The following is a 461,373-nucleotide window of genomic DNA, read 5'->3' on the forward strand; positions in this document are numbered from 1 at the left end:
GCATTGGAAGGTGCGCTGGAAGTATTAGCTCCCGGTGGTCGTCTCTCCGTCATCAGTTTCCATTCCCTTGAAGATCGTATTGTTAAAAACTTTATCCGTAACCAAAGCCGTGGGCCGAAAGTGCCTGCCGGTCTGCCGTTAACGGAGGAGCAGTTACAGAGTCTGGGCGGACGTAATTTGAAATCCGTAGGGAAAATGATGCCTTCCGACGCGGAAGTTGCGGAAAACCCACGGGCGCGTAGCTCCGTACTGCGTTTTGCAGAGAGGATTAACGCGTGATAGGCAACGAACGCCACGGCTTGGTAGGGGTCATTGGCGGAGATTTACTCCGTAATGCCAAGATTCCATTGATTCTGCTGGTTGCGGTGTTGATCTCTGCGGTGTTAGTGGTGACAACCGCTCACCGCACCCGGTTGCTGACCGCCGAACGTGAGCAGCTGGTGCTGGAGCGTGATGCTCTGGACATCGAGTGGCGTAACCTGATTCTGGAAGAGAACGCCTTGGGCGATCACAGCCGGGTCGAGAGTATCGCTACTGATAAGTTAAAAATGCAGCACGTTGATCCAGCACAAGAAAACATTGTGGTTAAACAATGATTAAATTTGCACTCACCATGACTCGGAGTAGCCAAGGTAACGCATGAAAGCAGCGCGCCCCGGTAAGTTGAAACGGCAGGAAGAACAAGCCAGCTTTATAAGCTGGCGTTTTGCATTGCTGTGCGGCTGTATTTTACTGGCTTTGGTTGGGCTGATGCTACGCACTGCCTACCTGCAAGTGATCAATCCAGACAAATTGGTACGGGAAGGCGACATGCGTTCGCTGCGGGTTCAATCCGTACCTACCGCTCGCGGCATGATAAGCGATCGAGCCGGGCGACCTCTGGCGGTGAGTGTTCCGGTGAATGCCATTTGGGCCGATCCGAAAGAACTGCAGGAACGTGGCGGAATTACGCTGGATACGCGCTGGAAAGCCCTGTCCGACGCGCTGGAAATCCCTCTCGATCAGTTGGCTTCCCGCATTAACGCGAATCCGAAAGGTCGCTTTGTTTATCTGGCGCGTCAGGTCAATCCGGCTATTGGTGACTATATCCATAAGTTGAAATTGCCGGGTATCTATCTGCGTCAGGAATCCCGCCGCTACTACCCTGCGGGGCAGGTTATGGCGCATATCATCGGCGTGACCAATATCGATGGTCAGGGAATTGAAGGGGTTGAGAAAAGCTTCGATCGCTGGCTAACCGGTCAACCGGGCGAACGTACGGTGCGTAAAGACCGCTATGGTCGGGTGATCGAAGATATCTCCTCTGTGGATAGTCAGGCGGCACATAATCTGGCGCTGAGCGTCGATGAACGCCTACAAGCGCTGGTTTATCGCGAATTGAACAATGCGGTGGCGTTCAACAAAGCTGAATCAGGAACCGCAGTGCTGGTGGATGTGAACACCGGCGAAGTGCTGGCAATGGCCAACAGCCCTTCTTACAACCCGAACAACCTAACCGGTACGCCGAAAGAAGCCATGCGTAACCGGGCAATTACCGATATTTTCGAGCCGGGCTCTACGGTTAAGCCTATGGTGGTGATGACCGCATTGCAGCACGGCGTTATCAAAGAAAACAGCGTATTGAATACTCTGCCGTACTTTGTTAACGGCCATCAGATCAAAGACGTGGCGCGTTATGCAGAGCTGTCGGTGACAGGGATTCTACAGAAGTCGAGTAACGTCGGTGTTTCTAAGCTGGCGTTAGCGATGCCATCCTCAGCGTTAGTAGATACTTACTCACGTTTTGGGTTTGGGAAAGCGACCAATTTGGGGTTGGTCGGAGAAAGCAGTGGCTTATATCCTAAAAAACAACGGTGGTCTGACATAGAGAGGGCCACCTTCTCTTACGGCTACGGGCTAATGGTAACGCCGTTACAGTTAGCGCGAGTCTATGCAACGATCGGCAGTATGGGTATTTATCGCCCGTTGTCGATTACCAAAGTTGACCCACCGGTTGCCGGTGAGCGCGTCTTCCCTGAGCCCATTGTTCGCACCGTGGTTCATATGATGGAAAGCGTAGCGTTACCGGGCGGCGGGGGCACCAAAGCTGCGATTAAAGGCTATCGTATTGCGATTAAAACCGGTACTGCGAAGAAAGTCGGACCGGACGGCAAATACGTGAACCGATATCTTGCGTATACCGCCGGCGTCGCGCCGGCAAGCAACCCTCGATTTGCTCTGGTTGTGGTCATTGATGACCCGCAGGGCGGGAAATATTACGGCGGTGCGGTTTCTGCTCCGGTATTTGGCGCAATTATGGGCGGCGTTTTGCGTACCATGAACGTTGAACCGGACGCGTTACCGACCAGTGATAAAAGCGAATTAGTAATTAATAAAAAAGAGGGTTCAGGTGGCAGATCGTAATTTGCGCGACTTACTCGCTCCTTGGGGGCTTGACGTCCCGGGGCGTGCGCTACGGGAAATGACATTAGACAGCCGCGTGGCGGCTGCCGGGGATCTGTTTGTCGCCGTTGTCGGCTACCAGACGGACGGGCGGCGCTATATTCCGCAGGCTATTGCTCAGGGCGTTGCCGCCGTGATTGCTGAAGCCGAAGGCGTAGCACCAGATGCCAGCATTACGGAAATGCACGGCGTTCCCGTGATTTATCTGAGCAATCTGAATCAACATTTATCCAAACTGGCAGGCCAGTTTTACCAACAGCCGGGCGCGGCGTTGCGCTTAATTGGCGTCACTGGCACCAACGGTAAAACCACCACTACGCAGCTGTTGGCGCAATGGACTCAGGCGTTGGGGGAGAGCAGTGCAGTGATGGGTACCGTGGGTAACGGGCTGCTGGGACAGGTTGTGCCGACAGAAAATACCACCGGCTCAGCGGTTGATGTGCAACAGATTTTGCATTCTCTGGTTGAACAGGGCGCTAAAGTGGCCGCGATGGAGGTTTCTTCTCACGGACTGGTGCAAAACCGCGTGGCAGCGCTGCCGTTTGCCGCCGCCGTGTTTACCAACCTGAGCCGCGACCATCTGGATTACCACGGCGACATGGCGAGCTATGAAGCGGCTAAATGGCTGCTGTTCTCCACTCATCAGGCCGAACACAAAATTATCAATGCTGACGATGACGTCGGGCAACGCTGGCTGAGCCAGTTGCCTCAGGCGGTTGCCGTCAGCATGGAAGATAAAGTGCCGCAGGGCTGGAACGGTCCTTGGCTGTCTGCCACTCACGTGGATTATCACGATAACGGCGCTACGATTTCTTTTGACTCCAGTTGGGGTAAAGGTCAGTTGGAAAGCCGCCTAATGGGCGCATTTAACGTCAGTAACCTGCTGGTGGCGCTGTCGACCTTGTTAGCGCTGGGTTATCCATTGGCGGAGTTGTTAACTGCTGCACCTAGGCTCCAGCCGGTTTGTGGTCGTATGGAAGTGTTTAACGCTCCAGGTAAACCTACGGTAGTCGTTGATTACGCTCATACACCGGATGCGTTGGAAAAAGCTTTGGCGGCGGCCCGCCTGCACTGCAAAGGTCAACTGTGGTGCGTATTCGGCTGCGGCGGCGATCGTGACAAAGGTAAGCGCCCACTTATGGGAGCCATTGCAGAACAGCTGGCCGATCGCGTTGTCGTGACCGACGATAACCCGCGTAGCGAGGAGCCGCAGGCTATCGTGGCTGATATTCTTCGCGGTTTGATGGATGCGGGCCGTGCGCTGGCAATTCATGGCCGCGCCGAAGCGGTAACCAGCGCGATTATGCAGGCCAAAGAAGAAGATGTGGTTTTGGTGGCCGGTAAAGGTCACGAAGATTACCAACTGGTAGGCAACCGTCGTCTGGATTATTCCGACCGTATTACCGTTGCCCGTTTGCTGGGGGGGGTCGCATGATTCCCGTTTCCCTGCAATACCTCGCGGAGCAGCTTAATGCTGAGCTGGTCGGTAACGACGATATGATTACCGAAGTGACCACCGATACGCGTCAGGTGACGGCAGGTTGCCTGTTTGTGGCACTGAAAGGCGAGCGTTTTGACGCTCATGATTTTGCTGAAGCAGCCGTTGCCGCAGGTGCTGGGGCGTTGTTGGTAAGTCAGCGCTTATTGGTGGATGTTCCGCAGATCGTGGTGAAAGACACCCGTCTGGCTCTGGGGCAGTTTGCCGCTTGGGTTCGTCAGCAAGTGCCTGCCAGAGTCGTCGCGTTGACCGGTTCTTCCGGTAAAACCTCGGTTAAAGAGATGACCGCAGCGATTCTGCGTCAGTGTGGCAACGTGTTGTATACCTCCGGTAACTTTAACAACGATATCGGTGTGCCGCTGACATTACTGCGTTTAACACCAGAACATGATTTTGCGGTGATTGAACTGGGTGCGAACCATATTGGCGAAATCGCCTACACCACGGATTTAAGCCGCCCGGAAGCCGCATTGGTGAACAATCTGGCTGCCGCTCATCTGGAAGGCTTTGGTTCACTGGCGGGCGTTGCGCAGGCGAAAGGTGAAATCTTTGCCGGTTTGCCAGCCAAAGGTATTGCCATTCTTAACGCTGACAGTCATGACTGGCCGCATTGGCAGTCCACGCTGGCTCACAAGCAGGTTTGGCGTTTTTCACCGCAGGCCGGTGAAGACACTGATTTTTATGCCAGCGATGTGCGCATTCATCAGCAAGGTATGGATTTCACTCTGCATTCGCCTTTCGGCAATGTAGCCGTGTCGTTGCCGTTACCGGGTCGCCATAACATCGCCAATGCTTTGGCTGCCGCGGCCCTCGCGATGTCGGTCGGTGCAGATGTCGATGCGGTGCGTCAGGGTTTATCTCAGTTGCAAGCGGTAAAAGGGCGTTTATTCCCGATTTCGCTGGCCGAAGGAAAGCTGCTGCTAGATGACACTTATAACGCCAACGTGGGTTCCATGATCGCCGCGGCGCAGGTTCTGGCCGATATGCCCGGTTACTGCGTAATGGTGGTGGGTGATATGGCCGAATTGGGTGAAACCGCAGAAGATTGTCACCGTCAGGTGGGTGAAGCTGCCCGTCTGGCTGGAGTGGATAAAGTGTTGAGCGTGGGGAAATTAAGTCAGCTCATCAGTCACGCCAGCGGTAACGGCGAGCATTTTCAAGATAAGAGCGCGTTGACGGCTCGTTTGGCGGCCCTGTTGTCCGAACATCAAGTTATCACCGTATTAATTAAAGGTTCACGTAGTGCTGCCATGGAAAGTGTTGTGCAGGCGTTACAGGAGAAAGCATCATGTTAGTGTGGCTGGCTGAATATCTGGTCAAATTCTATTCCGGTTTTAACGTTTTTTCCTATTTGACGTTTCGCGCCATCGTCAGTCTGTTGACCGCTCTGTTTATCTCCTTGTGGATGGGGCCACGCCTGATTGCTTATTTGCAGAAGCTGCAAATCGGTCAGGTTGTACGTAACGATGGCCCGGAGTCACATTTCAGCAAACGCGGCACGCCAACCATGGGCGGGCTGATGATTCTGTTCTCCATTACCATTTCGGTATTAATGTGGGCTTATCCGTCTAACCCTTACGTCTGGTGCGTACTGTTTATTCTGGTGGGCTACGGAATCGTCGGTTTTGTCGATGATTACCGCAAAGTGGTTCGCAAGGATACCAAGGGACTGATCGCCCGCTGGAAGTACTTCTGGCAGTCGGTGATCGCGCTGGCCGCCGCCTTTACCATGTACACCATCGGTAAAGACACCCCGGCAACGCTCTTGGTGGTGCCGTTCTTTAAAGATGTGATGCCCCAGTTGGGGCTGATGTACGTTCTACTGGCGTACTTCGTGATCGTCGGGACCAGTAACGCCGTTAACCTGACCGACGGTTTGGACGGTTTGGCCATTATGCCAACGGTATTTGTTGCTGCGGGCTTCGCGTTGGTGGCCTGGGCGACGGGTAACGTCAACTTTGCCAACTATTTGCACATTCCTTATCTGCGTCATTCCGGTGAATTGGTGATCGTCTGTACCGCCATCGTCGGCGCCGGATTAGGTTTCTTATGGTTCAACACCTATCCGGCACAGGTCTTTATGGGCGATGTCGGCTCACTGGCGCTGGGCGGCGCATTAGGCACCATCGCCGTATTGCTGCGTCAGGAATTCTTGTTGCTGATTATGGGCGGGGTATTCGTGGTGGAAACCCTGTCAGTGATTCTACAGGTTGGCTCCTTTAAGCTTCGTGGTCAGCGGATTTTCCGTATGGCACCGATTCATCATCATTATGAGCTGAAGGGTTGGCCTGAGCCGCGCGTGATTGTGCGCTTCTGGATTATTTCGCTGATGCTGGTCCTGATTGGCCTAGCGACGCTGAAGGTGCGGTAATTATGGTGGATTATCAGGGTAAAAAAGTTGTCATTATTGGGCTGGGGCTAACCGGCCTCTCCTGCGTTGATTTCTTTATGACGCGGGGCGTTTCGCCGCGCGTTATGGATACCCGCATCAATCCACCGGGTCTGGATAAGCTTCCTGCCGGTTTGGAGCGACATTTGGGCGATCTGAATCAGCAATGGCTGTTAGACGCCGATTTAATCGTTGCCAGCCCAGGTATGGCGCTGGCTAATCCGGCGTTGAGTGAGGCGGCGGAAGCTGGCGTTGAAATCGTCGGTGATATTGAACTGTTTTGCCGTGAAAATCAGGCGCAGATCGTTGCGATTACCGGCTCTAACGGTAAAAGCACGGTCACTACGCTGGTGGGTGAGATGGCGAAAGCCGCAGGCTGGCAGGTTGGCGTCGGTGGCAATATCGGCGTTCCGGCTCTGACCTTGCTGAAGCAGGAAAATCAGTTGGTGGTGCTGGAATTATCCAGCTTCCAACTGGAAACCACCTCAAGTCTGCACGCCACCGCCGCGACCGTCTTGAACGTGACGGAAGATCATACCGATCGCTATCCGTTTGGTTTGCAACAATATCGCGCCGCCAAACTGCGTATTTATGAAAATGCCAAAACCTGTGTGGTAAACGCCGATGATGCGCTAACCATGCCGGTACGCGGAGCCGATAGCCGCTGCATTAGCTTTGGCGTTGATGTGGGCGATTACCATCTGAATAAACAGCAGGGCGAAGTCTGGCTGCGGGTTCGCGGCGAGAAAGTGCTGAACACCCGCGAAATGAAGCTGACAGGCCGACATAACTATACCAATGCGTTGGCGGCGCTGGCTTTGGCTGATGTGGCGGGGATCCCTCGTTCATCGAGCTTAAAAGCACTGACCACCTACGCAGGGCTGGCACATCGCTTCCAATTGGTGTTTGAAAACAACGGGGTGCGTTGGATTAACGATTCCAAAGCCACCAACGTTGGCAGCACCGAAGCGGCGCTGGACGGGCTATACGTCGATGGCACTCTGCATTTACTGCTGGGTGGCGACGGTAAATCCGCTGATTTTTCCGGTCTGACCCGTTTTCTACAGGGTGACAAAGTCCGAGTCTATTGTTTCGGCCGTGACGGCGAGCAGTTAGCGCAGTTGAGACCGGAAGTCTCTCAGTTGACTGAAACCATGGAACAGGCAATGAAATTGCTGGCACAGACGCTAAAAAGCGGCGATATGGTGCTGTTATCACCTGCCTGCGCCAGTCTGGATCAGTTCCGCAGTTTTGAACAACGGGGCACCGAATTTGCCCGTCTGGCGGAGGAACTGGGCTGATGCGTATGCTGGGGCTAGGGCTGTTTAATAAGTTAAAGCACTGGGTCATGGGATCGCGGGAGAGCGACGCCACCAGTATGGTGCTTTATGACAGAACCTTGCTGTGGCTGACCTTTGGTTTAGCCATCATCGGTTTTGTGATGGTGACTTCGGCATCAATGCCTATCGGTCAGCGTTTGGCGGGCGATCCTTTCCTGTTCGCCAAGCGTGACGCGCTCTACCTCGGTTTGGCCTTTGGTTTGTCGCTGGTCACGCTACGTATTCCGATGGAAATCTGGCAGCGCTACAGCAACATTATGCTGCTGCTGTCCATCGTGATGCTGCTAATTGTATTGGTAGTCGGTAGCTCGGTTAACGGTGCATCCCGCTGGATTTCCATCGGCCCGTTGCGTATTCAGCCGGCGGAATTATCTAAACTCTCGCTGTTTTGCTATCTGGCCAGTTATCTGGTGCGCAAGGTTGAAGAAGTACGGAGTAACTTCTGGGGCTTCTGCAAACCGATGGGCGTGATGGTAATACTGGCAGTGCTACTGCTGGCTCAGCCGGATTTGGGCACCGTGGTGGTACTGTTTATTACTACGCTGGCGATGCTGTTTTTAGCCGGAGCCAAAATGTGGCAGTTCCTGGCGATTATCGGCTCCGGGATTTTTGCAGTTTGTCTGCTAATCATTGCCGAGCCTTACCGTATGCGCCGGGTTACTTCGTTTTGGAACCCGTGGGAAGATCCTTTTGGCAGCGGTTATCAGCTCACTCAGTCTCTGATGGCGTTTGGCCGCGGGGAGTTCTGGGGGCAAGGTTTAGGTAACTCGGTGCAAAAACTCGAGTATTTGCCGGAAGCACATACCGACTTTATTTTCGCGATTTTAGGGGAGGAACTCGGCTATTTCGGTGTGGTTTTAGCCCTGTTAATGGTATTCTTCGTCGCTTTTCGCGCGATGTCCATTGGGCGTCGTGCGTTAGAGATTAATCAGCGGTTTTCCGGCTTTTTGGCCTGTTCAATCGGCGTTTGGTTTAGTTTCCAGGCGTTGGTTAACGTTGGGGCTGCGGCTGGGATGTTACCGACCAAAGGTCTGACACTCCCCCTGATAAGTTACGGTGGTTCCAGTCTGTTGATTATGTCAACAGCCATAGTTTTACTGCTGCGTATTGATTTTGAAACGCGTTTGGCGAAAGCCCAGGCGTTCGTAAGGAGTGCCCGATGAGTGGGAAAACCAAGCGTTTAATGGTGATGGCAGGCGGAACCGGTGGACATGTGTTCCCCGGTTTGGCCGTTGCGCATCATCTGATGGCGCAGGGCTGGCAGGTGCGTTGGTTAGGCACCGCCGATCGCATGGAAGCCGATTTGGTCCCCAAACACGGCATTGAGATCGATTTTATTCAGATTTCCGGTTTGCGTGGCAAAGGGCTGAAAGCTCAACTGACTGCTCCGTTGCGCATCTATCGTGCCATTCGTCAGGCGCGGAAAATCATGCGTGATTACCAGCCAGATGTGGTGCTGGGAATGGGCGGCTATGTTTCTGGCCCCGGCGGTCTGGCGGCGTGGATGAACGGTGTTCCGGTAGTTTTGCATGAGCAAAATGGTATCGCAGGTTTAACCAACCGTTGGCTGTCGCGTATTGCCAAAACAGTATTGCAGGCTTTCCCTGGCGCATTTCCTCACGCAGCAGTGGTTGGCAATCCGGTTCGTACAGACGTATTGGCATTGCCGCTGCCGGCTGAACGTTTAGCCGGTCGTGAAGGGGCGACGCGTGTGCTGGTGATCGGGGGGAGTCAGGGTGCGCGCGTGCTGAATCAAACCATGCCGCAGGTGGCGGCGGATCTGGGCGATAAAATCACCTTATGGCATCAGGTGGGTAAAGGTGCGTTGGCTGAAGTCGAGCAGGCTTACCAACAGGCCGGACAGACGCAGCACAAAATCGTCGAGTTTATCGATGATATGGCTGCGGCCTATAGCTGGGCTGACGTGGTGGTGTGCCGTTCAGGCGCGTTGACGGTCAGCGAAGTGGCTGCCGCCGGTTTACCCGCGATTTTTGTGCCTTTCCAACATAAAGATCGTCAGCAGTACTGGAATGCGTTGCCGCTGGAAAAAGCCGGTGCCGCCAAAATTATCGAGCAGCCGCAGTTTACTGCTTCCGCGGTGAGCAGCCTGCTACAGCAGTGGGATCGACCGACGCTGTTAGCAATGGCGGAACAGGCACGAGCCGTTGCCATTCCGGATGCGACCGAGCGCGTGGCCGCGGAAGTGATCGCTGCTGCGAAGCCTTGATTCAAGGCGGAAATAATGAACAGTTGGCGTTTAACGCGGGCTGTAGAGATGTAACAAACTACATAGTGAAGAAAAACGTGAATACACAACAACTGGCGAAACTACGTACTATCGTGCCCGAGATGCGACGCGTCCGGCACATTCACTTTGTCGGCATCGGTGGTGCTGGCATGGGTGGTATCGCTGAAGTGTTGGCAAACGAAGGCTATCAGATTAGCGGTTCTGACCTGGCGCCAAACCCGGTCACTCAGCAGTTAAGCGCATTGGGCGCGCAGATTTATTTCCATCACCGTCCGGAAAATGTCCGTGATGCGAGCGTGGTGGTGGTTTCAACGGCGATTTCTGCGGATAACCCAGAAATCGTGGCCGCGCGGGAAGCGCGTATTCCAGTCATTCGTCGCGCTGAAATGCTGGCGGAACTGATGCGTTATCGCCACGGCATTGCGGTAGCCGGTACTCACGGTAAAACCACCACGACGGCGATGGTTTCCAGCATTTACGCTGAGGCGGGGTTGGATCCAACCTTCGTCAACGGCGGTTTGGTAAAAGCGGCAGGCGTTCACGCGCGTTTGGGCTCCAGCCGTTACCTGATTGCAGAAGCGGATGAAAGCGATGCTTCCTTCCTGCATTTGCAGCCGATGGTGGCGATTGTGACCAATATCGAAGCCGACCATATGGATACCTATCAGGGTGACTTTGAGAATTTAAAACAGACATTTATTAACTTCCTGCACAACCTGCCGTTCTATGGTCGCGCAGTGATGTGTGTGGACGATCCTGTGGTGCGTGAGTTGCTGCCGCGCGTTGGTCGTCACATTACCACTTACGGTTTCAGCGATGATGCTGACGTACAGATTGCCAGCTATCAGCAAATTGGCCCGCAGGGTCACTTTACCCTGCGTCGTCAGGATAAACCTTTGCTGACGGTGACCCTGAATGCGCCGGGTCGTCATAACGCACTGAACGCCGCCGCCGCGGTTGCGGTAGCAACGGAAGAAGGCATTGACGACGAAGCAATTTTACGTGCGCTGAGCGGTTTCCAGGGCACCGGGCGTCGTTTCGATTTCCTCGGTCATTTCCCGCTGGAAAATGTGAACGGTAAAAGCGGTAGCGTGATGCTGGTGGACGATTACGGCCATCACCCAACGGAAGTGGATGCCACTATTAAAGCGGCTCGTGCGGGTTGGCCGGACAAACGTATCGTGATGGTTTTCCAGCCGCATCGTTATACCCGTACTCGTGATTTGTACGACGACTTTGCCAACGTGTTGGAAGGTGTGGACGTGTTGCTGATGCTGGATGTGTATTCCGCTGGCGAAACGCCAATTCCTGGTGCCGACAGCCGTTCTCTGTGCCGCACCATTCGTAATCGCGGCCAGTTGGATCCAATTTTAGTAACGGATAGCGACGCAGTTCCGTCAGTATTAGCTAAAGTATTGAATGACAACGATCTGATCCTGGTTCAAGGAGCAGGCAATATCGGTAAAATCGCGCGCAATCTGGCAGAGACCAAATTGCAGCCTCAGGTGAAAGAGGAGGAACATCATGGTTGATAAAGTCGCCGTACTGCTGGGTGGAACCTCCGCTGAACGCGAAGTGTCATTGATGTCCGGCGCGGCGGTATTAGCCGGTCTGCTGGAAGGCGGTGTTGATGCCCATCCCATTGATACTATTGATTTTCCTGTGGCTCAGCTCAAAGAGCATGGCTTCGATAAAGTCTTTATCGCTCTGCATGGCCGCGGCGGTGAAGACGGTACGCTGCAAGGGCTATTGGAGTTTCTGCAACTGCCTTATACCGGCAGCGGCGTCATGGCCTCTGCGCTGACGATGGACAAATTACGCAGCAAATTAGTGTGGCAGGCTTTGGGTTTACGGGTTTCACCTTTTGTGGCGCTCTCTCGTCAACAATTTGAAACACTTTCATCTGATGACTTCGCTGAGCGGATCGCTAAGCTTGGCCTGCCTTTAATCGTCAAGCCAAGCCGCGAAGGCTCTAGCGTTGGCATGAGTAAGGTGGATCGCATTGAGAATCTGCCGGTAGCGTTGGAAGAAGCGTTCCGTCACGACAATGATGTACTGATTGAAAAATGGCTCAGTGGCCCGGAATTCACCGTGGCAATGTTGGGTGACGAAGTGTTGCCTTCGATCCGCATCCAGCCCGCCGGTGTGTTTTATGACTATGAAGCCAAGTATTTATCCGATGATACAGAATACTTTTGCCCAAGCGGTTTAAACGCGGAACAAGAGCAACAGCTGGCCGAACTGGCTCGTCAGGCCTATCAGGCTCTGGGTTGCAGCGGCTGGGGTCGGGTGGATGTTATGCAGGATGGCGATGGCAAATTCTATCTGTTAGAGGTGAATACCTCTCCGGGTATGACCAGCCATAGCCTGGTACCGATGGCCGCACGTCAGGCCGGGATGAGTTTCTCCCAGCTGGTTACGCGCATTCTGGCGCTGGCTGACTGATATGTCGCAAGCTGCTCTGAATGCACGGGAACGTGCCGCCGAAACCCGCGCTGCTCGCCGGAGCAACGGAGGCCAGTTAGCGGGGTTGGTTTTCCTGCTGATGGTGCTGGGAACCGTGCTATGGAGCGGCTGGGCCGTTGTAGGTTGGATGAAGGATGCCAGCCGTTTGCCACTGTCAAAACTGGTGGTGACCGGCGAACGCCATTACACCACCAATGACGATATTCGCCAGGCGATTCTGGCTTTGGGCGCACCGGGAACCTTTATGACGCAGGATGTTAACATCATCCAGCAGCAGATTGAACGGTTACCCTGGATTCAGCAGGCTAGCGTGCGTAAGCAGTGGCCGGATGAGCTGAAAATCCATTTGGTGGAGTATGTGCCGGTTGCCCGCTGGAACGATTTACACATGATTGATGCCGCGGGTAAGTCGTTTAGCGTGCCTTCGGAACGCATCGGCGGCCAGAAATTGCCGCTGCTGTATGGGCCTGAAGGCAGTGAACAGGATGTTCTGGAGGGCTACCGGGCGATGAGTAAGGTGTTAGCGGCCAATAAATACACGCTAAAAATGGCGGCAATGAGTGCTCGTCATTCTTGGCAACTGGCCTTAGATAACGATGTTCGGCTGGAGCTGGGGCGGGATGATCGCATGGGACGTTTGCAGCGCTTTATGGAGCTGTACCCCATGCTAGAGCAGCAGCCAGATAAACGGGTTAGCTATATCGACCTCCGTTATGACACCGGCGCTGCGGTGGGTTGGTCCCCGGTATTTATCGACCAGCAGGCTAGCAGCCAGCAGAACAGTAATCCGCAACAGAATCAGGCACAGGCAAAACAACAATGATCAAGTCGACGGACAGAAAACTGGTAGTGGGTCTCGAGATCGGTACGGCAAAGGTCTCCGCATTGGTAGGGGAAGTTCTGCCCGATGGCATGGTCAACATTATTGGGGTTGGCAGTTGCCCATCCCGTGGTATGGATAAGGGTGGCGTTAACGATCTTGAATCGGTAGTGAAATGCGTCCAACGTGCGATCGATCAAGCAGAGTTAATGGCAGATTGCCAGATTTCCTCCGTTTATCTGGCATTATCGGGTAAACATATAAGCTGTCAGAATGAAATCGGGATGGTTCCTATTTCAGAAGAGGAAGTAACTCAGGAAGATGTAGAGAACGTAGTGCATACCGCGAAGTCGGTACGTGTGCGTGATGAACATCGAATCCTGCACGTTATCCCTCAGGAATATGCCATTGATTATCAGGAAGGTATTAAAAATCCGGTTGGCCTTTCCGGTGTGCGGATGCAGGCCAAAGTACACCTGATTACCTGCCATAACGATATGGCGAAGAATATTGTCAAAGCGGTTGAACGCTGCGGTCTAAAAGTTGACCAGCTTATTTTTGCCGGTCTGGCCGCCAGTTATGCGGTATTGACCGAAGACGAACGCGAACTGGGCGTTTGTGTGGTAGATATCGGCGGCGGTACCATGGATATGGCGGTGTACACCGGTGGTGCACTGCGTCACACCAAGGTGATTCCTTACGCTGGTAACGTAGTCACTAGCGATATTGCCTACGCCTTTGGCACTCCGCCGACCGATGCGGAAGCGATTAAAGTTCGACACGGCTGTGCGCTCGGGTCGATTGTCAGCAAGGACGAAAGTGTAGAAGTGCCAAGTGTTGGCGGACGTCCTCCCCGTAGTCTGCAAAGACAGACACTGGCCGAGGTCATTGAACCACGCTATACGGAATTGCTGAACCTGGTTAATGACGAGATTTTACAGTTGCAGGAACAATTACGTCAGCAAGGCGTAAAACACCACTTGGCAGCAGGTATTGTGCTTACAGGTGGTGCGGCACAAATTGATGGCCTGGCCGCATGTGCGCAACGGGTGTTTCATGCCCAGGTACGTATTGGCCAACCGCTCAATATTACCGGGCTGACGGATTATGCGCAGGAACCTTACTACTCCACTGCTGTTGGGTTATTGCACTACGGTAAAGAATCTCATCTCAGTGGTGAGTCAGAAGTAGAAAAACGTGCCTCGGTGGGCAATTGGTTCAAACGTATCAATAGCTGGCTGAGAAAAGAGTTTTAATGTTTCAACAAAGAGATCATGCTGAACATATTTTTTGATCTCGAAGCGACAGGCACAAAACGGAGAGAAACTATGTTTGAACCTATGGAACTGACCAATGACGCGGTGATTAAAGTCATCGGCGTCGGCGGTGGCGGTGGCAACGCCGTTGAACACATGGTGCGTGAGCGCATCGAAGGTGTTGAATTCTTCGCCGTTAATACAGACGCTCAGGCGCTACGTAAAACGGCAGTTGGCCAGACTATCCAGATCGGTAGCGGTATTACCAAAGGTCTGGGTGCTGGTGCGAACCCGGAAGTGGGTCGTAATTCTGCGGAAGAAGATCGCGAAGCGCTGCGTGCAGCACTGGATGGCGCGGATATGGTCTTCATCGCGGCAGGTATGGGTGGCGGTACCGGTACTGGTGCTGCGCCTGTAGTTGCGGAAGTAGCAAAAGAACTGGGTATTCTGACAGTGGCCGTGGTTACCAAGCCTTTCAACTTTGAAGGCAAGAAACGCATGGCGTTCGCTGAGCAGGGTATCGCTGAGTTGTCTAAACACGTTGATTCATTGATCACTATTCCGAACGACAAGTTGTTAAAAGTTCTGGGTCGCGGCATCTCTTTACTGGATGCATTCGGCGCAGCTAACGACGTGTTGAAAGGTGCCGTTCAGGGTATCGCCGAACTGATCACCCGTCCTGGCCTGATGAACGTCGACTTTGCTGACGTGCGCACCGTGATGTCCGAAATGGGTTATGCCATGATGGGTTCCGGCGTCGCTTGTGGTGAAGATCGTGCGGAGGAAGCGGCAGAAATGGCGATTTCCAGCCCGTTGCTGGAAGATATCGACTTATCTGGTGCCCGTGGCGTTCTGGTCAACATCACCGCTGGTTTCGACCTGCGTTTGGATGAGTTTGAAACCGTAGGTAACACCATTCGTGCCTTCGCGTCTGATAATGCTACCGTGGTTATCGGTACCTCATTAGACCCGGAAATGAACGACGAGCTGCGTGTTACTGTGGTTGCGACTGGTATCGGCATGGACAAACGTCCGGAAATCACGCTGGTTACCAACAAGCAAACTCAGCCAGTGATGGATCACCGTTATCAGCAGCACGGTATGTCACCGTTACCGCAGGAAGTGAAGCCTGCGGCGAAAGTGGTGAACGACCAAACTGCTCAAACGAACAAAGAGCCGGATTATTTGGATATTCCAGCGTTCTTGCGCAAGCAAGCTGATTAATTTCCAAAAATTTGGTATCTCCGCTCTTTGTGCTAAACTGTCCCACCGATCTTCCTATATGCTAGATCGGTAGGATGGATAACATTGCGAGATAAAACGATGATCAAACAAAGGACATTAAAACGTATTGTTCAAGCGACTGGTGTTGGTTTACATACCGGCAAGAAAGTCACGTTGACAATGCGCCCCGCGCCGGCCAATACCGGGGTCATCTATCGTCGCACTGACTTGAATCCACCGGTTGATTTCCCGGCAGATGCAAAATCCGTGCGTGATACCATGCTCTGTACTTGTCTGGTCAACGAGCATGACGTGCGTATTTCTACCGTTGAACATCTCAACGCTGCTTTGGCGGGGTTAGGGATTGATAACATTATTATAGAAGTAAATGCACCTGAAGTGCCGATCATGGACGGCAGTGCCAGTCCATTCGTGTACCTGCTGCTGGACGCCGGAATTGAAGAGCTGAATTCAGCGAAGAAATTCCTGCGCCTGAAAGATACCGTTCGGGTTGAAGACGGTGATAAATGGGCTGAACTGTCTCCATTCAATGGATTCCGTTTAGATTTCACCATTGATTTCAATCACCCGGCGATAGATACCAGTACGCAGCGTTACCGCCTGGATTTCTCTGCTGATTCATTTGTGCAGCAAATCAGTCGTGCGCGTACTTTTGGCTTTATGCGTGATATCGAATATCTGCAGTCCCGCGGTTTGTGCCTGGGCGGTAGTTTCGATTGTGCCATCGTGGTAGATGATTACCGCGTTCTGAATGAAGATGGCCTGCGCTTCGAAGATGAGTTTGTTCGTCACAAAATGCTGGACGCTATCGGCGACCTGTTCATGTGCGGCCACAATATTATTGGCGCGTTCACCGCGTATAAATCTGGTCACGCACTGAATAACAAGTTACTGCAAGCCGTATTGGCAAAACAGGAAGCTTGGGAATATGTGACGTTCCAGGACGAAGCCGAAATGCCATTGGCATTCAAAGCTCCGTCTACGGTATTGGCTTACTAAAGCTACTTATCACGTTTGGTTGCGTTGGCACTCTCTCCGGCCAACGCAGCCAGTCGTTCCAAAATAGTCCTCAATTTCTCTGGGCTACGGCTCGCCAATCCTCGTAATTCCTTTGCACTTTCCAAACTCAAGTGACGTAATGGCGCTGACTCTTCGCTTTTTTGCGCGGCCTGAGCGGTTTCTTGTATTTTGTTCTGCCCTTTCGCCATTAACGCAGGATTAATCCTGATGTCGATTGAAGACAATGATGGTAGAATTTGCGCTCGTAGTGCAGAAAGCAGGTTAGATTGTTCGTAACGTAACCGCATTAGCCAACTGGCGTTGGCGGTTTCTAGCACCAAAATACTCTGTCGATAATTGGCCACACGGCACCAAGGCTGCAACTGTGACGGAAGCAATGCTTTTACCGCACGATTGAGCTTTAACAGTGCGACTGCGCGCTGCTGTACATTGTGCAGTGGGCCTTTCTCCGTTGCGGTCGCATCGTCGAACAGAACATCTAATAATTGTGGGCGGCTTTCACGCATTGACAGGGCTCCGGCGGATTTTAAACTTGTGATCGGTATTCTAAATCGTTGGCGACAATTTGGCAGACGTTATTTCTGGCCGCATCTCCTATTGGGGATGGTCGCGGCGAGTCTTGGCGTGCCGTCAAACTTGTCCAGCGGGCCAGATCAAACCGCACTGCCGAGTACATCTTCCAGCCAAAGCCGCCAAAATCACGGTGCGACCAACTTTAATAGTCTAGCTCTGCTGCAAGAGACGCATCGCCGTCCTTCCTTCAGCGTAGACTATTGGCAGCAGCATGCGCTTCGCACCGTCATTCGTCACCTTTCTTTTGCTCTTGCACCGCAGGTCGCCTATAGCCGCGTGCAGGAAGCCGAGACGCTAGAACAGGTAGAGCCGACGCAAATTCAACAGCTTGCGCTACTGGATACGCTTAATGCGTTGCTAACCCACGAGTCGCGGCCTCCGACCATCATTCGCTATACCAAACGAGCGCCTCAGCCCGTTTTATCCCTTCATCAACCCGGCTTATGGCTTGCGCAGGTACAAGGCATTCGTGCCGGACCGGTTCGTTACAGCTAGTTATTCCTCTGAAGTCTTTTAACTTAATGTAACCTTTGACCGCCGGTTTGGTGGTCTTGTAAGAGATATAAAGAATTATGCTAATCAAATTACTCACTAAAGTTTTTGGCAGCCGTAACGATCGAACCCTGCGTCGTATGCGCAAAGTGGTTGATGTGATCAACCGTATGGAACCGGACATGGAAAAACTGTCCGATGAAGAATTAAGAGCCAAAACGGATGAGTTCCGCGCACGATTGGCGAAAGGCGAAGTGTTGGAAAACCTGATTCCAGAAGCTTTTGCTGTGGTTCGCGAAGCCAGTAAACGCGTATTCGGCATGCGTCACTTCGATGTGCAGCTGTTGGGCGGTATGGTTCTGAACGAGCGTTGTATTGCAGAAATGCGTACCGGCGAAGGTAAAACTTTAACCGCAACGCTGCCAGCTTACCTGAATGCTCTGACTGGCCGCGGCGTACACGTGGTTACCGTCAACGATTATCTGGCTCAGCGCGATGCGGAAAATAACCGTCCACTGTTCGAATTCCTCGGCTTAACTATCGGTATTAACCTGCCGGGTATGACAGCTCCAGCGAAGCGTGAAGCCTATGCCGCTGATATTACTTACGGTACTAACAACGAATACGGTTTTGACTACCTGCGCGACAACATGGCGTTCAGCCCGGAAGAGCGTGTGCAGCGCAAACTGCACTATGCGTTGGTGGATGAGGTTGACTCCATCCTGATCGATGAAGCGCGTACTCCGTTGATTATTTCTGGCCCTGCGGAAGACAGTTCCGAAATGTATATTCGGGTTAACAAACTGATTCCTAAACTGATCCGTCAGGAAAAAGAAGATTCCGATACCTTCCAGGGTGAAGGCCACTTCTCGGTAGATGAAAAGTCCCGTCAGGTGCATTTAACTGAACGTGGCTTGATCATGATCGAGCAGATGTTAGTGGAAGCCGGCATTATGGACGAAGGTGAATCTCTGTACTCACCGGCCAATATTATGCTGATGCACCACGTAACCGCCGCGCTGCGTGCCCACGTACTCTTTACCCGCGACGTTGACTACATCGTTAAAGATGGCGAAGTCATCATCGTTGATGAACACACTGGTCGAACCATGCAAGGCCGCCGCTGGTCTGACGGCCTGCATCAGGCCGTTGAAGCCAAAGAAGGGGTGGAAATCCAGAACGAAAACCAAACGCTGGCTTCCATTACTTTCCAGAACTATTTCCGTATCTACGAAAAACTGGCCGGTATGACCGGTACTGCGGATACCGAAGCCTTTGAATTCAGCTCTATCTATAAGCTGGATACCATTGTGGTTCCAACCAACCGCCCAATGATACGTAAAGATCTGCCGGATCTGGTCTATATGACTGAAATGGAAAAGATTGGCGCCATCATTGAGGATATCCGCGAGCGTACTGCTAACGGCCAGCCAGTGCTGGTTGGTACGATTTCCATCGAGAAATCCGAAGTGGTCTCTGCTGAACTGACCAAAGCCGGCATCGAACATAAAGTTCTGAACGCTAAATTCCACGCCATGGAAGCCGAAATTGTGTCTCAGGCGGGTCAGCCGGGTGCGGTTACCATCGCGACCAACATGGCCGGCCGTGGTACCGATATTGTGTTAGGCGGAAGCTGGCAGAGTGAAATCGCACAGTTGGAAAATCCGACTGAGGAGCAAATTGCCGAAATTAAAGCCGCATGGAAAATTCGTCACGATGCGGTTCTGGCATCCGGCGGTTTACACATCATCGGTACTGAACGTCACGAATCCCGTCGTATTGATAACCAGCTGCGCGGTCGTGCGGGTCGTCAGGGTGATGCCGGTTCTTCACGCTTCTACCTGTCAATGGAAGATGCGTTGATGCGTATTTTTGCCTCTGACCGTGTGTCAGGCATGATGCGTAAACTGGGTATGAAACCGGGCGAAGCCATTGAGCATCCTTGGGTAACCAAAGCGATTGCTAACGCACAGCGTAAAGTCGAAAGTCGTAACTTCGATATTCGTAAACAGCTGCTGGAATACGATGATGTAGCCAACGATCAGCGCCGTGCAATCTACAGCCAGCGTAACGAGTTGCTGGACGTGTCTGACGTTAGCGAAACTATCAACAGTATTCGTGAAGATGTGTTCAAAGTTACGCTGGATAGCTACATTCCGCCGCAATCTTTGGAAGAAATGTGGGATGTTGAGGGGCTGGAACAGCGTCTGAAAAACGACTTCGATCTGGATATGCCGATTGCGCAATGGCTGGAAGATGAACCACAGCTGCATGAAGAAACCCTACGTGAGCGTATTCTTCAGCAGGCAATTGACGTTTACAAACGCAAAGAGGAAGTTGTCGGCGTTGAAATGATGCGCAGCTTCGAAAAAGGCGTGATGCTGCAAACGCTGGATTCCCTGTGGAAAGAGCATCTGGCAGCGATGGATTATCTGCGTCAGGGTATCCATTTACGTGGCTATGCGCAGAAAGATCCTAAGCAGGAATATAAGCGCGAATCTTTCGCTATGTTTGCTGCGATGCTGGAATCTCTGAAATATGAAGTGATCAGCGTGCTGAGTAAAGTTCAGGTACGTATGCCGGAAGAGGTCGAAGCGCTGGAAGTTCAACGCCGTGAAGAAGCTGAGCGTTTGGCCAGACAGCAACAGCTGAGCCATGAAAATGACAATAGCGCCCTGATGTCTGAGGAAGAGGTGAAAGTTGCAGCCAGCCTTGAACGTAAAGTGGGCCGTAACGATCCTTGCCCTTGTGGTTCAGGTAAGAAATATAAGCAATGTCATGGCCGTTTGCAGAAATAAAGCTGCGATTAGCCAGCAATAGTTAAAACAGTAAATAGCGGGGCGGCCAAATAGACCGCCCTTCTTTTTGCTTAATATCGCGGAATCAGGATGTGAACGTGAGATAAACGAGGAATATCAGAATGAAACATTTGCAGATCGCCGTGGGTATCATCCGTAATGCGCAACGCGAGATTTTTATTACCCAGCGCGCGGCAGATTCCCATATGGCGGGTTTCTGGGAGTTTCCCGGAGGGAAAATAGAACAGGGTGAAACCTCGGAAATAGCTTTGTATCGTGAGCTATTGGAAGAGGTCGGTATTGTTGCGCAAAATGCGGTGCAGATAACCACTCTGGAACATCGTTTTCCTGACCGAATTGTCACTCTCAGTTTCTATCTGGTAGAACAATGGCAGGGCGAACCTTTTGGTCGGGAGGGCCAGCCGGTGCGCTGGGTTAAGCAAGAGGAGTTACGGGCTGAGGAATTCCCAAAGGCTAATCTATCGATAGTTGAGTTACTGGTTTCTCAGGCATAATCACACTCAGATTGGAGCACACAATGCGTGGCTCCAATCTGTGAGCGCATTAGCGCGGATCTTCCTCACTCCATTCATCGCTATCTGAGAGTTCTCCCTGACTTGGAATACGCTTCTCTTCATCGGCCCACTCGCCAAGGTCGATCAACTGACAGCGTTTGCAGCAAAAAGGACGATACGGGCTTTGCTCGCCCCAAATAACGATTTTCCCGCAGGTTGGGCAATTAACCTGTATTTCAGTTGAATCCATATTCTCTCCTAAAACTTGCTTACTGTATGACAACACAGCCATAAGCATCAATAAGTGCAAAAGTTAACAACAGGCCAACTCAAAGTTTAAGCGTGCGGGTACAGTGCCATTCTCGCTATCCAGCGGTAGGAAACGTATCGCGTAGCGGGTTTTGTGGCCGGAAACCTGCGGATAAAGCTGATGTTCCATGGAAATTCGCAGTCGCAATAAATCAGCGCCGTCGGCATTATCCTGGAAGAATCCATTTAGGCTGATTTGGTTGCGCAACGGGCCAGACTGGCGAATTAAATCCAGAATCATGGTTAATGATTGATTCAGCGGAATTAACGTACCAAGTAATTCATTGGTATGCTGATTGCGTTGTTCCTGCGGCAGATGCAGCCAAATATGTAGCGTAGGCAGATCGAAACTACAACAACCGCCTGGAATACTGAGCCGTTGGCGAACCAGACTAATCATGCGATCTTCTTTCAGCGACTGTCCGATACGCGGTGCGGACATCAGCACTGATGCCCGGCTTTTCAGCTGAGCGCGTAATTCATCAATCAACGCCATATCGACACCGGGAACATCAGCCCAGGCCTGAAGTTTTTGCTGCTGACGCTCAAGTTCTTTGAGTAAATCAGTGCGAACTTCCCCCCTTTCAAGCACATCGATCAGATCGGATGCGGTGCGAAAAAACGTTAAGGCGCTGGCGATATTATCCAGATTTCGCTGACTTTCTAACTGTTGCAGCAAAAACTCAATACGAAGCCAGGTGCGCATTTTTTCATTCAGCGGGTGTTCAAAAAGTACAGTTGAGGTGAGATCACTCATCGGTGTAAATCCTGTTGGGTCACCGTCGCCAACCTTAAATACCGGTGATGAAGCGAGGCAACGAGCGGTGGGATCGTGGAAGGATCGCCGCTATTGTCGATAATGTCATCCGCACAGGCCAGACGCTGTTGCCGCGTGGCCTGCGAAGCTAAAATATGTTCTGCCTGCTGACGGCTGATACCGTCTCTTGCCATGGTGCGTCTAAGCTGAATCTCAGGGGTGACATCCACGACCAATACTCGGTTAGCTCTATGGCTCAGGTTATTCTCAACCAGTAAGGGGACAACCCAAAGTACATAAGCCGCTTTTGCAGCTGCGAGCTGACGCTGAGTTTCTTGCTGAATCAGTGGATGCAACAGCGCATTGAGCCAGTTTTTTTCCATCGGGTCGCTAAAAATCTTTTCCCGCAGCTTGGCTCTATTCAGGCTGCCGTCTGCCAGCAGGATAGAATATCCATAACGGGCTTTAATCTCATTTAACGCCGGCATTCCAGGCTCAACAATCTGTCGGGCAATGATATCCGCATCAACCAGCGGTACGCCGAGATCGGCAAAAGCATTAGCAACGGTACTTTTCCCACTACCAATTCCGCCTGTAAGAGCAACAATATAGGTCATTACATTGCCTTGCATACTGCCGTTGAATACCCGAATTGTAACTGAAAGCTGTGTGTAAGACATAGCGCGGATGCATTCGGATTTTGAATCTGTCTTTAATGCCTATTCTCTGGCCGAGGGAGTATTTTTTATATCAATATTGCTGATAGTTACGCTGCTCGGAATAGTGTAACCAGACGAACCAGTCAGGAAGGGAAAATGCATGGTTTTCAGGTAATTTGTGGGAGTGTAGCCTAAATAAAGTTAAATTCGCAGTCTTGCCGAAGAATTATTCCTGCGTATGATAGCTTCACTGGAAATGGCGTCTATTACGCCCGATCTCATCATGCGATCCATCGCCAATAACCAGGAAACCAAAGCCATGCGTATTGAAGAAGGTTTGAAATTAGGTTTTAAAGATGTCTTGATTCGACCTAAACGCTCCACGCTGAAAAGTCGCTCCGCAGTTGAGTTAGAGCGTCAGTTTACCTTCAAACATTCAGGCTATAAGTGGGCTGGTGTACCCATTATTGCAGCGAATATGGATACCGTCGGCACCTTCCGCATGGCTGAGGTTCTCTCCTCATTTGATGTTCTTACCGCAGTACATAAACACTATTCCGTTGAACAATGGGCCGATTTTGTTCGACGTGTGCCTGAATCGGTACTGCGCCACGTCATGGTTTCTACCGGTACATCTCAGGCAGATTTTGCCAAAATGAAGCAAATTCTGGCGCTTTCTCCTGCGCTGAAATTTATCTGTATTGATGTAGCCAATGGTTACTCTGAGCACTTTGTTGCTTTCCTGCAACAGGCTCGCGAAGCTTGCCCTGACAAAGTGATTTGCGCAGGTAATGTAGTCACAGGCGAAATGGTTGAAGAACTGATTCTGTCTGGCGCCGATATTGTAAAAGTAGGGATTGGCCCAGGTTCGGTTTGTACAACCCGAGTGAAAACTGGCGTGGGTTATCCGCAGCTTTCTGCCGTGATCGAATGTGCTGATGCTGCTCACGGTTTAGGTGGGCAAATCGTGAGTGACGGTGGTTGTTCCGTTCCTGGCGACGTTGCCAAAGCGTTCGGTGGCGGCGCAGACTTTGTTATGTTGGGCGGTATGTTAGCCGGTCACGACGAATGCGAAGGTAAAGTGGTTGAAGAAAACGGTGAGAAATTCATGCTGTTCTACGGTATGAGCTCTGAGTCAGCGATGAAACGTCACGTTGGCGGCGTAGCAGAATATCGTGCCGCCGAAGGTAAAACCGTGAAGCTGCCATTGCGTGGCTCAGTGGATAATACCGTTCGCGATATCATGGGCGGGCTGCGCTCTGCTTGTACTTATGTCGGTGCTTCTCATTTGAAAGAGCTGACCAAACGCACCACCTTTATCCGCGTTGCTGAGCAAGAAAACCGCGTATTTGGCAGTAACTGAGCTAAATAAACTTAATCGGTTTACGCTGAACGAGTGTTTTATATCGCTGATAGTGTGTGATTAATTGATTATTAAAGAAGGGACGCAAAATGATGCGTCCTTTTTTAATCTACTGCCAAACCCAAACCCAAACCCAAACCCAAACCCAAACCCAAACCCAAACCCAAACCCAAACCCAAACCCAAACCCAAACCCAAACCCAAACCCAAACCCAAACCCAAACCCAAACCCAAACCCAAACCTGGAACTTTTGTTAACTAATAATTCCCCCAAGTTGGAAAATGGGGAGGTACATAGCAATAACCAGTGTGCCAATCACTGCGCCGACGAACAGCATCAACATTGGCTCAAGCATTTGTGTCAACTTATCAGCCAGTTCCTCAGTTTGCTGCTGTTGCCAACCAGCAAGCTTTGTCAGCACGTTATCCAGTGAGCCAGATTCTTCCCCAATGCGTACTAACTGTTGGCAAAGTGGAGGGAAAAGAGGTTGGTGTGAAAGGGCATCACTCAGAGGTATTCCTTGATTAATTAGCTGATAAAAATGATTGATAATGGATTTGTAATGCAGATTATCAATGGAAGTAGCGGCTGCTTCCAGCCCATTAGCTAAGGTTAAACCTGCTTTCTGTGTGACAGATAAAGTGCGAAAAATTTGGCTGAGACAGTACCCTTTAACCAGTGGTGCTATCAGCGGGAGATGTAACAGCAAGAATTGCTCTCGTTGTTTCCACCGTGCGCTTACCCTTATTTTAGAGATGTAAACCAATACAATACCAATGATTGCCACGATAGAGTAAATACCGTAATTACCCAGTATTCCGGATAGATATAGCAGCCCTTGAGTCAGAGCGGGCAGTGGGGCGTCAAAAGTCTGATAGAGCCGCCCGAATTCTGGTAAAACAACAAGTAACATCAGGGCACTGACGGCGAAAGCAACCAGACAAACAAAGGCGGGGTATCTGAGTGTCTTAGCCACTTTTTTTTGCAGGTACTGGCGTTTTTCCTGTTGCTCGGCTAGCTGGAGACAGCATTTATCTATCTCACCTGTTAGTTCGCCTATGGCAATTAATTGCGCGTATATGGCTGGGAAAACGGATGGATAGGCGTTTATAGCCTCAGATAGCGCCTGCCCTTGAGACAGGCTTTCACTTACATCTCTTAGTAAACAGCGCCATATTGGCGTCTCGGCCTCTGCTGCCAACAATTGCAGACTATTTATTAACGGCAGTCCGGCTTGCAGAAGCGTAGCTAATTGGCGTGTGAAATTAAGCAGATGCTTCCCTTGATGTAGCCGAGAGCTTAGGCGTTTTATCATTCTGATACGGATAGGCTGCAGCCCCTGCTGTATTACTCTTTGGTAAATCACCGATTTTTCGCTAGCTAGAGACTCGCCGACGATCACCTTTCCTTCGCTATCTATGCCTTGCCAGATAAATAAACCGAGTGTCATTGCATTCCCCTTAATGGCGTCAGATTTCCGACAACTCGTGAGATTTCGGCGATACTGGTTATTCCCTGTTTAACCAACGCTAAGCCTGCGATGAGTAGTGAATGGGGCTCAGGGGGCGGCTGAGAATTTTTCAGGCCAGGAACAGGGGCTGCACTCATTAAATCCTGCTGATTTGACGGTGTCATTGCCCATGTGTCATAGATACCTATTCGGCCATAGTAACCGCTACTACAATGTTCGCAACCAGTGGCATACCAGTGATGTAAAGGCTTTGGGCACAAAATTGTGGGCAGAATGACTGGCTCGGGTGCTGCGCGTTTACAACGTTGACATAGACGGCGTACCAGGCGTTGGGCTATCACCAGTTTTAGGCAAGATGCGAGCAGATAATGACTGATTCCCATTTGAGTTAATCGGGCTAGCGTTTCATGCGTTGAATTGGTGTGCAAGGTCGAAAGCACTAAATGGCCTGTTAGTGCAGCCCTTACCGCAATATCGGCGGTTTCATTATCTCTGATCTCGCCGATCATAATGACATCCGGGTCCTGCCTGAGTAATGCACGTAACGCCTGAGAAAAGTCTAAATCTATTTTACTGTTGGTCTGGGTTTGATTAATGCCTTCAACGGGAATTTCGATCGGATCTTCGACACTGCATAAATTACGGTACTGCTGATTTAGGTGTTGTAGACAGCTATACAAGGTCACTGTTTTTCCGCTTCCGGTTGGCCCGGTAACCAAAATCAATCCTTGCGGTAAACTTAAGGCCTCAAGGATTGATTCCCGACTTTTTGGGGGAAGATCCAGCTCGTCCAATCGTTGCGGTATATTGGTATTCAGAATGCGTAGTACCACTTTTTCGCCGTATTGAGTTGGTAATGTGGCAATGCGCAGTGAGTAGTAATGATTATCAAGGCTAAGGCTAAACTGTCCATCTTGAGGTAAGCGCCGTTCCGCACTATTCAGCTTAGCCATTACTTTGAGACAGGCATTGATTCTATTAACCAAATTAGCCGGTGGGGATAGCGTTTGGTGCAAAATGCCATCAATACGTAACCGAATACGGTAATAGCGGCGATAAGGCTCGAAGTGAACATCAGACGCACGTTTTTGAATCGCCATGCGTAGCGTTTGATGAATGATGTTGATAATGGGCGCATCACTTTCATCATTAAGTGAAGTCACTTCCTTATTATCAAAAGCTTGAGTACGTGATTTGTCCGTATCAGGGAGGTATTTTATGGCCGCTTCTTCCGCGTGTTTTTTACTCTCGATATCTGGCTTAATCGAGCCGTTTAACTGCTGGATTAAATCAGGACTCAAATGATGAAGGTGGTGCTCAATTTTTGCCGCAGGCCATAGAGTCACTTCCACATTTAAACCGCAGGCAAAGCGTAATGCATTTATCTCCTCACTGGTTGGGTACTGCAACATGGCAAGAGTTAATGTATTTGGGCTGATTTCCAACGGTATCGCTCGATACTGCTGGCAAAGCCGGGATAACGCATCCCCGGCTCCTTTGTTATTGATTGAGCGGTTGCTATTCATCGTCGCTAGACGTCTCTTTAAGAGCAAATACCGACTTGCAGAGTTTACTTAGTTCGTCATGATTTCCTGTACATGCGCGTGTCCAGGCAAGGTTACCGGCGGCGCTTTTAGTTGGGGTTAATACAACGCTTAATCCATCCAGAGTCTCCTGCCCGGTCATAGAGATGACCCCTTTTGCAATGTTAATGGCTTTGACATAACGAGTAGGTTGGCCAGAGGGAATACCCTGACTACCAGCATTGCAGCCTAATAATGCCGAGTGTTCCATCGAGCAAACCTCTACGGCCATGCGGTAAGGAGCACTGGTTTGCAACATATCGGTTAGGGCCGCTTTCTGTATATAGCTTTGATAAGCAGGAATACCGATGCCGCCGAGAATGGCAATGATGACGATAGAAACCATGAGTTCAATGAGGGTAAAACCCTGTGAGTAATACATTTTCACACTCCTTGTGATGAAAGACGAGGTAAGGGTGCGGTTTTTTTTATCGCAGGGAAAGTGGGTTTGAATAGGACTGCGAAACGGATTGTGAGAATTTTTTAGTGTTGCAGTAATCAGCGGTTTTTTTTCGGCAGAGGCCGCAAAAAAGAGCTCATTGTTACCTGAGCTCTTTTCCTGGCTGAAACAAATCTGTTAGCGTTATTGAAAACGCATCGAGAGGTCTAAGGCGGTAACGTGTTTAGTCAGTGCGCCGACAGAAATAAAATCGATTCCTGTTTCGGCATAGCTACGAAGTGTCTCGAGTGTGACATTACCTGAGACCTCCAACTGAGCGCGACCTGCGTTGAGGGATACGGCATCACGCATCATAGGAATGGTGAAGTTATCAAGCATCACGATATCGGCTCCGGCATCCAGAGCCTGCTTTAATTCATCTAAAGATTCCACTTCGACTTCAATTGGGACATCGGGGTGGATCCAAAATGCTTTACTCACGGCTTCTTTAATCGAACCGGCGGCAATAATGTGGTTTTCTTTAATTAAAAAGGCATCAGTCAACCCAAGACGATGATTGCTGCCACCTCCGCATAACACTGCGTATTTTAATGCGGTTCGTAAGCCAGGTAGTGTTTTACGAGTATCCAGGAGTTGGGTATGCAACCCTTGGAGTAAAGCAACATAGCGGCTGACTTCGGTGGCTACGCCGGATAGCGTCTGTACAAAATTTAATGCGGTACGTTCGCCAGTGAGCAAGATGCGAGCAGGGCCGGAAAGGTGGCACAACGTTTGGTTGGCGGTGAGCGCGTCACCGTCTGCCACCAGCCACTCGACTTCAACTTTACCGCCGAGCTGGATAAAGACTTCGTTCAGCCAGCGTTGCCCGCAGAAAACGCCGGCTTCGCGAGTGATAATAGTCGCGGAGGCTTGTTTATCTGCGGGGAGCAGTTGGGCCGTCAGGTCGCGATCGGCATTGACCTCACCGCCTAGATCTTCACTCAGTGCCAAGGCAACTGAAAAGGGAATATCGCTTTGAATTCGCTCTAATAACGCGGTGCGGCGACTGTCGGCACTGTAGCTACGTGTCGGCATAGAAAACTCCGAAATGGCGGATAGATAATAGTTCAAACATGCTACTCTGTTGCTGGCGTCAGTGCTACTACAGAGCCGTTTTAGAATGAGGGTTGAGGTGACAAATGCAGTTAGAGAATGGCTGGATTGTTGGGGTTAAGCGGGTGGTTTCTCCTCATTTTGATCTCAGACCTGAAGATGAGGCTCCCTCTCTTTTGGTCATTCATAATATCAGTTTGCCGCCGGGTGAATTTGGTGGACCTTATATCGACCATCTGTTTACCGGAACTTTGAATGCGGATGAACATCCTTATTTTGCTGATATTGTGCACTTGCGAGTATCGGCGCATTGCCTGATTCGTCGCGATGGTGAAATTATCCAATACGTGCCTTTTGATAAGCGAGCCTGGCATGCCGGTGTATCTCAATTTGACGGGCGTGAGCGGTGTAACGATTTTTCCATTGGTATCGAGTTGGAGGGAACGGATGTGCTACCGTTTACCGATGCGCAATATCAAAGTCTGAAAAAAATCAGTGCGTTGTTGCTATCCCATTATCCCATTACCCTAGAGCGGATAACCGGGCATAGTGATATAGCTCCCGGCCGAAAAACCGATCCGGGGCCAGCATTTGACTGGGCGCTTTATCGACAAAGTTTGACTCCATTATTGGAGTGATTTTGCAGCAATAGAGGTCATGATAGCGGAGGCGAGGATTCCGTCATTTTTACCTTTTTTGTGATAACCGCTGCCGGGAGGCATGGTGCCTGAAGGTTCGGGCTGGTGGAATGTAGAGGGAGACAGGGAATCAATGACGCTTTTTACGCTATTGCTGGTACTGGCCTGGGAACGTTTGTTCAAATTAGGCGAACATTGGCAGCTGGACCACCGGTTGGACACTATTTTTAGTCGGTTGCATCGATACTCGTTGCTGCAAACGCTCGGTCTGGCCATTTTGTGTATGGCCATTGTCGGTTTGATGTTGCAGTTGGTTCAGGACTATCTGTTCGGCTTGCCGCGGCTGTTACTGTGGATTGTTATCTGCCTGTTGTGCATCGGCGCTGGTGGTATAAGAAAACACTATCGTGCTTATCTGAAGGCCGCTCGACAAGGGGATGCCAATGCCAGTCTGCAAATGGCGGAAGAGCTGGCATTAATCCATGGATTGCCTGCGGACTGTGGCGAAAAGGACCGACTACAAGAGTTACAGAATGCGTTGTTATGGATTAATTTCCGCTACTATCTGGCTCCCTTGTTCTGGCTGGTGGTTTGTGGTTTTTATGGCCCGGTAGCTATTACGGGCTACGCGATGTTACGCGGATACCAAACCTGGCTGGCGCGTCACCGAAACCCTTTGCAGCGCTCTCAGTCAGGCATTGACCGTGTTTTACACTGGATTGACTGGGTTCCCGTCCGGTTGGTTGGCGTGGCATACGCACTGCTTGGTCACGGCGAGCGTGCTTTGCCAGCGTGGTTTGCCTCTTTGGGGGACTTGCATTCCCCGCAGTATCAGGTGCTCACCCGTTTAGCTCAGTATTCTCTGGCTAGAGAACCGCATCTTGACCCAGTACAAACGCCACGCGCGGCGGTATCTTTGGCGCGGAAAGTCACGTTGACGATTATAATTGTCGTAGCTTTGCTCACGATCTATGGTGCACTGGTATAGCGGGCATTAGAGGCATTCTCGATAAAAATGACTGCTATCTGACAAGGTAGCTTTGTAAATAAAACATCGGATTGGCAGCAAGAGCCCATCAAAATAAGTGTATGTCGGCTTCGTTGGTTTTGTAACAGGAAACAATGAAATACTGAGAATTCAACGAGTTTATTACGGAGTTTAGAGTGTATTAGCGCTAGCTTTCAGTTATTAATGGGGAGTATTAAGTGAACAAGGCAAGCGAAATACAGGCAGGGAATTGTCGGATTGAGGCGGTTGAGCCTGATGGTTTTTTGCTCCTGATTTCCCCTACACATTAGTTCGCTTTCGGCTTGGGTAATACCAGACACTCATGGCCGTGGAATGGGTAAAGATGTCACCGCAGCGGGAGTTTTAAGCTCCTTTATAATACGGTGATTTCCGCGGTAATTGGCTGATTTTCTCTGGTGTTGCGAGAGAGGTTAGGCGTAATTTCTCATGTGAAAACAATCGTTAATCGTTAATCGTTAATCGTTAATCGTTAATCGTTAATCGCTAATCGCTAATCGCTAATCGCTAATCGCTAATCACTAATCACTAATCACTAATCACTAAGCAAATGACTTTCGATGAAGCTCAGTAAGCGGCTTTATTGCTCTATGAGCAATTAAAAAACAGGCCCACAGTATGAATGCGGGCCTGAAGGTTGGTGCTTATCGCTATAAATCAGATGCCGCAAAGCGACGAGCGATTAAGATTTATTCTGCTTAACTCGGTTTTTCAGCATATAACCAACCGCTAGCACGACGACCCAGACGGGGATAAGCAAGACGGAAATCTGAATGCCCGGTGTCAGGTACATGATAACCAAAATGCCCGCCAGGAAAGTGAGGCATAGGTAGTTGCTGAAGGGATACCAGAAGGCTTTAAACTTAGGCTCAATTCCTTGGCGGTTTTTCGCTGCACGGAATTTTAAGTGAGCAAGGCTAATCATTGCCCAGTTGATCACCAGCGCTGAAACCACTAACGCCATCAGTAATTCAAATGCCCGTCCGGGAATCAGATAGTTAATCAATACGCAGAATGCAGTCGCAAAGGCTGAAACAGCAATAGCAATGACCGGTACGCCGCGACCATCTACTTTTAATAAAGCTTTTGGACCGTTCCCTTGCTTGGCTAGACCAAACAGCATGCGGCTGTTGCAGTAAACGCAGCTGTTGTACACCGACAACGCGGCGGTAAGCACTACGATATTCAGCACAGTAGCGACAATATTACTGTCCAAAGCATGGAAAATTAGTACGAAGGGACTGCCGCCCTCAACCACTTTTCCCCAAGGATAAAGTGAGAGCAATACTGCAAGTGAACCGATATAAAACAGTAAGATACGATAGATAACCTGATTGGTTGCCTTAGGGATGCTGCGCGCGGGATCTTCTGCTTCTGCCGCAGTGATGCCGACCAGTTCAAGGCCGCCGAAGGAGAACATAATCACCGCCATCGCCATGACTAACCCAATGAAACCATTAGGGAAGAAGCCACCCTGAGCCCACAGGTTGGTGACCGTCGCTTCTGGGCCACCCTGTCCGCTCAACAACAAATAGCCACCGAATACAATCATCCCGATGATAGCTACCACTTTAATGATGGCAAACCAGAATTCCATTTCGCCATACACTTTAACGTTAGCCAAATTGATAGCGTTGATAGCGAGGAAGAATACTGCGGCGGAAACCCAGGTCGGGATTTCCGGCCACCAGTATTGGACGTAAATCCCCACGGCGGTCAGTTCGGCCATCGCGACCAAAACGTAAAGTACCCAATAATTCCAGCCAGAGGCGAAACCGGCGAAGTTGCCCCAATATTTATAGGCAAAATGGCTAAATGAACCTGCGACCGGTTCTTCAACGACCATTTCACCCAGTTGGCGCATGATCAGAAAAGCGATAAAGCCGCCGATGGCGTATCCCAGCAGCACTGAAGGGCCTGCCATTTTTATGGTTTGTGCAATACCGAGAAAAAGCCCTGTGCCAATTGCGCCGCCCAAGGCGATTAGCTGGATATGGCGGTTTTTTAGACCCCGCTTTAGCTCCGCGCCTTCTTGTTGAACACTCATCGTTGCATCCTCTGTCTTTGTGGCTAATGCCTAAATCGCTATTTGTGGTGTTGTGTAATCTTGAAATGCCGTTGTCTGTATTGTTTTATTTACGGGTGTTCATTTTGATAATGGTGCCAATGACTACCCATTACGTGAGAATAGTGGTATGCGAGAATTATTGCATCTGCTTTTTCAATGGATCACTCGTATTTTATGCATTTAAGAAATGCTAAGGCCGGTGACTATTCAGGGGGCTTCAGAAATGGCGAGGGAGAAACGGCGGTTTTATAGACATTCTTCGGTGAAATGAGAATTTATAAAATGGTCAAACCAGTTTTCAGGGGCTCATATTCTCGGTAATAAAATAAAGAGTGTTATCGGCGAATTTAAATTCATTTTTATTGATTTAATAATCACAAATGCCTCAACTATAACGCTTCAGCTTGCCTAATTATCCTTTTCATAATCGTTACAATTTTTCGGGGGTGAGTAATGGTATTACCACCTATAGGTTACCACTTTGCGGCATAACATTAGTGAAGTTGTTAAAATGTGCTGGCTTTCATGATTTCGGTCAATGTCCGTATGGACAGCTAGTGAATACTTTGTTACTTTATCGTCACGTTTTTGAAATTGGTATTACCAATTGACTCAGCGCCATTCGCAGAGACGAATTCACTCAATACGGCTTACAGCGCGACTCACATAAATTATGGCCTACAACAAAATACGCCAACCCAAATTATCAGATGTTATCGAGCAGCAGCTTGAGTACCTGATCTTGGAAGGGACACTACGTCCGGGCGAGAAATTACCGCCTGAGCGCGAGCTGGCGAAGCAATTTGATGTTTCCCGACCTTCCTTGAGAGAAGCCATTCAGCGACTCGAGGCCAAAGGCCTTCTGCTGCGTCGCCAGGGAGGCGGTACTTTCGTCCAGACGAACCTGTGGCAAAGCTTTAGTGACCCGCTGGCAGAATTGCTGGCCGACCATCCTGAATCACAATTCGATTTGCTGGAAACACGTCATGCCCTCGAAGGTATTGCCGCGTATTACGCGGCTTTACGCGGTACAGATGAAGATCTGCAATGTATTCGTGAATGTCATACTGCGATTCAACAGGCGCAAGACAGCGGTGATTTAGACGCTGAAGCTGATGCGGTTATGCAGTATCAGGTGGCTGTTACAGAAGCGGCTCATAATGTGGTGTTGTTACATTTACTGCGTTGCATGGGCCCGATGTTAGAACAGAATGTTAAACAGAACTTCGAATTGCTTTACTCGCGCCGCGAAATGTTGGCAACGGTAAGCAGTCACCGCGCCGGGATATTCGAGGCGATTGTGGCCCGCGAGCCGGAAAAAGCGCGCGAAGCCTCACACCGCCACTTGGCGTTTATTGAGGAAATCTTGCTGGATCTTAGTCGTGAGAACAGTCGCCGTGAGCGATCGCTCCGACGCCTCCAGCAACGCAAGGATTAAGGGCTTCTCCCAGTCGGGATGGGTTCTAAGTGCTTATTTTGAGCACTAAAAGCGGCAACTAAACTGATGAGCCTATCTTCCGGTGCTTTCACCAGGGCGCGTGTTTTAACCTGGTTTAATCACTCTGGTTAAAACACAGGAAGATAGGCTCCAAATAAACCATTAGAGACAGATAAGGAATACCACCATGTCAGAACGTTTAATTAATGACGTGGATCCGATCGAAACCCGTGACTGGCTACAGGCGATTGAATCGGTTATCCGTGAAGAAGGTGTTGAGCGCGCTCAGTATCTGATTGATCAGGTTTTGGGCGAAGCCCGTAAAGGCGGCGTAAGCGTGGCTGCTGGTTCTGAGAACCGCAACTATGTTAACTCCATCGCAGTAGAAGACGAACCAGCCTACCCTGGCAACCTGGATCTGGAGCGTCGTATTCGCTCTGCAATCCGTTGGAACGCCGTGATGACCGTGCTGCGCGCGTCTAAAAAAGATCTGGATCTGGGCGGCCACATGGCTTCCTTCCAGTCTTCTGCAACCTTCTACGAAGTTTGCTTCAACCACTTCTTCCGTGCGCGTAACCAAAAAGACGGCGGCGATCTGGTTTACTTCCAGGGGCATATCTCCCCAGGCGTTTACGCTCGTGCCTTCCTGGAAGGTCGACTGACCCAAGAACAGATGGACAACTTCCGTCAAGAAGTTCACGGCAAAGGTCTGTCTTCTTACCCGCATCCTAAACTGATGCCTGAATTCTGGCAGTTCCCGACCGTTTCTATGGGTCTGGGTCCAATTAGCGCCATTTATCAAGCTAAGTTCCTGAAATACCTGTCTCACCGTGGTTTGAAAGATACCTCAGCACAAACCGTTTACGCCTTCCTGGGTGATGGCGAGATGGATGAGCCGGAATCCAAAGGTGCGATCACCATCGCTACCCGTGAGAAACTGGACAACCTGGTCTTCGTTATCAACTGTAACTTGCAGCGCCTTGATGGCCCAGTTACCGGTAACGGCAAAATCATCAACGAACTGGAAGGCATCTTTAGCGGTGCTGGCTGGCAGGTACTGAAAGTTATCTGGGGCGGTCGTTGGGATGAGCTGCTGCGTAAAGATACCAGCGGTAAACTGATTCAGCTGATGAACGAAACGCTGGATGGCGACTACCAGACCTTCAAATCCAAAGACGGCGCTTATGTCCGTGAACACTTCTTCGGTCGTTTCCCAGAAACTGCTGCATTAGTGAAAGACATGACCGATGACGAAATCTGGGCGCTGAACCGTGGCGGCCACGATCCGAAGAAAGTCTTTGCAGCACTGAAAAAAGCGCAAGATACCAAAGGCAAACCAACTGTAATCCTGGCTCATACCATTAAAGGTTACGGCATGGGTGAAACGGCTGAAGGCAAGAACATCGCTCACCAGGTGAAGAAAATGAACATGGACGGTGTTCGTCACTTCCGTGATCGTTTCAATGTGCCAGTTGCTGATTCAGAAATCGAAAAACTGCCATACATCACCTTCGAGAAAGATTCCGAAGAGTACAAGTATCTGCACGAACGTCGTCAGGCGCTGGAAGGCTACGTGCCAAGCCGTCTGCCTAACTTCACCCAGAAACTGGAAATGCCAGCTCTGGAAGATTTCAGCTCCTTGCTGGAAGAGCAGAACAAAGAAATCTCTACCACTATCGCTTTCGTTCGTGCCTTGAACGTGATGCTGAAGAACAAATCGATCAAAGATCGTATCGTTCCTATCATCGCTGATGAAGCGCGTACATTCGGTATGGAAGGTCTGTTCCGTCAGATCGGTATTTACAGCCCTAACGGTCAGCAGTACACCCCGCAAGACCGCGAGCAGGTTGCATACTACAAAGAAGACGAGAAAGGTCAGATCCTGCAAGAAGGTATCAACGAACTGGGCGCCGCTTCTTCATGGTTGGCCGCAGCGACTTCTTACAGCACCAACGATCTGCCAATGATTCCGTTCTACATCTACTACTCCATGTTCGGTTTCCAACGTATTGGCGATCTGTGCTGGGCAGCGGGTGACCAACAGGCGCGTGGCTTCCTGATCGGCGGTACTTCAGGTCGTACGACTCTGAACGGTGAAGGTTTACAGCACGAAGATGGCCACAGCCATATTCAGTCACTGACTATCCCTAACTGTATTTCTTACGATCCGGCTTATGCTTATGAAGTAGCCGTTATCATGCATGACGGCCTGGTACGTATGTACGGCGACGCTCAGGAAAATGTTTACTACTACCTGACTACGCTGAACGAAAACTACCATATGCCAGCTATGCCACAGGGCGCAGAAGAAGGTATCCGTAAAGGTATCTACAAACTGGAAACTCTGGCCGGCGAGAAAGGCAAGGTTCAGTTGATGGGTTCAGGCGCTATCCTGCGTCACGTTCGCGAAGCTGCACAGATTCTGTCTGAACAGTATGGCGTTGGTTCTGATGTGTACAGCGTTACTTCCTTCACCGAACTGGCTCGTGATGGTCAGGACTGTGAGCGTTGGAACATGCTGCACCCAACCGAAACTCCACGCGTACCTTACGTAGCTCAGGTAATGAACGAAGCGCCAGCGGTTGCTTCTACTGACTACATGAAGCTGTTCGCTGAACAGATTCGTAACTTTATTCCTGCCAGCGAGTTCCGCGTACTGGGTACAGATGGTTTCGGCCGTTCTGACAGCCGCGAGAACCTGCGTCACCACTTCGAAGTTGATTCTTCTTATGTTGTGGTTGCAGCACTGGGTGAATTGGCTAAACGCGGTGACATCGACACCAGCGTAGTTGCAGAAGCAATTACTAAGTTTGGTATCGACGCCGATAAAGTTAACCCGCGTCTGGCATAAGAGGTAAAGAACAAATGTCTATCGAAATCAATGTACCAGACATCGGTGCAGATGAAGTTGAAGTCACCGAAATTATGGTGAAAGTCGGCGATACCGTTGAAGTTGAACAGTCGCTGATTGCTGTAGAAGGTGATAAAGCCTCTATGGAAGTTCCCTCACCTCAAGCGGGTGTGGTGAAAGAAATCAAAGTTGCGGTTGGCGATAAAGTCGAAACTGGCAAACTGATCATGGTCTTCGAATCCGCTACAGGTGCCTCAGCGGCACCTGCCAAGGCAGAAGAGCAAGCGGCTGCTCCAGCCCCAGCTGCTGCACCTGCGGCTAGCGCAGCGAAAGACGTTGCGGTACCGGATATCGGTTCTGACGAAGTTGAAGTCACCGAGATCATGGTTAAGGTTGGCGACAGCGTTGAAGCTGAACAGTCTCTGATTACCGTAGAAGGCGACAAAGCCTCTATGGAAGTTCCGGCTCCGTTCGCTGGCATCGTGAAAGAAATCAAAATCAACACCGGCGATAAAGTGAGCACCGGTTCTATGATTATGGTCTTCGAAGTTGCAGGTGCTGCGGCACCGGCAGCAGCGGCGCCTGCTCCTGCAGCCGCTCCTGCAGCCGCTCCGGCTGCGCCATCGGCTTCAGCGGCGAAAAACGTTGAAGTGCCTGACATCGGCGGTGACGAAGTTGAAGTGACCGAAGTGATGGTGAAAGTGGGCGATAAAGTTGCCGCTGAACAATCCTTGATCACCGTTGAAGGCGACAAAGCTTCCATGGAAGTTCCAGCTCCATTTGCTGGCACCGTGAAAGAAATCAAAATCAGCACCGGCGATAAAGTGAGCACCGGTTCTATGATTATGGTCTTCGAAGTTGAAGGCGCAGCTCCTGCGGCAGCTCCGGCTCCACAAGCAGCGGCACCTGCGGCAGCGGCTCCGGCCAAAGCGGCAGCGCCAGCAGCCAAAGCGGAAAGCAAAGGTGAATTCGCGGAGAATGCAGCTTACGTTCACGCTACTCCGGTCGTGCGTCGTTTGGCTCGTGAATTCGGCGTTAACCTGGCGAAAGTGAAAGGAACTGGCCGTAAAGGTCGTATCCTGCGCGAAGACGTTCAGGCATACGTGAAAGATGCAGTGAAACGTGCTGAAGCTGCTCCGGCAGCAGCGGCTGGCGGCGGTCTACCAGGCATGCTGCCTTGGCCGAAAGTTGACTTCAGCAAGTTCGGTGAAATCGAAGAAGTGGAATTAGGTCGTATCCAGAAAATCTCTGGTGCTAACCTGAGCCGCAACTGGGTCATGATTCCTCATGTTACTCAGTTCGACGAAGCGGATATCACTGACGTTGAAGCATTCCGTAAGCAACAAAACGTTGAAGCTGAGAAGAAGAAACAGGATCTGAAGATCACCCCGCTGGTGTTCCTGATGAAAGCCGCTGCTAAAGCATTGGAAGAGTTCCCACGCTTTAACAGCTCTATTTCTGAAGACGGTCAGAAACTGACGCTGAAGAAATACATCAACATTGGTGTGGCTGTTGATACGCCAAACGGTCTGGTTGTTCCGGTCTTCCGTGATGTTAACAAGAAGGGCATCGTTGAGTTGTCTCGCGAGCTGTCTGTTATCTCTAAGAAAGCACGTGACGGCAAACTGACCGCATCCGATATGCAGGGCGGCTGCTTCACCATCTCCAGCCTGGGCGGCATCGGCGGTACGGCGTTTACGCCTATCGTCAACGCACCAGAAGTGGCTATCCTGGGTGTGTCTAAATCATCCATGAAACCTGTTTGGAATGGTAAAGAGTTCGCACCGCGTCTGATGTTGCCTCTGTCTCTCTCCTTCGATCACCGCGTGATTGATGGGGCGGCAGGTGCTCGCTTCGCAGCTTACATTGCCACCATTATGGCTGATATTCGCCGTCTGGTTATGTAATAGCTTAGGCCGGCCTAGCGCCGGCCTTATTATTACTTAGCTTATGGTTATATCACTGATAGTTATGAACCGACCTTGTTTCGCTCGTTACATTAGTAGACAAGGTTGTTGAGACACTCGTCACGCGATGCGGCTTTTCAGTCTATTAACAATTCTGTAAACTGCTCGCAGTGTAAGCGTCCCGGTGGATGAAGGGCGTTATGAACTTTATTAGCCTAATAAATGACGTCTGACCCGCCGGACAAACAATTAAGAGGTCATGATGAGTACTGAAATTAAAACTCAGGTCGTGGTACTTGGGGCGGGCCCAGCAGGATATTCTGCTGCTTTTCGTTGTGCGGACTTAGGTCTGGAAACTATTCTGGTTGAGCGTTACTCCACTCTGGGTGGTGTTTGCTTGAACGTGGGTTGTATCCCGTCAAAAGCATTGCTGCATGTTGCAAAAGTGATCGAAGAAGCCAAGGCGCTGGCTGAGCACGGCATTGTTTTTGGCGAGCCTAAGACTGACATTGATAAAGTTCGTGTCTGGAAAGATAAAGTTATCAATCAGTTGACCGGTGGTTTGGCAGGTATGGCTAAAGGCCGTAAAGTCAAAGTAGTTAACGGTTTCGGTAAATTTACCGGTGCGAATACTTTGGTCGTTGAAGGTGAAAATGGTCCAACCACCATCACCTTTGATAATGCCATTATCGCTGCGGGTTCTCGTCCGATCCAACTGCCATTCATTCCTCATGAAGATCCACGCGTGTGGGATTCAACGGATGCACTGGCACTGAAATCTGTCCCAGAACGTCTGTTGGTCATGGGCGGTGGCATCATCGGTCTGGAAATGGGTACCGTTTACCATGCTCTGGGTTCGAAAATTGATGTGGTAGAAATGTTCGATCAGGTGATTCCAGCGGCTGATAAAGACGTAGTGAAAGTATTCACAAAGCGTATCAGCAAGCAGTTCAACCTGATGCTGGAAACTAAAGTTACAGCAGTAGAAGCCAAAGAAGACGGTATCTATGTAACGATGGAAGGCAAAAAAGCGCCAGCAGAACCACAGCGTTACGATGCAGTTCTGGTTGCGATTGGCCGTGTACCTAACGGTAAACTGCTGGATGCGGGTCAGGCTGGTGTAGAAGTTGACGAGCGTGGTTTCATCAACGTCGACAAACAGCTACGTACGAATGTACCGCACATCTTTGCAATCGGTGACATCGTGGGTCAGCCAATGCTGGCACATAAAGGTGTTCATGAAGGCCACGTTGCCGCTGAAGTTATCGCCGGTATGAAGCACTACTTCGATCCGAAAGTGATTCCATCCATTGCGTACACTGAACCAGAAGTCGCATGGGTTGGTTTGACCGAGAAAGAAGCGAAAGAGAAAGGCATCAGCTACGAAACCTCCACCTTCCCGTGGGCGGCATCTGGCCGTGCTATCGCTTCAGATTGCGCAGACGGTATGACCAAACTGATCTTCGACAAAGAAACTCACCGTATCATCGGTGGTGCTATTGTCGGTACCAACGGTGGGGAACTGTTGGGGGAAATCGGTCTGGCAATTGAGATGGGTTGTGATGCAGAAGATCTGGCATTGACTATCCATGCTCACCCGACGTTGCACGAATCCGTTGGTTTGGCTGCTGAGATTTACGAAGGTAGCATTACCGACCTGCCTAACCCTAAAGCGAAAAAGAAATAATTTCTGATTGCTGATGTGTTAGTTAAAGCGGCTCCTGATTCAGGGGCCGTTTTTTATTGGGAAAAATGTGTCAATGAACGGAATCAGTTAACCTGCGGTACTGGCGGCAATGGTTCATCGGTAAGAGCCAGCATGTCGACCTTGAAGCTTGAGCCATCTGCTGATTCTTCTATATTTGTGACAAGGAAACGGCTTTTAGGCAAGAAGATACGCTCCTCTCCAGGCTCGTCGAGTAATTCGCTGATATCAGTGCTGTTGGTGCGTTCAAGAAAATATTTTATGGTATATCTGACGTTGATTTTTCCCTCTTCCAGCTCTTGACTATTGAATTGGTCGATAAGTTCTTCATCCGCGGTAGTGCTTAAGAATGTATCTATTTGAATGGTTTCTTCAGGTATAACTTTAGATAAGAACTCTGCGCGATCTCTGACTTCCCCTCGGTAAACTTCGCTAACGCTGCTCTCTTCTTCGGAAATAATATAGCCGCTCTCACGTAATGAGACATTAATATCAGAATGGTTATCTAATGCTGTGTAGACTTCCGTTATTTCTGTTTCTAAACCATCATTAGTGGTTCCATTTCTCAGAGCATTATTTATGGCCACAAATCTATCTTCCTGAAAGTTTCTAATGGCAAAGTATTCTCGGAAGTTTATTTTTTCATGTGAAAAGTTTGAATTATAGCGTTGTATTTCATCGTCAATATTTAGGTTGCATTCATCTAATTTCGTTTTTCCATATATAACTTCAAGTTCCTCTTTTATTGTTGAAGTATCATTAGGTGTTATCGGTGCCATTTGGTCAATTCTATTCTTGTCCATCATAAGATTCCCTTCAACATCATAGGCATCTACCGAAGTAGAAGAGTCGTAAGAGGATGAAGAAGCCGAGTCGGTTGATGAAGAGTTGCTGTTATCCGGCGGTTTTATTCTGGGGATTTTAGGGGGAGGTTCATCACTTAAAGTGGGGGGATGGGTATCACCGAACAGGAAACCGACCTTGCCATTTACTCTCTGTAGTCGATCCGAAATTTTGGGTTTAGGCTTCGATGCGGCGGGTAATAGCGGGGTTCGCTCTGGATTGACTCCGATTTGTGAGCCTGGCCTAGCGATACTGACTCTGGGTTTTGCTGCCGTAGTCGCTCCGGGCTTGGCACCAAAGGTGACTTTAAACCCTCTGGGCTGCGGGGTTGGGCCCATACTTAATACGCCGAGACTGATTTCAAACGCGATTTCTTCGTCGGTTTTGGGCGGTGCTTTCCCCTGATCTTTCGGGACGGTTTTACAAGGAACTCCGCGTTCCCATTTACAATGGCGTGACTGAAAATTGGACCAGCTTTCTTTATTTGATTGCCATCTAGGTTGAGCTTCTCGTCCATGGGAAATATTCAATGCTAATGTTGTAAATAATAAAGTTGAAAATGTTATAGTTAATTTCATATTCACTCCTTATTTGATGAGAACGCTTTTATAATATAAATAATGTTATAAGCACGGCCTAGGGTTTCAAAATTAGCATTGAATTGTAAATTTGAATTTATAAGGTAAGTGGATTTGATTTTATATAATGACTATTACGTATGACGATTAATTAACTGTATTATATTAATTAAGGATAAAAACCTTCACGAATTTGCCTCGGAGTGATATTAAACGTGCGACGCAGTGCGGTCGCAAAATTTGCGGAGCTGGTATATCCGGCAATGGCAGCGGCTTGATCGATACTGACTCCTTCTTTTTTTAAGGCCAGCATGGCGCGCTTCAATCGGCAATGGCGCAAATACTCAAATACCGTCACGTTATAATTCTCTCGGAAACGGCGTTGCAGCGTGCTGGGACTCATATTAATTGACTGAGCCAGTTCTTGCAGTGAAAGTTGGTCGGCTTCGCCGCTTTCCAGCCAGTCACGTAACTGTTGAATCCGATTCAAGCCACGCAGAGATATTTTGTTTTGCTGTTGGCTTGATTGTTCCAGTGAGCTGAATGCCTCGATAATCAGACCGATACACTGGCTTTCACATCGTAACCGCTCCAGTGGCGTGCGGTAGGGGGGCGCACTTGCTATTTGCTGGGCGATGGAAATCGCCTGGACAGATGGTTGCCATAAATGAATTGCCAGATGTTGCTGAGTGAAGTCGTACAGTTTCTCCCATCCTCCTTCCTGCGGCAGCAAATCCCCATATAGCCATTCGCGGTCAAAGGTCAGCGTTAAAGTGCGTTCATGACCATTTTTCTTTCCATGCCGGGTAAATAAGGTGTTCTCAACGAGAGAAATCAGAGAGGAAGGCCCTTTCTCATGTAGCTCTAATGGTTTGCCACCAAAGGATATATTCGCGCTGCCGCTCACCACGATAGCCAGTTTGAGTGAGGGCGCCAGACAGTTCTGCGTTTTGATGTCGTAAAGATTAGTGACATTCGCCGTATGCAGAATTAAATGGGGGTTGAGGCGCAGTACCTGGAAATCACCAAATAGCACCGGGTCAGTGACAGAGGATTTCCCTCCGCTTAGACGATAGTCGCTGGCGACCAAATTGGATTGTTGCACAATTTGCTCGGGATAGATGGGTTTAGAAGAAGCCGAAACCTTGCGCATACTATTTTTTTTCATCGCAGACAAGATGAGCCCCCCTTGAGCATTGTCTCCATACTTTTTACCCGATGACATTGACGCTGCGGCAAAGAGCTTTGCCGTTTTCACAAACCTTTTTCCTGTAGCGCAATGTAACAATTAGCGCGCCGAATGGGTAATGAAAATAATTATCAATCTTGTTTGTTTTTGTTGGCTCGTTAATCAGTCGTCGGGGACTCTCTCCGCCGCGATGTGTTGCGGGCGCCAGCACTAGGGAAATTTTTATAATGATGAATGTCAAATGGCAGCGGCGCTACCTGGCGGCCATGATCGGCCTGTGTCTCTCCACACCGTTGTGGGCGCAAGCTCAAAATAATATCAAAACCGGTACGGATACCACGTCAACCGAACAACCGGAAGCCACTGCTACATCTACATCGAAAAAAACCAATGCGCTAGCCAGTGGCGACACTTTGGTGGTAACTGCAGAGCAGCAGGTACGACAGGCGCTAGGCGCTTCGGTTATCACCGCGGAAGATATACGCAAACGGCCGCCGGCCAATGATTTATCCGAAATCATCCGAACTATGCCGGGAGTGAATCTTTCTGGCAATTCCGCCAGTGGTCAGCGCGGCAATAACCGTCAGATCGATATTCGCGGTATGGGGCCGGAAAACACCCTGATTATGATCGACGGCATCCCTGTTTCCAGTCGCAATGCGGTACGTTACGGCTGGCGCGGCGAGCGTGATACTCGCGGTGATACCAATTGGGTTCCCGCCAATATGGTAGAAAAAATCGAGGTGTTGCGTGGTCCTGCGGCGGCTCGCTATGGCAATGGTGCCGCCGGTGGCGTGGTGAATATCATCACTAAGCAGCCGAACAAGCAGCTACAAGGTAGCTGGAATGCTTATATGAATGTGCCGCAGCACAGTAAGGAAGGGGCGACCCGTCGCACTGACTTTAGCCTGATGGGGCCACTAAGCGATACGCTCAGCTTCCGTTTATACGGCAGATACAATAAAACCGATGCCGATGAGTGGGATATCAACGCCGGTCATGAGTCATTGCGCACGGGTAATCAGGTCGGGACTTTACCTGCCGGACGTGAAGGCGTACGTAATAAAGATATCAATGGCTTATTGCGCTGGGATTTCAGTCCCGGTCAGTCTCTGGAATTCCAGGCAGGCTATAGCCGTCAGGGAAATATTTACGCTGGTGATACGCAAAATACCAACAGTAACGCCATTGTGCGCAGCCTGTACGGTGCTGAAACTAACCGCATGTATCGTGAGAATGTCTCGGCAACCCACCGCGGATTCTGGGATAGCGGCGTTAGCACTACGTCTTATCTTCAATATGAAGAAACCCGAAATTCGCGGATCAGTGAAGGTTTGGCCGGCGGTACCGAAGGTATTTTCTCAAACCGCGGTTTTAATACCATCACCCTGGATAATTACGTTGCGCACAGCGAAGTTAATCTGCCGTTCGAGTGGGGCGTAAATCAGGTCGTGACCATTGGGGCGGAGTGGAACGATCAGAAAATGCATGATCCAGCCTCCAATACTCAAACCACGACCGAAGGCGGTAGCGTAGGCGGTTTGAAGGATTCCGGGCGCAATACGCGCACATCGGCGCACATTGCTTCTCTGTTTGTGGAAGATAATATCGAACTGACGGAAACGACCATGTTGACGCCGGCTGTGCGCTACGATCATCACAGCAAAGCAGGGAGCAACTGGAGCCCGGGGGTGAACCTTTCTCAGGCGTTGGGCGATAATTTTACGCTGAAAATGGGTATTGCCCGCGCTTACAAAGCGCCAAATCTGTATCAGACCAACCCGGACTATCTGCTATATAGCCGTGGGCAAGGCTGTTACGGTGGCGGCGGGAGTTGCTATTTAATGGGGAACGAGTCTCTGTCGGCGGAAACCAGCGTAAATAAAGAGATCGGTCTGGAATTCCATCAGGATGGGCTGATTGCTGGTGTCACTTACTTCCGTAACGATTACCGTAATAAGATTGAGCCGGGTTTGATATCAATAGGTAATGCCAGCGGTGGGACAGGCGCCTACGTGGATTCAGATATTTTCCAATGGGAAAACGTGCCTAAAGCCCTGGTGGAAGGTCTGGAAGGCAGCCTGACGGTTCCGGTTACTGATGATGTGCAGTGGAGCAGTAACCTGACCTACATGCTGAAATCGGAGAACAAAACCACCGGGGATTATCTTTCCATCACGCCAGAGTTCACCTTGAATAGCTCTCTGAGCTGGCAGGCGACAGACGATTTATCGTTAATGACCAATGTGGTGTGGTACGGTCGCCAAAAACCGAAGAAATTCGACTATCAGGGAAATCTGGTCACAGGTACTGCGACCAGAGAAGTCAGTCCTTACGCGGTATTTGGTCTGAGCGGCAGCTATACGCTGACTAAGAATGTCAGTGTCACTACTGGGATTGAAAATCTGTTTGATAAACGCCAGTTCCGTGCGGGTAACGCGCAGAGCGTGGCGGGTATTGAAGGTGCCGGAGCCGCGACCTATAACGAACCGGGACGCACTTTCTTCCTTAGCCTGAATACGCAGTTCTAATCGTTAATTTTATTGAATAAAATCGATAGCCCGTAGCGATACGGGCAGTTTTTGATAACAAATATCCGCGCAATCAATCATCTGTTAACCCCCAGTGACAGGCTAGAAATAAAGCTACTTCACGAGTGAAACAGCAAATGGTTTTGGGCTATCAAACTCCCACCGCCTGATTTCTTAACCATAAAAATTGACCGTTATCGGATTGACCTTATTTTCTGCTCCCTATGCTAACCCTTACTCCTATCAGCCTGATCCGCAATACATAACCTGCACGGAGAGATAGTATCCATTGCAAAAATATGGTTATTATGTTGCGGAGTATTTATCACCGAAACCACTTGGTTAGCCACGAATTGATATTCCAAACAAATTTTTCAGGTGATTACACTGTGCTCAACGATTCAGCAAAAATTTAATGTTGCTTTTATGTGAACGAATTAACAACCAGTTCAGATCCTGATATGCTGGCTGCGCAGAACCGGGCACTTACCCTACAACTTTAGGCATCGATTTCGGTGACCGGAGAGAACGGTTAGCCAGGCAAAATAAATGATAATGAAAGCGAGGAGAATGTCGTGCTAGAAGAATACCGTAAGCACGTAGCCGAGCGTGCCGCTGAGGGGATCGTCCCGAAGCCATTGGATGCATCTCAAATGGCCGCGCTGGTTGAAGCATTAAAGAATCCGCCTGTGGGCGAGCAAGAATTCCTGTTAGACCTGCTGATTAACCGCGTTCCACCCGGCGTTGATGAAGCAGCCTACGTAAAGGCCGGTTTCCTGGCCGCCATCGCCAAAGGCGACGCAACCTCTCCACTGATTACTCCTGAAAAAGCCGTCGAGTTGCTCGGTACTATGCAGGGCGGATATAATATCCATCCTCTGATTGATGCACTGGATAACGAAAAGCTGGCACCTATCGCCGCTAAAGCCTTATCTCACACGTTGCTGATGTTCGATAACTTCTATGACGTGGAAGAAAAAGCCAAATCCGGCAACCCGCATGCCAAACAAATCATGCAGTCCTGGGCCGATGCGGAATGGTATCTGTCTCGCCCGGCGCTGGCGGATAAAATCACCGTGACGGTGTTTAAAGTGACCGGTGAAACCAACACCGATGATTTGTCTCCGGCACCTGATGCCTGGTCGCGCCCGGATATTCCGTTGCACGCACTGGCTATGCTGAAAAATGCTCGCGAAGGCATTTATCCCGATCAGCCGGGCAGCGTTGGCCCGATTAAACAAATCGAAGAACTGAATAAGAAAGGTTTTCCGCTGGCTTACGTCGGTGACGTTGTGGGTACCGGTTCTTCCCGTAAATCTGCCACGAACTCAGTGCTGTGGTTTATGGGGGACGACATTCCTTATGTGCCGAATAAGCGCGGTGGCGGTGTGGTTTTGGGCAGCAAAATTGCGCCTATCTTCTTTAACACGATGGAAGATGCCGGGGCATTACCGATTGAAGTTGACGTTGCCAAGCTGAATATGGGCGATGTGATTGATATCTTCCCGTATTTGGGTGAGGTACGTCGGCACGATACCGGTGAAGTGCTGGCGACATTTGAACTGAAAACCGATGTTTTGCTGGATGAAGTTCGCGCCGGTGGTCGTATTCCGCTGATCGTCGGCCGAGGTTTGACCACTAAGGCTCGCGAAGCCTTAGGTTTGCCACCGAGCGAAATTTTCCGTCAGGCCAAGCCGGTTGCCAAAAGCAATAAAGGCTTTTCTCTGGCTCAGAAAATGGTCGGTCGCGCCTGTGGCGTTGATGGTGTGCGCCCGGGTGAATACTGCGAACCTAAAATGACCTCCGTGGGATCTCAGGATACCACTGGGCCTATGACGCGTGATGAGCTGAAAGATCTGGCGTGTCTGGGTTTCTCCGCTGATTTGGTGATGCAGTCATTCTGTCATACCGCCGCTTATCCTAAGCCGGTTGATGTGACCACTCACCATACGTTGCCTGATTTCATCATGAACCGCGGTGGGGTTTCCCTGCGTCCCGGTGACGGTATCATTCACTCATGGCTGAACCGTATGCTGTTGCCGGATACCGTCGGCACCGGCGGTGACTCCCATACTCGTTTCCCTATCGGGATTTCCTTCCCGGCAGGTTCGGGTCTGGTGGCGTTTGCTGCTGCGACTGGCGTTATGCCGCTGGATATGCCGGAATCGGTTCTGGTGCGCTTTAAAGGCAAAATGCAGCCGGGTATCACTCTGCGTGATTTGGTACATGCCATTCCTTATTACGCCATTCAGGAAGGCTTGCTGACCGTTGAGAAGAAAGGAAAGAAAAACATCTTCTCTGGCCGCATTCTGGAAATCGAAGGCTTGCCTGAGCTGAAAGTGGAGCAGGCATTTGAACTGGCCGATGCTTCAGCCGAACGTTCTGCCGCCGGTTGTACCATTAAGCTGGATAAAGCGCCGATCGAAGAATATTTGAAATCTAACGTGGTATTGCTGAAGTGGATGATTGCCGAAGGCTATGGCGATCGCCGTACTTTGGAGCGCCGCATTACTGGCATGGAAAACTGGCTGGCTAACCCGAGCCTGTTAGAAGGGGATGCCGACGCAGAATATGCCGCAGTGATCGAAATCGATCTGGCCGAGATCACTCAACCTATTCTGTGTGCACCAAACGATCCGGACGATGCTCGCCTGTTGTCTGACGTAGCAAACAGCAAAATCGACGAAGTCTTTATCGGTTCATGCATGACCAACATCGGGCACTTCCGCGCCGCCGGTAAGCTGTTGGATCAACATAAAGGTCAGCTGCCTACTCGCCTGTGGGTCGCGCCACCAACCAAAATGGACGCCGCTCAGCTAACGGAAGAAGGCTATTACAGCATCTTTGGTAAGAGTGGGGCGCGCGTTGAAATTCCGGGCTGTTCACTGTGCATGGGTAACCAAGCGCGCGTGGCCGATGGGGCAACGGTAGTTTCTACCTCGACCCGTAACTTCCCGAACCGTTTGGGTACCGGTGCCGATGTGTATCTGGCTTCAGCTGAACTGGCGGCTATTGCTGCTTTGTTAGGCCGTCTACCTACGCCGGATGAATACCAGACTTATATGGCTCAGGTTGATAAGACTGCGGTTGATACTTATCGTTATCTTAATTTCGATAAATTAAATGAATATACAGAGAAAGCTGACGGCGTCATTTTCCAGACTGCGCTGTAAGCTATTTTTTGTATTAATCATTAATTTTACTAATAAATTGAAGGGGGCCGATGGCCTCCTTTTTATTGCCTTGTATTCCGTGCTACGGGCGATTTCCTCCGTGATTTCTGAGTATTACTCGCGATAGATCACTCTAGGTTTCGTTTCTGACAGAGTGAGTGAGCGGCATTTGATTCTCTATTTATCACCTGTTCTCCCCGTTGAATGCCTTGTCGAAACATTAGATTATCTTTGTTATCCACTGCAATAGACTACGCTTTCAAAGCAGCCAGCGGCTGTAAGCGTGCGTTAATCCTTTCTTTTTCACAGCGGAAATTACCTAATGACGACACAGACCTCCGATTCATATTCGATAAAAAATCATAATAGGATGGCAGGTAAGCGTGTACTTATTACTGGTGGTACATCGGGTATCGGTTTGGCAGCGGCAAAGCTAATGTTGCAGCAGGGCGCTCAGGTTGCGATTACGGGGATCACACCGGAAAGCCTGGAGAATGCCTGTAAAACTCTGCCCGCAGCCAGAATTTATGCCAGTGATTCCGGCAGTATTCAGCAACAGAGGAGATTGGCTGAAAAAGTTAAACAGGATTTTGGTCAGTTAGATGCCTTGGTACTGAATGCGGGAATGGGGATTTGGCATTCACTGGAAGATTGGACCGAAGCTGATTTTGATCGGCAGATGTCAGTGAATTTCAAAGGGCCGTTCTTCTTACTACAAGCCTTAAGACCCTTGCTGAGCAACCCGGCCTCCGTAGTGATAACCACTTCCATTGCCGCTCATCGTGGCTTGCTTGGTGCGCCGATTTACGGTGCTTCCAAGGCGGCGCTGCTGGCGGTAATGCGTGGTTTAACCACGGAGTTGGCCGGCGATGGCATCAGAATCAACGCGATTTCACCCGGCCCGGTGAATACGCCAATATTGTATAAACAGGGAATGGATGGGGATAAATTCCACGAGCAGTTTACGCCGCTGCTTCCAGTGCAACGTTTCGCTGAAGCCACAGAAATTGCTCAGGCTATCCTGTTCCTGGCGTCTGATGAATCCAGCTACTTGTACGGAAGTGACATCGTGGTCGACGGCGGCCTGATGGCAACATTCCCCGGCTAATGCAGATAAGTAGGATGCAAACCTTTCAAACTGCGGTTTAAGCCGCTATATTTCGCATCTAAATACGCGGGGGGCCAAGGGTCTCCCGTTTTTATTGGGTGTAATCGCAAGATGTTGCATAACTTTGCGAGCTTGGACTTAGTTAGCCCGCCAATAATGTTTAAACTAATAGTAAGAGCAATAGGAGGGCGTGCTATGGACTATGAATTTTTGCGTGATCTAACGGGGCAGGTAATCGTCAGATTCTCCATGGGGCATGAAGTGATCGGCCACTGGCTCAATGAAGAAATTAAAGGTGACCTGACTAAACTCGATGAGATCGAGACCGCCGCGGCTCAGGTCGCCGGTAGTGAACGCCAATGGCAGCAGGTGGGTCATGAATACACTTTGTGGCTGGACGGTGAAGAGGTGATGGTTCGGGCTAACCAACTTGATTTTGAAGGCGATGAAATCGAAGAAGGTATGAACTATTACGATGAAGAGAGCCTCTGCATGTGCGGATTAGAGGATTTCCTCGCCGTGTTAAAAGGCTACCGAGCCTTTATTCTGAAATATTGATTTTTATTTTTCTCTTGGTGAGGCTGGCGATCGGCTGGCAGACCAACACAGCAGCGAACCGGCTACCACCATTCCGACGCCCGGGAGAAATGCGGCTGACGGCGGCGTACTGAGCCATAAACTGGCGATCAGTACTGACAGCAAAGGCGTAAAATATGAAAGGGCAGCGACCAACGTGGCGTTGCCCTTTTTCATGGCGCTATCCCAGCATTGGTAGGCCAGCGCAGTACTACAGCCCATCATCAACAGCTCCATGACTGCCCGCGGTGTAAAATGAAGTGGCCCCGGTGTCAGGGTAAAAAACAGTAGCCACAGGCACAGCGCACAGGCCAGAAGAAACAGCGGCAGTACACCTCGGCCACGACTATAAACACGCACCAGATTGGAGTAAATAGCCCAGGCAAAGGCAGCGAGCAGCGCTAAGCTATAAGCTAGCGGGTTATGGTTGATATTCGTGGCCAAGATACTGATATCCAGACCATTTCCACCGCTGACAACCCAAATAACGCCGAATAAGGCAATGGCTGCCCCTAACCATAGCCACCAGCGGGTGCGTAACCGCAGTAGTACGACGGCGAAAAGCAGAGTGAGGCTGGGCCACAGATAGTTGATTAGGCCAATTTCCAGCGTCTGTTGGCGATCGCTCGCCATTCCGATGGCAATAGCAAAGGCAACCATATAAATAACGAATAACGCACCGCATCCCCATAAATATGCTGGATGCTGCCCGCGAATCTGCGGTTTACCGCCCACCAGCCAGACCAGTATTCCGCTGACGCTATAGATCGCCGCTCCTGCACCAAAGGGGCCTAAGGTTTCGGCTAACCCACGCGTGAGTGCGACACTCATGCTCCAAAGTAAAATAGCAACTATGCCCAATAATGTAGCGGTACGTTCCATGTCGGCAGGCTCAGCGTCGGCGATGAAATATCAGCCAGCCAGAGTACGACATTCGAGCAGGAAAAAATGGGATGATGGGTTGATTTATCGTTGTTTTATCGGAAAGAAAGCGTGGCGAGGATAAAAAACACAGGCAGGAAAACCTGCCTGTGAGCCATTTCGCGTCGATCATACTTCCGGAACGTTGCGCCCGTAGTAGATTTCCTGCATTTCTTTGTACAGCAAACGAGTGATGGTTTCTCTTTCTTCATCGCTCAGTTGTTCTGGCTTGGCGTTAAACAGATAGTGCTTCAGATCGAAGTCTTTCAGCATCATCTTGGTATGGAACATGTTTTCCTGGTAAACGTTCACATCCATCATGTGGTACAGCGACTTCATATCATCTGACATAAAGTTCTGGATCGAATTGATCTCATGATCGATGAAGTGCTTCACACCTTTAACGTCACGGGTAAAGCCGCGTACTCGATAATCCATAGTCACGATATCGGATTCTAGCTGGTGGATCAGATAGTTCAGCGCTTTCAGCGGTGAAATAACGCCACAGGTAGAAACTTCGATGTCGGCACGGAAAGTACATAGCCCGCCTTCAGGATGGCTTTCAGGATAGGTATGCACACAAATGTGGCTCTTATCCAAATGAGCAACCACGGAGTTAGGCAGCGGGCCGGGATGTTCTGATGTATCGACATCACGAGGATCGATGGGCTCTTCGCTGACTAAGATAGTGACACTGGCACCCTGAGGATCGTAATCCTGACGAGCGATATTCAAAATATTCGCGCCGATGATCGAGCAGGTTTCGCTCAAGATCTCGGTCAAGCGGTTGGCATTGTATTGTTCGTCAATGTAGGCGATATAGCCATCGCGGTCATCTGCGGTCTTGGCATAACAAATATCGTAAATACAAAAACTCAGGCTCTTGGTCAGATTGTTGAAGCCGTGCAGTTTAAGCTTGTGCAATTTAGTTCACCTCCTTACGGATTAATACTCAACGTTTTGTGGAAAGTGCATTCAGCAGATACTGTGGCAGGGCAAAGCTACCGACATGAATTGCTGGATTATAGTAACGACAGGTCAGGCCTGCGTGTTCAAACCGGGCTTGCAGTGTAGCGAGATCTAACTGACGCAGCGCCGGGTTTTGCGTAGCCCAGGCAAAGGTCATGATACCGCCGTAATATGTCGGAATGGCTGCCTGATAGAAACTGACATCGCCGAAATAGTTGCTGAGTTTTTTGTGGCTATCGACGGCTTCATCCTGCTGGAGGAAACACACGCCATTTTGCGCGACGAAAATACCGCCTTCGTTCAGACTACGGGCGCAACCTTCGTAGAATGCCGAGGTGAACAGGCTTTCGCCCGGGCCGATTGGATCGGTGCAGTCAGAGATAATGACATCAAACTTTTCGTTGGTCTGATTAACGAAGTTAACGCCGTCGTCGATTACCAGTTTGAAGCGCGGATCGTCATAGGCTCCGGCATTGTGGTTCGGCAGATACTGGCGGCAGAATTCTACGACGCCGGCGTCGATTTCCACCATGGTGATTTGTTCAACGGTGCTGTGGCGGCTGACTTCACGCAGCATGGCACCGTCGCCGCCGCCGATGATCAACACTTTCTTCGCCTGACCGTGAGCCAGCAGCGGAACGTGGGTCATCATTTCGTGATAGATAAACTCATCGCGCTCGGTAGTTTGCACTACGCCGTCCAGCGCCATGACGCGGCCTAAAACCGGGTTCTCGAAGATCACCAGATCCTGGTGCTCGGTTTTCTCGCGGTACAGAATATTCTCTACAGAGAAATACTGGCCGAAATTGGCATGGAGCGTTTCATACCAAAGCTCTTTCTGGGACATGTTAGGGCTCTCCTCCGCGGTAACAGCCATGAAAAATGGGCGCAACATCATAGCCAACTCTGCCCGAGGTTGCACGGTTGAATTTCAGACAGAGGCTATTAGGGCGAATTATTAGTTGGCGTAGGCCAATAAACTCAGTGAATCGCGTGCCAGGAATTTGCATTTGGTGGGAACCGGAATGGCGATGCCGCGCAAATCGCGATAGCTCTCTTCACCCAGGTCTTTCATATTGAAGCTATTATAGTTACGTAAATCCCAACGGTTCTGCTGGGCAAAATACACAATCGCCCGCTTAATTTCCGTATTAGGTAGTTCGTTGTAGCCGCAATCATTCTTCAGATAAACGAAAACCGCAGTGAGATCGGCAAGATCTTCTGCTTCGGATTCGGTTAAAGCTTGGCTGGCAGATGAAAATCCACACAGAGCGAGCAGCAGCACGACTAACTTTGTTCTTTTCATGGCGGAAATTTGCTTATTTAATTGTCAATAAACGTTAACACATTTGGACAGTCCCACACTAAATTTTCTTATAGAACCTTGGTGTGAACGCACAGACTGGGTTATTGCCTCTTGACCTTACCGCAAGGGGAGGGTTTAGGCTCTTCACTAATTATGTACTGTGCTGCATTTTCTGCACTGATTAAACATTTTGAGGAGACGACCATGCTTCGCCGTGATTTCATCAAATTGACGGCGGCTCTTGGAGCCGCCACTTCTCTGCCTCTCTGGAGCCGAGCGGCTTTTGCCGCTGAGCACCCTAGTCTGCCGATTCCTCCGTTGCTACAACCTGATGCCAGCGGCAAAATCCAATTACAACTGCAAACCGGTAGCATGGTGTGGGTTCCCGGTAAAACGACTCAAACCTGGGGAGTTAACGGCGGATTTCTCGGCCCGGCGATTCGCTTACAGCGTGGTAAACCTGTCACTGTAACGGTGAAAAATACCTTGCCGGAAGCGACCACGGTACACTGGCACGGATTGGAAATACCCGGTGAAGTAGACGGCGGGCCGCAGGCTCTGATTGAGACGGGCGCGACGCGAGAAGTGACCTTTACCGTCGATCAACCGGCGGCGACCTGTTGGTTCCATCCTCATACCCACAATAAAACCGGCTATCAGGTGGCGATGGGATTGGGCGGTCTGGTACTGATCGACGATGACGAAAGCAGCAAATTACCATTGCCCAAGCAGTGGGGCGTCGATGATATTCCGGTTATTTTACAGGACAAATTGCTGGATAAAGACGGACAGATTGATTACCAGCTAGACGTGATGACCGCAGCCGTAGGCTGGTTTGGCGATCAAATGCTAACTAACGGCGCGCGTTTCCCGCAGCAGATTACGCCGCGCGGTTGGGTGCGCTTGAGGGTACTGAACGGCTGTAACGCGCGATCTCTCAATCTGGCGTTGAGCGATGGGCGGCCAATGTATGTGATTGCCAGCGACGGTGGCTTCCTGTCGGAACCGGTAGCGGTTAAAGAACTGCCGATTTTGATGGGAGAACGCTTCGAAATTCTGGTTGATACCGCCGATGGCAAGAGTGTGGATTTAGTCACTCTACCGGTTAAGCAAATGGGTATGACATTGGCGCCGTTTGATCAACCGCTGCCGGTATTACGTTTACAACCGTCACTGGCCGCCGGTAGCAAAGTACTGCCGGATCAACTGGTAGTGTTGCCTGCGCTGGCTTCGCTTGATGGATTGAAGGAACGCTGGCTACAGCTGATGATGAATCCTCAGCTAGATATGCTCGGAATGCAGGCATTGATGACGCGCTACGGGCATCAGGCAATGGCTGGTATGCGCATGGATCAGCACGGCGGCATGGCGATGATGGCCGAAAGTGGTAAGAACAGCGGCGGCTCAATGGGCGGCATGGATCACGGTGCTATGGGGCATGGCAACATGGCCGGAATGGGGCACGGGGCGCAAAAGGCCGAGAGCTTCGATTTCAGCCACGCCAACATGATTAATGGTAAGGCGTTCTCCATGACCGAAGCGGCGTTTGATGCCAAACAGGGGCAATACGAGAAATGGACCATCTCAGGTGAAGGGGACATGATGCTGCATCCGTTCCATATTCACGGCACCCAATTCCGTATCTTAACGGAAAATGGTCAGCCACCGGCGGCACATCGTCGCGGTTGGAAAGATACGGTTCGGGTTGAAGGTGCTCGCAGCGAAGTTTTGGTGCGCTTTAACCATTTAGCGACCGCCAGCCAGCCTTATATGGCCCACTGCCATCTGTTGGAACACGAAGATACCGGGATGATGCTGGGCTTTACCGTCAGCGCTTAACCCGATTCCCCGGACCACACGCGTCCGGGGCTATTTACCTTCATAATCAACTATCTGCCATTTCCTTCACCTGCCCTTATTGCGCACGCGTCGCAACTACTTTCCCGCTATGCTAAACTCAGCGGCTTTCTTCAGGTAACCGACGTTAAAAACTTATGAAACACACCGTAGAAGTAATGATTTCCGAGCAGGAAGTAAAAGCCCGTATCGCCGAATTAGGCAGTCAAATCACCGAGCATTACCGCGACAGCGGCAGCGAAATGGTTCTGGTCGGCTTGCTGCGTGGTTCTTTCATGTTTATGGCGGATTTGTGCCGCACTATCAATGTTTCTCATGAAGTCGATTTCATGACGGCCTCCAGCTACGGCAGCGGTATGACCTCAACCCGCGATGTAAAAATCCTCAAAGATCTGGATGAAGATATTCGCGGCAAAGACGTGCTGATCGTCGAAGACATCATCGATTCCGGTAATACTCTGAGTAAAGTGCGTGAAATTCTGCAACTGCGCGGCCCAAAATCTCTGGCAATCTGCACCTTGCTAGATAAACCAGAGCGCCGCGAAGTTGAAGTTCCGGTTGAGTGGGTTGGTTTCAAGATTCCAGACGAGTTTGTTGTTGGCTACGGTATTGATTACGCGCAGCGTTATCGTCATTTGCCGTATGTAGGCAAGGTGGTCATGCTCGACGAGTAATGGTGGTCGGTACTGCGCGTTCGCACTTTAAGGTTGGGAAGTGCTCGCTATCCTCATAGACAGAAAGTCCACTCCGGTAGCTGCGCGCCAGGCTAGAGTCTGTAGAAATAACCAAGGGCACAATGTGCCCTTGACGTGTTACATCGCTTTGCCTTGTAATAATGTCGCCATCGCTTTTCGGTAGACCATTTCCAGACTGCTTAGGCTGGTGGCCGAAACCTCTAAATCGCGCAGCAAACCATCTTCAATGCCGTAAACCCAACCGTGAATCATCGCTTTCTGCCCGCGTTTCCAAGCGGAGCGCACGATAGTGGAGTGACCAAGGTTGTAAACTTGCTCTACGACGTTGATTTGGCATAACACGTTGCTACGTTCTTCCTGCGGTAGCTCGCCCAGCAAAGAGCTATGTTTGTACCACAGGTCGCGGATGTGCAGCAGCCAGTTGTCGATCAGCCCCATTTCCTCGCCTTTGATTGCCGCTTCAACGCCGCCGCAGCCGAGGTGACCACAGATAATGATATGTTCGACCTGCAATACATCAATGGCGTATTGCACCACGGACAGACAGTTTAAATCGGTATGGATAACCAGATTGGCCACATTGCGGTGAACAAATAATTCCCCGGACTTCAGTCCGGTTAACTGCTCCGCAGGAACCCGGCTATCCGAACAACCGATCCACAGGAAGCGCGGTTTTTGCGCTTGGGCCAGATGCTCAAAAAAATCAGGATCTTGTTTGCTGATGGAGTTTGACCAGCTGCGATTGTTCGCGATGAGCTTTTGGATTTCTTCCATCGATGTTAATAACCTGTAATAAACGAATTGCGATAGGATAATATACGGCAAGCATTATGATTTAGAAATCGGAACAGTTGTTTCGGGTGAGATACAATGTTGTCCGCGTCACGTCTTCCTGGCATTTATCGGGTTTCCCTCTGCTCCCTGTGACTTGTCTCTCGTCAAATCAGCAGGCTAACCCATTGATATTTAGTCCCGAAAGACATTCATTGAATAAGGTTCATGTTTACTTATGACATATGCACTGGAATTAACGCAGTTGACCAAAACCTACGCTGGTGGCGTTCAGGCACTGCGCGGTATTGATCTATGTGTTGAGGCAGGGGATTTCTATGCCTTGCTCGGGCCCAACGGTGCCGGTAAATCGACCACTATCGGTATTATTAGCTCGCTGGTGAATAAAACCTCGGGGCAGGTACAGGTATTTGGTTACGATATTGATAAGGATATCGTCAATGCCAAGCGTCAGCTCGGTCTGGTGCCGCAGGAATTCAACTTTAATCCGTTTGAAACCGTGCTGCAGATCGTTATTACTCAGGCAGGTTATTACGGCGTTACCCGCCGTGAAGCGCTGGATCGCGCAGAAAAATACCTCAGTCAGCTTGATTTGTGGGGCAAACGCAACGAGCGTGCCATTCGCTTGTCCGGCGGGATGAAACGTCGCTTGATGATCGCCCGTGCGCTGATGCATCAGCCAAAACTATTGATTCTGGATGAACCTACCGCTGGTGTAGATATAGAGCTACGTCGTTCGATGTGGGGCTTCCTGAAAGAGCTGAATGCGCAGGGCACCACCATTATTTTGACTACGCATTATCTGGAAGAAGCGGAAATGCTGTGTCGTAACATCGGTATTATTCAAAACGGTGAACTGGTGGAAAACACCACCATGAAACAGCTATTGAGCAAGCTAGAATCAGAGACTTTTATCTTCGACCTGGGGGCGAAAAGCGCCTTGCCGCAGTTGGAAGGCTACCAATATCGGCTGATAGATACTTCCACGCTGGAAGTGGATGTGAAGCGCGATCAGGGTTTGAACGGTTTATTCAGCCAAATGAGTGCGCAGGGTATTCAGGTATTGAGTATGCGAAACAAAGCCAACCGTCTGGAAGAGCTGTTTGTTAATTTGGTCAATGGCAACGGGGGAGAAAAAGCATGACCCGCCTGTATTGGATCGCTCTGCAAAGTATCTGGATCAAAGAAGTGACTCGATTTGGTCGTATTTGGATTCAGACATTGGTACCGCCAGTCATCACTATGTCTCTGTATTTTGTAATATTCGGTAATCTAATCGGCTCCCGTATCGGTGATATGGGCGGGGTGGATTACATGCAGTTTATCGTTCCCGGCCTGATTATGATGGCGGTTATTACCAACTCTTACGCCAACGTGGCGGCCTCGTTCTTTGGCGCCAAGTTCCAGCGCAGTATCGAAGAATTACTGGTAGCGCCGGTTCCAACTCACATAGTGATCGTCGGTTATGTGGGCGGCGGCGTGGCGCGTGGGATTTGCGTCGGTATTTTGGTGACAATTATTTCTCTATTCTTTGTACCTTTGCAGGTACATTCCTGGTCAATGATCGCTTTAACCGTGCTGTTAACCGCGATTCTATTTTCTCTGGGGGGCTTACTTAACGCGGTATTTGCCAAAACCTTCGATGATATCAGCCTGATTCCGACCTTTGTACTTACGCCCTTGACCTATCTGGGTGGCGTCTTCTACTCCTTGACGCTGTTGCCTCCTTTCTGGCAGGCGGTGTCTAAGCTGAATCCAATTGTCTATATGATTAGCGGATTCCGCTATGGCTTCCTCGGTATTACCGACGTGCCATTGGTATTTACCATTGGGGTTTTGGTGCTGTTTATCGTCGTGTTTTATGGCTCAGCCTGGTACCTGATTGAGCGTGGCCGTGGGTTACGCACTTAATTTCAACCTTCAGGTATTATCGTTAAAAGGACAGCACTGAGCTGTCCTTTTTGCTATTTGCATCGTTAAACATAAAATTCTGAAACTAAATTAATCGTAATAATTAATGATCTTAGTGAATATGGTCTTTCTCACGCTTTAGCATCTCATGCTATGCTGGCTTACCAGAACTCTCTCTTTCATTCAGCGCAGTTACGCGCATAAGTAGAACGATAATGTGGCATAAAAACAGAATAGCGATTGGGATGCTACTCGTTATTGTCATGTCGGTAATCATTCCGGCAGCCCATGCAGACCTCCTGCAAGAAGAAACGGCAGTGCCTTCTAGGTACATGGTCGCCGATCGTAACAGTGAAATTTATGCGCTGATTGGTGAGCATGTGATTCCCGTTGGCGAGGTTAAAAAAGGGCAGCTATTACAGGTTTTCCCGGCCGCGGCGGAATATTATGAATTCAAGTTTGGCCACGGCATCGGTTTTATTGATAAAGACGATCTGCGTGAGATTAATAAAGCCCAAAAAATGAATGACAGATTAGGCGATCTGAATAAACCAACGCCTAATCAAAATATTCTGACCAAGCGTGCGACCAAAATTTATCTTGAGCCGGATACCGCTAGCGAAGAACTTGGCGTATTGGAAGAGAATCTGCGTTACCCGATTATTGGCAAATTGAAAGATCGCCTGAATAACAGTTGGTATCAGATCAACATTGGCGATCGCTTAGGCTATGTTAGCGGCAATGAAACTGAAATTGATAATGGCATTCCGGTGCTGACTTATCATCATATGCTGAAAAATGAAGAGAATAAGCGCTTTAGGAATACCTCGACCACCACGTCTGACGTGGCGTTCAGTAATCAGATGGCGTATCTGAAACAAGCTGGTTATGACACTATTTCGATGTATCAGCTTGAGGCTTACTTGAATAATCAAATCAATCTGCCGGCGAAAGTGGTCGTGCTAACATTTGACGATGGTTTAAAATCGGTCAGCCGTTACGCTTATCCAATTTTGAAAGAACAGGGTTTCCGCGCTACTGCATTTATTATTTCTTCGCGCATCAAACGCCATCCGCAGAAATGGAACCCTGATTCGCTACAGTTTATGAGTATTTCGGAACTGAAACAGATTCAGGATGTATTTGACGTTCAGTCTCACACTCATTTCCTGCATCGGACCGATAACGCACGTCATCCAATCTTATTGAGCCGCTCTTACCATAATGTCATTTTTGATTTTGAGCGATCCCGACGGGCATTATCGCAATTTAATCCCCACGTGATTTATTTGTCTTATCCGTTTGGCGGGTTTAATCAGAATGCGATTGAGGCGGCAAAGAATTCAGGTTTCCATCTGGCGGTGACGACCATACAAGGGAAAGTCAAACCGGGGGATAATCCGTTTACCTTAAAACGGCTATACATCTTACGCACCGATTCTATCCCTACCATGGCTGAGCGCATCGCCAACCAGCCGGGAGCCGTTGTAGCCAAGACTATACCAGCGGTGATTGAGGCTGAGTAGGTTTGCGAAACCAGTCTCGTCGATCAAAGAGAAAGGAGCCTAAAATGGCTCCTTTTTTACGTATTGAGTAAGACGATTATATCGGCTAACGAAAGGGCGTATTGCCGTGCCTAAATCGCTAGGCAACCTGCACCGGAACCGCTTTGGCTTTGCGCTGTAGTTGGTTGTCGCCTTCGAAATAGGCCACTTTAGGATGGTGCAAACGGGCGTCCACGTCTGACATCTGAACGTAAGAACAGATAATCAGTTTGTCGCCAACGCAAGCGCAGCGCGCTGCCGCCCCGTTGACAGAAATAATGCGTGAGCCACGCTCAGCCGCGATGGCGTAAGTAGAAAAACGCTGACCGTTATCAACGTTATAAATATCAATTGCTTCGTATTCGAGAATCCCAGCGGCTTCCAGAAAATCCTGATCGATGGCGCAGGAACCTTCATAGTGCAAATCAGCCTGAGTCACTTTAACCCGATGAAGTTTGCCTTGCAGCATAGTACGTATCATAGCCTTACCCTTAACCCTAATGTAAACCAGCGAATCTCTGCCAGGCGGAGTTCTCTGGATGAATAACGCTGATGGCGTCAATACTGAGGCAGCCTGCGTTCAGTATATCGACTCAGTTTTGCCGATTTTATAGGTGCTGTCTATATATTGGCGAAGCCTACCGTAAGATAAATTATGACGAAGAATATTTCTGTTGGAAGACTAATGGCATGGGGAATAATCAAGTCGGATACGAACTGAGCACAGAGTATTTTGCTTCAGGCCGTATCCGGTTTATCGGATAAATGCGAGGTTAGTTGATTAAATCAACCTGCTGATTATCGATCAAACGGGCTTTTCCTAACCAGGCGGCCATAAGAATCACCGCGCGCTGGCTTTCAACGGTCAGCGGTTGTAGTGTTTCAGCATCACGGATAAACAGCTCATCCGGAGTGAAGCCCGCTGCGCGAAGCTGTTCCGCCGTGGTTGCCAGCAATTCATCAATCTGACGCTCGCCCAAGGTGAGTTTTTCAGCCAGATCGTTCATGATTTTCGCCAACTGAGGCGCAATCTTGCGTTCTTCTGCAGTCAAATAGCCGTTACGAGAGCTGAGTGCCAAACCGTCTTTGGCGCGCTTGATCGGCACACCGATAATCTCGATGTCATAGCCCATATCGGCTACCATTTTGCGAATCAACGCCAATTGCTGGTAATCCTTCTCGCCGAAACAGGCGATATCCGGTTGGACCAGATTGAACAGTTTGCTGACGATGGTGGAAACGCCACGGAAATGACCGGGGCGGCTGGCTCCTTCTAAAATGGTCGATAAAGCGGGGACATCCACGTAAGTCTGCTCTTCTAAACCTGCTGGATAGACTTCGCTGGCTGCGGGAGCGAACACCAGATCTACGCCTTGGCGAGTCAGCTTCTCACAGTCTTCCTGCAGGGTTCGCGGGTAGTTGGCTAAGTCATCCGGGCGTTCAAACTGCATGGGATTGACAAAGATACTTACCACCACTACATCGGCACGGGCTTTGGCTTCTTCCACCAGAGCAAGGTGTCCATCATGCAGATTGCCCATGGTTGGAACCAACGCAATTCGTTTGCCATCCTGACGCCAACGGCGGATTTCCTGACGTAAAAACGGCAGGGTTTCGATAATCAGCATTCCCTTTCTCCTGAGTTATTGGAAGCAGTGCTCTTCAGCCGGGTAGATTCCCTGCTCAACTTCCTGAATATATTGTTGGATCGCCAAACGGATATCGCCAGCCTGAGCCAAAAAGTTTTTGCTGAACTTTGGTGTATGGCCACTAGTGATACCGAGAGCATCATGCATAACCAAAATTTGTCCGTCAGTAACATTTCCGGCGCCAATACCGATAACCGGAATGGCCAGCTCTTCAGTGACTCGGCTCGCCAGTTCTACCGGCACGCATTCCAACACCAAGAGCTGAGCGCCCGCCTGCTCGAGCGCAATGGCGTCTTTGAGTAATTGGTTGGCTGCAACTTCTTCCCGACCTTGTACTTTATAACCGCCAAATATATTAACCGACTGCGGCGTAAGCCCCAGATGGCCGCAAACCGGCACTGCGCGCTCCGCCAGCATGCGAACGGTATCGCACAGCCAGCTTCCACCTTCCAGCTTCACCATATTGGCTCCGGCGCGCATTAGCTCGGCCGCGTGGGTAAAAGTTTGTTCCGGCGTGGCATAACTCATAAAGGGCATATCGGAGAGCAGGAGGCAGTTAGGCGCGCCGCGACGGACTGCGCGGGTGTGGTAAGCCACATCGGCGACGGTGACTGGGAGAGTGGAGTCAAAGCCCTGTAGCGTCATCCCAAGAGAGTCACCCACCAGCATGACCTGAATACCTTGCTCATAGAATAGTTGAGCAAAGCTGGCGTCATAGGCGGTGAGAGTCGCAAACTTACGCTTTTCCTGTTTCCATTGGCGCAAGTGGGTCAGAGTAGTCGCTTTCATTATTCGTTCTCCAGAAAATAACCCGACAGACCCGAATAACGGAGCGTTATCACACTTGCGGCCTGCAATCAGTTAACGCCAGTCTACCGCTGATTAGTGCATGTAGATAAGGCAGTTACATTATAAATATAGTGGTCTGAATGCTAGCAAACTCTCGGCAGGAATGCACAGAAGGGATAAAAGGTAGGAAGGGGAACGCGAGATAGCTCGCAACTTAATTTGCAATTACCAAGGGATAAGGCCGTTCTTTGGCACCAATTTAAGGCGATCTACCAGGGATTCTCCGTCGGGGAAAATCAAGTCTGGCGCGATGTCTGCTAGCGGATACAGCATAAACTCGCGCTGTTTCAGACCGTAATGCGGCACCGTCAGACGTTCGGTATTAATCACTCGATCGCCGTACAGCATAATATCCAGATCCAGCGTGCGGGGTCCCCAGCGCTCATCTTTACGCACACGTCCCTGATTACGTTCGATTTCCTGGGTATGATCGAGCAATTGTTCTGGAGGTAACGCCGTGTCGAGAGCGACCACGGCGTTAAGAAAATCAGGCTGATCCTGTGGTCCAAGGGGTTTAGTGCGATAAAGCTGCGAACAGGCGACCAAACGGGTGCGCGGAAGGTGTTCCAGCGCCTCCAAAGCGGTTTTAACCTGTTGCAGCGGTTGTGCAAGGTTGCTGCCCAACGCGATATAAACCCGGATCATAGACCTGTTATGCCCCTTCTTTACGTTGGGTTGGCTTGCGCGGACGGCGCGAGCGAGAACGGCGCGGCGCAGGGTCGGCACCCAAAGTATTCAACATCGCTTTTTGATGCGGCGGCGTAGCTTCCTGGAATTCACCCCACCACTGAGTTAAACGCTGTAGTTCATGGTTGTTTTCCACTTCTGCACGCAGAGCCAGCAAATCGTAGGCCGCGCGGAATTTCGGATGCTCCATCAGTTTGTGCGCCCGTTTGCCCTGACGGCGAGATAGACGTAACTGCAACAGCCAAATATCCCGTACCAGCGCAGTAATGCGTTTTGGAATGGCCAGTGAACGGCATTCTTCATCCAAAATATCATTCATCGCCAGCGCGAAGGCATCGTAATAAGCCAGACCGCTTTCCTGCGCCAGTTTTTGCGCATGTTCGATCAATGGATACCAAAGCATAGCTGCAAACAGAAACGCCGGGTTGACCCGCTTATCATTTTGCAGACGGTCATCGGTATTTTTTAATACCTGAACCAGAATTCGCTCCATTGGCGAATCATTATGCTCAGTAAAATTACGGGCAATCAGCGGGAATAACGGCTGGAAAAGCTGATATTCACACAGTTTAAGATAAGTTTTGTAACCGTAGCCGGATTGCAGCAGTTTGAGCGATTCTTCGAACAGACGCGCTGGCGGAATCTCACGCAGCAGCGAAGCTAAGCGCGGGATCGGCTCGGCGGTTTCCGGGCTGATGGTCATATCCAGCTTGGCGGCAAAACGCACGGCGCGCAGCATTCGTACCGGATCTTCACGATAGCGAACTTCCGGATCGCCGATCAGGCGAATAATCCCTTGCTTCAGATCGCGCAGGCCGCCGGTGTAATCCCGCAGGGCAAAATCGGAAATTCCGTAATACAGGCTGTTGATGGTGAAGTCACGGCGCTGTGCATCTTCCTCGATGGATCCAAAGATGTTGTCGCGCAGCAACATACCGTTCTGAGCTTGCTGAGAAGAATTTTTATCATTGCCCTCAGGTTGTTGCTGTTCGTGATGACCGCGGAAGGTGGCCACTTCGATAATTTCCGGCCCGAACATCACGTGAGCCAAACGGAAACGGCGGCCAACCAAACGGCAGTTACGGAACAGTTTACGAACCTGCTCGGGCGTCGCGCTGGTGGTGATATCAAAATCTTTTGGTTTTTTGCCAAGCAGTAAGTCGCGGACACCGCCGCCGACCAGATAGGCTTCATAGCCTGATTTATTCAGACGATAGAGTACCTTCAGCGCATTATCGCTGATTTCTCTGCGGGAAATATTGTGTTGATCCCGTGGGATTACCGTCATTTGACGTTTTTCCTCAGGCTGCACCGCTTGTTTGACGCGGCCGGTATCAGTTCTAGCGGGCCTTTTTTCTTTGCGGGCCACTTTATCTTCACCGGTAACTTTATCTTCACGGACAGTTTTGTCTTCGCGGATCAGTACCTTACGGCAGAAATTGGCTACTCGGGTAAAAATGGTACACCTCGATAGTGACTAATAATAAACAGAACTACGGAAAAACAGCGGCTAATCATAGCTCACCGAGGTTCCTTTGAGAATGCCGTTATGTTTTCTGGCTGAGTTATTGCACCCTGATGGGGAAGTAAATCCAGGCTCCAGTGTTCAACTGCCCAGCGTAATAATAACGATAGATCAAGATCTTGCCAGCTTTCTGCCACCGGTTGACGCAGAAATTTCAGTGCGGCGACTAAAATTGGGCGCGGATCGCCATCAGGTAGCGGAGGCGCGTGATTCTGCTTAGATAGCTTATTACCGTCATGATTCAACGCCAATGGCAGATGAATATAACTCGGCACCGGCGCCTGCAACTGGTGATACAGCGCAATCTGACGCACCGTAGGCTCGATCAAATCGGCTCCGCGCACGATTTCTGTCACGCCCTGAAACGCATCGTCTACCACTACCGCCAGATTGTAGGCGAACAGCCCATCACGACGGCGAATGATAAAATCCTCTTCAGCCAACGCGGGATCGGCATGGAGCGATCCCAGCAGTCGATCTTGAAAAACGTAAACCGGATGGGTTTGGCGCAGACGGATAGCGGCGTTATCGGGCGGTAAATGCAGGTTGCGGCAATGACCGTCGTAGAAACCGCCAATTTGCTGAATGCGGCGACGGGTACAGGTGCAGTAATAGCTTAATCCTTGTTGGCGCAGCCAATCAAGGGCGGCGCGGTATGCATCGAGGCGTTGGGATTGATAGATAACCTGACCGTCCCAGTGGAGGCCATAATGGTCTAAAGTGGTGAGGATGCGACCAGCAGCGCCCGGAATTTCCCGAGGCGGATCAATATCTTCAATACGAACTAACCAACTTCCGCCTTGAGCACGGGCTTGCAGGTAACTTCCGAGGGCCGCAATCAGCGAGCCAAAGTGTAAATCTCCGGAAGGAGAGGGAGCAAAGCGCCCCACATAGCGATGATTTTCTGACATAAATAGAGGGAGGTTGCTCCCGTTGTGTTATGCGGTGCCAGGGAAAGCCCGGCACCGTGTTACACGTTCTTGCTGAATTAGCCAGCCATCTGCTTTTCGCGGATTTCAGCCAAAGTTTTACAGTCAATGCATAAATCCGCAGTTGGCCGTGCTTCCAAACGGCGAATACCGATTTCTACACCACAAGATTCGCAGAAACCGAAATCGTCATCTTCTACTTTTTTCAGCGTTTTCTCGATCTTCTTAATAAGCTTGCGCTCACGATCGCGGTTACGGAGTTCAAGACTGAATTCCTCTTCTTGAGCAGCGCGGTCAACCGGGTCAGGGAAGTTAGCAGCTTCGTCTTGCATATGAGATACAGTACGATCTACTTCATCCCTGAGCTGATTGCGCCATGCTTCAAGAATCAGCTTGAAATGCGAAAGCTGGGCGGCATTCATATACTCTTCGCCTGGCTTCTCTTGGTACGGCTCCACCCCAGCGATGGCGAGAATGCTCAAGGACGAGGTTTTACGTTTTTGCCCTTCTTGCATGATGCTTCTCCTACATTCATACGCACTATCGAACGATTCCCCAAAGTACGGGGGAAAAATCAGGCCGCTATAAATAACAGATGGAAGGTAGGTTGGCAATTATTCCTGTCGCCTGCTTGACAATGCTGTGAAGGAAGGCGTATTTGGCGAGACCCTATGCGGCAATCGGCTTTTTATTCAGCAGTTGGCCACTAGTGACTAAACCGTTAATAACGGTATACGAGCAGCAAGCTCAATACCGCCAGGCGATAGTTGAAAACCGTAACAGATAACTTCCACCCCAGACGCTTGAGCCTGCGCCAGCAAATCGGCATAACGCGGGTCAATATGTCGGGACGCTGCAACCTGGGTAATACCCGAATGCAATACGGCAAAGAACAATACTGCCCGGTGCCCATCGGCAACCTCGTTTTTTAGCTCCCGCAGATGCTTCTGACCCCGTAGCGTCACCGCGTCGGGGAAATATCCGCACTGTTGTTGCAATAAGGTTACAGACTTCACTTCAATATAGCAGTTGGATCTATTTTCTGCCTGTAATAACAAGTCGATACGGCTATTTTCCGCGCCGTACTTTACCTCAGGGTAGACAGCACTGTAACCGGATAATTCTGGTATTGCATCCAGTGTTATTGCTTCGTAGACTAACTCATTGGCACGCATAGTATTAACGCAGATCCAATCCCCGGTTTGGGTATGGGTGAGCTCCCAGGTATGGGGATATTTACGCTTAAGATTGTCCGAAGTGGAATACCAAACTGTGTCACCCGGTGTTGCACATCCGGTCATGGCTCCGGTATTGGCGCAGTGAATAGTGAGGGTTTCACCTTCGGGCGTCATCACATCCGCTAGAAAACGCTTATAACGCTGAATCAGAGTGGCGTGTTGCAGCGGGGTCTTAAATCGCATCTTGTTTCCTTTTTTTCTCACCCAATGGCCAGCTTTGTATCACTTTATAGCGAGTACGCCCACGGCTATAGACGGATTCATAAAGCGAGAACTGGCTCGGCGTAAATTGGCCGGCGTCTACTTTGGGCGGCAGGTTGACCGGGCGTGTGGCATGGCGAAACAGCGTGACATGGGGGTGAAACGGCATCGGGTTTTGGTAGCAACCGCTGCGTGCCGCCTGAGATCGCAGCAATTCTGCTAGCTGTAGCAATCCTCTGGGGGCTTGTTTACAGCCGAGCCATACCACGCCGGAACCGGGCCAGTGGCCGAGATCGTCCAGAGTCACGGTAAAGGCCGGCTGCTCGATACGGCCAGCCAGTTGCCGAAGCGCCTGCGATTTCTGCTCGCTCACTTCTCCCAGAAAGGCCAGCGTCAAATGCAGATTGGCGGCGGCGATCGGGCGGCCGGTTTCTTCGGGGAAATGATCGGCTCGCCACTGAATAATGTGCTGTTGGCGCGATCGCGGCAGTGCCAAAGCGAAAAACAGGCGGCGGCTCGGATTATTTGCTAAATCTGTCATTAATAAGGTTTCGCATCGTTAAAGCCTGGCTAAATACGGCGTAAGGGCTAGATGCTACAATGCCTGACTGTGAAAGTTAACCTTCGTGGAGTGTGCTGTGTCTTCTTTGCCCGTCAGTGCTGTTGTTGACGATCTATTATCTGCGTTGCAATCTTCGCCGCAAGTCTTGCTTCATGCCCCAACTGGCGCAGGGAAGTCCACTTGGCTGCCGCTGCAAATTCTGCAACGGGGCGGGTTGGCAGGACGCATTATCATGCTGGAACCTCGTCGGCTGGCGGCAAAAAACGTAGCTTATCGTTTGGCGCAGCAACTGGGGGAGGAACCGGGGCAAACCGTGGGTTATCGCATGCGTGCCGAAAGTAAAACCGGCCCGAATACCCGGCTGGAAGTGGTTACCGAAGGTATTTTGACCCGGATGTTACAACAGGACGCTGAGTTGCAAGGCGTGTCGCTGGTGATTCTGGATGAATTCCATGAGCGTAGCCTACAGGCGGATCTGGCACTGGCGCTGCTGTTGGACGTACAGCAAGCACTGCGGGAAGATTTGAAGCTGTTAATTATGTCAGCAACGCTGGATAACCAACGGCTTTCTGCGTTATTGCCTGATGCTCCAGCGATCGTTTCTGCCGGGCGCAGTTTCCTGGTAGAACGCAGCTATCAGCCACTATCCAGCCATGAGCGATTAGAGGATGGCGTTGCCAACCGGGTGAAACGCTTACTGAACCAAGAATCTGGTTCTCTGCTGCTGTTTTTACCCGGAGTGACGGAAATTCATCGGGTTATGGAACGTTTGAGCGGTGAAGTGGCCGCAGATACCGATCTTTGTCCGTTGTACGGCGCACTGCCGCTGGGCGAGCAGCAAAAGGCCATTCAGCCAGCGGCTACGGGTCGCCGCAAAGTGGTGTTAGCCACCAATATTGCTGAGACCAGTTTAACCATCGAAGGCATTCGGCTGGTGGTGGATAGCGGGTTGGAGCGGGTTGCGCGTTTTGATCCTAAAAATGGTCTAACGAGATTATTAACTCATCGTATTAGTCAGGCGTCAATGATTCAGCGGGCTGGGCGAGCCGGTCGATTAGAATCCGGGATTTGCTGGCATCTGTTTGCCAAAGAGCAGGCGGAGCGAGCGCCGGAATACGCCGAGCCGGAAGTGCTCAGCAGCGACTTATGCAGTTTCTGGCTGGAACTGCTGCATTGGGGGTGTCAGGACGTTTCCCAGCTAAACTGGCTGGATTGTCCGCCCGCGTCTGCTTTATCGGCGGCACAGGATCTACTGCGGCGTTTGGGAGCCATTGATGACAACGGCCAGTTGACGATGATGGGGCGATCTATGGCGGCGTTGGGCTGTGAGCCGCGTTTAGCGGCGATGCTGTGTGCGGCGGCGAAGCATGGCGAGGACGCACTGGCGACAGCCGCGCTGCTGGCAGCAATTATTGAAGAACCCCCACGCGGCGGCCAGATCGATTTACATGATTGGCTCAGTCGCCCTCAGGCTCATTGGCAGCGACGCGCCAGACAATTACAGCAACGTTTGCCGCAGCGGGCAGGCAGCGTCAATAGCGATTTGGCCGGTTGGCTATTGGCACTGGCCTATCCGGACCGTATTGCGCAGCAGCGTGGCCAGGATGGGCGTTATCTGCTGGCTAACGGTATGGGCGCGGCAATGGCGCAGGATGAAGCTTTGTCGCGTGCTCCGTGGCTGGTGGCGATGAGTTTGTTACAAAATGCCAGCGGGCCGGACGCACGCATCTTGCTGGCGCTGCCGGTTGATATCGATCAATTGGTTAAACAGTCTCCCCACTGCGTGACGGAACAAACGGCGGTGGAATGGGATGAAGAAAAAGGGACTTTGCGCGCCTGGCGCCGCTGGCAGATTGGCCGCTTAACTCTAAAAGCCCAGCCGTTGAGCAAACCCAGCGATGAGGCGCTACAGCAGGCATTGCTGAACTGGGTGCGTGAGCAAGGGCTAAATGTATTGAATTGGGATGAGAATGCCCGCCAGCTTCGCACTCGCCTACATTGTGCCGCGCGCTGGCTGCCGGAGGCCGAATGGCCTGCGGTGGACGATCAGAGTTTGCTGGACAATCTGGCGCTGTGGCTACAACCCTCTCTACAGGGTGTTCGCGATTTGCGCGGTCTGCGGCAGGTTAATATTGCTGAAGCTTTAACCCGTTTATTAAGCTGGCAACAACGTCAGCGGCTGGATAGTGCGCTGCCAAGTCATTACACTGTGCCCACGGGTAGCCGCCTATCTATTCGTTATTATGATGATAAACCGCCGATATTAGCGGTGCGGCTACAGGAAGTTTTTGGTGAACAAAGCAGCCCGCGCCTTGCAGAAGGGCGGGTTGCCGTGGTGCTGGAGCTGTTATCTCCCGCTCACCGCCCTTTACAGATTACCGGTGATTTGGCCGCGTTCTGGCAGGGAGCCTATCGGGAAGTACAAAAAGAGATGAAAGGGCGTTATCCCAAGCATGTCTGGCCGGACGATCCGGCGAATACCTTACCGACCCGGCGCACCAAGAAGTATCAGCGCTGATTATTTCAGATGTTTCCTCTTCCCCCGCTCTGAGGTGGAGGGGACATTAAGCGGCTATGCCGGCCAATACGCGTGGAAGTAGTGGAGAAAATGCATGTCAGATGACCGCGAGCCTACGGGGCGCAAAGGTAAAAAACCTGCGGCCAAATCCGCGTTGAAACGGCCCTTGGGTCGCCGACGTAATGAAGATGATTATGAAGAAGACTATCTGGATGATGATGATCGCGACGATGATGACTATGACGACGAGGATAAACCCGTGCCAAGAAAGGTAAAATCCCGTCCTGCGCGCAAAAAGCGCCGTTGGCTCGGCCTATTGATCAAACTGTTTATCGTGGCGGTGGTATTGCTGGCGGTTTACGGCGTATATCTTAACTCGCAAATCCGCAGCCGTATTGATGGCAAAGTTTGGCAACTGCCAGCAGCGGTTTATGGCCGCATGGTTAACCTTGAGCCGGGCATGGCTTACAGCAAAAAAGAAATGGTTAATTTGCTGGAAGGAATGCAATACCGTCAGGTGAGCCGCATGACCCGACCGGGCGAGTTTACGGTGCAAAACGACAGTATTGAAATGCTGCGTCGACCGTTTGATTTCCCGGATGGTAAAGAAGGGCAGATCCGCGCTCGTCTAGTATTCAAAAACGATCGTCTGGCGCAGATTGTCAATCTGGATAATCAGCGAGATTTCGGTTTCTTCCGTCTCGATCCTAAATTGATCACTATGCTGCAATCGCCAAACGGCGAGCAGCGCCTGTTTGTACCACGCGCTGGTTTCCCGGATCTGCTGGTAGATACCTTGCTGGCAACGGAAGATCGTCATTTCTACGAGCACGACGGTATCAGCCCTTATTCCATCGGGCGTGCGGTAGTGGCTAACCTGACCGCGGGGAAAGCGGTACAGGGCGGTAGTACCTTGACTCAGCAGTTGGTAAAAAACCTGTTCCTGACCAACGAGCGATCTTTGCTGCGTAAAGCCAACGAAGCCTACATGGCGCTGTTGGTGGACTATCGCTATAGCAAAGATCGTATTCTGGAGCTGTATCTGAACGAAGTGTATCTCGGTCAGAGCGGCAGCGATCAGATTCGCGGTTTCCCGCTGGCTAGCCTGTATTACTTTGGTCGTCCGGTGGACGAACTGAGTCTGGATCAACAGGCCATGCTGGTAGGGATGGTGAAAGGGGCGTCGCTGTACAACCCGTGGCGTAACCCGAAACTGGCGCTGGAACGACGCAATCTGGTGCTGAAACTGCTGCAAAATCAGGGGATCATCGATGTTGAGCTGTATAACATGCTCAGCGCCCGTCCTCTGGGCGTACAGCCGAAAGGCGGCGTCATTACGCCACAGCCTGCCTTTATGCAGATGGTTCGTCAGGAGCTACAGGAAAAACTCGGCGACAAGGTAAACGATCTGTCCGGCGTGAAGATCTTTACTACTCTCGATCCGGTATCACAGGACGCCGCTGAGAAATCCGTGGAAGACGGCGTTCCGGCGCTGAAAGCGGCACGCAATATCAAAGATCTGGAAGCGGCGGTAGTGGTGGTCGATCGCTTTACCGGCGAAATCCGGGCAATGGTCGGCGGCGCGCAGCCACAGTTTGCCGGTTTCAACCGGGCTATGCAGGCGCGGCGTTTGATTGGTTCTCTGGCGAAACCGGCGACTTACCTCACCGCCCTGAGTCAGCCGGACAAATATCGCTTGAATACTTGGCTGGCGGATCAACCGGTGTCTATCAAATTGCCGAACGGCACCAGCTGGCAGCCGAAGAACTATGATCGCCAGTTCCGTGGGCAAGTGATGCTAATGGATGCTTTGGTAAACTCGCTGAACGTACCGACGGTGAATCTGGGGATGGCGGTTGGTTTGGATCAAATCAGCGCCACGCTACAACGCTTGGGCATTCCTAAATCGGTCATTAACCCAGTTCCGGCTATGCTGCTCGGGGCTATCGATCTGACGCCAATAGAAGTGGCGCAGGAGTATCAGACTATTGCCAGCGGCGGTAACCGAGCCATGTTGTCGGCGGTGCGCTCGGTGATTGCGGAAGACGGTACCGTGCTGTATCAGAGCTTCCCGCAGGCGGAGCGTATGGTTCCGGCACAGGCGGCTTACCTGACGTTGTACACCATGCAGCAAGGGGTACAGCGCGGGACTTCTCGATCTCTGTCAGCCAAGTTTGGGAAATACAATCTGGCGGCGAAAACCGGTACTACCAACGATTTGCGCGATAGCTGGTTTGCCGGTATCGATGGCAAAGAGGTAGCCATTGTTTGGGTTGGGCGCGATAACAATGGTCCCGCCAAGCTGACCGGGGCGAACGGGGCGTTAACGCTGTATCGTCGCTATCTGGAAAACCAAACTCCGCTGCCGTTGATGCTACAACCGCCGGAAGGGATTAGTCAGATGAGTATTGATTCTGCCGGCAACTTTATTTGTGACGGTGGCAGCTGGCGCACCATACCAGTGTGGACCGAAAACCCGCAGGGCTTGTGTCAGGCAGCGGCTGAACCGCAGCCACAGACCGAAGGTGACGGCGTAGCCGGTTGGATCAAAGATATGTTCGGGCAGTAACTTCCCGCTAAACTGGCGCGGCTTCGGTCGCGCCAATCCTTTCCTGATTTTCCCTCGTATTATCCCTGACGTCCGCTCTTTTGATCTGGCTCAGAGTTATCCCGCCGCTATCCGTGGATGATGCTGGCCCCTCTGAGAGTGCTCAGCGGTGGCAGGCAATGCTGTTTTTCCGTTAATATCATCGCTGATTATCGTCCGCCCGCAGATCTTGCAGTGGGTTGGTTATTACGCATAAACTGATTGCTTTGATAATTATTATCGTTTTTATTCATTTTCTCATCGTGCCGTTATAACAGGGCGCTATGCTAGGTAATATGCAGGATAGACAGGCTAGGCAATCCAGTAACTTCACTCTTCGGGAACTGAGTTTTTCCGTTCCCGGCCGAACGCTATTACAGCCGTTGTCGCTGAGTTTTCCGCAGGGAAAAGTATGCGGATTGATTGGCCATAACGGTTCGGGCAAATCCACCTTGCTAAAAATGCTGGGTCGCCACCAGTTGCCATCCGCCGGTGAAGTGCTGCTAAACGATATTCCGTTGAGTCAGTGGGATAACAAAGATTTCGCTCGCGAAGTGGCCTATCTGCCGCAGCAATTGCCCGCTGCAGAAGGGATGACGGTGCGTGAGCTGGTCGCTATTGGCCGCTATCCGTGGCATGGAGCATTGGGGCGTTTTCGGCCAGAAGATCGCCAACAGGTGGAGGACGCTATCGCGCTGGTGGATCTCAAGCCTTTGGCTAATCGATTGGTGGACAGCTTATCCGGCGGCGAACGTCAGCGCGCCTGGTTGGCGATGATGGTCGCGCAAAACAGTCGCTGTCTTTTGCTGGATGAACCCACTTCCGCGCTGGATATTGCTCATCAGGTTGAAGTACTGAGTTTGATCCAAGGTTTGAGCCACGAGCGCGGTCTGACGGTGATTGCAGTACTGCATGATATTAATATGGCCGCTCGTTACTGTGATTATCTGGTGGCGCTACGCGGCGGTGAAATGATCGCGCAAGGAGAATCTGAATCCCTGATGCAGGGCTCAGTCTTGGAGCAAATTTACGGCATCCCGATGGGAATTCTGCCACATCCAGCCGGCGGTGCGCCGGTAAGTTTTGTCTATTAATGAATCGATTTTCCTCTGCTGTACCCGATAGAGAACGTCGCCGTTTGCTGATAGCCCTGGCGGTTTCGCCATTGCTTTTTGCCCTGCCGGGCCGAGCTGCATCTTATCCTGATAGCGACAAGATCGTAGCGTTGGAGTGGCTGCCCACCGAGCTGCTAATGGCTCTTGGCGCTACGCCGCTGGGCGTGGCTGATATTCATAATTATCGCCAATGGGTGGAAGAACCTAAGCTACCCGCCAGCGTGATTGACGTGGGTCAGCGTACCGAACCGAATCTGGAGTTGTTGCAGCAACTGGCTCCCTCACTGATTTTACTCTCTGAAGGCTATGGCCCTACGCCGCAGAAACTGGCACCTATCGCACCGAGTATGAGTTTTGCTTTTAACACGCCGGGTGGCTCGCCGTTTGCATCGGGCAGAAAATCCGTGCGTGCCTTGGGGCAACGTTTAGGAATGGAGAAAGCGGCAGAGCGTCATCTGGCCGAACTTGACGCTTTTATCCTCGCCGCCCGTGGGCGATTGCAGGGCTATAACTCAGGTTCGTTACTGATGTTTTCTTTGCTGGATAGCCGCCATGCGCTGGTGATAGGGCAAAATAGCCTGTTTCAAGGGGTTCTTGACGAGCTCAACATCAAAAATGCCTGGCAGGGGGAAACCAATCTGTGGGGCAGCACCATCGTTGGTATCGAGCGTTTGGCACAGATTAATCCGGGGAAAGCTATCTGTTTTAACCACAGTAACGACCAGTTGCTAAAACAGGTTTCCAGTACGCCGCTATGGCAATCAATGTCCTTTGTGCGCCAGCAACGGTTGCGGGTACTGCCGCCGGTATGGTTCTACGGCGCAACCTTATCGGCGATGCGTTTTGTTCGTTTACTGGAACAAGCGTTGGAGCAACCTTCATGAGTGCCGCTTTCCTGCGTTCTCAACGGTTAATACCTATAGGGCTGATTTCTCTGCTGTTGGCTTTCGGTGCGGCGTTAACGTTGTATAACCTCAATCAATTGCTCCCGTTTACCGACTGGTCTCAGGCGCTATGGTCGCCCAATATCGACGATGTGCGACAAATGCTGTTTTATTACAGCCAGTTGCCTCGGGTGGCTGTAGCGTTACTGGCCGGTGCCGGTTTAGGTCTGGTGGGGGTATTGTTCCAACAAGTATTACGCAACCCGTTAGCTGAACCTGCCACTTTGGGGGTGTCTGCCGGTGCTCAGTTAGGGTTGACGGTGGCAACGCTATGGATGCTGCCCGGCGGTGATTTCACGCGTCAACTGGCGGCGATGGCCGGTGGTGTGATCGTCGGCTTACTGGTATTTGGCGTGGCTTGGGGCAAACGAATGTCCCCGATAACGCTGATTCTAGCCGGTTTGGTTCTGGGGCTGTATTGCAGCGCGTTGAGTAACTTACTGGCGTTGTTTAATTACGATCAACTACAGGGACTTTTCCTGTGGAGCAGTGGGACGCTGAATCAGCAGGATTGGAGCGCGGTGCAGTTTATTCTGCCTCGCCTGTTACTTGCCGGGCTGTTGGCGGCTCTGCTGATACGTCCGCTGACTTTACTGGGGCTGGATGATGGCGTGGCTCGTAATCTGGGGCTAGGCCTGTCGCTGGCTCGCCTTGGTGCGTTGGGGCTGGCGATCATTTTCAGCGCGATGCTGGTCAATGCCGTGGGGGTTATCGGTTTTATTGGCCTGTTTGCTCCGTTGCTGGCGAAAATGCTCGGCGCGCGGCGCTTGTCGCAGCGGCTGCTGTTGGCTCCTTTCATCGGTGCGTTATTACTGTGGGTGACCGACCAGATTATGGTTTGGCTCACACCGGTGTGGCGTGAAATTCCCACCGGTGCCGCGACGGCGTTAATCGGCGCGCCGCTGTTGCTATGGCTGTTGCCACGTTTACACAGTGTCACGCCGCCGGCGATGAATATTGGCGATAAAGTGCCGGAAGAGCGCCAAGGTTTACTGAGATGGGCTAGCGCCGGCTTATTACTGTTACTGGCGGGATTGGCGGTGGCTCTGCTGTTTGGCCGCGACGGTCATGGTTGGCAGTGGATTGGCGGCGATCATCTTTCGGCGCTGTTGCAATGGCGCTGGCCGCGGGTTCTGGCTGCTCTGGCTGCCGGAATGATGCTGGCGGTAGCCGGTGCGTTGATACAAAAACTGACCGGCAACCCAATGGCTAGCCCGGAAGTGTTAGGTATTAGCTCTGGCGCGGCTTTTGGCGTGGTAATTATGCTCTTTATTGTGCCGGGCAATGCCTTGGTATGGTTGTTACCCGCAGGTAGTTTGGGTGCGGCGGTGACCTTATTCCTGATTTCGTTTGTCGCCGGGCGCGGCGGTTTTTCTCCCGGCAGAATGCTGCTGGCGGGGATCGCGGTCAGTACTGCGTTTACCACGGTAATCACCATGCTGCTGGCCAGTGGCGATCCGCGAATGCGTGGTGTGCTGGCGTGGATTTCCGGCTCTACTTATAACGTCACCGGTTCACAGGCATTATCTACCGCCATTATCGCGCTGGTGCTGATGGCTTTGGCTCCGCTATGCCGTCGCTGGCTGATGATTTTGCCACTGGGCGGTGTAACGGCGCGAGCGGTAGGAATGGCACTGGCTCCTAGCCGCCTGGCGATATTGCTGCTGGCCGCCAGCCTGACCGCCGCCGCCACCTTAACCGTGGGTCCGTTGAGCTTCGTCGGCCTGATGGCGCCGCATATGGCGCGGATGCTGGGCTTCCGTCGTGCTATTCCACAGTTAATCATTGCGGCCATCATCGGCGGCCTGCTGATGGTGTTTGCCGATTGGTTCGGGCGTATGCTGCTGTTTCCTTACCAGATTCCGGCGGGTCTGCTGGCAACCTTTATTGGCGCGCCTTACTTCGTCTATTTGTTACGTAAACAGAGCAATTAAGCCTTTTATCAGGCGCAGAGAAGACTCGTGCTCTGCGCCAAGTCCTGCCATTTTATAGGGGTATTATACCCTCAGGAAATTATTCTAACCTGACGTAAATTCACCGTTGAAAACTCGGCTAACTCACCGTATTTATTCGTGATTTTCTGTCGCGATCGCATTTTGAAAAGCCTGTTAATAATTTATTTGTGAATGGAAATTATTTGTATTAGTGTTTACGCGTTTTTACACTCCGTCATAACTTCCTTCGCGGTACGCTAATGAAAAATAATCGTCAGAAGTTGTTCACAGAAACTGTTGTTATCGCCACGGCACTGCTGAGTGGCAGTGCTTATGCCGCCGCTGAGACTAACGCCGATACTATGGTGATCTCCGCCAGTCGCACTAATAAAACCGTGGCGAATATTGCCCAGACCACCTGGATTATCGATAACCAGCAGATCTCCGAGCAGGCCGGCGGCGGAAAAGATATCAAAGAAATTCTGGCGCAATTGGTACCGGGTATGGACGTCAGCAGTCAAGGGCGTACTAACTTCGGCATGAATATGCGTGGCCGCGAAATGATGGTGCTCATCGACGGAGTGAGGATGAATACCTCCCGTGCCGGTAGTCGTCAGTTGGATTCTATCGATCCCTTCAATATAGAACGCGTAGAAGTGCTTTCCGGCGCCAGCGCGCTGTACGGCGGCGGCAGTATTGGCGGTTTGGTCAATATCATTACCAAAAAAGGTAAGCCGGGTTCCGAGTTTGAATTCGCAACCGGCGCTAAAAGCGGTTTCAATAATAGCGATGATATGGATAACAACTTTGGCGCGGCGTGGAGCGGCGGCAATGAACATATTGACGGACGCCTTTCTGCTTCTTATCGTCGGTTTGGCGGCGGGTACGATGGCAAAGGCGATCCTATCACCATGGACATCACCCAGACCGGTTTACAGTATTCCGACCGTCTGGATCTGATGGCCAATGGCGGTATTAATCTGGATACTAATCGCCGTATCGAAGTGCTGGCGCAGTATTACAAAAGCGCCGGTGATGGCGATCACGCGCTGTATTTAGGGAAGGATTTCTCCGTTGTGACCGGCAAAGGCGGAAACGCAGAAAACCGCAGCGGTATGTATTCGGACCGCATTCCCGGCACGCAGCGTAACTTGCTGAATTTCACTTATACCGATAAAGATTTCTTCGGTCAGGAATTGTTGGCTCAAACTTATTATCGTAACGAAAAGCTGGATTTCCATCCCTTCCCGCGGCTGAGCGCCAATAAAACCCAAGTCGATAGTTATTCCACTTCGCAGCAAAATACCCGTCAATACGGTGCAACGGTAGCCATGACCAGTCAATTGACCGACAGGTGGAATCTGACTTACGGCGCGGATATTGATCGGGAGGAGTTTGATGCTAATCAGATGAGCTTCGATATGGCGAAAGCCAATGCCAGTGGCGGCATGAATATGAGCAGCATTTATCAGATTGGCCGCTATCCGGGCTACAGCGTGACTAATAGCGCACTGTTTATGCAAACGGACTATGCGTTAACGGAAATGTTCACGCTGAACGGCGGTGTGCGCTATCAATATGCGAAAAACACCATCAACGACTTTGTGGGAACCACTCAGCAGGAAGCCGTTGCCTCTGGTCAGGCTAAAAGCGCCGATGCTATTCCCGGCGGCACAACCAGCTACGATAATCTGTTATTCAACGCTGGCGTATTGGCACATTTGACTGAAAATCAGCAAATGTGGCTGAACTTCTCTCAGGCGTTCCAATTGCCAGACATCGGTAAATATTACGGTCAGGGCAACTACGTCAAAGTGGGCGACCACTATCAGCTAAAAGACAGCATTAACGTAGCGGATTCTCGCCTGCAAGGGATTAAAACCAACTCCTATGAGTTAGGCTGGCGCTACCTGGGCGATAACGTCACGACCCAATTGGCGGCCTATTACACGCAGTCGGATAAATCGATTAACTACAATAAATCCACGTTAAATATTGATGTGGTGGATAGCAAACGTCGTATTTACGGGATTGAAGGGCAAGTTGATTACAGTCTGCCAATGCCAGAATGGACTACCGGTGCCTCTTTCAACCTGATTCGCTCTGAAAACCAGACAAAAACGGGCTGGAGCAAAGTGACTATCACTGAAGCCAGCCCGTCAAAACTGACCGCTTATGTAGGCTGGACGCCGGGAGACTGGAATTTGCGAGTACAAACTCAGCAGGCGTTCGACGTGACCGACGGCGCGGGAATGAAACTGGATGGCTACAATACTGTGGATATGTTGGGTTCTTACAGTCTGCCGGTGGGCAAGGTTTCTTTCTCTATCGAAAATCTGCTGGATACGGAATACACCACGATTTGGGGCCAACGGGCGCAGGTCTTCTACAGCCCGCTTTATGGGCCGGCCTCGCTGTATGATTTCAAAGGGCGCGGACGAACCTTTAATCTCGGTTATTCTGTGACTTTCTGATAGCCCGCAGGGAATAAAAAAACCCGCTTAAAAGGCGGGTTTTTTTACGTTTAACGTCAGGTGAACATTACAGCTTGGCGAAACAGCGGCGAGCGGCATCCACGGTTTTCTGAATGTCTTCTGCGCTGTGCGCTACGGACATAAAGCCAGCCTCAAAGGCGGACGGCGCCAGATAAACCCCTTCTTCCAGCATCAGATGGAAGAAGCGTTTGAAACGTTCCACGTCGCAAGCCATGACGTCCTGATAGCAAGTCACTGATTTAGCGTCGGTAAAGAAAAAGCCGAACATGCCGCCAACGTGGTTAACCACCAGCGGGATATTCTCCTCTTTTGCCGCATGCAGCAGGCCCGCGGCCAGAGTGTCGGTCAGCTCGGTCAGAGTTTCATGTACGCCAACCTGCGATACTTCCGTCAGACAGGCATAACCGGCGGCCATGGCAATCGGGTTACCGGACAAAGTCCCCGCCTGATAAACCGGGCCGGTCGGCGCCAGCGCTTCCATGATTTCCTGACGGCCACCAAAGGCACCCACCGGCATACCGCCACCAATGATTTTACCCAGACAGGTCAGATCCGGCTCTACATTGTAATAGCTTTGCGCACCTGCCAATGCCACGCGGAAACCGGTCATGACTTCATCGATAATCAGCAGTGCGCCGAACTCGTCACACAGCGCGCGCAGGCCTGGCATGAATTCTGGCAGCGGCGGTACGCAGTTCATATTGCCGGCAACCGGCTCGACGATGATGCAGGCAATGTCCTGCGGATATTGTTCGAAAGCGGCGCGAACGGAGGCCAAATCGTTGTAAGTACAGGTCAGGGTGTGCTTGGCGAAATCAGCCGGAACGCCCGGAGAGTTAGGCTGCCCAAGGGTCAGAGCGCCGGAACCGGCTTTAACCAGAAGGCAATCGGCGTGACCGTGATAACACCCTTCAAACTTGATGATTTTGTCGCGATGAGTATAGCCGCGCGCCAGACGGATGGCACTCATGGTAGCCTCAGTACCGGAGTTAACCATCCGCACCATATCCATGGTTGGCACCAGATTGGTGACCAACTCAGCCATTTTCACTTCCATCTCTGTTGGAGCGCCGAAGCTCAGGCCGCGCTCAACTGCTTCAATCACCGCATTGCGCACCGCCGGATGATTATGGCCGAGCACCATTGGCCCCCAAGAACCAACATAATCGATATAGGCTTTGCCATCGACGTCGAAAAGGTAAGCGCCATCAGCCCGATGGATAAAGAGTGGTACGCCACCGACACCGGTAAATGCACGCACCGGAGAGTTAACCCCACCGGGGATCAACTGTTGCGCTTGGGCATACAAACTTTCGGACTTATTCATTAACTGGCTCCTGAATTGGGCTTGGCAAGGAATTAATCCGTTCATTCTAAAGTACTGACGGCGGTTATCAAATAATTGGGCATCTTTCGTGTAGGAATGCGGGCTATAAACTGCTTTCTCATTAAGGAAGAGAGATCGCCAATTAGCGGCATCCTGCGCCAGATCATGCGTCTTCGGATTTTATGCAGGCGAATAGATCGGTTGTGCGCTAAAATCTGCACACCGTCTATTTGTATTACTTATTGGTTCAACTGATAAATAACTTCACTATGACTGATTCAATGCAACAAACACCTAACGTTGGCGCCTTACGGATTAGACGTGGCCATTTCATTCGAACCCTGATTAATCGCGATAAAACGCCGATTGTTATTTTGGTCATGGCGGGCGTGGTTGGTGTCATTACCGGTTTGCTCGGCGTCGCTTTCGATCGTGGCGTCGATTGGGTCCAACAGCAACGCTTTGCGGCGATAGGGCAGGTTGCAGATTACGCCATTTTGGTGTGGCCGCTGGCTTTCATCCTATCTGCAGTGTTGGCAATGGTCGGTTACTTTTTGGTTCGCCGCTTTGCCCCAGAAGCCGGTGGCTCTGGCATTCCTGAAATCGAAGGCGCGCTGGAGGAAATGCGCCCGGTTCGCTGGTGGCGGGTGATTCCGGTAAAATTTATCGGTGGTCTGGGTACTTTGGGCGCTGGCATGGTGCTGGGGCGTGAAGGGCCAATGGTGCAGATGGGGGGCAACACCGGGCGAATGGTGGTGGATATTTTCCGACTCCGTAGCCCGGAAGCGAGACATTCTTTATTGGCAACCGGCGCCGCAGCCGGGTTATCCGCCGCGTTTAATGCACCGCTGGCGGGGATTCTGTTTGTTATCGAAGAGATGCGCTCTCAGTTCCGCTACAGCCTGGTTTCGATTAAGGCGGTATTTGTCGGCGTGATTATGTCGACCATTGTTTACCGCTATTTTAACGGTGAAAAGGCGCTGATAGACGTTGGCCGTCTCGGCGATGCGCCGTTGAATACCCTTTGGCTGTATCTGACACTGGGGGTTTTGTTTGGTGCGGTGGGTGTAGCGTTCAATGCTTTGGTATTCCGTACTCAGGATATGTTTATGCGTTTCCACGGCGGAGACTGGCGTAAACTGCTGATGATTGGCGGGCTACTGGGCGGTATGTGCGGGCTGCTGGGGGTCATTCAAGCTGAAACCGTCGGCGGCGGCTTCTCGCTAATTCCTATCGCGGCAGCGGGAAATTACACCATCGGTATGCTGCTGTTTATCTTTATCGCTCGAACGATCACCACTTTGTTGTGTTTCGGCTCTGGTGCGCCGGGCGGCATTTTCGCACCGATGCTAGCATTGGGCACCATGTTAGGTACCGCCTTTGGTCTATCTTGCGGCCACTTTTTCCCAGAATATAATATTGAAGCAGGGACTTTTGCTATCGCTGGAATGGGGGCATTATTTGCCGCATCCGTCCGTGCGCCCCTGACCGGCATCGTTTTGGTGTTGGAAATGACCGATAACTACCAACTTATTTTACCGATGATAGTGACCTGTCTGGGGGCGACGCTAATTGCCCAATTTATGGGCGGTAAGCCATTGTATTCTGCCATTTTAGCCCGTACCTTACAGCGTCAGGAACAGGCGGCAGAAGCGGCAAAAGCCAGTGAAACGGCGGTTGAAACAGGTAAATAAAATATATCATTTACCGTGAATACTTGAACCCATTACTCAGGTATTAGATAATTGCCACATAGATCAGGCTGCCATTGTAGTGACCTGCAACTCGAACACCGGTTGGGAGTACAGAGTATGAGCGACGAAACAGTATTGCCCCTGCAGTTTACCGAGGCAGCGGCAAAAAAAGTAAAACTGCTGATTTCAGATGAAGAAAATCCGAATATGAAACTGCGGGTCTACATTACCGGCGGTGGTTGTAGCGGATTCCAGTACGGTTTTACGTTCGACGACCAGATCAATGACGGCGATATGACCATTGAAAAAGAAGGGGTTGAGCTGGTGGTTGACCCAATGAGCCTGCAATATCTGGTGGGGGGCGCGGTGGATTACACCGAAGGTCTGGAAGGCTCACGTTTTATCGTGACTAACCCGAATGCCAAATCAACCTGCGGCTGCGGTTCTTCCTTTAGTATCTGATAGTTATCGCATCGATTTATTAATAGCGAAAAAAACCGCCTGCCTTTCGGTAAGCGGTTTTTTTATGTCCGACGTTCATCACTTTCGATTAGCGCTCTCTCGATCACCACTCTAACGTAATCAATTGAACAGGAATCTGCACATCGTTTGTGACCTCAGCATTCCGCAGTGTTACAGCGTCAGAACGCGTAATTTTGGGGGCATAACTGGCGTCTTTTGGGCAATTGACCTGCGGGTTTGGCCCGTCAGGGGTATGATTGGTCTCTGGTGAAATCTGGCATGCTGCGTACAGCTTCAGGCTGACAAAGATACTGCCATTCTGACTTTTTGCCAGTCCGGGCATAGCGAATAGCGCTAGCCAGGAAGTAAAAAAAAGTCGTTTCATAAAAAATTTATAGTTCGTTGGCCATCTTTTCGTTCAGACGGAAAGCACATTGAGTATCAGGTATCGGTCTGCTGCGAAGAAACTTGGTGGCTGAAATCTGAATATAACTTAATCAGTGCTATGGGTCGTGATAATAAAAGCAGGTTAGGCAAAATCGTCGTAATGAAAAAGTAATATGTCATCACAGTATATGTTTAATTATCATGGTGTAAAAACCTGAAAAAACAAAGTGATAAATTAACCTAAAACGCTACGCGGAATACTATTTTTTATGACATGCCTGCATTTATCAGCCAAAGATTATAGCGCAATCGTAATATTAAAGCCCTATATAAATAAGCGTTGTAATGTAACTTTATCTCAAGTGATAGGAGGATATTATGAACATAGCTTTAACTATTGGTACACGTTCGGTTTTAGTTAGTGAAAGTCGCCTTGAACGAATGATTTCACAAGATAAAGACCATGCAACGCAGCTGGGATTATGGGATAAAATCATGGATTATTTCCGCCCAGAAAAAAAACAGGATGCAATGAATGAACTTTACAGGTTAACCCATGCTCATGGCACATCTGCCAGCATAACTCTACGAGATAGGGTAGAGATTTTTAATAAAATAAAATTGATGTCTGAGCCAGTATATAGAGATTTATTTAGAGTAGAGGACCACCCGAATAAAGATAATATTACTTTTTTTATTGGCGAGCAGGATATATATAGTCAAGACCGTCACTCTCTACTACTAGAAGAGCAACAGTTTCTTTCATATTTTAATATGAATAAAATCAATACCGACCAGGATTTGAAAATAGATTTCATTGCAGCAATAAAAAGATATATTTCTGGTGATTTAAGAGTGCAGTGGAATAATGGTGGAGCTAAACAGATTTTTAAAGATATATGCAGAGGAACATATAATGTAGACGGGTTTAGAATGTCCGTTACTGATACCATTAGCTCAGAAGTAAAAGAAGCTCATCTGAAAAAATTTATTAATAAATTAACGGAAAAACAGGAAGAGGTTTTCAATATCGTGGGATCGCAAATTGGGCAAATTGCGCTGATTGATACCTTATTATCCTCTAAAAAACAGTTTTTTTTTCTTGGGAATCCGGACAAGCAAGCTGAGTTTCGCTTTGATGCAGAGAGTGGTGAGATTGAAGTCAGCCATCTTATTCAGCAGAATGTAAGTCATGAACATTTTATGGTGTTACGTGAACATTACTTTCAAGAAAACGCGCATTGGTATGATGGACTTAGTCTTAAAGCCACTTTTACTATTGCGGGGGATGGATCTGTCGATTGCACTAACTTCCATTTTTACAGTAAAGAATATGATGGAAACACTGATAGTCATCGTTCTGAGTAATCGGTCGAATATGCGTTTAAAAGCCACTGTATTTATGTGAGTTGATATGGTCAAAGTGGGAAGAGTATTTTCTGCCCTTTATGAGCCGGGGCAGGGGTAGATATTCGGAACTTTAAGACCGTTACTGCAAATGGAAGTCGTCCAGCATCAACGGGAGTTTTCGCGTGTTCTCGTTAATGCTGGGCTGAATGGATATTAATCTATTCAATCTCAAAGGTGGGCAACTTCAAGCGCCAGCGAATGGCAGCCAGCCGGATAGCCAGCGTGATCGCCATACCCAGCATCATAGCCTGTTGCAGCGGCATACCAAAAGTATGGTAGGCCGTGGCATGCGCAATGCCGCCAATAATACAGGCGGTGGCGTAGATTTCGGTGCGTAGAATCATCGGTATTTCCCGCGCCAATACATCGCGAATGATTCCTCCGCCCACGCCGGTAATCACGCCCATACAAATCGCCACCAGCGGACTGGCTCCGGCGGCAAAGGCTTTATTCACGCCGATGCCCACAAACACCGCCAATCCAATGGCATCCAGCACTGGTAGAATCCACTTTGGCGTCCGGCGCGGTTGGCGAACCAGCAAAATAGTCGCCAGACAGGTGATCATCGCTACCACCAGGTCGGTGGGATCTTTTACCCAAAAAACCGGGCCATTAGCCAGCGCCATATCGCGAATGGTTCCGCCTCCGACAGCGGTCACCACGCCCAAGACCAATACGCCAAAAGGGTCCATCCGTAGCTTGCCCGCCAAGAGTACGCCGGATATGGCAAATACCGCCGTACCTAAAATATCCAGCCAGTAGACCAGCATTTGAGATTACTCCGCGACAGGGGATGAAATGCTGGCCAGTTGCTGGCACAGCTGTTGAGCGGCGAGCAGGATACGCGGGCTGGCGCGATTAAACCAGTCTTCATTGACGGCAATAACCGGGATATCGAGCTGCGGCTGCCAGAAGGCGCGAACCGACTTGATTTGCTCATCGCCACCGGCGATAACGATAGCCTTTGGCTGGCGGTTAAGTACCTGTTCACGGCTGATTTGCGGCCAGGGTACGCGGCTATCGGCAAAAATATTTTCGCCGCCGCACAACGCGACGACTTCACTTTGTAAGGTATGGCCGGACGTGGTGAACAGCGGCTGGGTGCCAAATTGCAGCAATACCTTCAGAGGCTGATTTTTTCCATAATGTTTTGCCAGCTCTGCTCTGCGTAGCCGAATTTGCTGCGCTGCCTGATGGGCTTTTTGCGGTTCAGGGCTGTATCCCGCCAGTTTATCCAGATCGTCGGCGATCTGCTCAATAGTGGTGGGATCGGAATAAAAAATGGGAATCCCGAATGATGCCAACTGGTCGAGCGGACGTTGGGCATTACCGCCGCGCCAGGCCAGAATCAGATCTGGCTTAAGCGCCAGTATTTTTTCAACATTAATCCCTTGCCAGGAAGCCACGTGCTCCAACTTTTTGGCCGCTTCAGGATAGTCGGAGTAATCGCTGACGGCGACCAGCTTATCTCCCAAACCGGCGGCGTAGGCCAGTTCGGTTGTGCTAGGAGCCAGACTGATGATCCGTTCGGCTCCCAAGGCGGGTATCGTCATTCCCAGGATCAAAAAGCCGCAGAATATGGCTCTGCGGCAGAATGTCGGTATTGAGCCTGATTTCATACTTACGCGCGCTGGGACAGCATTTTGAGCATAGCTTCAATCATCAGCGTCGATTGCTGAGCGGCTACCACCAAGAACTCATCGAAGCTCAGATGAGATTCTTTATCGGCAACGTCAGAAATCGCGCGCACCACTACAAATGGGATATTGAAGGCGTGACAAACGTGGCCGATAGCGGCGGCTTCCATTTCTACGGCAGCTACGCTCGGGAAGGTTTTACGGATACGAGCCAAAGGCTCTGCGCCATTGATAAAGGCATCGCCGCTGCAAATCAGACCGCGTACAGCATTAAGATTCAATTGCCTGATGCAGGTTTCAGCCAGTTCGATTAGGGCGTTATCTGCGGTAAAGGCCGCGGGGCAACCGGCCATTTGGCCAGCTTCATAGCCAAAGGCGGTGACGTCCGCGTCGTGGTAACGCACTTCTTCGGAAACCACAATGTCACCCACGTTCAGCGAGGCCGCCAGACCGCCAGCAGAGCCGGTATTAATGATGACGTCAGGCTGGCAATGTTCCAGCAATAATGTGGTGCCCATTGCCGCAGAGACTTTACCGATGCCGGATTTCAGCAGGGCAACCTCTACTCCATACAACTGGCCGGTGTAGATCTCACAGCCTGCGCGTGACAATGTCTGGCGGTTTTCGATCTTGTCGCGTAGCAGAGTAACCTCTTGTTCCATCGCGCCAATAATTCCTACTTTCATTTTGAATACTCGCTAATTTTTAAAAGGGGATAACCATGTTTTTCTCTGTCAGTAGGTTATCATTGTAGTGAGCTACAGGTAATGTGCAATGGCGTTGCGTCGCAGGTGAATGAAGGGTGCTACCGAAGGTGCAACCGTCAGGGGGAATGATGTCCGGGATCGACTTTAAGCAGAAAATCAGTTTTCAGCGTCCGTTTAGTCAAACGATTACCGCTGAAGATGAATATGACATTGTGCGCCAGTTTGAGAGCGATCGCGGGCGCATCGTCAATTCGGCAGCTATTCGGCGTTTACAGCAAAAGACCCAGGTTTTTCCGTTAGAACGTAATGCGGCGGTTCGCAGTCGCTTAACCCACTCGCTAGAGGTTCAGCAGGTTGGGCGGCACATTGCTAAAGAAATACTGAATCGCTTTAAACAAGATAAACGGATCGACGAATTAGGTCTGGATAAGCTACTCGATCCTTTTGAAAGTATTGTAGAAATGGCCTGCCTGATGCATGACATCGGCAACCCACCCTTTGGACATTTTGGCGAATCTGCAATCAATAATTGGTTTTCCCGCCGTATGGATCCCGCTAGCTGCGGATCAGAGCCGCAAACGCAGGATCGCTGCGAGGTTAGTTTTCTGCGATTGTCAGAAGGACAGCAGGAATTGAACCGGCTGCGCAGCCGTATTCGACAGGATCTCAGCCATTTTGAAGGTAATGCCCAAGCTATACGTTTGGTTTATACCTTGCTGAAGCTCAATCTGACTTACGCGCAGGTTGGCTGTATTTTGAAATATACCCGCCCGGCCTATTGGTCTGCGCCCTTGCCTCCCAGCCACAGCTATTTGATGAAAAAGCCCGGTTTCTATCTGGCGGAAGAAGACTATGTTGAGCGGCTGAGGCGAGAATTGAATATGGGAGAATTCGATCGCTTCCCGCTGACTTATATTATGGAAGCTGCCGATGATATTTCTTACTGTATTGCCGATCTGGAAGATGCGGTAGAAAAGAGCATCTTTACCGTGGAGCAGCTATTTGAACATTTGAAGAACGAATGGGGTGAGGTCGTACCCGGTGATTTGTTTGATAAAATAATTGGGAATGCGGCTCGTAAGATTGAACGAGTTCAAGGGCGAAGAAGTTCAGAAGATCAATTCTTTATGTATTTACGGGTATATACCGTCGGTAAATTGGTTCCTCACGCCGCTCAACGATTTATTGATAACTTATCTAGCGTATTTAATGGAACCTTTAATCAGGCGTTATTAGAGGATTCAAGTCCAGCCTGCAAATTATTACAGATTTTCAAATCTGTAGCGGCAAAACATGTATTTAATCATCCGGAAGTTGAGCAACTGGAGCTACAAGGCTACCGGGTTATCAGTGGTTTACTGGATATCTACAGCCCGTTACTCTCTATGCCGCAGGCGGCTTTCGCGCAGTTGGTCGCGGAGGACAGTCATCGCGACTATCCAATTGAAACCCGCCTGTACCATAAACTTTCGATCAAGCACCGTTTAGCCTATGTTGAGGCGATAGAAGGTGTGAGTCATTTATCCGCCGAGCTGCGAGAGATTAGGGAATATTATTATCGGGCTAGATTGCTTCAGGATTACATCAGCGGTATGACCGATCTTTATGCCTATGATGAATATCGTCGTTTGATGGCGGCAGAATAAGTTTCTGCTGCCGTTCTATTATTTAATCTTTATTAGGTCGAGTTTTGTAAAGACGGTAAACAATTTTTACTATTACAGATTCAGTATTAATGAACTTAGGCTCTGACGACTACTCTTACTTTGCATGACTCGATTAGTTAGTCAAAACTATTAATTAACTTGTTATTTGTATATAGAGAGAAAGAGAACCGACCCATGAAAAAAACTACGTTAGTGTTAAGCGCATTGGCATTAAGCATTGGTTTCGCCATGGGGCCGGTCTCTGCCATTGCTGCAGAAACCGCCTCATCCAGCACCCAGCAGCTCCCTAGTCTGGCACCGATGCTAGAAAAGGTCATGCCATCGGTGGTCAGCATCAACGTGGAAGGCAGTGCTACGGTAAAAAGTGCCGGGATGCCAGACCAGTTCCAACAGTTCTTCGGCGGAAACTCGCCGTTATGTCAGGATGGTTCGCCTTTCCAGGGTTCACCGCTGTGTCAGGGCGGGCTGGGCGGTGGCGATGGTCAGCCAACTCAGAAAGAATTCCGAGGATTAGGCGCTGGCGTAGTGATTGATGCTGCGAAAGGCTATGTGGTGACCAATAACCACGTAGTAGAAAACGCGAATAAAATTCAGGTGCAGTTGAGCGATGGGCGTAAATTCGACGCCAAAGTGATCGGTAAAGATCCACGCACCGATATTGCCTTGATCCAGTTGAAAGACTTTAAAAATCTAACGGCGATCAAAATGGCCGATTCCGATCAACTGCGGGTGGGCGACTATACCGTGGCGATCGGTAACCCTTATGGATTAGGGGAAACGGCGACGTCCGGTATCGTTTCGGCGTTAGGGCGCAGTGGCCTGAACGTTGAAAACTACGAAAACTTTATCCAGACCGATGCTGCAATTAATCGTGGTAACTCCGGCGGCGCTCTGGTGAACCTGAATGGTGAACTGATCGGGATTAACACTGCTATTCTGGCTCCGGACGGTGGCAATATCGGTATTGGTTTTGCTATCCCAAGTAATATGGTGAAAAACCTGACGTCGCAAATGGTGGAGTTTGGCCAGGTGAAACGCGGCGAACTGGGGATTATGGGAACCGAACTGAACTCCGAATTGGCTAAAGCCATGAACGTGGACGCGCAGAAAGGTGCCTTTATCAGTCAGGTATTGCCGAAGTCTTCAGCGGCAAAAGCCGGTATTAAAGCCGGTGATGTGATTGTGACCATGAACGGAAAAGCCATCTCCAGCTTCGCCGCCTTCCGCGCTGAGATTGGCACACTGCCGGTGGGGAGCAAAATAGTGCTGGGCCTGCTGCGGGAAGGTAAACCGATTACTGTCGATGTCACGTTGGAGCAGGGTTCTCAGGCGCAGATCGCGTCTGGCAACATTTACACAGGGATTGAAGGCGCTGAACTGAGCAACTTTGATGCCGCAGGTAAGAAAGGCGTGAAGGTAGATAGCGTGAAAGAAGGTTCTGCCGCCGCGCGTATCGGCCTGAAAAAAGGCGATATTATTACCGGTGTAAACCAGAAACCGACGCTAAATCTCGGTGAGTTACGTAAAATTCTCGAGGCTAAGCCTTCAGTGCTGGCTTTGAGTATTCATCGTGGTGATACCGATATTTATCTGTTAGCACAGTAATTATCCGCGATTCGGGGCCAGAATATTTCGGCCCCGAATTTTACCTATCCCCGCTTAATTTTCCTTTGATTCAGGCGACGGCGGTTGGCCTATATGGCTTTTCGCAGCCTGAATGACATTCTCTATTTCATCGAGTAATTCCAGCCATTCTGGCAATAAATCCTGATTGTCAGCCTTCTGCCGTAGCTGTTGCTCAATATAGGAACACAGCCGTTTTAGTCTCGGGACGCCGCTGCACGCGCAGCTACCGTGCAATTTATGAATCAGATTCACGATATCCTCGTCGTCTGCGCCTTCCACAATGGCGTTGACCCGCTGTGTGACCTGTGGGAGAAACGCTAATAGCATGACCAACAGCTCCTGCGCCAAATCTTCTTTATTGGCGGCCTGACGAATAGCTAGCGGCCAGTTAATCGAATCTTCCCAGCCTGCAGGCCGCGGGGTCATTACCGTAGCAGACTTCTGAACGGTCGTTTGTTCATGCTGGTAAAAACGCGCCAGCGCCTGCGTCAGCCGGGTTTCATCAATAGGTTTAGCCAGATAATCAGCCATACCAAGCTTGAGAAACTGCTCCTGTTGGCCACTAATGGCGTGGGCGGTAACGGCAATTATTGGCGTATTAACATGATTAGGTAATTGATGAATTAACTCACTGGCGCGAATACCGTCCACTTCCGGCATCTGAATATCCATCAAAATCACGTCCAGAGCATGTTCGCGGGCGACGGCAATGGCTTTTTCAGCGCTTTCACACAGAATGGTTTCTTCAACCTGTTCTTCCAGCAGTGTGCCTATCAGTTTTAGATTCGCAGGATTGTCATCCACCGCCATTACACGCAGCGGCAGGCGCGGCTTTTTCGGTTCGTTTTCGTTTGGCGCGGGCAATGCTCGCGGATCTTCTTTCAACAACAGTGGCATCAGGCGATTGCTGGAAATCGGTTTCACCAGACAGGCTTTGGCACCTAACTGTTTTAACTGCTCTGCATCAACCTGAGACTGGCTTGGCAACGCCAGAATCACATGATCGGCAATTTTTAGCGCCGCTAACAGCTTATCCTGATGACCTGCCATATTCGTGCGGAAAGGAATCGGAACGCCGACTAGCAGGAAATCGTAGTATTTATCCGGGAGTTGGGCCAGCGTCGGGCTGTGAGTCACCCGCAGAGGCGTAATGCTCAACATATCCAACGTGGCCTGAGCTGCCGCCGGATTCCGTTCGATATAGGCTAAATGCTTGCCGGCGAGCTGTTCCATGGTTGGCTGGCGATAGACCATGCCTTCGTTGAGATCTAAAGTGATATGGAAACGGAAAGTTGAGCCACGATTTAACTCGCTACGGAAGCTAATATCGCCGTCCATTTCTTTGACCAGACGCTCGGTTATTACCAAGCCAAGCCCGGTACCACCGTGGCGGCGGGAAATGCTGGCATCGGCCTGGCGGAAAGCTTGAAACAGCTGAGACTGCTGCTGTTCGGAAATACCGATGCCGGTGTCCTGAATCTCCACCGCCAGCTTAATTTGTCGGGCGGTTTGCGATAGCAGACTTACGTGGATATCTACGTTACCATTTTCGGTAAACTTGATGGCATTGCCCAGCAGGTTGGTCATGACCTGCTGCAAGCGCATAGAGTCGCCTACCACCTGTTCTGGCACATCATTATTGACGTGCAGCGTCAGTTCCAGCCCTTTCTCATGTGCGGTGTGAGCCAGCAAAATAACGACTTCATCCAAGGTTTCACGCAGCGGGAATGGAATATGCTCCAACACCAGCTTTTCGGCCTCTAGCTTGGAGAAATCCAGTACGTCATTGATGATACACAGCAGATTATTGGCCGAGCGCTGGATGGTTTGCAGGTAATCTGTTTGAGTTGGCGTCAGGGAGGTTTTCAGCGTCTGGCGGGTGAATCCGATTACGCCATTAAGCGGCGTGCGTAATTCGTGGGACATATTGGCCAGAAACTCGGATTTAATTCGCGCCGCTTCCTGCGCCCGTTTCTTCGCCAGACCCAGTTCCACGTTCTGGATTTCCATCTGTTCCAGCGTTTCCCGCAGATCTGAAGTGGCCTGATCGATATTCTGCTGCATTTCCTCGTGGTAGGCCGCCAGCGACATCGCCATCGAGTTAATGCCGTTTTTCAGGATATTCAATTCTCCCAGCATGTGTCCTTCTACCCGACTATCCAACTGGCCGCGCCGAATCCGGTCTACGGTATTCACCATATTACGGATAGGGCCGGTCACATCGCGCATCAGACGATAGGCAAACAAAATGGCAATACACAGGCAGAACAACAGCAATAAAGTAGAGATAAACACTTCTTTATATTGCTGAAGTCGTACGGATTGTAAATCTAGATCGATGGCAATATAACCCAACGGACGGTTGCTAATATTGGCTTCTGGTGGCCGGTCACTGGAGATATTATATTCCGAGACAATGGGCATTCTTAAGATTAACGAATCCCCTCGGTAGGTCAGCATCAAAGAACTGGGGATCGGAATATTATTCGTCAACCTTAATTGTGACGAGTTGTAATTATAGTTAGAAGTGACAAAAAGATTATTATCTGCGTCAAAAACGGTAATTGAACGCACAATATTTGAATGGCGGCGATGTAACAGATTAATTAACTGTCTGACGGTATCTCGATTACGGAACGTCATTCCATATTCACTGGCAACCGCCAGCGGTTCGATAATACTGGTTCCTGCGTTAACTACTTGGTTTTGCAGTTCATTATATCGATGCACCATAAAAGATGTACTGAGTAATAGCCCAAGCAGAAGCGTGGGAGCTAAGATTAGTATCATCATGCGCGCGCGAAGACTGTATTTGGTCATGGTATTCCAATGTGGGAGAATTAGCAGCTTACGAAAACCAACGCATACTCATCAATAATTATGGCGCAATTCTACTCTCCAAACCGCCGTGTTACGACCCGGCAAATGATAACCGTGACTGCTGACGACCTGGATCCTTTAGGGCAGGGCGTTGCACATTATCAAGGTAAGGCCATTTTTGTCCCCGGTATGCTACCCGGAGAGCAGGCCGAGATACAGTTAACTGAAGAAAAACGTCAGTTTTCCCGCGGAAAGCTTCAGCGTTTACTGAAGCCCTGCGCCGAGAGAGTCGCCCCCCTTTGCCCACATTTTGGGACCTGCGGCGGCTGCCAGCAGCAACATGCCGATACCCACTTACAGCAGAACAGCAAGGCGGCTCACCTGCAACGCCTAATTGCGCGAGAAACAGGCGTAACCGTAGAGCCAGAGTCTGTCATCTGCGGGACTGAATACGGTTATCGACGGCGAGCGCGTTTAGGGTTGTACTACCAACCTAAACAGCAGCGTTTGGTCATGGGTTTTCGCAAGGTCGCTTCCCACGATTTGGTGGCGATAAAAACCTGCCCGGTACTGCGACCAGAGCTCGAGCGCCTGTTAGCGCCGCTTTATCGCTGTTTGTCAGAATTGCGTGCCGTTAAACGCCTGGGACACGTAGAATTGGTGCTGGCCGATAATGGGCCGTTGCTGACGCTACGTCATCTTGATAGCTTGAGTACCGCCGATCGCGCCGCGTTACTGGCTTTTTCTCAGCGTGAGCAGGTCGCGATTTATCTGGCTCCCGACAGCGATCATATTGAGCGTTTAAGCGGCGAGGAGCCTTACTATCAGATAGAAGGTCTACGCTTAGCGTTTAATCCGCGCGATTTTATTCAGGTCAATGCCACGGTAAATGAGAAAATGGTGGCGCAGGCGCTGGAATGGTTGGATGTGCAACCGAATGAGCGCGTTTTGGATTTATTCTGCGGTATGGGTAATTTTACTTTGCCGTTAGCGCGTCATGCCCTACAAGTTGTGGGTATAGAAGGAGTTGCGACACTGGTGGCTAATGGGCAATATAATGCGCAGATTAATGGTTTAGCTAATGTTTCGTTCTTTCATGAGAATTTAGAGGACGAGATCGATAAACAGCCTTGGGCGAGCCAAGGTTTTGATAAAATATTGCTGGACCCGGCGCGGGCAGGTGCGGCCGGGGTCATGTTACATATAGTGAAGCTGGCGCCGAAACGGGTGGTATACGTGTCTTGTAATCCCACCACCTTGGCACGAGATAGCCACGTGCTGATCGACGCCGGTTACCGTCTTGCACGTGTGCGAATGTTAGATATGTTTCCGCACACGGGGCATCTTGAGTCAATGGCGCTGTTTATACAGCAGGAGCCACTGGCCGCTGAGTAGGGAGAAGTTATGGTTGCGGTAAGAAGTGCACATTTGAATCCAGCGGGCGAGTTTGCTCTCGACGATTGGATCGCCAGCTTGGGTCTTCCCAACCCGCAGTCATGTGAGCGATTAGCCGAAACCTGGCGTTATTGTGAACAACATACACAAGGTCATCCCGATGCCTCGCTACTGCTGTGGCGCGGCCTTGAAATGGTTGAAATCCTTTCCACCCTGAGTATGGATAACGACAGTATGCGCGCGGCGCTGCTGTTCCCATTGGTTGATGCCAATGTGGTTAACGAAGAAACCCTGACCGAACAGTTTGGCAAAGGCATTACCTATCTGGTGCACGGCGTGCGGGATATGGATGCCATTCGCCAGCTAAAGGCCACCACTAATGATTCGATGAGTTCAGAGCAGGTGGATAATGTCCGCCGTATGTTACTGGCAATGGTGGAAGATTTCCGCTGTGTGGTCATTAAACTGGCGGAACGTATCGCTCATCTACGGGAAGTTAAAGACGCACCGGAAGATGAACGCGTGCTGGCGGCCAAGGAATGTTCCAATATCTATGCGCCTTTGGCTAACCGCTTGGGTATTGGCCAGATTAAATGGGAGCTGGAAGATTTCTGTTTCCGTTATCTGCATCCTGATGAATACAAACAGATCGCCAAGTTGCTTCACGAGCGCCGCATCGATCGCGAACAGTTTATCGACGATTTTGTCGCTTCTTTACGTCAGGCCATGGCCGATGAAGGAATCAAAGCGGATATTTATGGCCGCCCTAAACATATCTACAGTATCTGGCGCAAAATGCAGAAGAAGTCGCTGGCGTTCGATGAGCTGTTTGACGTTCGCGCGGTGCGGGTGGTGGTTGAGCGTTTGCAGGATTGCTATGCCGCATTAGGTATTGTGCATACTCATTTCCGTCATTTGCCAGATGAATTCGACGACTACGTAGCCAACCCTAAGCCTAATGGTTATCAGTCGATCCACACCGTGGTGCTTGGCCCGCGTGGAAAAACGCTGGAGATTCAGATTCGAACCCGCCAGATGCATGAAGATGCGGAACTGGGTGTCGCCGCTCACTGGAAATACAAAGAAGGGGCGGTTGCGGCAGGGCGCTCAGGCTACGAAGGGCGTATTGCCTGGCTGCGCAAACTGATCGCGTGGCAGGAAGAAATGGCCGATTCTGGCGAGATGTTGGATGAAGTTCGTAGCCAAGTGTTCGACGATCGGGTGTATGTGTTTACGCCAAAAGGCGATGTAATTGATTTGCCAGCCGGCTCTACGCCGCTGGATTTTGCCTATCATATCCACAGCGACGTGGGTCACCGTTGTATCGGAGCCAAGATCGGCGGGCGCATTGTGCCCTTTACCTATCAGCTGCAAATGGGCGATCAGATCGAAATTATCACCCAGAAGCAGCCGAATCCAAGCCGTGACTGGTTGAACCCGAACCTCGGTTATGTCACCACCAGCCGCGGTCGTTCCAAAATTCATAACTGGTTCCGGAAACAGGATCGCGATAAAAATATCCTGGCTGGCCGTCAGATGCTGGACGACGAACTGGAACATATGGATATCAGCCTGAAAGAGGCCGAAAAGCTGCTGGTTCCACGCTATAACATGAATTCGCTGGATGAAGTGTTAGCGGCCATTGGTGGCGGTGATATTCGTCTCAATCAGATGGTGAACTTCCTGCAAGGGAAGCTTAACAAACCTACGGCGGAAGAAGCCGATCTGGAGGCGTTACGCCATCTGACCAACAAAACCCAGCAGCCGTCCCGCAATAGCAGTAAAGACAGCGGTCGCATCGTGGTGGAAGGCGTCGGTAATCTGATGCATCACATCGCACGTTGCTGTCAGCCGATTCCGGGTGATGAAATCGTTGGTTTTATTACTCAAGGACGGGGGATTTCCATTCACCGCGCCGATTGTGAACAACTGCTGGATCTGCAATCTCACGCGCCGGAACGCATTGTTGATGCGGTGTGGGGAGAAAGCTATTCCAGCGGGTATTCGCTGGTGGTTCGGGTCACAGCCAACGATCGCAGCGGCTTATTACGGGACATCACCACGATTTTGGCTAACGAAAAAGTCAACGTATTGGGCGTCGCCAGCCGTAGTGATACCAAAAAGATGCTGGCTACCATCGATATGGATATTGAAATCTATAACTTACAGGTATTAGGTCGGGTGTTAGCTAAGCTCAATCAGTTGCCGGATGTGATCGATGCCCGCCGCTTGCACGGCAATTAAATTAACGAGGATATCCGCGAGTGGGCGATCTGGGCTAGGCTTTGCCCTTTTAGCTCTGACCAGTGTTCGACTTTTGAGCCGAGCGCTGGTTAACATCAATTCTACTGCGCACATTACATCTTGATTATCATAAATAAAAGTGAAAAAACCGCTATGACGCCTACTGAAACCGCCGCTGATTCCACCGCTTCGGCCTTACAACGTCTGTTGGATATCATGCGCGCGTTGCGTGACCCGGAAAACGGCTGCCCGTGGGACCGTAAGCAGACTTTCGATACCATCGCGCCTTACACGCTGGAAGAAACCTACGAGGTGCTTGACGCGATTCAGCGGCAGGATTATCCCGACCTGCGTGATGAACTGGGCGATTTGCTGTTCCAGGTGGTTTTTTATGCCCAAATGGGGCAAGAACAGGGGTTATTTGCCTTCGATGATATTTGCAACGCCATCAGCGACAAACTGGTGCGCCGCCATCCTCACGTTTTCCCTGTTTCGGGTCAATCGGCCGAGGTGATGGATAGCGCAGAAATTATTGCCGGTTGGGAGCAACGCAAAGCCGGGGAACGGGCTGATAAGGCGCTGTACTCGGCGTTGGATGATATTCCAGACGCTTTACCGGCGTTGATGAAGGCGCATAAAATCCAGAAACGCTGTGCCGCCGTTGGTTTTGATTGGGATACGCTTGGCCCGGTGCTGGACAAAGTATACGAAGAAATCGACGAAGTGATGTTTGAAGCGAAACAGGCGGTGGTGGACGAGGAGAAACTGGGAGAGGAAATCGGCGATTTGCTATTTGCGACGGTGAATCTGTCCCGCCATTTGGGCCATAAAGCCGAAAATGCTTTGCAGGCGGCAAACCGTAAATTCGAGCGACGCTTTCGTCAGGTAGAACAGATAGTTACCGCCTCTGGCCGCAAGATGGAAGATGCCTCTTTAGCCGAAATGGAAGCCGCATGGCAGCAGGTTAAAAAGCAAGAAACTGAAATCTAACGTGTTTTAATTCATTTGATGGATGGTTGTTGAATTTCAATTACGTTAATATATTGAATTATAACGGATAGGAAGACGGTGTTCAGCGCGCTTTTCATGAGTAAAACTCTGCGAGGCGTTGAGATCATTTGTAGCGAAACCAAGGTTCGAGTATACTACTTTCCCGTCTTGGTTCTTCCATCGTCTTTAAACCTAAACTCTCAGGTTCAGCATGACAACTAATTATATTTTTGTGACCGGCGGGGTCGTATCCTCTCTGGGTAAAGGCATTGCCGCAGCCTCCTTGGCGGCTATTCTTGAAGCCCGTGGCCTCAACGTTACCATCATGAAACTGGACCCGTATATCAACGTGGATCCGGGCACCATGAGCCCGACACAACACGGGGAAGTTTTCGTCACCGAAGATGGTGCTGAAACCGATCTGGATTTAGGGCACTACGAGCGCTTCATTCGCACCAAAATGACCCGCCGCAATAACTTCACCACTGGCCGCATTTACTCAGAAGTGCTGCGTAAAGAGCGTCGTGGCGATTATCTGGGTGCAACTATCCAGGTTATTCCTCATATTACCAACGCTATCAAAGAACGTATCATCGAAGGCGGCGAAGGCCACGACGTGGTATTGGTCGAAATTGGTGGCACCGTAGGTGATATTGAATCTCTGCCGTTCTTGGAAGCGATTCGTCAGATGGCGGTAGATGTTGGCCGCGAGCATACTTTGTATATGCACCTGACGCTGGTTCCTTACCTGGCTGCGGCTGGCGAAGTGAAAACTAAGCCAACACAACATTCGGTTAAAGAGCTGCTTTCCATCGGTATTCAGCCTGATGTGCTGATTTGTCGTTCCGATCGCGCAGTTCCTGCTAACGAACGGGCGAAAATCGCTCTGTTCTGTAACGTGCCAGAAAAAGCTGTTATCTCTCTTAAAGACGTTGATTCCATTTATAAAATCCCAGGCCTCTTGAAATCACAGGGCCTTGACGATTATATTTGTAAACGATTCAGCTTAACTTGTCCTGAAGCAAATCTTGCCGAGTGGGAACAGGTAATATATGAAGAGTCCAATCCGGGTGGCGAAGTGACCATCGGGATGATCGGCAAATACGTTGAGCTGCCGGATGCCTACAAATCCGTGATCGAAGCCTTGAAACACGGCGGGTTGAAAAACCGTCTGACCGTTAACATCAAGCTGATCGATTCACAGGACGTAGAAACCCGCGGCGAAGAAATGCTGAAAGGGCTGGATGCTATTCTAATCCCAGGTGGCTTCGGCTATCGCGGTGTAGAAGGCAAGGTGACTGCGGCGCGTTATGCCCGTGAACACAATATTCCTTACCTGGGCATTTGCCTGGGTATGCAAGTTGCACTGATGGAGTTTGCCCGTAATGTCGCGGGTATGCAGAACGCCAACTCCACGGAATTTGTGCCAGACTGTAAGTACCCGGTGGTTGCATTGATCACCGAATGGCGTGATGAAGACGGCAACGTTGAAGTACGTACGGAAGAAAGCGATTTGGGCGGTACCATGCGTGTGGGTGGGCAGCAATGCAACCTTACCGATGGTAGCCTGGTACGTCAGATGTATGGCGAACCCACCATCGTTGAACGCCATCGTCATCGCTATGAAGTAAACAACATGTTGTTGAAGCAGATTGAAGCTGCCGGTCTACGCGTAGCCGGGCGCTCTGCTGATAACAAGCTGGTGGAAATCATCGAGTTGCCTAACCATCCTTGGTTTGTCGCTTGTCAGTTCCATCCAGAATTTACTTCGACGCCACGTGATGGTCACCCGTTGTTCGCCGGCTTTGTGAAAGCGGCTGGTGAGTATCAGAAGCGCCAGGTGAAATAAAATATTTGGTAGGTGGGGCGGCTTGAATGTCGCCCCATCTGTCTGGAGTTTTAGTTTAACTTGTACTGAGGAAAATCTAATGTCCAAAATCGTTAAAGTCATCGGTCGCGAAATCATCGACTCCCGTGGTAACCCAACTGTAGAAGCTGAAGTCCATCTGGAAGGCGGTTTCGTTGGTTTGGCTGCTGCACCATCAGGTGCTTCTACCGGTTCCCGTGAAGCACTGGAACTGCGTGACGGTGACAAGTCCCGTTTCCTGGGCAAAGGCGTTCTGAAAGCTGTTGCCGCTGTTAATGGCCCGATTGCTCAGGCTGTTATCGGTAAAGATGCCAAAGACCAGGCTAACATCGATAAAATCATGATCGATCTGGACGGTACCGAAAACAAATCGAAATTCGGTGCAAACGCAATTCTGGCTGTTTCTCTGGCTGCTGCCAAAGCGGCTGCTGCGTCTAAAGGCATGCCTTTGTACGAGCACATCGCTGAACTGAACGGCACCCCAGGCCAATTCTCTATGCCACTGCCTATGATGAATATCATCAACGGCGGCGAGCACGCAGACAACAACGTTGATATTCAAGAGTTTATGATTCAGCCTGTTGGCGCTAAAACTCTGAAAGAAGCGGTTCGTATCGGTTCTGAAGTGTTCCACAACCTGGCTAAAGTTCTGAAAGCTAAAGGTCTGAACACTGCTGTTGGTGACGAAGGTGGCTACGCGCCAAACCTGGAATCCAACGCTGCTGCACTGGCTGCAATCAAAGAAGCCGTAGAACAAGCGGGTTACGTGCTGGGTAAAGACATTACTCTGGCTATGGACTGTGCAGCTTCTGAGTTCTACAACAAAGAAACCGGTATGTATGAGCTGAAAGGCGAAGGCAAAACCTTCACTTCTCAAGAGTTCACTCATTACCTGGAAGGTCTGGCTAAACAATATCCAATCGTTTCTATCGAAGACGGTCTGGACGAGTCTGACTGGGATGGTTTCAAATACCAGACCGAAGTGCTGGGCGACAAACTGCAACTGGTTGGTGATGACCTGTTCGTAACCAACACCAAGATCCTGAAAGAAGGTATCGAAAAAGGTGTTGCTAACTCTATCCTGATCAAATTCAACCAGATCGGTTCTCTGACCGAAACTCTGGCTGCAATCAAGATGGCGAAAGACGCAGGCTACACCGCGGTGATCTCTCACCGTTCTGGTGAAACCGAAGATGCAACCATCGCAGATCTGGCTGTTGGTACCGCTGCCGGTCAAATCAAAACGGGTTCTATGAGCCGTTCTGACCGCGTTGCTAAATACAACCAACTGATCCGTATCGAAGAAGCGCTGGGCGACCGCGCAGTATTCAACGGTCTGAAAGAAGTTAAAGGTCAGTAATTTCTGCCCTGATACTTACCAGAAAAAACCCGCTTCGGCGGGTTTTTTTATATCTAAAGTTAATGAAATAGAAACTATTATTTTTTATTTATATGGTTATACAGGGAATAAATGAGATCTATCGGTGATTAATTGAATTGAAACCTGTTATTCAATTCAAAATTAACATTTCAACAAGTCATATCAATTTATATCTTAATTAAGGTTGTTTTTTTATATAAAAACAAAATAAGCTGGTTCATAATCTGCTTTGAATACTACACTGAAGTATAAATATAGTAATAATATTATTACTATTTGGTTTGACTAGCCGGATCGCTAAATATTTAACTGCTGATTACGCTTTTTCTAAAAGCCATTATTACCTGTTTGAGGTTCTGTATCCATGAAATATAGAGTTGTTATCGTCGGTGGTGGTACCGGGGAGACAATCCTTGCGATTTTGTTGGCAGGTAAACTGCAAAGGGATATTGTTTCAAAGAAAGTCGAACTTATCTTACTGTCTGATTCTCTCATGCATTATTATAAACCTGCGTTTATGTATGTAGCATTTAATTTATTTCTTAAACAGGAATTAGAGAGACCACAAAAAATCCTATTGAGACCAGAAATAGTATTTATTATAGATAGGTCCGAAGGGTTTGATTTAAATAAATTATCTTTACCCGCAAAGGTGAAAAATACGGTTATGATTTTTTAGTTTTTGCGTCCGGCTGCGTACCTCGACTTGAATGAATAGAGGGGTTGGTAGAAAGTGGCGATCATTTTTATCCGTATGAAGCGTCCGGCCTGTTAGCTAAAAAGCTAGCCAAAATAGAAAAGGGCGAATTTTTATCATCGTCTCTTTCCCAGAGACATCTAACGTTCACCACCCGTGCGGAGTTGCTCCACTAGAAATGACGTTAATGCCAGATGACTATTTACGACAGCGGGGAGCGGGTAGTGCGATAGAAATTATTTATACCTATCCGAGGGTAGCGCAGCTATTGCGTAACTGTCTCTTTTTACAGCGTCCTAGCGGAGATATTTTACCTAACGTCTTTGCTGCCAGAGATATTAAATATCAGAGAGGCTTCACACTGAGCAAAGTCGATCCGAATAAAAAATTGCCTATTCCGCAGAAGGCGAGGCTCAACCCTTCGATATTTTGATGGCGACTCCACCTATTAGCGCTGTTGATGCGGTGCGAAATTCGGGGCTGAGTGAATGGGATAACAAAGGAGGCGGGTTGCCAACCGACCCACAAACGCTCCAGGTTTATGGGCAGCAGGGCGTTTATGTTATCGGTGATACCGTTTCTCCCTATCCGTAAAGCGGGTGGTGCCTGCCATAACCAGGCTCCTATAGTTGCAGATAATAGTTGCAGATAATATTTTTTCCGAAATGATATTGGGTTATCCCGCGCGTGACTACGATAGGAAAGTACAGGCTATCGCCCAAATGGGGCTGAATGCCGGAATGCCGCTTTGTTATGGCTATCGGAATGATCTCTTGCCCAGGCTACCGACAAAGGTAGGCGTTTGCTACGCAGCGGCTTTAACCGCGGTCTTTATTGGGCAATGGTGCGTGGCTTAATATAAATATTAGGAGAAATACTCGCGCCAAAGCGCGAAACCTTGAGATATATGCTCTGTGAAGGCAAAGTTATCAATGATAAATTCGGGCTCTCATGAGGGTGGGTTTTTATAATGATGAGCTGATATAGCGATGAATTCTATAATAAAGGATTTTACAACAAAGAGTTTTTATAACAAAAAGTCGTTGGGTTCTAGCATATTGATTCCGTTTATCTCTCATGGTGATATTTTCTATGAACTCTTGCCTGCCAGTAAATGGCGTTGCTTAAGAGTTTGGCTAATCAGAATCAATAAGTATTTAATCACTATCAATCAATATTAAGGAAAAGAAAGATATGAAGCTAAGCACCTTCTTGTTACCCCTTATATTTTGCTCTGGCGCAGCTTTGGCAGCGGATTTGACCGTGACTATGAATGAATCATTACCGCAGGGAAATGGCCGGGCGCTTGGCAAGATAGTCGTAACGGAAACGCCCTATGGACTGCTATTTAGCCCTCAGTTAGCTGGATTGACACCGGGCATTCATGGTTTCCACCTGCATGAAAATGCCAGTTGCGCGTCCGCAGAAAAGGACGGAAAAATGGTACCCGCGTTAGCGGCGGGCGGGCATTTCGATCCGAAAAAAACTTCAGCGCATCTGGGGCCTTATAGTGATAAAGGACATTTGGGGGATTTGCCTGGATTGGTCGTTAACGCCGATGGTTCAGCCAACTATCAAGTCTTGGCTCCACGCCTAAAATCCTTATCGGAACTTAAACATCACGCCCTAATGATTCATGCCGGCGGCGATAACTATGCCGATCATCCTATGCCGTTGGGCGGTGGCGGAGCGAGAATGGCCTGCGGTGTGATTGAGTAACCCCCTGATACAAAGAAAGCTGGCCGCCAGCAGGCGGTCGGTTTGGTGACAGCGTCAGAATCTGCGATAATCCCCCATTACCCGCTTTCATATAGAGATACTGATGCTGTACCCGATTAATGAGATGTTCCAGACTTTGCAAGGTGAGGGCTTTTTCACCGGCGTACCGGCGATATTTGTCCGTTTACAAGGCTGCCCGGTAGGGTGCAGCTGGTGTGACACCAAACATACCTGGGAGAAAAACGTCGATCGGGAAGTCGATGTGCAGCGTATTTTGGTGAAAACCGAGGAAAGCGACGCTTGGGGCAACGCCAGCGAACAACAGTTATTAACCCTTCTTCGCCAACAAGGCTATACGGCGCGCCACGTGGTAATTACCGGCGGTGAACCTTGTATTTACGATTTATTGCCGCTAACCACTCTGCTAGAGCAGGAAGGCTTTAGCTGTCAGATCGAAACCAGTGGCACTTATGAAGTCCAATGCTCGGAAAAAACCTGGGTTACCGTTTCACCTAAAGTGAATATGCGCGGCGGGTTAAAAGTATTAGAACAGGCTTTAACTCGGGCAGATGAAGTGAAGCACCCGGTTGGGCGAATGAGAGATATTGAAGCGTTGGAGGCATTATTGGCCACGTTGCACGATAATAAACAACGAATTATCGCGCTACAGCCGATCAGTCAGAAAGAAGAGGCCACGCGACTTTGTATTGAAACCTGTATCGCCCGCAATTGGCGATTATCTATGCAGACCCACAAATATTTAAATATTGCCTGATAGTGAGAGGCGCAGGGCTGAGGGATGCTCTCCAGCCCTGACCTAGCCAGATTAACCGCGGTAGACGCAGCCTGCGGAGCAGGTTTCTTTTACCATGACTGCGCTCAGCTCCGGTAATTGCGGTTTCAACTGCTGCCAAATCCAAGCCGCTAAAACTTCACTGGTTGGGTTCTCCAAACCGGGGATATCGTTTAGATAATGATGATCCAAACGCTCCCAAATAGGCTGAAAAGCTGCTTTCAGCTCGGCGAAATCCATAACCCAACCGCTATGAGCATCAACTTCCCCGGTCACTTCCAGGCGAACCATAAATGAATGGCCGTGCAAACGACCACATTTGTGGCCTTCTGCCACGTTAGGTAACCGGTGTGCGGCTTCAAACTGAAAATCTTTAAATAATGTGGTGCTCATCATCCTGGCCTTATTGACTCAAAAACCGCCGCATAGTACCGGAAACTGGGCGCGCAAGCTACGTTTGCCGGTCTTGGTGCGCCATCCGATTTACTATAATAACTATAATTTAGCAGCCTATGCTTTTGATTTAAAACCTTCCGCTTGGTCGATTATTGGATTTTCGGATCACAGAAATTTTTCCTAATAAGTTGAACACTTTGACTCGTATGTCATAGCGAAAAAACCGCTTAGTTGTTTTAGTTATTAATTATTTCTATCACTTCTTTAATTGTTATTATCCGGATGGTTAACCTTACAAACCTAAAGATTTATTTGCCGACAAGATATCGGACTGACACTGGCTAAAGCACAAGGGAATTCGTACCGCGATGACGACTCAGGCTCCTCCAACTTCATTACTCCCGCTTTCGCCGGAGCAACTGGCCCGCTTACAGGCGGCGGTCGGCGAGTTTTCGCCAACGCAAATGGCGTGGCTGTCCGGGTATTTTTGGGGCATGGTCAATCAACAGCCGAACGTGCCTGCTCATGGGGTTGCAGAGCCGGAAACGCCGTGTATTACTCTGATTTCTGCGTCTCAAACCGGTAATGCGCGTCGTTTGGCCGAACAGTTGCGTGACGATCTGTTGGCAGCAAAACTAAAGGTTAATCTGGTTAATGCGGGCGACTACAAGTTTAAACAGATTGCTCAGGAGCGCCTGTTAGTCATTGTCGCCTCGACTCAAGGAGAAGGTGAGCCCGCGGAAGAAGCGGTAGCGCTGCACAAATTTCTGCTATCCAAAAAGGCGCCTAAACTGACGGAAACCGCGTTTGCGGTCTTTGGATTGGGCGATACCTCTTACGAGTATTTCTGCAAGGCGGGTAAGGATTTTGATACGCGTCTGGCCGAATTAGGCGCAGAACGTTTGTTGGAACGTGTGGATGCCGATGTGGAATATCAGGCGCAGGCTGAACAGTGGCGGCAGCAGGTGGTGACTGTTTTACAAGCTCGCGCTCCGGCACAATCTGCCAGCGCAGCGGCGCAGACGCTAAGCGGTGCTGTGGATGAAATGACCAGCAGCCCGTATAGCAAAACTACGCCACTTACCGCACAGTTGGCGATGAACCAGAAAATCACCGGGCGAGATTCGGAAAAAGACGTACGCCATATAGAAATAGATTTAGGTGAATCCGGTTTGCGCTACCAGCCGGGGGACGCACTGGGCGTGTGGTATGAAAACGATCCGGCGTTGGTGGACGAGCTAGTCGAGTTACTGTGGCTAAAAGGCGATGAGCCGGTCACGGTGGAGGGGCAAACTTTGCCACTGCCACTGGCGCAGGCGCTGCGCTTGCACTTTGAACTGACGCAAAATACCACGGTGATTGTTGATAAATATGCCGCGCTTTCTCGCGATGAGAAACTGATTGCTCTGTTGGCGGATAAAAGCAAGTTACAGCATTACGCTCATAGCACGCCGATCGTCGATATGGTGCGTCAGGCACCGGCGGATCTGAACGCCGATCAGCTGATTGCTTTGTTACGTCCACTCACCCCACGTTTGTATTCCATAGCTTCATCTCAGGCGGAAAATGAAACCGAAGTGCATATCACCGTTGGAGTCGTGCGCTATGACATCGATGGTCGTCCACGCAGCGGCGGTGCGTCTGGCTTCCTGGCCGATCGCTTGGAAATCGATGGCGATATTCGGGTCTTTATCGAACATAACGATAATTTCCGTTTGCCCGCTAACCCAGAAACGCCAGTCATTATGATTGGGCCGGGCACCGGTATCGCGCCTTTCCGCGCATTTATGCAACAGCGCGATGCCGAAGGTGCCAGTGGGAAAAACTGGTTGTTCTTTGGCAATCCACACTTTACCGATGATTTTCTCTATCAGGTCGAGTGGCAGCGTTATGTCAAAGAAGGTTTGCTTACCCATATCGATCTGGCCTGGTCGCGGGATCAATCGGAAAAAATATACGTACAAGACAAACTGCGCGAAAAAGGTGCAGAACTGTGGCGCTGGATACAACAAGGTGCTCATATTTACGTCTGCGGCGATGCCAATCGCATGGCTAAAGACGTCGAGAAAACTTTACTGGACGTGGTGGCTGAGCACGGTGCGATGGATGCCGAGCAAGCTGACGAATTTTTAAGTGAGCTGCGCTTTGCGCGCCGTTATCAGCGAGATGTGTACTGATGAATGATAAACACCCTGGACCATTGGTTGTGACTGGTCAATTGTCTGACGGCGAGCGGATGAAATCCCAGAGCAATTACCTGCGTGGCACTATTGCCGAGGATTTACATAACGGTCTGACCGGTGGTTTTTCCGGCGATAACTTCCTGTTAATTCGTTTTCATGGAATGTATCAGCAGGATGATCGTGATATTCGCGCTGAGCGAGCGGAGCAAAAATTGGAACCTCGCCATGCCATGATGCTACGTTGCCGCCTGCCGGGGGGGATTATCACGCCACAGCAATGGCTGGGCATTGATAAATTCGCGACGGACAACACGCTGTACGGCAGCATTCGTATTACCAACCGTCAGACTTTTCAGTTTCACGGTATTCTGAAAGGAAACGTTAAACCGGCTCATCAGCTATTGAATCAGTTAGGTTTAGATGCATTGGCGACGGCCAACGATGTAAACCGCAACGTACTCTGTACCTCTAATCCGGTAGAGTCTGAACTGCATCAGGAGGCCTACGAGTGGGCGAAAAGGATTTCCGAGCATTTATTGCCACGTACTCGAGCCTACGCCGAGATTTGGCTGGATGCGGAGAAAGTGGCAACCACCGATGAAGAGCCGATTCTGGGTGCAACTTATTTGCCGAGAAAATTTAAAACCACGGTAGTTATTCCTCCGCAAAATGATGTTGATTTGCATGCTAACGATTTGAACTTCGTTGCGGTGGCGGATAAAGGTAAATTAATCGGTTTTAACGTGTTGGTTGGTGGCGGACTGTCCATTGCGCACGGTGATAAAAATACTTACCCACGTAAAGCCAGCGATTTTGGTTTTATCCCGTTGGCGCACACGCTGGCGGTAGCTGAAGCCGTGGTAACCACCCAGCGGGATTGGGGGAATCGTACCGATCGTAAAAATGCGAAAACCAAATATACGCTAGAGCGCGTCGGCGTGGATGTGTTTAAGGCAGAAGTGGAAAAACGCGCTGGAATTAGCTTTGCACCGACCAAACCCTATGAATTTACGGGTCGGGGCGATCGCATCGGCTGGGTGAAAGGCATTGATAAAAAGTGGCATTTGACGCTGTTTATTGAGAATGGTCGCCTGCTGGATTATCCAGATCGTAGCCTGAAAACCGGCGTGGCTGAGATCGCTAAAATTCATCAGGGAGATTTTCGCTTAACCGCTAATCAAAACCTGATTGTAGCGGGCGTACCGGAGAAAGAAAAAGATCGCATTGAGGCGCTGGCACGTCAGCATGGGCTGATGGATAGCAACGTTAGCCGCCAACGAGAAAACTCGATGGCCTGCGTTTCATTCCCTACCTGTCCGTTGGCGATGGCGGAAGCAGAACGTTTCATGCCGGAGTTTGTCACGAAAATTGAAGGCATTCTGCACAAACATCATTTATCTGATGAATATATCGTGATGCGCGTCACCGGCTGCCCAAATGGTTGCGGTCGCGCTCTACTGGCAGAAATCGGATTAGTGGGTAAAGCGGTAGGCCGCTATAACCTGCATTTGGGCGGCAATCGTGAAGGTACGCGTATTCCGCGCATGTATCGTGAAAACATTACCGCCGATGAGATTCTGGCAATTACCGATGAATTAGTTGGCCGTTGGGCCAAAGAGCGTGATACCAACGAAGGCTTCGGGGATTTTATTATTCGCGCTGGTGTAATAAAGCCGGTTATTGATTCAGCCCGTGACTTTTACGAATGGCAGGGGGCGGTGTGAGCCAGTTTAATCTCAATGAATTAAATGCCTTACCCAAGGCCGAGCAGGCAGCGGCACTCGCGCTGGTTAACGGTCAGTTGGAAGTGCTTTCCGCACAGGACCGCGTGAGTTGGGCATTGGAGAATTTACCGGGTGAATACGTTTTGTCATCCAGTTTTGGTATTCAAGCGGCGGTATGCCTGCATTTGGTGACGCGCCAGCGGCCAGATATTCCGGTTATTCTGACGGACACAGGCTACCTGTTTCCCGAAACCTATCGGTTTATTGACGAATTAGCCGAGAAACTGCAGCTCAATCTGCAGGTATTTCGTGCTGAACACAGCCCAGCGTGGCAGGAAGCGCGCTATGGCAAACTGTGGGAGCAGGGCGTAGAAGGTATTGAGCGTTACAATGAGTTGAATAAAGTGGAGCCGATGAATCGCGCGTTGGAAACGCTGGGAGCGCAAACCTGGTTTGCAGGCCTACGGCGCGAGCAGTCAGGCAGTCGGGCCAAATTACCGGTATTGGCCTTACAGCGTGGAGTATTCAAGCTACTGCCGATTATCGACTGGGATAATCGCCGTATTTATCAATATCTGACCGAGCATGGCCTGAATTACCACCCGTTATGGGAACAGGGCTATTTATCCGTTGGAGATACTCATACAACCCGTAAATGGGAACCCGGCATGAGTGAAGAAGAAACGCGCTTTTTCGGTTTGAAACGGGAATGCGGGCTTCACGAAAGCTAGAACCAGCTTTTTCCTCTGCAATCGCATTGGGAGCCTTGGTGCTCCCAATGTCTTGGTGGCTAACCAGTTAAATGCAATGGTTAGCAGCGTAGCCTATTAAAATATAACGTCATTTTTTCATTAACATTTTCGTCGACGTTCGTTACAGACGATTATTCACTCTGCTTATCTAATTAACCGCTGATTTTCTCTCTGGCTAACGCTGCCAGAAAGTGGCTGCGATTTTTATAGTTATGGCTGATTTAATAAATCTATCGATTGTCGTCAGCAAATTTTGCGGCATGGTCAAATTGAACTATACCGCTTTGCTTTCGTATTGTGTCGGCTCGATTTCGATGAAACCTAATACGTCGCCGCTCTAGGTTAAACGCGAATCTTTAATATAGCGCTGCGGATTTTTGGGGGGTGTAGGTAAGGGAAAGCCATCATCCATCAAGGCTTCAACTTGAATTGCAAAGGTTTTTTCCGCGTTGGCGGTTGTCATACCCCTAAACAGCCTTTCCTTAGATGGTATACCCAGAACGAATTTATACGCGGGGAATACAAAAAGGGCGCTCATAATGAGCACCCCGTTGGTACTTATCGGACTTTTTAATCAGATTGCGAATGACTTCCCACTAAAATGATTATTTATTTGCTCCGGCTAGCTCTTTTACCAGCGGCAGCAGGATTTTGACGCTATCCCGCGAACGTTTGGCAATCCTGCCGGGCAAGTGATGATCGAGATAATTCAGATTATCCCACTGACTCTGGTGGCGGGTTTCCCCCAATGGAAAATGGGGGCTGATAGCACGTTGTTGGCAACCGTCTTTTTTGCCTAACTGATAGTTGGTGGCTTCGACGGAAAGCACTGAAATGCCCGATTTATCAAAGGCATTCTGATCGGCGCGACAGTGAGGCTCTGGCGTGTTTTCCGGGCGACTCGCCGCTGGGATTCCGGCATTGCGCGCTAACGTCAGGGCGCGATCGCGGCTTTTCGCTGCGAAGCTTTTAGCATCATGCTGGCCGGGGTTGAAATACAAACGATCGCCGGTAATCAAACTGTCTAAGGTGATGACCAGCAAGGTGTTTTCTTTTTCCTCTGCGCTCATGCGTTTCAGATAGTTTGCTGCACCCTGAGCGCCGACTTCTTCAGCGCTTAAAGCGACAAAACGCAAGCTATAACGGGTCGGAATGTCTTTCAACCGCTCCGCCAGTTCAAGCATCACACCGACGCCAGAGGCATTGTCATCCACGCCTTGCAGCGTCAGGCCGCCTAGGTTTTTATCCAAATCCTGATCGCTATGAGGCGTGTAAGTATCAAAGTGGGCCATGATCACCACTTGCTGCGGCTCGCGACCACCGTGGGCGGCAATGACCGAAGTGGCACTGAGGTTGCGCCAACTCTGCTTGCCGTTTTTACTGGTGTAAAGATAGCGGGTATTGAAAACCCGCAAATTGGTCTGGTAACCCATGGTTTCAAATTGCTGGTTAAGATAATCGGCGGCGAGCAATTCGGCAGGGCTACCGGCCATACGTCCAGGGAAGTAGGTGGCAATATGGCGAGTTTGTTGCTCGGCTATTTTCCCTAACGGCTCACTTTTAGCCGCTGCGGCCGCCGCATTCAGTGGGAATACAGTGCTAAAACAAAGCGTAACAATCGCCAGTTTCAGGTGAAGGCGGGAAAACATACCTAAATATCCTTTTATAGAGTCGTAATCGCGCAGTTTGGCATGGATAACGCTGCGCTATGCGGGGCTTAGTATGAGACTGTCCGCGCGATTAGACAATTTGTATGGTTCCTAATTATCAGAATTTTTTATGTCTAAATCAGGAATGTCATTCGACGCTATAAGTGAGCTTGCCTCTGCAAGGCCGATTGCATCGGCTTTATATCATTACGGAACTTGTAATTACTTTTCGTCATTTCATAAGGTCATACCCCGCCCCTATAGTCACCTTACGCTTTATCATGTAATCGAAGGCCGCTGTGGATTATCTACCAATATTTGCCGACTTGAAACAACGCCCGGTTCTGGTCGTTGGCGGCGGCGAAATCGCTGCGCGAAAAATAGATTTGCTTCATCGCGCGGGCGCTCAGATCCGGGTAGTGGCGCAGGCGCTTTCTTCCGAACTTCAGCAACAGCATGACGCGGGAAAAATTTGCTGGGTGGCAGATATTTTTGCGCCAGAACAGCTGGACGAGGTTTTTCTGGTGATTGCCGCCACTAATGACAACGCTTTGAATGCGGCGGTATTCGCTGCTGCGGATCAGCGGCGGATTCTGGCTAATGTGGTGGACGATCAGCCGCGTTGTTCGTTTATTTTTCCTTCTATTGTCGATCGTTCTCCGTTGGTGGTGGCTATTTCATCCAGCGGTCAGGCGCCGGTTCTGGCACGAATACTACGCGAACAGCTGGAAGCCCTGCTGCCCGCGAGTCTGGGTGACATGGCTGCCGTGGCGGGTCGCTGGCGTGCGAGAGTTAAACAGCGGCTCACGTCGATGAGCGCTCGTCGTCGTTTTTGGGAAAAGGCTTTTACCGGTCGGTTTGCCAGCCTGATGGCCAGTGGACAATCGACGCTGGCAGAAAGTGAGCTGGAGCTCTCCCTGATAGAGCCGCAAAGGGAAAGCGGCGAAGTGGCGTTGGTTGGCGCAGGCCCAGGTGATGCGGGTTTACTCACCTTACGTGGTCTGCAGGTTATTCAGCAGGCGGATGTCGTGCTATATGACCATTTAGTCAGCCCCGAAGTGCTGGACTTAGTTCGGCGCGATGCGGATCGCATTTGCGTGGGTAAACGGGCGGGCGCTCACTCCGTAGCGCAGGAGGAAACCAATCGCTTGCTGGTGGAACTCGCTCAGCAGGGCAAACGGGTTGTGCGTTTGAAAGGCGGCGATCCCTTTATTTTTGGCCGCGGGGGCGAAGAACTTCAGGTAGTCGCCGCCGCCGGTATTCCGTTTCAGGTTGTACCGGGAGTAACGGCCGCCGCCGGAGCAACGGCTTATGCGGGGATTCCGTTAACCCATAGGGATCACGCCCAAAGTGTCACTTTTATTACCGGTCATTGTCGGGTAGACGGTGACGGGCTGGATTGGTCAACGCTGGCGCGTGGGCGTCAGACTTTGGCTATTTATATGGGAACGGTCAAAGCAGCTGAAATCAGTCAGCAATTGATCGCACACGGTCGGTCGGCGCAGACGCCGGTAGCGGTTATTGGCCGTGGAACCCGCGCTGACCAACAGGTATTGATTGGCACGTTGGATCAACTGGACACATTAGCGCATCAGGCTCCGGCGCCAGCATTGTTGGTGATTGGAGAAGTGGTGGATTTACACCACCAGATAGCCTGGTTTGGGCAACAACCGCAGACTGAACGGCCGCTTAGGTCGTCAATCGTGAATTTGGCATAAAGGATCTGTTATGGACGAAAAACGACTCACTCACTTGCGGCAATTGGAGGCGGAGAGCATCCATATCATCCGTGAAGTGGCCGCCGAATTCGGGAATCCGGTGATGCTTTATTCCATCGGTAAAGATTCCTCGGTGATGTTGCATCTGGCGCGCAAAGCCTTCTTCCCCGGTAATTTGCCTTTCCCACTGCTACATGTCGATACCGGCTGGAAATTCCGCGAGATGTATGAATTTCGCGATCGCACCGCCAAAGATTTTGGCTGCGAGTTGTTGGTGCATAAAAACCCGGAAGGGGTGGCGATGGGGATAAATCCCTTTGTTCACGGCAGTGCCAAGCACACCGACATGATGAAAACCGAAGGGTTAAAGCAGGCTCTTAACCAATATGGCTTTGATGCCGCTTTCGGCGGGGCGCGCCGTGACGAGGAGAAATCCCGAGCTAAAGAGCGTATTTATTCGTTCCGCGACCGTTTCCATCGCTGGGACCCTAAAAACCAGCGCCCTGAGCTGTGGCATAACTATAACGGCCAGATTAATAAGGGTGAAAGCATTCGCGTTTTCCCACTATCCAACTGGACTGAACTGGATATCTGGCAGTATATCTTTTTGGAAAACATCGACATTGTGCCACTGTATCTGGCGAAGCCTCGCCCGGTTATCGAGCGGGATGGCATGTTGCTGATGGTGGATGACGATCGTATCGATCTGCAACCGGGTGAAATGATCGCGCAGAAAATGGTGCGCTTCCGCACGTTGGGCTGCTGGCCGTTGACCGGTGCGGTGGAATCGCAGGCGGAAACATTGCCGGCGATTATTGAAGAAATGTTGATATCAACTACCAGCGAACGTCAGGGTCGAATGATCGACCGCGATCAATCCGGCTCCATGGAGCTTAAAAAGCGTCAGGGATATTTCTAAGGAGCGGCCCGATGAGCAACATGATTCTACAAAATACGGCGATGGCACAACAAATTGCCGATGAAGGCGGCGTAGAGGCCTATTTGCACGCGCAGCAGCATAAAACTCTACTGCGTTTCCTGACCTGCGGCAGCGTGGACGACGGGAAAAGTACCCTGATAGGTCGTTTGCTACACGATACTCGTCAGATTTATGAAGACCAATTAACGACGCTGCATACCGATAGCAAGCGCATTGGTACGCAGGGTGAAAAACTGGATCTGGCGCTGCTGGTTGATGGTTTACAGGCCGAACGGGAGCAGGGCATTACTATTGATGTGGCTTACCGCTATTTCTCGACGGAAAAACGGAAGTTTATTATCGCGGATACGCCGGGGCATGAGCAGTACACCCGTAATATGGCGACCGGCGCATCAACCTGCAATCTGGCGATTTTGCTGATCGATGCGCGTAAAGGCGTATTGGATCAAACTCGTCGTCACAGTTTTATCGCCACTCTGTTGGGGATCCGTCATTTGGTGGTGGCGGTGAATAAAATGGATTTGGTGGATTATCAGCAGTCGGTTTTCGAGCAATTCAAAAACGATTACCTGAGTTTTGCCGAACAATTGCCGACGGATCTGAATATCAAATTTGTTCCGCTGTCAGCATTGGACGGCGATAACGTAGCGACGCCAAGTGAGAAAATGGCCTGGTACACCGGCCCCACGCTGCTGGACGTATTAGAAACCGTGGATGTGGTGAACGCCAGTCGCCAGCAGCCTCTGCGTTTTCCGGTGCAGTATGTGAATCGCCCTAATCTGGATTTTCGCGGTTATTCCGGCACCTTGTCCGCCGGTGTGGTGCGCGTGGGTCAGAAAATCAAAGTGTTGCCTTCTGGAGTTGAATCCACAGTAGCCAGAATTGTGACTTTCGATGGCGATTTGCAGCAGGGCATTCCCGGCGAAGCTATCACACTGGTTTTGGCTGACGAAGTGGATATTAGCCGTGGCGATTTACTGGTGGATGCCGATGAAACGCTAAAACCGGCGCAGAATGCGCTGGTAGACGTGGTCTGGATGGCGGAGCAGCCTCTGGTGGTCGGGCAAAGTTACGACATCAAAGTGGCGGGCAAAAAAACGCGTGCTCGGGTGGAGAATATTCAGTATCAGGTGGAAATTAACAGCCTGACTCAGCGAGTGGTAGAAAGTCTGCCTCTAAACGGGATAGGGCTGGTTGAACTGGCCTTTGACGAACCGTTGGTGTTGGATAGCTATCAGCGCAACCGCGATACCGGGGGAATGATATTTATCGATCGGTTGAGTAACGTCACGGTTGGCGCAGGGCTGATTCGGGAAACGCTGGAGTCGGTTTATCAGGAAACCAGTCAGTTTAGCGCTTTTGAGCTGGAATTAAATGCTCTGGTACGTCGCCACTACCCTCACTGGGGTGCGCGCGATCTATTGGGAGGAAAGTAGTTTGCCTGCTCATTCTTTGCATTCTGATAACCAGCACACTTTGCCTGCGGATGTGCCAGCGGATGAGAATGTCGTCTGGCATTCCCATGCGGTAACCCGGCAGGATCGCGAAAGGAAAAATGGTCACCGAGGCGCGGTGCTGTGGTTTACCGGTTTATCCGGTTCGGGTAAATCGACGTTGGCTGGTGCGCTGGAACAGGAGTTGTTCCGGCGTGGGATCCGCACCTATTTATTGGACGGCGATAATGTTCGTCATGGGTTATGTCGGGATTTAGGTTTTTCCGATACCGATCGACGGGAAAACATTCGGCGTGTTGGTGAAGTGGCAAAGCTGATGGTTGACGCTGGGCTGGTGGTCTTGTCCGCCTTTATTTCGCCTCATCGCGCAGAACGGCAAATGGTGCAGGAAATGTTAGACAACGGCCAGTTCATCGAGGTTTTTGTCGATACGCCTCTTGCCATTTGTGAGGCTCGCGATCCAAAAGGGTTATACAAAAAGGCTCGCGCCGGTGAGCTGAAAAACTTTACCGGAATAGATTCAGTTTATGAATCTCCAATGGCACCTGATATTCATCTGAAAGGAGATCGGCCTTTGGCGCAGTTAGTTGAGCAATTACTGGAACAACTTTCGGTAAAAGCCATTATCAGCTAAGCAACGAAGGTTTATTGGCAGGAAAGGGGCGACTTTGCAGGCCCCTTTTATCAATCTTTTTATCGCCTGTTACCCCCGGATTAGGCAGAAACGCTAAGCAGCTCGCTTTTCATCATGGCATTCAGGTGACGCAGGATTTCATCCTCGGAGAAATGAAGCTCCGGAAATTGTGTCATTCCATCCAGACCGCACACCAGACCTATTAATCGCCAGGCAATATTGCCGCTGTCATCACCCGAACGAAACTCACCGCTCTCTCGGCCGCTATTAATGACGGCTACCGTGGCTTGATGCCAATTGGACATCGATTGGGTATAGGCGAGCCGGATGGCATCGTCGCGCTCGGCCAGCAGACTCACCTCATTCCACAGCCGGGTTTCTCTTTTTCCCGCGTCATCTTGCGGATAACCCAGCACCAGCAGCAAGCGCTCAACCGCCGGATGATTTTGGCAGGCTATAGCAAAGGTGGCGAGTGATTGCTGAACCAGCAGCAGGAAAGCATCGGCTCGCAGTTGAGAGACAGACGCAAAATGGTGGTGAACCTGACCTACCGCCACCTCGGCTTCATTTGCTACGCGGCGCACCGTGGTAGCGGCCATTCCTTCTGCCATGGCCACCCGCACGGCAGCATTCAAAATACTGCTATGCCGCTCTTCGCGATTCAAATATGCCAAGGATGCTCCTTTGCTCTCATTCTGAGATGAATTAACAGTTTGGTATGTAGGGGAATTATGCAGAGAATTGGACTGATGTTCAACATTTCGCTACAATCGCATATTGAACGCGTGTTCAACATTAAATTCTGCCTTATTTGAGTCTCTCATTATGTCTAAGAAATGGACTATTTTTTGCGTTATCATTTTGATGTACCTCCCGATTTCTATTGATGCCACCGTCTTGCATGTGGCTGCGCCTCGCCTTGGATTGGCTTTGTCGGCAACGGGGAGTGAATTGCTGTGGATTATCGATATCTATTCTTTGGTGATGGCTTGTTTGCTGTTACCTATGGGGGCTTTGGGCGACCGCATCGGTTTTAAACGGCTGGCTCTGATTGGCTCCGTGCTATTTGGACTATCGTCGCTGGCCGCTGCCTTGGCCGATTCGGTGGGAACGCTGATCGCTGCTCGCGCCTCTTTGGCTATTGGGGCCGCCATGATTCTGCCCGCCACTTTATCTGCGGTTCGGCATATTTTCACCGATGAGCGCGAGCGAGCGCTGGCATTGGGAATCTGGGTGGCGGTAGGTACCGCTGGTGCCGCTATGGGACCATTAGTGGGCGGAGTGCTGCTGGAATACTTCTATTGGGGCTCGGTCTTTATGATTAACGTGCCGATAGTCGCGGTGGTGGTATTGGCGACCTGTTTCCTGATCCCAGACCAGCCTGGTCGCAGAACGCAAAGCTGGACGTTGGCACCGGCCTTGGTATTGACCACGGCAATATTATTACTGGTTTATGCGGCTAAAAGCGGGCTGCGCGGCAATGGCGATTTACTCGGCACCTCGCTAACCGCAGCGATTGGTGGCGTTATCCTGTACGGTTTTATCCGGCATCAGCTTTCATCACCTTCGCCGATGATTGATTTTCGACTGATTGGTCAGAGGGTGATTGCCGTCGGTATGATTATGGCGCTGACCGCGATGATCACCTTGGTTGGTTTCGAATTGTTACTGACGCAGGAACTGCAATTTGTATTAGGGAAAACGCCGCTCGAAGCCGGTCTTTTCCTGTTGCCGCTGATGATTGCAAGTGGCCTAAGCGGCCCTCTGGCCGGTTGGCTGGTGGCAACGTTAGGTTTGCGTTTAGTCGCCACTCTGGGCATAGCCTTAAGTGCCGTTAGCTTCTTTGGATTGGCAATGACGGATTTCTCCTACCAAATCTATCAGGCGTGGGGCTGGATGGCGTTGCTCGGTTGCAGTATTGAAATCTCGTTGCTGGCTTCTACTGCCGCTATCATGAGCGCTGCGCCGCCGGAAAAAGCCGGTGCCGCCGGAGCGGTTGAAGGCATGGCATATGAGCTGGGCGCGGGTTTAGGCGTCGCGCTATTTGGTCTTTTGTTATCGCGGTTGTATATGGCTTCGGTGGTATTGCCGGAAGATTTGCCTGCGAATCTGGCAGAGCAGGCCAGCGCTTCTATTAGCGAAGCGATGCAGGTTATCAGCGAACTGGGTGGGGAGCAGGGCGAGCGAATGTTTGCCAGCGCCAGTCAGGCATTTTCGACCTCGCATAGTCTGGTATTAAGCATCGCTAGCGGCATCTTGATTTTACTCACCGCAGTGGTCTGGTACAGCATGCCGAGAAAAGAATCCGAGGCTAAATTGATAAATATATCAAAACACTAATGATAGAAAGAGGCGAAGATATCGCCTCTTTTTTTGCCCGTAGGCTACTGATGTCTTCGTTGTTCCCCGCGCTCCAACACTGCTATTGACTATTCGCTTGAATGACGAACAATTAGTAACATATTTGATTGAACAATTGTTAGACGTACTGCGTGAGAGAGCTATTATCAAATCCTGAATGTACCCTCGGCCAAGCGCCTACAGAGCGCGCCGTTAAAGAATACCCTTAGGGATTTTTATGCAGAATGTCACCCAAATTATTGTGAGCAAACAGCGAGAAAGGGAGGAACCGTCGCACTCCTTTCTCGGCGGAACCGCCGGTTTTACCTTTTACTGGCTAGCTTTCGCCATTCCATTTCTAGTCTACGGGCCAAACACCGTTTTCTTCCTGCTTTATACTTGGCCGTTTTTTCTGGCGTTAATGCCGGTTTCGGTATTAATCGGCGTCGCCTTAAGTATGTTGCTGCGCGGTAATGTGCTATTTACCCTCGGTGGGACGGGCATTGCGGTGATATGCCTGTTTTGGATGCTGTTCTCTTTCCTCACCGGATGGTAAAACGACTGGCGGGTGCTCGCGGCGAAAATTATCGCCAGAATGCCCCTATGACCTTTTTAATCCTAAGCTTCCATTGTGTTTTTCCTCTTGCTTTCCTCGCTTATTACCCGTTATTTTTACGCACTTTTTCCCTTTTCCCTCGCGGAAAAGTAGGTGTAAAGGTAAGGCAAAATGAAAAGTAAAAGCCGATTTAGCAGTTTTTCCGGCTAAGAAACTCACGGAGGAAAGGGAATCTATGACGACTGTCGCTAGTATAGCGTCCCAATAATTGCCGTTGTTTTGCAGATTTGCGTGGTATTTTTGCCAGAAATCGTCCTTAATCTTAAACTCTGGGGCATTTTCCCACTCAGAGTGGAGTCCGACGAAAAGTTGTGGGATGATTAGTCAGTTTTTCAGGGGGCGGAGATGGGAAAACTTACGCTACTATTGTTGGTTTTGCTTGGCTGGTTACAGTATTCGCTGTGGCTGGGTAAGAATGGTGTTCATGATTTTGTCCGCGTGCAAAATGACGTTGCGGCCCAAGAGGGTAACAACGGCAAACTAAAGGCGCGGAACGATCAGCTATTTGCTGAAATTGATGATTTAAACGGTGGTCAAGAGGCGATCGAAGAACGCGCACGTAACGAGTTGGGCATGATTAAGCCCGGTGAAAGTTTCTATCGTTTGGTTCCTGACCAATCCAGACGTAATGCGGGTATCCCTTCGACACAAAATAACGCGCAACAATAAATAATGAGTAACTTCGCAGGTTCCCTTCCTGAAGTCATTGCTGTATTGCCGGCTGCTGGAATAGGCAGTCGTATGCAAGCCGATTGCCCTAAGCAATATTTAACCGTGGGCGGCAAAACAATACTAGAACACGCTATTGATGCCTTGCTGCGCCATCCGCTAATTCAGCGGATTATTGTAGTAATAAGCCCAAATGATGAACAGTTCGATCGGTTGCCGATTGCCAATGACTCTCGCGTTAGCCGGGTTTATGGCGGCGCGCAGCGTGCCGATTCGGTTCTGGCTGGCCTGATGAGCGCCGGAACGCCTGACTGGGTGCTGGTTCACGATGCTGCCCGCCCTTGCCTGCATCAGGACGATTTAAGCAATCTTTTGGCAATTATTGGTCACACTAAAATCGGTGGATTGCTGGCGACCCCGGTGCGAGACACCATGAAGCGCGGTGAATGCGGGATTGAAGCAGTGGCACATACGGTCGATCGTCAGGATCTCTGGCACGCGCTAACGCCGCAGCTGTTTCCATTCGAATTGCTGAAAACCTGCCTGAGCCATGCGTTACGTGAAGGTGCAACGGTAACTGATGAAGCCTCCGCTCTGGAGCACTGTGGCTATCACCCGTTACTGGTGAGTGGCCGTTCAGATAATATTAAAGTCACGCGCCCGGAAGATCTGGCGCTGGCCGAGTTTTACATTACCCGGCTCTATAATAAGGAATGCACATAATGCGAATTGGTCATGGTTTTGATGTACATAAATTCGGCGGTGAAGGCCCGATAATCATCGGTGGCGTGCGCATTCCTTATTCGCAGGGCCTGCTGGCTCATTCCGATGGTGATGTCGCTCTCCATGCTGCAACTGATGCACTGTTAGGCGCTGCCGCATTGGGTGATATCGGCAAACTCTTTCCTGATACCGATCCCGCCTTTAAAGGTGCTGACAGCCGAGCTCTGTTGCGTGAAGCTTACCGCCGCATCCTTGAAAAAGGCTATCAGCTTGGCAATCTGGATATCACCATTATTGCCCAGTCCCCGAAAATGGCTCCCCATATTCCGCAAATGCGCGTGAATTTGGCGGAAGATCTGCAATGCCATATGGATGACGTTAATGTGAAAGCCACCACCACGGAAAAACTGGGTTTCACCGGTCGCGGTGAGGGAATTGCCTGTGAAGCCGTGGCGCTGTTGGTAAAGAGAGAAAAGCAGTAATGGACATGGAAAATCTAACATGGCTGCACGGCCAACCTAAAGCCTGCGGCGTGTTGAAAGCAAATCCTGAAGATTTCGTGGTGGTAGAGGATTTAGGGTTCGAACCCGACGGTGAAGGTGAGCATCTGTTGGTGCGTATTCGTAAAAACGGCTGTAATACCCAATTTGTTGCCGATTATTTATCCCGTTTCGCCGGTATTCATCCGCGTTTAGTGAGCTATGCTGGCTTAAAAGACCGTCATGCGGTGACCGAGCAATGGTTCTGCCTGCACTTGCCAGGTAAAGAAACGCCGAATATGCAGGATTTTCAGCTGGAAGGCTGCGAAGTGTTGGAAGCGGTGCGTCAAAAGCGAAAATTGCGCATCGGTTCTCTCAAAGGTAACGCTTTCACTCTGGTGTTACGCGATATCAGCGACCAGCAGGACGTTGAGGCTCGCTTAAATCTGATTGCTGCTCAGGGCGTTCCCAATTACTTTGGTAGTCAACGCTTTGGCCGCGGTGGCAATAATCTGGTGCAGGCTCGCCGTTGGTCGAATAATGAAATTCGGGTAAAAGAACGCAGTAAGCGTAGCTTTTATCTGTCTGCTAGTCGCAGTGCCATGTTTAATCTGATTGCCAGCACGCGTTTGGCTCAAAACAGCGCCATGCAGGTGCTGGAGGGGGATGCATTGCAGCTGAGCGGCCGTGGTAGCTGGTTTGTCGCACAGGCGGAGGAGCTGGAGTCTTTGCAGCAGCGTTTGGATGCCGGAGAGCTAAATGTCACTGCGCCGCTGCCGGGAGACGGCGATTTAGGCACTCAAGGCGCAGCTTTGGCCTTTGAGCAAAACTGTTTGGCGGATCAAACCGAACTGCTTTCGCTGTTGAAACGTGAACGTGTGGAAGGTGCGCGCCGCGCCATCTTGCTGCGTCCACAGGAAATGAGTTGGGACTGGTGGGATGAGGTTACCCTTGAGCTGCGCTTCTGGCTGCCTGCCGGTAGTTTTGCTACCAGCGTAGTCAGAGAAATCATGAATCTGGATAACGGCGATGCTGCGGATCTTACTGAGTAACGACGATGGCATTGCTGCTCCGGGGATTCAAACGCTGGCTGCGGCATTGCGTGAGTTTGCTCAAGTGCAGATTGTTGCACCGGATCGCAATCGCAGCGGTGCCTCTAACTCGCTGACGCTGGATTCCGCGTTGCGAACGACCACATTGTCAAACGGCGATATTGCTGTACAACACGGTACGCCGACGGATTGTGTTTATCTTGGCGTGAATGCACTGATGCGACCGCGTCCGGATATCGTAGTTTCAGGTATCAATGCTGGCCCGAATTTAGGGGATGACGTGATTTATTCCGGAACCGTTGCGGCGGCGATGGAAGGACGGCATTTGGGTTTTCCTGCGTTGGCAGTTTCGCTAAACGGCCATCAGCATTATGATACAGCGGCGGCGGTAACCTGCCGCTTGCTGCGCGCTTTACAGAGCGCTCCACTGCGTACCGGCAAAATTCTTAATGTGAATGTGCCTGATTTACCGTTAAATGAAATTAAAGGTATCAAGGTCACTCGCTGCGGCAGTCGGCACCCAGCCGAAACAGTCATTTGCCAGCAAGACCCAAGAGGGCAAGATATTTATTGGATTGGGCCGCCGGGTGACAAATGTGATGCAGGGCCGGATACTGATTTTAGCGCTGTGGAACAGGGATATGTTTCAGTGACGCCGCTTCAGGTTGATTTAACCGCCTATGCGGCTCAAGACGTAGTCAAAACCTGGTTAGCCAGGACTGAGGTTGACGGGGAATGGTAAATAAATCCATGCAAACCTTACTGCTACAGTTACAACAGCAAGGTATTCGTGATGAGCGCCTGTTACAGGCGATTGAAGCTGTACCACGGGAGCGCTTTGTGGACGAAGCGCTCGCGCATAAGGCCTATGAGAATACCGCTCTGCCAATTGGTTCAGGGCAAACCATTTCTCAACCTTATATGGTGGCGCGGATGACAGAATTGCTGCAACTGACGCCAACATCGAAAGTATTAGAGATTGGTACCGGTTCGGGTTATCAAACTGCAATTCTAGCGCATTTGGTTGAACACGTGTGCTCAGTTGAACGAATCAAAGGGCTACAATGGCAGGCTAAGCGCCGCCTAAAGTTGTTGGATCTGCACAATGTTTCTACCCGCCACGGCGACGGTTGGCAGGGATGGGCATCGCGCGGGCCATTTGATGCGATCATTGTGACGGCGGCACCGCCAGAGATTCCAGAAGCATTATTGCAGCAGCTTGAAAACGGTGGGAGATTAGTTCTGCCCGTCGGTGAACAGGCGCAAACGTTAAAATATGTGCAGCGTAGGGATCACGAGTTCTTTATTGAAACGGTGGAGGCAGTTCGTTTTGTTCCGTTGGTGAAAGGGGAACTGGCCTGACAATTTTTTAAATCGCGTATTTAATCCCAGCCTATTTATTCCGGCCGGGAACCCATTGGGTTAGCGCGATATGTAAATTATACGAGATTACGGTAGGGCAGAGGTGGTGCAATTTGTACCCAAGGTGCTGCATCTTATTTCTTCTGCGTTTGACCTTATTATTCAAGGCGCGCAGAGGAACCTTTCATCATTAGAAAAATGAGTGAAACATTGACACTCAGCTAGGATGTAAAGGGTATTTGGAAATATCGCTTAATATTGCTGTCATGGGGGAAGCATGAGCACGGGAAGCCCAATGATTACTTTACGCCGGATTGCGGCGTGTACGGTTGTGAGTTTGTGGTTGGCTGGTTGTACTAATGATGCATCAACGTCTGCGCCAATATCGACCGTGGGTGGTAAAACATCCGGTTCGATGATGAGTGGAAGTAATGCATCAGGCGATCGTATTGTTTATAACCGTAGTTACAATTCTATCCCTAAAGGGAGTTACAACGGCAGCACCTATACGGTTAAACGGGGGGATACCCTGTTTTATATTGCCTGGATTACTGGCAATGATTTCCGTGATTTAGCGAATAAAAACGCCATTCCCGAGCCTTATAGCCTGAACGTGGGCCAGACAATCCAGCTGGGTAACGGTTCCGGCGGCGGTATGATGGCGGCAACTGACGCTACCTCTAATGGGGTATCAAAACCGCCTTCAAACATCCAAAACACAGCTTCAGCGGTTGATTCTCAATCAACTAACGCGTATTCTGGTAACTCGGGTAAACAGAATGTTGGTAAAATGTTGCCAGCATCAGGAGCCGTTGCATCAACAACAGCACCTGTTACCGCACCGGGCACTCCCGTTGGCATCCCTACCAGTAATGGTGGTCCAGTTAGTAGCTGGAAATGGCCAACCGACGGGAAAACCATTGATAGCTTCTCTGCTTCCGAAGGGGGCAATAAAGGGATTGATATCGCTGGTTCGCGTGGGCAGCCTATCTTCGCCACTGCTAATGGGCGGGTAGTGTATGCCGGTAACGCGCTGCGTGGTTACGGTAATCTGATAATCATCAAACATAATGATGACTACCTGAGCGCCTATGCTCATAACGATACAATGCTGGTCCGGGAACAACAAGAAGTGAAGGCGGGACAAAAAATAGCGACTATGGGTAGCACCGGAACCAGTTCAGTTAGATTGCATTTTGAAATTCGTTACAAGGGGAAATCCGTAAACCCGCTGCGTTATCTTCCGCAGCGATAGATTGGGCAGAATACGCTGTATTCTGCTCGCGGTATCACGGGTAGGAGCAGCTTATGAGCCAAAATACGCTGAAAGTTAACGAGTTAAACGAAGATGCAGATTTCGACGAAAACAGTACGGAAACTGAAATTTTTGATGAAAAAGCATTAGTAGAAGATGAACCTTCTGAAAGTGAATTAGCAGAGGATGAGCTGCTGGCCCAGGGCGTTACCCAACGCGTGCTGGATGCTACGCAGCTCTATCTTGGTGAGATTGGCTATTCACCGCTGCTGACCGCAGAGGAAGAGGTTTATTTTGCCCGACGTGCACTGCGCGGGGATGTGCCGTCACGTCGACGTATGATTGAAAGCAACTTACGGCTGGTGGTGAAGATCGCTCGTCGTTACAGTAACCGCGGTTTGGCGCTGTTAGATTTGATCGAGGAAGGCAATCTTGGTCTGATTCGCGCAGTGGAAAAATTTGATCCAGAACGCGGTTTTCGTTTCTCTACTTACGCAACATGGTGGATTCGTCAGACGATTGAACGGGCGATTATGAACCAAACCCGTACCATCCGTTTGCCAATCCATATTGTCAAAGAGCTGAATGTCTATTTGCGCACCGCGCGCGAGCTTTCTCATAAATTAGATCACGAACCGAGTGCGGAAGAGATTGCCGAGCAACTCGACAAGCCGGTCGATGACGTGAGCCGTATGTTACGCCTGAATGAACGTATCACTTCTGTTGATACACCGTTAGGCGGCGACTCAGAGAAGGCATTGCTGGATATTCTTTCCGACGAAAATGAAAACGGGCCGGAAGACACCACGCAAGATGATGATATGAAACAAAGTATCGTCAAATGGCTGTTCGAATTGAACGCTAAACAGCGTGAGGTATTGGCTCGTCGTTTTGGTCTGTTAGGCTACGAAGCTGCAACCCTTGAGGATGTAGGTCGGGAAATCGGCTTAACCCGTGAACGTGTTCGTCAAATTCAGGTTGAGGGCTTACGCCGTCTGCGTGAAATTTTGCAAACACAAGGTTTGAGTATTGAAGCTCTGTTTCGCGAGTAAAAAGCTTATCGGCAGCCTGAATTAAGGCAATAGATAAGAGAGCGAAAACAGATTCAGTATTCGCTAAATCGAAGCAGTGTTACTTCACGATTTATTGATGATAGAAGTAAATTCTGTTGCTGGGTTAAATAAAAACGGTGGACATCTCGTCCACCGTTTTTTTTCGACTGAAACCGGCCCTTTAAGAAGATGGTTTCTTATTATCGAGCAATTTGGCCTAAGGCACTGACTGATTCAGCGCCAAAAGAGCCGGCTAGAAAAATAGCTTTAATCGCAAAAATCCTAACCGATAACGCCATATTACCTTACACCATACTTTTCAGGCGATAGAGCCATTCCAAGGCCTGACGAGGGCTAAGCGTATCGGGATCTAAGGTTTCCAGTGCTTCCACTGCAGGAGAAACTTCTTCATTCAGCAGAGTAAGCTGGGAGCCATCAATATTGCTACCCGCTGCATTGTTGGAGAGTGACTCAAGCTCCCGTAGCTTTTGTCTCGCTCGTTTGATGACGTCACGGGGTACACCGGCTAACGCGGCCACGGCCAAACCATAACTTTTACTGGCCGCCCCGTCCTGTACGGTATGCATAAAGGCGATAGTATCCCCATGCTCCATGGCATCCAGATGCACGTTAACCACGCCTTCCATTTTTTCCGGCAAGGTGGTTAATTCGAAATAATGGGTAGCAAATAGCGTCATTGCTTTGATGCGGCTGGCCAGATTTTCAGCGCAGGCCCAGGCCAGAGATAAACCATCGTAGGTTGATGTACCACGACCAATTTCATCCATTAAGACCAGGCTTTGTTCTGTTGCATTGTGCAGAATATTGGCCGTCTCGGTCATTTCCACCATAAAGGTAGAGCGGCCAGAGGCAAGATCGTCCGCGGCTCCTACACGGGTGAAAATACGGTCGACTGGCCCGATAGTCGCCTGTTCGGCAGGAACAAAACTTCCCATATGAGCCAGCAACACGATTAAGGCCGTCTGACGCATATAGGTACTTTTACCGCCCATATTCGGGCCAGTGATGATAAGCATCCGACGCTGTGGTGAAAGTGATAACGGGTTCGCAATAAAAGGATCTCGTAGCACCTGTTCCACCACGGGATGACGACCTGCAACAATCTTAATGCCCGGTTTGTCGCTGAGCGTGGGGCGCGTGTAGTTTAACGTTTCTGCCCGTTCGGCCAGATTGGTTAATACATCAAGCTCAGCTAGCGCGTTCGCACTCAGCTGTAGGTCGGATAGATGGGGTAATAATAGATCGAAAATTTCTTCATAAAGGCCTTTTTCAATCGCTAGCGCCTTACCTTTGGAGGTCAGAACTTTATCTTCATATTCTTTAAGTTCTGGAATGATATAGCGTTCCGCATTTTTCAGCGTTTGGCGACGTACATAGTGAATTGGCACCAAATGGCTTTGGCCACGGCTCACCTGAATGAAATAGCCGTGGACACCGTTAAATCCAACTTTGAGCGTATCCAGCCCCAGTTTTTCCCGCTCGCGAATTTCCAGTCGGTCGAGGTAATCGGTAGCTCCATCGGCAAGGCTACGCCATTCATCTAACTCAGCATTGTAGCCTGAGGCAATAACGCCGCCATCTCGTACTAATACAGGAGGAGATTCAACGATAGCGCGTTCTAGCAGATCCAAGAGTTCTTGAAATTTACCTACCTGCGATAGCAGGTTCTGAACGTGGGGAGCCTCAACGGAACTAAGCAATTGGTGAATTTCAGGCAATTGCTGAAATGCATGGCGCATCCGGGCCAAATCGCGCGGTCGAGCGGTGCGCAAAGCCAATCGTGCCAAAATACGTTCTAAATCACCAACCTGCCGCAGTGGCTGCTGCAGTTCCGCAGTGATATTTTGCAAACCACTGATTGCCTGCTGACGATGATTGAGCACATTAATGTCGCGAATAGGCATATGTAACCAGCGTTTTAACATCCGACTGCCCATCGGTGTTACACACTGATCTAAAATTGCCGCGAGAGTATTATCACTTCCTCCGGATAAACTTTGAGTCAATTCAAGATTTCGACGCGTAGCAGCATCCATAATAATGCCGTCTTGTTGCCGTTCCATCGTTAACCCGCGAATATGTGGCAATGAGGTACGTTGAGTATCTTTAACATATTGCAGTAAACAGCCGGCGGCACGCAGGGCTTGATGGGCTTGTTCTACGCCAAAACCGATAAGATCGCGGGTGCCAAACTGTAAGTTTAATTGCTGGCGGGCGGTATCCAGCTCAAACTCCCACAAAGGTCGACGGCGCAGCCCGTGTCGCTGTTCAATCAACGACATCTGTTCGAAGGTTTCTGGATACAATAATTCAGCTGGATTGGTCCGCTGTAATTCGGCCGCCATAGTTTCTGTATCAGCGGGTTCGGAAACGCGAAAGCGGCCAGAGCTGATATCTAGAGTGGCATAACCAAACCCACGGGCGTCCTGCCAGATTGCGGCTAGTAGGTTATCCTGGCGCTCATTTAACAAGGCTTCATCACTCACTGTGCCAGGTGTCACAATGCGAACCACTTTCCGTTCTACCGGCCCTTTACTGGTTGCCGGGTCGCCTATTTGCTCACAAATTGCGGCAGACTCCCCCATTTGGACGAGCTTAGCCAGATAGTTTTCAATCGCATGATGAGGAACACCGGCCATTGGAATTGGCTCACCGGCAGAAGCACCACGTTTGGTTAGCGAGATATCAAGCAATTGCGATGCACGTTTGGCATCATCATAGAACAGCTCGTAAAAATCGCCCATACGATAAAACAGCAGAATTTCCGGATGCTGGGCTTTTAATCGTAGATACTGCTGCATCATCGGGGTGTGAGCGTCGATTTTGTCGGTATTATTCATGCGTATATATTTCTAATCCATTGAAATTAAAGTTAATTGTGATTTTAATTGTTATCGTTAATTATCACGGTAATTCAGCATAGGTAAATACTACGTGAATGTGGCCTAAGAGCACAGCAGCTCTGATCACGCAGGGGGCGGTAACCTCGCATCGGCTCTTGGGACATATTATCCCAGCAACTAGCAAACTGACACGGGTAAAAGCTGGAGGCATCTCGCAAAGTTATCCTGCAGTGATAGGACAACAAGCGTAGTCGTGCAGTACGCACTAGGTTGCCGCTATCTCTGATCTGTCTGTGGTAAAGAAATTTTACAGATAATTATTTTCTGCAACTCATTCGCAGTGCAGATCAATTTTAATCATAAAATACCGATCTGTGCTCAACAATAATCTTATAACTTTTTTGCCGCAGCTATATATGTTGTGCAGCGGGCCATGGAATCTTTGTAATATTCATTAGATAGATGAAAAAATAATAACTTATAAATAACATTAGAATGTTCTGGCGAAAAAATTTTCACGGCATGAAATAATGTAGTCGTCAAATATCTTTAATTATTCGTTCAACTAAAGTTAAGATTGTGTCACGGTTAGTAATAGTCCAGTTATTTTCCTTCCTTCCAACATGTGTTTATCGATCTGTATAGCTACGATTTTATCACTCATCATAATTGACTCATCATCATATTCTACTCTGACACTAAACTGGATGTGTTTTTCATTTGTTAGAAGGTTTTCAGCTATTTTCATACGAAAGGGATGATTTCTTTTCATTTTTTTTGTTAGGAACGTAAATTCCTGAATTACTCTGTCTTTAGTTGTTTCTGGATTCATGTTGCTTACAGTGATTATTATCCGTGAGTTTTCCGGTATTTCCTGTATTGATGAAGAAACGTTCCCTTCAATAGAAAACGAGGAGTGAAAATAATGGGTGCTCATACTACAACCAGTTAGACTAATACATATGGCTACAAATAGTGGAATAAATAAACGATAATTTTTAAAAATAAAAAACATATATAGCTCATTAAATGCTAATAAAAGCGTAGGAGAATAAAATTGCGGCAATAATAAAAAAAGAAGATGCTATTTTTAATTTAATATCTTTAATTATGTTAAGAATCTTTGTTTTTGATGGTGTTGTAGGAATGAATTCTTCTTGTGTGCCGACGAATCTAACGCCAATGCGTGGAAGAGTCATTATTGGATCTTCATTTTCACCTATCATTACAAATGATTGGCGAAGTTGCTTGATAAGTTTGTAGTAGCTACTGTCCGTAACAATGACACCACGCGATTCCCAAATGGTATATAGTATTTCTCTTTTCTCACAGGTTTTTTCTAAGAGCATTTGCAAAAGACGTGACTCATTCTCAGATAATCTTATTTTTTTTTCATCATTAACCAAGCTTCGTTGTAATGTATCAAACACGATGCTGCCATTCAGTCGTATGGTTTTCCCTTTGTGCATATAATCGTTTCCTTATATCAATTCATTTACACAGACTATTCTGATGTTCGTGAATCATTAAACGATATAAATTAGGATAAGTCTAATATTCTTGGTTCACTAAATGGTTGTTATAACTTATTACAAGATGGTTATTGATAATAAATATGAATAAACAAAACTCGAAACATATGAATTAAGTTGTAAAGGTAATTAAATTACAGATGGATATAAGATATTTAAACTATTTTTAATGATAAGATGGTTTGTGAGTTGTAACACATATTAATTTACTATAACTATATTTAAGGTGTGTTAGCTAACACTTGAGATTTTGTCTCTGACAAATCGGCATCTGAATATACTTTTTCCATTATGAGTTTGGCATATTTATCCCTAAATCTGGGGGTTTCAGAGTGATAGGCTCCTACAGCTTTCCAGCTATAACCATATTTTTTAAACTTGAGACTAAGCAAATAAGCCCCAGCCTGAATGTTAATACATGGAGATTTCAACATATTTGCGTTATCAATAATACCAGCCGATTGCAGTAATGAGATATTAATTGAATTTATCTGCATCAAGCCAATGTCATGACTGCCATTCTCGTTTTTATTCTTCGCATTGATTTTCCAGGATGACTCCTGAGAAATAATAGATTCAAGAATAACAGAGGGTACATTCCATTTTTCGGCGGCAGAGTTTAGACATGTCGAATGGGCTGATCCAACAGAGAAAAGAAAATAATATATAATCGGTGTTAAATTAGAAAATGTCTTCCTCATCATCACTCTCAATGTAACTAAGTTGATTGTTTAATATACTGCTAGTGAACTCTTTAAGGGTTTTATTAATGATGGATTCGTTTATTAAAAATGGAATGATAATGTTGGACGAAAGCTCTTTATCTTCTTTACTTCCGCTTGACTGTAGTAAAGTATTAGCATGAACAATAATACTAGATTTTGTATTATTATCATTGCCATTAAGCTTTTCTGAAATCACTTTATAGGCCTCTTTCAGGTTTTTTAATTGGTTGATTTTTATATTATTAACAAGTTCATAAGCCAATTTATCAGAAGCATCATTTTTTAATGATTGAATGTTAATTTTGTTCATTTCTATTCTCTTGGCATTTCCGGTATTAGCTATAACTTTATTCAGGTTGCTCGTTATTTTCATTTTCTTCTCGCTGGTTGCATGTGGTCAATCTTATTATTTCTCTGGTTTTTTTTAAGTTAACAATTCCGTTAATATTCAATATGTGTTTTTTTATTGGTGGAAATATTTCTTGCAAGAATTCAGGACGGTCTTTATTTGGATCAAATACTATGATTTCATCACCTACCTTGAGAATTATATTTTCCTGATTACTTTCTATGACATAAGATTCATTCTTCAGGTTTCCTATTATTTTAGCGTAATGAATTTTGGGAATGTGTAGTTCAATATTTGGTGATGATATTGAAAAGCCATGAAAATGCTCAGAAACCAATTCGATAAATCTCGTATCTCCAAATATTTCCTGTAATTTATTTTTAAGTCTCACCTCAATATTGGCAATATTTTTGTTGCATATTTCTTGATAGAGGCTTATTGCTGAAATGACAGTGTCAATAAATAAAAAAATCCCGCTCTTGAAGCCAAAATTATGTGCTTGATCAGTTATATGTTTGATTTCAACTTCAGCTTTAGACAACCTTTTTTTTGCTTCTTTCTTTGCGTATTCGATTATGCGTACTTGATAAGCATTAGAACTAATACAGCACCTCTTGATAAGTACTTTTTCATTTGATATTTCATGCAAGGGTGTTTTTTTTACTTTTAACATGATAACAAACCATTTCTATCAAATTGAAGGGTAGTCTCGCACATTGCAATGTGCGCATGATGTTCATCACACGTTGGCTAAATACGCGTTCAGCTCTGCTTTTCAATGTTGTATCGAAAAAAATAATCGTTTCAACAAGTTGTAGTGCGCCAAAAGCCATTATATAATTTGGGGTAACATATTTTTCTTTATACTTTTGTAATATGTATTTGAACTTAGGTAGCATATTGTTTCTTAACTCTATATCATCATCGGTTAATAAATATGGATGATGTTTTGTATCAACTCCAAGTATTCCTAATCTCCAGGCTATATCTGGTAAGTTACCCCACGATTCCTTAATCACCTTAGGAATGCAGAGTGACAGCTTGCGTGGAATAGGTAGTTGATATTTAGCAATTAAATAATTATTTTGGAAAGCCTGAAGATAAATTGGTGAGTTATTATGCTCCATTATTCTGTGATCAGAATGAAAGTAGCTTCCAGGTGATAGCAATATTTTTAAATGATCCATTAAATTCTCCTATTGGGTATTGATCTTTTTGGATGAACCACTTCTTTTTTCCATAAAACGTGCGGAATTACGAAAATAGAAGAGCATGAAAATAATTAAGTTAGTGATTAGGATGATTATCAAAATATAATATGGATTAAAAGTATTAGATTTACTATCTAGTGATACACTACGTTGAATAATCGGACGTTCAACAATAACTACAGAGACATTGTCATATGAACTGTCTGAAAAACTATTTTTTAAAAAAAGTTTTATTTTAGTCATCAATTGGTTTGGATCTTCACTACCAGCATAAGTCACTAAACAGGATATATTTTGCTGCTGAGTAGTCCTGCTATTATTTAATAGAGGATAACTCACATGCACTCTGGCATTGACAACTCCTGGTATGGTCAAAACAGATTGTTCAAGCCGCTGTTCAATCAGTGAAAGTAATCTGGCTCGTTCTGCATGAGGTGAGGCAACTAAAGAATCACTGGGAAATGCCTGAATAATTTCTACGGATTCTTTAGAAGGCAAGTTATATTGCTTGAGTAAATCTACCGCCGCAATAAAATCATTTTTAGAAACATGAATGGAGTAACCCAACTTGCCATTTGCCTTTTTTTTACCCTGAATACCGTATTGTTGTAAGGTCGCCAAGACTTCATTGCTTTGACGCTGATCTAGCTCGGTTAGTAAATCTTGGCTATCGCAGCCAGTCAAAAATAGGGCAATGGCTGCACATAATATAAACCGGCTTATTCGCATCATTATTGAGATTTTATCGTAGTTTCTACAGCTGAAATAGCTTTACGAACCAATGTATTCGCCAGTGATACAACTTCAGCATGTTTTCCCAATCGTATCTGACCGACTCTGATTAATTCTGCGGAATCAGTTATATTTCCATGCTCGATTAAATTAACTATTGCAGCTTTCTCCTGACTGGTTGCTGCAGCTTGCTGGCTGAACAATTTTTTTATTATCCCTTCGATCTGGCCTGCTCCGTCGAAAACGGATTCACCAATATCAGGGAGCTGATTTTTAAATGAAATTAAACTGGTTAAATGACTCATGTGCAATGCTCTAATTTATATTATATAGTTCTAAATATTACGAATAATCCCGGATGTAAGGTCGAGGAGTTTCTTTGCAACGTTAGATTGTGCTTGCCTAAGTGCAGAATATTGACCTAGATACAATGTATAATCTATTAACTTAATTGGGTTAGAGATATCTTCTATAGCACTTTTTTGCGCCGCCTCGATTTTATTCATTAGGTCTTTTGTGGGCTCAGTGAATTTCCCAGCAATATCATAAGCAAAGTTTGCTGTTTGCCCGGATAGTGGTGTCGTGTTTTCAAAGTTCTTAACGGTATAGTTTGGCGTGGATAATGTTGTCGTTGGCATGATAAATTTCTCTTTATTTTCTTAGTAAGAATGTTGTTTAAAATCCCAATGATTGTTATTGATTTTTATATTTTCATTTATATCATTAATAAACACTCCTTCATATAATTCATTATCACTAAGTGAAATAGAGAATTGAATGTAATTACTCCCCCATTCACTAATGAATTTTTTGACAAAATTCATGGTTGATATCAGTTGATTGTCACTAAGATTTGAGCTTACAACCACAATAGGTTTTTTTTCATCTTCTATAATTCTGAATGGCACATTACTTGCTTTTATTCCTCTTATTGCATCATCAAAAATTGCTTTTTTATGATAAAACTTAACTTCTATCTCGTTAGCACAGCTAACTCTAGATTTTATCGTTTCATTTATTTTTTCTACTTCTGATAAGTAATCCGAGCTTTTCAATAACTTAACAATAGGTGAGCAAGGATAACTCATATCAATATTTAAAACTGACGATGAAAAGGGGGTGATTAAGGACATTAGCTCTTTCTCTAACTCGCTAACTAAAATAATGTCAACTAAGCCAGCATAGTTTGACGTGAGCAATTGCTGAGATACCCAGTCTGCATCGCGGCGGCTATTTACAATGACTTGATCTTTCCCTCTTCCTTCTGCTTGCAGAATAATGGTGAAATGAATTGATGATTCACCTAAAAGTTTAGATATGTTGCTTGTAATGATTTTATCTACTTGCACATTAGAATTATGATTGTTAGTCATGACTGTTAATAAAATCAAGCCAACAGTTAACATTGAAATAAATATAATAATTAAATGCTTAGATGTTCCTCTCTTTATCAAGCTTCCATTTTTCTGTGGTAGAGAAGAGTCCATTGTATCTTTTTGTCCTAGCTCATCGAAGGATTCATAATTCCATGAATCATCGATCGACTTAACCAGTATAGGAAACGTATCGGGGAATAAGACCGTTTGTAATATGACATCGGTAGTCAGTTTAGGTGTGTCTTTTTCATTATCTAAATCTTCAAAAATGACTGATAGTTTAGCATCTGATTTGTTTGCTTCATTGGTATAGGATGAAAAAAAAGTTAACTTATAATTGCCAGTATCAATAGGAAAAAAGTAACTGATTAAGTCATTCTCTTCATCAGTCACAACGTTATAGTCTGTCTCTGTGTTCGCAAATATCAGGCAACCTTTAGATTTAAACAATAATTCGGTGCCAGTCATTCGACCAGAGGCTATTTTTATTATATAAAAATCGGCGTTATTATTCATAGCAACGAAGGTTCTATTGGTGTAAAAATCAGTCATTAATGATGAGCTGTATTTCTTAAAGAGAATACAACTAAAATAGTTCGCATACATCTTTTAAAGTTTGGTTATTATTGCCGATTTGAATCTATTACTCATCGGAATAAATCGCACTAATTCTTATCGTTTCTGGTACCGGCATCCTTTTATAAAGGATGTTTTTTTCCTAATAATTCCAAAGAATGTGATTGTTGCTAATTGTAGAGTATAACCAGATTTTGTTTAAATAATCAGATGCTACTTCCTGTTAAGGTTTTTTATTCATGAGTATAAGTAAGAGCAACAATAATGTGGACGGAGAACTACCTGCTCTTGATTGCATGATTTTCTATGTCAGGCCAATGGTGAAAGGTTCTATATTAGAATACCCATCATTTATACGGAAAGAAAAAGGTCTGGTACTGGATTCCTCACTTTTAATTGCGCCGAGTTTGGATGACTTAAATCAGATTTCCGGAGTTTGGAGTATCAGTGGGATACCTATATTTAGTGCTATTGAAATTTTAGCAACGCTTGATGAGGCTAAATCACAATCAAATAAAGGTAAAAGGCCTCCATCCGATAGTGAAATCAAATTTGAAGATTCTGTCCCTGTCTGGTATGACAGGAATTATTCAACCTGGCGTAATTCTGAAGTGAGTGGTTTACTTATTTCTGAAGTCATGAACGGGGGGGGGGTATTATTTATCATTATTAAATATTCTTCGCCGGTATGAGGCATATGGAATATTCCGTTATCTTATTTCACAGTCAGCTAATGGAGAAAATATAAAAATATCTCAGTTGAGCAAAAATTATGGATTATCGTCCCCCTACTTTAGATTTCTGTGTCGTAAAAGTTTTAATTCATCGGCGAAAAAAAAGATGATGAGTTGGCGTATGGCAACCGCGGTCTTACTGCTAATTGAAAGTGATATGTCAATATTGGATGTGGGGTTAGCTTGTGGTTACTGCTCTGCATCTCATTTTACATTAGACATAAAAAGAAATTTCGGGCTCACTCCATCTGAGATAAGGCACCTGGAGAGTGGTTTATATGATAGTTAATCCATACCTTTTCTCTAAAATATTAATTTTATCTTTATTAACTTTTAGCTATGCCTCTCCAGGATTTGGAGAGGTTATTACCGCTACGCCGGTAGACCGGGAAAAAAGTCAGAGTTCATTTATTGCCAATAATATAACGATTAATAAGGTATTTGACGTCGTTTCATCCAGGATAGAAAAGCCGATTATTCTTAGCAAAATTGCAATGCAAAAAAAAGTGACTGGCAATTTTGACATGTCACAACCGGAAGAAATGTTTAAGTCATTAGCTAGACGGACGGCTTTAATATGGTATGACGATGGAACCAGTATATATGTATATGATAATAGTGAAATTCGCAATGAACTAATAAACTTGCGTTCAACAAGTTGGAGTGAGTTGCTTAACTATATTAAGACCACTGGAATTTATGACTCGCGTTATCCACTACGTTCAGAGGGTAAAGCATCCGTAGTCTATGTTGCAGGCCCTCCACTTTATGTCGAATTAGTATTAGCTACCGCTCGCTACTTGGATGAGCGGATTCAAGTCGAAGAGAAAGCAGGGACTGATGTGACTATTATCCCGTTAAAGCACTCGTCGGTTAACGATCGTGTTTTTAGCCAACGGGGCAAAGCCGTGACGATTCCAGGCATGGTCACCGTTATTAATTCATTGTTCAGTAAAAATGCTTTGGGTAACAACGTTCATGTTATTCCGCGTGAAGATATTTCAAATCAGATAGAAACAGGTTTTCCGTTACCACCGGCGGCGCTGGATTTGGCGCAACAAAATTACGGAGCTATTACTGACACGGGAAGTAGTCACTTTTCCGTAGTTGCTTATCCTGATAGTAATAGTCTGTTAGTTACTGGTTCCGCGCAACAAACTCGCTATATATATCAATTAGTTAACGCCCTAGACGTTTCTCGTCGGCAAATTGAACTTTCTCTCTGGATTATTGATATATCGAAAAAAAAATTAGATGAAGTGGGCGTCCGTTGGCAGGTTGGTAGCGTAACCGCAGGCGGGGGTGACATTGTTTTTAATCAAAGCAATCTGTCAAATAGCGCCAGGTTTTTGGCACGTATTGATGCAATAAGCCGTACTGGTGATGCTCAAATAGTTTCTCGTCCTATCGTATTGACGCAGGAAAACGTCCCGGCACTTTTTGATAACAGTTCGAGTTTCTATGCTCGGCTGGAAGGTGAAAGGGTCGCGACTCTCGAGCAGGTGACCTACGGCACTATGGTGAGTGTATTACCACGGATTTCGCACGGAGGGCAGGTTGAAATGGACGTAAATATTGAGGACGGTTCTCCCGGTCGTAGCGGTAGCGGGGATGTAGAAAAGATTGGCGGTTTACCTGTAGTCAATAGAACTCATATCAGTACTGTTGCTCGAATAGCCAAAGAAGGCAGTTTACTTATCGGTGGATATACCCGCGAACAATTAGAAGAAACCGAGGAGAAAATCCCGCTACTCGGTAGTATCCCTTATTTAGGGCGACTATTCAGCTATAGAAGTACTAATCAACAAAAAATGATTAGGGTTTTTCTGATCCAGCCTCGTTTATTAAGTGAGTCAGAGGCCTGGGATGGTAGGCAATTTTCAGAAAAAGAGCGTTTGAGCGATAGAATAAAAAACAAAAATGAACAGCTACAAGGAACGATAAAATTATTGCAGAACTATATGGATAGTCCATGGCCATAGCCCCACTTGGTGGAAACTCACGTTATATCTCGGCGCAACGTGATAAGAATGAGGAAGCTCAAAACACTGCTGGTGACAGTGAGAATACGCTACGTGGGCAAGGCATCATCGATAACACTAGCGAATATGCATCAATGGCGATGTTAGCCTCGCAGTTTAATCGGCGCAAAGAATTACGTTCATCGAGTGATGATAATACGATATTTACCGAGAGAATTTTGGATGATAACGCTGACGAGAAAGTAAGTCATATTGAAAAAATCATTAATCGCGAGGAAATGACTCCTCCCAAATTACGTTCTTTTCTGGCTCAGTTGTTTCCTGATACCAGCGACATGTTGATGGTTATTTTTGAGCTCCTACGACGAAAAAAACTAACCAGTAAGATCGTTAGTAATTTAAATACGTTGAAAAGTGTCTTAACCGAAGAAGATACAGAGCGTAGGACTGAAGCGGGCGTTAACGTAGCATTATCGGCAAGGTTGTTCTCGCATTCCTTGGATAAGACATCGATTCAACTGCGGGATATATATCGTGACTTTATTTGCTACGATGGCCCAATCATTTATATTTACGAACAATGGGTAAGTGAAATAACGAGTCAGCAACGAGAAATTATGCTGCGTTACCTAACACGTTCACTAGCTTGCGATTTGCAATCTATCCCTACAGGAAATATTAACGTTGTAGAATTTGGTGATCTATTCCGTAGAGTTGGTGGTTTAAGGGAGATTCAATCAGTTGAGATTCATTTTCTGCAGAAAATAATGAGTACAGAGCTTATAAGCATAAGTAATGATCAAGAATTGTCTAATCTTTTCGTTTCTGGGATCAGGAATATAGATAATTATAAAATAAGTTTGGCCAAGTTTTATTCTGAAAAGTTATCATTAGTGACATATGAAACCAAGGCTATTTTTTTACAGTTGTTATTGAGTGGTTTCTCCAGTGTGTCTGTAGATATTTTTTTCTCGTTAGAGAAAAGGGACAAACTCATCCATTTAATGAAAGAAAAAATTAGCCAGATAAAATTGAAAGAAGATGCAGTGAAAAGAATAAATAAAGTTAAGAGTAGGGATGAAAATGCGTAGACTGTCATGGTTCCTGCTTCAACTTAGGAGTAAGCCTGAGTTAATGGTTCTTTTGGTAATGGTGACAGTGATAGCTATGCTAGTCGTCCCTTTACCAACTTTCTTAATCGATTTTTTGATCGGTTTGAATATCATGATTTCTGTACTTATTTTTATGGGTTCGTTTTATATCACCAATATTCTTAACTTCAAGACATTTCCCTCTATTTTACTTATTAGTACTTTATTTAGACTAGCGCTCTCTATCAGTACCAGCAGACTGATTCTATTAGAAGCTGATGCTGGAGATATTATAGCTACTTTTGGCGAGTTTGTTATTCAGGACAATTTAGTCGTAGGGATAGTCGTCTTCGCCATAGTCACTGTTGTGCAATTTATTGTAATCACCAAAGGTTCAGAGCGTATTGCTGAGGTGGCAGCGAGATTCTCTCTGGATGCCATGCCTGGCAAACAAATGAGTATTGACGCTGATGCGCGTTCGGGAATTATTGATAACGATCAGGTGAAAATAAGGCGAGGCGTTCTAGAACAGGAAAGTCAGTTATTTGGTTCTTTTGATGGCGCAATGAAGTTTATTAAAGGTGATGCTATCGCCGGTATCATTATTATTTTTGTCAATCTTGTTGGGGGGATTTCTGTAGGTGTTGCTCAGATGGGAATGGATATGTCCGCTGCACTCAGTAGTTATACACTTCTGACGATCGGTGATGGTTTGGTTGCGCAGATCCCTGCACTGCTGATTTCCATCAGCGCTGGTTTTATTGTTACCAGGGTGAGTGGGAATGATAAAAACCTTGGGGAAAATATTGTATCAGAGCTATTTTATAATGACTTTTCTCTTCTGGTTACTGCAATTATAACTTGTACTATAGGTTTCTTACCTGGATTTCCAACGTTCATATTTATTATACTTTCCTGCCTACTTTTTGGTCTGTATTTTTATCGGTTCTATAAAAAAAGTAAAGAAGATAAATCGGTTAATAAAGTACCTACGGGAGTTATAGATACTCCTAATAATGTTACTACCGGCGAGACCATCAGGACTATAGAGAACATTGATGATTATGTTCCAGAAACTCTGCCTATAATTGTTTCAGTGTCTGTTGTTCATCAGAAAATATTAGAAGATAGAGACTTTTCGCTAAAAATAAAAAAGGATATTTTCATAAAATTTGGATATAGAGTTCCAGATATAGCGATAAATTACTCCCCTACCATCGAGCAAGGAAAGATAATTATCTTGATCAATGAAATATTTGCTGGCGAATTTAGTATAAGATTCGGTCATTTAAAAATCATTGGTTCAACTGATGAACTGGACATTTTAGGCATAGAGTTATTTGTTATACAAGAAGATAATGGTTCTTCGAGTAAATGGATTGATAGTAAAAACCAGGAAAATGCGACGGCGCTAGGTCTGAATTTTTGCGATGATATAACGGAAATGGTCGGTTGCATTAGCGGGTTATTATTACGTCATATCCACGAGTTTTTTGGTATTCAGGAAGCCAAAAATTTATTAGATGATCTGGAAGCTAAATGTCCAGAATTACTGAAAGAATGTTATAGACATGCCACAGTACAGAAAATCACCGAAGTATTTCAAAGGCTTTTAGCCGAAAAAATATCAATACGAAATATGAAGCTGATTTTAGAATCTTTAGTGCAATGGGCTCCTAAAGAGAAAGATACACTGATGTTAGTTGAACATATTCGATGTACGTTAAACCGATATATATCAGATAAGTTCTCAGTTTTAGGCGTAATGAATGTATTAATGCTTGGCGGAGGTGTTGAAGATACTATCAGGCAAGGAATTCGACAATCATCAGGAGGGACATTTTTAAACTTAGAGCCAGATAATGCGGAAAAAATAGTTCAATCACTATCGCTGGCAATAAGTAATGTAAATATCTCTTTGAGAGATTTGATAGTTCTAGTTCCTGTTGATATTCGCCGTTTCGTTAAAAAAATCGTAGAAGATCGTTTCCCTGATTTAGAGGTGATCTCCTTTAATGAAATTTCAGAATCTACAAAAATAAATGTAATAAAAACCATATGAATGGAGTTTATATGAAATATAAATTTATTGAAATGCTTAATGTTTTCCTTAGCTCGGTAGGGCGTGATGATTTAGTTAATAAAAATCTTGATTGCCACTCTACCGTTCAACTTGAGCTTGACGGAAGGCAGGCTATTAATGTTGACATGCACAGTGATGATATTATTCTCTGGATGTCACTATCTGAATACATTCCTTCCAGGATCGAGCAGGTCAGCGTTAGGTTACTTAACTCTATATTAGAGTATCAGTCTTCTTGCTTTCAACCAGGGCAGCCAGCGTTACTTGTTCATGATAATTTATTAATTATGAGCGCCGTTTTAAATAGCGCAGCTTTGGATGATTTGAGTTTGTTTGCTAATAGTCTGGAAGAATTCTTCGATCGCAGCACGCATCTTGAAGAAATTTTAATTTATTAAATTATGAGATTATTTGACTATGGCGCTCATCCAACCCGAATAAGCGGTGTATTAATCGAGGCTCCATTACCTAGGTGTTTCATCGGCGAGATATGTGTGATTAAACGTTCTTTGACTAACGGAGAGTTAATCGCTAAAGCTCAGGTTATTGGTTTCTGTGCCGGGCAAACTCTATTAAGTCTGATAGGTCGAGTTCAGGGACTTTCTCTGGATGCGGTAATTTTACCGTTGGGTAAACCCTTTCAGTTTCCTATGAGCGAGTCTTTGTTAGGAAAAGTATTTAAGGCCTCGGGTGAGGAGATTCAGTCTTTCTACAGCTCTTCTGAACCTCCAGATAACCAACCGTTGGAGTGGAGGAACATAGATTCATCGCCACCAGAAATCACACAAAGGAGGGCAATTGGTAACAGATTTGATACTGGAATCAAAGCGATAGATGGTTTACTTACCTGCGGCAGAGGGCAGCGTTTGGGTATTTTCGCGGCTGCAGGTGCAGGCAAAACATCGTTGATGAATATGATAATAGCGCATTCTGATGCTGATGTTTGTGTCGTCGCGTTGGTTGGGGAGCGGGGACGAGAAGTCACAGAATTCATTAATGAAATAGCTGATTCCCCGCGCCGAGACTCGACCATCCTGGTTTATGCTACCTCCGATAGCCCTTCGGTGGAGCGTTGTAATGCAGCGTTGCTGGCCACATCAATAGCGGAATATTTTCGTGATTTGGGAAAGAATGTGGTGTTATTTGTTGATTCTATGACGCGTTACGCCAGAGCACTTAGGGATATTGCGCTGTCAGCCGGGGAGTTGCCAGCTCGGCGCGGTTACCCAGCTTCTGTATTTGAGCAACTTCCTTCTTTATTAGAGCGACCAGGCAACATGCAACAAGGCTCCATTACGGCTTTCTATACGATATTGCTAGAAAGCGAGGAGGAGATAGATCCCATTGGTGATGAGATTCGCTCAATTCTAGATGGTCATATTTATCTTAATTATAGATTAGCCGGACGCGGGCATTATCCTGCCATTGATATATTAAAGAGCGTAAGCCGTATTTTCTCGAAGATCACGACTCCTGAGCATTATCAGGCTGCCACAGATTTACGGGACATACTAGCCCGGTTAGATGACATTCAATTTTATCTGGATTTAGGAGAGTATCAGCGTGGTGAAAATCAGGAAAATGATCGAGCATTAGATAGAAAAGAGAAAATAGAACTGTTTTTAAAACAGAAGACCGGTGCGAAGAGTCTATTTTTAGAAACACAAAGAGCGTTGTATGAACTTACTTCTTAAAAACAAAAATTACTTACGTTTGCTTGAAAAAAAACTGAAGCGTTCCCAGATTGAATTGAACTCAATAAATAAGAAAATAACATCAGTGAGTGAGAAAGTTGAAAGCATCGCTACGCGGATCGAAATCTTAGATATGCAAGCTGGATTATTCGATCAGAAAATGAAGTTTACCAGAGAGGATTTTTTTGATAATCGCCGCCAGAAATCAATAGTTTTGAACGAAATATTCTTATTAAAATATAAGATAGAAACGTTGGATGGAGATTTACAGCAGCTAAAGCAGAACAGAAATATAATCACCAAGCGAGTCATGAATTTTAATATAAAGTGTGAAAAGTTCCAAAAATATCTTACTGGGTTACGCTGCAACCATAGTTTAAAATCTGAGACTTCGAGGGAAATTGAAATCGAGGAGCTGTCGGCTCATGGTGGTATTCGAATATAAAATAAATCCGGTATTAAATATTGGACATCATGAGACAGTATCAATTAATGATGCTGTATCCAGGTCTTTTATCACCGATTCGGTGCTAGTTTCTGTGGCAATGTTACCTGAGGATGAAACGCTCCTCAATAAAAAGTTAAATCAGGTTAAAGCGCCGTTTCTAAAAGCTAGTTTATCTCTTGATGGTGAACAGCAGGAGGGTGGGTTGCTGTTAGCACCTTTAGTTATCATAGAAGCGTTATTACACATTAAACAGGGAGTCTCTTTTAGTGCTCAGCCTGAAGTGAAAGAAATACATGATTCGGCATTAACATATTTATTTGGCCGTGAGTTTATTCATATGAGCTCATTCGCGGGGAATAAGGGTGTGGGCAACCAAAGAAGAATATCGAGCTCTAAAGTTCTTATCGCTTTATCTGATATATTGAAGCTCGAAAGTACTCATATTGATTCATCTATGCCCACGGTTCAGCGTGAATTACAACAATATCGCGGTGAATATCATTCGGGAGATATAAGCACGCCAAATCAGAATTCAAGTGAGAAGAATAGAGAGATATTGACCCCATCGCCACAGAATAAAGGACCTATAGGCGGAATGATAACGGGTGATGCCGAGCAATTATTGTTGGAGTCAGAATGTCTTTCTGGGTCTATTGGTTTGAGTTGGTCACGAGAAGTTGATGCAACGGATGGTTTTTTAGATAAGGTAGGTATGCCAGGGTTACAGAAAATAGATCTAACGCCTACTTTTTACAGTGATAAGACAGGCACTTTTGATGACTTTTTTGATAATGAGGTGAGCAAGTATATGCCGTTACCACCTGAGAACCCAGAGAATGCATCGCGTGGGTTACATTATCGATTTTCGTCTTGGAGTGATACTCCTTCGGTCAGAATTCAACTGGCAAAGATGCAGAGAATATTTGCAACGGCCTCTGATGATAACGTGCAGTATATTTTAGATGAAAATTATCATTTGCTGGAAACAGAACGGACTATGATCTTTGAACCACGTAAAACATATAGAGAAAGAAAATTTGATTATGGATATTCGGATCAGGATGAAAAACCATAATGTTTAATTTTCGGCGGGTTACTCGGCAGCATGCGCTAATAATAAAACAGCAGTTTGACTATGAGCCACAAGTACTGCCGGAGACGATAGCAGCCAATAGGACATATGCAATTTTCCAGCTTCATTGCTCTAAAGAAAGATTAATTGGAGCGATCGATCTTGTTGATTGGTGTCGATACATTTGGCCAGAACTGGCTGGGTTGGCCTGGGAATACATCGGTGAACAGCAACTATTAGAATTATTTAAAAATGAAGTAAGGGAAAGAAAATTATTTTCTGGGGTTTACTCATTACAAGACATTAGTATTTTATCTGGAGAAACAGGACGGAAATATTGGTTGAAAGTTCGTGAATATCATGTTGGCTGGATTTTATTATCGCGTGCACCAATTTATTTAATACCAATAAAAGGCGAAACTGAGTCATTAAGACATTTACCGATAATGAGTAAATGGATTCTAGGAACCAGTAACATCAGTTATAGACTATTAAATTTATTGGAATTGAGAGATGTTCTTCTAGTGCAACATATTTTGATGGAACTTAAGATATCAGATAAGGCTATAGCAACATTTTTATATCAGGATCAGGGAGCGATTATTGTGGACACATTAGTTGATAACGAAGGAAATACTGAAAATGATTTTTTGGATGTTTTGAACGAGAATCCAGACGAGGAATTAATCGCTTTTCCTATAAAAATGTCCGAAATATCAGTTGTTTTAACTTTCGTTCTTGGTAAAAAGTCAATAAGTCTTGATGAACTGTCAAAGATTCAGGCAGGATTTCAGTTTGAACTAGAACAAGAAATGGAAAAGAAAATAAAAATCTACGCAAATAATCATCTGTTTGCTGAAGGTGAATTAATCTATATTGATGATGATTTAGGAATTGAAGTAACAAAAATGGCCACTTTAGGCAAGATAGAGTAGATAAAAATGCCTGATGACATATCGCTTATTGCAATAATAGCAATTGCTTCACTCTTGCCATTTATTATAGCTTCCGGAACCTGTTTTTTAAAGATATCAATTGTTCTTATTATGGTCCGTAATGCTATGGGAGTACAACAAATCCCGTCTAATATTGCATTGAACGGAATCGCACTACTTCTTTCTCTCTTTGTGATGATGCCCGTAATCAGTGACATCAATGAGTACTCAAAGACGCGGAAAGTAATAGTAACAGATTCAATATCGATTGAAGAATTTATTGATGGAGGGCTAGGGAAATATAAATATTATTTGAAGAAATACGCTGATCCTGAATTGATTTCATTTTTTGAGTCTGTTCAACTGGGGCGTAGCGAGGAAGAGATTGATATTGAAAACGAAGGTGCATCGCTATTTTCACTTTTACCGGCTTATGCACTCAGTGAGATAAAGTCTGCTTTTGAAATTGGTTTTTATATTTACCTGCCTTTTGTTGTGATTGATTTAATTATCTCAAGCATACTGTTGGCACTAGGTATGATGATGATGAGTCCGGTTACAATTTCTGTTCCTATAAAGCTTATTCTATTCGTGGCTATAGATGGATGGTCCCTGATATCTAAAGGATTAATTATGCAATACATGGAACTTTCTCAGCAATAGCTTATGGAACAGATAATTTATGCAAGCAATAAGGCATTGTTACTCATCGTTATTCTATCCGCTATTCCTGTATTGGTTGCGACTATAGTTGGGCTATTTGTCGGATTAATACAGACGGTAACTCAGCTACAGGAGCAAACTTTGCCTTTTGGTTTGAAATTACTAGCAGTATTCGGCTCGTTATTTATGATGTCAGGATGGTTAGCAGATAAAATAACGAGTTATACCCTAGAGGTTTTATCTATTGCGCTTCAACCGCTAACCTAAATGTTGTATGAATAATAATACTATTAACTTATATATTTCTTTATACGATACCTTTAGCTCTGGCATGATAACGCTCAGTATTGCCTATTTACGCATTGCTCCAGTTTTCTTTCTCTTGCCTTTTTTAAACACTAAACTTCTAAATGGAATAGTGATTAAGAATAGCCTAATTATTTATATAATTTTAGGTCTGTGGCCATATTTATCCGTAGGTGATGATGTCAGAGAGCAGCGAGAAATTATTGATATTGTATTATATGAACTATTAATCGGCATTATCTTTGCTTTTCTAATTTGCTTACCCTTCTTTGTAGCTAATATTATCGGTGAGATAATTGATAATCAGCGAGGTGCGACAATTAGTGATACGATTGATCCTGCTAATGGCATTGAGTCATCTGAGTTTTCTGCATTTCTTAATTACTTGATATGCATGATTTTCTTAGCTGATGGCGGGGTGTATAAATTAGTCGCGGCTTTTGCTGATAGTTATCGCATGATGCCATTCTGTCAGGGTTTTTCTCATTTTGAACCACTGATAATTGGGGCTTGGTTAAATTCATTGGTGAGCCAAGGGTTGATACTGGCATCACCGGTTTTGGTGACATTATTTCTTAGTGAGGTTGCACTGGGGCTATATTCACGTTTTTGCCCGCAACTTAATGCCTTTTCCCTCTCTCTAGCGATAAAGTCTATTATTGCATTTAGCGTTTTTTTGCTTTATTTCCATAATGAAATACCGTCAATATTAGTATCTATGGTAGACATGTCTCTTTTATTGGATATTTTTACGCTTAAATAAATTAAGTTATTTTTATTTGAATTTCGATGAAGTATATTTTTTATTTGGGAATAGAATGGCAGAGAAGACAGAGAAGCCTACTGACAAAAAGATCCGCGATTCGGCGAAAAAAGGGCAGAGCTTTAAAGGAAAGGATCTGGTTGCTGCAGCGGTTTTAGTTTGTGGTTCCCTGGCAATTAGTGGGTTCTCGAGTCTTGAGAATATAGGTGAATTGCTACAAAAGGTACTACTATCGCCAAAAGAGATTAACATACCTGCCTATCTAGATGAGTTGTATCGAATTTTTCTCTATGCCGTAGTGCCTGTTTTGTTATTCTGTTTATTGCCTGGGGTTTTACTTTCTTTATTACAAAGTCGTTTCAGGCTGGCAACAGAGGCGTTAAAAATAAACTTCTCGCACCTTAATCCAATCTCTGGGATGAAAAAGATATTTGGCATAAGGCCATTAAAAGAATTAGTTAAGGCAATTTTATATTTGTTGTCTTTCTCTACATCAATTTATATATTCATCATGGTATGGAAACGAGATGTATTTATGCTTTATCAGTCTCAGCTAAGTGAAATGATAGAGCAATGGTCATGGCTGTGCGTTGTTTTTATTTTTTTATTTCTCTCGTCATCATTAATATTGTTGCTTCTGGATACTTTGGCTGAGATTTATCTGTTTATTAAGGATTTAAGAATGGAGAAGCAAGAAGTTAAAAAGGAATATAAAGAAAGTGAAGGAGATCCAATTATAAAACATGCGCGAAAAACAATACATATGGATATTCTGTCAGAGGAAACAAAGCATAGTATAAAAAGCTCTCAACTCGTGATGGCTAATCCAACACATATTGCATTAGGTATTTATTTCGATCCAGAAGTCGCAGATTTCCCTGTTGTAATAGTTAAAGCAAAGAATGCAGAAGCGCTCGCGGTTATCGCTTTTGCCGAATCGGAAGGTATTCCTGTTGTAAGAGATATTATTTTAGCACGCAGAATCTACCGTAATAGTAATATTTTTAGTTTTGTCCGAGACAATGACATGCTGGATGTAATTAATATTATTATTTGGCTAAAAAGAATAGAATTAGAGAAGATGGGTATATATCTTCCTCCTGCAGAAGAGCTTGTTGAAGAAGTGAAATCTGATACCAGTAGTGGAATCGATAGTGATGATTCTAATAACGTTAATAATCAGTAGAGCAAATGTATTATGATGACTATAAATGATTATAGGTTTTTTATGGTTTTTATAATTATTTCTATATTTCCCAATCGTTTTTTAAAAGATAGTTAGCGTAAGTGTCGTCTAGACTGACCTTGGTATATCAGGGCTGTTTGGCTATATAACATAAGGAGAGCGCGATGAGTGAATCAAAGAATGTAGAACAGGCTCTGATAAATACTGCCATTACTGAAGATGAGAAATATATTGATGATGTCTGTCAGGCATTGTTGGATGGTATAACATTTAAAGATATACATGATATTCCTGAGTCTACAATGCAAGGAATCTATGCATACGCTTATGAGTTTTATCATCAAGGTAAGTTAGACGAAGCAGAAACTTTTTTCAGATTCCTCAGTATTTATGATTTTTACAATTCTGATTATGTCATGGGATTAGCAGCAGTTTATCAATTAAAAAAACGCTTTGACAAAGCAACAGAATTATATGCATTGGCATTTATGCTAGCGAAAGACGATTACCGACCACTATTTCATGCAGGGCAATGCAACTTGATGCTAAAAAAAACTTCGGCGGCTTTGCATTGTTTTGAGACTACGGTGATTAATACGACTAATGCTGAGTTAAAACAGAAGGCTCAGGCTTATTTGTCTGCTCTCAAACAAAACTTGGAAGAAAATCGATCCTGATGTACGGGGCAGGGACGATAAATTTATTTAAAGGAATATATTATGACTATTGACCCCAGTAAGCTTACCAGAGAAAGAATTAATCATGCTTTATCTTTTGTTGCTGCGGGAGTGGGGCCGGGTGGGTTATTGATCGCGAAAGATAATGCCGGCAAAGAAGTTTTGGCTCTTGAGGATGCCTGTCGAGAATTAGCTGCAGAGGAACAATTGAGCCGGCAACGCAAAGGTATTAACGGAGCCCCGTTGCTAACGAAACCGCAGCTTATGACAAAGGCTCCCTTGGCGAGCCGGTTGCAGAATATTGCCCATTCTGATAATCGTCCTGCTGAGGGTAATTTAACGAAAGAGGCTACGCCATTAACCACGGGTAATTACCTAAATGGCAATACGGCATTACTGCAAGCCATGCTCAACTTACAGGATATTTTCCATAAAGATACCATCGGTAATATGCAGAATCGGCTGAAACAGCTCAACGTCGAATCTGAAACAATTCACCTTCAAGGTCATGCTTTAGTGGCCTCTTTTGAGGAAGTGAATATTGAGCTGCGCGCGGCAAACCAACGAACGAAAATGTATATAGAAGACGTTGAAAAAGAACGTCATTTATTAAATATTTTAAAAGCGAAGGGCAGTTCGGTTGCTCAAAACGCACGTTCTTTAGGCTCACAACCTGCATTTAGTGTAGAAACTGGCCCAGTGCAAAAGTATATAGCGGCCTTCCCCGAAACTGTGGGTTCTAATGCCCAAACTCCCCCTTATCCACAATCTGAACTGACTCGTGTAGATAAGGAAATTGCTACGCTTCAAGTACGTTTGGATGCAAAAGAGAAACAGGCCGCTTGTGCAGTTACTGATGCTTTGGCTATAGCAAAAAAAGCTTCCACCTCGCATGAGGAAATAGAAAAGTTTCTTACAGAAATTGGTAATCGCGCACCCGGTAGTATAGATAAGGAAAAGCATATTAGTGCGTTAGGACAACTCGCGATTCTCTCTGCTCTGCTGAAAGAGCTGATTGGCAAATTGAATCTTGATAATGCGTTACGACAAAAGGCTATTCTGGAAAAGATAGACGAAACCGCTTGTCGTGATGCAGAAAACAAAGCTAAAGAGTGTGAGGCATCGCAAAAAAAAGCCGAAGAGACCAGTAAGGCGGCATCCTGCGCTAGTAAAATTCTTAGTTACGTGATGATCGCTGTTTCAGTTGTTGCCACGGTCGCTACTCTCGGTGCTGCGTCTGCATTAATGGTTTGTGTTGCAGCGGTCGGTATTGCTATGGCGGTGGCAGACGTAGTGCTTGAAGCAACAGGAAATAGTAGCTTAATGCAAATGCTAGCCAAAGAAATCGCCACTGGTATAACCAATGCCCTGATTGCCTGTGGCGTACCCAAGGAAAAAGCGGAGGACATTGGTAAAATTGTTGGCGTTGTATTGGCGGCTGTTGCTTTCCTTCTTATTTCTCTGGTTTCATTGTCATCATTCGTAAAAAATATGGCATCGTCTCTTGCTAAATTAATCGGTAATGGTGTGCTGAAAGCAGGTGCAAAATTACTGCCCAAAGCCGCAGCGCATGCTGTAGGGAATACGGCTGGGAAGGTAGGGGATAGTCTGAATCAAGGCATTAGCCGTATAGGAAAGGCAATTAATAACTCAGTAAATATTGGTGAGACGACTTTGCGCAAGGTAGAAATTGGCTCCAAAGTAACAGGAGCTGCTGTGAATGTGAATAACGTAGCGATATCTGGAACGCTAAATATTATTTCTGCTGATTATAACTTAGACGCAAAAAATATATTTGCAGATTTAACATTAAATACAGAGTTTATTCGTTCAATAAACGAATTGATTCGGCGCATAATGGAGACACTTTCAACATTTACGAAAGTAGGCGCTGAACATTTGGACAATATGATTGAAGGGATATATCAATCTCAACAAAATCAGTTGGCCGTGGTTAGACGTATTGCGAGCTAATTGTTTCGTGATATTACCTGATTATTAAAACAGTTTAATCTCGATAAATGGAGTTATTATGAGTTCAAACTTTAATGTCAAATCCCAAGCGCCTGTTTATCATCCTGCGATAAACTCCGATCAAAAAAATAGTCCAATAAATTCTAGTGAATCAGCTGAGGGAACAATAAATAGTTTAAATTTAAACTCGTTATCTGGATTACAAGATGGATCATTAAAACTTCCAAACTCGGGAGTGACTCTTGTATCCCCTCAGAAAGAAATCGATGAAAGTGTTTTAGCTGGTTTATCCAAAAATTTGAATGAATTCATGCAATTGTATTCTAAGAATGCTCCTCATAAAAGATATTCGCCAAACTCAGAGTTACAACAGACCCAGTCAGATTATTTTACAAACGTACTCGCACCTGAGTTTCTACATAAAATTTCTGGAGCCTTGATTGCACGCGAGATTGGTGTAGATAGAGTCTCCCACTTTGATGGGTTTACTTCAGATAATTTAATGATATTCATCAGATCTATGATACAGCGACAACGGATGACTGCGGATGAAAGTAACGCCAAGATAAACATCTTCCTAGCTTCGCTAAGCGCTACAATGGCTGAAAATGCAGCAGATTCAACAATAAAAGAGGGCAAGCAGCAACTGATCGGGGCCATATTCAGCTTTGTTATCGGTTCTGTCATGGTGGGCGCCGGTAGCGGTATACAGCTACGTGGCTTAAATAAGCAAAATAGGATGCTGAATGCAGAAGTTGAACAGCAGCAGCCGAATATTGCTACTAATAAAGTTGGTGACGTCAGGCAGAGCCTTAATGTTATGGATTCAAGAGGTGCCAGCATGAATGCGGTTGGCACAATGAAAAATAATAAAATAGGAACGCTAAATGAACCAAGAGAAAGGATGTCTTCCAAAGAAATACATAATCATCCCAAAGATAAGATACAAATAAAAGCAGAGCGAGAACGACCCCAAGATCTTAATTCATCGTTGAGTACGGCCAAGCCAAACCGCCATACTGGGCGTAAATTGGAGATAGTTGGCATGGCTATTTCTAATATGGCGACTACTGGTGGTCAGATGGTTTCGGGTATCAACATGGCGGAAGTTAAAACTATTGAAGCCAACAAGATGATACAAAACACTGCCGCAGATATAACTCAAACTATTTTAAGAGAAAAAGAAAGAGCCGCTAGCTCTCTTAATGATATGTTTAAAAGCATGCAGGACACTATTAACGGGATAATCGCTGGTCAAAATATGACATCTGCAAAAATTATTCGTGGCTAAGATATTTAAATTAAGGAATCATAGTTATGATAATATCTACAGTGAACGCATTGCCGATCAAGCAGAATTCTAGTCAGATTGAATCGTTACATTCTACGTTGAATGGTGGGGGAGGCGATGTTATCAATAGCGACTTTTTTGATTCTATTATATCACGTTACCAAGATGGTAATAATCATCCGAATTTAATAAGTGATTGGTTAAGTTTATTGGCGAGTGACAATGATGGGGTAAGAAGATTGATCGCGGTGGAAAAAACGGGTGTAACGAAAGGAGATACTCAACGTGTCATTAACCGTGTGTCAGATGATATTCATGATAAATATGAAATATTATCTTCAAAATATAATCATGATGAAATAAATATACCTCCACATATAAAAAGTTTGATTGAAGTTGTAGATATTGGTTATGAAGATTTTCAGAGTAAGCATAAAGAAATAGTTGAGAGATATAGTAAGTATTACGAAGCTTTTAGTGAGGGACTCAGTGCGCAGTCAAAATATGTTGGGGCTGGGAGTGATGCAAATAAAATTGATTTTAAAAAACGGAGTTTTGCCGCTAGTCTAAACGATAAACTTATTATCTATAGTCATGAACCGAGTTTTTATGATGCAGAAACTGGCAAAATAAATGAAAATGCTTTTTCAAATGTAAAAACACTTTATACGTTAACGGGTGATGAAAAAAGATTTAATTACTGGAAGAAGGAACTGTCACCTGAATTAAATGTAACTTGGGATAAAGAGAAAGGATATATTTATGTTTTACCTAATCTGGATAATTTAAAGAGTATATTTAAAAGTCTTGAGAATTCTGATGGGGTAATAATAAATAACCTTAGTGGAAATGATGACATCGCTACCGCAACTTATCAAGCATGGCAGGCAGGGAACGACAGTATAAAGAACCGGCAGCAAAATGCTCTTAACCAGCTTACGGAGAAATATGGTCATCATCTCAATAAGTTGGAAAACTTAATTCAGTTCTTGATTAGAGCTATAGAAGATCACGCCAAATCCAATGAACCAACGTTAAGAATTCTAGCGTAGCAAAGGGATATTATGTCTGACACAAATAGGTTCGCCAACACTCACGATGTTTTATACGTTGGTATATTACAATGGTTGCAGAAAAGTCTTGTTACGATAACTAATTGTCCTCTGTCGAAAATAAATCCGGATGCCAGACTAATACTGGATTTGCATATAGACTCTCTAGAAATATTAGAGTTGGTTATTGAGGTAGAGAAAGAAACGGCTAAGCCGTTAGCTGATGATGTTTGGCATAAATGGAATACGATAAATGATATCGTAGAATATATAAAACTGACGAAGATAAGGTGAGTGTATATTCTGCATTCGATGTAATTTAAAATATCGTCATTATAAAACCCGAATCAGTATATTAAACTTTAATAAGCAGGTTGTGGTTTTACGCGGCTGGTTTCTATTCTAATATGATGAATCCATCTTTTTACGATGAGTTAATCAATGCTATCAGTTAAATATCCGTTGCTCCTGCTATTACCACTATTGCTCGTTAATGGGTGTCAGCGGCCAACAAATAGGGCTCCAGTAGTGGAGACACCACAGCAGATTGAACAGCTATCTGCACTGATTTCTGGTGCCATGTATTTGCGACAGGAATGCCAAAGGAAAGATATTCCTGATGAATCAATACTTATGCAAACGGCGGTAAAACTGGCAATGGAGCGAAATTGGGATACCAAAGCACCAGCTTATCAAGCGCTGAAAGGGAAAAGTCAGGCACGTTATCAGGCTCTTGTGGAAGAAATTGGCACCGATAATAATCAATGTCCTTCTCTTAACCTGCTACTGGCTGATTTTGCCTATGAAGCTCGGCGTAACATGAAATGACAGTATGTTATCTTCATTAATTGCATGGTAATGATGCAGAAACAATAGCCAACCTGCGAGAGCTAGGAAAGGGCCGAAAGGTAAAGGTGCACTTAACGGCCTATTTCTAAGCAAATGCGCGATGAAAGTAAAACTGCTCCCAGCGAGGGAAGCAATCAAAAGCAGGGCCGGTAGCTCCATCCAGCCGAGCCAGGCTCCTAAGGCCGCTAGTAATTTAAAGTCGCCATAGCCTAGGGCTTCACGGTGCGTTGTCAGCCAAAATGCCCAGTAAAGGCACCATAAGACTAAATATCCACCCACTGCACCGATAACGGCATCACTTAGTGCCAACGTTTGATCGAATAAATGGAAAATCAAGCCACCCCATAGCAAAGAAAGCGTGAGGTTATCCGGCAATAGCAAATGCTCAATATCAATTGCGGTTAACGCTATTAATACCCATGTAAAGACTAATGCAGCAAGAAGCGTATATCCGGCAGGAATAATCATGCTGATAAATAATGTTAAAGCCACAGTCGCTAGCTCGATCATGGGATAACGGAGAGAGATCTTATTTTGGCAGTGTCGGCATTGTGCCTTAAGTAGAAACCAGCTGAATATAGGGATGTTATCATGCCATTTCAGTGAGTGATGACAATGTGGGCAATACGAGCGAGGTATACACAAGTTGAATTCATGGTGCTTATTATTCTTGAGCATAATTGGTAGTCGATGAATGACGACATTAAGAAAACTACCGATACATAGGCCAAGTATTACTAGACTACCCCACCATAGTGGAGTAAAGGTTTGTAAGCTATAAAGCATATCTAACATAAGTGAAATACTCTAATGTCGTGGATTAATAAATTTGGTGTATATCTGTATGGGCTGATAAATAAAATACAGAAATAACAAAGGCACCATTAGCGATTTAATGCATATAAATTATTCTAATTGCTGATGCCTTTCTCTTATTTTTGACTCAAATGTCATTAATTAGTTATTGGGTGGCGACAGGCTTATTTGTATAGAAGTTAAGATAAATGTGAGTATTCATACTATGTATGATAGCTAGAGGAATTTAGTTCTATGGTGCCAAATTGAAAATATTATGATATGTGATGAGGTAATTAATATTATTGCGGGTATAGTTATTAATATACTGTGTTTTTTTAGAAAAAGTTGATTTTTACTATGGTAAAGTTAATTGAAAACATGTCAATTAGTATGCTAATAGTTAATATTTAGAGTAAATATTTGTTGGTTTTTATCAATAAAATATTTTTATGAATAAGGCTGATGATAGCTAAAAATTTTTTTGTTTCGTTACCGTAAAATAAAGCCCGACAGATTTCTGCCGGGCGATAATAGTCAATCTACCTGTGGCTAATCATTAGCCGCAGCGATTACATTTAGATGTTTGAATAATCTGGAAGAAATCATTGCCTTTATCATCGACCAGAATAAAAGCAGGGAAATCTTCAACTTCAATTTTCCAGATGGCTTCCATGCCTAACTCTGGATACTCCACACATTCCAGACTTTTAATACTGTTTTGCGCCAATACCGCCGCTGGACCACCAATACTGCCGAGGTAGAAGCCGCCGTGCTTATGGCAGGCTTCCGTTACCTGTTTACTGCGGTTGCCTTTGGCGAGCATGATCATACTGCCGCCGTGGGATTGCAGTAGATCCACATAGGAATCCATTCGGCCTGCGGTGGTTGGTCCTAGGGAACCAGAGGCATAACCTTCCGGTGTTTTTGCAGGGCCTGCGTAATAGATCGGGTGATCTTTGACATATTGCGGCAATCCCTCTCCATTTTTCAGACGTTCTTCTAATTTTGCGTGGGCAATATCACGGCCAACAATAATTGTGCCGCTCAGAGATAGGCGCGTAGATACCGGATACTGTGACAGCTCTTTTAGGATCTCTTTCATCGGCCGGTTCAGATCGATTTTTACGACTTTACCTTCCGTGGCCTGACGTAAATGCTCGGGGATATATTGCCCTGGGTTATGTTCCAGTTTTTCCAGCCAGATGCCCTTACGGTTAATTTTGCCTTTAATATTGCGATCGGCGGAACAAGAAACCCCCATTCCTACCGGGCAAGATGCGCCGTGGCGTGGCAAGCGGATTACACGTACATCATGGGCAAAATATTTGCCACCGAACTGCGCGCCTAACCCTAATTCCTGAGCTTCTTTCAGTAATTCTTCTTCCAGTTGAATATCGCGGAAAGCTTGCCCATGCTCGTTACCTTCGGTTGGCAAACCATCGTAATATTTGGTGGAAGCCAGTTTTACCGTCTTCAGCGTGCTTTCCGCAGAGGTGCCGCCGATGACAAACGCGATATGGTATGGCGGGCAGGCGGCGGTACCCAAAGTGCGCATTTTCTCAACTAGGAAGGCTTTGAGTTTGCCGGGAGATAATAGCGCTTTAGTTTCCTGATACAGATAGGTTTTGTTCGCTGAACCCCCACCCTTGGTGACGAACAGGAATTTATAATCTTCCCCTTCTGTGCTGTACAGGTCGATTTGCGCAGGCAGATTGCTGCCGGTATTGACCTCTTTATACATGTCCAGCGCGGCGTTTTGCGAGTAACGTAAGTTATCTTCAATAAAGGTGTTGTATACCCCACGGGACAAGGCTTCTGCATCATTACCGCCGGTCCAGACGCGTTGGCCTTTTTTCCCTACGATAATCGCTGTGCCGGTATCTTGACAGGTTGGCAAAATACCTTTGGCTGCGATTTCCGAGTTACGCAGGAATTGCAGAGCAACATACTTATCGTTTTCACTGGCTTCAGGATCGTCAAGAATTGCGGCGACTTGCTTTTGATGGGCAGGGCGGAGTAAAAACGATGCATCGTGGAAAGCTTGTTGGGCGAGTAAGGTGAGGGCTTCTGGTTCGACTTTGAGAATATCATGATCTTCAAACTGCGAGACGGAGACATGATTATTGCTGACCAGATAATACTCGGTATCATCTTCCTTTAAAGGGAAGGGGTCTTGATAGTGGAACGGTTTATTAGACATTTTCTCTCACTTGCAACATCAGTTATCGAAACTAAGGTAGATCAAGCCGGTATATTTTTTTTAAGTAGCCTTTGGCTCCGATCCTACTATATGTGGCGTCAGCTAAGCGATGACGCCATCTCTTTTATAGGGGATAGATCGCATTTTCCGTATGTATCTATGACGTAACCAGAAATAATCTGTCGTTGCTTTAAATCACAGTGGATTATTTCTTATTTTTGAAAAAAGTCATTACACCGCCGACAACCAACCCCAGCACAATACCGGTCAAAATCCACTCGGTTAATGTCATTTACATTTCCTTTTTTATTAATTTGCAGGTGTTATTTTTAAATTTTTATTGGTTTTGTTTGCCTCTCATCAGCAATAAACCAATAAAAATAGCCTGCCGTAACAGGCTTTTTAAACGATGTTAAGGATGCTGTGTCTGGACGGTTTCTACGCCATCCGGTTCTACCGCCTCTAACGGAGGCATAATATCTTGAATCATCTGCTCGTCAAAACTAGGGTTAAGAGCCGGTGAAAGGGGAGAACTGACCAGACTATCGGGTATTGCAATATGAGGCACAGGTGCGTCATTCACAAAGTCTGATTCATCCTGTTTCACCGTGCGACTGAGAGAAACCAGCGCCACGCCGCATAAAGCAAAGAAAGCATATAGAATATTGCCCCCTAAAGGCGCAATCAGCGCACCGACCGCCAGTGGGCCGATGCTGGCTCCTACGCCAAATGACATCAGTAAACAGGCTGCCAGAGAGACGCGTCTTTCAGGTTCAATCAGATCGTTAGCCAGCGCGACGACTAATGGGTAAAGGGTAAATTGCAACATGCTAACGATGAATCCTAGCCCTAGTAACAGACGAAAAGGAATATGCGGCCAGATAGCCAGCGGCAGCGCGGTAACGGCAAGTAATATGGCATTGATACGAATCAATAAGGTTCGGTTATAACGATCGGATAACCAGCTCAAGGGAAGCTGAGCCACCAGTCCAGCAAAAATTGACAGTGCCATGAACAGACCCGTTTGCTCGGTTGTCAGCGATTGCAGGCTGGAATAAACCGGAGCAAGCCCGTAAAAAGAACCGACAATCATGCCAATAACCAAGGTTGAGGCTAGAATTTTCGGGATAGAATGGATAAAGAATTTCAATTCCATTGGTGCTGGTGACATTTGCTGGGCATTACTACGGGTTGTCAATGCGATAGGAACCAGGCAAAGAGCGAAGAATAAAGCGATCACCATCAATGTGCTGAGGCCCAAATTGGGCTGTAGCATCAGAACTACCTGGCCTAGCGCCATACCGGCGTAGGTAGCTGCCATATAAAAACCGAATACCGTACCACGTTGATTCGAGGATGACTGATCGTTCAGCCAGCTTTCTAGTACCATAAACTGGCACATCATACACAGGCCGATAATTAGCCTTAGTATGACCCATACGGGTATATATTCTGTTAATCCGTGGCTCAATACTGCCGCGGTAATGATACCGGCGCAGGCGACATAGGCGCGAATATGCCCGACTCTGGCGATAAGAAAATGACCGACCTTACCGCCGATAACTAATCCGATGTAGTTAGCGGCAATAATGGCCCCAATCAGGGCTCCGGACACGTTAATAGATGTTAAACGCAGTGAGATATAGGTCGTCAGCAGGCCAGAACCCAACAACATGAGCACCGTCGCGGTGTAAAGTGGGAAGAATGCGTTCAGAATTTTTTTCACTATAGCGTCCTGGTTTTTTATCCTGAAATGATCGTCGGCGTACAGGCCTAAAAGTCGGACGTAAAAACAGTCAGATAAAGAAATTACGTCACGCCAGCCTGCTCGGGTATTACCTCTCTGCAATCAATTAGATGATTTATAAGCTTCTTTGATATTACCAGCTAAGCATGATAGGTAAAGCGTTGTCCGGACAAGGGCTTTGAATTCGACATGCGAAACGCTTCGCATCTATTGGCAGAAGTGCAGCACAAACGAAGAGAAGTGCTACTATCGCCACTGAAATATTTTCATAGAATAAGGGGGCATGATGAACGAACAACAACTGCGTCAGCTCAGCATTGACGCCGGTGAGTTGCTCAAGGCTCGCGGGGCCAGCGTGACCTGCGCTGAATCTTGCACCGGCGGATGGATAGCGAAAGCCTTGACGGATATCGCCGGTAGCTCGGCTTATTTCGATCGCGGATTTGTGACTTACAGTAATGAAGCAAAACACGATTTGCTCGGCGTAGCGGAAACCACCCTGAATGCGCATGGTGCAGTCAGCGAAGAGGTCGTGCGTGAGATGGCCGTGGGGGCATTACACGCGGCGCAGGCTGATTTTGCACTCTCCGTTAGTGGGATTGCAGGGCCTGACGGCGGTACTGAATTTAAGCCCGTAGGTACCGTCTGGTTCGGTTTTGCAACAAAGGCTGGACAGATCTCGGCTGAGAAGCATGTTTTTAATGGTAATCGCGATGAGATACGCTTGCAGGCCACTATTTTCGCGCTTCAGACGCTGGTTGATAAATTTCTAAAAAAATAGGCTTGATACTGTATGATTGTACAGTATAATTAGCGCTAATTTCCTGCACAAAACAACATTCAGTGGCGACGATAAGGGCGACCTTACCTTGCCAGAGAGGGAGTAAAAATGGCTATTGATGAGAACAAACAAAAGGCATTAGCAGCAGCACTGGGCCAGATTGAAAAACAATTCGGCAAAGGCGCTATTATGCGTCTTGGCGAAGACCGCTCAATGGATGTTGAAACGATTTCTACCGGCTCATTATCATTAGATATCGCTCTGGGAGCCGGCGGTTTGCCTATGGGGCGTATTGTTGAGATCTATGGCCCTGAATCGTCAGGTAAAACTACGCTGACGCTGCAGGTCATCGCCGCAGCGCAGCGCGAAGGTAAAACCTGTGCCTTTATTGATGCCGAGCACGCCCTTGACCCAATTTACGCGAAAAAACTAGGCGTAGATATCGATAATCTTCTGTGTTCTCAGCCAGATACCGGTGAGCAAGCGTTGGAAATCTGCGATGCGTTGACTCGTTCAGGTGCGGTTGATGTGATCATCGTTGACTCCGTAGCCGCTCTGACGCCAAAAGCTGAAATTGAAGGTGAAATTGGCGATTCTCACATGGGTCTTGCTGCTCGTATGATGAGCCAGGCTATGCGTAAGCTGGCGGGTAACCTGAAAAATGCCAACACTTTGCTGATCTTTATCAACCAGATTCGTATGAAAATTGGTGTGATGTTCGGTAACCCGGAAACCACTACCGGTGGTAACGCCCTGAAGTTCTATGCTTCCGTTCGTTTGGATATTCGCCGCATCGGTGCGGTGAAAGAAGGCGATGTGGTAGTGGGCAGCGAAACTCGTGTCAAAGTGGTTAAAAACAAAATTGCTGCGCCGTTCAAACAGGCTGAATTCCAGATTCTTTACGGTGAAGGCATTAACATCAACGGTGAGTTGGTGGATCTGGGTGTTAAACATAAGCTGATTGAGAAAGCCGGTGCATGGTATAGCTACAACGGTGACAAAATCGGTCAAGGTAAAGCTAACGCCAGTAATTATTTGAAAGAAAACCCAGCTATTGCAACAGAGATCGATAAGAAGCTGCGTGAAATGTTGCTGAGCGGTGCTGGTGAACAATCGACTGCGGCAGCCGGTGGTTTTGCCGATGAAGCCAACGATGAGACTAGCGAAGAATTTTAATAGGCTGAAGTGATAGCCGTATAGTCATATTAATCCTATGACCTGGCAAAATATCAACCCGATAAGTTTTGTATTGCGGTAACGCAGCAATTAGACCAATTCTGGACTGAGTTAACTCAGTTTCTGGAAGCGGTGAGAATGTTAGCGCTGTCACTGCCGCAACTCGAAATGTAAGGGGATGGGATTCTCTACTTGTGATTAAAAGTAATGAATGACCTGTTAAGCCGCGCGATGAGATTGCTCTCTCAACGAGATCATAGTGAGACCGAACTGCGCCGCAAACTTGCGGCGCAGTCATTTTCGGTAAAAGGCAATTGGGGACGCGGAAAGAAAAAATCCCCATCTACCACTAAACGGGGTCAAAGCCTGAATAACGGCGGTGGCGATAATCACGACGATCGAAGCGCTAAAAATAGCTTTTATCATCACAGCTATAGTTCTGGTGGTAGCCGCAACGAAGAAAAAGAGGCTGACAACGATCTCCATGATCTCACTGACGGTCATGACGCGGCTGAGGCTATTGACCCAAAAGCTATTGATGAAGTCATTGCTTATTGCTATCAACACAACTGGCTGGATGATGCTCGTTTTGCTACCAGTTATATCAACAGCCGTAGCCGCAAAGGGTATGGTGTTCAGCGCATTCGCTCTGAACTGTTGCAGAAAGGCATAGAAAAAGAACAAGCACAAACTGCTTTTGAAATAAGTGAGATCGACTGGTGTCAGCTGGCAAAAGAAGTCGCTCAGCGCAAATTCGGTGAAACCTTACCTGTTGAATGGAAGGAAAAGGCAAAAGTTCAGCGTTATCTCCTCTATCGTGGCTTCTTTCAAGAAGAAATTCAGTCGATTTACAATGATTTTATCGAATGAATGCACACGGGATTTTACTTCCCTCTGAAGAAAATTTATCTTATTCCCACTTTTTGTTTGTGAGCTGACTGGTAGTCCCCTTTATTAAGGGGGGCGCTGTTGGCTCGCGAGCCATTCTTTTAGCTTGATTCCGGGACAATTATGAGCAAGAGCACCGCTGAGATCCGTCAAGCGTTTCTCGATTTCTTCCATAGCAAGGGACACCAGGTTGTATCAAGCAGCTCATTGGTCCCTAATAATGACCCGACATTGTTGTTTACCAATGCCGGGATGAACCAGTTCAAAGATGTTTTCTTGGGCTTGGACAAGCGGGCCTATACTCGCGCCACGACTTCCCAACGCTGTGTTCGCGCCGGTGGTAAGCATAACGATCTGGAAAACGTCGGTTATACCGCACGTCATCACACGTTCTTTGAAATGTTGGGTAACTTCAGCTTTGGCGATTACTTCAAACATGATGCGATTAACTTCGCATGGGAACTGCTGACCAGCGAAAAATGGTTCAACCTGCCGAAAGAAAAACTGTGGGTTACCGTTTACGAAACCGATGACGAAGCCTATAACATTTGGGCAAATGACGTTGGCGTACCGCGTGAACGTATCATCCGTATCGGCGACAAAGGCGCGCCTTTTGCCTCGGATAACTTCTGGCAAATGGGTGACACCGGCCCGTGCGGCCCGTGCAGCGAGATCTTCTACGATCACGGCGACCATATCTGGGGTGGCCCTCCAGGCTCACCAGAAGAAGATGGCGATCGCTACATCGAGATCTGGAACATCGTTTTCATGCAATTCAACCGTCAGTCAGATGGCACAATGTTGCCGCTGCCTAAACCATCCGTAGATACCGGTATGGGGTTGGAGCGTATTGCCGCTGTATTGCAGCACGTGAATACTAACTATGAAATCGATTTGTTCCGCGATTTGATTGCGGCCGTTGCCGAAGTAACTGGCGCTACCGATCTTAATAGCAAATCACTGCGCGTGATTGCCGATCATATCCGCTCATGTGCGTTCCTGATTTCAGACGGTGTTATTCCTTCGAATGAAAACCGTGGTTATGTGCTGCGTCGCATCATTCGTCGTGCTATTCGCCATGGAAATATTCTGGGTGCCAAAGATACCTTCTTCTACAAACTGGTAGCGCCATTGATTGCCGTTATGGGTTCAGCCGCTGATGAATTGAAACAGCAGCAGGCGATGGTTGAGCAGGTTCTGAAAACTGAAGAAGAGCAGTTTGCACGGACTCTGGAACGTGGTCTGGCATTGCTGGATGAAGAGTTGAACAAGCTGACCGGCGACACGCTGGACGGTGAAACTGCATTCCGTCTGTATGATACTTATGGTTTCCCGGTTGATTTGACCGCGGACGTGTGCCGTGAGCGCAATCTGAAGGTTGATGAGGCTGGTTTTGAGCAGGCAATGGAAGCTCAACGCCGTCGTGCTCGTGAATCCAGCGGTTTTGGTGCTGACTATAACAGCCTGATCCGCGTCGATACCGCGAGTGAATTCTCTGGCTATGACCATGTAGAGCAGAAATCTACCGTTACTGCATTGTTCCGCAATGGTGAAGCCGTTGACGAGATTCATGCCGGTGAAGATGCCGTGGTGATCTTGAATCAGACTCCGTTCTACGGTGAGTCAGGCGGTCAGGTTGGCGACCAAGGCCAACTGAAAAGCGCTATGGCTGATTTTATGGTCTCCGACACGCAGAAATACGGCCAGGCGATTGGCCACTTAGGCCAGTTATCTCAAGGTACTTTGCGTATTAACGATAGCGTTGATGCTATTGTAGATAGCGCTCGCCGTAATCGTATTCGTCTGAACCATTCCGCGACCCACTTGTTGCACGCTGCATTGCGTAAAATACTGGGTGAGCATGTGGCTCAGAAAGGCTCATTGGTTAACGATAAATACCTGCGTTTTGACTTCTCTCATTTTGAAGCCATGAAGCCGGAACAAATTCGTCAGGTTGAAGACCTGGTGAATGCGCAGATTCGCCGCAACCTGCCAATTCAAACGGAAGTTATGGAGTTGGACGCAGCGAAAGAAAAAGGCGCAATGGCTCTGTTCGGCGAGAAATATGACGATCAGGTGCGCGTATTGACCATGGGCGACTTCTCAACCGAACTTTGCGGCGGTATTCACGCCAATCGTACCGGTGATATTGGTCTGTTCCGTATTCTGGCTGAATCAGGCACGGCAGCAGGTATTCGTCGTATCGAAGCCGTAACGGGGGAAGGTGCTATTGCCTTGCTGCATCAGCAAAGTGATCTGTTACAGGATGTTGCTCACCTGGTGAAGGGGGATAGCAATAATCTGACAGATAAGATTCGGGCCGTATTGGATCGCAGCAAAGCGTTGGAAAGAGAATTACAGCAGTTGAAAGACCAGCAGGCAGCGCAGGAGAGTGCTTCATTGTCCTCCTCTGCGAAAGAAGTGAAGGGCGTAAAACTGTTGGTTAGCAAACTGGATAACGTTGAAGCGAAAATGCTGCGTACCATGGTTGACGATCTGAAGAATCAGTTGGGCTCTGCCATTATTGTTCTGGCAACGACCGCGGACGATAAAGTGAGCCTGATTGTAGGCGTGACCAAAGATTTGACCAACCGAGTCAAAGCAGGTGAGTTGATTGCCGATATTGCCCAGCAGGTGGGGGGTAAAGGCGGTGGACGCCCTGATATGGCTCAGGCTGGAGGTTCGGATGTTCAGGCTCTGCCCGCCGCGCTGGCTAGCGTAGAAGCGTGGGTCGCGTCTCGGCTGTAAGCATGCAATGATCGTGTAAAATAAATGCGCCATACCTCAAAGAAGAGTATGGCGCTTTTCAATTTTCTTGTCATAGGTCGGTTACAAAGTTAAACGCAAATTTGTTCGTGTCGTCTAAACTTGTATTAGTTAGAGGCGCGACCAAGCTACTTACATTTTATGTGGGGGCGATGGCTTACGTTTTCACGGTGTATGATGGATAATGGCGGGGAAACTGAGAGACCCGACTCTTTTAATTTTTCAAGGAGCAAAGAATGCTTATTCTGACTCGTCGAGTTGGTGAAACACTCATGATTGGCGATGAGGTTACGGTTACTGTATTAGGAGTTAAAGGCAACCAGGTTCGAATTGGTGTGAATGCTCCGAAAGAAGTTTCTGTTCACCGTGAAGAAATCTACCAACGTATTCAAGCAGAGAAGTCTCAACCGACGACTTACTGATATTGAAGCAGCGTCTCGTGGAATGCGAGACGCTGCTGCTCTCCCCCAAATTCTATTCCCTGCATCATTTCTCACTCGCTCATGGCTATTTTCTCGCTTTTCTCCCAAGATTTAACTCGCCTCAGTAATATTCCTTCAATTCTTTTACAACGCTATTTCGCAGACATCCTTATCTCGCCTGTTGATAAAATACTCTTTTCGATGCCAAATTGCGCATCTTGGCTGTGAATTGTGCAAGTAAACGTTTGTTGGGAAAAATTGTTTGACTTATAAGTGCAGGAAAGTAATATGTGCGCCACGCAGTGCCGATGAGCTTCTTTAAAAGCAAGTTAGGCACAATTCGAAAGAAGCGTATGGTGAGGTGGCCGAGAGGCTGAAGGCGCTCCCCTGCTAAGGGAGTATACGGTCAAAAGCTGTATCGAGGGTTCGAATCCCTCCCTCACCGCCATTTACTATGCACCCATAGCTCAGCTGGATAGAGTACTCGGCTACGAACCGAGCGGTCGGAAGTTCGAATCTTCCTGGGTGCACCATATTTTGCAGTATGGTGAAGTAGTTAAATGACTGTCAGATAGTTTCAGAGATTTATTTGCACCCATAGCTCAGCTGGATAGAGTACTCGGCTACGAACCGAGCGGTCGGAAGTTCGAATCTTCCTGGGTGCACCATCTTTGTTGTTATAGTTTCACTCGGTGAAACGCTTCGCAGTAAAAAATCAAACGCACCCATAGCTCAGCTGGATAGAGTACTCGGCTACGAACCGAGCGGTCGGAAGTTCGAATCTTCCTGGGTGCACCATTTTAAGAAACCTCGCTGCGGCGGGGTTTTCTGCTTTCTGGCTATTTGAAATAGCATCCTGCCTGATTTGGTCAGTGAGACCCCGCGAGTGCCAGTAGAACGCCACTGACTTCTTTTTTTCCGCTATCTGAATTTCGCCTGCCTATGAAAAATATCAAGATGGGTCGATGAGGTTATAAATATTCATCAAATCTATATCTCATCACAGTGCTTGTACTGGCTAATGAATTCCCATCCAGTTGATTTTATTACGCTCATCTAATGACCATCTTTAGCCAAAAAACACTTTTTCTGATTAAATACAGATGGTTATACAGTAAGCGACAATTTAATGAGTTTGCGATAAAGTAGCTTTTCCTTTCCTCAATGATCCTGGGATAAAGATGTACGATCGCTATGAAGGCCTAATCTTTGATATGGATGGTACGATTTTGGATACCGAATCCACCCATCGACAGGCTTGGCGGAAGGTGTTGATGCCTCACGGTATTCAATTTGATGAGCAAGCTATGGTGGCGCTCAACGGCTCTCCAACCTGGCGAATTGCCGAGATGATTATTCATAATCATCGGTTGAAGTTAGATCCTCATCTGTTAGCCGCTGAGAAAACGGCAGCGGTGAAGGCGATGCTGTTGGATAACGTAAAGCCGCTCCCGCTCATTGACGTGGTTAAGGCTTATCATGGCCGCAGACCTATGGCTGTGGGAACCGGAAGCGAGCACAGCATGGCTGAGGCGCTTTTACGACATCTTGGCCTTCGGGATTACTTCGATGTCATCGTCGGTGCCGATGACGTTACCCGGCATAAGCCGGAGCCAGACACCTTTTTGCGCTGTGCCGAATTGCTCGGCGTGGCGCCGGAGCGCTGTGTCGTGTTCGAAGATGCTGATTTCGGCGTAGAAGCGGCAAAGCGGGCGAAGATGGACGTGGTGGATGTGCGTCTGCTGTGAGTAGCACGCTGGCTGTAGCATCGTTATTCGGTAGCAGTTTTCTTAGCGCGACGCTCTTACCTGGAAGTTCCGAAATTCTATTAGTGACCTTGCTAACTGCGGGCAGTGCGCCTGCGGTGATATTAGTGTTATCTGCAACCGTAGGTAATACGCTGGGTGGCTTAACAAATGTAGTTATAGGCCGCCTGTTACCGGCGTTAAAACCGCAGCGCGGGCTGGATATGACGTTGGGCTGGCTCCAACGCTTTGGTCCAGCCGCTCTCTTGCTGAGTTGGTTACCGGTGGTAGGCGATTTGATGTGTGTGTTGGCAGGCTGGCTGCGTATGCCCTGGGCTCTGGTGGTTTTTTTTCTGTGTGTGGGAAAAGCTGTGCGTTACATCGTTATTACCGTGTTAACGCTGGAAGGAATCGCCTGGTGGCAATAAAGATGTGATGACTTCACATAGTCACATTGACGTAGTTTCAGTATGCTTACGGGCTATGGTTTTTAAGAGCGGGAGGTCGATTTGATCCCGGACGTATCACAGGCGCTTTCTTGGTTGGAAGCGCATCCTAATGCATTAAAAGGAATCCGCCGCGGCATTGAGCGGGAAACATTGCGTGTGACCGCTGATGGCCAACTGGCTGCGACGGGTCACCCTGAGTCACTCGGGGCGGCGTTGACACATCAATGGATCACGACTGATTTTGCCGAAGCTTTGCTGGAGTTTATCACTCCGGTAGACGGCGATATCGATCATTTGCTGGCTTTTTTGCGTGATATTCATCGTTACACTGCGCGTAAACTTGGCGATGAGCGCATGTGGCCCCTTAGCATGCCGTGCTTTATCGGCGCCGAGCAGGATATCGAACTGGCTAAATACGGTTCCTCCAACGTTGGACGCTTCAAGACGCTGTACCGTGAAGGGTTGAAAAACCGCTATGGCGCGCTGATGCAAACCATTTCCGGCGTACATTACAACTTCTCACTGCCTATTGAGTTTTGGCAGGCGTGGGCGGGTGTGGAAGACGAGCAAAGTGGTAAAGAAGAGATCTCTGCCGGTTATTTCCGACTGATCCGTAACTACTATCGCTTTGGCTGGGTGATTCCGTATCTGTTTGGTGCTTCGCCAGCGATTTGCTCTTCATTCCTGCAAGGACGTGAGACCGCATTGCCTTTTGAGCGCAATGATAACGGTATGTGCTATTTACCTTATGCCACTTCTTTACGCCTGAGCGATTTGGGTTACACCAATAAATCACAGAGTAATTTAGGCATTACTTTTAATGACCTGAATACCTATATTGATGGATTGAAGCGTGCTATCCATACGCCATCGGAAGAGTATGCGGCGCTGGGGCTGAAAGAGGGCGATCGCTACCTACAGCTCAATAGCAATGTACTGCAAATCGAAAATGAGCTGTATGCTCCGATTCGACCCAAACGCGTCACTCAATCAGGTGAGTCACCTTCTGACGCGTTGCTGCGCGGCGGGATCGAATATATCGAAGTGCGCTCGCTGGATATCAATCCGTTCTCCCCAATTGGTGTTGATGCGGTACAGGCTCGTTTCCTCGATCTATTTCTGATCTGGTGCGTGCTGGCTGATGCGCCTGAAATGAGCAGCGATGAGCTACTTTGTACGCGTAAAAACTGGAATCGTGTGATTCTGGAAGGGCGTAAACCGGGTCAGACTATTGGTATTGGCTGCGATAGCACTCGTGAGCCTTTAGATAAAGTCGGTAAAGCGCTGTTTGACGACTTGCGCCGGGTGGCAGAAGTGCTGGACGGCAAAGACAGTCGGGCTTATCAGGATGTATGTGATGAGCTAGTTGCTTCCTTCGATAATCCGGAACTGACGTTCTCTGCTCGTATTTTACAGGCAATGAAAGCGGAAGGAATCGGTGGTGTCGGGCTGGATCTGGCTGAACGTTATCGCGAAATGTTACGCAGTGAGCCGTTGGAAATATTGACTGAAGAACAGCTTTCAGCTGAACGTGACCGTTCTTGGATTCGTCAAGGTGAGCTGGAACGTAGTGATGAACTAAGCTTTGAAGAGTATCTGGCGATACACGCAGGTCGCTAGAAAAAGAAAAGGCCACAATCAATGTGGCCAAATTAACATCTCTGTATACAGGGATGATGATAACAAATGCGCGTCTTTCACATATTAAGACGGCGGTGATTTAAAAAAGTTTCATTGGGTTCGAAAAAAAATTCTTCTGCGAGAAATAATTTTTTTTGAGGAGGTAACAAGATGCCATTATTGGACAGTTTTACAGTTGACCACACCATTATGAAAGCACCGGCCGTTCGCGTTGCTAAGACGATGAAAACCCCTCACGGCGATGCAATCACCGTGTTTGATTTACGTTTCTGCGTGCCGAATAAAGAAGTTTTGCCGGAGAAAGGTATTCATACGCTGGAGCATTTATTCGCAGGTTTTATGCGTGATCATCTGAATGGTCAGGGTGTGGAAATTATTGATATCTCACCAATGGGCTGCCGTACCGGTTTCTATATGAGCCTGATTGGCACACCTGACGAGCAGCGTGTGGCGGAAGCGTGGAAAGCGGCGATGGCTGATGTACTGAAAGTCACTGACCAGCGTAAAATTCCTGAGCTGAATGAATATCAGTGTGGGACTTACCAAATGCATTCGCTGGAAGAAGCGCAGGACATTGCCAAAAGCATCATCGAGCGTGGTGTGCGGGTAAATCATAACGATGAGTTGGCATTACCGAAAGAGAAACTGACTGAACTGCACATCTAGCATCGTTGATATGTTGGAAAATAAATATCCTCCGGCATAGCCGGAGGTTTTTCATATGCGCCTATAAGGCTCTGTTGCCAGCCGCGCCCTAACAGGCGCATCGCGATCTGACATTTGCATTTATGGATTACTTACGGCCCGTAAACGGGCTGCCCGGATAGGGGATCGAGAGTTGCTCACCCATTTTATCCTCTTCCAACTGGTGCTTTATGTATTCTTGTATCCTGGCTGTATTTTTCCCAACCGTATCAACGTAATACCCTCGACACCAGAACTCCCTGTTACGGTATTTGAACTTCAAATCGCCAAACTGCTCATAAAGCATCAGGCTGCTCTTTCCTTTCAGGTATCCCATAAAACCCGACACACTCATTTTGGGCGGGATTTCCAGAAGCATATGGATGTGATCCACACAGCATTCTGCTTCCAGAATATTCACGTTTTTCCATTCGCACAGCTTTCTTAAGATACTGCCTATCGCTTTGCGCTTTTCCCCGTAGAACACCTTTCTTCGGTACTTCGGCGCAAAAACCATGTGATATCTACAGTTCCATCGCGTGTGCGCTAAGCTCTTTTCGTCCCTCATAGGGACCCCCTTTTGATTTCTTGTTGAACATTTGCAGTTGCCAGACCGCAAACTGTTTTAACAAATCAAAGGGGTTTTTATAACTGGCTCAAAGCTGAAAGCTTTACCGAACCTCCAGCCTGGCTGGAGGTTTTCTGTGCACAACAAAAAAAGACGCGAGAGCGTCTTTTTTATTGGGCGCGTATTTATCGCGCGCGAGTTGCTCGATCTGCGGCTATTACTGCGGATTAAGCGGTGAATGCGGATGATCGATCGGGGTAACTCTGACCTGTTTAATCATATTGTCCTGTACGTCCAATACTTCGATTTCGTAATGGCCGATGCGCACTTGAGCGTTAATCTCAGGAATATCTTCTAGGGTTTCAAGCAGCATGCCATTAATGGTGCGGGCGTCGACCGGCAGCGACCAGTTAAAGGCCTTATTCAGTTCCCGGACATTGGCGGTGCCGTCGATAATTACCGAGCCATCGCTTTGTGGATTCACTTCTTCCGCCAACGTAGGGGACATTGACGTAGTGAAATCTCCGACAATCTCTTCCAGAATATCTTCTACCGTAACCAGTCCTTGAATATCGCCGTATTCATCGACAATCATGCCGACTTTTTCTTTATTGCGCTGGAATTTGACCAGTTGAACGTTCAGCGGTGTGCCTTCTGGAATAAAGTAGATTTCATCCGCCGCGCGCAGCAGGTTTTCTTTGTTGAACTCTTTTTTCTCGGTCATCAGCCGGTAGGCTTCACGCACTCGTAGCATCCCAATCGCGTCATCCAGCGATTGGCGATACAGCACAATTCGACCGTGAGGGGAATGAGTTAACTGGCGCATAATGGACTTCCAATCATCATTGATATCAATACCAACCACTTCATTGCGCGGCACCATAATGTCGCTGACTGTGACTTTTTCCAGATCCAGCACCGAGATCAACATGTCCTGATTACGACGGGAAATTTGTGAGTGTGATTCATTCACGATACTGCGTAATTCGTCTTTACTCACTGCATCACTGACGTGCACATTGCCTTTGATACCGCACAGGCGCATCAACAGGCGGGTAATGCTGTTCAGTAACCAGACCAGCGGCAGCATGATCTTCTGCAAAGGAGCCAATAGCATGCTGCTAGGGAAGGCGACGCGCTCTGGATAGAGCGCAGCGATGGTTTTCGGCATCACTTCAGCAAAAATCAGCACCACAAAGGTCAATACGCCAGTGGCAACTGCCACGCCTGCGTTACCGTACAGTCGAATTCCAACTATGGTGGCCAGCGCCGATGCGAGAATGTTAACCAGATTATTGCCGATAAGAACCAGGCTAATCAGACGATCCGGGCGGCGTAATAGTTTTTCCACGCGGCGGGCAGAACGGTTTCCTTGCTTGGCCAAATGGCGCAGGCGGTAGCGGTTTAGCGTCATCATGCCGGTTTCTGAGGCGGAGAAGTAAGCCGATACCACGACCATAATGATCAGAATGATGATAAGTGTACTGGTAGAGACCTGGTCCAACGCAATATTCCTTATAGCGATAGATGAAGGCTCCAGTCAGGGTAACAGGAGCCATAGGTTGGGCGGGGGAGTGTCGTTAGCCGATCATGATCTCTTGCAGCAGGCGGCTGCCGAAATAGGCTAGAGTCAGTAAGAATGCTCCGGCAAAGCTGAACCAGACCACGCGGCGGCCGCGCCACCCTTCGTGATAATGACCCCACAATAGAATAATGTAGACAAACCACGCCATAATCGACAGCACGGCTTTATGGACATTCTCTTTGCTGAACAAATTATCCATATATAACAAACCGGTGCAGAGCGTTAGCGTCAGCAGCACTACGCCAATTTGCGTAATGTGAAACATTTTTCGCTCAATGCTCATCAGTGGCGGCATATCGGCGGTGAATGTCAGTTTTTTATTCTTCAGTAGATAATCCAGCCAAGCTAGCTGCATGGCGTACAATGCGGCAATAATCAGCGTGGCATAACCCAATAGCGCCAGCCCAATATGGATAAATAACGCCGGGCTGCCTTCCAGATGGGTAATGAATTCGCCTGGCATCAGACTGGCGAGAGCCAAATTGATCATGGCAAAGCTGTAAACGATTGGCAGCAGGAACCAGCCGCGCCCACGAGAGGCCACGAATGTCATGATTGAGCAGATCATCAAACCGACAATAGAGCCGATATTCAGCAAAGTCAGGTTTTGACCCTCGCCAACATCAAATATTTGATGTTTCAATGCGATACCATGGCAAACCAGCGCTACTACGGCAGAAACCAGGGCTAGCCGTCGGTAAGCGCTGCTCTTCCTCACCAAACTGGGAATAATCAGTCCCAGACTAAGTAAATAGGCAACTAGAGCCAAAATAGAGAACACGGGCATAGCGGTTAATAGGCATCGGCTGAGTGAATTGGATAACCAGTATAACGTTAGCAGCGTCATGCTCCAACCGTTCTCCTACGTGAAGGCAGAGATCGCGCGCGCTTCGTGTTATAATCCCGCCATTGTGTCGCCCGGGCGGCCTGTTTCCACGTTGAGCATGAGACGATGTTTGAGAACTTAACCGATCGATTATCGCGCACACTGCGCAATATCAGCGGCCGTGGCCGGCTGACAGAAGAAAATATTAAAGAAACCCTGCGTGAAGTCCGCATGGCATTGCTTGAGGCCGACGTTGCCTTGCCGGTGGTTCGTGACTTTATCAACCGGGTTAAAGAGCGTGCGGTTGGCCATGAGGTCAATAAAAGCCTTACGCCGGGCCAAGAATTTGTAAAAATTGTTAAGAATGAGCTGATCGGCGCCATGGGCGAGATCAATAACGAACTCAATCTGGCAGCCCAACCGCCGGCGGTCGTTTTGATGGCCGGTCTGCAAGGGGCAGGTAAAACAACCAGCGTAGCTAAGCTGGGTAAGTTCCTGAGAGAAAAGCAGAAGAAAAAAGTGCTGGTGGTTTCTGCCGACGTTTATCGCCCTGCGGCGATCAAACAGTTGGAAACGCTGGCGCAGCAGGTTGGCGTTGAATTCTTCCCGTCGGACGTGCAGGAAAAACCGATTGATATCGTTAATCGGGCTTTACAGCAGGCGAAACTGAAATTCTTTGATGTGCTGATCGTCGATACTGCCGGTCGTTTGCACGTTGATGAAGCCATGATGGACGAAATCAAACAGATTCATGCCGCGATTAATCCGGTAGAAACGCTGTTTGTTGTCGATGCCATGACCGGTCAGGATGCTGCCAACACGGCGAAAGCGTTTAACGAAGCGCTGCCGTTGACCGGCGTGGTGTTGACCAAGGTAGACGGCGATGCTCGTGGCGGTGCCGCGCTGTCGATTCGTCATATCACCGGTAAGCCGATTAAATTCCTCGGTGTGGGTGAGAAAACCGAAGCGTTGGAGCCATTCCATCCGGACCGCGTTGCTTCACGTATTCTGGGGATGGGCGACGTTCTCTCCCTGATCGAAGACATTGAAAGCAAAGTTGACCGTGCACAGGCGGAAAAATTAGCGACCAAGCTGAAGAAAGGCGACGGGTTTGACCTGAACGACTTTCTGGATCAGTTAAAACAAATGCGCAATATGGGTGGCATGGCCAGCATGTTGAGCAAGATGCCCGGTGCAGGCCAGTTGCCTGACAACGTGAAATCGCAAATGGATGACAAAGTGACGGTGCGGATGGAAGCCATCATCAACTCGATGACGCTGAAAGAACGTGCCAAGCCGGAAATCATCAAAGGTTCTCGCAAGCGCCGTATCGCAGCGGGTTCCGGTATGCAGGTTCAGGATGTGAACCGCCTGCTGAAACAGTTCGATGAAATGCAGCGCATGATGAAGAAAATGAAAAACGGCGGTCTGGCCAAAATGATGCGTGGCATGAAAGGTATGATGCCACCGGGTTTCCCTGGCCGTTAATGCCCTCATTTGCCCTGATAAGCATTCAGGCGAAAAGGGTTATCAATTTCCCGCCAGAAACGGCGGTAAACGATGAAAATTGGCCTCATTATAAAAGTAGCGGACAGGAATCTACGCTTTAGATTGCTTTTTGCGCCAAAATGAGTAAAATTTTCGGGCTTTTTATATTGCAACTGAACCCCGTTCCCCGATGGGGTTCAGTTGTTTTATTAACTAAAGAGGATGTTATGGTAACAATTCGTTTGGCTCGTGGCGGCGCTAAAAAGCGTCCGTTCTATCAAGTAGTAGTGACCGACAGCCGTAATGCTCGTGACGGTCGTTTCATCGAACGTGTAGGCTTCTTTAACCCGATCGCATCTGGTCAGGCTGAAGCACTGCGTTTGGACCTGGATCGTATCGAACATTGGATCGGCCTGGGCGCAACTGTTTCTGATCGCGTTTCTGCGCTGATCAAAGACGCTAAGAAAGCAGCTTAATCTGTCGCGGTGGTGGTTATTATGAGCAAACAACTCAATCCAGTGGTTCCCGAGCAGCCGATTGTTCTTGGCAAAATGGGTTCAACTTACGGCATTCGCGGTTGGCTCAGAGTATTTTCATCCACCGAGAACGCCGAAAGCATTTTTGACTATCAGCCGTGGTTTATCCAGCAGGCCGGTAAGTGGCAGCACGTCGAGTTGGAAGACTGGAAGCGCCACAGTCAAGATTTGATCATCAAAGTCAAAGGTGTTGACGATCGGGATGCTGCGAATCTGCTAACTAATTGCGAAATTATGGTGGATTCGAAACAATTGCCAGAACTAGAAGGTGATGATTACTACTGGAAAGACCTTATGGGCTGTCAGGTAGTAACCACAACCGGTTACGAACTGGGTAAAATCATCGATATGATGGAAACCGGTTCTAACGATGTCATGGTAGTCAAAGCAAACCTGAAAGATGCATTCGGTATGAAGGAGCGGTTGGTCCCGTTTCTTCATGGGCAGGTTATCAAGAATGTCGATCTCACTGCTCAACGTGTTGAAGTAGATTGGGATCCTGGTTTTTGACCTCTGAATTAAACGGCAACGGCGAGTGGAACAAAACGATGTGGATTGGTGTTATCAGCCTGTTTCCTGAGATGTTCCGCGCAATAACCGATTTTGGGGTAACTGGCCGGGCAGTAAAAAATGGCCTGCTGAGCGTGCAGTGTTGGAGTCCTCGTGACTTTACCTACGATCGGCATCGTACCGTGGATGACCGCCCATACGGCGGTGGCCCGGGAATGCTGATGATGGTGCAACCGTTAAGGGAAGCCATTCATGCAGCAAAAGCGGCGGCAGGCGAGGGAGCAAAGGTGATTTATCTGTCACCTCAAGGACGCAAACTGGACCAACAGGGTGTCTGCGAACTGGCAACCAACCAGAAGATGATTTTGGTGTGTGGTCGGTACGAAGGTATTGATGAGCGCGTAATCAAAACCGAAATTGATGAAGAATGGTCAATTGGGGATTACGTTCTCAGCGGCGGTGAGCTGCCGGCAATGACGCTGATTGATTCTGTATCCCGCTTTATACCGGGCGTACTGGGTCATCAGGCCTCGGCTGAGGAAGATTCCTTCGCTGATGGATTGCTGGATTGCCCGCACTATACCCGTCCGGAGGTGTTGGAAGGCATGGAAGTTCCGCCAGTATTACTGTCGGGCAACCACGCTGAGATTCGTCGCTGGCGCTTAAAGCAGTCGCTGGGCCGTACCTGGCTTAGAAGACCTGAACTTCTAGAAAGCCTAGCTCTGACTGACGAGCAAATGGTGTTGCTGGCTGAGTTCCGAAAGGAGCAAGAGGCCTGAGCGACAGAACTATGAAAGGAACGTTTCGCCGCGTGCAAACGATCCTGATATATCAGTTTACCTAGGGTAAGAGACTTATTATGAGCAATATTATCAAGCAAATCGAACAAGAGCAGATGAAGCAAGACGTACCTGCATTCCGTCCGGGTGATTCCGTGGAAGTTAAGGTATGGGTCGTTGAAGGTGCTAAAAAACGTCTGCAGGCATTCGAGGGCGTGGTTATCGCAATCCGTAACCGCGGTCTGCACTCTGCATTCACTGTTCGTAAAATTTCCAACGGCGAAGGTGTTGAGCGTGTATTCCAAACTCACTCCCCAGTAATCGACAGCATTACTGTTAAGCGCCGTGGTGCCGTTCGTCAAGCGAAACTGTACTACCTGCGTGAGCGTACTGGTAAGTCTGCTCGTATCAAAGAGCGTCTTAACCGTATTAACTAAGATACAGCTCAGGCTTCATCCAATAGTTAATAGTTATCAAGGGGTTGGCCATTGGCTGACCCCTTTTTTTATCTGTAAAGTCTCTCAAAGCTCCCGTTTACTTTTCTTATTGATATAAACTGCCATTCCGTCTACCTCAGTTATTTTATTGATATTTTTTGCGCACCGCCTCGAATAAACCAAGTAAAAACTTTGATAATAAAGCTAGCTCTGGCTAGGCTGCATCTCATTCAATTGAATGCTAAAGCCAATAAGAGGAAGAAAATGCTGCAAGGAAAAAGAGCTGTGGTGACCGGTGGTGGGCGCGATTTTGGTCAGGCTGTTTCAGTATGGTTAGCGCGGGAAGGTGCTGAAGTCGTTTTATGCAGTCGGGTTATCGCGCAGGCGCAGGCAACCGTGGATATTATTCGCGCCGAAGGTGGTATTGCCGAGGCCTATGAGTGCGATATTTCCGATATGAATTCAGTCCGGCAGTTTTCTCACGGGTTACTAAAACATGAAAAGCCGATAGATATCCTCTTGCTAAGCGCGGCTCAATGGCTGGAAGGGGATTTACAAACAGGCGGTGGCGATGAGGATATTATTAGCACCATTAATGCCGGTTTAACGGGCTCTATTTTACTGACCAAAGCGCTACTACCGAGGATGAATAGAGAGCAGGGCAGCGATATTATCGCGATGGTTTCTGTCTGCGGCGTGCCGAATTTCACTCAATCTAACGCCCATCCCGCATTTTTCGCCGCTAAGCAGGGTTTTAGCGGCTTTTGCCATACTATTTCCCAGAGCTTAGCTGCTGAAAATATCCGTTTGACCGCGCTGTATCCCCCAGATTTTGAAACCCTTGGTTTTGACGAAGATATTTCTCATCATAATCAGACAAACCAACGCTTGTTAACCGGCCAATCTATTTGGCAAACCGTTAAATTTGTCGTGACTCAGCCGCGCAGTTGCCACATCAACGCTATTCATTTTCAGGGACCGAGCCGCGAACCGTTGGGATAAATGGATGAGTTAGTTATAGGAAGGAGAGCGTCAGTGAGGAAAATCTTAGCGTGACTGCGCCACGCTAAGAATATTCAGATGATTACAGACCGTAAACCAGCGTGACTGAGGTTGTCGTGTCGGTATTTTTGGGGGCGCTGGCCGGAGGCTTGGTGTTGTAGGTAACAACGTAAGCCAGACGCAGAGCAAAACTCTTATTGATTGCTACGTTTAACGCAGTTTCAGAGTTCAGCGTAGTCTCTTCGTTGGCTAAAGCTGAAACGCCTTCGCTAAACACGGTGTTATCGGTCAACTGATAGGTATAGTTGGTGCCAGCATAGGCCAAGGCTTTAGTTGCGCGGCCACCGCGATAGAATTCGTCATGGCGAACACCTGGACCGAATTCCACGCGCAGATTATGTAAAGCGCCGGTAAGAATCTGCCGACCATAACCGGTTGTGAGTACGGAGCGAGAATCGTAGCCGTTATAACGATCGTTCAACCAGCTGGCTTGACCGAACAGATAGTTGCGGTCGGTTAGATTATAGCGAGTACGTCCACCTAACTGATAGCGCTCTGAAGATCTTACCTCATTGGAGCTGGTGTTTCTTGCGGAGCCCCAAAGGCTATAAGCCGTATTGGGTTGGAACCAGGTCAACGTGGAGTTGGCTGTCAGGGTTGAGTTATTAGTATTCCCCGATTGAGCGTTATAACCCGCTTCGACATTACCGACAAAACTGTGTTTAGCAGTAGCAGGATCATCAAGTGCGGTAAAAACGGTGGCATCGGCAAAAGCTGATGCGCTGAACATAGACACTGCTAACGTACTGAAATAAAAAGGTAACGCCCTGGTATGACGCAAAGAGAACATAATGCTTCCATGGTAAAAAAGAATAAGATTGATAATGCGGCCGGCATTGTATCAACTTGCGATCAAAGTTATTCATAAGATATTGCCAATCTTCAAATAAATTATAATAAACGCATTTCACATATGAGATTATTATTAGCAATTATTTTTTATGACAGGACGCAGGGCAGAAAAGTCGGCAATAAACCATATTTTGTCTGTGAGAATTGGATAAAATATCAGGGGATAGGGTAATAAATTTAATTTTTTGGCTTTATCCCTCAGTGTTAATTGAGTTTCCTGACTTAAGTTAATTTTTATGGGTGGAGGGGCAATTTCTTACCCCTTGATGATTTTTAAACGGATTTTATTACATAAAGGTATTTACCAGCAGATAACCAGTCATACAGGAGCACACCACGCCGATTAAACCGGGGATGATAAAACTATGGTTAATGATAAAGCGGCCAATTTTTGTCGTACCGGAGCGGTCAAAACCGATGCAAGCCAGATCGCTGGGATAAGTCGGTAATACAAAGTAACCGTAGGCCGCAGGGAAGAAGGCGATCAGCATTTTAGGATCGACACCTAATTGCAACCCCATAGGAGCAATAGCTGCCAATGCCGCCGCCTGACTGTTTACCAGCTTAGAAACCAAAAACAGTACAATGGCATAGGTCCACGGCTGGCTTTTTACCACGTCTTCCAGTACCAGTTTTAATTCCCCCATATGTGCCTGGAAAAAAGTATCACTCATCCAGGCGACGCCGAATACCGAGAAAATCGCTACCATGCCCGCTTTGAATACCGCACCGTTTGAAATATCGCTCGGTTTAACTTTACAGCCCATCAGAATCACTGCACCGGCAATTAACATCATCATCTGAATAACCAGATTCATAGAGAGCGGTTTAAGTACGCCTTTAACTTCATAAGCCGGACGTAAATCGCCAAATGCGCCGAGTAATACGACGATGGCGATGGCACTAAAGAATATCCAGGTTGACCAGTAAGCCTGTTTCGGGAAAACCTGATTCAGCAGCGTATCAGTGCTGCCATATATGAAGGCACGTTGCTCCGGATCTTTTATTCGAGCCTGAAAATCAGGGTCTTTATCCAAATCTTTACCGCGGCGTAGGCTCCACAGCGCTGCGGCTAACACGCCCACTAACGAAGCGGGAACAGAAATCGCCAAAATTTCCAGTATGCTATAAGCATGCCCGATGCCGTGAGCCGCGCCAATAATAGAAACCAGAGAAACTACGGCCACTGATACCGGCGATGCGGTAATGGCCATTTGCGAAGCAACGGAAGCGACGGCCATTGGGCGCTCGGGACGGATTCCTTTCTTGAGGGCGATATCTGAAATAATCGGGAACATGGTATAAACCACATGTCCGGTGCCGCATAAAAAGGTTAATGACCAGGTTGTGAACGGAGCTAATAGCGTTATATGTTGCGGATGCCGACGTAATAAGCGTTCGGCAAACTGCATCATGATATTTAATCCGCCAGCGGTTTGTAATACTGAAGCACAGCCAATAACCGCTAATATCGTCAGCATGACATCAACCGGTGGTTTACCCGGTTCAAGGCCAAATATAAAGGTTAAAATAAATAAGCCGATGCCACTAATAAGGCCTAGCCCCATGCCCCCAAAGCGAGTGCCGATTAATAGGCACAGAATAATAATTGCAAATTGCAGTGTTATCATAACGATCCCTTGTATTTTTCTGTATGAAAAAAGCTTGTTAGCCAATCCTGTTTTTAAAATGTCATATTTTTCTTTGCTATAACCATCAAAGCACAGATCGCTAAAGCAAAAACTTGGCTAATATCAAGAGAGCGCGTCTTATTTATTGAATGAATTAAAACCGAGAGGAAGATCTGTTTTTTATAATTTTTAGTCGAGAAAAAAGAAAGGAATAATATTGGTTATCCCTGATGGTTATTCATGTAAAACGATTGTTTTAATATTGTTCGATATATTGTTGGGCTGGGTTTTAATTAGCTATTTAATTAATCCAGATTTGCTGAAGTATTTCGGCATCTTTAACTGAATCACAGCTGGCAGGGAAATTATCGCCCCGTTCAAAGTGAATTTTCAAGCGGGCAGGCTGGCAAAGATCCTGTTGCCCAGCATGATAACCTGATAGGTAATAGTCGCGATTAATGTGTGGATTGCCATACCATTCGGCTAGAGTCTCATTATCTCTGACAATCAACCCGCCCTGAGCATCACTGAATCCGATCTCATACCAGCTCGTCGGGTCTTTGACTTCATCATTAGGGTCAAGAGAATGGCTACAGCCGCTAAGTAACAGCGCACCGATCATCATCTGCTTATATTTCATGGTGAAGTTCTTCTGCAACCGATTTGCGATAGCTGTTTTAGATAATGATATCAGGCTATGCCTAACTTCTCTTTAAGTGGTTTTAGATAACGTCGGCTAACCGGGATGTGCTTTCCGGTGCGAGTGACAACTTCTGCTGAACCGTTATCCATAAGCTGTATTTCGCCTAGCTGTTCCGTGTTCACCATATATTGACGGTGACAGCGAATAAAAGGCGTTTTTTCTTCCAGCGTTTTCAACGAGAGCTGGGTATAACCTGATTGCACCATGCCCACAACGTGCACACCGCTAAGCTCTGAACTGAGATATTCGACCTCTTCTATTTTCAAAAGAAAGATACGATTATGCCCGGAGCAGGGAATGTGACGCAGCATCGGTTCGGTGATTTTGTGTAAATTATTATTTACAGTTAGGCCTCGACGCAGGCGAATAAGTGTCTTGGCCAATCGTTGCTGGTCGAGGGGTTTTAGCAGATAGTCGAAAGCATGTTCTTCGAAGGCGCGGACAGCATACTCGTCAAAGGCAGTGACAAACACAATGTGGGGCATGCTCTCTGGGTTCAGCATGCTCGCTAGCTCCAGTCCGTTGATGCGAGGCATTTGAATATCGAGAAATACGACATCCGGCTGGAGCCGCTGAATCGCGGGGATAGCTTCTATAGCGTTACTGCATTCAGCGATAACCTCAATGTCTTGCTCTTCACTTAATCGTTCGCGTAAATCTTCGCGCGCAGGTTGTTCATCATCAACGATGATCGCTCTCAGCATACTTCCTCCACAAATTTTTCTCATTTTATCATGGTGATTTGCTGCTTGGAGAACCATCTGTACAAACTGCGACATCCCGCAAAAGTTAGCCAGATTGTGGGTGTAAAGTTTGCGGTAATTATTTATTTACAGATATGGATTGAAAAGTTTACACGGCGTGATATTGTGGAACTCAGAAACGACACCGCACATGAAACGATACTCGCTTAACAGAGGTAGGTAGGAAATATGATCATGCAAAAAGATGCGCTCAATAACGTTCATATCAGTGCTGAACAAATACTGATTACGCCGGAAGAACTGAAGAATCGGTTCCCGTTGAGTGAAAATGATCAATATGCAATTGCTTCGTCGCGCAAAACCATTGCTGATATCGTTCAGGGGCGCGACCCGCGTTTGTTAGTGGTTTGCGGTCCTTGTTCCATTCACGATGTGGATGCTGCGTTGGATTATGCTCGTCGTCTGAAACTCCTCTCTGCTGAATTGAGCGATAGCCTGTACATCGTTATGCGCGTTTATTTTGAAAAACCAAGAACTACCGTAGGTTGGAAAGGTTTGATCAACGATCCGTACATGGATGGTTCTTTTGATATGGAAGCAGGCCTGCATATTGCTCGACGCCTGTTGCTGGATTTAGTGGGTATGGGATTGCCATTGGCGACCGAAGCACTTGACCCAAATAGCCCGCAATACCTCGGCGATCTGTTCAGTTGGTCGGCCATTGGTGCCCGTACCACGGAATCCCAGACTCACCGTGAAATGGCATCTGGCCTATCTATGCCTGTAGGTTTTAAAAACGGAACTGACGGCAGCTTAGGTACGGCGATTAATGCGATGCGCGCCGCATCTATGCCACATCGTTTTGTTGGCATTAATCAGTCTGGGCAGGTGTGCTTGTTGCAAACTCAGGGCAACCCGGACGGTCATGTGATTCTGCGCGGCGGTAAAACGCCTAACTACAGTGCGCAAGATGTGGCGCAGTGTGAAAAACAGATGCAGGACGCGGGACTCACTCCATCCTTGATGATAGATTGCAGCCATGGTAATTCGAATAAAGATTTCCGTCGCCAGACCGCAGTAGCTGAATCGGTTGTTGAGCAGATCAAAGCAGGTAATCGTTCGATTATCGGTGTGATGCTGGAAAGTCATCTGCATGAGGGGAACCAGTCATCTGAGCAACCGCGGGAAACGATGCATTACGGTGTTTCCGTGACCGATGCCTGCATTAACTGGGAAACAACGGAAACTCTGTTACGTTCGATGCATAAAGAATTAAGCCCGGCGCTGGCGGCGCGGACTGTAGAGGAATAGTCGTTATGGTGGCTGAATTGACCGCATTGCGCGATCAAATTGATGAAGTGGATAAAGCGTTGCTGGACTTGCTGGCGAAACGCCTGAGTCTGGTGGCTGAGGTGGGCGAAGTCAAAAGCCGCTTTGGTTTGCCGATTTATGTGCCGGATCGTGAGTCTGCCATGCTGGCGTCACGCCGCAAAGAGGCCGAGGCGCTGGGCGTTCCCCCCGATTTGATTGAAGATGTTTTACGCCGGGTGATGCGTGAGTCATATGCCAGCGAGAATGACAAAGGCTTTAAAACCCTGAACCCACAGCTGCGCCCCGTCGTGATTATCGGTGGTAAAGGGCAGATGGGGCAGTTATTCGGTCGGATGTTATTGCTTTCGGGCTATCAGGTAAAAACGCTGGAGCAGGAAGACTGGCCGCAGGCGGAATCGATTCTGGCCGATGCAGGAATGGTGATCGTCAGCGTACCTATCCATGCAACAGAAGAAGTGATTGCTAGCTTACCTAAGCTACCGACAGACTGCATTTTGCTGGATTTGGCATCGGTGAAGAATCGTCCACTGCAATCGATGCTGGCAGCGCATGAAGGGCCGGTTGTTGGTCTGCATCCGATGTTTGGTCCGGATGTGGGGAGTCTGGCGAAGCAGGTCGTGGTGTATTGTGATGGTCGTCAGCCTGAAGCTTACCAATGGTTATTGGAACAGTTGCAGGTATGGGGCGCGCGGCTGCATCGTATCAGCGCGGTTGAACATGACCAGAATATGGCCTTTATCCAGGCGCTACGCCACTTTGCCACTTTTGCCTATGGTCTGCATTTGGCGGAAGAAAATGTTCAGCTTGAACAGCTTTTGGCTCTGTCCTCGCCGATTTACCGGTTGGAGCTGGCGATGGTCGGGCGACTGTTTGCTCAGGATCCGCAGTTGTACGCAGATATTATTATGTCGTCGGAAGATAACCTGGCGCTGATTAAACGTTACTACCAGCGGTTTGGTGATGCGATTAAGCTATTAGAACAGAGTGACAAGCAGGGGTTTGTTTCCAGCTTCCAGAAGGTGGAACATTGGTTCGGTGATTATGCTGAACGCTTCCTGCTGGAAAGTCGCTCTTTGCTGCGCCAAGCAAATGACAATCGGCAGTAATCATTAATATTTATGCTGTTAGCCAGTAAAAAAGTCATCCCAGACGATCGGGATGACTTTTTTTATGAGCAAAAATAGGTAGCGATCGGCGATTAACTTGGGTTAACCGGCACCACGTTTTCACTCGGATAGCAGCCCAACACTTTTAGTGAACGGGTTAGCAGCGTCAAATCGCTGAGCGCCTTTTGCATCGCTTCGGAACGCAGGTTAGCCTGCACATCAATATAAAACATTTCTTCCCACGGATTCCCGTTGATTGGCCGAGATTCTAGCTTGGTCATAATGATGCCGTGTTCTTTCAAGACCAGAAGAGCTTCTACTAACGCCCCTGATTGTTGGCCAGTAGCCATAATCAGCGTAGTTTTAGCTGGAATCTGCTCAGAAACATCAATAGCTTTACGCGCCAGCACGATGAAACGAGTGATGTTTTGCTGCTGATTTGCCAAATAGTATTCCAGTACCTGCAAACCATAGAGCGCGCCACCGGCTTCGCTGCCCAATGCGGCGGCTTTTGGGGAATTTAGCTGTGCGACTTTTTCCATTGCGGCGGCGGTGCTTTCGCAATATTCGATTTTCCAGTGCGGGAAACGGTTAATGAACTGACTACATTGTTGGAAAGGCTGCGGGTGGCTGTAAACCGTTTCAATCTGACTTAAATCGGTCTCCGCAGCCGTCAGAATGCAGTGCTCGATCGGGTTGGTTAATTCTCCGACTATCGACAGGCTAGTATGTTGCAGCAGATCGTAAACATCATTGATAGAGCCTGAACTGGTGTTTTCGATCGGTAAAATCGCGTAATCCGCCTGACCGGTTTCTACTTGAGTAAAGATATCCTGGAATTTCAGGCAGCCGCATTCGATCAGGTTATCAAAATGACGGGCGGCGTATTGACGTGCGGCCAAATGAGAGTAAGAACCTTTTGGGCCAAGAAATGCGATGCGCGCTGAATGAGCGGTAGTTTGGTTCAACTGGTGTTGCAGCAATGTCTGTTGGGTCAATACTGAGTCTTCAATAATCAGCTGGAACAGACGGGTGATATAAAATCCGTCGAGATCGTAAGGTTTAGCAGCAGTAATCAAAGCCTGCAGTAAATCCTTCTCACGTTCTTTATCACGGATCGGACGATGGCTGTGTTGCTTGGCTCGAGCCACTTCGATTGCCAACTCGCGGCGTTCTGCCAGTAACGCCAACAGCTTTAAGTCTAAAGCGCTGATACGTTCTCGTAGCACCAGTAACGGATTGTCTGTCATAGGGTCAGCCTTATTATTTTTGCCAAATGATTTATGCATAAAAAAAGCCTCCCGGTTGGGAGGCTTGTTTGTTCGTCTTCGCATTCTTTATCACACGACGAAACGCCTCCCAATCAGGGGAAGGTAAAAAAGAATGCGAAGAAAAACGGTTTGTAGCTCATGTGATGGTTGATGGCCTAATAGTCGCGAATGGAGTTAACTTAACTGCCGCCAGTTATGGCGTCAATAAAAAACGCGCCCGAAGGCGCGTTAGATCCTCAATAAGATGGTTAACCCGTTACTCTTCTTGCTCAGGCTCCTCTATCAGATTGACATTTTTGATACTAGCGGCGGTACGTTTTGCCTCACCTTTGTGCTGAACTTTGTTTAGTTGTCGTTCTAATTTCGCGATCAGCTCGTTGATTGCGGCATACATATCATCGTGCTTGGCACTGGCTACCAGAGGGCCGTTTGGCGTACCTATGGTCGCATCAACAACAAATCCTTCAGGGTCTTTAGACAGCACGATATGCGGATTTATTAGCTGAGCTTGCCACTTATCCAGTTTGGTTAGACGGTCTTCAACATGCTTACGAATTGCAGGGGTGATATCCATTTGTTTGCTAGTAATATTGACTGCGGTCATATGGCTTACCTCGTTGTCTTCTCCGTCTTGGATAACTTCAGCATACCTCTCTTTTCGGTAAATAGAATGATCTAAATCACATTTTCTTGTCACTTTTTGCAAAGGCGACCTGAACTGTGAGCCAGTATTAGGAAAGTGATTTAAGAGCTTGAATCATCGGAAAAAATGTCGCAATATCGATAAGATCGGCCAGCGATATTGGAGCCGAAATTCTGCTTTTACCCCTCTCCCTCAATGGCTTAGTCCCCCCTTAACCTTTCAGATCCAGAGCGGGTCGGGTTTTGTATGCTACCCGTGACTCAAATTACCGCGCAGGTTTCCCTATATTGGGAACCGGGAGAAAGTACGTTTTACAGATTAAGGAAAGGAGGGCGTTCAATTTTGCGACTAACAGAAACAAAAACGGCAGCCGAAGCTACCGTTGTTTTGTCTCATTGGCTCACGCCAGTGTAGCCATCCCACTATGCAGGGTTGGCTGCAATCACTTTACTGACTTTATCTGCCTGCGCATTCAACTGAATTTGCTTGTAGGCATTTTCCATTAACGGCAGTGCATCGCGAGTCGCTTTGGTGTCTGGGTAATTGCGCATCATTTGCTCAACACGGTTAATTACCGCAACGTAAGCACCGCGCTTAGTGTAGTATTTAGCAACGGCCAGTTCATGCTTGGCCAGTCGATCTTTCAAGAACACCAGGCGTTTTTGGGCATCCGTAGCATACTGACTGTTCGGATAGCTTTGAATTAACTGGTTAAAATCGCGGAAAGCAGCTCTTGCATGCTGAGGGTCGCGGTCTGAACGGTCAATCCCGAAGAAGCCTTGTAATGCACTGTCATCCAGAGCCATGTCAGTCAGACCACGCATATATAATACGTAATCAATGTTAGGATGTGTGGGATTGAGGCGCATAAAGCGATCGATCGAGGCCTGAGCCAGCGGCAAATCGGCAGATTTATAATAAGCATAAATCAAATCCAACTGCACTTGCTGGGAGTAAGGCCCGAAAGGATAGCGATTATCTAACGCTTCTAGTTGCGTAATAGCTCCCTTAAAGTTACCGTCCTGCAGTTTTTGCTGCGCGGTAGCATAGAGCTCAGAAGGCGGGTTGTCGGGAACCACGTCCTTGTTACTGGAGCAACCGGTCAGCACCAGGCTCAACGTGGCGGCAGCCACCAGATATTTCATACGCGTCATGACGTTTTGATTATCCTCGAAGTGTTATTCCGGGAGACTGTCCGTTAAGCTCCCGACAAAGATCTAGATACAATAGCACATTATATTAAACGGCATCGCCGTCAAAACCCAACGTTAACGAAGAAGCTGCATATGGCACAACAAGTACAACTCAGCGCAACGGTGGCCGAATCTCAACTCGGTCAACGTTTAGATCAGGCTTTGGCCGAATTGTTCCCTGATTATTCACGATCTCGCATAAAAGAGTGGATTTTGGATAATAGGGTCTCGGTCGATGGTAAGACAATTAATAAGCCAAAAGAAAAAGTGTTGGGTGGCGAGATCGTCGCGATTGACGCTCAAATAGAAGAAGAAGCCCGCTGGGAGCCGCAGGAAATCCCATTGGATATCGTGTACGAAGATAGCGATATTCTGGTTATCAACAAACCGCGCGGCTTGGTGGTACACCCCGGTGCAGGTAATCCTGATGGCACGGTATTAAATGCGTTATTGCATTATTACCCTGAAATCGTGGATGTTCCCCGCGCTGGCATCGTTCATCGTCTGGATAAAGACACCACAGGTTTGATGGTCGTGGCGAAAACCGTCCCGGCTCAGACTCGTTTGGTTGAAGCGCTTCAGGCGCGCGAAATCACTCGTGAATACGAAGCCGTTGCCATTGGTAAAATGACGGCGGGCGGTCTGGTTGATGAGCCGATTTCTCGTCACTCGACCAAACGCACTCACATGGCGGTTCACCCTATGGGTAAACCTGCGGTGACTCATTACCGCATTATGGAACATTTCCGCGCGCATACTCGCTTGCGTCTGCGTCTGGAAACGGGCCGTACTCACCAGATCCGCGTGCATATGTCGCATATTAACCATCCGCTGGTGGGCGATCAGCTTTACGGTGGCCGTCCGCGTCCGCCAAGAGGCGCATCGGATAATTTCATTGCCGTGCTGCGTGGTTTCGATCGTCAGGCACTGCATGCCACCATGCTGCGTTTGTATCATCCAATCAGTGGCGTTCAGATGGAATGGCATGCCGCTCTGCCGGAAGACATGATTGAGCTGATCACCGCTTTGAAAGCCGATACTTTAGAATTTAAAGATCAGATGGATTGGTAATGAAGCCGCTGATTCTGCCGCAATGGCCACAGCCAGCCAGCGTTAAGTCGTGCAGCACCACCCGCAGCGGTGGTGTTAGCGTGCCGCCTTATGATTCTCTGAATTTAGGGGCGCACGTAGGCGATAACCCGGCGGATGTGGAGCAGAATCGCCAGCAATTAATTACGCTGGCGGCGCTGCCACAGGCTCCGCAATGGCTGGAACAGGTGCATGGCACGCGAGTTTTACGCCTGAACGGCGAGCCCATCGCGGATATCCAGGCCGATGCGGTATACAGCAACGTGCCTGGGCAGGTTTGCGCGGTGATGACTGCCGACTGTCTGCCGGTCTTGTTCTGTTCGCTGACGGGAGACGAAGTTGCGGCGGCTCATGCCGGCTGGCGTGGCTTATGTGCCGGCGTTCTTGAACAGACTTTGGCAGAATTCAGCGCAAAACCTTCTTCTATTATTGCCTGGTTAGGCCCGGCGATTGGGCCTCGGCAATTTGAAGTGGGAGCAGAAGTAAAACAGGCATTCGTTAGCGCAGACCCCCAAGCTGCGCTGGCGTTTACTCCGTTTGGTGACAAATATCTGGCAGATATTTACCTGCTAGCCCGCCAGCGGCTGGCGTCAGCGGGTATCCACGAAGTGTACGGTGGCGACCTTTGTACAGTGAGTGATGAGCAACAATTTTTCTCTTATCGACGCGAAGGAATCACCGGCCGCTTGGCAAGTTTAATCTGGTTGATCTAACCTATTGAATTAGGACGATCCAATGACGCATACCACAAAACTCAAATATATTGGCTAAAATAACCTTGAAAAGCTGAGGGATGACCTCATCTAATCTCCAGTAGCAATTTTGACCAGTATTGGAGGTGTTATGCGTCTGGATCGTCTTACCAGTAAATTCCAGCTTGCCCTCGCCGATGCCCAGTCTTTAGCCCTTGGGCGCGACAACCAGTTTATTGAACCGTTACATTTGATGAGCGCTTTGCTCACTCAGGATGGGGGCACGGTTCGCCCATTGTTAACCTCTGCCGGTATCGATGTTGCGCGTTTGCGCACGGAAATCGATCAGGCTTTGGGACGCTTGCCGCAGGTTGAAGGTACCGGCGGCGATGTTCAGCCATCCCACGAATTAGTGCGGGTACTCAATCTTTGCGACAAACTGGCGCAAAAGCGCGCAGATAAATTTATTTCTTCAGAATTATTTGTTCTGGCGGTGCTCGAAGATCGCGGTTCGTTGACCGATCTATTGAAAGCCGCAGGTGCAACAACCGATAAAATCAGCAAGGCAATCGAACAAATGCGTGGTGGAGAAACCGTTGATGACGCCGGTGCGGAAGATCAGCGCCAGGCATTGAAAAAATACACCATTGACCTGACCGAGCGCGCGGAGTCCGGCAAACTCGATCCGGTTATTGGCCGTGATGAAGAAATTCGTCGCACCATTCAGGTATTACAGCGTCGTACCAAGAACAACCCGGTACTGATTGGTGAGCCAGGGGTGGGTAAAACCGCCATTGTGGAAGGTTTGGCTCAGCGAATTGTCAACGGTGAAGTGCCGGAAGGTTTGAAACACAAACGCGTGCTTTCATTAGATATGGGCGCGTTGATTGCCGGTGCTAAGTATCGCGGTGAGTTTGAAGAACGGCTAAAAGGCGTATTGAACGACCTGGCCAAGCAGGAAGGTAGCGTCATTCTGTTTATTGACGAGTTGCACACCATGGTCGGCGCAGGTAAAGGCGACGGTGCAATGGATGCAGGCAACATGCTGAAACCTGCGTTGGCTCGTGGTGAATTGCACTGCGTAGGTGCTACTACGCTGGATGAATATCGTCAGTATATAGAAAAGGATGCGGCGTTAGAGCGTCGATTCCAGAAAGTATTTGTAGCAGAACCGACGGTAGAAGACACCATTGCCATCTTGCGTGGGCTGAAAGAGCGTTATGAATTGCACCATCATGTGCAAATTACTGACCCGGCGATTGTGGCGGCTGCGACCTTATCGCACCGTTATATTGCCGACCGTCAGTTGCCAGATAAAGCCATCGACCTTATCGATGAGGCCGGTTCTAGCCTGCGTATGCAGATGGACTCCAAACCGGAATCTCTGGATCGTCTGGAACGTCGGATTATCCAGTTGAAACTGGAACAGCAGGCGCTGAATAAAGAGTCTGACGACGCCAGTAAGAAACGTTTGGAAATGCTCAATGCTGAATTAGAGCAAAAAGAACGCGAATATTCAGAGTTGGAAGAAGAGTGGAAAGCCGAAAAAGCCTCTTTAACCGGTACTCAGAATATTAAAACCGAACTGGAGCAGGCCAAAATTAGTCTGGAGCAGGCTCGTCGCGTTGGCGATCTTGGTAAGATGTCCGAATTGCAATACGGTAAAATTCCAGAACTGGAGAAACAGCTGGCTGCCGCTACTCAGGCCGAAGGCAAGACCATGAAGTTGCTGCGTAACCGCGTAACTGAAACGGAAATTGCCGACGTGCTGGCGCGCTGGACCGGGATTCCGGTGGCGCGGATGCTGGAAAGCGAGCGCGACAAGCTGCTGCGTATGGAACAAGACCTGCATCAGCGGGTTATTGGCCAGAACGAAGCGGTTGAAGCCGTTTCTAACGCAATTCGTCGTAGCCGTGCCGGTTTGTCAGATCCTAACCGTCCGATCGGTTCATTCCTATTCCTCGGCCCAACCGGGGTAGGTAAAACCGAATTGTGTAAAGCTCTGGCGACTTTCCTGTTCGACAGCGACGACGCTATGGTTCGTATCGATATGTCCGAGTTTATGGAGAAACATTCCGTATCTCGTTTGGTTGGTGCGCCTCCGGGCTACGTCGGTTATGAAGAGGGGGGGTATCTCACCGAAGCGGTACGTCGTCGTCCTTATTCAGTGATTCTGCTGGATGAAGTCGAGAAAGCGCATCCAGATGTGTTCAACATCCTATTGCAGGTATTGGATGATGGCCGCCTGACCGATGGCCAAGGTAGAACGGTAGACTTCCGTAATACCGTCGTCATCATGACGTCTAACCTGGGGTCTGATTTAATTCAGGAACGCTTCGGTGAAAGAAGCTATACGGAAATGAAAAACATGGTTATGGAAGTGGTCAGCCATCACTTCCGTCCTGAATTCATTAACCGTATAGATGAAGTCGTCGTCTTCCATCCGTTGGGGCGGGGGCAATTGGCTTCGATTGCCAAGATTCAATTGGAGCGTTTGTACAAACGTCTGGAAGAACGTGGCTACGAAGTTACTATTACCGAACCTGCCTTGGAGTTCTTGGGTGAAGCTGGGTTCGATCCTGTATACGGGGCGCGGCCGTTGAAACGTGCCATCCAGCAGGAAATTGAAAACCCGCTGGCGCAGCAGATACTTTCCGGCAAGTTATTACCGGGTATCCCTGTGATATTAGATGTTGAAGACGGGCATATCGTGGCCAAACAGTCATAGTGAAATGGAAAGGGGCGATTTATCGCCCCTTTTTGCTTTCTTTTTACCCAGAAATGCCATTTTTGATGTATTTATAGCCGGTTGGAAAATTATTTGAAATTAGGGGTTGCAGCCTGTCAGGAACTCCCTATAATGCGCCTCCACTGACCGGGAACAACGAAACAAACTTCGCCGGGTCAGGAAGTGTTAAGCAGGCGGAAACGCCGGTTCTTAAAACGAAAGTTGAAAAGAAAAGCTTGACACTTCAGCGGGAAAGCGTATTATCTGCCTCCCGCGTTACCGTAAGATTCGCCGCAAGCGAACGGGTAACGAACGCTCTTTAACAATTTATCAGACAATCTGTGTGGGCACTCGCAAGACGATATCAAAGCCTGTTTCGGCAGGCAGAAGAAATATCAAGTCTTGAAGAGTGACCAAAGCAGTAAACATTTGAACTTCGGTTCGAATGCATATTTGCAGAAAGTAATCTTTGAGCATCGCTACTTCGGTAGCAAATCAAACAAATCTTAAATTGAAGAGTTTGATCATGGCTCAGATTGAACGCTGGCGGCAGGCCTAACACATGCAAGTCGAGCGGCAGCGGGAAGTAGCTTGCTACTTTGCCGGCGAGCGGCGGACGGGTGAGTAATGTCTGGGAAACTGCCTGATGGAGGGGGATAACTACTGGAAACGGTAGCTAATACCGCATAACCTCGCAAGAGCAAAGTGGGGGACCTTAGGGCCTCACGCCATCGGATGTGCCCAGATGGGATTAGCTAGTAGGTGGGGTAATGGCTCACCTAGGCGACGATCCCTAGCTGGTCTGAGAGGATGACCAGCCACACTGGAACTGAGACACGGTCCAGACTCCTACGGGAGGCAGCAGTGGGGAATATTGCACAATGGGCGCAAGCCTGATGCAGCCATGCCGCGTGTGTGAAGAAGGCCTTCGGGTTGTAAAGCACTTTCAGCGAGGAGGAAGGCATTTCACCTAATACGTGAAGTGATTGACGTTACTCGCAGAAGAAGCACCGGCTAACTCCGTGCCAGCAGCCGCGGTAATACGGAGGGTGCAAGCGTTAATCGGAATTACTGGGCGTAAAGCGCACGCAGGCGGTTTGTTAAGTCAGATGTGAAATCCCCGAGCTTAACTTGGGAACTGCATTTGAAACTGGCAAGCTAGAGTCTTGTAGAGGGGGGTAGAATTCCAGGTGTAGCGGTGAAATGCGTAGAGATCTGGAGGAATACCGGTGGCGAAGGCGGCCCCCTGGACAAAGACYGACGCTCAGGTGCGAAAGCGTGGGGAGCAAACAGGATTAGATACCCTGGTAGTCCACGCTGTAAACGATGTCGACTTGGAGGTTGTGCCCTTGAGGCGTGGCTTCCGGAGCTAACGCGTTAAGTCGACCGCCTGGGGAGTACGGCCGCAAGGTTAAAACTCAAATGAATTGACGGGGGCCCGCACAAGCGGTGGAGCATGTGGTTTAATTCGATGCAACGCGAAGAACCTTACCTACTCTTGACATCCACAGAACGTAGCAGAGATGCTTCGGTGCCTTCGGGAACTGTGAGACAGGTGCTGCATGGCTGTCGTCAGCTCGTGTTGTGAAATGTTGGGTTAAGTCCCGCAACGAGCGCAACCCTTATCCTTTGTTGCCAGCACGTCATGGTGGGAACTCAAGGGAGACTGCCGGTGATAAACCGGAGGAAGGTGGGGATGACGTCAAGTCATCATGGCCCTTACGAGTAGGGCTACACACGTGCTACAATGGCAGATACAAAGTGAAGCGAACTCGCGAGAGCAAGCGGACCACATAAAGTCTGTCGTAGTCCGGATTGGAGTCTGCAACTCGACTCCATGAAGTCGGAATCGCTAGTAATCGTAGATCAGAATGCTACGGTGAATACGTTCCCGGGCCTTGTACACACCGCCCGTCACACCATGGGAGTGGGTTGCAAAAGAAGTAGGTAGCTTAACCTTCGGGAGGGCGCTTACCACTTTGTGATTCATGACTGGGGTGAAGTCGTAACAAGGTAACCGTAGGGGAACCTGCGGTTGGATCACCTCCTTACCTAATGATACGCATTGCGCAGTGTCCACACAGATTGTCTGATAGAAAGTAACGAGCAAATAAGGCCGGGCTGAGAGATTAGTCGGGCTTTAGTACCTTGTTGGGTCKGTAGCTCAGGTGGTTAGAGCGCACCCCTGATAAGGGTGAGGTCGGTGGTTCAAGTCCACTCAGACCCACCAACTCATCCCTGTAGTGCGTTACCGTCACATTCGTTTATAACAATAAACGTGCGTGTCTGCGCCTTGTCTGGACATGAGTTGCAGCAATAAGGTATTTGCTTTTTATATGGGGCTATAGCTCAGCTGGGAGAGCGCCTGCCTTGCACGCAGGAGGTCAGCGGTTCGATCCCGCTTAGCTCCACCATATAAAACTATTTCAAAATATATTGCTGCCGCAAGGTGGACAGTATGTTGTGAAATATTGCTCTTTAACAATCTGGAACAAGCTGAAAATTGAAACACTGCAGCTAAAACTTGTCTCTCCGTAGATTTACCGAGACAAGGAGTCACCTGCAGGTAGAGTCTCTCAATAATCGCAGCACGATGATGTCGAAAGACACCTTCGGGTTGTGAGGTTAAGCGACTAAGCGTACACGGTGGATGCCTAGGCAGTCAGAGGCGATGAAGGGCGTGCTAATCTGCGAAAAGCGTCGGTAAGCTGATATGAAGCGTTACAACCGACGATACCCGAATGGGGAAACCCAGTGCAATTCGTTGCACTATCGTTAGATGAATACATAGTCTAACGAGGCGAACCGGGGGAACTGAAACATCTAAGTACCCCGAGGAAAAGAAATCAACCGAGATTCCCCTAGTAGCGGCGAGCGAACGGGGAGGAGCCCAGAGTCTGAATCAGTTTGTGTGTTAGTGGAAGCGTCTGGAAAGTCGCACGGTACAGGGTGATAGTCCCGTACACAAAAATGCACATGCTGTGAACTCGATGAGTAGGGCGGGACACGTGACATCCTGTCTGAATATGGGGGGACCATCCTCCAAGGCTAAATACTCCTGACTGACCGATAGTGAACCAGTACCGTGAGGGAAAGGCGAAAAGAACCCCGGCGAGGGGAGTGAAATAGAACCTGAAACCGTGTACGTACAAGCAGTGGGAGCACCTTCGTGGTGTGACTGCGTACCTTTTGTATAATGGGTCAGCGACTTATATTTTGTAGCAAGGTTAACCGTATAGGGGAGCCGTAGGGAAACCGAGTCTTAACTGGGCGTCTAGTTGCAAGGTATAGACCCGAAACCCGGTGATCTAGCCATGGGCAGGTTGAAGGTTGGGTAACACTAACTGGAGGACCGAACCGACTAATGTTGAAAAATTAGCGGATGACTTGTGGCTGGGGGTGAAAGGCCAATCAAACCGGGAGATAGCTGGTTCTCCCCGAAAGCTATTTAGGTAGCGCCTCGTGAACTCATCTTCGGGGGTAGAGCACTGTTTCGGCTAGGGGTCCATCCCGGATTACCAAACCGATGCAAACTCCGAATACCGAAGAATGTTATCACGGGAGACACACGGCGGGTGCTAACGTCCGTCGTGAAGAGGGAAACAACCCAGACCGCCAGCTAAGGTCCCAAAGTCATGGTTAAGTGGGAAACGATGTGGGAAGGCATAGACAGCCAGGATGTTGGCTTAGAAGCAGCCATCATTTAAAGAAAGCGTAATAGCTCACTGGTCGAGTCGGCCTGCGCGGAAGATGTAACGGGGCTAAACCATGCACCGAAGCTGCGGCAGCGACACTTAGGTGTTGTTGGGTAGGGGAGCGTTCTGTAAGCCGTTGAAGGTAGTCTGTGAGGACTGCTGGAGGTATCAGAAGTGCGAATGCTGACATAAGTAACGATAATGCGGGTGAAAAACCCGCACGCCGGAAGACCAAGGGTTCCTGTCCAACGTTAATCGGGGCAGGGTGAGTCGACCCCTAAGGCGAGGCTGAAAAGCGTAGTCGATGGGAAACAGGTTAATATTCCTGTACTTGGTGTTACTGCGAAGGGGGGACGGAGAAGGCTAGGCTAGCCGGGCGACGGTTGTCCCGGTTTAAGCGTGTAGGGGGGTATTCCTGGTAAATCCGGAAAACCATCAACCCTGAGGCGTGATGACGATGCACYACGGTGCAGAAGTAGTTGATGCCAAGCTTCCAGGAAAAGCCTCTAAGCATCAGGTAACATTAAATCGTACCCCAAACCGACACAGGTGGTCAGGTAGAGAATACTCAGGCGCTTGAGAGAACTCGGGTGAAGGAACTAGGCAAAATGGTGCCGTAACTTCGGGAGAAGGCACGCTGGCGCTAGGTGAAGAGACTTGCTCTCGGAGCTGAAGCCAGTCGCAGATACCAGCTGGCTGCAACTGTTTAATAAAAACACAGCACTGTGCAAACACGAAAGTGGACGTATACGGTGTGACGCCTGCCCGGTGCTGGAAGGTTAATTGATGGGGTCAGCCGCAAGGCGAAGCTCTTGATCGAAGCCCCAGTAAACGGCGGCCGTAACTATAACGGTCCTAAGGTAGCGAAATTCCTTGTCGGGTAAGTTCCGACCTGCACGAATGGCGTAATGATGGCCAGGCTGTCTCCACCCGAGACTCAGTGAAATTGAACTCGCTGTGAAGATGCAGTGTACCCGCGGCAAGACGGAAAGACCCCGTGAACCTTTACTATAGCTTGACACTGAACATTGAGCCTTGATGTGTAGGATAGGTGGGAGGCATCGAAGCGTGGACGCCAGTCTGCGTGGAGCCAACCTTGAAATACCACCCTTTAATGTTTGATGTTCTAACTCGGCCCCATAATCTGGGGTGAGGACAGTGTCTGGTGGGTAGTTTGACTGGGGCGGTCTCCTCCCAAAGAGTAACGGAGGAGCACGAAGGTTAGCTAATCACGGTCGGACATCGTGAGGTTAGTGCAAAGGCATAAGCTAGCTTGACTGCGAGAGTGACGGCTCGAGCAGGTACGAAAGTAGGTCTTAGTGATCCGGTGGTTCTGAATGGAAGGGCCATCGCTCAACGGATAAAAGGTACTCCGGGGATAACAGGCTGATACCGCCCAAGAGTTCATATCGACGGCGGTGTTTGGCACCTCGATGTCGGCTCATCACATCCTGGGGCTGAAGTAGGTCCCAAGGGTATGGCTGTTCGCCATTTAAAGTGGTACGCGAGCTGGGTTTAGAACGTCGTGAGACAGTTCGGTCCCTATCTGCCGTGGGCGTTGGAAGATTGAGAGGGGCTGCTCCTAGTACGAGAGGACCGGAGTGGACGCATCACTGGTGTTCGGGTTGTCATGCCAATGGCATTGCCCGGTAGCTAAATGCGGAAAAGATAAGCGCTGAAAGCATCTAAGCGCGAAACTTGCCTCAAGATGAGTCTTCCCTGGGGCTTCAAGCCCCCTGAAGGAACGTTAAAGACTATGACGTTGATAGGCTGGGTGTGTAAGTGCAGCGATGCATTGAGCTAACCAGTACTAATGATCCGTGAGGCTTAACCTTACAACACCGAAGGTGTTTTAGAGAGCGTTTTGATTTTCAGCATTGTTAACAGATTGGATTGACTGGCTGTGTGGTGTAAATCACGTGGCGGGTTGATTGAAACAGAATTTGCCTGGCGGCAATAGCGCGGTGGTCCCACCTGATCCCATGCCGAACTCAGAAGTGAAACGCCGTAGCGCCGATGGTAGTGTGGGGTCTCCCCATGCGAGAGTAGGACACTGCCAGGCATCAAATAAACAAAAGAGGCTACCCTAACGGGTGGCCTTTTTTGTTTGTCTCGTTTGGGTGGTGTGCGACTCGAGCATGCATGCGACAAACTGCGCCTGCGCTGGCCCCAGCGGGGTGAGTCTCATCCAGAAGATGAGACGAATACAGTGGACACTGCCAGGCATCAAATCAAGCCCAGACCCCATGCCAAAAGCGTGGGGTTTTTGCTATGGAAAAAAGACAGACGCGAGGCGGATAAAAGTCATTGCCGCCCTCGAACCGAGCCTCCTGCGATTGCGGGGGGCTTTTTGCGTTTAAGGGCATGGGAACCCCCGGGAATGCCGGGCGTTGAAGGCGTATATGGCGATTTTCATTCCATAAGGGGCGGCTTATCCGGTAAATTGCGCCGCCGTTGACGTTTTCAGGCAGTAAATTCGCAGCATTTTCAGGCAGATACAGTCACTCACCGGGCTTATATTAGGTGGGGAATCAACTACCGTCCCAGTAACATTGATTTTTCCATCAACGCTGGCACCGAAGGATATTATTTAGAGAGATAGCACTGACCAGTAACGTTTTATTGAATATAGAAATATCCTTTAATAGTTTAAGGATGAGCATTCCGTAACGTTGAGTTTAATTCGCTGCCTGATAAACACCGTATCCGGCCATGGCACCAGCTACATCCCAGACGAAGTCTTTCCAGCTCCACCCTGTACCGCCCTGACGGCTATCGTAGAACTCTTTCCCCGCACCTATACCTATAGAGAACAATAAACCAAAGCTGCGACTGCGGGCGTCTGACCAATTCTGGTGCTCGCCATATGCCGTGCCTGCCGCGGCAAAAGCAGCGGAGGCGAAGAAGTGCTGAGCTTTGTCTTTCCCCGTCCAGCTATCGTTGGCCATGTGGGTGCAGGCAGTGCTCAGAAAGAATAGGGGGGCGATGACGGCCGAACGGAGATATGAACATCGCTCCATGGAGTATTCCTTTTGTAGATGAAATAAAAACCTGTCTTTAGATAAAGTAGCATGTCAATTCCATTACCGAAACCGATCAGAAACTGAATGAAGGGCAATAAGTTAGCTACTTTAGCCGCCAGATATAATCAGCCGCCTTTTGGAGACCATATTTACGGGTAAACTCCGAGCCTTAAAAATCAGCGTCTCTTTAGTATGTAAGATTTAAATCCGATGAAGCCAAAATATGTTGATGGCAAAGTCGTTAGCCATAACTTTAATTTGGCCAATAAAAAACCCGGCTATTAACCGGGTTGCGATCTGACCATCGAAATCTACAGGATGCGGCTGATTAGACGGTCGATACGAATTCGCCGTAAGCGACGAATCAGTTTCCTGACCTTCACCGGATATTGCTGAATATTTTCCAGCTCAAGGTAGTGGGAAACAACTTTGGTATGCGTACGGATGCATTCTAGCTCTTTCGCCCGCTGTTCGTGCATTTCATGCTTGGGATCGTGGATCAAAATGGCGTTTTCCAGATCCAGGCGCCAGGCGCGCGGGTTTAGGTTATTACCCGTAATCAGCTGCCAGGTATCGTCTACCCACATGCCTTTCAGATGATAAGTGTTATCGCCGTCTTTCCATAGTCGAACCACAAGCTGGCCGTTATCCACAAAGCGCTGTAAGCGACTGAGGAAGCGGCGCAGATTTATTTCATACAGATAAGGTAAAGCTCCGATGATCTTGAAAGGCTGATCTTCCGGAATATAGAAATCGTTTGCCGTTTTGTCCCCGACAATAATCTCAACCTGTTTTCCTTCGCGCAGCAAATAAATGATATTGCGTACCAGCAGTGCAGGCAGGTTGAAATAAGGAGTGCAGATAGTGAGCTTTTCGTCGGCAGAACACATCAGATGATGTATTGCTTTATTTAAAGGACTTTTCTTTCCCAGGCCAACCAACGGGGTCACGGCTAGTTCATCATTACTGCTTCGATCCGTAAATTCATAACCGACATCACGCAGGGATAAGCGGAATTGGCGGGTCTCGTTTTTTATTTCAGGGTTTTTTGGACGATCGCTACGATCTAAGCGCTGAACCGCACCGGCTCCCAGGATCTGTTGCTTGATGTATTCCGCCATTGCATTCGCCATAGCCGGATTTTTAATTAACTGGTAGCGATCGTAACGGTATTTATCGTGCTGATGCAGATAAACATCATTAATACTGGCACCGCTGTAAATGACTCTGTCATCAATAATAAAACCTTTCAGATGCAGAACACCCAAGGCTTCGCGAGTATTTACCGGTACGCCATACACTGGAACGGCAACGCCCGGATGCTTTGCCGCCATATCACAATACCAATCGGCGTTGGTATTAACTGCAGCAGCACCAATACGCCCGCGTTGGGCACGATGCCAGTCAACTAATACGCAAATTTCCAGCTCAGGCCGCTGTTGTTTCGCCTGATAAAGTGCCTGCATGACGTCCCGACCAGCATCATCTTGTTCCAGATACAGTGCGACCAAATAAATACGTTGGGTTGCCTGAGCAATTAATTCCAGCAGAGTTGCGCGGAAAACCTTCGGGCAGTAAAGCGTTTGGACATCATCAACTGACTGGGGGAGTTTGGGCAGTTGTGCAAGGTGTTGTTGATGTTTGCTACGTTTGAATTTTGACAACATCACAGTGCGCTTCTTCTCTCGTTATTTGATGGCAAAACCGCCATAGCTTAAGAATACTAATCCATAGAATCTGGCGATAATACCACTAGTTACCCGTGTTGTGCGTAAGTTTTGCCTGCGGGTTAGCTAATCGACCAGCTCTGTGGCCTCGGTCACCCTTATGTTCGTCATCTTTCACGCTGGCTGCTTGCTTCCAATCCAATGACTTCGCGGGTTAAGCTTCGGCAAATTTGTGCCGTTGCCGTTTGGCCACGGCGTGAAATTTATCGGGCATAAATGAGTCAATAAATCACAGTGTTAATTCGAGATTAACGATTCCGTCTTCCAACTGTACGTCAACGTTGAACCCCAACTTTTGTGCCAGTCCGATCATCCCGCGATTGTGCGGCATGGTAATGGCGGTTAAACGGGTTAAACCGTGGCCTCGGGTATAGTGAATCATTTTCTCCAATAGCCGACTGCCTAGCCCCAAACCTTTCAGGTCGGATCGAACCAGTACTGCGAACTCGGCGTCAATATTGTCTGGATCGCTTAAGGCGCGAGTGACACCAATGATTTCGCTGTTTCCATGTTGCTGACGCACAGCGACAAAAGCCATTTCTCGATCGTAGTCGATTTGCGTCATATTCGCCAAATCATCGTGATTGAACTCGTTTATCTCACTAAAATAGCGGTAATAAAGATCTTCTTTTGTCACCTTATCAATGAAGTCTTTCAGCAAAGGCTCGTCTTCTGGCAGGATTGGGCGGAACAGGCAGGAGGAACCGTCTTTTAGGTGCACCAGTTCTTCCAGTTCTTGCGGATAGGGACGAATGGCCAGGCGAGTTTGCGGATCGCCGCTAATTGGCGCCAACTGCATAGAAACATCCAATAGCGTGAATTCACTGCCGGAGGCCAGCACCGGGTGAATATCCAGACGGGTTATCTCTGGGCAATCGAGTATCAGATTGGAAACCTGCACCAGCAGGTGGCTAAGGCCAGGAATATCCAAAGGTTGTAGCGCGCCCCGCCGGCGAATTTTTCCACCTTTTACCGCCTGTAAAATCAGATAGCGGGCCAGCGCCATATTCAGCGGCGGCAGAGCAACCGCCGCCTGTGTTTCCTGATGCCACTCCACGCCACCTTCTCCCAGCATAATCAGCGGGCCGAAAATGGCATCTTGCTCCACCACAATCCGCAGTTCCTGTGCACCAGCGCGGTGAGCCATGCTTTGTACCAGCAGGCCATGAATACGTGCCTGGGGATAAGTGCGCTTAACCCGATCGAGAATATCATCAGCGGCGCGCTGCACTTCTAGCGCGGTGCGCAGATAGAGCATTACCCCCTGAACCTCCGATTTGTGGGGAATATCCGGTGAGCGCAGTTTGATTGCTACCGGATAGCCAATTTGTTCAGCGATATGTACCGCTTCCACGCTGTCACTGGCAATCCAGGTTGGCAGGATGCTAAGACCGTAGGCTTGCAGAATTGGCTGCACTTCATGGGTATCCAATTGCGTAGTGCCTTCCGCCAGCGCCTGACGAATTAACTGATGCACGTGAGTGGTATTGGCTGTTAGTCCTACCGGTAGAGCGGGTGTTTCCTTTAATTGTTTCTGGTTACGGCGGTATTCCACCATATGCATAAAAGCGGTAATAGCGCCCTCTGGAGTGCGATAAGTCGGTATTCCCGCTTCGGTAAACATTCGGCGGGCGTCCTGAGATGAATATTCGCCACACCAATTAGTTAGTAAGGTAATTCGTTTTCCGCGCGGGTGTTGCTGGATGGCCGAAATCAGCAGTTCGGCCGTTTTATTACCGGGAGCCGCCGCGCTAGGGGAGTGAATTAATAGCAGCGCATCATAATCTGTACTGTCTAATAACGGCCTGACCGCCGCCAGGTAGCGTTCAGCGCTGGCATCGTCCCGTAGGTCTATTGGGTTGCGGATGGTGACAAAAGGCGGTAGTGCCTCGCTTAGCGCGCGATGAGTTTGTTCCGATAAGGTCGCCAGCTTGCCGTTACGGCTAATCAATTCGTCCAGTGCCATCGCCGCTGGCGCAGAGCCGTTGCTGACAATCAGTAGCTTTTCACCGCGTAGCGGGCGCATATGACTGAGCGTTTCGACCGCAGAGAATAATTCGTGCGTGTCTTGCACTCGCAATAAACCCGCTCGTTGGATTGCTGCGTCGTAGGCGGCGTCCAGCCCTTGCTGGCCATCGAGTAACTGCTGAGCGCGCTGAGTTCGACCACTTTTTACTACTAAAATGGGTTTATTACGCGAGGCGCTGCGAGAGGCGGATAAAAAGCGGCGGGCGTCGCTGATATGCTCGATATACAGCATGATGGCGCTGGTTTTGGCATCGCGAGACAGGAAATCGAGCAGATCATCCAAATCGATATCCAAACTGTCGCCCAGCGCAATAAAGTAGGAAAAACCGACTTCTCGCTGCTGCGCCCAGTCCAGCACCGTGTTGGCCACCGCCGCCGACTGGGAGATGAATGCCAGCTTGCCTTTTTGAATCGGAACTGGAGAAAAACTGGCGTTCAGTCCTTGCCACGGAGCCAGTAGCCCAAGGCTATTTGGCCCAAGTAATCGCATGTTATAGCGATGGGCACAGGCTTTTAACTCGGCGAATTGATCTGGCGGCGCGGACAGAATAATAACGGTTTTACAGCCGCGGGTGCCTAAGGCATCCAAAAGTGACAGATTACGGCTGGCATTGGTGCAGAGAATGGCTAAATCCGGCGTTAGCGGCAGGGACGCGATATCCGGATAGGCCAATACGCCGCTGACCGCTTTATAGCTTGGCGTGACCGGTAAAATTGGCCCATTAAACCCGCCGTCCAGCAGATTACGCATCATCAGGAAGCCCGCCCGCTCCGGTTTTTCAGAGGCACCGATAACCGCAATCGACTTGGGGCGTAACAGTGCTTCTAATCCTCGTTGGCTCATGGCGTCTCCTGTTAGTTAACCTGCTAAAGGTTGCCAGAGAGACTTTAGTCGTTTTTTGGCAGAATTGCTGTGACCCGTGGCACTGGATGGTGAGGTTTGCCTGCTAAGTATTGCTGCCTGAAATAGTTAAAGTGTGCGCTCAGTCCTTCCGCCGCTTGCAAATCGCCAGCCTGCTCCAGCAAAGCGGCAGCAACTTCAACGGTGCAATGCTGTTCCGGTCGCTGGGCTTCGCGTAGCTGATAGTTTGAAGTCATGTTGACGTTAAGAGAAAGCATCGGTAATCCCGCAAGATATGGGCTTTTGCGAAACATTTTCTTTGCTTCTGTCCAAGTGCCGTCGAGCAGAATAAACAGCGGTGGCTTGCCGCCTGCAGGGATCTTATTAAGAACCTGTCGATCCGGTTCGGCGTAGGCTTCGGGAAACACGACATAAGGCTGGCGGGAAGGATCGGCAATGGCTGCTAGTAGCGCCGGGTCTACTTCAGTTCTGGCCCACAGGAAGGCCTGTGTGTTCGGCAGAATATCGGCGATTAAACGGCCGGTATTGCTGGGTTTAAGCGGCTCGGTGTCGAACATCACCAAACAAAAACGGCTGGTGGCCTGTAATGGTCTAATGGTGTCGCACAGACACAGACGCTCGGCCAGCAGGCAATTTTGACAGCGAATGGCGCGACAACCGCGGGCGCGGTAAGGGCGAGTCGAAGCGTCGAGGCGTTGTTTACGCAGGCGCAGAACGGCATTTTCAGTCATAACGGCGGCGGCAGATGGTGTATCAGTCACGACTGACTCCTGAGAAAAAGCGCTATTCTAATCAACCCTTGGGGACAGGGATAGAACAAACGCTCCGGCGGAGAAATTCTCGGCCGGAGCGGGGGAGTTAACCGCGATGATTCACTCGAAATGGGTTAAACTAACGCTAGGGTAAACTGATTACTGCGCCAATTGCTCATCCAGCCAGCCTTCAAAAGGGGCTTTAGGCAGCGCGCCGCTGAGCATATCGACCATTTTGCCGTTTTTATACAGCATAATGGTGGGAATGCTGCGAATGCGAAAACGCGTACTGAGAGCAGGTTCCGCTTCGGTATTGACTTTGACGAAGCGAATCTTGCCTGCGCGCTCATTCGCCACATCTTCAAAGATTGGCGCAAAGCTGCGACACGGCCCACACCAAGGCGCCCAGAAGTCGATAACAACCGGCAGGTCGTCCTGTAGCAGTTTATCCAGCGTTTCTGCGGTGGCGTTGCTCACTTCGCCGTCAAACAGCGAATGACCACAGCGGCCGCATTTAGCGCCATCATCAATACGTTCTTCCGGCAGGCGGTTGGTCGCCATACATGCTGTGCATACCGTATTCATAAATTAGCCTTAATTCTTGGGTAAAGAGAGCTGGAAACAACAGTATTAAGTGGTTTTAGCGTGGGAGAGCGCGACTCTGACCACGGTGTTGTTTCGTTTATGTTATCTATTATGATGACAAATGCTGTCATCGCCAAAAAGGTTTATTCGATGAATACGATAGTTGCCGGCTTTTAGCGCTCGCTTATGGCTTACCGGGCGGACATCAGGTAATCTTCGCGCCCTGCGCGTTGGTGGAGAAGACAATGAACGATTCATTTAGTGGCAAAAACGGCAAAGTTAAAGTGATGTACGTCCGTAGTGACGAGAGCAGCAGCGACGACCGTAACAAAAACAAGCGTCCGGCAGGCAAAGGCCGTCCGGATAACGCACGTCAGGGCGGTTCGCATCAGGGCAATCCACGTCAGGATGGCTCACGTCAGGACAATTCACGTCGTGGTGACTCTCGTCGTAGTGATTCAGGCCGTAATGAAAGCGATCGTCCTCGCCGTCCGGCCCGTTCCGAAGATCGCGGCCCGTACGACTCACCGTGGAAGACCGTTTCCCGTGCGCCGTCCGAAGAGCCAGAGTTTGACCACGGCGGCATCGGCGGTAAGAGCCATATCGATCCGGCACAGCTGCGTCGTCAGCGTGCGGAAGAAACCCGTGTGTATGGCGAAAATGCCTGTCAGGCGCTGTTTAACAGCCGTCCTGATGCCATTGTTCGCGCCTGGTTTGTGCAGTCCGTCACGCCGCGATTCCGCGAAGCGTTGAAATGGATGGCGGCAAACCGTAAGGCTTATCACGTGGTTGATGAAGAAGAACTGGCGAAGGCCTCCGGCACCGAGCATCACGGTGGCGTATGCTTCCTGATTAAGAAACGTCAGGGTCTGGACGCGGAAACTTATCTGCAACAGGCTCCGCAACAAGATTGCGTATTGGCGCTGGAAGAAGTGGGTAACCCGCACAATCTGGGCGCAATTATGCGTACTTGTGCGCATTTCGGTATTAACGGCGTATTGCTGCAAGATCCGGCAATGTTGGAATCCGGTGCGGCAGTACGTACCGCAGAAGGCGGCGCGGAACACATCAAAGCGATTAACGCCGATGATTTCCTCTCCGTATTGGATACCTTCCGTAACGCGGGCTACACCATTGTGACCACTTCCAGCCATAAAGGGACGACTCTGGCGAAAGCCGAGCTGCCTGCCAAAATGGTATTGGTGTTAGGTCAGGAAAGTGATGGTCTGACGGACAGCGCGTGGCAGCAGGGCGATCTCAGCGTTTCTATCGGCGGGACTGGCCGGGTAGAAAGCCTGAATGTTTCCGTTGCGACCGGTATTTTACTGGCGGAATGGTGGCGTCAGAACAGCGGCGAATAAGCCATTGAGCTTTGCGTAGCACGCACAGCCAGTGATTTTGTCGCGTTGATTCAGCGGGTTTAACCCGGTAATCCAGTCAGGCTCAAACTATGTTTGGGCCTGATTTGTTTGTAACGTAATATGTTAAATATTTGATTTTTTCAGTATCAGTATCATCCTGTTTTCATTTATTTCCCCGTAAAATCCAACGGACTCTGTTTTTATTCACATGACTATTAATTGATAAATAAGCGAGATGGTTAATTTGTTTTGTTGTTAATCCTATTACCTATATTAAAAGCACGATAAATATTTTGTGTGATAATTTAATGATTAATTTGCTAATAATTAATTAATCCGCATTTAATTAAAATCAATAAAATAAATTAATTCGATAAAAACAGCTAAATTAGAAATAATAGCTATAATTATTTTTTATGATATAAATCGCTGCTTATGTAATTAGATTGATTAATATATGTAATTTCATGCGAGAATTTAAATTAAATACTTTTAAAAACAAGGCGCTATTGTTTCTATAGTGTTGGCGCAATGATGTCGAAACTCGCTATCAGCGCACTCTATATCACCAAAATAATGTATTTCCCGATTTGAATCATCCCAATTTAATTTATTTGAATGTGAGGAAGAGCTTCATGGAAAGGCGTGCATTTCTGAAAGGAGCGGCAGCTCTGGGTTTAACGGCCGGAGCTGCGTCGGTCAATGCGGTAGAAAATGCGTCATTACCGCTGACGGATGATGTTGAAGGGGCATTAGCCCGTTTCCGTAAAACGGTTCCAGCCAATTTTAATTCCGATTATGTTGAGAATGCGGTTATACCTTTCTTTCTGAGTCGTTTCTATGACGGTGAAAAACCGATGTTGCCGATGATTGGCCTGAGTCTCAGCAAGAAAAATGCGCTGCCCTATGATCTGTGGGGATTGCTGTATAAGGATTGGAAACCGACGCCATCCGAAGGAGAAACCGTATTTTTGCAAGGGCTGGATGAGCGCGGAGAACATAATATGCGTAAGCGCATATATTATTCCGCGGTGACGCCCGATTTATATCAGCCAATGTATCAGGAAAAAATCGCGGCATTTTTCGATCTGTTAATGGAACCGCAATTTGCGGATAAACCTTTTATGCGTCACTACGCGGATCATTATGTCGACGTATATTGGGATCTGCATTTAGGCGTTAAAGGGCAGGCGGTACCGCAAAAGGTTCGTGAAGTCGGTGAGTCTTTTAATGCTGTGCTGGCCTATCGCGATCCTCTTCAACCCATTGTCTACGAACATTATATGAGGGTTCGCAGCAATATTGATTATCTTAAACAATGGATTGATGAGCGCGTGGATGATATTCGAACCGGACGCGTTGCCGAACCGCAAAAAACGCTGGCCTGGTATTGGCTAAAAAACTCCGAAAATAACGATAATTTCAGCAAGAAAGATATCGTTTTTGAGTGTTTCCATAACTTTGTTGCTTTCAATCAATGGGGCAAAACGCTGTATGGCATCATGATGAATCTCAGCGAAAATAATGGCGATCCGGCGGTAAAAGCCGCCTTCAAGAAAACCATGAGCGGAGATTATCAGAATGCCAAAGACGCGGCCTACACGCCGTTGGATCTATTGGTTATGGAGTTATTCCGCACTATTTCGCCAAACGCCCGCAGTGTTTCCGTTGCAGAGGATGTGCAGCATAAAGTGTATGGCGAGCGTTTTGGCCTGCCGTTGAAGCGCCATAGCTATATCAACACGCCTCATACCAGCAGTAACTTCAATCCGGTTCACTGGGCGCAGCCGGAGAAATTTGATCCTGAACGTTATCTCAAGGTGCCGACCAGCGCGGAAATCACCGAAGAAGAATGCAAGCGTATCGGTTTGGCTCGCTGCCCGTTCGATATTACCTCAATGCCGGTAAACGATGGCCGCAATATGGCAGTGACCAACAGCGGATTTGGGACGGTATTTAGCGTCATTGATGATAAAAAACAACCGGTATGTGATTACGCCGGTTTTGCTCCCTTTGGTTTCAGCTATCGCCGTTGTCCGGGAGAGCAGTTTACTATTCAGGTTATGGGCGAATTTTTGACCAAAGTCTGGCGGGATAAAATTACCTTCCATAAACTGGCGTTGGTTAAGCCCGAGAGAGTGCCGATCAGTCCGCGAACGGTGATCGATGACAATATCAGTTTCAGAAGATAGCTATAGATACTCGTGATGTTACTGGCAAAAAAATGCCGCTCGTTGATAAGCGAGCGGCATGAGAATCCTGAATCAGCCTGATTTAGTGGGCACCACCGCCACCGCCACCGGAGGTAAACGGAGGACGGGCAAACCACACTAACACCAGTAATAGCAGGAACACCCCAGCCGACAGCCAGAAAATCTCATTAGCCGAAATTATCAGCCCCTGATTGGTAATTTCCCGTGCCAGATAGGCCGAGGCCTGCTGGTGGTTCATGCCTAACTTCTCCAATTCCTGATAGGTCTGCACCGAATTCGGGTTATACGGATTCACAAACTCCGTTAACTGGGAATGGTGCAGAGACTCGCGCTGACTCCAGAGCGTGGTGGTGATTGAGGTACCAATCGATCCCGCCAGCGTTCGTAAAAAGTTAGACAAACTGGACGCGGCCGCCATTCTTTCCGGCGCTAAACCGGACAGGGTAATCGTGGTCAGTGGCATAAAGAAGCAGGCAATAGCGAAACCTTGCACAAACTGCGGCCACGCTGACGCGCCAAAATCCATTCCCGGCTCGAATGTATATGCCCGCCAGTAGAAACAAACTGCATACATAATGAAGCTGAATGTCACTAGCTGGCGCATATCGATACGATGAGAAAAACGCCCGATAATCGGCGACAGTATCACTGGCAAAATCCCGACCGGAGCCGATGCTAATCCAGCCCAGGTAGCGGTATAGCCATAGACTTCTTGCAGTAACTGTGGCAGCAGTACAATAGCGCCGAAGTACAACATATAGGCCAGGCTGATACACAGACAGCCAATAGTAAAGTTACGCGATTTAAACAGCGAGAGGTCGATAACCGGATGATCGTCGGTCAACTCCCAGACAATTAAGAAGGAAATCGCCACCACCGCGACGGCTGCCAAGACAATAATTTCGGTGGAGTTAAACCAATCCAGCTCTTTGCCCTGATCCAGCATGATCTGCAAGGCTCCGATCCCGACCACCAATAGCACCAATCCGATAGTATCGATCGGTTTGATTTCGGTTTTGGTTTCCCGCCCTTTCAGGGTTTGCATCGCGACCAGAATCACCACGATCCCAATTGGGATGTTGATGAAGAAGATCCAGCCCCAGTGATAGTTATCGCTGATATAACCGCCCAGAATCGGGCCAAATATCGGGGCGACCACGATGGTCATCGACCATAGTGCCAGAGCCATTCCTCGCTTGGCGGGGGGATAGTTATTCAGTAGCAAACTCTGCGACAGCGGGATCAACGGGCCGGCAACCAGCCCCTGAATCACGCGGAAGAAGATCAGCATACCTAAACTATTGGAAACGCCGCATAGCCAGGAGGCTAGCGCGAATAGCGCGGTTGACCACAGAAATAAGCGAACCTCACCAATTCGTTTCGCCAGCCAGCCGGTGATGGGGATCGAGATCGCGTTCGCCACACCAAACGAGGTGATAACCCAGGTGCCCTGTGAGTTCGAGGATCCCAGATCGCCTGCTATGGTCGGTATTGCCACGTTAGCAATGGTGGAATCCAGCACCTGCATGAAGGTCGCCAGCGAGAGCGCGACCGTCATCCAGGCGAGTCTGGAGCCCTCTAGGGGTTTTTGAGCCACATTAGCCTCCGGCGGGCTTAACTGGCATTCGCCTGGATCACATCGGCAATCATTTGATTAACCGGTGCCAGATCCAGAGAAAGCGCATTACTTTCGAAGGCGGGTTTTTTACGTACGCTTTCGGCCAGAACCAATCCATCCTGATTCGCCGTATCGACCCGAACGACGGAAGACAAACCGATACGCAACGGGTGCTCTGCTAGCTGTTTGGCATCCAGCTCGATACGCACCGGCAGGCGCTGTACCACTTTGATCCAGTTACCGGTGGCGTTTTGCGCTGGCAGTAAAGAGAAGGCGCTGCCTGTCCCCATATCCAGACCGACCACTTTGCCCTGATAAACCACATCGTCGCCGTAGAAATCAGTGACTACGGTAGCCGGTTGGCCGATACGCATATTAGCCAATTGGGTTTCTTTGAAGTTGGCGTCGATCCACAGCTCATTGGCGGGAACCACGGCCATCAGCGGCGTACCGCTGGCGATCTCAGCGCCAACTTGCACGCTGCGACGGGAAACGTAACCGGTGATCGGGCTGACAATTTTGGTGCGCTGCAACGCTAACCAAGCGTCACGCATTTGCGCGGCGGCCTGCTCGATAGCCGGTTGTTTCTCCAGCGGCGTATTTAAAACCATGGCCTGATTGGCGTTAAATTGCTGTACCGCTACGTCGAGCGTCGCTTTGGCCGCTTCTACCGCATCGCGGGCGTGTTGCAATTCTTCTCGACCAATCGCATCTGCCGCGCCCAGCACTTCACGACGTTTAAGATCGCTTTGAGCTTTTTTCAGTTCGGTTTTTCTTAACTCGATATTGGCCTGATACTGCTTGCCGTTAATCACGAGCTGGTGGGTTTGACGCACGCTGTTCGCCAGCGCGGTTTGTGCTCTGGCAAAAGCCTGCTCAGCATCGGTGGTATCAAGAGTGACCAGTACATCGCCGCTTTTTACCAAATCGGTATTTTCGAAGTTAACGCTAACAACGCTGCCGGGCACCTGGGACATAATCTGTACCTGATTACCGGAAATATAGGCATTATCCGTTTCCTGATGGTGACGCAGCACCAGGAACCAGTAAACCAGATAAGCTACCCCAATAATGATAAAAATAACCGTCAAGAGAATCAGTATATTCTTGCGCTGCTTCTTTTTATTTTGCGGTTGTGGCGGGGTTTGAATTTCCTCGCTTGCGCTCATGGTGTTCTCCACGCTTTATATTATTTTGTTGTATGAGCCATCGCTGTCGGAGCTTGATAGCCGCCGCCCAGTGAACGGATCAGTCCGATCTTCGCCTGCAATAAGTTATTGCTGGCGCTAAGTTCTGCCTGTTGTTGTTGCAAGAATTGTGACTGGCTGGTCAATAGTTCGCCGCGTCCGATAATCCCGGCTTGATAGCGAGCATTGGCAACGCGATACACCTGTTCCATCGCGGCGGAGGCTGAAGCGGCTTGTTGTAACTGCTGCTGGCTGCTCTGCTGGATGGTAATGGCGTCCGCCGTTTCCTGTACCGCATTTAAAATAGTTTGGTTATAGGCTTCGACAGCTTCGTCGTATAAAGCCGATTCTTCACCGAGTTTGCTGCGTAGCGCGCCTGCGTGGAATATCGGTAGGGAAATTGCCGGAGCAAAGTTCCATGCCTGACTGGCGGCTTCGAGCAGATTCGGGTTAGTCCCCTGGAAATTGGTGGTGGAGAAACCGGCAAAGCCGGTGATTGATAAGCTTGGATAAAACTCTTTTTTCGCCGCCTGTACTCGCTGATCGTAAGATTCGACCAACAAACGTTGAGCGGTGATATCCGGCCGTTGACCCAGTAAATCGGTAGTCAGCTCTGCGGGAGGAGATAAGCGATTAATATCCGGAAGGTTCACCTGACGTAGGTTTTGCGTTGCGCTCGGTCCTTGCCCGGTCAGGGCGGCCAATTGATGTTTTAATTGCTCGCTCTGCGCGGTTAGCTGGATTATTTGCTGTTTTACGCCGTCAGACTGCGCCTGAGTCTGCTGCGGAACTTCAACGCCGTAGATACCCGCCTGATATTGTTTCTGATGTAACGCCACCCGACGCTGATTGTTTTCCACTTCCTGCTGCAATAGCTTTTGCAGCGCCAGATGGCTTTGGAGCTGGTAATAAACCGAAGCTACTGAGCTGGTTAGCGTTAGCGTGGCCTGTTGCTGCTCTGCCCGGGCAGCATCGACCTGTGCTTTAGCCGCGTTGACCCGATTGCGGAATTTCCCCCACCAGTCAAACTCGTAGCTCATGTTTAGCCCCAGCGTATTCGCTGTTTCATACAGAGGCTTGTTTGGATAAGCCTGCAAAAATGGCTGAAGCGTATTTTGCGATATTTTTTGTCGGTTGCTGCTGCCGTACAGGTCCAGATTTGGCCCGTTGGCAGCATCTGCCTGCCCCATCACGCTTTGTGCCTCACGTACCCGCGCCGCCGCCTGTTTCAGCGACGGTGAGGTTTGCAGGCTTTGTGTCATTAATGCATCAAGCTGGGGATCGTCCAGAACCCGCCACCACTGAGAGCTTATCGCCAGCGAACTGGTTTTCGGTTGCGCCAATTGCAGTTGCTGGTTATCCATCATACGAGACTGAGGCGCAATATTATCGCTTGAGGCACAGCCCGCCAGTAGTAAAACGGCGAACAAAGGCGTGACCCTCCAGCTATGTGGGGATGGCATAGTTATGTTACCTGGACAGAGATGTAAGGATTACAATTCTGGCACTTCCATTTGATCCAGACGGGTTAATAGCTTACGAGTCAGCTTTTCAAGCTGTTGCTGCTCGTCAGCATCCAGTGTTGACCAGAGGAAATGCAGACATTTATGTTGCGGCGGCAGGAGTTGGTTTAGAAACTCTTCACCGGCCTTGGTTAAATGCAGATGAAGGCAACGGCGATCGTTATGGCTTTCGCGCCGTTCGATCCAACCTTTTTTCTCCAGCTCATCAGCAATGCGGGTCGCGTTGGTACGAGACGATCCTAATGCTGCGCTCAGTTCTGAAGGCTGAATGCTGTGGCTTTCCTGAGCATCCAAAGTAATTAATGCCATGAACAGGGTTTCGTTAATCCCTTGAGCTTTCAACATCTTATTGCGATTTTCGAGCAACTTGCTATGCATATGCATGCACAGGCGGGTCAGCAGAATTTCCTGGTAAGGGAAGTCCTTCTGACGTTTAGCACGAAAATTAAGCATTTGTTCAATGGGAGTAAACGAGCTTTCCATGATAAAGAGCCTCATTAATTTCAGATGATACAGTAACGATAGTTACTAATAATGTAAACGCTATAATACGGTAAAACTTTAGCAATTAGTGTTATTTCACCGAGGTATAGCGTTGATTAATGCCAAGGATAGTAGGGATATCGCGGAATTGCCCACGTTTTGAATGCGTTATCCCATCATTAGCAATTTGAAGGTTATTCCGTAGCTCAGAGCGCCAAATAAAGTAGCGAAAATGATGCTCTTGGTTTTATAGAAATAGGCGCAGATCACGATAAATCCGACCAAAGTAGGGATGAGTTTGTGCGCGTCACGCACAATTTCCGGCACGCTGGAAACCACCAGTAGGGCGCAAATCGAAGCAATTCCGATACTATCCAGCAGGAGCGAAATTTTCCCGCGTTGCAGACCGGCCTGCTTGCGCGCTGGGCCCAGCCGTAGCGGGAGATAACGGAATAAATAGTTCACCAGCCCGACCACCACGCCGATTACGATGACATCCGTATTCATAGCTGTTGCTCCTTAGCCTGTTTTTCTGCCGCATTTGAATCTGTTAAAGACGCAGCGGGAGGCTGAATTAACGCCGCCAGGCAGCCACCGCAGATACCAGCCAGAATCGCCACCGGAATAGAGAATACGAGTGCTCCCAGCAATGCGCCACCTAGCGAAGCCACCACCGTCAGGCTGTATTGGCGTTTAAAGGAGGCGAGCAGAAAACTCAAAAATAGCGCTGGCAGCATAAAGGACAGTGAGGCTTCAACTGCCGGATAGTTATCTAACGGTCCGTTGCCAAATACGGCACCTACCGCTGTGCCCACCACCCAGGACAGCCAGGAGGTGAATGAGATGCCCAGCATCCAGTTTTCACTCCAGCGGCGCTGATCTTTCATCAGTTTAGCGGTAGCGGCAGCGAAGACTTCATCGGTTAATCCGAAGGCCCACAGGGCGGTTTTCTTACCGGATAGACGCGCCACAATGCGGTGTTTTAACGCGGGGCCATACAGAATATGGCGGACATCCATTGCCATTACCGTTAGGGCGGAAACCCATAGGGACATTCCCGCGCTCAATAATGCGGTAATCACGAATTGGCTGGCACCGGCATAAATAATGCAGGAAAAGAAAATGCTTTCCAGAGGAGTAAACCCCAGCTTAACTGCGCTTAATCCAAAGGCAAAAGCTACGGGGAGATAACCGATCACGATAGGAAGGCTATCGGTCACACCTTCACGAAAACGGGCGATGGGTTGATCGGGGGAAAGGGAGTGAGTTATTGGCTTTGGCATGATGGTAGCTACGGGTCGGCTCGGTTAAAGGGTAGAAAGCAAATTTAAACATTTGGTAACATTACCAGAGTGTTAATACTCTTTGTACCCCATATCCAAAATTTATATCTCAATTTACTATTTGCAAGCTAATCATTTAATTTTTTTAAATTAGCTCACTGGATGATCGGCCGCAGGGTCAAATTTCTTACCCATTAACCACACCACAATATTGAGCAGACACAATCCGCAGCCGGCAATGGCAACGCCGTACCAGCCCGCATGTTGATAGGCAGCGGCAGAAACCAGCGAGCCCAATGCGCCGCCGATAAAGTAAATGGTCATATAACCTGCGGTTAAGCGGTTCCGCGCTTCAGGCATCATACGGTAAATCACGCTTTGGTTAGTGACATGCACCGCCTGCACCGCCAGATCCAAAATGACGACGCCAATGATTAGCGCGATTAACGAATATTGCCCCAAAGCGATGGGGATCCATGACAGCAGCAGCAGGCCCAGACCGGCGCTGGTGGTTAGTCGCGCTTTACCTTTATCCGCCAAACGACCCGCTTTGTTTGCCATCAGAGCGCCAGCGGCGCCCACCAGACCGAATAGACCGATGGTACCTTCGGAATAACCGAAAGGAGGTGAGGCCAACAAAAAGGCCATTGAAGTCCATAACACGCTGAAATTAGCGAAAGACAAGGCTCCCAGCATAGCGCGAGTGCGTAATACCGGCGTACCGAAATACAGCGCAAAAATAGAACTTAGCAATTGCCCGTAGTTCAGACCGGCCTTTTGTTTATAACGCGGTAGGTAGCGCCACAGCACCAGCGCCATCACCGCCATTAGCACGCTGGCAACCCAGAAAATAGTTCGCCAGCCACCGAGGGAAGCCAGTGCGCCAGCCACGGTTCGCGCCAGTAGAATACCCAGCAATAGGCCACTCATGATGGTGCCGACGACCTGACCGCGCTTCTCCGGTTTGGCCAGGGTTGCAGCCAGGGGAACCAGTAACTGCGCGACCACCGAGAACAAACCGGTCAGCGCGGTGCCCACGATCATCATGGTCAGGTTTTGCGACATCGCCGTAATCAGCATGCCGCCAGCGGCTAACAGCGTCATGCCGACGATCAGACCGCGGCGCTCAAACATATCTCCCAACGGCACTAAAAACATCAGCCCAACGGCATAGCCCAATTGAGCTGCGGTAACGATAAATCCAGCCTGATTGACCGAAAGATTAAATGCCTGAGCAATGGTTTCCAGCAACGGTTGAGCGTAATAGTTACTGGCGACCGCCAGACCGGTAGCGATAGACATCAGTACGATCAACGCAGGGCTTAGCCCGGCATGTTCAGTTGTTTGGTTCATGAATAATTCTGCTTAAGATGATGAGGGCGACAGTATTGGATAAATTTAAACGATAAACCAATGTATAATTTTCATCTGATTAATCTCATTTCGAGATAGATAAATGAACCTGAAGCAGATTCGTTATGCACTGGCGGTGGCAGAAACCCAAAGTTTTACTCAGGCGGCGCAACGTTGTCATACGGTGCAATCGGCGCTGAGCCACCAGATTGCTCGTCTGGAGCAAGAGTTGGGTTGCCAGCTGTTTGAACGTACTTCGCGGCGGGTCAGCTTAACCGACGCCGGACAGGCTTTTATTCTGCCCGCTCAACGCTTGTTGGCGGAGCAGCAAAGCCTGATCAATGAAGTTAATGCCGCCAGCGGTAACGTGACCGGTACTTTGACTCTCGGCACTATTTCAACGCTAAATGCCTTTGATCTGACGGAAAAGATTGGAGAATTTAATCGCTGTTATCCGGCGGTGAATATTCGGCTGTATGTTGGAATGAGTGAAACTTTGCTTGAAGACACCCGACAGCAGAAAACCGATGTGTCTTTTGTCGGCATCTGGCCGGGGGATAAAAATACGTTGCCGCTTTCTCATTGTAAGCTAACGGATGAGCCTCTGGTGGCGCTGGTGGCACCGGATCATGTTTTAGCCGGTAAGGCCAGCGTAGACCTGCAAACATTGGCTGCTGTCCCGCTGGTGGATTTCTACAGCGGTACGGGGGCGAGACGTCAAACCGATCGCGCTTTTCAGACCGCGGGTATCAAGCGCCACGTCAATTTCGAGATTGATCATATTGAATGGCTGGAAAATCTGGTGCGACGTGGGCTGGCGGCGGGGATCGTTCCTGTCTCGACCGCTCAGCGGCTAATTTCTCTGGTGTCTATCCCGATCGACGATGGGCCGCGGCGTCAGGTTTATTGCATCTGGCATACGCCGCTTAGCGCTGCCGCCGAACGTTTCCTGCATTTTAGCGGGTTTACCGGACAGGGTATCGCCAGCGCTGAGTAAATCTGGAAAGTCCGTAAGATGAGCGGTTAGATTGCCAGATAAAAAAACAGGCACCGAAAGGCGCCTGTCTGGTTTACGTCAGCGGAGGAGGTTTATTGCGCGGTTTTGTTATTGGCAGCTTCAGCGGCGGTTTTTACCCAGCCGTCAAAGGTTGCCTGATGCGCGGCTATCCAGCCATTCACATGGCGCTCAATATTCGCATCCGATGATTCACCGGCGTGCATTCTCATATTCTGCGCATTCACGTCACTAATCGGTAGTTTCATGATAGAGAACAGTTTGGCGGCAGCCGGATTCGCTTCCGCCCATTTCTTATTGGCGACGATGTGCATCACGCTTGGCGGAAAACCGTAGTTGGCACCGTTAGCCAGTTGGGTATCGATGCTTTTATCCGGCAGGGAGGAGAACGGTACTTGCAGCCAGATTACGTCACGACCCGGAACCAGCACATCGCTAACCCAGTAAGGCGTCCAGGTGTAATACAAAATTGGCTTGCCTTCTTTGTAACGGGTAATGGTATCGGCAATCATTGCCGCATAGTTGCCCTGATTATGGGTGACGGTATTACTCAACCCATAAGCATCAATCTGATGATTAATTGGTGCTTCACAACCCCAACCCGGATTACAGCCAGTCAGATCGGCTTTGCCATCGTTGTTGGCGTCAAACAGCTTGGCAATCTTCGGATCTTTAAGCTGTTCAATATTGGTAATGTGGTATTTATCCGCAGTTTTCTTATCGATCAAATAGCCCTGCGCCAAGCCTTCAATATAATTGCCCTGACGATAGAATTTGGCATCGCCACCCGCCGCTTTATATTGGTCGTCATGCAGCGGCTCCCAGTTTACCGCCAGAAAAGTCGCATCACCGGCAGCGATAGTGGCATAAGCCACGTTGTAATCAACTTCCTTGGTCGGTTGAACGTCGTAGCCGAGTTTTTCCAGCGCTTTATTCACCAGCGCGGTCTGGAAGGTTTCTTCGGAAATGGTGCTTTGAATGGGTAAAACGGTCACGCCTTTGCCCGGTAATTCAGCGGCGGATAATTGAGAGCTAACCAGCGTAGTGAGAGCCAGTGCCCAGATGCCTGTGGTGCGCATGAGTTGTTCCTTCTTAGTCTTGCCCTTCATCTTTCACGCCGCAGCGGTACTGGCTGCAACCTGAAATCTATCGGGCATGAGTAAAATTGATGACTTATTAAGCCCATTTTAGGGAGAGCGCAGCGATGGGATCGAATTGGCGTCAGCCACCTGAACGCCTTTGGCGTGGTAGAACCAAGAATCTCGCTTGAATCCCGTTCCCTGTACTGCGCCGCGATTTTGGCTATCCATAGGGTATTTATATGATTTGTTTTTAACGCTGCCGCTGGGACGATTGCCATTGCGGCAGCGTTAAGAACGCAGGCTATCAGCCCTTGTAACAAGCTGTTATCACGCTTTTTTGATAAAAGGTTTGGCGATCAGACCCAGCGGGCCAGTGGTGTACCAGCGGCCAACGCCTTTGCTACGGCGATCTCGGCCCAGAGATTGAGTTAGGCGGTCGAGGATAATCGCCAGAATAACAATCCCCACGCCACCGACGGCAGCTAATCCCATATCCAGACGGCCAATACCACGCAGTACCATTTGACCTAAACCACCGACCGCAATCATCGAGGCAATCACCACCATAGACAGCGCCAGCATCAGAGTCTGGTTAACGCCGGCCATAATGGTCGGCATCGCCAGCGGCAATTGCACCTTAAACAGCAACTGGCGTGGATTGGCACCAAAGGATTCTGCGGCCTCGATTAGATCTTCCGGCACCTGTTTGATACCTAAAATAGTCAATCGCACTATGGGTGGCAGAGCAAAGATAATGGTGACGACCACGCCCGGCACGTTACCGATACCGAACAGCATCACGATTGGAACCAGATAGACAAACGCTGGTGTAGTCTGCATCGCATCCAATAATGGCCTGATAATTCTGGCGGCGTTATTACTGCGTGCCAGCCAGATCCCGAGGGGCAGCCCGATCAAAATACAGAAGAACAGCGAAGTCAGAACCAGCGCCAACGTAACCATCGCCTGTGACCATGCGCCGATGGCACCGATAGCAATCAGAGACACCAGCGTTGCGACGCCCATCCCCAAGGTAGAAAACTGCCATGCAATCAGAGCGAAAACCAGAATCGCAACCGGCGCTGGCATTCCCAGCAACATGTGCTGAAAACCGCTCAGGATAAAATCAACCGGAACCCGAATGCCCTGAAATACCGGGCGGAAGTGAGTCACAACCCAGTCAATACCCTGTGTAACCCACGAGTCCAGCGGCACCCACGTGTTGTGGAATGGGTCCATCAGGCTAAAATGCTCGGGAGCGACAGCAGGCGCGCTGTTTAACCAGTCTGCGCCTGTTTGTGCGGTTTGGTTGGTTGCTTCCTGAGCCGCCGCGCTGCCCTGAGCCATGCTGGCGCCCCAAGGATCTGCCGCAGCAGAAAGTACCTGCGGCGCAGCATCGGTAGCGGTGGTCGACGCCTGTTGAGCAACATCAGCCGCCGTCTCCCACGGATTATTGATAACCTGCTCGTTAACCTGTGTTGTATTACTCATTTGGCGTCTCCTTATCTAAGGCTTGCAGCAGCATGGCCTTGGAAATAATACCGATATAGTTGTTGTCCTCGCCCACCACCGGAACGGCGCAAGGGGCTTGAGCAACAAGTGAAATCAACTCATTGAGCGGCATATCAGCCGGAACCGGCGCTGGCTCAGCCAATAAGGCATGATCGAGCGGCTGGTTTTCTGAAAGAGCCTGTTTCAATGAATCTATCGATACCACGCCGATAAATTTTTGCCCGCGTTCCAACACATAGCCGTAATCGCGGTCTTCATCCTGAAGTAGTTTTAACGCTGAACGGGGGCCAAATCCTGGAGTCTTGCGGATTAAGGCCACCGGACGACGACGAGCAATATCTTTTGCGCTAAATACGTGACTAATATCAACGCCACGGAAGAAGGTTCTTACATATTCATTTGCCGGATTATTCAATATTTCATCCGGTGTACCGACCTGAACGACTTCCCCGCCTTGCATAATGGCAATACGGTCGCCAATACGCATGGCTTCGTCTAAATCATGGGAAATAAAAACGATGGTACGCTGATGCTTGGCCTGCAATTTCACCAACTCATCCTGCATCTCAGTACGAATTAATGGATCTAGCGCTGAGAAGGCCTCATCCATCAATAATATGTCCGGATTGTTTGCCATTGCTCGCGCTAAACCAACGCGTTGACGCATACCGCCAGAAAGTTCATCGGGATATGAATAAGCATAATTATCCAGACTGACCTGACGTAACGCCTCTAATGCTTTTTCATGGCGTTCTTTTAGCGGGACTCCGGCTAATTCCATACCAAAGGCTGTATTATCTAACACATTCAGATGAGGCATTAAGGCAAATGACTGGAATACCATACTGATTTTATTTCGCCGAACGGTCCGTAATGCACTGTCAGATATTTTGGCAATATCTTCACCATCAATAAGGACTTCGCCGCGAGTAGGTTCTATCAGACGATTGAGAAGGCGTACCAGGGTGGATTTACCGGAACCCGATAACCCCATGATGACGAATATCTCGCCTTCTTCAATGGCCAGACTGGCATCTTTGACGCCAACGGACAAACCGGTTTTACTAAATATCTGGTCTTTATTCATGCCAGATTCAATCAATTTAAAGGCCCGATCCGGGTGCTCACCAAATATCTTATATAAATTTTTTACTTCGAGTTTAATTGCCATGCAGTGGGTATATTCCTCTGTCAATTCTTAGATTATATTTTTTCCTGATGCAAAAATAGAGCGCCATATACCCTAACATACTGAGAGTCTGAGGCAACCCTCAATATTCCGATAATTTATTTGATGTTGTTAATCATGACTTTATATATGAAGTGGCTCATTTGATTTAGATGCGTTAATACTGGGGTTGTTTGAGATGATATCGCAGGTAAATATAAGATATTTTTTATGCCAATAATGAGTGTGAAATGTTTTCTATAGAGATGATAATATGGCAATGTTTTTATCGCTGATATAGACAGATATTTGACAGATATATCAGAGGATATTGTCTTTGATGATAAACATATATTAGTGCGATTAATCTATGGATAATTGGCGTGGCGGAAATTGCTCTCATCCCTTTTGTGCTCTGGGTATAAGCCCAACGAGAATTTTCTTGGCAAGGCTGATTTTGACGTGATTTTTAGCTAAACAGACGGATCTGATAGGCAATTTTTATACTCATAGCGAAAGGAAATTTATCGGGGCAGGGTAGCGATCTGTTATTACCCCTCGCTACCCTCCAGACAGGGATCTCCCTGTTAGTCAGAAAGACCTTCAGCCGCGTTAATTTTCCGGGATCAAAAATCCCAATCTTCATCCTCTGTCGTTACCGCTTTTCCGATGACATAAGAGGAACCGGAGCCAGAGAAGAAATCGTGATTTTCATCAGCATTTGGCGATAATGCAGACAAAATGGCCGGGCTAACTTTGGCCTCGCTGGCTGGAAATAGCGCTTCGTAGCCCAGATTCATTAGCGCTTTATTAGCGTTATAGTGCAGGAATTTCTTCACATCCTCGCTCCAGCCCACGCAATCGTACAAATCTTCGGTGTAGCGCACTTCGTTATCGTATAAATCCTGTAGCAGATCGAAAGCGAAGTTTTTAATTTCCTGACGGCGAGCGGCATCGACCTTTTCCAACCCTTTCTGGAATTTGTAGCCAATATAGTAGCCGTGTACCGCCTCATCCCGAATAATCAGGCGGATCAGATCGGCGGTATTGGTCAGTTTGGCTCGGCTGGAAAAATACATCGGCAAATAAAAACCAGAATAGAATAGGAACGATTCCAGAAATACGCTTGCAACCTTCTTCTTCAGCGGATCCTCGTGGCGGTAATGGCTTAGGATAATCTGCGCTTTTTTCTGCAACGGACCATTCTCTTCACTCCAGCGATAAGCATCATCCACATCAGACGTCATGCACAGAGTTGAAAATATCGAACTGTAAGAACGAGCATGTACCGCTTCCATAAAGCTGATATTGGAAAATACCGCTTCTTCATGTGGGGTGATTGCATCCTGTAGTAGTGCGGGCGCCCCAACGGTATTCTGAATAGTATCCAGCAGCGTCAGGCCGGTGAATACGCGAATGGCCAACTGTTGCTCTTGGAGCGTTAGAGTTGCCCAAGAGGGAATATCATTCGACAGCGGAATTTTTTCCGGCAGCCAGAAATTGGAGGTCAGACGATTCCAGACCTCCAGATCTTTATCATCTTCTATTTTGTTCCAGTTGATGGCTTTCACGCGGGATAAAGGTTGCGTAGCGATCATATTCTTGATTCCTTTTATAACGGCGGCCTACAGTGAGCAGGAGACGCAGCCTTCAACTTCTGTACCTTCCAACGCCATTTGGCGCAGGCGAATGTAATAGATGGTTTTAATACCTTTCTTCCAAGCATAGATCTGGGCTTTATTAATATCCCGCGTGGTGGCGGTATCACGGAAAAATAGCGTTAGCGATAACCCCTGATCCACATGCTGTGTTGCTTGCGCATAGGTATCAATAATTTTTTCCGGCCCGATTTGATAGGCATCCTGATAATAATCGAGGTTGTCATTGGTCATATAAGGCGCAGGGTAATACACCCGGCCAATCTTGCCTTCTTTGCGTATTTCAATCCGCGATACAATTGGGTGAATGCTAGACGTAGCGTGATTGATATAAGAAATAGAACCAGTCGGTGGTACAGCCTGTAAATTCTGGTTATACAGCCCGTGCTCCATAACTGAATGGCGCAAAGCTGCCCAATCATGCTGGGTTGGAATAGGAATCCCTGCACTTGCAAACAATGCCTGCACGCGTGAAGTTTTTGGCTGCCAGCTTTGCTCAATGTATTTGGTGAAATAGCGGCCGGAAGCATACTGTGAATCATCAAAACCTTTAAAACAGCTGCCGCGTTCAATGGCTAATTGATTCGAGGCGCGAATCGCGTGATAGGCAACGGTATAGAAATAGATATTGGTGAAATCCAGTGCTTCTTCAGAACCGTAATAAATCTGTTCGCGAGCTAGATAACCGTGCAGATTCATTTGCCCTAAACCAATAGCGTGAGATTCCTGATTCCCTTTATCAATAGAAGAAACCGAACGAATATGACTCATATCGGAAACCGCAGTTAGCCCGCGGATGGCCGTTTCGATGGTTTGCGCGAAATTCTGCGAATCCATGGTATGAGCAATATTCAGCGAACCGAGATTACAAGAAATATCTTTGCCAACATGTTTGTAACTCAGATCTTCGTTATATTCCGTTGGCTGATTAACCTGCAAGATTTCAGAGCATAGGTTGCTCATGTTGATCCGGCCTTTGATCGGATTCGCTTTATTTACCGTGTCTTCAAACATGATGTAGGGATAACCGGATTCAAACTGAATTTCAGCCAGAATCTGGAAAAATTCACGGGCGCGGATTTTGCTTTTGCGAATACGTTTGTTATCCACCATCTCACGGTATTTCTCACTGACGCTGATTTCTGACATAGGAACGCCATAAACCTGTTCAACGTCATAAGGCGAGAACAAATACATTTCCTCGTTCTGCTTCGCCAATTCAAAAGTAATATCGGGAATCACTACGCCGAGAGACAGCGTTTTAATCCGCACTTTCTCATCGGCGTTCTCACGTTTGGTATCCAGAAAACGCAAAATATCCGGGTGATGGGCATGTAGATAAACAGCGCCAGCGCCCTGACGCGCACCTAATTGATTGGCATAAGAGAAAGCATCTTCCAGCATTTTCATAATAGGAATAACGCCAGAAGACTGATTTTCAATTCGTTTAATTGGCGCGCCCACTTCACGAATGTTGCTCATCAGGAAAGCAACGCCGCCGCCTCGTTTGGATAACTGTAAAGCCGAGTTTACCGCCCGCCCAATGGACTCCATATTATCCTCGATGCGCAGCAGGAAGCAGGAAACCAGTTCGCCCCGTTGTTTCTTGCCACAGTTGAGGAAGGTTGGTGTAGCAGGTTGAAAACGACCAGAAATCATTTCCTCTACCAGATTTCTCGCCAGTTTTTGATCGCCGGCGGCTAGTGTGAGCGCCACTATACAAATACGATCTTCATAACGTTCCAGATAGCGCTGGCCATCGAAGGTTTTTAGCGTATAGCTGGTGTAATACTTAAAAGCACCGAGGAAAGTCGGGAAGCGGAATTTTTTAGCATAGGCTTGCTGGAATAAGCTTTTAATAAAGCTGAAGTCATACTGTTCCAGCACTTCTTTTTCGTAATAGCCTTCTTCTATCAGATAATCGATTTTTTCCTGCAGACTATGGAAAAACACCGTGTTCTGATTAACGTGTTGCAGAAAATATTGGCGCGCAGCCAGACGATCTTTATCGAATTGAATTTGCCCATCCGCATCGTAAAGATTGAGCATGGCGTTCAGCGAGTGATAATCCAGTTCGCTGGTTAATGGGGCTGTCATTGTGAGTTCTGTCGTTGCCAAAATTCGGTTACTCCCTTACGAACATTTGCCACATCTTCATCAGTACCCAACAACTCAAAGCGGTACAGATAAGGGACCTGGCATTTGTGGGAGATAATCTCGCCGGCCAGGCAATAGGCATCGCCAAAATTAGTGTTTCCCGCGGCGATAACGCCGCGGATCAACGCGCGGTTATGCGGATCATTGAGGAAACGGATAACTTGAATCGGTACTGCACCGATCGAACTGCCGCCGCCATAGCTGGGCACCAGCAAAATGTAAGGTTGCTCAACCTTTAATTTTTCCCGTGCTCCGGCAATCGGAATGCGTATGGCCGGAAGCCCCAGTTTCTCCACAAATCGGTGGGAGTTCTCCGATGAGCTGGAGAAATAAACCAGCGGATTCATCATCGTCACCTCTGTCAGACCGCAACGTTTTGACTCAGGGCACTGATTTTATCCGGTCGAAAACCCGACCAATGATTGTCACCCGCCACAATGACCGGCACTTGCTGATAACCGAGGGATTTAATATGGTTGAGCGCCTGGGAATCATTCGTAAGATCAATGACCTGATAGTTAATTCCATGACGATCTAAGGCGCGATAGGTTGCATTGCACTGGACACAATCGGGCTTACTGTAAATAATAATGCTCATGATTCGCATTTACCTTTTGTTTTGAGGTAAGGCGGATAAGTCAGAAATGCGAAGAACGCTCGCGGCCTGACTCCCTCTTTATCCCCCCTGACAGTATTGCCCTGAGCGACAAACAAATACTATATGTAGAGTTTTATTATTTCAACCGCACTATATGTAGTTGTTTTGATGTTTTTGGAATGATTAGACAGCGAAGCGCCGCCAGCCTTGGGCTAGCGGCAAACTGGCGGGAATAAAAAATATTTTTCCAGTAAATGGTTGGAAAAAGGCTGAAAAAAGACTACTGGCGCAAGCTAACGGCCAGGCGGTTAAAGGCATTCATGATGCTAATAGTAAAGGTCAGATCTGAAATTTCTGTATCGCTAAAATATTTTTTCAATAAATCAAAAGCGTTGTCCGGCGCACCGGTTGTCGCGATATGGGTAACGGATTCAGCCCAGGCCAGTGCAGCGCGCTCGGCATCGTTATATGCTCCGCTGACCTGCCATCCGGCTAACATATCGATTTTACTTTGGCTGACACCGCTGTCGCGTAGGGCTTTCCCGTGCATATTCAGGCAGTAGGCACAGCCGTTGATTTGTGAAACTCGCATGAAAATCAGTTCAATCAGGGATTTGTCGAGAGAACTATTTTCCAGCGTCATCAAGGCATTCATGAGTGCTTGATAGGTGGAAGAGGACAGCTGAGAGTAATTAAGACGTTGTTCGATCATGGAAAGTACCTTCTACAAGTGCAGTGACGTTGAGAGCGACTCTACCAACCCCATGACCTATACTATAGTGGCATAACTTGATTTTTTTTATGGGTCATGATGATGAGTATTCCCGTTCAATTGCAGGTTGATCGTCAGCAAAATGAACCTGTTTTTCGCCAGATTTATCTGCGATTTAAAGAAGCCATAACGCAACGAATACTCTTGCCAGACACCCGAGTTCCGTCGGTTCGCGCTCTGGCCAGCGATCTGGGCGTAGCCAGAGGAACGGTAGAAAATGCCTATGCTCAATTGATTGCAGAGGGCTATTTACAAAGCCGAGGGCAATCAGGGACTTATGTATCAGACCAACTGCCAAGGGTGACCGCTCCAATCCCCGCCGAGCCGTCAAAACCGCGGCCAGCCGCTAACATCAACCACGCTTTTGCTCTGGAAACAGAAAGTCCGCTACCTTTTCAACTGGGGCTACCAGCCCTTGATGCCTTTCCCTATGGGCTGTGGGCGCGAATTGTTAATCGACAGGCTCATGCCGCGACTCGCGCTTCATTGGGGCATCCGCCAGCTACCGGACTCTCAGTTTTACGCGAGGCAATTGCCAGTTATCTCCAGCTTTCCCGCGGATTCCATTGCTTACCGGAACAGGTTTTTATCTGCTCCGGTTATCAGTCTCTGCTGGATTTGGCGATATCGACGCTGTTGCTTCCCGGGGATGCGGTTTGGCTGGAAGATCCGGGCTATCCGGTTACTCAGCAGTTATGCAGAGAGGCAAAGCTGCGCCACGAGCCGATTCCGATTGATGCGGAAGGGATGAATCTGGGTGCAGCTATAGCCAAAGTGCCTGATGCCAGAGCTGCTATTGTCACCCCGGCACATCAAAGTCCAACGGGCGTTGCCCTGAGTCTACTGCGCCGCTTGGCGCTATTGGAGTGGGCTGCTGAGCAGCAGAGCTGGATTGTAGAGGATGATTATGACAGTGAATTTCGCTATCAAGGTCGGCCACTACCGTCGCTAAAAAGTCTGGATCGTCAGGGGCGGGTGCTATACGCCGGGACATTTAGCAAAGTAATGTTTCCGGCATTACGTATAGCCTATTTGGTGGTGCCTAAGGAATTAGTTGATAAGTTTACTCAGCGTTGTCGATTGCGCGCCTGTACCGTGCCGGTGCTGATTCAATCCAGCGTGGCTGAATTTATTCGTCAAGGGCATTTTTACCGACATTTGAAACGAATGCGGCATTTGTATCCTGAACGGCGGGCATGGTTAGTGGCGGCTTTGGAGAGCCAGCTAGGTGATATTTTGCAGGTCGAAGAGCAGGCTGGCGGGATTCAGCTATTGGCACGTTTGGATAAGAATTACAGCGATCGGCTGGTGGCTACGCTGGCGCATCAGCAGGGATTGGCGATACAGGCACTTTCTGATTGGCAAATAGCTATTTCTGGTAGCAATGGATTACTGTTGGGCTTTACCAATTTGCAGTCAGCAGATGACGCGAAAAGGCAAGTATCTCGTTTGGCATCGATTATTCGGCTTATGGAGAGAGAATGATGCCTAAGATCGGATAAAACAATTCGACCCACGTCCAAAAGGCAGTGGGCCGAAAAAAGAGCTATCTGCTAGCCTGCGACTAACGACGCGACAATAATACGCCGAGCACGACACCGACTGCGGCACCAATACCAACGCCCTGCCAGGGTTTGTCACGAACGTAGCTGTCGGCGTTGCCCACGACGTCTCGTGCATGTTGGGTCAGTGAGGTGGAACCGCTAAAGCGCGCTCTGGCATCTCTCAGCACGCCTTCTGCATTTTGACGAACTTTTTCCAGCTCTTCTTTGGTTTTATCACCGGAAGAGCGCAGGACATCATCGAGAGTATCTGCCAGCAGATTTACATCTTGATCGATATTTCGTTCAACTTTCTCTGATTTCTTGAACATTATGCTCTCCGTTTTACTTAGTAGACATTAAGCATAGTATAACTTTGGCTAATAAAAGCCGCTTACAGAAGAATCCTAAGAGCTATATCAACAGCCGGCGGCAATAAAATCCCCGCTGGCACTAATAGGAATGACTGAGCTGAACAGTACCAAACCAAACAGTATTAATATAAATCCGCCTATTACCGTGGCAATTCGTGACGCATGAATCAGTTTCCCCGCCAGTAACTGACCGTGGCTAGAGATAAATTTTTCGCGGGCATGATAAACCAGCGTTGCGACGATCATTATTGATAGTGATGTGCCCAGCGCCATGCTCATTGCGGCAATAACACCCCAGGTAAACATGCCTACTGCATTCGCAAAAACTAAAATCAGGATGGCACCGCTACAGGGGCGAATGCCAATTGAGGCGATGACCCAAAGGTAATTTTTCCAATCTCCATTCAGTTCTTCTGCTAGTGGCATATGCTTATGGCCGCAGCCGCAGTCGACTTGCTGATGGGAAGAGGAGGACGCTATAGGCAATTTACTGATGCCTATAGCGGGAAGAGGAATTATTTGGTGAATGGCGAGGCGCTTTTCTTTCTTATAAAGGCGGAATAGGCTAATGCCTGAAGCGCGTAGCATTAAGACTACGCCGAACAACATAATAAAGACCGCACTGCCTTTCTCGACAAAATAGCGGCTGAGGCTCAAATCTCCCATTGAGAGATTAAAAAAGACTGCCAGAATCAGCACGAACAAAATAGCAACAACGCCTTGCATCATACTACCGAGGAAAGTGATTAAGCGGCTGGTGTTGGCTTTTTCGCGATTGGTAGACAAATAGGTCGTAATAACAAACTTGCCATGCCCAGGCCCGACGGCGTGTAAAAAACCGTAGGTAAAGCTAAACAGAACCAGCATCAGCCCGGCTCCGTTCTGATTATTTTGTTGCTGAAGCAGATACATCACTAGATAACGATGCATATATATCTGTAGGTTAATGCAATATTGAACAAAATCAGACCAATGCCAGATAAGGGTGGCTAATAGAGCTGTCATTAGCAGAGCGGTCAGCATAGCGCCGGCGACTGAGGTTCGCGTAAGTTTAATGTTCGCAATCATGATGGGGTGATCCCTGCTATTGATATCAACAGGTGGTAAATCCTGTTTTTCCCTTGCTCCGCCGCATTTTACCCAGAGGATACAGTGAGACGAGCTGCACTGAATTATTATTACTACATATAAGTTATGGCGGATAAATATTGTCGACGAATTTTGCTTTTGTAAAAGAATATATCGTCTGTTAGATGCTCGATGAAGCGTGAAAATCAGCATTAGTGCCAGGTTGTACATTTGGTTACTTAACGAAACCAATGACTCACGGAAAGGAAAAATAGCTTCCTCTATGATTCTTTCAACGGCCCGACAGGGCTTAGCGAAACAAACTCTGAGGAATTACAAATGAAAAAAGTATTAGCGCTGATCGTTGCTGCAACTATGGGTATGTCTTCTGTTGCTTTCGCTGCTGAAACAGCTGCTGCACCAGCGCCTGTTGCTACTGGTACCACCGCTGCGGCTCCTGCGGCAGAGAAAGCGGCTCCGGCCAAGGCAACCAGCCACAAAAAACATCAAGCGACCAAGAAAACCACTGAACAAAAAGCACAGGCCGCTAAAAAACATGAGAAAAAAGCACCGGCTCAGAAAGCACAGGCCGCTAAAAAACACGAGAAAAAAGCACCGGCTCAGAAAGCGCAGGCTGCTAAAAAACACGTAAAAAAAGCTCCGGCTCAGAAAGCACAAGCCGCGAAAAAACACCACAAATCAGCTAAGAAAGCCGCCGTTGCTCCAGCAGCAACTCCAGCAGCATAAGCACTTCTGATTACAGTTGTCTCCAGGTTTGCCAAACCTCAACACCCGGTTCTTCCGGGTGTTTTTCGTTTCTATCCGCTGGGAATGATTCAAATACCGAATAGGTTACCTGCTTTCCTTTGAGATCGTTACCGTCCGAATTTTCATCTCCCGCGGATATTATCCCGCCAAAGTCTCGTGTAAATGCCGCCACAGCAGTTTGCCGTCCGTTGTTTTATCGAAAATCGCCGTTGATAAACGACGATGTATCGGTTGATGAGGCATTTTTTGCTGTTCCAGATAACTGACCACTGCGCCTTGCGAGTTTTCCTGAATCAGTGTCATTTCGGAAAGACGAATAGTTAACCCCGGCTTAGCCGCAGACTGTGCCCGAAAAAAGTGGCATAGAGCGGAATAATCCAACGAGTGACCGGTCAGGGTGATCATGGTGTACTGGGGTGAAAAGTCCCCGAGTAAATGCTCACAAACCTCCGGGCAAGTATCGCTACCGCTAAACCACTGTTCGATAAGCTGGTGGGTGCTGCTGATGAGACCAAAATAGGGGTTGGCGTTATTCATATTGATTCCTGTTTGATGAAGGCTTAACGATTGCGTAAATCACGTAAAATAGACGTATTAGTCATACGGCTGGATAGCCATAGGGGTAATAAAGCCGATGTTGCCGCGAGTAAAAAACACCAGTGAAAAGCCTGCGTTGCTGGCTGGCGTAGCGCGGGGTTATCCAGTGCGCCAACGCCTTTTAGCGCCAACATTAAATTGAGTAGCAGGCTAAGTAAGGCAACGCCAAAGCCGAAGCCCATTTGTCGATTGATGTTCCAAAGTGCGCTGGCATCGGCCAAATGACGTGTTTCTGTATGCAAAAAAGCGGTGCTTTGTGCGGTACAGCTGCACAAGCTGCCGCCAAACCCCATACAGGCAAAGGCGATGAACATCGATGGCAGTTGTTCCGCCTGAACGATGTTGGTTAGTAGTAACATACCAATCCCTTGTGTCAGACAACCGCAGATAAACAGTGGTCTTGGCCCGATTCGGTTAAAGATTTTTCCCGTTAAAGTAATGGCAATAAAAGCCGCAATGGACCAGGGAATCATCAGTAATCCAACCTGTGAGGCACTCATCCCCAATATATTTTGTAGGTACAGCATGGTAATCATGCTAACGCCGATGAAAATACCGGGAATAAACAGATAAACCAGCATTGAGATACGCATCAGCGGCTCTTTAATCAAACTCAAATTAAGAATTGGCTGAGAATGAGCCACACTGTGACGAATAAACCCCCTCAACATGATAAGGCCTAAAACCACTAACAGAGCGCCAGAAATTCCGTGTTCTGGTTCACTCAAACGGCTTAATCCCAGTAGTAATAGAATTAATACCGCCGAACCTGAACATAAACCTGCGATATCCAACGGCGATTGTTCGGTTTTCCTTTCCTCTGGTTTTAACCAGATAATGGAGAGAGTGAGTGCTAACAGCGCAAGGGGCAGATTAAGATAAAATATCCAACGCCAGCCTAAGGCATCGACAATCAAGCCGCCAACCGCCGGTGATAGCGCCGGAGCTAACAGGCCAACCAACATAATGACGGAAGAGAGACCGGCTCGTTCATCGGGACGATAATATTGATAAGTTAACGTCTGACCTATCGGAATTAATAAGCCTCCGCCAAATCCTTGTAATACTCGCCATACGATCAATAACTCGATAGAACCTGCGGTTCCGGCTGCGGCGGTAGCAAGTAAAAATAACAGTAAAGAAAGTAGGAAGGTACGCCGTGCACCTACCGTTTTGGTCAGCCAGGCGCTCAAGGGAATAACCAGAGTCAGCCCCAGAATATAGCCCGTGCTTACCCAGGCTAATTGACTGATACTGGCGTGCAAACTGCGGGCGATATCCGGATAAGCCACATTGGCGATAAACATGTTAATCAGATCAACAAAAAATCCGAGTAAATAGACGATTGCAACTTTAGTACGGTATGCCATTGGAGCCTCCGATTGAAGGCGGGGAGTGTATCTCCGAGGCTATGGCTGATAAATCCGCACAATGCGATTACACTGGTAAAAATTTTTTGACAATCTGGGCGGCAATGCATGGTCAGTTTGCATCGATTGGGTACTTTTGTTGCGGTAGTGAATGCGGGGTCATTCACTGCGGCGGCAGATATTTTAGGGCAGACGCGTGCGGTGGTGAGCTTCAATATCAAGCAATTAGAAGCTGAGCTTGGCGTTGCTTTACTGATTCGGACGACGCGTCGCCTGGCGGTGACGGAGGTAGGCGAACGTTTTTATCAGCATTGCCAGCGTTTGTTACAAGATGCTGAATTTGCAGTAGAAGATGCCCGACGCGGCCACGGTACTCTCAGCGGAACTTTACGTATTACTACTACGCCGGAATACGGTATTCGTACTTTGGTTCCTATTATGGCGGCCTTTATGCGCCAGCATCCGCATTTGACCATCCAGCATGCTTGTTCTTCGCAGCATGCCAATCTGATCTCTGAACGTTTTGATGTGGCTATTCGCCTTGGACAACTGGTTGATTCCAGCTATCGAGCCGCATTGATCGAAACATTCCCTATATTACCTGTGGCTTCACCGATGTATTTACGTAGTCACAAAATAAGTTGTTTAGAGGATTTGCGGCAGGCGCAGTGGGTTGCCCATAGCCGTCTTGCCACGCCGTTGACGTGGCAGGTACAAGGGCCGGATAACGGCTGGCAACTGTTGGATGTTACCGAGCAGCCTAAAGTTTTGGCCGATACCTCGGCTTCACTACAGGTATTTGCCCGAAAAGGTGCGGGCATCGCGTTGTTACCGGAATGGCTGGTGGCGGAGGATTTAGTCAGCGGGCTGTTGCAGCAGGTATTGCCTCAGTATCGTTTTCCGGAGCAGGGGGTTTATGCCCTGTATCCTAATACTCAGCATGTATCGGAAAAAGTCAGGGCATTTATCGATTTTCTTCGCCTTAGCGTAAAAATGAAGTCAGCTTAAAAGCCAAAAGTTTTACCAAGCATGAAACGTAGATCGCCACACAGTCATTGCCTTTGGCGCAGCAAAACCACTCTCCATGTAGACTATTCTGAAATAACCTGTTTGAGGCAATAAATAGGTTATTTCCCTTATTTATTGCGGTAAGGTCGCTCCAATTGCTGTCGGAAGGAGGGATAATAAATGTATTTAAGACCAGATGAAGTGGCGAAAGTCCTGGAAAACTCTGGGTTTGAGCGAGATTATGTGGTCGAACAGGCCTATGGCTATCGAAAGGGCATTCACTATGTGTATGTTAATCGGGAAGCACGCATGGGGAGAACTGCACTGGTTATCCATCCTGCGCTGAAAGATAGAAGTCTGCTGTTTGCCACGCCTACCGCTCCCATTCGTATCAGTGATAAGTACCATGAGTTTCCGCTCTATCTGGCGGGAGAGGCCGAAGAGCGTTATGGTATTTCTCACGGTTTCAGTTCGCGGGAATTACTGCAACGCTACCTGCATAGCATGTTCCAATAGCTTTATACTTCAATGACTTTTTTGCCCTAATCGGCAGAAATAGCCTCAAGCAAAAATCTGGCGCGCCGTATCCATCCAATCAATGCAATACGGCGTCTGATTCCTGGTTGAAATTCATATTGTAGGTGCGCCTGAATTGAGCCAGTTCGAAGGCGTCTATATCCAATTCAGCAAAATAGAACAAAGCGGCTTCTGTATGCTCTGAAGTTAGCGTTGGCGGAATATGCGCCCGCAGCAACGTATTGCGCCATTGCGCCACGTTTTCATCGGAAGCGTCTTTGATAAAAGTTTGATAAATAAAAATAAGATAGGCAGCTTTTCGCACATCCTCAGCATAACCATTGCTGATGGATCGGATAAACATTTGCGTTTGACGGTTTCCCATTTCTTGCAGCATCGATTCGATATAAATCGGTTTTATCTTCAACAAAGTAGCTAAAGTATCTACGGTTTTTCGTGTATCAGACGTTAAGACTCGGTAACCCACAATAAAAACTACAATGAGTACAGCAATGATTATCCATGTCATTATTATATCTTTCATCAACTTAGAATAATTAATCGAGTAGCATTCTCGTCGCAAATCTGACCTTTTGGCAAAGCTTAGCGATGTTCGCCGCCAAAATTTCCTTGAGATTGCTGCACAGAGTTCAAATGACGGTTAAAAGAAGCGGCGTCTTTGGCTAATGCATCGAGATGTGCGCCTAACATTTTGATTTGCTTTACTAGCTGATGTTGTTCCGGCAACGAATTAGCCTGGCTCAACTTTTTCAGCAGTAAATCATTTTGTGTTTTTAGGATTGCTTCACGGGCTTTTGACTGTTCCAAGGCGTGTTGCAACGCTTCATAGCTTTCCTGCCATACCTGATGCTGTTTCTCGAACGTTGACTGCAACTCATTCATTGCACTAAGAAACTTCACTTCCAGCTCGCGCATTGTCATTGTTTCTCCCTTGGCATATCCCGATTATCATTGGCAGTATAACTAAATCTCCCCTTAACCTCATCCGCTAGAATTTATCTCACCTTGCACTTAGCTGAATGGGTTACTCGAAACCAGCGAGTATAGATATTTATCATAAATCGGTGCTTTGGATGTGGTTTACTTTTTACCCATGGGTTATGCCTTTGGGAAATAAGTCTTGCTATAAAAAGGCTGCCGTGCGTTAATAAGCGCATCGGTTTGTAACACAGACCTATTTATGTAAGCCATTTAAGTAAAGCAGTTCCTAGTTAAAGCGATATTTTTAGACATCACTTCTCCGACGAATTTCCTTCTTTAGTGCCCCCATAAGTAATTACTGATAAGCAGACCTCTTTGCCATATGTTGGCTCAAAAAATAATGAAGGAAATACCCCTATGTCTACTAAAATGACTGGTTTAGTTAAATGGTTTGATGCTGGTAAAGGTTTTGGTTTTATTTCTCCTGCTGACGGCAGCAAAGATGTATTCGTACATTTTTCTGCAATCCAGAGCAGCGATTATAAAACTTTGGACGAAGGCCAGAACGTTGAGTTCAGCATCGAACAAGGCCAAAAAGGCCCTTCAGCGGTTAACGTTGTTGCGCTGTAAGTAAACCCAGCTTAGGCTGCGTTTATAGTTGGGAAATTGCGATAGCGATGATGGCCATGCCGGAGCAGACAATTTAGTTCTCGATGAGAATACCAACACCTTGAGACCTCGCTACGGCGGGGTTTTTTGTTTTATGGATATTAGTGATTACGTGTTACCCCGCCATATTTATCCTTTTCTGAATTCTTAGTGAAAAAACTCGATCTATATTGTGATTAGGATAAATGCATACTCAGTTATCTTTTTTATATTCAGACATTAGCCACGTTCGAAAAAGTAGAATATATTCGAAAGCGATTGTTTAATCGCCAGCGGGCTGCTTGGTATAAGTACAGTCTACGCACCTGCGGGTGCACGATTTTTACGTTATGGATATATCAACATTTTCACTGTGTAAGGGAGTAGGGCGTGAACTGGAATGAAATAGCAATATCAGCGGTAATAGGCGCTGTATTGGCAGGCGTGGCTTCGCTGTTAAAGAAAAATGGAAAGATAGGTAAGTTTTCTGGAGTTATGTTGGTTATCATCCCTATTATAATTGGTAATTTTTTTTATTATAAGTATATTAACCAGAATATCGATCGTGCTGAAGTGGAATATTCTCTAGGGAAATTTGCTGTTTACCAAACAATAAAGCAGCAAGACCCTACGCTATATACTAATCTGGTTAACCGTCTGGTTGCCTTAAAATCTGGCGGTAGCTCAGAACAAGACATTATTGATGAAATTAAGCAATCGGTCGCCTTGCTGACGGTAAGTAAAATTCAAAGCGCTCCGGATAAGAATGTTGTTGAATATATGAACATTATTCTGGATGAGCTTCATTTTTATCAGGAAAATGACAAAACTCATCAGCTTTGCTACAAAGCGCTTTATCCACAGGTTGAAGGCGGCGTTAATACGGTAAAAGAATTACCCGCCACTTTAGTACAACGCGATCTGGAAGCGTTGAACAACCTGTTTACAGCATCAACCGGAAAGCCAATAAAACCAGAGAATGAGCAATATAAAAGCCAACTGGAAGCCATTGTGCAGAAATTGCATCAGAAATATGGTGATGATTTACTGATGCTGAGTAATCCGACCGCTGCCAATGTGGACCGTAAAAAGGTCTGCGATATGGCTGTTGAGCTATACGGCAATGTATTGCGATTGCCACAAAAAGAAGCTGGAACTATCATCAGAACGATGCTGGCAGGCGAATAGAACCGAGACAGTGAAACAGCCAATTGCTTTACAGACAGGTAACAAGCCATTGGCTGGGAATATCATTTTACGGGGTAGTTGACGAAAATTAATCGTGATATTTTTTAATTAAATAATTACGGTTAATCATAAAGTTAGAATGTTAATTATCACGTTATCTGATAAAGACTCCCCATACTGATTGAGATACAGATAATCTTAATCAGTATGGGGCTATATACCTCAATTTTTGATGTGAAACATACCTAATATCCATTTGATAATTTCTAATATTGATTTGTGAATTGTGAGATTATTCTGAATGCAAATCAATCATTTCAAGACAGATGTCTAATGTATTGCTTCTTGCCTAATGGCTAATAAAAGACATAAAACTATACCTTAATCCAAATTTATCGGTTTTACTGCTGATTAATTATTGAACTTATATCCGCTGAGTTAGTGTCACTATTTTTTAATAATTAAAATAATCACAATAAGACGTAACATTAATGTTATATTAATCTGGAAAAGTTGAAGTTTGACTGATTCCCTACTAATGCTGTGTATATTTTTTGTTATCTAAAATCATAGTGAGCAAAAATAGTTATTCATTTTGTCATTAGTGGAATTTAGCTTCACCACCAGGTCACAGACTTAAATTTTCACCTGCATAGATTAAAAAACAAACAAATAGAGATGTAATTCAATGAGAAAACTACTCGTCATAATTTTCTGTTTGAACTTGTTTGCCGTAACCAAACAAGCCGCAGCAGAAGATGGAAAAACCGTAGATGTTGTATTAATCGGCGGCGGTATCATGAGTGCAACGCTAGGCACCTATATTCAAGAGCTTGAGCCAACATGGTCAATCGATATGTTCGAGCGTTTGGATAGCGTAGCCAGCGAAAGCTCAAATGGCTGGAATAACGCCGGTACTGGCCACTCTGCATTAGCTGAAATGAACTACACGCCAGAAAAAGACGATGGTTCTATTGAAACAGCGAAAGCTATTGAGATTAATGAAGCTTTCCAGATTTCTCGTCAGTTCTGGGCCTATCAGGTAAAAAATAACGTCCTGCACGATCCCCGTTCATTTATTAATAGCGTTCCGCATATGAGTTTTGTATGGGGTGACGATAACGTTAATTTCCTACGCAAACGCCACGCAGCCTTACAGCAAAGTACGTTATTCCACGGTATGGAATATTCTGAAGATGCTGAGCAAATTAAAAAATGGATACCTTTGGTAATGGAAGGGCGCGATCCTAAACAAAAGATCGCCGCTACCCGGATGCCAATTGGTACCGATGTAAACTTTGGTGAGATTACTCATCAGTTAGTTGATGCATTGTCGAAAAGCGATAATTTCTCCCTAAGTCTGGGTCATGAAGTTCGTGATATTAAACGTAATGCGGATAAGACCTGGAGTGTTACCGTTGCCGATCTAAAAAATGATGGCAAAGAACGTACGGTGAAGGCCAAATTCGTCTTTATTGGTGCCGGTGGCGCATCATTGCCATTACTGCAAAAGTCAGAAATTCCGGAAGCAGATAATTACGGCGGTTTCCCGGTGGGCGGCGAATTCCTGGTTACCGATAATCCGGAAATTGTGCAGCGTCATTTAGCCAAGGTATACGGCAAAGCGGCTGTTGGTTCGCCTCCAATGTCTGTCCCGCATTTAGATACCCGTATGCTGGATGGTAAACGCGTGCTGCTGTTTGGACCCTTTGCTACTTTCTCCAGTAAATTCCTGAAAAATGGTTCTCTGTGGGATTTATTCGGTACTATGACCTTCTCTAATATCATGCCGATGACCCATGTAGGCATAGATAATTTCGACCTGGTTAAATACTTAATCAGCCAGGTAATGCTAAGTGATGAAGATCGTTTTGAAGCGCTGAAAGAATATTTCCCGGAAGCGAAGCAAGAAGATTGGAAACTGTGGATTGCCGGTCAACGCGTACAAATCATCAAAAAAGATGAAGAGAAAGGCGGCGTTCTGCGTCTGGGTACTGAAGTGGTCACCTCTCAGGATGGGACTATTGCCGCATTGCTGGGCGCATCACCGGGGGCTTCAACCGCTGCGCCAATTATGTTGCACCTGCTTGAAACCACCTTCAAAGATAAAGTGGCTTCTGAAGCGTGGCAGGCTAAATTAAAGCAAATTATTCCATCTTATGGCCAGAAATTGAATGGCAACGTGGAAATGACCAATGAAATTCTGGGCTATACCAGCACCGTATTGCAGTTGGATAATTTAGCGCCGCAGCCAGTGGTTGAAGCTGAAGTTAAAACCGAAATGAAACTGGAACCCGTGGCCGAAGCTGTCCACTGATTGGTTTTAAACGTACCAATGATGCTAGCCGGAGAGCGATCGTTTCTCCGGCTTTTTTATATCAAAAATAGGCTGATTCTTTTCCTTTTCATGCTGATTGAGGCGAGTTTCCCTCAGATATTCTGCGGATTAAATTTACCCAAGGCTACACAAAGCATAAACTGCGGTAAGAAAAAAATTGCATTGTTACGCGGTAAAATAAAATAATACTCACCGGTCATCTATCAATAGAAAGGAATCTTATGTCTGGTATTTTATTTAAAACTCTCTCGGTATTGTCCTTGAGTTTTCTCCCGCTGCAATCATTTGCGGATATTGCGGTAATCAAAAAAAACAATATCAAACCGGGCAATATAGAATATGCCAAGGTGCTGTACTCCGGCGATGTGACGGAAAATAAGACCGTAGAATTCATCTCTGTTCTCGATGAAATCAATGCTAATTACCCAAAACTGAAAAAAATCTATGTCTACATCAATAGTTATGGTGGTGATATGGACAGTGGCTATATGGCTTATGAGGCGATTAAAAGCTCACCGGTCCCGGTTACTACGGTGAATTTATCTATGGTCGGTTCCTCTGCAACCTTATTTTACTGCGCTGGTGCGGAACGTCTATCAATGAAAGGAGCTTCTTTCCTGCTGCACCCTGCCGCCGTGGCTAATGAAAACAGCAACTTCCTCAAGCCTGACGCACTAAAAAATATGCAAGAGGCGGTGAGTATATATAACAATATGTTCGATACGGTTTATAAAGAATGTACCACTTACACCGATGCTGAGCGGAAAAATATTCTTTATAGTGAAAATGGTCGCGCTTTGATCAATTCGGGCACCGCGATAGATAAAAAGATAGCTAACGGGCTTGCCAACGGATTTTCTGATGTTCAGATATCTTATTACATTACTGAAAAACCCAATCAGTAATAGTGCTTAAGGCTTCAATGATAAAAGAGAGCGCTATAGCTCTCTTTTATTTCCCTGCCGGGGTAGATTTGTCGCGAGAGTATTAGGGAAACGACCTCGATTTCAGCGTTGTATTATTTGGCTAATTCTCGTTGATAGCGTGGTACAGCATTCCCGACGCAATTTATAAACATAAAACCCGCCGATATCTGCACCAATGATATCCTCTAAGTATTGACTACTATATTCCAGCGCAGCCCCTGAACTCAGGCATAAATATCTTTCTCACTGCCAGTACTGGGGCGTTCCCCTGCCGAAGACCGTTTCTTAAATGCACTCTTAATGCATCCTCTTCGTTATAAAAAGAAGTGGCTACAGCCTGATAAGATAATAAGAGAACCAATCCCAATAATATATTTATTTTCTGAGATTTTCCCTCTGGAATATTATCCAAATATATAGGGTTTCTGCGTTCGGAATTTCTGGCCACTCCTTATTATCAGAGTGGCCTTTTGGCTTTAAAGGGCGTTTTTAACTAAAGAACCTGCGCCGATTTCTGCAATATTTCTCGCTCCGGTGAGCGTCATCGCTACGCGCATTTCTTTATCGAATAGCTCCAGCAAATTAGCGACACCGGCTTCACCGGCGGCAGCCAAAGCATAAACAAAAGCGCGGCCCAGCATCACGCTGTCAGCTCCCAGCGCAATCATTCGAACCACGTCCAGACCGCTGCGAATTCCCGAATCTGCGAATATTTTCAGATCGCCTTTTACCGCGTCAGCAATGGCTGGCAGAGCATGGGCGGTAGAAAGTACGCCGTCCAACTGGCGGCCACCATGGTTGGAAACCACGATACCATCGGCACCAAATCGAACCGCGTCTTTGGCATCCTCCGCATCGAGAATACCTTTAATAATCATAGGGCCTTGCCAGAATTCTCGAATCCACTCCAGATCTTTCCATGAAATTGAAGGATCGAAATTAGTCCCAATCCAGCCGATATAATCTTCCAGATTGGTCGGCGTACCGCGATAGGCCGATACGTTGCCCAAATCGTGCGGTTTGCCGCATATTCCGACGTCCCATGCCCATTGCGGATGAGTCATGGCCTGCAAAATACGGCGGGCTGCCGCATTTGGGCCGCTCATGCCGGAATGAGCATCGCGGTACCGCGAGCCAGGAACCGGCATATCTACGGTAAATACTAGCGTTTTCACTCCGGCAGCTTTGGCTCGTTCAAGCGCATTCCGCATAAAACCACGGTCTTTTAAGACGTAAAGCTGGAACCACATAGGCCGATCTATAGCCGGTGCCACTTCTTCTATCGGGCAAACCGAAACGGTGGATAGGGTAAATGGGATCCCTTTTTTAGCCGCCGCTCGTGCCGCCTGCACTTCGCCACGGCGTGCATACATGCCGGTTAAACCAACCGGTGCCAAAACAACCGGCATTGACAAAGTTTCATCGAATAATCTGGTTTCCAGACTCAGCTCGGACATGTTTTTTAACACGCGCTGCCGCAGTGCAATACCGGCTAAATCTTCGGTATTACGCCTTAACGTATGCTCCGCGTTGGCTCCACCGTCAATATAGTGGAACAGAAAAGGCGGAAGTTTAGCCTGTGCTGCGGCCCGGTAATCGGTTGAAGCGGAGATAATCATGATCTGTACCTTAGTTTGAAACGTTAACTTAATTTTTACTCTCAGGGAGCCAGAATCACTGCCATTCCTGCGGCTATCGCACCGTAAACCAGCATGGGCAGAAGCGTTTTTTTGATGATTTTCCCCTCGGCGTTACTGAGGCCTAAAATCGAACAAACGGCGATAATATTGTTCAGGCACACCATATTACCCATGGCTCCACCTACGGATTGTAGTGCCAGGGTTAGATTGACATTCAGCCCGCTGCTCAGCGCTATGGATTGCTGAATCCCGCCGAAAGTCAGGTTAGACACGGTGTTCGAACCGGAGAAAAACGAACCTAACGCCCCAAGGAATGAAGAGAACATGAGCCAACTCTCGCCGGTAATAGCTGCTAACTCTTTACCAATTAAAATGACGGGAGCGTTGTCACCGCCCAGCATCATCATATTGACCATTACCAGCGCACCGAAGAGGGCAATAAACGGTTTGGATATCCGTGATGCGGTTTCGCTAAACATATGTTTAACCTGTGTGCCGCTCAGCCTAAATAGCGGAATACACAGCAGAACCACTAACAGGAAAGGTATCAGCGCCGGGACATACAGGGTTTTGTAACCCGCAGCTGCAGAGGTTCCCAGCACTTGTTGTAAGTTGATAATCAATGCCTTACTGATGCTTAGCTCACCTAGCCAGCCTAAGCTGCCTTGCCATAGCGTAGCCGTATTATTGAGTAACGCTTTTAGCCCTAGCTGATGAATGCGGGTGACAATCAAAATGGCAATGAGTAGCAAGGTCGGTGTCATGGCTTTGATCACCTGCAAGAAAGGAACTGCCGTTGCCGTATCTTTTCTATCCGTTCGGGTTAGCCCGATTCCCATACGTGCCAACAATACTGAAAGCGCTAGACCAATAGCTCCGCCTATCAATGCGGGGAATTCATAGTTAACTTGCGCTAGCAGTAGGTAGGGAAGAGTGCAGCTCAATACGCTGAGATAGATGAAAATCAGGTTGCCGCGAATTTGCTGCCAAGAAACGATAAAACGTAATGCCAGCAATGGGATGACAAAAGCGGCGACAAAATGAATCAGTGCGGTTTGACGGCCGATTTCCAGCAGGCTTTCATCGGAAAGACCGAGGTTAGCGAAGCCGAACCAGGTAGGCGTGCCGACGGCACCGAATGATACCGGCACCGAGTTCATAATCAGCGTCAATAAGGCTACGCGTAGAGGGTTGAATCCCAGCCCAACCAGTATTGGTGCCGCGATGGCAGCCGGTGTGCCAAATCCGCTGGCACCTTCAATCATGAATGCAAATGCCCAGCCGATAATCATCAGCTGAGCAACTGGGTTAGGGCTGATATTTTCCAGCCAGTTACGTACCACGTTTTCTGCGCCGCTAACCTGCATCAGCTTATTCAACAAAATTGCGCCAGCAATAATGGTGATAGGGGTAAATACGGAAACTAGCGCGGTAATAATATTGGCGTGCAGCAACAGCGGCGCGCTGTTGAACCAGAATAATTGCACGCAATAAACCACGACGGCGGTCAGTGGCAGAGCGATATAGGATGGGATTCCGTTACGCCTGGTCATCATCCAAATCAACAGAACGATTGGAGAAATACTAAAAAAAAGGGACATATCATCCTCAGGGTTATTATTTTTTTAGATGGATAGAGATGTAGCCAAAAGGTTAATTAGCTAAACATTATTATTCTAATCGCAACCTTTGCAGATGTACTACGCTGCATTTTCGCAACAATTAATTAGTGTGAAATTTAGGCATAATTCAACAATCCATTCAGGAAATTTATTTTCAAATAACTTTTAATAATCAGATTGTTAGATTGTTTGTTTTGTGTGAGGAATGTGTTGGTTCACATTAATTAGGCAGGATTAGGCCATAGACTATATCCAAAAATGGCCTAATCATCGGGGGGAATCTAGCGGGAAAATGGGGTAATCAGATGATATTTTCAAAAATAGTGGCTGATATTCTTATAGGAAGTAATGATATGCTCGATGAGCAGGCGGGTTTTCAACGGTAAATTACGGGTATAAGGATAAACTGCATAAACGCCCAAAACTTTACCGCAGTGGCCAGCCAGAATTTCGATCAATTTTCCGTCCTGAATATCTTCATACACCATACAACGCGGCACCATAGCAATGCCGTGACCGCTGATAACGGCTTTTCGAATGGCTCTGGCATTATTTACTGACAGATTTCCATTCACCTGCATTTCATAGATTTCGCTGCTACCGGGTTGTTTCATTAACCAGTTGGCTGTACCACTTTCCTGATAGGTGTAAGTCAGACAATTATGATTAAGCAATTCCTTCGCCGAACGAGGTTCTGGATGCAGCTCCAAATAACCGGGTGAACAGACAATGACCCAGCGAGAATCGAGAATAGGACGCGCAATCAGGCTGGAGTCAGGCATGGTGCCGGTGCGAATAGCCAGATCGATACCTTCGTTGACCAGATCGACAAAGCGGTTTTCCAGCCGCATTTCAATCTTCAAATTAGGATGTTGGCTACAAAACTCGGCCACGCATTCGCTCAGCAGTAATTCTCCAGAAATAGTGGGTACTGACATACGAATAACGCCAGCTAACTCATCACTTTTTTCACTGACCGCATACAAAGCATCCTGAATTTTGGTGCTGATTTCGCGTGCATGGCGATACAACACCTGACCATTTTCGGTAAGTCGCAGGCTGCGCGTGGTGCGATAAAGCAGGCGGGCACCTAAAGATTTCTCCAGACGGCCGATACGTTTACTGACCACGGAACTGGTGATACCGGCGGCTTCGGCTGCTTTACTAAACGAACCGCAATCGACAATTAATACAAAAAGAATCAGATCGTTGGCATATTCGTGAGTGGGTAACATAGCGTCCTATTCTTCTGTGGCTCCACTGATTGACACAGTGTAAGACCTCTTGGTCAGGAAGCAATATGCATTGGTTATTTGGTTGAGGTGATAGGTAAAGCCTGTGGTGTTCAATATCTGTATGATTTTATTAAACCAGGTGTGTAAGAAAAATAATGGTAATAATCTTTTAAATTACATTCAACAAACTTAGGCTGGTCATAGTAATTACATCGCTATTTTTTATTTCTTAACCGAAAGCATATAAGCCATAATTTAACTTTACTCGCTTTAAATATCATATTAACTTACTCCACCTATGATGTTAATCATTAGGATAATTTCCATGTGAGAATTAAAAAATCATATCTGTAATGAGCATTTCCATCTTCAAGCAGTTTTCTCGTGAGAAAACAAGCATATCTCTGGTTGAGTTCTTGGTTATATCCTTTGTAATAACAGGAGTGAGGCTGTATTTTTTTCGTGTTATCGGAAAATAATAAAGCATCGAGAAAATTTTTCTGTTGGATTTCTTTCACAATCAGATCTTTATTGATGTCATCATGTTTTAATCCAGTCGTCTTTTTCATATCATGAATAAAGGTTCTAGCACTGTCATCAGCAACATTAATTGTCTGGCGGCCTGAAGCCGTAATTCCAGATAGCTGTAACCCCCCCAAGGGCCAAATTTAGCGATATAGGTAATCTTCTTGTTCAATCTGGCCAGTCTGGCGGTGGGATCATCGGCTGGTCGATATTTTTATACCTTATTGATTTATGGCTTATATAGAATAGAACCGCATGACCTCCGATAAATCGGGATAATTGAGACCTATCACTAATATTATCTGATGGCGAACACCGCGTAGCGAACAGAGAGGAGGGGACTAAATTCTGTTTTTGGCGAAAATAAGCGTCAAATGATACTTTTTTCGCCGGGTTTTGGGTTGTCTGAATTGTATTAAAACTGCCGTCACAGCCGTGACTATCGCCGGACAGTGGAATAAAAACGTTCCCGCTGCCTAAACATCGAGTGATCTACTGTCTGTATTATTCAATTCTGACTCGGAAATAATATATTGGATTAGCTGATGTAAATTAGTTATTTTCTGAGATGTCAATAACTCGGGTTTTAACTCAATATTATAATCTTTTTGTATATTGAATTGAAACTCTACAAAATCGAGGCTATCAAAGCCAAGTTGCCTGAAATCAGCATTCGGAGTAATTTGATCTTCCTCCAGATCTTTCATGGTAAGAATCCAATCTTTCATCGTTTCAAAAACCTGATTTTCATTAAACATAGCTTGTCCTTTTAATGGTTTATAATTTAAGTGTTATTATTTAGACTGAATTTGAATTCCTATATCTGACTGCATAACAAATTGTCCATTGATAATGACTTTAAGTTGAAATAAAGAAGAAATAATATTTTGAGAAGAGCTAATCATAATCGGTTGACATAATCTAAATCGAATGTTGAGAGAGGAATCCAGGCCTGATATTTTCACTTTAAAGAAGTCGGGTGCAACCAAAACCCTATGGGTGGTTTGTAATACTCTCAGTTCAGCGAATAGATCGCTTTGCTGCTTTATTTGTGGGTTATTAAGTAAATGGCAAATGTTAACAAACAGAAATTCACTCTGCGAAAAACGAGTGAAAACAAGAGAGTCCATAAAAAGCCACGCAGAGTCGAAATAGGGGTATGTGGTTTCGAATAATGCTTTTTTCTCCTCATATAGCGAGTGTTCAATGAGAACATCTTCTGGGGAATATTCTGTGATTTTCTCCATGGGATGCGTTTTATACCGGCTGCCCGTAATAGCTTCACAAGATCTATCTTCAGAGAATAAGAGAAAGTAATCACGCTGATTTTTCTTTTTTATTGCCAATTCATAATGAAGTTTTTGTAATACCGGTGAACGGAATAAAGTTTTTATCGCAACCCAATCTTGGTTCGGTTGTATATCATCTAGACTTAAACGATGTTGGATATGCATTAAAGCTAACATTCCATGGGCGACAATATTCGCAGAACCCATTGCCTGAGCGTGAGATAAGCTAAAGTGAATAGGATTATAGTCACCTGAATAATCGGCCCAGTCTGCAATAGCTTGTTCATCGAAGTAGAGCTTCATATCAACGGAACCTCTCAATGACTAGCACGGCATTGGCCCCGCCAAAACCGAAACTTAGGTTTAGTGTTGTATCCACGGGACTGTTCTTTTTATGCGTCAGCGGTAAGTAATTCAGATCGCATAAGGGATCGGGCTCGATTAAATTGACTGTGGCTGGCAATATCTCGGTTTCAATCGCTTTCAGGCAGATAATTGACTCAAAGCTACCTGCGGCTGAAATCAAATGGCCTGAGTAACCTTTCGTACTGGAAATAGGGATATCGTAAGCGGCCTGTTTAAATACGGCTTTAATCGTATTGGATTCATTGAGGTCATTTAGCTGTGTTGAGGTTCCGTGGGCATTAATATAGTTAATCTCGGTTGGCGATCGACCAGCTTGCTGTAATGCAAATAACATTGAATCAATTCGTGCTTGCATGTCTGTAGCCGGGGAGGTGTAATCCGTGGCATCGGAAAAATTGCCGTAACCCGTAATTTCGCCGAGAATTTTAGCCCCACGGTTTTGAGCATGTTCCAATTCTTCCAGGCAAAGCACTGCTGCCCCTTCGGCCAGTACAAAACCCGAACGACGACGATCAAATGGGCAGCAGGCACGACGAATATCGCTCTGCTCTCTGCTAAGCGCATTCAGTGCATCAATATTCCAAATATTTGTTTCATGACGTAATGTTTCTGAACCGCCAGCGAGCATCATTTGAGCGCGTCCCTGGCGGATTGCTTCATAGGCTTCGCCTATTGCAATAGAACCAGTGGCGCAGGCTGCACTTATCGTATTTTGATAACCCCGCATATTCCACATTAACGTACAGGCCGCGGTGGCAATACTGGGCATTGAGATCAGCGTGCCTAATGGATTACCAAAGCCCGTATCACGATAACTATCGCGTAGAATATATGCTTCATCTAACCCGCCCCAACCGGTGCCAATGATGGCTCCGCATTCGCGAGCCGCGTAGTATTCGGCTATGGCTTCAGGTTGTTTAAACGCCATAAGAATTGCTTCATAGGCTGCAACCAATGCATTTTTGGCAAAAACAGGCAGTGCGCGGGAAATACGTTTAGGAATAAAACCATAGCGTTCATTATATTCAGGTAAAAATGCAAAGAATTTAGCTTTAATTAACGGATTCTTAAATGCGTAGGGTTTATAGCCTAAATTCCCGTTCATAATAGATGACCATACGGTTGCGCTATTTTCCCCCAAAGAAGTTAAAGCCCCATAACCGGTTACCACTACTCTCCTTTTGTTCATGCCAATACCTCTAATTAATATATTAGGCGGAAATGGATATATGCCTTGAAATAATCAAGGCATAAAATAACCACTATCGGTTGCTAATAACCACATCTTGATTATTTATTGTACGAAGGGAGAATTGATGCAGATTACCAAAGTTATCAATAATATCAACAGATACCTGGCCATTAATAATAATGTTCTGGTTGTTCCTATTATTGTAATAGTTAATTGCACGAATATCGCCATGTCCATGACGTAAATTAACTAATGCAGAAGAGTTATCGGATCTTATCTCATTAACACGAAGGCTTGTTCTATTTCTAGCCATCCAGCCGCTGGTATAACGGCCCGAATCGAAGAATATCCTCAAGTTATTACGTAAAGTAGTATTACCAGAATTAAACGCTGTATCCGAATGGACCCTGACTCCTGAAGGTAATGTCCAATAATACACATCGACCTGCGCCCAATGCCCTTTAGAATCACTACGTGAATGGCCAATATCAACATCTCTATTTAGCGCAGAGGCGAGAATTCTTAATGGTGGCACGGGAAGGAGAGAAATAGAGCTCGAAAAAACCATACCATCAGCATTAAAACTAGTCGTAATAACCCGGCGTTGAAGTTGATTATTGGCGTCACGGAACTGGATAGTCACTGCAGCCATAAATATTCTTGTTTCTACCCGTTGATTTGATCGCAAATACCGGAATATACGCGTGGCACCTGCGAAAGGTTCGGGGCCAGATCGTTCGGTATTATTATCGATTTCTCTATCCATCTCTTCGTACGAAAGTCCTCTTATACCTTGCGAATAGCCGTTGGGAGCCTGATCAACATCCCAACCGACTGGCAGGTTGTCCCGATTAATTTCGCGAACGGTGACGCTCCTTTTTTCTTCATCATTGAGATCGACATTATTCCAACCGCTCCCGCTGAATTCCTGTTTTTGAATCGTGATCAAAACTGGCATTTGTTGACGACCGTTAGCATAAAACTGATTACTGCCGGGTAAAGTGATCGTAAACTGACTAATATTCACATTATTCATTTTAAACCCCGATATTAATCTTTGAAAACTGAGAAGCCATAAAATGGCGGTGAGATTTCCTTTATCATGTCGACTTTAACTCTGTCCGTTAATTTTTGGTCGGCATTGAATACTTGATGCTCAATAAAATTACTGAACTGACTATCTGACTCAAAAAAATACTGATTAGCGCTAGGGTAATTTTCAAAATAAACTTTAACTGCTAACTGCAGCATTTTTGCAAACTCTATATTTTCATAATTGAATCTGCTTTTATCTAATACGCAGATCTCAGCGAAGCCTTCTTCCGGGGTGGTTCCTCCAAACCAAATAGAAATAAATCTATGATCTATTTTAGGTATGAAATAATATCCATCCCCATCAGTTGAAAAATTATCATTAAAAAATACTTCTTCTCTGAAGTGTGAAGGATAAACAAATTCAATAATAATTTTATCGCCATTGACCATTATAGGGACGCATTCTCTACCACTAGATAAAGCATGCACCTGTCCATGCCAATTAGAGTTATCGGCTGCTCTGAAAATGGAATTAATAATGTTCTTATCAATAAATCTCATAGATACTCCTGATAATAAATTAAATATAAGCCTGTATTATAAAAATACAGGCTGACTGGATAAGCTAATCATGCATAAATAAAAGTGATGCCAATAATCAATATGGAGATATAAAAATAGAATATCTAGGTGCTGCATTGTTTTAGCTTGGGAGATAACAAATTAAACTTATATAGAATAAACCTCTTCAATAGCCGAAGCTCGGATTCGGCCTACGTGGTTATCAAATTCAGTATAATATTCATGTGCGCTGGCCAGCGATCCTTGCATAGTATCAATTGCGGGTAAAAACGGATTACTTCGTACTTCGGCATTTAAATTACTCGATGAAGAAGGTGAGGTTGTTGCCAGGTCGTGTGAAGTATTGGCAATATCGAAAATTGTAAGAGGGATAGAAGCGACGCCTGCTACGGTTCCTACGACTCTAGCGAATAATCCTAATGAACTATCGTAATTAGCTAATGCTTTTAAACCTTCGAAAAGTCCCATGCGGGCGGCAACTGAAGTAGATGAAATTCCTGAAAATGTGATGCGTTCGGCGCCGCTACCTGTGGAGAAAAGAATGGTAGGCGAACGAGCGGTCTGGTAGGTGCTTCGCACCGTTGCTCCCGCTGAACCTAAGCCAGAAACAAAAGATAGCACGCCAAATGTTAGCGATGCGATGCTTAGGCGTTGTATTGTGTCACTTCGATCCCATCCGGCACGAGCATCGACTTCTTCCATTGCCGCCGCTGCAATTGCCAGGGTGCTGCTGACTATTCCTAATGCGCCGCCAGTCACGCCAAGAACCGTGGCTACGGTTGCCCCTGCTGCCGCAAAGCCGACCAAAGCATAACCAAAAGTCAGAACGGTAAGTGCAGTACCGATGCCAATTAATAGCCAGGTTAGCCATCTCGGCATTTGAATCAGTCCACTGGGATCTCTGAAATTGATGGGATCGCCGTTGCAATAACCGTAACTATTAATACCTGCTGCACTGAATGGACTTAATGGGTCAGGTGAAAGGAAAATCATTAGCTCCGGACTATAAACTCTTCGTCCATTGCCCAAATGATAGAGTTGAGTCATTGGATCCAGCTTTTCGCCATTGAACGCCGGGCGACTCTGCTCTAGCAATGAAATATCCAGATTATCTGAATCAATTATCGCCATGCCGTAAGGGGAATAATGGGTCTGTTTAATATCATTACTCTGCCCGAGAGCCCCTCGAATACTGGCGGCGCTGTCGCTAATATATAATTCAGTGCCTTGAGTACTGGTCGTGCGCGCCAGCACATTTTCTTCCTGCCTGACAAAACGAGACGTGTTATTTCCCTGGCTGGCGCCAATAATTCTATTCTCGCTATAATGGAATGCTACTGTCGTATTAGCGTTGGCGCTTTGTTTTATTTGACGCCCCTCAGCGTCATAGTGATAGCGAGAAATATGACTTTCATTTTCAGTAACATTAATTAAACGCTCTAGTTCATCATAATGATAATTTCTTTTACCATCGCTGAGTAAATTACCGGAAGCATCATAGTTTAGGTGTAGTACTTTTGATGGATTGGTATGGCGTATTTCAGTTAGCTGAGTGGGGTCGCGTCCCTGAAAACTACGGGTAGAAATATCCTCAGTACCATCTGTAAATTGGCTGATAACCTGCGTTATATTATTTAACGCGTCATAGGTAAAGGCCTGATATTGAAGACTACGCCCATTTTGATCTTTAGAATATTCAGGGCCGCTGCATGAATAGGTGATTAATCTGCGGTAGGCATCATAAAGGTAAGTCTCACCAATAATAGCGATACCTTGGGCGTTTGTGAGCATCTTGGAAGCAATCAGGCCATTTTGGTGATAGGTGGTAGTTATGGTTTGTAGCAATGCGCCATTGTGTTCGATACGTCGGATAGATTCTCGCCCAGCCTCGTCATAAGTCACCCCCGTTATAACATTGCCCTGCTGAGCAGAGGTATCCACGCGGCTAATTCGACTAAAACGGTCATAATGTGTTGTAAGATGTACCGAACCTACGCTGGCTTTTTCAATTCGACCTGCGGTGTCATAACTGCGCATTTCTTTATCTCGCAGAGCCGAATCAGCGGTAATTAAGCGACCGGCAGGAGAATATTGATAGTTATTGGCGTGGCTTTGATTATCGAATAACTGTGTATCTTTATTGAGATGGCCGTACGTATCGAAATGTAATTCGCGCTTAAATTCGTTATTACTGGTGTGAATCAAATTGCCAGTCACTCGATCAAAATCAAATTCACTCGTCGTTACGCTGCCGAGTTTAACTTGTTCTAAAGAAAGGAGCTGCGCATTATATTGGAAATTCTGAATGATACCGCGTGGTGAACGAGCCGAATTCGGTTGAGTCGAACCATTAAGATATGACCAGGTTGATTCTCCTGCGTTGCCTCTGGATTGTTTCGTTAATCTGCCAACGCCATCATAGGCGCGGCTACCAACTAAGATCCCATCTACTTTTATCGCGGTTTTAAGTGCTTCAATTGAATGAGAAACAAATTCGGTTTCGATTACTTTCGCTGAGGTTGCATCGGCAGGTATGTAACTTTCTCGTACCAAACGGTCAAAAGCGTCATAACTGAAATGAGTTCGGTGGCCATCGATATCGACTTCAGAAATACAGCGACCAAATCCATCAAAAGTGCGGTTGAAGTGATCAACAATGCCGCCAACGCTATCAATTTGTTGGATTCGAGTGGCTTTATCGAAGGCATTAAAATAAGTTCGCGTATAGTGAGTGCCTTCTATACCTTCAGTGCGCACTCGTTGAATCGGATCGTAAGCATTCACGATTACGCTGCCGTCTGGGCGTATAGTTCTTTCTAGCTCCCCCCAACCGTCGTAAGAATAAACTGAATTTAATGCTAACTCCTGTCCGCTAATATGATCATAGGCTGTTTCTGAAATTAGCTGACCCAATCTATTGTAGGAGCGGCGGCGCAGTAATAGTTCTCCGTTACTTTTTATGACGCTGCTAGACAGATTACGGCCAAAACCGTCATAACGCGTAATATATCGCTCACCTTTTGCATCATTTATCACCATATTTGCCAGCGCGCCGGAAATGGAAAAATGATATTCATAATGCCGACGAGCTTGATTTTGTGTATTAGGCGAGGCTATTTCAGTGACGAGTTTTTCATTAATATCGTATTCAAAAACCAGCTTAACTGCGTCTTCTTTTTGAACCTCGGTCACTAGGCGGTTGATAAGAGATATCGTCCGGTTAGATGTCAAAAATGTAGCATCATACCCAACAATTTTTCGGCTTTCAGTTAAACGATCAAGGTTGGTTGTATAGCTAAATTGTGTGCGAGTCGTATGGCTATTTAAAGTTGCCGCAGATTCCTGGATTCTTCCATGCAAAGCAATATTGGAGAAGTTCTGGAGGTAGGTTAAACGGGACGTAAGATTCCCATTGGTCGCACTTGAAGCGTGCAATACATAATTGGCATTTCTACGGAAGTTGGCTATTTGTATATAAGTATGCTGGGTGACTCTTGTAGATTCATTGCCTGAAGAGGGAAATATTCTTTCTTCTCTTTTAAATCGGGTAAATAAACCGTGTGGCTCCGGTGGACATAGCCCTGCAATGCCGCCAACCGGGAAGTAATCAGATTCATAGCGAATACCAGAGGCTTCTGTCCGAGATAACTCATTACCAAAATCATCAGAGATCATTCTGATAGATTCTTCACGATTACTTGAGCTATTTCGTATTTCAAATCGCGTGAGAATTTCTTTTGGTAATTGCAGATTGGCCGGTTGATCCGTAAACATCACCCCAGTTATATCATTGTAAGTATATCGACGAATCAGCCTCCTACCCTGTTTTTCGGTCGTTTCGAGCGTTTTAAGATGGAATCGATTAAAGGTAATTTCTCTAGATTGCAGCACGCTATTGTTACTGTCGAGTATCTGCTCAGTAGTTGAGTAATTGTATTCGCTTCTGACTAAATACAGATTGTCTTGCCCTTGCGCAAACCCGCCGCTGAAGGGAAAACCGGTGAAATTATGAGTGCTAAAAGTGAACTGCCGTGTCATATCAGCAGTACCGCCATTCGCGCGATGAGTTATCTGAATGACATTAGGAATAAATGTGTTATTAGCATACGCATGCCCGTTCTCCCGATAGGTGATAACGTCTTCTCCGCCCATAGGATTGCTTAAATTGTTAATAGCAATGAGGCCATTTCTAAACGTTTGATAGCGATATGTGTAGGCCGGAAGAGTATTTGGATTAGGCGGTAAAACATTTCTGTCGATTGGGATCGTTGCTCGAGTTAAGTGGCCATTCGTATGCGAAAAATAAGTACGAGCGACCCGATTGTTATCTTTCAAACTGTCGGAAATACTGATTCTTCCAGTGTTGTATTCTATTGATAATATTTCTCTACCGCTTTCTTCATTTACTATTTTTGACAGGAAACCCATGTTGTTATATTGGAATGAAATGTGCTCGCCATTTTCAAATATTATTTGCGCTATTTTAAATGAGTCTGATGGTCGCGGTCGGCGTAAAACATCAATCATGCCGTCTTTATAAATAACATGGAGAGTATTAGCATCATGTCTTCTTACGGCTATGTCTTTCAGTTTACGATCTCTGATTCTCATATATGAATTGATGGGAGGCAGTGCATCGGTAAGGAAACTTTCGCCGCTTAATAGCCTTAAGCGAGATGTAGTGCTATCAAATTCAGTATTACTGATTGACCAACCGAGCCCATAGCCGGAGTCGGTTGTGTCCAACATAGAAAAGAAAATTTTTATATCACGACTGTTTTCTACAGGGCCTTCAGGGTAAATCGTTGCTAAACGGATAATACTACCATATTGACCAGTACGCTCATCGACATCCGCACTGAGGTAAGAGCTGAAGTTGAAGGCATTAGAATATACTTGCATATTGATTTCCTTTAAATAATTTTTGCGATGTGATTTATTTAAATACAATTAACAAAGTATTTTTGTGACATGCTTGAGTGTATTTAAACAAGCGTGATGACATTATAATTGAATGGCCGATGGGGCTATAGGATATAAAATGAAAAATTAAATTTTAATTACAGTTTAGGGTTAATTAATTTCTTCAATAAAGGAATAAAAAAGAGAATTGCGAACTTCGCCATTTTCTTCCTCTATCAAAGTCTTGAATTTTTTCTGTTGCTGAGAATTTAAAGAAGATAATTTATTATTTGACTGATGGTTATTTTTATTGAGATGCGACACTGCCTGAGAACACATTGGCAAACACATTACGCTATCAATAACCGCTTCACTGATATTGGGGAATCCGCCGGCAAAACGAACCAGATGACTAATGCCAGGATTACGCTCAACTTTTGAAGGAGTATGTATCTCTGGGTTGAAATAGATAAACATGTAGCCGGGGAATAGCGGTTCTATAACTTGCCTGGTCTGCCCTGGCCGATCGGCTCGAGAACGATATGTCCGTAATATTGGGCTAAAAACCATGATATTCAAACGCTCTAAAGCTATTTGCGCATGTAGTAGATTTTTTTTTCCGGGTTTATGACAAGTGAGATACCAACGTTCCATTATTTGGCCCTCTGGCAAGAGGTTTATTAACGAAAGATGCGGTATGCCGGGCCAAGCTCCGCCAAAATCGTACCCAAAGGATAGAATTTGACAGTTTTATCTATGACGAAGCTCAAATTAATCGCCACTGCAGACTGCATCTAGACTAGATAGCATTCATAAAGTGCGAGGTATAACTATCATGAGAAATACTTTAGTAAAAGCAAATTATTTCTACAACCTAGTAAACAAACTTTTACAAAAGCTATGAATGAATCGGATTTTTCTGCAATAAAATAGCTAATTTACACTGCCTATCTCACCGTTTAATTCTGTATATATAACTTTAGAATCATATGTATCTCCTTGTTTCGGTTACTGCTATAGGGTTTGAAGCCTATGTGTGAAATTATGGCTATAATGACCATGATATTATGGTGCTGACTTAGCAAACGCATCTGTTATATTCAATTTTATGAAAGTATTCTGTATGGATAATGTTAAGTCTGGCGATAAATCTCAGAGAGTAAGTAGGCAATAAAAATCGCGATTATAAAACACTATAAAATTTATGTTTTTAACAAAAAATCCGATAGGTATATTTGTACAAAAATTATATCGAAACTAAGAAGAACTCCACTTTTCCATTTAAAATAAATGATATTTTATGTTTGAAGGCTATTTCATCTAAATTATTAGCCTTATAAAAAGGCTTGTGATAAATAACGATTTAAGTTCTATTTTGTGCGTAAACCCCGGCTTCGGCCTCGCGTGGTAATGATCTGTTCGTCGTAAAAACGCTTCTTCATGGGCATGTCCTCACGTTACTGAGGAAGACATTACTAACATCACGGTGTATTCATCGCGGCGAGCAGGTCAAAATGGTGTGCGCGTCTGTTGTGAGCGAAAAGCCGATGTTTTACTTGGTAAAAATAGCATGGAGTGTCGAGATTACCCGTTGCGACTCAAGAGTTGCGGACATCGCAGTGTTCCTAGGAAAAACTTCAAGCAGATTCTAAATCTTATCGTTTGCAACCTGCGGCCAAATTCATCAAATTAAGCCAGTACGCCCCTTCAACTCTTAATTATGGAAGATAGACATGATGCATAAAACCCTTTCCTGTGCGCTGCTGCTCGTCGCGTCAGGTTCCGTGTTTGCAACGCCTCAAACAGAAAAGAAACTGAGTGGAATTGTTAATAACGTTGTTATTCCTTTGATGAAGGAACAGGCCATTCCTGGCATGGCGGTGGCGGTGATCTATCAGGGCCAACCTTACTACTTTACTTGGGGAATGGCTGATATCGCAGGCAAACAGCCTGTCACGCAGCAGACGTTATTCGAACTCGGTTCCGTGAGCAAAACCTTCACCGGCGTACTGGGTGGAGATGCCATTGCACGCGGTGAAATTAAACTGAGTGATCCAGTGAGTCAATATTGGCCAGCGCTTTCAGGGAAGCAATGGGAAGGAATTAGTTTGCTGAATTTGGCAACCTATACCGCCGGTGGTTTACCGCTTCAAGTACCTGATAACATTACCGATGAGGCGTCATTACAGAATTACTATGAAACCTGGCAGCCACAGTGGGAACCGGGCACAAAGCGTCTTTATTCAAACGCCAGTATTGGGTTGTTTGGCAAATTGGCGGTTAAACCTTCAGGTATGAGCTTTGAGCAGGCGATGAATAAACGCGTGTTCCAGCCATTGAATCTAACGCATACCTGGATACAGGTTCCTTCAACGTGAAGAAAAACACTATGCGTGGGGCTATCGCGATGGGAAAGCTGTTCACGTTTCTCCAGGTATGTTGGACGCTGAAGCCTACGGCGTGAAATCTTCAATAGAGGATATGGCAAGCTGGGTGCGCGCCAACATAGCGCCGTCTGAAGTAACCGATGCCTCGCTACGAAAGGGGATTTTGCTTGCCCAGTCGCGGTACTTGCAAGTGGGCGACATGTATCAGGGGCTGGGTTGGGAAATGCTGAATTGGCCGATGAAAGCAGCAATCGCGGCCGGTGGGAGCGATAATAAAGTCGCACTCGCACCGCTAAGTGCGACAGAAATTAACCCGCCTGCTCCTGCATTAAATGCCTCATGGGTACATAAAACTGGTTCAACCGGCGGATTTGGAAGCTACGTGGCTTTCATTCCCGAGAAGAATCTTGGCATCGTGATGCTGGCGAATAAAAGTTATCCTAACCCTGCGCGTGTCGAAGCCGCTTACCGCATCCTGGAAGCTTTACAGTAAAGTAAATAGTATGGCCCGCTTTAGCGGGCCTTCTCAAATAACGGGATACTTCTAACCCTGTTGCATCACGTCTACTTAGGTGGCCAGTTTTAGTGTGCCACTCCAAATTGAATAGACCCGGGTTTCGTAGACACTTTTTTGCCTCATAATGGAGGCTCAATGAAGGAGTGTTTATGTCAGCCAAAAATTTCACTGAAGAATTCAAAATTGAAGCCGTACAACAGATTAGCGAGCAGGGATACCCTGTTTCTGAGGTTGCGGCACGACTCGGTGTTTCTACCAACAGCCTTTACGCGTGGATTAAGCGTTACCAAAAACCTGAACCACAGCGAAAGCAGGACGATGCCCTTCAGCACGAAGTAAAGCGCCKCAGGCAAGAACTTAAGCGTGTGACTGAAGAGCGAGATATTTTAAAAAAGGCCGCCGCGTACTTTGCAAGAACGTCAGGCTGAAGTACGCCTTCATTAAACAAATGTCCTCCTTTTATGCTGTACGCCGGTTGTGTCTGGTTCTTGGCCTCCATTACAGCGGTTATTACCAGTGGCTAAAGCGACCTCAATCTTTGCGTGCCAGGCAAGATGAGCGCCAAACAGGTCTTATTAAGCAGCTGTGGCTTGAAAGTGGTACGGTTTATGGTTATCGAAAAATCTGGCTCGATATGAAAGACTTGGGTGAACGCGCTGGGCGTAACAGGATCGCGCGCCTAATGAGGCTTGCAGAGTTGGCTTCTCAAACCGGATACCGGAAACGACGCTATTACGGCGGCGGAAAGCCTTCAGTTGCCAGCCCTAATTACCTTGAGCGCCAGTTCATTGTTCCTACCCCAAATACTCATTGGGTGAGTGACATGACCTATATAAGAACGCATGAGGGTTGGTTGTATCTGGCCGTTGTTCTCGATCTCTTCTCGCGCCGGGTTATCGGCTGGAGTATGGGTGGACGAATGACAGCAGAGTTGGTGATGGACGCCTTGTTGATGGCGGTGTGGCGACGCAAACCAGCGGCAGAAGTACTAATCCATTCGGATCAGGGTTCTCAATATACGAGCGAAAGATGTCAGCACTTTATGACAGCTCACAATTTAAAAAGCAGCATGAGTCGTCGTGGGAATTGCCATGATAACGCGGTGGCAGAAAGTTTTTTCCAGTTGCTGAAACGAGAACGCATAAAGAAACGGATCTATAAAAATAGAGAAGAAGCAAAGGCTGATATCTTCGATTATGTAGAGATGTTTTATAATGCTAAACGTCGGCATAGTGCCTGTGAAGATCAACCCCCTGCAGTTTATGAAAGYGCCTGGTTCATGAGGCACGCTACCGTCTAGGAAACTAGGGTCTATTCACCTCAAAAACAATAAAGCTTTACGAGGTGCCTAACAAGGTGCCTAAAAGGTTCGGATTTAATTAGTTTGCTTCAGACTCAGCGGGACAAATTGCAGGCACAAAAAAGCCCGCAGGGCTTGCGCCGTGCGGGCTCTTAGGACTTTATCGGATGACTCTGGTAATCATCGATTGAAGATTTTGGGCTGGCGTCCCTGTAACTAGATATCTATTTGATTGAATTTTCTAGATAACTGTTGTTTCTGACTTTACCTTTGGTTCTATAAAGGAACCATAAATCGTAACGGCATGAACCCCTGAAAATAGTCCGTTGGCAAACTGTATCAAAAAATATCAAACCTCTTGGTTCAACTTCCTGATGTCATCTGAACTCATTTCATTGGTCTTCCTTTAACATGTCGATTACGTTAGCTACATACATTAAGTCTTCCGCCTGTTGGAGATTGTTATGAAAAACTGGTCAGTTGAGCATACGAGAGAAGTGAAGAAGTGGCTGGACATAGATACATATCGCGGATTCGAAGAGCTTCCACTCATGCAGCTTTATCATGAACTACTTGCAAGAACCTTGTTCTTCAAACCTTACCATGAAGAATTTGAAGCGAAGGCCGTAAGCCTCTACATCGACAGGATCTTCAATGGAAATCCCTTTCTCATCACAGAAAAGCATTTAGGTTATCTCACAAGAGAGGACACATTGTATCAGCCCCCGCACTTTTTTCTCACAACCACCGAACGACTGGCACAACTCAGCATCGTTGGACTGCGAAATTCATTGTTCTTCTGGGATGGAAGCGATGAGTATTCTGTTAACAGAGAATTCCTCGATAGCCCTGTATCGGAAGTTTTGCCAAAATTGTTCAGAGATACGGTCATGGTCGAAATTGACCTAGCAAACGGGACAGATGAAGAGATCGCTGAATCACTCAAAGCTGCACTTCCTCAATGGCGTAAAGTGCGTGGTATAGAACCAGATGTAACGGAAGCTATTCGCTTTGGTTATGGAACGATTAAGAAAATCATCAACTACAGACTTATACCCCTTATTGATATCTTGGTATGGTCAAACCTGCACCAAGTTCGTGTATCCGAAGACCGCCTTTCCCGGCTCCTGTACACGGATGATGATGATGAAGAACAAACCCGCCTGAACCACCAAATCAGGGATACGGACAGACCCCTTGCTCTGAAGGCCGCGAGTATACCGTTCATCCGTCAGTTTCATCTGTTCATCAACAAAAACGACCACCTAAAAAAGATCAGAGTTTCAGACGTGATGAAAATCGCTGATTCTGACTAAGACCAACCTCCATTAGCTCTGGCGTTCTCGGCTTCGGTCTTTTTCCTGCTGATTCATTTATATAGTAATTCCCATCGCAACTGAAATGAGGAATAAAATATGAATCAGCACAATACTCGCCTTATTCGTTTACCAGAGGTTCTAAATCGAACCGGTTATGGTAAAGCGTGGATCTATCATCTAATCAGCAAAGGCTGTTTCCCATCACCAGTCAAAATTGGATCTCGTGCAGTTGCTTTCATTGAAAGTGAAGTAGACGAATGGATTCAATTAACTATCGAAAATTCAAGAAAGCATGTTGCCTGAAATAAATTACAGCCTTCTTATTTATGAAGATTAATTCTCAGGTTTGTAAAGTTTAAATCTTTAAAAAACCTATATTTAACGTAATTCTTTACGTTTTTTTAGGCAGGTCTTACGCCATAGGTATTTAAAGGTGGTTTCTTAATATCGGGTATGGATACGGATAATAATCTTCTTTCATACCAGAGAATAGCTCTTTTAACATTAACTTTCTTTCTTTCTTCTAATAATGAAAGTATTATATTTTTTTCTGCATTTGAAATTTCATTCAACAATATAGTGTCATCAATATCACATTCAAGTTTAGGTTTGTTTTGTTTTACTATGTATTGACGCCAATTTGATGGTAAATCAAGTGTAAGTCGAGGGATTTTACTTTCGTTAAATACTTTATTGTTTTTTTCTAAGCATTTATTTTTAGCTTCTGTAAGGGAAGTAAAGATATCTGATTTATCTGATCCTTCTGTGTCTATCACTACATAAACAGTAATAAAGTCTTTTGGGCATATACTTAATTCATTTTTGTTTAAAGAATCGAATGCTTTCTTCGGGACGGGATAGAATAAATAAGGAACACATATCGATAGTATTTTATATCTGTGCTGTGCCATAACTCACCTCGATCAACGGAATGAAATCTGATTATAGCCAAGTTAAATAAATAGAACAACCTTTTTAAAATTGACAAAAAAATATATTAGATTATAAAAATATAAAATAATAACAAATAGAGGTAAAAATATGTTCAATGAATTAGATTTTAATAAAATACTAATATCTTCTGAGCGTCGTATATATTTCAATGGATTCGAACATGCCTTTTTTTCTTACGATGGTGTAAAACCTATCCCTGAAAATTTTGATAATATGTACTTAATTACTAAGATGAATTTATTAAGAGCACAAGCAAAATCAAACTTTATATATTATGAATTATATGATAATAATGTAATTCACACTGAACTATTTCAAAATAATAAACTTAATAAAAATGATTTATCTATTGATGTATTCACAGACAAATATATAAAACGATTTTTACATGTAATAGAAATGAGTAATGATCTTGACAATAATGATTGGGAACCATATATTAAATTTTTATCAAACATGGAAATAAAAAAATCATTTTATGCATTACAATACACCATACTTTCAATGCCTGTTACTTCGCATATACCACAATATTTGGTTGAAAAGTACCTGAATAAATTATCTGAAGAACGAGATATGCATAAAAACAACAACATAAAATATTTGGAACAATATATTTTAAATCTCTTTGATCTAAAATATATATGCATTCATTGATAGAATCTCCAATGAAGTATTTCATAGGTATACCGATCCTTAGGGGAATCGATAGATATTCCTGTATGTCGATAAGATGAGCTAGACGAAAAAGTACTGCTGCATCATTCGCTTATAGCTTATCTTATGCTTGCGTTGATAAGAATTGCCCCCATACTTGTCCTCTCATAAGAAGTAAGGTGTTCATACACACCCCCAACAGCTCATCATCTCTCTAAGTTGCTCAACGTATTGAAAGCGAGTGCAGGCTTCCCTGACTTCAATGGTGCCAACGCTACTGACCCACGCTTCTTCGATTAAGTCAGTACAGAATCCTTTCGCATTGTGATTACTGAAGGGATACATTTCATACTATGAGCCACTAACAACTCTTTGAAATCCCTGCGTTTTAACGTCATGTTAGCTTCTTAGCTTCTTAGCTTCTTAGCTTCTTAGCTTCTTAGCTTCTTAGCTGTTTGCCGATTCAAGCGGCATATGAAAATCAGAAAACATTATTGATTATCATAGGATAAGCAGCATCTTTTTTCGGAATCGCCATTCAGATGCTAACATCCTGTAACATATTAATTAAATGGTGTATCCTCATTTCTATAGGAAAAATCCGCTTTAAAGCGGTTGCTGATTGTGATTATTAGTTTTGTGGGGCAATGGCAATGTGCGAAAGGGTGTTAAAAAAAGATGTTTATTCTGAATGGGTTATACGCAATAGCCTGTACTGGATGACTTCGCTTACTCAGTGGAAACTCTGTGAAGATATATCCTCCTGGACAATCTCTTTTGAAAACGATAGTCCCGAATGCCTCTATGAGTTCGAGAGGCTGCTGAATGATTACACTTTGCGAGAAAAACTACAGCATAAAACTGGGGCGTTGAGAGATTCTATTGTCCATAAAGTGCTTCGCAGTGTCGATGAAAGGCTATCGTAATGGAATTGATGCCATTCAATTTTGACAGATTGCCTAATGGACAGGTGTTTATAAGCAACCTCGCTGGTTTTCATCACTTCATTAATGAGCAAGAGCTGCTTGATCTTTCTAATGAGCAAATCAATGCGGAGCAATCAAACGCACTAGAAAGCAAGCTGTTCATAACCAACGAAAGCTCATCAGGTATCGCTCCCTATGCTTTAAGTTCTGCTTTTGCAAAACGATTGATGAATGAACTGGCGATCAGGCCAATTTTCATGATTGTGCCCACATTACGTTGCGACCATACCTGCAAGTATTGTCAGGTCAGTAGAGCTTCAGTGAACGCCTCTGGTTATGATTTAGATCCCGCTCTCATCCCCGATATCATTTCTACTATCAAAAAACTATCAACTCCACCTTACAAGATAGAGATACAGGGTGGAGAGCCACTCTTGCGGTTCGATTTAATTCAGTCTATCTATGAGCAATGTGCTGAAACGCTGGGAAGCACCGATTTTGAGATGGTGGTAGCTTCAAGCCTGTCTGTCTTGAATGAGGATATGCTTGAATGGTCGAGAGACAGGAACATAACGTTCTCTGTTTCGCTTGATGGTGAGGAAGTTGTTCACAACAGTAATCGAATTCTTGGTCATGGGCTTGCGTACAGTAGAACAGTGTCAGGGGTAGAGGCTATCAAACAGTCTTTAGGCGCTGGTCGCGTTGCAACGGTTACTACAGTTACTAAAGATCTCATTAGGCATCCTGAATCGATTGTCCAGGCTCACTTGTCTCTTGGCCTCAAGGACATGTTTATCCGACCTGTAAGTCCCTATGGGTTTGCACAAAAAGCATCGTTCACATTTTCTATGAAGGAATACTTCAGTTTCTATGCCTCGTTGATAGATGAAATTCTTAAGATCAACAAAGAAGGGATAAGGGTTGTTGAACATTCGGCCTCCATTCATCTGAAAAGGATCTTCAATCCCGGTTTTAGTGGTTATGCGGATTTAAAGTCGCCAAGCGGGGTCGTGCTTAACAGTATTCTTTTCAATTATGACGGTCGAGTATATGGTAGCGATGAGAGTCGTATGTTGCAGAAGGTGAACCCTGAAACGGAGTTCAGTGCGGGTGAGGTTAAAACGCTATCATTTTCTAAGAGTCCTTACTATAACGCAGTGTTGAGTTCATCGTTCAATTTTGCTCTGCCGGGCTGTGATACATGTGCATATCAACCATTTTGCGGTGCAGATCCATGCCAGAACATAAGTGTACAGGGTGAGCCTGTCGGTGATAGGAGTCGTTCAACGTTTTGTCAGTATCACAAGGGGATGTTCAGGTATCTGATGAACTGCATCTCAGAAGGTGGTCAGAAGGCTGAGATGCTAAAAGGATGGGCATATGTCTGAGGTTATTAGGAACGATATCTTTCATTTTGCTTCAAAAAAGAATGTGCCCACGGGGTTCTATCGGTTATGCAAACAAAAACCAATGAACCCTTTATTCTTTTTACCCAATTTACTGGTAGTTGCTGAAGGCAATAATGATGCCATTCAACCATGCTTTGATTTCTCTGTTATTAGCACTGAATTATATGAGTCAATTGAAGATGGAGATATTGGGATAATCAACAATGGCAATATGATACGCGTAATTCTGTCCCGCAGAGCCAATCATAATACTGTCTTAGTAACGGAACGCTGCAATAACTTGTGTCTGTTTTGTTCGCAGCCACCTAAGAAATCAAATGATGACTGGCTACTTACCCAATCAGCTCTTGCTATAGCTTCATTTGGTTTGGATGGAGTTGTTGGGGTCAGCGGTGGAGAACCTTTGCTGTATGGAGATGATTTCCTTCACTTCATTGATTTTATCATCGAGAATTCACCAGATACTGCTTTGCATGTTTTAACAAACGGACGCAAATTTTCTGATATCAACTTTACTCAGGAAATGGCAAAGCGAAGCAAAAAGATCAAAATCACCTTTGGTATCCCGCTCTACTCATCAAGACCACTTGTGCATGATCATCTGGTAGGGAATGATGGCGCATTTAATGAAACGGTTAAGGGGTTAATTAATGCAGGAAACTCAGGGATTAATATCGAACTTAGAGTTATTCCGACACTGGCTAACTATACAGAATTGGATGATATTGTAGAGTTCGTTGGCCGTGTGTTCTCCAACATCAATCAGATTTCCCTTATGGGGCTGGAATCTATCGGTTGGGCACGAAAGAACTGGTCAACAATCTTCATTGAGCACAGCAGTTATAGTGAGAAAATAATCTCCGCCATAGACGCTGCGCACAGGTCAGGTATACCTCTAACAATTTTTAATTATCCTTTGTGTCATCTTCCCGAAAGAGCTTGGGAGCTTGCTGCTCAGTCGATCTCTGATTGGAAAAATTACTATCCTAAAGAATGTGATGAATGCACTCAGAAGTCTTCCTGTACTGGTTATTTCAGTTCCTCAACAGGCCGTTTTCATCAACCACCGAGACCAATTTTATGAAAAAATTTAATTTTGCTGCTCTACTTCCGGGATTTTTGGCGCTCAATAATTCTGTATGGGCAAGTGATTCATCCACCGGAGCAAGTGATTTGCCTGGTATGACTCTTAATGAACATGATTTAGTGATAGCCCCACTTAACACCGAAGTTCCATTCTACATTGCAGGGCATCGCAGTCATAGCTCCCATCGAAGCCATAGTTCTCACCGATCATCATCAGGTGGCGGGTACTATGGTGGCAGCACTCCTTATTATCCAAAAACATACAGCTCACCAAGCTCATCTGGGTCTTCAAGTTCAGGAACAAGTTCCTCATCGTCCTCTTCCTCTGTGCGTTCGCTTCGTTCTAACGACAATAACAACTCTACTACTACGAATTCTGTTGGAACTACAGAAGCTAACCGTGCAAGTAATGGGCTGACTTCTGGTACAGAGAAGCGTAAGCGCTTAATCATGCGGGTTCAATTCGCTTTGCTGGACAAAGGTTATTACAACGGGAATATTGACGGCATAATGGGGCCTTCGACAAGGCAGTCAATAAAAAATTATCGCATTGCGAACGGACTACCAGTACCCTCAAGTGAAACCTTGGATACACAGTTGTTAAATTCATTGAGTATTTTAGCTCGATAAATTAAGTATATTTAAAATTGTTCACTTTAACATTAACTTGTATGAATATATATTTCAGAGGCGATTAAATGTCAGTCAGTTATAACATATATAGAATGCCATATAAGAGTCTTCCAGAATTGACAAAAAAAATCATTAAAGAAGGGCTTGTCGAACAAAAAACTATTCTACATCAATCTTATCAACTCAAATTTTATTTTTCTGATAAGTTAAAAGGAAATGAAGTATGGTGGTGGGATGTATTTAGTGATTTCTTTAATGAAGAAATTGAAAAGCCTCATAATATATTCTATTTTGGCCTGCTAATAGGATTTAAAGAAAAGGACCCTGAGAATTGCTATCTTATCAGTCTTGGTAAATCACATTTTTATCTCAGCAAGTTTATTGAAGCAGACTTTGGGCTGAATGTGGCAATGCGTATAGCTAATGATGAAAATATTTTGCTCAAGAAAAGTAGATTCTTTTGTGGGGGAAAGAGTCAGGAGGCATCGTCATATTCAAAGTTTGTGCAAGGATCATATTTTCCTGGCGAATCCATCGAACATCTTAAAACAAAAGCCAAAGAAACTGACAAGTGGGGATGTAATAATATAACTTTTTCTGATTCAATACAGCTAAGTTTAGATGGTGCCCCTACTGCATTAGTAGATGTCTTCAATGATATTGATTCTTCGTTGGCAACCAAAGAGAAAATCGAATTTCCTAAATCGGAAAAAATCACTGACGAGTCAAAGATAGATGAGCTTGATAATTATCTACTTCAATCGATCATTAAAGATGATGTAAATGTTATTATAGATGAGATTCAATCTTTTGGTGCCTCTATTGTAATTAATAATTCTTTGACATTTTTTAAATTGCACACAAAAGTTGAGGGGAGTGGAAAGTATCTTCAATCAGCAGATAAGGTTAACGATATAAAAATAACAGATGTTAAGCAATTTATAAAAAACAACGACATAAAGGATATCAATAAAGTTTTTGTTAAGATAACTAATGAAAATAACAGTGGTCATACGGCCTCGCTAAAAGAAATATTGAGTATTACTTATAGCGATGGCAGTGAGCACTACTTCCTTAAGAAGGGAGGGTGGAGTCGATTTAACTCTGCCTTTATGAAGTATTTGTCTACCTCTTTAGCCAGTATAAAATTTGAGGTTAAAGATGCTCTAAAGGAAGACGAATTCAAAGCATGGCAAGCTGAAAAAATAAAACAAATCGAAGAAGGAACTTCTAAAGACAAATTAGAATATAGAGAGTACTATTTTAATGAAAAGATGTCTGTTGAGAAAGGTTATATACTTCTAGATCGCCAGCTCAAAAAAATACCATCCTTACGTGATGATGGAAAGGACTACAATGTTGAAGTTGCAGATCTTTATAAAAATGGAGAGATTATTGCTGTAAAGATATCAGATAAACCGCATGATCTAATTTATAATATTGAGCAGTCAAAAACTACAATTCAAACTATAGTAAGAGGAGTAGTAAAATTTGAAGAGAAAATTACTGATGTGGTTTTATGGATCTCAACTACTACAAAAGCCAAAAAATTGATTGACATCAATTCTATTCAATTTTTATTAGCGGTTCAAACTTGGAAGGAAGTTGTTGAAGGATTTAATTTGAAACCAAAGATATATTATTCGCATCACGAAAAACCCAAAAAGAAAAAGGAAAAGAAAAAGCCAAAAAACGGTTGATTAAAAATATTGAATTTCCTTATCGAATAATTTCAGGAGAGAAAAGAACATTCTAATTATCACATTATAAATATTATTTGAGTGTATTGATGGATTTAAAATCTTATGTGGTGGTGTTATGTGAAACTTACACCACCATTGTTTATTGAACATTTTTAAGAACTTTCAAAATTTACTCTGGATGTTGGTTATAAACCCCTTAGCTGATAAGCTGTGGCACTATTTATGCAATCATAGTGCCCTCATAATCTCTGTACAATTTTATTTGAAATGAATTAAACCATAATTGCCTCTTAATTCATTATCAACAAGAGTAAAGTTCGTCATTTCTCTGTCAAGCCAATAAGACTCTTCAATATGCTCTAACAGTATTATTTGGAAACCACCATGAGACCGCATTTTCTCAACAAAAGAATTAATTTCATTTAGGGCTGCATCAAGACTTGCAAAGTCATCAGTTTTTTTACCAGCAGTACTAAAATATGGAGTGCTGGGCTGGTCAATGACTAAGAATCGTGGAACCCACGGTACTTTTCTATCTCTTACCAATTCGTGAAGTGCAAGGAAATAAGCTACATGTACATACATATAGTTAGAAGCACTTCCAATATCTATCATTTTTTCAACTTGATTTTTATTTATCAAATCAAGTGTTTTTTTTGCCTTGTTGAATATCGGAGTTGCATCCTCAAATCCTTTTAAAGGCATCCGTTTGAATATTTCCTTTATTTTTTCGTTCAGTAAACTCAATGTATATTCTTTAAAGGCATTATTATCTGTTATCTTGCTTTCTAACTCATTAATTTTAGTAGTTATCTTTTCTATAGTATCAGTATAATCATATTTAGGGAGAACAACTATCCGTTTAATTTCAGAGCTGAGTTCACCCATGAACCGATAAAGCTCGATTGGTGTGATTTTTTCATCACTAACAGTTGCAAGTTTTTTACTCAAGGATGATATTTTAAGTTCTAACTCTTTTCTCTTAGCATTTGTTTTTGATATGAGTGAGTTTTGTCCTTTTTCGGCTATAGCCTTTTTTATCTCTGAGCTTTGGTTCAATAAGGATTTAATGATTGAATAGATGTTTTTTGTATATAATATTTCGCTATAATTATCATCTAAATATTTAGCTATTAAAAGAGAGTCTTGGTTGTCTTTTAAAAACTTCTTATATTCAGTATTTGTTTCTATATATTCATTAATGTCTGTCAGTTCTTTTTTTAAGAGGAAAAGTTCTTTTTCAATTTTTGTTCTTTCATTAATTGCTGGGATTTCGTTTATATTCTTGTAATTAACTATCGCTTTCAAATTTTCAAGTTTATCACTTACAGTTGGTTCATTCTTGCTGTTTCCACTTATTAAACCAAAATAATACGCCCTGTCGTATAGTGATTCTATTTCACTTTCGAAATTGAAATAAGAGTCTTTGCTAGCCGACTGTTTATATTCGATGCGAGCAAGATTCCTTTGTAATTCTTCTAACCGCGTTCTCATTATCATAGTTTCGGCGTTTTCACTGCCAAGAGCCATGTCAAAGGTTCGGTCAATACGCTCTCTTGTCTTTAAATCAGAGATTTTCGAATAAAGATGTTCTGAAGAGGTTAGTGTTGTTTGATCTATAAAGCAATGCGGGATAAAATATCTATAGGATACTTTTGACCCTTGTTGTATGAATCTACCACCATAAGGGATTTTTAGAGAACTATTAATACCAAACTCATAATTCAGATGTTCTTTTAAAACATCCTTTTTGATATTGTTAATAGGGATTTGTGGAATGTCTCCATTTTTGTCAAAGTAAACTAGATCATCTTCTTCAAAGTGTGTCGCTTTTCTACAAATAGTGAAATATTTACCGTTTATACTTAATCTAATCCCATACCAATTTACAAAATTATCGACATTTGTTTTTGATATACCATCAGATGATGAGGATAAAAGGCAATAATCAATGATAGCCAGTATGGAGGATTTCCCTTTGCCAGAATCACCTGTTATTACATTTACCTTATTTTCCTCAAGTTCTAAATTCCTCAAGGTTGAATCAATTTGCCATATTAAAATATTAGTAATCTGCATTATAATCTAACTCCACAAATGTCATATATATTGTGTGGTTCTTCTAATAATAAACGTGCAACATTTATAGATGCTGCCTGTATTTTTACGGCTCTTTTGCCAATAAACGGGATCGCATTATCTAATATTAACTTGTTTTTAAATGCTAATTTGCCGTGTTCTAATTCAGCTATTCCATTTTCAAGGCACAATGAAACACAATTAACTGAGGATGGAAGGAAATTATAGAATCTTTTATTTATGGATACTATTATTTCGGGCTTGGTTAATAGTAGATCTTGAAAAGATAGTGTATTGGTTCTCTTGTGGGCAAGGTAATCTAAGCTTTTTTTATGAAATATAATTGGTAAAATTAGCATTGCATTGCTTATTTCAATATTTGATGCTATTGATAACACCTCTTGCAAAGAGAATATACCCAAAAGCTCATTGTTATATATTTTCATTTATAGACTGACTCCCAGTTTTGAAGCCATCCTATTTTGGGCTTATCTGAAAGGAGCAAGAACGTTCCTGTAGTCATAGATTTAGGTAATTGATTTTTATCCAACACAATATTACAGTTTCCTGTCAATTCAGTATAGACAGAGAAGGCTTTATTAAGATGATCTTCATTTATTTCTGTAAAACGGCTTCGTATATACGTTGCTGAATGACGTGATTGCCATTCATCAAGCGCTTTTAGATATATTAGTCTTTCTTCTTGAGTTGTTAAATCTCCAGAGCTTTGCAATTTTTGAATGAAAGCTTCTGTTTTGGCCATTTCATTTATATATTTTACGATTGAATCGCTATTCAAATCCAAATCTTTGAGTTGTTTGTAAGATATCTTTGATTCAACGTTAGTTGGGTATGCAGATTCAAAATCGTAGTATTGGTCGAAATTATTTATACAATTTCTTGAAATTTGAATAATCCTATCTATTCCCAAATTATTTCGAAAATCATCATAACTTATATTTATTTTGGTGTGATTTTTAACCAAATCATATTTGTGTTTAAAAAAAGCACCTGAAATATAATTAAAAGCATCATCTATTTTATCATCAGGGATTGCTAATGTTTTTAGTAATGTTTTTATTTGGCGGATGATCCCATCTTCGCTATGTTGAAAACTTATACTATTAAATAAACGTTTAGAAGAATTGCTATCGAGTGAGTTTATGATAGAAATATACTTATAGAGGTCATCTGACTTATTTTTATGATCTTGTTCTATCTTTTCTATTTCATCTTTTATTTTTTCAATGTCCTTAGTGTCGTTAGTCAAAAGTTGCACGATACCAGGCTCTAAGGTAAGACCTTTGTTAGTGTAAAAAATAAGGCTAATGCTTTTGTCGCCTATGGTCTTAATCGCCTCTGACCAATTATATAATGTTTTTCATAAGTCTATGTCTTTATTAGTTATATTAGACTTGTTAATTGAATGTTTAACTTGAACCAAAGTTTTATGACCCTCGATGCTCTCAAGATGGAGATCGTCATAAACTTCAATCCCAATGTGTTCTTCTGGTTTAAGCTCTAAGGCATGTTTTAAAGCAACGTAATCTTGATAGGTAAAACCTATTGAATTTTTGTCAGCATTAGTTTTTTCAAAGAAATCCATATGGTAGCCCACTAAGGAAACAAGCAATGAAAGCATAAAAAAACATCAGTATCTTTTTTTCACCATATCAAACACTAAAAACATATGGAAGCATACGTATCAAAGTTTAGTTATATAACCTTATGTTTTTATACTGGTTTTATGTACATGTGCGCTTTCAATCCGATGAGAATGTTTTAGCTAAGGGGCATTCGTCAGCATATGGGCTTTCCAGGCTATCCCTATCCTTCTTGCTAATCCCCTGTATCAGTCAAGCAGCGATAGCTTTAGCTCTTTGAGTTTGAACGTAATCACTCCACCATTGCATCAAACTCTGTCGCTCTATCAGATATTCTGCACGATTGTATGCTGCGATAATTTCATCTTTTTTTTGAGTGGGCAAGCGCTGCCTCAAGAACTTCAGATCTGAACTTACCGGATTCTTCTGCCGCTGTTCTTGCAATAGAACGCATACCGTGAGCTACAAGCTCACCTCCAAATCCCATTCGGATGATAGCTGCATTGGCGGTTTGTTCATGCATATGATTAAGCGGCGCTTTAATGCTGGGGAAAACCCATTCTCTATGCCCACTTATTGGTTTCATTAATTCAAGAATGCGCAAAGCTTCTTTACTCAAAGGAACTTTGTGAGGTTTTTTCATTTTCATGAAATCAGCAGGAATGTTCCAAATACTGTTGGTTGTATCAATATCAGACCACCTTGCGCGAACGGCTTCACCCGGACGAACCCATGTCAACAATTGCCATTCAATTAGCATACGTGTTTCCAACCGGATTGACGCATTCGTCAAAGATTCCATAAACCTTGGCAATTCGCTTGGGGGAAGGGCAGGCATATTTTGCTTTTTGGGTTTACTGAATCTTTGGCCAAGGTTGTCAGCCGGGTTGAACTCAATAAGTTCTTCAGTGGCTGCCCAACGGAAGATTTCATTCAGACGGGAAATGATGCGGCGTAGAGTTTCCAATACGCCTCGATGCTCAATAGGATCAAGGTGTTGTTTTAAGAGCTTAGGTCGGATCTCATTGATAGGGATATTACCCAGACCAGGAAAGACATTTCTCTCTAAGCTGCGCCAGATGTCTGCTGCATGGTCTTGTGAGATACCTGAGGTCTTTACCTTCTCATCTAACCATTTCCGCGCTACGGCTTGGAGAGTGTGCTCAGTAGCACTCTTTAATGCCTTCGCCTTATTGTTGTTATGGACTTGGGGATCAACACCATTTGCCAGAAAGGAGAGATATTCGTCTCGTAAGGCTCTGGCCCTTGCAAGGGTAAGGTGAGGATATGTCCCAAGGCTCATTTTGGTTCTTTTCTTGCTCACTGGTACTGCATACCTGAAATACCAATTTTTCTTGCCTCCTTTTGCCAAAGGAGCGATTCGTAGAATCAAACCATCGCCGTCAAATAAGTTGATTTCTTTATCGGCTGGCTTAGTGCTTTTGATTTCAGTGTCAGTGAGCTTCTTAGCGATTTTTGCCATTTGGGACCCTCGATTTTTGGACCCTTCTTAGTGGGTCCCATTCAGGGTGCCATAACTCGTAGTTCTCAGCAATTCTCACTGGACGACAATAGACGTAAAAAAGCCCGCAGAGCTTGTGCTGTGCGGGCTTAGTAGACTTCATTGTACTTCAAACAACTAAAAAGTGGTGGAGCTGGGGGGATTTGAACCCCCGTCCGAAATTACTACGCCGTCGGCACTACATGCTTAGTCCAGTCATTACATTCGCCGGTTAGCTGCGGACGGACACGCCACTAACAAACTATCCTGATTGGGTTTAACGCTTTCACCCCAGGCAAGGTGTCCACGCGATCTCTTTTGGGTTTGACCTCTCTTGATCCCCGTCCTAAGAGCGGAGGCTAGGGAGAGAGGGAATCTTCAGTTTCTTAGGCTGATTAAGCTGCTAAAGCAGCAGATTCGTATTGCGAGTCGTTTGCAATTATTTTTTTTGCGGTTTTTTACGAGGCCTCCGCACCTCGGCATGCACCTTGGGTTTCGCGAATCCCGTCGAATCCAGAATCAGCCCCAAAGAACTTCTGTAGTATACCAGAACTATAACCTGTTAAGCCAGAGACTTAACGATTAGAGTGTTTCATAATTCTGGCTTTATCAACCTGCCATTCGCGATCTTTAATATCATCACGCTTGTCATGGTCTTTCTTGCCTTTTGCGACGCCGATTTTAACTTTAACCCAGGCATTTTTCCAATAGACGGAAAGAGCCACTACGGTAAAACCGTCGCGATTAACTTTGCCGACCAGTGAGTCAAGCTCACGTTTATTCAGCAGTAGTTTACGGGTACGCATAGGTTCGCAAACAACGTGTGTAGACGCGACGTTTAGTGGGGTAATGGTGGCCCCAAACAGGAAGGCCTCACCGTTTCTAAACGTGACGTAGCTATCGCTGATGTTGGCTTTACCAGCGCGCAGAGATTTTACTTCCCAACCTTGCAGCGATAGGCCAGCTTCGAATTCTTGTTCGATGAAGTATTCGTGGCGGGCGCGCTTATTTTGCGCAATGGTTGCGGAACCGGGTTTGTATGCTTTTTTCTTTGTCATAGTGTTGATCATTATACTGTATGCGTTGACGAATGAAATCCTTTCCCGTGCGCTGCGGCCTTATTTTGTCGATTTTATTACCGTTTATGCGCCGTTGATTTTTTGTCAGTTGCCAGATAAATGGTATTATCCGTGCGTTTTATGTCTCTCAGGAAATGTTATGCCACAGATTAGTCGCTCTGCATTAGTGCCATTCAGTGCAGAACAAATGTACCAACTGGTTAATGATGTTTGCTCTTACCCAGAGTTCTTGCCTGGCTGCACGGGGAGCCGGGTGCTTGACGCTTGCGATAATGAAATGACGGCGGCGGTAGATGTTGCCAAAGCGGGTATCAGCAAGACGTTTACCACGCGTAATACGCTAACGGATAACCAAAGTATCAACATGCAGTTGGTTGACGGACCTTTCCGTAAGCTGATGGGCGGTTGGCATTTCACGCCATTAAGCCCTGATGCCTGTAAAGTGGAGCTGCATCTGGATTTTGAATTTACTAACAAGCTGATTGAATTGGCTTTTGGCAAAGTGTTTAAAGAGCTAGCGGGGAATATGGTGCAAGCATTCACCCAGCGTGCAAAAGAGGTCTACAGTGCCTGATCTTTACGTTGAGGTCGTTTATGCCTTGCCAGAGCGTCAGTATGTTCGGAAGGTGAGCCTCGCGGAAGGCAGCACGGTTGAGCAAGCGATTGAGGCCTCGGGGCTTTTAGCGTTGCGTACTGATATTGATCTGCAAAAAAACAAAGTGGGGATTTACAGTCGCCCCGTAAAATTGGGTGACAGAGTTAATGATGGCGATAGAGTCGAAATTTATCGTCCGTTAATTGCTGATCCCAAAGAGTTACGTCGAATCCGCGCTGAAAAAGCAAAAAAATAAGGCGCGTTGTGCGCCTCACTTTTTATCAGCCCTGAAGCATGACGGATAAAGCCAGTCTGATTGAAGATCAGCGCCAATGGCATTTATCCGTTAGCGCTATATCGAAGGTGATTCTCTATCTTCCTTCTCTACCACTAGCATGATCGACGAAAAAATTAATTTCCGCTCAGCGCTGGTTCATTTTTAATATCAGTCAGAACACCGCTGCTGTTGAACGTCAGGGTCAGCGTCTGCTGTGTAGCCTTTTCGTGTCCCGGCTGCTGGCGGAATACGTAGAACCAGGTTTGAGTTCCAAACGGGTCCTGCAGCATCGGAGTACCTAGTGTGTATGCCACCTGTTGCTGCGTCATACCTTTATGAATTTTGGATACATCGTTAGGTGACAGGTAGTTACCCTGATTAATATCAGGCCGATAGACCACCTTTTCCAGCGTGGAACAACCCGCGGTAAGCATCATTAGCATTACAGCGGCGGCAGTCAGCATTTTACAGCGCATAGTAATCACATTCCTTTAGGGCATAGGATGACGATGATAATAGACCTTGCAGCAGTTGGAAACCTTTACAAGGCTTCAATATGACCTCCTGAATGCAAAAAAGTTGAGCTTTTTTATGCAGCAAGCAGCTCTTTCGCGTTTGCCAGGGTATTTTTCGTCACTTCGCTACCGCCTAACAGGCGCGCTAATTCTTGCAAACGGGCTTTTTTATCCAGCTTATGCATCTGTGTTTCGGTTTCTGCGCCATCCGTTTGTTTACTGACAAAGAAGTGTTGATGGCCACAACCTGCAACCTGCGGAAGATGGGTCACACACATGACCTGAGTGGATTCCCCCAACTGACGCAACAGTTGACCGACAATCGCCGCCGTTGGCCCGCTGATACCGACATCTACTTCATCGAAAATGAGTGCTGGCGTATCCATTTTGCGAGCAGTAATAACCTGAATAGCTAATGCGATACGCGATAACTCGCCACCGGAGGCAACTTTAGCCAAAGGTTGCAAAGGTTGCCCTGGATTTGTGGTCACACTAAATTCTATACGGCTTGCCCCTTCTGCGCTGAGGTGTTCCGGCTCGAAATGCACACCAATGGCAAATCGGCCATGCGGCATAGAGAGCTGGTGCATGCTTTCGGTAATCAAGGTGGCCAGCTCTTCTGCATAATGCTGACGAGCCTGATGTAGCTGATTTGCCAATGCCAATGCGCGCTGATAGTGAAGATTGACCGTTTCGCTTAACTGTTCCTGATCGCTTTCCTGTTGCGAAAGGAGTTGTTGTTCATCCAGTAGCTGTTGATGAAGCTGAGGAAGTTCTTCCGGCGCAATGTGGTGCTTCCGAGCCAGATTAAGCTGGCGTGATAGTCGCTGTTCCAGTTCATATAGGCGATTCGGATCCATATCCAACTTTTCACCATAATGGCGCAATTCATCGCTAGCTTCGCTAATCTGGATCGATGCTTCTTCCAGCATATTCAATAAATTGTTGAACTGCTCATCCATGCCTGCCAGTTCGGTAATATGCTGTTTGGCGGTATAAAGCTGGCTGAGAATATTTTGTTGTTCATCATCAGAAAGCAACTGTAGAGCCTGCTGGCTGATAGAAATCAACTGACCGCTGTTAGCCAGACGCTTGTATTCGGCATCGATCTGCTCATATTCGCCCTGCACCGGTGCGAAGGCATTCAGCTCTTTAAGATGATATTGCAGCAGTTGATGACGAGCATCACGCTCAAGGGATTGCTTCTGATGCAAGGCCAGCGAACGGCAGCTCTGATGCCACAGTTGGTAGGCGGTTTTCATTTCAGCTAGCAATGCCGGTTGATCGGCATAGGCATCCAGTAGCTGTTTCTGGTGATCTGATTTCAATAACAGCTGGTGAGCATGTTGGCCATGAATTTGAATCAGGAGTTGCCCCAGCTCTCTTAGTTGAGAAAGAGGAACCGCAGTGCCGTTGATAAAGCCCCGCGAACGGCCATCGACCCCAATAGCGCGACGCAGCAGACATTCATTGCTGTCATCCAACTGGTGATGTTCAAGCCATGCGCGAGCAGTTGGGGTGTCTGCTAATGAGAAACGAGCGCAGATGTCGGCTCTGGAAGCGCCTAGACGCACCATGCTGCCATCTGCACGGCTACCCAAGCATAATCCTAATGCATCAATAGCAATAGATTTGCCTGCGCCGGTTTCGCCAGTAATTGCGGTTAATCCGGGCTGAAAATCAATTTCTAACTCGCGCACAATAGCAAAATTACTGATGGTCAGTTGGGCCAGCATGGTAAATCTCCTGTACATAAACACATGTCTGTATTTGAATACAGTATAAACTGGTTTTATATACAGTAAAGTGGCAAAATAACTTTTTAGAATAATTTTTTTGACCAACCCAACTTGGTGCTTAAGGTATTGAAATAGCTGTAGTCCTTTGGATGAATCAAATTCAGGTGGAAATCGCTGCGTCGAACCAGGACTTCTTCACCTTCCTGAATGGGTAGGGCGATCTGGCTGTCACAGCTCACTTCCAGATCGCTGCTAATCTTGGAGAATTTCAATCGAATGGTGCTGCTGCTGTTGATAACCAAGGGTCGCGCGGAAAGCGTGTGTGGAAACATGGGCACTAAAACTATGGCGTCCAGCGTCGGCGTCAATATCGGGCCGCCGGCGGAGAGTGAGTAAGCCGTAGAACCCGTCGGAGTGGCAATAATCAGGCCGTCGGATCGTTGGGAAAACGCAAAACGATCGTCGATATACACTTCGAATTCGATCATATGCGCGACTTTTCCGGGGTGTAGTACCACCTCGTTGATCGCGGTGCTCATTCTGCATTGTTGATTGGCTCGCCGAACCTGAGTTTCCAGCAAAAATCGCTGTTCGCTGAGATATTCGCCTTCCAGAACGTCAGAAAGTTGCTGTTGCGCGTTATCCGGGTCTAGATCAGTTAAAAATCCCAGATTTCCTCTGTTGACGCCAATCACTTTGATATCATATCGAGCTAAGACGCGCGCTGCGCCCAACATGTTGCCATCGCCGCCGACCACCACCGCCAGATCGGCTTTTTGACCAATTTCAGCCAGACTGCCGGTAACGGCGTTGGTTAAATTGAGGTCGCGGGCAATTTGCCGTTCAACCATAACGGCATAACCCTTGGATTTTAGCCAATGGTAGAGCATTTCGTGTGTAGCAAGAGCGGCCGGGTGACGTGGGTGACCGACAATACCAATACAGTTGAATCTTTTATTCATTGCCGTGGTTTTCCTCAGTAGAGCCTGTTTGTGCCCTACATTGTGACCGGTTCCCTTGAATCCCCGGTTTTGATCCCCATAATAAGCCAAGTAGCGAGATTAATGCTAAAACGCGGAGATATCCATGAGTAGTAAAGAACAGAAAACGCCTAACGAGCAAGTCTCGGAAGAAATGGAACAAGCAGTCGAGCAGCAAGCGGGAGCCGCACAAGAGACTAGTGACGGTGTTGATCCGCGGGTTGCAGAGCTGGAAACCCAATTGGCTGACGCCTTGCAGCGTGAGCGCGAAAGCCTGTTACGCGCGAAAGCTGAAGTTGAGAATATCCGTCGCCGTACCGAATTGGATATTGAAAAAGCGCATAAATTTGCGTTAGAGAAATTTTCATCATCCTTACTCCCGGTGATTGATAATCTGGAACGTGCTCTGGAATCAGCAGATCGCTCCAATACCGAATTGACATCAATGATCGAAGGTATCGAATTGACGCTGAAATCCTTACTGGATGCAGTGGGCAAATACGGTATCGAAGTTGTGGGTGAAACCAATGTGCCTTTCAACCCGGAAGTTCATCAGGCGATGACTATGCTTGAGTCTGCCGATCATGAGCCGAACCAAGTGATGATGGTGATGCAAAAGGGTTATACGCTGAATGGCCGTCTGTTGCGCCCGGCGATGGTTGCGGTTTCCAAAGCGAAAGCTTAAGGCTACCCAATCAAGCAAAAGGCACCTTAACGGTGCCTTTTTTACGAGTTCAATCAGGTAGTTGGAAATTTAGGTTGCCAGTCGATAGGCGCTAAATTCTGTTTTATCAATAGTTGATTGGCCTGTGAGAAGTGTTTACAGCCAAAAAAGCCGCGATGGGCGGAGAGTGGGGAAGGATGCGGGGCTTTCAAAATATGATGGCGCTGCGGGTCGATAATTTGCCCTTTTTTCTGCGCGTGAGCCCCCCAAAGTAAAAATACAATTCCTTCCCGATGCTGGTTTAATGCGGCAATCACCCGATCTGTAAAAGTTTCCCAGCCAAAATTGGCGTGTGAATGCGCTTTGCCACCTTCGACGGTGAGAACGGTGTTTAGCAGCAATACGCCCTGTTCCGCCCAGCTTTGTAAAAAACCGTGATTGGGGCGTTCAAAGCCGGGAATATCGGTAGCCAGCTCTTTATACATATTTACCAGCGACGGTGGCGCCGGTACGCCGGGCAGCACCGAGAAGGACAAACCATGGGCCTGATTTGGGCCGTGGTACGGATCCTGGCCGAGAATCACGACTTTTACCTGATCCAGTTCGGTTAACCGAAAGGCATTAAATACGTCTTTTTGCGGTGGATAGACGATTTTCCCCGCGTGACGTTCGGCGGCGACCTGAGCCAGCGTATTTTGGAAGTAGGGTTGTTGCTTTTCCTGACCAATTACGTCGTGCCAAGTGAGGGAGGTGGTCATGAGACTCTCCTTTGTTTTTGCTGAAAATTTATGTTGCTCAGCTTACCGGTTAGCGTTGAGCAGGGAAACTGTTAAAAGTTTACGGTGTAGATGTCGCTTAAAATAGCGCCAATTAATGTAATTTTTGTTGAAAATTTACAAAAATAATTGTTGCGTTGGTATTTGATAAAATTGATATAAAACATAAATTTGCCCACAGCTCGTAAAGTGCTGGGCTGTAAATCTTGATTTAAGTCAAAGAATAACGGTGATTTGACTGGTATATAAAACAATAAGAGAACAATGGTTTTACCAAATAACCAACGTCACTTTTCCATTCCTGGAATTTTAGCCGTATTACGGAGGCACCAAATGATTACTGGTATTCAAATTACTAAAGCTAACAATGAAGCCTTGCTGAACTCTTTTTGGCTGTTAGACGACGAGAAAAACGAACTGCGCTGCGTATGCGCTAAAGCTGACTATGCAGAAGATCAAATCGTTCCTGCTAGCGAATTAGGTCAGATTGAATACCGCGAAGTTCCGCTGGAAGTTCAGCCTACCGTTCGTGTAGAAGGCGGTCAGCACCTGAATGTTAACGTTCTGCGCCGTGAAACTCTGGAAGATGCTGTTAAACATCCAGAAAAATACCCGCAGCTGACCATTCGTGTTTCTGGCTATGCGGTACGTTTCAACGCACTGACTCCAGAGCAGCAACGCGATGTTATTACTCGTACTTTCACTGAAAGCCTGTAATTTATAGGGTTTTAGCCGTGAGAGTTTAATGAAAAGGGAGCTTTGGCTCCCTTTTTTATTGTGCGCCGTCTTTTCTAAGGTAAAGCCTGAGCGGCTTCACACTTTTCGGTATTCAATAAGTCATTCTTATCTTTTCTCATAAAGAACTCATCCGACCTGCCGATAGCCAAGTTACACCCGTTAGGTGTTCGCTTAATTTTGCTGTCGACAAGGAGTCGTAATGACTATGCCACTGAGTCTTTCCGTAGCTTCGCCGTTAAATACTCTGTCTAATCCAATTATTCCATCGAATTCGGTCAGAACGGCGAGCACTTCAACTGAAACTGAGTCAACTTTTTCTGCCGTTGTGACAGCCAAAAATGCGGTGTTTTCTGCTGCAACACGGGAAAGTAACGATCTCTATCAATCAATGGTTTCCGATCTTGGTTTATCCCGGAGCGAGCAGTCTGCGGCGCTAAAATCAGCTGAAGTGATAGGAAAGGGTAAAGCATCTCAGAAAAGCGATTACTCGCTGGCGCTGTTGGCTAAAGATGTTTATAGGCCAACCGGGGCTAATCTGGACGGATTCCAGCGTTTAAGTGATGCTGATCTGCTTAAAGCGGGTATCGATCCTGCTAGTTTGTCTGACCGCGCCTCTGGTTTTCAGGCTGGAATCTATTCGAATCAGCAGCAGTATGTTCTGGCTTTTGCCGGCACCAATGATATGCGAGATTGGCTGAGCAACGTTCGACAGGCCACTGGCTATGACGATGTTCAATATAATCAGGCTGTTGCCTTAGGTAAAACCGCGAAAATGGCCTTTGGCGAAGCCTTGGTGATTACCGGTCACTCGCTGGGCGGTGGATTGGCGGCAACGGCGGCATTAGCGACGGCGACCGTTGCGGTAACCTTTAACGCGGCTGGCGTATCGGATCACACGCTAAATCGTTTAGGGATCAATCCGGCTCAGGCAAAAAGTGAAGCTGAAAGTGGAGCTATTCGCCGTTATAGCGAACAATATGACATGCTCACTGACACGCAGGAATCGACGTCTATAATTCCGAATGCCATTGGCCATAAAATCACGCTGGCGAATAACGACAAGCTAAGTGGTCTGGACGATTGGTTGCCGCATAAACATCTTTCACGCAGTCTGGCTGCTCATAGAATTGATAAAGTTCTGTCTTCCATGAGCGAGCAAAAACCCTGGGAGTTGAAAAATGCCTGATAGAACACCGATGAACAGTTGCCTGCGGTATATTCGCTACACTGTTTGCGGTGTATTGATATCGCTTATGAGTTTTGAGGGATTGGCGATGACTGAGAGTAAAAATGTATTTAACGATCCACAAGTAACGCCGATTGCCGAAGCTATTTATCGTGGTGATGTCGCGCAGATACAGCAGCTCGCTTCTGAAAAAATCTTGCAGCAGCGGGGGGATCAATCGATCACTTTGCTGCAATGGGCGATCTTGAATCAGCAGCCGGAAAGCCTGGCTGCGTTACTGGAACTTCATGCCGATCCGTTCCAGCCCGGCTTGCAAGGCAACAGTGCCTTACATACTGCGGCGAGCGTTAAGGATGCTCATTATTTACAAATATTGTTAGATGGTCGGTTGAAACCGAATGCGCGCAATAGTATTACGTCGGCAACTCCGTTGGCTGCGGCGGTGATGGCTGGGCGAGAAGTGCAGGTGATGATGTTATTGGCTGCGGGTGCCGATCCTAACCTGCCGGATCGCCTGGGAGACACACCGCTGCATTTGGCTGGTAAAATCAATGCGCCAGAATTGGCGCTACGTTTGTTACAGGCCGGCGCGAATGCTGAGTTGCGTAATAAGCAGGGGGCTCATTTTCAGCAGTATTTTGCAATGACGCCGCAAAAACTACAAACCAATGAAATGCAGAGGAAATACCAGCAGTTGAATGAATGGCTACGGGCAAATAAACAGGCTGAATTATACCAGAAACAGCCTTGAGACTGCGCCGCAGCGATAGAGCAACGGCCGTGTGTTAAGTGCCTGTTTTGTAGATAAACAGTGTGGATTTAATTTGCTCGATTTTGGACGGAAATTGGGGATCTTGATGAAATTATCCTTCAGCAAGACAAAATCCGTGGATGAGTTTACCCATAAAAAAAGCCGCTTTAACAAGCGGCTTTTTGCTGTCCAGTGGAATAAACCTGCGCGTTAAGCGTCAGCTTTATTCTTTGGTTTACGGCGCTTACCGACATTTTTAGCATCGCGGTGGCGCACTTTAACCTTGGTTTTTTCTTTGTTGGCCGCCTTCAGCTCTTTACGCTTCGCTAAAACCTTTTTCGACGGTTTGCCGGTAGATTTGGCGCTTGGCTCTTTACTGGTTGGACGCAACTCGTCAATGACCCGAGGTTTCAGTGGTTCTTTCAGATAACGACCAATTCTGCCCAGCAATAAATGATCATGTGCTTCAACCAAAGAAATCGCCACGCCTTTGCGACCAGCCCGACCGGTACGGCCAATGCGGTGCAGATAGACGTCCGCTGTGAGCGGTAGGTCAAAGTTAAATACATGACTGATATCGTCGATATCCAGGCCACGAGACGCCACGTCCGTTGCTACCAATACGTTGACGCGACCATCGCTTAAACGAATAACCGCTTCGGTACGCTTGGCCTGAACCATTTCACCTTCGAGGAACCAGGCGTTAATACCGGCTTCACGTAGCCAGCTCACCAATTGGTGCACCTTTTCACGGGTACGCACGAAGATAATGGATTTCTGCACGTCCGGCTGTTTCAGTAAATGAACCAACAGGGCAGTTTTGTGTTCGATATTGTCTGCGCGATAGTACCATTGCTGGATTTTTTTACGCTCGCGGCGAGACGGATCGGCTTCCAACTCTACTGGCTCTTCGAGAATACGCTCGGCAAACTCGCGAATCGCTTCGCCTTCCAGCGTGGCTGAGAACAGTAATGTCTGCTTACGCCAGCGAGTTTCCGCGGCGATAGTTTCGATATCCTGCGCAAAGCCCATGTCCAGCATACGATCGGCTTCATCCAGAATCAGGGTTTCTACCGCACGGCAGTCAAAGTTCTCTTCTTTGATGTACTGCAGTAAACGGCCAGTGGTCGCAACCACGATGTCCTGGTTCTCGCTGAAGACTTCAGCATGGTTCATGTAGGCCACGCCACCGGTGATGGTCGCGATGTCTAACTGAGTGTGTTTGGCCAGTTCTCGGGCCTGATCGGCAACTTGCATCGCCAGCTCACGGGTTGGCGTCAGAATCAGGATGCGCGGTGGCCCGGATTTTTTGCGTGGAAAATCCAGCAGATGCTGCAAGGCTGGCAGCAAAAAGGCGGCAGTTTTGCCCGTACCTGTGGGAGCCGAACCCAATACGTCGCGTCCGTCCATAGCTGGCGGAATAGCCGCAGCCTGAATGGCGGTAGGGCGCTCATAGCCTTTGTCGCGCAGGGCGTCAATGAGGCGTTCGTCGAGATCGAGTTCGGAAAAATTGGTTACAGTCATGGTCTTCCTCTACTTGGGGCGCCGATTATAGACGGGTTAGCCGAATTCTTCACCTGTTTAAGCGGGAATGATGTCTTTTACCTTCAATCATATTGTCCTATGCTACGCCAGTTAAAGATTCTGGTGATTAATGTGAGCGAACAATTGAAAATAAAACCGAGTTTACGTCGCGGTGGTTTTACCTTTAAACAGTTTTTTGTGGCTCACGATCGCTGCGCCATGAAGGTAGGCACTGACGGAGTATTACTCGGCGCATGGGTACCGTTACAACAGGCTCGGCGCGTGCTGGATATCGGCTGTGGTAGTGGGTTGATTGCTTTGATGATCGCTCAGAGATCGTCTTCGGAAGTTTTGATCGACGGCGTCGAACTGGAAAGCGAGGCGGCGGAGCAGGCTACTGAAAACGCGCAGGCTTCTCCTTGGCACGATCGAATTCGTATTTATAGTGCCGATGTAAATGCATTCGCAGAACACCATCCTCATCAATATGATCTAATCGTCAGTAATCCGCCTTACTTTTCTCCGGCGGTGGCCTGCCGTGATGAAGCGAGAAATACTGCGCGTTATACCGGATCCCTGACTCACGAAGCGTTGTTGCGTAGCGCTGAACGATTGATCACGCCGGAAGGTCGCTTCTGCGTAGTATTACCGCACAGCATTGGTGAGGATTTGGCAGCGTCGGCCGTTCAGCAAGGTTGGTTTGTGCGGCAACAGGTTGATGTGCGAGACAGACCCGGTAAGCCATTGCACCGAATGTTGCTGGTTTTATCTCGTCAGGATGGAGAAAAGCTACATCAGCATTTAACTTTGCGTCAGGCGGAGGATGTGTATTCACCTGAATTTTGTCAGTTAATTGGTGATTTTTATCTTAACTATTAGTTGTGAAATATTCATTGTGACAAATAGATAAAGAAACTAAGGGCACTGAAGTGCCCTTAACAGAATACCGAAATATCAGGGTTGAAGGATGGTCGGGCGCGGATTTTCCAGTAGATCTGGATAATCGAGCGTATAATGCAGGCCGCGACTTTCTTTCCTTTCCATCGCACAGCGCACGATAAGTTCGGCGACTTGCACCAGATTACGCAATTCCAACAGGTTGTTGGAAATACGGAAATTCGCGTAATATTCGTCGATTTCCTGCTGCAAAGTATTGATGCGGCGCAGGGCGCGTTCCAACCTTTTGGTCGTACGTACGATGCCGACGTAATCCCACATAAATAGCCTTAATTCATGCCAATTATGTTGTATTACTACGCGTTCATCGGAGTTATCAACTCGGCTTTCATCCCACTCAGGCAGATGTTTGGCTAATTTGGCGTGGGGTAAACGCATCAAAATATCCTCAGATGCCGACCAGCCGTAAACCAGACATTCCAACAATGAGTTAGACGCCATGCGGTTCGCTCCATGCAGCCCGGTGTAACTCACTTCCCCAATGGCGTACAGCCCGTCCAAATCGGTTCGACCATGCTGATCGACCATCACGCCGCCGCAGGTATAATGCGCTGCCGGAACGATGGGAATAGCTTCCTTGGTCAGGTCGATGCCCAAAGACAGCAGTTTTTGGTAGATCATGGGGAAATGCTGCATCACGAATTCAGTTGGTTTATGGCTGATATCCAGATACATACAATCGGCACCCAGCCGCTTCATTTCATGGTCAATGGCTCGGGCGACGATATCTCGCGGTGCCAGTTCGCCTCGCGCGTCAAAATCAGGCATAAAGCGGGTGCCGTCAGGGCGTTTTAGGTAGGCTCCTTCACCGCGCAGCGCTTCGGTTAACAGGAAGTTGCGCGCCTGTGGGTGGAACAGGCAGGTCGGGTGAAACTGGTTAAATTCCAGATTGGCGACGCGGCAACCGGCACGCCAGGCCATAGCGATACCATCACCGGAGGAAATATCTGGATTGGTCGTATATTGATAAACCTTAGCTGCGCCGCCGGTAGCCAACACCACGGCTTTAGCGCGATAAGTTTCCACTTTTTCCAGCTCGCGGTTCCAGACATAAGCACCCACGACCCGCTTGGTTCCCGGCAGGCCAATTTTATTCGATGTGATCAAGTCCACGGCATTGCGGCGCTCTTTCACTGAAATATTGGGGTGGGTGCTTGCTTTACCTACCAGGGTAGTCTCTACTTCTTTACCTGTAGCATCGGCTGTATGCAGAATGCGTCGGTGGCTGTGACCGCCTTCACGGGTTAGATGAAAACGTTCTTCGCCGCTGGCGTTGGTTTCGGTATCAAAGAGTACGCCCTGATCGATAAGCCATTGCACGCAGCTGCGTGCGTTACTGGCAATAAATTCGACGGCATCTTTATCGCACAGCCCGGCCCCGGCAATCAGCGTGTCATCAACATGTGAGCTGATACTGTCGGTTTCGTCAAAAACGGCTGCAATTCCGCCTTGAGCATAAAAGGTTGCGCCTTCGTTCAGCGGGCCTTTGCTCAGAACGGTAACTTTACAGTGTGGTGCAAGGCGCAGCGCCAGTGACAGGCCCGCAGCGCCGCTTCCGATGATCAATACATCGCTAACATGTTCTGATGATGATGACATAACGTATGATGTGTGCAGAAGAAGGGTGATTTTCATGGTAGCCTATCTGCCCGAGCAAAAGCTACGGGTATCAGATATTGAAAGGATATCGAAAGAAAAACAGGGCAATAGGGAACTTTGCTTTTTAATTAAACTCCAAGCAAGTGCTTGCTCAGGAAGGTAATGATATGACTGGCAGTACGATTTTTAGCGTGGGGATATATTTCGGGAGAGTTTGCCTCGGATGAGCGAGCAGTTAACGGATCAAATGCTGGTTGAGCGGGTCCAAAAAGGAGACCAACAATCGTTCAATTTACTGGTTATTCGTTACCAGCATAAAGTGGCGAGCCTTGTATCTCGATACGTACCTCAGGGCGATGTCCCTGATGTGGTACAAGAATCCTTTATAAAGGCTTATCGCGCATTGGAGTCATTCCGTGGCGATAGTGCTTTCTACACATGGTTGTACCGTATCGCCGTCAACACGGCAAAAAATTACTTAGTCGCTCAGGGACGTCGTCCACCATCCAGTGATGTGGATGCAAATGATGCTGAAAATTACGAAAATGCGGGCGCATTAAAAGAAATTTCGAACCCTGAGAACTTAATGTTGTCTGAGGAATTGAGGCAGATAGTTTTTCGTACCATAGAGTCACTCCCGGAGGATCTCCGGATGGCGATCACTTTGCGTGAGTTGGATGGTTTGAGCTATGAAGAAATAGCCGCCATTATGGATTGCCCGGTCGGTACCGTTCGTTCGCGTATCTTCCGTGCTCGCGAAGCTATCGATAACAAAGTTCAGCCGCTGATTCAGCGATAGCGGACACATAAAGGGTATTTAGGCATGCAGAAAGAAAAGCTTTCCGCTCTGATGGATGGTGAAACTCTTGATAGCGAACTGATGAGTTCTTTATCAAAAGATAACGAACTGCAACAAAGCTGGCAGAGTTATCACTTAATCCGTGACACTCTGCGCGGTGACGTTGGTGAAGTCATTCATCTTGATATTGCTAGCCGCGTGGCTGCTGCACTGAAAGATGAACCCGTCCGCTTCGCACCAGCTGCCGTGCCTGAATCTCAACCTCAGCCGCATCTCTGGCAGAAAATGCCGTTCTGGAACAAAGTGCGTCCCTGGGCTAGTCAACTTACCCAAGTTGGCATGGCTGCCTGCGTTTCTCTGGCGGTGATTGTGGGGGTTCAGCAATACAACCAGCCAGCAACAGACACTATGCAGTCTGAATCTCCGGCCTTTAATACCTTGCCAATGATGGGCAAAGCATCGCCAGTCAGTTTTGGTGTGCCGGTTGATGGAACTTTTGGCAACAGTCAGCAAAAGCAGGTTCAGGAACAGCGTCGCCGTGTCGATATGCTGAGCCAGGATTTTGAATTGCAGCGCCGTTTACCGCAGGATCCGCTACAACAAGAACAGTCTGTATCGCCGCAAGCCGCTATTCAGGTGCCTGGAACTCAGTCCTTAGGAATGCAACAGCAGTAATGAAGCAACTTTTGTTATCCGTCTGTTTACTGACGGGCGGCCTGTTCGTGCCAATAATCGCCTCTGCTCAAAATGAACCAGAGGCGTTGTTGCAAGAAATGGGCAGTGCCAGTCAGTCACTCAACTATGAGCTAGGCTATATTAATGTCAATAACCAAGGGATTGATTCTCTTCGTTATCGCCATGCTATATCTGAAGGCAAAGCGTTAGCTCAGCTATTACGCATGGATGGACCTCGCACCGAGGTTCTTCAGCGCGGTACTGAAATTAGCTATTTCGAACCTGGCTTCGACCCTTTTACTCTGGCCGGTGATCACATAGTCGATGCTTTGCCTTCCATCGTGTTTTCTAATTTCAAAAATCTGGCCAAATATTACGACTATATTGCCGTGGGGCGAGCGCGCGTAGCCGATCGTCCCTGCCAGGTTATTCGTGTTGTAGCCAAAGATGGCACGCGCTATAGCTATATTATCTGGCTAGACGAAACGACAAAATTACCGATGCGCATCGATCTCTTGGATCGCGATGGAGAAACGCTGGAGCAATTCAGAGTGATATCCATGGGGGTAGGTACGCCGATTCAAACGGTATTGCAAGGTATGAAAGCTCTTGAGCTACCACCATTGCTCGCTTTACCTGCGAAACAAAAAGTCGATTTCGTCTGGGCTCCAGCTTGGCTGCCTTCGGGAATGGTCGAAGTTTCTCGCAGCCGTCGAACTCTACCGAATCTGGATACGCCAACGGAAACTCGATTGTATACCGACGGATTGTTCAGCTTTACGGTGAACGTAAACCCGGCCGATAAGAATGCTGTGACCGGGCAATCTTTGCGTCAGGGGCGCCGTACCGTTGAAAGTGAAGTACGCAATGGCGCTGAAATTACCGTTGTAGGTGAGATTCCTCCCGCTACGGCGAAACGTATTGCCGGCAGCGTTGTGTTAAAGGCTAAGAAATAATGATGAAGGAATGGGCCACGGTGATTTCGTGGCAACAGGGTATAGCGTTGCTGCGCTGTGAGCCTCATGCCGGCTGCGGTAATTGTCATGCCCGCGGCGGCTGTGGCAGCGACCTGTTGAATAAACTTGGCCCAGAATCTCAACATCAGCTTCAAGTCGCTATCGATCAACCGCTTGAACCGGGTCAACGGGTTGAAGTGGGAATCAGCGAAGGCAGCTTGCTACGTTCGGCGATGTTGGTTTACCTGACGCCGCTTTTCGGGCTGATTGCCGGTGGCGCATTATGTCAGAATATCTTTGTGACCGAGGCAATGACCGCGGTTGGTGCGGTATTAGGCGGAATAGCCGGTTTTTTACTTGCTCGAAGGCTGGCGGCTAAGGTTGAGGAGCGGGCTGATTATCAACCGGTTGTATTGCAAATAGGTTTACCGCCGACGGCGCTGAGAATCCAGCAAGATTGATTTCAAATTAGTGATTTATCGGGCTGTGATAGGCTGGTATGCGGTTTTGAATCATATGTTGAATTAAGGCAATAAACAGATCTGCGCTGATTAATTCCGCATAATTTATCGAAAATAAAACACTCCCTTCATCATCAAGCAGGCGTATCGACTCGTTATTATTGCCCTTACTCCCAGTTTCAATTCTCCGTATATTCTCGATATCAATGACGCGTTGCTGCGTGGTTAAAGTGCGTGCGTTCAGCCTAATGGCATGGGGAATAACCTCAACCAGGTCATGATCAATAAATTGATTAAACCAAGACGGTTTTTTGTTAACCACATCAAAGTTGATTATTTCTCCCTGAAATAGTCGGGTAAGACAGGCGTCGCCAGCATGGCTAACCTGTTGATAAACGATATTTCGCATCAAGGGGTTAGCTCCCATGATATTAGAAACGATAATATTCCATTGCTGGTGGTGTGAGGCGCGAAATGCCATTGCGTTTATCTTTCCCCTTGGATTAATCCCCAAGTGGAAATGGTAAATATGCGTGATTTTATCAAAAGGAATGAAATAAACTTTTTCACTGTAATGATTAAATACCCGAACGCCATTCTCATATAAGAAATAGGTAAAGTCCGGCGTGATATATAACCGGGAATAAAGCAGGACGCTCAGGGATAATGCCGCCAGCAGAATGCACAACACCAATAATATTGAAGGCGTAGAAAATACATTGGTTGCCGTTGCCAATGTGATAATCACCAGTGTCATTACTATAATAAAGGCGACGGAAGCCAGTGTCAGTTTTGAGTTTTTCTTACTAAACTCGTGGCGGCTGAGAATTGGGCCTTCATCGATCATCAGACCTCCTTAATGGCGATAAAACGGTTTCACCATTTAGGTTATTCCAAGGTGATTTTTATATTCTAGGTGAGGCGAATATTGACGATATGAGGTTTTTCCTAAAGTGAATGGGTATTTCTGAAAAGACATCAGTTACCTCAATGAGAAAATAATAAGTGACTTAGGAGGAGAGCCAAGAAGAGAATGACGTAGGTTTCTTTGAGCATATCTCCCAAATCCGCCCAATAACCACTTTATTTAAATGGATTTAAACTCTGATATAAATCAGCAACATAAAAATACGGCGCGTTAAGCTTTAATGCGACTATCCTTTAAGCCGAGCGACTCGCGGTTCCGGTATTCATATTAATGCCAATGATGGGCCGCTATTGCTCTCGAGGAGTGTCCTGACAGAGCGACTTGATTTCATCTGAAAGCAAGGATAATAGTAAGGATTGGCATGAGGATGACTAGGTTTTCATTGTCTTGACATGTAGAATACCGCGACTTAGGCGAAAGACAGCCAACCTAACAACTTACAATACTGACTGTCGCTTTATGTCCATGCGTGTGTCCATAGGCGAATGATTCAGAAATACCAAGGCAGAAAAACTTTTATAATGAAGCATATACGAAATTTCTCCATTATTGCCCATATTGACCACGGTAAGTCGACGCTGTCTGACCGTATTATCCAGATTTGTGGCGGTTTAAGTGAGCGCGAAATGGCCGCGCAGGTTCTGGATTCCATGGATCTGGAGCGTGAGCGCGGGATTACCATCAAGGCACAAAGCGTGACCTTGGATTATCGTGCTCAGGACGGTCAAACTTATCAGCTCAACTTTATCGATACTCCCGGTCACGTAGACTTCTCTTATGAGGTTTCCCGCTCGCTGGCGGCCTGTGAAGGCGCACTGCTGGTGGTGGATGCTGGGCAGGGCGTTGAAGCCCAGACATTAGCCAACTGCTATACCGCGATGGAAATGGATCTGGAAGTGGTTCCGGTTTTGAACAAAATCGACCTGCCAGCCGCCGATCCTGAACGCGTAGCGGAAGAGATTGAAGATATCGTCGGTATCGATGCTGCTGACGCCGTGCGCTGCTCGGCGAAAACCGGTGTTGGTGTACCTGATGTGCTTGAGCGTCTGGTGCGTGATATTCCGCCGCCAGAGGGCGATCCGGAAGCTCCATTACAGGCGCTGATCATCGACTCATGGTTCGATAACTATCTGGGCGTTGTTTCTTTGATCCGTATTAAAAACGGTACCTTGCGCAAAGGCGACAAGATCAAAGTGATGAGCACTGGCCAGACCTATAACGCTGACCGCTTAGGTATCTTCACGCCAAAACGTATTGACCGCGAAGTGTTGAACTGTGGCGAAGTAGGCTGGTTGGTCTGCGCGATTAAAGACATTCTTGGCGCGCCAGTCGGCGATACGCTGACGCTGGCTCGTCAACCGGCGGAAAAATCCCTGCCGGGCTTTAAGAAAGTGAAACCGCAGGTTTATGCCGGTTTGTTCCCAATCAGCTCTGATGATTACGAAAGCTTCCGTGATGCGCTGGGTAAATTGAGCCTGAACGACGCGTCTCTGTTCTATGAACCAGAGAGTTCTACTGCGCTGGGTTTTGGTTTCCGCTGTGGTTTCCTTGGCTTGCTGCATATGGAAATCATTCAGGAACGTCTGGAACGTGAATACGATCTGGAACTGATTACCACTGCGCCAACCGTAGTGTATGAAGTGATTACCACTAGTCAGGAAACCGTTTATGTTGATAGTCCGTCTAAGCTACCGGCACTGAACAACATTGAAGAGTTGCGCGAGCCTATCGCAGAGTGTCATATGCTGTTGCCGCAAGAGTATCTGGGTAACGTTATTACACTGTGTATCGAGAAACGTGGCGTACAGACCAACATGGTTTACCACGGTAACCAGGTGGCGCTGACCTACGAAATCCCGATGGCAGAAGTGGTGCTGGACTTCTTTGACCGCCTGAAATCAACGTCACGCGGCTATGCGTCCCTGGACTATAATTTCAAGCGTTTCCAGACCTCTGACATGGTCCGCGTTGACGTTTTGATCAACAACGAACGTGTTGATGCACTGGCTCTGATTACTCACCGTGACAACGCTCAATATCGTGGTCGCGATTTGGTCGAGAAGATGAAAGAGCTGATTCCGCGCCAGCAATTCGATATTGCAATTCAGGCGGCTATCGGCAACCACATCATTGCGCGTTCAACCGTGAAACAGCTGCGTAAAAACGTATTGGCGAAGTGTTACGGCGGTGATGTTAGCCGTAAGAAAAAGCTGTTGCAGAAGCAGAAAGACGGTAAAAAACGTATGAAGCAGGTGGGTAACGTTGAGTTGCCACAAGAGGCTTTCCTGGCCATTCTGCACGTTGGCAAAGACGGAAAATAAGTTGTAAGGAGTTTGAATGGCTAACATGTTCGCCTTGATTCTGGCCGTAGCTACGCTGGTCACAGGGATTATCTGGTGTTTCGAGCGTTTCAAATGGGCGCCGGCACGTCAGGCAAAAATTGCGGCTATCAATGCCCAAACAGCGGGCACGGTAGATGAGAAAGCTTTATCTAAAGTTGCTCGTCAGCCTGGCTGGATCGAGACCTGTGCTTCGATTTTCCCGGTGCTGGCGCTGGTGTTTATCGTGCGTTCATTCATTTATGAGCCATTTCAGATTCCGTCTGGATCGATGATGCCAACTATGCTGATCGGCGATTTTATTCTGGTGGAAAAGTATGCCTACGGCATTAAAGATCCTATTACCCAGACGACGCTGATCCCAACGGGACATCCGAAACGCGGCGACGTGGTGGTATTTAAGTATCCGCTGGATCCTCGGGTTGATTACATCAAGCGTGTGGTTGGTTTGCCGGGAGATCGGGTTAGTTACGATCCTATTGCCAAACAAGTAACGGTGCAGCCAGCCTGCAATACTGGTCACTCTTGTGATAGCGCGTTAGCCATTACTTACAGCGAATCTGTGCCGAGCGAATTCGTCCAGACTTTCCGCTTCAGCGGTATGGGCGAGTCTTCGGCCGGATTCTTCCAGATTCCGACCAATAAGCCGGTTCCAGATGATGGTGTACGTTTGCGTCAGCGCAGCGAAAGTTTAGGGCCGGTTTCCCATCAGATTCTGATGGTGCCGGGTCGGAACGATCAGATTGGTGCTTATTATCAGCAGCCAGACCAGCCGCTTGGCGTTTGGGTGGTTCCGGAAGGTCACTACTTTATGATGGGTGATAACCGGGATAATAGTGCGGATAGTCGCTTCTGGGGCTTCGTCCCTGAGCGCAATCTGGTGGGTAAAGCCACTGCTATCTGGATGAGTTTTGAAAAGCAGGAAGGTGAATGGCCAACGGGTGTGCGTTTAAGCCGTATTGGTGGAATTCATTAATCTGAGCGGTATCCTGATTGACTGGCGCTGTTGGCTGGCAATAATCCGATAAATCCCGATAAGCTGATCGACATCAGCAATTTGGGCGGTGAATGCCCCAACAACGCCAGAATTTCAATTAATAAGGGTATATATAAACGCAGCATTATGTTTCCACACGTTGTAGAATAACCTTTCGAGCGATAAAAGTTGGCTTCCTGTTGGAGGCACTGCAAACGAAACAGCTTTGTGTTGGCTTGGGCGAAGCAGACCTGTTCCGTATGCTGTAGTTTTTGACGCATTCTTGATCTATTGGTAACTCATGAATCCCATCGTAATAACCAGGCTACAGCGGAAGCTGGGCTATACTTTTCAACAGCAGGATCTCTTGCTGCAAGCTCTGACTCATCGCAGCGCCAGCAGCAAACACAATGAGCGTTTAGAGTTCCTGGGTGACTCAATTCTGAGTTTTGTTATCGCCAATGAGTTGTATCACCGCTTCCCTCGCGTAGACGAGGGCGACATGAGTCGGATGCGGGCAACCTTGGTTCGAGGCAATACTCTCGCCGAAATGGCCCGTGAATTTGACCTTGGCGAATGTTTACGCCTTGGCCCGGGTGAATTGAAGAGCGGCGGTTTTCGTCGTGAATCCATTTTGGCAGATACGGTAGAAGCCCTTATCGGCGGTGTGTTCCTCGATAGCGGTATTCAAACGGTCGAACGGCTGATTTTGGACTGGTATCGTAGCCGGTTAGATGAAATCAGCCCCGGTGACAAGCAGAAAGACCCAAAAACGCGTTTGCAGGAATACCTGCAGGGTCGCCATCTGCCGTTACCTTCTTACCTGGTTGTGCAGGTTCGCGGAGAAGCACACGATCAGGAATTTACTATCCACTGCCAGGTCAGTGGCTTGAGCGAGCCGGTAGTCGGTACTGGGTCAAGTCGTCGTAAAGCTGAGCAGGCAGCAGCGGAACAAGCGCTGAAACAGTTGGAGCTTGAATGAGCGAAGTAGAAAAAACGTATTGTGGTTTTATTGCAATTGTTGGTCGTCCGAACGTGGGCAAATCAACCTTGCTAAACGAGTTGTTGGGTCAAAAGATTTCCATCACCTCGCGTAAGCCGCAGACAACCCGCCACCGGATTATGGGCATCCATACTGAAGGGCCTTATCAGGCTATCTATGTGGATACCCCGGGGCTGCATATTGAAGAAAAACGTGCCATCAACCGTTTGATGAACCGAGCGGCTAGCAGCTCGATTGGTGACGTGGAATTGGTTATTTTTGTTGTCGAAGGAACTAACTGGACCGCCGACGATGAAATGGTCGTGAATAAACTGCGCAGCTTGAAATGCCCGGTTCTGTTGGCTATCAACAAAGTGGATAACGTCACGGATAAAACCAAGCTGTTGCCACATATTCAGTTCCTGAGCCAGCAGATGAATTTCCTTGATGTGGTGCCAATCTCTGCGGAGAAAGGCATGAACGTGGACACCATCGCGGCCATCGTGCGTAAGCATATGCCGGAAGCTGAACATCATTTCCCGGAAGAATACATCACCGACCGTTCCCAGCGCTTTATGGCGTCGGAAATTATTCGTGAAAAATTGATGCGCTTCCTGGGTGAAGAACTGCCTTACTCGGTTACCGTAGAAATCGAGCAGTTTGTGCCGAATGAACGTGGTGGTTACAACATCCACGGTCTGATTCTGGTTGAACGTGAAGGCCAGAAAAAAATGGTTATCGGTAACAAAGGTGCCAAGATTAAGACTATTGGTATCGAAGCCCGTCAGGACATGGAACAAATGTTTGATGCCAAAGTGCATCTTGAACTGTGGGTGAAAGTGAAATCAGGCTGGGCCGATGACGAACGTGCATTGCGCAGCTTAGGCTATACCGACGATCTGAAATAAGACTCGTCGATGGAAGGTTGGCAGCGCGCATTTGTTTTGCATAGTCGCCCTTACAGCGAAACCAGCCTGATGCTGGATTTGTTTACCGAAGGGGAAGGGCGCATGCGAGTTTTGGCCAAGGGTGCGCGTGGCCGACGTTCCAATTTAAAAGGCTGTTTACAGCCTTTTACGCCATTACTGGTTCGCTGGGCCGGTCGTGGGGAAGTGAAAACACTACGTAATGCGGAGCCGGTTTCTCTGGCGCTGCCACTCAGCGGATCGATGCTTTACAGCGGGCTGTACGTTAACGAACTACTGTCTCGCGTACTGGAGCACGGTACTAACTATTCTGCATTATTCTTCGATTATCTCCATTGCTTACAAGCCCTTGCCGCAACGGACGGTTCCCCTGAACACGCTTTACGTCAGTTCGAGCTGGCTATGCTATCCAGTCTGGGTTACGGCGTGGATTTTCTCCATTGCGCCGGGAGTGGGCAAGCCGTCGCTGACACCATGACTTATCGCTATCGGGAAGAGAAAGGTTTTATCGCCAGTTTGGTGGTGGACCACTACAGTTTTACCGGACGGCAGCTACAGGCATTGGCCAGTCGGGAGTTTCCCGATGCTGATACATTACGTGCCGCCAAGCGTTTTACTCGAATGGCGTTGAAACCTTATTTGGGCGGTAAACCGCTTAAAAGTCGTGAATTATTCAGACAATTTGTAATAAAACCTCCTGCCGACCCGACGCAGACATCCTGATTTTATTGATTTTTAATCCGTTCTGTATCAACTTTCCCCGATCCTAACCTATCCGCTGCGCCTGCACTCGGTGTAAACTGCGGGCTGTTAACCTATCTTACTACGGGCTTTTCTGGAGGGCTGTCATGGCTGATTTGCTGCTAGGCGTTAATATCGATCATATCGCTACGTTACGAAATGCGCGTGGTACTCACTATCCCGATCCGGTTCAGGCGGCTTTCATTGCCGAACAGTCTGGTGCTGACGGTATTACCGTTCATTTACGCGAAGATCGCCGTCATATTACCGATAGAGACGTACGGATTTTGCGTCAGACCATTCAGACTCGAATGAACCTGGAAATGGCCGTCACGGACGAGATGCTGGACATCGCCTGCGACATTCAGCCGCACTTTTGCTGTCTGGTGCCGGAAAAACGTCAGGAAGTGACCACCGAAGGCGGGTTAGACGTTGCCGGTCAGATCGACAAAATGACGTTGGCTGTTGGTCAGCTTACCGACGCGGGGATTCTGGTTTCGCTGTTTATTGATGCCGATATGCGCCAGATTGACGCCGCGGTGGCGGTAGGTGCACCTTACATTGAGATTCATACCGGCGCTTATGCTGATGCTAAATCCGATCTGATTCGTCAGGCGGAGCTGATGCGTATTGCCAAAGCGGCGGCCTATGCCGCTGGCAAAGGTCTGAAAGTGAATGCCGGACACGGCCTGACTTATCATAACGTTCAGCCTATTGCTGCCTTACCTGAAATGCATGAACTGAATATCGGTCACGCGATTATCGGCCAGGCGGTGATGACCGGCTTGCCGGCTGCGGTTTCCGAAATGAAAACCTTAATGCGGGAAGCGCGTCGCTGATGGCTATTTTGGGGCTGGGTACTGATATTGTTGAAATCTCACGTATGGAAGCTGTGGTGAATCGCAGTGGAGAGCGGCTGGCAAAGCGAGTTCTCAGCCCGGCAGAATGGCAACAGTATCAGCAACATCAGCAGCCGGTGCGGTTTCTGGCTAAGCGTTTTGCGGTGAAAGAAGCGGCAGCTAAGGCGTTTGGCACCGGTATTCGCAACGGACTGGCATTCAATCAGTTTGAAGTCGTCAATGACGTTTTAGGCAAGCCGACGCTGCACTTACATGGCCGCGCTGCGGAGCTGGCGCTGGAGCTGGGCGTGGCATCTCTGCATGTTTCTTTAGCGGATGAACGGCGCTATGCCTGTGCAACGGTGATAATTGAGAGTTAATCAGGATTTAATCGATTCGGATCTTGGCAAGGGCGTATTTATACGCCCTTTGTTGCAACTGCGGCGCGGTTACAGGCGGTCGGCGTGATGCAGCAGAACGTATTTATCCCATAGCTGCTCGTTAGTTTCGACGCAGGCCGGATCGGTAATAATAGTGTTATCAATCGGGCAAACCAATTGGCAGGTAGGCGTTTCGTAGTGGCCGACGCACTCTGTACAGCGCATTGGATCAATTTGATAAATTTCTTCGCCCATCGTAATAGCCTGATTCGGGCACTCCGGTTCGCACATATCGCAATTAATGCATTTACGCGTGATCAACAGGGCCATGAGTTCGCTACCTTTGGTGTGGGGGACATAAATCAGCCGGCGATTATACCGCTATCATCGCCTTAGACCAGTTTTTTCACCAGATTTGCGCTGTGGTTGATGTGGTCTTGCGCCTGATCAAAATCTTGCTGGATGATTGCCATAAAGAGCAAATCGGTGAGAGCAAACTGAGCGGTGCTGGAGGAGATTGCCGCGCTGCGAATGGCCGGTTCTTCCGCAATGGTATACAAACAATGATCGGCGCGTTGCTGTAGGCCATTAGGGGAAAAACTGGTGAGTGCCAGCACCTTGGCTCCCGCAGCCCGCGCTTCCTCCGCCGCCAGATTCACTTCCCTTCGTTCGCCGCTGAAAGATATGGCAAGCAGTAAATCCTGTGGACTCATGGCCTGAACCGTCGCTAATTGTACGTGCATATCCGCTTCGGCTACCGCCATAATGCCGATTTTCAACAACTTATAGGATAAATCCTTCGCCACAAGTCCAGAAGCACCGATCCCCAGTAGGATAACTCGACGAGCATTTTTCAGCATTTCCAGCGCCATGAGCAGGCGTTCTTCACTGTTGATATCCAGCGTGGCGCGTAGAGCGGCCTGCTTTTCTGCCAATAGCTTTTCACCTACGGTTTTTAAACCATCGGTACTGAGAATCTGATTATGTACTTTCACCGCGGCCTGCGGTGTGGCCACCACTTCGCTCAACGCCAGTTTTAGCGCCGGAAAGCCTTTATATCCCAGTTTTTGAGCAAATTTCACTACGCCAGACTGGCTGACTCCGGCCATTTGCGCCAATTTCTGCGAGCTGAGATGCCGCGCCTGTTCAGGATTTTCCAGCAGAAAATCAGCCAGTTTTCGGTCGTTTTGCGCCAATGTAGGGTAGATCTGTCGTATGCGTAGAAGACTGCTCATAACACCATTCCTGAAAGCGGGAAGACATTCTGCCATGTTTAGCGCTAAAAAATCAGATCGGGCGCATGGATAGGGTTAACTTACCGATTTTTGTGATCTCTGCTCTAAAGATAGCCAAAAACACTCGCCTTGTTGAATATAATATTCAATTATAAATATATTAATGTGAATTAAAAATTCAATGAGGTGACGTATGAACTTAGGTACTTTGGTATCAGAAAGCCGTAATCCGGCAACAAGGGATCTGGATAAATTATCCACCCTGGAAATGGTGGAGCGTTTTAACGATGAAGATCGTAAGGTTCCCGATGCGATTCGTTTAGTGTTACCTGAAATTGCGCAGGCGGTTGATTTAGCTGCCGAAGCTTTGAAGGCTGGCGGGCGTCTGATCTATCTGGGAGCGGGAACCAGCGGTCGTCTGGGCGTATTAGATGCATCCGAGTGCCCACCCACTTTTGGCGTGCCTCACGGATTAGTGATCGGCCTGATTGCCGGTGGGCCGGGAGCCTTACTGAAGGCGGTAGAGGGGGCGGAGGACAGCCTGACATTAGGTGCGGAAGATTTACAGGCATTGAAGTTAACCTCCACGGATATGGTGGTTGGCCTGGCCGCTTCCGGTCGCACGCCCTATGTGATCGGCGCTTTGCGCTATGCTCGCGAGTTAGGTTGCCCAACGGTTGCGATTTCCTGTAACCCTGACTCACCTATTGCGCGGGAAGCGCAGCTGGCAATTTCCCCCGTAGTAGGGCCGGAAGCGTTAACCGGTTCAACGCGGTTAAAATCCGGAACTGCGCAAAAGCTGGTGCTGAATATGCTGTCTACTGGCGCGATGGTGAAATTGGGCAAGGTGTATCAAAACCTGATGGTGGATGTAAAAGCCACTAACGTGAAGCTGGTGGATCGCGCCTGCCGCATCGTGGTGGAAGCCACCGGCGCAGGAAGGGAAGAAGCGGAAAATGCGCTGAAACAGACCGATTTTGAGGTTAAACCGGCGATTTTGATGATCCTGAAAGGCGTTGGCGCAGAGCGGGCTCGGCAGGATTTGGCGCAGCATAATGGTTATCTGCGCGCCGCTTTATAGCGCTCAGCCTGAGGATATGTGGCAATGGATAAATCAACCGCTTTAGCGCAGCAAATTTTGGTCGGTATTGGTGGCGAAGCCAATATTCGAAAACTTGAAAATTGTATGACCCGGGTTCGAGTTGAGGTTAAAGACGACAATCTGCTGGATTTATCTCATTTGAAGCAGTTAACCGGAGTCAAAGGCTATATTAAGCAGGGGGAACAGCATCAGTTTATTGTTGGCCCCGGCGCGGCGTCGAAGGTGGTTGAGCGCATGCGGGGCCTGATGGTTGGAAAAACAGAAGACATCGCTGAAACCGATGCGATCGGTCGAAATAAAGCGCAGGCCAAAGCTAAATATGCGGCTCCAATGAGCGGTGCGCTGAAGAAACTGGCTGACGTTTTCATCCCGCTAATTCCTGCATTTATTGCTTCCGGCTTAATTATGGGAATAGTGAATATTCTCAAGCGTCCGGATATTTCTGGCGATTTAGCGCTGCATTACCCGAATATTCTGGGGTTGTTGGCGATCTTTGGCAGTGCAGTGTTTGCGATTATGAATATTCTGGTGGGCGTCAATGCCGCCAGAGTGTTCGGCGGTTCGCAGGCAATGGGCGGCGTAATGGCCGGTATTTTATCCAGCCCGGCGCTGGCGCAAATTACGCTGTTTGGCGAAGCGTTGCAGCCTGGTCGCGGTGGAGTTATTGCCGTTTTACTGGTTGTGGCATTGATGTGCTGGATCGAGAAATGGTTGCGTAATCACCTGCCTGAATCGATAGAGCTTATTGTCAATCCGTTGTTAACTACGCTAATTACCGCCTCTTTGGCTATTTTGCTGCTACAACCGCTGGGCGGGTATATTTCTGAAGTGATTACCCACGGAGTCAATTTGGCTATCGATCGCGGCGGACTGTGGGTCGGCGCGCTGCTGTCCGGGCTGTTTCTGCCGCTGGTACTGTCCGGTTTACATCAGGGATTGGTGCCTATTCACGTAGAGCTGGTGCAGGCTCACGGCGCCAATCCGTTACTGCCGATACTGGCGATGGCTGGCGTAGGGCAAATTGGCGCCGCGTTGGCGGTACTGATGAAAACGCGCAATGCGCGTCTGAAAAAAGTGATTAAAGGGGCTCTGCCGGTCGGCATTTTAGGCATTGGCGAACCACTGATTTTTGGGGTGACGTTACCTTTAGGTAAACCCTTTATCGGCGCTTGCTTGGGGGGGGCAATCGGAGGGGCGTTAATCAGCTATTGGAAAGTGGCGACGGTGATAACCTTCGGGATTTCCGGCCTACCGCTGGCTTTGACCATTATTTCCGGCAAAGTCATGTTGTACCTTTTGGGGATGGCAATCACTATTCTGGCCGGTTTTATATTTACCTGGATTATGGGGTTTACCGATCCAGAAGAATAATAGCGTAACGCTGTTCATGGTAAGGAAAAAGGCGGTAGTATCACTTTAGGATATCGCTCTGTCGACGCGGATTTGGCAGAGCGAAAGACATTTTGAGGAGTGATAAGTTGATGCCAGAATCGACCTTAGCAAACATCGCGCCGCAGGCCGCTGAAGGCAAACGCGTTGTATTTTTTGATTTAGACGGGACGCTGCATCAGCAAGATATGTTTGGCAGCTTTTTGCGGTTTCTTACTCGTCGCTTACCTCTTAATTTACTTCTGGTTATTCCGTTATTACCCGTCGTTGGGATTGGCTTACTGGCAGGAGGCCGCTGCGCCCGCTGGCCGCTTAGCCTGCTGTTGTGGAGCATGACCTTCGGCCGTAGCGAATCTCATCTGAAAGATCTGGAGCGGCGCTTCGTGGGGGCGTTTCGTCAGAAAGTGGTGGGTTTTCCTGTAGTAAAAATGCGCCTGCGGCAGTATCTGGAACAGCAAGATACGCAGGTGTGGCTGATCACCGGTTCACCGCAGCGGCTGGTGGAGCAGGTTTACCATGATTCTCTTTATCTGCCCAAGTTACATCTTGTTGGTAGCCAAATGGCGCGATGCAACGGCGGCTGGATTTTGCCGCTACGCTGTCTGGGGCAGGAAAAAGTGGTACAGCTTGAGCAGCGGCTCGGCTCTCCCTTGAAACTTTATAGCGGTTATAGCGACAGTAGGCAGGATAACCCGTTGCTGTTTTTCTGCGAACACCGCTGGCGGGTGAGTAAGAACGGCGAATTACAGCGGTTAGAGTGATTGTTTTCCTGGAATAACCGCAGGGTTTGCCGCTGTTTTTCATGACTTTAAAGGCTCGGTTATTGAGTTACGTCAGTTGTTGCCTCAATGTGTTACATCGGTATTACTATGGCCTAAACGCCAGATTTTTTCCGCGTAGCGACCGAGTAACCATAAGCTTCCGCCCAGAATCACGAAAAACAGCGTTTTGGTCAGCGAATCCCAAAACAGTTCGAAAAAACGGGTGTACAGATTGATGGCTAAAAAGGTTAAGCCGAAGCCGCGAAGCATGGCGTCATCTCGCTTCAAACCCAGCCATATAGCGGCTCCTGCCGCCAGAGCAAACAGTAGGCTCCAATGAAACAGCGCGATCTGGCGCACCTGATACCAGCCGTCAATATCACCGTAATTGCCGAAGATCGACAGTAACCATAAAGCGAGAAATAGGTATAGCAGCCCCATTGCTTGTGAAACCCGTTCCAGCCGCCGCTGGCGCAGCGGGTTTTGGGCCAGCAGAACGACCGATATCAGTATCAAACCGAAAAGAATAAAGCGCAGCGGGTAGTTCAGGCCCAGCCAATAAGCTCCCCAGCCGGAAAGGTAGCCCGTTTCTGCGCCAAAGGCGTTCCCCAGAGATAACAGAGCAAATAGCCAGACCAAGGGGGAGCGGCCTAGCCAGCCGATTAGTGCATAAATTCCCGCACCGAGCAGCAATAATAGAGAAACGCGGCCACTGCCGTTATCCAGCCAAATGCCTAAGTAGCCTAAAGATGTTGCGGTAAATAATACGCCGAGAAACAGCAGGGCTTCATTGCTGTAAATTTTATCTGGGCTGAGGCGATAACGGCGAAATCCCCAATAATAGAATGTAACGGCAATCCCTGCGCAGATTACGGAAATGGCCGGAGCGTCGAAGCGCAGGAATTGGCTAATCCAGGCAATGAGAACGCTGTCGGCAAACAGGCTGGCAACGGCGGTAGCCAGGCAAGCGAGCGCGCCTAAAAAGGCATAGCTCGCCAGTCTGCGCCAATCAAAAGGCTGAATCACAACGTGCTTTAACAGGCGCTGATGTTCTTCCGGCGCAATGACGCCTTCACTGGCCCAGCCATCTAGGGTTTTCTGTACCACCGCCGCATTTTTTTTGCTGAGTTTCATATCCAGGTTCCCTTGTATGACAGGTTCTCTCGGCGGTTTAAGCCATTGCTTCGGGTCAGCAATGTGAAGGTGACGGCGAGATTTTCTATGTATTCTTCACTTTACTGTATTGATGACTTTTATTGAGTATAAGTAATAGATGAATAGCCCGGTAGCGATAGTCTGAGTACTTCGGGCGGACAAAATCCCCGTTCTGCGCCTGCGCTGTGTATAATGCCCGCCGCAAAAGTGCCTGAGAGGTGAATGTGTCTATTGAATATAATGATGAATACTGGATGCGTCAGGCATTAGAGCTGGCGCAGCGCGCGCAGGAAGAGGGCGAAGTGCCGGTTGGCGCAGTGTTGGTGTTAGATAATCAGGTTATTGGCGTTGGCTGGAACCGACCTATCATCCATCATGATCCTACTGCTCACGCTGAAATCATGGCGTTACGCCAAGGCGGGCAGGCGCTACAGAACTATCGACTGCTTAACGCGACATTATATGTCACGCTGGAACCTTGCGTGATGTGCGCCGGAGCCATGGTACACAGCCGTATTCGTCGTCTGGTTTACGGTGCTGACGATGTGAAAACCGGCGCGGCAGGCTCGTTGGTGGACATTTTGCGTCATCCGGGGATGAATCATCAGGTCGAAATTACTTCCGGCGTTCTGGCTGAGGCATGTTCTGCTACGCTGAGCGCCTTTTTCCGCCAGCGCCGGGAGCAGCAAAAAGCGCTGAAGCAGGCTCGCCGCGCCGCTGCGCAAAACGAGCCAGAATAGTCCTTGAATCGGTCAGTTATTAATCGACCAGCCCGGCCCAACCACCGGATAGGCTTTGCCTAATTCAGCTTCGATAGCCGCACTTTGCGCGGCTTTTTTCTCTTTATCCTGCAAATAACCCACCAAACTGACCTGATAGCGCCGGATGTTTTCCACGTAGTTATAAGCCTCATGCCCACGGGCATAGCCGTAAGTCGTACTCGGGTAATAGCGCTTCTGGCTCAGCATCGGCAAACGCATTTTTACATCTACCCAGCTATCTGGATTACCGTTCTGGCTTTTGGTCAGTTTACGGGCATCCAGCATATGACCATAACCCATATTATAAGCCGCCAATGCAAACCAAATCCGCTCGTCTTCCGGCACCGTTTCCGGGATCTTTTTCATCAAACGTTGCAGATATACCGATCCGCCTTTGATGCTTTCCTCAGGGTCCAGACGGTCTTTTACGCCCAAACCGTCTGCAGTGGCGCGGGTTAGCATCATCAGGCCTCTGACGCCGGTTGGTGAGGTCGCCTCGGGATTCCAGTGTGATTCCTGATAGGCGATGGCCGCTAGCAGCTTCCAGTCGATTTCACCGGCGTGCTTCTCAAACAGCGGCTGGAAGGTTGGCAATACCGTGTCTATGGCTCTTAGGAAGGTTTTGGTATCCACATAATCGAAGCTGCCAACGTGGCCCAGATATTTTTCTTCTAAGCGCGCCAGACTGCCGTCTTCAACCATTTGGCTGTAAAAATCCAGCAGTGCGGCATACAGGCTGTCATCATCGCTACGCTTAAAGTACCAGGTGACCGGTTCTTCATCGGTAACATCGAAAGCTACCGCTAACTGCGGGTGGATGCGCTGCAACAGGGCAATAGTGATGGAATCGCCTATAGTGTAATCCAGCTTGCCATCGGCCACCTGCTCTAAGAGTTCTTTAGCCGAGCGATCGGTTGAGGACTCCCAGCTCAAATTCGGGTACTTGCCCTGTTTTAGCTGTTTTAGCGCCGCCATGTGCGCAGAACCGGCGGCCACGGTCAGTTGCCCTTGCAGATCGTTAAAGGTTTTTGGGCGGGTTTTGCCCAACCGATACACCAACTGTTGGGAAACCGAATAGTATGCGGGGCCGGTGCGCGCCCGATTCAGGCGTTCACTGTTATAAATCAGGCCTGCGGCCAGCAGGTCGGCGTCGTTGTTGTCCAGATCTTCGAACAGGTCATCGATATTGTTACGGGTCGTAACCACCAGCTTCACGCCGAGATAATCTGCGAAGCGCTTTGCTAGTTCGTAGTCAAGACCGGTAGGGCCATCTTTACCTGGGGTGTAGATCAGCGGTGAGTTCATCGTACTGATACGAAGCTCTCCGCGGGCTTTGATCTGGTCGAGTTGTCCCTCCTGACCGTTGCGCCAGGAAATATTCGGCCATAGCGCAAGAGCCAGAAGCAAGGTAACAACACCGATAAAAAAATAATTTAATTTAAGGCGCGTCAAATAGTTGTCTCTCGGCAGCGCGGGGTTGTGCGTTATATATAAGGGCGATTTAACATGGTTAAATCCCCAGTGCGGGGGCATTTTGCGCAACAAAACGCCAGTGTGCAACTTTATTGACACTTTATGATAATTCGACGACTTCTCGCGCTATTATCAATAATAGATACGCAAACGGTTTCGTCGGAGGCCGAGATTCTCTATAATGGCGCGCGTTTTCCCCTGTTGCGCCCAATGAAGTGCTGTTCCAGCTGCTTCGAAGACGAGAGAAACTTAGATTATGGAAATACTGCGTGGTTCGCCCGCTTTGTCGGCTTTTCGCATTACCAAATTGCTGTCCCGTTGCCAGGACGCTCACCTGCCGGTGAGTGATATCTACGCCGAATATATTCATTTTGCCGACGTTAGCGCGCCTCTTCGCGCTGATGAGCACGCCAAACTCCAACGACTTCTCCAGTATGGTCCTTCTCTCCCTGAACATGCCCCTCAAGGGCGTTTGCTGCTGGTCACGCCGCGGCCGGGCACGATTTCTCCCTGGTCTTCCAAGGCGACCGATATTGCCCATAACTGCGGCTTGTCTCAGGTTTTACGTCTGGAACGCGGTCTGGCCTTCTATATTGATGCGCCAGAGCTGACCGAAACCCAGTGGCAGCAGTTGGTCGCTTTGTTGCACGACCGCATGATGGAAACGGTATTTACCGATTTGCAGCAGGCAGAGCAGCTGTTTGCTCATCAGCACCCTGCGCCGGTTCAGCGGGTAGATATTCTGGGCGAAGGCCGCGCAGCGCTGAAGCAGGCTAATATCAAGCTGGGTCTGGCACTGGCGGAAGACGAAATTGATTACCTGCTGAATGCCTTTACCGGTTTGGGGCGCAACCCGACGGATATTGAGCTGTATATGTTTGCGCAGGCGAACTCCGAGCACTGTCGTCATAAAATCTTTAACGCTGATTGGGTGATCGACGGCGTGGCTCAGCCGAAAACGCTGTTCAAAATGATTAAGAACACTTTCGAACAAACCCCGGATTACGTGCTGTCTGCTTATAAAGACAACGCGGCGGTAATGGCCGGTTCGCAGGTTGGGCGTTTCTTCCCCGCGCCGGAAAACGGTGTTTATGATTATCATCAGGAAGATGCGCATATCCTGATGAAAGTTGAAACTCATAACCACCCGACGGCGATTTCTCCTTGGCCGGGTGCCGCAACCGGTTCTGGCGGCGAAATTCGTGATGAAGGTGCCACCGGGCGCGGTGCTAAACCGAAAGCCGGTCTGGTCGGTTTCTCGGTATCTAACCTGCGTATTCCCGGTTTTGAACAGCCTTGGGAAGAAGATTTCGGTAAGCCAGACCGCATTGTGACGGCGCTGGATATCATGACCGAGGGTCCACTGGGTGGCGCGGCGTTCAACAACGAATTTGGTCGTCCGGCCCTGCTGGGGTATTTCCGTACCTATGAAGAGCGGGTCAATAGCCATAACGGCAGCGAACTGCGCGGCTACCATAAGCCGATCATGCTGGCGGGCGGTATCGGTAATATTCGTGCCGATCACGTTCAGAAAGGCGAAATTACCGTTGGTGCCAAACTGGTGGTGCTAGGTGGCCCGGCGATGAATATCGGTTTGGGCGGTGGCGCGGCATCTTCCATGGCGTCCGGCCAGTCCGATGCGGATTTGGATTTTGCCTCAGTACAGCGCGACAACCCGGAAATGGAGCGTCGCTGTCAGGAAGTGATCGATCGCTGCTGGCAGTTGGGCGAGCAGAACCCGATTCTGTTTATTCATGACGTCGGTGCCGGCGGTCTTTCCAACGCGATGCCAGAGCTGGTGAGCGACGGCGGCCGCGGTGGTCGCTTTGAGCTGCGGGACATTCTGAACGATGAGCCGGGGATGAGCCCGCTGGAAGTCTGGTGTAATGAATCTCAGGAACGCTATGTGATGGCGGTAGCGCCAGCGCAAATGGCGCAGTTTGATGAAATCTGCCGACGTGAACGCGCACCCTATGCGGTGATCGGTGAAGCGACGGAAGAACTGCATTTGACACTGAACGATAGCCATTTCGGCAACCAGCCTATCGATATGCCGCTGGATGTGCTGCTGGGCAAAACGCCTAAAATGCTGCGGGATGTCACCAGCCAGCAGGCGCAGGGCGAAGCGTTGAATCGTGCTGAAATTAGCATTGCCGATGCGGTAAAACGCGTGATGCATCTGCCAGCGGTCGCAGAAAAAACCTTCCTGATCACCATTGGTGACCGCACCGTCACCGGCATGGTGACTCGCGATCAGATGGTGGGGCCTTGGCAGATTCCGGTTGCCGACTGTGCGGTGACCAGCGCCAGTCTGGATAGCTATTACGGCGAAGCCATGTCTATTGGGGAACGTGCGCCGGTAGCCTTGCTGGACTTTGCCGCTTCCGCGCGTTTGGCGGTGGGTGAGGCGCTGACTAACATTGCCGCGACGCAAATCGGCGAAATGAAACGCATTAAACTGTCGGCAAACTGGATGTCCGCTGCCGGTCATCCCGGTGAGGACGCCGGTTTGTACGAGGCGGTGCGCGCCGTGGGTGAAGAACTTTGCCCGGCGTTGGGTATCACTATTCCAGTGGGCAAAGACTCTATGTCGATGAAAACCCGCTGGCAGCAGGATGGCGAACAGCGCGAAATGACTTCTCCGCTGTCGCTGGTGATTACCGCCTTTGCCCGAATCGAAGACGTGCGTCATACGGTTACGCCGCAGTTGCGTACCGATAAAGGTGACAATGCGTTGTTACTGATCGATTTAGGCGCTGGTCACAATGCTTTGGGGGCTACGGCACTGGCGCAGGTTTATCGTCAGCTCGGTGACAAAACGGCCGATGTGCGCAACGTGGAGCAGCTGGCTGGCTTCTTTAACGCCATGCAGTCACTGGTAGCCGATCAGACCTTGCTGGCTTATCACGACCGCTCTGACGGCGGCCTGTTGGTGACTCTGGCTGAAATGGCCTTTGCCGGTCACTGTGGTGCCGAAGTGGATATTCAGGCTTTGGGTCAGGATGCGCTGGCTGCCTTGTTCAATGAAGAACTGGGGGCGGTGATTCAGATTCGCGCCGAGCACCGCGCGGCCGTTGAACAACTGTTCGCTAAACAGGGGCTGGCAGAGTGCGTGCATTACTTAGGACGCGCGACCGTCGGAGACGATTTCGTGATCCGCAGTGGAAACGACACGGTTTATCGTGAAAAACGCAGCACTCTGCGTCTGTGGTGGGCAGAAACCACCTGGCAGATGCAGCGCCTGCGCGATAACCCAGACTGCGCCGATCAGGAACATCAAGCCAAGCAGAATGAGCAGGACCCTGGCCTGAATGTGAAACTGACCTTTGAACCTCAGGAGGATATTGCTGCGCCTTATATTCTTAAACAGGTTCGTCCGAAAGTGGCCGTTTTGCGTGAGCAGGGCGTTAACTCTCATGTTGAGATGGCGGCAGCTTTCCACCGCGCCGGTTTTGATGCGGTAGACGTGCATATGAGCGATTTGCTGGCTGGTCGCATCGATCTGCGAGGTTTTCAGACCCTGGTAGCCTGTGGCGGTTTCTCTTACGGTGATGTATTGGGTGCTGGCGAAGGCTGGGCCAAGTCTATCCTGTTTAATAACCGCGTACGCGATGAATTTGCCGAGTTCTTCCTGCGTCCGGAAACCCTGGCGCTGGGCGTGTGTAACGGCTGTCAGATGATGTCTAACCTGCGGGAACTGATTCCGGGGGCAGAACATTGGCCACGCTTTGTACGCAACCAGTCTGACCGCTTTGAAGCGCGTTTCAGTCTGGTTGAGGTGGCTGACAGCCCGTCACTGTTTATGCAGGATATGGTTGGTTCTCGTATGCCTATTGCGGTTTCGCATGGTGAAGGGCAGGTTGAAGTGCGCGATCGGCAGCATCTGGCCGCTTTGGAACAGCACAATCTGGTGGCGCTGCGCTTTGTGAATAATAAGGGTGAAGTGACCGAGCAGTATCCGGCTAACCCTAATGGCTCAGTGAACGGTATTACCGCTGTCACCAGCGCCAGTGGCCGTGCCACGGTGATGATGCCGCATCCAGAGCGTGTTTTCCGCACCGTGAGCAATTCGTGGCATCCGGAAGAGTGGGGCGAAGATAGTCCGTGGATGCGTATGTTCCGTAATGCGCGTAAACAGTTAGGCTAACGATCCGTTGGTTTAAATATCTAAGGGGGGCGAAATGCCCCCTTTTGCTTATCGATATCACTTATCGATATTGATTGACGTTTGGTTTGTCTGAATCGGTCCCAATTTCTTATCACACCGTGAAGCTATAGCTTATTTCTTTCATTTCTTTATTATTATCTAAGACTTCAATAATTAACCTATATGTTCCTGGTTGAATATTGTGCATTTTGATTCTTATTGGTATCTTGTCATTATTAATAAAACCATTAATGCTGATTAGCTCTGCGTTATTGCTGTTGACGACATAAATGTAATAGTTCAGTCTGCCATGGGCTTCAAAGTCGAATTTAATTTTATATTCCGCAGCTTCTTGACTGTAATAATAATGTAGGTCTGTTATTTCAAAGTCAGGAATATAACTGATATGAGATAACGGCCTAATCCCTGAAATGGCCGGTAACATAGCCAATTGCCCGGTACTGATGACGGTCGAGCGAATGTCTTGGCGAGTGCGAGTTACATCATTGGCAAAGGCGGTGGCAGATAAAATGATTAAGGTCGAACACAAAAATCCGAGTTTATTTACCGTCATACATCCTCCTGTGTTATCTGCGTCATGGATAACATGAGTGGCACTTTTATTACTGATAGTGATTTTTTTCGGTGAATATTATGAAGCGTTGCGTTCTATTTCAGGTTTTCATAGCTATGAAAATCCCTATGTAATTTTATGTTAATTAAGATTCAGACTGTCTGGTTATAAAGATGTTTGGCTGTGAAGTAGTATAAAATTCATTGTGTTTTCAAAACTGATATTTTTCGTATTGGAAACTAGCCGAAATCTAATTACAGATGTCCACTCATAGTTCGTCCTCTTGTATTCGACACTGCATTAAGACACTGCATTAAATTGTTCATTAATCAGTTAACTCTCTGTTGGCATCGGGTTCTCTGGCTGCGAGGTAGAGCAGCCATTTTTTGCCTCGCCGGATGCGGAGCTTTGTTCCGAGCTAGCGATGGGTTCCTTCGTCGACAGCAACCGCCGACAGCAACTCTTTGCGCGGGCATCTGGCTATGATGCTGACAAATTTTCCTTATCTATGAAATATCATTATTTATAAGTAACGAGATTAGGTTTGATGAATTCCCACATGAGATGAAGATCTCAATTTGTTGAAAAATATATATTTTTATTTTTGTGTCGGTAAATTGCGACAACAGCATAAAGCGGTGTCTCAAATAGGAGACATATAACTTCATGATTTTTAATGTTTTTATTATTGATGCTTTTGGGTGTCGTGAATTAGAGACAGAAGGCTAATAACGCGTTAACTGTTTAACCGTTGTTTTTAAGTTATAATTATGAATTATTTAAATAACTGTTTATTTTCAATGTCTTAGTATTTTTATTTTAAAGTTGGCACGGTAACTGCATTATCTTAATCAGTTGCTCATTCACCTTTTTATGACAGCCCCGCAGTTAAGCGGAATATGCGCTTCATAAGCCATCGAATGACGCCTAAGAATGGTGCCTATCGTCCACCTAAACCGATATTGCCGCGCAAGCGCTTTATCAAGCATCGGACGACACGTTGAGTGAGGCACCGCCTATGTCCTACTGTGATGAAGGGTTCATCAATATTGGACATGTTTGGATGCTATTCGTCTCATCCCCCCGATGATTGCTTCGGCTCATCAAACTGGAGGCGATTTTCAGGGCATCCACATATTCTTGCTAATGGGGGCAATAGTGTTATTGCCCCTGTTAAGCAAATCAGCAATACCTTCAGATTCGTTCAAACATCGATATCGCAATCATTTCTCATTCGATTGAGTGTTGATACAACAGGCTGATCGCATCGATGAATCAAAATTGTGGAAACCAGTTTCCTATTAAAATTAAGCACTTTGCTCATAGCAGGTGCTTTTTTTTTGCTCGAAAATCAGCGGTCGATGATTTGTTGATGAAATAGTGCGGGATTTATGCGGTAACAGACATTGTAATCCTCTGAGAGTCGGTTAGCATCAAAGCAGAATAATAGGTAATGAGATGATTTCGTTGAAAAGATGGCGTTTATTCCCTCGTTCGTTGCGTCAGCTGGTACTGATGGCGTTTCTGTTGGTGCTTTTACCCTTGCTGGTACTGGCTTATCAGGCTTACCAAAGTTTGGATCATTTAAGCGAGCAGGCGGCAGATATCAACCGTACCACGCTGGCGGACGCCCGGCGCAGCGAAGCTATGACCAGCATTGCTCTGGAAATGGAGCGTAGCTATCGCCAGTTTTGCGTATTGGGCGATCCGACACTTGCCAAGCTGTATCAACACCAGCGTAAACAGTATGCCCAAATGCTGGATAGCCATGGTTCGATCTTGCCTGACGCCCACTATTATCAGACTTTACGTGGCTTACTCACTCAGTTGGAAGAAATAAAGTGCCAGAACAGTGGGCCAGATGCGCAATCTTCGGAGCAACTGGAAGGTTTTTCTCGCTCTAACGCCGAAATGGTTCAGGCCACTCGTGACAGTATTTTCTCTCGTGGTCAGCAGTTGCAGCAGGATATTGCTGAACGCGGACAGTTTTTTGGCTGGCAGGCGTTGTTGCTATTTTTGGTCAGCGTGATTCTGGTGGTGCTATTCACCCGCATGATTATCGGCCCGGTGAAGGGAATCGAGCGTATGATTAATCGCCTGGGAGAAGGGCGAGCGCTAGGCAATACAGCGTTGTTTAAAGGGCCGCGTGAGTTGCGTTCACTGGCGCAGCGGATTATCTGGCTCAGTGAGCGTCTGGCGTGGCTGGAATCCCAGCGACACGAGTTTTTACGCCATATTTCTCACGAACTGAAAACGCCGTTAGCCAGTATGCGTGAAGGAACGGAATTACTGGCTGACGAGGTCGCCGGGCCGTTGACGCAAGATCAAAAGGAGGTGGTAGCCATTTTGGATAACAGTAGCCGCCATTTACAGCAACTCATTGAACAATTGCTGGATTATAACCGTAAGCTGGCAGACGGCTCTGGCGAGCATGAAAATGTCGAACTGTTGGAAGTGGTTGAAGGGGTTATTTCTGCCCATAGTTTGCCAGCCAGAGCCAAGCAAATTCGTACCGAGGTCGATCTGCAAGCGGATATCTGCTGGGCTGAACCCACATTATTAATGCGAGTTCTCGATAATCTCTACTCCAATGCGGTGCACTATGGCGAGGAATCCGGTACCATTTGGATCCGCAGCCGTCAGGTGGGAAATCGGGTACAAATTGATGTCGCTAATACTGGCACTCCGATTCCGCTAGCCGAAGAAACCATGATATTTGAGCCTTTTTTCCAGGGAAGCCATCAGCGAAAAGGGGCCGTTAAGGGAAGTGGACTGGGACTGAGCATTGCTCAGGATTGCATCAGACGTATGCAGGGCGAACTGCATCTGGTAGAACAGGATGATGCAGCCGTCTGTTTCCGCATTGAATTGCCATTAACCGCCGAGAATGAATAAATAATGTACAAGTGGTCTGTCAGTCGCTTTTTTAAAAAGACCGAATCTTTGCCGCGCTCCGCCCTGGAGGCTGTCGCAACGCCATCTTATCGTAAGGCCGCTTTTTTGGGGACGCTGTTACTTGCCCCACTACTATTGAGTGGATGTATCGATCGTTCCGCCAACGGACGCTTTTCCCATGCGGTGCAGTTGGTGATTCCCGAAAGCAAAATTGTGGATTACCGCACCGCTCAATGTGACACGCTGTGGGATATCGAAGATAAAGAAGTTCTGGAGAATTCGCTTTATTGGCTGAGAGCGATGGACTGTGCCGAGCGTTTAAGCACCGCGCAGTCCAGAGCCTTGGCCAAATCTATGCAAACCCTATCCTGGTCAACGGCGTTTAAGCAGGGCATTTTGATCGGCAGTGCTGATCCATCAATGGCCGAGCGTCGTCAGATCGTTGAGCGTCTAAATAGCTATAGCCAGACTTTCCCCGGTTCTCTGCGCCCGCTGATTCAGCTATGGCGGGAACAGCAAGTGCTGCGTATTGCTCTTTCCGAAGAACGTGCCCGTTATCAACGTTTACAGGATGAATCGGACAGCCAGATTGATCGCCTGAGGGAAAGTCAGGTGCGTCTGCAATATCATTTACAGGACACCACCCGTAAGCTGGAAAACCTGACCGATATCGAGCGTCAGCTTTCTTCACGTAAACAACTGCAAAATGAAATTTCTGAGCCTGAGGCAGAAATCAAAGCCGCCGCTGGGTCTAATCCAGAGCCGGCCAAAGCGGCTGAAATGAAAGAAGAGAAAGCGGCAGAGAAAAAGTCGGTAGAGGCAAGATCGGTAGAAACAAAATCGATAGAAACCAAGCCGGTGGAAACCAAGCCAACAGAAACCAAACCTGCGGCAGAAAAATCGGCCAAGCCAGTGGAACCCGCAGCTCAGCCGACCACTCCGGTAACAGCGCCGGAGGCCAAACCGGCAGAAACCTACTCGCCTCCGGCCACCCAGCCGTCACCCGCTTCCAAAAAGGAGTCCGAGCCACATGACACCACGCAAACCGGCCAATCTACTGCTGGTTGACGATGATCCCAGCCTGCTCAAGCTGCTGGGAATGCGTCTGACAAGTGAAGGTTTCCATGTCACCACGGCTGAAAGCGGTCAGGAAGCCCTGCGCTTATTGATGCGCGAGAAAATCGACTTGGTGATCAGCGATTTACGCATGGATGAAATGGATGGTATGGCATTATTTGCCGAAATCCAAAAATATCAGCCGGGTATGCCGGTGATTATTCTGACCGCGCACGGTTCTATTCCTGACGCCGTTGCCGCCACTCAGCAGGGCGTATTCAGCTTCCTGACCAAGCCAGTCGATCGCGACGCACTGTATAAAGCTATTGATGCCGCGCTCGAACTTTCCATTCCTGCCGGTGATGATAGCTGGCGAGAAGCCATAGTGACCCGTAGTCCGCTGATGCTGCGTTTATTGGAGCAGGCTAAAATGGTGGCCCAATCTGACGTTAGCGTGTTGATTAATGGGCAAAGCGGTACCGGTAAGGAAGTGTTGGCGCAGGCAATCCACGGCGCCAGTCCGCGCGCTAAAAAAGCCTTTATTGCCATAAACTGCGGTGCTTTACCGGAGCAATTATTGGAGTCTGAACTCTTTGGTCATGCTAAAGGGGCATTTACCGGCGCGGTAAGTAGCCGGGAAGGCCTATTTCAGGCTGCGGAAGGTGGGACGCTGTTCCTCGACGAAATCGGCGATATGCCCTTATCATTGCAGGTAAAACTGCTGCGAGTGCTGCAAGAGCGCAAGGTTCGTCCTTTGGGCAGCAACCGAGATTTGGATATCAACGTGCGGATTATCTCGGCAACTCACCGTGATTTGCCGAAAGCGATGGCAAAAAATGAATTCCGTGAAGATCTTTACTACCGTTTAAACGTCGTGAACCTGAAAATTCCGGCGCTGAATGAGCGAGCGGAAGATATTCCGCTACTGGCTAATCATCTGCTACGTGAATCCGCCAAACGGCATAAACCTTTTGTGCGCAGTTTCTCCACCGATGCGATGAAACGACTGATGACCGCCAGCTGGCCGGGCAACGTGCGTCAATTGGTTAACGTCATAGAGCAGTGTGTTGCTTTGACCTCGGCGCCGGTTATCAGCGAAGCGTTGGTCGAGCAGGCGCTGGAAGGGGAAAACACCGCTTTACCGACTTTTGTTGAAGCGCGTAACCAGTTTGAGCTGAACTATTTGCGTAAACTGCTGCAAATTACCAAGGGTAACGTTACCCAGGCGGCGCGAATGGCAGGCCGTAACCGCACTGAATTCTATAAATTGTTGTCGCGCCATGAATTGGACGCCAACGATTTCAAAGAATAGTGCTTTCTTTCCTCGGAACCCGATTGGAAAAGGCGTTCGGCGGGTTCTAAACAAATGACCGGGAATGATTTACACTTCGGTCTTTGTTGTGGCATAGCAGAATTGAAACCAATATGAACAGAACACTTTCCATTGCGTTAGCCCAGCTTAATCTGCTGGTTGGCGATATTGAAGGCAACACCGAGCGTATGTTGCAAACCTTACATGAGCAGCAAAAGGCCGGTGCCGATCTGGTCATGTTTTCCGAACTGGCACTGTCGGGCTATCCACCGGAAGATTTACTGTATCGGGATGATTTCTACCTGCGCTGTGAGGCACAGTTAGACCGTTTACAGGCCGCAGCGCAAAAGACGGCGGTTCTGGTAGGGCATCCGTGGCGTGAAGGGAATAAGCTGTACAACGCCCTGTCACTGTTCTCCGAAGGTAAATTGCTTGGTCGCTACTTCAAACAACAGTTGCCTAACTACGGCGTGTTTGATGAAAAACGTTATTTCACTCCTGGCAATGAAAGCTGCGTGGTTGAGCTGAAAGGCTATCGTTTAGGGCTATTAATCTGTGAAGATCTGTGGTTCAACCAGCCGGTAGACGCTGCGAAAGCTGCAGGTGCAGAGCTGCTGCTGTCGATTAACGCCTCGCCGTATAACCGTGAAAAACCTTATATTCGCAAAACGCTGATGGCTTCCCATTGCCAGCGTACCGATTTGCCGCTGATTTATTTGAATCAGGTGGGCGGTCAGGATGAGCTGATTTTCGACGGTTGTTCAAAAGTGTTTGATTCTAAAGGTAATATGACGCATCGTCTGGCCGCCTTTGCGGAGCAAACGACGCTATGCCGCTTCCAGGATTTGGTCGTCGAGCCCATGGCGGCACCGGCGGCGGGGTTGTCTCCGCTGGCTGAAGTGTATGAAGCTCTGGTGCTGGCAGTGCGTGATTATGTGACCAAGAACGGCTTTAAAGGCGCGGTACTCGGCCTTTCTGGCGGTATAGATTCGGCGCTTACGCTAGCGATTGCCGTAGATGCGCTGGGTAAAGAGAAGGTTCAGGCGTTAATGATGCCGTTCCGCTATACCGCAGACATCAGTATTGCCGATGCGAAGGAAGAGGCTGAAATCCTGGGTATCGAATTCGATATTCTATCTATCGAACCGATGTTTGATGCTTTTATGGGACAACTGGCGCCGATGTTTGCCGGTACTGAAAAAGACACCACCGAAGAAAATTTACAGGCGCGCTGCCGTGGCGTGGTGCTGATGGCATTATCAAATAAACGCCGCAGCATTGTGCTGACTACTGGTAATAAAAGCGAAATGGCTGTCGGTTATGCCACGCTGTACGGTGATATGGCGGGTGGCTTTGACGTGCTGAAAGACGTACCTAAAACGCTGGTATTTAAGCTGTGCGAATATCGCAATACCGTTTCTTACGTGATCCCGCAGCGGGTTATCGATCGTCCGCCGTCCGCCGAACTGGCGCCGGATCAGTTAGATCAGGACAGCCTGCCGCCTTACGACATTCTCGATGCGATTCTGGAAGGCTACGTTGAACATGATAAGTCGGTAGCCGATTTGGTGGCTGAAGGCTTTGACGAGGCTATTGTGCGCAAGGTCATTCGTCTGGTAGATATTAACGAATATAAACGGCGTCAGTCGGCTGTTGGGCCGCGCATTACCGCTCGTAGTTTCGGCAAGGATAGACGCTATCCGATCACATCCGGCTTTGGCCGCAAAAATTGGTAAAACAGGAATTCGCCATCATGAAGAAAATTGACGCGATTATTAAACCGTTCAAACTGGATGACGTCCGCGAAGCTTTAGCTGAAGTGGGCATTACCGGGATGACGGTTACCGAAGTGAAAGGCTTCGGTCGCCAGAAAGGCCATACCGAGCTGTACCGCGGGGCTGAGTATATGGTGGATTTTTTACCTAAGGTTAAAATCGAAATTGTCGTTGCGGATGATATCGTGGATACCTGCGTAGAAGCCATTATGCAAACGGCTCAAACCGGCAAGATCGGCGACGGTAAGATTTTTGTGTTTGATGTCGCGCGCGTGGTACGTATTCGTACCGGTGAGCAGGATGAAGAAGCTATCTAACTGATACTAAATCGAAAACATTAAAATCAGGTCGTATCATCGAAAAGAACCCCATTTATGGGGTTCTTTTTTTACCACTAATTGAATGCTAATCGACGTTGCGAGTAGCTTGCTGACGATTGTCTGGCATTTATCCGCTGTGCACTGAGTTTTCCATCAGACCGGAACGACGAACAATCCAAGCCAATAGAACAGGTTAAGCAAGATACCCGCCAGAATCACTGCAACGACAGGCGCTGCAATTTTCATTACCGGGCGGCCAATAGCTTCATTCAGGAAGTACAACGCTGTGGTAATAGTGAAACCGGTATAGCCAGCCATTTTGATAGAAGCAAAAATAGCGCCGATCAGTAACGCATATTCCATCAACAGATTCATAGCGTTACGGATATTATCCGAAGCGTTACGCACTGAGGGGAAGCGGCCAAGCCATTTACCTATAGTGCGCAGTAACAGCACTTCTAGCGAGATCACGACTGCACCTACCAACGCCGCCAACAGCGGGTTCGGAATCAGGTAACCGACTACAAAGACGAAGGTGAAACCGGCTACCGCATACACGCCGGTCGCGAGCGCAGTGGTGGCAATCAGTGGCACAAAGCCCAAGCCACGCATAAATTCGGCCAATGAAGCCTGATGAACCAGTGACAGTGACTCTTCCGGCGTAATCCCCGGCGCATAGGCTTTCGCCAGCGTATAAATCGACACTTCGCTGCCGGCAAACAGTTTCATACTGGCGACGGCGGAAATCAGCCCACCGACGATGGCCAATAGCGGCAGGTTCTTGATTATCCTCTGGGTTCGCTCCTCAAATACGGAATGTCCTCCACCACCGCCGAGGTGGGTTTTGGCGCGAAGATCCTGAGCAATAGCTATGCCGATGAGCAATACCATGCCGACGAAGATTTCGATGGATTCAGGGAACAAGCCGGTGAAACGAGTGATAACCAAGCGGGTCATCAGCACGATAATTGCTGAAATTACAGCAGTTTTCCAGCCAAACTGGTAGAAAATAGCGACCAGTGGGAACAGCGCAAAAGCAGAAATAACTGGGCTGCTCAGTTCACCCAACGAACCGATAAAGTTGACTGGCAGAGAGGTTAACGCTGTGTTGACCGCAGGCAGTGAAGTCAGCGCCAGAATGCCCCAGGCGGCACCCAGAGCAAATGCCAGATAGCTGTTGATCGCCAGCACGCCGATGATGTCAGTCGGCAGGAACAGTAACCAGGAGTTCAGTAAACCGGTGGAGAGTGTAAAGGAAATCCCAACCGAAGCGATAAAGCCGACGCTGAGGCCGAAAGCGATACTGCCCGCTTCTCTGCGGCTCATATTACCTTCTACCAACTGCGGTAAAATCGGACGGATACCGTCATGAAATACCGCGACGGAGCGGTGAGAAAGCAGGGCGGTCATCCCGGTTAGCAAAGCAACCACGATGATATGAATGTAATCCACGGTTATCCCCTTAGCGCAGCTGAGTGATCAGCAGCGGAATGGCGTGTTCAATATGCTCCACGGATAAACCAAAGGCGACTTTGCCTTCAGCAATGAATTTCTCGATCTGTTCCGGTTTGGCTTTGATACCCGGTTTGGCAATGGTCGCGCTTTTGTTATAACCAATAATGGCTATTGCCATGGATAATGCTGCACCGGCACCGGTATTACATGCGCCAATATAATAATCCAGCTGCCCATCTTTCACTTTTACCGCTGCATCCATATCGGTCAGAATAAAAGTTTCAAAGCTGGCGGGCGCAGTTTTATCGATCAGTTCTCGTATCAGCTCACGTTGTAACCCGACGATGCCGATCTTTTTCATAGTCACTGTCCTTGCGTAGAGAAGAATTTGTTTGGATTATGGCGCAGCATCATTTCCACCTGCTGGTGTGAAATACCTGCGGCCAAAAGCATTGGAATAAATGAATCAACCAGATAACTGAAACCTGTGCCACCGTTGGCTTTTAAATGAGAACGGCGGGTAATATCCATCGAAAGCATGACTTTATCCAGGACGCCGCGCTCAGCCAGATAAACCAGCATGGCGATGCGTCGTTCATCCGGGAAATAGCTGTTTTTACCAATGGTATCGAACTGGACGTACACACCCTTATCGATCATCTGCAAAATCAAATCCGGCTGTTCTTTTAAATCGCAGTGGCCGATAACCACCCGATCCAGCGGCACGCCATATTGCTCCAGCAGCGCGATTTGCTGCATTCCCATAGTGCTAAAGCTGGTATGGGTCGAAATAGCCAAACCGGTGGCATGGTGCGCCAGTGCGGCGGCGTGAAACACTTTTGCCTCGTTGTCCGTGACACAGTTTTCACTGGTACCAATCTCGGCGATAACGCCGGCTTTCAGGTCGGTGCCATCAATGCCCACTTCGATTTCATCGATCATGGACTGCGCCAATTGTTGCGCCGAGCTGTCACGCACCAATTGAGGATAGAAATGATCGGTGTAGTAACCCGTTGAAGCGATGATGTTTATGCCACTATCTCGCATCAGATTCAATAAGAACTGCGGGTTACGCCCCATGTATTTATTGGTGACCTCAACAATATTGCTAACGCCTTTGCTCACCAGCTCGCGCATTTCCTGACATATCGGCTCGTATTGATCCAAACGACAGTCGATGTTGTCTTTAAAACCAGATAAATCAATATGCAGATGTTCGTGAGCGTAGGTATAGCCATTGGGGTTAATCATTGGGAAAGGCTCCGGGAAACCGATGGACGCAGTTGAGTGAGAAAAGATTGGCCATTTTGCGGCATAGGCGCCGAGAAAAACGCGCAGGCGGTCGCACCTACGTCGGATAAAGTAAGGCGAGTGCCCAGATCGACGGCGGAAAGACCGAGCTGATAAACCAGCAGTGGCACTTGTTCTCGGGTGTGTTTGCCGTGGCCGATGGTTGGGTCGTTACCGTGGTCGGCAATGACAACCAGGACGTCATCGGGTTGCATTGCGGCGATTATCTGATTGAGCGCACTGTCTACCAGTTGCAGCCGGTCGGCGTAACGCAGGGTGTCTTGTTGATGACCAGCCAGATCGGTTTCCTGAATGTTGGTACAGATAAAACTGTCTCCGGGTTTGAGCAATTCGTCGCGCATAATATCAAGAATGGTCTGAGAATCGACAATCCCCGCGTAATTGATTCCATTAGAATTACTTACTATATCGGCAACCTTACCGATCAGTACAGTAGGAATATGTCGCTGCCATAACATGGCTGGAGCCTGCACCTGTTCATCGACACCATAACCCAAATGCGCGACGCGAAAATTGTGTCGATAGACACCGGAATTTGGCGCATTGATACCAATATATTTCCCTTCACGACTTTCCGCCGCCCGCAGCAGATCGGCGGTATCCGGCAAATCGCCGCCAAAAGCGATAACGCGCCCGACTTTAACAGTTTCACGAACCAATTGACCGATGGCTAGCACCTGCTCGAAGGATAATCGATTGAAGTCAGCGCTGATGTTATACACCTGGCCTAAATCGGCTTCCAGATTATCGCCGATCGCCGCACCCTGATTCACCCATAAATAGCTCAGATTGTTTAAGGTTATGCGTTCGACCTGATAGCCGTTGCCGGTAAGCTGGGATGCGACGTCATCAATCACGGCGGAGAAGGGCATAGAAAGCGGTGGCAGAGGTAAAGTGCCCATAATTTCCTGATGGCCAATAAAGGTATCGCCACCTTCATGTTGCAATAATATTCGACCAAAGGCGGCGGCGGGATTGGGCTGCATTAAATTCGGAGCGTAGCCTAATGAGTTGATCAGACCGAGTTTTTCCAGCGTGGGTAAATATAATTCGGGAAGGGTTTCAAGAATGTGCCCGCAGGTATTGGCACCGATATCCTGCGGCCGGACGAGCGGGACATCCGGCATTTCTCCAATACCAAAACTATCAATGACCAATACCATGAATTTACTCATGGCAATCTCCTTAGTTCAGGCTATTCCCCTGACTGTCATAGCGGCCGATTAATTTCGGTTCTCCGCGTTGGATCCCCTCGACCAATGCGACGTCGCTGCGTGTGACAAATATTTGGGTGCGGAAACTCATTACCAGCGGGCTGCCGATCGGGAATTTATCGCTCAAACGCAGGCAATAATCGATGCTGCTGTCATCCACTGGCAATACCTTACTGCTGTGGTAAGCCTGGTTGTGCCATATCAGTGCATTGCTTAGGTGGCCACGACGATAGTAACCGCCGCCGAAGAAGTAGCTGGTATCTCCGACATGATGAGAGATTTCGGATAGATACAGCAGCGAGACTTTTTCCGGCTGAGAGCCGTCTTGGTTGGCTGGAATAGTACCGGTTAGCGCATGGCCCGGTTCGGTATGGGTAACGCCTAACTGAGCCAGTTCGGGCATAACCTGAATGCAGGCGGCAGAAGGCGCGTTGACTTGTTCAACATTAACGCCCTGTTTTTCCAGAATCTCTTTAGCCGCCAGCAGAGTAAACATATTGGTGGTTGGCAGGGTTCGCTGTTCCTGAGGATTAAACAGCATGCAAGGGAAATGGGTCACGCCAACCAGTCTTACCGCAGGCATATTAGCAATAGCCTGAATGACTTCCGGCAGTTGATTGAGTTCAAAGCCGCCTTCCTGACCGGCATAGAGCAGATCGCCTGCCTGGTTGACTTTCAACATGATTGGCTGAGTTTTGCCTTGCTTTCGAGCTGCGTCAGAAATTTGCTGCGCTTTCTCCAGCGAGAAAATGGTGATGACTTCAGGTTGCTGGCTGACAATTTCGTCCACCATACCCGACGGCGGCTGGACCAAATGCCCGACGTGAGCCACCGGAATTCCGTGCTGATAGAGCTGCCTGACCTCTTTAAAATCCACTGCCACCACGCCCTGATAGCCGCATGCCAACAGGCGTTTGCAGAGTTCGGGATTACGTCCGAATTGCTTACTCATCAGGTATAGCTTGATATTGCAACGTCTGGCTTCGTCCAGCAGGCTCCGGGCATTGGATAGCGTTTGATCTACATCGATAACGTAAGTATCCGGGCCTATTTTACCCTGTTGCCACAGCATAATGGCTGTATCAATCAGGGTTGGGTTCTGTTTTCTTAAGGCATTCAAAAACATGCTGTTTCCTAGACACTTTCAGGCGTCATTTTATTAATTTAAATTATTATTTTTTTGAATATTTATTATGTAATGAATCAGCGTTGGTGTGTTCTTCAGTGTAGCTGCTTATCTCAAAGGTGGTAGATTACTGGCAAGGTAAAGGCTGTACAAATTAGACAGCAAGTAACCCTGCTCATTATCATCAGGCTTAATATCAAAGTAGGCTAGCAAATCTTGATTAATGTCTCGAATATATTGAATATCTTCGCTTTGGATTAATTCGGACAACAAATCCGCATCCATTCCCTTAATCAGTTCGCCACGGCGGGTTCGCATCAGGGCGTTAGCCATATGCGTCACCGCCATTTCCCCCTGAACGTTATCAATAGATATCTGCCAGAAATTAGCTAATCTATTGATAACTTTGTTCATTCCGAGGAAAACCTCTTCATCAATTACCCCAGCCTGATATAAAATACTGAGGCGCGGATCCATAATATCTCCGGACTATTAATTAATAACGTGGGTCAACTTTACCGAGTTGGACATCACTTTGGTGCTGTAATAATTGCTCTGAATTAATGCCATTCTCCAATAATAGTTTTATTGGGTGATTATCTGGTCTAATCAATATCACGGCCTGAGAGGCTTGAATATAGCGTTCGTCCCCACGTAGCTTGGTTGCCTGCAAATTATCATGGGAAACATCGTCAGTCAGGTTCCAGATCGCAGCGTCAATTTCGCCGCGGCTAATTTGCGCGACGCAGTCACTGTAAGGCACATCGACACGTTCTATATTTTGATTGGCAAACTTAATTTCCGTTAACAGACATTGGTCCGGAGAGCGCGGATCCAGCCCGACGCGGCGAATATCATGTTCTTCGCCTCGACGGCAAATCAGCTGGTGGCCGTCAACGTAGGAACCCGTGCCTAAATTGAGCGCAACGGTAACCTTACCCTGATCAACATAATTCTGTGCCGCCAAACGCGAAACTACCGCCATATCGTAGATGCCGTCGATCAAACACTCGACTCGCACTTCTGCACCACGCATATGGGCAAAATACAGCGGCAAAATGGTAAATTGTTCCTTTAATCCGCTGGCTAGCCCTTCGTACAGCTTGGTATAGGGCAGCGGCATTGCGCAGACCATATTACCCAAATCTGCCTGTTGTAGCAGGCATGACATATTGAGATCCATAAGCTGCGTTCCGTTGCGGCCACGGCGCTCTACGACAATAGCGCCTTCTTGTTCCAATACCTTCAAGGCGTGTTGTACCACGCCTACGGAAATCGCGAAATTATCCGATAACTCGTCGATGGTTTTCAGTCGATTTCCTGGGCGTTCGCCAATTAAATAGCGCGCCATGGATACCAGAGCCAACCCTTCTTTTTTTATGAATTTTCTACTCATGCTGGGTGTATTTAGCCTTATGTTATCTAGGTGCAGATAGTGACTTTAATACTATTGATTACAATGATATTAATTTTCAATTATATGAATATTTAAACATTCATATAAATAATAGATGTTTGCAACGATAAAAGCGAGCGGGGGCGTTATTGATCACAATATAAGAGCAATAATTATCTTAGGAAAGTACAGATTCAATACAATAAAAAACCGGCCAACAATACAGACTGACCGGGAAAGAAACGCAGAAAAACTTATCAATTAAATAACTTTGTGAGGTCCGAAGCATTCATAGTGAATATGTTCTGCCGGGACACCCATTTCCAGTAATTGTTTACCAACAAACTGCATGAAGACCAGAGGGCCGCAGAAGTAGTAATGCATATCGGGATGAATAATTAATGACTGCAACTCAGCCAGATTCATAAAGCCTTTACTATGGTAATGCTGGCCAGGGATATCCTGCTCTTCCGGCTGGCGATACCAAACGTGGCGATTCAGATTCGGCATATTTTTCGCTATTTCAGCGACTTCATCGGCAAAGGCATGAACCCGGCCATTTTCCGCCGCATGGAACCAGTGCACTTCGGCGCTATGTTGTTGAGCGTACAGCGTATGCAACATGCTCAACATTGGCGTTTGGCCCACGCCGGCAGAAATCAGCGCTACCGGGGTTTCCGGTGAAATATCAAGGAAGAAATCGCCGCGCGGTGGCGCAATGCGCACGATGTCGCCTTCCTGCGCGATGTTATGCAAGTAGTTGGATACCGTCCCTTTTTCTTCGCGTTTTACCGCAATACGGTAGGATTTACCGTTAGGCGCAGCGGTCAGGGAATATTGGCGAATTTGACGGTTTTCTAACCGGCTATCTTCGATATAAATACCCAAATATTGACCTGGTTTGAAATTCACTACGCTGCCGCCGTCCTCCGGCACTAGCAAGAAGCTGCAGATAACGTCGCTTTGCATTTCTTTTTTCGCAATGCGGAAACGACGCAGGGTTCTCCAGCCGCCGGTATTTTCTTCCACTTCACGATAAATTTGCTCTTCGCGTTGAATAAACACGTCTGCCAGCACACCGTAAGCTTTGGCCCAAGCATCCAACACTTCCTGACCCGGGCTGAATAATTCATCCAGCGTCGCAATTAAATGTTTGCCTACGATTTGATAATCAGACGGCTGAATATTCAAGCTGGTGTGTTTTTGAGCAATACGTTCAACCGCAGGCAGCATAGCCGAAAGATTTTCAATGTTGGCCGCGTAGGCGCAGATAGCATTAAACAAAGCTTCGCGCTGATCGCCGCTGAACTGATTGCTCATATTAAAGGTATCTTTCAGCTCAGGGTTATGAGCAAACATACGATCGTAAAAATGCGCAGTGAGCTTCGAACCGGTTTCAACCAGCAAAGGAATGGTTGATTTTACGGTGGCGATGGTTTGGCTATCCAGCATGGTGAGGCTCCTATAATTTTTCGAATAATAATGTGCAAATTAATACATGTATTTTAAATGCATCTTATAAAAAACAACACGGCTTGTAAATACACATTCATTAATGAGGGCGATTATCGTTACGCGCCAGTTCACACTTATGAAAAAACCGCATACTCAACATGAGGATAAATCCGTTGATTTGTGTGAACTCAGAGCAGTGCAAAGCCTCATGTGGCTTGAAGCCAATCGTTTGCGTAAAAACCTCTGTCAAGACCTATCTTAACGAGGTGAAAACAGTTTACACTGTGGGCCAGAACCCAAACGGGTGGTCCACTAGGTGTATTTAGTTAGCTGAGTCAGGAGAGCCGGATGTTAAAGCGTGAAATGAACATTGCCGATTATGATGCAGATCTATGGCGTGCAATGGAGCAAGAAGTGGTGCGCCAGGAAGAGCACATCGAGCTGATTGCGTCTGAGAACTATACCAGCCCGCGTGTTATGCAGGCGCAGGGTTCCCAGTTGACGAACAAATATGCTGAAGGTTATCCGGGCAAGCGTTACTACGGTGGCTGTGAGTATGTCGATGTGGTTGAGCAACTGGCTATCGACCGCGCGAAAGAGCTGTTTGGCGCAGATTATGCCAACGTTCAGCCGCACTCAGGCTCACAGGCTAACGTTGCGGTTTATTCCGCGCTGCTGAAGCCCGGCGATACCGTATTGGGTATGAATCTGGCCCATGGCGGCCACCTGACTCACGGCTCCCCGGTAAACTTCTCCGGTAAACTGTACAACATCGTTCCTTACGGCATCGATGAATCTGGCAAGATCGACTATGACGACATGGCGCGTCAGGCTGAACTGCATAAACCAAAAATGATCATCGGCGGCTTCTCTGCCTATTCCGGTATCGTTGATTGGGCAAAAATGCGTGAAATCGCTGATAGCATCGGCGCGTGGCTGTTTGTAGATATGGCTCACGTGGCAGGTCTGGTTGCTGCGGGCGTTTACCCTAACCCGGTTCCTCACGCGCACATCGTCACCACGACCACTCACAAAACTCTGGCTGGCCCACGCGGCGGTCTGATTTTGGCGAAAGGCGGCGACGAAGAACTGTATAAGAAACTGAATTCTTCCGTATTCCCTGCAAATCAGGGTGGCCCGTTGATGCACGTTATCGCCGGTAAAGCCGTAGCGCTGAAAGAAGCAATGGAGCCTGAATTCAAGGTTTACCAGCAGCAGGTTGCCAAAAACGCGAAAGCGATGGTTTCTGTCTTCCTGGATCGCGGCTACAAAGTGGTTTCTGGCGGTACTGAAAACCACCTTTTCCTGCTGGATTTGGTGGACAAAGATATCACCGGTAAAGATGCGGATGCCGCTTTGGGTCGTGCCAATATCACCGTGAACAAAAACAGCGTGCCTAACGATCCTAAGAGCCCGTTTGTGACTTCCGGCGTGCGTATTGGTTCCCCGGCTATCACGCGTCGCGGTTTCAAAGAAGCGGAATCCATCGAGCTGGCTGGCTGGATGTGTGATGTGTTGGATAACATCAACGACGAAGCGACTATCGAACGTACTAAACAGAAAGTTCTGGAAATTTGCGCCCGTTTCCCGGTTTATGCATAATTTCTGCGAGTTTATATAGTTGTTATCAAACCCGCTTCGGCGGGTTTTTTTTCATCAAATATCCGGTAATGAATAAAGCGGAAACGCCAGATAAAAGAGAATTTCTTCACTCGTGATGTGAGGTAGCTTGCAAACTATTTGTTTGGATGATTACCCGGTTGCTAGCGAAGAAGGGCTCTGTCACAGTATCTGGCTGACTCCGGAGGAATTATGGTATTGCAATCAACGCGCTGGCTGGCGCTCAGTTATTTCACCTACTTCTTTTCTTACGGTATTTTCCTGCCTTTTTGGAGTGTGTGGTTACAAGGCGAAGGTATTCCGCCGGAAACCATCGGTATCTTGTTAGGCGCTGGTCTGGTTTCTCGTTTCCTCGGCAGTTTAATTATTGCCCCTAGCGTGAAAAACCCCTCCCATCTGGTTACTGCACTAAGAATTCTGGCTTTGCTGACGCTGGCATTTGCCATCGGTTTTTGGTTTGGCAGTGGCTGGGCGTGGCTGATGATAGTCATTGCCGGTTTTAACCTGTTTTTCGGCCCGCTGGTTCCTTTGACCGATGCGCTGGCTGCGACCTGGCAAAAACAGATCTCAATGGATTATGGCAAGGTGCGTCTGTGGGGATCGCTGGCGTTTGTCATTGGTTCAGCGTTGACCGGCAAACTGGTATCTGTTTGGGGACATAACGCGATTCTTTACAGCCTGACCGTCGCGGTAGCGGCGATGCTGCTGGGCGTCTTATTACGCCCAAATGTAATGCCTAAAGGCGAGATTCGTAGCAATGTATTACCGGCGACCAAGTGGAAAATTTTACTGTCTGAAGGGCCGGTCTGGCGATTTTTGCTGTGCGTGACGCTGCTGCAAGGCGCTCATGCGGGTTACTACAGCTTTAGCGCAATTTACTGGAAAGAAGCCGGTTATTCGGCGGCGACTATCGGTTATCTGTGGTCGCTGGGCGTGGTGGCCGAGATTTTGGTCTTCGCTTTCAGTAATGTGCTATTCCGCCGCTGGACGGCGCGCGGCCTGCTGCTGCTTTCCGCTATCAGCGGGATAATTCGCTGGAGTCTGATGGCATCGACTACCGAGCTGCACTGGCTGTTGCTGATTCAGATTTTGCACTGCGGCTCCTTTACCGTTTGCCACCTGGCAGCAATGCGCTTTATCGCCGCTCGCCGTGGCGCGGATGTTATTCGTCTGCAATCCGTTTACTCTGGCTTGGCGATGGGAGGAGGGATTGCGGTGATGACGGTGATTTCCGGCTTCCTGTTCGAACATATTCAGGGCGGTGTATTCTGGGTGATGGCGCTGGTGGCTGTACCGGCTCTATTTATTCGGCCAGCAGTGGTAGCGAATCCAGAAGACCTGGCGGATTAAGGCGTTTCCAGCCAACGACGAATAGCGATCTGATCTGCTTTTGTTAACGGTAAAAGCACCTGAATTAACGGCGGCGTTGACTCGGGTGTTTCTCGTTTATAGGGAGAAATCACTAGATTGGCACCGGGCGGTGCGCCAGATTTTAGGTATTCAGAATAAGATAAGTATTTGATATAGAGTGGTAGTAGCGTTAGCTCACGCAGTTGCTGTTCTACTCGGTGCTCCAACTCCGGGTTCCCGTTGGTCAGTAGTAAAATCTGTTTTTCTTGTAACGCATTGCCCTGCATCAGCCATGCACCAAAGCTAATGGCAATCAGCCCTAGCTCATCGGCCGAAAATTCAATCTGGTATTCCCGTTCAAAATCGATTAAAGCTTCGCGAGTCGTCCGTAACAAGCGGGGATATTTGCTGCTGATTTCATCCAGTAAAATATTATCCACACCAATATGAAAGCGGCAGCGCTCGATTGCCGGAGCCAAATGAGCAAATAGCTGGCTGATTAACTCATCGTCACTGCTGAATTCCATTCCGGAAATCTGTTGAAAACGTCCAATCAATCGATGAATGGAATCCATCAGGCGAACATCTTCCGGAGAATGGTTGCTGCTGTAGCTATGCGCTTTAATCATGGTCAACGTCAGGATAAACACATCCCTTTCGCTGCTGGCTAAGGGGCGGGAAAGCTGATTATTCAGTGTGCAAAACAGGCTCTCGGCGGCGGTCAGTTCTACCTTTTGGCTCAACCACGTCACCTGCTGCTGCTCTAACTGCGGGTAGTTTTGTTGCTGATTTTCCCAAACCGCGTAGGCCAGATAAATCTGCAAAAAATAGCGGTCACGTTCGTCCAGCGGGCGAGGTAGAAGCTGTTCACATTGTTCCACGATATCTTGTAGCGGCGGTAATACGGCATTTTCACTTTGCCATTGCAGCGCCTGATGTAACGCTGGCACAAAGTTTTTATCGATAAACTCGGGACAATAGCGTAGCCCTCGGCGTAGCCAATGAATCAGACACAGCCGTTTATTTAGTAACGTTCCTTGTAGTTGGCAGTCCTCAGCCGGATTGGTACGAATATCCAGGTGATAGAAACGCTGGATTTCGTTCGCCACCTCAGCTATATCTTGCCGGGTGGTCGGAAGCCCGACGCCATTTAATTGACTGATAGTCTCCAGTTTTACCGGCAATGTCGGAGTAAACAGCAGCAATAACGCATGACAACGGCGCTGTTGACCGGAGAGCTCAGGCACTGGTGTAGTGTCTAGGCTCATAAAACCTTCCGAAGTAAGTTTGATTGGTATTATCACGCTAAGCATAGCAAAAGTGGGAAAACCAGCGCGCTCGCCGCAATAGCTTTTACATCGGGTTACAACTTACATCACAATAATTGCTGTAAATCCAAGGGTTGATAGATGTTCAATGTGTTATGTTATAACAATTATGCGTCGTACAAATATATTTGGGGACTATTTATTGGCGTGGCAGTTTTACTGTATAGCCCCTCAGGGCTAGCGCATCCGCACAGTTTTATCGAGATGGAAACCACTTTTGTGGTGGATGACCAGAAACTGACCGGTATGAAAATGGTCTGGACGATGGATGAAATTACCTCCGCCGATCTACTTTATGACGCAGAAAATGCCAAAAGTGACTCGGAAATCTGGAAGAAACTGGCGGCGGAAGTCATGGCTAACGTCTTGGGGCAGCACTATTTCACCGATATTTACCGCGATGGAAAGCCGGTGAAATACCTGAATTTACCGACGGAATACCATTTGTCCCGCAAAGGACATCGGGCGGTATTGGCATTCGTGATGCCTTTAGCCGATCCGCAGCCGATGGTCGGTAAGCCTTTTATAATTTCGACTTACGATCCAACGTATTTTGTCGACATGACTTACCCGGATCAGGCCGCAATTCATTTACCAGATGAATGGACTAAGCGTTGTCAGGCCACTTTATTTACCCCAAATCCGGACGCATCGTTACAGGCCTACGCCTTGTCGCTAGATAAGGAAGACTCCCCTGGGGAAGATATGGCTTTAGGAAAACAATTTGCCCAACGGATAACTCTACAATGTCAGTAAGTTTTACCCCGGCAACCCGCCGTCAGAAACACTGGTTCGTTCATCTTTGGCCTTTGGCATTGTTCCTGTTGTGTTTGGCGCTGGCGGCGCAATTGGCTTGGTCGTACTGGCCTGAGTTGCTGTTTAAAAGCGTGGTATGGCAAAAAACCATGCACCAGCAAATGGCGCAGCTACTGCAACAGGTAAAAGCAAATCCGCATCAAACGGGATTGGGGCTGATGTTTTTCAGCCTGATTTATGGTGTGTTGCATGCGGTTGGCCCCGGTCACGGAAAAGTGGTGATTGTCACTTATCTGGCTACGCATCCCGCGCGGCTGAAAAGTAGCCTGAAACTGACTTTTCTAGCCTCGCTATTACAGGGCGGAGTGGCAATAGCTTTGGTCTCGCTGATATTAGGCGTGTTCCAATTATCCTCCCGTTATTTGCATCAAAGCAGCTACTGGATGGAAAAGGGCAGCTTTTTACTGGTTATCCTGTTGGGATTGTTACTGTGTTTCCGCGCATTAAAGCGGCTTTATCACCAAATCACTCTACTCAAGCCGAAGAAAATCACTATCCAGCGTCTGCAACCTTTACCGGCCGATCATGTACATAGTGAAAACTGCGGCTGCGGGCATCGTCATCTTCCCAGCGATGAGGAATTGCAGGCGGGTAACGATTGGCGAACCCGTTTGGCGGTGATACTGGCGATGGGAATGCGACCCTGTTCCGGGGCGATTATGGTTTTGCTGTTTGCCAAAGTCATCGGGGTATATGTTTGGGGAATAGCGTCGGCGCTGGCAATGGCGCTAGGAACTTCACTAACCATTTCGCTGCTGGCGCTGTTTGTTCACTACGCCCGTCAGTTAGCGGTACGTTTGAGTCGGGATCGCGCACCGGCGGCGTGGGGCTCCCTCGCCTGGGCCACTTTAGCATTGGCCGGAGGAATCATTTTACTCTTCGCGGGAGTATTGCTTTATCTTTCCAGTCAGCCGTCCATGATGGGAGGCGTTCGTCCATTTGGCCGCTGAATTTCAACCATAAAAAATGCCAGTCAGCGTCAACCGACTGGCATTGCAATTCGGACTGGAGGCTGAAAATTAACGCTTCAGCGCTTCACTCAATTCATCGTTCATTGCCTGCAACATAGATTTCACTACGCGCGGATTACCGGCAACAATGTTACCAGAGCTGAAATGGTTATGGCCGCCAACGAAGTCGGTCACGATACCACCCGCTTCACGAACCAGCAGTTCGCCACCAGCGAAATCCCAAGGCTTCAGGCCAATTTCGAAGAAACCGTCTACGCGGCCAGCGGCAACGTAAGCCAGATCCAGCGCGGCAGAACCCGTGCGACGAATATCAGCACATTGGGTAAACAGCTTACCTAACACATTAATGTAGGCCGGTGCGTGTTGTTTCACTTTGAACGGGAAACCGGTAGCCAGAATAGTGCCATCCAGCTCTTTCGCGTTAGTACCGCGCAGGCGGTAACCGTTCAGCTGAGCGCCTTGACCGCGAGTTGCGGTGAACAGTTCATTACGCATTGGATCGTAAACCACTGCCACTTCAGTGCGGCCTTTGATGCGTACAGCAATGGAAACAGCGAAATGTGGGAAACGTTTGATGAAGTTTGAGGTGCCATCCAGTGGATCGATAACCCATTGAGTTTCGTACTCTTCACCAAGTAATTCACCACATTCTTCACTGATAATGGTGTGTTTTGGATAAGATTTACGGATAACGTCAATGATCAGATGTTCTGCATCACGGTCAACGTTAGTAACAAAGTCATTACTGCCTTTCTGGCTCGCTTCGACAGCGTCCGGGGTTTCATAATTTTTGGCAATCAGGTTACCGGCCTTACGCGCAGCGCGTATGGCGATAGTCAGCATCGGATGCATGGGTATCTTCCAACTAGGATGTTAAAGAACGAGAAACGGCGCGTAGTATAGCAGGGGATCTGATAAATGCCTACGCTTGTGTTAAGATGTTGCGATTCCCCGCTACCCTCAGAGTTTGTATGTTGCACAATATTCGCATTGTTTTGGTTGAAACTTCTCACACCGGAAACATGGGCTCTACTGCCAGAGCCATGAAAACCATGGGATTAACTAATTTGTATTTGGTCAATCCATTGGTAAAACCTGATTCTCAGGCCATCGCGCTGTCTGCGGGTGCCAGCGATGTTATCGGCAATGCCACCATCGTTGACACGCTAGATGAGGCTCTGGCCGGTTGCAGCCTGGTCGTTGGCACTAGTGCTCGCTCTCGCACGTTGCCGTGGCCGATGCTAGAACCGCGCGAATGCGGCGTTCGCAGCGCACGTGAAGCCGAACATGCACCAGTGGCGCTGGTGTTTGGCCGTGAACGCGTGGGGCTGACTAACGATGAACTACAGAAATGTCATTACCACGTGGCGATCCCGGCAAATCCAGAATACAGCTCGCTGAATCTGGCGATGGCCGTGCAGATTCTGGCTTATGAAGTTCGAGTGGCATTCCTCGATCGTCAGGCAGAAATCGCACCTAAGCAGGAAGAGGAAGAAGCGCCTTATCCACTGGTAGACGACCTGGAGCGTTTTTACCAGCATCTGGAGCAGGTTTTATCCCACACCGGCTTTATTCGTCAGGCACATCCGGGGCAGATTATGAGCAAATTACGCCGTCTGTTTACCCGCGCCAGACCGGAAACACAAGAGCTTAATATCCTACGTGGAATGCTGACTTCGATCGAAAAACAGGATAAACATCAGAAAAGTGCCAATAACGCCAAAATGGCGAAAGATAAAGAATAGTCATATATATCATGTTGATATATGACTGTTTGGCACAAATATATAAGGATGACGAGGCATAAAATACTTGAGTGAATTACTAGGTTAAATAGTTGACTAAAACACTCAAGAATGGCAGACTTCTAGCTCGTTTCACCAACAGGTAATTTTAAGCTATGAGACTGACATCCAAAGGTCGTTATGCCGTGACCGCCATGCTTGACGTGGCATTACATTCCCAGGACGGGCCAGTACCTCTGGCAGATATTTCTGAACGTCAAGGAATCTCGTTATCTTATCTGGAACAACTCTTTTCACGTCTGCGCAAGAATGGCCTGGTTGCCAGCGTACGTGGTCCGGGCGGCGGTTACCTGCTGGGTAAAGACGCTGGCCAGATCGCCGTAGGCGCGGTCATTACTGCCGTAGACGAATCTGTCGATGCAACCCGTTGTCAGGGTAAAGAAGGCTGCCAGGGTGGCGATCGTTGCCTGACCCATACGCTGTGGCGCGATTTGAGCGAGCGTATCAGCAGCTTCCTGAACAACATTACATTGGCGGAACTGGTTAATAATCAAGATATTTTGGAAGTAGCGGATCGTCAGAACAACGATACGCGTCGTACGGCCAACGGCCGACCGCAAGAGACGATTAACGTCAATCTGCGCGCATAAGCAGAGTCTGCGGGATCTTCAGTTTTTGGAAGTGATGTACGGAGCATAAGAGCAATGACCGAATCAAAAGTAAAAACGCCGATCTATCTGGATTATTCAGCCACAACGCCAGTTGATCCGCGTGTTGCTGAAAAGATGATGCAGTATTTGACTTTGGACGGTATCTTCGGCAACCCGGCCTCCCGCTCCCACCGTTTTGGGTGGCAGGCAGAGGAAGCCGTTGATATCGCACGTAACGACATCGCCGCGCTAGTCGGTGCTGACCCACGTGAAATTGTGTTCACTTCGGGTGCGACAGAATCAAACAACCTTGCTATTAAAGGTGCCGCCAACTTCTATCAGAAGAAAGGCAAGCACATCATCACCTGTAAAACCGAACATAAAGCTGTGCTGGATACCTGCCGTCAGTTGGAGCGTGAAGGTTTCGAAGTGACCTACCTGGCACCGCAAAGCAACGGTATTATCGATCTCAAACAGCTTGAAGCTGCGATGCGTGAGGACACCATTTTGGTTTCCATCATGCATGTGAATAATGAAATCGGTGTGGTGCAGGATATAGCTGCTATTGGTGAAATGTGCCGTAGCCGCGGGATCATTTTCCACGTCGATGCGACTCAAAGCGTAGGCAAACTGCCTATCGATCTGAGCAAACTGAAAGTGGATCTGATGTCCTTCTCTGCCCATAAAATCTATGGTCCGATGGGCATTGGCGCACTGTTTGTTCGCCGTAAACCGCGTATTCGTATTGAAGCACAGCAGCACGGCGGCGGTCACGAGCGCGGTATGCGTTCCGGCACTTTGCCTGTGCACCAAATTGTTGGCATGGGTGAAGCTTACCGTATTGCCAAAGAAGAGATGGAAAGCGAATCTAAGCGTTTATCCTCACTGCGTAAGCGTCTGTGGGATGGCCTGAAAGATATCGAAGAAGTTTACCTGAACGGCGATTTAGAGAATGGCGCACCTAACATTCTTAACGTCAGCTTCAACTACGTTGAAGGTGAATCGCTGATTATGGCGCTGAAAGACTTGGCCGTTTCTTCAGGTTCAGCCTGTACCTCCGCAAGTCTGGAACCTTCTTACGTGCTACGCGCGCTGGGCATGAGCGATGAGCTGGCACACAGTTCCATCCGTTTCTCCCTGGGCCGTTTTACCACTGAAGAAGAGATCGACTACACCATTGCGCTGGTTCGCAAATCCATCGGTCGCCTGCGTGAACTGTCTCCACTGTGGGACATGTTCAAGCAGGGCGTGGATATCAACAGCATCGAATGGTCACATCACTAATTCCAGACTTTCAGATTCAGGAGCACTCAAATGGCTTATAGCGAAAAAGTAATAGATCATTACGAAAACCCACGTAACGTTGGTTCTTTCGATAACGAAGATCCAACCGTTGGTAGCGGCATGGTCGGCGCGCCGGCCTGTGGTGATGTGATGAAATTGCAGATCAAAGTTAACGAAGCCGGGATTATCGAAGACGCCCGCTTTAAAACTTACGGCTGCGGTTCCGCCATTGCTTCCAGCTCGCTGGTGACCGAATGGATGAAAGGCAAGTCTCTCGATCAGGCTGAAGCGATCAAAAACACGCAAATCGCTGAAGAACTGGAGTTACCGCCGGTTAAAATCCACTGCTCAATTCTGGCTGAAGATGCCATTAAAGCAGCGATCGCCGACTACAAAAGCAAACATAACGCTAAGTAGTTGTAAATCAGTATAAATAACCTGTCTGTGGTTAGGGCAGGTTCTCAGAAATGAGGTTGTTGTATGTCGATATCTATCAGCGACAGTGCTGCGCAACGTGTCAGCGCCTTCTTGGAACACCGTGGTAAAGGTTTGGGTTTGCGCCTGGGCGTAAGAACCTCCGGCTGCTCCGGTATGGCGTATGTACTAGAATTTGTTGACGAAATGAACGATGACGATATCGTTTTTGAAGACAAAGGCGTGAAAGTGATCATCGACGGTAAAAGCATGGTCTATCTGGACGGTACCGAACTGGATTTCGTCAAAGAAGGGCTGAACGAAGGCTTTAAGTTCAACAATCCAAACGTTTCCGGTGAATGCGGATGCGGTGAAAGTTTTAACGTTTAATCGTTAGTTTTTGCCTTATATCGTAGCGCTATACTGACGTTTGCTGATTTATCTGGCTCTCTTCCATGCCGCTGAGGCGGGAAGGGAGCTGCATAAACCCCTCACTCAGCCACACGACAACTTCCGAGCATGCTATGGATTACTTCACTTTATTCGGGCTGCCGGCTCGCTATCTCGTAGACGCCAGCCAACTCACTTCCCGCTATCAGGAATTGCAACGCCAGTTCCATCCGGATCGCTTTGCCAGCCAGCCAGAACGCGAGCGTTTGCTGGCTTTGCAGCAGGCTGCGACGATCAATGACGCCTATCAAACCCTCAAGCATCCGTTAAAACGCGCAGAGTATATGTTATCTTTGCAGGGTTTTGATTTGAGCAATGAACAGCACACCCTGCGTGATACCGCGTTTCTGATGGAACAATTGGAACTGCGGGAAGAGCTTGATGCCATTGAACGTCAGGCCGATGCCGAAAGCGCATTAGCGGCTTTTAACGCGCGTTTGGCGGTAATGACACAAAAACGTAGCGAGCAAATGGTGCAGGAACTGGATAACCAGCAATGGATCAATGCGGCGGATACTGTGCGAAAATTACGTTTTCTGGACAAGTTACAGCAGCAGGTTGAGCAGTTGGAAGAACGTCTGTTTGACGATTTTGCCTAAGAGTCAGGCCGCGGTTAGCAGGCTTGTGCCCTGAACTGTTAATCTCATGCTTATGATAGTGAACGACCAAACGTATCTTTTAAAGAATCCCTGAATAGGCTGAACATGCCTAAAAAAGCAGGGCGTTGGCGTTTCGCTTGAGAAATTTTTGTCATTTATACCCAATAGATTACCCGCTGTCGTTTTACCCTGCGGCAGCCTGCAAGTTAAAGGGTATAGATTCATGATTGATGGAAGCTCAACATGGCCTTATTACAAATTAGTGAGCCTGGTTTAACCGCGGCGCCGCACCAACGTCGGCTGGCCGCAGGTATCGATTTAGGTACTACCAATTCCCTGGTTGCTACGGTGCGCAGCGGTAAAGCGCAAACCCTGGCGGATAGTCAGAACCGAGATTTGTTACCCTCCGTGGTGCACTATCAGCGCGAAGGCATTGATATCGGTTGGGAGGCACGTCAGCAGGCGGCGCAGGACCCAGCCAATACCATCAGTTCCGTCAAACGAATGATGGGACGTTCGCTAGCGGATATTCAGCAGCGTTATCCTAATCTGCCTTACTCCTTCCAGCCGAGTGAAAACGGCCTGCCGATGATCCAAACTGCGGTGGGGCTGGTCAATCCGGTTCAGGTCTCAGCCGATATCCTCAAGGCTTTGTCGCAGCGTGCGCAGGAGGCCTTAGAAGGCCAGCTCGACGGTGTTGTTATCACCGTACCAGCCTATTTTGATGATGCGCAACGTCAAGGTACGAAAGATGCGGCGCGTCTCGCAGGTTTACACGTTTTACGCTTGCTTAACGAACCTACCGCAGCGGCGATTGCCTACGGTTTGGATTCCGGTCAGGAAGGTGTGATTGCGGTTTACGATCTGGGTGGTGGAACCTTTGATATTTCTATTCTGCGCCTGAGTCGTGGGGTATTTGAAGTGCTGGCAACCGGCGGGGATTCTGCGCTGGGCGGCGATGACTTTGATCATCTGTTGGCTGACTGGTTACGTGAGCAGGCTGGAATTTCCTCCCGCGACGATCACGGTGTGCAGCGGCAATTGCTGGATGCGGCGATTACGGCGAAAATTGCTCTGAGTGATGCTGACGTAGCGGAAGTGAGCGTAGCAGGCTGGAAAGGGGAAATTACCCGTCAACAGTTTGAAGCGCTGATTGCTACGCTAGTTAAACGCACGTTAATGGCTTGCCGTCGTACTCTAAAAGACGCCGGTGTCAGCGCTCATGAAGTGCTGGAAGTGGTGATGGTCGGCGGCTCAACGCGCGTGCCTTTGGTTCGCGAGCAGGTTGGGCAGTTCTTCGGTCGCACGCCGCTGACGTCCATCGATCCCGATAAAGTAGTCGCCATCGGCGCAGCTATTCAGGCTGATATTCTGGTGGGCAATAAACCAGACAGCGATATGCTGCTGTTGGATGTTATTCCGCTGTCGCTGGGGTTGGAAACCATGGGCGGTTTGGTGGAAAAAGTGATTCCACGTAATACCACCATTCCGGTTGCTCGGGCGCAGGAATTCACCACCTTTAAAGACGGCCAAAGCGCAATGATGATTCACGTGCTGCAAGGTGAGCGAGAGCTGGTACAGGATTGTCGTTCGCTGGCTCGATTTACTCTGCGTGGCTTACCGCCGCTGCCGGCCGGCGGCGCGCACATTCGCGTGACTTTTCAGGTTGATGCCGATGGTTTGCTAAGCGTGACGGCGATGGAAAAATCCACCGGCGTAGAAGCTTCAATTCAGGTTAAGCCGTCCTATGGGTTATCTGATGACGAAATTGCCACGATGATCAAAGATTCCATGGCGAACGCGAAGCAAGACATTAATGCGAGAAAACTGGCGGAACAACAAGTCGATGCATCACGGGTGCTGGAAAGTTTGCAGGGCGCACTGGCGGAAGATGCCGCATTGCTGAGCGAACAGGAAAGCGCGGCGATTGCGCAGGCCGTGGAAGTCTTGCAGCAAAGCAGGCAGGGCAGCGACCCGGCGGCGATTGAAGCCGCAATCAAATCGTTAGATGCACAAACGCAAAACTTTGCCGCGCGTCGGATGGATGCCTCTATCCGTCGTGCTTTGGCTGGCCATTCTGTGGATGAGGTTTAATCATGCCTAAAATAGTATTTCTTCCGAATAAAGACCATTGTCCGGATGGTGCCGTATTTGAAGCGCGTCAAGGTGAAACAATTTTGGACGTTGCTCTGCGTAACGGAATTGATATCGAGCACGCCTGTGAAATGTCCTGCGCCTGTACTACCTGCCATTGCGTAGTGCGTGAGGGCTTTGATTCCCTGAATGAAAGCACCGAACTGGAAGACGACATGCTGGATAAAGCCTGGGGACTGGAGCCGGAAAGTCGTCTGAGCTGTCAGGCTCGAGTGGCTGATGAAGATCTGGTGGTTGAAATTCCTCGCTACACCGTCAACCACGCTCGCGAGCACTAATGGATATTATTCGTCGATCCGCTTTGGGCGGCGGCGGATAAAGGAGAAACGAATGAGTTTAACATGGCAAGACACGCGGGAAATCGGTGAAGCGCTGTACGATCAGTTTCCCGATCTCGATCCCAAAACGGTGCGTTTTACCGATATGCATCAGTGGATTTGCGATCTGGAAGAGTTTGATGACGATCCGGCGCGATCAAATGAAAAAGTGCTGGAAGCGATCTTACTAGTCTGGTTAGATGAGTTCGAGTAAATATCTCTGGGGTCGCGTTGGCGGCCCCGTTTCTTTTTGATAAAACTGTTTCCTATAAAAATTTTCTATAAATCTTTTCGTATCAATCGCTTTGTATTCGAGGCTGGTTTCGCAGACCAGTAACTAAGTAGCTGAAATACAGCAATAAAAGAATAACGACGAGGAAAGCTATGACTACAGAAATTATGCAAGTATCCCTATCAACCAATCCGGCAGATGCCCGCTGGGGCGAGAAAGCCCTGTTAAGTACCAACGATCAAGGTATGACTATTCACCTAACGGGCAAAGATGCTCTGGGTGTGATTCAGCGTGCAGCGCGTAAAATCGACGGACAAGGTATTAAAAAAGTGAAGCTGGCCGGTGAAGGCTGGGGTTTGGAACAAAGCTGGGCGTTTTGGCAGGGTTTCCGTGGGCCAAAAGGTGAGCGCAGCGTTGAATGGGCAGAATTGCCAGAGAACGATCGTCAGGAGCTGGAACAGCGTCTGAAAATTATTGATTGGGTACGTCACACCATCAATACCCCTGCGGAAGATCTAGGGCCGAAACAGCTGGCTAAAAACGCCATCGATCTGATGTGCAGCGTAGCCTGTGATGCTGTCAGCTACCGCATTACCGAAGGCGACGATTTACGAGAGCAAAACTATGCTGGTATTCATACCGTAGGCCGTGGTTCCGATCGTTCTCCGGTACTGCTGGCGTTGGATTTTAACCCAACCGGTAACCCTGATGCGCCGGTTATGGCTTGTCTGGTCGGTAAAGGGATTACTTTCGATTCCGGCGGTTATAGCCTAAAACAAAGCGCCTTTATGGATTCGATGAAGTCCGATATGGGCGGCGCAGCGACTCTGACCGGCGCTCTGGCATTAGCGGCAGCTCGCGGTTTGAACCAGCGTGTAAAACTGTATCTGTGCTGTGCGGATAACATGGTGAGCGGCAATGCCTTTAAGCTGGGCGATATTATTCGCTACCGTAATGGCAAAACCGTTGAAATCATGAATACCGATGCCGAAGGGCGTTTGGTATTGGCCGATGGTCTGATCGATGCATCGGAGCAAAATGCGTCGCTGATTATCGATGCAGCGACTCTGACCGGCGCGGCGAAAACCGCTCTGGGTAATGATTATCACGCTTTGTTCAGCTTCGATGATGAATTGGCGCAGGAACTGCTGGAAAGTGCGAAAAGTGAAAATGAACCGTTCTGGCGCTTACCGCTGGCCGAATTCCATCGCAACCAGCTGCCGTCCAACTTTGCCGAATTGAACAACGTTGCCGCGCCGTCTTATCCGGCCGGTGCTAGCACGGCGGCGGGCTTCCTGTCCCACTTCGTGAAAAATTATCAGCAAGGCTGGCTTCACATCGATTGCTCCGCCACTTATCGTAAAGGTGCAGTGGATCAATGGTCCGCTGGCGCAACCGGTCTGGGTGTGCGCACCGTAGCTAACCTGCTGCTGGCGAAAGCCAAATCATAGGTCGCAGCTGAAGCAGTTTTACCAAGTCTGTTTGAATAATCTGGGGCGCCTGCTGGTGCCCCTTTATCGATCTGCATGATTCCTAATTGATTGCTGTTTTGGAGTATGAAATGAGTTTTCCGCATCTTCCCTCATCTGATCATGACTATAGCCATGACCATGAAGAAAATACCGGTGAAAATGAGCTGGAGAAGCTATTAAAACTGGCGGCAAGTGAGTCTATTCACCGACCGGCCTTTTTCCGTGCCTTACTCGATGCCACCGTTTTGGTATTGGGCGATTCCGGGCAGGAAAGTCAGGACGGTGAAATGACTTTCTCCGCCGGTAATGGGGTGAATATTCTGCATTGGGAAAAACAGGGCGGCGAATTGACCATTCCTTTTTTTTCTTCGCTGGAAACTTTGCAGCAAGCGATCAGTCAATCTGAAGGCGAAAAAGAGCAGCCTTTTGTGGCGATGCCGGTACGCGTGCTGTTTGAAATGACGCAGGGAGCCAGCCTGTTTTTGAACCCGAAAACTGAATATGGCAAAGAATTCTATCCGGAAGAAGTGGCTATGCTATTGGCCAACGGTGGTGTAGCTAAACCAACGGAAATGGTGGTGGATAAAGAAACGCAGATTCTGCTTGGACAACCAGAAGAATATCCGTCGGTGATTGTTGATGCGTTAACCAAACTATTCAGCCAGCGCAAGCCGGTGCGCCGAGCATTTCTGGCGTTAATGCATGATAAAAGCGTGGATGAGAAACCGAATTTGCTGATCGGGCTGGAAGTGGATGGTTCAGAAGAAGAAATTGAAATTCTGATTCAGGAAGCCGGTCATATTGCCAGCGAGCACGCGCCAGACGATAGCCCGGTTGATTTTTGCGTGGTATCGGAAAAAGAACGAGGCGTTAGCCATTATTTGACTACGCATACGCAGCCTTTCTACCAACGGAAATGGGGCAGTTGGCTGCGAAATAGCATTCCTTCATCAGGGCAGGCGTAATTTATACTGGACGGAAGCCGCTGAGTTTCCGTCCTATTCTTCGTATTTATCATTACTTCGAAACGATTTCTTCAACTTTTCCTTCACTCTTTGTCCTCAAGTGACTAAATCCCGTAAACATCCCTTTCCTTTTTTAACTTTAATAAGATAATAGCGCCTATGTGCGATGGCTTATTCGCTCTCTCAGCCAGGGAAAAACAGAATGAATCCATACCCTAAGAAGGTATTTCAGTCAGGCAAGAAAATTTGTCAGGGAATGATGTTGGCCGGCGCGGTATTACTGATGGCGGCCTGTGATGAGGGCGATAAAACATCCGCCGTCGCCAATGCCAAACAGACTAACGCGGCTGCCGTTGTACCCGCTGCCGCCAAAAAAACCGATGCCGCCTCGCTGGCGGAAATGGCCAAGCGTTTTGCCGGTAAGCCTTTGACACTGCTTGATGCTTCAGAGCTTCAGCTAGACGGTGCCAGCGGAATGGTATTGACCTTCTCCGTTCCTCTCGATCCCAATCAGGATTTTGGTGCGCAGGTGCATTTGGTCGATACCCAAAGCGGGAAAATCGACGGTGCCTGGGAGCTGTCAGACAATCTGACCGAGTTGCGTTTACGGCATTTACTGCCGGAACGTAAACTGCTGCTAACGCTGGACGCTGGCCTAAAAGGCATTAGCGGCCAAACGTTAACCGTACCGGAACCGCAAAAAATCACCACTCGTAGCATTAAACCGAGCGTAGGTTTTGCCAGCAAAGGTTCGCTTTTGCCAACCAAATTGGCGCAGGGCTTACCGGTAATGGCGCTGAATGTCGATCACGTTGACGTTAACTTTTTCCGCATCAAACCGGCCAATCTGGCTAATTTCATCGCGACCTGGCAGTACCGAAATTCATTCGGTACCTGGGAATCTGATGAACTGCTGAAAATGGCCGATCTGGTGTATACCGGCCGTTTCGATCTTAATCCACAGCGTAATACGCGAGAAAAAATCCTGCTGCCGCTAGGAGATATCAAGCCGTTGCAGGAAACCGGCGTTTATCTGGCGGTGATGCAACAGGCGGGACAGTACAGCTATAGCATCGCGGCCAGCATGTTTACGCTAAGCGACATTGGCGTTTCGGTACATAGCTATCGCGATCGTCTGGACGTCTTCGCTCAAGGGTTAGAGGGGGGGGCCGCGCTGAAAGACGTTGCCCTACAGCTATTGGATGAAAAAGGGCAGGTGCTGGCAGAAGGGAAAACCGATGCTCAGGGCCACGCCCAGTTAGAAAAAAATGCCAAAGGGAAACTGCTACTGGCGAGCAAAGATGGGCAAACCAGCCTGATCGATTTGGTGGCTCCGGCGCTGGATCTGGCCGAATTTGAAATCGCTGGGCCGGAAGGTTATCAAAAACAATTCTTTGCCTTTGGTCCGCGCGATCTTTACCGACCGGGTGAAACCTTGATTGTTAACGGTTTACTGCGGGATGCCGACGGGAAGCCTCTCGCCGCTCAGCCAGTTAAAGTCGACATCGTCAAGCCGGATAATCAGGTGGCCCGCAGCTTTGTCTGGCAGCCACAGGACGGCTTATACCAATACCAATATGCGATTCCGGATAGTGCGCTGACCGGGGATTGGGCGCTGCGCTTTGATTTGGGCGACAACCAGCCGCGTTTATATAAATTCAAAGTGGAAGATTTCCTGCCGGAACGCATGGCGCTGGATATTTCCACCAGTAAACAGCCGTTGAGCACCGATGCCGCGTTGGCCTTTGACGTGACCGGCCGTTATCTGTACGGCGCACCGGCGGCGGATAACCGTTTGCAAGGACAGGCATTTTTGCGTCCGCAGCGAGAGGCGCTAACCGCACTGCCCGGCTTTGAATTTGGTTCAGTGGCGGAAGAGAATCTTTCCCGAACTTTGGATGAATTTGATACCGCATTGGATAAAAACGGCGAACTGGCCGTGCAAATCGATAACAGTTGGAGCGGCGTTAAATCTCCGGTGAAAGTGATTTTACAGGCGAGTTTGCTGGAATCCGGCGGTCGTCCGGTAACCCGTCGCGCTGAGCAGGCTATTTGGCCTGCAAAAGAATTGGCGGGGATTCGTCCATTATTCAGCAAGCGAAACGTTTATGACTATGTTTCCGATAAATATCGTTCGCAAGCGATGGTGGATGTCGATAGTCAGGCCGAGTTTGAGGTGGTTTATGCCAACGCAGCCGGAGAGAAACTGGCGGCAAAAGGCCTGAAAGTTCGTTTGATCCGTGAACGCCGTGATTACTACTGGCAGTGGTCGGAAAGCGACGGCTGGATGTCGCAATACGATAAAAAAGACCTGATGCTGGACGAAAAAAATCTTGATATCGCCGCAGGCAGCAGCGGCAAAGTCAGCTTCCCGGTGGAGTGGGGGGCTTATCGGGTTGAAGTGAGCAATAGCCACAACGATTTGGTGAGTAGCACTCGTTTCTGGGCCGGTTACGATTGGCAGGACAATACCGGTGGCAGCGGCTCGGTGCGTCCGGATCAGGTAAAACTGAAGCTGGATAAACCGGCTTATCGTCCGGGTGAAAAAGTGAAATTACATGTGGAAGCGCCAGCGGCCGGTACCGGTTATTTGCTGGTGGAGTCCAGCGACGGCCCACTGTGGTGGCAGGAAGTTGCGGTGCCAGTCGGCGGTGCTGACGTTGAGGTGCCATTGAATAAGGATTGGAACCGACATGATTTGTATCTGAGCGCCACGGTTATTCGTCCGGGTGATAAAACGGTGCAATCCACGCCTAAACGTGCGGTAGGTATTCTGCATCTGCCTTTGGCAGATGAAGGGCGCAAGCTAGGTCTGACGCTGGATGCACCGGCGCGGATGCGTCCGAATGAGACACTGACGGTCAAAGTCAAAGCTAACCCAATAGACGGTAAGCTGCCGAAGAAAGTGCAGGTGCTGTTGTCCGCCGTGGATAGCGGAATTCTCAGCATTACTGATTTTGCGACGCCAGATCCTTACGATGCTTTCTTTGGGCGTAAACGTTATAGCGTCGATCAATATGATGTATACGGCCAATTGATTGAAGGTCAGGGGCGTTTGGGTAGCCTGCGTTTTGGTGGGGACGGCGATGAGGAAGACGCTCTGTCTCGCGGCGGTAAAAAACCGATAACCGAAGTGACCATTGTGGCTCAGCAGGCGCAGCCGGTGACGCTGAATGAACAAGGTGAAGGCTCTATTCAGTTAGCTATTCCGGATTTCAACGGCGAATTGCGTTTGATGGCTCAGGCATGGAGCGATGAAGATTTTGGTAAAGCCGAAAGTAAAGTGATCGTTGCCGCACCGCTGATCGCGCAGTTAGCCGCGCCGCGCTTCCTGGCGGGTGGAGACCATACCGAACTGGCGCTGGACTTAAGCAACCTGTCCGGTCATCCACAAAATTTACAGGTGAAACTCAGCGCCACTGGTCTGATCGCGTTAAACGGCGCAGGGGAACAGCAGCTTTCTCTGGCCAACGGCGAACGTAAAACTCTGCTGATTCCGGTGCAGGCTCTGAACGGTTTCGGTCAGGGGGATATTGGTTTGGTTATCAGCGGCGTTGCCCTGCCAAATGAAAATCTACCGGATTATCAACATCACTGGAAAATTGGCGTGCGACCGGCTTATCCGGCACAGACTCGCCATTTCGCCAATATTCTGCACAGCGGCGAAAGCTGGATACTACCGCCAGAGGCCACTGAAGGTCTGGAACAAGATACCCTTGAAGGCCAGTTGTTGTTAACCAGCCGACCGCCGTTAAACGTGGCGCGCTACATCAGCGAGCTGTATGCCTACCCTTATGGCTGTCTGGAGCAAACCGTTAGCGGCCTGTATCCGTCGCTGTACAGCAATTATGCCCAGTTAACTTCCATTGGCATTAAAGCCGATAGCGATGAAAAACGCCGTAAATCCATCGATACCGGCATCGAACATCTGCTGAGTATGCAAAAGGATAACGGTGGATTTGCGCTGTGGGACAAACAGGGTTGGGAAGAACATTGGCTGACGGCCTATGCCACCGATTTCCTGTTCCGAGCTAGCCAGCAGGGTTACAGCGTGCCAGCCAGCGCGCTGACGGCGGCCAATAATCGTTTACTGCGTTATTTGCAGGATCCAAGCCAAATTGAGATGCGCTACAGCTCCAATGATCTGCATTCACGCTTTGCGGTACAAGCTTACGCTGGGCTGGTTTTAGCTTCGCAGCAGAAAGCGCCTCTGGGTGCGCTACGTCAGTTGGCCAACCGCAGTAAAGACGCCCGCACCGGCTTACCATTGGTGCAATTGGGTATCGCGCTGAAAATGATGGGTGATATGCCTCGAGCCGAAGTCCTGCTGACGCAGGGGATGACGACGACACGCGCTAAAACCGATTATTGGTTGGGAGATTACGGCAGTGAAATTCGTGACAATGCTTTGATTCTCTCATTGTTAACGGAAAACAACCTATTGCCGCAGCAGCGTGATAGCCGGTTGCTGTCGTTGTCTGAGCAACTCACTGGAAAGCGTTATTTATCGACGCAGGAAAGCAACGCGGTATATCTGGCCGGACGCACTTTAATTAGCGCCAATGAAACGCCGTGGCAGATCGCTTTCGCGACAAATCACGCGGAAGGGGCGGCAGAAACTCATGACAAACCGCTTAGCCAGAATTGGTCTGCTAAGCAGCTGACCGAAGGTTTGGCGCTACAGAATCCGGGGAGCGCGGCAGTTTATAGCCGATTAGATTTAGTAGGTTATCCGCAGATGGCACCAACGCCTTCTAACAATAATCTAAGTATCACACGTACTTATCTGGATATGAACGGTCATCCGGTGGAATTGGATCAGGTTAAAAGCGGCCAGTTAATCGTGGTTTACCTGAGAGTGGGCGCTAACCAACGGGTGCCTGATGCGCTGGTGGTCGATTTACTGCCTGCCGGGTTGGAACTGGAAAACCAGAATCTGGGTGACAGCAGCGCCAGCTTGGGGGAAAGCGCCAGCGGGTTGCCGGAGCTACAGATGAATATGCAGCAGGCGACCATTAAACATCAGGAATTCCGTGACGATCGCTATGTTGCAGCCGTTGATGTCGATGGCTACAACTTCACCACGCTGCTGTATCTGGCCAGAGCGGTCACACCGGGTACCTACCTGATTCCACCGCCGCAGGTGGAATCCATGTACGTACCGGAATGGCGTGCTGTGGGTTCAACGCCAACGCAGCTACGCGTACTGAAATAAACTTTCTGGCCTCTTTGTTGCGGATTATCTGTGCAAAGGGGCCGAAATCATCGCCTGATGACTCGTTTTTTCCGCTCTCGCCGCCGTTTCTGGCTTGCTTTGCTGTTTATCTCGCTGCTGCTGCCGGCGGCTATCTGGCTGGCTGATAGAGCCTGGCCGCTGCCTCTAACTGATGTACAAATGGCACGGATTGTGGTGGCGGAAGATGGCTCTCCCCTATGGCGTTTTGCAGATGATGACGGCGTCTGGCGCTATCCGGTCAGTATCAAACAGGTTTCTCCGTATTATTTGCAAGCGTTGCTAACCTATGAAGATCGCTGGTTCTATCATCATCCCGGTGTTAATCCATTATCTCTGGCGCGTGCGGCCTGGCAGGATCTCCGTGCGGGGAAAATACTCTCCGGCGGCAGTACGCTTTCCATGCAGGTTGCGCGCCTGATCGATCCACATCCTCGCACTTTAGGTGGAAAACTGCGTCAGGTCTGGCGCACCTTTCAGTTGGAATGGCATCTGTCCAAAGACCAGATTTTGGAGATTTACCTGAACCGCGCGCCTTTTGGCGGGACATTGCAGGGCATCGGTGCCGCCAGTTGGACTTATTTAGGCAAAGCGCCGGACAACTTGACCCAAGGGGAAGCGGCTTTGCTGGCGGTACTGCCGCAGGCACCGAGCCATTTGCGGCCCGATCGTTACCCTTTACGTGCCAAAGCGGCGCGAGACAAAGTATTAACCCGATTGGCGCAGTACGGCGTCTGGCCTACGAGTCAGGTGACTGAAATTCAACAGGAAGATATCTGGCTGGCTCCTCGTCAGGTGCCGCAACTGGCACCTCTGCTGGCTCGCCGTCTGACTCTCGGTAACCAGCGCGAACTTATTCAAACAACGCTGGACGCCGGTTTGCAGCGCCAACTGGAAGATATGGCCGCCGGCTGGCGGCACCAGTTGCCGGAGAAAACCTCTCTCGGTGTGCTAGTAGTAGACCACACAACCATGGAAGTGAAGGCTTACATCGCCTCGGTTGATTTCGGTGATGACAGTCGTTTCGGCCATGTTGATACCATCAGCGCGTGGCGTTCACCTGGCTCGACGCTCAAGCCCTTTTTATATGCGATGGCATTAGATGATGGCCTCATTCACGGCGAATCCTTGTTACAGGACGTTCCGCGTCGGTTTGGCAATTATCGTCCGGGGAATTTTGATACCGGTTTTCACGGGCCTGTGAGTGCTAGCGATGCATTAGTACGTTCGCTGAATCTGCCCGCGGTACAACTCTTGGAGGCTTATGGCTCCAAACGTTTTGCCGCCAATTTGCGCAATGCCGGCCTGATATTACGTTTTCCTCTGCACAGCGAACCTAATCTGGCGCTGATATTAGGCGGAACCGGCGCACGTTTAGATCAATTGGTTACCGCTTTTAGCGCCTTTGGGCGTGGAGGGATGGCCGGACAGCTACGTTTCGAGCCGAAGCAACCGTTGCTTCAGCGGCGGCTATTTTCCCCCGGCGCGGCGTGGATTGTACGACGGATTATGGCGGGAGAAGGGAGGCCGGTGCCCGACGATATTTTACCTGCGGTTGTGCCTTTGGCATGGAAAACCGGCACCAGTTATGGTTATCGGGACGCATGGGCGATTGGCCTGAACGCCCGCTATACGCTGGGCATTTGGGTTGGCAGGCCCGACGGCACGCCGGTTGCAGGGCAATTTGGCTATGCTACTGCGGTACCTATTTTGCATCAGGTTAATGGCGTGCTCATGGCGCGCTTGAATCAGGGAAATCGAGCATTACCGATCGACCCGCGGCCTGAATCAGTGAGTCGGGAAGAGATCTGCTGGCCGGGCGGCCAGCCATTGCCAGCCGGTGACAGTAACTGCCGTCAGCGACGCCAGAGTTGGGTACTGGATGGTACTTTGCCGCCCACACTGGCGGCTCCCGGACAGGAAAATATCCAAGGTAGCCAGATGAATATATGGCTGAATAAGCAAGGTCAGCGAGTGGCGGCAGATTGCCCGGACGCTACGCCGACCCGTTTAACTCTCTGGCCGTTGCCGCTTGAGCCTTGGCTGCCGTGGGCAGAGCGTCGTGCGCAGCGTTTGCCACCGGTAAATGCCACCTGCCCGCCGCTAGCGGAAAATGACAGTCCTCCACTTTTGATTCTGGGTATTCGGGATGGGGCTGTTGTGCGTCGTTTACCGGGTAAGAACAGTCTGGATTTACGATTGGAAGCGCAGGGCGGGCAAGGGGAACGCTGGTGGTTCTTGAACGGCGAGCAGGTTGCTACCACTCAAAATCATCAATCATGGCTACAAACGCTGACGGCTCCGGGGCGTTATCAGCTAAATGTGTTGGATGAAAGCGGGCAAGTCAGCAACGTTGAATTCCGACTGGAGTAAGAAAGTCCAAATTATCTTAATTAAAAAACGCAATGCATATGGAAATACGATGTATTTGTTGTTTTTATATTAAAAAATAGTGTAACCAATAAAATGTTGATTTTATATAATCCCAATTGATTTTTTTTATTATTTTTAACCTCGGCTATTGATGATTTTCTTTCAAAGTGAATTTTTTTATTTTTATTTTTATTTTTATTTTTCTTTATCAACAATCAACAATCAACAATCAACAATCAATAGCAATATTGGAGTTTTGATGATGAATATAAAAATATTATCAATTATAATTTTTATCACAATATTTTCCTGTTTTGACGTATTGTCCAATGAGCCAAAAGTCTGTTTCTTTATGAATGATAGTTATCGAGGCGAGTCTCTCTGTGCTGGAAAAAATAACTCGGTGGAAAGTATTCCTGAAAGATGGAATGACCGTATATCATCGGTAGTTATTCCTCAGGGATTGTCTGTTAATGTTTATAAAGATATTAATTTCTCAGGCGAAAAATTAGTTATTAAACAAAATACTGACTTTGTTAAAGACGAAACTAAAATAGGTTTTAACGATGAGATTAGCTCATTTGAAGTAAATAGTACGGCATGTTTTTATGAAAGTGATGAGTTTTCTGGAAGTGCAGTATGTCTGGCGGCAAATGAAAGTATCGATCTTTATAGCAATAACTATCATAGCAGGAAAAACTACCACATTCTTAATCCACTTAACGATCAGATAAGTTCTATTACTGTTCCCCAAAATATGCAGGCGGTTGTTTATGAAGACGATGGTTTTCAAGGGGAATATTATGTTTTGACGGAAGACTTTACATATCAGGATTTAGAAAAATTAAATATTAATAATAGAATAACCAGTATGCGGGTTTTTCAAAACAATACCTTTACTTGCGATCAGCGCTGTGTAATCAAAGACGTTATGCGCATTCCCTTAGGGAAGGCTTTTGGTCATTATTGGTTGGATGAACGTTTGAGTTCTAAAGAAGTATTGATAAGTTTTATAATAAATAATGATGATGACTATTCTATTTCATTCGTTGACGGTGGTGTTCTTCGAGTAAAGGATAGAGAACTGTATTTTATGCATCATAATAAATACAGCAGTTTTATTTTTCGGGTTAATGATGATAGCGATAGATTGTCATTTCTCTCCAGATTCAATGGTGACTATTTTGAAATACAGTTTGTTGAGTCGAAAGGAACGAGAAGTGCTTATGTTTCCCCGTTGTTTAGTTCACTCTTTAATTCTGGAAAAGAAACCGTTGATTTTAAGGTTAGTAATTTCAACCTTGAAACACCCGTTGTCATTGACAAACTGGTATTAACAGGAGAGCAGGGAAGCAACCGACAAACCCGTAGCGTGATGGGATTATTATCTTGCTGGTCGGTGCCGATGCTCAGTATTTATAATTATGTGATTCAGGGAAGCTGTAATCAGACTGACAGATTTGTCAGCAATGCCAATGAGTTCTTTAAAAAACCGAACGATAAGATATTGCAAATATCGGGTTCGGCAAAACCTTTACCTAAACTGAAATCGAATGAAACCTTTCAGACGGAGCCTCAAATCATAAATTTGCAGTCTGAACCCAAAGGTATTCTCACTCAAGTTCATTCCGATATGAACGGTAAGGCCTTAACGGTTCCTGCGACGGCGCTGGCTTGCAAAGTTTCAATGAAAGATCAGTTACTTCCTCAACTACGCTCTCGCCGTGATTTGTCTCCTGTATGTATTGAATGGACCTTGAATATTCTCACCGATTTTACTTTACTGTTTGGTGGCAGCACGGATAACTGGAATGCGGAGAATTTTGGACAAGTTATTGACCGAATTATACGAAATGGTGATACCGGGCATGCCGTATCTGATATTGAAACTGAAACTCGTCTGATTAACACAGTCCAGACGTTATTCAGGGAAAGTGCTCAATCTTCTGGAAGCCAGGACATTTTTAATCTGAAAACGGCTTTTGAGTTTTCTCAGCTTAGCTATGCGGCCTATCTGTTTCATGGGAATAGTGAAGATGAAGATAGAGTGCGAACTCCTCAGGCAGTGCAATCACTACCTCTTGGACGATATGAGCTGTCGCTGCAAGATTTTCATTTTGTCGAAACCATTCCCAGAATTCGGCATGGGGAACGCTGGGTAGAACATCCCGAACAGCATTTCGATATTGAAGTGATAAGTGGTACGACTGAAGCGACGGAGGCTGCCAGACAGCGACTTATCCCGATTATTGATGAATGGAGGCAGATTTATCATCAAGTAAAACTGCCTGCCAGAGTTGACCTGCCAACGGAAATTGGTGAGCCTCTTGAACAAGTCAATCACATGGAGCTGCTGCATGAAGCATCGCGCTTGGTGAGCGATGTGACACAAAGCTGGTTAAGAACCAGTCGTGATGACTACATCTATGTGATTGTGCGTTTGTCTGGACAGATCGTCAGTATTACCATGGCGGTAGATATCAATGAATTTGACGTCGGGATCGCCGGTTCTCTGACAAATCCGACCTACGTATTGCATCCGCAGGCTGAGGGGGCAATAAGAGGAGCCGGCACCGCTGCAATCAGAGCGTTGGCCGATTATTTGAGCGAAAAAGGGAAGCGCACATTGGTTTCCAGCGTGATCAGCCAGCCTTCGGCCATAGTGAAGAAAAAAGTTGGCTTTAGGTTTATTGAGGAACTTTGACAATTTTTGGCAAGATAGGAATGATAGATCTGAGCGGGTCGGTAACAGGTTAATACCCTGAGCTTTTTATCCGCTTACTTGATTTTTATGTGAAATGTGATTTGTGCACAAAAATGAGGAATTAAGATAACAGTTTTTTAATAAATTGTTGTCATTCCCATAGGCAAGCGCTTTCGGCACACATATAATCTGCGACCACTTAACAGGGTCGGCGCAAAAATTACTTGAAAGAATCTGCCTGTAAGCCAAGCGGCAACGCTAATTCAGGGTGGTTTCCAAGTCCGGTCAATATTAGAAATCAAATAGAGGTTGTCATGACTGTAGAACGTACTTTTTCCATCATCAAACCAAACGCAGTAGCTAACAACGACATCGGTGCTATCTACGCGCGTTTTGAAAATGCCGGCTTCAAAATTATTGCTGCAAAAATGCTGCACCTGACCAAAGAACAGGCTGAAGGCTTCTACGCAGAACATAAAGGCCGTCCTTTCTTCGACGGTTTGGTTGAGTTCATGACCTCTGGCCCAATCATGGTTCAGGTTCTGGAAGGCGAAAATGCGGTTCAGCGCAACCGTGACATCATGGGTGCAACCAACCCGGATAACGCGCTGGCAGGTACTCTGCGCGCTGATTTTGCCGATAGCTTTACTGCTAACGCTGTTCACGGTTCTGACGCCGTTGAGTCTGCACAACGTGAAATCGCTTATTTCTTCGGCGAAAACGAAATTTTTCCACGCAGCTAATAGGTTGATTTAAGGGAGGTCAGGGCAATTTTCATCGGCTGACACAATAAAAATGCGGCCATGCCCTTTCAACCGTAGAATCCATGCCTTAAAATTCGTACAATGCCGCGCCCCGGATGAGCCAGCTCTACCGGGGCATTTTTATTATTTATCCATCGCCGTTTCTTTAAGTGCCACCCGGTTTAAAGCACAGCGCCGCAAAGTGTAACAACGAGGCCACGACAACTCATGTCTGAACAACAGTTATCTGCAACAATTCAACCCGATGCTTCTCCTGCTGCCGACAGCGCAGTGCAGGTAGCAGCGCCGGCCACCGCCAAAATCAACCTGCTCGATTTGAATCGTCAGCAAATGCGCGAGTTTTTCGCTGAAATGGGTGAAAAACCATTCCGGGCAGATCAGGTCATGAAGTGGATGTATCACTATTGCTACGATGATTTCGAGCAAATGACCGACATTAATAAAGTGCTGAGAGCAAAATTACAGCGCGTGGCTGAAATTCGGGCGCCGGAAGTGGCAGAAGAACAACGCTCAGCGGATGGCACCATTAAGTGGGCGATCAAAGTTGGCGACCAGCAGGTTGAAACCGTGTATATCCCTGAAGCCGATCGCGCCACTTTATGCGTGTCTTCTCAGGTTGGTTGTGCTCTGGAATGTAAATTCTGCTCAACCGCTCAGCAGGGTTTCAACCGTAACCTTCGTGTTTCCGAAATTATCGGTCAGGTATGGCGTGCGGCCAAAATTATCGGTTCGCTGAAATCAACCGGCACTCGCCCGATCACCAACGTCGTTATGATGGGAATGGGCGAGCCGTTGCTGAACCTGAATAACGTGGTTCCGGCGATGGACATCATGATGGATGACTTCGGTTTTGGTTTGTCTAAACGTCGCGTAACCCTGTCTACTTCAGGTGTTGTTCCGGCGCTGGATAAATTGGGCGATATGATTGATGTGGCGCTGGCCATTTCTCTGCATGCGCCAACCGATGATATTCGTGATGAAATCGTACCAATCAATCGTAAATATAATATCGAAACTTTCCTCGCGGCGGTTCGTCGCTATTTAGCGAAATCGAACGCCAACGGCGGGCGGGTAACGGTTGAGTACGTTATGCTGGATCACATTAATGACAGCACCGAACAGGCTCATCAGTTGGCAGAGTGTTTGAAGGACACGCCGTGTAAGATTAACCTGATTCCATGGAACCCCTTCCCAGGCGCGCCTTATGGCCGTAGCTCCAATAGCCGGGTAGATCGTTTCTCCAAGGTATTGATGGAATACGGATTTACGACTATTGTTCGTAAAACCCGCGGCGATGACATTGATGCAGCCTGCGGCCAATTGGCGGGCGAGGTGATTGACCGTACCAAGCGCACGCTGAAAAAGAAAATGGCCGGGGAACCTATAGCGGTTAAGACAGTCTGAACCTTACGGGGCGTTTAGCTCCGTTTAACTGACTGTTATTTAAGTTTTAATCTGCAAGATGTCAGGTGTTACGCGTAGGTAATACAGCAAATATGAGGGCCTGATGCGTCGTCAATTATTCAGGTTCTTGCCATTACGCAACTGGACAATTGGAAGAGCATGAAGCTGAATATACTGTGGGGAGCATGTTTGGCGGCCGTGGTTTTGGCCGGATGTTCGGGGTCATCTCCGAATAAGGTTGACCAGCCGGCGGCAGGTCAAACGCGTTTACAGCTTGGTTTAGCCTATCTGGCGCAGGGAGATTTACCCGCTGCCCGTCAGAATCTGGAAAAAGCCGTGAATGCCGCTCCGCAGGATTATCAAGCTCAGTTGGGCATGGCTTTATACGAACAGCGCGTCGGTGAAAACAGCGCCGCAGAACAGCGTTATCAGCAAGCGATGCAGCTCGCTCCAGGAAATGGCACCGTACTGAATAATTACGGTGCGTTTCTGTGTGGTTTAGGGCAGTATGTATCGGCTCAACAGCAGTTTAGCGCTGCGGCTTTGTTACCTGATTACGGTCAAGTTGCAGATAGTCTGGAAAATGCAGGTTATTGTTTTTTGCGGGCTAATCAAAATGACCAGGCCAAAGTGTTGCTCCGCCGAGCGTTGAAGTATGATCCTGATAAAGGTGGGTCGCTGCTTGCAGAGGCCGAAAGGCAATTTGGAGAAGGGAAACGCGCTCAGGCGCAACTACTACTGGATGTTTATCAACATGTTCTTCCGGCCAGTGCCGAAAGTTTATGGTTACAAATTCGTTTCGCCGCGCTGGCAGGTCGCCAGGATAGCGTTCAACGCTATGGCAAGCAGCTTGCGCGAAGTTTTCCACAATCCAAACAGTACCAGCACTTTCTAGCTAATGAATACTGAAGCCTCCCAAGATCAAACTGTTCCAGAGACGACAGGTGTGCGCCTGCGTCAAGCCCGTGAAGCATTAGGGCTAACCCAACAGAATGTTGCCGAACGTCTGTGCCTGAAAGTATCGACTATTCGGGATATTGAGGAAGATAACGCTCAGGCGAATCTTGCTTCGACGTTTTTGCGTGGTTACATTCGCTCATACGCCAAACTGGTTCGTCTGCCTGAAGATGAGCTATTGCCTATGCTGGCAAAACAGGCACCGATTAGAGCGGCGAAAGTCGCCCCGATGCAGAGTTTTTCATTGGGTAAAAAGCGCAAGAAACGTGATGGCTGGTTGATGATGTTCACCTGGCTCATTGTTTTTGTTGTGATTGGTCTGACCGGTACCTGGTGGTGGCAAAATCATCAGGCCCAACAGGCAGAGATCGCCAATATGGCCGATCAGTCTTCTGCCCAGTTATCGCAAAATGAGGGGCAAACAGTCCCTCTGGCTGATCAAAACGATAACGCGGAAAAAACCGAAGTTCCGTTGTCTGACGCTAATGCGTCAGCTGCGCCTTCGGCACCGGAAACCGCTCCGGTAACAGCTCCAGCCGCGGCAGGGAATGCCCCGGTAGCCACAGGTGAAACGCCGGCCTCGTCAGCGGTAGTTTCGCCAAGTCAGGCGACTTTGCCTGAAGTGTCAAACCCTGCCATTCCTTTGCCGACGGCAGAGGCTGCAGTTAACGCTGCCGCTGCCCAATCGGCCGGGTTGGTGATGAATTTCTCTGACGATTGCTGGCTGCAGGTTGTTGATGCAACGGGTAAATCATTGTTCAGCGGTATTCAGAAGAAGGGCGCGACCCTGAATTTATCTGGCAAAGCACCCTATAAACTGACGATAGGTGCGCCAGGGGCGGTCACCATTTTGTATCAAGGTAACCCTGTTGATTTAAGCAAGTTTGTTAAATCAAGCCGTGTTGCCCGTTTGACCGTCGGCGCTGAGTGATCTTGTGGTTATAAGTGACTACATGACTGCAAAGGAGAGCGTGTAATGCATAATGAATCCCCAATCATTCGACGTAAATCCACGCGTATTTACGTTGGAAAGGTGCCGATTGGTGATGGAGCGCCGATTGCTGTGCAATCGATGACCAACACTCGCACCACAGACGTTGACGCGACTGTTAAACAAATTCAGGCATTAGAGCGTGTTGGCGTTGACATCGTCCGTGTTTCGGTTCCGACGATGGATGCGGCTGAAGCTTTCAAGTTGATTAAGCAGCGCGCCAATGTTCCATTGGTCGCCGATATCCATTTTGACTACCGTATTGCGCTGAAAGTAGCGGAATACGGCGTGGATTGCCTGCGTATCAACCCTGGCAATATTGGTAACGAATCACGTATCCGTGAAGTGGTTGCCTGTGCGCGCGACAAGAACATCCCTATCCGTATCGGTATTAACGGCGGCTCGTTGGAAAAGGACATTCAGGAAAAGTATGGCGAACCCACGCCAGAAGCCCTGCTTGAATCCGCAATGCGTCACGTTGATATCCTCGATCGCCTCAACTTCGACCAGTTTAAAGTCAGCGTGAAAGCCTCTGATGTTTTCCTGGCGGTAAACTCATACCGTTTATTGGCAAAACAAATCAATAATCCGCTGCATCTGGGGATTACTGAAGCCGGCGGCGCGCGTAGCGGTTCAGTTAAATCGGCTATTGGCCTCGGTTTGCTGCTATCTGAAGGCATCGGTGACACGCTGCGTATTTCTCTGGCCGCCGATCCGGTGGAAGAAGTTAAAGTTGGCTTTGATATTCTGAAGTCTCTGCGCATCCGTTCCCGTGGTATCAATTTCATCGCTTGCCCAACTTGCTCACGTCAGGAATTTGACGTGATCGGTACGGTAAATGCGCTGGAAGAACGGCTGGAAGATCTGATTACGCCAATGGATGTCTCTATCATTGGTTGTGTGGTGAACGGCCCGGGAGAGGCTTTGGTTTCAACTATCGGCGTGACCGGCGCGCATAATAAAAGCGGCTTCTACGAAGACGGCGTACGCCAGCGGGAACGTTTTGACAACAAGTTGATGATCGACCAGTTGGAAGCCAAAATTCGCGCCAAAGCAGCGATGCTTGATGAGAAAAACCGGATTGATATCAACCAGCTGGAAGATCAGGCGCCGGTCTGATCCGGCGGTTGTGTCCAGCGTTGAGTAAGCGGGCTTGGCCCGCTTTATATTGTGCCCATAGTGGTGATGAGCGTCCCCATTGAATCACGGGACGGCTAGCCCCTATAATCGGCTTTATTTTTGCATCAAAACTATAGAGAAAAGACGTGGCAAAGAACATTCAAGCCATCCGTGGTATGAACGACTACCTGCCGGCTGATACAGCTTTATGGCAGCGTATTGAAGGCACATTGAAACAAGTGCTGGGCGGCTACGGTTACAGTGAAATTCGCTTACCGATTGTAGAGCAGACCCCGTTATTTAAACGCGCCATCGGTGAAGTGACCGACGTCGTGGAAAAAGAAATGTACACCTTTGACGATCGCAATGGCGAAAGTCTGACGCTGCGCCCGGAAGGCACGGCGGGTTGTGTACGCGCCGGGATCGAACATGGTCTGCTGTACAATCAGGAACAACGTTTGTGGTACATCGGCCCGATGTTCCGCTACGAGCGCCCACAAAAAGGCCGCTATCGCCAATTCTATCAGTTGGGTGCCGAAGTCTTTGGTCTGCAAGGGCCGGATATCGATGCCGAATTGATTTTGCTAACCGCACGTTGGTGGAAAGCGCTGGGTATCTCCGAGCACGTTCGTCTTGAGCTTAACTCTATTGGTTCATTGGACGCACGTGCCGATTACCGCGAAGCTTTGGTCGCCTTCCTGGAACAGCATCAGGAAGTGTTGGATGAAGACTGCAAACGCCGGATGTATAGCAATCCGCTGCGTGTTTTGGACTCAAAAAATCCAGAAGTCCAGCAGTTGCTGAACGATGCGCCGCGTCTTTCTGAATATCTGGATGAAGAATCCAAACAGCATTTTGCCGGATTGTGTGAACTTTTGGATCATGCCGGTATCCCATATAGCGTTAACGAGCGTTTGGTTCGCGGCCTGGATTATTACAACCGTACCGTTTTCGAATGGATAACCAATAGCCTTGGTTCTCAAGGGACAGTCTGTGCCGGCGGCCGTTACGATGGTCTGGTAGAGCAACTGGGTGGCCGAGCGACGCCAGCCGTCGGTTTTGCTATGGGGCTGGAGCGTTTGGTTTTGCTGGTTCAGGCGGTTAATCCTGAATTTTGCGTACCGCCAACGGTTGATGTGTATTTGGTGTCTTCCGGTCAGGGGACACAGAGCGCAGCAATGCAGCTGGCTGAAACTCTGCGTGACGCTTTGCCGTCATTGAAGCTGATGACCAACTATGGCGGCGGCAACTTTAAAAAACAATTCGCCCGTGCCGATAAATGGGGCGCGCGCGTGGCCTTGGTGTTAGGTGAAGACGAAGTGTCTGCACAGCAGGTAGTAGTGAAAGATCTGCGCAAGGGTGAACAAGAAACGCTGGCGCAAGCTGATGTAGCTGCGCGTCTGGCTTCGATGTTAGGTTAAGGAGAGAGACACCGTGGAAGTCTATACCACTGAAAATGACCAGGTTGACGCAGTGCGCCGTTTCTTTAGTGAAAACGGAAAAGCGCTGGCCGTGGGTGTGGTGCTCGGAATTGGTGCTTTGGTGGGCTGGCGTTATTGGCAGAGCCATCAGAATACCGCGCTGACGGAAGCATCTTCTTCCTTCCAGAAAGCCAGTGCGGCATTGGCAGCCAACAACGCTGAAGGCGTTACCGCTGCGGAAAAATTTGTACAAAGCAACAGCAACAACTATGGCGTGTTGGCCGGGTTGGAACTGGCGCATCACTTTGTGGCACAAGGGCAATTTGATAAGGCTGCTCAGCAGTTGAGTCTGGCTCAGGGCAATACCAAAGATGAAAACCTGCTGTCGTTGATCAACCTGCGTTTGGCGCGTGTCCAGCTGCAATTGAAAAAGCCGGAAGATGCATTGAAAACCCTCGATGCGGTGAAAGGCGATGGTTGGACTGCAATGGCGCAAGACGTGCGTGGCGATGCATTATTAAGTAAGGGCGACGTTGCTGGTGCACGCGCAGCTTACACCAAAGGCGTCGAATCTAATGCTTCTCAGGCGTTGCAGGCATTGCTGCGCATGAAATTGAACAATTTGTCCAGCTAAGGGGAATTCCCATGCAACTGCGTAAAACACTCTTAGTAGGACTGGTTTCCGTCGCCCTATTGAGCGGCTGCTCACTGTTTAACAGTGAAGAAGATGTGGTGACCATGTCGCCACTGCCAACGGTTGAAAATCAGTTCACTCCGACCAAGGTGTGGAGCACTTCTGTTGGCAGCGGTGTGGGTGATTACTACTCCCATCTGCGCCCGACCTGGCAGGGTTCTTCTGTTTTCGCCGCTGATCGTAAAGGTCTGGTGAAAGCGATGGATATCGATACTGGTAAACAAATCTGGCAAACCGATCTGTCTGAAAAAACCAATTTCTACTCCAGCAACAGATCAGCCATGCTTTCCGGCGGTCTGACTGTTTCTGGTTCTCACGTGTTTGTGGGTAGCGAAAAAGCGGTGGTCTACGCGCTGAATGCCGACGATGGTAAAGTAGCGTGGCAGACCAGCGTGGCTGGCGAAGCGATGTCGCGTCCGGTTGTCAGCGACGGCGTGGTTCTGATTCACACTACCAACGGTATGTTGCAGGCGTTGAATGAGAGCGATGGCGCGATTAAATGGACGCTGAATCTGGATGTGCCTTCTCTGTCCCTGCGCGGTGAATCTGCACCGACCGTTGCCTTTGGCGCGGCTATTGTTGGCGGTGATAATGGTCGCGTTAGTGCGGTCATGATGGAACAAGGCCAGCTGATTTGGCAGCAACGTATTTCTCAGGTAACCGGTACTACCGAAATTGACCGTCTGAACGATGTTGATATGACGCCAATCGTGGTAGACGGCGTGGTTTATGCGCTGGCTTACAATGGTAACCTGACCGCATTGGATCTGCGTTCTGGTCAGATTCTGTGGAAACGCGAGTTGGGTTCGGTCAACGATTTCATCGTTGATTCTGGTCGCATTTTCCTGGTTGACCAAAATGACCGCATTGTGGCACTGAAATCCGACGGTGGTATTACCCTTTGGAGCCAAAGCGATCTATTGCATCGTAACTTGACTGCCCCAGTTATGTATAATGGCTATCTGGTGGTTGGTGATGCCGAAGGTTATCTGCACTGGGTGAATACCGAAGACGGCCGTTTTGTTGCGCAGCAGAAAGTGGATAGCTCCGGCTTCCTTAGCGCGCCGGTGGTTGTCAGCGATAAGCTGATGATTCAGGCCAAAGGCGGCACGGTCTACGCGTTTACTCGCTAATTATCGGGTAATACACTGGACGAAAGCTAAACTTTCAAGGGTGTGATTACCGAACACATTGGCTCTTAATATGAGTCCCTAAACGGCTCCTGAATAGTTCAGGGGCCGTTTCGTATTCTATAAACTCCGCTGTCCGTGTTGTTCGATAGCGTTGTAACGAATTGAAAAATAAGTAATGAGGCTTCAATAATGATACCTGTCATCGCCCTGGTTGGGCGCCCGAATGTGGGTAAATCCACTTTATTTAACCGTTTGACTCACACTCGGGATGCGTTAGTGGCGGATTTCCCCGGGCTGACGCGTGACCGTAAATATGGTCGTGCCGAAGTTGAGGGTCATGAGTTTATTGTTATCGATACCGGCGGTATTGATGGCACCGAAGATGGCGTTGAAACACGCATGGCTGGACAGTCGCTGTTAGCGATTGAAGAAGCAGACATCGTATTATTCATGGTTGATGCGCGCGCTGGCCTGATGCCTGCGGATCAGGGCATTGCCCAGCATCTGCGTAGCCGCCAAAAAGCCACTTTCCTGGTTGCTAACAAAACCGACGGCATGGAGCCTGAAGCGGCCGCCGCCGATTTCTACTCTTTGGGAATGGGAGACGTTCACCCAATTGCCGCTTCGCACGGTCGTGGCGTAGCTCAGCTGATTGAAGAAGTCATGGCTCCGTATATGGCGCCGGTAGAACCTGAAGTTGAATTGACTGAAGAAGAAGCCAACGCCGCCTATTGGGCAGAACTGGAAGCGCAGGATCAAGATCAGGCAGAAGGGGAAGAACCAGAAGAAGACGATTTCAACCCGCTGGATTTGCCGATCAAGCTGGCCATAGTTGGGCGTCCTAACGTAGGTAAGTCTACACTGACCAACCGCATTCTCGGTGAAGAGCGTGTGGTGGTGTACGACATGCCGGGCACCACTCGCGACAGTATTTATATCCCAATGACCCGCGACGATCGTGAATATATCCTGATCGACACCGCCGGTGTGCGTAAACGTGGGAAAATCACTGAAACCGTTGAGAAATTCTCGGTAATCAAGACCCTGCAAGCGATCGAAGACTCGAACGTTGTATTGCTGGTGATTGATGCTCGCGAAGGTATCTCCGACCAGGATTTGTCTCTGTTGGGCTTCATCCTCAATAGTGGGCGCTCACTTGTTATCGCCGTCAATAAATGGGATGGCATGAGCGAAGAAGCTCGCGCTCAAGTGAAAGACATGCTGGACCTGCGTTTGGGCTTCGTTGATTTCGCACGTATTCACTTTATCTCTGCTCTGCACGGCAGCGGCGTAGGTAATCTGTTTGAATCCATTCAGGAAGCTTACGATTGCTCTACCAAACGTGTTGGTACCTCAATGCTGACGCGTATCATGCAAATGGCTGAAGAAGATCATCAGCCGCCGCTAGTACGTGGTCGCCGTGTGAAACTGAAATACGCCCACGCCGGTGGTTATAATCCACCCATCGTGGTTATTCACGGTAATCAGGTGACTGATTTGTCCGATTCCTATAAACGCTACCTGATGAACTATTTCCGTCGTTCATTGAAAGTGATGGGGACGCCGATCCGTATTCAGTTTAAAGAGGGTGAAAACCCGTTTGCTGGCAAGCGTAACACCTTGACACCAAACCAGATGCGGAAGCGTAAACGCTTGTTGTCACATCTGAAAAAGAAATAAAGTAAGCTAGCAGGGCGCGGATATTCCGCGCCCTTCGTGTTTCTGGCTAATGGCTAAAAGTATTGTTTACGAAATGAGTTTGGGAAGACGTTATGTCATGGGAAACTTGGAGTTTTGCGTTTAGCGTAACAGTACCGAATTTATTGATGATGTTACTTGGCGTCATGTTGCGACGCTGGCGTCTGATGGACGACAGTTTCTGCGACGGTGCCACCCGTCTGGTTTTCAATCTCGCTTTGCCTTGCCTGCTATTCTTTAGCGTTGCCACTAATCACGTTAGTCTGGCCGATCATCTACCATTAGTGATTTACGGTGCAGTCGGCACGTTGATTACCTTTTCGCTGCTGGAAGTGGCCGCTCACTGGCTGGTTAAAGAGCCTCGTGAGCGCGGTGTATTCGTGCAGGGCGGCTTTCGTGCCAATACCGCCATAGTGGGGTTGGCCTACGCGATGACCGCTTACGGTGATGAAGGAATGGCGCTGGGGGCGATGTATCTGACGGTCACGGTAATATTATTCAACGTTCTGTCGGTGATCACGTTAACTCGCAGTCTGAACGCGGCCACCGACGGAAAAATCAGCCAGAGCGCCTTATTGAAAAGTATTGTGACTAACCCGCTAATTATCGGTCTGGTTTGCGGCTTACTCTATGCTCAAACCCACCTGCCGATGCCGCAGGTTATTCAGCAAACCGGTGGTTTTATTTCCGCTCTGGCACTGCCGCTGGCCTTGCTTTGCACCGGAGCCAGCCTGGACTGGAAGGCGATGTTTCGTTCTTCTAACGTGGCGGCTTTGGCATCCTCCGCCAAACTGATTTTTGTACCTTTAATCATGACATTAGGCGGATGGTTGCTGGGTTTTCGCGGTGCTGCACTGGGAATTATCTTCCTGTTTTCAGCGACGCCAACGGCGGCGGGCAGTTATGTGATGACGCGAGCAATGGGCGGAAATGCCACTTTAGCGGCTAATATTATCGCCATTACTACCGTGGGATCGTTCTTTACTACGGCCTTGGGTATTTATTTCCTGCGTACATTCGGCGTGATTTAAGGAGAAAATAATGGAAGCTCTATGTCCGGTGTGTCATACAGCGATGGATGAGGTAAGTAGTCACTTTCACTGTGCTACATGCAGTAGCGACTATCAGCCGCAAGCGATTTGCCCAGATTGCGAAAAGCCGTTACAGGTGCTTAAGGCCTGCGGCGCAGTTGATTATTTTTGTCAGCACGGGCATGGTTTGATTTCGAAAAAACGCGTGAAATACGAGTATACCCTGCATCTTTAACGCCGCAGCGAGTTGTCAATTGTCTTACTGACACACTGGATAGCATCGTACCTGGTGACGATAAAAACTGAGCTATTTCGCCGCCGTTCGCGGCTTACGTGCTTTTTTCACCGGCGTTAGCTGCGTAATTTCACTTTCCACCCAACCATCCTGCAGCCGGGTTTTCAGCGTATCACCCACCTGTACTTGCTGAGTGGTTTTTAGCAGACTGCCGCTGGGGGTTTGGGTCACGCTATAGCCGCGTGCCAGTGTAGCCAGTGGGCTAACGGTTTCTAACTGAGAACAGGCAATCCCAAAACGTTGACGATAAGCGTTTAGCTGGCGCTCTAGCGCCTGTTTCAGACGATATTCCTGCTGCTGCACTTGTTGACTGTAACGATGGATACGTCCCTGCGGCTGGACGTGACTCAGCCGTTGTTGCAAACGCTCAACCCGGCGAACTTGCAGGCGAATTTGGTTTTGAGCGCATTCTTCCAACCGACGTTGCAGTTTAAACAACAACGTTTGCTGGCGCGCCAAACGCAAATGAGGATGCTGTTGCTGTAAGCGGTGATGCAGTTGGGTAAATTGTTGATTACGCTGCGCCAGATAATAATCCATCGCCATTTCCATGCGCTGTTGCTGCGCTTGAATCTGACGCACTAATTCCAGCTGATTGCGGCTAACAATTTCAGCGGCAGCAGAAGGCGTCGGTGCTCTCAGATCGGCAACAAAATCGGCGATAGTCACATCGGTTTCATGCCCGACGGCGCTGACAATCGGAATCCGGCTGGCAAATATTGCTCGCGCCACCCGTTCATCGTTAAAACTCCATAAATCTTCCAGCGAACCGCCACCACGCCCCACAATCAAGACATCACACTCAGCGCGCCGATTGGCCATTTCAATCGCGCGGACGATTTGCATTGGCGCTTCGGCACCCTGAACCAAAGTAGGATAAATCACCACCGGCAGCGAAGGATCGCGGCGCTGAAGCACCTGTAGCACATCGTGCAGAGCCGCTCCGCTGGCGGAAGTAATCACGCCGACCCGTTTGGCTGGGGCAGGGAGCGGCTGTTTGTGCGCCGCTTCAAATAATCCTTCCGCTGCCAATTGTGCTTTCAATTGCTCAAACTGCTGTTGCAGCAAACCATCGCCGGCAGGCTGCATACTTTCAGCGATTAACTGATAGTCACCTCGGGGTTCATACAGAGTGATTGAGGCTCTGACCAGCACCATCTGACCATTTTGCGGGTTAAAAGTGGTGCGGCGATTGCTATTGCGAAACATCGCGCAGCGTACCTGCGCCCGATCGTCTTTCAAGGTAAAATACCAGTGACCGGAGGCGGGCTTGGAAAAGTTGGATATCTCGGCGGTGAGCCAAATCTGGCCCATTTCCATTTCCAACAGCTGTCGAACCGTCTGATTCAGGCGGCTGACGGTAAATATCGAGGTGGCGGAAGTTAGTGGCATGTGACCTGGATCAAATTTTAAAACAAGTACTTAATTGATCGATATTACCTGCCTCAGAACGGTAAGCAAGAAAATTTATCAGAAAGTGCTGGAGGCAACCGATTACGCTCTGTATAATGCCACGGCAATATTTTATCTTTTCTCAAATCACTCTGGTGAGATATTGCCCATGCTACGTATCACGAAAGAAGCACTAACCTTTGACGACGTTCTCCTGGTTCCAGCCCATTCCACAGTTCTGCCTAACACTGCGGATCTTGGTACTCAACTGACCGCAACTATCCGCCTGAATATCCCTATGCTGTCCGCAGCCATGGATACCGTAACCGAATCTCGCCTGGCCATTGCTCTGGCGCAAGAAGGCGGTCTGGGCTTCATCCATAAAAACATGTCTATCGAGCGTCAGGCCGAAGAAGTCAGCCGCGTGAAAAAACATGAAAGCGGCGTGGTTACTGAACCACAGACCGTTACGCCAACCACCACTTTGCGTCAGGTTAAAGAACTGACCGCCCGTAACGGCTTTGCTGGCTATCCGGTTGTGACCGAAGATTACGAACTGGTGGGTATCATTACTGGCCGTGACGTACGCTTTGTCACCGATCTGGAACAGCCTGTAACGGCGGTTATGACGCCGAAAGAGCGTCTGGTTACCGTAAAAGAAGGCGAATCTCGCGAAATTGTGTTGCAGAAAATGCACGAAAAACGCGTTGAAAAAGCGTTGGTAGTTGATGATAACTTCCATCTACGCGGCATGATCACCGTAAAAGACTTCCAAAAAGCAGAACGTAAGCCTAACGCCTGTAAAGACGAACACGGCCGTTTACGCGTTGGCGCTGCCGTTGGCGCCGGAGCAGGTAACGAAGAGCGTATCGACGCACTGGTTGCCGCTGGCGTTGACGTTTTGCTGATCGACTCATCTCATGGTCATTCCGAAGGCGTTCTGCAACGCATTCGCGAAACTCGCGCTAAATATCCTGATCTGCAAATTGTTGGCGGTAACGTCGCTACAGGCGCAGGCGCAAGAGCATTGGCAGAAGCCGGTGTTAGCGCGGTAAAAGTGGGGATTGGCCCCGGCTCTATCTGTACTACCCGTATCGTTACCGGCGTGGGTGTTCCGCAAATCACAGCGGTATCTGATGCCGTAGCCGCGCTGGAAGGCACCGGTATTCCGGTTATCGCCGATGGCGGTATTCGCTTCTCCGGTGATATTGCGAAAGCGATTGCAGCGGGCGCGTCCTGCGTGATGGTGGGTTCTATGCTGGCAGGTACTGAAGAATCTCCGGGTGAAATCGAACTGTATCAAGGCCGTTCATTCAAATCCTATCGCGGTATGGGGTCTTTGGGCGCGATGTCCAAAGGTTCTTCCGACCGTTATTTCCAGACTGATAACGCCGCAGACAAACTGGTACCGGAAGGTATCGAAGGCCGCGTAGCGTACAAAGGTCTGCTGAAAGAAATCGTTCACCAACAAATGGGCGGTTTGCGCTCTTGTATGGGTCTGACCGGTTGCCCGACCATTGACGATCTGCGTACCAAAGCAGAATTCGTACGCATCAGTGGTGCGGGTATTCAGGAAAGTCATGTGCACGATGTGACTATCACGAAAGAATCACCGAACTACCGCATGGGCTAATTCCAAGAGCTGCGGTCGGTGAGTTTTGTCATCGTCCGCTGCTCGCATTGCTCAATGACTTTGCGTCAATTGCGTATGTGATGCTGCGGGCGTTAACTCACTTTCTGGCTTCGCCGATTGGAATAGGACGTTTATTAACGTTGCTGAAGTCTTTCATTTTTATTTTATTTATTGACCTGTTTCTGGAATACGCCTCACATGACAAAAAATATCCATAAGCATCGCATCCTTATTCTCGATTTCGGTTCGCAATACACTCAGCTAGTGGCGCGTCGCGTTCGTGAGATTGGCGTTTACTGTGAACTATGGGCGTGGGACGTAACTGAAGCCCAGATTCGTGAGTTTAATCCGAGTGGCATCATCCTGTCCGGCGGCCCGGAAAGCACCACTGAAAACGGCAGTCCGCGTGCTCCAGACTTCGTGTTCAACGCAGGCGTACCGGTATTGGGCGTGTGCTACGGTATGCAAACCATGGCGATGCAACTGGGGGGCCACGTTGAAGGTTCTACCGAGCGCGAGTTCGGCTATGCGCAGGTAGAGATCAAAACTGATTCTGCGCTGGTTCGTGATATTAAAGATGCTCTGAACGCGGCCGGTGAGCCAATTCTGGATGTGTGGATGAGCCACGGCGATAAAGTGACGGCAATTCCGTCTGACTTTGTCACCGTTGCTAGCACCGATACCTGCCCGTTTGCCATTATGGCCAACGAAGAAAAACGCTTCTATGGCGTACAGTTCCACCCGGAAGTCACCCACACCAAACAAGGCCAACGCCTGTTAGAGCGCTTCGTATTGGATATTTGCCAGTGTGAAGCGCTGTGGACGCCTGCGACCATCATCGAAGATGCAGTAGCACGTCTGCGCGAACAAATTGGCGAAGATCACGTGATTCTGGGCCTCTCTGGCGGTGTAGATTCTTCCGTTACCGCTATGTTGCTGCACCGTGCCATCGGTAAGCGTCTGACCTGTGTATTCGTGGATAACGGCTTATTGCGTTTGAACGAAGCCGATCAGGTGCTGGAAATGTTCGGTGATAAATTCGGTCTGAATATTGTCCACGTTGCGGCGGAAGATCGTTTCCTGAGCGCACTGGCCGGTATTGATGAGCCTGAAGCCAAACGTAAAACCATTGGCCGCGTATTTGTGGAAGTCTTCGATGAAGAAGCTTGTAAGCAAGAGCAGGTCAAATGGTTGGCACAAGGCACCATTTATCCGGATGTGATTGAGTCTGCGGCCTCTGCCACCGGTAAAGCGCACGTTATCAAGTCACACCATAACGTGGGCGGTTTGCCGAAAGAAATGAAGCTGGGTCTGGTTGAGCCGCTGAAAGAACTGTTCAAAGATGAAGTGCGTAAAATTGGTCTGGAATTGGGTCTGCCGTATGACATGCTGTATCGTCATCCGTTCCCTGGTCCAGGTTTAGGCGTGCGCGTACTGGGCGAAGTGAAGAAAGAGTATTGTGACCTGCTGCGTCGCGCTGATGCGATCTTTATTGAAGAGCTGCATAAAGCCGATCTTTACAATAAAGTCAGCCAGGCGTTCACCGTATTCCTGCCGGTTCGTTCCGTAGGTGTCATGGGCGATGGTCGTAAATATGATTGGGTGGTTTCTCTGCGTGCAGTCGAAACTATCGATTTCATGACCGCGCATTGGGCACATCTGCCCTATGATTTCCTTGGCCGTGTATCTAACCGCATTATCAATGAAGTCAACGGTATTTCTCGCGTGGTGTATGACATCAGCGGCAAACCACCGGCAACCATTGAGTGGGAATAACAGCCCGAAATAAATAATTTTCGATAAAAATCCAACCCCCGTATATTTCGGGGGTTTTTCATTTATTTCATTTAATTAATTTTGTTAAATGAAATAAGATGTTTATTGTTATTTTGTTTTTATATTCTACTTCTCACAATTAATATTTACTCGTGATACGGACTTAATATATTGAATCTGTTTATTGAATTGATATAGGTCTGGCTATACTCTGAGCGGTTAGCTACGCTTGGATGCTATTTTGTATTTCTTGTATTTCTTGTATTTCTTGTATTTCTTGTATTTCTTGTATTTCTTGTATTTCTTGTATTTCTTGTATTTCTTGTATTTCTTGTATTTCTTGTATTTCTTGTATTTCTTGTGTCTTTAACCTTGGTTTTTTATATCCCCATATTGTCTAGGCTGTTTTTTTGAATGAGGGTAAGCTATGTTATTATGAGAATAATAACTAAAGCATGTGATAAAAAAGAATGTTTCAGTATTTTTACTTACGTCGAGTTTCCAGTATTTCCTGATGTTGAAATAATTAAATTTATTCGATTCGAGTATCGGTTGTCATCAATACCAATGGGCGCTCTGATATTAACTATGCTGCAAGGTCTATAGTTATTCGTAAGGATATAAATGAGTTAAGCCTGCACGATTTACAGGAGCGTATAAGCGCTAAGAATAGTTGCCTGAACCCACTGATAATACCGATAATACAATCGATTTTAACCATGCTGTTGGAGGGGCTAAACACTATCTTCATTACTATGGTAATAAAGAAAATAAAGATGGAAATGGTTTTATTGCTGAAGGTTTACCTAAAAGAATAAAAAGGATTGGGTTCATATAATATATTGTACCGATGCAGGCAGGTGATGACGGAATGTGTTGATGAATGTAAATGGTGACATATGTAATCTCATATACTCATAATTATCGTCGTTTACCCTCAGCGCCGTGGATGATCGATCCGGCACCTGCACCTGAAATAATGGAAGCTGCTCCCCACATCATTTATTACATGATGGGATTTGCACCACGAGAGATATTCGTAACTTCTTATTAATAAGTATGAGGGATATGCTGGTAGTCAATAAATAATGTCATTGTCTTAAACACACAATATTGTTTTAAAATTAATAATGCTGTCGTTTTACTTTATGTTACCCGTTGGGGTTGAACACTATCGCCTTGACGAATATTTACCTATCAACTAAATGTTTAAGTTATAGAACACCATAATTTACATCGCTAACAGGCGAGATAATTATTTTTTCACAACAGAACTTTTCACCTCAGCGAGCTGAGAAATACGCTGCGGTTTAGCCAAACAGTCACCCGCATCGCTGAATCAAATCGATGATTACTGTAGGGCGTACTTAGTGTTTTGTGGAGAGAAAACATGTCGTTACATCCCCCATCTATACCTCGCGTTAACGGCGTATCCCGTCGGCGTTTATTGGGATATGTCGGCGTTGGGTTAGTCGCCAGCTTGATGAGTCCGCTGTCCCTGAATGTTTTTGCTGCTTCAACCTCAACGATGCCGCTCAATCTGGAGCGATTTATGCTGGTTTCGCGTGCTTTGACCGGTAAGCGTCAACTTAATCCCCATATCGGCCAGCGGATCTATCAGGTACTTATTCTGCGCCTGCCGCAGCTCGATCAACAGCTGGCTTTACTCCAACCGCTTCCGGCTGGTGAGCCACAAAATTGGTCGCAGGCACAGCAGGGCATTGCCCGGCAGGTCTTGCAGGCGTGGTATGTGGGCGTGATAGGGGAAGGCTCGAATGCGGCGGTGATTAGCTACGAGAATGCGCTGATGTTTGAGGCCGTGTCTGATGTTTTAGTCATTCGCTCCTATTGTCCTAACCAACCCGGTTATTGGGCTGCCAAGCCTGACGTGGCCATATAATTCAGGAGAATACTTTTATGGCTGATACTTTGCAGGCTGACGTGATTGTTATCGGGTCCGGCGTAGCGGGAGGGCTTGTCGCGCATCAGCTGGCGCTAGCGGGGAAATCGGTATTGATACTAGAAGCGGGGCCGCGCTTACCGCGTTGGGAGATAGTGGAGAACTTCCGCAATCAGCCGGATAAATCAGACAACATGGCCGCTTATCCTTCTACTCCTTACGCACCTCATCCCGAATTTAATCCTGATAATCACTACTTGATTCAAAAAGGGGAACACCCTTACGACGTACAATATATCCGTGCTGTTGGCGGGACAACCTGGCACTGGGCCGCTTCGGCCTGGCGTTTTTTACCGAATGATTTCAAATTAAAAACGCTGTATGGCGTGGGATTAGATTGGCCCATCGACTATACCGCGCTGGAAAAATGGTATTTCCGTGCTGAGCAGGAACTGGGCGTTTGGGGGCCGAACAATGAAGATTTGGGATCGCCCCGCGCGCAGCCTTATCCGATGGAACCATTGCCGCTTTCATGGAACGAGCAGCGAATTAAAACCGTATTAAATGCGAATGGATTTTATGTTGTAACCGAGCCGGTGGCGCGAAATAGTCGTCCGTATGATGGCAGGCCGACCTGCTGCGGTAACAATAACTGTATGCCGATTTGCCCCATTGGCGCGATGTATAACGGGATTACTCACGTTGAAAAAGCCGAACGAGCGGGGGCAATTGTTCGTCCGCAGGCGGTTGTTTATAAGCTGGAAGTGAACGATCGGCAGGAAATTGCTGCAGCCTTGTTTAAAGACGCTCAGGGCGGGGAACATCGGGCTGAAGGGAAATTCTTTGTATTGGCTGCGAATGGCATAGAAATTCCGAAAATAATGCTGATGTCCGTCAGTGAAAAAAATCCTCGCGGAGTGGGCAATAGTTCAGACCGTGTGGGACGAAATCTGATGGACCATCCGGGTATTGGCGTGACTTTCCTGGCTAATGAAGCGCTGTGGCCGGGGCGTGGTCCGCAGGAAATGACGTCAATGGTGGGGTTCCGCGATGGCGCTTTCCGTGCTGAGTATGCGGCCAAAAAGATTCATTTATCGAATTTATCTCGTACGGACGAAGTGACAATCAATTTGCTCAAGCAGGGGGATTTACAGCTAGGGCCGCAGTTGGAGGCAAAAATCCGCGACCGGGCGGCTCGCTACGTGCGTTTTGACAGTTTTCACGAAATTTTGCCTCATATGGAAAACCGCATTATTCCCAGCCTAACGGAAAAAGACGCCATCGGCATACCTAAACCCGAGTTTTATTACGCCATGGATGACTATGTGCGCAAAAGTGCATTGCATACCCAGCAGGTCTATGCTGATGCGGCGCGGCTAATGGGCGGAACCGAAGTGGTATTCCATAATGATTTCGCCAACAACAATCACATTACTGGCACCACTATTATGGGGAACGACCCAAAAGACTCGGTGGTGGATAGTGATTGCCGTACTCACGATCATAAAAACCTGTTTATCGCCAGTAGCAGCGTGATGCCTACCGTGGGATCGGTTAACTGTACGCTGACTATCGCTGCGCTCTCTTTACGCATTGCCGAAACGTTAAAGGCCGAGGTGTGATATGAAAAAGCAAACTCTGGTCTGGCTGGCGTTATGCGGTGCCTTTAGCGCGACGGTGCAAGGAGCGGAAGGTACGGATCTGATTAAACGAGGGGAATATCTGACTCAGGCGGCAGACTGCGTAGCCTGCCATACCACCAAAGGGGGAAAGCCTTTTGCCGGAGGATTAGCCTTTAAAACGCCGATGGGAACCTTATATTCACCGAATATTACGCCGGATAAAGCGACGGGTATTGGGGAGTGGAATGACGAAGAGTTTATTCGGGCGCTGCATGAGGGAAAAGGGAAAGATGGTGAGAATCTCTATCCCGCTTTCCCTTACACTTCATACACTTTACTAACGGATGATGACGTTAGGGCGATAAAAGCCTATCTGTTTAGCCTGCCTGCGGTACATCAGCCAAATCGTGAAAACGATATGCCATTCCCGTTCAATCAGCGTTGGGGACTGTGGTTTTGGAATTGGGTGAATTTTGAAGGGCAGCGTTTCCAGCCTGATAATAATCAAAGCGCCGAGTGGAATCGCGGTGCCTACTTTGTCGAGGCGCTGGGGCACTGCGGGGAATGCCATACGCCGCGCAATTTCACCATGGGAATGAAAGACAGCAAAGCCTACGGTGGCGCTGAAATTAATGGCTGGACGGCATTTAATATTACTTCCGATCCTAATGCGGGGATTGGCAGTTGGAGCCAGGAGCAGTTGGTTCAATACCTGCGCAGCGGCCATGTTGACGGGAAAGCGCAGGCAGCCGGACCAATGGCCGAAGTGATTGAAAACAGTACCCGTCACCTGACAGAGAGCGACCTTAACGCGATGGCGGTTTATTTACGAACTTTGAAACCGCTGAATCTCGATGATGAAACCAAGAGCCGCTCAGACTGGGGGCAACCGGCAACCGGCGTCGATTCGCTACGCGGCAAGGCGTTTAGCGCCGATGATTACACTGATGGCGCGCGGCTGTATTTGGGGAACTGTGCTAGTTGCCACAGTTTTACCGGCGCGGGAGTTAAGGACGGTTATTATCCTTCTCTGATGAGAAACTCAGTGGTTGGAGCCACGACGCCGAATAATATGGTCAAAGTGATTTTGCACGGGGTGACTCGCCAGACTAACGACGGTGAAGTGTTCATGCCGGGTTTTGCCAACACCCTAAGTGATGAACAAGTTGCGACTCTCAGTAACTATTTGCTGCAACAGTTTGGTCAGCCGACGTTGAACATCAAAGCCGACGATGTGAAAGCATTACGCGAAAACTAGCCTGAGCATAGGGTAATCTGACGCGAAAGGAGCGAAGCGTCCGATTACCCATTGCCGAAATGATTTTTAGCTCGGTTTTACCCAATGCATCAAAATATATTCGCCATCTTCTCCTTTGCCGGTGGCGATTTTCTGCCAGCCATTTTGCTGATAAAACGCCAGCGCTCGCTGGTTGCGGACTAGACACTTTAACACCCCGGTAGCGGTCAATTCCCTCTGTACCGCCTGTAGCAGTAATTTTCCCACGCCAAGACCCTGGCTGCTCGGATCGACAAACAGGTTATGCAGAAAGTTTTCCTCCCGAAAAACCGAAGCAAAGCCCAGCCGGTTACCGTCCTCTACCGCCACCAAAATCTTTTCTCCCAATACCGCTTTATCGAAGTCTTCCAGTCGGAAATTTTCCTGATTAATCCAGCTAAAGGCAGCCTGACGGGAAGCCAGATACAGCGTTCGTAAAAAGGGACGATCGGCTTCCTGATATTCACGAATGTTCATTTTATCCCCCTGAGTAGCGACTTATCACCCTTGAGCCAGAGTTGATCTTATCTTATCAACCGCTGATAATGGTCGTTCTGACTCGGGGTGCCGCGCTAACTCACTGTGTGGCTGAGATTTTACCCGTATTACCTGATCTGGATTATGCCAGCGTAGGGAAGTCTCGGCATCCTCTGGGTACCGCCTTCTTGACCGCCGGTTGGGAGGAATATGTACCTTCGACCTACCGTTTTACTCGCTTCTGCTATCACAGCTTATCTGTTGTCTCCATCGATCGTCTTTTCCGTGGAGATATGCCAATGAAACGTCTCAATGCATTAACCATAGCCGGAACTGACCCTAGCGGCGGCGCGGGTATTCAGGCTGATTTAAAAACCTTTTCTGCTTTGGGTGCTTACGGAACCAGCGTGGTAACGGCTTTAGTGGCGCAGAATACGCGAGGCGTGCAGTCGGTTTATGCGATAGACCCCGCATTTGTGGCCGCTCAATTGGATTCAGTCCTGAGCGATGTACGTATTGATAGCGCCAAATTGGGTATGTTGGCCAATGAAAATATCGTTCAGATAGTGGCAGAAAAGTTACGGCAATACCCACTGGATTTCGTGGTATTGGATACCGTGATGCTGGCCAAAAGTGGCGACCCGCTGTTAGAGCCTGCGGCGGTGGCGGCGCTGCGTCAGCAATTGTTGCCGCTGGTTTCCCTGATTACGCCAAACCTGCCGGAAGCGGCGGCGTTGTTGGATTGTCAGCCTGCGACTAATGAATGGGAAATGTGCGCTCAAGGGCGGGAATTACTGGCTATGGGCTGTCAGGGCGTATTGATGAAAGGCGGACATTTGACCGGTGGGGATAGCCCCGATTGGCTGTTTACGGCTAATGGCGAGTTCCGTTTCTGTTTACCCCGCATTGCCACTCGCCACACGCACGGCACTGGCTGCACGCTGTCGGCGGCGTTGGCGGCGCTACGACCAACACAGGAAAACTGGGCGACAACGGTCTCCGCTGCTAAATCTTATCTGCAAGGCGCGTTGGAGCAGGCGGATACGCTGGAGGTTGGGCAAGGAATCGGGCCGGTTCACCACTTTTATCGTTGGTGGTAGCCCAGCCAGACTGGCGCTCAGTTTATTCGGCGATCAGGAATGGGCGGGTGAGAGCGAACAGCGCCAGCGCCCGCTGTAAGTGAACGGCGTCAAAAGGATTCAGAATAAAGTGCTCTGCGCCTTTACGTGGGCGAATGCAGGGTAATAGGCTGATATTACCCTGCTGATCTTTTTTCTGATCAAATACATAGCTGCCGATGTCATGTTCGTTTTCTCGCCATGAAATCATCACCGCCGCGTGAGGATGTTTATCACTTTTTGGCCGTATAGCGAAAAAATAATCTCCGGCCCAGAACCCGCCGAACTCGCCGTCAATCTGTCGGTTTTTACTGCAGAACACCGCGGAATCAGCAACCTGGTCGATGGCTTTCGGCGTAATTTCCTGATGAAGCCGCTGCCACAGCGGACGACCATTTTCCAACTGCCAGCAGGCTTCACCGAGATAATCGTTCAGATCGCGCCAGTCTTGCTCTAACTGCTGGATCAAGGCTTTATCCAGAATATTGCGGTATTGCTGCATGCCGTTAAGCTCGCCTTCCAGCGCCTCGTAGGTAATCAATTCCATCGTCCGCGGGCGGCGGCGGAAGGTCATCCAGAGCACCATTTTAGGAATACGGAATTCGATAGACTGCACGCTCAGCCGATGCCTATTGCCTTTATTCAGCACAAAACCGTTCGCGGTGCCGCGTTTATTCTGATAGTTACGTACCACCATCACGCTGTTTAGTCCCATCCAGCCGGTGACGTAGTGTTCGTCCTCTGAGTTGGCGACATCCAGATCGACCACCATTTGTAGAATCTTGTCGGTGGTGACTGTCTTTAGCGCCGGAGCATCCGTCGCAGAATAATACAATTTGGGTATGTTTTGAGAAAATTCGAGGCTAGGCATAGAGGCAGATCTTCTTGGTCAATAATCTGGTTCATAGCTTAACTCAAGTTGTCATACCGATTGTTGAATAACTGAATTTAGCGTGGAAATTCGTGCTGGGGATCAACTTTTTCCTGCGTCGCGGGTCTTATGAACTGAATAACAGGGCGGTGAAACCACTGTTGAATATCAAATGACATAAAAAGGATTGCGATAATGAAAGGACAGAAAACCCTCCATTGTCTTTTACTGGGGACGTTATTGAGCGTGAGTTCATGGAGTTTTGCCCAGCAAACGTTGACCACGGCAGAGTTAGTTCAGCAGCCGCAGTATAAAAGCAGCTGGCAAAAAATGATTAAAGGACAGAAGAATTTGCCTGCCTGGGCGCGTAAAGGTGCCGGAACCTCTGCGCCACCAGAATGGGCCGAGTGGGAAGGTAAAAAATATCAGGTTGGTAATATTTGTAAGCCTCACGATTGCGCCAGCCATTTCTTGCTGGTGGCTTTCAGCGAGGATAAAAAGCGGGCTTGGGGCGTGCGGATTAGCGTAGAAGATAAGCCAGAAGCCCTGGAAACGCCGAGTCAATTTGCCACATACCAATGGTTAGGCCAGCCGGATGAAAGAATGAAAAACTTATTGATGGCGCAGCTCGAGAAAGATCCCAACTGGAAATAAACGCCCTTTCTGACGCGGAAAAATAAAACGGCGCATTTAGCGCCGTTTTGTTTAGCTTCGCTCTATTGAACTGACTATTTCTGCAGTGAATGGATAAATAAGCGATACCATTCGCTATTGACGGTTGGCAGCGTGATTTCAACCCGTTCTAACCGCTTCAGCGTCTGGCTGCTATCGTAATCGATGGTTGTTTCCTGCAAAGATTGATAGAAGTTATCCAATTCCTCATCGCTGGACGTCATCATGTCCTGAATCAGTGGGGTGATAGGTAAAATCTCCCCTTGTTGATAGCGACGATGCGCCTCGCGGAGCCACTGACGATGGGAAACCACGGTCATCGGCTGTGGCAAATGAGCATTTAACTGCTCAATAAATTCACGTCGAGACATTCCTTCCATGGCGGAAAGGTGGAAGATATTCTCCGTCGGATAATGGCTAGAACCGAGATGCGCCAAAGCTTTCGCGGTGTAATCCACCGGAGTCAACTGGATATCGCCGTAGACATCATCGAAGGCCATGCCCATCTGAACGCTGCTCTTAAACAGACGGTAAAATGCCTGTAGCTCGTCATAGCGCGCCAGTTCTGAATCGGCGGTAATCAGGCCCAGGCGGAAAATATTACAGGCAATGCCACGGGCGACGGCCAGATTGACGATTTCCTCGCCAACCCACTTACTCGCCACATAGCCTTGATCTGCAATGTGTTGCTCATCTTGAATTGATGACTGCTCATTCACCACGCGATGGCCTTGCTGCCCAATCGGGCTGAATACGTTCAGAGTCGACGCGAAATTCAGAATTTTGCGACTTCCCTGCGTGGTCAGACGCAGCAGTTCAACCAGACTTGCAACGTTGGCTTTATACGCCATTTCAAATGACTCAAGGTGATTCATGCTTACCGCCGAATGGAAAATAACTCCCACGTCCTGCGCTAAGCGTTGATAAAGCAGGTCGTCGATACCCAAACGCGGCGCTTTTATATCTCCTTGAATAGTGATGATGCGTTGCTCGTCGCCTTTGCGCCACAGCGACCATTCGGTAAGAATATTTCTCAACCGTTGCAGGCTATCCTGCTGGTTATGACCTCGTACCAGACAGTAAATTTTGCTGTCGGTACTATCCAGTAATTCTCGCAGCAGGAAACGCCCCACAAAGCCCGTGGCACCGGTGAGGAAAATAGCATTTCCCTGATTGATAGACTGCGACTGTGGCTGAATATCTTCCGGTAACAACGCCTGTTGACGCAGGTTAATCACGTCGCTGACGCGAGCTTGCTGAGTGATTCGGCTCGCCAATTGTTTTACCGTTGGCGCAATAAAGATGTCGCTGACGCTGACCTTATCATCGATAGCGGCATTGATCAGATTCACCGCGCTAACCGCCAGTAAAGAGTGCCCGCCCAGCTCAAAGAAGTGATCGTGGCGACCGACTTTTTCGCTGTCCAGCAGGCTTTGCCAGATTTCGGCAATCGTGGTTTCCAGCCCGGCCAGCGGCGCTTCATAAGGTTGATGCAGGAAGGCATTTTCCTGCGGAGCCGGTAAAGCCTTGCGATCCAGTTTACCGTTTGGCGTGATCGGCATACTATTCAGCAGCACATAGGCGGCGGGAATCATGTAATCCGGCAGACGGCTTTGCAGGTAGTGGCGCAAAGCCATAGGCTCCGGCGCAGGCGAGTTGGCATCAGCCACCAGATAGGCGACCAGCCGCTTGCTGCCTTTGTTGTCATCCAGCGCCAGCACTGCGGCGTCACTGATATTGGGGTGATCGTTAAGCTTAGTTTCGATTTCGCCCAATTCAATGCGGAATCCGCGAATTTTCACCTGATGATCGTTACGGCCGTGGAACTGTAGCCGTCCGTCTGCAAGATAGCTGGCCAGATCGCCGGTGCGATACATGCGAGCGCCTTCAACCGAACGGAAAGGATCGGGCAGGAAGCGCTCGGCGGTCATTTCTGGTAGGTTCAGATAACCGCGAGTGACGCCAGGCCCGCCGATATACACCTCGCCAATAACGCCTCTCGGCACCAGATTGCCGTGGTTATCCAACAGATAAATACGAATATTCGCCGTTGGACGGCCAATGGAATCAATCTGGCTGATACCCAATTTAGGTGAGTGAGTGGTCGCGGTAATGGTGGTTTCCGTTGGCCCATAGCAGTTCACCAGCTCAGGTTTCTCAGGGTAACGTTTGAGCCAGCGCTCCAGCATTTCCGGCGCGGCGGCTTCCCCGCTGATACATATCAGCCGTAGAGCGTTCGGCAACGGCCCGCGGCTTTCTTCGCACAGTTTGCGCCAGAACTGATACGGAATATCCAGATAGCTAATGCCATATTGCTCACACAGCTGCCAGAAATCGCTGCTACCAGCCAGCCATTGATCGTCCCGCAGCACCAAAGTGGCTCCAGAGGTTAACGCGGAGAATATCTCGGACACTGATACGTCAAAGGTGGTGTTGCAGAATTGCAGTACCTTATCCTGTGGGCCAAGATTCCATTGGCGGCACCAGGTCACCATTTGTTGCACCAGATTGCCGTGCTCGACCAATACGCCTTTCGGATTACCGGTTGAGCCAGAGGTATAGATCACGTAGGCCAGATTCTGTGGAGCCAGGCTCGGCTGCGGATTTACCCCTGTCTCCTGTAATGGAGCGCTTACTGCTGGCAGTAATTCGTGAGGAACGCCGCAGTCTTTAAACAGCGGCAGTGTCGCCGGTTCAGCCAGAATAGCTACCGGTTTGGCATCTTCCAGCATGAATTTCAGTCGTTCAGGAGCAATATCATGTGGCAGAGAAAGATAAGCGCCGCCGGCCTTCAGGATCGCCAAAATGCCGACGATCATTTCCGGGCTGCGATCGGCGCAGATCGCTACCCGATCTTCCGCTTTGACGCCTTGTTCGATCAATAGATAAGCCAGGTGATTGGCTCGATTATTTAATTCGCCGTAACTCAATGAATAGGCGTTATTCACTAAAGCTATAGCGTCCGGGCTGCGCTCTGCATGTTGCTCAAATAAATGATGGATACACAGGTCGGCAGGATAGGACTGCGCCGTCTGATTCCACTGTTCCAGCAGTAATTGCTTTTCTCGATCGGCAATCAAATCAATCTGACCGATGACCTGAGCGTCGTTTTTCACCATTGCTTCCAGCACCGCGATTAAATATTGCTGGTGGCGCTGAACAGTGGCTTCATCAAACAGGGCGCTGGCGTAATTCAGCGAGCCGGTGATGATTTTATTGCGTTCCCCTAAACTCAGCTCTAAATCGAATTTTACCCGACTGACCGGTGGTTCCTGCAACTTCACGTCCAATCCCACCATGTTAACCGCGATATCGTCGATATTTTCCAGAGCAAACATCACCTGGAACAGCGGAGTTTTATCCATGCTGCGCGGTGGTTGGAGGATTTCTACCACTTGCTCGAACGGCAGAGCCTGATGTTCCTGCGCGTCGAGAGTGGTTTTCCGCACCTGTGCCAGCAGATCGGCAACGTTTGAGGTCGTGGATAGATTGATACGTAACGCCAGCGTGTTGACGAAGAAGCCAATGACGCCCTCGCATTCAGCCTGGTTACGGTTGGCCACTGGTGTCCCTATTACCAAATCATCCTGACCGGACAGACGCGACAGCACGATCGACCAAGCGCTGAGCAGCGTCATAAACAAAGAAGTACCGTGTCGGTTACTCAGGCGGCGTAGCTCATCAGAAAGCTCGCTGCTGAGTACGATAGGCAGACTGGCGCCGATAAAGGATTGCTGAGGCGGCCGCGGCCGGTCGGTTGGCAGCGTCAGACGTTCTGGCGCACCGGTTAGCAGTTGCTGCCAGAATTTCCCCTGTTCATGCCAGACCGGGCTATTGCGCCATTGCTGCTGCCAAACCGCATAATCTGGATATTGAATTGGCAACGGAGGCAGTGGGTTAGCGCGTTGTTGTAACAGCGCCGAGTAAGTCACTCCCAGCTCGCGCACCAGAATTTCCATTGACCAACCATCGGTAATAATATGGTGCAGCGTTAACAGCAGGATGCTCTGGTTGTCTCGCAGGCGCAGCCAACTGGCTTGTACCAGCGAGTCCTTCGCTAAATCGAATATTCTCCGCTCTTCCTGGCTGTATATTTCCTCTACTTTTTCTGCGCTATTTGCCTGTTCGCGCCAATCATATTCAACGAAAGGAATACCTGACTGACTATCCCGAAGTCTCACCACAGGTTCATTCTGTCCGGATGAAGTAAAGTTACTTCGCAATGATTCATGACGTGCATATAAGATATTTAGCGTTTGCTGCAATACCGGGATATTCACATCGCCGCTTAATGCTAACGCCATCAGCACGTTATAGTTGGAATCACTGTCGCTAAGCTGGGACAAGAACCACAGGCGCTGCTGGGAGAAGGACAGTGGCAGCGGTTTATCCCGCGTAGCCGGAACAATAATGGCAGTCAGCGTTGTATCACCTGTTTGGCCTTCACGGTCGATGACTTCTGCCAGTTGGCTTAGCTGCGGGTTATCGAACAGCGCTGCCAGCGGAATGCTGATATTGAGCAATTGCTGTAGCTGGCTAATGACCCGAACGGCCAGTAGCGAATGCCCGCCTAACTCGAAGAAATGGTCGTTTCGTCCTACTTTTTCTACGTCCAGCAACCCTTGCCAAATTTCTGCTAACGTGGTTTCAATGCCAGCCCGTGGTGCTTCAAAATCGCGATGAATAAAAGCGTCTTCCTGCGGAGCAGGCAAGGCTTTGCGATCCAGTTTTCCATTTGGCGTAATCGGCATTTCGTTCAACAGAACGTAAGCCGCAGGAACCATATATTCGGGTAATAGCGCGGCCAAATGATTGCGCAATATTGCAATATCTGGACGAGGCTGTTCGGTATCGGCTACCAGATAGGCCACCAGCCGTTTGCTGCCTTTACCGTCGTCCTGCGCCAGCACTGCGGCTTCTTTCACCTGCGGATGGGAATTGAGCTGGGTTTCAATTTCGCCCAGTTCGATACGGAAACCACGGATTTTCACCTGATGATCATTACGCCCGTGGAATTGTACGCGTCCATCTGGCAGGTAGCTGGCCAGATCGCCGGTACGATACATACGTGCGCCTTTCACCGTACTGAATGGATCGGGTAGGAAACGTTCGGCGGTCATTTCCGGTAGATTCAAATAACCGCGCGTAACGCCCGGCCCACCGATATACAGCTCGCCAATGGCTCCCTGCGGCAGCGGATCACCGTGCGGATCGAGCACATAGAGCCGGTTATTGGCAATAGGGCGACCAATGCTATCCAGCTGCGTCTCCCCTAAAGTCGGTACGTGAGCCGTCGCAACGACCGTAGTTTCGGTCGGGCCGTAGTTGTTAACTAACTGTGGTTTAACCGGATAACGGCTCAGCCAGCGTTGCAGTATTTCCGGCGCGGCGGCCTCACCGCCGAAGAAAAGGGTTCGCAGCGATGGAGGCAACGGATAGTCACTTTCTTCAGATAAACGGCGCAGGAATTGGTAAGGGAGAACCATACGACTAATGTTGTAGTGTTCGCATAGCTGCCAGAAAGTTTTGGTGCCGGACAGCCATTGATCGTCGCGTAAGACCAGATTGGCACCAGAAGTCAGTGCGGAGAAAATCTCGCATACCGAGGCGTCAAAGGTAGGGTTACAGAATTGCAGGACGTTATCACCCAGCCCAATACCCCAACGTTCACACCAAGGGCTAACCAATTGCACCAGATTACCGTGTTCGACCATCACGCCTTTCGGGTTACCGGTGGAGCCGGAGGTGTAGATAACATAGGCCAGATTTTCGGGACTGACGGCTACCGTCGGATTTGGGATTTCACCATGGTTTTGAGTGATATCAGACATCAGGCACAGTGGAATATTGCAGCCGCTGAAACGATGTTGTCCCTCGCTTTGCGCCACAATCGCCGCAGGTTTGGCGTCTTCTAGCATAAAATTCTGACGTTCTGGTGCCGTATCCGGCGGAATGGACAGGTAAGCCGCACCGGCCTTGAGTGTTGCCAGCATAGCGATAATCATTTCTGGGGTACGATGGCTGCAAATTGCGACCTTATCCTCCACTTTAACGCCCTGAGCAAGCAGGTGATTGGCCAAATGGTTAGCCAGATTATTTAGCTCGGCGTAGGTCAGGGACGTTTGTTGATAGGTGAGCGCAATCGCTTCGGGATGGCGCTGTGCCTGTAGTTCAAATAACTGATGGGCGCAAACATCTAGCGGATAAGGTTCCGCTGTCTGATTCCACTGATTGATCAGTAGGTTGTATTCGCGATCGGAAAGTAGCGGAATACGATCGACCTGTAGGTTATCGTCACGAACCATCGCCCGCAGAACGGTGATCAGATAGTGCTGATGGCGTTCAATAGTCGCCTGATCAAATAGCGCGGTAGCGTAGTTCAGGGAACCCACGATCGAACGATTGCGAGTGCCTAAATTCAGTTCGAGATCGAATTTTACGCGTGTAACCTGCGGATCGATCAATTCTACATTCATACCGGTTAGCGCCGGGGCTACGGCGTCGAAGTTTTCCCAAGCAAACATCACCTGGAACAGCGGCGTTTTATCCATGCTGCGCTGCGGTTGAAGTAATTCAACGACCTGATCAAAAGGTAATTCCTGATGTTCCTGCGCGCTGAGGCTGAAGTCGCGTACCTGTGCGAGAAGCTCTGCCACAGTAGGAGCTTCGGCAAGATTAATTCGCATCGCCAATGTATTTACGAAGAAACCGACCAGCGCTTCGCATTCTGCCGCCTGACGGTTTGCCACTGGCGTTCCGATCACCAAATCTTGCTGCCCGGAAAGGCGTGATAGTACGACAGACCATGCACTCATTAATGTCATGAATAGCGTAGTGTGATGTTTTTGGCTCAGACGACGTAAATCGTCCGACAGCTGTTGATCCAAAACGATGGGAACCGCCGCACCGAGGAAAGACTGCTGAGCCGGTCGCTCGCGATCGGACGGTAAAGTCATGCGTTCTGGTATGCCCTGCAATTTTTGCAGCCAAAATTGGCCGTGGGCATGCCACTCCGGGCTATCCAGCCACTGTTGTTGCCACTGCGCATAATCAGGATATTGCAGTGGTAATGCCGGTAATGGGTTGGTTTCGCCTTGAGACCAGGCTGAGTAAAGCACCCCCAGTTCGCGTGCCAAAATCTCCATTGACCAGCCATCGGTGACGATATGGTGGATAATCAACAGCAAATAATGCTCACTGGCGGCGGTATGAGCCAGACTGGCGCGGATCAACGGGCCGTGGGCGATATCAAATTTATGGGCGATTTCATGCTGATACAGTTGCCAGAAATCCTCATCGGCATGAGATGACGCAGCGAAATCATACTCTTGCAGTGGCGCTTGTGTGCCAACCGGCAGCAGTTGAACGTAGCCGACCCCGTTTTCCGCGTGGAAAACCGACCGCAATGCATCATGACGATCCAGCAAGTGGTTAAGGCAACGCTGTAGAAGTTGGGCGTTAAGTTTACCATTCATTTTCAACAATAACGGAACGTTATAGTTCTCATCGTTGTTCCCTAGTTGCTCAATAAACCACAGTCGGTTTTGCGGGAATGACAGTGGAATCCGCGCATTAGCATCAATTCGTGCAATTTGTGTGGCCGTTTGTTGCTTGGCCTGAGCAACTAATAACGCCAATTGAGCAAGCGTTGGCTGGGCAAAAAACGCCCCCATGGTGATTTTGCTCTGCCAGCGGGATTGCATCTTACTTAAGAGCTTCATTGCCAGCAGCGAATCCCCGCCAATAGCAAAGAAACTGTCATTGCGCCCAATTCTCTCCTGACAGAGCACTTCTCCCCATATTTCATGTAATTCCTGCTCGGTGTCTCCTTGAGGAGCCTCATAGGATTCGTGCACATAGGCATTAAAATCGGGGGCAGGCAGCTGCTTGCGATCGATTTTTCCGTTAGGCGTCAACGGTAAATGATCAACGGAAACATAGGCGATAGGCAGCATGAATTCCGGCAATAACGGGCTCAGGAAATCCCGCAGATGGCGTGGCAGCTCTTCCGTTTCAGTATTTCCCGCCAGTACCAGATAGCTAACGAGTTGCTTTTCCCCTGATGCATTTTTATAGGCAATAACCACGGCTTCATTAACCTGGGGGTGGCTCAATAATTTCTCTTCGATCTCGCCAGGCTCAATACGATAGCCGTTGATTTTCACCTGCTGATCGTCACGACCTAAATATTCCAGAGTGCCGTCGGCAAAATAACGAGCCAAATCGCCGGTACGATACATACGCTGATTTTTCGCAATGAAAGGATCGGCGCTATAGCGTTCTTCGGTTAGCGCAGGTTGATTTAGATAGCCACGGGTCACGCCATCGCCGCTGATATACATTTGTCCCACGGCACCGAAAGGCACGGGTTTTAACTGATTATTCAGCAAATAAATGGCTGAATTGGCAATAGGTCGGCCAATGGTTGGCAGTGAATGGGAAGCGTCAATCAGTGCCACGGTAGCGTCAACCGTGCATTCGGTTGGGCCGTACACATTGAACGCGGTAAAGTGATTTAACGCTGACAGACGCCTCCAGGTCTGAGGAGACAAGGCTTCCCCGCCGATTAACAGAATCAGTTTTTCCACCTGATTAGGCAAATCGGAGAGTAATAACATTTCCAATTGGGTTGGCGTGCAGTCGAACACGTCAATGGCATTGTCTTTAAGAAATTGCACTAACCGGGCTCCATCAACGCGAACATCTTGCGGAACGATATGGAGCTGGTGGCCACTCAGCAGGCTGAGCAGGCTTTGTAATGAAGCATCAAAGGAGATGCTGGAGTTGAGGCAAACCCTTGATTGTTTAGGGTAATAGTGGAAAATTTCCTCGTTTAACGCGTAATACAGGTTCATAACCTGCGCGTGTTCGACCATCACGCCCTTTGGTCGGCCGGTGGAACCAGAGGTAAATATCACATAGGCCAGTTGATTAACCGAAAGCTGAGGTAACTGCAGTGGCGTATCCGGTGTATCTATGGCAAGTAAGGCATCCACGTCATAGGTACGGACATCACTGCTACCGGCTAATATTTCCTGACCCAATGAGTCAACCAACAGCACTGCGGGTTCGGCGTCATGAAGCACATCTTTTAAACGTTCGCTAGGGTAGGCGGGGTCGAGAGGAACGTAACAGCCGCCTGATTTCAGAATCCCGAATAGCGCCGCTATTTGTAAGCAACTACGCTCCATGCACAGGGCAACACGCATATCTGCCTGAATGCCTAAACCAATTAAATGGTGGGCAATGCGGTTAGCCAGCCTATCAAACTCCAGATAAGTTAACTGCCGTTCGCCGTGACAAATTGCGATGGCATCGGGCGTTTTTTGCACCTGTTGTTCAAATACCTGGTGAATACAGCTGTGGTTGTTAAAGTCGCATTCCCTGTGATTCAGTGTCTCCAGTAGCAGTAATTCTTCGGCTTTAGGAATAAAATTAATATTGCCAATAGAGCAGGGAAGGTTCCCAATTTCGACGCTATTTTTTAATCCTTTTAATAGATGACTATTAATTTGAGTGATTCGGTTTTCAGCTAAATAGGCGGCATTATAAATCCAGCGGAATTGACCGTTTAAGGCATTGATTTGTAATGTTAGTAGCGGGAAACTGTCGGGATTTATCCTAGAGTGAATAAGAATGTCGCCATCGGTAATGGCCACTGCTAATGCATATAAAGGTTTGTTCTGTAATAGTTTGGTATTTCTCTTCAAGGTTTCATGGCGCAGTACGATATCTGTCGCATAGCTTTGAGCCTGATTGACTCGCTTTATTTCTTTATTAAGATTTTCTGTAAAATCAACCAAGGATAATTGATCACAGATATCAGCTACATCCATCGGAACCCAAGGTGAGGAGAGTTGAGAACAGATATCTTCGCCCTGACGGAAGGCGTGATAGCCAAGCTGGAAACTATGTTCGCCAGAAAGGCTATGCAGGTAAGCGGCAAACAGACCGATAATTTTCAACCAGGAGTTATCGCCGGAGTTTGGTAACTCGGAATATTGCCATTCCCCAACGGCTAATCTGCTGCCTCCTTCGGTCTTATCAAGAGAATAAGGGAAATCTACCGGGTTGAATCTTTGAAGTTTTTCCAGCCAGAAAGGCTCATGCGTAGCCAAAGTGGCCAGTTCGGTAGATAGCGCTTCGGATTGCTGTTGGCTCAGAATCGGTAGCCGATCGCCAGCGGTCAGATGACCTTGTTCGGCTAAGGCCGTAGCGGGAACCGGGGTGCCGTCCAGCTTGCTGAAAGCGCTAATTCTGATATCCGTAGTAGTGGTCGTTACCTGCCAGCCATCATTTATGCTATCCAGACGCACCAGCGTGCCTGGGGCGAATAATGTTTTTTCTGGTAAGGTTTCAACCTGATTAACGATGAGTAATTCATTGTTAATTAATATTTTTAACTTAGTTATCGCGGGCGGTACACCTGCCTTTTCTGATAACGCCAGTGCCAGATTGGCGATTTGCTGTGCATCCTGTACCTGCCAGTTAATAACGGCGGCGGACAGTGGGTTTCGCATGTTTTCAAACAGCGTTCTGCGAGGGGAATTGGCCCGCGCTTCCATGATTTGACGATCGACTTGCCCAATGGAATTTTGTGGATTGGCCGCCAGCTGCTCGAGGATAACGCTGAATCGACGGTGGTGGTCGAATATATCTTCCAGGCTGTGCAGCCTGTCACTTCCGTAAAAGCTGATGGATAGCCCTTTACCGTAACCTTTATCGTCGAATACGACAGAAAAGCCGTGGGTTTGGGAGCCTTTTGCTTTTATCCATTTGGTCTCGCAGTGTTGGAAGGGCGTACCGCGATCAAATAGCATCAGATTAATTGCTGGGCCGAAACTGAATTCCTGCTTGTTTTTTCGTAATATATTTTCTCCACGATAGCGCTGATGTTTTAATATCTTTGTCAGCTGCTTATTCATGTTTCTGGCAATATCCAGAATATTATCTGTGGGAGTTACTGTAACTTCCAGCGGTAAAGTATTCGATGTCATTCCTATCAGGTTTTTGGATTCTTTACCAATGCCTGTTACCGGGAAACTGAAACTGAGTTCTTTAACTCCGGTCAAGGTATAGAAGTGAGCAGCGACGGCCGCAATATAAATATGCGTTGGCCTTAGATTATTTTTCTCTGCAATGATCTCTATCGATTTATTAACAGACTCGTCGATATATTGTTCTTCTTTTAATATACTCCGATCGTTAGGACTGTGACTAAGGAATGAAAGACGGTTAGCATTGCTAGCCTTCTGCAAGAAAGTATCCCAATAGGCTTTATCCAGAGTGAAGCGTTTTGACTGTAGATATTCAATATCTTTTCTAGCCAGCAAGTCTGGTTCGTCAGGAATAATAGTCTCCGGTTCTTTTCCAGAGATTAATTCATCATATCGGTCGCTAATGCGTTTTGAGATGAGACCCAGACTCCGACCATCCATAAGGATATGGTGGCAGCGCTGATAGTAAATAAATTTATTTTGCGGTAAACAAATCAATGAAAAGTTGAGTAGGTTTTCATCTTCTGGCGAAATCAAAGTAGTGATATCAGCCTGTATCCAGGCGTCCAAATCGAAGCTTTCATCCAAATTATCAGTTTTATCAATTATATGTAAATTTGTGTCAAGAGTGTTATCTACATATTGATATAACTCGCCGTCGATGGCCTTGAAGCGGCTTTTCATCGCAGGGGTTTCTGCAACAATGCCACGGAGTGCTGTTTCGAAAACAGAGATGTTTAAATTTCCAGTAATTTCCGCATATTCGGAAATATTAAAGGGTAGGTCTGGCGATAATTGCTGTATCAGCCAAACTTCTTTTTGTCCTAATGTTGCTGGGGAGTAAACACAGTTTCCGTTATTCTGCTTAATGCTGTCCATCTTACTTTTCCCTACTGGATAAATGCCAATTTGTCATATTCATCTGAAAATGAATGCGGAAAATAAATAGCACAAATTTATTTTATTGTCACAGTGAGATAATCAAACTCTAATTATTATGTCTTAAGAAACTAACCTTATGTTTTAAATGATTTTATTTTCAGAATAGGCGTGGTGGACACCCATTATTTGATTTAAGTCGAGTTCATCATTTAAGTAAATGGGCGGAAGTCTGTTGATGCTAATGAATCGCTATTCTTATGACTTGAGACAATCTTTAACTTGTTAGATATCACGTATTAATCTTTATCTTATTTACGATTAATTAGTATCCTGATAAATTAGTAAATGAATAATATATGGTTAATATACTAGGTAAAAATATCTACGGTGATAAATTAATTATTTAACGTGTAATTTAACTTAAAGAGGACCAATCCATGTTGGTTGGATATGCCCGTGTCTCTGCGGATGATGAAAAATTGAATTTACAACGCGATTTTTTAAATCAGGTAGGGTGCGAAAGGTTATTTGAAGACCATTTCAACGGAGCAAAAGTGGAACGGCCCGGTTTACAACAAGCACTAAACTTTGTTCGTGCTGGCGATACACTCGTAGTGTGGCGATTAGATCGTCTGAGTCGTTCACTTAAAGATCTGATTGGAATGATGGCATTATTGGAAACAAAAGGCATCGCGCTAAAAAGTATTGAAGATGGTATTGATACCTCGACCAGCTCGGGGGAGCTTATTTTTCGACTTTTTGGCGCTCTGGCTAAATTTGAACGTAATGTGATCAAGGAAAGGAATCAGGCAGGATTAAGGGCTGCGCGCGCCCGGGGCCGTAATGGCGGCAGACCAAAAGCGCTGAGTCAGGATAAACAGGATTTGGCGGTAAAACTTTATGATGAGAAAAATTATACCGTGGCGCAGATTTGCCAGATGATGGGGATCTCTAAGCCTACGCTGTATAAATATCTTGGTGCCGCCAGAGGTGGCCGCACGGAATAGGATCCATGTCTCTCGGTCGATCCTTGCAGCGTTCAGCGGATTGTATGTTAGGAATTGATTAATTTTAATCACGCCTTGATCACCGTAGAAACCAAGCGTCAGATCTGGATACAGGGAGGGAAGTCTTGGGGCGCAGATGTTCGCCCCAATCCAATAAGGAAAGAATCAGCCTAATAATGCGCAGTTTGGCGGTAGACGACATAAGAGTGCCGCAGGCATCACTTCAATTCGGAACTGGCTACCAGACAGGGGTTCGCCATCCAGATTGAATCTGATGTCATGGGGTGCGCTGATTTCCAGCCAGGGTAGCGTGGCGTCGATGACATTTTTGTTTTCTTCGCCGCTGAACAGGCTGGTCAGCAGTGCGGGCAGAAGTTCGGTGGCCGTAAGCAGTCGCAGCTGTAGTAAGCCGTCATTAATCAATGCGTTCGGACAAAGTTCTTGCCCGCCTCCGGCCTGCTTACCGTTCCCAATTCCGATCACCAGCGCTTCACCAGACCAATGAAAATCCGGGCCGCGGATCTCGCATTGATCGGCTTTTAATGTGTCCATACGCATTAAACCGTGGACAAAGTATGAGGCACCGCCCAACGCCGATTTCAGCATCGCAGGCGTTTCGGTAGTAATGCGTGCGCCAAATCCCCCGGTTGCCATATTGATAAAATAACGGTCGTCATTAACTTTAGCGATATCAATAGGAACGGCGCGGCCTTTTATCGCCAGCTGCAAGGCATTATCGATTTGCAGAGGAATACTACAGGCGGTGGCGAAGTCGTTAGCCGTACCGAGAGGCAAAATGCCCAGGCTGGGAAGCGTATGGCCAGGTGGTAAAGCCGCTAACGCTGCCGCGACTTCATTGATGGTGCCATCTCCACCGCCGGCAATCACGGTATCGACCCCCAGTGCGATAGCCTCGTTAACATAACGGGCGGCATCTCCCTGTTCCCAGGTGGTACGCACATGTAGGGTTAATCCCTCATCTCGCACGTTTTTTACTGCATTACGCACTTCTGGATTTCCGCCTTCTTTACCGTTGAGAATAAGAAGGCTGGGTGGCGTTTGAGTCATAACATGCTCCGGAGGTGGTAGGTTATATCACTAACAGTAAACCATAACGCTTTGCTCTGACTATCAGAATATTTGAGTAAAATCGCAGAAAATAAAAAGTAAGATCGGGTAGGTTGATTCCTATAAATAGGGGATAGCGTAGAGTTATTCTGGATTAGAATTAAACTGGATTCGGAGTATTATTACGTTAATTCGGGTTAATAAATTAAGTGAAATTTATTGGGTTATTAGCGATTATTTTAACGCGTTAGGTTAATTATTTAGTGGTGAAAAATAACTTAAAATTCAATTGGTTAAGAAATTAAAAAGAAAAGGCCGGCCCAAGGGAGATTGGGCCAGCCAAGGAGGTGGTTCCTAGTCTTGCTGTCTAACTATTTTAGTTCTTTATTGTACTCGAGCTATAGTACCTTGCAGACATTATAATAGATGTGATCTATTTCTAATATTTGTCAAAAATGCCACTCATTGAGTGGCATTAGATATTAAGTCTAAATACTACTGTTTTTCATGCGGATTACGCGTATTAGTTCCATCCAGATTACGGATTAGCAGTGCATATTCCACATCGATTTCTTCGGGAATGGGCAAATACATGATATGTCCATTTCCCGGAGCAACCTCAGCAGCCTGGCCTTTTTTATCCAGCATGCTTTCCAGCGTAAACTGAATATTGCCGGTTGGGGTCATTAATTCGACGCTATCTCCGACGGAGAATTTATTTTTAACCACCACTTCCGCCAGCCCATCCCGCCGGTCGCCGGTAAATTCTCCAACAAACTGCTGCCGCTCGGAAACTGAGTAGCCGTAGTCATAGGTTTGTTGGTCTTCATGGACGTGGCGACGCAGGAATCCTTCGGTATAACCGCGGTGTGCCAAGCCTTCTAGCGTGGTGAGCAGCGAAGGATCGAAAGGTTTTCCGGCAACTGCATCATCGATAGCGCGGCGGTAAACCTGAGCGGTGCGAGCGCAATAGTAGAAGGACTTGGTACGGCCTTCAATTTTCAACGAGTGAACGCCAAGCTGAGTCAAACGCTCTACGTGCTGGATTGCCCGTAAGTCTTTGGAATTCATGATATAGGTGCCGTGCTCATCTTCTGAGGCGGTCATGTATTCCCCCGGACGCATGGCTTCCTCAATCATAAAGACTTTATCGGTCGGTGCGCCGATACCCAGCGTTGGTTCGACATTTTTCACCGGAATTGGCTGGTGAATATGCACGATATTGCCGATATCGTCCTGTTTGCCTTCTTCAACTTTATATTCCCAGCGACACGCATTGGTACAGGTGCCCTGATTCGGATCACGCTTATTGATATAGCCGGAGAGCAGGCAACGGCCGGAATAGGCCATGCACAGTGCGCCATGGACGAAGACTTCCAGCTCCATTTCTGGCACTTGTTCGCGGATTTCAGCAATTTCTTCCAGAGATAGCTCGCGGGATAAAATCACCCGAGTCAGCCCCATTTGCTGCCAGAATTTCACCGTCGCCCAGTTAACTGCGTTGGCCTGCACCGACAGATGAATATCCATCTGTGGGAAAGCTTCGCGCACCATCATGATCAGGCCGGGATCGGACATAATCAGCGCGTCCGGCCCCATATCGATCACTGGTTTCAGGTCGCGTAGGAAGGTTTTTAGCTTTGAGTTATGTGGGGCGATATTCACCACAACGTAGAAGCGCTTGCCTAAAGCATGGGCTTCCTGAATCCCTAAAGCCAGATTTTCATGATTAAATTCATTATTGCGAACGCGTAGGCTGTAGCGAGGTTGACCGGCATACACGGCATCGGCACCGTAAGCGAAAGCGTAGCGCATATTCTTCAGCGTACCGGCTGGAGACAGTAATTCAGGTATAAACATGGGAGATTCTCAGTCTGAGTTCAAGTCAGAACCACGCCCTGGGGAGTGGCAAAAGCCGATGATTGTAGCGCCAGAAAAGCGGAAAATCAGCCCTTGCACAATTTTTGTAGGGTTTAAATGATCTGGATCAAAATAGCCAAGAAGAGCGCGGCCTGTTACTGCCGCGCAGTCGTTAGTAGGGTACAAATTAATCTACAGCGTCAGGTCTTTAATGGTGGTGGTGGGGCCGTTTTTCGTTACAGAGGCAATGCCATTTTTAGCTGCGGCTTCAGAACTATAAGATTCGCTGACGCCGATAACTTGATGATTCTTGGCTTTCAGCACAAAGTAAGGTTCATTTTTAACGTTGTGCTTTAATTCGTATTGAGCTTCCAGGGGAGAATTGCTTTGGACTGATGCGATACCATTTTCAGCGGATGCTTTACTGGCGTACATCTCGCTGGAGAGAATAACTTCATTATTGCCGGCTTTCAGATTGAAATAATATTGACCGTTCTTCGCTTTTTTAAGCTCATAGTAGCCGATGGCCATAGTGTTTCTCCTGTTGGTTGAGTAGTCTCCTAATCAGTGTAGTCAACGCTATCCATAATGGAGATTCGCGTACCTGACTCAGCCAACATAACGCACCTTTGGCATAAAATACATTAGAGCAAACGACCCATTTCAGCCTCCCAGCGGTAGCCCATTCCATATACTGCGCGGATAAAGGGCTTTTCTTCATCGAAGGACTCCAGTTTTCGTCGCAGATTTTTAATATGACTGTCGATGGTACGATCGGTCACGACCCGGTAGTCGTCATACAGATTATTCAGCAGTTGTTCACGGGAAAATACGTGCCCCGGCTGCATTGCCAGAATCTTGAGTAAACGAAACTCTGCTGGAGTGAGATCCAGGGTGTGACCCTGATAGCTGGCGTGGAAGCGTGACTCATCAATTTGTAGCGGTGCCATGTCACTGGGCATTTCTCGCGGGCTATAGCAGCGGCGCAAAATAGTTTTCACCCGAGCCACCACTTCACGCGGGCTATACGGCTTGCAGATATAATCGTCAGCGCCGATTTCCAGCCCGAGTAAACGATCGATTTCCTCAGTTTTCGCTGTGACCATCACGATAGGTACATCGGAAAAACGACGTATTTCGCGACAGATACTGATACCGTCGCTGCCGGGCAGCATCAAATCCAACAGGATAATCGCTGGCGGAGCTTGCCGTACCGAGGCGACGACTTCAGCACCATTGGTCACCCATCGGGTCTGGTAACCCGCGGCCTGTAGATAATCCACCAACAGTTGCCCAAGCTTAGGCTCGTCTTCAACGATCAGTACCGGGCCATGTTGGCCTGGGGCGAAAATAGCTTCATTCATGGATATTTATTTTCCTGGTGAATGTGACAACGGAAAGTCTACCTTAATCAATACGCCGCCCAAAAGTGAATGTTCGGCGGCGATTTTTCCGCCGTGGGCTTCGACGATATTATGACAAATGGCCAGACCCAGCCCCGATCCGCCACTCGCTCGGTTACGTGAGGTTTCCGCGCGATAAAAGCGTTCAAAGATCCGCTGTAGCTGTTCGTCGCTGATACCGGGTTTGCTGTCTTGCCAGCACAGCGTGAGGGCATTGTCATCGAGACTCATGCTGATATTCAGTTGCCCACCGTTGTTGGTATAGAGCAGGCTGTTTTCCATCAGATTATGGAATAGCTGGGTGAGGCGATCCGGGTCGCCGAATATCATGGCCTGTCCGGGTAAGTGAGTTGTTACCGTCAGCCGTTTTTCCTCGATGCGACTTCGGAAACTGGCGAGCGCTACCTGCAATAAATGCACCAAATCCAGCTGAGTTTTACGGTAAGCCAGTGCCCCGCGATCGGACATGGAAAGCTGATGCAAATCGTTGACTAGTTTGGTTAACATCGCCACTTCGGCTTGCAAGGAACTGAGTGATTCCGGCGTAGGTTGGCGAACGCCGTCCTGTAAGGCTTCCAGCTCGCCGCGTAGCACGGCCAACGGCGTCCGTAATTCGTGAGAGACGTCGGCCATAAAGTCGCGGCGCATTTGCTCATTTTTTTCCAGCGAGCTGGCTAACTGATTGAAATCTTGTGCCAGTCTTCCCAGTTCATCGCGGCTACTGACGGCTACTCTGGTGCTGAAATCCCCGGCAGCCAGTCGATGGGTGCCTTCCACCAAACGTTTTACCGGAGCCAGCATCCCCCGCGAAAGTAGCCAGGTTACGGCGGCGGCTAGCAAAGTGGAGAGGGCGACAATCATCCAACTGGTACGGCGTTGTTGCAGGTCAAAATTGATATCGGCATCGCGAGTGAGTTTTTCCGAGGGGGTGGCGATCACCCAGCCGACGATCTGATCGTCATATTTTATGGGGAGGCGTGAACCCTCTTTAGGCACTGCTCCGGTGTGGCCAACCAACAGCTTAAAGTGACTGTCTACTACCCAAAACTGGGTGCGCCAGCCGCGTGGCGGAAGATTATGGCTATTATCGCTGTTTTGCTCGAAGGATCGCATGATTTGATACACCACACGATCGTTATTACGCAGGAAATTCCAATTGCCGTAGTGCTTGTATTGTTCTTCCAATGCGTCACCCAGCATGGCGATACGTTGCTCATTGCTGTGCTTGATATAATCGATAAAACCGCGCTCAAAGCTAGCACGCATTCCCCAATGCATGGTGATTAACACCAACATACAGGTGGCGAAAATCGCCATAAATAACTTACTGGTAATGCCAATTCTCATGCTGTCCTCATTTCTGGCCTGTTGTATCCAGAGTGCGGTTTTTACGAATATCCTGCGGTACTTTGGCAAAGATTAACGCCGGTAAGGCAATGACAATCGCCATGCAGAGATAGCTGTAAAGGAAGGCGCTGTGGGTCGCCGGTGAGTTAGTGACGACCTGATTGTGGGCAAACATACCGAGAACGATCCCGGCGATGCTAACGCCCATACTCATAGCCAACTGCATGACCATGGATAACAGACTGTTTCCACTGCTTGCCAGCCTGTCGGGCAAGTCTTTCAGGGTTAGCGTATTCATAGTAGAAAACCGCAAAGCGTTGAGCATTCCCTGAAAGAATAAAACCACTGGCAGCAGCCATAGCCAGCCCATCAGAGCGACTAACGGGAAGCTCAGGCTAACCACCGCCAGTAGCAGAGTGGCACTGACCAATACCTGACGATAGCCGAAGCGGTTAACCACTTGCACGATAATTCGTTTAATTCCCATGCTACCAATAATCATGGGAATCATCATCAGACCAGCGTGGAACGGAGTAAAACCCAGACCAATCTGTAGGAAAATCGGCGTCATAAAAGGCAGCATTCCACTGCCGATACGCCCCGTCATACTGCCAATTAGCCCTAAAGTGTAAACTTTATTCTTGAACAATCGCAGCGAGAATAGGGCTGAAGGATTACCTTTGGCGTGCCACCCATAGCCCAGCAGCGCCAGCAGCCCGCAAATAATTAATCCAACAATGGCGGCGGGGTGCAGGCCAAGTCCTTTATGGCCGTCGAGCGCCAGTGTCAACGTAGCCATACCGACTGCCAACATCAAAAAACCGCTGATATCAAACCGGCGAGTTTGCATGGTGTAATTAGGCATTAACATCAGAGTGGCAATGGCGCCTATCAATCCAACCGGCAAATTAATCAGGAAAATCCAATGCCAACTGGCGTACTCCACCAGAAAACCGCCGAGCGCTGGCCCCATCAGCGGGCCAACCTGTCCAGGCAGAGTCACAAAGGCCATCGCCGCCATATATTGTTCGCGTGGAACGATTTTCATCACGGTTAAACGACCAACTGGCACCATCATCGCGCCGCCGATACCTTGAATGACGCGGGAGAAAACTAGCTCATTCAGGGACGCGGATCGAGCGCACATCAGTGAGCCAATGGTGAACAGGATAATCGCGGAGAAAAACACCCACTTCACGCCAACTCGATCCGCCAGCCAGCCGCTGGCAGGGAGCATAACTGCCACGGTCAGCACATAAGAAACAACCACCGACTGCATACGCAGCGGGTTTTCCCCCAGACTGGCGGCCATTGACGGCAACGCAGTGTTGACGATAGTGGTATCCAGCGCCTGCATGAAAAAGCCAAAGGCGACGATCCACAACTGCCAGCGAACCGACGTGGACCGAAGCGGCGTTAGCGTTTCTGGGGACATATTACTCAATCCTCTGTAGGGGCTGACGGCTAAAACGGCTGCACAGGCGATCGAAACACAGGTAAACCGCCGGTGTAGTATAAAGCGTCAAAAGTTGGCGCATAATCAGGCCGCTAACGATGCTCATCCCCAAGGAGGGGCGCAGTTTCGCGTCGTCGCCGCAGCCTAGAACCAAGGGCAAGACGCCAAATAGCGCCATCAGCACGGTCATCATAATCGGGCGGAAACGTAGCAAACTGGCCTGAAAGATAGCCTCTCTGGCATTGAGATTGCCGTTTCGCTGCGCTGCCAAAGCCAACTCCACCATCATGATGGCGTTATTTTTCACTATGCCAATCAGCAACATAATACCGATCAGGGCTTTCATACTGAAAGGCGCGTCAAGCACCGCCAAAGCCAACAACGCGCCGACGCCAGCGGAAGGTAACGTGGACAGAATTGTCAGTGGATGGACGTAACTTTCATTTTATCCAGCGAACTGACGTCCTGCGTATATTGCCGGGCGACTTCCATCACGACTTTGTATTGATTTAACGGCTGATAATGATAAATAGTGGAGATCTGTCGTTGCCCAAAAGCGTTATTTAGCAATGTATTGGCATCGGAAACGCGGGTGCCCAAGCGCGCCAGCCTTTCACGATCGACAGTCAGCCCCAGCTTGGCACCTTTGTGTTGTTGAGCGGCGTTAACGTCCGCCAGCTCTGGCGGTTTGGCAAATGCGGCGCGAATTTTGGCTCCCCAGATGCGCCAAGCGCTCAGAACGCCCACCTGTAAAGTGTCGTGGTTACTGGCGTTAGATTGCCTGCCGCCAATGCGGATATCCTGTGCTGCGGCTAAAAACAGGCTGGCTCCCGGCTCTTTGGTACCGCTTGCTTGGCCGCCGGTGTGAAGTGGCGCCAGACGGTAATGGCGATAATCACGACGGCCACCAGATCTGCCAGAATTACCGAGCGGGAAGTGCGTATAGGTTTGGCATTCATAGTGGCGAAGGATTCTCTTTTATGCTTGTGATTTTACGTGGAGACGATCCGTAATAGGCGTTAGCCAGATAACTTATATTTTATTAGTTTAGCTGTCTTTTCACGGAGAATAATGAAGGAAATATGGAATAGAAAGCTGATTCTTTTCAGTTTTGTCTGGGTAACGTTCTGTTTTGTAAAAAATACGGCATTTTAAAGGATGGCGGCGCGGAAAAAAGCCATTGTGTCAATGAGTCACGGAAAGGAAGAAGGCTGCGGATAGGTGTCAATGAGGCAGGAAATAACCGTTAGTTAACCGGTGCATCCTGCCTCAACACATTCACTATTTTTAACGATACAGCGTTTGCGCCCAGCGTGCCAGACCAGCGGTAACGGAGCCAAAATCATTGCCCCCAACCAGCGGAATGCCCGGTAACTGTTGCTGTAGTGCGCTGCGTAACAGTGGTGAACGGGCGCTGCCGCCGGTCAGGTAGATCACGTCTGGCTTGACGTTGCTGGTGGACAGCGCCAGGTTGACTTGTTCCTGAATGCGTTGCAACGGCTGAGTGATGGCATCGGCCAATTGCTGCTGACTGATCATTTGCCCCAACTCAGGTTTGACGAAGTCCAGCGCCGTGGCGATCTGCTCGTGCTGAGACAGCGCAATTTTGCTCTCTTCTGCCGCTCTTACCAAACGGTAACTCAAACGCTGTTGGTAGACTTTCAACAGCATTTCTACCTGTTGCGGGTTAGCCGCATCGCGAATCAAATCACGCAGGAAACGGCCGTTGGCCGTGCTGTAGAAATCGCTCTGCGCCGGAACATCGTTGGTGGCTACCGCATTCCAGTAAGGCAATGAAGGCATTGCGATGCCTTTTTCGGTTTCGCTACCCATACCAAACAGCGGCATTAACTGTTTAAACGCCAGCATGATGTCCAGATCGTTACCACCAACTCGACAGCCGCTGTGACCCAGCAGGCTTTGCTGACGATCCGCCATGCCCTGCCAGTTTGGTCCCATCAGTAACACCGAACAGTCGGTGGTTCCGCCGCCGATATCGACGACCAGCACGGTTTTTTCTTCGGTCAGCGTCGCCTCAAAGTCCAGACCGGCGGCCACCGGTTCAAATTGGAAAGCGATATCGCGGAAACCGGCACGCTGTGCGGCGCGCAGTAAAATGCCTTCGGCCTGACGGTTAGCGTCTTCGCCGCCAGAGCCCTGGAAGTTAACTGGACGGCCAATGACGGTCTGGCTGATTTCGGTTTGTACGGCAGATTCCGCCTGACGTTTGATGTGGAACATCATGGCGCAGACCAGATCTTCAAACAGGGCGATTTGCTGAGGTTTTAAACCGGTCGCCCCGAGGAAGGATTTGGGGGATTTAACGAAGTAAACTTCTTCCGGATCTTCGATGTATTGAGCCAGCGCCGACAGGCCAAAATGCAGGCTGTCCGCATTGACTGGAATATCTTCTTCACGGTTAAAAGCGATGGCCCGCCGTAACAACTGTTGGTTTTCATCGCTGCCGGTGGGCACCTGCCAGTGACGATGCAGGCATTCACTTACCGCCTCTCGCGTGGGCGCGCATAACATGGAAGGCAAATAAACGTCGTTATTTTCCAATACCAGCAGTTCGGGAGCATCGTCCCGCATTATGGCCACAGAACAGTTCGCCGTGCCGTAGTCAAAACCAATGAACATAATTGCTCCCAGGCCAAATAAAGGGGGGCGACTTTACCTTAGAGTGCGCAGAGGAGCAATCGACAAATCAGAGTCATTGGCGGGAATAATTCGGGTATCGGTTCAGGTTTTCTCTAAATGACATTTTTGAATCTGCCGTAGGCTATTTATTGCTTAAATAACCGCAGCCTAAAATATCGGTCAGACGTGCGGTGCGGGCAATACTGTCACCGTCGACCAAATCGACGCCAATATGACTAAGTTTATCCAGGATCGCCAACTGATCGGCAGGCCCCGCGAGGGTTTTGACCCCGGCTTGGTGAGCGGCGCCGTTGATAATCGAGACCATCACTTCGTCCATTTGATTGGTATGAATATTGGCGATCAGACCGACGTCGAGTTTTAAATAATCCATCTTGAGGTGATTTAACCTACTGAAACCATTCATGTTGGCTGAAAAATCCGTCAGGATAAGTTTGCCGCCCAGCCTCTGCAGGCGAGTGATAAAATTATCGATAGTGGACGAATGGCGCAGCAGCGTAGATTCCTGTATCAACCAATGCAGATCGGAGGCTGGAATGACGGATTGTTGCAGGCTATCCAGCAAAAAGTGGCGAAAGCTTTCTTCCTGTAGCGATTCTTCGGATAAAGCCACGGCGACCTTGAGCGCCTTACTTTGAATATTTTCGCCCTGTATACATAACAATTGGTGGCAGATCCATTTATCTACCTCCGGGCGCAGGCCATAAAGCAAGGAGGCCGAGAGAAAATCGTCCTGGCTCACGGCCTGTTTGTCATTCGGGATAACCGACGGGACCAGTTGGTAGAAAGCCACGTTATTCGGTATGAGCGGCGGAGCGGCGGCGGTAGCCAAAAGCTCTAGCTGATTCTCTTCCAGAATATGCAGAATTTCATCTTTGCTCAGTAGCTCATGCTGGCGTGCCAACAGCTGTTTTTGCCGTGGCTGGAAGAGATACACCTGCCCACGACCACTGTGTTTGGCGGTATAGCAGGCAATGTCCGCCTGCTCCATCAGTTCACTACGCTTGCTGTTTTGACTATTGATTTGGGTTATACCGGCGCTGGCGCCGATACGGTATTGCTTACCTTCCCAGTAGAACGGGTAGTCATTAATCAGCGAAACCATTCCCTGCACCACGGTTTTAGCTCTGGTGACGCTGCAGTTTTGCAGTAACAGGCCAAATTCATCGCCGCCAAGACGGGCAACGCAATCGCTAGTACGTAAATACTTACGCATCAACGCGCTCAATTCTGTTAACAACGCGTCTCCGGCGGCATGTCCGGCTGTATCGTTAACCGCTTTAAAGCGATCCAGATCGAGGAAGCCTAATGCGTGCTGTTGATTATGTTCGATGCTTTTTTGAATCGCATTTTTCAGCTGATACTCAAAATTCGCGCGGTTAGGCAAGCTGGTCAGATTATCGTGCGAGGCGCTGTAGCTGAGTTTACGCATCATTTCGCGCGATTCGCTGACGTCCTGGAAGACCATAACGGCACCGACGGTTTCCCCTTCCAAGGTTTTCAGCGGCGCGACGGAATCCTTAATGTCATAACGTTCGCCGTCCCGATTGTGCAAAATCAGCGAAAGGTTATTTTGCGGCGGTGAAACCCCGTTAAGACAGTACCAGACCGGATTTTCCACGTTTAAACCGGTGCTGCTATCGGTTAAGTGAATGATTTGATCGATAGGTTGGCCAAGGGCGATGGTATTGGCCCAGCCGGTCATTTTTTCTGCCACCGGGTTCATAAAGGTAATATGCATTTCCCGATCGGTACTGATTACCGCTTCACCGATGGCGTCCAGCGTGATATGCAGGCGTTCCTTCTCTTCGTGCAGGGCTTCTGTCAGGCTTTTCACTTCGGTTAAGTCCAGCGCAGTGCCGATTAAACGCAAAATATCGCCTCGACTATCGCAAATCATATTGGCCTGATTACGAATATGGCTGATTTGGCCGCTGCGAGACACAATGCGATATTCCAATCGATAGGGCTGACAGTGAGTCAGCGCCGCGGCAAATTCGCGGTCAATGCGCGCACGGTCGTCGGGATGGATGCGATCTCGCCATGCCTCTATGCTAGGAATCGTATTCGGCGGCAGATCATACAGTTCGAACATTCGTTTATCCCAACTGATGGTGTTCTCTTTCAGGTTCCATTCCCAAATTCCCACTCCACCGGCTTCATTCGCCAGGGTAATGCGTTCCATCAGCCGACGATTGACCATTTCGGTTTTTTTCAGGTCATTAATATCTTCAACCTGAGAAATAAAATAGAGCGGACGCTGCTCGTGATCTCGAACCACGCTGACGACCAATAGCGCCCAAACCACTTCGCCGTCGCTGCGAATATAGCGTTTCTCCATGGTGTAGCTGGGGATCACGCCGTCAAACAGGTCTTCCAATAGCTTGAGATCGGCGGTGAGATCTTCCGGGTAGGTGATTTCCTGAAAGGTTAAATTGAGCAGTTCTCCTTGGCTGTAGCCGAGTAAATTGCACAAGGCTTTGTTGACCTGTATCCATTTACCTTCCGGCGACACCAGTGCCATACCGATGGCCGAATATTCCATCGCGTTCCGAAAACGGTTTTCGCTCTCGATAATATGATCTTTTTCAGTGCGAAACGCGTGCATCACCATCGACATCGCGTGTGGCGGCACTAACACCAGTAATAGCGGAATAAACGTAAAAGCCTGAATAAATAGCTGACCGCTCACCTGATTGGTGAACAGATTGAAATTAATCATCAGCGCAATCAATACCGCGGTGAGACAGAAGATGATAAATGCTTCCAATCGGGGCAGCCGAATAGCGACCCAAATCAGCGCCATCACGATGAAAGTAAAGGGGAAGGGTAGGTAAGTCAGCGCCAGATAACAGCAAGTTAAAGATAAAATTAGCATCCAGATCATTTCAAACAGAGTTTGCGATCGCAGGGATGATCTGAAATAGCCTTGCTGATAAAGCAACCCAACGGGTGCCAACGCCAATATGCCAATGGATTCAGACATAAACCAAAGGGTGAATAGCTGGCCGAAATCGCGGTGGTCCGGAGCCAGATAAAATGCTGCCGCGAAGCCGCTGAGTATGGGGATCAGCAAAACTGCCGTCAAAACAAATTTAAGCCAGCTAAACAGGCTGTGTAGCGGATCTTTCGGCATTAACAGGCGGCGTAGCAGCCAGGCACCGGCGATAGACTCCACCAGATTGATTAGTGTCAAAGGGACAGAAAACCAGCTAGGGCCGTAGAGCGTGATATTCGCCAGAATAATAGCCACGCCAGCGACAAGCAGTTGCAGCGGCCAATAACGTAACCGCAGATGAAATAAAGCCACCATCAAAATAGCGGTAGGGAACCACAGCGGCGCGAGGTTACGTGAAGTTTCCGACAGTTGGATGCAAAAAAGCGCGAGCAGGTAAATCAGGCCGCTGATAAGCGCGATGTTCAGAAGAACATGATATGAATGATTTCGTGCTATCGCTCTGATTCTCATGGCGAACCTTATGTGTAACCTGCGAATTGCCAGCGGCATAGGAAAAATGCCGCTGGTTTTTGAATCCTAGTACAGAAGGGCGATACTGACCATTGTTCCGCGCGTTATCATGGTTGATATCGCCGCGAGAATAAGCCCTCGTTTCACATGGGTTCCTAAAAATGATAGTGAGATCAGACCAAAAATAACGTTGCCAGACCGAGGAAAATAAAGAAACCCCCAGTATCGGTAATCGCGGTGATCATCACACTTGAGCCAATCGCCGGATCTCGCCCCAGCCGCGCCATGGTCATTGGAATCACGACGCCCATCAGTGCCGCAACCAACAGATTAAGCATCATTGCCAGCGTCATGACGCCGCCCATGGCTAAATCGCCGTACAGGATATAGGTCACAATGCCCATAATACCGCCCCATACTATGCCGTTGATCAGCGCGACACCCAGTTCTCTCATCATCAGGAATGAAATGTTGCTGTTGCCTAATTGGATATGGTGCAACGCCAGCGCACGGACAATCATAGTAATGGTCTGATTGCCGGTATTGCCGCCAATGCCGGCCACAATGGGCATCAATGCTGCCAGTGCAACCAATTGAGAAATGGTATGTTCGAATAAACCTATTACTCGTGAAGCGATAAAAGCGGTGCACAGGTTAATGGCCAACCAGGACCAACGGGTGCGAACCGCGCGTCCTACCGGAGAGAACACGTCTTCTTCCGGGCTTAACCCCCCCATACGACGTAAATTGGTGTCGCTTTCTTCATTCACCACGTCAACGATTTCTTCGATGGTCAGTCGTCCCATCAGCTTGCCTTTGGCGTCCACAACGGCGGCGCTGATCAAGTCATAACGTTCGAACGCCCCGGCGGCGTCTTCTGCCTTTTGTTCCGGCTGGAAAGTGGTCGGCTCACTGTTCATCACTTTGAACACCTGAGTATCCGGTGAGTGCAGCAGAATGGTGGTGAGGGGCAATTCGCCCAGCAGCGTATTCTTCCGATCGATCACGAAAATTTTATCGGTGGCATCGGGAATGCTCTTACGATAGCGCAGATAGCGCTGAACGGTTCCTAGCGTGATGTCGGCACGTACCGTGACCAGCTCGAAGTCCATCATCTGGCCGACGGTATCTCGGCCATATTGAATCACTTCCCGCACTCGCGCTCGTTGAGCCGGATCGAGTGACGTCAGCAAGCGCCCCATCAGGTTGCGCGGCAGGTATTCGGCCAAATAAGCCTGCTCGTCCACGTGCAGATTGCGCATGGCTTTCAGCAGGTCTTTATCGCTCATTTCTTCGATCAGGCTGTCCCACACCGTTTCGGAGGCTTCAACCAGCGTATGGCCGCGAGAGTTGTTATCCACCAGACGCCACAGCGCCAGACGTTCATCTTGCGGCAAAGCTTCCAGTAAATCGGCGAGATCCGCGGCGTGTAAGTCGGCCAGCAAATGCTTAATCTCGGCGGTTTGATCCAGCAATTGTTCATCGCTGAGTTTTTCCCGATCGTCCAGGCGACCGAGAATACCGTCAACCAGCGCTTTATTATTCAGTAATAGCGAAAGAATACGGTGACGAATAGCGGCCAGTTTTTTAGCGTCAAATTTGGCGGACGTTGGGTGCTGATGTACGTCGGAAACGGTAGGGGCTGACATAGTGGTCCTTAACTCAATGCATTATGGGGGGATAACCCCGCTTTTTATTTGTTCGCGTCATGTCAGGGTGACAGAGGTGTTCGGCAAACGGTGGCCGCTATGCAGCCAAAATTTTTGTCACGGTTATTTATGATTATGGGTTTTATCCGCGTAGCGCGATTCGCCACGCTCAAGACTGTGGGATAGGTAAGAGGTCTGCGGCAGACATCTTACCTATCTTAAGAGGCAAATCAGCTATTAAGGCGTTAAATCAGGCTGAGGCGGCGTGTATTCCCGATCCACCGGTTGCTCAATCTGTTCTGATTGATTACGTTCCTGATGATGAGGAATCGCCGCGATTGCCGCGTAAAGTAAACGGCCAAACAGAATGATAAAACTGACCAGTAATATGATTTTGGTTAACTGCGTCGATTTTTTGTTTCTCATACTCGTTTTTGCACTGTGTTGTCCGTTAGAGATAAGCATCAGGGGCCAGCTGCGACCCCTGAATTCGGAGAGCATCGGCGTTAATCCGTCTCGTTTTCTGCTTCTGGCGCGTCTTCTTCCTCGATAATCAGCTTCCAGCCGATTACGTCATTCCAATAAGCCTGTTCCCGTTCAACATCGAGCTGCACCAGACTGTTTTGTGAAAAGTAGCCGTAAGGGAAGCGCAGAGTCCAATGATTATCATCGGTGATCAGCCGTAAGCTTTCTGGCTTAGTGGTGGACTGGCGTTGGTTGTTCAGTAAGGCACCCAAGCGTAGCAACTGGATCAGCGGCAGGTAGTATTTCTTTTTAAACAGGTTAAGACGCGGTAATTCATCCAGTTTCATGGCTTTACGATGGAATCGCACCAGTGACGCCAGTAATAATTGCTGTTCCTGATTAAAGCCCGGTAAATTGGTGTTTTGCAGAATATAGGCTGAGTGGCGATGCATTCCGCTGTGATTGATACTCAGCCCGACCTCATGCAGCATGGCGGCCCATTTCAACAGCGCTTCGAGCTGCGGCTGCACCAATTTAGGGTTTTGCTCCATCCACTGGGTATAGAGTAGCTCGGTGGTTTCCAGCACCCGGCGCGCCTGTTCGCGATCGATATTGTAGTGATCGGCCAGACTTTTTGCCGTCCGCTGACGAATATCCTGATGGCGGAAACGGCCTTCCATTTCGTACAGCACGCCTTCACGCAGCGCACCGTCGGAAAGACGCAGATCTTTGATCGCTAACGCATCGAATACGCCGCACATAATCGCTAAACCTGGCACAAATACTGATTGGCGATCTTCAGATAAACCCGGCAGGCTCAGCGCGCTAAACTGCTTGAATTGCAACACCTGCTCAACCAGCATTTCCAAACGTTCTGGCGTAATCAAACCGTCTTTTTCACCCATTTCGACCAGCACTTCATGGGCGGCTTTAATCGTACCCGAAGCCCCAAGAGCGTACTGCCAACCTTGAATGCGATATTGCCATGCCAGCGTTTCCAACTTTTGCGCCGCTGCCAGACGAGCGCGCTTAAAGTTAGCCTTACTGATTTCACCATTCGGGAAAAATTGCTGAGCGAAGCTGACGCAGCCCATGCGACGGCTTTCTGCCAATAGTGGTTCAAAATCTTCGCCGATAACCAGTTCGGTCGAGCCACCGCCGATATCGATCACCAGTTTGCGACCTTTCTCCGGCTGAGTGTGTTCCACGCCCATAAAAATCAGACGAGCCTCTTCCTGACCGGAAATGATCTCGATCGGGTAGGGAATCACTTCGGCGGCGCGTTTCAGAAACACTTCGGCGTTGGCGGCCTGTCGCAGGGAGTGCGTCCCCACGATACAGACGTTATCCGGCGAGAAACCTTGTAGCCGTTCGGCAAATAGAGCCAGACAGGCCAGACCGCGTTCCATCGCTTCTTCGCTAAGAATATTGTTACTGTCTAATCCATCAGCCAAATGTACGCGCTGTTTTAAGCGGCCTAAAACCTGAAGTGCGCCGTTAACGACGCGGGCAATCACCATATGGAAACTATTGGAGCCAAGGTCAATGGCGGCAATTTCCTGCGGTTTAGTGGTGGAGTTACTGGTTAGCGGCATAGTTTTAGGCCTATTGCTCTGGTTGTTCCAGCGCTTTTAAATAATCATAAATGGCAATCTGTGCACGTACTTTGCGCCGATTTCCGCGCGGTACATAACGATTACTCAGTTCTTTATCAATATAACGGGCTTTTACCGTGTCGTTGAACAGTAGCTCTAAGATATCCAACACTCGCTGTTTCAGTTTCGAATCCAGCAGGGAAACGGCCACTTCGATACGATAATCAATATTTCGGGTCATCCAGTCCGCTGATGAGAGATAAACCAGCTTGTCGCCTTTATTCTCAAATACGTAAACGCGGTCATGTTCCAGAAAGCGGTCAACGATGCTGGTGACCTGGATATTTTCACTGATGCCCGGCATATTGGGGATCAAAGAACACATTCCGCGTACCAATAAACGAATCTTCACGCCAGCACTGGAGGCGCTATATAACCGATCAACCAGTCCTTTATCTACTAAATTATTAATTTTCAGCGTGATCCCGGCGCTTTCTCCCGCCTGTGCATGGATGATTTCCTGATCAATCAATTGATACAACATCAGGCGCGAGTTTTGCGGTGATACCATCAAATTGTCGAATTTAACTGGCCTATAAGGGTTCTCAATAAAGTTAAATACCCGGCGAACCTCATTGGTAATGCGTGCATCGGCAGTTAACAGCGAGTAATCGCTATAAATACGCGCGGTTTTCTCGTTAAAGTTACCCGTCCCTATATGAGCATAACGGACGATTTGGTCGCCTTCCAGGCGGGAAATCAGGAATAATTTGGCGTGAATCTTCAGCCCTGGCGCAGAGAAAATAACGTGTACGCCCGCGGCGGTGAGGCTTTTGGCCCAGTGAATGTTGGCTTCTTCATCGAAACGCGCCTGTAGCTCCACCACCACCGTGACTTTTTTACCGTTATGGGCGGCGTGAATCATAGATTCAATAATGCGTGAGTCTTTGGCGACGCGATAAATATTGATTTTGATTGCCAGCACGCTGGGGTCGAAAGACGCCTGACGCAGTAATTCCAGCACGTGTTCAAAGGTGTGATAAGGATAATACAGCAGCACATCCTGCTCACGGATCGCGTCAAAACCGTTGCGGAATTTATCAAACCAAATATGGCGTAGGCGCGGCATCGGGCGATTCACCAGATTGCTTTTCCCTACGTTAGGGAAGCCGATGAAGTCTTTGAAATTGTGATAACGGCCACCGGCAATGACGGAGTCATCATTGGAAATACCGAGTTTATTTCGAAGTAATTCCACCATTTCATCGGGCATATCTCGCTGATAAACAAAACGCACCGGCTCGGCGGTTAAACGCTGCTTCAGACTGGATGACATCAACTCCAGCAGGCTGGACTCCATTTCCGTAACCAGATCGTATTCCGCATCGCGGGTCATTTTCATCGAATAAGCGTTGAGCGCATCGTAATCGAAGAAGCCTTTAAAGATTTCATCGAGACAATAACGCAGAATGTTATCCAATAAGATCATTGGCTTGCGACGGCGCGGAGCTTCTGGTGGCAAATTAACGAAGCGCGGCACTTTATCGGAAGGAATTTCCAACAGCGCATAGGCGATTTCCTGCCCGCGGATAATCTCAACCGCCAGATAGGTGTAATCGTCTTTGAGAAATTGCACCAGATTGGTGTCGTGATTGATCAGTATCGGCGTAATGTGCTGACGCAAATGCTGTTTGAAATATTGTTTGAGCCAAATCTGCTGGTTCTCAGAAATCTGGCGTTCATTGATCAGGAAAATCTGATTCCGCGCCATTTCCAACAGAAGTTCGTTATACAGGCTGTCGAATTCCTGATCGGCTTTGACCACTTTGGCCTGAATTTTCTTTAGCAAATGGCGAGAGGACACGCCAGAGCCTTGCTCTTCGCTAATAAGAATTCGCCGCTTTAAGTCGGCAAAACGAACTTTATAAAATTCATCCAGATTATTGGAGTAAATGCCAAGAAAGCGCATCCGCTCTATTAGCGGGTTGCTCTTATCCGCAGCTTCCTGCAATACCCGTTCGTTAAAGGATAACCAGCTGAGTTCTTTCTCGGTGTAGAGCTTTTCCTGACCCATTGCAACTCCATTCAGATTTTTGTGGGAGTATTTAGTGTCCGTAGACATTATTGCGAGAGATTGACAGGAAAGTCCAACAGATATCATTAGTTAACATTGTCATGCAAACGCCATAAAACTGACATAAGATGCTCGGTCATCTCAGCGCGCAAGGGCGAATGAGTTATATAAATCATCTATAGGATCTAGTGTAGGGCATGGGGCAAAGCAGAGTAGTACCACTTTCAGGCAGAGATCGCCGCCGGGCTATGATTGACCGCGTGGTAGGCAGGATGGTGAGCGGTAGCGGCCTGCTGGTGCTACTGACCCTGATGCTAATTTTTGTCTACCTGCTGTATGCGGTGCTGCCGTTATTTAAACCGGCGGCGATTAGCCTGCACGCTCAATTTCCCGTGACCCCCAGCGCCTCCACCTTAAGTATGGGAATGGATTCCCGAGGGGAAAAGCTGTGGCGCATCGATGCTCAGGGCAACGGCGCTTTTATTCGCCTCCAGCCGGAAGGTGAGCAGGCTGAAGGGACGTTACTGGCAACTCAGGTACTTTCCGCTCCTCCTACTTCATTGGGACAGGCTTCGGGATTGCAGGCGTTGGGATTGAGTAACGGTAGCCTGATATTGGTTCGGCCGGATTTTAGCGGCGGCGCTCACTGGCATTTCCCTTTGGGCGATCAGCCGCAGCCGCTGGATGAAAAAGGACGTCCGTTGCGACATATCGCCGTAGCGGAGCCACAATCACAGCAATTCACGCTGGCAGCCAGCACTGATGACGGGCGGGTTTTGCTCGGGAATTTCACTGAAACCGAACGAAAAATCACGCCGCTGCCGGAATCCCCGACGCGGATAGATCAACTGTTGTTAAGTCCCGATGGCCACTGGCTGTACTTACTGTCAGCGACGCAGGTTTATCTTTACCAGTTGGATAATCGCCCCAAACTGCGGGAAATAGTCGCGCTGGATCAGCAGGAGCCGCTGCACTTAGCGCTGTTAGCTGGCGGGAAATCGCTATTGGTACATTCGCCGCAGGGGCGTTTGTCTCAGTGGTTTGACGTGCCACATACCCGGGAGCCTCAGGATAAACCGCCACATCTTACTCGTATTCGCGAGTTCTCTTCGGCAATGGGGCTGCTGAGCGTGGAAGATCACCGCCGGGTTTTTGCCACAGTGACTCCAGCGGGAGAGTTAACGCTATTTTCCAGCATTCAAACCTCTCCTTTATTGCAGGAAAAAGTGGCTAAAGGCATCAGTCATGCCGCATTTTCCCCGTGGGGTAACGCACTATTGCTGGAAAACGGCGCTAACTGGTCTTATTACCGCGTTGATAATGCCTATCCGGATATCACCTGGCGCAGCCTGTGGCAGAAAGTATGGTACGAAAACTACCCGGAACCTGCCTATGTTTGGCAATCTACGTCGGCGAATGATAATTACCAGCCTAAATTCAGCCTGATCCCGATTATCTTTGGCACGCTAAAAGCTGCGGGTTACGCCATGTTATTCGCCGTGCCTTTGGCATTGGCCGGTGCGATTTATACTGCGTATTTTATGCAGTCTGGACTGCGGCGAGTGATTAAACCGGCGATTGAAGTTATGGGAGCATTGCCTACGGTAGTGATTGGTTTGATTGCCGGTATCTGGCTAGCGCCGGTGATTGAGCAATATCTAGCGGGCATTCTCCTATTACCGTTCTTACTGGCGCTGGCTATTCTGCTGTGCGGTTGGAGCAGCGCAAAACTATCTGAGCGAATTAAATGGCGCCTAGCTGCCGGTTGGGATGTTGTGGTGTTGCTGCCGGTTATTTTAGTCACTGGCTGGCTGACTTTGATGCTGGGGCCGCATTTGGCACAGTGGACGCTCGGCTTACCGCTCAATGAATGGCTGGGAGATAATTACGATCAGCGTAATGCGCTGGTGGTCGGCATAGCGATGGGCTTTGCCTTAATTCCCATTATTTTTTCTCTGGCAGAAGACGCGCTGTTTAGCGTGCCGCCGTCCCTGACTCAGGGGTCACTGGCCTTGGGTGCGACGCCGTGGCAAACCGTGGTGAGAGTGGTTCTGCCTTCGGCCTTTGCCGGTATTTTTTCGGCGTTAATGATTGGTTTTGGCCGGGCGGTGGGGGAAACCATGATCGTGTTAATGGCTACCGGTAATACGCCAATTATTGACGGCAGCGTTTTCCAAGGGCTGCGCGCGCTGGCGGCGAATATCGCCATAGAAATGCCGGAGGCGGTAGTGGGCAGCGGCCATTATCGGGTGCTATTCCTTACCGCTCTGGTGCTGTTTATGTTCACTTTTGTGGTTAATACCCTGGCCGAAGCGATACGGCTTCGGCTGCGGGAACGCTATCAAACGGAGCGGGATGCGTGATGAAAAGCTGGTTTAAATCAGGCTCGCCCTGGATCTGGCTGACGGCCGGTTCGGTCAGCATCAGCCTGTTGGCCTTGCTGGGTATCATATTGTTGCTGGCAGGGCAGGGAATGCGTTATTTCTGGCCTGCGCCGGTTTATCAGTTCGAGCTGAAACAAAGCGGTGCCGGGCTGGTCAGCTTGATCGGAGAAATCTATCAGCAGCAGCAGATCACACGGGAACAGCTGGCAACGGCGGGGATTCCTCTAGCGGACGGACGTGATTCTGTGACGCGTTATCTGATTAAAACCGGTAATCGGGAGTTTCAGGGGCACGATTTTCAGACCTTGCTTGACAGCGATATTGTACAGCGGTGCCAGCCGAAAGATTTGCTGGTGCTTAGCCGTTTGAATCACGGTACAGCCTACGGTTTTATGGCCGGGATGCTGGATAACGGGCAGCCGCTGGTGGGGGATAATATTCCGCTGGAGCTGCAAAAACGGATCCCGCAGGTGCAGGCGTTGGTCAGGCAAGGGGATGATATTCAGTTCCGCCAGATGAACATACTTAACCAACAGGTTGAGAATTTGCGTTTGCAGGAGAAACATCTGCAAACCGCCGGTAAGCTGGACGGACGAGCGCAAGATCGCCTACGCGCTGAACGCGGAGAGGTACAGCGTCATTACGATGGATTGGCGACAACTTTGCAGGGCCTGCGCGCGGAACAAAACCGCTATACGCTGTTGCTCAAAGATATGCAGGGTCAGATACACCCGATTTCCCTCAGCCAAATCAGTAAAGCTTGGTATCCCAACAATATGACTTTCTGGCAAAAAGTCAGGCATATGGCGGGGCAGGGACATAAATTTCTGACCGACAGTCCGCGCAATGCCAATAGCGAAGGCGGCGTATTCCCAGCGATTTTTGGCACGGTGCTGATGGTTATATTGATGTCAATTATGGTGATGCCGTTTGGGGTTATCGCCGCGGTTTATCTCCATGAATATGCCAAACGCAATTGGTTAACGCGTACAATCCGCATTGCGGTTGTGAATCTGGCGGGCGTGCCCTCTATTGTTTACGGTGTCTTTGGGCTGGGCTTCTTCGTCTATTTTATCGGCGGTTCGCTGGATAAGTTATTTTATCCGGAGGCATTGCCTAATCCGACCTTTGGCACGCCTGGCGTACTGTGGGCGGCATTAACCTTGGCGTTACTGACACTGCCGGTAGTGATTGTTTCTACCGAAGAAGGGTTATCGCGCATACCTGCCAGCCTGCGTCAGGGGTCACTGGCGCTAGGAGCCAGCAAAGCCGAAACGCTGTGGCATATTGTGTTGCCGATGGCGGCTCCGGCGATGATCACCGGCCTGATTTTGGCCGTGGCTCGTGCGGCGGGGGAAACCGCGCCGCTAATGCTGGTTGGCGTGGTGAAATCCGTACCGGTATTGCCGGTAGACGGTGTATTCCCTTTTCTGCATCTCGAACGAAAATTCATGCATTTGAGTTTCCAGATATACGATATGGCATTCCAAAGTCCGAACGTTGAAGCCGCGCGTCCGCTGGTATTTGCAACGGCGTTACTGCTGGTTGTTATTGTGGTTGGGCTGAATTTAGCCGCGATGGGAATACGCCATCATTTACGTGAAAAATACCGTGGCCTGATGCTGTAATGACATTATTTAACTCGCAGGAAACCTTATGGGACTGATGATACCGGACGCCTTGCCCGTACTGGATGTACGGCACCTGAGCGATGAAAATACCGCGCTGGCGGTAGAGCATCTCAATCTGTTTTATGGTGAAAAACAGGTTTTGCACGATGTTTCTCTGCGTATCCCTAAAAATCGGGTCACTGCGCTTATTGGGCCTTCCGGTTGCGGTAAATCGACGTTATTGCGTTGTTTTAACCGAATGAATGACCTGTTGGAACATTGTCGAATGGACGGCGAAATCAGAATTGGTGCTGAAAATATCATCGGAAAAAAGGTCGATGTTGCGGCGCTGCGCCGTCGTGTGGGTATGGTGTTCCAACGGCCAAATCCTTTCCCTAAATCCATTTATGAGAACGTGGTTTACGGCCTGCGTTTGCAAGGAATTCGCGACAGACGGGTTTTGGATGAAGCTCTGGAGCGTGCTTTACGCGCCGCGGCGTTATGGCACGAGGTGAAAGATCGATTGCGGGAGAATGCTTTCCGTCTTTCCAGCGGCCAGCAACAGCGTTTGGTCATTGCTCGAGCGATTGCCATCGAACCGGAAATTTTACTGTTGGACGAGCCTACTTCGGCGTTGGATCCTATTTCGACCTTGACCATAGAAGAGTTGATTACTTCGTTAAAACAGCACTATACCGTGGTTTTGGTCACTCATAACATGCAGCAGGCGGCGCGGGTTTCGGATTACACTGCGTTTATCCATCAAGGTTGCCTAGTGGAATACAACGATACCGATGGATTATTTACCTCACCGGCCATGCGGCGGACGGAAGATTATATTACCGGACGTTATGGCTAAGATTCGATTGGTTAGGATTATCTGCGCAAAATAACACCGGAGCCCATGGCTCCGGTATAGCGGTTAAGGCGTTTTGATCGCCGGAGTTTTATATTTTGTCAAATATTGGGGTTGGAAAATACACATACGGATAACCGTGCGGTATTCGCCGTTGATAAAGAACTCGTCGATTAACTCGCCTTCGCTTTTAAAGCCCAGCTTGCTGTAAATGTGAATGGCTTTTTCATTTTCTTTATCAACAATCAAATACAGTTTATACAGGTTCAATACGGAGAAACCGTACTCCATTGCCAGTTTGGCTGCGGTGCCTGCATAACCTTGGCCCTGATGGGCGGGATCAATGATGATCTGAAATTCTGCCCGACGGTGAATATGGTTGATTTCCACCAATTCCACCAGCCCGACTTTTGTCCCCTGACTTTCGATAATAAACCGGCGTTCGCTCTGGTCATGGATATGTTTATCGTACAGGTCAGACAGTTCAACAAAAGCCTCGTAAGGCTCCTCAAACCAATAGCGCATAACGCTGGCATTATTATCTAACTGATGAACAAACGGCAGGTCATCCCTTTCCATCGGACGTAGCCTGACGCTGGTAGTGCTAGACATGCGGATTCCTCGAAATAATAAATAAAACAGCGGACGCTGCGAGGGAATTATAACCACATAGGGCGTGGGAGAGGAGATATTCCTTTAGATGTTGGGGTAAGGTTTATCATCAATAATGATTTGAGTCTCTACTGACGGCGTACCGCGATTCGTTCCCGCTCAAACGCGGCTCGCTTGACGAGGAGTGTACGAGAGGCGTTTTCAGACCCCCATTTGCGCGCCAACCTTGCTCGGGAACCGTTATGGCGAGTGAGAATAAACCGAAAGATTTAGCTTTCGCAACCCACACCAATCTTGTCGTGGAAAAGCTCAAATACGTTCTTTAAAGTCAAAATTAGTTCACAGCTGTAATCGGAGCAAGTTCCGGTTGATATTCGATAAGTGAATACCTTGTTCTATGGTTTAAACTGACTCATTGCCTTGAATCAAGCAATAAACCGCTTTCCTGCCATCAGCCATTGATCCTGCTAAGCTTTCAATGATGCTCATCCATTTTTAACTGAAAATGATTGGATAAATACAGCCAGTATTAGCTGATAAATCTTTAAGGGGACAGAGGTGATTAAAGCTTTTTCTCAAGAAATAACCAAAGCGGTAGTTGATCCAGTGGTTGGTATTGGTATTGCGGAGTTGGCGAAAGGGAAGGCGCTGAATAGTTTCGGTACGCGTATCGCAGCGGGTAAAAAGGTGGGATGCCATGCCCATTTTCACGGCGAGGAGTGGTATATCATTCTGGCTGGAGAGGGGCGAATGTACCTGGGGGATGTGGAAAACCAGAAGTTGGTAAACTTAAGAAATCATGATGTTAAGCAAGGGGATATCTTTTGTATACCGCCGGGAACAGCCCATCAGTTACAGGCTGAATCGCAACTGGATTTAATCTTTTTGTGCCCAAATAGCCATCTGGTGACGGATAGAATACTGTTCCCCGATATGTGCTAACCCTTGATTACCGGCGGCCAGAAAACAACATTGGAACGTTGGGATCAAAAAAGGGCCATATCACATGGCCCTTTTAGCATAAAACCGGCAGTAGCTTTTATTCGTCGGCTGCGTAACCCTGTAAGGGCAGCTTTTTACCATCCAACCAGGCGGCGTTCTCACGCATTTCCAATCGTCCTTCGGTAAACCAACTGACCACCAACGGATAGATATTGTGCTCCTGCGCCTGCACTCGCTCAATCACATCATCTTCGCTATCTTCAGAAAAAATGGGCACTTTTGCCTGTAAGATAACCGGCCCGCCGTCCAGTTCCTCGGTCACGAAATGCACCGAAGTGCCGTGTTCCGTATCCCCGTTTTCGATAGCCTGACGGTGAGTGTGCAAACCCGGATACTTAGGCAGCAGCGATGGATGGATATTCAGCATTCGACCAGCGTAATGCTGTACGAATTCCGGGCTAAGGATGCGCATATAGCCAGCTAGCACCAGCAAATCCGGCTGATAGGCATCAATAGCCTGAGCCAGCGCTAAATCAAAGCTGACACGGTCAGGGAAAGTTTTGGCATCTAGCGCATGAGCAGGAATCGCGGCCTGCGTCGCGCGCTCCAGACCGTAAGCCTGCGGATTATTACTGAAAACCGCACAAATCGTACCCGCCAGTCGCCCTTGTTGCTGTGCGTCCATCAGAGCTTGCAGATTGCTGCCTTGACCAGAAACCAAAACCACGATTTTTTTCATAGAAGCTACCGCTATCCGTCTTTTTGTTGATCCGTTACGGATTGATGACAACCTGCTCTGCTGCTTCTGGCAATGCAGCAATCGTACCGATTTTCCATGCTTTTTCGCCGGAAGCGGTCAGCAGTTCAACCGCCTTATCTGCCAGTTCGGCAGGTAAGGCGACAACCATACCCACGCCACAGTTAAAGGTGCGGTACATTTCGTGGCGGCTCACGTTGCCGGCCTGCTGCAACCAGCTGAATACTGCTGGCCATTCCCAACTGGATTCATCGATTACCGCCTGCGTGCCTTCTGGCAGAACCCGTGGGATGTTTTCCCAGAAGCCGCCGCCGGTCAGGTGGGCAATGGCGTGAATCTCCAGTTGCTCGATCAGACTAAGGATAGATTTTACATAGATTTTTGTTGGTTCCAGCAAATGGTCCGCCAGAGATTTGCCTGCCAAGTGCGTTTGCTCAGGATCGGTTTTACTGACTTCCAGAATTTTACGTACCAGAGAGTAGCCGTTGGAATGCGGGCCGCTGGCGCCTAACGCAACCAGTGCGTCGCCGGGAGCCACTTTGCTGCCGTCGATAATTTCGGATTTTTCGACAACGCCAACGCAGAAACCGGCAACGTCGTAATCTTCGCCGTGGTACATGCCCGGCATTTCAGCGGTTTCGCCGCCTACCAGCGCGCAGCCAGACTGTTTACAGCCTTCGGCAATACCGGTAATCACGCTGGCTGCGGTATCCACATCCAGTTTTCCGGTAGCGAAATAATCGAGGAAGAACAGCGGCTCTGCGCCCTGAACGACCAAATCGTTAACGCACATCGCGACTAAATCTATACCAATGGTATCGTGACGTTTCAGGTCCATCGCCAGACGCAGCTTGGTGCCAACGCCGTCGGTGCCTGAAACAAGAATAGGTTCACGGTATTTTTGCGGTAATGCACACAGGGCACCAAATCCACCCAATCCACCCATAACTTCCGGACGACGAGTCTGTTTTACTACGCCTTTAATGCGATCAACAAGGTCGTTGCCGGCATCGATATCTACACCTGCGTCTTTATAGCTGAGAGAGGTTTTGTCGGTCACTGCGAGGTCCCCACGGAGGTTGGCTGTTTGAGCTTTGGAAGAAAACGCGGCAATTCTAACAGTCTAGGCAAACGTTTGCGAGTGGCTTGTGATGGAGTCGTTGTTTTCCATGTTCTAGAATTAAGATCCAGTTTCTATTGATCTGAATCAGGCTATTGGTTGTGGCGTTCAAAAAAAAAGGCGGTATAATCTCGCGATTTTTTTGGCCGTCAACCGCCTTAATAGGAGAAAAATAATGAAGATCGTTGAGGTGAAACACCCGCTGGTAAAACATAAGCTTGGCCTGATGCGTGAAAATGACATCAGCACCAAACGCTTCCGTGAGCTGGCTTCTGAAGTGGGTAGTTTGCTGACCTATGTGGCGACCGCCGATCTGGAAACCGAAAAGGTCACTATTGATGGTTGGAATGGCCCGGTTGAAATTGAACAGATTAAAGGGAAAAAAATTACCGTTGTGCCTATTCTGCGTGCCGGTCTGGGCATGATGGAAGGCGTGCTGGAAAATGTTCCTAGCGCGCGTATCAGCGTTGTCGGCGTGTACCGCGATGAAGAAACCCTGAAGCCGGTTCCTTATTTCCAAAAATTGGTTTCGAACATTGACGAGCGCATGGCGCTGGTGGTTGATCCAATGCTGGCGACCGGTGGTTCTATGATTGCAACCATCGATCTGCTGAAAAAAGCGGGCTGCCAGAGTATTAAAGTATTGGTTCTGGTTGCTGCACCTGAAGGTATTGCTGCACTGGAAGTCGCTCATCCGGACGTTGAGCTATACACCGCTTCCATCGATCAGGGATTGAATGAACAGGGTTATATCATCCCAGGTTTGGGTGATGCCGGTGATAAGATTTTTGGTACTAAATAGTTTTACCAGCCGACTGAGAAGTCGGCTTTTTTTTGCTCCGCAGCCTAAGAATATCAATCACCTAGTCAGAGGATAGAGAAGATGAGCCGTCGCACTATAGGGGTCAGCGAACGTCCGCCGTTATTGCAAACGATTCCCTTGAGTTTTCAACACCTGTTCGCCATGTTTGGTGCCACCGTTTTAGTTCCTATTCTGTTTAAAATTAACCCGGCTACGGTATTGCTGTTTAACGGCGTCGGTACGCTGCTGTATTTATTTATCTGTAAAGGTAAAATTCCGGCCTATCTCGGTTCTAGCTTTGCGTTTATTTCACCGGTATTACTGTTATTGCCATTGGGCTACGAAGTGGCGCTGGGCGGATTTATTATGTGCGGCGTTTTATTTTGCTTGGTTGCAATGATTGTGAAAAAAGCGGGGACTGGCTGGCTGAACGTCTTATTCCCACCGGCGGCGATGGGAGCCATTGTGGCGGTTATCGGGCTTGAACTGGCAGGGGTTGCGGCCGGTATGGCTGGATTGCTGCCAGCGGCAGGCGCGACGGCGGATTCTACGACCATCATTATTTCGATGGTAACCCTGGGTGTGACTATTCTCGGTTCAGTATTGTTCCGCGGCTTTTTTGCCATTATCCCGATTCTGATTGGCGTGCTGGTAGGATACGCGCTGTCGTTCGGCATGGGTGTGGTGGATTTAACGCCCATTCGGGAAGCCCACTGGTTTGCCTTACCGACTTTCTATACTCCGCGTTTTGAGTGGTTTGCCATTTTAACGATCCTACCGGCGGCATTGGTCGTGATCGCCGAGCATATCGGCCATTTGGTCGTGACGGCGAATATTGTTAAAAAAGATTTGATCCGCGATCCTGGTCTGCATCGTTCGATGTTTGCCAACGGTATTTCCACGGTGATCTCCGGTTTCTTCGGCTCTACGCCAAACACCACATACGGTGAGAATATCGGCGTGATGGCCATTACCAAGGTTTACAGCACCTGGGTGATCGGCGGCGCGGCAATTCTGGCAATTATGCTTTCTTGCGTGGGCAAGCTGGCTGCGGCAATTCAGGCGGTGCCTGTTCCAGTGATGGGCGGCGTTTCCCTGCTGCTGTACGGCGTGATTGCCGCATCCGGTATTCGTGTACTGATTGAATCTAAAGTTGACTACAACAAAGCGCAAAACCTGATCCTGACCTCGGTGATCCTGATCATTGGCGTTAGCGGCGCGAAGATAAACATCGGCGCGACCGAGCTAAAAGGTATGGCGTTAGCAACGGTGGTGGGGATTGGCCTGAGTCTGCTGTTTAAAGTCTTTAGCCTGATCCAGAAAGATGAAGAAGTGATTGAATCTGCCGAAGACCAAGCGGCGAAATAGTAGCTAAGTGCCGGTGCCACTGAGGGATTATTCGGTGGTACCGGCCAGTGATATCAGGGAAAGGCGAGATTGATCCCTTTGGCGCTTTTTTCAGGATCTAAATGGTTTTTATGAAGCTTTTGATTTTTGTGGTAAGCTCTCTCGGTTTTCTTGCCCGTTTTGGTTGAGGTGCTTCTGAATACGCCGGCACAGCTTTCACTGCCACTTTATCTTCCCGATGATGAAACTTTTGCGAGTTTTTATCCGGGGGAGAACCCATCCCTATTAGCTGCGATTCAGGCTGCTGTTCATCAGTCTCACGGTAGTTATATCTACTTTTGGTCGCGAGAAGGCGGCGGACGTAGTCATTTACTCCATGCAGCCTGCGCCGAACTATCGCAGCAAGGGGAAGCCGTCGGCTACGTGCCGCTGGATAAGCGCGCCTATTTTGTCCCTGAAGTGCTGGATGGCATGGAACAGTTGGCGCTGGTTTGCATCGATAATATCGAATGTATTGCTGGTGACGATGAGTGGGAAATGGCGATGTTTAATCTGTATAACCGCATTGTTGAAACCGGACGCACTCGTTTGTTGATCACTGGCGATCGGCCACCGCGTCAGCTTAATTTGCGTTTGCCGGATCTGGCTTCTCGCCTGGATTGGGGGCAAATCTATAAGCTTCAGCCGCTCTCTGACGATGAAAAACTCCAGGCGTTGCAACTGCGAGCAAAACTACGTGGATTTGAACTACCGGAAGACGTGGGCCGTTTTCTGTTGAAACGACTGGATAGGGAAATGCGCACTTTGTTTATGACGCTGGATCAGTTGGATCGTGCCTCTATCACTGCTCAGCGTAAGCTGACGATTCCTTTCGTAAAAGATATTCTCGGGCTGTAGCGACTGAACGAGAATGGACCCGAAAGGTGCCCATTCTTGTACTGAATATCGTTACCTATCTCAATGGATTATAAAATCTCAAGCACCTGCTCCGGCGGGCGACCCAGTCGCGCCTTACCCTGATGAATAACGATCGGGCGTTCAATCAGTTTTGGGTTATTCGCCAAGGCTTGCAACAGTTGCGTTTGAGACAGGCTGCTATCGGCCAGATTTAACGTTTTATATAACTCATCTTTGGTACGCATTAGCAGTCGGGCATCGCTGAAACCCAGCTGTTGCAGCAGTTCTGACAACGTTGCAGCGCTTGGCGGCGTATCCAGATACAGCACCACCTGTGGCGTAATGCCTCGTTGTTCCAGCAAAGTCAGAGTCTCACGGCTCTTGGAGCAGCGCGGGTTATGGTAAATCGTGACGTTGTTCATTATTACATTCCTTGAAAAAATCATCCTAAACGCATCAGGATTTCTGGTATTTACGAAAACGTTCGTTCAATTGGCGCAATTGGTCGATGCGAGCATCGTAACGCGCCTGCTTCAGACTGCCCAATTTTACCCGTGCGCTGGCATCGCCAAGTAAGCCAATCGCCTGTGGTAGTTTGCCACTCAGCGCCAGACTTTCTGCCCGCGCAGAGAGTTCTTCATCTCGCAAACCTTGTGCTGCAGAGGCTTGAGCCAGCAAATCCCAGCCGTTGGGATCGTTCGGATGGGCGAAAGTGTAGCGATACAGAATTCGGCTAGCCGCCGCTGGCTGCTCGCCCTGTACGTAAGCATTGGCGAGGTTAAGCTGTAAGACTGGCTCGTTATTTTGGCTGGCAATGGCTTTCTCTAACCGGGCAATCGCCTGCGCGTTTTTATTCTGCCCCAAATCAATGTCGGTCATTAAATCGATAAACCAGATATTGTTTGGCTGTTGGGTCAGCAATGGCTGCAGCACATTACGGGCGCTATCATATTTCTTAGCCTGATAGAACAAGATTGCCTGACCGTATTTGGCCGCGAGCTGTTCCCGCGTGGTGCCTTTGCTTAGCGTGTCCAGCAAATCCGAGCTAAGGCTGTACTCGGTGGAACCATACATCCCCAGAATACGGACTTTGGCAAACAGATAATCCTGTGATGAGGCCACTGGGTGCGGCTTCATTTGGCTGGCGCGGTTACGTGCGTCGGAGAGACGGCTATCCGGCAAGGGGTGAGTCAGCAGCATTTCCGGCGGTTTGGAGGCATAGCGTGATTGATCCGCCAGTTTCTGCATAAAGTTCGGCATGGCCTGCGGATCGAAGCCGGCGCGCTGTAACACCACGATACCGATGCGGTCAGCTTCCTGTTCGTTACCCTGAGTAAAGCTGATGATACCCTGCTGGGTACCCGCCAGCGTGCCGCTCAGCCCTGCCATACCGGCCTGCGGGCTGGCCATGGTCAAAAGTATCGAACCCAGTACGCCCACCCAGGTCAGCGGAGCCATTCGCTGCTGTTCTTCCATCGCACGCGCCAAATGGCGTTGAGTTACATGGGAAATCTCATGGGCCAACACCGATGCGAGTTCGCTTTCGTTATCCGTATAGCGAAACAGCGCCGAGTGGAGCACCACGTTGCCGCCAAAGAAGGCAAAGGCGTTCAGTTGATCATTATTGACGATAAAGAAGTGAAAAGGGGTGCGCACCGAGTTGGCGTTGGCCACCAGTCGGTTTCCCAACTGATTGATATATTGAGTCAGTAGTGGATCGGCGATCAGCGGCGTGCTGGCACGCATCTGGCGGACGTAAAAATCGCCCATCGCCAACTCCTGATTAATACTGAGAGTGCCGCCGGCGGTGGTGCCGATATCCGGTAACAGATCCTGCGGCGTTTCGGCAGAAACGGGCGCGATCCCAGAATAGAGCAGGGTAGTGAGCAATGTGGCGATCACTGTTTTACTTAACAGACGTGTCATAAACGAGACTGCCCCTACTGAGGTAATGACGATTTTGACGCCTGTGATGCGTAAGAGTTCTTCTTCCCTGCTCTGCTCTCCAGTACAATCATCACGAACGCGTGTTGGATCACAAATAAGCGATCAGAAATCTCAAAAGCTCTGTCCTTGGCTTTGTGTCGAGATTGTCTGTTATCTTAGCTAGCTCACCAGCACAATGGAACTTTTGCCTAGCAATATTCTTAGTTTTACTCATTAATGCTCTCCCCTGTGCTTAAAGGGCCGCAAAAGAAACCTGTATTTCGCAGGTTCGTCATGGTTTTCAAGGAGCAATCTCTGATGTTAGAGATGTTATTACAGTGGTATCGCCGACGTTTTACTGACCCACAAGTCATTGCATTGCTGGTTATTTTACTGGCCGGATTCTGCATTCTTTATTTTTTCAGCGGCATTTTAGCTCCGCTGCTGGTGGCTATTGTGTTGGCGTATTTGCTGGAGTGGCCAACGGCTCGTTTGCAACGCATCGGCTGTTCGCGACTGTGGGCGGCCAGTATAGTGCTGATTTTGTTTGGCGGTATCGCCATGCTGTTGGTGTTGGTGGTTGCGCCGACCGCGTGGCAGCAAGGGATTAATCTGATTTCGGATATGCCGAAAATGTTGAATCAATTCAATGCGTACGCTCAGACCCTACCGTCACGCTACCCGGCACTGGTGGATGCTGGCATCGTGGATATGATGGCGGAAAATATGCGCGGTAAGCTTTCCGGCATGGGAGACTCGGTCGTTAAATTCTCGCTGGCTTCGATAGTTGGCCTGCTGACATTGGCTATCTATCTGATTTTAGTGCCGCTGATGCTGTTTTTCCTGCTTAAAGATAAAGAACAGATGCTGAATGCGGTGCGCCGGGTATTGCCACGTAACCGTGGCCTGGCGGGGCAGGTATGGAAAGAGATGAACCAACAGATTACCAATTATATTCGCGGCAAAGTGATGGAAATGGTGATTGTGGGTATTGCTACCTATCTGGTGTTCTTTATCCTGGATATGCGCTACGCGCTGCTGTTATCGGTTTTGGTGGGTTTCTCGGTGCTGATTCCCTATATTGGCGCGGTGATTGTCACTATTCCTGTGGTGCTGGTGGCGCTGTTCCAATGGGGTATCGGTGCCGATTTCTGGACGCTCATCGTGGCCTATCTGGTGGTTCAGGGGCTGGATGGCAACCTGCTGGTGCCAATTTTGTTCTCGGAAGCGGTGAATCTGCATCCGTTGGTCATTATTCTGTCCGTGATTATTTTCGGCGGAATGTGGGGGTTTTGGGGCGTATTCTTCGCGATTCCTTTAGCGACGCTGGTGAAAGCGGTGATTCATGCCTGGCCAGAAGAGTTTATTCCTGACGCTGATTAATGTCGGCGAATACCCAATATTACCCATAAAAAAGAGCGCCTGGGCGCTCTTTTACTTTATCTGAATCCTATTTGTTGGCAGACAAATCAGGCATTTTGCTGTAGGTAAGCCATCACGATATCGTGGTGATTGGTGGTTTTGAAGTTATCGAACACGTGTTCGACCTTACCTTCGCTGTCAATCAGGAAACTGATGCGATGGATGCCGTCATAGGTTTTCCCCATGAAGCTCTTTTCGCCCCACACGCCAAACTGTTCAGCAACCTGATGATCTTCATCAGAAAGCAAAGTGAAGTTCAGCAACTCTTTTTCTGCAAAGCGAGAAAGTTTCTCGGGTTTATCGGTACTGATACCTAGCACTTCTACACCGGCGTTTTTCAATGTATCCATGTTGTCACGCAGGCCACAGGCCTGGACGGTGCAACCCGGCGTCATCGCTTTCGGGTAGAAATAAACCAATACGCGTTGTCCAAGGAAGTCGGCCAAACTAATTTGCTCACCGTCTTGATCGGGCAAACTGAATTTTGGCGCAATATCACCGGCTTTCAATGGGCTCATTACTAACTCTCCATTCGGTCGTCATGCTGTGGGTAGTTCACAACGCTAATACTGCCCTGCGCATTGAGTTCTGTACATAGCTGATGAAAAGCTTGTTCAATAATAGAACTGTTTTGGCTGGCAGGGCTGTGGGCGCTGATCTGAATATGTAGCAAAGGCGAATTATTGCCCTCTGCCGGCTGGGTTTTTGAGACCAGTTCCGCAATGTTCATATTGTGACAATGGAACAGGTTAGTGAATCGCTCAATAATATGTGGGGAATCTTTAACTTCAACCTTTACCCAGACGGTAGCAGGCATGGCTTGCTGATCCTGCGCGTTAGTGCGTTTCATCACAATCAGTAAATCCAGCTCGGCCCCTTTCTGCGGCAAAGTGGACTCAATCAGAGTGATGGCGTTCCAACTACCGGAGAGCAACATGATGAATGTGAACTCTTCACCGAACATCGCCAAGCGGCTATCTTCAATATTACAACCGCAACTGCTCACATGGCGGGTGATAGTGTTTACGATACCTGGGCGGTCTGCACCCAGTGCGGTTATGACCAGATAATGTTCATCAAGCTGCGGCAAAGTCGCTCTTCCTGTGTCGCTCTATGGGGTTACCATGGTAAACATAAAAAAAACCTGCTGCCAAGCGCTTACAACACAGTTGTTTACTTGCTTTTGGATAGAGGTCAAAAGTACCATGAGGAACTTGTTTGTGGAGGAGATGGCCGATGTTTACGGGAAGTATAGTTGCGCTGGTAACGCCGATGGACGACAAAGGTGCTGTCGATCGTGCGAGCCTTAAAAAACTGATTGATTATCATGTGGCCAGTGGAACTGCCGCTATTGTCTCCGTCGGCACGACGGGTGAGTCTGCAACGTTGAATCACGACGAGCATGCGGATGTGGTGATGATGACTTTGGATCTGGCCGATGGCCGTATTCCGGTCATTGCAGGAACCGGCGCAAATGCTACCTCGGAAGCCATTTCTCTTACTAAACGTTTTAACAATACGGGCGTCGTTGGCTGTTTGACCGTTACGCCGTATTATAATCGTCCAATGCAGGAAGGTTTGTTCCAGCATTTTAAAGCTATTGCTGAAAGTACCGATTTGCCGCAGATTCTCTATAATGTGCCTTCGCGTACCGGTTGCGATATGTTGCCGGAAACGGTTGCACGTTTAGCTAAAATTAAGAATATTGTTGCGATAAAAGAAGCCACGGGGAACTTATCGCGGGTAAGTCAGATCCAAGTGCTGGTTGATGATGAAGATTTCATCCTGCTAGGCGGCGACGATGCCAGTGGGCTGGACTTTATGCAACTGGGTGGTAAAGGCGTTATCTCGGTGACTGCGAACGTAGCAGCCCGTGAAATGGCACAGCTTTGTGCCCTGGCGGCCGCAGGCGATTTCGCTGAAGCACGCCGTTTAAATCAACGCTTGATGCCGTTGCATCAGCATTTATTTGTAGAAGCAAATCCAATTCCGGTGAAATGGGCCTGTAAGGCGCTGGGGTTGATGGCAAATGACACTCTGCGTCTGCCGATGACGCCGCTGACTGACCCTGCCAAGCTGGTAGTGGAAAAAGCGTTGAAAAGCGCCGGTTTGCTGTAACTCTTAGGGAAATTTGATGGCAATATCATTGCAAAAGTCGATGGTGGCAAAGGTTGTGGGTGTTTCGTTGGTCATGCTGCTGGCAGCTTGTACAACGGATCAACGCTATAAACGTCAGGTTAGCGGAGATGAAGCCTATCTCGATGCGCCGGCGCTCAAGCCGCTTAACGCACCTGCTGGTATGATTCTGCCGTTGCAAAACGGTGATTTTGATATTCGTGAAGTTCGTTCTACTGGCAACGTCGGCAAGGCTCTGGACATTCGTCCTCCGGTGCAGCCGTTGGCGCTGTTGAGCGGTTCGCGCACGGAATATACTAGCGATACCAGCAAGCTGTTGTTAGAAAGTAGCCCGCAGAATCGTAACCTTTGGAGCCAGGTCACCCGCGTGATTCAGGATAAGAATCTGCCGGTTGCCAGCCGTCAGGATGCGAATCAAACGCTGACTACCGACTGGATCAAGTGGAGCCGCGGCGATGAAGACGTGCAGTTCGAAGGCCGCTATCAGGTGAGCGTCGTAGAGCAGGGTTATCAGTTGTCGCTGGTGGTGAAATCACTGGAACTGCAGCAGGGGGGGAAACCCGTCACCGAATATAGCGCTATTCAGCGTTATAACGGCGCAATGCTGAACACCATTATTGAAGGTCTGGATAAAGTCCGTACCGACGCTGAAAACAATCAGGCCGCTCGCAAAGTGGGTTCTCTGGATGTTCAAAGCGGCAGTGACGATACCGGCTTGCCGAACCTGATCGTCCGTGTACCTTACGCCACGCTGTGGGAACGTCTACCAGCTGCGCTGGAGAAAATGGGCATGAAAGTGAGCGACCGCAGCCGTCCACAGGGTACCGTGGCCGTGACCTACAAATCTATGAGCAGCAGTAGCTGGGATGCGTTGGGTGCGAAAGATCCGGAGCTGAAAGAAGGCGATTACAAACTTCAGGTCGGCGATCTTGATAACCGCAGCAGCTTGCAGTTTATTGATCCTAAGGGCCATACCTTAAGCCAATCGCAGAACGATGCGTTGGTGGCGGTGTTGCAGGCCGCGTTCAGCCAGACGAGCGCAAACTAAACAAAGGGGCTTCGGCCCCTTTTGTCTTTGTGTTTATTAGCTATATCGGGCGGTGCTGGAACGATGCGGCGCGGCTCTGTAGGTAAAGTTAATTTTGTTAACATTCGTTTTGTTAATGCCAGTTTTGTCAACATAGTCATTCTTTATCAAAGATTGTCACACTATTGGAGTAATAAGATGCAAAAGCTAGCTGAGTTGTATCGTGGGAAGGCGAAGACCGTCTATACCACCGAAAATCCTGACCTGTTGGTACTGGAGTTCCGTAACGATACGTCAGCACTGGATGGTCAGCGCATTGAGCAGTTCGATCGTAAAGGCATGGTCAACAACAAGTTTAACCATTTCATTATGACCAAACTGCAAGAAGCCGGTATCCCGACCCAAATGGAGCGCCTGCTTTCTGATACCGAAGTGTTGGTGAAAAAGTTGGATATGATTCCCGTAGAATGCGTGATTCGTAACCGTGCCGCCGGTTCTTTGGTTAAGCGTCTGGGCATTGAAGAAGGTCTGGAACTGAACCCGCCGCTGTATGATTTGTTTCTGAAAAACGATGCCATGCATGACCCAATGGTCAATGAATCTTACTGTGCAACCTTTGGCTGGGCTAGCGAAGCGCATTTGGCTCGTATGAAAGAATTGAGCTACAAAGCGAACGACGTACTGAGCAAAATCTTTGACGACGCCGGTCTGATTTTGGTGGACTTCAAACTTGAGTTCGGTTTGTTCAACGGCGAAGTGGTGTTGGGCGACGAGTTCTCTCCGGATGGCAGCCGCCTGTGGGACAAGAAAACCCTGAATAAGATGGACAAAGACCGTTACCGTCAAAGTCTGGGTGGTTTGATTGAAGCCTACGAGGAAGTTGCGCACCGTATCGGCGTTAAATTAGACTAACCGCGCAATCGATTACGTTGTTTTTCCAATCTCGTTAATCAGGGGAGAGCGTTCGTTTCTCCCCTCTATTTCTGTGTTTTTGATTAAAATCCTGCCATTTCTTTCTTACGACACTATTTTTAATGGTATTCATCCATATGATTTTCTACGATGAGTGGAAAGTCTGTTCTGGAGTAAAGCTATGCGTTGGCAAGGTCGTCGTGAAAGTGACAATGTGGAAGATCGTCGGGGAGCTTCATCTGGTGGCGGCGGTGGTTTTCGCCCACCGATTGGAGGCAGGGGCGGGCTGGTAATCCTGATTGTGGTGCTGGTAGCCGGTTATTACGGTGTGGATCTCACGCCGTTGCTCAACGGCAGCGATCCGACGCAGCAAACCAACCAGCAATCCAGTGCGCCAATTAGCCCGAAAGATGAGCAAATGGCCAAGTTTACCAAGGTTGTGCTGGCCGATACCGAAGATACCTGGAAACCTATTTTCCAGAAGATGGGCAAAACCTATCAGGATCCGAAACTGGTGATGTATCGCGGCGCAACGCGTACCGGTTGCGGTACTGGGCAATCGGTTATGGGGCCATTCTATTGCCCGGCGGACAGCACCGTATATATCGACTTATCGTTCTACGAAGAGATGAAAAATAAGCTGGGTGCTGGCGGTGATTTTGCTCAGGCTTATGTTATTGCTCATGAAGTAGGGCATCACGTTCAACATTTGTTAGGGATTGATGCCAAAGTACGCCAGCAACAGCAGGGAGCCTCTCAGGTTGAAGCTAACCGCCTTTCCGTGAAGATGGAACTCCAGGCCGATTGTTTTGCCGGCGTGTGGGGCAAAGCGATGGATGAGCAACAGGTACTGGAAGAGGGTGATTTACAGGAAGCTCTCAATGCTGCGCAGGCCATCGGCGACGATCGTCTTCAGCAAAAGAGTCAGGGGCGAGTTGTGCCGGATAGCTTTACCCACGGCACATCCCAGCAACGTTACACTTGGTTCAAGCGCGGTTTTGACAGCGGTGACCCAAACAGTTGTAACACTTTCGCCAGCCGCTAAAATACTTCATCGCTGCGTGACAGCATGATTCTCCGATCCTTGCCGGCGCATTAGCGACCGGCATTTGTTTTTTGAATATTTTACTTTTTGACTACATTGCACTTTGACTAAAAGGTAGGGATGACCATGGCTACACTCGATCCTACATTGCTAATCCTGCTGGGATTGGCTGCGTTGGGTATTATCAGTCACAACATGACGGTAACGCTGGCGATTTTAACCTTGCTGGCCATCCGTATTACGCCGTTGAACCAGTATTTTCCGCTAGTGGAAAAATACGGTTTAACCATAGGGATACTGATTCTGACTATTGGTGTGATGACGCCTATCGCCAGCGGACGAATTAGCGCCAGCGAGGTACTTAACTCCTTTGTTCACTGGAAATCGATTCTGGCGATAGCTGTCGGTATCGGAGTGTCCTGGCTGGGTGGGCGCGGGGTGTCTTTGATGACGCATCAGCCTTCGGTAGTCGCCGGACTATTAGTCGGCACAGTATTGGGCGTAGCGCTGTTTAAAGGTGTGCCGGTTGGCCCGTTAATCGCCGCTGGCTTGCTGTCACTGGTTATCGGTAAACAATAACGTGATTGACACTCTGGTTGCCTTACAGCCGCAGATGGTGCAGCAGGGCATACGCCGTTTGGTGGTATTGAGCGGTTGCGCTGACTGGAGCCGCCAACAGGCGAAAGCGCTGTATCAGCGATTAGGCAGTGGCGTTTGGCTGGCTGAACAGGGGCCGGATTCCGCTGAAATGATTGCTCCATTATCGGCAAAAACCTTATTGGGACAGGAGCGCCTGCACGGCTTTTTCGATGCTACCCAAGGGTTGAATATCGATGCGTTGGCGATTTTGGCTGGAACGTTGCAGGCGGGAAGCTGGTTGGTTTTGCTGGTGCCAGAGTGGGAAAACTGGCCAATGCAGCCGGATGAAGACAGCCTGCGCTGGAGCGAGCTTACGCAGCCGATTGCCACGCCGAATTTCATTCGTCATTTGCAACGGCATATGTTGGCTGATGCGGAAACCATAGTGTGGCGGCAACATCAGGTGGCTCAACCGCCGCAGTTTGCCAAGCGTGCAACCTGGCAACCGGCAACGGGCGCGCCTACTCAAGAGCAGCGGGCGATTTTGTATGCGCTGTTGCGTTCTGAGGCTGATATTTGGGTTGTGACCGCGCCTCGTGGCCGTGGCAAATCGACGCTGGCTGGAATGCTGGTAAACCAGTGGCCAGGTGCCTGTTGGGTTACGGGGCCGACTCGGTCAGCCACTGAAATACTCAATCACTGCGGCGATAGAAAAGCACAATTCTGGGCTCCGGATGCATTATTGCAACACCTTGAAACTGAAGCCAATCATGACGCAGACTGGCTGATTGTCGATGAGGCCGCTGCGATCCCGACGCCGCAGCTATCCGCCATGTTAGTTCATTTCCCACGTGTATTATTGATCAGTACCGTACAGGGTTATGAAGGTACTGGACGTGGATTTTTGCTGAAGTTCTGCGCGTCGTTACCTCACTGGCAAGGTTTCACTTTAAAAGATCCTATTCGTTGGGCAAATAACGATCCGTTAGAAAATTGTTTGGACCGCGCGTTGCTGTTTACCGATCCGATCGCCACTGACTCAGCCGGTTTGGTAACGATCCGTCGTTGCCAGCAGCAGGATTGGCTCAACGATCCCGATCTTTTAGCCGAGTTTTATGGTTTGTTATGTAGCGCTCATTACCGAACTTCTCCGCTGGATTTACGACGTTTGATGGACGCGCCGGGAATGCATTTTTCCGCTGCGGTGAGTGCTGGGCAGGTGATTGGCGCGTTATGGTTGGTGGATGAAGGTGGATTAACGGCGGAATTAGCTTGGGAAGTTTGGGCGGGACGGCGTAGGCCGCGAGGCAGCTTGGTAGCGCAGTCTCTGGCGGCTCACGGAGGACTGTGGTGGGCGCCGACGCTGCGTTCTCGTCGGGTGAGTCGGGTTGCAGTGCTGGCGCAACGGCGGCGTGAGGGCATTGCGCGACAAATTATCGCTGAAGAAACTCGGCGGGCAAAAGATCAAGGTGTGGATTTTCTCTCCGTCAGTTTTGGTTTTACCGAGGATTTATGGCAATTCTGGCAGTCCTGCGGTTTTGAACTGGTGAGAATCGGTAGCCATAAAGAGGCAAGCAGCGGTTGCTACGCAGCAATGGGAATTTTACCGTTAACATCTGACGCGGTAGCACTATGTTTGGCGGCAAAGGAGCAACTGGCTCGCGACTGGCGCTGGTTGCGTCGTTGGATAGATTTGACGTTGCCTTTCCCCGATTGCGCAGATACGGCTCTCGATGAAAATGACTGGCAGGAACTGGCTGGATTTGCCTTTGGTTTCCGCCCGATAGAAGCCAGTCTGGCGGCGTTGAACCGATTGTTACTGCACAGTATTTTGCCGCTACCGGCATTGCGACAATATTTACAGGAAGGGGTGTCTACTGCGGAGATTAGCCAAAACCTGAAACTTAGCGGACGAAAAGCGCTGGTTGCCCGTTGGCGGGAAGAAACTGCGCTTGGATTGAGTGAATGGGATGTGGCGTTGACGGGTCGGTGGCAGGAAAGGGTAAAGGGGGAGTAGGTTTTGATCTTAGTCCGGCGAGCCAGAGCTAGATTCACCTGCGGGCGTTATCAGAGCGCCATGCCATTCCCATCATTGCAATAAATGGAATAACTCATTCAAGAAAACCCGATATTCATCTCGTCGCAGCGGCGTATAGTATTTCTATCGCTACCTGAATACAGGGGCACCTTTTCGGCTCCGTAGAGCCAGTATTTATTGAATTAAGGAGTATCCTATGAACCACGAGCATTTCGTTGTACAAAGCCCCGCGACACCGGCTGAGCAGCTGATTTTGCTCTTTCACGGTGTAGGAGATAATCCAGTCAATATGGGGCAGATCGGCAGCTATTTTGCTAAAGAATTCCCGCAGGCGCTGGTGGTCAGTATCGGCGGACCTTTCGCCAGCGGCCTGGTTAATGGACGCCAATGGTTTTCCGTGCAGGGTATAACGGAAGATAACCGGCAGGCACGTATTGATGAAGTTTTACCGCAGTTTGTCGCGGTGGTACGCCACTGGCAGCAACAAAGCGGACTGGGCGCGCAGGCCACGGCGCTGGTCGGTTTTTCTCAAGGGTCAATTATGTCCCTCGAAGCGGTTAAAGCGGAACCTCAACTGGCTGGGAGAGTAGTGGCATTTAGTGGACGTTTTGCTACCTTGCCGGAGCAGGCGCCAAAAGATACGGTTATCCATCTGATTCACGGCGAAGATGACAATGTTATCAACGTTGAACAAAGTAAAGCGGCGGCGACTCGTTTAGCCACTTTAGGCGCAGATGTCACGCTAGATTTGGAGGAAGATAATGGCCATGCGATTAATCAGGGCATGATGGATTCCGCACTGGAACGCCTGCGTTACTATGTGCCCCAGCATTATTGGGATGAGGCTTTGTCCGGTAAACGCGGTGAACTCATCGCTTTCCGATAAGCTGCCAAAAAAATAGGGCAAGCGTCTGAGAATATCGCGCTTGCCCTTTTTTATGCTTAATAATCAGAACGCTAGCTGTTTTATCCTATATAAAGAATGATCGCAGGCTACTTTTTGTTCTTATTATCCGGCCAGTCATCGTCGTCGTCCCATTGAGCATTATTATCTCGGTGTGGCGGTAACTCCGGCTTATTGCTCAAAAACTTCTTATGGTCGAGCCGACGCAGCTCTTTGATCCCATTCAAAATAATCCCTACCAGCAGGATCAGTACAATCCACCAGTAATCTGCTAACCATTGCATGGGCGCACTCCTTTGGTTGTCGATATGAAACGCGAGAATACCAGTGGTAAATGGCTGGCAAGCCACTCAATACCGGCAACGTCCTGTTGTTGCCAGGCTTCAAGCAGCAGTTCTGGCGTGAGTAAATGCTCAGCCTGGTCCGCCAATGGTCGGTAGCTTAAATGCCATGGCTCTACCGCTACGCCGCCGCTGTCTTCAACGAAGGGGCGATAGAAGCCAAAATTGGCCATATTGGCGCTAAGCCATTGGGTTAAAGAATAAAAATATCCGCCAGCTTCATATTCCCAAGGCTCTAACTGTAGTTTTTCCCCTTCGGGCAGCAGGGTCGGATCGTAAATATCCAAATCGCTGCCCCAGTGATGACGACTGGCACCCGGTAATGCTGACCAGCGCAGAATGGCCTCACAGCGTTCGCCCGCACTCATTCCTGAAATATCCAGCGGCTGGCTGTTGTGATCTAATACTGGCCGCTCACCGCGGAATTTACCATTCCAGATTGCTAATTGTCGTTCAAAATCCCGAAAGGTACTAGCGGGTTGCAGATTCAGACCAGCGTCTTTAGCCGCCTGCTGCATAGCGAGAAACGCTTTTACGGCCTGAGGTTGCAGACGGTGATTCCCACTGAGCGGAACCAGATGCTCACAGGTTTTGCCGGTCAGCATTTCCGGGGTCATCATGCGATCAATTGTTCCATAATGCGTTGATACATGCGGCTAAGTAACTGCAAATCAGCCGCGTTAACGCATTCATTTACTTTGTGAATAGTGGCGTTAACCGGGCCTAGTTCAACCACCTGTGCGCCCATCAGTGCGATAAAACGCCCATCGGAGGTGCCGCCGGTGGTCAATAGTTGAGGCGTCACCTCATTATACAACTCTACCGCGTTCACCACCGCATCCACTAAAGCTCCGCGTGCGGTCAGGAACGGCTGACCGGAAAGCACCCAATCGATGCTGTAATTGAGTTGATGGCGCTCCAGCAAAGCTTCGACACGCTGCCGGATGAGCGCATCGGTCAATTCGGTGCTGAAACGGAAGTTAAACTGAACGTAAAGTTCGCCTGGGATAACGTTGTTGCTGCCGGTTCCCGCTTGCACGTTGGCAATTTGCATACTGGTCGCCGGGAAGAATTCGTTGCCTTCATCCCATTGAGTGGTAACCAGTTCCTGCAATGCAGGCATCGCGCGATGCACCGGATTATCCGCCAGATGAGGATAAGCGACGTGACCTTGAACGCCATGAATACGCAGATTGGCGGTGATTGACCCGCGGCGGCCATTTTTCACCACGTCACCGACGCGTTCAGTGCTGGATGGTTCACCAACCAGACAATAGTCCAGCCGCTCGTTACGTGCCATCAGCGTGTTGACCACTTTCACCGTGCCGTTAATCGCCTTCGCTTCTTCATCGGAGGTGATCATAAAGGCCAGACGCCCTTTATGATTCGGATTAGCGGCGACGAAACGCTCAGCGGCCACTACCATTGCGGCGAGTGAACCTTTCATGTCGGCAGCACCACGGCCATAAAGCATACCGTCCCGAATGACCGGATCGAACGGCGGATTAGTCCAATGGCTTTCATCGCCGGTGGGCACCACATCGGTATGGCCGGCAAAAGCCAGGGTTTCGCCTTCACCGCGCCACGCCCAGAAATTTAGCGTATCGCCAAAATTCATCGGTTCGACGGTAAAACCAATCGCCTGTAGGCGCTGGATCATCATCTCCTGACAACCGGCATCTTCTGGGCTGAGAGAGGGGCGACGGATTAACTGTTGGGCAAGTTCAATAACGGGGCAGCTCATCTTAACGCACCTCTGCAAAAAACTGTTGATAGCTCTCAGGTTTGAAACCGAGCAAAATGCCGCCGTTTGCCGCTTCCAGCACCGGGCGTTTAATGATTGCCGGTTGTTCCAGCATTAGAGCCTTGGCGGTATGCGCATCGACCACGGCGGCGCGCTGCGCTTCATCCAGTTTACGCCAGGTGGTGCCGCGAGTATTCAGCAGGGATTCCCAGCCTAAATGTTCGATAAAACCTTGCAAAAGCGTATCGGTTAATCCGTCAACGCGGTAATCGTGAAACCTATAGGGAATCGCGTTGTCTTCCAGCCAGCGGCGGGCCTTTTTAATCGTGTCGCAATTTTTAATGCCATAGAGGCTAATTGGGGGATTTTCCGGGCTATCTGACATAAATAACAATGGCCTCTACAAAATTATGGGCAAATGAGTGCGGGTAAACCCAAAAGTTGTATGGAACCTCGGATTTAGGCTACATCACATAATGCGGCAAAATGCCCTGTGAATCCAGACGGCTATTGTCGTATTCCCTCAATGGGGTATTTCGCGCAGGTTGAGCCGGAGAGGGTTGCCATTTCAGTTTATGTCCTGATAACGTAGATCCTTATTTCGGTGCTTGTTTAGATAGGGATATTAATATGCAGGGAATATTACGCTTTTGTGTTTTTTTCGGATGTTGTATGACGATGTTTACAGCCAGTGCTGCCGGGCCAGATGGCGTATTTTCGCTGATTGATCAGCGTTTATCTTATATGAAAGATGTCGCGGGCTATAAGGCCGCCCATCATCTGCCTATTGAAGATTTAGCGCAGGAAAAACGGGTATTGCAGCAGGTGATGGATGAGGCTGAAAGAAAGGGGATTGATCCTGAATCGATTAAACCCTTCTTTATCGCTTCGATGGATGCGGCTAAGGCGATTCAATATCGTTATCGGGCCGAGTGGTTATCTAAACCGGCAAAGGGATGGGAACTACGCAGCCTAGATAAAATCCGGCCTGAAATCGCCAATTTAAGTAAGCAATTGATCGCAGAAATTTATTCGCTACTGGCTTCCGGTCAAACCATTGAACAGAGCGAACGGCCACGTTTTATGGATATCGTGCATCAGATGAATTTGAATGATAATGATAAAATGCGTTTATTCTCAACTCTACGGTTAATTAAACTGAGTCAGAAATAATGCAATTGCCACCCCGTTGCGGGTGGCGTTTCTTAGATTAGCCATTTATTCTCTGCATCAGCCAATCCGATCCAAGTCTGCTGCGTACTGTCGAATTGCCCGTTGATATAGGCTGATTTCTTTATGGTTAGAGGTTTCTGCCAGAAGCAATAGCAATGAGGCGACAGCGTCTTTGGTTTCGCCCAGATTATATAACGTCATGGCGCGAAATAGCGTTATCTCTTTGGCATCAGGGAATTGCGTTAATGCCTTTTCGAATACATCCAGCGATTCTTTATATAGACCCAGAGTACGGTAGGTACTGCCTAATCCCAGATAAACTGCCTGTAATTCTTCTGCGCCCAGATGGTTGTCAATGGCGGTCAGATAAAATGGAATCGCCTGCATTTCTAAACCCTGAACGTCGTACAACGAGGCAATTTTATGCAGCAGGCTACCGTTATGGGGATCTTCAACCAGTAATTTGAATGCCAAAGTCATGGCATCGTCATAACGGCCCAGTTTTTCCAGAGAATCTATGGTGTGTTTCATGGCATATGGCGCGTTAATGTGAGAATAACCCGCACGCTACTCTGTCGGGCTGAAACAGGCAAGCCTGCATGTGTAATAACCTGAGTTATTTCAATATCTCCGCCAACGAAATTATATCCTAAATGATTAGTCTATTATTTCGCCTTTATTTGTTCGAAAACTAATCGTATAATCACGGCGGTTATTAGAGAGGACATTATGGTTGATGTAGAGTTAAACACATGGAAAGAGTTTATCGAGTCAATGCTGAGTAAGGCATAATTCGATAAATGAGTAATAGCGGTTGATGCTATTTTGTATGACTTAGATTTACCCAGGGAGCGAGTGACTCGCTCGCAAAAAGGCAGGTTCTCAAAGAATCTGCCTTTTTTATTTGGGTCACGGCACGTTTGATATGAAAGCTATTTTAGATGTCGTCAATATTATTCACGTTATCCGATGAATAACTTATCAAATAACAATAACTTTTTAGTCGACATTAATAATGTGGTTTTCTCCGCTGAATGTATTACTTCCTCTATTTATTAGGAAATAATTTAGCAGGGGATTGTTAAGGAAAATTTAATATTGATTAATCATTCACTCATACAATATCGTTATTTTTTTCTGAAGATGTGGCGCCAATCAATTCACTGAAATAGTGAACGATTGGCGCAATCATTGTGAATGAATAAAGAATTAGTGCTCATCAGCCTGATTAGGCTGGCTCCCACGAATCGGCCTTCCCGGGAAACGACGGCGAACCAAAACAAAGAATAATGGCACGAAGAAGATGGCTAGAACCGTCGCTGAAATCATGCCGCCCATGACGCCGGTACCCACAGCGTGCTGGCTGCCAGAGCCTGCGCCCTGACTGATAGCCATAGGCAATACGCCGAAGATAAAGGCCAATGAAGTCATCAAAATAGGTCTGAGGCGTTGACGCGAGGCCTCCAGCGTGGCTTGAACCAGATCTTTGCCTTTGTTATTTAATTCATTGGCAAACTCGACTATTAAAATGGCGTTTTTGGCCGATAGCCCGATGATAGTCAACAATCCGACCTGGAAATACACATCGTTTTCCAGCCCGCGCATCCAGGTCGCCGCGACGGCACCAATCACCCCCAAAGGCACTACCAGCATAACGGAGAACGGAATAGACCAGCTCTCATACAGCGCTGCCAGACACAGGAACACCACTAATAACGAGATAGCGTAAAGCGCCGGAGCCTGTGAACCGGACAGGCGTTCCTGATAGGACATGCCTGTCCATTCCAGCCCGAAACCATTCGGTAACTGGCTCACCAGCTTTTCCATGATGTCCATTGCAGCACCGGTACTGACGCCTTGGGCGGCTTCCCCGACAATTTCCAGTGCGGAATAACCGTTGTAACGCTCGAGACGCGGCGAGCCAAATTCCCAGCGGGTAGTGGCAAAGGCAGAGAAAGGCACCATGCCGCCGCTATTATTCCGGACATACCACTTATTGATGTCTTCCGGCAGCATTCGAGCGGTAGCTTCCGCCTGAACGTAAACTTTCTTCACCCGTCCGCGGTCGACAAAGTCATTCACATAAGTTGAGCCCCAGGCGGTTTTCAGCGTGTTATTAATATCATCCAGCGATACGCCCAGTGCCTGAGCCTTGCGTTGATCGATATCGATTTGCAGCTGCGGGCTGTCGTCCAGACCGTTATGACGAACTCGCGTCAGCTCTGGCTGTTTGGCCGCTAGCTGTAACAGTTCATCCCGCGCGGCCATTAATTTATCGTGCCCCTGACCGCCGTGGTCCTGCAATTCCAGATCAAAGCCAGAGGAGTTGCCCAGACCTGAAATTGCTGAGGGACTACTGGCTGAAACCTTGGCTTCAGTAATTTTGTTAAAAGCCTGGGTTGCCCGCTCAATAATGGCAAAAGAAGAATCCTGACTGTTGGATCGCTGATCCCAGCTTTTCAAACGGACAAACAGGCGAGCAACGTTTTGCCCGTTACCGCCGGGGCCTGAACCCACGGTAGAAAACACCGATAGCACGTTATTTTTTTCTTCCGTCAGGAGGTAATTCTCCACTTTTTCCACTACTTTCAGCGTTTGTTGCTGAGTGGAACCGACGGGTAACTGAACCTGAGCCATAAATACGCCGCGGTCTTCCTGCGGTAAAAACGAAGTCGGTAACTTGAGGAATAAAAACGCCAGGCCGCCGAGTAAGAGTAAATAAACCAGGATATAGCGCAGGCTATGATGTAAAACCCGAGCGACGCCGTTTTCATAGCGTTTCGCATTGCGGTCAAACATACGGTTAAACCAGCCAAAGAATCCACGTTTACCGTGATGATGCCCGGCTACGACCGGTTTGAGTAAGGTGGCGCACAGCGCTGGCGTCAGGATGAGAGCGACTAAAACCGACAGAACCATGGCAGAAACGATAGTAATAGAGAACTGACGGTAAATCGCGCCGGTCGTGCCGCCAAAGAAGGCCATAGGGATAAATACCGCTGAAAGCACCAGTGCGATACCGACTAACGCCCCTTGTATCTGCCCCATAGATTTCCGTGTGGCTTCTCTTGGTGGCAATCCTTCTTCGCTCATGACGCGTTCGACGTTTTCCACCACCACGATGGCGTCATCTACCAACAGCCCAATGGCTAATACCACGGCAAAAAGGGTGAGGGTGTTAATGCTAAACCCGAAAGCCGACAAAATGGCGAACGTCCCCAATAACACTACCGGAACGGCGATGGTCGGAATTAAAGTAGCACGGAAATTTTGTAAAAACAGATACATAACCAGAAACACCAATAGCACCGCTTCAACCAGGGTTTTGACTACGTCTTTGATTGAGGCTTGTACGAAAGGGGTAGTTTCGTAAGCGATTTTGGCTTCCAGCCCGTGGGGGAAGAACGGAGCCAGTTCGGCAATACGCGCTTTCACGAGCTTATCGGTTTGTAATTCATTGGCACCAGAGGCCAGTTTGATACCCATTCCTGACGCGGGCTGCCCGTTAAACCGGCTGAGATAATCATATTTCTCTGCACCCAGCTCAACTTTTGCGACATCGCCTAAGGTCACCAATGAGCCGTCTTGATTCACCCGTAGGGTAATTTCACGGAACTGTTCTGGGGTTTGCAATTGGGATTGAGCGTTCATGGTGGCATTCAGTGCTTGATTATCCACCGAAGGCGTACCGCCAAGCTGCCCGACGGCAATCTGACTGTTCTGGGATTTGATGGCATCCACGACATCCTGAGTGGTTAATCGGTAGTTAGTTAGCTTGGAAGGATCGAGCCAAATGCGCATAGCATATTGGGAACCAAAGGCATCCACGCTGCCGACGCCTTCAATACGGCTGATTGGATCTTGCAGGTTACTGGCCACATAATCGGCAATATCCTGTTTATCCATGCTGCCGTCGGTAGAGACAAACGCGAGCATCATCAGGGTATTATCACCAGATTTAGAGACGTTAACCCCTTGTTGCTGGACATCCTGCGGTAACTTTTTAACCGCAGACTGTAACTGGTTCTGCACCTGCTGCATGGCTTCATTTGGATCGGTGCCGGCCTGGAAAGTCAGCGTGACGCTGGCACTCCCGGCATTACTGCTCTGGGAGGACATATACAGCAGGTTGTCCAGGCCTGTCATGCTCTGTTCGATTACCTGAGTGACGGTGTTTTCGAGCGTTTGAGCCGACGCACCCGGATAACTGGCAGAAATCCGCACATTTGGCGGAGCCAGATTAGGATACTGTTCGACGGGTAAAGAGAAAATGGCCAACATCCCGGTCAGGCAGAGAATTATCGCTAACACCCATGCAAAAATGGGGCGATCGATGAAGAAATTTGCCATGTAGCGGGAACCTCGTTAAGCGTGACCTTATCACTGGAATAGGAAAAATATTACTTTTGTGAATCTGTCGCTACTTTACGTGTGAATCAGTGATGAAACGTGGAGAAAAAAAGGAGATAGTGTAAAAAAACACAAGGTCGCTTTTTTTTGCTGCCTTATTGCTCATAACTCGCGATATCCAGAGGTTATTTCTCATCGCGCAGATTGATGTCCGGCGGTTTGGCGTCGAACAGCAATGTCGCCTGAGAACGTCCTTGAACCAAAATAGTATCTTTAAACAGGATATAACTATGGAACTCAATCCGGTATTCGCCCGGCGACTTTATCTGTGCTGGTTACTTAGTGTAAGTGATAAGCCCAATGTGCCGCGATTAATGGCGTTAACCGGCTGGCCGCGGCGCACCTTGCAGGACGTGTTGAAAGCCTTGCCGGGGCTGGGCGTCACTTTAACCTTTGTTCAGGACGGGATAAGAAATAATGACGGTTTTTACTGCCTGGAAAGCTGGGGGCCGCTGAATAAAAAGTGGGTGCTGGAGCACCATAAAGTCATTTTAGCGGCCATAGAGTAGCCCCGGTTGACCGGGGTTAGTCTCAGTGGCGCTTGTTTTCCAGATACAAAATGGTGGCGGCGACCCGTGAACGCACATTCAGTTTACGTAACAGGTTACGAATATGAACTTTCACCGTTTCTTCGGAAATATGTAGCTCGAAAGCTACCTGTTTATTGGACATGCCGCGCGCAACTTCCTGAAGAACATCCAATTCACGCTCGGTTAGTTCTGCAAAGGGATTAATCTGTTCGTGGCGAGAGGAGAGATACTCTTGCACTTCTTCGCTGAACACGCTTTCTCCCTGAGCGGCCTGCCGCAAATGCTCCAGCAGAATTTCTGGCTCGCTGTCTTTTAACAGGTATCCGTCGGCGCCGGCGTCAATCATGGCGTACACGTCGCTGCGGGCGTCCGAAACGGTTAATACGATAATTCTGGCGCCAATGCCGTCGTTACGTAACGCTTTCAGCGTGTCTAAGCCGTTCATTCCCTTCATATTCAAATCGAGCAAAATAACGTCGGGTAGAGTTTGACTGGCCAATTCCAATGCTTCTTCGCCGTTATTGGCTTCGGCGACTACGGTAAATGCCGTTTCCAGTTCTAACAGCTGCCTGATGCCGCGACGCATTAACGGATGGTCGTCAACAATCATAATGGTGTGATTTGTCGTCATGATAGGTAATGCTCCCTGTAGCCAGTAAAACGTACCGCAACAGGCAAGGTTATGCCGATTCCGGTAGCAAGATTATGGTGGAATTACGTGGTGATAGCCGAAAAACCTTTAGCCAACCTAAAGTGGATTCTTTTTATTGCGTAACCTGGAACCCATTACGCTCCGTTAAAACGGTACGATCCGCTATTTATTGTACCGCAACCGCCCTGAATATTATAAACCTGTTCTGCTTTAATTCATGATTTCTGTCTATATAACACGGTAAAACGGTTATTAGGTGATTAATTTTATATGCATACAGTTATGCGAATTATTTAATAAATAAGATCACCTTGATTATTCTATTTGATAAATAAAATAATCATGAAAATACTGATCGTGCTCATCTTGGCTTAATCTTGATTCAGCCGTTAGTTAAATCGTTATGTAAAAATATAAATAACGCAAATCGGTTAAAGCAGGAGGGAAAGGACAAATAACGCTGGAAATAATTGATCTGGCGCAATCTTTCCCTCTGATTAACTCTAAAGGGTAATTATGTTTTTACCAATAATTGGGTATCTACTGTTACCAAACTAGGGAAACCATTTAGTGGTAATACGAATAATAATAATTATCACCATTTTGATTTTCCGGCCAGAGCAGCCGGGTCCTATTTGCTAAACCACATAATAATCTGGAAGCAATTAGGTATTTAAATAAATGGCAAGCAGTGTTGCCAGCAATGTCAAGGGTATCAGTATGGCCGATTTGTCCCGACGCCGATTGCTTTCAGGGCATTGGCGGCGCAATGCTGACCATTCGTCTTCCGTTATCCGGCCGCCCTGGTCGGTTGCCGAAGCTGAGTTCACGGCTGGCTGCACGCGCTGCCACGCTTGTATCCACGCCTGCGAAACCGGAGTGCTTATTGCCGGCCGCGGGGGGTTCCCCGAGATAGATTTCCAACGTGCCGAATGTACTTTTTGTACTCATTGCGTAACCGCCTGCGAGGCACCGGTTTTTACCTCGCCGGATCGCGAACCGTGGCAGTTGAAAGCCACATTCTCGGCAAGTTGTCTGCCTTTTAAAGGCATCGAATGCCGTAGCTGTCAGGATAGCTGCGAAAGCCGGGCGATCGGATTCCGCCCGCGTTTAAACGGCATTGCCCAACCAGAATTAGAGATCGACGCCTGCAACGGATGCGGAGCCTGTGTGCCCGGATGTCCGGTACAGGCCGTGACTCTTACCCGGAGCGAAGATGGAAGATAAAGAATGGCATGTTTGCGGTCTGGTGGTGCAAGCCAAACCGGAACGCATTCCCCGGTTAATCGACGAGTTACTCGCGATTCCGGGAACAGAAATACCCACCAGTGACGCCCAACAGGGAAAACTGGTGGTGGTTATGCAGGCAGCGCGCTCAGACGTGCTCCTGAGACAAATTGAGTCAGCGCGTAATTTGACCGGCGTGCTGGTTGTGTCGCTGGTATATCACCAGCAGGATGAGCAAGGTGAGGAACAACCATGAAACTCAGTCGTCGGGACTTCATGAAAGCCAATGCCGCAGTGGCCGCCGCCGCCGCTGCGGGGATGACCATACCCACCGTGGCCAAAGCCGTGGTGGGTGGTGCAGATACGATTAAATGGGACAAAGCACCTTGCCGATTCTGTGGTACCGGCTGCGGTGTACTGGTGGGGACGCAAAATGGCCGTATCGTGGCGTCGCAGGGCGATCCGGATTCACCCGTCAACCGTGGGCTGAACTGTATTAAAGGGTATTTCCTGCCGAAAATCATGTACGGCAAAGACCGTTTGACCCAGCCGCTGCTGCGTATGAAAGATGGCCAGTACGATAAAGAAGGCGAGTTTACTCCGGTAAGCTGGGAAAAAGCCTTCGATATCATGGAGCTAAAATTTAAAAATGCGCTGAAAGAAAAAGGCCCTACCGCCGTGGGAATGTTCGGCTCCGGCCAGTGGACAATCTGGGAAGGCTACGCCGCGTCTAAGTTAATGAAAGCCGGTTTCCGCTCGAATAACCTCGATCCTAACGCTCGTCACTGCATGGCATCGTCCGTAGTGGGTTTTATGCGTACTTTTGGTATGGATGAGCCAATGGGGTGCTATGACGACATTGAGCAGGCCGATGCATTCGTGCTGTGGGGCTCGAATATGGCGGAAATGCACCCCATTCTGTGGTCGCGGATGACTAGCCGTCGTTTAACCGATCCTAATGTTAAAATTGCCGTCCTTTCGACCTTCGAACATCGTAGCTTTGAGCTGGCTGACAATCCGATTGTCTTCACGCCTCAAACCGATCTGGTGATGATGAATTACATTGCCAATTATATTATTCAAAATAACGCGGTAGATCAGGATTTCCTCGATCGTCACGTTAATTTCCGTCGCGGTGCCACCGATATCGGCTACGGTTTACGTCCGACTCATCCACTGGAAAAAGCGGCGAAAAATCCAGGCAGCGACGCGTCGGAGCCGATGAGTTTTGAAGACTTCAAAGCCTTCGTGGCGGAATATACGCTGGAAAAAACCTCTAAAATGAGCGGCGTGCCGGAAGATCAACTGGAAGCGCTGGCGCAGCTGTATGCCAGTCCAAAAGTGAAAGTGGTTTCCTACTGGACCATGGGCTTTAACCAGCATACCCGTGGCGTGTGGGCGAATAACATGTGCTACAACCTGCACCTGTTAACCGGGAAAATCTCCAAGCCGGGCTGCGGGCCGTTCTCTCTCACCGGCCAGCCTTCCGCCTGCGGCACTGCTCGTGAAGTGGGCACTTTCTCTCACCGTTTACCGGCCGACATGGTGGTGACCAACGAGAAACATCGCCAAATTGCTGAAACCAAGTGGCAACTGCCAGCCGGTACGATCCCAGAGAAAGTCGGTTTGCACGCCGTGGCTCAGGATCGCGCGCTGAAAGACGGCACTCTTAATGCGTATTGGGTGATGTGTAATAACAATATGCAGGCCGGGCCGAATATCAACGAAGAACGTATGCCGGGCTGGCGTGATCCACGTAACTTTATCGTGGTTTCCGATCCTTATCCGACCATCAGCGCGCTGGCCGCAGACCTGATTTTGCCGACGTCAATGTGGGTAGAAAAAGAGGGCGCATACGGTAACGCTGAGCGTCGTACCCAGTTCTGGCGCCAGCAGGTGCCATCACCGGGTGAGGCCAAATCCGACCTGTGGCAAATGGTTGAGTTTTCCAAACGTTTCAAAGTGGAAGAAGTATGGCCTGCTCAATTGTTGGATCAGAAACCGGAGTATCGCGGTAAAACGCTGTTTGACGTGCTGTACGCCAACAACGTGGTGAATAAATTCCCATTAAGCGAAATTCCGGCTGATCAGTTGAACGATGAAGCGCGTGATTTTGGTTTCTATATCCAGAAAGGGCTGTTCGAAGAGTATGCCGATTTTGGTCGCGGCCACGGTCACGATTTGGCACCTTTCGATCGCTATCATCAGGAGCGAGGTCTGCGCTGGCCGGTGGTGGACGGCAAGGAAACCCTGTGGCGCTACCGGGAAGGTTTCGATCCTTTCGTAAAAGCCGGAGAAAGCGTGCGCTTCTACGGTAAACCTGATGGCAAAGCGGTGATTTTTGCGCTGCCTTATGAGCCAGCGGCAGAAAGTCCTGATGAAGAATATAACCTGTGGCTGTCAACGGGTCGCGTGCTGGAGCACTGGCACACCGGTTCTATGACGCGTCGGGTTCCGGAGCTGCATCGTGCTTTCCCTGAAGCGGTGCTGTTTATTCACCCGCTGGATGCGCGAGCGCGGGATCTACGCCGAGGGGACAAAGTGAAAGTCATTTCCCGACGTGGTGAAGTGATTTCTCTGGTGGAAACCCGTGGCCGTAACCGTCCGCCGCAAGGATTGGTGTTTATGCCGTTCTTCGATGCGGCGCAGTTGGTCAATAACCTGACCTTGGATGCCACCGATCCGTTATCCAAAGAAACCGACTTTAAAAAATGCGCGGTGAAATTGGAAAAGGTTTAACCCTGATACCCAGCCTGCTGTCGGAGCCGTTTTAAGGCACGCAGGCCGATTTAGGGAAAGATGAAGTGTCTTTCGGGAGCCAAATAATGAACAACAAAATGTTTAAGTCGTTTAGCCGCTGGTTGGTGCTAGTGGCACTGATTTTGGGCGGAGCGGCTTATGCCGCCAGCAATGTCGAAATGGATTTGAGCCAATCGCCGGAGGTGTCCGGAACTCAGGAAGGCAAGGTAAAAATGCCTAAACAACAACAGCGTATGGCGCTGAACTATGTTAACCAACCACCGATGATTCCTCACAGCGTGGAGGGTTATCAGGTCAGCAAAAACACCAATCGCTGCTTACAATGTCACGGCGTGGAACATTATCGCACCACCGGTGCACCGCGCGTCAGTCCGACCCACTTTATCGATCGTGATGGAAAAGTATCGAGCGAAGTTTCGCCGCGTCGATATTTCTGCCTGCAATGCCATGTGCCGCAAACGGACGCGGCGCCCATTGTAGAAAACACCTTCCAGCCTGCACCGGGCTTTGGTAAATAACCGAGGTAGTTATGACAGAGGAAAAAAAACCGGGTGTGATCCGGCGGTTATGGCAGTGGTGGCGCAGGCCGAGCCGATTGGCGCTAGGGACGTTACTGCTGATCGGTTTTGTTGCTGGGATTATTTTCTGGGGTGGTTTCAACACCGGAATGGAAATGGCTAACACCGAAAAGTTCTGTATCAGTTGTCATGAAATGAAAGACAACGTGTACCAGGAATATTTGGGCACTATTCACTACAGTAACCGCAGCGGCGTCAGAGCCACTTGTCCGGATTGCCACGTTCCGCACGAATGGGGCCCGAAAATGTTGCGTAAAATCAAAGCCAGTAAAGAACTGTACGCGAAAACCTTTGGTTTGATTGATACGCCGCAGAAATTTGAGGCGCACCGGCTGACGATGGCGCAGAGTGAATGGGCGCGTATGAAAGCCAATAATTCGCAAGAATGTCGAAACTGTCATAACTTCGACAATATGGATTTCACCGCGCAGAAAACCGTGGCGGCCAAAATGCATAATAGCGCGATTACCGAAGGCAAAACCTGCGTAGATTGCCATAAAGGTATTGCCCATAAACTACCGGATATGCGGGAAATTCCTAACGGCTTTTAATTCCCTCCTCGTATCTGAGTGCTGTATTTTTCAACACCTCGCTGGCTTTTGCTGACGAGGTGTTTTTTTATTGCAAAGTTATCTCCACTAGCGTTAGCTAGCGCCAGGAAAAAAAACTTCAATTACATGATACGGACTGAATATATGTCAGCAAAAATCGAGAATATCCAACGCACGTTATTATCTGATAATTGGTATGTGCTGAATAAATATTCTTACGACTTAAAAAGAAAAAACGGTGAGTTAGTCCATCAGGAGCGTGAAGTCTACGACCGAGGCAACGGTGCCACTATCTTGTTATATAACCGCGCCAAAGGAACCGTAATATTAATCAACCAATTTCGTATGCCTACATATGTTAACGGCAATGAAAGCGGCATGTTATTAGAAGCCTGCGCTGGTCTGTTGGATGCGGATACTCCGGAAGACTGTATTCGCAGGGAAGCGATAGAAGAAACCGGTTTTGAAATTGGCGAAGTGGAAAAACTATTTGCTGCGTATATGTCACCCGGCGGCGTCACCGAACTGGTGCATTTCTTTGCTGCGGAATATCTGCCGGAACAGCGTATTTATGCCGGTGGCGGTATTGATGACGAAGATATAGAGGTTCTGGAAATTCCCTTCAAAGAAGCGCTGGCGATGATTGCCGATGGTCGCATCAAAGACGGCAAAACCATCATGCTGCTACAGCATGCGCAGATTAAGGGCTGGTTTGAATGACCGAGGCACTTTTCAACAAATTCATCTTATGTAAGTAACTAAAGCGTAAAATGTTGCGAAGAGTTTGGGCTGCTTCATGGTTTAGGCCTATTGACTCACTATACTGGTTCTGTTCCTGATTTTACCTCTCAACATATAAAAGCAAAAGGGATCCTATAATGGACGAACAGTTGAAACAAAGTGCCCTGGATTTTCACCAATATCCCACTCCGGGTAAAATCCAGGTCTCGCCAACCAAGCCGCTGGCCACGCAACGAGATCTGGCGCTGGCGTATTCTCCTGGCGTAGCGGCACCTTGTCTGGAGATTGCGGCCGACCCTTTGGCTGCCTATAAATATACTGCGCGCGGCAATTTGGTTGCGGTGATTTCTAACGGCACTGCGGTGCTGGGGCTAGGTAATATTGGCGCTTTAGCCGGAAAACCGGTTATGGAAGGCAAGGGCGTTCTGTTTAAAAAATTCTCAGGTATTGATGTTTTTGATATTGAAGTTGACGAGCATAATCCCGATAAGTTGATCGACATTATCGCCTCACTGGAACCGACCTTCGGCGGTATTAATCTGGAAGATATTAAAGCGCCAGAGTGCTTCTATATTGAACAAAAACTGCGCGAACGGATGAACATTCCGGTATTCCACGACGATCAGCACGGCACTGCGATTATTTGTACTGCAGCTGTTCTGAACGGTCTGCGCGTAGTTGAGAAAGATATTTCTGATGTTAGGCTGGTGGTTTCCGGGGCAGGGGCTGCATCCATTGCCTGTCTGAATCTGCTGGTTGCACTGGGGCTGAAACGTCACAATATTACGGTTTGCGACTCAAAAGGCGTTATTTATCAAGGTCGCGAACCCAATATGGAGGCGACCAAAGCCGCGTATGCCATTACGGATAACGGCCAGCGTACTTTGGGAGATGCCATTCCAAACGCCGATATTTTCCTTGGCTGCTCCGGCCCCGGCGTATTGACGCAGGACATGGTCAAAACCATGGCCCCTAATCCGTTGATTATGGCGCTCGCGAATCCAGAGCCGGAAATTTTACCGCCGCTGGCGAAAGCCGTGCGTCCTGATGCGATAATCTGTACCGGCCGTTCGGATTATCCGAATCAGGTGAATAACGTTCTGTGTTTCCCGTTCATCTTCCGCGGCGCACTGGATGTGGGTGCCACAGCCATTAACGAAGAGATGAAGCTGGCCTGCGTTCACGCTATTGCCGATCTGGCTCTGGCGGAACAAAACGACATAGTGGCTTCAGCCTACGGCGAACAAGACCTGTCCTTCGGCCCTGAATACATTATTCCTAAGCCTTTTGACCCACGCCTGATCGTCAAAATCGCCCCTGCGGTAGCCAAAGCGGCCATGGACTCTGGCGTAGCCACGCGTCCAATCGAAAATTTCGATGCTTACGTCGAGAAACTTTCAGAATTCGTCTACAAAACCAACCTGTTTATGAAGCCGATCTTCTCTCAGGCTAGAAAAGAGCTGAAACGAGTAGTCCTGACAGAAGGGGAAGAAGAAAGAGTATTGCATGCGACTCAAGAGCTTGTTTCTCAAGGGCTCGCATTCCCTATTCTGATTGGTCGGCCAAGCGTTATTGATATGCGACTGAAGAAACTGGGGCTGCAAATCGTTGCGGGTAAAGACTTTGAAGTGGTGAATAACGAATCCGATCCTCGCTTTAATGAATACTGGCAAGAGTACTACCAGATCATGAAACGCCGGGGTGTTTCTCAGGAGCAGGCGCGTCGTGCCGTGATTAGCAATACGACGGTGATCGGTTCTATTATGCTGCACCGCGGCGAAGCCGATGCCATGATTTGCGGCACCATCGGCAATTATCATGAGCACTATTCGGTGGTGGAGAAAGTCTTCGGTTTCCGTGATGGCGTACACGTGGCTGGCGCGATGAACGCCTTGTTGTTGCCAACCGGTAATACTTTTATCGCTGATACCTATGTTAATGACGATCCAACCCCGGAAGAACTGGCTGAAATTACTTTGATGGCGGCAGAAACCGTGCGTCGTTTCGGTATTGAGCCAAAAGTAGCGCTGGTTTCTCATTCTAGTTTCGGTACTGCGGATTGCCCATCAGCCCGTAAAATGCGTCGTACTCTGGAATTGGTCAACCAAATGGCACCGCAGTTGGAAATTGACGGCGAAATGCACGGCGATGCGGCTTTGGTGGAAAGTATTCGCCATGACCTGATGCCGGACAGTCCGTTGAAAGGTGCGGCTAATGTGTTGATTATGCCGAATATGGAAGCAGCGCGTATCAGCTACAACCTATTGCGCGTGACCTCATCTGAGGGCGTAACCGTTGGTCCGGTATTGATGGGCGTGGCGAAACCGGTGCATATTTTAACGCCGATCGCGTCAGTACGTCGTATTGTGAACATGGTGGCACTGGCGGTCGTCGAGGCACAAACTGAGTTGCTGTAATACTTAATCACGTTGTTGAAAATCAGAGCCTTTGTCTATCGAGACAGAGGCTTTTTTATCGATTTTATTTTTCCACATCAATGAAACATTCTTGTTCTATTATTGGTACGCAACAAATTGTAAATGATTATCATTATCTATATTATGCGGACGATTAAACCGCTAAATGGATAACGCCTGCTAATGAGAATCTTATTATTATTCAGTATGTTTTTAATGATTAGCTGTACTTCTACGCCTCCTAAAAATATTCCGAGCGATAAATCCGATATTACCGCCTTCGGAACCATTACCGATCTTCATACCGGAAAAGTCCTGACGGCCTCCCAGTTAGTGGATGAGCTGGCGGGTGCTCCTCAAGTGATCGTGGGTGAGAAACACGATAATCTTTATCACCATCAAATCGAGCGGTGGTTGATAGAAAATCTGGCACAGAAACGGCCACAGGGCAGTGTATTGCTGGAAATGTTGAATCCGAACCAACAGATCAAGGTGGATAAGGTTAAGTCCTGGCTACAGCAAGAGCCTCGTGTTAGGGAAAGTCGAATTGTGGAGCTGCTGGCTTGGCAGCCGGGCTGGAGTTGGGCGCTGTACGGCGATCTGGCAATGACGGTGATGCGTGCGCCTTATCCCGTGTGGTCGGCGAATTTGGATCGAGATGAAATCATGGCGATCTATAAGGAAAAACCGCCGTTAGAGGGCAAATTTTCTACCACGCCAGAAGTGCGCGCGGCGCTGGAAAAGCTAATTCGTGCGTCTCACGATAATAAAATTGATGCTTCGCAATTAGCTTCAATGGTGGCCATTCAGCAGCAGCGCGACCGCCGTATGGCTGAACGTTTGCTGGCCGCGCCCACTCCAACACTATTAATTGCCGGCGGTTATCATGCGGCGAAAAATATTGGGGTGCCTTTGCATATGCAGGATCTTAAAGCGGCTTCACACCCGTTGGTGCTAATGCTGGCTGAAGAGGGCGCTAACGTAGGGCCAGAAAATGCAGATTATCTGTGGTCTGTACCGGTAAAGACTTTACCGCGCTAAGAATGTCGCCGAGCGAAAAAACATCGCCACGTTAAGAATTTTTCCTTATCCCCGCGCAACAAATGCGACATTTTATGTCGCATTATTCATTTATTTGCACTGAATCTGAAAAGAGACTGTTAATTTCATTTACAAATGATTATCATTGTCAAATATAATTGATAATCATTTGCATTCTAATCATTCCATGCATTCACTGTATTTATACGATCAACCTTTACCAAAGCCGAAAGTTGGCCAAGGTTTTGTTCTGGCTATCGCTGCTCATCTCGCAGTGTCGTGGTTGATCTTTCGCGTTGCTGAAACCTTGCCTCCGTTACCTTTGCCGCCTCCCGCAGTGATGATGCAATGGTCGGCGCACATTGAAGCGCCAGCTACGCCGAAACCTTTGCCAATCGGTGAGCAGCAGACAGTCTCATCGGCGGCTTCTGAACCCCAGAAAAGCGTAGAGAAGCAGCCGGAGTTACCGAAGCTGGCCAGAGTTGAAAAAGCCAAAATTATCGTGGCTGAAAATAAGCCTGAGCCTAGAGTGCGGCAAAAACAGCCCAAGCCGGAGAAACCTCAGGCTATTACCAGCCCAACTGCGTTGGCGTCTGCTGCCAGCAGTGCTGCCCCAGTGGCACAAAGTCAGCCTTCTGAACGCGTTGCCGCGCCGATAAATAGCGATGCCAACGCAAAAGTGGAAGCCAAAATTTCCTGGGAAAGTTTGGTAAGAGGGCATCTTAATCGTTTTAAACGTTATCCTGCCGAAGCGCAGGTACGTAACCGAACTGGAACCGTCTTGGTTGAATTTACTCTTGATTATCGTGGCAATATTCTTAGCAGCAAAAAAATAAACTCATCTGGTACACAATCCCTCGATCGTGAGGCGATGAGAATGCTGGAAAAAGCGCAGCCACTGCCGATACCGCCAGAATCAATATTGTATCAGGGGAGACTTACCGTCACGCTTCCTATTGATTTTAGTTTAATTAATCAACAGTAATATCACTGATTCTAATTGTTAAATAACCCTAGGTGAGGTCATTTGTCTTTTGATGACCCGGTTAGCTACAGAATTTGTAGTAAATAAAATAGACAGTATTTAATTATATCAGAGGGACTATGAGATATTTTATATCACCTAAGATTAATGCGGGTAATTGCTTAATACCTTCGATTATTTATCTCGGTTTATTCAGTTTCTCCTTATTTGCAGGTGCGGCTGAGATGGCTGAGCCAACGCCACCTATTGCGGAAAAACATCCACATCAATTAACTCTACATTCAGAAACTCGCGTCGATAATTACTATTGGCTGCGAGATGACGACCGCAAGAATAAAAAGGTTATTGATTATCTGAAGGCTGAAAATAGCTACGCTGAATCTATACTTAAAACAACCACTACCTTGCAAGATACGCTATATCAAGAAATGCTGAAGCGAGTAAATCAGCAGGATCAATCGGTACCTTATAGTCTTAATGGATATCGTTACCAGGAAATCTATCAACCGGGTAAAGAGTATGCGCAGTACCAACGGCAGAGGGAAGTGCCTGATGCTGAATGGGAAGTGTTGCTAGATGCCAATCAGCGTGCGCAGGGGCATGATTACTATAAGCTGGGTGGGCTGAGCGTCAGCCGTGATAATCAGCGTATGGCTGTGGCGGAAGATACGCTGTCTCGTCGGCAATACAGCATCCATTTAAAACAGATTGCCGACAAACAATGGTCTGATGAGGTGATTCATGACACTTCGGGCAATATGGTGTGGGCAAACGATAATAACACTCTGTTTTACGTACGTAATCATCCGCAAACTTTATTGCCGTATCAGGTTTTTCGCCATCAATACGGTACGCCAGCAGAAAATGATGTCTTGGTTTACCAGGAGAATGACGATAGCTATTACCTCAGTTTATCGCCCAGCACTTCTCGCCAGTATATTTTGATAAATATCAGCAGCACCGCGACTTCGGAAACCCGGTTACTGGATGCCAATCAGCCACAGCAGGCACCAACGGTTTTCTCCGCCCGCCAAACGGGACGTGAATACTACATCGATCATTTTAACGACCAATTTTATATTCGCTCTAATCATCAGCATCCTAATTTTGGCTTGTATCAGACTGTATCCGGGGAAGCCTCTTGGACAACGCTGATTGCACCGGAAGATTCTAAAGACGTAGAGAATTTTGTGTTATTCCGCGATTGGCTGGTGGTCGCTGAACGGGAGCAGGGCTTAACTCATATTCGTAAAATCAATTGGCAGAGTCAGCAACAGCAGCCGTTGACCTTAGAAGACCCGACTTATATGGCGTGGCTGGCCTATAACCCGGAGCCAGATAGCCACGTTCTGCGCTATCGCTATTCCTCAATGACCACGCCGACCTCAACTTATCAATGGGATATGATTAGCGGAGAGAAAACTCTGCTGAAACAACAGGAAGTAAAAAACTTTAATCGCGATGAGTACCAAAGCCAGCGTATCTGGGTTACGGCCCGCGATGGGGTGTTGGTTCCGGCGTCGCTGGTTTACCGTAAATCATTATTTAAAAAAGGCCATAATCCACTACTGGCTTACGCCTATGGGGCCTACGGCATGAGTATGGACCCTTCGTTTAGCGCGAACCGGCTGAGTTTATTGGATCGCGGTTTTATCTTTACTTTGATTCATGTGCGCGGCGGCGGGGAGCTGGGGCAAGGGTGGTATAAACAAGGTAAACTGGCGAAAAAAGAAAACAGTTTCAATGACTTCATCGATGTTACTCAAGGTTTGGTACAGCAAGGCTTTGGCCAGCCGGAGCGGTTGTATGCCATGGGCGGTAGCGCCGGGGGGCTGCTGGTTGGGGCGGTCATTAATCAGGAACCCACTTTATTTAACGCAGTAGTGGCGCAGGTGCCTTTTGTTGATGTTGTGACGACTATGTCAGATTCCTCGATACCGTTAACCACCAATGAATACGGGGAATGGGGGAATCCTGAAAAGTTATCTGATTATAAGGTCATGCGAGCCTATAGCCCTTACGACAATATCTCTCCTAAAAATTATCCTAATTTATTAGTCACTAGCGGATTACATGATTCGCAGGTGCAATATTGGGAGCCAGCCAAATGGGTGGCTAAATTACGAGAGTTTAATCGGGGAGATAATATTATTTTATTAACCACGGATATGAGTGCCGGGCACGGTGGTAAATCTGGTCGTCTCAGTAGGTTGAAAAATAGTGCCCAGGAATACGCCTTTATTTTAGCAATGGACGAAAAAGTAAAATAATTCCACATAAAAATGTGGGGTAAACAAGTAAGAAAATAATAAGAATAAAATCCAGAGTATTCATATTGGGTATGAATGCTGCACGGCTATTTGAACGCTATAACACGAGCAAGTTTTTAATACGGAATTTTAAATTAATTTCTTGAGGGATTTATGAGAGTTAATCTAGTGGTAAAAATAATGGGAGCCGGATTGGTTTTTATCGGATTGTCAGCAATAACTCAGGCTGAAACTGAATCGGCCAATACCAAGGAAAGAATGGTATTCAGCCCGTTAACGGTGTCAGGAGCAAAAACATCGCCTGAAAACAGTGCGTTGGAAAAGCCAGGCGCATTCAGTTCTCGCGGAGAAAGCAAAGACCTGCAATCAATAGATTCGGTGATTAGAAGCATGCCGGGCACCTCAACGCAAATGGATCCCGGTCAGGGAACCGTTAGTGTGAATATCCGTGGTATGACCGGCTTTGGTCGGGTGAATACGATGGTGGATGGTGTAACGCAGAGCTTTTATGGCAGTGCGCCTAACCCCTATAACCATGGACAGTCCCCGACCACCCAATTCGGTGCACTTATCGACCCTAACTTTATCGTGGGCGTTGATGTGGTTAGAGGCAATGCCATCGGCGCTGACGGCGTGAATGCGCTAGCTGGTAGCGCCAATTTCCGAACTATCGGCGTGGATGACGTTATTTTCTCTGGTAATCCCTTTGGCATCAGAAGCAAATTCTCGTTGGGTAATAACGGTATTGGTCGCAGCGGAATGATTGCTATTGCGGGTAAAACAGATGCTTTTACCGATACCGGCAGTATTGGCGCGATGTTAGCAGTGAGCGGCAGCAGTATTGACGCCAGTTATAAAAATGGCGATGGGGTGATGAGTCAGGAATTTGGTAGTGACGAAACCTTTAAACAAAATCCGCAGTCTCAGTTAATTAAGCTGAATATCAAACCGAATGAGTTTAATGACATCGAGCTATCTGGCCGAGCTTATAACAATAAAATCAGCCGCCGCCACATTAACAGCGATGACTTTTATATTAAATACAACTATACACCGTTCTCCGAGCTGATTGATTTGAGCGTATTGGCCAGCGTCAGCCGCGGGAATCAAAAATATGACTCCGACGCATTGAACAAATTTACCAACTCAAGTGCTAAAAACAGCTCAGACGCGATTGATATTAATAATGTCAGCAAATTCAGCTACGCTGATACGGATTTTGCCGTCAAAATCGGCGGTAAATTGATGAATACTGAGTATTACAAGCATATTGAAACTACTGAGCCGGATAATAAAACAGCAGGAGAAATACTGGAGAACAACGTGTTCGCACCGGGCGGCAGACAGGATATCTCTAGTCTGTATACCGGACTGCAAATAAATCGCGGTATTTATCAGGCTAATTTTGATCTCAATTACACTGAAGCTAAGCTTAAAGGTTTCAAACCCGCCTGCGACGATCGCATCCGCTGTTTCCCGCAGGGCAGCGCGAACATTAATTTAAGTGAACATGGCTTTAATCCGAGCGTGCTGCTGTCGGCGGATATTGTGAATTGGTTCCAGCCTTTTGTCAGCTATACCCAATCAATGCGTGCGCCAAACGTGCAGGAAGTGTTTTATTCCAATGAGGGAGGGGCTTCGATGAACCCATTCCTGAAAGGTGAAGAGGCAGAAACTTATCAGCTAGGTTTTAACTCCGCCAGCCAGGGGCTGATATTTAAAGATGACTCGCTGCGTTTTAAAGCGGTTTACTATCGCAGCAAGATTAAAAACTATATTTCCAGCCAATCTTATATGCTGTGTGGGACGGGCCGCGTTTGTACGTTGGATCAAATGACTAGCGAGGATTGGAGTACAACCGACGGTAACTTTAATCTTTACATCTACACCAACTCACTCACGCCGGTCAGAACTCACGGTTTTGAGCTGGAAGCTAATTATGACGCCGGATTCTTATTTAGTCGTCTGTCCTTCAGCAAAGAGAATACCGACCAGCCGACGTCTATCGCCAGCGGTGTTTTCGGCGCAGGCGACAACGCTGAAATGCCGGATAAATTCTTGACGCTGGATACCGGACTGCGCTTCTTGGATGAAAAATTAACGGTTGGCACCATTGTTAAATATACCGGCAAGACCCGCAGGATGAGCCCCGCGTTAGATTACGACGAATATGACGGAAGATTGATGAAAGAAGAAATGTCGAATATTCCAACCATTGTGGATATTTACAGCAATTATCAATTAAATAAAAATGTGATGCTGAAAGTTTCGGTGCAGAATTTGATGAACAAAAGCTATTCGGATTCGCTAAATAAACTGAACGCGATGCCGATGCAGCAACGGGAAGAAAACCCAAATAATACTGCCAGAGGAAGAACCTATTTGTTTGGCGGCGAGATACGCTTCTAACATAATTAGCCCTGCGGTTGGCACCGAGCGCAGGGCGATTATTCAAACGCCTAGCCGTTTTTTTTCTTTGCCTGCTGTAGCCACTTATCCAGTTCATTGGCAAACTGCTGGCGATCCCGTTGATTTAAAGTATTAGGCCCGCCGGTTTGAATACCGCTGGCGCGCATGGTATCCATAAAATCGCGCATATTTAGCCGTTCACGAATAGTATCCGGCGTATAACGCTCACCGCGTGGATTTAAGGCTATTCCCCCTTTTTCAATGACCTCTGCGGCTAACGGAATATCGGCGGTAATCACTAAATCACCAATTTCAACTCGTTGTACGATTTCGTTATCAGCTACGTCAAATCCTGATGCAACCTGTAGGGTACGGATAAATTTTGACGGCGGTGTTTTCAACGGCTGATTTGCGACCAAAGTTACCATCATGCCAACGCGATCTGCCGCGCGGAAGAGTACTTCTTTGATAACGTTCGGACAGGCATCTGCATCGACCCAAATTTGCATCAGCAGGTTTCTCCGTTTGTTTCATTTGCCCATTCTCTGACCGGCAGAAAATCGCGGTAAAGCACGGCTTCCGGGCTATCAGGCTCCGGTTGATAATTATATTCCCAACGCACCAAAGGCGGCAGCGACATTAAAATAGATTCAGTCCGTCCGCCGGTTTGCAGCCCAAACAGCGTGCCACGATCCCACACCAGATTGAATTCGACGTAACGACCACGACGATAAAGTTGGAACTGACGCTCACGCTCACCCCAAGGCAGGGTTTTACGACGTTCGACAATCGGCAGGTAAGCATCGGTAAAACCTTTGCCAACGGCCTGAGTAAAGGCAAAACAGGTCGAAAAATCTGGAGTGTTCAAGTCATCAAAGAACAGCCCGCCGATGCCACGAGCTTCGTTCCGATGTTTGATATAGAAATAGTCGTCGCACCATTTTTTATACTTGCCGTACAGATCTTCCCCAAAAGGCTGGCATAACGCTTTAGCCGTTTGATGCCAATGCACCGCGTCTTCTTCAAAGCCGTAGTAGGGGGTTAAATCGAAACCGCCGCCGAACCACCAAACTGGCTGTTCACCGGGTTTTTCGGCAATAAAGAAGCGAACGTTGGCATGACTGGTTGGGATGTAAGGATTGAGGGGATGAATGACCAGCGAAACACCTAGCGCCTGAAAGCTACGGCCCGCCAACTCTGGGCGGTGCGCGGTAGCGGAGGCGGGTAAGGTGGCACCAGACACATGAGAGAAATTCACGCCGGCCTGTTCGAATACTGTGCCATTAACCATTACCCGGCTGCGTCCGCCACCACCTTCCTCTCGTTCCCACTGTTGTTCGGTAAAACTGGCCTGACCGTCTGCCTGCGCGAGTTTGGCGCAAATGTCATCCTGTAGTGATAAGAGAAAGGTTTTGATAATGTTTATGTCTGGTGTATTCATCAGGATTATATTCACTGGCTTGGGAGTGTTTTAGGCCGCTAAGTATACCCTGATTCCAGCCTATAGTTGTACCGTCAGTGTGGGTTCGGTTTATGACTGCTAAGGAAACCGAATATCGTTGCCTACTACGAAAATTCTGCCTGAATCCGTTATTATCGTCGGTATCGACCTCGGATAATAGGTGCGTCAGCCTGAGCCAACTCTCTTAACTATGTGTATCCGTATCAATTTATTATTGCGCGTGTAGATAATCCCGCGATAATCAGAACATCAACTTTAATTAACAGCGGCGAACACTGATGGAAATTCGCGTATTTCGACAAGATGATTTTGAAGAGGTAATAACTCTGTGGGAGCGCTGTGATTTATTACGGCCGTGGAACGACCCAGAGATGGATATTGAGCGCAAACTGAACCACGATCCGGATTTATTCCTAGTGGCAGAAGTGAATGGCGCTGTCGTGGGCTCGGTGATGGGGGGTTATGACGGCCATCGAGGTTCCGCATATTACCTTGGCGTTCATCCGGACTTCCGTGGCCGCGGCATTGCCAATGCGCTGATCAGTCGCCTTGAGAAAAAGCTCATTGCCCGCGGCTGCCCAAAAATAAATATCATGGTCCGCGACGATAATGATGCGGTGCTGGGTATGTATGAAAAGTTGGATTATGAGATTCAGGACAGTATTAGCCTTGGCAAACGGCTGATCGTCGATCAAGAGTATTAGCGGTGAGTAAGTCGGAAGCTTAAAAATACCCTATCCCGCTGAATTGATCTGAGGGATAGGGCGTTCAATTATGGCAATTTGGTAATATTTCTCACATCAACTTCTACTGAATTCCAGTCTTTATCCACCTTTCCTTCGATTTGTACTTTATCTTTCGGCGTGATGGTCTGGCCTTTCCAACGTTTGGCGTCAATATCTACGGTGATCGTGCCGGTATTGTCGCGGAAAGTGTAGTTATCGTGGCTCAAACGCTCTTCGATATAACCTTGTAAAGTGACGCGAGTGTCGTCACGCATGGATTTGACTTTATCTACGGTTGTGATTGCCGCGCTTGGGCCTTGGAAACCGCCTTGGGTTGCGGGCTGAGTTTGGGTTGTTGACGGGCCCTCAAAGCCACCGGTAGTTGGAGTAGTGGTGGTTTGTGCTAATGCCGGAGTGCTACATAAAGCCAGAAATGTTGCTGCTGTGATGAACTTCTTCACGTTATCGCTCCTTCAATCAATAAATGATTATGTCCGATAGCCGGGGAAATCTCGTCCTTTGAGTCGCCGATAATAACCAGACCGCAAAAAATGCTTAAATATCGCGACCTGAGCGGTCATTATAGTTTAGGAATATAGGTTGGCAATAATCCGATGGCTGCAAAATGAAGAGCATCTGTGAAGATAAGTGGCCGATTAATATGGCGGGATTACGAAAATATGAGCTTCTTTGGTGCGACTGTCATACCGAGGGGCTGTGACTACGGCACTTTTTTAGCAAACTGAACTCCAACCAGTGAATCATTGAGCGCTGTTCTACTGAAACGGGCTTTGTCTGTGGGCCGAAAGCAAGTGATTATCGGTATCACCGTTTTTGTCAGTTAATTTTAAGGAGCTATACCATGAATTTACGCCCGTTATTGCTTGGGTTGCCAATATTGCTGACGGGGTGTTCTGCGCTCTCAAATTTTTCTTGGTCGAGCCTGTCTCCCACGAATTGGTTTGGTAGTAGCCTGCGGGTGACCGAGGAAGGCGTAGGGAGTATTACTGCCGCCACGGCGATGAATCAGGATGCGATTAACGAAGGTCTGAACGGCGATTACCGCTTACGCAGCGGCATGGCTGGCAATGGCGATAGATTAATTTCTTTTTATCAGGCGATGAAGGACGCTCAGGTTAAACTGATTATTTCAGGCCAGCCTAAAGGCACTGTCGAACGCATTGACGTTATGGACAAAAATATTTCCAGCCAGTGGGGCGTAAAACTGGATACACCATTTAGCGATATCTTTGAGCAGGCTTATGGTGCCTGCCAGAAAGCTACCGGTGATGATGCCGAAAGCGTAGAGTGCGTGGCTCCAGAAAGTAAACATGTTAGTTACCTGTTTACCGGCATTTGGCATGGTCCGGAAGGATTAATGCCATCAAACGACGCACTGAAAAACTGGAAAGTGAGTAAAATAATCTGGCGTGCTCAGGCTCATTAATCTTAGCCGTAATGGGATTATTTTAACGTCGTAAAGGCTCCTCTGTCGGAGCCTTTATTATTTCTGGGGAAAAATCACGGTGGTAGCCGCCTGCTAGCATTGGGGCTATTCCTGTTTTATTTTGCGCTGACGCAATGTAATAATTAAGGCGTCGCGTATGATGTCGAACAGAATATAAAGTTGGGGGAAGAACCCCAACTCCCAGTTTTTATTGAGGAAGAAATCATGTCTCAGGTTCAGAGCGGTATTTTGTTGGAACATTGCCGTTTTGCTATTTTTTTGGAAGCAAAAATTCAGGGTGAACTGGATGACATCCGTAGCGGTTCTAAAATATTCTGCCAATCGTTGGTGGAGTTACAACAACAATACCCTGATGCACATTTAGGCGCGGTTATTGCCTTCGGTTCTGACGTATGGCATGACCTCTCCGGCGGGCAGGGCGCTGCTGAACTGAAGCCTTTTGTGCCGTTGGGACGAGGTTTGGCACCGGCGACCCAGCGTGACATGCTGATCCACATTCAGTCTCTGCGCCATGATGTGAACTTCTCTCTGGCTCAGGCTGCACTGGCCGCATTCGGTAAAACTATTGCTATTGAAGAGGAAACCCATGGTTTCCGTTGGGTGGATGAACGAGACCTTACCGGCTTTATTGACGGTACTGAAAACCCGCAGGGTGATAACCGGCCTGAAGTCGCGGTCATTGCCGAAGGTGAGGAAGACGCTGGCGGTAGCTACGTTTTGGTTCAGCGCTATGAGCACAACCTGAGCACCTGGCAGCGCCAACCGCAGGAAAAACAAGAGCAAATCATTGGCCGCACCAAGTCGGATAGCCAGGAACTGCCACCGGATCAGCGTCCTGATACCTCGCACGTTAGCCGGGTTGATTTAAAAGAAAACGGTAAGGGGCTGAAAATTCTGCGTCAGAGCCTGCCTTATGGTACTGCCAGTGGGAAACACGGTCTGTATTTCATCGCTTATTGCGCACGTTTACACAATATCGAACAGCAATTGCTAAGCATGTTCGGCGATCTGGATGGCAAGCACGACCAGTTGCTGCGTTTTAGTAAGGCCGTTACCGGCAGCTATTATTTCGCGCCGTCGCTGACTAAACTGCTGTCGCTATAGTTATAGTATTTTCTGCAAAAAAACGTATAAAAAAGCCGGATTGCTATTTAGCACCGGCTTTTTTTATAGCTCAATGGCAGTGGTCTACATATTTCTTGGGAAGATTACAGCGCCACTGCGTCACGCATTCTGTTCAGCACAGTTTGTTTTTGTTCTTTAGTTAGAGCACGTAACGGCAACCGCGGATTACCAGCATCAATACCGTGTAATTGCATCGCAGCTTTACCTGCGGCTACGCCACCCAACTCTACTAGTACACGAATTAGCGCAATGACCTGATCCATACTTCTTTGCACCGCAGCATGGTTACCAGCGTTGAAGTCCGCAATGATTTTATGGAACAGTGGAGCCGCGTAATTATAAGTGCTGCCAACGGCACCAATAGCGCCAACAGCCAATCCGCCCGGCAGATGTTCATCCACGCCAAACGGAATATCAAACTTGCCACCGCTAACCCGTAGGCAGCGTTGGAATTCATACAGATCAGCATTATTGAATTTAATGCCGGACAGGTTAGGAATTTTAGACTCGGCTTTAATTAAGAACTGTTCCATATCCAAATTCACGCCAGACATCCCGGAATGATAATAGTAAAAGCCTTTTGACGGAGCCGCCGCTGCAATTGTCTGACAATAGGCAATTAAATCATCCAGATTACCTGGCTTGAAGAAACAGGGGCCAATGGCTGAGGTCGCGAAAATATCCAGTTCTTCCGCATGGCGAGACAAATCCACCGCATCTTTAATACTGAGAGCGCCTGTGTGCAGCGTAATGCTCAATTGTCCCTGTGCGGCAGCAACCCAGCGCTCGGCAATTTTTTTACGTTCTTCAACGGAGCAATGAATACCTTCTCCCGTGGTGCCGCAAACGTAAACACCTTTTACGCCATCATTAATCAGATGCTCTGCAATCTGGTCAATGACCGGGTAATTGACTTCACCGTGCTCATCAAACGGAGTGTGCGGTGCAGCGATAAGGCCGGTTAACTTTTTCATACTTATCCTTAAACTCGAAGAGATAGCAGGGGGGGAGTTTGTTTATGGAGGATAACTCCGCCGTTAAAATTAAGCACGTCAGGAAGACTAACGCTGCTTGATGGCATCGGTGAACCAGCCGCAGATATGTTCAATGCGGGTGATGGCGGAGCCGACGGTAACGGCATAGGCTCCCGCCTTAATCGCGGCGGCGGCGAGCGCCGGTGAATTATAGCGACCTTCGGCTATCACCCGGCAACCGACCTGAGCCAGTTGGTTTACCAGCGCTAAATCCGGCTCAGACGGCGTATTTTTCGAGGTATAGCCGGATAACGTGGTGCCGATAAAATCGACGCCCAAGCGGTGAGCGCTGATACCGTCGGTATAGTCAGAAGCGTCGGCCATGGATAAACGACCAGAAGCTTTAATTCGTTCAAACAGCATTTCCACCGAAACGGGGCGCTCTCGGTGGGTTACATCAAAAGCGATAATGTCGGCTCCGGCGGCAACCAATGCATCCACATCTTCCAGCCATGGGGTTATTCTGACTGCGCAGCCCGGCAGATCTCGCTTAACAATGCCAATAATGGGCGCATCGGTCACTTCACGCACCGCTTTCACGTTGGCGGCACCTTCAATACGCAGGCCTACGGCACCGCCGTCCAGCGCGGCTTGCGCCATGGCGGCAATCATTTCGGGGCGATCCATGGCGCCGTTGGGAACCGGTTGGCATGAAACGATTAATCCGTTCTGGAGCTGATGGCGGAGGTGGATTGGATTGCTCACGGTTTTTAACTCCGGTATTTTATCTTAAATGAAGTTTTACTCCATCATGTTAGATCTTTTATTCGACGGGCGCAACGACTGAACGAGCAAAATGTGAACCCGTAGGAAAGGGTGCCAGTCCCTTTTCCTTTGGCCGCATTTTCTGTTTGCCTATTAGAGTGAGTTGAGATAGTTTCATTCGAAGTAAAACTCCATTTTATTTTATTTTTCGGAGTGTGATCGGTGGGCGTAGAGGCTGAGGCACAGAGAGGCAGCGGTATGAAGCAGGGCTTGGTACTGGATATTGGTGGCACTAAAATCGCCGCCGCGCGAGTGAATCACAAAGGCGAACTGAGTCAACGGCAGCAAATTGCCACTCCGCGAGGAGACGCAGAACGGTTGCAAAGAACGCTGGAACAATTGATTGAACCCCATCGACAACATGTTGATTTTGTTGGTGTGGCTTCAACGGGGATTGTTAGTAATGGTTATCTCACGGCGCTAAATCCTGCCAACCTCGGTGGCTTAGCTCATTTTCCACTGCAAGCTTGTATTGAAGGCATCGCGAATGTGCCTTGTGTGCTGCTAAACGATGGTCAGGCCGCGGCGTGGGCGGAATATCAGACTTTGTCTATTGCCGTGAATAATATGATGTTCGTGACGGTTTCAACCGGCGTGGGTGGCGGTATTGTCCTGAATAATAAGTTACATACCGGTAATCAAGGATTGGCCGGCCATATTGGTCACACCTTGGCCGATCCTCACGGGCCGATGTGCGGCTGTGGTCGACGCGGCTGCGTAGAAAGCGTTGCGTCCGGTACGGCCATTGGCGCAGCCACTGCTGCCTGGGCTGAGCCGGTCACTGCCGTTGAGGTATTTCGCATGGCAAAAAATGGCCAGCGGCAGGCAGAACAGATTATTGACGATTCAGCGGCAGCCATTGCCCAAATGGTGGCGGATATGACCATGGCTCTGGATCTGGAAATGGTGGTGATCGGCGGTAGCGTGGGGTTAGCCGAAGGCTATCTCGATAGAGTGAGGCTGGCGCAGAAAACGTTACCGGCCATCTATCGTGCGCCTTTGCAGGCGGCTCATTACCGCCAAGATAGCGGTTTATCGGGTGCAGCGCTGTGGGCCACAGCCACGCTGTAATCAATAGTGCAACCTAGTGACGAATAATTAAGATTATCCGTTGGGATATAAGGCATAAAAATGATTCACGGTAACTTAAATCAGCCCGAATTTTTTGGCGGCTATCCGGAAAGTATTCAAATGATACTGGCGTATTTGTCGGAAATACCGGTTAACGAATTGTCCTGCGGTCGTCATGATATTAACGGCGAGGATATTTTTATGAATGTGATGGAATTTGACACTCAGCCAGCGGAAAGTAAAAAAGCAGAAATGCATCTTGTCTATGCCGATGTACAGCTGCTCATTCGCGGTGTGGAAGGGATTGAATATTCAACCCAAACGCCATCAGAACATCTGGAGCCTTATCAGGCTGAGGATGATTATCAGCTTATTGCCGAAATTCCGGATAAAAGCCAATTACGTATGCTCCCCGGTATGTTTGCGGTATTCCTACCGGGTGAGCCTCATAAGCCGGGCTGTCAAATTATCGGTTCTGGTACGATTAAAAAACTGGTGGTGAAGGTGCATTGCCGCCTGCTGGACGACACTCTATTATCCTGATTTCCCTATAATAAGAACCTTAGTTATCTTTGACATTTTCCCCGGCCCCCCGGGGTTTTTTATTGTTTCTACCGCCGCTCTCCGGCCTCATTTGTCTTCACGAAGCCTGCCAACTATGTAATCATGCCCACCAAATTTAAACTCACCCTGAGGTGTTTGTGATGAAAACGGGTACTCCACGTTTCCAGCCTGGAAAAATTCTTGATGCCTTGGGGGCGATGCAAAATAGCCTGACTCGTTCTGCTCAGCGTATTGCGGCCTATATTCTGACGGAGCCGGCTAAAGTGACTCAGGTTTCTATTGCTGAATTATCCTCATTAACTCAAACCGGCGAAGCCACCATTATTCGTTTCTGCCGCACGCTGGGCTATAAGGGATTCCATGATTTCAAAATGGATTTGGCCATCGAAGTTGCAACCAGCAATGCGTCAAATAATGAAAATAGCCTGTTAGACGCGGATGTTCAGGATAGCGATAATACCCTGACTATTGGTAGTAAATTGCAGGTGGCAATTAATAATGTGTTATCAGAAACCCTGAATTTGCTGTCGCTGGAATGTGTTGAAAAAGTGGTTAGCTTGCTGCGTCCGGCAGACAGAATCTGTATTTTTGGCGTAGGGTCTTCCGGTATTACTGCCGAAGACGCCAAGGCAAAATTAATGCGTATCGGCCTGCGAGTCGATGCCGCAACCAATAATCATTTTATGTATATGCAGGCTTCATTAATGAAAGCCGGTGATGTCGCTATTGGTATTAGCCATTCAGGTACTTCTACAGAGACCGTAGAGGCATTGCGGCTGGCAAAACAGGCCGGAGCGACAACCGTTGCCTTAACTCATAATATGGGGTCGCGCATTACCGAACTGGCCGA

At 48.2% G+C, this 461,373-nt stretch carries 390 protein-coding genes, 6 tRNA genes, 3 rRNA genes, 1 other RNA gene, 6 pseudogenes, 1 riboswitch and 1 other annotated feature (2 of these 408 cut by a window edge); of the genes and pseudogenes, 241 read left to right on the forward strand and 165 right to left on the reverse strand.

All coding sequences use genetic code 11. The annotated features are described in order from the left end of the window. The 15 genes from rsmH to lpxC form a co-directional block, all read left to right on the forward strand. Positions 1 to 279 carry the end of a 16S rRNA (cytosine(1402)-N(4))-methyltransferase RsmH gene (gene rsmH, locus PL78_RS13980; RefSeq protein ID WP_064516413.1) on the forward strand. It extends 663 nt beyond the left edge of the window, so only the last 279 of its 942 coding nucleotides appear in the window; its start codon lies off the left edge, out of view; the stop codon is at positions 277 to 279. After that, entirely contained in the window at positions 276 to 596 is a 321-nt protein-coding gene (ftsL, locus tag PL78_RS13985) for a cell division protein FtsL (RefSeq protein WP_064516415.1), read from the forward strand. The genes rsmH and ftsL overlap by 4 nt, the downstream gene beginning before the upstream one ends. Before the next feature lie 43 nt (positions 597 to 639). Beyond that, a complete protein-coding gene (locus tag PL78_RS13990) occupies positions 640 to 2,403 on the forward strand; it encodes a peptidoglycan glycosyltransferase FtsI (RefSeq protein WP_064516417.1) in 1,764 nt (587 codons plus the stop codon). Then, positions 2,390 to 3,877: a UDP-N-acetylmuramoyl-L-alanyl-D-glutamate--2,6-diaminopimelate ligase gene (murE, locus tag PL78_RS13995; protein ID WP_064516418.1), complete on the forward strand. Its 1,488-nt coding sequence runs from the start codon at positions 2,390 to 2,392 to the stop codon at positions 3,875 to 3,877. The genes PL78_RS13990 and murE overlap by 14 nt, the downstream gene beginning before the upstream one ends. Further along, complete coding sequence (murF, locus tag PL78_RS14000) at positions 3,874 to 5,235, forward strand: UDP-N-acetylmuramoyl-tripeptide--D-alanyl-D-alanine ligase (protein WP_064516420.1); 1,362 nt, start codon at positions 3,874 to 3,876, stop codon at positions 5,233 to 5,235. Before murE ends, murF begins: the two co-directional genes overlap by 4 nt. Next, complete coding sequence (gene mraY, locus PL78_RS14005) at positions 5,229 to 6,311, forward strand: phospho-N-acetylmuramoyl-pentapeptide-transferase (RefSeq protein ID WP_049598817.1); 1,083 nt, start codon at positions 5,229 to 5,231, stop codon at positions 6,309 to 6,311. Before murF ends, mraY begins: the two co-directional genes overlap by 7 nt. A 2-nt stretch (positions 6,312 to 6,313) precedes the next feature. After that, positions 6,314 to 7,630 carry a UDP-N-acetylmuramoyl-L-alanine--D-glutamate ligase gene (gene murD / locus PL78_RS14010; protein WP_064516421.1) on the forward strand — a complete coding sequence of 439 codons (1,317 nt, stop codon included), beginning with the start codon at positions 6,314 to 6,316 and terminating at the stop codon, positions 7,628 to 7,630. Then, the gene (gene ftsW, locus PL78_RS14015) at positions 7,630 to 8,832 is read left to right on the forward strand and encodes a cell division protein FtsW (RefSeq protein WP_049598811.1); all 1,203 of its coding nucleotides are present in this window, start codon (positions 7,630 to 7,632) and stop codon (positions 8,830 to 8,832) included. The genes murD and ftsW overlap by 1 nt, the downstream gene beginning before the upstream one ends. Continuing rightward, positions 8,829 to 9,896 (forward strand): undecaprenyldiphospho-muramoylpentapeptide beta-N-acetylglucosaminyltransferase, encoded by a 1,068-nt coding sequence (murG, locus tag PL78_RS14020; protein ID WP_064516422.1) that lies wholly within the window; start codon positions 8,829 to 8,831, stop codon positions 9,894 to 9,896. Before ftsW ends, murG begins: the two co-directional genes overlap by 4 nt. Positions 9,897 to 9,973: 77 nt before the next feature. After that, a complete protein-coding gene (gene murC, locus PL78_RS14025; protein WP_064518446.1) occupies positions 9,974 to 11,449 on the forward strand; it encodes a UDP-N-acetylmuramate--L-alanine ligase in 1,476 nt (491 codons plus the stop codon). After that, complete coding sequence (locus PL78_RS14030; RefSeq protein WP_064516424.1) at positions 11,442 to 12,362, forward strand: D-alanine--D-alanine ligase; 921 nt, start codon at positions 11,442 to 11,444, stop codon at positions 12,360 to 12,362. The genes murC and PL78_RS14030 overlap by 8 nt, the downstream gene beginning before the upstream one ends. Before the next feature lies 1 nt (position 12,363). Next, positions 12,364 to 13,206 carry a cell division protein FtsQ gene (ftsQ, locus tag PL78_RS14035; protein WP_049598796.1) on the forward strand — a complete coding sequence of 281 codons (843 nt, stop codon included), beginning with the start codon at positions 12,364 to 12,366 and terminating at the stop codon, positions 13,204 to 13,206. Continuing rightward, a complete protein-coding gene (gene ftsA / locus PL78_RS14040) occupies positions 13,203 to 14,459 on the forward strand; it encodes a cell division protein FtsA (RefSeq protein ID WP_049598793.1) in 1,257 nt (418 codons plus the stop codon). Before ftsQ ends, ftsA begins: the two co-directional genes overlap by 4 nt. 72 nt (positions 14,460 to 14,531) lie before the next feature. Continuing rightward, the gene (gene ftsZ, locus PL78_RS14045) at positions 14,532 to 15,683 is read left to right on the forward strand and encodes a cell division protein FtsZ (RefSeq protein WP_064516425.1); all 1,152 of its coding nucleotides are present in this window, start codon (positions 14,532 to 14,534) and stop codon (positions 15,681 to 15,683) included. A gap of 99 nt (positions 15,684 to 15,782) precedes the next feature. Next, entirely contained in the window at positions 15,783 to 16,703 is a 921-nt protein-coding gene (gene lpxC, locus PL78_RS14050) for a UDP-3-O-acyl-N-acetylglucosamine deacetylase (protein ID WP_049598790.1), read from the forward strand. A 2-nt stretch (positions 16,704 to 16,705) separates the two neighbouring features. Here the strand turns inward: lpxC and PL78_RS14055 are convergent, their stop codons facing one another. Continuing rightward, positions 16,706 to 17,230 carry a DUF721 domain-containing protein gene (locus PL78_RS14055; RefSeq protein WP_064516428.1) on the reverse strand — a complete coding sequence of 175 codons (525 nt, stop codon included), beginning with the start codon at positions 17,228 to 17,230 and terminating at the stop codon, positions 16,706 to 16,708. 28 nt (positions 17,231 to 17,258) lie between these two features. On the opposite strand from PL78_RS14055, the gene secM reads away from it, so the two are divergent. The 3 genes from secM (at position 17,259) to mutT (ending at position 21,102) form a co-directional block, all read left to right on the forward strand. After that, positions 17,259 to 17,792: a secA translation cis-regulator SecM gene (gene secM, locus PL78_RS14060; RefSeq protein WP_064516430.1), complete on the forward strand. Its 534-nt coding sequence runs from the start codon at positions 17,259 to 17,261 to the stop codon at positions 17,790 to 17,792. 77 nt (positions 17,793 to 17,869) lie between these two features. Further along, positions 17,870 to 20,587: a preprotein translocase subunit SecA gene (gene secA, locus PL78_RS14065; protein WP_064516432.1), complete on the forward strand. Its 2,718-nt coding sequence runs from the start codon at positions 17,870 to 17,872 to the stop codon at positions 20,585 to 20,587. Positions 20,588 to 20,709: 122 nt separating this feature from the next. After that, on the forward strand, positions 20,710 to 21,102 hold the full coding sequence (gene mutT, locus PL78_RS14070) for an 8-oxo-dGTP diphosphatase MutT (protein WP_064516433.1): 393 nt from the start codon (positions 20,710 to 20,712) through the stop codon (positions 21,100 to 21,102). 49 nt (positions 21,103 to 21,151) lie between these two features. On the opposite strand, the gene yacG is transcribed toward mutT, so the two are convergent. From yacG to coaE, 3 genes are all read right to left on the reverse strand, one after another. Then, positions 21,152 to 21,352, reverse strand: coding sequence for a DNA gyrase inhibitor YacG (gene yacG, locus PL78_RS14075; RefSeq protein ID WP_064516434.1), 201 nt, complete (start codon positions 21,350 to 21,352; stop codon positions 21,152 to 21,154). Between the two features lie 63 nt (positions 21,353 to 21,415). Next, positions 21,416 to 22,168 carry a cell division protein ZapD gene (gene zapD, locus PL78_RS14080; RefSeq protein ID WP_064516435.1) on the reverse strand — a complete coding sequence of 251 codons (753 nt, stop codon included), beginning with the start codon at positions 22,166 to 22,168 and terminating at the stop codon, positions 21,416 to 21,418. After that, a complete protein-coding gene (gene coaE / locus PL78_RS14085; protein WP_064516437.1) occupies positions 22,165 to 22,785 on the reverse strand; it encodes a dephospho-CoA kinase in 621 nt (206 codons plus the stop codon). Before coaE ends, zapD begins: the two co-directional genes overlap by 4 nt. 361 nt (positions 22,786 to 23,146) lie before the next feature. Between coaE and PL78_RS14090 the strand changes: the two genes are divergently transcribed. Together PL78_RS14090 and PL78_RS20545 are read left to right on the forward strand one after the other, a co-directional pair. Further along, on the forward strand, positions 23,147 to 24,190 hold the full coding sequence (locus PL78_RS14090) for a GMP reductase (RefSeq protein ID WP_064518448.1): 1,044 nt from the start codon (positions 23,147 to 23,149) through the stop codon (positions 24,188 to 24,190). Positions 24,191 to 24,279: 89 nt separating this feature from the next. Continuing rightward, entirely contained in the window at positions 24,280 to 24,447 is a 168-nt protein-coding gene (locus tag PL78_RS20545; RefSeq protein ID WP_162493038.1) for a hypothetical protein, read from the forward strand. On the opposite strand, the gene hofC is transcribed toward PL78_RS20545, so the two are convergent. The 4 genes from hofC to nadC form a co-directional block, all read right to left on the reverse strand. Next, complete coding sequence (hofC, locus tag PL78_RS14095) at positions 24,444 to 25,640, reverse strand: protein transport protein HofC (protein ID WP_064516438.1); 1,197 nt, start codon at positions 25,638 to 25,640, stop codon at positions 24,444 to 24,446. The genes PL78_RS20545 and hofC overlap by 4 nt on opposite strands. Continuing rightward, positions 25,637 to 27,187: a type II secretion system protein GspE gene (gene gspE / locus PL78_RS14100; RefSeq protein WP_064516440.1), complete on the reverse strand. Its 1,551-nt coding sequence runs from the start codon at positions 27,185 to 27,187 to the stop codon at positions 25,637 to 25,639. The genes hofC and gspE overlap by 4 nt, the downstream gene beginning before the upstream one ends. Then, a complete protein-coding gene (gene ppdD, locus PL78_RS14105; RefSeq protein ID WP_064516442.1) occupies positions 27,180 to 27,626 on the reverse strand; it encodes a prepilin peptidase-dependent pilin in 447 nt (148 codons plus the stop codon). The genes gspE and ppdD overlap by 8 nt, the downstream gene beginning before the upstream one ends. 201 nt (positions 27,627 to 27,827) lie before the next feature. Then, entirely contained in the window at positions 27,828 to 28,718 is an 891-nt protein-coding gene (gene nadC / locus PL78_RS14110; protein WP_064516444.1) for a carboxylating nicotinate-nucleotide diphosphorylase, read from the reverse strand. 104 nt (positions 28,719 to 28,822) lie between these two features. Here nadC and ampD point away from each other — a divergent pair, with 104 nt between their 5' ends. Together ampD and ampE are read left to right on the forward strand one after the other, a co-directional pair. Then, complete coding sequence (gene ampD / locus PL78_RS14115; RefSeq protein WP_064516446.1) at positions 28,823 to 29,374, forward strand: 1,6-anhydro-N-acetylmuramyl-L-alanine amidase AmpD; 552 nt, start codon at positions 28,823 to 28,825, stop codon at positions 29,372 to 29,374. 133 nt (positions 29,375 to 29,507) lie between these two features. Beyond that, positions 29,508 to 30,362 carry a beta-lactamase regulator AmpE gene (ampE, locus tag PL78_RS14120; RefSeq protein WP_064516448.1) on the forward strand — a complete coding sequence of 285 codons (855 nt, stop codon included), beginning with the start codon at positions 29,508 to 29,510 and terminating at the stop codon, positions 30,360 to 30,362. Positions 30,363 to 31,083: 721 nt separating this feature from the next. On the opposite strand, the gene PL78_RS14125 is transcribed toward ampE, so the two are convergent. Next, positions 31,084 to 32,448 carry an amino acid permease gene (locus PL78_RS14125; RefSeq protein WP_064516450.1) on the reverse strand — a complete coding sequence of 455 codons (1,365 nt, stop codon included), beginning with the start codon at positions 32,446 to 32,448 and terminating at the stop codon, positions 31,084 to 31,086. 694 nt (positions 32,449 to 33,142) lie between these two features. On the opposite strand from PL78_RS14125, the gene pdhR reads away from it, so the two are divergent. The 4 genes from pdhR (at position 33,143) to lpdA (ending at position 40,352) form a co-directional block, all read left to right on the forward strand. Next, positions 33,143 to 33,907 carry a pyruvate dehydrogenase complex transcriptional repressor PdhR gene (pdhR, locus tag PL78_RS14130; protein ID WP_049598752.1) on the forward strand — a complete coding sequence of 255 codons (765 nt, stop codon included), beginning with the start codon at positions 33,143 to 33,145 and terminating at the stop codon, positions 33,905 to 33,907. Between the two features lie 187 nt (positions 33,908 to 34,094). Beyond that, on the forward strand, positions 34,095 to 36,758 hold the full coding sequence (gene aceE, locus PL78_RS14135) for a pyruvate dehydrogenase (acetyl-transferring), homodimeric type (protein WP_064516451.1): 2,664 nt from the start codon (positions 34,095 to 34,097) through the stop codon (positions 36,756 to 36,758). Positions 36,759 to 36,772: 14 nt separating this feature from the next. Next, a complete protein-coding gene (gene aceF / locus PL78_RS14140) occupies positions 36,773 to 38,665 on the forward strand; it encodes a pyruvate dehydrogenase complex dihydrolipoyllysine-residue acetyltransferase (RefSeq protein WP_064516453.1) in 1,893 nt (630 codons plus the stop codon). A gap of 262 nt (positions 38,666 to 38,927) precedes the next feature. Continuing rightward, positions 38,928 to 40,352 carry a dihydrolipoyl dehydrogenase gene (gene lpdA / locus PL78_RS14145; RefSeq protein WP_064516455.1) on the forward strand — a complete coding sequence of 475 codons (1,425 nt, stop codon included), beginning with the start codon at positions 38,928 to 38,930 and terminating at the stop codon, positions 40,350 to 40,352. 83 nt (positions 40,353 to 40,435) lie between these two features. On the opposite strand, the gene PL78_RS14150 is transcribed toward lpdA, so the two are convergent. Further along, the gene (locus tag PL78_RS14150) at positions 40,436 to 41,791 is read right to left on the reverse strand and encodes a hypothetical protein (RefSeq protein ID WP_064516457.1); all 1,356 of its coding nucleotides are present in this window, start codon (positions 41,789 to 41,791) and stop codon (positions 40,436 to 40,438) included. A 169-nt stretch (positions 41,792 to 41,960) separates the two neighbouring features. Further along, positions 41,961 to 42,968 carry a helix-turn-helix domain-containing protein gene (locus tag PL78_RS14155; RefSeq protein WP_064518450.1) on the reverse strand — a complete coding sequence of 336 codons (1,008 nt, stop codon included), beginning with the start codon at positions 42,966 to 42,968 and terminating at the stop codon, positions 41,961 to 41,963. Between the two features lie 242 nt (positions 42,969 to 43,210). Here PL78_RS14155 and PL78_RS14160 point away from each other — a divergent pair, with 242 nt between their 5' ends. From PL78_RS14160 to yacL, 4 genes are all read left to right on the forward strand, one after another. Continuing rightward, positions 43,211 to 45,511 carry a TonB-dependent siderophore receptor gene (locus PL78_RS14160; RefSeq protein ID WP_064518453.1) on the forward strand — a complete coding sequence of 767 codons (2,301 nt, stop codon included), beginning with the start codon at positions 43,211 to 43,213 and terminating at the stop codon, positions 45,509 to 45,511. Between the two features lie 575 nt (positions 45,512 to 46,086). Next, positions 46,087 to 48,684: a bifunctional aconitate hydratase 2/2-methylisocitrate dehydratase gene (acnB, locus tag PL78_RS14165; RefSeq protein ID WP_064516459.1), complete on the forward strand. Its 2,598-nt coding sequence runs from the start codon at positions 46,087 to 46,089 to the stop codon at positions 48,682 to 48,684. Positions 48,685 to 49,054: 370 nt separating this feature from the next. Next, the gene (locus tag PL78_RS14170; RefSeq protein WP_235600972.1) at positions 49,055 to 49,792 is read left to right on the forward strand and encodes an SDR family oxidoreductase; all 738 of its coding nucleotides are present in this window, start codon (positions 49,055 to 49,057) and stop codon (positions 49,790 to 49,792) included. Positions 49,793 to 49,987: 195 nt separating this feature from the next. After that, complete coding sequence (yacL, locus tag PL78_RS14175) at positions 49,988 to 50,350, forward strand: protein YacL (RefSeq protein WP_049598736.1); 363 nt, start codon at positions 49,988 to 49,990, stop codon at positions 50,348 to 50,350. A gap of 3 nt (positions 50,351 to 50,353) precedes the next feature. On the opposite strand, the gene yddG is transcribed toward yacL, so the two are convergent. The 4 genes from yddG to PL78_RS14195 form a co-directional block, all read right to left on the reverse strand. Further along, entirely contained in the window at positions 50,354 to 51,250 is an 897-nt protein-coding gene (gene yddG / locus PL78_RS14180; RefSeq protein ID WP_064516462.1) for an aromatic amino acid DMT transporter YddG, read from the reverse strand. A gap of 168 nt (positions 51,251 to 51,418) precedes the next feature. Further along, positions 51,419 to 52,213 carry an adenosylmethionine decarboxylase gene (gene speD, locus PL78_RS14185; protein ID WP_049598732.1) on the reverse strand — a complete coding sequence of 265 codons (795 nt, stop codon included), beginning with the start codon at positions 52,211 to 52,213 and terminating at the stop codon, positions 51,419 to 51,421. A gap of 28 nt (positions 52,214 to 52,241) precedes the next feature. Then, the gene (gene speE, locus PL78_RS14190; protein ID WP_064516463.1) at positions 52,242 to 53,105 is read right to left on the reverse strand and encodes a polyamine aminopropyltransferase; all 864 of its coding nucleotides are present in this window, start codon (positions 53,103 to 53,105) and stop codon (positions 52,242 to 52,244) included. 111 nt (positions 53,106 to 53,216) lie between these two features. Next, the gene (locus PL78_RS14195; protein WP_064516465.1) at positions 53,217 to 53,564 is read right to left on the reverse strand and encodes a YacC family pilotin-like protein; all 348 of its coding nucleotides are present in this window, start codon (positions 53,562 to 53,564) and stop codon (positions 53,217 to 53,219) included. A gap of 204 nt (positions 53,565 to 53,768) precedes the next feature. On the opposite strand from PL78_RS14195, the gene cueO reads away from it, so the two are divergent. Next, positions 53,769 to 55,403: a multicopper oxidase CueO gene (cueO, locus tag PL78_RS14200; protein ID WP_064516467.1), complete on the forward strand. Its 1,635-nt coding sequence runs from the start codon at positions 53,769 to 53,771 to the stop codon at positions 55,401 to 55,403. Between the two features lie 155 nt (positions 55,404 to 55,558). Next, complete coding sequence (gene hpt, locus PL78_RS14205; RefSeq protein ID WP_049598727.1) at positions 55,559 to 56,095, forward strand: hypoxanthine phosphoribosyltransferase; 537 nt, start codon at positions 55,559 to 55,561, stop codon at positions 56,093 to 56,095. Positions 56,096 to 56,233: 138 nt separating this feature from the next. Here hpt and can read toward each other — a convergent pair whose 3' ends face one another. Further along, positions 56,234 to 56,890: a carbonate dehydratase gene (gene can / locus PL78_RS14210; protein ID WP_049601342.1), complete on the reverse strand. Its 657-nt coding sequence runs from the start codon at positions 56,888 to 56,890 to the stop codon at positions 56,234 to 56,236. Between the two features lie 235 nt (positions 56,891 to 57,125). Between can and PL78_RS14215 the strand changes: the two genes are divergently transcribed. From PL78_RS14215 to PL78_RS14225, 3 genes are all read left to right on the forward strand, one after another. Next, a complete protein-coding gene (locus PL78_RS14215; RefSeq protein WP_064516469.1) occupies positions 57,126 to 58,052 on the forward strand; it encodes an ABC transporter ATP-binding protein in 927 nt (308 codons plus the stop codon). Continuing rightward, complete coding sequence (locus PL78_RS14220) at positions 58,049 to 58,819, forward strand: ABC transporter permease (RefSeq protein ID WP_064516471.1); 771 nt, start codon at positions 58,049 to 58,051, stop codon at positions 58,817 to 58,819. Before PL78_RS14215 ends, PL78_RS14220 begins: the two co-directional genes overlap by 4 nt. 215 nt (positions 58,820 to 59,034) lie before the next feature. Beyond that, positions 59,035 to 60,345 (forward strand): polysaccharide deacetylase family protein, encoded by a 1,311-nt coding sequence (locus PL78_RS14225; RefSeq protein ID WP_064516474.1) that lies wholly within the window; start codon positions 59,035 to 59,037, stop codon positions 60,343 to 60,345. A 118-nt stretch (positions 60,346 to 60,463) separates the two neighbouring features. Here PL78_RS14225 and panD read toward each other — a convergent pair whose 3' ends face one another. The 9 genes from panD to thpR form a co-directional block, all read right to left on the reverse strand. Beyond that, positions 60,464 to 60,844 (reverse strand): aspartate 1-decarboxylase, encoded by a 381-nt coding sequence (gene panD / locus PL78_RS14230; RefSeq protein WP_049601330.1) that lies wholly within the window; start codon positions 60,842 to 60,844, stop codon positions 60,464 to 60,466. 292 nt (positions 60,845 to 61,136) lie between these two features. Next, a complete protein-coding gene (gene panC, locus PL78_RS14235) occupies positions 61,137 to 61,991 on the reverse strand; it encodes a pantoate--beta-alanine ligase (protein WP_064516476.1) in 855 nt (284 codons plus the stop codon). A 15-nt stretch (positions 61,992 to 62,006) separates the two neighbouring features. Further along, a complete protein-coding gene (gene panB / locus PL78_RS14240) occupies positions 62,007 to 62,801 on the reverse strand; it encodes a 3-methyl-2-oxobutanoate hydroxymethyltransferase (RefSeq protein WP_064516478.1) in 795 nt (264 codons plus the stop codon). Between the two features lie 225 nt (positions 62,802 to 63,026). Continuing rightward, positions 63,027 to 63,506, reverse strand: a complete 480-nt coding sequence (gene folK, locus PL78_RS14245; protein WP_064516480.1) for a 2-amino-4-hydroxy-6-hydroxymethyldihydropteridine diphosphokinase — start codon at positions 63,504 to 63,506, stop codon at positions 63,027 to 63,029. Positions 63,507 to 63,513: 7 nt separating this feature from the next. Further along, positions 63,514 to 64,836, reverse strand: coding sequence for a polynucleotide adenylyltransferase PcnB (gene pcnB, locus PL78_RS14250; RefSeq protein ID WP_235600973.1), 1,323 nt, complete (start codon positions 64,834 to 64,836; stop codon positions 63,514 to 63,516). 233 nt (positions 64,837 to 65,069) lie between these two features. Beyond that, on the reverse strand, positions 65,070 to 65,984 hold the full coding sequence (gene gluQRS, locus PL78_RS14255) for a tRNA glutamyl-Q(34) synthetase GluQRS (RefSeq protein WP_064516483.1): 915 nt from the start codon (positions 65,982 to 65,984) through the stop codon (positions 65,070 to 65,072). 77 nt (positions 65,985 to 66,061) lie between these two features. Next, on the reverse strand, positions 66,062 to 66,517 hold the full coding sequence (gene dksA, locus PL78_RS14260) for an RNA polymerase-binding protein DksA (RefSeq protein WP_002209354.1): 456 nt from the start codon (positions 66,515 to 66,517) through the stop codon (positions 66,062 to 66,064). Between the two features lie 198 nt (positions 66,518 to 66,715). Further along, positions 66,716 to 67,423, reverse strand: a complete 708-nt coding sequence (gene sfsA, locus PL78_RS14265) for a DNA/RNA nuclease SfsA (protein WP_064516485.1) — start codon at positions 67,421 to 67,423, stop codon at positions 66,716 to 66,718. Then, positions 67,413 to 67,982, reverse strand: coding sequence for an RNA 2',3'-cyclic phosphodiesterase (gene thpR, locus PL78_RS14270; RefSeq protein ID WP_064516487.1), 570 nt, complete (start codon positions 67,980 to 67,982; stop codon positions 67,413 to 67,415). The genes sfsA and thpR overlap by 11 nt, the downstream gene beginning before the upstream one ends. A gap of 97 nt (positions 67,983 to 68,079) precedes the next feature. Here thpR and hrpB point away from each other — a divergent pair, with 97 nt between their 5' ends. From hrpB to PL78_RS14300, 6 genes are all read left to right on the forward strand, one after another. Continuing rightward, a complete protein-coding gene (gene hrpB, locus PL78_RS14275) occupies positions 68,080 to 70,521 on the forward strand; it encodes an ATP-dependent helicase HrpB (protein ID WP_064516489.1) in 2,442 nt (813 codons plus the stop codon). A gap of 94 nt (positions 70,522 to 70,615) precedes the next feature. After that, entirely contained in the window at positions 70,616 to 73,090 is a 2,475-nt protein-coding gene (gene mrcB / locus PL78_RS14280) for a bifunctional glycosyl transferase/transpeptidase (protein ID WP_064516491.1), read from the forward strand. Positions 73,091 to 73,404: 314 nt separating this feature from the next. After that, positions 73,405 to 74,202 (forward strand): Fe3+-hydroxamate ABC transporter ATP-binding protein FhuC, encoded by a 798-nt coding sequence (gene fhuC, locus PL78_RS14285; RefSeq protein ID WP_064518455.1) that lies wholly within the window; start codon positions 73,405 to 73,407, stop codon positions 74,200 to 74,202. Continuing rightward, positions 74,202 to 75,107, forward strand: a complete 906-nt coding sequence (gene fhuD / locus PL78_RS14290; RefSeq protein WP_064516493.1) for a Fe(3+)-hydroxamate ABC transporter substrate-binding protein FhuD — start codon at positions 74,202 to 74,204, stop codon at positions 75,105 to 75,107. The genes fhuC and fhuD overlap by 1 nt, the downstream gene beginning before the upstream one ends. Beyond that, entirely contained in the window at positions 75,104 to 77,101 is a 1,998-nt protein-coding gene (gene fhuB, locus PL78_RS14295) for a Fe(3+)-hydroxamate ABC transporter permease FhuB (protein WP_064516495.1), read from the forward strand. Before fhuD ends, fhuB begins: the two co-directional genes overlap by 4 nt. 260 nt (positions 77,102 to 77,361) lie before the next feature. After that, on the forward strand, positions 77,362 to 79,575 hold the full coding sequence (locus PL78_RS14300) for a TonB-dependent siderophore receptor (RefSeq protein ID WP_064516496.1): 2,214 nt from the start codon (positions 77,362 to 77,364) through the stop codon (positions 79,573 to 79,575). A 67-nt stretch (positions 79,576 to 79,642) separates the two neighbouring features. On the opposite strand, the gene hemL is transcribed toward PL78_RS14300, so the two are convergent. Beyond that, positions 79,643 to 80,923 carry a glutamate-1-semialdehyde 2,1-aminomutase gene (hemL, locus tag PL78_RS14305; RefSeq protein ID WP_064516498.1) on the reverse strand — a complete coding sequence of 427 codons (1,281 nt, stop codon included), beginning with the start codon at positions 80,921 to 80,923 and terminating at the stop codon, positions 79,643 to 79,645. A 269-nt stretch (positions 80,924 to 81,192) separates the two neighbouring features. Here hemL and clcA point away from each other — a divergent pair, with 269 nt between their 5' ends. Both clcA and erpA read left to right on the forward strand, forming a co-directional pair. After that, a complete protein-coding gene (clcA, locus tag PL78_RS14310; RefSeq protein WP_064516500.1) occupies positions 81,193 to 82,617 on the forward strand; it encodes a H(+)/Cl(-) exchange transporter ClcA in 1,425 nt (474 codons plus the stop codon). Positions 82,618 to 82,734: 117 nt separating this feature from the next. Continuing rightward, on the forward strand, positions 82,735 to 83,079 hold the full coding sequence (erpA, locus tag PL78_RS14315; protein WP_049601291.1) for an iron-sulfur cluster insertion protein ErpA: 345 nt from the start codon (positions 82,735 to 82,737) through the stop codon (positions 83,077 to 83,079). Positions 83,080 to 83,182: 103 nt separating this feature from the next. Here erpA and PL78_RS14320 read toward each other — a convergent pair whose 3' ends face one another. After that, positions 83,183 to 83,464, reverse strand: a complete 282-nt coding sequence (locus tag PL78_RS14320) for a hypothetical protein (protein ID WP_064516502.1) — start codon at positions 83,462 to 83,464, stop codon at positions 83,183 to 83,185. Between the two features lie 380 nt (positions 83,465 to 83,844). Here PL78_RS14320 and PL78_RS14325 point away from each other — a divergent pair, with 380 nt between their 5' ends. Continuing rightward, complete coding sequence (locus tag PL78_RS14325; protein WP_064516504.1) at positions 83,845 to 84,834, forward strand: hypothetical protein; 990 nt, start codon at positions 83,845 to 83,847, stop codon at positions 84,832 to 84,834. A 200-nt stretch (positions 84,835 to 85,034) separates the two neighbouring features. Here PL78_RS14325 and PL78_RS14330 read toward each other — a convergent pair whose 3' ends face one another. Genes PL78_RS14330 through mtnN form a run of 3 tightly spaced genes read right to left on the reverse strand, consistent with a single transcriptional unit; the run spans position 85,035 to position 87,199 of the window. Continuing rightward, on the reverse strand, positions 85,035 to 85,646 hold the full coding sequence (locus PL78_RS14330; RefSeq protein ID WP_064516506.1) for a TRIC cation channel family protein: 612 nt from the start codon (positions 85,644 to 85,646) through the stop codon (positions 85,035 to 85,037). A 6-nt stretch (positions 85,647 to 85,652) separates the two neighbouring features. Then, positions 85,653 to 86,495 (reverse strand): vitamin B12 ABC transporter substrate-binding protein BtuF, encoded by an 843-nt coding sequence (btuF, locus tag PL78_RS14335; protein WP_064516508.1) that lies wholly within the window; start codon positions 86,493 to 86,495, stop codon positions 85,653 to 85,655. Positions 86,496 to 86,497: 2 nt separating this feature from the next. Next, positions 86,498 to 87,199, reverse strand: coding sequence for a 5'-methylthioadenosine/S-adenosylhomocysteine nucleosidase (gene mtnN, locus PL78_RS14340; protein ID WP_064516510.1), 702 nt, complete (start codon positions 87,197 to 87,199; stop codon positions 86,498 to 86,500). A 149-nt stretch (positions 87,200 to 87,348) separates the two neighbouring features. Between mtnN and dgt the strand changes: the two genes are divergently transcribed. Together dgt and degP are read left to right on the forward strand one after the other, a co-directional pair. Beyond that, positions 87,349 to 88,866 carry a dGTPase gene (gene dgt / locus PL78_RS14345; RefSeq protein WP_064516512.1) on the forward strand — a complete coding sequence of 506 codons (1,518 nt, stop codon included), beginning with the start codon at positions 87,349 to 87,351 and terminating at the stop codon, positions 88,864 to 88,866. A gap of 195 nt (positions 88,867 to 89,061) precedes the next feature. After that, positions 89,062 to 90,492 (forward strand): serine endoprotease DegP, encoded by a 1,431-nt coding sequence (degP, locus tag PL78_RS14350; RefSeq protein ID WP_064516514.1) that lies wholly within the window; start codon positions 89,062 to 89,064, stop codon positions 90,490 to 90,492. A 54-nt stretch (positions 90,493 to 90,546) separates the two neighbouring features. Here degP and barA read toward each other — a convergent pair whose 3' ends face one another. Next, positions 90,547 to 93,333 (reverse strand): two-component sensor histidine kinase BarA, encoded by a 2,787-nt coding sequence (gene barA, locus PL78_RS14355; RefSeq protein WP_064516516.1) that lies wholly within the window; start codon positions 93,331 to 93,333, stop codon positions 90,547 to 90,549. A 60-nt stretch (positions 93,334 to 93,393) separates the two neighbouring features. On the opposite strand from barA, the gene rlmD reads away from it, so the two are divergent. From rlmD to queE, 8 genes and pseudogenes are all read left to right on the forward strand, one after another. Then, a complete protein-coding gene (rlmD, locus tag PL78_RS14360; protein WP_064516518.1) occupies positions 93,394 to 94,728 on the forward strand; it encodes a 23S rRNA (uracil(1939)-C(5))-methyltransferase RlmD in 1,335 nt (444 codons plus the stop codon). Between the two features lie 9 nt (positions 94,729 to 94,737). Continuing rightward, positions 94,738 to 96,972, forward strand: a complete 2,235-nt coding sequence (relA, locus tag PL78_RS14365; RefSeq protein ID WP_049601266.1) for a GTP diphosphokinase — start codon at positions 94,738 to 94,740, stop codon at positions 96,970 to 96,972. Positions 96,973 to 97,125: 153 nt separating this feature from the next. After that, the gene (mazG, locus tag PL78_RS14370; protein ID WP_064516520.1) at positions 97,126 to 97,962 is read left to right on the forward strand and encodes a nucleoside triphosphate pyrophosphohydrolase; all 837 of its coding nucleotides are present in this window, start codon (positions 97,126 to 97,128) and stop codon (positions 97,960 to 97,962) included. A gap of 211 nt (positions 97,963 to 98,173) precedes the next feature. Beyond that, on the forward strand, positions 98,174 to 99,811 hold the full coding sequence (gene pyrG, locus PL78_RS14375; RefSeq protein ID WP_064516522.1) for a glutamine hydrolyzing CTP synthase: 1,638 nt from the start codon (positions 98,174 to 98,176) through the stop codon (positions 99,809 to 99,811). Positions 99,812 to 99,890: 79 nt separating this feature from the next. Continuing rightward, complete coding sequence (gene eno / locus PL78_RS14380; RefSeq protein WP_064516524.1) at positions 99,891 to 101,189, forward strand: phosphopyruvate hydratase; 1,299 nt, start codon at positions 99,891 to 99,893, stop codon at positions 101,187 to 101,189. A gap of 385 nt (positions 101,190 to 101,574) precedes the next feature. Then, positions 101,575 to 102,769, forward strand: a pseudogene (locus tag PL78_RS14385) (NAD(P)/FAD-dependent oxidoreductase). A gap of 332 nt (positions 102,770 to 103,101) precedes the next feature. After that, positions 103,102 to 103,626, forward strand: a complete 525-nt coding sequence (gene sodC, locus PL78_RS14390) for a superoxide dismutase family protein (protein ID WP_064516526.1) — start codon at positions 103,102 to 103,104, stop codon at positions 103,624 to 103,626. A 103-nt stretch (positions 103,627 to 103,729) separates the two neighbouring features. Then, on the forward strand, positions 103,730 to 104,401 hold the full coding sequence (queE, locus tag PL78_RS14395; protein ID WP_064516528.1) for a 7-carboxy-7-deazaguanine synthase QueE: 672 nt from the start codon (positions 103,730 to 103,732) through the stop codon (positions 104,399 to 104,401). A 51-nt stretch (positions 104,402 to 104,452) separates the two neighbouring features. Here queE and queD read toward each other — a convergent pair whose 3' ends face one another. Further along, positions 104,453 to 104,812 carry a 6-carboxytetrahydropterin synthase QueD gene (queD, locus tag PL78_RS14400; protein WP_049601247.1) on the reverse strand — a complete coding sequence of 120 codons (360 nt, stop codon included), beginning with the start codon at positions 104,810 to 104,812 and terminating at the stop codon, positions 104,453 to 104,455. A gap of 371 nt (positions 104,813 to 105,183) precedes the next feature. Here queD and cysJ point away from each other — a divergent pair, with 371 nt between their 5' ends. Genes cysJ through PL78_RS14420 form a run of 3 tightly spaced genes read left to right on the forward strand, consistent with a single transcriptional unit; the run spans position 105,184 to position 109,453 of the window. Continuing rightward, a complete protein-coding gene (gene cysJ, locus PL78_RS14410) occupies positions 105,184 to 106,992 on the forward strand; it encodes an NADPH-dependent assimilatory sulfite reductase flavoprotein subunit (RefSeq protein ID WP_064516532.1) in 1,809 nt (602 codons plus the stop codon). After that, a complete protein-coding gene (gene cysI, locus PL78_RS14415) occupies positions 106,992 to 108,722 on the forward strand; it encodes an assimilatory sulfite reductase (NADPH) hemoprotein subunit (protein ID WP_064516534.1) in 1,731 nt (576 codons plus the stop codon). The genes cysJ and cysI overlap by 1 nt, the downstream gene beginning before the upstream one ends. After that, entirely contained in the window at positions 108,719 to 109,453 is a 735-nt protein-coding gene (locus PL78_RS14420; protein WP_064516536.1) for a phosphoadenylyl-sulfate reductase, read from the forward strand. The genes cysI and PL78_RS14420 overlap by 4 nt, the downstream gene beginning before the upstream one ends. Positions 109,454 to 109,626: 173 nt before the next feature. Here the strand turns inward: PL78_RS14420 and PL78_RS20805 are convergent. Then, positions 109,627 to 109,946: pseudogene (locus PL78_RS20805) on the reverse strand (type II toxin-antitoxin system HicB family antitoxin); the annotation flags it as partial. A gap of 133 nt (positions 109,947 to 110,079) precedes the next feature. After that, complete coding sequence (locus PL78_RS14425; protein WP_064516538.1) at positions 110,080 to 111,123, reverse strand: aminopeptidase; 1,044 nt, start codon at positions 111,121 to 111,123, stop codon at positions 110,080 to 110,082. A gap of 299 nt (positions 111,124 to 111,422) precedes the next feature. Between PL78_RS14425 and cysG the strand changes: the two genes are divergently transcribed. Genes cysG through cysC form a run of 4 tightly spaced genes read left to right on the forward strand, consistent with a single transcriptional unit; the run spans position 111,423 to position 115,869 of the window. Continuing rightward, the gene (cysG, locus tag PL78_RS14430) at positions 111,423 to 112,841 is read left to right on the forward strand and encodes a siroheme synthase CysG (RefSeq protein WP_064516540.1); all 1,419 of its coding nucleotides are present in this window, start codon (positions 111,423 to 111,425) and stop codon (positions 112,839 to 112,841) included. A 10-nt stretch (positions 112,842 to 112,851) separates the two neighbouring features. Beyond that, complete coding sequence (gene cysD / locus PL78_RS14435) at positions 112,852 to 113,760, forward strand: sulfate adenylyltransferase subunit CysD (protein ID WP_064516542.1); 909 nt, start codon at positions 112,852 to 112,854, stop codon at positions 113,758 to 113,760. A 20-nt stretch (positions 113,761 to 113,780) separates the two neighbouring features. Beyond that, positions 113,781 to 115,217: a sulfate adenylyltransferase subunit CysN gene (gene cysN, locus PL78_RS14440; RefSeq protein WP_128821837.1), complete on the forward strand. Its 1,437-nt coding sequence runs from the start codon at positions 113,781 to 113,783 to the stop codon at positions 115,215 to 115,217. 1 nt (position 115,218) lies between these two features. After that, positions 115,219 to 115,869, forward strand: a complete 651-nt coding sequence (gene cysC / locus PL78_RS14445) for an adenylyl-sulfate kinase (protein ID WP_064516546.1) — start codon at positions 115,219 to 115,221, stop codon at positions 115,867 to 115,869. A gap of 80 nt (positions 115,870 to 115,949) precedes the next feature. On the opposite strand, the gene PL78_RS14450 is transcribed toward cysC, so the two are convergent. After that, positions 115,950 to 116,543: a TetR family transcriptional regulator gene (locus PL78_RS14450; protein ID WP_064516548.1), complete on the reverse strand. Its 594-nt coding sequence runs from the start codon at positions 116,541 to 116,543 to the stop codon at positions 115,950 to 115,952. A gap of 151 nt (positions 116,544 to 116,694) precedes the next feature. On the opposite strand from PL78_RS14450, the gene PL78_RS14455 reads away from it, so the two are divergent. The 11 genes and pseudogenes from PL78_RS14455 (at position 116,695) to rpoS (ending at position 125,417) form a co-directional block, all read left to right on the forward strand. Continuing rightward, positions 116,695 to 118,209: an MFS transporter gene (locus PL78_RS14455; protein WP_064516550.1), complete on the forward strand. Its 1,515-nt coding sequence runs from the start codon at positions 116,695 to 116,697 to the stop codon at positions 118,207 to 118,209. A 52-nt stretch (positions 118,210 to 118,261) separates the two neighbouring features. Beyond that, a pseudogene (locus tag PL78_RS21100) lies at positions 118,262 to 118,387 on the forward strand (adenylyl-sulfate kinase); the annotation flags it as partial. A gap of 60 nt (positions 118,388 to 118,447) precedes the next feature. After that, positions 118,448 to 118,765: a DUF3561 family protein gene (locus tag PL78_RS14460; RefSeq protein WP_064516552.1), complete on the forward strand. Its 318-nt coding sequence runs from the start codon at positions 118,448 to 118,450 to the stop codon at positions 118,763 to 118,765. A 405-nt stretch (positions 118,766 to 119,170) separates the two neighbouring features. Next, positions 119,171 to 119,494 carry a cell division protein FtsB gene (ftsB, locus tag PL78_RS14465; protein ID WP_049601218.1) on the forward strand — a complete coding sequence of 108 codons (324 nt, stop codon included), beginning with the start codon at positions 119,171 to 119,173 and terminating at the stop codon, positions 119,492 to 119,494. A 3-nt stretch (positions 119,495 to 119,497) separates the two neighbouring features. Beyond that, positions 119,498 to 120,217, forward strand: coding sequence for a 2-C-methyl-D-erythritol 4-phosphate cytidylyltransferase (gene ispD / locus PL78_RS14470; protein WP_064516554.1), 720 nt, complete (start codon positions 119,498 to 119,500; stop codon positions 120,215 to 120,217). Continuing rightward, complete coding sequence (gene ispF, locus PL78_RS14475) at positions 120,217 to 120,699, forward strand: 2-C-methyl-D-erythritol 2,4-cyclodiphosphate synthase (RefSeq protein ID WP_064516556.1); 483 nt, start codon at positions 120,217 to 120,219, stop codon at positions 120,697 to 120,699. Before ispD ends, ispF begins: the two co-directional genes overlap by 1 nt. Continuing rightward, positions 120,699 to 121,748: a tRNA pseudouridine(13) synthase TruD gene (gene truD, locus PL78_RS14480; RefSeq protein ID WP_064516558.1), complete on the forward strand. Its 1,050-nt coding sequence runs from the start codon at positions 120,699 to 120,701 to the stop codon at positions 121,746 to 121,748. The genes ispF and truD overlap by 1 nt, the downstream gene beginning before the upstream one ends. After that, entirely contained in the window at positions 121,726 to 122,490 is a 765-nt protein-coding gene (surE, locus tag PL78_RS14485) for a 5'/3'-nucleotidase SurE (RefSeq protein ID WP_064516560.1), read from the forward strand. Before truD ends, surE begins: the two co-directional genes overlap by 23 nt. Beyond that, positions 122,484 to 123,110 (forward strand): protein-L-isoaspartate(D-aspartate) O-methyltransferase, encoded by a 627-nt coding sequence (locus tag PL78_RS14490; protein WP_064516562.1) that lies wholly within the window; start codon positions 122,484 to 122,486, stop codon positions 123,108 to 123,110. The genes surE and PL78_RS14490 overlap by 7 nt, the downstream gene beginning before the upstream one ends. A gap of 295 nt (positions 123,111 to 123,405) precedes the next feature. Continuing rightward, entirely contained in the window at positions 123,406 to 124,365 is a 960-nt protein-coding gene (gene nlpD, locus PL78_RS14495; RefSeq protein WP_064516564.1) for a murein hydrolase activator NlpD, read from the forward strand. 53 nt (positions 124,366 to 124,418) lie between these two features. Then, the gene (gene rpoS, locus PL78_RS14500; RefSeq protein ID WP_004719154.1) at positions 124,419 to 125,417 is read left to right on the forward strand and encodes an RNA polymerase sigma factor RpoS; all 999 of its coding nucleotides are present in this window, start codon (positions 124,419 to 124,421) and stop codon (positions 125,415 to 125,417) included. Positions 125,418 to 125,722: 305 nt separating this feature from the next. On the opposite strand, the gene mutS is transcribed toward rpoS, so the two are convergent. The 10 genes from mutS to PL78_RS14555 form a co-directional block, all read right to left on the reverse strand. Next, complete coding sequence (mutS, locus tag PL78_RS14505) at positions 125,723 to 128,278, reverse strand: DNA mismatch repair protein MutS (protein ID WP_064516565.1); 2,556 nt, start codon at positions 128,276 to 128,278, stop codon at positions 125,723 to 125,725. A 1,028-nt stretch (positions 128,279 to 129,306) separates the two neighbouring features. After that, positions 129,307 to 129,750: a winged helix-turn-helix domain-containing protein gene (locus PL78_RS14515; protein ID WP_064516569.1), complete on the reverse strand. Its 444-nt coding sequence runs from the start codon at positions 129,748 to 129,750 to the stop codon at positions 129,307 to 129,309. 284 nt (positions 129,751 to 130,034) lie between these two features. After that, positions 130,035 to 130,517: a lytic transglycosylase domain-containing protein gene (locus PL78_RS14520; protein WP_235600974.1), complete on the reverse strand. Its 483-nt coding sequence runs from the start codon at positions 130,515 to 130,517 to the stop codon at positions 130,035 to 130,037. Further along, positions 130,495 to 130,848, reverse strand: coding sequence for a hypothetical protein (locus PL78_RS14525; RefSeq protein ID WP_064516571.1), 354 nt, complete (start codon positions 130,846 to 130,848; stop codon positions 130,495 to 130,497). The genes PL78_RS14520 and PL78_RS14525 overlap by 23 nt, the downstream gene beginning before the upstream one ends. 37 nt (positions 130,849 to 130,885) lie before the next feature. Next, entirely contained in the window at positions 130,886 to 131,560 is a 675-nt protein-coding gene (locus PL78_RS14530) for a hypothetical protein (protein ID WP_064516573.1), read from the reverse strand. Next, entirely contained in the window at positions 131,529 to 132,074 is a 546-nt protein-coding gene (locus PL78_RS14535) for a hypothetical protein (RefSeq protein WP_064516575.1), read from the reverse strand. Before PL78_RS14535 ends, PL78_RS14530 begins: the two co-directional genes overlap by 32 nt. Positions 132,075 to 132,083: 9 nt before the next feature. After that, a complete protein-coding gene (gene sctJ, locus PL78_RS14540) occupies positions 132,084 to 132,830 on the reverse strand; it encodes a type III secretion system inner membrane ring lipoprotein SctJ (protein WP_064516577.1) in 747 nt (248 codons plus the stop codon). Continuing rightward, the gene (gene sctI, locus PL78_RS14545) at positions 132,830 to 133,135 is read right to left on the reverse strand and encodes a type III secretion system inner rod subunit SctI (protein ID WP_064516579.1); all 306 of its coding nucleotides are present in this window, start codon (positions 133,133 to 133,135) and stop codon (positions 132,830 to 132,832) included. Before sctI ends, sctJ begins: the two co-directional genes overlap by 1 nt. 30 nt (positions 133,136 to 133,165) lie before the next feature. Beyond that, positions 133,166 to 133,468: an EscF/YscF/HrpA family type III secretion system needle major subunit gene (locus PL78_RS14550; RefSeq protein WP_064516581.1), complete on the reverse strand. Its 303-nt coding sequence runs from the start codon at positions 133,466 to 133,468 to the stop codon at positions 133,166 to 133,168. A gap of 21 nt (positions 133,469 to 133,489) precedes the next feature. Then, on the reverse strand, positions 133,490 to 134,722 hold the full coding sequence (locus PL78_RS14555; protein ID WP_158513769.1) for a PrgH/EprH family type III secretion apparatus protein: 1,233 nt from the start codon (positions 134,720 to 134,722) through the stop codon (positions 133,490 to 133,492). Between the two features lie 299 nt (positions 134,723 to 135,021). Here PL78_RS14555 and PL78_RS19995 point away from each other — a divergent pair, with 299 nt between their 5' ends. From PL78_RS19995 to gspS, 20 genes are all read left to right on the forward strand, one after another. Then, the gene (locus PL78_RS19995; protein ID WP_145933969.1) at positions 135,022 to 135,474 is read left to right on the forward strand and encodes a hypothetical protein; all 453 of its coding nucleotides are present in this window, start codon (positions 135,022 to 135,024) and stop codon (positions 135,472 to 135,474) included. Positions 135,475 to 135,541: 67 nt separating this feature from the next. Then, entirely contained in the window at positions 135,542 to 135,805 is a 264-nt protein-coding gene (locus PL78_RS20000) for a helix-turn-helix transcriptional regulator (protein ID WP_235600975.1), read from the forward strand. Further along, entirely contained in the window at positions 135,795 to 137,498 is a 1,704-nt protein-coding gene (gene sctC, locus PL78_RS14565; RefSeq protein WP_064516587.1) for a type III secretion system outer membrane ring subunit SctC, read from the forward strand. The genes PL78_RS20000 and sctC overlap by 11 nt, the downstream gene beginning before the upstream one ends. Next, positions 137,489 to 138,589, forward strand: coding sequence for a type III secretion system gatekeeper subunit SctW (gene sctW / locus PL78_RS14570; RefSeq protein WP_064516588.1), 1,101 nt, complete (start codon positions 137,489 to 137,491; stop codon positions 138,587 to 138,589). The genes sctC and sctW overlap by 10 nt, the downstream gene beginning before the upstream one ends. Beyond that, positions 138,582 to 140,651 (forward strand): EscV/YscV/HrcV family type III secretion system export apparatus protein, encoded by a 2,070-nt coding sequence (locus PL78_RS14575; RefSeq protein WP_064518460.1) that lies wholly within the window; start codon positions 138,582 to 138,584, stop codon positions 140,649 to 140,651. Before sctW ends, PL78_RS14575 begins: the two co-directional genes overlap by 8 nt. Before the next feature lie 11 nt (positions 140,652 to 140,662). After that, positions 140,663 to 141,070: an InvB/SpaK family type III secretion system chaperone gene (locus PL78_RS14580; RefSeq protein ID WP_064516590.1), complete on the forward strand. Its 408-nt coding sequence runs from the start codon at positions 140,663 to 140,665 to the stop codon at positions 141,068 to 141,070. A 3-nt stretch (positions 141,071 to 141,073) separates the two neighbouring features. Continuing rightward, a complete protein-coding gene (gene sctN, locus PL78_RS14585) occupies positions 141,074 to 142,366 on the forward strand; it encodes a type III secretion system ATPase SctN (protein ID WP_064516593.1) in 1,293 nt (430 codons plus the stop codon). Next, entirely contained in the window at positions 142,350 to 142,811 is a 462-nt protein-coding gene (locus PL78_RS14590) for a hypothetical protein (protein WP_064516595.1), read from the forward strand. Before sctN ends, PL78_RS14590 begins: the two co-directional genes overlap by 17 nt. Further along, complete coding sequence (locus PL78_RS14595; protein ID WP_064516597.1) at positions 142,792 to 143,889, forward strand: SpaN/EivJ family type III secretion system needle length determinant; 1,098 nt, start codon at positions 142,792 to 142,794, stop codon at positions 143,887 to 143,889. Before PL78_RS14590 ends, PL78_RS14595 begins: the two co-directional genes overlap by 20 nt. Beyond that, entirely contained in the window at positions 143,889 to 144,821 is a 933-nt protein-coding gene (locus PL78_RS14600; protein WP_064516599.1) for a FliM/FliN family flagellar motor switch protein, read from the forward strand. Before PL78_RS14595 ends, PL78_RS14600 begins: the two co-directional genes overlap by 1 nt. Before the next feature lie 6 nt (positions 144,822 to 144,827). Beyond that, on the forward strand, positions 144,828 to 145,484 hold the full coding sequence (locus PL78_RS14605; protein ID WP_064516601.1) for an EscR/YscR/HrcR family type III secretion system export apparatus protein: 657 nt from the start codon (positions 144,828 to 144,830) through the stop codon (positions 145,482 to 145,484). 3 nt (positions 145,485 to 145,487) lie between these two features. Beyond that, entirely contained in the window at positions 145,488 to 145,751 is a 264-nt protein-coding gene (gene sctS, locus PL78_RS14610) for a type III secretion system export apparatus subunit SctS (protein WP_064516603.1), read from the forward strand. Between the two features lie 7 nt (positions 145,752 to 145,758). Continuing rightward, positions 145,759 to 146,553: a type III secretion system export apparatus subunit SctT gene (sctT, locus tag PL78_RS14615; RefSeq protein ID WP_064516604.1), complete on the forward strand. Its 795-nt coding sequence runs from the start codon at positions 145,759 to 145,761 to the stop codon at positions 146,551 to 146,553. Between the two features lie 55 nt (positions 146,554 to 146,608). Beyond that, positions 146,609 to 147,739, forward strand: coding sequence for an EscU/YscU/HrcU family type III secretion system export apparatus switch protein (locus PL78_RS14620; RefSeq protein ID WP_064516607.1), 1,131 nt, complete (start codon positions 146,609 to 146,611; stop codon positions 147,737 to 147,739). Between the two features lie 164 nt (positions 147,740 to 147,903). Beyond that, positions 147,904 to 148,416 (forward strand): type III secretion system translocator chaperone SicA, encoded by a 513-nt coding sequence (gene sicA / locus PL78_RS14625; protein WP_064516609.1) that lies wholly within the window; start codon positions 147,904 to 147,906, stop codon positions 148,414 to 148,416. A gap of 42 nt (positions 148,417 to 148,458) precedes the next feature. Beyond that, a complete protein-coding gene (gene sctE / locus PL78_RS14630; protein ID WP_064516611.1) occupies positions 148,459 to 150,390 on the forward strand; it encodes a type III secretion system translocon subunit SseC family protein in 1,932 nt (643 codons plus the stop codon). Between the two features lie 58 nt (positions 150,391 to 150,448). Next, on the forward strand, positions 150,449 to 151,681 hold the full coding sequence (locus PL78_RS14635; RefSeq protein ID WP_064516612.1) for a hypothetical protein: 1,233 nt from the start codon (positions 150,449 to 150,451) through the stop codon (positions 151,679 to 151,681). Positions 151,682 to 151,707: 26 nt separating this feature from the next. Continuing rightward, positions 151,708 to 152,733 carry an IpaD/SipD/SspD family type III secretion system needle tip protein gene (locus PL78_RS14640; RefSeq protein ID WP_064516614.1) on the forward strand — a complete coding sequence of 342 codons (1,026 nt, stop codon included), beginning with the start codon at positions 151,708 to 151,710 and terminating at the stop codon, positions 152,731 to 152,733. Between the two features lie 12 nt (positions 152,734 to 152,745). Continuing rightward, complete coding sequence (locus PL78_RS21105) at positions 152,746 to 153,027, forward strand: acyl carrier protein (protein ID WP_064516616.1); 282 nt, start codon at positions 152,746 to 152,748, stop codon at positions 153,025 to 153,027. A gap of 234 nt (positions 153,028 to 153,261) precedes the next feature. Beyond that, a complete protein-coding gene (gene gspS, locus PL78_RS14650; protein WP_235600976.1) occupies positions 153,262 to 153,561 on the forward strand; it encodes a type II secretion system pilot lipoprotein GspS in 300 nt (99 codons plus the stop codon). Here the strand turns inward: gspS and PL78_RS19695 are convergent. The 3 genes from PL78_RS19695 to PL78_RS14660 all read right to left on the reverse strand — a co-directional run bounded on the left by PL78_RS19695 (position 153,517) and on the right by PL78_RS14660 (position 158,306). Beyond that, positions 153,517 to 154,377 carry a prepilin peptidase gene (locus PL78_RS19695; protein ID WP_120805315.1) on the reverse strand — a complete coding sequence of 287 codons (861 nt, stop codon included), beginning with the start codon at positions 154,375 to 154,377 and terminating at the stop codon, positions 153,517 to 153,519. The genes gspS and PL78_RS19695 overlap by 45 nt on opposite strands. 559 nt (positions 154,378 to 154,936) lie before the next feature. Then, a complete protein-coding gene (gene fumA, locus PL78_RS14655) occupies positions 154,937 to 156,580 on the reverse strand; it encodes a class I fumarate hydratase FumA (RefSeq protein WP_064516620.1) in 1,644 nt (547 codons plus the stop codon). A 412-nt stretch (positions 156,581 to 156,992) separates the two neighbouring features. After that, positions 156,993 to 158,306, reverse strand: a complete 1,314-nt coding sequence (locus PL78_RS14660; RefSeq protein ID WP_064516622.1) for an MFS transporter — start codon at positions 158,304 to 158,306, stop codon at positions 156,993 to 156,995. A 307-nt stretch (positions 158,307 to 158,613) separates the two neighbouring features. Between PL78_RS14660 and pncC the strand changes: the two genes are divergently transcribed. The 13 genes from pncC to luxS all read left to right on the forward strand — a co-directional run bounded on the left by pncC (position 158,614) and on the right by luxS (position 168,861). Further along, on the forward strand, positions 158,614 to 159,108 hold the full coding sequence (gene pncC / locus PL78_RS14665; RefSeq protein WP_064516624.1) for a nicotinamide-nucleotide amidase: 495 nt from the start codon (positions 158,614 to 158,616) through the stop codon (positions 159,106 to 159,108). A gap of 108 nt (positions 159,109 to 159,216) precedes the next feature. Continuing rightward, entirely contained in the window at positions 159,217 to 160,284 is a 1,068-nt protein-coding gene (gene recA / locus PL78_RS14670; protein WP_064516626.1) for a recombinase RecA, read from the forward strand. Between the two features lie 231 nt (positions 160,285 to 160,515). After that, a complete protein-coding gene (gene recX / locus PL78_RS14675) occupies positions 160,516 to 161,154 on the forward strand; it encodes a recombination regulator RecX (RefSeq protein WP_064518462.1) in 639 nt (212 codons plus the stop codon). Positions 161,155 to 161,295: 141 nt separating this feature from the next. Then, on the forward strand, positions 161,296 to 163,920 hold the full coding sequence (gene alaS, locus PL78_RS14680; protein WP_064516628.1) for an alanine--tRNA ligase: 2,625 nt from the start codon (positions 161,296 to 161,298) through the stop codon (positions 163,918 to 163,920). 254 nt (positions 163,921 to 164,174) lie between these two features. Further along, positions 164,175 to 164,360 (forward strand): carbon storage regulator CsrA, encoded by a 186-nt coding sequence (gene csrA / locus PL78_RS14685; RefSeq protein ID WP_002209449.1) that lies wholly within the window; start codon positions 164,175 to 164,177, stop codon positions 164,358 to 164,360. Between the two features lie 355 nt (positions 164,361 to 164,715). Further along, positions 164,716 to 164,808, forward strand: a tRNA-Ser gene (locus PL78_RS14690). A gap of 8 nt (positions 164,809 to 164,816) precedes the next feature. Continuing rightward, a tRNA-Arg gene (locus PL78_RS14695) sits at positions 164,817 to 164,893 on the forward strand. A gap of 58 nt (positions 164,894 to 164,951) precedes the next feature. After that, a tRNA-Arg gene (locus PL78_RS14700) sits at positions 164,952 to 165,028 on the forward strand. A gap of 53 nt (positions 165,029 to 165,081) precedes the next feature. Next, positions 165,082 to 165,158: transfer RNA gene (locus tag PL78_RS14705), tRNA-Arg, on the forward strand. 383 nt (positions 165,159 to 165,541) lie between these two features. Then, complete coding sequence (gene yqaB, locus PL78_RS14710; RefSeq protein ID WP_064516630.1) at positions 165,542 to 166,108, forward strand: fructose-1-phosphate/6-phosphogluconate phosphatase; 567 nt, start codon at positions 165,542 to 165,544, stop codon at positions 166,106 to 166,108. Further along, positions 166,105 to 166,533, forward strand: a complete 429-nt coding sequence (locus PL78_RS14715; RefSeq protein ID WP_064516632.1) for a YqaA family protein — start codon at positions 166,105 to 166,107, stop codon at positions 166,531 to 166,533. The genes yqaB and PL78_RS14715 overlap by 4 nt, the downstream gene beginning before the upstream one ends. 81 nt (positions 166,534 to 166,614) lie before the next feature. Beyond that, positions 166,615 to 168,174 (forward strand): glutamate--cysteine ligase, encoded by a 1,560-nt coding sequence (gene gshA / locus PL78_RS14720; RefSeq protein WP_064516634.1) that lies wholly within the window; start codon positions 166,615 to 166,617, stop codon positions 168,172 to 168,174. A 171-nt stretch (positions 168,175 to 168,345) separates the two neighbouring features. Then, positions 168,346 to 168,861, forward strand: a complete 516-nt coding sequence (gene luxS, locus PL78_RS14725; RefSeq protein WP_064516636.1) for an S-ribosylhomocysteine lyase — start codon at positions 168,346 to 168,348, stop codon at positions 168,859 to 168,861. Between the two features lie 127 nt (positions 168,862 to 168,988). Here the strand turns inward: luxS and tnpA are convergent, their stop codons facing one another. The 3 genes from tnpA to PL78_RS14740 form a co-directional block, all read right to left on the reverse strand. Further along, the gene (gene tnpA / locus PL78_RS14730; RefSeq protein WP_064516638.1) at positions 168,989 to 169,447 is read right to left on the reverse strand and encodes an IS200/IS605 family transposase; all 459 of its coding nucleotides are present in this window, start codon (positions 169,445 to 169,447) and stop codon (positions 168,989 to 168,991) included. Between the two features lie 217 nt (positions 169,448 to 169,664). Then, positions 169,665 to 170,951, reverse strand: coding sequence for an HlyC/CorC family transporter (locus PL78_RS14735; protein ID WP_064516640.1), 1,287 nt, complete (start codon positions 170,949 to 170,951; stop codon positions 169,665 to 169,667). A 76-nt stretch (positions 170,952 to 171,027) separates the two neighbouring features. Next, positions 171,028 to 171,819 carry a cytochrome C assembly family protein gene (locus tag PL78_RS14740; protein WP_064518464.1) on the reverse strand — a complete coding sequence of 264 codons (792 nt, stop codon included), beginning with the start codon at positions 171,817 to 171,819 and terminating at the stop codon, positions 171,028 to 171,030. Between the two features lie 165 nt (positions 171,820 to 171,984). Between PL78_RS14740 and ffh the strand changes: the two genes are divergently transcribed. The 6 genes from ffh to PL78_RS14770 all read left to right on the forward strand — a co-directional run bounded on the left by ffh (position 171,985) and on the right by PL78_RS14770 (position 176,610). Beyond that, on the forward strand, positions 171,985 to 173,346 hold the full coding sequence (ffh, locus tag PL78_RS14745) for a signal recognition particle protein (protein ID WP_064516641.1): 1,362 nt from the start codon (positions 171,985 to 171,987) through the stop codon (positions 173,344 to 173,346). A gap of 227 nt (positions 173,347 to 173,573) precedes the next feature. After that, complete coding sequence (gene rpsP, locus PL78_RS14750) at positions 173,574 to 173,822, forward strand: 30S ribosomal protein S16 (protein WP_004877236.1); 249 nt, start codon at positions 173,574 to 173,576, stop codon at positions 173,820 to 173,822. 21 nt (positions 173,823 to 173,843) lie between these two features. Continuing rightward, positions 173,844 to 174,392 carry a ribosome maturation factor RimM gene (gene rimM, locus PL78_RS14755; RefSeq protein WP_049601098.1) on the forward strand — a complete coding sequence of 183 codons (549 nt, stop codon included), beginning with the start codon at positions 173,844 to 173,846 and terminating at the stop codon, positions 174,390 to 174,392. 38 nt (positions 174,393 to 174,430) lie between these two features. Continuing rightward, on the forward strand, positions 174,431 to 175,171 hold the full coding sequence (trmD, locus tag PL78_RS14760) for a tRNA (guanosine(37)-N1)-methyltransferase TrmD (protein ID WP_049601097.1): 741 nt from the start codon (positions 174,431 to 174,433) through the stop codon (positions 175,169 to 175,171). An 80-nt stretch (positions 175,172 to 175,251) separates the two neighbouring features. Next, positions 175,252 to 175,608 carry a 50S ribosomal protein L19 gene (rplS, locus tag PL78_RS14765; RefSeq protein ID WP_004877229.1) on the forward strand — a complete coding sequence of 119 codons (357 nt, stop codon included), beginning with the start codon at positions 175,252 to 175,254 and terminating at the stop codon, positions 175,606 to 175,608. A gap of 264 nt (positions 175,609 to 175,872) precedes the next feature. Beyond that, positions 175,873 to 176,610: an SDR family oxidoreductase gene (locus PL78_RS14770; RefSeq protein WP_064516643.1), complete on the forward strand. Its 738-nt coding sequence runs from the start codon at positions 175,873 to 175,875 to the stop codon at positions 176,608 to 176,610. An 82-nt stretch (positions 176,611 to 176,692) separates the two neighbouring features. Here PL78_RS14770 and PL78_RS14775 read toward each other — a convergent pair whose 3' ends face one another. The 4 genes from PL78_RS14775 to btsR form a co-directional block, all read right to left on the reverse strand. After that, positions 176,693 to 177,460 (reverse strand): DUF481 domain-containing protein, encoded by a 768-nt coding sequence (locus PL78_RS14775; protein ID WP_064516645.1) that lies wholly within the window; start codon positions 177,458 to 177,460, stop codon positions 176,693 to 176,695. A 349-nt stretch (positions 177,461 to 177,809) separates the two neighbouring features. Then, the gene (locus PL78_RS14780; protein WP_064516647.1) at positions 177,810 to 179,153 is read right to left on the reverse strand and encodes an anaerobic C4-dicarboxylate transporter; all 1,344 of its coding nucleotides are present in this window, start codon (positions 179,151 to 179,153) and stop codon (positions 177,810 to 177,812) included. A 301-nt stretch (positions 179,154 to 179,454) separates the two neighbouring features. Beyond that, a complete protein-coding gene (locus PL78_RS14785) occupies positions 179,455 to 179,793 on the reverse strand; it encodes a DUF2799 domain-containing protein (protein ID WP_064516649.1) in 339 nt (112 codons plus the stop codon). Positions 179,794 to 179,843: 50 nt separating this feature from the next. Continuing rightward, positions 179,844 to 180,560, reverse strand: coding sequence for a two-component system response regulator BtsR (btsR, locus tag PL78_RS14790; protein ID WP_064516651.1), 717 nt, complete (start codon positions 180,558 to 180,560; stop codon positions 179,844 to 179,846). A 234-nt stretch (positions 180,561 to 180,794) separates the two neighbouring features. Between btsR and PL78_RS14795 the strand changes: the two genes are divergently transcribed. Both PL78_RS14795 and tyrA read left to right on the forward strand, forming a co-directional pair. Next, complete coding sequence (locus tag PL78_RS14795; protein ID WP_064516653.1) at positions 180,795 to 181,871, forward strand: 3-deoxy-7-phosphoheptulonate synthase; 1,077 nt, start codon at positions 180,795 to 180,797, stop codon at positions 181,869 to 181,871. 5 nt (positions 181,872 to 181,876) lie between these two features. After that, positions 181,877 to 182,998 (forward strand): bifunctional chorismate mutase/prephenate dehydrogenase, encoded by a 1,122-nt coding sequence (gene tyrA / locus PL78_RS14800; RefSeq protein ID WP_064516654.1) that lies wholly within the window; start codon positions 181,877 to 181,879, stop codon positions 182,996 to 182,998. A gap of 92 nt (positions 182,999 to 183,090) precedes the next feature. Here the strand turns inward: tyrA and pheA are convergent, their stop codons facing one another. From pheA to bamD, 4 genes are all read right to left on the reverse strand, one after another. Next, a complete protein-coding gene (gene pheA / locus PL78_RS14805) occupies positions 183,091 to 184,248 on the reverse strand; it encodes a bifunctional chorismate mutase/prephenate dehydratase (RefSeq protein ID WP_064518466.1) in 1,158 nt (385 codons plus the stop codon). Positions 184,249 to 184,285: 37 nt separating this feature from the next. Then, positions 184,286 to 184,410: a sequence feature (Phe leader region), on the reverse strand. Then, positions 184,362 to 184,409, reverse strand: a complete 48-nt coding sequence (gene pheL, locus PL78_RS20655; RefSeq protein WP_201030833.1) for a pheA operon leader peptide PheL — start codon at positions 184,407 to 184,409, stop codon at positions 184,362 to 184,364. It overlaps the preceding feature by 48 nt. A gap of 115 nt (positions 184,411 to 184,525) precedes the next feature. Beyond that, entirely contained in the window at positions 184,526 to 184,873 is a 348-nt protein-coding gene (gene raiA, locus PL78_RS14810; protein ID WP_064516656.1) for a ribosome-associated translation inhibitor RaiA, read from the reverse strand. 461 nt (positions 184,874 to 185,334) lie between these two features. Further along, positions 185,335 to 186,066 carry an outer membrane protein assembly factor BamD gene (bamD, locus tag PL78_RS14815; RefSeq protein ID WP_064516658.1) on the reverse strand — a complete coding sequence of 244 codons (732 nt, stop codon included), beginning with the start codon at positions 186,064 to 186,066 and terminating at the stop codon, positions 185,335 to 185,337. A gap of 132 nt (positions 186,067 to 186,198) precedes the next feature. Between bamD and rluD the strand changes: the two genes are divergently transcribed. The 8 genes from rluD to rrf all read left to right on the forward strand — a co-directional run bounded on the left by rluD (position 186,199) and on the right by rrf (position 196,371). Continuing rightward, the gene (gene rluD, locus PL78_RS14820; RefSeq protein WP_064516660.1) at positions 186,199 to 187,176 is read left to right on the forward strand and encodes a 23S rRNA pseudouridine(1911/1915/1917) synthase RluD; all 978 of its coding nucleotides are present in this window, start codon (positions 186,199 to 186,201) and stop codon (positions 187,174 to 187,176) included. Then, a complete protein-coding gene (yfiH, locus tag PL78_RS14825; RefSeq protein WP_064516662.1) occupies positions 187,176 to 187,907 on the forward strand; it encodes a purine nucleoside phosphorylase YfiH in 732 nt (243 codons plus the stop codon). The genes rluD and yfiH overlap by 1 nt, the downstream gene beginning before the upstream one ends. Before the next feature lie 130 nt (positions 187,908 to 188,037). Then, positions 188,038 to 190,614, forward strand: coding sequence for an ATP-dependent chaperone ClpB (clpB, locus tag PL78_RS14830; protein WP_064516664.1), 2,577 nt, complete (start codon positions 188,038 to 188,040; stop codon positions 190,612 to 190,614). A gap of 508 nt (positions 190,615 to 191,122) precedes the next feature. After that, positions 191,123 to 192,665 (forward strand): 16S ribosomal RNA (locus tag PL78_RS14835). Positions 192,666 to 192,767: 102 nt separating this feature from the next. Further along, positions 192,768 to 192,844: transfer RNA gene (locus tag PL78_RS14840), tRNA-Ile, on the forward strand. Positions 192,845 to 192,952: 108 nt separating this feature from the next. Then, a tRNA-Ala gene (locus tag PL78_RS14845) sits at positions 192,953 to 193,028 on the forward strand. A gap of 209 nt (positions 193,029 to 193,237) precedes the next feature. Beyond that, a 23S ribosomal RNA gene (locus PL78_RS14850) occupies positions 193,238 to 196,144 on the forward strand. Positions 196,145 to 196,255: 111 nt separating this feature from the next. Further along, a 5S ribosomal RNA gene (gene rrf, locus PL78_RS14855) occupies positions 196,256 to 196,371 on the forward strand. The 16S, 23S and 5S rRNA genes sit together here with 2 tRNA genes alongside, the layout of an rRNA operon. Before the next feature lie 616 nt (positions 196,372 to 196,987). Here the strand turns inward: rrf and PL78_RS14860 are convergent. The 5 genes from PL78_RS14860 to trxC form a co-directional block, all read right to left on the reverse strand. After that, positions 196,988 to 197,329 carry a YfiM family lipoprotein gene (locus PL78_RS14860; protein WP_064516666.1) on the reverse strand — a complete coding sequence of 114 codons (342 nt, stop codon included), beginning with the start codon at positions 197,327 to 197,329 and terminating at the stop codon, positions 196,988 to 196,990. A 314-nt stretch (positions 197,330 to 197,643) separates the two neighbouring features. Continuing rightward, positions 197,644 to 198,996 carry a CDP-diacylglycerol--serine O-phosphatidyltransferase gene (pssA, locus tag PL78_RS14865; protein ID WP_415843133.1) on the reverse strand — a complete coding sequence of 451 codons (1,353 nt, stop codon included), beginning with the start codon at positions 198,994 to 198,996 and terminating at the stop codon, positions 197,644 to 197,646. A 292-nt stretch (positions 198,997 to 199,288) separates the two neighbouring features. Continuing rightward, a complete protein-coding gene (locus PL78_RS14870; RefSeq protein WP_064516670.1) occupies positions 199,289 to 201,931 on the reverse strand; it encodes a bifunctional acetate--CoA ligase family protein/GNAT family N-acetyltransferase in 2,643 nt (880 codons plus the stop codon). A gap of 44 nt (positions 201,932 to 201,975) precedes the next feature. Continuing rightward, the gene (locus tag PL78_RS14875; RefSeq protein WP_064518468.1) at positions 201,976 to 202,680 is read right to left on the reverse strand and encodes a tRNA-uridine aminocarboxypropyltransferase; all 705 of its coding nucleotides are present in this window, start codon (positions 202,678 to 202,680) and stop codon (positions 201,976 to 201,978) included. Between the two features lie 180 nt (positions 202,681 to 202,860). Beyond that, the gene (gene trxC, locus PL78_RS14880) at positions 202,861 to 203,286 is read right to left on the reverse strand and encodes a thioredoxin TrxC (protein ID WP_071925600.1); all 426 of its coding nucleotides are present in this window, start codon (positions 203,284 to 203,286) and stop codon (positions 202,861 to 202,863) included. A 245-nt stretch (positions 203,287 to 203,531) separates the two neighbouring features. On the opposite strand from trxC, the gene PL78_RS14885 reads away from it, so the two are divergent. Both PL78_RS14885 and PL78_RS14890 read left to right on the forward strand, forming a co-directional pair. Continuing rightward, positions 203,532 to 204,647, forward strand: a complete 1,116-nt coding sequence (locus tag PL78_RS14885) for a tRNA/rRNA methyltransferase (protein WP_064516674.1) — start codon at positions 203,532 to 203,534, stop codon at positions 204,645 to 204,647. Positions 204,648 to 205,282: 635 nt separating this feature from the next. Beyond that, on the forward strand, positions 205,283 to 206,839 hold the full coding sequence (locus tag PL78_RS14890) for a twin-arginine translocation signal domain-containing protein (protein ID WP_084414342.1): 1,557 nt from the start codon (positions 205,283 to 205,285) through the stop codon (positions 206,837 to 206,839). 82 nt (positions 206,840 to 206,921) lie between these two features. Here PL78_RS14890 and emrB read toward each other — a convergent pair whose 3' ends face one another. From emrB to PL78_RS14925, 7 genes are all read right to left on the reverse strand, one after another. Then, positions 206,922 to 208,457, reverse strand: coding sequence for a multidrug efflux MFS transporter permease subunit EmrB (gene emrB / locus PL78_RS14895; RefSeq protein ID WP_064516676.1), 1,536 nt, complete (start codon positions 208,455 to 208,457; stop codon positions 206,922 to 206,924). A gap of 17 nt (positions 208,458 to 208,474) precedes the next feature. Then, entirely contained in the window at positions 208,475 to 209,647 is a 1,173-nt protein-coding gene (gene emrA, locus PL78_RS14900) for a multidrug efflux MFS transporter periplasmic adaptor subunit EmrA (protein WP_064516678.1), read from the reverse strand. Between the two features lie 20 nt (positions 209,648 to 209,667). Beyond that, positions 209,668 to 211,128, reverse strand: coding sequence for an efflux transporter outer membrane subunit (locus tag PL78_RS14905; RefSeq protein WP_064516680.1), 1,461 nt, complete (start codon positions 211,126 to 211,128; stop codon positions 209,668 to 209,670). Positions 211,129 to 211,158: 30 nt separating this feature from the next. Further along, entirely contained in the window at positions 211,159 to 211,671 is a 513-nt protein-coding gene (gene mprA, locus PL78_RS14910) for a transcriptional repressor MprA (RefSeq protein ID WP_049601928.1), read from the reverse strand. A 168-nt stretch (positions 211,672 to 211,839) separates the two neighbouring features. Next, the gene (gene ygaH, locus PL78_RS14915) at positions 211,840 to 212,178 is read right to left on the reverse strand and encodes an L-valine transporter subunit YgaH (protein WP_064516682.1); all 339 of its coding nucleotides are present in this window, start codon (positions 212,176 to 212,178) and stop codon (positions 211,840 to 211,842) included. Then, on the reverse strand, positions 212,175 to 212,954 hold the full coding sequence (locus PL78_RS14920; RefSeq protein WP_064516684.1) for an AzlC family ABC transporter permease: 780 nt from the start codon (positions 212,952 to 212,954) through the stop codon (positions 212,175 to 212,177). Before PL78_RS14920 ends, ygaH begins: the two co-directional genes overlap by 4 nt. Before the next feature lie 150 nt (positions 212,955 to 213,104). Further along, entirely contained in the window at positions 213,105 to 214,307 is a 1,203-nt protein-coding gene (locus PL78_RS14925; RefSeq protein ID WP_064516686.1) for an MFS transporter, read from the reverse strand. A 103-nt stretch (positions 214,308 to 214,410) separates the two neighbouring features. Between PL78_RS14925 and PL78_RS14930 the strand changes: the two genes are divergently transcribed. Next, the gene (locus PL78_RS14930) at positions 214,411 to 215,304 is read left to right on the forward strand and encodes a LysR family transcriptional regulator (protein ID WP_064516687.1); all 894 of its coding nucleotides are present in this window, start codon (positions 214,411 to 214,413) and stop codon (positions 215,302 to 215,304) included. 92 nt (positions 215,305 to 215,396) lie between these two features. Here PL78_RS14930 and proX read toward each other — a convergent pair whose 3' ends face one another. The 9 genes from proX to PL78_RS14970 all read right to left on the reverse strand — a co-directional run bounded on the left by proX (position 215,397) and on the right by PL78_RS14970 (position 224,209). Then, positions 215,397 to 216,401, reverse strand: coding sequence for a glycine betaine/L-proline ABC transporter substrate-binding protein ProX (proX, locus tag PL78_RS14935; RefSeq protein ID WP_064516689.1), 1,005 nt, complete (start codon positions 216,399 to 216,401; stop codon positions 215,397 to 215,399). A gap of 108 nt (positions 216,402 to 216,509) precedes the next feature. Then, positions 216,510 to 216,632, reverse strand: a complete 123-nt coding sequence (locus tag PL78_RS20900) for a hypothetical protein (RefSeq protein ID WP_256966726.1) — start codon at positions 216,630 to 216,632, stop codon at positions 216,510 to 216,512. A gap of 99 nt (positions 216,633 to 216,731) precedes the next feature. Continuing rightward, positions 216,732 to 217,895 carry a glycine betaine/L-proline ABC transporter permease ProW gene (gene proW, locus PL78_RS14940; protein ID WP_064516691.1) on the reverse strand — a complete coding sequence of 388 codons (1,164 nt, stop codon included), beginning with the start codon at positions 217,893 to 217,895 and terminating at the stop codon, positions 216,732 to 216,734. Then, positions 217,888 to 219,087, reverse strand: a complete 1,200-nt coding sequence (proV, locus tag PL78_RS14945) for a glycine betaine/L-proline ABC transporter ATP-binding protein ProV (protein WP_049601949.1) — start codon at positions 219,085 to 219,087, stop codon at positions 217,888 to 217,890. The genes proW and proV overlap by 8 nt, the downstream gene beginning before the upstream one ends. Before the next feature lie 623 nt (positions 219,088 to 219,710). After that, a complete protein-coding gene (gene nrdF, locus PL78_RS14950) occupies positions 219,711 to 220,682 on the reverse strand; it encodes a class 1b ribonucleoside-diphosphate reductase subunit beta (RefSeq protein ID WP_064516692.1) in 972 nt (323 codons plus the stop codon). Between the two features lie 27 nt (positions 220,683 to 220,709). Next, entirely contained in the window at positions 220,710 to 222,860 is a 2,151-nt protein-coding gene (nrdE, locus tag PL78_RS14955) for a class 1b ribonucleoside-diphosphate reductase subunit alpha (RefSeq protein ID WP_064516694.1), read from the reverse strand. After that, positions 222,836 to 223,246 (reverse strand): class Ib ribonucleoside-diphosphate reductase assembly flavoprotein NrdI, encoded by a 411-nt coding sequence (gene nrdI / locus PL78_RS14960; protein WP_064516696.1) that lies wholly within the window; start codon positions 223,244 to 223,246, stop codon positions 222,836 to 222,838. Before nrdI ends, nrdE begins: the two co-directional genes overlap by 25 nt. Before the next feature lie 14 nt (positions 223,247 to 223,260). Beyond that, positions 223,261 to 223,497, reverse strand: coding sequence for a glutaredoxin-like protein NrdH (nrdH, locus tag PL78_RS14965; protein WP_064516697.1), 237 nt, complete (start codon positions 223,495 to 223,497; stop codon positions 223,261 to 223,263). A 280-nt stretch (positions 223,498 to 223,777) separates the two neighbouring features. Then, a complete protein-coding gene (locus PL78_RS14970; protein WP_064516699.1) occupies positions 223,778 to 224,209 on the reverse strand; it encodes a carboxymuconolactone decarboxylase family protein in 432 nt (143 codons plus the stop codon). Positions 224,210 to 224,305: 96 nt separating this feature from the next. Here PL78_RS14970 and pdxR point away from each other — a divergent pair, with 96 nt between their 5' ends. Continuing rightward, a complete protein-coding gene (gene pdxR / locus PL78_RS14975) occupies positions 224,306 to 225,754 on the forward strand; it encodes a MocR-like pyridoxine biosynthesis transcription factor PdxR (protein WP_064516701.1) in 1,449 nt (482 codons plus the stop codon). A 79-nt stretch (positions 225,755 to 225,833) separates the two neighbouring features. On the opposite strand, the gene PL78_RS14980 is transcribed toward pdxR, so the two are convergent. Next, positions 225,834 to 226,142 carry an ElaB/YgaM/YqjD family protein gene (locus PL78_RS14980; protein ID WP_064516703.1) on the reverse strand — a complete coding sequence of 103 codons (309 nt, stop codon included), beginning with the start codon at positions 226,140 to 226,142 and terminating at the stop codon, positions 225,834 to 225,836. Positions 226,143 to 226,229: 87 nt separating this feature from the next. Beyond that, positions 226,230 to 227,252, reverse strand: a complete 1,023-nt coding sequence (locus tag PL78_RS14985; RefSeq protein ID WP_064516705.1) for a nickel/cobalt transporter — start codon at positions 227,250 to 227,252, stop codon at positions 226,230 to 226,232. A 339-nt stretch (positions 227,253 to 227,591) separates the two neighbouring features. Between PL78_RS14985 and asr the strand changes: the two genes are divergently transcribed. Continuing rightward, positions 227,592 to 227,999 (forward strand): acid resistance repetitive basic protein Asr, encoded by a 408-nt coding sequence (asr, locus tag PL78_RS14990; RefSeq protein ID WP_064516708.1) that lies wholly within the window; start codon positions 227,592 to 227,594, stop codon positions 227,997 to 227,999. Between the two features lie 159 nt (positions 228,000 to 228,158). Here asr and PL78_RS14995 read toward each other — a convergent pair whose 3' ends face one another. Further along, entirely contained in the window at positions 228,159 to 228,557 is a 399-nt protein-coding gene (locus PL78_RS14995) for a hypothetical protein (protein ID WP_064516710.1), read from the reverse strand. 23 nt (positions 228,558 to 228,580) lie between these two features. Next, on the reverse strand, positions 228,581 to 229,987 hold the full coding sequence (locus PL78_RS15000; RefSeq protein ID WP_064516712.1) for a DHA2 family efflux MFS transporter permease subunit: 1,407 nt from the start codon (positions 229,985 to 229,987) through the stop codon (positions 228,581 to 228,583). Between the two features lie 108 nt (positions 229,988 to 230,095). Between PL78_RS15000 and PL78_RS15005 the strand changes: the two genes are divergently transcribed. Both PL78_RS15005 and PL78_RS15010 read left to right on the forward strand, forming a co-directional pair. After that, positions 230,096 to 230,995 (forward strand): LysR family transcriptional regulator, encoded by a 900-nt coding sequence (locus PL78_RS15005; protein WP_064516714.1) that lies wholly within the window; start codon positions 230,096 to 230,098, stop codon positions 230,993 to 230,995. Between the two features lie 180 nt (positions 230,996 to 231,175). After that, on the forward strand, positions 231,176 to 231,511 hold the full coding sequence (locus tag PL78_RS15010) for a DUF2002 family protein (protein ID WP_049601980.1): 336 nt from the start codon (positions 231,176 to 231,178) through the stop codon (positions 231,509 to 231,511). A gap of 79 nt (positions 231,512 to 231,590) precedes the next feature. On the opposite strand, the gene PL78_RS15015 is transcribed toward PL78_RS15010, so the two are convergent. Together PL78_RS15015 and PL78_RS15020 are read right to left on the reverse strand one after the other, a co-directional pair. Beyond that, entirely contained in the window at positions 231,591 to 232,040 is a 450-nt protein-coding gene (locus tag PL78_RS15015) for a DUF1198 domain-containing protein (RefSeq protein ID WP_049601985.1), read from the reverse strand. A 74-nt stretch (positions 232,041 to 232,114) separates the two neighbouring features. Then, positions 232,115 to 232,453, reverse strand: a complete 339-nt coding sequence (locus PL78_RS15020) for an MbeD/MobD family mobilization/exclusion family protein (protein ID WP_064516716.1) — start codon at positions 232,451 to 232,453, stop codon at positions 232,115 to 232,117. 417 nt (positions 232,454 to 232,870) lie between these two features. Here PL78_RS15020 and cspE point away from each other — a divergent pair, with 417 nt between their 5' ends. The 4 genes from cspE to PL78_RS15045 all read left to right on the forward strand — a co-directional run bounded on the left by cspE (position 232,871) and on the right by PL78_RS15045 (position 237,532). Next, the gene (cspE, locus tag PL78_RS15025; protein WP_049601991.1) at positions 232,871 to 233,083 is read left to right on the forward strand and encodes a transcription antiterminator/RNA stability regulator CspE; all 213 of its coding nucleotides are present in this window, start codon (positions 232,871 to 232,873) and stop codon (positions 233,081 to 233,083) included. A 408-nt stretch (positions 233,084 to 233,491) separates the two neighbouring features. After that, positions 233,492 to 234,289, forward strand: coding sequence for a hypothetical protein (locus tag PL78_RS15030; protein ID WP_064516717.1), 798 nt, complete (start codon positions 233,492 to 233,494; stop codon positions 234,287 to 234,289). Positions 234,290 to 234,977: 688 nt separating this feature from the next. Then, entirely contained in the window at positions 234,978 to 236,606 is a 1,629-nt protein-coding gene (gene mqo, locus PL78_RS15035) for a malate dehydrogenase (quinone) (RefSeq protein ID WP_064516719.1), read from the forward strand. 242 nt (positions 236,607 to 236,848) lie between these two features. Continuing rightward, a complete protein-coding gene (locus PL78_RS15045) occupies positions 236,849 to 237,532 on the forward strand; it encodes an ATP-dependent Clp protease proteolytic subunit (RefSeq protein WP_064516723.1) in 684 nt (227 codons plus the stop codon). A 335-nt stretch (positions 237,533 to 237,867) separates the two neighbouring features. On the opposite strand, the gene PL78_RS21190 is transcribed toward PL78_RS15045, so the two are convergent. From PL78_RS21190 to PL78_RS15100, 11 genes are all read right to left on the reverse strand, one after another. Beyond that, the gene (locus PL78_RS21190; protein WP_476726597.1) at positions 237,868 to 237,942 is read right to left on the reverse strand and encodes a lipoprotein; all 75 of its coding nucleotides are present in this window, start codon (positions 237,940 to 237,942) and stop codon (positions 237,868 to 237,870) included. 87 nt (positions 237,943 to 238,029) lie between these two features. Then, on the reverse strand, positions 238,030 to 239,172 hold the full coding sequence (gene lldD, locus PL78_RS15050; protein WP_064516725.1) for an FMN-dependent L-lactate dehydrogenase LldD: 1,143 nt from the start codon (positions 239,170 to 239,172) through the stop codon (positions 238,030 to 238,032). 41 nt (positions 239,173 to 239,213) lie between these two features. Further along, positions 239,214 to 240,794, reverse strand: a complete 1,581-nt coding sequence (locus tag PL78_RS15055; protein WP_064516727.1) for an L-lactate permease — start codon at positions 240,792 to 240,794, stop codon at positions 239,214 to 239,216. Positions 240,795 to 241,129: 335 nt separating this feature from the next. Then, positions 241,130 to 242,050: a LysR family transcriptional regulator gene (locus tag PL78_RS15060; protein ID WP_064516729.1), complete on the reverse strand. Its 921-nt coding sequence runs from the start codon at positions 242,048 to 242,050 to the stop codon at positions 241,130 to 241,132. A gap of 1,001 nt (positions 242,051 to 243,051) precedes the next feature. Further along, complete coding sequence (locus PL78_RS15070) at positions 243,052 to 243,333, reverse strand: acyl carrier protein (protein WP_064516733.1); 282 nt, start codon at positions 243,331 to 243,333, stop codon at positions 243,052 to 243,054. A 36-nt stretch (positions 243,334 to 243,369) separates the two neighbouring features. Then, entirely contained in the window at positions 243,370 to 244,167 is a 798-nt protein-coding gene (locus tag PL78_RS15075; RefSeq protein WP_064516735.1) for a MaoC/PaaZ C-terminal domain-containing protein, read from the reverse strand. A 1-nt stretch (position 244,168) separates the two neighbouring features. After that, the gene (locus tag PL78_RS15080) at positions 244,169 to 245,419 is read right to left on the reverse strand and encodes a beta-ketoacyl-[acyl-carrier-protein] synthase family protein (protein WP_064516737.1); all 1,251 of its coding nucleotides are present in this window, start codon (positions 245,417 to 245,419) and stop codon (positions 244,169 to 244,171) included. Between the two features lie 73 nt (positions 245,420 to 245,492). After that, a complete protein-coding gene (locus PL78_RS15085; RefSeq protein WP_064516739.1) occupies positions 245,493 to 246,458 on the reverse strand; it encodes a hypothetical protein in 966 nt (321 codons plus the stop codon). Positions 246,459 to 246,472: 14 nt separating this feature from the next. Next, positions 246,473 to 247,018 carry a hypothetical protein gene (locus PL78_RS15090; protein ID WP_064516741.1) on the reverse strand — a complete coding sequence of 182 codons (546 nt, stop codon included), beginning with the start codon at positions 247,016 to 247,018 and terminating at the stop codon, positions 246,473 to 246,475. A gap of 168 nt (positions 247,019 to 247,186) precedes the next feature. Then, positions 247,187 to 251,941 carry an RHS repeat domain-containing protein gene (locus PL78_RS15095; protein ID WP_064516743.1) on the reverse strand — a complete coding sequence of 1,585 codons (4,755 nt, stop codon included), beginning with the start codon at positions 251,939 to 251,941 and terminating at the stop codon, positions 247,187 to 247,189. Positions 251,942 to 252,112: 171 nt separating this feature from the next. Next, the gene (locus PL78_RS15100; RefSeq protein WP_064516745.1) at positions 252,113 to 252,595 is read right to left on the reverse strand and encodes a transcription termination/antitermination NusG family protein; all 483 of its coding nucleotides are present in this window, start codon (positions 252,593 to 252,595) and stop codon (positions 252,113 to 252,115) included. A gap of 1,079 nt (positions 252,596 to 253,674) precedes the next feature. Here PL78_RS15100 and blaYRC point away from each other — a divergent pair. The 4 genes and pseudogenes from blaYRC (at position 253,675) to PL78_RS15125 (ending at position 257,767) form a co-directional block, all read left to right on the forward strand. Continuing rightward, a pseudogene (gene blaYRC, locus PL78_RS15105) lies at positions 253,675 to 254,821 on the forward strand (YRC family class C beta-lactamase). A 173-nt stretch (positions 254,822 to 254,994) separates the two neighbouring features. Further along, positions 254,995 to 256,145 (forward strand): IS3 family transposase gene (locus PL78_RS15115; protein WP_145933971.1). Its coding sequence is split into 2 segments (ribosomal slippage): positions 254,995 to 255,232 and positions 255,232 to 256,145, totalling 1,152 coding nucleotides; the frame shifts between segments, so codons are not numbered across the junction. A 464-nt stretch (positions 256,146 to 256,609) separates the two neighbouring features. Further along, entirely contained in the window at positions 256,610 to 257,461 is an 852-nt protein-coding gene (locus PL78_RS15120; protein ID WP_048990909.1) for a DUF6387 family protein, read from the forward strand. Between the two features lie 99 nt (positions 257,462 to 257,560). Beyond that, complete coding sequence (locus tag PL78_RS15125) at positions 257,561 to 257,767, forward strand: helix-turn-helix transcriptional regulator (protein ID WP_001071601.1); 207 nt, start codon at positions 257,561 to 257,563, stop codon at positions 257,765 to 257,767. 98 nt (positions 257,768 to 257,865) lie between these two features. Here PL78_RS15125 and PL78_RS15130 read toward each other — a convergent pair whose 3' ends face one another. Then, a complete protein-coding gene (locus tag PL78_RS15130) occupies positions 257,866 to 258,375 on the reverse strand; it encodes a hypothetical protein (RefSeq protein WP_235600978.1) in 510 nt (169 codons plus the stop codon). A 130-nt stretch (positions 258,376 to 258,505) separates the two neighbouring features. Here PL78_RS15130 and PL78_RS15135 point away from each other — a divergent pair, with 130 nt between their 5' ends. The 6 genes from PL78_RS15135 (at position 258,506) to PL78_RS15160 (ending at position 264,829) form a co-directional block, all read left to right on the forward strand. Further along, positions 258,506 to 259,075 (forward strand): hypothetical protein, encoded by a 570-nt coding sequence (locus PL78_RS15135; protein WP_064516750.1) that lies wholly within the window; start codon positions 258,506 to 258,508, stop codon positions 259,073 to 259,075. A 653-nt stretch (positions 259,076 to 259,728) separates the two neighbouring features. Further along, positions 259,729 to 260,001 carry a His-Xaa-Ser system protein HxsD gene (gene hxsD, locus PL78_RS15140; protein WP_000333421.1) on the forward strand — a complete coding sequence of 91 codons (273 nt, stop codon included), beginning with the start codon at positions 259,729 to 259,731 and terminating at the stop codon, positions 259,999 to 260,001. After that, positions 260,001 to 261,389 carry a His-Xaa-Ser system radical SAM maturase HxsB gene (gene hxsB, locus PL78_RS15145; RefSeq protein ID WP_064516751.1) on the forward strand — a complete coding sequence of 463 codons (1,389 nt, stop codon included), beginning with the start codon at positions 260,001 to 260,003 and terminating at the stop codon, positions 261,387 to 261,389. The genes hxsD and hxsB overlap by 1 nt, the downstream gene beginning before the upstream one ends. Next, the gene (hxsC, locus tag PL78_RS15150; RefSeq protein ID WP_000005560.1) at positions 261,382 to 262,494 is read left to right on the forward strand and encodes a His-Xaa-Ser system radical SAM maturase HxsC; all 1,113 of its coding nucleotides are present in this window, start codon (positions 261,382 to 261,384) and stop codon (positions 262,492 to 262,494) included. Before hxsB ends, hxsC begins: the two co-directional genes overlap by 8 nt. Further along, complete coding sequence (gene hxsA / locus PL78_RS19715) at positions 262,491 to 263,126, forward strand: His-Xaa-Ser repeat protein HxsA (RefSeq protein WP_023567065.1); 636 nt, start codon at positions 262,491 to 262,493, stop codon at positions 263,124 to 263,126. Before hxsC ends, hxsA begins: the two co-directional genes overlap by 4 nt. A gap of 68 nt (positions 263,127 to 263,194) precedes the next feature. Beyond that, complete coding sequence (locus PL78_RS15160; protein ID WP_064516755.1) at positions 263,195 to 264,829, forward strand: DUF6119 family protein; 1,635 nt, start codon at positions 263,195 to 263,197, stop codon at positions 264,827 to 264,829. A 261-nt stretch (positions 264,830 to 265,090) separates the two neighbouring features. Here the strand turns inward: PL78_RS15160 and PL78_RS15165 are convergent, their stop codons facing one another. The 7 genes and pseudogenes from PL78_RS15165 to smpB all read right to left on the reverse strand — a co-directional run bounded on the left by PL78_RS15165 (position 265,091) and on the right by smpB (position 271,074). Then, entirely contained in the window at positions 265,091 to 266,911 is a 1,821-nt protein-coding gene (locus tag PL78_RS15165) for a DUF3732 domain-containing protein (protein ID WP_023567068.1), read from the reverse strand. Beyond that, on the reverse strand, positions 266,911 to 267,357 hold the full coding sequence (locus PL78_RS15170) for a three component ABC system middle component (protein WP_000708540.1): 447 nt from the start codon (positions 267,355 to 267,357) through the stop codon (positions 266,911 to 266,913). The genes PL78_RS15165 and PL78_RS15170 overlap by 1 nt, the downstream gene beginning before the upstream one ends. Further along, on the reverse strand, positions 267,354 to 268,190 hold the full coding sequence (locus tag PL78_RS15175) for a hypothetical protein (protein ID WP_235600979.1): 837 nt from the start codon (positions 268,188 to 268,190) through the stop codon (positions 267,354 to 267,356). The genes PL78_RS15170 and PL78_RS15175 overlap by 4 nt, the downstream gene beginning before the upstream one ends. Positions 268,191 to 268,292: 102 nt before the next feature. Next, positions 268,293 to 268,517 carry a hypothetical protein gene (locus PL78_RS20810; protein WP_235600980.1) on the reverse strand — a complete coding sequence of 75 codons (225 nt, stop codon included), beginning with the start codon at positions 268,515 to 268,517 and terminating at the stop codon, positions 268,293 to 268,295. Positions 268,518 to 268,767: 250 nt separating this feature from the next. Beyond that, positions 268,768 to 269,998 (reverse strand): annotated as a pseudogene (locus tag PL78_RS15180) (integrase domain-containing protein). A 164-nt stretch (positions 269,999 to 270,162) separates the two neighbouring features. Beyond that, positions 270,163 to 270,543: a transfer-messenger RNA gene (gene ssrA, locus PL78_RS15185) on the reverse strand. A gap of 48 nt (positions 270,544 to 270,591) precedes the next feature. Further along, positions 270,592 to 271,074: an SsrA-binding protein SmpB gene (gene smpB / locus PL78_RS15190; RefSeq protein WP_064516757.1), complete on the reverse strand. Its 483-nt coding sequence runs from the start codon at positions 271,072 to 271,074 to the stop codon at positions 270,592 to 270,594. A 160-nt stretch (positions 271,075 to 271,234) separates the two neighbouring features. Between smpB and PL78_RS15195 the strand changes: the two genes are divergently transcribed. After that, on the forward strand, positions 271,235 to 271,669 hold the full coding sequence (locus PL78_RS15195) for a type II toxin-antitoxin system RatA family toxin (RefSeq protein WP_064518471.1): 435 nt from the start codon (positions 271,235 to 271,237) through the stop codon (positions 271,667 to 271,669). After that, positions 271,662 to 271,946 (forward strand): RnfH family protein, encoded by a 285-nt coding sequence (locus PL78_RS15200; RefSeq protein ID WP_049601881.1) that lies wholly within the window; start codon positions 271,662 to 271,664, stop codon positions 271,944 to 271,946. The genes PL78_RS15195 and PL78_RS15200 overlap by 8 nt, the downstream gene beginning before the upstream one ends. 155 nt (positions 271,947 to 272,101) lie before the next feature. Here PL78_RS15200 and bamE read toward each other — a convergent pair whose 3' ends face one another. The 3 genes from bamE to nadK form a co-directional block, all read right to left on the reverse strand. Further along, the gene (gene bamE / locus PL78_RS15205; RefSeq protein ID WP_064516759.1) at positions 272,102 to 272,443 is read right to left on the reverse strand and encodes an outer membrane protein assembly factor BamE; all 342 of its coding nucleotides are present in this window, start codon (positions 272,441 to 272,443) and stop codon (positions 272,102 to 272,104) included. Positions 272,444 to 272,556: 113 nt separating this feature from the next. Beyond that, entirely contained in the window at positions 272,557 to 274,218 is a 1,662-nt protein-coding gene (gene recN / locus PL78_RS15210; protein ID WP_064516760.1) for a DNA repair protein RecN, read from the reverse strand. 86 nt (positions 274,219 to 274,304) lie between these two features. Then, on the reverse strand, positions 274,305 to 275,183 hold the full coding sequence (gene nadK, locus PL78_RS15215; protein WP_064516762.1) for an NAD(+) kinase: 879 nt from the start codon (positions 275,181 to 275,183) through the stop codon (positions 274,305 to 274,307). 124 nt (positions 275,184 to 275,307) lie between these two features. On the opposite strand from nadK, the gene grpE reads away from it, so the two are divergent. After that, on the forward strand, positions 275,308 to 275,886 hold the full coding sequence (gene grpE / locus PL78_RS15220) for a nucleotide exchange factor GrpE (protein WP_064516765.1): 579 nt from the start codon (positions 275,308 to 275,310) through the stop codon (positions 275,884 to 275,886). 53 nt (positions 275,887 to 275,939) lie between these two features. Here grpE and ung read toward each other — a convergent pair whose 3' ends face one another. After that, positions 275,940 to 276,623 (reverse strand): uracil-DNA glycosylase, encoded by a 684-nt coding sequence (gene ung / locus PL78_RS15225; protein WP_064516767.1) that lies wholly within the window; start codon positions 276,621 to 276,623, stop codon positions 275,940 to 275,942. Positions 276,624 to 276,974: 351 nt separating this feature from the next. On the opposite strand from ung, the gene grcA reads away from it, so the two are divergent. The 3 genes from grcA (at position 276,975) to PL78_RS15240 (ending at position 279,316) form a co-directional block, all read left to right on the forward strand. Then, complete coding sequence (grcA, locus tag PL78_RS15230; protein WP_064516769.1) at positions 276,975 to 277,358, forward strand: autonomous glycyl radical cofactor GrcA; 384 nt, start codon at positions 276,975 to 276,977, stop codon at positions 277,356 to 277,358. Between the two features lie 220 nt (positions 277,359 to 277,578). Beyond that, on the forward strand, positions 277,579 to 278,565 hold the full coding sequence (locus PL78_RS15235; protein WP_064516770.1) for a Tle-like phospholipase domain-containing protein: 987 nt from the start codon (positions 277,579 to 277,581) through the stop codon (positions 278,563 to 278,565). A gap of 88 nt (positions 278,566 to 278,653) precedes the next feature. Further along, positions 278,654 to 279,316, forward strand: a complete 663-nt coding sequence (locus tag PL78_RS15240) for an ankyrin repeat domain-containing protein (RefSeq protein WP_064516772.1) — start codon at positions 278,654 to 278,656, stop codon at positions 279,314 to 279,316. Between the two features lie 210 nt (positions 279,317 to 279,526). Here PL78_RS15240 and srmB read toward each other — a convergent pair whose 3' ends face one another. Further along, positions 279,527 to 280,840: an ATP-dependent RNA helicase SrmB gene (gene srmB, locus PL78_RS15245; RefSeq protein ID WP_064516774.1), complete on the reverse strand. Its 1,314-nt coding sequence runs from the start codon at positions 280,838 to 280,840 to the stop codon at positions 279,527 to 279,529. A 132-nt stretch (positions 280,841 to 280,972) separates the two neighbouring features. Between srmB and trmN the strand changes: the two genes are divergently transcribed. Beyond that, complete coding sequence (trmN, locus tag PL78_RS15250; protein ID WP_064518473.1) at positions 280,973 to 281,719, forward strand: tRNA(1)(Val) (adenine(37)-N(6))-methyltransferase TrmN; 747 nt, start codon at positions 280,973 to 280,975, stop codon at positions 281,717 to 281,719. Between the two features lie 75 nt (positions 281,720 to 281,794). On the opposite strand, the gene nadB is transcribed toward trmN, so the two are convergent. Then, positions 281,795 to 283,396, reverse strand: a complete 1,602-nt coding sequence (gene nadB / locus PL78_RS15255; RefSeq protein WP_179207930.1) for an L-aspartate oxidase — start codon at positions 283,394 to 283,396, stop codon at positions 281,795 to 281,797. Positions 283,397 to 283,619: 223 nt separating this feature from the next. Here nadB and rpoE point away from each other — a divergent pair, with 223 nt between their 5' ends. From rpoE to rseC, 4 genes are read left to right on the forward strand one after another with little or no spacing between them, the layout of a single operon-like run. Continuing rightward, a complete protein-coding gene (gene rpoE / locus PL78_RS15260) occupies positions 283,620 to 284,195 on the forward strand; it encodes an RNA polymerase sigma factor RpoE (RefSeq protein WP_004718098.1) in 576 nt (191 codons plus the stop codon). Positions 284,196 to 284,219: 24 nt separating this feature from the next. After that, positions 284,220 to 284,870, forward strand: coding sequence for an anti-sigma-E factor RseA (rseA, locus tag PL78_RS15265; RefSeq protein WP_064516778.1), 651 nt, complete (start codon positions 284,220 to 284,222; stop codon positions 284,868 to 284,870). Beyond that, positions 284,870 to 285,826, forward strand: coding sequence for a sigma-E factor regulatory protein RseB (rseB, locus tag PL78_RS15270; protein ID WP_064516779.1), 957 nt, complete (start codon positions 284,870 to 284,872; stop codon positions 285,824 to 285,826). The genes rseA and rseB overlap by 1 nt, the downstream gene beginning before the upstream one ends. Continuing rightward, entirely contained in the window at positions 285,826 to 286,287 is a 462-nt protein-coding gene (rseC, locus tag PL78_RS15275) for a SoxR-reducing system protein RseC (RefSeq protein ID WP_064516781.1), read from the forward strand. Before rseB ends, rseC begins: the two co-directional genes overlap by 1 nt. A gap of 7 nt (positions 286,288 to 286,294) precedes the next feature. Here rseC and PL78_RS15280 read toward each other — a convergent pair whose 3' ends face one another. Further along, complete coding sequence (locus tag PL78_RS15280) at positions 286,295 to 287,134, reverse strand: hypothetical protein (protein WP_064516783.1); 840 nt, start codon at positions 287,132 to 287,134, stop codon at positions 286,295 to 286,297. A gap of 602 nt (positions 287,135 to 287,736) precedes the next feature. On the opposite strand from PL78_RS15280, the gene lepA reads away from it, so the two are divergent. Beyond that, entirely contained in the window at positions 287,737 to 289,536 is a 1,800-nt protein-coding gene (gene lepA, locus PL78_RS15285) for a translation elongation factor 4 (protein WP_064516786.1), read from the forward strand. A gap of 16 nt (positions 289,537 to 289,552) precedes the next feature. Continuing rightward, a complete protein-coding gene (lepB, locus tag PL78_RS15290; RefSeq protein ID WP_064516788.1) occupies positions 289,553 to 290,530 on the forward strand; it encodes a signal peptidase I in 978 nt (325 codons plus the stop codon). Here the strand turns inward: lepB and PL78_RS15295 are convergent. Continuing rightward, positions 290,527 to 290,811, reverse strand: coding sequence for a hypothetical protein (locus PL78_RS15295; RefSeq protein ID WP_064516790.1), 285 nt, complete (start codon positions 290,809 to 290,811; stop codon positions 290,527 to 290,529). The genes lepB and PL78_RS15295 overlap by 4 nt on opposite strands. 20 nt (positions 290,812 to 290,831) lie before the next feature. Here PL78_RS15295 and rnc point away from each other — a divergent pair, with 20 nt between their 5' ends. The 5 genes from rnc (at position 290,832) to acpS (ending at position 294,398) form a co-directional block, all read left to right on the forward strand. Next, the gene (gene rnc, locus PL78_RS15300) at positions 290,832 to 291,512 is read left to right on the forward strand and encodes a ribonuclease III (protein WP_049601836.1); all 681 of its coding nucleotides are present in this window, start codon (positions 290,832 to 290,834) and stop codon (positions 291,510 to 291,512) included. After that, the gene (gene era, locus PL78_RS15305; protein ID WP_049601833.1) at positions 291,509 to 292,420 is read left to right on the forward strand and encodes a GTPase Era; all 912 of its coding nucleotides are present in this window, start codon (positions 291,509 to 291,511) and stop codon (positions 292,418 to 292,420) included. Before rnc ends, era begins: the two co-directional genes overlap by 4 nt. Before the next feature lie 9 nt (positions 292,421 to 292,429). After that, positions 292,430 to 293,161: a DNA repair protein RecO gene (gene recO / locus PL78_RS15310; protein ID WP_064516792.1), complete on the forward strand. Its 732-nt coding sequence runs from the start codon at positions 292,430 to 292,432 to the stop codon at positions 293,159 to 293,161. 125 nt (positions 293,162 to 293,286) lie between these two features. Further along, positions 293,287 to 294,018, forward strand: coding sequence for a pyridoxine 5'-phosphate synthase (gene pdxJ, locus PL78_RS15315; protein WP_064516794.1), 732 nt, complete (start codon positions 293,287 to 293,289; stop codon positions 294,016 to 294,018). After that, the gene (gene acpS, locus PL78_RS15320; RefSeq protein ID WP_064516796.1) at positions 294,018 to 294,398 is read left to right on the forward strand and encodes a holo-ACP synthase; all 381 of its coding nucleotides are present in this window, start codon (positions 294,018 to 294,020) and stop codon (positions 294,396 to 294,398) included. Before pdxJ ends, acpS begins: the two co-directional genes overlap by 1 nt. 69 nt (positions 294,399 to 294,467) lie before the next feature. Here acpS and PL78_RS15325 read toward each other — a convergent pair whose 3' ends face one another. Together PL78_RS15325 and PL78_RS15330 are read right to left on the reverse strand one after the other, a co-directional pair. Next, on the reverse strand, positions 294,468 to 294,728 hold the full coding sequence (locus tag PL78_RS15325; RefSeq protein WP_064516798.1) for a YfhL family 4Fe-4S dicluster ferredoxin: 261 nt from the start codon (positions 294,726 to 294,728) through the stop codon (positions 294,468 to 294,470). 62 nt (positions 294,729 to 294,790) lie between these two features. Beyond that, positions 294,791 to 295,633, reverse strand: coding sequence for a MurR/RpiR family transcriptional regulator (locus tag PL78_RS15330; RefSeq protein WP_064516800.1), 843 nt, complete (start codon positions 295,631 to 295,633; stop codon positions 294,791 to 294,793). A gap of 193 nt (positions 295,634 to 295,826) precedes the next feature. Here PL78_RS15330 and murQ point away from each other — a divergent pair, with 193 nt between their 5' ends. The 3 genes from murQ (at position 295,827) to yfhb (ending at position 298,885) form a co-directional block, all read left to right on the forward strand. Further along, entirely contained in the window at positions 295,827 to 296,714 is an 888-nt protein-coding gene (gene murQ, locus PL78_RS15335) for an N-acetylmuramic acid 6-phosphate etherase (RefSeq protein ID WP_064516802.1), read from the forward strand. Positions 296,715 to 296,738: 24 nt separating this feature from the next. After that, complete coding sequence (locus PL78_RS15340) at positions 296,739 to 298,106, forward strand: PTS transporter subunit EIIC (RefSeq protein ID WP_064516804.1); 1,368 nt, start codon at positions 296,739 to 296,741, stop codon at positions 298,104 to 298,106. A gap of 110 nt (positions 298,107 to 298,216) precedes the next feature. Next, complete coding sequence (yfhb, locus tag PL78_RS15345) at positions 298,217 to 298,885, forward strand: phosphatidylglycerophosphatase C (RefSeq protein WP_064516806.1); 669 nt, start codon at positions 298,217 to 298,219, stop codon at positions 298,883 to 298,885. Between the two features lie 84 nt (positions 298,886 to 298,969). On the opposite strand, the gene PL78_RS15350 is transcribed toward yfhb, so the two are convergent. After that, positions 298,970 to 300,019 carry a hypothetical protein gene (locus tag PL78_RS15350; protein ID WP_064516808.1) on the reverse strand — a complete coding sequence of 350 codons (1,050 nt, stop codon included), beginning with the start codon at positions 300,017 to 300,019 and terminating at the stop codon, positions 298,970 to 298,972. A 275-nt stretch (positions 300,020 to 300,294) separates the two neighbouring features. Between PL78_RS15350 and tadA the strand changes: the two genes are divergently transcribed. Further along, complete coding sequence (gene tadA, locus PL78_RS15355; RefSeq protein WP_064516810.1) at positions 300,295 to 300,780, forward strand: tRNA adenosine(34) deaminase TadA; 486 nt, start codon at positions 300,295 to 300,297, stop codon at positions 300,778 to 300,780. 12 nt (positions 300,781 to 300,792) lie between these two features. Here tadA and mltF read toward each other — a convergent pair whose 3' ends face one another. After that, complete coding sequence (gene mltF, locus PL78_RS15360; protein ID WP_064516812.1) at positions 300,793 to 302,253, reverse strand: membrane-bound lytic murein transglycosylase MltF; 1,461 nt, start codon at positions 302,251 to 302,253, stop codon at positions 300,793 to 300,795. Between the two features lie 277 nt (positions 302,254 to 302,530). Here mltF and purL point away from each other — a divergent pair, with 277 nt between their 5' ends. After that, positions 302,531 to 306,421 carry a phosphoribosylformylglycinamidine synthase gene (gene purL / locus PL78_RS15365; protein ID WP_064516813.1) on the forward strand — a complete coding sequence of 1,297 codons (3,891 nt, stop codon included), beginning with the start codon at positions 302,531 to 302,533 and terminating at the stop codon, positions 306,419 to 306,421. Positions 306,422 to 306,533: 112 nt separating this feature from the next. On the opposite strand, the gene PL78_RS15370 is transcribed toward purL, so the two are convergent. After that, positions 306,534 to 306,995, reverse strand: coding sequence for a hypothetical protein (locus PL78_RS15370; protein WP_064516815.1), 462 nt, complete (start codon positions 306,993 to 306,995; stop codon positions 306,534 to 306,536). A gap of 1,458 nt (positions 306,996 to 308,453) precedes the next feature. On the opposite strand from PL78_RS15370, the gene PL78_RS15375 reads away from it, so the two are divergent. The 5 genes from PL78_RS15375 to glnB all read left to right on the forward strand — a co-directional run bounded on the left by PL78_RS15375 (position 308,454) and on the right by glnB (position 314,350). Continuing rightward, positions 308,454 to 309,890: a sensor histidine kinase gene (locus PL78_RS15375; protein WP_064516817.1), complete on the forward strand. Its 1,437-nt coding sequence runs from the start codon at positions 308,454 to 308,456 to the stop codon at positions 309,888 to 309,890. Between the two features lie 3 nt (positions 309,891 to 309,893). Then, positions 309,894 to 310,958, forward strand: coding sequence for a two-component system QseEF-associated lipoprotein QseG (gene qseG / locus PL78_RS15380; protein ID WP_064516819.1), 1,065 nt, complete (start codon positions 309,894 to 309,896; stop codon positions 310,956 to 310,958). After that, positions 310,921 to 312,258, forward strand: a complete 1,338-nt coding sequence (gene glrR / locus PL78_RS15385; RefSeq protein ID WP_064516821.1) for a two-component system response regulator GlrR — start codon at positions 310,921 to 310,923, stop codon at positions 312,256 to 312,258. Before qseG ends, glrR begins: the two co-directional genes overlap by 38 nt. Positions 312,259 to 312,371: 113 nt before the next feature. Further along, on the forward strand, positions 312,372 to 313,994 hold the full coding sequence (locus PL78_RS15390; protein ID WP_064516823.1) for an NAD+ synthase: 1,623 nt from the start codon (positions 312,372 to 312,374) through the stop codon (positions 313,992 to 313,994). A gap of 17 nt (positions 313,995 to 314,011) precedes the next feature. Further along, on the forward strand, positions 314,012 to 314,350 hold the full coding sequence (gene glnB, locus PL78_RS15395; RefSeq protein WP_004718065.1) for a nitrogen regulatory protein P-II: 339 nt from the start codon (positions 314,012 to 314,014) through the stop codon (positions 314,348 to 314,350). Between the two features lie 156 nt (positions 314,351 to 314,506). On the opposite strand, the gene PL78_RS15400 is transcribed toward glnB, so the two are convergent. The 8 genes from PL78_RS15400 to hmpA form a co-directional block, all read right to left on the reverse strand. Next, positions 314,507 to 315,805 carry a YhfT family protein gene (locus PL78_RS15400; protein WP_071925602.1) on the reverse strand — a complete coding sequence of 433 codons (1,299 nt, stop codon included), beginning with the start codon at positions 315,803 to 315,805 and terminating at the stop codon, positions 314,507 to 314,509. 10 nt (positions 315,806 to 315,815) lie between these two features. Then, positions 315,816 to 316,169, reverse strand: coding sequence for a DUF2620 domain-containing protein (locus PL78_RS15405; RefSeq protein ID WP_049601783.1), 354 nt, complete (start codon positions 316,167 to 316,169; stop codon positions 315,816 to 315,818). Positions 316,170 to 316,171: 2 nt separating this feature from the next. Then, positions 316,172 to 317,059, reverse strand: a complete 888-nt coding sequence (locus tag PL78_RS15410) for a phosphotriesterase-related protein (RefSeq protein WP_064516825.1) — start codon at positions 317,057 to 317,059, stop codon at positions 316,172 to 316,174. After that, positions 317,056 to 318,294 carry a phosphopentomutase gene (locus tag PL78_RS15415; RefSeq protein ID WP_064516827.1) on the reverse strand — a complete coding sequence of 413 codons (1,239 nt, stop codon included), beginning with the start codon at positions 318,292 to 318,294 and terminating at the stop codon, positions 317,056 to 317,058. Before PL78_RS15415 ends, PL78_RS15410 begins: the two co-directional genes overlap by 4 nt. A gap of 10 nt (positions 318,295 to 318,304) precedes the next feature. Continuing rightward, positions 318,305 to 319,459: a YhfX family PLP-dependent enzyme gene (locus PL78_RS15420; RefSeq protein ID WP_064516829.1), complete on the reverse strand. Its 1,155-nt coding sequence runs from the start codon at positions 319,457 to 319,459 to the stop codon at positions 318,305 to 318,307. Positions 319,460 to 319,567: 108 nt separating this feature from the next. Continuing rightward, positions 319,568 to 319,936 carry a PRD domain-containing protein gene (locus tag PL78_RS15425; RefSeq protein ID WP_064516831.1) on the reverse strand — a complete coding sequence of 123 codons (369 nt, stop codon included), beginning with the start codon at positions 319,934 to 319,936 and terminating at the stop codon, positions 319,568 to 319,570. A gap of 19 nt (positions 319,937 to 319,955) precedes the next feature. Next, positions 319,956 to 320,855, reverse strand: coding sequence for a GntR family transcriptional regulator YhfZ (gene yhfZ / locus PL78_RS15430; RefSeq protein WP_064516833.1), 900 nt, complete (start codon positions 320,853 to 320,855; stop codon positions 319,956 to 319,958). Positions 320,856 to 321,116: 261 nt separating this feature from the next. After that, positions 321,117 to 322,307 carry an NO-inducible flavohemoprotein gene (gene hmpA / locus PL78_RS15435; protein ID WP_064516835.1) on the reverse strand — a complete coding sequence of 397 codons (1,191 nt, stop codon included), beginning with the start codon at positions 322,305 to 322,307 and terminating at the stop codon, positions 321,117 to 321,119. A gap of 351 nt (positions 322,308 to 322,658) precedes the next feature. Here hmpA and glyA point away from each other — a divergent pair, with 351 nt between their 5' ends. Together glyA and PL78_RS15445 are read left to right on the forward strand one after the other, a co-directional pair. Then, positions 322,659 to 323,912, forward strand: coding sequence for a serine hydroxymethyltransferase (gene glyA / locus PL78_RS15440; protein WP_064516837.1), 1,254 nt, complete (start codon positions 322,659 to 322,661; stop codon positions 323,910 to 323,912). Positions 323,913 to 324,122: 210 nt separating this feature from the next. Next, positions 324,123 to 325,280: a 3-phenylpropionate MFS transporter gene (locus PL78_RS15445; protein ID WP_064516839.1), complete on the forward strand. Its 1,158-nt coding sequence runs from the start codon at positions 324,123 to 324,125 to the stop codon at positions 325,278 to 325,280. Here the strand turns inward: PL78_RS15445 and csiE are convergent. After that, positions 325,277 to 326,548, reverse strand: a complete 1,272-nt coding sequence (gene csiE / locus PL78_RS15450; protein WP_064516841.1) for a stationary phase inducible protein CsiE — start codon at positions 326,546 to 326,548, stop codon at positions 325,277 to 325,279. The two genes, PL78_RS15445 and csiE, sit on opposite strands and share 4 nt — an antisense overlap. A 141-nt stretch (positions 326,549 to 326,689) precedes the next feature. Between csiE and PL78_RS15455 the strand changes: the two genes are divergently transcribed. Then, entirely contained in the window at positions 326,690 to 327,364 is a 675-nt protein-coding gene (locus PL78_RS15455; protein WP_064516843.1) for a DUF1007 family protein, read from the forward strand. Beyond that, on the forward strand, positions 327,355 to 328,374 hold the full coding sequence (locus PL78_RS15460) for a nickel/cobalt transporter (protein ID WP_064516845.1): 1,020 nt from the start codon (positions 327,355 to 327,357) through the stop codon (positions 328,372 to 328,374). The genes PL78_RS15455 and PL78_RS15460 overlap by 10 nt, the downstream gene beginning before the upstream one ends. A gap of 69 nt (positions 328,375 to 328,443) precedes the next feature. On the opposite strand, the gene suhB is transcribed toward PL78_RS15460, so the two are convergent. Beyond that, positions 328,444 to 329,247, reverse strand: coding sequence for an inositol-1-monophosphatase (gene suhB, locus PL78_RS15465; protein ID WP_064516847.1), 804 nt, complete (start codon positions 329,245 to 329,247; stop codon positions 328,444 to 328,446). Between the two features lie 119 nt (positions 329,248 to 329,366). Here suhB and trmJ point away from each other — a divergent pair, with 119 nt between their 5' ends. The 25 genes from trmJ to PL78_RS15590 all read left to right on the forward strand — a co-directional run bounded on the left by trmJ (position 329,367) and on the right by PL78_RS15590 (position 360,434). Next, a complete protein-coding gene (trmJ, locus tag PL78_RS15470; RefSeq protein WP_049601751.1) occupies positions 329,367 to 330,140 on the forward strand; it encodes a tRNA (cytosine(32)/uridine(32)-2'-O)-methyltransferase TrmJ in 774 nt (257 codons plus the stop codon). 155 nt (positions 330,141 to 330,295) lie between these two features. Next, entirely contained in the window at positions 330,296 to 330,790 is a 495-nt protein-coding gene (gene iscR, locus PL78_RS15475) for a Fe-S cluster assembly transcriptional regulator IscR (RefSeq protein WP_049601747.1), read from the forward strand. A 54-nt stretch (positions 330,791 to 330,844) separates the two neighbouring features. Then, on the forward strand, positions 330,845 to 332,074 hold the full coding sequence (locus PL78_RS15480) for an IscS subfamily cysteine desulfurase (protein ID WP_064516849.1): 1,230 nt from the start codon (positions 330,845 to 330,847) through the stop codon (positions 332,072 to 332,074). Between the two features lie 30 nt (positions 332,075 to 332,104). After that, on the forward strand, positions 332,105 to 332,491 hold the full coding sequence (iscU, locus tag PL78_RS15485; protein ID WP_049601742.1) for a Fe-S cluster assembly scaffold IscU: 387 nt from the start codon (positions 332,105 to 332,107) through the stop codon (positions 332,489 to 332,491). Between the two features lie 63 nt (positions 332,492 to 332,554). Further along, a complete protein-coding gene (gene iscA / locus PL78_RS15490; protein ID WP_049601740.1) occupies positions 332,555 to 332,878 on the forward strand; it encodes an iron-sulfur cluster assembly protein IscA in 324 nt (107 codons plus the stop codon). A gap of 134 nt (positions 332,879 to 333,012) precedes the next feature. Further along, positions 333,013 to 333,537 carry a co-chaperone HscB gene (hscB, locus tag PL78_RS15495; RefSeq protein ID WP_064516851.1) on the forward strand — a complete coding sequence of 175 codons (525 nt, stop codon included), beginning with the start codon at positions 333,013 to 333,015 and terminating at the stop codon, positions 333,535 to 333,537. 243 nt (positions 333,538 to 333,780) lie between these two features. After that, entirely contained in the window at positions 333,781 to 335,631 is a 1,851-nt protein-coding gene (gene hscA, locus PL78_RS15500) for a Fe-S protein assembly chaperone HscA (protein WP_064516853.1), read from the forward strand. A 2-nt stretch (positions 335,632 to 335,633) separates the two neighbouring features. Then, positions 335,634 to 335,969 (forward strand): ISC system 2Fe-2S type ferredoxin, encoded by a 336-nt coding sequence (fdx, locus tag PL78_RS15505; RefSeq protein WP_042525582.1) that lies wholly within the window; start codon positions 335,634 to 335,636, stop codon positions 335,967 to 335,969. Positions 335,970 to 336,021: 52 nt separating this feature from the next. Beyond that, positions 336,022 to 336,222, forward strand: coding sequence for a Fe-S cluster assembly protein IscX (gene iscX, locus PL78_RS15510; RefSeq protein WP_049601731.1), 201 nt, complete (start codon positions 336,022 to 336,024; stop codon positions 336,220 to 336,222). 170 nt (positions 336,223 to 336,392) lie between these two features. Further along, positions 336,393 to 337,691, forward strand: coding sequence for an aminopeptidase PepB (gene pepB / locus PL78_RS15515; RefSeq protein ID WP_064516855.1), 1,299 nt, complete (start codon positions 336,393 to 336,395; stop codon positions 337,689 to 337,691). A 110-nt stretch (positions 337,692 to 337,801) separates the two neighbouring features. Further along, positions 337,802 to 338,677, forward strand: coding sequence for an enhanced serine sensitivity protein SseB (gene sseB, locus PL78_RS15520; RefSeq protein WP_064516857.1), 876 nt, complete (start codon positions 337,802 to 337,804; stop codon positions 338,675 to 338,677). Positions 338,678 to 338,879: 202 nt separating this feature from the next. After that, positions 338,880 to 343,892 carry an alpha-2-macroglobulin family protein gene (locus tag PL78_RS15525; RefSeq protein WP_064516859.1) on the forward strand — a complete coding sequence of 1,671 codons (5,013 nt, stop codon included), beginning with the start codon at positions 338,880 to 338,882 and terminating at the stop codon, positions 343,890 to 343,892. A 57-nt stretch (positions 343,893 to 343,949) separates the two neighbouring features. Then, positions 343,950 to 346,283: a peptidoglycan glycosyltransferase PbpC gene (gene pbpC, locus PL78_RS15530; RefSeq protein ID WP_064516861.1), complete on the forward strand. Its 2,334-nt coding sequence runs from the start codon at positions 343,950 to 343,952 to the stop codon at positions 346,281 to 346,283. 259 nt (positions 346,284 to 346,542) lie between these two features. Further along, positions 346,543 to 348,987 (forward strand): peptidase inhibitor family I36 protein, encoded by a 2,445-nt coding sequence (locus PL78_RS15535; protein ID WP_064518477.1) that lies wholly within the window; start codon positions 346,543 to 346,545, stop codon positions 348,985 to 348,987. Positions 348,988 to 349,301: 314 nt separating this feature from the next. Continuing rightward, positions 349,302 to 349,730, forward strand: coding sequence for a nucleoside-diphosphate kinase (gene ndk / locus PL78_RS15540; RefSeq protein WP_049601718.1), 429 nt, complete (start codon positions 349,302 to 349,304; stop codon positions 349,728 to 349,730). A 228-nt stretch (positions 349,731 to 349,958) separates the two neighbouring features. Further along, positions 349,959 to 351,155: a dual-specificity RNA methyltransferase RlmN gene (gene rlmN, locus PL78_RS15545; RefSeq protein ID WP_064516864.1), complete on the forward strand. Its 1,197-nt coding sequence runs from the start codon at positions 349,959 to 349,961 to the stop codon at positions 351,153 to 351,155. 159 nt (positions 351,156 to 351,314) lie between these two features. Further along, on the forward strand, positions 351,315 to 352,064 hold the full coding sequence (pilW, locus tag PL78_RS15550; protein ID WP_064516866.1) for a type IV pilus biogenesis/stability protein PilW: 750 nt from the start codon (positions 351,315 to 351,317) through the stop codon (positions 352,062 to 352,064). Continuing rightward, positions 352,054 to 353,043, forward strand: a complete 990-nt coding sequence (gene rodZ, locus PL78_RS15555; RefSeq protein WP_064516867.1) for a cytoskeleton protein RodZ — start codon at positions 352,054 to 352,056, stop codon at positions 353,041 to 353,043. Before pilW ends, rodZ begins: the two co-directional genes overlap by 11 nt. A gap of 45 nt (positions 353,044 to 353,088) precedes the next feature. Further along, entirely contained in the window at positions 353,089 to 354,222 is a 1,134-nt protein-coding gene (ispG, locus tag PL78_RS15560; RefSeq protein WP_064516868.1) for a flavodoxin-dependent (E)-4-hydroxy-3-methylbut-2-enyl-diphosphate synthase, read from the forward strand. Positions 354,223 to 354,368: 146 nt separating this feature from the next. Then, positions 354,369 to 355,643: a histidine--tRNA ligase gene (hisS, locus tag PL78_RS15565; RefSeq protein WP_064516872.1), complete on the forward strand. Its 1,275-nt coding sequence runs from the start codon at positions 354,369 to 354,371 to the stop codon at positions 355,641 to 355,643. A 13-nt stretch (positions 355,644 to 355,656) separates the two neighbouring features. Beyond that, positions 355,657 to 356,277 carry a YfgM family protein gene (locus PL78_RS15570; protein ID WP_064516874.1) on the forward strand — a complete coding sequence of 207 codons (621 nt, stop codon included), beginning with the start codon at positions 355,657 to 355,659 and terminating at the stop codon, positions 356,275 to 356,277. Positions 356,278 to 356,288: 11 nt separating this feature from the next. Further along, the gene (bamB, locus tag PL78_RS15575) at positions 356,289 to 357,470 is read left to right on the forward strand and encodes an outer membrane protein assembly factor BamB (protein WP_064516876.1); all 1,182 of its coding nucleotides are present in this window, start codon (positions 356,289 to 356,291) and stop codon (positions 357,468 to 357,470) included. 189 nt (positions 357,471 to 357,659) lie between these two features. After that, positions 357,660 to 359,150 carry a ribosome biogenesis GTPase Der gene (gene der / locus PL78_RS15580; RefSeq protein ID WP_064516878.1) on the forward strand — a complete coding sequence of 497 codons (1,491 nt, stop codon included), beginning with the start codon at positions 357,660 to 357,662 and terminating at the stop codon, positions 359,148 to 359,150. A 92-nt stretch (positions 359,151 to 359,242) separates the two neighbouring features. Next, positions 359,243 to 360,199 (forward strand): AEC family transporter, encoded by a 957-nt coding sequence (locus tag PL78_RS15585; RefSeq protein WP_064516879.1) that lies wholly within the window; start codon positions 359,243 to 359,245, stop codon positions 360,197 to 360,199. A gap of 10 nt (positions 360,200 to 360,209) precedes the next feature. Further along, positions 360,210 to 360,434 carry a zinc ribbon domain-containing protein gene (locus PL78_RS15590; protein WP_064516881.1) on the forward strand — a complete coding sequence of 75 codons (225 nt, stop codon included), beginning with the start codon at positions 360,210 to 360,212 and terminating at the stop codon, positions 360,432 to 360,434. A 72-nt stretch (positions 360,435 to 360,506) separates the two neighbouring features. Here PL78_RS15590 and xseA read toward each other — a convergent pair whose 3' ends face one another. Next, positions 360,507 to 361,886, reverse strand: coding sequence for an exodeoxyribonuclease VII large subunit (gene xseA / locus PL78_RS15595; protein ID WP_064516883.1), 1,380 nt, complete (start codon positions 361,884 to 361,886; stop codon positions 360,507 to 360,509). Between the two features lie 169 nt (positions 361,887 to 362,055). On the opposite strand from xseA, the gene guaB reads away from it, so the two are divergent. The 5 genes from guaB (at position 362,056) to PL78_RS15620 (ending at position 370,075) form a co-directional block, all read left to right on the forward strand. Continuing rightward, positions 362,056 to 363,519: an IMP dehydrogenase gene (gene guaB, locus PL78_RS15600; RefSeq protein ID WP_064518479.1), complete on the forward strand. Its 1,464-nt coding sequence runs from the start codon at positions 362,056 to 362,058 to the stop codon at positions 363,517 to 363,519. Positions 363,520 to 363,717: 198 nt separating this feature from the next. Further along, the gene (gene guaA / locus PL78_RS15605; protein ID WP_064516884.1) at positions 363,718 to 365,295 is read left to right on the forward strand and encodes a glutamine-hydrolyzing GMP synthase; all 1,578 of its coding nucleotides are present in this window, start codon (positions 363,718 to 363,720) and stop codon (positions 365,293 to 365,295) included. Between the two features lie 1,390 nt (positions 365,296 to 366,685). Next, on the forward strand, positions 366,686 to 367,195 hold the full coding sequence (locus PL78_RS15610; RefSeq protein ID WP_064516887.1) for a sugar dehydrogenase complex small subunit: 510 nt from the start codon (positions 366,686 to 366,688) through the stop codon (positions 367,193 to 367,195). 17 nt (positions 367,196 to 367,212) lie between these two features. Next, on the forward strand, positions 367,213 to 368,817 hold the full coding sequence (locus tag PL78_RS15615) for a GMC family oxidoreductase (RefSeq protein ID WP_064516889.1): 1,605 nt from the start codon (positions 367,213 to 367,215) through the stop codon (positions 368,815 to 368,817). A gap of 1 nt (position 368,818) precedes the next feature. Then, a complete protein-coding gene (locus PL78_RS15620) occupies positions 368,819 to 370,075 on the forward strand; it encodes a cytochrome c (RefSeq protein ID WP_064516891.1) in 1,257 nt (418 codons plus the stop codon). 66 nt (positions 370,076 to 370,141) lie between these two features. Here the strand turns inward: PL78_RS15620 and PL78_RS15625 are convergent, their stop codons facing one another. Continuing rightward, positions 370,142 to 370,570, reverse strand: coding sequence for a GNAT family N-acetyltransferase (locus PL78_RS15625; RefSeq protein ID WP_064516893.1), 429 nt, complete (start codon positions 370,568 to 370,570; stop codon positions 370,142 to 370,144). A gap of 73 nt (positions 370,571 to 370,643) precedes the next feature. Continuing rightward, a riboswitch (TPP riboswitch) is annotated at positions 370,644 to 370,746 on the forward strand. A gap of 123 nt (positions 370,747 to 370,869) precedes the next feature. On the opposite strand from PL78_RS15625, the gene thiD reads away from it, so the two are divergent. Then, entirely contained in the window at positions 370,870 to 371,670 is an 801-nt protein-coding gene (gene thiD, locus PL78_RS15630; RefSeq protein ID WP_064518480.1) for a bifunctional hydroxymethylpyrimidine kinase/phosphomethylpyrimidine kinase, read from the forward strand. 22 nt (positions 371,671 to 371,692) lie between these two features. Here thiD and PL78_RS15635 read toward each other — a convergent pair whose 3' ends face one another. Beyond that, entirely contained in the window at positions 371,693 to 372,559 is an 867-nt protein-coding gene (locus tag PL78_RS15635) for a hypothetical protein (protein ID WP_064516895.1), read from the reverse strand. Between the two features lie 195 nt (positions 372,560 to 372,754). On the opposite strand from PL78_RS15635, the gene PL78_RS15640 reads away from it, so the two are divergent. Continuing rightward, positions 372,755 to 373,213 carry an inhibitor of vertebrate lysozyme family protein gene (locus PL78_RS15640; RefSeq protein ID WP_064516897.1) on the forward strand — a complete coding sequence of 153 codons (459 nt, stop codon included), beginning with the start codon at positions 372,755 to 372,757 and terminating at the stop codon, positions 373,211 to 373,213. Between the two features lie 74 nt (positions 373,214 to 373,287). On the opposite strand, the gene PL78_RS15645 is transcribed toward PL78_RS15640, so the two are convergent. Beyond that, positions 373,288 to 385,107, reverse strand: coding sequence for a non-ribosomal peptide synthetase (locus PL78_RS15645; RefSeq protein ID WP_064516899.1), 11,820 nt, complete (start codon positions 385,105 to 385,107; stop codon positions 373,288 to 373,290). 440 nt (positions 385,108 to 385,547) lie between these two features. On the opposite strand from PL78_RS15645, the gene PL78_RS15650 reads away from it, so the two are divergent. Continuing rightward, positions 385,548 to 386,117 (forward strand): recombinase family protein, encoded by a 570-nt coding sequence (locus tag PL78_RS15650; protein WP_064516901.1) that lies wholly within the window; start codon positions 385,548 to 385,550, stop codon positions 386,115 to 386,117. A gap of 165 nt (positions 386,118 to 386,282) precedes the next feature. Here PL78_RS15650 and yegS read toward each other — a convergent pair whose 3' ends face one another. From yegS to ppk1, 14 genes and pseudogenes are all read right to left on the reverse strand, one after another. Next, complete coding sequence (gene yegS / locus PL78_RS15655) at positions 386,283 to 387,185, reverse strand: lipid kinase YegS (protein WP_064516903.1); 903 nt, start codon at positions 387,183 to 387,185, stop codon at positions 386,283 to 386,285. 495 nt (positions 387,186 to 387,680) lie between these two features. Further along, positions 387,681 to 389,000, reverse strand: a complete 1,320-nt coding sequence (gene trhP / locus PL78_RS15660; RefSeq protein WP_235601041.1) for a prephenate-dependent tRNA uridine(34) hydroxylase TrhP — start codon at positions 388,998 to 389,000, stop codon at positions 387,681 to 387,683. 237 nt (positions 389,001 to 389,237) lie between these two features. Next, on the reverse strand, positions 389,238 to 389,576 hold the full coding sequence (locus tag PL78_RS15665; protein ID WP_064516906.1) for a YegP family protein: 339 nt from the start codon (positions 389,574 to 389,576) through the stop codon (positions 389,238 to 389,240). 113 nt (positions 389,577 to 389,689) lie between these two features. Continuing rightward, on the reverse strand, positions 389,690 to 390,409 hold the full coding sequence (baeR, locus tag PL78_RS15670) for an envelope stress response regulator BaeR (RefSeq protein ID WP_064516908.1): 720 nt from the start codon (positions 390,407 to 390,409) through the stop codon (positions 389,690 to 389,692). Between the two features lie 6 nt (positions 390,410 to 390,415). Further along, the gene (gene baeS / locus PL78_RS15675; protein WP_064516910.1) at positions 390,416 to 391,795 is read right to left on the reverse strand and encodes an envelope stress sensor histidine kinase BaeS; all 1,380 of its coding nucleotides are present in this window, start codon (positions 391,793 to 391,795) and stop codon (positions 390,416 to 390,418) included. A 7-nt stretch (positions 391,796 to 391,802) separates the two neighbouring features. Next, positions 391,803 to 393,230: an MFS transporter gene (gene mdtD / locus PL78_RS15680; RefSeq protein ID WP_064516912.1), complete on the reverse strand. Its 1,428-nt coding sequence runs from the start codon at positions 393,228 to 393,230 to the stop codon at positions 391,803 to 391,805. A 1-nt stretch (position 393,231) separates the two neighbouring features. Next, positions 393,232 to 394,091: pseudogene (locus PL78_RS20005) on the reverse strand (efflux RND transporter permease subunit); the annotation flags it as partial. Continuing rightward, positions 394,064 to 394,210, reverse strand: coding sequence for a hypothetical protein (locus tag PL78_RS20815; protein WP_235600981.1), 147 nt, complete (start codon positions 394,208 to 394,210; stop codon positions 394,064 to 394,066). The gene PL78_RS20815 and the pseudogene PL78_RS20005, both read right to left, overlap by 28 nt. A 328-nt stretch (positions 394,211 to 394,538) precedes the next feature. After that, on the reverse strand, positions 394,539 to 395,891 hold the full coding sequence (yegD, locus tag PL78_RS15695) for a molecular chaperone (protein WP_064516918.1): 1,353 nt from the start codon (positions 395,889 to 395,891) through the stop codon (positions 394,539 to 394,541). 142 nt (positions 395,892 to 396,033) lie between these two features. Continuing rightward, the gene (locus tag PL78_RS15700) at positions 396,034 to 399,381 is read right to left on the reverse strand and encodes a diguanylate cyclase (RefSeq protein ID WP_064516919.1); all 3,348 of its coding nucleotides are present in this window, start codon (positions 399,379 to 399,381) and stop codon (positions 396,034 to 396,036) included. 173 nt (positions 399,382 to 399,554) lie between these two features. Next, positions 399,555 to 401,030 (reverse strand): magnesium transporter, encoded by a 1,476-nt coding sequence (gene mgtE / locus PL78_RS15705; protein WP_064516920.1) that lies wholly within the window; start codon positions 401,028 to 401,030, stop codon positions 399,555 to 399,557. 237 nt (positions 401,031 to 401,267) lie between these two features. Beyond that, a complete protein-coding gene (locus tag PL78_RS15710) occupies positions 401,268 to 401,456 on the reverse strand; it encodes a YfgG family protein (protein ID WP_064518482.1) in 189 nt (62 codons plus the stop codon). 80 nt (positions 401,457 to 401,536) lie between these two features. Continuing rightward, on the reverse strand, positions 401,537 to 403,090 hold the full coding sequence (gene ppx / locus PL78_RS15715; RefSeq protein WP_064516921.1) for an exopolyphosphatase: 1,554 nt from the start codon (positions 403,088 to 403,090) through the stop codon (positions 401,537 to 401,539). Between the two features lie 10 nt (positions 403,091 to 403,100). Beyond that, positions 403,101 to 405,164: a polyphosphate kinase 1 gene (ppk1, locus tag PL78_RS15720; protein WP_064516923.1), complete on the reverse strand. Its 2,064-nt coding sequence runs from the start codon at positions 405,162 to 405,164 to the stop codon at positions 403,101 to 403,103. A 197-nt stretch (positions 405,165 to 405,361) separates the two neighbouring features. Between ppk1 and PL78_RS15725 the strand changes: the two genes are divergently transcribed. From PL78_RS15725 to pstB, 3 genes are read left to right on the forward strand one after another with little or no spacing between them, the layout of a single operon-like run. Further along, on the forward strand, positions 405,362 to 407,527 hold the full coding sequence (locus PL78_RS15725) for an ABC transporter permease subunit (RefSeq protein ID WP_064516925.1): 2,166 nt from the start codon (positions 405,362 to 405,364) through the stop codon (positions 407,525 to 407,527). Then, positions 407,527 to 409,176 carry a phosphate ABC transporter permease PstA gene (gene pstA, locus PL78_RS15730; RefSeq protein WP_064516927.1) on the forward strand — a complete coding sequence of 550 codons (1,650 nt, stop codon included), beginning with the start codon at positions 407,527 to 407,529 and terminating at the stop codon, positions 409,174 to 409,176. Before PL78_RS15725 ends, pstA begins: the two co-directional genes overlap by 1 nt. 28 nt (positions 409,177 to 409,204) lie before the next feature. Beyond that, on the forward strand, positions 409,205 to 410,017 hold the full coding sequence (gene pstB, locus PL78_RS15735) for a phosphate ABC transporter ATP-binding protein PstB (RefSeq protein WP_064516929.1): 813 nt from the start codon (positions 409,205 to 409,207) through the stop codon (positions 410,015 to 410,017). Positions 410,018 to 410,080: 63 nt separating this feature from the next. On the opposite strand, the gene speG is transcribed toward pstB, so the two are convergent. After that, positions 410,081 to 410,626: a spermidine N1-acetyltransferase gene (speG, locus tag PL78_RS15740; RefSeq protein WP_064516931.1), complete on the reverse strand. Its 546-nt coding sequence runs from the start codon at positions 410,624 to 410,626 to the stop codon at positions 410,081 to 410,083. Positions 410,627 to 411,184: 558 nt separating this feature from the next. On the opposite strand from speG, the gene PL78_RS15745 reads away from it, so the two are divergent. Continuing rightward, positions 411,185 to 411,568, forward strand: a complete 384-nt coding sequence (locus PL78_RS15745) for a cupin domain-containing protein (RefSeq protein ID WP_064516933.1) — start codon at positions 411,185 to 411,187, stop codon at positions 411,566 to 411,568. 97 nt (positions 411,569 to 411,665) lie between these two features. On the opposite strand, the gene purN is transcribed toward PL78_RS15745, so the two are convergent. After that, a complete protein-coding gene (gene purN, locus PL78_RS15750; RefSeq protein ID WP_064516934.1) occupies positions 411,666 to 412,307 on the reverse strand; it encodes a phosphoribosylglycinamide formyltransferase in 642 nt (213 codons plus the stop codon). A 34-nt stretch (positions 412,308 to 412,341) separates the two neighbouring features. Next, positions 412,342 to 413,385 carry a phosphoribosylformylglycinamidine cyclo-ligase gene (gene purM, locus PL78_RS15755; protein WP_064516936.1) on the reverse strand — a complete coding sequence of 348 codons (1,044 nt, stop codon included), beginning with the start codon at positions 413,383 to 413,385 and terminating at the stop codon, positions 412,342 to 412,344. 235 nt (positions 413,386 to 413,620) lie between these two features. On the opposite strand from purM, the gene upp reads away from it, so the two are divergent. From upp to hda, 3 genes are all read left to right on the forward strand, one after another. After that, positions 413,621 to 414,247, forward strand: coding sequence for a uracil phosphoribosyltransferase (gene upp, locus PL78_RS15760; protein ID WP_064516938.1), 627 nt, complete (start codon positions 413,621 to 413,623; stop codon positions 414,245 to 414,247). Between the two features lie 81 nt (positions 414,248 to 414,328). Next, positions 414,329 to 415,615 (forward strand): uracil permease, encoded by a 1,287-nt coding sequence (gene uraA / locus PL78_RS15765; protein ID WP_064516940.1) that lies wholly within the window; start codon positions 414,329 to 414,331, stop codon positions 415,613 to 415,615. Between the two features lie 168 nt (positions 415,616 to 415,783). Beyond that, complete coding sequence (gene hda / locus PL78_RS15770; RefSeq protein ID WP_049597169.1) at positions 415,784 to 416,491, forward strand: DnaA inactivator Hda; 708 nt, start codon at positions 415,784 to 415,786, stop codon at positions 416,489 to 416,491. Between the two features lie 68 nt (positions 416,492 to 416,559). Here the strand turns inward: hda and arsC are convergent, their stop codons facing one another. Both arsC and bepA read right to left on the reverse strand, forming a co-directional pair. After that, positions 416,560 to 416,913 (reverse strand): arsenate reductase (glutaredoxin), encoded by a 354-nt coding sequence (gene arsC / locus PL78_RS15775; protein ID WP_064516942.1) that lies wholly within the window; start codon positions 416,911 to 416,913, stop codon positions 416,560 to 416,562. Between the two features lie 34 nt (positions 416,914 to 416,947). Then, entirely contained in the window at positions 416,948 to 418,417 is a 1,470-nt protein-coding gene (gene bepA, locus PL78_RS15780) for a beta-barrel assembly-enhancing protease (RefSeq protein WP_064516944.1), read from the reverse strand. A gap of 318 nt (positions 418,418 to 418,735) precedes the next feature. Here bepA and PL78_RS15785 point away from each other — a divergent pair, with 318 nt between their 5' ends. After that, the gene (locus PL78_RS15785) at positions 418,736 to 419,800 is read left to right on the forward strand and encodes an AI-2E family transporter (RefSeq protein ID WP_064516946.1); all 1,065 of its coding nucleotides are present in this window, start codon (positions 418,736 to 418,738) and stop codon (positions 419,798 to 419,800) included. 86 nt (positions 419,801 to 419,886) lie between these two features. Here the strand turns inward: PL78_RS15785 and bcp are convergent, their stop codons facing one another. Further along, positions 419,887 to 420,357, reverse strand: a complete 471-nt coding sequence (bcp, locus tag PL78_RS15790; protein ID WP_064516948.1) for a thioredoxin-dependent thiol peroxidase — start codon at positions 420,355 to 420,357, stop codon at positions 419,887 to 419,889. A gap of 2 nt (positions 420,358 to 420,359) precedes the next feature. Continuing rightward, positions 420,360 to 420,929, reverse strand: a complete 570-nt coding sequence (locus tag PL78_RS15795; protein ID WP_064516950.1) for a glycine cleavage system transcriptional repressor — start codon at positions 420,927 to 420,929, stop codon at positions 420,360 to 420,362. A gap of 146 nt (positions 420,930 to 421,075) precedes the next feature. Here PL78_RS15795 and dapA point away from each other — a divergent pair, with 146 nt between their 5' ends. From dapA to ypfH, 7 genes are all read left to right on the forward strand, one after another. Further along, entirely contained in the window at positions 421,076 to 421,957 is an 882-nt protein-coding gene (gene dapA, locus PL78_RS15800; RefSeq protein ID WP_049596881.1) for a 4-hydroxy-tetrahydrodipicolinate synthase, read from the forward strand. Positions 421,958 to 421,973: 16 nt separating this feature from the next. Beyond that, entirely contained in the window at positions 421,974 to 423,023 is a 1,050-nt protein-coding gene (bamC, locus tag PL78_RS15805; RefSeq protein ID WP_064516952.1) for an outer membrane protein assembly factor BamC, read from the forward strand. 177 nt (positions 423,024 to 423,200) lie between these two features. Continuing rightward, positions 423,201 to 423,914 (forward strand): phosphoribosylaminoimidazolesuccinocarboxamide synthase, encoded by a 714-nt coding sequence (purC, locus tag PL78_RS15810; RefSeq protein ID WP_064516954.1) that lies wholly within the window; start codon positions 423,201 to 423,203, stop codon positions 423,912 to 423,914. Positions 423,915 to 424,095: 181 nt separating this feature from the next. Next, the gene (gene ypfJ, locus PL78_RS15815; protein ID WP_064516956.1) at positions 424,096 to 424,959 is read left to right on the forward strand and encodes a KPN_02809 family neutral zinc metallopeptidase; all 864 of its coding nucleotides are present in this window, start codon (positions 424,096 to 424,098) and stop codon (positions 424,957 to 424,959) included. Between the two features lie 126 nt (positions 424,960 to 425,085). Further along, on the forward strand, positions 425,086 to 425,538 hold the full coding sequence (locus PL78_RS15820; RefSeq protein ID WP_064518484.1) for a DUF441 domain-containing protein: 453 nt from the start codon (positions 425,086 to 425,088) through the stop codon (positions 425,536 to 425,538). Between the two features lies 1 nt (position 425,539). After that, a complete protein-coding gene (locus tag PL78_RS15825) occupies positions 425,540 to 427,555 on the forward strand; it encodes a tRNA(Met) cytidine acetyltransferase TmcA (RefSeq protein ID WP_064516958.1) in 2,016 nt (671 codons plus the stop codon). 217 nt (positions 427,556 to 427,772) lie between these two features. Next, positions 427,773 to 428,462: an esterase gene (gene ypfH, locus PL78_RS15830; protein ID WP_064516960.1), complete on the forward strand. Its 690-nt coding sequence runs from the start codon at positions 427,773 to 427,775 to the stop codon at positions 428,460 to 428,462. A 107-nt stretch (positions 428,463 to 428,569) separates the two neighbouring features. Here the strand turns inward: ypfH and PL78_RS15835 are convergent, their stop codons facing one another. From PL78_RS15835 to PL78_RS15850, 4 genes are read right to left on the reverse strand one after another with little or no spacing between them, the layout of a single operon-like run. Beyond that, positions 428,570 to 428,764, reverse strand: a complete 195-nt coding sequence (locus PL78_RS15835; protein ID WP_064516962.1) for a YpfN family protein — start codon at positions 428,762 to 428,764, stop codon at positions 428,570 to 428,572. Continuing rightward, positions 428,752 to 429,426 (reverse strand): M15 family metallopeptidase, encoded by a 675-nt coding sequence (locus PL78_RS15840; RefSeq protein ID WP_064518487.1) that lies wholly within the window; start codon positions 429,424 to 429,426, stop codon positions 428,752 to 428,754. The genes PL78_RS15835 and PL78_RS15840 overlap by 13 nt, the downstream gene beginning before the upstream one ends. An 11-nt stretch (positions 429,427 to 429,437) precedes the next feature. Further along, on the reverse strand, positions 429,438 to 430,565 hold the full coding sequence (dapE, locus tag PL78_RS15845) for a succinyl-diaminopimelate desuccinylase (RefSeq protein ID WP_064516964.1): 1,128 nt from the start codon (positions 430,563 to 430,565) through the stop codon (positions 429,438 to 429,440). A gap of 1 nt (position 430,566) precedes the next feature. After that, on the reverse strand, positions 430,567 to 430,950 hold the full coding sequence (locus PL78_RS15850; RefSeq protein ID WP_064516966.1) for an ArsC family reductase: 384 nt from the start codon (positions 430,948 to 430,950) through the stop codon (positions 430,567 to 430,569). A gap of 287 nt (positions 430,951 to 431,237) precedes the next feature. Here PL78_RS15850 and PL78_RS15855 point away from each other — a divergent pair, with 287 nt between their 5' ends. Then, positions 431,238 to 431,738 (forward strand): chorismate mutase, encoded by a 501-nt coding sequence (locus PL78_RS15855; RefSeq protein WP_235600982.1) that lies wholly within the window; start codon positions 431,238 to 431,240, stop codon positions 431,736 to 431,738. A 57-nt stretch (positions 431,739 to 431,795) separates the two neighbouring features. Here the strand turns inward: PL78_RS15855 and PL78_RS15860 are convergent, their stop codons facing one another. Further along, positions 431,796 to 432,269, reverse strand: a complete 474-nt coding sequence (locus tag PL78_RS15860) for a tetratricopeptide repeat protein (protein WP_064516970.1) — start codon at positions 432,267 to 432,269, stop codon at positions 431,796 to 431,798. 678 nt (positions 432,270 to 432,947) lie between these two features. Next, on the reverse strand, positions 432,948 to 436,088 hold the full coding sequence (acrD, locus tag PL78_RS15865; RefSeq protein ID WP_064516972.1) for a multidrug efflux RND transporter permease AcrD: 3,141 nt from the start codon (positions 436,086 to 436,088) through the stop codon (positions 432,948 to 432,950). Positions 436,089 to 436,378: 290 nt separating this feature from the next. Here acrD and PL78_RS15870 point away from each other — a divergent pair, with 290 nt between their 5' ends. Next, positions 436,379 to 436,657, forward strand: coding sequence for a winged helix-turn-helix domain-containing protein (locus tag PL78_RS15870; protein ID WP_064516974.1), 279 nt, complete (start codon positions 436,379 to 436,381; stop codon positions 436,655 to 436,657). A gap of 22 nt (positions 436,658 to 436,679) precedes the next feature. On the opposite strand, the gene narL is transcribed toward PL78_RS15870, so the two are convergent. After that, the gene (narL, locus tag PL78_RS15875) at positions 436,680 to 437,309 is read right to left on the reverse strand and encodes a two-component system response regulator NarL (protein ID WP_064516976.1); all 630 of its coding nucleotides are present in this window, start codon (positions 437,307 to 437,309) and stop codon (positions 436,680 to 436,682) included. A 741-nt stretch (positions 437,310 to 438,050) separates the two neighbouring features. Between narL and napF the strand changes: the two genes are divergently transcribed. The 11 genes from napF (at position 438,051) to PL78_RS15935 (ending at position 452,309) form a co-directional block, all read left to right on the forward strand. Continuing rightward, positions 438,051 to 438,557 carry a ferredoxin-type protein NapF gene (napF, locus tag PL78_RS15885; protein WP_064518489.1) on the forward strand — a complete coding sequence of 169 codons (507 nt, stop codon included), beginning with the start codon at positions 438,051 to 438,053 and terminating at the stop codon, positions 438,555 to 438,557. After that, entirely contained in the window at positions 438,547 to 438,813 is a 267-nt protein-coding gene (gene napD, locus PL78_RS15890; RefSeq protein WP_064516979.1) for a chaperone NapD, read from the forward strand. Before napF ends, napD begins: the two co-directional genes overlap by 11 nt. Next, complete coding sequence (gene napA, locus PL78_RS15895; RefSeq protein WP_064516982.1) at positions 438,810 to 441,296, forward strand: nitrate reductase catalytic subunit NapA; 2,487 nt, start codon at positions 438,810 to 438,812, stop codon at positions 441,294 to 441,296. Before napD ends, napA begins: the two co-directional genes overlap by 4 nt. Positions 441,297 to 441,382: 86 nt before the next feature. Further along, on the forward strand, positions 441,383 to 441,835 hold the full coding sequence (gene napB / locus PL78_RS15900) for a nitrate reductase cytochrome c-type subunit (protein ID WP_064516984.1): 453 nt from the start codon (positions 441,383 to 441,385) through the stop codon (positions 441,833 to 441,835). Positions 441,836 to 441,846: 11 nt separating this feature from the next. After that, positions 441,847 to 442,446 (forward strand): cytochrome c-type protein NapC, encoded by a 600-nt coding sequence (napC, locus tag PL78_RS15905; protein ID WP_064516986.1) that lies wholly within the window; start codon positions 441,847 to 441,849, stop codon positions 442,444 to 442,446. A gap of 144 nt (positions 442,447 to 442,590) precedes the next feature. Beyond that, positions 442,591 to 443,166 (forward strand): GDP-mannose pyrophosphatase NudK, encoded by a 576-nt coding sequence (nudK, locus tag PL78_RS15910; protein ID WP_064516988.1) that lies wholly within the window; start codon positions 442,591 to 442,593, stop codon positions 443,164 to 443,166. A 158-nt stretch (positions 443,167 to 443,324) separates the two neighbouring features. After that, entirely contained in the window at positions 443,325 to 445,604 is a 2,280-nt protein-coding gene (maeB, locus tag PL78_RS15915) for an NADP-dependent oxaloacetate-decarboxylating malate dehydrogenase (protein ID WP_064516990.1), read from the forward strand. Positions 445,605 to 445,787: 183 nt separating this feature from the next. Next, positions 445,788 to 446,645 (forward strand): ChaN family lipoprotein, encoded by an 858-nt coding sequence (locus tag PL78_RS15920; protein WP_064516992.1) that lies wholly within the window; start codon positions 445,788 to 445,790, stop codon positions 446,643 to 446,645. Between the two features lie 145 nt (positions 446,646 to 446,790). Beyond that, entirely contained in the window at positions 446,791 to 447,630 is an 840-nt protein-coding gene (locus PL78_RS15925) for an energy transducer TonB (RefSeq protein WP_235600983.1), read from the forward strand. A gap of 224 nt (positions 447,631 to 447,854) precedes the next feature. Next, positions 447,855 to 449,900 (forward strand): S9 family peptidase, encoded by a 2,046-nt coding sequence (locus PL78_RS15930; protein WP_064516996.1) that lies wholly within the window; start codon positions 447,855 to 447,857, stop codon positions 449,898 to 449,900. 153 nt (positions 449,901 to 450,053) lie between these two features. Continuing rightward, positions 450,054 to 452,309, forward strand: a complete 2,256-nt coding sequence (locus PL78_RS15935; RefSeq protein ID WP_064516998.1) for a TonB-dependent receptor domain-containing protein — start codon at positions 450,054 to 450,056, stop codon at positions 452,307 to 452,309. Between the two features lie 50 nt (positions 452,310 to 452,359). On the opposite strand, the gene PL78_RS15940 is transcribed toward PL78_RS15935, so the two are convergent. Beyond that, positions 452,360 to 452,818, reverse strand: a complete 459-nt coding sequence (locus PL78_RS15940; protein ID WP_064517000.1) for a YaiI/YqxD family protein — start codon at positions 452,816 to 452,818, stop codon at positions 452,360 to 452,362. Then, positions 452,818 to 453,750 carry an oxygen-dependent coproporphyrinogen oxidase gene (hemF, locus tag PL78_RS15945; RefSeq protein WP_064517002.1) on the reverse strand — a complete coding sequence of 311 codons (933 nt, stop codon included), beginning with the start codon at positions 453,748 to 453,750 and terminating at the stop codon, positions 452,818 to 452,820. The genes PL78_RS15940 and hemF overlap by 1 nt, the downstream gene beginning before the upstream one ends. Positions 453,751 to 454,049: 299 nt before the next feature. Between hemF and PL78_RS15950 the strand changes: the two genes are divergently transcribed. Then, positions 454,050 to 454,475, forward strand: coding sequence for a GNAT family acetyltransferase (locus tag PL78_RS15950; protein ID WP_064517005.1), 426 nt, complete (start codon positions 454,050 to 454,052; stop codon positions 454,473 to 454,475). A 68-nt stretch (positions 454,476 to 454,543) separates the two neighbouring features. Here the strand turns inward: PL78_RS15950 and PL78_RS15955 are convergent, their stop codons facing one another. Further along, the gene (locus PL78_RS15955) at positions 454,544 to 454,957 is read right to left on the reverse strand and encodes a YgiW/YdeI family stress tolerance OB fold protein (RefSeq protein WP_064517007.1); all 414 of its coding nucleotides are present in this window, start codon (positions 454,955 to 454,957) and stop codon (positions 454,544 to 454,546) included. A 401-nt stretch (positions 454,958 to 455,358) separates the two neighbouring features. Here PL78_RS15955 and PL78_RS15960 point away from each other — a divergent pair, with 401 nt between their 5' ends. Further along, positions 455,359 to 455,943 (forward strand): RpoE-regulated lipoprotein, encoded by a 585-nt coding sequence (locus PL78_RS15960; protein WP_064517009.1) that lies wholly within the window; start codon positions 455,359 to 455,361, stop codon positions 455,941 to 455,943. A 225-nt stretch (positions 455,944 to 456,168) separates the two neighbouring features. Continuing rightward, on the forward strand, positions 456,169 to 457,068 hold the full coding sequence (locus PL78_RS15965; protein ID WP_064517011.1) for a Dyp-type peroxidase: 900 nt from the start codon (positions 456,169 to 456,171) through the stop codon (positions 457,066 to 457,068). Between the two features lie 104 nt (positions 457,069 to 457,172). On the opposite strand, the gene PL78_RS15970 is transcribed toward PL78_RS15965, so the two are convergent. Both PL78_RS15970 and PL78_RS15975 read right to left on the reverse strand, forming a co-directional pair. Beyond that, positions 457,173 to 458,063 (reverse strand): dihydrodipicolinate synthase family protein, encoded by an 891-nt coding sequence (locus PL78_RS15970; protein WP_064517013.1) that lies wholly within the window; start codon positions 458,061 to 458,063, stop codon positions 457,173 to 457,175. An 87-nt stretch (positions 458,064 to 458,150) separates the two neighbouring features. Continuing rightward, on the reverse strand, positions 458,151 to 458,783 hold the full coding sequence (locus PL78_RS15975; RefSeq protein WP_235601042.1) for an N-acetylmannosamine-6-phosphate 2-epimerase: 633 nt from the start codon (positions 458,781 to 458,783) through the stop codon (positions 458,151 to 458,153). Between the two features lie 303 nt (positions 458,784 to 459,086). On the opposite strand from PL78_RS15975, the gene PL78_RS15980 reads away from it, so the two are divergent. From PL78_RS15980 to PL78_RS15990, 3 genes are all read left to right on the forward strand, one after another. Continuing rightward, complete coding sequence (locus PL78_RS15980; RefSeq protein WP_064518494.1) at positions 459,087 to 459,959, forward strand: N-acetylmannosamine kinase; 873 nt, start codon at positions 459,087 to 459,089, stop codon at positions 459,957 to 459,959. Positions 459,960 to 460,019: 60 nt separating this feature from the next. Next, positions 460,020 to 460,502, forward strand: coding sequence for an N-acetylneuraminate anomerase (gene nanQ / locus PL78_RS15985; protein ID WP_064517015.1), 483 nt, complete (start codon positions 460,020 to 460,022; stop codon positions 460,500 to 460,502). A 161-nt stretch (positions 460,503 to 460,663) separates the two neighbouring features. Further along, positions 460,664 to 461,373, forward strand: partial view of a MurR/RpiR family transcriptional regulator gene (locus PL78_RS15990; RefSeq protein WP_064517017.1) — the 5' portion only. Its footprint extends 175 nt past the window's final position; the window shows 710 of its 885 coding nt (coding positions 1-710); the start codon lies at positions 460,664 to 460,666; the stop codon falls past the right edge of the window.

The organism is Yersinia entomophaga, from assembly GCF_001656035.1.
Taxonomy (GTDB): Bacteria; Pseudomonadota; Gammaproteobacteria; order Enterobacterales; family Enterobacteriaceae; genus Yersinia; species Yersinia entomophaga.

Bases quoted from the DNA above. Each gene is read 5' to 3' on its own strand.
- pbpC (WP_064516861.1), top strand. From the start codon at position 343,950: ATGACTCGTTTTTTCCGCTCTCGCCGCCGTTTCTGGCTTGCTTTGCTG.
- PL78_RS14300 (WP_064516496.1), top strand. From the start codon at position 77,362: ATGAAAAATAATCGTCAGAAGTTGTTCACAGAAACTGTTGTTATCGCC.
- PL78_RS21105 (WP_064516616.1), top strand. From the start codon at position 152,746: ATGTCTGACACAAATAGGTTCGCCAACACTCACGATGTTTTATACGTT.
- PL78_RS15785 (WP_064516946.1), top strand. From the start codon at position 418,736: ATGTTAGAGATGTTATTACAGTGGTATCGCCGACGTTTTACTGACCCA.
- PL78_RS15080 (WP_064516737.1), bottom strand. From the start codon at position 245,419: ATGAACAAAAGGAGAGTAGTGGTAACCGGTTATGGGGCTTTAACTTCT.
- nanQ (WP_064517015.1), top strand. From the start codon at position 460,020: ATGATTCACGGTAACTTAAATCAGCCCGAATTTTTTGGCGGCTATCCG.
- hxsC (WP_000005560.1), top strand. From the start codon at position 261,382: ATGTCTGAGGTTATTAGGAACGATATCTTTCATTTTGCTTCAAAAAAG.
- PL78_RS15585 (WP_064516879.1), top strand. From the start codon at position 359,243: ATGTCATGGGAAACTTGGAGTTTTGCGTTTAGCGTAACAGTACCGAAT.
- PL78_RS15420 (WP_064516829.1), bottom strand. From the start codon at position 319,459: ATGTTTTTGAATGCCTTAAGAAAACAGAACCCAACCCTGATTGATACA.
- trxC (WP_071925600.1), bottom strand. From the start codon at position 203,286: ATGAATACGGTATGCACAGCATGTATGGCGACCAACCGCCTGCCGGAA.
- PL78_RS15005 (WP_064516714.1), top strand. From the start codon at position 230,096: ATGGTCAGTTTGCATCGATTGGGTACTTTTGTTGCGGTAGTGAATGCG.
- PL78_RS14170 (WP_235600972.1), top strand. From the start codon at position 49,055: ATGGCAGGTAAGCGTGTACTTATTACTGGTGGTACATCGGGTATCGGT.
- PL78_RS15920 (WP_064516992.1), top strand. From the start codon at position 445,788: ATGAGAATCTTATTATTATTCAGTATGTTTTTAATGATTAGCTGTACT.
- cysN (WP_128821837.1), top strand. From the start codon at position 113,781: ATGATTCTACAAAATACGGCGATGGCACAACAAATTGCCGATGAAGGC.
- rseC (WP_064516781.1), top strand. From the start codon at position 285,826: ATGATGAAGGAATGGGCCACGGTGATTTCGTGGCAACAGGGTATAGCG.
- sodC (WP_064516526.1), top strand. From the start codon at position 103,102: ATGAAGCTAAGCACCTTCTTGTTACCCCTTATATTTTGCTCTGGCGCA.
- recA (WP_064516626.1), top strand. From the start codon at position 159,217: ATGGCTATTGATGAGAACAAACAAAAGGCATTAGCAGCAGCACTGGGC.
- PL78_RS15460 (WP_064516845.1), top strand. From the start codon at position 327,355: ATGTCAGTAAGTTTTACCCCGGCAACCCGCCGTCAGAAACACTGGTTC.
- hxsB (WP_064516751.1), top strand. From the start codon at position 260,001: ATGGAATTGATGCCATTCAATTTTGACAGATTGCCTAATGGACAGGTG.
- PL78_RS15070 (WP_064516733.1), bottom strand. From the start codon at position 243,333: ATGTTTAATGAAAATCAGGTTTTTGAAACGATGAAAGATTGGATTCTT.
- can (WP_049601342.1), bottom strand. From the start codon at position 56,890: ATGGAAGAAATCCAAAAGCTCATCGCGAACAATCGCAGCTGGTCAAAC.
- ispG (WP_064516868.1), top strand. From the start codon at position 353,089: ATGCATAATGAATCCCCAATCATTCGACGTAAATCCACGCGTATTTAC.
- lpdA (WP_064516455.1), top strand. From the start codon at position 38,928: ATGAGTACTGAAATTAAAACTCAGGTCGTGGTACTTGGGGCGGGCCCA.
- panC (WP_064516476.1), bottom strand. From the start codon at position 61,991: ATGCTGATTATCGAAACCCTGCCGTTTTTACGTCAGGAAATCCGCCGT.
- nadB (WP_179207930.1), bottom strand. From the start codon at position 283,396: ATGTCATCATCATCAGAACATGTTAGCGATGTATTGATCATCGGAAGC.
- iscR (WP_049601747.1), top strand. From the start codon at position 330,296: ATGAGACTGACATCCAAAGGTCGTTATGCCGTGACCGCCATGCTTGAC.
- PL78_RS14490 (WP_064516562.1), top strand. From the start codon at position 122,484: ATGGTAAATAAATCCATGCAAACCTTACTGCTACAGTTACAACAGCAA.
- hemF (WP_064517002.1), bottom strand. From the start codon at position 453,750: ATGAATACACCAGACATAAACATTATCAAAACCTTTCTCTTATCACTA.
- PL78_RS15645 (WP_064516899.1), bottom strand. From the start codon at position 385,107: ATGGACAGCATTAAGCAGAATAACGGAAACTGTGTTTACTCCCCAGCA.
- asr (WP_064516708.1), top strand. From the start codon at position 227,592: ATGAAAAAAGTATTAGCGCTGATCGTTGCTGCAACTATGGGTATGTCT.
- yhfZ (WP_064516833.1), bottom strand. From the start codon at position 320,855: ATGAGTAGAAAATTCATAAAAAAAGAAGGGTTGGCTCTGGTATCCATG.
- sseB (WP_064516857.1), top strand. From the start codon at position 337,802: ATGAGTTTTCCGCATCTTCCCTCATCTGATCATGACTATAGCCATGAC.
- pstB (WP_064516929.1), top strand. From the start codon at position 409,205: ATGGGACTGATGATACCGGACGCCTTGCCCGTACTGGATGTACGGCAC.
- sctE (WP_064516611.1), top strand. From the start codon at position 148,459: ATGACTATTGACCCCAGTAAGCTTACCAGAGAAAGAATTAATCATGCT.
- uraA (WP_064516940.1), top strand. From the start codon at position 414,329: ATGAGCCGTCGCACTATAGGGGTCAGCGAACGTCCGCCGTTATTGCAA.
- PL78_RS15625 (WP_064516893.1), bottom strand. From the start codon at position 370,570: ATGAACATTCGTGAATATCAGGAAGCCGATCGTCCCTTTTTACGAACG.
- ftsQ (WP_049598796.1), top strand. From the start codon at position 12,364: ATGTCGCAAGCTGCTCTGAATGCACGGGAACGTGCCGCCGAAACCCGC.
- suhB (WP_064516847.1), bottom strand. From the start codon at position 329,247: ATGCATCCGATGCTGACTATCGCCATACGCGCTGCGCGTAAGGCCGGT.
- lepA (WP_064516786.1), top strand. From the start codon at position 287,737: ATGAAGCATATACGAAATTTCTCCATTATTGCCCATATTGACCACGGT.
- purC (WP_064516954.1), top strand. From the start codon at position 423,201: ATGCAAAAGCTAGCTGAGTTGTATCGTGGGAAGGCGAAGACCGTCTAT.
- PL78_RS15710 (WP_064518482.1), bottom strand. From the start codon at position 401,456: ATGAGAAACAAAAAATCGACGCAGTTAACCAAAATCATATTACTGGTC.
- PL78_RS15405 (WP_049601783.1), bottom strand. From the start codon at position 316,169: ATGAAAAAGATCGGCATCGTCGGGTTACAACGTGAGCTGATACGAGAA.
- rnc (WP_049601836.1), top strand. From the start codon at position 290,832: ATGAATCCCATCGTAATAACCAGGCTACAGCGGAAGCTGGGCTATACT.
- PL78_RS15950 (WP_064517005.1), top strand. From the start codon at position 454,050: ATGGAAATTCGCGTATTTCGACAAGATGATTTTGAAGAGGTAATAACT.
- ampE (WP_064516448.1), top strand. From the start codon at position 29,508: ATGACGCTTTTTACGCTATTGCTGGTACTGGCCTGGGAACGTTTGTTC.
- nrdH (WP_064516697.1), bottom strand. From the start codon at position 223,497: ATGAGCATTATTATTTACAGTAAGCCCGATTGTGTCCAGTGCAATGCA.
- fhuC (WP_064518455.1), top strand. From the start codon at position 73,405: ATGCAGGATAGACAGGCTAGGCAATCCAGTAACTTCACTCTTCGGGAA.
- eno (WP_064516524.1), top strand. From the start codon at position 99,891: ATGTCCAAAATCGTTAAAGTCATCGGTCGCGAAATCATCGACTCCCGT.
- pdxR (WP_064516701.1), top strand. From the start codon at position 224,306: ATGATGATGAGTATTCCCGTTCAATTGCAGGTTGATCGTCAGCAAAAT.
- PL78_RS15480 (WP_064516849.1), top strand. From the start codon at position 330,845: ATGACCGAATCAAAAGTAAAAACGCCGATCTATCTGGATTATTCAGCC.
- PL78_RS14530 (WP_064516573.1), bottom strand. From the start codon at position 131,560: ATGTTAAAAGTAAAAAAAACACCCTTGCATGAAATATCAAATGAAAAA.
- tadA (WP_064516810.1), top strand. From the start codon at position 300,295: ATGCGTCAGGCATTAGAGCTGGCGCAGCGCGCGCAGGAAGAGGGCGAA.
- PL78_RS15650 (WP_064516901.1), top strand. From the start codon at position 385,548: ATGTTGGTTGGATATGCCCGTGTCTCTGCGGATGATGAAAAATTGAAT.
- PL78_RS15135 (WP_064516750.1), top strand. From the start codon at position 258,506: ATGTTCAATGAATTAGATTTTAATAAAATACTAATATCTTCTGAGCGT.
- PL78_RS14875 (WP_064518468.1), bottom strand. From the start codon at position 202,680: ATGACTGAAAATGCCGTTCTGCGCCTGCGTAAACAACGCCTCGACGCT.
- murF (WP_064516420.1), top strand. From the start codon at position 3,874: ATGATTCCCGTTTCCCTGCAATACCTCGCGGAGCAGCTTAATGCTGAG.
- PL78_RS15350 (WP_064516808.1), bottom strand. From the start codon at position 300,019: ATGAAACTCAGCAAAAAAAATGCGGCGGTGGTACAGAAAACCCTAGAT.
- PL78_RS15610 (WP_064516887.1), top strand. From the start codon at position 366,686: ATGTCGTTACATCCCCCATCTATACCTCGCGTTAACGGCGTATCCCGT.
- PL78_RS14220 (WP_064516471.1), top strand. From the start codon at position 58,049: ATGACCCGCCTGTATTGGATCGCTCTGCAAAGTATCTGGATCAAAGAA.
- PL78_RS15525 (WP_064516859.1), top strand. From the start codon at position 338,880: ATGAATCCATACCCTAAGAAGGTATTTCAGTCAGGCAAGAAAATTTGT.
- rpsP (WP_004877236.1), top strand. From the start codon at position 173,574: ATGGTAACAATTCGTTTGGCTCGTGGCGGCGCTAAAAAGCGTCCGTTC.
- recX (WP_064518462.1), top strand. From the start codon at position 160,516: ATGAGATTGCTCTCTCAACGAGATCATAGTGAGACCGAACTGCGCCGC.
- nrdF (WP_064516692.1), bottom strand. From the start codon at position 220,682: ATGATCGCTACGCAACCTTTATCCCGCGTGAAAGCCATCAACTGGAAC.
- mutS (WP_064516565.1), bottom strand. From the start codon at position 128,278: ATGAATAATACCGACAAAATCGACGCTCACACCCCGATGATGCAGCAG.
- dksA (WP_002209354.1), bottom strand. From the start codon at position 66,517: ATGCAAGAAGGGCAAAAACGTAAAACCTCGTCCTTGAGCATTCTCGCC.
- nudK (WP_064516988.1), top strand. From the start codon at position 442,591: ATGTCAGCAAAAATCGAGAATATCCAACGCACGTTATTATCTGATAAT.
- clpB (WP_064516664.1), top strand. From the start codon at position 188,038: ATGCGTCTGGATCGTCTTACCAGTAAATTCCAGCTTGCCCTCGCCGAT.
- ypfJ (WP_064516956.1), top strand. From the start codon at position 424,096: ATGCGTTGGCAAGGTCGTCGTGAAAGTGACAATGTGGAAGATCGTCGG.
- PL78_RS14225 (WP_064516474.1), top strand. From the start codon at position 59,035: ATGTGGCATAAAAACAGAATAGCGATTGGGATGCTACTCGTTATTGTC.
- PL78_RS14870 (WP_064516670.1), bottom strand. From the start codon at position 201,931: ATGAGCCAACGAGGATTAGAAGCACTGTTACGCCCCAAGTCGATTGCG.
- PL78_RS15700 (WP_064516919.1), bottom strand. From the start codon at position 399,381: ATGAGAATCAGAGCGATAGCACGAAATCATTCATATCATGTTCTTCTG.
- hxsA (WP_023567065.1), top strand. From the start codon at position 262,491: ATGAAAAAATTTAATTTTGCTGCTCTACTTCCGGGATTTTTGGCGCTC.
- PL78_RS14195 (WP_064516465.1), bottom strand. From the start codon at position 53,564: ATGAAAAGAACAAAGTTAGTCGTGCTGCTGCTCGCTCTGTGTGGATTT.
- PL78_RS14920 (WP_064516684.1), bottom strand. From the start codon at position 212,954: ATGCCAAAGCCAATAACTCACTCCCTTTCCCCCGATCAACCCATCGCC.
- PL78_RS14455 (WP_064516550.1), top strand. From the start codon at position 116,695: ATGTCTAAGAAATGGACTATTTTTTGCGTTATCATTTTGATGTACCTC.
- ftsA (WP_049598793.1), top strand. From the start codon at position 13,203: ATGATCAAGTCGACGGACAGAAAACTGGTAGTGGGTCTCGAGATCGGT.
- PL78_RS15020 (WP_064516716.1), bottom strand. From the start codon at position 232,453: ATGACAATGCGCGAGCTGGAAGTGAAGTTTCTTAGTGCAATGAATGAG.
- mazG (WP_064516520.1), top strand. From the start codon at position 97,126: ATGACGCCTACTGAAACCGCCGCTGATTCCACCGCTTCGGCCTTACAA.
- PL78_RS14515 (WP_064516569.1), bottom strand. From the start codon at position 129,750: ATGCACAAAGGGAAAACCATACGACTGAATGGCAGCATCGTGTTTGAT.
- pheA (WP_064518466.1), bottom strand. From the start codon at position 184,248: ATGACAGACAATCCGTTACTGGTGCTACGAGAACGTATCAGCGCTTTA.
- xseA (WP_064516883.1), bottom strand. From the start codon at position 361,886: ATGCCACTAACTTCCGCCACCTCGATATTTACCGTCAGCCGCCTGAAT.
- csiE (WP_064516841.1), bottom strand. From the start codon at position 326,548: ATGAGCCTAGACACTACACCAGTGCCTGAGCTCTCCGGTCAACAGCGC.
- PL78_RS14325 (WP_064516504.1), top strand. From the start codon at position 83,845: ATGAACATAGCTTTAACTATTGGTACACGTTCGGTTTTAGTTAGTGAA.
- PL78_RS14620 (WP_064516607.1), top strand. From the start codon at position 146,609: ATGGCAGAGAAGACAGAGAAGCCTACTGACAAAAAGATCCGCGATTCG.
- cysD (WP_064516542.1), top strand. From the start codon at position 112,852: ATGGACGAAAAACGACTCACTCACTTGCGGCAATTGGAGGCGGAGAGC.
- der (WP_064516878.1), top strand. From the start codon at position 357,660: ATGATACCTGTCATCGCCCTGGTTGGGCGCCCGAATGTGGGTAAATCC.
- PL78_RS15820 (WP_064518484.1), top strand. From the start codon at position 425,086: ATGGCTACACTCGATCCTACATTGCTAATCCTGCTGGGATTGGCTGCG.
- PL78_RS15620 (WP_064516891.1), top strand. From the start codon at position 368,819: ATGAAAAAGCAAACTCTGGTCTGGCTGGCGTTATGCGGTGCCTTTAGC.
- speE (WP_064516463.1), bottom strand. From the start codon at position 53,105: ATGTCCCAGAAAGAGCTTTGGTATGAAACGCTCCATGCCAATTTCGGC.
- lepB (WP_064516788.1), top strand. From the start codon at position 289,553: ATGGCTAACATGTTCGCCTTGATTCTGGCCGTAGCTACGCTGGTCACA.
- luxS (WP_064516636.1), top strand. From the start codon at position 168,346: ATGCCATTATTGGACAGTTTTACAGTTGACCACACCATTATGAAAGCA.
- PL78_RS15390 (WP_064516823.1), top strand. From the start codon at position 312,372: ATGAACAGAACACTTTCCATTGCGTTAGCCCAGCTTAATCTGCTGGTT.
- PL78_RS15045 (WP_064516723.1), top strand. From the start codon at position 236,849: ATGTCTGGTATTTTATTTAAAACTCTCTCGGTATTGTCCTTGAGTTTT.
- proW (WP_064516691.1), bottom strand. From the start codon at position 217,895: ATGAGTAATACAACACAGGTTAACGAGCAGGTTATCAATAATCCGTGG.
- degP (WP_064516514.1), top strand. From the start codon at position 89,062: ATGAAAAAAACTACGTTAGTGTTAAGCGCATTGGCATTAAGCATTGGT.
- PL78_RS14995 (WP_064516710.1), bottom strand. From the start codon at position 228,557: ATGAATAACGCCAACCCCTATTTTGGTCTCATCAGCAGCACCCACCAG.
- PL78_RS15935 (WP_064516998.1), top strand. From the start codon at position 450,054: ATGAGAGTTAATCTAGTGGTAAAAATAATGGGAGCCGGATTGGTTTTT.
- guaB (WP_064518479.1), top strand. From the start codon at position 362,056: ATGCTACGTATCACGAAAGAAGCACTAACCTTTGACGACGTTCTCCTG.
- raiA (WP_064516656.1), bottom strand. From the start codon at position 184,873: ATGACCGCAGTCAATATTACTAGCAAACAAATGGATATCACCCCTGCA.
- PL78_RS15325 (WP_064516798.1), bottom strand. From the start codon at position 294,728: ATGGCCCTGTTGATCACGCGTAAATGCATTAATTGCGATATGTGCGAA.
- purN (WP_064516934.1), bottom strand. From the start codon at position 412,307: ATGAAAAAAATCGTGGTTTTGGTTTCTGGTCAAGGCAGCAATCTGCAA.
- tnpA (WP_064516638.1), bottom strand. From the start codon at position 169,447: ATGAGGGACGAAAAGAGCTTAGCGCACACGCGATGGAACTGTAGATAT.
- PL78_RS14780 (WP_064516647.1), bottom strand. From the start codon at position 179,153: ATGATAACACTGCAATTTGCAATTATTATTCTGTGCCTATTAATCGGC.
- PL78_RS14460 (WP_064516552.1), top strand. From the start codon at position 118,448: ATGCAGAATGTCACCCAAATTATTGTGAGCAAACAGCGAGAAAGGGAG.
- hemL (WP_064516498.1), bottom strand. From the start codon at position 80,923: ATGAATAAGTCCGAAAGTTTGTATGCCCAAGCGCAACAGTTGATCCCC.
- PL78_RS15960 (WP_064517009.1), top strand. From the start codon at position 455,359: ATGAATTTACGCCCGTTATTGCTTGGGTTGCCAATATTGCTGACGGGG.
- yqaB (WP_064516630.1), top strand. From the start codon at position 165,542: ATGTACGATCGCTATGAAGGCCTAATCTTTGATATGGATGGTACGATT.
- pepB (WP_064516855.1), top strand. From the start codon at position 336,393: ATGACTACAGAAATTATGCAAGTATCCCTATCAACCAATCCGGCAGAT.
- queD (WP_049601247.1), bottom strand. From the start codon at position 104,812: ATGAGCACCACATTATTTAAAGATTTTCAGTTTGAAGCCGCACACCGG.
- PL78_RS14575 (WP_064518460.1), top strand. From the start codon at position 138,582: ATGCGTAGACTGTCATGGTTCCTGCTTCAACTTAGGAGTAAGCCTGAG.
- glyA (WP_064516837.1), top strand. From the start codon at position 322,659: ATGTTAAAGCGTGAAATGAACATTGCCGATTATGATGCAGATCTATGG.
- PL78_RS14795 (WP_064516653.1), top strand. From the start codon at position 180,795: ATGCAAAAAGATGCGCTCAATAACGTTCATATCAGTGCTGAACAAATA.
- PL78_RS14160 (WP_064518453.1), top strand. From the start codon at position 43,211: ATGAATGTCAAATGGCAGCGGCGCTACCTGGCGGCCATGATCGGCCTG.
- ampD (WP_064516446.1), top strand. From the start codon at position 28,823: ATGCAGTTAGAGAATGGCTGGATTGTTGGGGTTAAGCGGGTGGTTTCT.
- PL78_RS15415 (WP_064516827.1), bottom strand. From the start codon at position 318,294: ATGAGTAAATTCATGGTATTGGTCATTGATAGTTTTGGTATTGGAGAA.
- rlmD (WP_064516518.1), top strand. From the start codon at position 93,394: ATGGCGCAATTCTACTCTCCAAACCGCCGTGTTACGACCCGGCAAATG.
- grpE (WP_064516765.1), top strand. From the start codon at position 275,308: ATGAGTAGTAAAGAACAGAAAACGCCTAACGAGCAAGTCTCGGAAGAA.
- rseA (WP_064516778.1), top strand. From the start codon at position 284,220: ATGCAGAAAGAAAAGCTTTCCGCTCTGATGGATGGTGAAACTCTTGAT.
- upp (WP_064516938.1), top strand. From the start codon at position 413,621: ATGAAGATCGTTGAGGTGAAACACCCGCTGGTAAAACATAAGCTTGGC.
- aceF (WP_064516453.1), top strand. From the start codon at position 36,773: ATGTCTATCGAAATCAATGTACCAGACATCGGTGCAGATGAAGTTGAA.
- rlmN (WP_064516864.1), top strand. From the start codon at position 349,959: ATGTCTGAACAACAGTTATCTGCAACAATTCAACCCGATGCTTCTCCT.
- PL78_RS14090 (WP_064518448.1), top strand. From the start codon at position 23,147: ATGCGTATTGAAGAAGGTTTGAAATTAGGTTTTAAAGATGTCTTGATT.
- arsC (WP_064516942.1), bottom strand. From the start codon at position 416,913: ATGAACAACGTCACGATTTACCATAACCCGCGCTGCTCCAAGAGCCGT.
- PL78_RS15120 (WP_048990909.1), top strand. From the start codon at position 256,610: ATGAAAAACTGGTCAGTTGAGCATACGAGAGAAGTGAAGAAGTGGCTG.
- fhuB (WP_064516495.1), top strand. From the start codon at position 75,104: ATGAGTGCCGCTTTCCTGCGTTCTCAACGGTTAATACCTATAGGGCTG.
- narL (WP_064516976.1), bottom strand. From the start codon at position 437,309: ATGACGACAAATCACACCATTATGATTGTTGACGACCATCCGTTAATG.
- pdxJ (WP_064516794.1), top strand. From the start codon at position 293,287: ATGGCTGATTTGCTGCTAGGCGTTAATATCGATCATATCGCTACGTTA.
- gluQRS (WP_064516483.1), bottom strand. From the start codon at position 65,984: ATGTCAGAAAATCATCGCTATGTGGGGCGCTTTGCTCCCTCTCCTTCC.
- PL78_RS14640 (WP_064516614.1), top strand. From the start codon at position 151,708: ATGATAATATCTACAGTGAACGCATTGCCGATCAAGCAGAATTCTAGT.
- emrA (WP_064516678.1), bottom strand. From the start codon at position 209,647: ATGAGCGCAAGCGAGGAAATTCAAACCCCGCCACAACCGCAAAATAAA.
- dgt (WP_064516512.1), top strand. From the start codon at position 87,349: ATGTCCGGGATCGACTTTAAGCAGAAAATCAGTTTTCAGCGTCCGTTT.
- folK (WP_064516480.1), bottom strand. From the start codon at position 63,506: ATGATCCGGGTTTATATCGCGTTGGGCAGCAACCTTGCACAACCGCTG.
- srmB (WP_064516774.1), bottom strand. From the start codon at position 280,840: ATGACTGTAACCAATTTTTCCGAACTCGATCTCGACGAACGCCTCATT.
- PL78_RS14125 (WP_064516450.1), bottom strand. From the start codon at position 32,448: ATGAGTGTTCAACAAGAAGGCGCGGAGCTAAAGCGGGGTCTAAAAAAC.
- speG (WP_064516931.1), bottom strand. From the start codon at position 410,626: ATGTCTAGCACTACCAGCGTCAGGCTACGTCCGATGGAAAGGGATGAC.
- fdx (WP_042525582.1), top strand. From the start codon at position 335,634: ATGCCTAAAATAGTATTTCTTCCGAATAAAGACCATTGTCCGGATGGT.
- PL78_RS14635 (WP_064516612.1), top strand. From the start codon at position 150,449: ATGAGTTCAAACTTTAATGTCAAATCCCAAGCGCCTGTTTATCATCCT.
- yfhb (WP_064516806.1), top strand. From the start codon at position 298,217: ATGCCAGAATCGACCTTAGCAAACATCGCGCCGCAGGCCGCTGAAGGC.
- sctC (WP_064516587.1), top strand. From the start codon at position 135,795: ATGATAGTTAATCCATACCTTTTCTCTAAAATATTAATTTTATCTTTA.
- PL78_RS15000 (WP_064516712.1), bottom strand. From the start codon at position 229,987: ATGGCATACCGTACTAAAGTTGCAATCGTCTATTTACTCGGATTTTTT.
- PL78_RS14605 (WP_064516601.1), top strand. From the start codon at position 144,828: ATGCCTGATGACATATCGCTTATTGCAATAATAGCAATTGCTTCACTC.
- PL78_RS15445 (WP_064516839.1), top strand. From the start codon at position 324,123: ATGGTATTGCAATCAACGCGCTGGCTGGCGCTCAGTTATTTCACCTAC.
- ppx (WP_064516921.1), bottom strand. From the start codon at position 403,090: ATGCCGCTAACCAGTAACTCCACCACTAAACCGCAGGAAATTGCCGCC.
- PL78_RS15015 (WP_049601985.1), bottom strand. From the start codon at position 232,040: ATGACATGGATAATCATTGCTGTACTCATTGTAGTTTTTATTGTGGGT.
- nrdI (WP_064516696.1), bottom strand. From the start codon at position 223,246: ATGAATCCGCTGGTTTATTTCTCCAGCTCATCGGAGAACTCCCACCGA.
- PL78_RS15280 (WP_064516783.1), bottom strand. From the start codon at position 287,134: ATGATCGATGAAGGCCCAATTCTCAGCCGCCACGAGTTTAGTAAGAAA.
- PL78_RS15965 (WP_064517011.1), top strand. From the start codon at position 456,169: ATGTCTCAGGTTCAGAGCGGTATTTTGTTGGAACATTGCCGTTTTGCT.
- cspE (WP_049601991.1), top strand. From the start codon at position 232,871: ATGTCTACTAAAATGACTGGTTTAGTTAAATGGTTTGATGCTGGTAAA.
- erpA (WP_049601291.1), top strand. From the start codon at position 82,735: ATGAGCGACGAAACAGTATTGCCCCTGCAGTTTACCGAGGCAGCGGCA.
- ndk (WP_049601718.1), top strand. From the start codon at position 349,302: ATGACTGTAGAACGTACTTTTTCCATCATCAAACCAAACGCAGTAGCT.
- acrD (WP_064516972.1), bottom strand. From the start codon at position 436,088: ATGGCAAATTTCTTCATCGATCGCCCCATTTTTGCATGGGTGTTAGCG.
- ung (WP_064516767.1), bottom strand. From the start codon at position 276,623: ATGACCACCTCCCTCACTTGGCACGACGTAATTGGTCAGGAAAAGCAA.
- era (WP_049601833.1), top strand. From the start codon at position 291,509: ATGAGCGAAGTAGAAAAAACGTATTGTGGTTTTATTGCAATTGTTGGT.
- PL78_RS14970 (WP_064516699.1), bottom strand. From the start codon at position 224,209: ATGATCGAACAACGTCTTAATTACTCTCAGCTGTCCTCTTCCACCTAT.
- ppk1 (WP_064516923.1), bottom strand. From the start codon at position 405,164: ATGGGTCAGGAAAAGCTCTACACCGAGAAAGAACTCAGCTGGTTATCC.
- pcnB (WP_235600973.1), bottom strand. From the start codon at position 64,836: ATGACGGTAATCCCACGGGATCAACACAATATTTCCCGCAGAGAAATC.
- PL78_RS20545 (WP_162493038.1), top strand. From the start codon at position 24,280: ATGATGCGTCCTTTTTTAATCTACTGCCAAACCCAAACCCAAACCCAA.
- PL78_RS15640 (WP_064516897.1), top strand. From the start codon at position 372,755: ATGAAAGGACAGAAAACCCTCCATTGTCTTTTACTGGGGACGTTATTG.
- smpB (WP_064516757.1), bottom strand. From the start codon at position 271,074: ATGACAAAGAAAAAAGCATACAAACCCGGTTCCGCAACCATTGCGCAA.
- bamC (WP_064516952.1), top strand. From the start codon at position 421,974: ATGGCAATATCATTGCAAAAGTCGATGGTGGCAAAGGTTGTGGGTGTT.
- PL78_RS15840 (WP_064518487.1), bottom strand. From the start codon at position 429,426: ATGCTGACCGGCAAAACCTGTGAGCATCTGGTTCCGCTCAGTGGGAAT.
- PL78_RS14555 (WP_158513769.1), bottom strand. From the start codon at position 134,722: ATGAATAATAACGCCGATTTTTATATAATAAAAATAGCCTCTGGTCGA.
- bamD (WP_064516658.1), bottom strand. From the start codon at position 186,066: ATGACGCGTATGAAATATCTGGTGGCTGCCGCCACGTTGAGCCTGGTG.
- PL78_RS15085 (WP_064516739.1), bottom strand. From the start codon at position 246,458: ATGAATAATGTGAATATTAGTCAGTTTACGATCACTTTACCCGGCAGT.
- PL78_RS15835 (WP_064516962.1), bottom strand. From the start codon at position 428,764: ATGCAATGGTTAGCAGATTACTGGTGGATTGTACTGATCCTGCTGGTA.
- iscU (WP_049601742.1), top strand. From the start codon at position 332,105: ATGGCTTATAGCGAAAAAGTAATAGATCATTACGAAAACCCACGTAAC.
- cysI (WP_064516534.1), top strand. From the start codon at position 106,992: ATGAATGATAAACACCCTGGACCATTGGTTGTGACTGGTCAATTGTCT.
- napD (WP_064516979.1), top strand. From the start codon at position 438,547: ATGGAAGATAAAGAATGGCATGTTTGCGGTCTGGTGGTGCAAGCCAAA.
- secA (WP_064516432.1), top strand. From the start codon at position 17,870: ATGCTAATCAAATTACTCACTAAAGTTTTTGGCAGCCGTAACGATCGA.
- PL78_RS14215 (WP_064516469.1), top strand. From the start codon at position 57,126: ATGACATATGCACTGGAATTAACGCAGTTGACCAAAACCTACGCTGGT.
- mraY (WP_049598817.1), top strand. From the start codon at position 5,229: ATGTTAGTGTGGCTGGCTGAATATCTGGTCAAATTCTATTCCGGTTTT.
- sicA (WP_064516609.1), top strand. From the start codon at position 147,904: ATGAGTGAATCAAAGAATGTAGAACAGGCTCTGATAAATACTGCCATT.
- ftsZ (WP_064516425.1), top strand. From the start codon at position 14,532: ATGTTTGAACCTATGGAACTGACCAATGACGCGGTGATTAAAGTCATC.
- mqo (WP_064516719.1), top strand. From the start codon at position 234,978: ATGAGAAAACTACTCGTCATAATTTTCTGTTTGAACTTGTTTGCCGTA.
- rluD (WP_064516660.1), top strand. From the start codon at position 186,199: ATGGCACAACAAGTACAACTCAGCGCAACGGTGGCCGAATCTCAACTC.
- trhP (WP_235601041.1), bottom strand. From the start codon at position 389,000: ATGCGCTACGCTTTCGCTTACGGTGCCGATGCCGTGTATGCCGGTCAA.
- fumA (WP_064516620.1), bottom strand. From the start codon at position 156,580: ATGTCTAATAAACCGTTCCACTATCAAGACCCCTTCCCTTTAAAGGAA.
- rpoE (WP_004718098.1), top strand. From the start codon at position 283,620: ATGAGCGAGCAGTTAACGGATCAAATGCTGGTTGAGCGGGTCCAAAAA.
- PL78_RS14550 (WP_064516581.1), bottom strand. From the start codon at position 133,468: ATGCCAACGACAACATTATCCACGCCAAACTATACCGTTAAGAACTTT.
- bamB (WP_064516876.1), top strand. From the start codon at position 356,289: ATGCAACTGCGTAAAACACTCTTAGTAGGACTGGTTTCCGTCGCCCTA.
- acpS (WP_064516796.1), top strand. From the start codon at position 294,018: ATGGCTATTTTGGGGCTGGGTACTGATATTGTTGAAATCTCACGTATG.
- PL78_RS20810 (WP_235600980.1), bottom strand. From the start codon at position 268,517: ATGGATTTCTTTGAAAAAACTAATGCTGACAAAAATTCAATAGGTTTT.
- ygaH (WP_064516682.1), bottom strand. From the start codon at position 212,178: ATGAATACGGATGTCATCGTAATCGGCGTGGTGGTCGGGCTGGTGAAC.
- csrA (WP_002209449.1), top strand. From the start codon at position 164,175: ATGCTTATTCTGACTCGTCGAGTTGGTGAAACACTCATGATTGGCGAT.
- ispD (WP_064516554.1), top strand. From the start codon at position 119,498: ATGAGTAACTTCGCAGGTTCCCTTCCTGAAGTCATTGCTGTATTGCCG.
- PL78_RS14320 (WP_064516502.1), bottom strand. From the start codon at position 83,464: ATGAAACGACTTTTTTTTACTTCCTGGCTAGCGCTATTCGCTATGCCC.
- PL78_RS15980 (WP_064518494.1), top strand. From the start codon at position 459,087: ATGAAGCAGGGCTTGGTACTGGATATTGGTGGCACTAAAATCGCCGCC.
- PL78_RS14425 (WP_064516538.1), bottom strand. From the start codon at position 111,123: ATGTTTTCCCGCCTTCACCTGAAACTGGCGATTGTTACGCTTTGTTTT.
- PL78_RS15850 (WP_064516966.1), bottom strand. From the start codon at position 430,950: ATGTCAGATAGCCCGGAAAATCCCCCAATTAGCCTCTATGGCATTAAA.
- PL78_RS15455 (WP_064516843.1), top strand. From the start codon at position 326,690: ATGTTCAATGTGTTATGTTATAACAATTATGCGTCGTACAAATATATT.
- PL78_RS14580 (WP_064516590.1), top strand. From the start codon at position 140,663: ATGAAATATAAATTTATTGAAATGCTTAATGTTTTCCTTAGCTCGGTA.
- PL78_RS19695 (WP_120805315.1), bottom strand. From the start codon at position 154,377: ATGTTAGATATGCTTTATAGCTTACAAACCTTTACTCCACTATGGTGG.
- napF (WP_064518489.1), top strand. From the start codon at position 438,051: ATGGCCGATTTGTCCCGACGCCGATTGCTTTCAGGGCATTGGCGGCGC.
- yacL (WP_049598736.1), top strand. From the start codon at position 49,988: ATGGACTATGAATTTTTGCGTGATCTAACGGGGCAGGTAATCGTCAGA.
- murD (WP_064516421.1), top strand. From the start codon at position 6,314: ATGGTGGATTATCAGGGTAAAAAAGTTGTCATTATTGGGCTGGGGCTA.
- cueO (WP_064516467.1), top strand. From the start codon at position 53,769: ATGCTTCGCCGTGATTTCATCAAATTGACGGCGGCTCTTGGAGCCGCC.
- PL78_RS14980 (WP_064516703.1), bottom strand. From the start codon at position 226,142: ATGTTCAAGAAATCAGAGAAAGTTGAACGAAATATCGATCAAGATGTA.
- PL78_RS15665 (WP_064516906.1), bottom strand. From the start codon at position 389,576: ATGGCCATCGGCTACTATGAGCTTAAAAAAGCGAAGAACGGTCAATAT.
- mdtD (WP_064516912.1), bottom strand. From the start codon at position 393,230: ATGTCCCCAGAAACGCTAACGCCGCTTCGGTCCACGTCGGTTCGCTGG.
- sctI (WP_064516579.1), bottom strand. From the start codon at position 133,135: ATGAGTCATTTAACCAGTTTAATTTCATTTAAAAATCAGCTCCCTGAT.
- sctS (WP_064516603.1), top strand. From the start codon at position 145,488: ATGGAACAGATAATTTATGCAAGCAATAAGGCATTGTTACTCATCGTT.
- sctW (WP_064516588.1), top strand. From the start codon at position 137,489: ATGGCCATAGCCCCACTTGGTGGAAACTCACGTTATATCTCGGCGCAA.
- PL78_RS14030 (WP_064516424.1), top strand. From the start codon at position 11,442: ATGGTTGATAAAGTCGCCGTACTGCTGGGTGGAACCTCCGCTGAACGC.
- mprA (WP_049601928.1), bottom strand. From the start codon at position 211,671: ATGGAAAGCTCGTTTACTCCCATTGAACAAATGCTTAATTTTCGTGCT.
- PL78_RS15940 (WP_064517000.1), bottom strand. From the start codon at position 452,818: ATGCAAATTTGGGTCGATGCAGATGCCTGTCCGAACGTTATCAAAGAA.
- PL78_RS15165 (WP_023567068.1), bottom strand. From the start codon at position 266,911: ATGCAGATTACTAATATTTTAATATGGCAAATTGATTCAACCTTGAGG.
- aceE (WP_064516451.1), top strand. From the start codon at position 34,095: ATGTCAGAACGTTTAATTAATGACGTGGATCCGATCGAAACCCGTGAC.
- PL78_RS20900 (WP_256966726.1), bottom strand. From the start codon at position 216,632: ATGGATAGCCAAAATCGCGGCGCAGTACAGGGAACGGGATTCAAGCGA.
- bcp (WP_064516948.1), bottom strand. From the start codon at position 420,357: ATGAGCCCATTGAAAGCCGGTGATATTGCGCCAAAATTCAGTTTGCCC.
- sctJ (WP_064516577.1), bottom strand. From the start codon at position 132,830: ATGATGCGAATAAGCCGGTTTATATTATGTGCAGCCATTGCCCTATTT.
- PL78_RS14905 (WP_064516680.1), bottom strand. From the start codon at position 211,128: ATGCCATCCCCACATAGCTGGAGGGTCACGCCTTTGTTCGCCGTTTTA.
- PL78_RS15535 (WP_064518477.1), top strand. From the start codon at position 346,543: ATGATGAATATAAAAATATTATCAATTATAATTTTTATCACAATATTT.
- trmD (WP_049601097.1), top strand. From the start codon at position 174,431: ATGTGGATTGGTGTTATCAGCCTGTTTCCTGAGATGTTCCGCGCAATA.
- PL78_RS14885 (WP_064516674.1), top strand. From the start codon at position 203,532: ATGAACGATTCATTTAGTGGCAAAAACGGCAAAGTTAAAGTGATGTAC.
- tyrA (WP_064516654.1), top strand. From the start codon at position 181,877: ATGGTGGCTGAATTGACCGCATTGCGCGATCAAATTGATGAAGTGGAT.
- baeR (WP_064516908.1), bottom strand. From the start codon at position 390,409: ATGAATGAAGCTATTTTCGCCCCAGGCCAACATGGCCCGGTACTGATC.
- PL78_RS15125 (WP_001071601.1), top strand. From the start codon at position 257,561: ATGAATCAGCACAATACTCGCCTTATTCGTTTACCAGAGGTTCTAAAT.
- PL78_RS15410 (WP_064516825.1), bottom strand. From the start codon at position 317,059: ATGATTAACCCCAATGGCTATACCTACGCTCACGAACATCTGCATATT.
- PL78_RS14740 (WP_064518464.1), bottom strand. From the start codon at position 171,819: ATGCCCGTGTTCTCTATTTTGGCTCTAGTTGCCTATTTACTTAGTCTG.
- fhuD (WP_064516493.1), top strand. From the start codon at position 74,202: ATGAATCGATTTTCCTCTGCTGTACCCGATAGAGAACGTCGCCGTTTG.
- dapA (WP_049596881.1), top strand. From the start codon at position 421,076: ATGTTTACGGGAAGTATAGTTGCGCTGGTAACGCCGATGGACGACAAA.
- PL78_RS14930 (WP_064516687.1), top strand. From the start codon at position 214,411: ATGAACCTGAAGCAGATTCGTTATGCACTGGCGGTGGCAGAAACCCAA.
- relA (WP_049601266.1), top strand. From the start codon at position 94,738: ATGGTTGCGGTAAGAAGTGCACATTTGAATCCAGCGGGCGAGTTTGCT.
- panB (WP_064516478.1), bottom strand. From the start codon at position 62,801: ATGAAAGCGACTACTCTGACCCACTTGCGCCAATGGAAACAGGAAAAG.
- PL78_RS14860 (WP_064516666.1), bottom strand. From the start codon at position 197,329: ATGGAGCGATGTTCATATCTCCGTTCGGCCGTCATCGCCCCCCTATTC.
- clcA (WP_064516500.1), top strand. From the start codon at position 81,193: ATGACTGATTCAATGCAACAAACACCTAACGTTGGCGCCTTACGGATT.
- yfiH (WP_064516662.1), top strand. From the start codon at position 187,176: ATGAAGCCGCTGATTCTGCCGCAATGGCCACAGCCAGCCAGCGTTAAG.
- PL78_RS14055 (WP_064516428.1), bottom strand. From the start codon at position 17,230: ATGCGTGAAAGCCGCCCACAATTATTAGATGTTCTGTTCGACGATGCG.
- PL78_RS14590 (WP_064516595.1), top strand. From the start codon at position 142,350: ATGAACTTACTTCTTAAAAACAAAAATTACTTACGTTTGCTTGAAAAA.
- PL78_RS15055 (WP_064516727.1), bottom strand. From the start codon at position 240,794: ATGTCCCTTTTTTTTAGTATTTCTCCAATCGTTCTGTTGATTTGGATG.
- PL78_RS14600 (WP_064516599.1), top strand. From the start codon at position 143,889: ATGTTTAATTTTCGGCGGGTTACTCGGCAGCATGCGCTAATAATAAAA.
- trmJ (WP_049601751.1), top strand. From the start codon at position 329,367: ATGTTGCACAATATTCGCATTGTTTTGGTTGAAACTTCTCACACCGGA.
- iscA (WP_049601740.1), top strand. From the start codon at position 332,555: ATGTCGATATCTATCAGCGACAGTGCTGCGCAACGTGTCAGCGCCTTC.
- PL78_RS14330 (WP_064516506.1), bottom strand. From the start codon at position 85,646: ATGCTGGTCTACTGGCTGGATATTTTAGGTACGGCGGTATTTGCCATA.
- PL78_RS15090 (WP_064516741.1), bottom strand. From the start codon at position 247,018: ATGAGATTTATTGATAAGAACATTATTAATTCCATTTTCAGAGCAGCC.
- nadC (WP_064516444.1), bottom strand. From the start codon at position 28,718: ATGCCGACACGTAGCTACAGTGCCGACAGTCGCCGCACCGCGTTATTA.
- hpt (WP_049598727.1), top strand. From the start codon at position 55,559: ATGAAACACACCGTAGAAGTAATGATTTCCGAGCAGGAAGTAAAAGCC.
- rseB (WP_064516779.1), top strand. From the start codon at position 284,870: ATGAAGCAACTTTTGTTATCCGTCTGTTTACTGACGGGCGGCCTGTTC.
- PL78_RS14595 (WP_064516597.1), top strand. From the start codon at position 142,792: ATGGTGGTATTCGAATATAAAATAAATCCGGTATTAAATATTGGACAT.
- truD (WP_064516558.1), top strand. From the start codon at position 120,699: ATGGACATGGAAAATCTAACATGGCTGCACGGCCAACCTAAAGCCTGC.
- PL78_RS15930 (WP_064516996.1), top strand. From the start codon at position 447,855: ATGGCTGAGCCAACGCCACCTATTGCGGAAAAACATCCACATCAATTA.
- btuF (WP_064516508.1), bottom strand. From the start codon at position 86,495: ATGAAATCAGGCTCAATACCGACATTCTGCCGCAGAGCCATATTCTGC.
- bamE (WP_064516759.1), bottom strand. From the start codon at position 272,443: ATGCGCTGTAAAATGCTGACTGCCGCCGCTGTAATGCTAATGATGCTT.
- PL78_RS15100 (WP_064516745.1), bottom strand. From the start codon at position 252,595: ATGGAACGTTGGTATCTCACTTGTCATAAACCCGGAAAAAAAAATCTA.
- gspE (WP_064516440.1), bottom strand. From the start codon at position 27,187: ATGAATAGCAACCGCTCAATCAATAACAAAGGAGCCGGGGATGCGTTA.
- sctT (WP_064516604.1), top strand. From the start codon at position 145,759: ATGAATAATAATACTATTAACTTATATATTTCTTTATACGATACCTTT.
- PL78_RS15590 (WP_064516881.1), top strand. From the start codon at position 360,210: ATGGAAGCTCTATGTCCGGTGTGTCATACAGCGATGGATGAGGTAAGT.
- PL78_RS15860 (WP_064516970.1), bottom strand. From the start codon at position 432,269: ATGAAACACACCATAGATTCTCTGGAAAAACTGGGCCGTTATGACGAT.
- PL78_RS14525 (WP_064516571.1), bottom strand. From the start codon at position 130,848: ATGAACAAAATTAACATTCAATCATTAAAAAATGATGCTTCTGATAAA.
- hscB (WP_064516851.1), top strand. From the start codon at position 333,013: ATGGATTACTTCACTTTATTCGGGCTGCCGGCTCGCTATCTCGTAGAC.
- guaA (WP_064516884.1), top strand. From the start codon at position 363,718: ATGACAAAAAATATCCATAAGCATCGCATCCTTATTCTCGATTTCGGT.
- queE (WP_064516528.1), top strand. From the start codon at position 103,730: ATGCTGTACCCGATTAATGAGATGTTCCAGACTTTGCAAGGTGAGGGC.
- PL78_RS15340 (WP_064516804.1), top strand. From the start codon at position 296,739: ATGGATAAATCAACCGCTTTAGCGCAGCAAATTTTGGTCGGTATTGGT.
- rplS (WP_004877229.1), top strand. From the start codon at position 175,252: ATGAGCAATATTATCAAGCAAATCGAACAAGAGCAGATGAAGCAAGAC.
- PL78_RS15855 (WP_235600982.1), top strand. From the start codon at position 431,238: ATGACGATGTTTACAGCCAGTGCTGCCGGGCCAGATGGCGTATTTTCG.
- nlpD (WP_064516564.1), top strand. From the start codon at position 123,406: ATGATTACTTTACGCCGGATTGCGGCGTGTACGGTTGTGAGTTTGTGG.
- hmpA (WP_064516835.1), bottom strand. From the start codon at position 322,307: ATGCTGGATAGCCAAACCATCGCCACCGTAAAATCAACCATTCCTTTG.
- nadK (WP_064516762.1), bottom strand. From the start codon at position 275,183: ATGAATAAAAGATTCAACTGTATTGGTATTGTCGGTCACCCACGTCAC.
- PL78_RS15195 (WP_064518471.1), top strand. From the start codon at position 271,235: ATGCCACAGATTAGTCGCTCTGCATTAGTGCCATTCAGTGCAGAACAA.
- PL78_RS15635 (WP_064516895.1), bottom strand. From the start codon at position 372,559: ATGCCTAGCCTCGAATTTTCTCAAAACATACCCAAATTGTATTATTCT.
- PL78_RS15160 (WP_064516755.1), top strand. From the start codon at position 263,195: ATGTCAGTCAGTTATAACATATATAGAATGCCATATAAGAGTCTTCCA.
- PL78_RS14775 (WP_064516645.1), bottom strand. From the start codon at position 177,460: ATGTTCTCTTTGCGTCATACCAGGGCGTTACCTTTTTATTTCAGTACG.
- cysJ (WP_064516532.1), top strand. From the start codon at position 105,184: ATGACGACTCAGGCTCCTCCAACTTCATTACTCCCGCTTTCGCCGGAG.
- barA (WP_064516516.1), bottom strand. From the start codon at position 93,333: ATGACCAAATACAGTCTTCGCGCGCGCATGATGATACTAATCTTAGCT.
- PL78_RS15010 (WP_049601980.1), top strand. From the start codon at position 231,176: ATGTATTTAAGACCAGATGAAGTGGCGAAAGTCCTGGAAAACTCTGGG.
- PL78_RS15235 (WP_064516770.1), top strand. From the start codon at position 277,579: ATGACTATGCCACTGAGTCTTTCCGTAGCTTCGCCGTTAAATACTCTG.
- grcA (WP_064516769.1), top strand. From the start codon at position 276,975: ATGATTACTGGTATTCAAATTACTAAAGCTAACAATGAAGCCTTGCTG.
- PL78_RS14770 (WP_064516643.1), top strand. From the start codon at position 175,873: ATGCTGCAAGGAAAAAGAGCTGTGGTGACCGGTGGTGGGCGCGATTTT.
- hofC (WP_064516438.1), bottom strand. From the start codon at position 25,640: ATGACACTCGGTTTATTTATCTGGCAAGGCATAGATAGCGAAGGAAAG.
- PL78_RS14785 (WP_064516649.1), bottom strand. From the start codon at position 179,793: ATGAAATATAAGCAGATGATGATCGGTGCGCTGTTACTTAGCGGCTGT.
- murQ (WP_064516802.1), top strand. From the start codon at position 295,827: ATGAACTTAGGTACTTTGGTATCAGAAAGCCGTAATCCGGCAACAAGG.
- ftsB (WP_049601218.1), top strand. From the start codon at position 119,171: ATGGGAAAACTTACGCTACTATTGTTGGTTTTGCTTGGCTGGTTACAG.
- PL78_RS14520 (WP_235600974.1), bottom strand. From the start codon at position 130,517: ATGATGAGGAAGACATTTTCTAATTTAACACCGATTATATATTATTTT.
- PL78_RS15095 (WP_064516743.1), bottom strand. From the start codon at position 251,941: ATGCAAGTATATTCTAATGCCTTCAACTTCAGCTCTTACCTCAGTGCG.
- iscX (WP_049601731.1), top strand. From the start codon at position 336,022: ATGAGTTTAACATGGCAAGACACGCGGGAAATCGGTGAAGCGCTGTAC.
- rpoS (WP_004719154.1), top strand. From the start codon at position 124,419: ATGAGCCAAAATACGCTGAAAGTTAACGAGTTAAACGAAGATGCAGAT.
- qseG (WP_064516819.1), top strand. From the start codon at position 309,894: ATGTACAAGTGGTCTGTCAGTCGCTTTTTTAAAAAGACCGAATCTTTG.
- PL78_RS15725 (WP_064516925.1), top strand. From the start codon at position 405,362: ATGGGGCAAAGCAGAGTAGTACCACTTTCAGGCAGAGATCGCCGCCGG.
- thiD (WP_064518480.1), top strand. From the start codon at position 370,870: ATGAAACGTCTCAATGCATTAACCATAGCCGGAACTGACCCTAGCGGC.
- alaS (WP_064516628.1), top strand. From the start codon at position 161,296: ATGAGCAAGAGCACCGCTGAGATCCGTCAAGCGTTTCTCGATTTCTTC.
- PL78_RS15060 (WP_064516729.1), bottom strand. From the start codon at position 242,050: ATGTTACCCACTCACGAATATGCCAACGATCTGATTCTTTTTGTATTA.
- proX (WP_064516689.1), bottom strand. From the start codon at position 216,401: ATGCGCACCACAGGCATCTGGGCACTGGCTCTCACTACGCTGGTTAGC.
- glnB (WP_004718065.1), top strand. From the start codon at position 314,012: ATGAAGAAAATTGACGCGATTATTAAACCGTTCAAACTGGATGACGTC.
- lpxC (WP_049598790.1), top strand. From the start codon at position 15,783: ATGATCAAACAAAGGACATTAAAACGTATTGTTCAAGCGACTGGTGTT.
- ppdD (WP_064516442.1), bottom strand. From the start codon at position 27,626: ATGTATTACTCACAGGGTTTTACCCTCATTGAACTCATGGTTTCTATC.
- PL78_RS15375 (WP_064516817.1), top strand. From the start codon at position 308,454: ATGATTTCGTTGAAAAGATGGCGTTTATTCCCTCGTTCGTTGCGTCAG.
- maeB (WP_064516990.1), top strand. From the start codon at position 443,325: ATGGACGAACAGTTGAAACAAAGTGCCCTGGATTTTCACCAATATCCC.
- PL78_RS15130 (WP_235600978.1), bottom strand. From the start codon at position 258,375: ATGGCACAGCACAGATATAAAATACTATCGATATGTGTTCCTTATTTA.
- PL78_RS14985 (WP_064516705.1), bottom strand. From the start codon at position 227,252: ATGATTGCGAACATTAAACTTACGCGAACCTCAGTCGCCGGCGCTATG.
- rimM (WP_049601098.1), top strand. From the start codon at position 173,844: ATGAGCAAACAACTCAATCCAGTGGTTCCCGAGCAGCCGATTGTTCTT.
- PL78_RS15615 (WP_064516889.1), top strand. From the start codon at position 367,213: ATGGCTGATACTTTGCAGGCTGACGTGATTGTTATCGGGTCCGGCGTA.
- ispF (WP_064516556.1), top strand. From the start codon at position 120,217: ATGCGAATTGGTCATGGTTTTGATGTACATAAATTCGGCGGTGAAGGC.
- purL (WP_064516813.1), top strand. From the start codon at position 302,531: ATGGAAATACTGCGTGGTTCGCCCGCTTTGTCGGCTTTTCGCATTACC.
- ftsW (WP_049598811.1), top strand. From the start codon at position 7,630: ATGCGTATGCTGGGGCTAGGGCTGTTTAATAAGTTAAAGCACTGGGTC.
- pilW (WP_064516866.1), top strand. From the start codon at position 351,315: ATGAAGCTGAATATACTGTGGGGAGCATGTTTGGCGGCCGTGGTTTTG.
- PL78_RS15370 (WP_064516815.1), bottom strand. From the start codon at position 306,995: ATGACGGTAAATAAACTCGGATTTTTGTGTTCGACCTTAATCATTTTA.
- baeS (WP_064516910.1), bottom strand. From the start codon at position 391,795: ATGAGAATTGGCATTACCAGTAAGTTATTTATGGCGATTTTCGCCACC.
- dapE (WP_064516964.1), bottom strand. From the start codon at position 430,565: ATGAGCTGCCCCGTTATTGAACTTGCCCAACAGTTAATCCGTCGCCCC.
- zapD (WP_064516435.1), bottom strand. From the start codon at position 22,168: ATGAGTGATCTCACCTCAACTGTACTTTTTGAACACCCGCTGAATGAA.
- mtnN (WP_064516510.1), bottom strand. From the start codon at position 87,199: ATGAAAGTAGGAATTATTGGCGCGATGGAACAAGAGGTTACTCTGCTA.
- PL78_RS15075 (WP_064516735.1), bottom strand. From the start codon at position 244,167: ATGAAGCTCTACTTCGATGAACAAGCTATTGCAGACTGGGCCGATTAT.
- PL78_RS19995 (WP_145933969.1), top strand. From the start codon at position 135,022: ATGAGTATAAGTAAGAGCAACAATAATGTGGACGGAGAACTACCTGCT.
- napC (WP_064516986.1), top strand. From the start codon at position 441,847: ATGACAGAGGAAAAAAAACCGGGTGTGATCCGGCGGTTATGGCAGTGG.
- mutT (WP_064516433.1), top strand. From the start codon at position 20,710: ATGAAACATTTGCAGATCGCCGTGGGTATCATCCGTAATGCGCAACGC.
- bepA (WP_064516944.1), bottom strand. From the start codon at position 418,417: ATGACACGTCTGTTAAGTAAAACAGTGATCGCCACATTGCTCACTACC.
- yacG (WP_064516434.1), bottom strand. From the start codon at position 21,352: ATGGATTCAACTGAAATACAGGTTAATTGCCCAACCTGCGGGAAAATC.
- PL78_RS14150 (WP_064516457.1), bottom strand. From the start codon at position 41,791: ATGAAATTAACTATAACATTTTCAACTTTATTATTTACAACATTAGCA.
- pdhR (WP_049598752.1), top strand. From the start codon at position 33,143: ATGGCCTACAACAAAATACGCCAACCCAAATTATCAGATGTTATCGAG.
- PL78_RS15970 (WP_064517013.1), bottom strand. From the start codon at position 458,063: ATGAAAAAGTTAACCGGCCTTATCGCTGCACCGCACACTCCGTTTGAT.
- PL78_RS14890 (WP_084414342.1), top strand. From the start codon at position 205,283: ATGGAAAGGCGTGCATTTCTGAAAGGAGCGGCAGCTCTGGGTTTAACG.
- yegD (WP_064516918.1), bottom strand. From the start codon at position 395,891: ATGTTCATTGGTTTTGACTACGGCACGGCGAACTGTTCTGTGGCCATA.
- mgtE (WP_064516920.1), bottom strand. From the start codon at position 401,030: ATGTCAGCCCCTACCGTTTCCGACGTACATCAGCACCCAACGTCCGCC.
- mrcB (WP_064516491.1), top strand. From the start codon at position 70,616: ATGTCAGATGACCGCGAGCCTACGGGGCGCAAAGGTAAAAAACCTGCG.
- PL78_RS14535 (WP_064516575.1), bottom strand. From the start codon at position 132,074: ATGGATCATTTAAAAATATTGCTATCACCTGGAAGCTACTTTCATTCT.
- thpR (WP_064516487.1), bottom strand. From the start codon at position 67,982: ATGACAGATTTAGCAAATAATCCGAGCCGCCGCCTGTTTTTCGCTTTG.
- hscA (WP_064516853.1), top strand. From the start codon at position 333,781: ATGGCCTTATTACAAATTAGTGAGCCTGGTTTAACCGCGGCGCCGCAC.
- napB (WP_064516984.1), top strand. From the start codon at position 441,383: ATGAACAACAAAATGTTTAAGTCGTTTAGCCGCTGGTTGGTGCTAGTG.
- proV (WP_049601949.1), bottom strand. From the start codon at position 219,087: ATGGCAATTAAACTCGAAGTAAAAAATTTATATAAGATATTTGGTGAG.
- PL78_RS15330 (WP_064516800.1), bottom strand. From the start codon at position 295,633: ATGAGCAGTCTTCTACGCATACGACAGATCTACCCTACATTGGCGCAA.
- sctN (WP_064516593.1), top strand. From the start codon at position 141,074: ATGAGATTATTTGACTATGGCGCTCATCCAACCCGAATAAGCGGTGTA.
- recN (WP_064516760.1), bottom strand. From the start codon at position 274,218: ATGCTGGCCCAACTGACCATCAGTAATTTTGCTATTGTGCGCGAGTTA.
- murG (WP_064516422.1), top strand. From the start codon at position 8,829: ATGAGTGGGAAAACCAAGCGTTTAATGGTGATGGCAGGCGGAACCGGT.
- panD (WP_049601330.1), bottom strand. From the start codon at position 60,844: ATGATACGTACTATGCTGCAAGGCAAACTTCATCGGGTTAAAGTGACT.
- btsR (WP_064516651.1), bottom strand. From the start codon at position 180,560: ATGCTGAGAGCGATCATCGTTGATGATGAACAACCTGCGCGCGAAGAT.
- pstA (WP_064516927.1), top strand. From the start codon at position 407,527: ATGAAAAGCTGGTTTAAATCAGGCTCGCCCTGGATCTGGCTGACGGCC.
- ypfH (WP_064516960.1), top strand. From the start codon at position 427,773: ATGAACCACGAGCATTTCGTTGTACAAAGCCCCGCGACACCGGCTGAG.
- recO (WP_064516792.1), top strand. From the start codon at position 292,430: ATGGAAGGTTGGCAGCGCGCATTTGTTTTGCATAGTCGCCCTTACAGC.
- pncC (WP_064516624.1), top strand. From the start codon at position 158,614: ATGAACGAACAACAACTGCGTCAGCTCAGCATTGACGCCGGTGAGTTG.
- PL78_RS20815 (WP_235600981.1), bottom strand. From the start codon at position 394,210: ATGAATGCCAAACCTATACGCACTTCCCGCTCGGTAATTCTGGCAGAT.
- glrR (WP_064516821.1), top strand. From the start codon at position 310,921: ATGACACCACGCAAACCGGCCAATCTACTGCTGGTTGACGATGATCCC.
- PL78_RS15870 (WP_064516974.1), top strand. From the start codon at position 436,379: ATGGAACTCAATCCGGTATTCGCCCGGCGACTTTATCTGTGCTGGTTA.
- coaE (WP_064516437.1), bottom strand. From the start codon at position 22,785: ATGACCTATATTGTTGCTCTTACAGGCGGAATTGGTAGTGGGAAAAGT.
- PL78_RS15425 (WP_064516831.1), bottom strand. From the start codon at position 319,936: ATGGATCCGCGCCTCAGTATTTTATATCAGGCTGGGGTAATTGATGAA.
- sfsA (WP_064516485.1), bottom strand. From the start codon at position 67,423: ATGCGATTTAAGACCCCGCTGCAACACGCCACTCTGATTCAGCGTTAT.
- PL78_RS14925 (WP_064516686.1), bottom strand. From the start codon at position 214,307: ATGAACCAAACAACTGAACATGCCGGGCTAAGCCCTGCGTTGATCGTA.
- yddG (WP_064516462.1), bottom strand. From the start codon at position 51,250: ATGGAACGTACCGCTACATTATTGGGCATAGTTGCTATTTTACTTTGG.
- rodZ (WP_064516867.1), top strand. From the start codon at position 352,054: ATGAATACTGAAGCCTCCCAAGATCAAACTGTTCCAGAGACGACAGGT.
- PL78_RS15295 (WP_064516790.1), bottom strand. From the start codon at position 290,811: ATGCGTCAAAAACTACAGCATACGGAACAGGTCTGCTTCGCCCAAGCC.
- napA (WP_064516982.1), top strand. From the start codon at position 438,810: ATGAAACTCAGTCGTCGGGACTTCATGAAAGCCAATGCCGCAGTGGCC.
- ffh (WP_064516641.1), top strand. From the start codon at position 171,985: ATGTTTGAGAACTTAACCGATCGATTATCGCGCACACTGCGCAATATC.
- PL78_RS15240 (WP_064516772.1), top strand. From the start codon at position 278,654: ATGACTGAGAGTAAAAATGTATTTAACGATCCACAAGTAACGCCGATT.
- yegS (WP_064516903.1), bottom strand. From the start codon at position 387,185: ATGACTCAAACGCCACCCAGCCTTCTTATTCTCAACGGTAAAGAAGGC.
- lldD (WP_064516725.1), bottom strand. From the start codon at position 239,172: ATGATTATCTCCGCTTCAACCGATTACCGGGCCGCAGCACAGGCTAAA.
- PL78_RS13990 (WP_064516417.1), top strand. From the start codon at position 640: ATGAAAGCAGCGCGCCCCGGTAAGTTGAAACGGCAGGAAGAACAAGCC.
- PL78_RS15170 (WP_000708540.1), bottom strand. From the start codon at position 267,357: ATGAAAATATATAACAATGAGCTTTTGGGTATATTCTCTTTGCAAGAG.
- pyrG (WP_064516522.1), top strand. From the start codon at position 98,174: ATGACAACTAATTATATTTTTGTGACCGGCGGGGTCGTATCCTCTCTG.
- hxsD (WP_000333421.1), top strand. From the start codon at position 259,729: ATGTGCGAAAGGGTGTTAAAAAAAGATGTTTATTCTGAATGGGTTATA.
- surE (WP_064516560.1), top strand. From the start codon at position 121,726: ATGCTGCGGATCTTACTGAGTAACGACGATGGCATTGCTGCTCCGGGG.